We start from the raw sequence: 455377 nt of genomic DNA, 5'->3' as shown, positions 1-455377 counted from the left end.
CATGACGAGCTGGATGAGGTTGAGCGGGCCGACGCGGACCGGCTGGTCCATGACTGGGCACGGGAGCGCTGGCTGAGGCACTTGCGGGCCGGAAGCCGGTAGCAGGCCCCGGCGCGACCGGCGCCGGGGCTATAACGAAACGTCAGTTGTTCTTGGCGGGCGTGTCGATCTTCACGTCGGCCTTGATGTCGGTGCCATCGCCGCCGTTCATCAGATTGCCTCCGAAGACGAAGAACAGGGCGACGATGATCGCCAGCAGCAGGACCACGGCGATCAGCACGCCGCTGCCGCCACCGCCCCCGTTGGTCACGATCACCTCTTTCTCACGTTCGGCCATGTCAGCCTCCTTGTGATTCACGGATTGGGCGCCCAACGCGGGACGGCGTTGGCCTGTTCCTCGTCGGGCTTGCCCCGGCCGCGCCGGTCGCCCATGAAGCGGGCCATGGTGCGGATCGGAATTCTGGGCGCCGGGGGCCGGATGGGCCGCGCGATCGCCGAGGCGGCAACCGGCGCCGGCGCGATCGTCGCCGGCGGGATCGACCGCGGCGGCGTGGTCCACGGCGATCGTGCCTCGCCCGACGCTCTGGCGGCGGCGAGCGACGTGCTCGTCGATTTCACCGCTCCCGGCGCGCTCCAGGTGCATCTCGATGCCGCGGCCAAGGCGGGCACCCCGATCGTCGTCGGGACGACCGGGCTCACGCCGGCGCATTTCGAGGCCGTCGCGGCGGCCGCCGGACGGGTGGCGGTGCTGCAGACCGCCAACACCTCGCTCGGCGTCAACCTGCTCGGCGCGCTGGTCGAGGAGGCGGCGCGGCGGCTCGGCCCCGACTGGGACGTCGAGATCGTCGAGATGCATCATCGCCACAAGCTCGACACGCCCTCCGGCACCGCCCTCTTGCTCGGCGGGGCGGCCAACCGGGGCCGCGGCGCGGCGGACGGCGCGGCGCTCAACCGCCTCGACCGCATGCAGGAGGGGCCGCACGGACGCGAGGAGGGCGGAATCTATTACGCATCCCTGCGCGGCGGATCGGTCGCCGGCGACCATCAGGTGATCTTCGCCGGCGAGGGCGAACGGATCGAGCTCGGCCACCGCGCCGAGAGCCGCGCGATCTTCGCCCGCGGCGCGGTCAAGGCCGCGCTCTGGCTCGCCGGCAGGCCGGCCGGACGCTACACCATGATCGACGTGCTGGGCCTTTGATGGCGGAGCCGCCGGAGAGCCAGCCTTCCCTCGTCCGGCGGCTCGGGCCGTTCGACGTCACCATGCTCGTCATGGGCGGCATCATCGGCTCGGGCATCTTCGTGAATCCGGCCGAGGTGGCGCGGCATGTCCATACCCCGCTGCTGATCGTCGGCGTCTGGCTGATCGGCGGGCTGATCGCGATCGCCGGCGCGTTCGTCTATGCCGAGCTCGCGGCGCGGCGGCCGAGCGTCGGCGGCCAATATGCCTATCTGCGCGATGCCTGGGGGCCGGTGCCGGCCTTCCTCTACGGCTGGTCGCTGCTTCTCGTCATCCAGTCGGGCGGCATGGCGGCGGTGGCGATCACCTTCTCGCGCTACTTCCTCGACCTCACCCATCTCGGCGTTCACGAATCCGTGCCGGCGGTGGCGGCGCTGGTGCTGCTGACCGCGATCAACTGCCTCGGCGTGCGCGCCGGCGGCACGGTGCAGACCGTGCTGATGGTGCTCAAGATCGGCGCCATCATCATGCTCGTGCTGTGCGGCCTCCTCCTCGCCCAGGCCTTTCCGGCGAGCGCCGACGCCCCGCCCCCGCCGGCCCCGCCGCTCGGCACGCTGGCCGCGATCGGCGCCGCGCTGACGCCGGTGATGTTCGCTTACGGCGGCTGGCAGACCTCCAGCTTCGTCGCCGGCGAGATGCGCGATCCGCGTCGCGACCTTGCCCGCGGCCTGCTGTTCGGCGTGATCGGCGTGGTGACGCTCTATGCGCTCGTCGCGCTGACCTGCGTGGTCGTGCTGGGGCCGGCGGGGCTCGCGGCATCGCCGACCCCCGCCACCGCAGTGATGCGGCTCGCGCTGGGAGAGACCGGCGCCACCCTGATCGCGCTCGGCATCGCGATCTCGGCGCTCGGCTTCCTGAGCCAGGGCATGCTCACCACCCCGCGCGTCTATTTCGCGATGGCGGAGGACCGGCTGTTCTTCCGCGGCATTGCCGCGGTGCACCCGAAAACGCATGCGCCGATCGCCGCCATCCTGCTGCAGGGCGCCGCCGCCACCGTGATCGCGCTCTCCGGCACCTATGGCCAGATCCTGAGCTATGTCGTCTCGGTCGATTTCATCTGGTTCGCGATGACCGGCGCGGCGCTGCTGGTGTTCCGCAGGCGCGATCCCGCGCCGGCCTCGTTCCAGGTGCCCGGCCATCCCTGGACGACCCTGTTCTTCGTCGTCGCCTGCGCGGTGACGGTGATCGGCACGATCTGGAACCATCCGGTCAACAGCGCGATCGGCTTCCTCATCCTGCTCGCCGGCGTGCCGGTCTGCCTCTGGTGGCTGCGAAGGCGGAAGCTCGGCGCGTGAGGGCGATGGCGTCCGACTACATGTACTGGGCGAAGACCCAGGCCCCGGTCCGCTACGGTCTGTCGTCGAGCGAGGTGCCGCCCTGCCGGCTCGACCGCTTCCCGGTCACCATCGCCGATCTCGAGCTCGACGGCGCCAGCCGCTACCGCTACCCGGCGCTCCGCGCCGCGATCGCGCGCAAGTGCGGCGTCTCGCCCGATCAGGTGGTCATGGCCGACGGGGCCTCGATGGCGACGATGCTGGCGATGGCGGCGCTGATCGCGCCGGGCGATGCGGTGCTGGTCGAGCATCCGGTCTACGAGCCGATGACCGCCGCGGCGCTGCATTGTGGGGCCGAGGTGCGCCATTTCGCCCGCGCCGAGCCGGACTTCCGGATCGACCTCGACGCCGTCGAACGCGCGCTGACGCCGGCGACGAAGCTGATCGTCCTCACCAACCTCCACAATCCGACCGGCAACCGCACCGACACCGGGACGCTGCGCGCGCTCGGCGAGATGGCGGAGCGGGTCGGCGCCAGGGTGCTGATCGACGAGATCTTCCTCGATGCGGCGATCCCCGCCCAGTCCAGCGCCGCGTTGCTCGGCGACGCCTTCGTGTGCATCTCCAGCCTCACCAAATGCTACGGCCTGAGCGGCCTGCGCTGCGGCTGGATCCTCGCCGCACCGGACCTGGCGGAGCGGATCTGGCGCCTCAACGAACTCTACGGTGTCGCCCAGGCCCATGCCGCCGAGCAATTGTCGCTGCTCGCGCTCGACCGGCTGGACGAGGTCGCCGCCGACCTGCCGGCGCTGCTCGACCGCAACCGCGCCCTCGCCAACGCCTTCTTCGCCGGCCGCGACGACCTCGACTGCGTGCCGATGACCGGCGGCATCACCGCCTTTCCCCGGCTCCTGGCCGGCGACGTCGACGCGCTGAACCGGCTGCTGCGCGAACGCTACGACACCGCGATCGTGCCCGGGCGCTTCTTCGGCTCGCCCGACCGCTTCCGGATCGGCGTCGGCCAGCCGACCGAGGTCGTCGAGGGCGGGCTGGAGCGGCTCGGCGCGGCGCTGGATTCGCTGAGGTGAAGAAGGCCGACATCGCCGAATTCTATCGCCGGCTCGCCGAACGCACGCCCGACCCGGTGACCGAGCTCGACTATGTGAACGACTATACGCTGCTGGTCGCCGTGGTCCTCTCGGCGCAGGCGACCGACGCGGGGGTCAACATCGCGACGCGCGACCTGTTCAGGACGGTGAGGACGCCCGCGCAGATGCTCGCGCTCGGCGAGGAAGGCCTGAAGCGCCACATCCGCACGATCGGCCTGTTCAACATGAAGGCGAAGAACGTCATCGCCCTCTCGCGCATCCTGGTCGAGCAATATGACGGCAAGATTCCCGCCGATCGCGACGTGCTCCAGACCCTGCCCGGCGTCGGGCGCAAGACCGCCAACGTCGTCATGAACGTCGCCTTCGGGGCGGAGACCTTCCCGGTCGACACGCACGTCTTCCGCGTCGCCAACCGCACCGGCCTCGCGCCCGGCAAGAACGAGCGGGCGGTCGAGGCGCGGCTGGAGAAGGAGACGCCGCCCCCCTGGCGCAACAGCGCGCACCACCTCCTCATCCTGCACGGCCGCTACGTCTGCAAGGCGCGAAGGCCCGAATGCTGGCGCTGCGTCGTCATCGATCTCTGCCGGTTCAAGCCGAAGACGCCGCCGCCGGCTGCGGAGGTGCGGGCGAGGCAAACTTAACTCTGGCTCCCTTGCCGCCCCTTTGCTAAGCGCCCAGCTCCGCTGGCACGCACCCATAGCTCAGCTGGATAGAGCGCTGCCCTCCGAAGGCAGAGGTCAGAGGTTCGAATCCTCTTGGGTGCGCCATTCTCCGAAACGTGGTGGATGCGGTCGATGCCTGACGAGGCCAGAGGATGACCGACACCTTCATTGCCGTCGACTGGGGCACGACCAACCGGCGCGCCTATCTCGTCGCCGACGGCGTGATCGTCGCGGCCGAGGTTGAGGGCCCCGGCGCCAGGCAGGTCGCGCCCGGGGCCTATTCCGCCGAGATCGCCGGCCTCCGGCAAAGGCTCGGCGCCTGGCCGCTGCTCTGCGCGGGCATGGTGGGTTCGCGGATCGGCTGGCAGGAACTTCCCTATGTCGACCTGCCCGCCGGCATCGCCGAGCTTGCGGCCGGGACCGTGACGGCGGCGCCCGACGTCCGGATCGTGCCGGGCGTGGCGCGGCGGGCCGGGCGGCCGGACGTGATGCGCGGCGAGGAGGTGCAGTTGCTCGGCGCGGCCCTCTGCGGCAAGGTGCCGCCGCGGGCGACGCTCTGCCAGCCGGGCACGCACGCGAAATGGGCGCGGATCGAGGACGGCAAGATCACCGACTTCACCACAGCGATGACCGGCGAGATTTACGCTTTGCTGCGCGCGCACAGCCTGCTGGCGCCGCAGCTCGACGGAGCGGTCGTGCCCGGTGCCGCCTTCGCCGAGGGCGTCGCGCGCGGGAGCGCGGGCGATCTGGGGCACGAGCTGTTCGCAGTCCGCGCGGCGGGGCTCCTGGACGGGCTGGACGATGCCGATGCGGGGGCGCTGACCAGCGGCCTCCTGATCGGCGCCGACGTTTCCGCGCGGCTGCGCGACACGGACGATGCGACCATCCATGTGCTCGACGACGGGCAGCTCGGCACCCTCTACGCCGAGGCGATCCGGCTCTGTGGACGCGAGGCAGCGCTGGTCTCCAGCCGCGAGGCATTCTGCGCCGGCGCGGCCGCGATCCGGGCGGAGCTGGCATGAGCATCGATTTCGACCACGCCTTCGACCGCCTGCCGCTGGTCGCGATCCTGCGCGGCCTGACGCCGGCCGAGGCCGAGCCGATCGGCAATGCGCTGGTCGAGAGCGGCTTCACCTTGATCGAGGTCCCGCTCAACTCGCCCGATCCGCTGGACAGCATCGCCCGCCTGTCGCGGCGCCTCGCCGGCCGCGCGATCGTCGGTGCCGGCACCGTCCTGTCGTCGGACGAAGTGGCCGAGGTCAAGCGCGCGGGCGGGTCGCTGATCGTGTCGCCGGACTGCGCCCCGGCCGTGATCGAGGCGGCCGTCGCCGTCGGGCTGGTCTCGATCCCGGGCGTCGCGACCGTCACCGAGGCGTTCATCGCCCTGCGCCACGGCGCGCATGCCCTGAAGCTCTTCCCGGCCGAAGCCTCCACCCCCGCGGCGCTCGCTGCGATGCGTGCCGTCCTTCCCCCGGCCACCCGCATCCTTCCGGTCGGCGGAATCGATCGGGACGGACTGCAGGCGTGGCGCGACGGCGGCGCGTCCGGCTTCGGCCTCGGCTCCGCCCTCTACCGGCCAGGAAGGTCCGCGGCGGAGGTTCGCGCGCGCGCCGCGGGCCTGGCTGGAGCCTGGCGGGCGGCGCAGGGCAGCGCTCTCAGCTGAACAGCAGCGGCTGGACCGTCCGGAACAGGCGCTCGCGCGAGGAGACGCCGACCTTCACATAGATGTTGCGGATCTGGGTGCGCACCGTCTCGATCGAGCTGCCGCGCTGGCGGCTGATCTCGTCGGCGGTATGACCGTCGAGCATCGATTGCAGCACCAGATGCTCGGCCCGGGTGAGCCGGAACATCTCGCGCAGGTGGCGGTCGTTGCGCCGGCTGATGTCGACGTCGAGCAGCCGGACCTGGAGGCCGACCGTCACATGCGACAGGCGCTGCGCCTGCAGCGCGAAATGTTCGCCGCCAATGTCCGAGCGGAATGCCCGGACACGCTCGTCATCGTCGGCCGACTGGATCAGGGCCTCGAGCAGATCCTGATGACCGGGATCCGCCACCGCGATGCAGCCGCCCCTCAGCACCAGGCACGCGCTCGCCCCGAGCATCTTGCGCGCCGCCGGGTTGTACCAAAGCAGGCGCAGGTCATTGTCGACCAGCAAACGCGGCCAAGCATCCGATCCAAGCCAGGTAAGCGCCTGCTCCGCCGGTGAGATCGCACCGGGAGGGGTCGCTTCGTCCTCGAAAGCCGTCCTCAGCACATGAGCCCCCTGTCGGCGGCATGCCGGTGCCGCCGACCGGCCATCTTAGCGTGCAATTTTTACAAGAAAAATCAATTCTTCGAAGAATCCCGCTTCGACACATTCATTCGTCCGGGCCGGAACGAACCTCCTCATAGGCCGCCGCGCCCACCGGTTCGACCCTGAGCCGGGCGGTCCAGCGGCCGCGGGCGGCATTGCCGAGTGTCAGCGTCATCAGCGCCGCGGGCGTCCCCGGCTGCAGATTGGCTCGCCCGCGCTGGGTGGTGCGGTTGCCCCCGGCGGCGGCATCGCTCGCGACTTCGAGCGTGTAGGTCGCTTCCACCGCATGATCGGAGTCGCCCACGACCCGCAGTTGCACGCCATCGCCGCGCGGCTCGACGACGAGCTGGATCGGCTGGCTTGTCCCTGGCCCGGCGGTCATCAGCGCAAGGGCCGCGGAAAAGAACGACAACATTCCTGAGGGCTCCACTCGCCCATGTCACGGCTGCGGCGGATTGACGACCGCATTCACGATCGCCTCGATCGCCGCGGACGATTCGGTTGGCTCCGGCTCTTCCGGCCGGCCCGGCGGCGGCGCGGCGCGACTCAGCACCACCGATGCGATGCTCTGGTCCTCGATCGCGTTCGGATTGCCGACATTGGTCGCAAGCCGCTGCGCGGCCGCCTGCGCCGAGCTGGCCGGCATCATCCGCTGCTCGCCGAGCAGGCGCTGTTCGGGCGAGAGCCGGGTCGGATCGGGCTGCGCGAATTCGGCCGCGCGAGTCTCGATCACGCGCCGGCATTCGGGCGACACCGATTCGCGCGGCGCGCGCGGATCGCAGCGATCCCGACCTTCGACCCTTGCAACGGCCGAGGTGCGGCCTTCGGCTGGCGACGACAAGGGCGTGGACGGCTGGGCGGTGCGACCGCCACGATAGAGCTGCGATGCCGGCCTGGCGCTTTCGGCCTCGCGCGTGAGCTGGGGCGTGGCCGAGCCGCTCTCGTCGCTGCTGCTCAGCTGCGGCGGCGGCGCGGTCTCCCGCTCGATGCGCTGCTGGACGTCGACGCCGCGGCGTCCGGTGGAGATTTGCGGCGTGCCGATCGGCTGCGCAGCCCCGGCACCGATCTGCTCGACGCCCGAAGCGGACTCCTGCGCGGCCGCGGGAGCAGCCAGTATCGCGAGAACAAGCCAGGGCGCGGCGCGGGTCATATCCGTTCCTTTCTCCCAGCCATGTTAACGCAAGACGTCCGGATTTGGCACCGTGGAAATGGCCGGCGCCCATTCGAGAGCGCCGGCCTCTCCCCTCATCAGATGCCGGGCGAGCCCTGCGTCACCGTCGCGCTGTTGCCGCTGCCGGTCTGGGTCACGGTCGAGTTGTTGCCGTCCGAATATTGGCCGACGACCGCCGTGTTGCCGCTGCCGAACTGGCTGATCAGCGAGGCGTTGCCCACGCCGTCCTGCTCCAGCGTCGCCGATTGCTCGCTGCCGCGCTGCAGGATCGTCGAGCTGCCGCCGCTGCCGGTCTGGGTGACCGAGGCGAAGTGCGCCTCGCCCGAATTGCCGCCCTGATCGACGTCGGAGTCGTTGTTCGCGCCCGACTGGTTGACCAGCGCCACCTGATCGGTGCCGAGCTGGACCACCCGCGAGGTGCCGTCATTGCCGCTCTGGGTGACGGAGGCGAAGTGCGAGGCGCCGAAATTGCCGCCCTGCTCGATCTCCGACTCATTGTCGGCGCCCAGCTGGTTCACCGACGCGGTCTGATCGAGGCCGCGCTGGGTGACCGACGACGCGTTCGAGACGCCCGCCTGCACCACGCTCGCATCCTGCGAAACGCCCGCACCGATGCCCAGGAAGCCGCCATTGGTTCCCTGGTCGATCGTCGACTGGTTGCCGTAGCCGCCGGCAAGCTGATCGACATAGGCGGTCTGCAGGCCGCCGCGCTGGGTGATCTGCGAGATGCCGGCATCGCCCGCCTGGATGACGCCGTTCGCCGTCTGGTCGACATATTCGCCGGCCTGGTTGCCGAGCCCGCCCTGATCGACGACCGACTGGTTGGTATCGCCGGTCTGCAGCACGTTCGCCTGGTGCCCGCCGGTGGGGCGCTGGGTGACCGACGACGTGTTGCCGTTGCCGCTCTGCTCGACCACCGCGCCGCTCAGGATCGTCGAAGACTGGGCGACGGTGGAGGTGTTGCCGGAGCCGCTCTGGATCACGTCCGCGGCGCTGAGCGCGCCGGTCTGGGTCACGGTCGAGACGTTGCCCGATCCCGTCTGGTCGACGGTTGCGAACACGGCGATGCCCGACTGGTTGACGTCCGACGTCAGGTTGGTGCCGTCCTGCGCGACGTCGGCATCGGCGAAATCGCCGGTCTGGCTGACATCGGAGAGGTTCTCGTCACCGATCTGCGCGACCGCGGCATTGGCGTCCGCCGACTGGTCGATCAGCGACACGTTGGTCGGCGCATTGGCCGGCGGGGCGAGGTTGGAGCCGATCTGGCTCACGCTCGCCGAGGCGCCGTCCGCCGACTGGGTGATCCGCGAGGCGTTGCGGCCGAAGCCCGAGGGCGTGCCGCTCCCCTGGTCAACCGTCGCCGTCGCCGTGGCGGTCTGGTCGATCACCGACGTGTTGTAGACGCCGCTCTGGCTGACGTCCGCAGAGGCGTCGGCCGCCTGGTCGATGCTCGACCGGTTGAGCGTGCCGTCCTGCAACAGGGCCGCGCTCGCGCCGTCGGCCGACTGTTCGATCAGCGAGACGTTGTTGGCATAGGCCGGCCCGGCGCCGTTCGGCGGCGGCAAGTCGCTACCGTCCCAGGTACGCGGGCCGAGAGTGTTGACCCCGCCGGTCTGCGTCACATTGGCCGAAGCACCCCCCGTCTGGGTGATGCGCGATGTGTTGCCGTCGCTGGCCTGCACGACCGTCGCCGCAGCGCCGGTGGCGGTTTGATCCACCAGGGACGCATTGTCGCTGCCGTTCTGGAGGACGGAGGCGCTGTTGTCGCTGCCGCCTTGGAAGACGTCCGACTCGTTGTTGTCGCCGCCGCCCTGGGTGACATCGGCGCTGTTGCCGGAGCCGCCGCCCTGGCCAACGAAGGAGTCGTTGAACTCGCCGTCGGTCTGCGCGACCGTCGCGGTGTCGCCGGCGCCCAGCTGGTTGATGCTCGAGAAGCCGACGGTGCCCGCCTGCGCGACGGTGGCGATATTGTCGCTGCCGTCCTGGGCGACCCCGCTGATGTTGTTGATGCCGCTCTGTTCCACCGTGGCGCTGTGCCCGCCGACGCCCGCCTGGACGATCAGCGAGTCGTTGCCGTAGGTGGTGCCGCCCTCGTCGCCCTCGGGCGCGCCGTCAACGCCTTGCGACACGCTCGCCGCATTGTCGTCGGAATTCTGGATGAGCAGCGAATATTGATCGTCGTCCGCCTGGCTGACCTCCGCAAGATTATCGTTGCCGGACTGGAAGATCGTCGAATCGTTCTTGGTGCCCGGGTCGGCGCCGAACGCGCTCGTCAGGTTCTGGTCGACGGACGCGGTATTGCCGTTGCCCGACTGGTCGATAGACGATGTCTGGACCGGCGTGGATCCGGTCGTGTCGTCGTCCTGGTTGACGGTCGCGCTATTGCCCGCGCCGCTCTGGAACACGTCGGACCGGCTGCCCGTGCCGCCGGCCTGGGTGACGTCCGCCGTGTTGGTGGCGTTGCTCTGGCTGATCTCGGAGTCCGAATTGGCGCCGGTCTGGGTGACCGTCGCCGACTGCCCGGTACCGCTTTGCGCGACGGTGGAGCTGTTGTTCTGGCCCAGCGCAGGCGCGCCGGCCAGCAGTGCCAGCGTCGAAACGCCGGCCAGGATTGTCTTTCTCATGATTTCTTCCCCCACTTTCTATGGTGATGGCGGCCGGCGCGTCTCCAAATGCGCCGGCCGCCGATCCCAGTTCAGATGCCGCCGCCCTGCGTGACGACGGCCGAGTTGCCGGTGCCGTTCTGCGTGACGGTGGAAATGTTGCTGTTCGAATTCTGGGTGACGGTGGCGCTGTGGCCGGAACCGGACGCCTGATCGACCAGCGAGATGTTGGAATTGCCGAGCTGGGTGACGTCGGCCTGGCTGTCATTCGCCGCCTGGAGGACGTCGGAGTCATTGCCTGCACCGCCCTGGGTGACAGTCGCCGTATTACCCGTGCCCGACTGAAGAATCAGCGAGTTGGCGAGGCTGCTGCCGGCCAGCTGGTTCACGTTGGCCTGGTTGTCGGCGCCGGTCTGGGTGACGTCGGACGTGCCGTCGTCGCCGAGCTGACTGACATTCGCCTGCGTACCCGACGCCGACTGGGCGATCGTCGAGTAGTTGTTGTCGCCGATCTGCTCGACGAAGGCGACACTGGTTGCCGATTGGCTGATCTGGGATTCGTTGGTCCCACCCGCCTGCTCGACGGTCGCGCCCGCACCGGCCGCGCCGGCACTCTGATCGACTTGCGAGAGGTTCTGCTGCCCCGACTGGGTGACGTCCGCGGTCGCGGAATCGGCCTGGTCGACGCTCGAATCGTTCGCGGTGCCGTTCTGCGTCACCGTGGCGTTTGCGCCGGCGCCGGTCTGCGTCACGGCGGAGAGGTTGCCGTCGCCGGTCTGCGCGACGACCGCGTCATTCTCGCGCGCGCTCTGCGCGACCGACGAGACGTTGCCGGTACCGGTCTGGCTGACCGCGGCCGTGGTGTTGTCGCCGCCGGTCACGGCCAGCGTCTGCTGGATGTCGGAATCGTTGCCGTCGCCGGTCTGCGCCACTGTCGCGCGGGCATTGTTCGACGGATCCTGGTTGACGTTCGAGAGATTGTCGTTGCCGAACTGGCTGACGCCGGTGTTCGCGGCGCCGTTGAGCGCATCGCCGACGCCGTTGCCGATTCCGTTCTGGTTGATCACCGAGCTGTTGCCGTCGCCGCCGCCCTGCACGACCTCGGCCTCGTTGCGGCCGACATTCTGGGTGATCTCGGACTCGCTCGCCCCGTCCTGAGTGACCTGGGCGGCATTGAGGTTGGTGCCCGACTGGGTGACCAGCGAGCTTGCGCCGTTGCCGGTCTGGGTCACGCTGGCCTGGCCGCCATTGGCGGCGCTGCTGGCGGTGCTCGACTGCAGGATGGTCGATGTCGCGTTCGAACCACTCTGATCGACCGTGCCGCTGTTGTAGGCGCCCGACTGGGTCACCGTCGAGGCATTGCTCGAGCCGGACTGACCGACGGCCGCGGTCTGCGCCGTGCCGCTCTGCGTCACCGTCGATGTGTTGTTCTGCGCGAAGGCCGGTACCGCGGCAATCAGCGCGAGGGTCGAAACACTGGTCAGAATGGTCTTGCTCATCACACTTCTCCTTTAATCATACAGGTCCGGCGGCCGCCGCGGGTGCGGCGACCGCCGGTCTTCGGATCAGATGCCGCCGCCCTGGGTGACGGTGGCGGTGCTGCCGTTGCCGCTCTGGGTGACGGTCGACAGGTTGCCGCTGCCGGTCTGGCCGACGGTCGCGGTGTTGCCGTCGCCGCTCTGGAGAACGGTCGAGATGTGGCCGGCGCCGGTCTGGGTGACCGCCGCGCTGTTCTCGATCCCGCTCTGGTTGATCAGCGAGCTGTTGGAATCGCCCTGCTGATTGCTGCTCGCATAGTTCGATTCGGTCGCGAGGTCGGCATAGCCGGTCTGGACGATCGTCGACGTGTTGCCCTGCCCGTTCTGGGTCGCGTAGGCCTCCGCCCCGACCGCGAACTGGGCCGGGCTCTGCGCGTAGCCGGCCGAGATCTGGTCGATATAGACATTGTTGTCCGCACCGCCGGTCCCGTTCTGGTTGACCTCCGCCCGGGCGCCGCCGGCCTGGAAGTCCTGCTGGACGTCCGAATTGTTGCCGACGCCGGTCTGGGTGATCACCGCGTCATTGTCGAACGAGGTGAACGAGCTGTAGGTCGACGCGTTCTCGCCGCCGCTCTGGTTGACGCTCACCTGGCCGCTGACCGCGTTGCGGCCCTGCTGGACGGTCGAGACATTCTGCCCCGCGCCGGCCGCATTGTGGGCCTGGGTGACCGCAACCGTCGAGCCGGTGCCGCTGGCGCCGAAGCCGTTCACATTGTCCTGGACCACCGTCGAGACGTTGGCCTGGCTCGTGCCGGCGCTGCCGGTGCCGGTGTCGCTCTGGACGACGTCGACCCGGCTTTCCGGCGGACGATCGTCGGCACCCGTGGTGACGGTCGAGGTCGATCCGGTCACGCCGTTCTGGCTGACCGTCACGGTGCCGCCCGAGGTCTGGGTGATCGTCGACACGTTGTTCGCCCCGCTCTGGCCGACCGTGGCCGCCGCGCTGGTGCCGCTCTGGACGACCGACGAGCTCTGGTCGGTGCCGTCCTGCGTCACCGCCGCGACATTGTCGGTGTTGCCGGACTGGACGATGTCGGAATCGTTGCCGAAGCCGTTCTGCGTCACCGTCGCCGTATCGCCGTCGCCGAACTGGCCGACGTCGGACGTGTTGCCGTCGCCGGTCTGCGAGACGGTGGCGGTCGCGGCGGCGGTCTGCTCGATCAGCGAGGTGTTGGTCGGCGCGTTCAAGGGCGGCCCGAGATTGCCGCCGCGCTGGGTGACGAGCGCGCTCGCGCCCGCGCCCGACTGGGTGATGCGCGATGCATTGCGGGCGAAGTCGCCGGTGACGCTGCCCTGGTCGACGGTGGCGCTCGACCCGGCCGCCGTCGCGGTCTGCTGGACCACCGACGTGTTGTAGACGCCCGACTGGGTGACGTCCGCGGCGGCGGCCGAATCCTGGTCGATGTTCGAACGGTTCAGGATGCCGTCCTGGTTGACTGTCGCGTCGGCGCCGTCGGCCGACTGGTCGATCAGCGAGACGTTGTTGGCGTAAGCCGGCCCGGCGCCGTTCGGCGGCGGCAGGTCGCTGCCGTCCCAGGTGCGCGGCCCGAGAGTGTTGACGCCGCCGCCCTGCGTCACATTGGCCGAGGCGCCGGCGGTCTGGGTGATGCGCGAGGTGTTGCCGTCGCTGTTCTGGCTGACGATCGCGGTGGCGTCCGCGCCCGGCTGGATCACGCTCGAGACGTTGCTGTCGCCGGTCTGCGCCACCGCCGCGCTGTTGCCGGTGCCCGTCTGGTCGACGCTCGAATCGTTGTTGTCGCCGGCTTGCGACACCGTGGCGGTATTGCCGTCGCCCTGATAGACGGTCGACAAATTGTCGCTGCCGGTCTGGTCGACCTGCGCCTGCGAGGCGCCGGTCTGATCGACGAGCGAGTCGTTGCCGTCGCCGAGCTGGGAGACCTCCGCATCGGCGCCGTCGCCGCTCTGGGTGACCGTCGACGTGCTGCCGTTGCCGGACGTGCCCGGCCCCGACTGCTGGTAGACGCTTGCGATCGCGCCCGCGCCGGACTGGTCGATGGTCGAGACATTGTCCTCGCCGAACTGCGTGGAGCTGGCGCTCGCCCCGGTGGCCGTCGCGGTCTGGGTGATCGCCGAGACGTCGCCTTCGCCATTCTGGTCGATCGCGGCGTCGGCATCGTCGGCGTCCTGGGCGATCGACGCCTGGTTCAGCCGGTTGGCGGCGCCCGGCGCCGGGCGATTGGCGTTGAGCTGCGTGACGCTGGCGGCCGAACCGTTGCCGGTCTGGGTCACGTCGGCCGCATTGCCCTCGCCGTCCTGCTCGACGGCCACCGACGAGCCGTCGCCGGACTGGTCGACCGCGGCCTGGTTGGTCGGATCGTTGCTGGTCGGCGCGTCGCCGCTGCTGTCCTGATCGACGCTGACGCTGGAGCCGGCGCCGGATTGATCGACAGTGGATTCGTTGTCGGCCCCCGCCTGGGTGATGGCCGCGTCGTTCGTGCTGCCGCTCTGGACGAGGTCGGACAGCGAGCTCGACCCGGTCTGGTCGACCGTGGCGCCGTTGCCGCTGCCGCTCTGGGTGACGTTGGAGACGTTGTTCTGCGCAAAGGCCGGCGTTGCGGTGGCCAGCGCAAGAAGCGAAACGGTGGTGAAGATCTTGCCTTTCATTTCCCCGATCCTTTCAAAAGGTCAAAAGCACTCCTTCCCGGCATGCAGGGGCATGCCGGGTCCGTTGATCGACAACATTGACGGGCGCTTGTTCTTGCGCGCAGGCGGGGAAACTCATGCCCGCCGTGCGTATGTTGGCCTGGGTTTTCTTCCCCTATTCGCGAGCGCCAGGCGCGCTCCGTGCTCGACGCTGCGCCGCGTCAGGCACGTCAGGTCCCTCCTTCCTGCTCTTCTCGTCTGATCGCGGGCGGGTCGATCGCCGGCGTGACCTCACGGACCGGCACCTCCCTCGCCCGCATCCGCATTGGCGGTGCGTTGCGCGCGGTCTCCATCGCGGCCTCGACCTGCTGCGGGGTGAAAACGCCGTCGCGTTCCTGACGGTAGCGCCACAGGAACGGCCAGCCGGCGTTCGCATCGGCGAAGTCCCAGAGATTGAGGCCAATGCCTTCCATGATGAGGGCATAGACCGCCTTCTCGATCGCCTGCTGGACGGCGATCTGGTCGGGCTCGTTGACGGCAAAGCCGGCTTCGGCCTCGAGCAATTCCCTGAACGCGACGAACCGGAATGCGCTGCCGCCGAGCGACCGCGAGGCGATGGTCTTGGAGGCGGTGACGGTGGTCAGCACCTCGCCGGTGCGCACCGAGATCGCGCGCAGATAGACGGTGACCGTATCCTGCCGATATTCGGTCCGCGCGCCGATGCCGAGCAGCGCCGCGCCGGCGCCGCCGGTCACCGTGTTGGTGTCGAAGCTGACGATCCCGCCCTCGAGCAGCACGCCGGCGAACAGCATCGCGGGCAGCGCCTGCGGGTTGACCGCGGTTTCGCCGAGATAGCGTTCGCGCATCTCGCGGATGATCTGGCGCTCGTTCAGCAGGTTGCGCAGCTGCTCGCGCTCGACGATCGTGAACCAGCGCCGGCTTCCGGCGTCCTGGAGCGCGCGCATCAGGATCGAGGCGCCGCCCTGGGTCACGGCGCGCGACAGCGTCTGGCCGCCCTGCTGGGTGGTGCGGAACTGGCCGGTCTGGTCGGTGAAGTTGTAGACGGCGATGGCGACGGGGCGCGCCGGCGGCGGCAACTCCATCAGCTGGCGCTGCGTCTGGGTCTGCTTGGGATAGATCGCCAGGCGGTTCATCGCCGGGATGTCGGACGGCGGCTCGCCTGGTGCGCCGAGGCTCATGCAGCCGGCAACGAGCAATGCAGCGCCAACGGTCGGAACGAGTTTCCTGATGTTCATGGGAGCAGCGCGAACGATCAGGGAACGTCGAGGAAGGTGGGGACGATGATCGTCGACACCTCGCCCGTCGCGTCGTTGGTGATCGTGATCGTCACGTCCTCGAGGCCGCGGACGAACTCGATCGTCTGGCCGCCGAAGCTGATGGTGCCGCGCTCCTGCGGATTCTCCCCGAAGATCGCGTCGACGATCTGCGACGACAGCGCCGAGAGCAGCCGCGACTGGAGCTGGCGCGCGAAGATGTCCGCCTGCGAGTTGGACGTCGCGGTCGACGGGTCGCGATAATTGTTCTGCGCGTTGGCGATGCCGAGCAGGTGGGAGGAGTTGAACGGGTTGCCGCCGAAGGTCGGGTTGTTGGGCGTGTAGACGAGCTCGTCCGCCCGGGCGGTTCCCGCCAATCCGCAGAACAGCGCGACCGCGATCGCCATCCGGCCGCCGCGCCGCACCCGCCGGTACGCGTTAACAGGTCTCACCTTGCACCCCTTTCCCCGACCGGGCCGACCCTTTCCCGCGAGTCGCCCGTTAACCCATTCTTAACCAGCCACCCGGGCTGTCCATCGCCTAAATAGGGTATGAACCGATGACGCGCGTGTGAAAAAGCGCGCCGTTGCGTCCATTTAGGGTCGCTGGTCCATTCTGGCACAGGGCCCGGCGACAGGGTTAGGGCGGCTGGATCAGCCGAAACGGTCGAGATCGAAGGGTGCCAGATCGAGTGCCGGAGGCTCGCCGGCGACGACGGCAGCGATGGTCTCGCCGGTCATCGCCGCCAGGGTCAGGCCGAGATGCTGATGGCCGAAGGCGTAGAAGACATTGTCCGCGCGCGTGCTGCGGCCGATCGCCGGCAGATAGTCCGGCAGGGTCGGCCGCGCGCCCATCCATTCGGCGACCGGACCCTCGAACGGCAGCCCGACATCCGCCGCATGGCGCCTGAGGCGCGCCCATTTCCGCGGGTCGGGCGGGCTTTCGGCGCGGCCGAACTCGACGAAGCTGGTCGCGCGCAGCCCGGTGCGGAAGCGCGTGACGAACATCGACCGGTCCTCGAACAGGATCGATGGCATGTCTTCCGGCCAGGCGGGCGCGGCGGCCTGGATATGGTAGCCGCGCTCGGCGATGATCGGAACGCGGTGGCCGAGCGGGCGAAGGACCTCGCCGGAGGCGGGCCCGGCCGCGACGAGGACGGCGTCCGCCTCCAGCCATTCCCCCGTCTCGAGACGGATGCCGCGGCCGTCGAGCCTGGCGCGGCCCCGCAACCGGGCACCTCCGAGCGCGGCGAAGCGCGCCGCCATCGCTTCGGCGAGCCGGTCGAGGTCGACGATCTGGGCGGTATCCTCGAACCGGACGGCCTGGGTCGCCGTCCTCACGAGGGACCGGATCGTGGTCAGCTCGTCCGGGGTCGCATCATGGAACGTCACCGGGTCGGCGGGCAACGCCGAGCGCCCCTTGCGGGCCGTCTCGGCGGATTCCCACACGATATAGTGGCCGCGCTCGCGGAGCAGTTCCGGCACGGCGACCTCGGCCGTCAGGCGCCGCCAGGCCGGAAGCGCTTCGGACAGCAACGCGCCCAGCGCCCGTCGCCCCGCTGCAAAGCGCGCCGGTCCGCTGGCGGCGATGAGGCGCAGGCCGAATGGAAGCCAGGTGCCGATCTCGCGCCAAGGCAGGCACACCGGGCCGCCCCGCGAGAACAGCATTCCGGGCATGGCCCTCAGCGTCGCAAGGGATGCGAGCGGATCGCATTCGTTGATCGCGATGAGACCCGCATTGCCGCGGCTCGCGCCGCGCCATTCCGGATCGGGATCGACCAGGCGCGTTGCGATGCCCCGCTGCTGCAGGGCCAGCGCGGCCGCCGAGCCGATCACGCCGCCGCCGATCACGATCGCTGTTGTCATCCAAAATCGTATACGATATATGATTCCGGCGTTCAATCAGGGAGTAGCATGTGGCAACCAAGCTCTGGACGGGGGTCTATCCCGCCGCCACCACCCAGTTCACCGCCGACGACAAGGTCGACATCGAAGCGACCAAGCAGGTCTTCTCCGCGCTGGTCGACGATGGAGTCAACGGCCTGATCATCCTCGGCACCTGCGGCGAGAACAATTCGCTCCTTCCCGAAGAAAAGCGCGCGGTGCTGACGGCGGCGGTCGAAGCGGTCGGCGGCAAGGTGCCGCTGGTCACCGGCGTCTCCGAGCTCACCACCGCCCGCGCGATCGACTATGCCCGCGACGCCGAAGCGATCGGCATGGACGCGCTGATGGTGCTGCCGGCCATGGTCTACGTGCCGACGCCGGAGGAGCTTCAGGCCCATTTCCGCGCCGTCGCGGCCGCGACCGGCCTGCCGGTCATGCTCTACAACAACCCGCCCGCCTACCGCGTCGAGATCGACGTCGCGACGCTCGACGCGCTGCAGGACGTCCCCAACATCGTCGCGGTCAAGGAGAGCGCCCCCGATCCCCGGCGCTTCACCGACCTCATCAACCGCTACGGCGATCGCTATCAGGTGATGGCCGGTCTCGACGACGTCGCCCTGGAAGGGCTGATGCTCGGCGCCTCGGGCTGGGTGTCCGGCCTCACCAGCGCCTTCCCGCGCGAATCCGTCGCCCTGGTGGCCGCGGCGGACCGCGGCGACTGGGTCGAGGCGCGGCGCATCTACCGCTGGTTCATGCCGCTGCTCCACCTCGACGCCGAGCACGATCTCGTCCAGTCGATCAAGCTCGCCGAGCAGATCATGGGCCGCGGCACCGAACGCGTCCGCATGCCCCGCCTGCCGCTCGCGGGCGCCCGGCGGGCCGAGGTGACGGCGATGGTCGAGAAGGCGGCCGCGACCCGCCCGCTCGAGGTGGCTGCCGCCGCGTGACACGCCACACCTTCACCTGCATCGACGGCCATACGGCGGGCAACCCGGTCCGCCTCGTGACGGGCGGCGCGCCCCGGCTGGAGGGCGCCACGATGGCCGAGCGGCGCCAGGACTTCCTGGCCCGCTTCGACTGGATCCGCACCGGCCTCATGTTCGAGCCGCGCGGGCACGACATGATGTCGGGCGGGTTCCTCTACCCCTCCGCCGATCCGCAGGCCGACGGCGCGATCCTGTTCATCGAGACCAGCGGCTGTCTGCCGATGTGCGGCCACGGCACGATCGGCATCGTCACCTTCGCGCTGGAAAACGGCCTCATCACGCCACGCACACCCGGACATTTGAAGCTTGAAGTACCCGCCGGCACGATCGAGATCGATTATCAGCGGGACGGCAACCGCGTGACGGCGGTCAGGATCCGCAACGTCCCGGCCTATCTCGCGAAGCAGGGCCTCGCGATCGACGTTCCGGATTTCGGACCGCTGACCATCGACGTCGCCTATGGTGGAAACTTCTATGCGGTAATCGAGCCGCAGGGCCCCTATGCCGGCCTCGACATTCTGGGCGCGGCGCGGATCATCGAGCTCAGCCGAACCATCCGCGCCCTCATTCGCGAGACCTACGAACCCATCCACCCGCTGGAGCCGACCATTCGCGGCGTCAGCCACGTGCTGTGGGCAGACAAGCCCAGGGGCGAAGGCGCGGACGGGCGCAACGCGGTATTCTACGGCGAGCGCGCGATCGATCGTAGCCCGTGCGGCACCGGCACCTCGGCGCGCCTCGCCCATCTCGCCGCGACGGGGCGGTTGACGGTGGGCGACCGCTTTGTCCATGAATCCTATATCGGCAGCCGCTTCATCGGCCGGGTCGAAGCGGAGGCGAAGGTTGGCGACATCCCTGCGATCATCCCCTCGATCGAGGGCGCGGCGATCGCGACCGGATTCAACACGATCTGGATCGACACCGACGATCCTTTCCACGCCGGCTTCACGGTAACCTGAGTCGTGGGCGGGATCGTCACTCGCAACCTTCCCGACCAGCTCGTCGAGCTTTTGCGCGAGCGCATCCTCTCCGGCATCGCCGCGCCCGGCGATCCCGTCCGCCAAGACGCCCTCGCCGCCGAGCTGGGCGTGAGCAAAATCCCGCTCCGCGAGGCGATGGCCCGGCTCGAGCAGGAAGGGCTGCTCCGCTCCGAGGCCAATCGCGGCTATTTCGTGCGCGAGCTGACCGCCGCCGAAGCGCGCGAGGTCTATGATCTGCGCCTCAACCTCGAGCCGGCGGCCGCCGCCGCGGCAGCTGCGAACGCCACGACCGAAGACCGCGAGATCGCCGAAGCGGCGCTGGAGGCGCTGGACGCGGCGACCGAGGCCCATGAAGCGCAGGTCGGCGTGCTCAACCGCGCCTTCCACCTCGCGCTGGTGCGACCGGCGCGGCAGTCGGTCACCTTCGAGATCATCGAGCGGCTGCACATCCTGTCGGAACGCTATGTCCGCAAGCATCTCGAGCCCCACGGGCGCGACAGCCGCGCCAATCGCGAGCATCGCGACCTGCTCGACGCCTGGCTGGCCCGCGACGGCAAGACCGTCTCGACGCTGCTCAGCGCGCATATCGGCCAGACCCAGGACGACCTGGCCCGGCAGTTGATCGATCAGTAACCACAGACAACACAAGCAAGGGACGGGAGGGGCGATTATGGCGCGATCATTCTGGGGGCCGGTGAAGCCCATCGACACCCAGGGCGCGGTGGCGGAGCATCACCGCCTGCGCAAGACGCTGAGCTGGCCGCATCTCGTCGCGCTTGGCGTCGGCGCAATCGTCGGCACGGGCATCTACACGCTGACTGGCGTCGGTGCCGATCGCGCCGGTCCGGCGGTGATCCTCGCCTTCGCCGTCGCCGGCGCGGTCTGCGCCTGCGCCGCCCTTGCCTATGCCGAGCTCGCGACGCTCATCCCGACCTCGGGCAGCGCCTACACCTACACCTATTCCGTGCTCGGCGAGACCGCGGCCTGGATCGTCGGCTGGAGCCTGATCCTCGAATATTCGCTCGCCTGCAGCACCGTCGCGGTCGGCTGGTCGGCCTATCTGGTCGGCTGGCTCCAGGCGATCGGCATCACCCTGCCGCCGATGCTGTTGGCCGGTCCGCATGGCGGCGGCATCATCAACCTGCCCGCCGTCTTCGTCGCGCTCGCCATCTCCGGCATGCTGATGGCCGGCACCCGCGAGAGCGCCACGCTCAACATCATCCTCGTCATCATCAAATTGACCGCGCTCGCGGTGTTCGTGCTGCTCGCGCTGCCCGCCTTCAACAGCGACAACCTGACCCCGTTCGCGCCCTACGGGTTCGGCAGCCTCGAGCAGGACGGCGTCAAGCGCGGCGTGATGGCGGCGGCGGCCATCGTCTTCTTCGCCTTCTACGGCTTCGACGCGGTCGCGACCTCGGCGGAGGAAGCCAAGGATCCCGGCCGCGACCTCACCATCGGCATCGTCGGCTCGATGCTGATCTCGACGACCATCTACATGCTGGTCGCGATCGCGGCGGTGGGCGCGATGAGCTACGTCGCGCTCGGCGGCTCGGCCGAGCCGCTCGCCTTCGTGCTGCGCACCCTCGACTATCCGGGTGCCGCCTCGGCGGTGGCGCTCGCCGCGATCATCGCCCTGCCCTCGGTCATCCTCGTCATGATGTACGGCCAGAGCCGGATCTTCTTCGTGATGTCGCGCGACGGCCTGCTCCCCGCCTGGGCGAGCCGGGTCTCGCCGCGGACCGGCACGCCGGTGCTGATCACCGGCATCACCGGCCTGTTCGTCGCCGCCTTCGCCGGCTTCTTCACGATCGGCGACCTCGCCGAGCTCGCCAATGCCGGCACCCTGCTCGCCTTCATCGCGGTCGGCGCCTGCATGATGATCCTGCGCAAGACCCGGCCGGACCTGCCGCGCGTGTTCAGATGCCCGGCGCCCTATGTGGTCGGAACGCTGGCGGTGCTCGGCTGCATCTACCTGATGGCGAGCCTGCCGACGGCGACGCTGGAACGCTTCCTGATCTGGAACCTGATCGGCGTGGCAGTCTATTTCGCCTACGGCCGCTGGCGGAGCCTCGCCGGCAAGGACCACCCGGTGACCGGCCTATAAGGCCAACCGGCGTCCGACGTTGTCCAGCATCCCCGCGCGCCTTCTGAGATCGTCCAGGCAGCGCGCGGCGGTGCGGCCGTCCCAATATTCGGGCCGGGCCAGCGCGCCCTCGCCTCGCCAGCGCAGCGCGGCGCGCAGCAAGGCCGGCGCGCCGGACGCATCGGAGAGGCGGTTGGTGCCCTCGGTCACGGTGATCGGCCGCTCGGTATTCTCGCGCAGAGTGATGCACGGAATGCCGAGATAGGTCGTCTCTTCCTGGATCCCGCCCGAATCGGTGACCACCGCCCGCGCCCCGGCGACCAGGCTCATGAAGCGGACATAAGGCAGCGGATCGATCAGCCGGATGCCGGCGGCACCCAGCTGGGTGTCGAGCCCGCTCGCCTGCAGACGCGCCGCGGTCCGCGGATGGACCGGAAACACGATCGGAAGCGCCCCCTGAATCTCGATCAGGCATGCGACGAGGGCAGCGAGCTTGATCGGATCGTCGACATTGGACGGACGATGGAAGGTCGCCACGGCGTAATCGCCCTTCAGATCCAGCGCCGTCGGCTCCGCCGCCGCCGCGATCGCGCCGCGCTTCATCTCGAAGCTGTCGAGCATGATGTTGCCGACGCGGGTGATCCGCTGGGCCGGTACCCCTTCCGCAAGCAAATTCTCGTCGCCGTCGGGCGACGGCGTCCACAGCACGTCGCAGATCGCGTCGGTTGCGATGCGGTTGATCTCCTCCGGCATCGTCCGGTCGCGTGAGCGCAGGCCCGCCTCGAGATGCACGGTCGGAATGCCAAGCTTCACCCCCACCAAAGCGGCGGCAAGGGTCGAGTTGACGTCGCCGACCACCACCAGCCAGTCGGGCCGACGCGCCGCGGCAACTTCGCCATAAGCGATCATCACCTTGCCGGTCTGTTCGGCATGGCTGCCGGAGCCGATGCCGAGGTGGAAATCGGGATCGGGCAGGCCGAGGTCGGCGAGGATGTCGCCCGACATGTTGGCGTCGTAATGCTGGCCGGTATGGACCAGCACCGGCGCGAAATCGCCGGAGCCGGCGAGCGCGTGCCAGAGCGGCGCCACCTTCATGAAATTGGGGCGCGCGGCGGCGATCAGGTGGACGATCTGGCGGGTCAAGTGAAGCTCCGTGCTGGCACGAGCTTCTAGCGCCGGCTGGTTAAGACCGCCTCAACGCTCAGGGTCCGGCCGCAACGGCCCGCTCGATGATCGGCCGCCAGGCGGGATCGACCGGAAGCGTGAAGATGTCGGCCAGCGCACGCTCGAGCTGATTCGCATCGAGGAAACGCTGCTCGGCCTCGCTGCCGGGGCGCCGGATCGTCAGGCGGTTCGCCAGCAGCACATCGCGCGCGTCCGGTGTGGTACGGGTCACGATCAGGCGATGACGGAAATGCGAGCTGGGATGGGTGGCCGTGAACCAGTTGGCCACTTCATAGTCGATCGGCAGCTGCCGCCCCGGATCGAGCTGGTAGACCGGCATCCAGCGGCCGAGGACATCGGCCTGAAGCAGCTGTCCGTCGCCGAACGGGATGATGCGGAAGGTCTCGTGCGCCGTCGGCTGCGGCTCTTGCGTGTCCAGCCGCAGCGGCGAGGTCGGCACGCAGGAGCCGAAGCCGACATCGGCGAGCCAGGCCTCGCCGTCGATCGTCACCCTGAGCGCCATATGGCTGCGCGCCGTCGGCGGCGCGCCCGGCGCCAGCATCCAGCGCACCCGCGCGACCATTGGCCCGACCTCGAACCCGATCGCCGAGAGCACGCGCCGCAGCAACCCGTTATGCTCGTAGCAATAGCCGCCGCGCCGCGCCGCGATCAGCTTGGCATCGACGGCCGACGGCGCAAGATCGACGCCCTTGTCGAGCAGCACGTCGATCGCCTCGAAGGGAATACCGGCGGTGTGCTGCGCGATGAGCGTGCGCAAGGTTTCGAGCGTCGGCGTCAGCGCTCCCTCGTAACCGATCCGCGCGCAATAGGCTTCGAGATCGACAGCGTCGGCATGGTTGCCATTGAGGGCCGACATGATCTGGTGCGCCGCCTGTGGTGCATAGACGTCCACGAAACGGACCGCTGGATTCTGTGCCGTAGAGCTCTGCTTGAGCTGGTCCTCCACGGGCCCGCGCAGGCCGCCGCCGAACGCGATCAGATCGAACCCGCGGGCATCGAACATCCCGGCAGTCTCAACTGCCGCAGTCGAGCCTTCGACGTCGAGGCCGGCATCCCGGAGCTCGCCGACCACCGCGTCGAGCACCTCAGGCAGCCTACCGAGAACCAGCACCCGTGCACTCATGCCGCCACTCCCGAACATTGATCGGCCCGCCGTGCCGCGCGCAGCGCACGCGCCCACCAGGCCAGGCTGGCCAGCATGCGCGACATGGCGCGCGATGCCGCCTCCGGATCGATCGGGCAACCCTCGGCGTCGAACTGGTCGGCGGCGTTGGCGAAGCTCACGCAGTCGCGGATCGCCACCGCATTCAGCTCGGCGAACACCGCGCGCAGATGCTCCACGGCCCGCAATCCTCCGGAAATGCCGCCATAGGAAACGAATCCCACCGGCTTGAACCACCATTCGCGCGAGAGCGAATCGATCAGCGCCTTCAATGGCGCCGGATAGGAATGGTTATATTCCGGCGTCACCACGACGAAGGCCTCGGCGGCATCGGCGGTCCGGGCGAAGTTCCCCGGCTCGCGCGGATCGACGAAGTCGAGCCGGAAGCCGCTGTCGTTCCAGATCCGGTCCGCGGTCCAGTGGGCGACGGTATCGCAGAAGCGGTTCTCCCGCGTGCTTCCGTAGATGAGGGCCACCCTGACGGGTTCCTGCATGGCTGGCTCCTGTACATGCGAATCGACAGGAGCCGGTTGATAAAAGCTCAACCACGGTTGAGGTCAAGCCGCAGGTGGAGCCTCCGGCAGCAAGGGGCGGAAGAATGACCGTTCGTAGCGCAGGAAGCAGCGCGTCTCGTTGGCGAAGTCCATCGCCTTCTGCACGTCCGGATCACTCGCTGCGTCCTTGCGATACTGTTCGTAGGCGGCGAGGCTCGGGAAGCTGAAGATCGCCAGCGCGACATCGCTCTCGCCCTCGGACGGCAGGAAATAGCCGTGATGGACGCCGCCGAAGCGCGGCACCAGATCGAGCCACATCTTCGCATAGCGCTCGAACTCGGCCGCCCTGGCGCTGTCGATCACGTAGCGGACATGGCAGGTGATCATCTGGTGCTCACTCCACCGTGACGCTCTTGGCGAGGTTGCGCGGCTGATCGACGTCGGTGCCTTTCGCCACCGCGACATGATAGGCGAGCAGCTGGACCGGCACCGCATAGACGAGCGGGGCGATCAGCGGGTGGACCGCCGGCATCTCCAGCGTGGCCATCGCGCCCTCTCCGGCCTGGGCGATGCCCTCGGCGTCGGAGATCAGCACGACCTTGCCGCCGCGTGCCTGGACCTCCTGCATGTTGGAGACGGTCTTCTCGAACAGCGGGCCCGACGGCGCCAGGACGATGATCGGGACGGCGTCGTCGATCAGCGCGATCGGCCCGTGCTTCATCTCGCCCGCGGCATAACCTTCAGCATGGATGTAGCTGATTTCCTTGAGCTTCAATGCGCCTTCGAGCGCGAGCGGATAGTCCTGGCCGCGGCCGAGATAGAGGACGTCGCGGGCCTGGGCGACGAGCGGCGCGAGCGCGGCGATGTCCTCGTCATGGGCGAGCGCGGCGTTCATCGCGGCCGGCGCTTCGGTCAGGTGCCGGACGATCTCGTGCTCCTCCTCGGCGGTCATCCGCCCCTTGTCGCGCGCGACCTTGGCGGCGAGCGCGGCGAGCACGGCAAGCTGGCAGGTGAAGGCCTTGGTCGAGGCGACCCCGATCTCCGGACCTGCATGGGTGGGGAGGAGCAGGTCCGCCTCGCGCGCCATCGAGCTGGTCGGCACGTTGACCACCACGGCGATGCGCTGGCCCTGCGCCCGAGCATGGCGGAGCGCGGCCAGCGTGTCGGCGGTCTCTCCCGACTGGCTGATGAAGAGCGCCAGCCCGCCCGGCTCCAGCACCGGATCGCGGTAGCGGAACTCGCTCGCGACATCGAGATCGACCGGCACCCGGGCGAAGCGCTCCAGCCAGTATTTCGCGACCATGCCGGCATAATAGGAGGTGCCGCAGGCGACGACGGTGATCCGCGGCACGGCCATGAACGAGAAGTCCATGTCCGGCAGCGCGACCTTCTGCTCGAGCGGGCGGAGGTAGGAGCCGAGCGTGTCGCCGACGACCAGCGGCTGCTCGAAAATCTCCTTGAGCATATAGTGGCGGTAATTGCCCTTCTCGATGCGCGCCGCGCTTGCGCCGGATTCGACCGTGTCGCGCTCGACGGGCTGGTTCTCACGATCGAAAATCCGGATCTTGTCGTGGGTGACGACCGCCCAGTCGCCCTCGTCGAGATAGGCGATCCTGCGCGTCAGCGCGGCCAGCGCCAGCGCGTCGGAGCCGAGATAATTCTCCCCTTCGCCATAGCCGACGGTGAGCGGCGCACCGAGCCGCGCGCCGACGATCAGGCCCGGATGGTCGCGGAACAGGATGGCGAGCGCGAAGGCGCCGTGGAGGCGCGGCAGCACCGCGGCGACGGCGGCCTCGGGATCGTCCCCGGCTTCGAGGCGATCGGCGACGAGATGGGCGACGACCTCGCTGTCGGTCTGGCTGGCGAAGCTGCGGCCCCTGGCCTGCATCTCCTCGCGCAGCGGCTTGAAATTCTCGATGATGCCGTTGTGGACGACCGCCACCCCGCCGACGACGTGCGGATGCGCGTTGCCGACGGTCGGTGCGCCATGGGTCGCCCAGCGCGTGTGAGCGATGCCGACCGCGCCGGGCAGTGGCTCGCTCTCGAGCACCTTCGCGAGATTGTCGAGCTTGCCTTCGGCGCGGCGGCGCTCGAGCCGGCTATCGACGATCGTGCAGAGGCCCGCCGAGTCATAGCCGCGATATTCGAGCCGCCTCAGGCCATCCATCAGCCGCGGCGCCGCATCCTCACGGCCGACAATTCCGATGATTCCGCACATACTCAAGCTCTCCACGTCATTCCGGCGAAGGCCGGAATCCAGACTGTCTCGTCATCTGGCACAGAGTTCGTCTGGACCCCGGCCTTCGCCGGGGTGACGACAGGTTTCAAGACTTCTTCTTTCGCTCCGTCATGAAGTCGCGGAAGCGCCTGGCGCGACCGGGCTTCTCGACCTGCTCGCCCCGCGCGATCGCGATCGCATCGGCGGCGACGTCCTTCGTGACGACCGATCCGGCTGCGACGAGCGCGCCGGCACCGATGGTCACCGGCGCCACCAGCGCGGAATTGGAGCCGATGAACGCCCCCTCCCCGATCACCGTCCGGTATTTGAAGAAGCCGTCATAATTGCAGGTGATCGTGCCGGCGCCGATGTTCGCATTGGCGCCGATCTCGGCATCGCCGAGATAGGTCAGGTGGTTGGCCTTGGCGCCGGGCCCGAGCTTCGCCTTCTTCACCTCGACGAAATTGCCGACCCTGGCCCGCTCGCCGATCTCCGCCCCGGGACGCAGGCGCGCATAGGGGCCGATCTCCGCGCCTGCGGCGACGATGGCGCCTTCGACATGGCTGAAGGCACGAATCCGCACGCCCTCGCCGAGCTTCACGCCGGGACCGAAGACGACGTTCGGCTCGATCACCGTGTCGCGGCCGATCTGGGTGTCATGGGCGAACCAGACCGTGTCCGGCGCGACCAGCGTCACGCCGTCGGCCATCGCCCTCAGCCGCCGCCGTCGCTGCCACTCGGCCTCGACCAGGGCCAGCTCGGCGCGGCTGTTGACGCCGGCCATCTCCCAGGGCTCGGCCTCGATCACCGCCGACTTGCGGCCGTCCCCGGCGGCCAGCATCACCACGTCGGGGAGGTAGTATTCCCCCGCCGCATTGTCGTTGCCGACCCGGGCGAGGAGCGGGAACAGATCCTCCGCCCGCGCCGCCATCATGCCAGAATTGCAAAGGTTTACGGCACGTTCCTCAGGCGTCGCATCCTTGTATTCGACCATCTTCTCGATGGTGCCGTCGGGCGCGGCGAGGATGCGACCATATTGCATGGGATCGGCGGGCCGGAAGCCGACGACGACCAGCGCCGGCGCATCCGGCGCGTGCAGCCGATCGAGCATGTGCGCCATCGTCTCCGCCTCGATCAGCGGCGTATCGCCGTAGAGGATGAGGACATCGCCGGCGAACCCGCCCAGCGCCGGCTCGGCCATGCGGACGGCATGGGCGGTGCCGAGCTGCTGCTCCTGCACCACGATGTCCCCGCCGCGTGCCTCGACCAGCCCCGCGACCTGCTCGCGGCCGGCGCCGACGACGACGACCTTGCGCGCCGGCGAAAGCGTGTCGAGCACGCCGAGCAGGTGATCGAGCATGGCGCGGCCGGCGATCGGATGCAGCACCTTGTGCACATCCGATTTCATCCGTGTGCCCTTGCCGGCGGCGAGGATCACGGCGGCGAAATCACGTTGTCTGGTCATGGCCCTTGGCGGCCAGATGGCACGGAAACCTTGCCATTTCCAGAGCCGCGACGGAAAGCGCCGCCATGGCCGACTTTCCCTTCGACATGGTCGCGTTCGATCTCGACGGCACGCTCGCCGACACCGCGCCCGACCTTGCCGCCGCGCTGAACCATGCCTTGGCGCGGCTGGGACGGCCGACGGTGCCGGTCGATTCGGTCCGTCATCTGGTCGGCCACGGCGCGAGGACCTTGCTGCGCAAGGGGCTGGCGACCAGCGGCGACGCGTCGGAGGCACTGGTCGAGCAGGGCTTCCCGTTCTTCCTCGAACATTATGCCGCGCATATCTGCGACGGCTCCTCCGCCTATCCGGGCCTCGACGACGCCCTCGACGCGTTGAAGGCGCGCGGCGTGAAGCTGGCGCTGTGCACGAACAAGCAGGAAGGGCTGACTCACCTGCTGATCGACGCGATCGGCTGGACCGGGCGCTTCGACGCGATCGTCGGCGGCGACACCCTGCCGGTGCGCAAGCCCGATCCCGCCCCGCTCCACGAAGCGATCGCCCGCGCCGGCGGCGGCCGGGCGGTCTTCGTCGGCGATTCGATCACGGATGCCGATACGGCGAAGGCGGCCGGGATACCGTTCGTCGCGGTCAGCTTCGGCTTTTCCGACCGGCCGGCGGAACAGCTCGGCGCGGACGCCTTGATCCATTCCCATGCGGAGCTGATTCCGACCCTGGAGAGGCTGAAAGGAGACGCGCCATGAGCGCCGAGCTCAACCACACGATCGTCTGGTGCCATGACAAGCATGCGTCCGCGACCTTCCTTGCCGAGATGCTCGGCCGCCCGGCGCCGCACGCCTTCTTCAACTTCCTCGTCGTCGACCTCGACAACAATGTCTCGCTCGATTTCATGGAGAAGAGCGGCGACATCGCCCTCCAGCACTATGCGTTCCTGATCGGCGAGGAGGATTTCGACGCGGTCTACGGGCGGATTCGCGCGCGCAGCCTCGATCACTGGGCCGATCCCGCACGGACTCAGCCGGGAGAGATCAACCACCATTTCGGCGGCCGTGGCGTCTATTTCCCCGACCCGGACGGGCACCTTCTGGAGGTCATTACCCGCCCCTACGGCAGTGAGAGCGAGGCCTAGGCGCGCGCCTTCACCCACAAATGCCGCGCGAGCATCAGCGGCGGCATGCGCAGCCAGTGCGAGCGAATGTAGAAGGCGAAGCGAAGCGCCTTGTGGCGTTCCTGGCCCCAGCCGTTGCGCGCGAGCAGACGGGCTTCAAACAGGCGGTCACCGAGGCGCGTGCGACCGGCGACGACGCGGTCGACCGGCGTGCCGTAGAGACGGCGGGCCAGGCGCAGCGCCAGCGCCACCGGTCCGCGCAGTTGATGCAGCCGCGACCGTTCGGCGAGCTTGCGCCAGAAATCGTCATCCCGTGCGGCAAATTCGCGCAGCAGGCGGTCGATGTCCCAGAGGTTGCGCAACCCTCCGGCCAGATCGCCGTCCGCCAGGAGATGGGCGGCAGCATGGACGATCATGTCGGCCGGCGACAGCATCCTGAGGCCGCTCTCCAGCACGACGCTGTCCGCGATCAGTGCCGTGGCGTCCGGCCGTGGCCGGGCGGTGAGCGGCAGGATGGTGTGGTGGACGTCGATCATCCGGTCCCGGGTATGGTGGATGAGCGGGGGCAGCTCGTGCATCCAGCGCCGGTAATATTGATCGTCATAGCCCTCGGCGGCCTTCATCCGCTCCCAGCCGGCCGCGATCAGGGCGGCCTCCGCCTCCTCGATCCGGTCGCGCGGGACCAGGATGTCGAGATCGCCGACCGAACGGCCCTCGGCGGCATCGAGGTCTGCGGCATGAAAGGCAGTACCCTTGAGCAGGATCGCCGGCATGCCGAGCGGCGCCAGCGCGCGGCGGCACATTTCCGCCTCCCAGAGCGCCTGGGTCCGCGCATAAGCGGAGTCGCGACGGGCGGACTCGAGGATCGCCTCCACCCGCGGCGGCACCGCCTTGCCCGCCAGCCGGGCGGCGAGGCTGCCGATCAGCTGCTCGGCCCGCGCCGTGGCGACCAGCGCCGACCAGTCGGGGTCGTGCAGGCTGTCGGGATCGCGCAGCGCCTGGACGAGGAGTCGGGCGTCCCTCATGCCGCCTGTCTCCACAGGTCCTCGACCAGCGCGACGGCGGCGTCGGTATCGGGATAGTCGATGGCGGCTGCAGGCGTTTCCGAGACCAGCCGCGTCAGCGCGTCGAAGCCCGCCGCGCCGAGCGCGACATAGTTGGTCGAGGCCTGGGTCAGGCGCATGAAGATCTCCGCCTGCCCCACCGGCCGCACCTCTTCGGCGACGCCGAAGCGCGGGAACAGGATCAAGGCGGGCGGCGCGCCCTCCCCCATGCGCTGCAGCGCGTCCGCGGCGGGCCGCATGTGGCGGATCGCGCCCTTGGGCGTGCCGTCGAGGCGCGGACCGAAGCGGGTCGGGATCACCTCGCGCTCCACGACGGCGATCGCGCCGTTCTTGAGGCTGACCGCGCGTGGGAACGGATGAAGCGCGCCGCTCGCCAGGTCGAGCAAGGCGAACTCGTCCCCCATCAGCCGCCAGCCGCGTTCGCCGAGCAGCGCCGCGAGGGTGGATTTGCCCGCGCCGGATTCGCCGGTGAGGATGAGCGACCGGCCGCCTTTCTCGACGCTCGCGGCGTGGAGCAGCAGATAGCGCTTCTGGCCCAGCGCCATCTGCAGGTTCATGCCCATCTCGGCAGCGAGCAGGCCGTGGGCGAGCGCCATCGGCATGGCGTCGGGCAGCATGTAATCGCCGCGGATCGCGACCGACGGCCGCAGCCAGCGCCGCCACGGCTGCTCCGGCTCCAGCCGCACCGTGAAGTCACAGATGCCGTCCTCCGGCTCCGGATAGCCGGCATAGAGCGCGCCGAGCGCATCGATCGGCGCCCGCCACGCCGAGCCGATGCGGAAGGCCACCGGGCCGACCTGGAAGGCGAGGCGGTGCCTCATGCGCGCCGGACCAGACCGGCCGCCTCCAGCTCCTCGAGCCGGGCCGCGATCCCGTCGCCCTCGATCTCGAACTGGCGCTCGAGGCGCCGCAACAGCTCGGCGGCACCGGCCGGGCCTTCCCGCAAGGCCTCCAGAATCTCCGGCACGGGGGGCGCGACGATGTGGGTGGCGCCGGACCGCGCATGATAGAGGACGCAAAGGCCATCGAGCGCGACCGTGCGGATATCCTCCACCGGATCGGCGACATAGCGCGGCGCGGCCATCGCGGCCCCTCCGGTCAGCGCGGCATCTGCAGCGAGGCGTAGCAGGTGAAGCCGCTCATCCCCGCCTGCAGGCGCCGAATATAGTTCGCATAGGCCTGAGCGGATTGCGGATTGACCCCCGGCGGCGTCGAGCCGCGCAGCAGCACGCGTGCCTGCTCGCCGGTCAGCGGGCGCGCCAGCGGCGGTGCGGCGCCGGGCGTGCCGGCCGCGACCAGGCGGCCGTCCGGGGCGACATAGCTCCCGGCCGCCTGCGGCCCAGGCACCTGGATTTCGCAGTTGAGCACCGAGCCCGCGGTCTGGGCCAGCGCCGGACGGATCGTCACCACGGTCGACGCCGCGGCCGCGCCGAGCATGAGCACGGCACGGCGGCTCGGCACGAAGCCGCCGTCCGCCGGGTCGTCCTCGCTGCTGACCGGGGGCTGCCCGCTATCGCGCGCCTTCTGATCGCTCTCGCTCATGGAAATTCCGATACACGCCGCCGCTTTAATAAGGGTAAAGCCGGGCCGAATCGAGCGGACGGGGGCGCCTGTCCCGCTTCGGGACGGAAGGGGTCGGATGGCGAGCAGGCAGGCGATCCGGATCATCGCCGCGGCCGCGACGGCGGGCGCGGGGATCGCGCTCGCCGCCTGGGCCGGCGCATCGCCTTTCGCCGCCCTGCTCGCGGCGCTTGGCGGCGTCGCCGCCTACGCGCTCGCGGTACAGGTCGAGCGCCCGGCCCCGGCCCCGCCCGAGCCCGAAGACGAGGAGGACGAGCCGGCACCGCTCCCCGGCATCGCCGAGCTGCTGCGCGCGGTGGACGAGCCGTTGCTGGTCGTGCGCGACCGCCGCGTGCTCGCCGCCAACGCCGCGGCGCGGCAGCTGCTCGGCGCCCATATCGAGGGCGTCGACGTCCGTCTCGCCATCCGCCACCCGGCGGCGGCCGAGCGACTCGCGGGCCCCGCCGGCGCCGACGATCAGAACCGGCGCACCGAGCTGGTCGGCATCGGCGATCCGGGCCGCCACTGGGCGATGGCGGTGACGGTGCTCCCCGACCAGAGCCGGCTGGTCCGCCTTTCCGATCTCAGCGCCGCCCGGGCCGCCGAGCAGATGCGCGTCGATTTCGTCGCCAATGCCAGCCACGAGCTCAGGACCCCGCTCGCCACGGTGCTCGGCTTCATCGAGACGCTGCAGGACGAGGATGCGGGCGGCGACCGCAAGACCCGCGAGCGCTTCCTCAGGATCATGTTCGACGAGGGGACGCGGATGCGCAATCTTGTCGACGACCTGATGTCGCTGAGCCGGATCGAGGCCGAGCGCTTCACCGTCCCGCGCGAGCCCGTCGACCTGATGCCGGTGATCGGCGAGGTGAAGGCGGCGCTTGGGCAGCTGATCGAGGCGAAGCAGGCCAGCGTCGTGGTCGAGAAGGAAACGCCCGACACCGTCGTCCAGGGCGATCGGCCGCAGCTCGCCCAGCTGCTCAACAATCTTATCGCCAACGCGCTCAAATATGGCCGCGCCGGCGCGCCCGTCCGCGTCCGCCTGGAAGGCGCCGGCGGCGAGATGATCCGCCTCTCCGTCATCGACGAGGGCGAGGGCATCCCGGCCGAGCACCTGCCGCGCCTGACCGAACGATTCTATCGGGTGGACACCGGCCGCAGCCGTGCCGCCGGCGGCACCGGGCTTGGCCTCGCCATCGTCAAGCATATCGTCCTGCGCCACCGCGGCCGGCTCGACATCGATTCGGTGCTGGGTCAGGGCACCACGATCCGCGTCTACCTGCCGCGCGCGCTGGCCGGGCATGGTGTGCAACAATAATGTCATAAGAAAGAAGCATAGGCGTCACCGTTCCGGAATGATTCCGTAACACTCCATGGGGGAGGGATGATGGCCCGTTTCTGTCGCGCGCTGCTGCTGACGGCATTGGCCTTTTCGGGTCAGGCGGTGCTTGCGCAGGATTCCGGCCAGCAGAACCGCCGCTTCTCCGGCATCCCGCGAATCGGGTCGAGCGAGGGCTGGTCGGTGAAGCCGCGCGGCCGCATCCAGCTCGACGCCGGCTATGTCTCGCGGCCCGAGGGCGTCACCGCGGAGGGGACCGGCACTGTCGCCGGGCTGCGCCGCGCCCAGCTGGGCGTCGAGGGCACCGGGCCGGGCGGCATCTCCTACCTGTTCGAGGCCGAGTTCGCGGACGGCATCGCCGAGATCACCGAAGCGACGGTCACCTGGAAGCCGTCGCGCAGTCTCGGTCTCACTGTCGGCCAGCACAACAATTTCCAGGCACTGGACGAGCTCACCAGCGAGCGGTTCGGCGGCTTCCTGGAGCGGGCGGCCTTCACCGACGCGTTCAGCTTCGAGCGGCGACTCGGTGTCTCGACCGAGATCAATCGCGGACCGTTCACCGCGCAGTTCGGTGTTTTCGGCGACAATTTCCTCGAGATCGACGACGATGTGGAGCCGCACGCGATCGACGGGCGGATCATCTATGCGCCGCAATGGAACGGCACCCGACTCCATCTCGCCGCCTCGGCTCACTGGCTCGACATCGACAACATTGCCGCGACCGGCGCCACCATCCGCTATCGCCAGCGCCCGCTGATCAACGTCACCGACATCCGCTTCATCGGCACCCGGCCGCTCGCCGTGGAGAACGAGACCCGCTACGGCCTCGAGGCGGCCGTCATCAGCGGCCCGTTCCACGCCGTCGCCGAGGCGCAATGGCTGCAGGCCGACGTCGCGGCCCCCGATGACGACGTCACCTTCTTTGGCGGCTATGCCGAGATCGGATACTTTCTGACCGGCGAGACGCGCGGCTATCGCGGCGCCCGCTGGGACCGCACCCGGGTCCGTCCCGGCGGGGCGATCGAGGAAGGCGGCACCGGCGCCTTCCAGCTCAACCTGCGCTACGACCGGCTCGATCTGGATTCGGGCGGCGAGCAGAATGCCTACGCCGCCTCGCTCGTCTGGATCCCGACCGACTATGTCCGCTTCATCGTCAACTATGTGCGGATCGCCTATGACGACGCGGCGATCCCGGCGGCCGGCGGTCTGCGCGACTACACCGTCGACGTGTTCGGCGCCCGCGCCCAGGTCGATTTCTGAAGGGCCCGGAGCCGGTGTCATCATCCTGTCATCCATCCGTCACAAAACGCAGGTGGTTCCAATCTAAACCCGTCGCTATGGCGCGGGCTGCATTCCCGTGGAGGGGCAATTGAAGAAGACGATTCTTTCGCTGATGGCGGCGCTCGCTTTGACCGCCTGCGGCCAGGGCGCGACCGGCGGCGGCGAGGCCGGCGGTTCGCGCAACCAGATCCGGATCGTCGGTTCGTCGACCGTCTACCCCTTCTCGGTGGCGGTGGCCGAGCGCTTCGCCCAGTCCAGCCCGAACTTCGGCGCGCCGATCGTCGAATCGACCGGCAGCGGCAGCGGCCTGCAGCTCTTCTGCGGCGGCGTCGGTCCGCAGCACCCGGACGTTGCCAATGCGTCGCGGCGGATCAAGGCGACCGAGATCGAGCTGTGCAACCGCAACGGCGTCAACCAGATCCTCGAGGTGCCGATCGGCATCGATGGGCTCGCCCTCATCGAATCGGCCGGCCGCCCGACCAACTTCAACCTTTCCGAGCGCGACATCTATGCGGCGCTCGCCGCCAATCCGTTCGGCCGTCCGCAGACCGCCCGCACCTGGCGCGACGTCAACCCTGCGCTCCCCGACGTGCCGATCCGCGTCTACGGTCCGCCGCCGACCTCGGGCACGCGCGACAGCTTCGCCGAGCTGATCCTCGACAAGGGCTGCGACTCCGATCCGGCGATGGAGGCGCTGAAGGAAAGCGACTCGGATCGCCATCAGCAGGTCTGCCGTCAGCTGCGCGAGGACGGCGCCTTCATCGAGGCCGGCGAGAACGACAATCTGCTCGTCCAGCGCGTCGCCGAGAACCAGGGCGCTATCGGCATCCTCGGCTATTCCTTCCTCGAGGAGAATACGGATCGCGTGCGCGGCATTCCCGTCCAGGGCGTCGCGCCGAGCGCGGAGACGATCCAGAACTTCACCTATCCCGGCGCCCGCCGCCTCTACATCTACGTGAAGGGCGAGCATTTGAACGCCATTCCGGGCCTGCGCGAGTTCCTCACCGCCTTTTCCCAGGCGTGGAATCCGGGTGGCTACCTCACCCAACGCGGCATGATCCCGCTGCCCGACAACGAGCGCCAGGCGGCGCTCCAGGCGGTCCAGACTCCGCGGCCGGTCACCGCGGCCGATCTGCAACAGCGTTAGCGTAATGGCGCCGGCATCTACCCCTTTGGTGCCGGCGCCGGGTTCTTAGGTCAGGAAACTTCGCGCGTGTCTCTTGCGGTCATTGCAGTGCTGGTCGTCGGCCTGGGCCTCGTCGCCTGGATCTCGGCGCGCGTCCGCGCCGCGGCCTTCGCCGCGCCCGGCCAGCCGCGCCCGCATTCGCTGCCGAGCCAGCACGGCTGGTACGTCGCCCTTTGGACGGTGGTGCCGGCGCTCGTCTTCCTGATCGTCTGGGACGCGGTCTCGGGCGGCCTGATCTACAGCCAGGTGATGGCCAGCCCGGAGGCGCAGTCCCTGCCCGCCTTCGGCATCCAGCGCTCGGCGATCCTCAACGAAGCCTATGCGCTGGCGACCGGCGCCTCGACCGCCGCGTTTAACCGCGAGGCCTTCACCCTCGCCCCGGTCTACGCGGAAGCCATCTCCTTCTACACCTGGATCGGCTTCGCGGTCGCGCTGCTCATCGCCTTCGCCGCCGGCGCCTGGGCGTTCAGCCGCATGTCGCCGCATTTCCGCGCGCGCACCCGGGTCGAGCGGGTGGTGATGGGGACGCTGCTCGCCGCCTCGCTGATCGCGATCCTGACCACGCTCGGCATCATCGTCTCGCTCTTGTTCGAGAGCTTCCGCTTCTTCTCGATGATCTCGCCGGTCGAGTTCCTGTTCGGCCTCAACTGGAGCCCGCAAATGGCGATCCGCGCCGATCAGGCGGGTTCGTCGGGCGCGTTCGGCGCGATCCCGCTGTTCTGGGGCACGATCTTCATCGGCGCGATCATCGCGATGATCGTCGCCATCCCCCTGGGTCTGATGAGCGCGATCTATCTCACCCAATATGCCGCGCCCGGCTTCCGCGCCTGGATGAAGCCGATCCTCGAGATCCTCGCCGGCGTGCCGACCGTGGTCTACGGCTATTTCGCCGCTTTGACCGTCGCCCCGGCGATCCGCGACCTCGGCCTGACGCTCGGCATCCCGGCCTCGACGGAATCGGCGCTCGCCGCCGGACTCGTCATGGGCATCATGATCATCCCCTTCGTCTCCTCGATGGCCGACGATTCGATCGCCGCGGTGCCGCAGGCGATGCGCGACGGCAGCCTCGCGATGGGCGCGACGACCTCCGAGACGATCAAGAAGGTGCTGGTTCCCGCCGCACTGCCCGGCGTGGTCGGCGGCGTGCTGCTCGCCGTCAGCCGCGCGATCGGCGAGACGATGATCGTGGTGATGGCCGCGGGCCTCGCCGCCAATCTCACGCTCAACCCGTTCGACAGCGTGACGACGGTGACGACCCAGATCGTCCAGCTCCTCACCGGCGACCAGGAGTTCAACAGCCCGAAGACGCTCGCCGCCTTCGCGCTCGGCCTCGTCCTCTTCCTCGTCACCCTGGCGCTCAACATCGTCGCGCTGCGGGTCGTCAAAAAGTATCGCGAAGCCTATGAGTGACGCCGCCCTTTCCCCCGCCGCCGGCCGCGTCGATCCGATGCCGACCGACTGGCATGGCACGGTCATGCAGGCGCGCATCCGCCGCCGCTATGGCGCGGAGAAGCGCTTCAAGCTCTGGGGCCTCGCCGCGATCCTGATCTCGGCCGGATTCCTCGCTTTCCTGCTCGTCACGATGATGGCGAACGGCGTGCGCGGCTTCACCCAGACCGACCTCCGGCTCGACGTAGATTTCCCGCGCAGCGAGCTCTTCCTCGATCCGGCGGCGCTGCGCGGCTTCGGCGCCGACCAGGCGCTCGCCAATGCCGATTTCGATCGGGTGCTGACCCAGGCGGCCGAGGTGCAATATGGCCCCGACGGCGTCCGCCTCTTCTCGGACGGCGCCCGCCTCAGGCTGCGCGAGGCGGTGCGCGACAATCCCGATATCCTGCGTGGGTCCGCGACGCTGTGGCTCCCCGCCGCGACCGGGATCGACATCGCCGCCAAGGGCAACGGCGCGCCCGACGCCGAGCAGGTCTACGCGCGGCTCTCGAACGAAGGCCGTGTCCAGACCGCGATCAACTGGTCCTTCCTGACCGGCGCCGATTCCACCGATCCGACCCTCGTCGGCATCTGGGGCGCGTTCAAGGGCTCGCTGCTGACCATGATCGTCACCCTCGCCCTCGCCTTTCCGATCGGCGTGCTCTCGGCCGTCTATCTCGAGGAATATGCGCCGAAGAATCGCTGGACCGACATGATCGAGGTCTCGATCAACAACCTCGCAGCAGTCCCGTCGATCATCTTTGGCCTGCTCGGCCTCGCCGTGTTCCTCAACATGATGCACCTGCCGCGCTCGGCCCCCGTCGTCGGCGGACTCACGCTGGCGCTGATGACCATGCCGGTCATCGTCATCGCCGGCCGCAACGCGATCAAGTCGGTCCCGCCCTCGATCCGCGACGCCGCGCTCGGCGTCGGCGCCAGCCGGGTGCAGGTCGTCTTCCACCACGTGCTGCCGCTGGCGCTGCCCGGCATCCTCACCGGCACGATCATCGGCATGGCCCGGGCGCTCGGCGAGACCGCGCCCCTGCTGATGATCGGCATGCGTGCGTTCATCGCCGCGCCGCCGGGCGGCCTCACCGACCCCGCGACCGCGCTGCCGGTCCAGATCTTCCTGTGGTCGGACGAGGTCAGCCGCGGCTTCGTCGAGAAGACGTCGGCCGCGATCATCGTGCTTCTGGTCTTCCTGCTCGCGATGAACGGGCTGGCCATCTATCTTCGCAACAAGTTTGAACGGCGCTGGTGAATCATATGACCGACTTGAGGGAAATTGCTGCCGCCGAAGTCACGGTGCCCGAAAGCGGGCCGAAGATGACGGCGCACAACGTCAACGTCTTCTATGGCGAGAAGCAGGCGATCAGCAACGTCTCGATCGACGTCGGCCAGGAGAATGTGACCGCCTTCATCGGCCCCTCGGGCTGCGGCAAGTCCACCTTCCTGCGCACCCTCAACCGGATGAACGACACCGTGGCGAGCGCTCGGGTGGAGGGCGACATCCGCCTGGACGGCGAGAACATCTACGACAAGTCGATGGACGTGGTGCAGCTGCGCGCGCGGGTCGGCATGGTGTTCCAGAAGCCCAATCCCTTCCCCAAGTCGATCTACGAGAACGTCGCCTATGGCCCGCGCATCCACGGGCTCGCCCATGGCAAGGCGGAGATGGACCAGATCGTCGAGCGATCCCTGAAGCGCGCCGGCCTGTGGGAGGAGGTGAAGGACCGCCTCGCCGAGAGCGGCACCGCGCTGTCCGGCGGCCAGCAGCAGCGCCTGTGCATCGCCCGCGCGATCGCGGTCGATCCCGAGGTCATCCTGATGGACGAGCCCTGCTCGGCGCTGGACCCGATCGCCACCGCCAAGATCGAGGAGCTGATCCACGAATTGCGGGGCCGCTACGCCATCGTCATCGTCACCCACAACATGCAGCAGGCCGCGCGCGTCTCGCAGCGCACCGCCTTCTTCCATCTGGGCGTTCTTGTCGAATATGGCGAAACGTCCGCAATCTTCACCAACCCCCGCGAAACGCGCACGAAGGATTACATTACCGGCCGCTACGGCTGAGGAGACAGAAAGCATGATAGGAAAAGTGGGAACCGTGAACTGGTACAGATTGCCCCCGGCAATCTGTAGTCGTGCCGGGGGCACGACGGCCAATTCACTTCCGGCCATCATGCGACAACAAAGGAACTAAGATGGCGACCACCGGCCACACCGTCAAAGCCTTCGACGAGGAGCTGGACCAGCTCCGCGCAACCGTCTGCGAGATGGGCGGCCTCGCCGAGGAGGCGATCCGCGATTCCATGCTGGCGCTGATCCGCCGCGACCCCGACAGCGCGGCCGAGGTGGTCGTCCGCGACAAGAAGATCGATGATCTGGAGGCCGAGATCGAGCGCCGCGCGGTGCAGATCATCGCGCTCCGCGCCCCCATGGCGGACGACCTGCGCGACGTCGTCGCGGCCTTGAAGATCGCCGGCGTGGTCGAGCGGATCGGCGATTATGCCAAGAACATCGCCAAGCGCGTCGCCAGCATCGAGGACAGCAGGATCCGCGCGATGTCGCTGCTCCCCGAAATGGCGCGGATCGCCGGCGAGATGGTCCACAACGCGCTCGATGCCTTCGCCGCCCGCGACGCCGCCAAGGCGCTCGGCGTGGTCGAGCGCGATGCGGCGGTGGACGATTTCTACAATTCGATCTTCCGGGCGCTCCTCACCCACATGATGGAGAACCCGCACAACATCACGCCGGCGACGCACCTCCTGTTCGCCGCGAAGAACCTGGAGCGGATCGGCGACCACGCGACCAATGTCGCGGAGATGGTCTATTTCGCCGCGACCGGCGAGCACCTCGCCGACCGGCCGAAGGGTGCGGACACGACCGAAATCGGAGCGGACGACCTCATTGACTAAAGCACGCATATTGCTGGTCGAGGACGACCAGGGCCTGGTCGAACTCCTGACCTTCCATTTCGAACGCGAGGAGTTCGAGCTCGACACCACCCCGGACGGCGACGAGGCGCTGCTGATCGCGCGCGAATCCCCGCCGGACGTCGTCATCCTCGACTGGATGATCGAGGGCACGTCGGGGATCGAGGTATGCCGGCGTCTGCGCCGCCTCCCCGAGACCGCCAACGTGCCGATCATCATGCTGACCGCCCGCGGCGAGGAGGCGGACCGGATCCGCGGCCTGGAGACCGGCGCCGACGACTATGTGACCAAGCCCTTCTCCCCGCGCGAGTTGATCGCCCGCGTCGGCGCGGTGCTCCGCCGCGTGCGGCCGGCGCTGGCCGGCGAGCAGCTCGCCTATGCCGATATCGAGATGGACCTGGTCGGCCACAAGGTGAAGCGTGGCGGCGAATCAGTTCAACTCGGGCCGACCGAGTTCCGGCTGCTGCGCCACTTCCTCGAACATCCCGGCCGCGTCTTCTCGCGCGAGCGGCTGCTCGATTCGGTCTGGGGCCATGACAGCGACATCGAGCTCAGGACCGTGGACGTCCACATCCGGCGCCTGCGCAAGGCGGTGAACATCGGCGGCCGCGCCGACATCATCCGGACTGTCCGCTCCGCCGGCTATGCCCTTGATTCGGAAGGGGCCGTCTGATCCTCACAAATACGAGGGAGAAAAACCGCAGCCGCAACGTTTGGTCCTCCGTCATTCCGACACATCCAGGAGGACAGGCATGAAATCGGCTCTTTTCGCGGCTGCCCTGATGATCGGCGGCGCCGCCTTCGCGCAGGGCACGACTCCGCCCGCGCCCGCCACCACCTCGCCCCCGGCCGAGACCGCCCCGCCCGCTTCGGGCCAGACGGTCGCGCCCGGCAACCAGGCGCCGGCCCGCGATGCGCGCGGCATTCCGGTCGTCTCGGATCCCGCCACCGCGCCGCCGGGCTTCAACCAGCCGCCGCAGCCGGGCGGAACCGGCGCATCGCCTGCCGCCGCGCCGACGCCCCAGCCGGACACCGGCCCCAAGCCGAACTGCTCGCGCACCGTCACGGACAATTGCCTGCAGGCCTACGAACGGGGTCGCAGTCCGCAATAAGCGTGCGGGGCTTTTCGCCCGGCATACGATCCCCTACTCCGCGCTCGTTCTTCAAGAACGTGGAGTAGGGTTTTCAGCTTATGACCATCCGTTTCGAAGGCCGTGTCGCGATCGTCACCGGCGCCGGCGGCGGCCTGGGCCGCGCCTATGCGCTCGAGCTGGCCAAACGCGGCGCCAGGGTGGTCGTCAACGATCTCGGCGGTTCGCGTGACGGCACCGGCCGCAGCGACGCCGCGCTCAAGGTCGTCGAGGAGATCGAAGCCGCCGGCGGCACAGCAATGGCGAATGGCGGCAGCGTCACCAACTGCGCCCAGATGGAGGAAATGGTCGCGAAGGCGAAGGAAGCCTGGGGCGGGATTCATATCCTGATCAACAATGCCGGCGTGCTCAGGGACAGGAGCTTCGCCAAGATGGAGCCCGAGGATTTCCGCTTCGTCGTCGACGTGCACCTGAACGGCTCCGCCAACTGCGCCAAGGCGGTGTGGGAGACGATGCGTAGTCAAGCTTACGGCCGCATCCTGATGACCGCCTCTTCGACCGGCCTCTACGGCAATTTCGGCCAAGCCAATTACGGCGCCGCCAAGCTCGGCCTCGCCGGTCTCGCCAAGACACTCGCGCTCGAAGGCGCCAAGTACAACGTGAAGGTCAACACGATCGCCCCGACCGCCGCCACGCGGATGACCGAGGACATCTTTCCGGCCGAGCTGCTGGAGCGCTTCACGCCGGAGCTGGTCGCGCCCGCGGCGCTCTTCCTGGTGTCGGAGGACGCGCCCACCAACACCATCCTCGGTGCCGGTGCCGGCGTGGTCCAAGCGGCCTATGTCACACTGACCCGCGGCGTCGCACTTCCCGAAGCCACTCCCGAAGCGGTCGCCGCGAACTTCCCCGCGATCACCGATCGGACCGGCGAAATCGTGCCCCGGTCCGGCGCCGAGCAGGCGATGACCATCATGCAGCGGCTGCAGGGCCACTAGCCGACGTCATCGCGAGATGCGCAGCGCCATGGCGATCAGCTTCCACGCCGGATTGCTTCGCCTGCGGCTCGCAACGACGATACTTCAAGTGTATTGCATGAATAAAACACCTGTGCTAGTCTCCCCACACTTCAGGGGAGAAGTGCCAATGTACAGCGAGAGCGATCTCGAAGCTGCCGTCGCCGGCGGCGCGCTGACGCCGCAGCAGGCGGACGCCTTCCGCAATTTCATCGCCGCAGGCCGCCAGACGCCGGTCGTCGACGAGGAGAGCTTCCGGCTGCTGACCGGGTTCAACGACATCTTCGTCGGCATCGCGACCGCGATCCTGCTCGTTGCGGTCGCCTGGATCGGCCAGTCGCTGCCGCCGCAGCTGGAGGGGGACGGCCCGTCGTTGTTCGCCGGCCTGTTCGTCGCCGCGACCGCCTGGGGGCTCGCCGAATTCTTCACGCTGAAGCGGCGGATGGCGCTGCCCAGCATCCTGCTGCTGCTCGCCTTCGTCGGCGGCGTCTTCGCCAGCATCGCCGTCGCCGCCGCGACGGCGCTCGGCGAAGACTATGTCAACGACAACGGCCAGGCGGTGGCGCTGGTGCTGGCCTTCGCCGCTGCGGTGGCCGCCGGCGGCGCCTATGCCCACTGGCGGCGCTTCCGCGTCCCGATCACCATCGCCGCGGGCACGGCCGCCCTGGTCGGTCTGGTGCTCGCTTTGATCGCCTCGACTCTCGCCGGCGATCCGGACATGATGACGCCGGCGCAGCAGCAGACGCTGGAGAACGTGCTGCTCGGCGCCGCTCTGGTGCTCGGCATCGGCACCTTCCTGTTCGCGATGTGGTGGGACGGCGCCGATCCGAAGCGCGAGACGCGCCGTTCGGACGTCGCCTTCTGGCTGCACCTGCTCGCCGCCCCGCTGATCGTCCATCCGATCTTCACCCTGCTCGGCCTCACCGAGGGCGTGGTCTCGACGCTGGGCGCGGTCACCGTGATCCTGCTCTACGTCGCGCTCGGCCTGGTGGCGCTGGCGATCGACCGGCGCGCCTTGCTCGTCTCGGCGCTGGCCTACGTGCTCTACGCGCTCAACAGCCTGTTCGAGACCTATGGCGCGGTCGAGCTCTCCGTCGCCTTCACCGCCCTCGTCATCGGCTCGGCGTTGCTGCTGCTCTCCGCCTTCTGGACCGGCGCCCGCCGTGCGGTGGTGAAGCCGCTGCCCGACGGCCTGCGCGCGCGCCTGCCGGTGCTCGACCGCACCGCCATCGCGGCCTGAACCATCTTGTCGGATGACTGCCCCTCCCAAGCGGGAGGGGCTCTTGTTTGGCGTTACCGGGTCAGCTTCCTGTACGTGACCCGGTGCGGCCGCTCCGCCTCGGGGCCGAGGCGCCGGATCTTGTCTTCCTCATAGGCCTCGAAATTGCCCTCGAACCATTCGACATGGCTGTCGCCCTCGAACGCCAGGATGTGCGTCGCAAGGCGGTCGAGGAAGAAGCGGTCGTGGCTGATCACCACCGCGCAGCCGGCGAAATTCTCGATCGCCTCTTCCAGTGCACCCAGGGTCTCGACGTCGAGATCGTTGGTCGGCTCGTCGAGCAGCAGGACGTTGCCGCCGCGCTTGAGCATCTTGGCGATGTTGACGCGGTTGCGCTCGCCGCCGGAGAGCTTGCCGACATTCTTCTGTTGGTCCGGGCCCTTGAAGTTGAACGCGCCGACATAGGCGCGGGTCGACTGGTCGTGGCCGTTGACCTTCATATAATCGAGCCCGTCCGAAATCTCTTCCCAGACATTGTTCTTGTCGTTGAGATGATCGCGGCTCTGGTCGACATAGCCCAAGTGGACGGTGTGCCCGATGTCGACGGTGCCGCTGTCGGGCTGCTCGACGCCGGTGATGATCTTGAACAGGGTCGACTTGCCGGCGCCGTTCGGTCCGATCACCCCGACGATGCCGCCGGGCGGCAGCGTGAAGGACAGATTGTCGAACAGCAGCTTGTCGCCATAGGCCTTCGAGATGTTCTCGACCTCGATGACCTTGCCGCCGAGACGCTCGGGCACTTGGATGACGATCTGCGCCTTGCCCGGCGTGCGGCTCTCCTGCGCCTCGACGAGCTCCTCGAACCGGGCGATGCGGGCCTTGGATTTGGTCTGGCGGCCCTTGGCGCCCTGCCGGATCCACGCGAGCTCGTCCTTGATCGCCTTCTGGCGACCTGATTCCTCGCGGTCCTCCTGCTCGAGGCGCTTGGCCTTCTTCTCCAGGTAGGTCGAGTAATTGCCCTCGTAGGGGAAGTACTTTCCGCGATCGAGCTCGAGGATCCAGTCGACGACATTGTCGAGGAAATAGCGGTCGTGAGTGATCATCAGCACCGCGCCGGCATATTCCTTGAGATGGCTCTCCAGCCACTGGACGCTCTCCGCGTCGAGATGGTTGGTCGGCTCGTCGAGGAGCAGGACCGAAGGCTTCTGGATCAGCAGCCGGGTGAGCGCGATCCGGCGCTTCTCGCCGCCCGACAGGTTCGCGACGGGCGAGTCGGACGGCGGACAGCGCAGCGCCTCCATCGCGAGCTCGAGCTGGTTGTCGAGCGTCCAGCCGTCGACCGCGTCGATCTTGGCCTGGAGGTCGCCCATCTCCTCCATCAAGGCGTCGAAATCGGTGTCGTCCTTGGGATCGCCCATCTCGGCCGAGATCGCATTGAAGCGCTCGACCATGTCGGCCACCTCGCGCGCGCCGTCCTTGACGTTCTCGAGCACAGTCTTGGTCGGATCGAGCTGCGGCTCCTGCGGGAGATAGCCGACGGTGATGTTCTCGCCCGGCCAGGCCTCGCCCGTGAACTCCTTGTCGATCCCCGCCATGATTTTCATCAGCGTCGACTTGCCGGCGCCGTTGGGCCCGACGATGCCGATCTTGGCCCCCTGATAGAATTGCAGGTTGATGTGATTCAGCACCGGCTTCTGCGCGCCGGGGAAGGTTTTGGTCATGTCCTTCATGACGAAGGCGTACTGGGCGGCCATCGGTCGCTGATCTCCGGAAAATGCGGGTGAAACTGTTGGCGCCCATCTAGTGGCGCGCGGCGGGATTGGCAAACGCGCGGGGCCCCTCTAAGCCCTCCGCTCATGAAAAAACTGCTGCTCGCCGCCGCCGCCCTTCCCCTCCTCCTCTCGCCAGCCAACGCGCTCCAGCCGCCGCCACAGGCGGATCCGGCCGCAACGCTGCGCGATCAGGCGCTGTCCGACAATCTCGCCTGGGACATTCTCGAAGGTCTCACAACCGAAGTCGGCCCGCGCCAGGCAGGGACCGAGGCCGAGGCGCGGGCGCGCGACTGGGCGGTGGCGCGGCTGACCGCGCTGGGCTTCAGCAATGTGCGGGTCGAGCCGTTCGACATGCCGGTCTGGGTCCGCGGCGAAGAGCGCGCCGAGATCTCCGCACCCTTCCCGCAGCCTCTGGTCGTCACCGCGCTCGGCAACAGCGGCGCGACCCCGGCGCGCGGCATCGAGGCCGAGGTGATCGGCTTCAACAGCGTCGCCGAACTTGAGGCGGCGCCGGATTCGGCGGTGCGCGGCAAGATCGTCTTCATCAACCATGCCATGGCGCCGACCCAGGACGGATCGGGCTACGGGCAGTTCGGCGCGCCGCGCCGTCAGGGGCCGACCATCGCCAGCCGCAAGGGCGCTGCGGCCATCGTCGTGCGCTCGATCGGCACCGACTTTCACCGCAATCCGCACACCGGCAACCAGAGCTTCGCCGAGGGCGTGCGGCCGATTCCGGCCGGCGCGCTGACCGTGCCGGACGCCGAGCAGCTCGAGCGCATCCTGAGCCGCGGCCAGCCGGTGCGGATGCGGCTCACCCTCACCCCGCGCAACACCGGCACCCACCAGTCCGGCAATGTCGTCGCCGAGGTGCCGGGCAGCGACCCCGATGCCGGCGTCATCGTGATCGGCGGCCATCTCGACAGCTGGGACATGGGCACCGGCGCAATCGACAATGCTGCCGGCGTCGCCATCACCACCGCGGCGGCGCACCGGATCATGCAGGCCGGCCAGCCGCGCCGCACCATCCGCGTCGTCCTGTTCGGCGCGGAGGAGGTCGGCGGCGGCGGCGGTCCGACCCATTTCCGCCTCCACCATCCGGAAAACAATGTCGTTCTGGTCGGAGAATCCGATTTCGGCGCGGACCGGGTGTGGCGGGTCGAGTTCAACTTCGGCCCCGGCAATGCGGCGCTGTCCGACCGGATCACGGCGCTGCTTGCGCCGCTCGGCATCGTGCGGGGCGCGGACCGGGCCGGTGCCGGCGCCGATCTCGGCGCCTGGCCGCGCGCCGGCACGGCGGCGGTCGACCTCAACCAGGACGGCACCCGCTATTTCGACTATCACCACACCCCGGACGACACGCTCGACAAGGTCGATCCGGTGCAGCTCCGCCAGAATGTCGCCGCCTGGACCGCCGTCCTCGCCGCCACGGCGAACGCGCCGGAGGCGATCGAGCCGGCGGGGACGCGGTAGGGTCTGTCGTCACCCCAGCGAAGGCTGGGGTCTCAGGGAAATCGTGCCTCTTCCGTCCCGAGATGCCAGCCTGCGCTGGCATGACGAAACATGTTGGCGAAGCGTCAAAGCTTGACCTTTGGCGCCGGGGACCCGAGACTCGGCGTGCAGGGGGCGGTTTTCTTGGCTCGAGGCGCGACGATGAGCTTGTGTTCCGCTGACCCTTCGCCGCCGCCGACGGACGCGCTGTCTTGAGGCTTTCCAGTCCCGTCCGTGTGTGGCTCGCTTCGCTCGCCGCCCTGCTGCTGGTCACGACGGCTGTGGCGCAGGCGCCGCCTCCGCGCGGCAATGCCGGGGTGGTCAAGGCCGATTTCCTGCCCAAATTCCCCCGCTATGTCGAATGGCCGGCGACGGCGCGGCCGGGCGAGGGCCAGCCGTTCCAGCTCTGCGTCGTCGGCACCGATCCGTTCGGACCCCGGCTCGACCAGGCGGCCGCGTCCGAGCAGGTCGACGGCCGCCCCGTCGCCATCCGGCGGCTGCCCGACGCCGCCGAGGCCGGCACCTGCCACGTCGCTTTCGTGCACGGCACCACTGTCGAGGACACGACCCGCCTGCTCGGCGCCTTCGCCGACCGGCCGGTGCTCACCGTCACCGACGGCGACGGCATGCCCCATGGCATGATCCACTTCACCACCCGGCGCGGCCGTGTCGGCTTCCTCATCGACGATGCGGCAGCGGCCGCGCGCGGCCTGACGATCAGCTCGCGGCTGCTGGCGCTGGCGATGGGGGTGCGGCAAAGGCGCTCATGAGGCGACCGGCCCAGGTCCCGCTGAGCTGGAGCTCGGCACCCCTCGCGATCCTGGCGACGGTCGCACTGCTGCTCCTCGCCGGCATCGGCGTCATCCTGCAGAGCGAAGCCTCCTACCGCGAGCTGCAGGAGCAGGAGACGCGGGTCCAGGCCGACATCCTCGCCGCCAGCGTCACCGCGGCGCTCGATTTCGGCGACGCGCGCGCAGCGCAGGAAGCGGTCGACGTCCTGAGAGTCAACCGCGAGATCCGCACCATCGGCGTCTATGACCGCAGCGGCGCGCGGATCGCCGGCTATGGCCGCGACGGCGCCGATCCGCCGCCCCGGCTCGACCGCCCCTTCCCCGTCCCCGCATCGCTCACGCAGGCGAGCGTGCCGGTGACGCGCGGCGGCGAGCGGATCGGCGCGGTCTATCTCGCCGCCGATGCCGAGCCGCTCTCGCGGCGCCTCTCGCGCAACCTCGTCATCGTGCTGCTGGTGGTCATGGCGGTGCTCGTCGTCGCCGTGCTCGGCTTCGCCCAGGCGGCGCTCCGGCGCGCCAACCGCGAGTTGCTGGAGCGCGCCGACGCGCTCGCCGAGGCCAATACCGAGCTGCGCGTCCAGATCGGCGAGCGCGAGAAGGCGGAGGACCAGCTCCGCCAGGCCCAGAAACTCCAGGCACTGGGCCAACTCACCGGCGGCATCGCCCACGATTTCAACAACTTGCTGACCGTCATTCAGGGCTCGGCTGACATGCTGCGCCGGCCCGGTCTCGCCGAGGAGAAGCGCGCGCGCATGGCCGAGGCGATCGTCCAGTCCGCCGACCGCGCCGCGGCCCTTACCGGCCAGCTCCTCGCCTTTGCCCGCCGCCAGCCGCTCCAGCCCGAGGTGATCGACGTCAACGCCCTGATCGAGGGCATGACCGACCTGCTCGACCGCACGCTCGGCGAGCGGATCGCGGTGCGCACCGAGCTGGCGGTGCTGCCCTGCGCGGTCGAGGCCGACCGGGCCCAGCTCGAATCGGCCTTGCTCAACATCGCGGTCAATGCCCGCGACGCCATGCCCGACGGCGGCACGCTCACCATCCGCACCGCCGCCACCGACAACATGGTCGGCGTCTCGGTCAGCGACAGCGGCTCGGGCATGGACGAGGAGACGCTGACCCGGGCGATCGAGCCGTTCTTCACCACCAAGGCGACCGGCAAGGGCACCGGCCTCGGGCTCAGCCAGGTCTACGGCTTCGCCACCCAGTCCGGCGGCGACGTGCGCATCGTCAGCGCCCCGGGCGCGGGCACCACCGTGACGCTCCTCCTTCCCTGCAGCGGCGGCCAGGCGGTGCGGCCGAACGGCGACGGCGCCCGGCGGATCGCGAGCGGCCGGACCGGCCGGATCCTGCTGGTCGAGGACAATGACGAGGTCGGCGAGTTTGCCGCGATCCTGCTCGGCGAGCTCGGCCATGACGTGACCCGGGTCCGCTCCGGCCGCAAGGCGCTGGAGACCGCCGCCAGCGCGCCGTTCGACGCGGTATTCAGCGACGTCGTCATGCCGGGCATGAGCGGCCTCGAGCTCGCCGAGGCCCTGCGCGAGGCCCATCCGGAGCTGCCCGTCATCCTCACCACCGGCTTTTCCGACGAGATCGCCGAGGGCGCCACCGGCGGGCGGCCGCTTATCCTCAAGCCCTACCGGCTGGAGACGCTGGCCGCCGCGCTCGACGAGGCGCTGACAAAGGAAACGCCCTGAGACGAATGGTCGGGGAGACAGGATTCGAACCTGCGACCCTCTGCTCCCAAAGCAGATGCGCTACCAGGCTGCGCTACTCCCCGACACGGGTTTCCCCTTAGGGGCGCCTCTCTTGCGCGGTCAACCGGCCATTCGTTCGCGGCAGTTTCGCGGCAGAACATGGCAGGAAGCTGCAAAGAGAGTCCCGGAATAGTCCCGAACCGGGGTGCCAAGAACACCGATCGCCCGGTAGTGGGTCAGTTTGAAATTTTCCCGGTCTGGCGCCTCGGCGGGGCCGGTGCCATATAGCTGGGATGGCGGAGAAGCACCCCAAGCGTCCCCGCGATCCCAACCAGCTCGCGAAGCTCATCACGGATATTGCAACGGGTGATGCGGAAGAAGGCGAGGCTCCGGCCCGTATGGAAACTGCGGAAAGGGCCAGACATGGCGGCGCAGCCGGCGAAAGGTCCTTACGGCTGAGCAGCGAAAGGAAATCGCGCAGGTCGCCGCGCTGGCCCGCTGGAAGCGGGACGATTAGGCCGCTTTTGGCTCTTCGTCGTCCAAAGAGTTCTTCCGCCATTCAATATCTGGGTCCAGATCCATCGGCAGATTGATATGCTCTTCGGCTGGCCGAATGCCATTCCAATGATCGAGGTCGAGGGAGAGTTGGACACCATCGTCCACCATTTGCTCTCTCCGGCGAACCATCGATTTGCGCATATTGGCGAAGGTCGTCTCCGGGTCGTCGATGTCGATCCAGTAAAAGGCTTCGCTTCCGCCTCGACCTCATCGACCCGTCGCAGCCAGCCGCGCCCGAACGTGTCGAACGTGCCGAGCTGGCGGTGAAGCCTCGGCGCGCGTCCTGATAGGCTGAGACCGCGCCAGACACGCCCACAGACGCTATCCAAACCTTGACGGCGGCAATCGTCGCCGGACCCACAACGCGCGTCCAGGACGGGCTCGAATGCGCAGGCGAGAAGCGTCGGGCCGTGGAGAAAGGCGAAGGCGTCGGGGGTCATGGCGAGGCGGCTTCAGAGAATGCTGGCATGGCTATAGACCTTCTCCTGTTTCTGTTGCTATTCATGCGGCATGTCGCTCGCGAAAGCTGTCGCTCGGCGTGTTTATTACGCGCTTCCTCCATCTCTCAGAGGCATGGCGCTCCGGATCGCGGCTGCACCTTACCGAGGGCGCATCGTGGTTAAGGACTTCGGCGCCTATAAGGCTGAGCTCCACCTCGACGAGATCATGGAAATGGCGGCCTATCAGGGCAGCTTTGAACGCGACGTGGTTGCGCGCATCGAAACCATGACCAAGCCGGGAATGACCGTCCTCGACATTGGCGCCAATGTTGGTCTTCACGCCCTGCGATTCGCGGCTCTTGCAAAAGGCGGGAAGGTTTACGCTTTCGAGCCTACGCCCTTCGCCTTCGACAAACTCGCGAAGAACGCCGGCCTCAATCCCCATCTCTCGATCGAGCCGCTTCGTCTTGCCCTCTCGGACCACGCAAGAGCGGCGATGATGGATTTCCGGTCGAGCTGGCAGCACAATGGAACCAGAGCTGATGGTGGGCCAGCGCACATCACCTTCGTCCGATTGGACGACTGGGTCGCGCAGAATGGAATTGCCCACGTCGACCTCATCAAGATCGACATCGACGGCTTTGAGGGTCTCGCCTTTGAGGGCGCGAGATCCACGCTCATGCGCTTCCGTCCGCCGATCATCGCAGAGGCGAGCGTGTACCAATACGAACAGGGGCGCCCCGATCCGTTCCGCATCCTCGCCAAATTGGGCTACGTCTTTGAGGACATGGGCGGGCACCGCTTGGACGCTGCGGGCATCAAGGCACGCGTTGCCGCTCTCGATGAGCAATATGAGCCGGGCTTCAACGTGGTCGCTCGCCACGCGTAGGGTCCGGCTCATACCGTGTACTCATATTCCATGGTCACGGTGAAATTGCCGCTGTCGCCTGACACCCAGGTATTCGGCGAGGTCGTGGTCCACGCGGAAGCCGAATTCAAAGCCGAATAGGGATAGACATCTGTCGTCGAAGGAGGGCACTGGACCGCCACCACATAGGGCGCGCCATTGCTGAACACCAAACCAGTGCCGGTGGCGCCCATCAATCCCACTGACAGCGGCAACCGCAGTCGCGGCGTGGTTCCGAAGTTGAACCCGGTCCCCAACGTGAAATCGATGAAAAAGGTCTTTGTGCGGCCCGCGCTCGCCATCCGCGACGTGATCGCCCCAGCGCCGATTGCCGAACCGCTCCCGTTTCGCAGGGTTACGGTGGAAGGGATTGCCCGGTTCGAACAGCATGTGGAGATGGAAAGTGGAGAGCACTACGTTGTTGCGGATGGAGAAGGTCACGGGAAGCATCGAGGCGGCCAATCGGCTGGCCGGGCATAGCGATATCAGGACGACGAAGCGCTACTTCCACACGGATGAGGACGCCGTGCGCCAGGCCATGATTGCAGCCGAGTCCCGGAATAGTCCCGAACCAGTTCCGTCAATATTTCAAAAACCGCAGAAAGCCGCCAATGATTGAGCATTGCCCCTCTGCTCCCAAAGCAGATGCGCTACCAGGCTGCGCTACTCCCCGACCGACCCGGTCGAACTCCTGGTGGGCCCGGCAGGATTCGAACCTGCAACCAAGCCGTTATGAGCGGCCGGCTCTACCGTTGAGCTACAGGCCCGTCCCGAAGCCGGCGGTGAGATAGCCGAGCCGGGAGAACAAGACCAGCCCGAGTCAGCTGCCGCTTTCGCTCTGCCCCGCGAAAGCTTCCGCCTCGGCAAGCGCCGGCAGGTCCAGCGCGATGCGCGCACTGCCGATCAACAGCTCGCCGCCCACCGCCTGGGCCAGGTTGCGTACCAGGCGCAGCGCGAAGCCGAGGCCGAGCACCGGGGCGGCGGGCCAGTCGCCCTCCGGGCTGTAGCCGGGGTCGAGCAAGGCCGCCTCGCCGGCGCCGGCGATCGCGCGCGGGCGATCGAGCGAGAGGCGCAACATCGGGCGGTCCGCGGCCCCTGCGGTCGCCATCGTCGCCGCGATCGTCTCCCCTTCCTCGGCAAGGCCGATGGTGGCGGCGAGCAGGCGGGCGATCATCCGCTCGGCCGCGGCCGGCGCCACCCGGGCGAGCGGCAGATCGAGCGCGATGTCGAGCGACAGGCGTGCACCGCGGTCGGCGGCGACCCGCTCGTAGGATTCGTGGAGACGGCAGAGCAAGGCCACTGCGTCGACTGCGCTGTCGTCCAGCTCCAGCCGGCGCGATTCGATCCGCGCCGCCGTGTCGAGATCGTCGACTGCGGAAAGGAGACGGCGCGCCTGGCCGATCATGTCGCCGGCGCGGGCGCGGTAGCCGCTCGCGGCCGGGCCAAGATACTGGCCCTCGATCATCTCGGAGAAGCCGATGATCGCGTTCAGCGGCGTGCGCAGCTCGTGGATCAGCTGACGCAGCGAATCAGCTGGAAACTCGGTGCCGAACACCCCGCTGGCCCCAGCCGTGCGTGCGGTTTCGTCGACGCGCGGGCGGCGCGCGGTCCCGCGATAGCCGAGAAAGCCACCGCGGTGCGGATCGAAATAGGGCACGCCCGAAATCCGCCAGTCGCCGCCCGACGCCCCTTCCCCCGGCACCCGGAAGCGGGCATCGCGGAACGGCGCCCGCTTCTCGAATGCGCCGGCCGCCTGGCCGTCGACGCCATAATGACCCGGGGCGGCGATCGCGGCGATCGTCTGGCCGACCAGCGGCCCCCGCGCCGGACTGTCCACCCAACAAATCGTGCCGTCGCTGGCCGTCTCCCAGCGGAACGCGTCGATCGGCTCGTCCGGATCGGGCGGCGGCGGGGAGAATGCGGCCGTGGGCCGCTCTTCCTCCTTGTGCCGGCGATAAGCCTCGATCCGCTCGACCAGCTCGCGAATCTGCGATTCGCTGCGCTCGGGTGCCGGCGGGACGGCGACCGGCGCTTCGGCGACCGCGCCTTCCAGCACGAAGTCGCTCCGCCCGAAGGCGGCGAGCGCCTGGGTGACCGACGGGGGCAGATCCCGGCGATGGCGCAGCAGGGCGCGCGCCGACGGGCCGAGGCGGGGCAGCAGGGCCAGCCACTGGTCGGCTTCGAGCCGGGCGCCGGCGATCAATGGCGCGGCGATCGGCGGACTGTCGGCGGCAAAGAATTCGACCAGCCCCGGCGCGACCGCGCGTCCCGCCAGCGCCGCGGCGATGCGGCGACGCGTGGCAGGCTCGATCGCGCTCCGACGCGCTTCGAGGAACGCATAGGCGCGCCCGACCTCCTCGCTCTCCTCGCCGCGATGCTGAGCGAGCAGGTCGACGAGCTGGCGCCACTGCGCGGTCGCGCGGTCGCGATGGTCGGCCGGCCGCGCCAGCACCGTCGCGATCCTGTCATCGAAACGCATCGTCCGTCTGCCCCGCTCAAAGCCTCAAGCGGAGGACTAACCGTGGCGTTCGACCTGCGGAAGTGGGCGATTCCGGCCCGTCGCAAATCGGGACGGGCCGGAAAAAACCGGCTCAGGCGGCCGGGCGGCTCTGCAGCCAGAGCAGCCAGAAGGCGGCGAGCTGCTGATAGGGCCCGGAGCCGACCGCCCGGAACGCCGCTTCGGCCTCGGCGCGCTGCCCGGCCTGGGCCAGGGCCGCGCCGAGACGGGTGTTGATCATCCCGGCATCGGCGCCGCTCTTCTGCAGCGCCGCGCGATAGAGCGTCGCCGCCTCGGCATATTGGCCGTAGCTCGCGAAGGCGTCGGCCAGACCGACCGCGCGCCGCGCATCGGGCGCCGACATGGCGGCCGCGCGCTGGCCGGCGAGCCCGGCGCGGTCGTCGGCAACTGCCCCGTTCGCCGCCGACAGCAGCTGGGCGTGGGCGCCGCCGGCGCGCAGCACATTGCGCGACACGCCCTGATCGAGCACCGCCTTCACCTCGCCGGGCAGGCCGCCGCGATTGAGCTGCTCGGCATAGAGAACATAGTCCGCCTCGCTGGTGAGCGCGCCGACCGCGCGCATCAGGCGGAAGAGATCGAGATCGACCGAGCCCTGGACGCCGACCAACTCCTTGTAGATCAGCAGGGTGTCGCGCCAGTTGGCCGGCGTCGGATAGGCCGTCACCAGCGCCTGGGCGAGCTCGAGCGAGGGCTGGACCATGCGCGCCTGATAGGCCGCGGCGAGGGCGCGCTTGTAGACGTCTTCCGACGGCCGCTGGCCGCCGGCTGAGCCGACCTCGATGGCGCGGCGGAAGAGGGCGAGCGCCTCATCGTTCTTGTTCTGGCGCAGCTTCACCTGCCCGAGCGTGCCGATGAGATCCGCATCGTTGGGATTGGCTTCCAGGAGGCGGGTCAGCGCGGCCTCCGCGACAGGGTAATTCGATGCCTGGAGGGCGAAATTCGCCTGGGCGCGCAGCAGCTGCGGCACCGATTCCGCAGGCGCGCCGCCGCTGGCGACCATCGCATCGACCGCCTGGGCCTGAAGCTGGGTATTGTTGGTGCCGGTCCCGATCTGGAGCTGGAGCTGGCCCACGACGTAGCGCGCATAGGGGCTCTGCGCCGCCTGCTGCGCCGCCGGCAGCCCGGCCTGGGCCGTCGCCCAGTCCTGCGACTGGACCGCCTGATAGACCGGGACGATCGCCGCATTCTCCTCGCGGCTGAGCTGGTCGATCCGGGCCTGTCCCTGCTGTTGCTGCCCCTCCTGTTGGCCCCGGCCGCGCTCGCGCTGCTCCTTGTCGCGGTCGCGCATCCTGAGGCCCTGGGCATCAGCCGAGACGTTGAAGAACTCACCGGTCACGCCGAGCGCCACCGCGGTGGCAAGAGTAATTCTGGTCTTGTTCATCGAGGTCAGTCTCCTTGTAGGCGCCTTACGCGCCGATCGGGCATGAGTTCCGCCGACGTCACGAAGCGCGGCGGGCGAGCCAGGTCATCCAGAAGCCGGCCAGGTCGGCGCGCGGGCCGGTGACGGCCCGCCAGGCGGCTTCCGCCTCCGCCCGCTGGCCCGCCAGCGCGAGGGCCGCGCCGAGCCGGCTGTTGACGAGATTGGGGTCCTGCCCACCCTTCTGGAGCGCGGCGCGGTAGAGCTCGGCCGCCTCTGCATAATTGCCGAAGCCGAACTGGGCGTCAGCGGCAGCAAGCGCGGGCGCGCCGGTGTCGGCCGCGAGCGCCTGGGTGCGGGCGCGGGCAAGGCCGTTGCGGGCAGTGGTGGCGCGCGGATTGGTCCGGGTGATGAGCTGGCGGACCTCCGCCTCGCTGGCGTTGAGCTGGCCGCGCTGCACCCCTTCGTCGAGCACCGCCTTGGCCTCGCCAGGCAGGCTGGTGCCGTCGAGGCTGCGGGCGAGCTCCAGATAGTCGCGCTCGCCGAACAGCGCGCCGGTCGCGCGCATCAGCCGACCGATGTCGACGTCGAGCGTCGCATCGACCGTGCCGAGCTGCCGATAGGCGAGCAGCGCGTCGCGCCAGTTGGAGGGTGACGGATAGGCCGCGACGAGCCCGCGGGCGAGCGCGATGCCCTGCGGCGCCAGCCGACCGTCGAACGCGAGCGCCAGCGCCCGCTGATGCCAGCTCTGCGGCGCCGGCTGGCCGGCCGCCTGCTGCAGCTCGATGGCGCGCTGGAACAGGGTCACCGCCTGCGGCCGCTCGCCGAGCCGCGCCTTGTACTGGGCGTGGTCGGCGACGAGCACGGGATTGTTGGGCTGCAGCTCGACGACGCGGGTGAGCAACCGGTCGGCGCCGCGCAGGTCACCGGCGCTGTAGGCCCTGCTCGCCTGTGCGGCGAGGAGCGGCGCGAGCTCCGCGCCCTGCGGCACGCCCGAGGCGACGAGCGCGTCGATCGCCTGGTTCTGCATCTGGGCGTCACCCCGTGCCCGGCCGAGCTGGAACTGGAGATTGGCCACGGCATAGCGCGCACTGGCGCTCTGCGCCGCCGCCCGCGCCGTGTTGAGCGCGGTATCCTGCGCCGCCCGGTCGGGCGTCGCCGTCGCCGTCTGGAGCGCGTTCAGCGCGATCCGTTCGTCCCGGCTGATGTTGAGGATATGCGGCTGGATCTGGGCGAAGGCAGCGGAAGCAAAGATGGCGGCCGTGCCGATCGCGGCCACGGTCAACCGGGCAATCTTCGTCATGCGCATCGAACCGGGCTCTCCCACTCTCACCCAACCCCGCGAAGGGTCGAATCCCGCGCGCGGCCTTTGGGCCGGGTTTCTAACGGCAACCCTAAAGGCTTGCTAGGGGGCGGGCAACGAATGCCGCTTGAATCAGGGCGAAACGACGGAGCCCACGGCCGGACTTGTGCCCGTCGCCCGGGCTGGCTATCCGCGCCGGCCAGACCTACATCAAGGTTTCTCGCGCGCGTACGCGCGTACGCGCGCGGGGGTGGCGCCGGCCGTATCCATCGGCTAGGGTCGCTCCTCGCCGGCGCGGATACGTGCCTCACCCCTTGTTTTCAGATCCCGGGAACCCTGAATTGGCCAGCGAACCGCCGACCATCGAGCCCTCCGACATTTCCCCCGTCTCCATCGTCGACGAGATGAAGACCTCGTACCTCGACTACGCGATGTCGGTGATCGTGGCGCGCGCGCTGCCCGACGTGCGCGACGGCCTGAAGCCGGTGCACCGGCGCATCCTCTATTCGGCGCTCGAAGGCGGCATGGTCGCCGGGCGGCCCTATCGCAAGTCGGCCAAGATCGTCGGCGACGTGATGGGCAATTACCACCCGCACGGCGACAGCGCGATCTACGACGCGCTCGCCCGCATGACCCAGGACTGGTCGATGCGGGTACCGCTGATCGACGGCCAGGGCAATTTCGGCTCGATGGATCCCGATCCGCCGGCGTCGATGCGCTACACCGAGGCCCGCCTGAACCGCATCGCGATGACCCTGCTCGACGATCTCGACAAGGATACCGTCGATTTCACGCCGAACTACGACGCGTCGCGCGAGGAGCCGCAGGTCCTGCCCGCGCGCTTCCCGAACCTGCTGGTCAACGGCGCCGGCGGCATCGCCGTCGGCATGGCAACCAACATCCCACCGCACAATCTCGGCGAGGTGATCGCCGCCTGCAAGGCGTATATGGACGACCCCGCCATCACCGTCGAAGGGCTGATGGAGCATATCCCGGCGCCCGATTTCCCGACCAAGCCGCTGATCCTCGGCCAGGCCGGCGCCCGCGCCGCCTATCAGAGCGGACGCGGCTCGATCATGATGCGCGCCCGCCACGAGATCGAGGAAGGCCGCGGCGACCGCCGGTCGATCGTGCTGACCTCCATCCCCTACCAGGTCGGCAAATCCGGTCTGGTCGAGCGCATCGCCGAGGCGGCCAAGGACAAGCGCATCGAGGGCGTTTCGGACATCCGCGACGAATCCAACCGTCACGGCGTGCGCATCGTCATCGACCTCAAGCGTGACGCGACGCCCGAAGTGGTGCTGAACCAGCTCTGGCGGCACACACCTGCGCAATCCTCCTTCCCGGCCAACATGCTTGCCATCCGCGGCGGCCGGCCGGAAACACTGAACCTCAGGGACATCATCGAGTCTTTCGTCAAGTTCCGTGAGGAGGTCATCACCCGTCGCGCCAAGTTCGAATTGAACAAGGCGCGCGAGCGGGCGCACATCTTGCTCGGCCTTGTCATCGCGGTCACCAATCTCGACGAGGTGGTGCGGATCATCCGCGGCTCCGCCTCCCCCGCCGAGGCCCGCGCCGCGCTCATCGCCCGCGAATGGCCCGTCGCCGAGATCGCGCCCTATATCCGCCTCGTCGAGGCGATCGAGACCGAGGTCGAGGGCGACAGCTACAGCCTGTCCGAGGCCCAGGTCCGCGCCATCCTCGAGCTGCGCTTGCACCGCCTCACCGCGCTCGGCCGCGACGAGATCGCCGGCGAATTGCGCGAGCTCGCCACCTCGATCGGCGCGCTGCTCGAAATCCTCGGCGACCGGGTGAAGCTCTACGCGGTGATGCGCGCGGAGTTCGACGAGATCGCCGCCGCCTATGCCACGCCACGCGTCACCGAGATCGCGCCGGCCGCCGACGGCATCGACGACGAGGACCTGATCGAGCGCGAGGACATGGTCGTGACCGTGACCCTCGGCGGTTACATCAAGCGCACTCCGCTGGAGACCTTCCGTACCCAGAATCGCGGTGGCAAGGGCCGCGCCGGCATGGCGACCAAGGACGAGGACGCCGTCACCAACCTGTTCGTGACCTCGACCCACAATCCGGTGCTGTTCTTCTCGACCCACGGCAAGGTCTACCGCCTCAAGGTCTGGCGCCTGCCCGAGGGCGCGGCCAACACGCGCGGCCGGCCGATGGTCAACCTGCTGCCGCTCGCCGAGGGCGAGACGATTTCCACCGTCCTGCCGCTGCCCGAGGACGAGAGGGAGTGGGGCAAGCTCCACGTCATCTTCGCCACGGCCCATGGCGGCGTCCGGCGCAACTCCATGGACGCCTTCGCCAACGTGCCTTCGAACGGCAAGTTCGCGATCCGCTTCGACGAGGACGCTACGGATCGCCTGATCGGCGTGGCTCTGCTGACCGAGGACGACGACGTCCTCCTCGCCACCCGCCAGGGCAAGGCGATCCGCTTCGAGGCGACTGCGGTGCGCGAGTTCCAGAGCCGCACCTCGACCGGGGTGCGCGGCATCACTCTCAAGGGCGGCGACGAGGTCATCTCGCTCTCCATCCTCAAGGGCTTCGCCGCCACCACCGACGAACGCGAAGCCTATCTCAAGGCCGCGCCCTGGAAGGAGGGCGAGCGCGAGGCGACCCTGTCAAACGAGCGCATGGCCGAGTTCGCGGCTGCCGAGGAGTTCATCCTCACCGTCTGCGCCAACGGCTACGGCAAGCGCAGCTCGGCCTATGAATATCGCCGTACCAACCGCGGCGGCCAGGGCATCACCAACATCGACAATCTCGGTCGCAACGGCCCGGTGGTCGCGAGCTTCCCGGCGCACAATGGCGAACAGCTCATGCTCGTCACCGACCAGGCCAAGCTCATCCGGATGAGCGTCGGCGACACCCGCGTCATCGGCCGCAACAGCGCCGGCGTCCGCCTCTTCCACGTCGCCGAGAACGAGCATGTCGTCTCCGCCGCGCGGATCGAGGAGAGCGAGGAGGAGGCGGACGCCGATCTCGGCGATCACGAGGCGGAAGTCGCACCGGAAACGGGCGCGACGATCGGCGACGACCTCGCCGCCGGTCCGGATGAGGGCGAATAGGCTCAGCCGGTGAAGACGAACACCGCGCCGGGCTGAACCCCGTTCCCGGTCTCGCGCACGGGCTGCTCGCTCAGCAGCTCGAGGCGACCGCGCGGGAGCGGCGCCCGGCGCGGGTCGCCGACCAGCACGTCCGCCCCGCGCGCCCGGCAAAGGCCGAGAAAGGCACCGACCCGCGCCGCCAGCCCGGCCTCGTAGAACAGGTCACGACCGCCACGAGATCGACCTCGGGCGGCGGCTGCCCCAGCGGATCGCCCGGCAGCACCTCGATCGACACGCCGTTCAGCGCCGCATTGAGCCGCAACGCTGCCACCGCATGGCCATCGATCTCCGCCGCCAGAACCTGGCGCGCACCCGCCACGGCCGCGGCAATCCCCACGATCCCCGAGCCCGCGCCGAGATCGAGCACGCGCCGCCCGCGTACCCAATCGGGCCGGTCGAGGAGGAACCGCGCCAGCGCAAGGCCACCCCGCCCAGTAATAGGCCCAGTAAGGCGCCGCGGCCCCGCGCCCGAGCCGCCACAGGCCGCTCGCCGGCCCCGCCTTGTGCAGCCGGATCTCGGGCAGGTCAGGCACCGGCTGGACGGGCAAATTTGCGGCGATGAACGCGGCAATGTCGCCGGCAGGTTCAGGCGTAGAGATCGACCACCTCGGCGTCCGGCAGGACGCTCTCCCACAGCAGCGTCCGGTGGCATTGCGCCGGATCGCGCTCGAAGCAGAGCAGGGCCGACGGCTTCTCCCCCGCAAGCGCCGCCATCCGCGCGGCCTCCACGCCGGCTTCCGGCGTCTCGAGCTGGCCGGCATAGACCCGCGCCATGACCTCGCGCTGGCCCTTGCGCGCCGCCTCACGCCCCTCCGGCGGGGTGCCGAGTGCCTTCAGGTGGACATAGTCGATGCCGGCCTCCTTCAGCCCGGCGGCGAGGACGTTCTTCGAGAAGCCCGGCTTGCGCGACAACGGCACGGCGCGCACGTCGATCACCCGACGAACGCCGGCCTGCGTCAGCGCCGCAATGAACTCCGCCTGCGTGCTGCCCTCATAGCCGATGGTGAAGATGCGCATCTGCGGACCGCTCCATCTCCCACAGGCCCGGATACAAGCGCACGAAGCCGTTCGGCGCAAGCTCCAGCTCCGCCTCGTAGCCGGCCGTCGGCGACGCGTAATGATAGCGATCTTCGTCGAGCCGCCGGTAATGCTGCGGCAGCCGGGCGAGGCTGGCCTCGCCGATGTCGAACCAGGCGGCGGGGATGTCAGCCTCCTCGCCGATCGCCAGGCCGGCATGACGAAGCTGCTGGAGATTGGTCGAGGGGGTGAAGCCGAAATCGAGGTGGAGCAGATCGCCGAGCCCCGGCATATGCATGTCATCGAGGAACCATTCGCCGTCCTGCCGGCGAAACCGATGAACGAAGGCCCGACCCGAGCGGAAACCCTCGATCGCCGCGCTGCGGGTGCTGAAATCGGGCGCGAGATCGACCCGATAGCGAAGGCCCGTGTCCCCTTTCTCGTGGAAAGCGGCAATGCCGGTCAGCGTCCAGCCGCCGGGCGTCGGCGTCAGCATCGCTGCGTCATGGCCGGGTTCGTCGATCCGGCGCCAGAAGGCCGTCAAAGTCTCGGACATCCCATTCACTCCGGCCGATGGCACACCGCCTCGATATTGTTCCCGTCCGGGTCGTAGACGAAGGCGCCGTAATAATCGGGATGGTAATGCGGCCGCAGCCCCGGCGCGCCATTGTCGCGCCCGCCGGCGGCCAGCGCAGCCTGATAATAAGCATCCACCTCGGCGCGGCTGTCGACCGCAAAGGCGACATGCGTGCCCGTGCCGACTTTTTCATTGTCCCCGATCCAGAAGAACGGCTTGCCGTTCGCGCCGAAGCCATGGGCGGTTCCGCCAGCCTGTGTCTGCTCGGGCGTGACGCTCATGATGAGGGTGATGCCGATCGGCGCCAGCGCCTGCTCGTAGAAGCGCCTGGACCGCTCCGCATCCGCAACCGCGAAACCGACATGGTCGAGCATCATCCTCTCCTATTGGCGCCGGCGACGATATTCGTAGCGCACGGCCCGCCATGGCGTACCGTCGCCCGAGGCAAAGACGAAACGCTGCTCCTTGACCTCGCGATCCGGCCCTTCGCGTGAGATCGTGAGGTCGGCGCGCATCATCCGGCCCTCGACCGTGTCACCAAAGCCGGCAAAGGCGAGCGGCTCGAAGACCAGCGAGAGACGGTCTGGATCACCCCGATCGAAGCTCGTCGCGGGCATGATCCCGACGGGCAACCGGGTATCCAGGGAAACATATTGCCAGCGTCCCTCGACACGGTTGAAGCCGAGATAGTCAATGCGGGTGAAGGCCGGGCCGTCGCCGCCCGGCATCATCCGTTCTTCGAGAAAACTGCCGACCATGCGTCGTTCGGCAACAAGCCCTTGCGTGACGACCGGCTGCGCCCCCGGCGCAGGCCAGAAGGTTGCGACGACCTCCCACGTTCCGGTCCGTTCGGCCAGGCTCCGTGCTTCCGGGCCGGCCGCGTTCAGACGGTCGTTCGCGGTAGGCGCAGGCTGCGCGATCGCGGAAACCGCCGCGACCAACATCAGGACAAGGACGAACGATTTCATCCGCGACCTTCGAGAATCGACAAGGGAACTGGCGCGCGAGCCTTATCATCGAACGCTTTCGCCGATAAGGGCAGGTCATGCATGACATCCACATCATCGGCGGCGGTCTCGCCGGATCGGAAGCGGCGTGGCAGCTGGCCGAGGCGGGCATGAAGGTCCGCCTTTCCGAAATGCGCGGGAGCGGCGAAATGACGCCGGCCCATCAGACCGACGGCCTCGCCGAGCTGGTCTGCTCGAACAGCTTCCGTTCGGACGACGCCGAGAACAACGCGGTCGGCCTGCTCCATGCCGAGATGCGGGCGCTCGGTTCGATCATCATGACGTCCGGCGACGCCCATCGCGTGCCGGCGGGCTCGGCGCTGGCGGTCGACCGCGACGGCTTCTCGGCCGCGGTGACGGCGAAGCTTGCCGCCCATCCCAATGTCGAGATCGTCCGCGAGCGGATCGACGCTCTCCCCGCCACCGGCCTCACGATCGTCGCCACCGGGCCGCTGACCGCGGCGAAGCTGGCCGAGTCGATCGGGGCCGCCACCGGATCGGATGCCCTCGCCTTCTTCGACGCCATTGCCCCGATCATCCATCGCGACACGATCGACATGGACATCTGCTGGATGGCCTCGCGCTGGGATAAGGGGGATACCAAGGACTATATCAACTGCCCGATGACGAGAGAGCAGTATCTCGCCTTCCATCAGGGCCTGCTCGACGGCGAAAAAACCGAATTCCGGGACTGGGAGAAAGACACGCCCTATTTCGAGGGCTGCATGCCGATCGAGGTCATGGCCGAGCGCGGCGAGGACACCTTGCGCTACGGCCCGATGAAGCCGGTGGGCCTCGACGATCCGAAGACCGGCCGCTGGCCCTATGCCGTCGTCCAGCTCCGCCAGGACAATGCGCTCGGCACGCTCTGGAACATGGTCGGCTTCCAGACCAAGCTGAAACATGCCGAGCAGGTCCGCCTGTTCCGCACCATTCCCGGGCTGCAGCAGGCCGAGTTCGCACGCCTCGGCGGCCTTCACCGCAACACCTTCATCAATTCCCCGCAGCTGCTGGATACAACACTGCGGCTCAAGTCCGCGCCGCACGTCCGCTTCGCCGGCCAGATCACCGGCTGCGAGGGCTATGTCGAATCCGCCGCCGTCGGCCTCCTCGCCGGCCGCTTCGCGGCCGCGGAGCTGAGAGGCGAGGCGCTCGCCCCACCCCCGCCCACCACTGCGCTCGGCGCCCTGCTCGGCCACATCACCGGCGGTGCGGATGCGGAGAGCTACCAGCCGATGAACGTCAATTTCGGCCTGTTCCCGCCGATCGAAGGCCGCGCGAGGAAGGCGGACCGGAAGAAGCGCTACACGGAGCGGGCGAAGGCCGATCTCGCCGCCTGGGCGGCCGCCTCTTAGCAGCTGCATCCCTTCTGCCGCGCCGGTGCCCTTGGCCGCGGCGCCGTGGCGGCATATTCGGCGCGGTCGAGCGCGCGGTCGCGATTGGCGTCGGCCTCGGCGAACCTGGTCTGGGTGCGCACCGCCCATTCCTCGAAGGCGAGGCGGCCGTCGCCGTTGGTGTCGAGCCGCTGGAAGGCGCGGCGGCGGGGCAAATAGAGTTCCTCGAGCGTGATCCGGCCGTTCTTGTCCTGGTCCGCGCGGTCGAAGCGGCGCTGCTCCTTGGTGCGCTCGTCGGCCGCGGGCGGACGGGGCGGAGCATCGGGCTGCGCTGGCGCCGCAACGGCCGCGGGTGGCGCGGGCACCGGATTCTGATCCTCCTGCGCCATACCTTTCCAGGCGAAGAATCCCGTCAGAATCAGCAGCAATGCGGATCCTGCGCCCGCGAAGTATCTCAGCATGATTCACTCCAGATCGGAGCGAATTTAGCTCTATCTCAAGAAGAGTCAAAGTTAACTTAAAGTAGACTAGCGACCGGTCATTCGGTGTAGCGCCATCCGCATCATGCGCTTCGGCGAGCCGGCTCGCTCGGGACTGGTGCGACTCAAGTCACGGTTGGCGAGGATCGCAAGCATACCCAGCGGGCGCAGCGCGCTGGGCCAGGTCATATCGACGTGTTTTTCCCGCGCGATCGTCAGGGCATCTCGGACATCGGTCGGCGCGGAACTGTGACGCGCGAGGTCGACCATAGCCCACCGCTCACCGACCACCCCGACCGAAAAATCGCCGCGCCCCAGCAGCCGGGCGGACAGCCGGAACAGGATGGCTCCCCGTGCGCGGGCGTAGATTTCCAGGTCTTCGGCGGCCAGAGCTCCAGGCGCCACGATCGCTTCCCAGCCTTCCTCCATTGCGGCCAGCTCGTCGCCGGTTATGCCGGCCGGCAGGACATGAACGGCAAGCGCCTGCAGCAAGGGCTCGGGCGGCGGCGCTTCCCGGTCCAGCCGCTCCAGCGCCTCGCGCCACCAGGCCAGGCGGATACGCGTCACCATCGGCTCGCTTCCCGTTGCGAGCACGGAACCCAGGGCGGCGTCCAGCCGCCAGAGCGCCTCCAGCGCAGGGCGCTTCGCGGCCGGCACATAGGCCAGCGCGAGCGCGCGGTCGGGGTCGAGATCGGCCATTTCAAACCGTCACCCCGGCGCAGGCCGGGGTCTTGCTGGGAAGGGCCGAGACCTCTTGTCCCGAGATCCCGGCCTGCGCCGGGATGACGGGATTATCGATAGCAGACCTTCTTCGCCGCCTCGACCACGTCCTCGGCCTTCACCAGCGCGAGCTTCTCGAGGTTGGCGGCATAGGGGAGCGGCACATCCTCGTCGGTCACCCGGAGGACCGGGGCGTCGAGATCGTCGAATCCTTCCTCCATCGCGACCGCGGCGAGCTCGGAGGAGATCGAGCAGACCGGCCAGCCTTCCTCGACGCAGACCATGCGGTTGGTCTTCTTGAGGCTCTTCAGCACCGTGTCCTTGTCGAGCGGACGGAGGGTACGAAGGTCGATCACCTCGGCGTCGATCCCCTCGCCCGCCAGCCGCTCGGCCGCGTCGAGCGCGACGCCGACGCCGATCGAATAGGAGACCAGGGTCACGTCACGCCCCTCGCGCACCACCCGCGCCTTGCCGATCGGCAGGACATAGTCATCGAGCTTCGGCACCTCGAAACTGTGGCCGTAGAGCAGCTCGTTCTCCAGGAACACGACCGGATCCTCGCACCGGATCGCGGCCTTCAGAAGACCCTTGGCGTCGGCCGCGCTGTAGGGCGCGATCACGATCAGGCCGGGCACCGCCGCATACCACGGCCCGTAATTCTGGCTGTGCTGCGCGCCGACGCGTGCGGCGGCGCCGTTGGGGCCGCGGAACACGATCGGACAGCGCATCTGGCCGCCGGACATGTAGTTGGTCTTGGCGGCCGAATTGATGACGTGATCGATCGCCTGCATGGCGAAGTTGAACGTCATGAACTCGATGACCGGCTTCAGGCCGCCCATCGCCGCGCCGGCGCCGAGGCCGGCAAAGCCATATTCGGTGATCGGCGTGTCGATGACGCGCCTGTCGCCGAACTCCTCGAGCAACCCCTGGGTCACCTTGTAGGCGCCCTGATATTCGGCGACCTCCTCGCCCATCACGAAGACGCGCTCGTCCGTGCGCATTTCCTCGGCCATCGCATCGCGCAGCGCCTCGCGAACGGTCTGCTTGACCATCTCGGTCCCCGCCGGAACCTCGGGATCGGCGACCTCGGTCCGCGCGACTGACGCCACGAGATCGCGCGCGCCTGTCTCCATCTGCTTCGGCTCGCCGGATTCGGGCGCCGGAACCTTGGGCGCCTCAGCCGCGGGCGCCGGGGCGGGAGCCGGCGGAGATGCCGCAGCAGCGGCGGACGCATCCTCGCCCTCGGCCGCAATCAGCGCGATCACCGCCCCGACCTTCACCTCGTCCGTGCCCTCCGGCACCAGAATCTTGGCAATGGTCCCTTCGTCGACCGCCTCGAACTCCATCGTCGCCTTGTCGGTCTCGATCTCCGCCAGGATGTCCCCGGACTTGACCGTGTCGCCTTCCTTGACGAGCCATTTGGCGAGGGTGCCTTCCTCCATCGTCGGGGAAAGCGCGGGCATTTTCAGTTCTACGGGCATCAGTAGCTGCCTACCAGGACGTCGGTATAGAGTTCGGACGCATCGGGCTCGGGCGCCTGCTCGGCGAAATCGGCGGCTTCGACGACGACCTGCTTGGTCTGCTGGTCGATCGCCTTCAGCTCGTCCTCGGTCGCGCCCATCGCCTCGAGCTCCTTCCTGGCATGCTCGATCGGATCGGACTTGTCGCGCACCGCCTGCACCTCCTCGCGCGAACGGTATTTGGCCGGGTCGGACATGGAGTGGCCGCGATAGCGGTAGGTCTTGAGCTCGAGCAGGATCGGCCCCTTGCCCGAGCGGACCCAGTCGACCGCCACGTTCGCGGCGCCGCGCACCGCAAGCACGTCCATGCCGTCGACCTGTATTCCCGGGATGCGGAACGATTCGCCGCGCCGGTAGAGCTGGTCCTCGGCCGACGAGCGGTTGACGCTCGTGCCCATCGCGTACTGGTTGTTCTCGATCACGTAGATGATCGGCAGCTTCCAGAGCTCCGCCATGTTGAAGCTCTCGTAGACCTGGCCCTGGTTGGCCGCGCCGTCGCCGAAATAGGCCATGGCGACGCCGCCGTCGCCGGCATATTTGTGCTTGAAGGCAAGTCCGGTTCCAAGCGCGACCTGCGCGCCGACGATGCCGTGGCCGCCGTAGAAGCGGTGCTCGACGCTGAACATGTGCATCGAGCCGCCCTTGCCGCGGCTGATCCCCGCCTCGCGGCCGGTCAATTCGGCCATGATCACTTTGGGATCGATGCCGTAGGCGAGCATATGGCCATGGTCGCGATAGCCGGTGATGACGCTGTCCTTGCCGACCTCGAGCGCCGACTGGAGCCCGACGGCGACCGCCTCTTGGCCGATATAGAGGTGGCAGAAGCCGCCGATCAGGCCGAGGCCGTAAAGCTGGCCCGCGCGCTCCTCGAAGCGGCGGATGAGCAGCATCTGCTTGTAATAGTCGAGCAGCTCGTCGCGGGTCGCCTTGTACCTTTTTGGTTCAGGCGGCCGCTCGCGATTGGGCGCGGGCGGCGCGGCCCCGGGAGTCTGCTTCTTCGCCGCCCCGCGCGGTGCGGCGCCCTTCGACGATGCTGCCCTGGCCACTTCGATCCGGCCCTTTCCTCTCGGCTGTGACTGGCGCCCCTATGGCCGCAAACGGACCGGGGTGCAACCGGGGGACGACGTTACGGAAACCGGTGGACGGTTCAGCGGCGCGGCGCGACGGCGGGTGCGGCCGCGGGATCCGCGGGCAGCTCGACGATCACCTCGTCCGGACGGACGAGGCCGAGATTGCGGCGCACCATTTCTTCGGCGAGATCGGGATCGACGTTGCGCGGATCGAGGAGTTGCGCACGGTGCTGGAGCCGGTCGCGCTCGGTCTGGAGCTGGGCGAGCTGCGCCGCCTTTTCCGCCTTCGCGCGACGATAGTCGCCCCAGGAGAGGACGCCATTCTCGCCGACCACGGCATAGCCGACGAAGTTCGCGATCACGAGCAGCCCGAGCGCGGGCAGGATCGCCCGTTTCATCAGCTGCAAGGGATTGCGCATCGCCGTCATCGCGATGCCACAGAATCAGTAAAACCGCGTCGAATCAAGCCATTTGAGGCCGAACCCGAAAAAAACCGCCAACCCGATTCACCGGCCTCAATTCGACGCGAAAATCTCCCGGCCCGCATAGTGCGCGACCTCGCCCAGTTCCTCCTCGATCCGGAGCAGCTGATTGTACTTGGCGAGCCGGTCGGAGCGGGCGAGACTGCCGGTCTTGATCTGCCCGCAATTGGTGGCGACGGCGAGGTCGGCGATGGTCGTGTCCTCGGTCTCGCCCGAGCGGTGCGACATCACCGCGGTGTAGGCGGCGCGGTGCGCCATGTTCACCGCGTCCAGCGTCTCGGTGAGCGTGCCGATCTGGTTGACCTTGATCAGGATCGAGTTGGCGAGGCCGGTGTCGATGCCCATGCGCAGACGCTTCGGATTGGTGACGAAGAGGTCGTCGCCGACGAGTTGGACCTTGTCGCCGATCAGGGTCGTCAGCGCCTTCCAGCCGTCGAGGTCGTCCTCGCTCATCCCGTCCTCGATCGACAGGATCGGATAGTCGCGGGCGAGGCCGGCGAGATAGTCGGCCATCTCGGTCGGCGAGAGCACCTTGCCCTCCCCCTCCATCCGGTAGGCGCCGTCCCTGAAGAATTCGGTCGCCGCGCAGTCGAGCGCGAGGACGACGTCATCGCCGGGCGCGTAACCGGCCGCTTCCACTGACTGCATGATGAAGTCGAGTGCGTCGCGCGCCGAGGCGAGGTTCGGCGCGAAGCCGCCCTCGTCGCCGACCGCGGTGGCGAGGCCCGCATCGTGCAGCTTCTTCTTGAGGGTATGGAAGATCTCCGCGCCGCAGCGCAGCGCCTCGGAAAAGGTCGGCGCGCCGACCGGCATCACCATGAACTCCTGGAAGTCGATCGGATTGTCGGCATGGGCGCCGCCGTTCAGGATGTTCATCATCGGCACCGGCAGCGTGCTGGCCGCAACGCCGCCGACATAGCGGAAGAGCGGCAGCCCCCGCGCCTCGGCCGCCGCCTTCGCCGCCGCGAGGCTGACGCCGAGGATGGCATTGGCGCCGAGCCGCGACTTGTTCCCGGTCCCGTCGAGCTCGATCATCGCCGCATCGATCTCGCCCTGGTCCTCGGCCTCCAGGCCGATCACGGTGGCGGCGATCTCGCCATTCACCGCCTCGACCGCCGCCTCGACGCCCTTGCCGAGCCAGCGCGTCTTGTCGCCGTCGCGCTTCTCGACCGCCTCGTGCGCGCCGGTCGAGGCGCCCGACGGCACCGCCGCGCGGCCGAGGCTGCCGTCCTCCAGCAGGGCGTCGACCTCCACCGTCGGATTGCCGCGGCTGTCGAGAATCTGGCGGGCATGCAGGTGGACGATGGCTGTCATAATCGTTTCGGCCTCTTATCGAACGGGAGCGGGGCGACTATATGCGTCGAGGGCCGATTATCGGCCGGTGGCGGCACTTGCAACTTTCCTGTCCGGTGCCCGGAACGGAAGCGGCAAGGCACGTGTTTTCACCGGACGAGACGTTTCCAAGAGAGTGGAGGACCAGCATGCCCCGTCGCGACCCCGAACTTCCCGAAGGCACCGACAAGGTGGTGAACGGCGCGTCAGAAACCGGCGGCGGCTTCGTCGCCAAGAGCGGCGCGGCGCGCGATGCCAGCGACAAGCTGGTCCGCCAGGTCAGAGACCAGGTCACCACCCTGCGCGGCCAGGCGGGCGAGAAGCTGCGCGCCTATGCCGACGACGGCAAGGGCAAGGGCGCGACCCTGCTCGACGACATCAGCGCGGTGATCGAGGATGCGGCCAAGTCGATCGAGGAGCGGCTCGGCGCGGATTATGGCGGCTACGCCCATCGCGCCGCCGGCGCGGTGTCCGATTTTGCCGGCAAGGTCCGCGAGAAGAGCGTCGACGACATCGTCGACGACGCCAAGTCGGTCGTCCGCAAGAGCCCAGTCGTCGCAATCGCGGCGGCGGCGGTGGTCGGCTTCGCTTTGGTCCGCGTGCTGCGCACCGGTCTCGACGACGTGACCGGCGCCAAGCGCGGCGACGCGGCCAACGACGGAGACTGATCGCTTGGCGAACGGGGGGCCCGATCCGAAGGAGGAATCGATCGGCGATCTCGTCGGCCGGCTGGTCGAGGACGGGCGCGCCTATGCGGAAGCCGAGATCGAGCTCTACAAGACGATTGCCCGCTACCGTGCCGTGCGCGCCCGCAAGGCGCTGGTCGCGCTGGCGATCGGCTGGTTCCTGCTGTTCGCGGCGATGACCGCGCTGGTCATCGCCGCGATGGTCAGCCTTTCCCAGGCGATCGGGCCGTTGCTTGCCGGCTTCGTCGTCGGTGTGCCGCTGGCCGCCGGCGGCTATGCGCTGGCACGCTATGGCTGGACCGGCGTCAAGGGCCTCGGCCAGGACCCGCTGGAGCGCGCAGCGATCGAGCGCGGCGAGCAGCGGCCATGATCCTCGGGGAGATCGAGGACGCGAAACGTGCCGCGGAGCGGGCACGGCGGCGATTCGATGTCACCCTCGCCTCGGCGCAGGCACGGCTGCACCCCAATGCGCTCGCCGAAGAGGCGTGGGACGGGGTCAAGGGCAAGGGCGCCGAGATCGCCGACACTGCGGTCGAGGCGGTGAAAAGCCGTCCGGTCGCGGTCACTGCGACGCTCGGCGCCGTCGCGCTGTTTCTGGCGCGGGGCCCATTGAAACGGGCGGCCGCCCGCCTGATCTCGGGCGACGACGAGGAAGGATCGAACGCGGAAGACCGGAGTTGAACGGTTCGACGCGCGGCAAGGAGCTTTAGGTCATGGTTGCGAAGAAGACGAACGGCGGCGGCACCCCCGAGGCGAAGGCGGAGCAGAAGGGTCGCGCCGCCCGCGCGCTCGATACCGCCCGGTCGCGCACCCAGTCCGCCTATGAAGCGGCGCGCGAGCGGACCAGCGAGGTCACCGACCAGCTCGGCGTCTATCCGGTCGCCGCGGTGCTCGGCGGCCTCGCGATCGGCGCGCTGATCGGCGCGCTCGCGCCCCGCACCCGCCGCGAGACCGAATGGCTCGGCAAGACCGGCCACCGGCTGGTCGAGGCGGGCCGCGAGGCCGCGCGCAAGGGCATCGACGCCGGCCGCGCCCGCACCGACGAGATCACCGGCAAGGTCGTCCGCGCCGTCGGCGAGGCGGTCGGCTCTCGGGATTGATCCGGCGTCTGCAGGTGCCGGGTTGCGCCCTTGTTCGATCCGGCATAGGCGGCCGCGCATGAGCAAGCTTCACTTCGTGTTCGGCGGCCGGGTCAAGGATCCGCGCGGCCTCGATTTCGATCTCTCGACCATCGATATGGTCGGTCTCTATCCCGACTATGCGAGCGCCGTGGACGCCTGGCGCGGCAAGGCGCAGCGCACCGTGGACGATGCCGAAATGAAATATGTCGTGGTCCACCTCCACCGGCTGCTGGAGCCGGAGGCGGACGAAAAGAAGTAAGCCACCGGGACTTGCCCGCGCGCGCCCGTTCGGGAAGGGTGCGCCTCGTGCCCGCGTCTCCCGCAACGTCTTCCGGCTCCGGCTTCGCACCGCTCCGGCATCCCGTGTTCCGCGCGGTGTGGATCGCCAGCATGGCCTCCAATTTCGGGGGCATGATCCAGTCGGTCGGCGCCTCGTGGATGATGGCGTCGATCGCGACCTCGGCCGAGATGGTGGCGCTCGTCCAGACCTCGGTCACCTTGCCGATCATGCTGCTGTCGCTCGTCGCCGGAGCACTGGCCGACAATTTCGACCGGCGGCGGATGATGCTCGGCGCGCAGGTCTTCATGCTGGTCGTCTCGGCCGCGCTCTCCGCCTGCGCCTGGTTCGGGCTGATCACCCCCTGGCTGCTGCTCGCCTTCACCTTCCTGATCGGCTGCGGCACCGCATTCAACGGGCCGGCCTGGCAGGCCTCGGTCGGCGAGATGGTGCCGCGCGGCGACCTGCCCGGCGCGGTCGCGCTGAACAGCGCCGGCTTCAACATCGCTCGGAGCCTCGGTCCCGCGCTCGGCGGCGCGATCGTCGCCGCGGCCGGGGCGGCGGCGGCGTTCGCGATCAATGCGCTCAGCTATGTGGGGCTGGTCGCGGTGCTCGCGCGCTGGCGGCCGGACCTGCCGCCGCGCAAGTTGCCGCCCGAGCGGCTCGGCGTCGCGATCGGCGCGGGGTTGCGCTACGCCGCCATGTCGCCGGCGATCCGCGTGGTGCTGAGCCGTGCGTTGCTGTTCGGCATCGGCGCGAGCGCGGTGCCGGCGCTGATGCCGCTGATCGCGCGCGACGTGATCGCCGGCGGCCCGCTGACCTACGGCCTTCTGCTCGGCGCGTTCGGGGCAGGCGCGGTCGGCGGCGCGCTGGCGAGCGCGCGGTTGCGGCGTCGGTTCAATTCCGAGGCAATCGTACGGATCGCCTGCGCCGGATTCGCGCTGGCCGCGGCGCTGGCCGCGATCAGCACGCTCCTGCCGGCAACTATGGCCCTGCTGGCCCTGGCCGGCCTCTCCTGGGTGCTCGGCCTGTCGACCTTCAACGTGACGGTCCAGCTCCACTCGCCGCGCTGGGTCGTCGCTCGCGCCCTCTCGCTCTATCAGATGAGCGCGTTCGGCGGCATGGCGATCGGCAGCTGGGCCTGGGGCCGCACGGCGGAGGCGGGCTCGATCCGGATCGCGCTGTTCGGCGCGGCGGCCGTGCTGGCGGCGAGCGCGCTGCTCGGATTCTGGCGCTCGCTGCCGGCGGCCGCCGACGTCAACCTCGATCCCCTGCGCGAATGGGTGCCGCCCGATACCGCGGTGCCGATCGAATCGCGCAGCGGCCCGATCGTGGTGACGGTCGACTATCGCATCCGGGCGAGCGACATCCCCGCCTTCCTGTCCGCTATGGCCGAGCGGCGGCGGGTGCGGATTCGCGACGGCGCGCGGCACTGGTCGCTGATGCGTGACCTCGCCGATCCGGAGATCTGGATCGAGCGGTTCCAGACGCCGACCTGGGTCGACTATATCCGCCACAACAACCGCATCACCCAGGCCGATGCCGAGATCACCCAGCGGCTGCGCGCGCTCCACCAGGGACCGGAACCGCTGAAAATCCGCCGCATGGTCGAACGCCAGACCGGCTCGCTGCCGCACACGCGGGAACCGGGACCGCGCGAGATGGCCGATCCGGTTACGGATCCCAATCTCGGCCGGTAGGCCGCTCGTTTCGTTCTCGCCATGAATTGACGGCCCGGCAGGAGCGTTGCACCAAGACGCCTGGTGGGTGGCTCATGAGTCTTGAAAGGAACAGGCGATGATCTACCTGCTTGCCACCCTGATCGGCGTGGTTGCCGGGCTCCGCGCGATGACGGCGCCCGCAGCCGTCAGCATCGGCGCGTGGCTTGGCCTTTTCTCGCTCGCCGGAACGCCATTGGCATTCATGGCGTCATGCTGGGCGGCCATCCTCTTCGCGCTTCTGGCCGTCGGTGAACTGGTCACCGATCAGCTCGCCCGAACGCCCAGCCGCAAGGTGCCGATCCAGTTCGGCGCGCGGCTGCTGACCGGCGGGCTCTCGGGCGCCACGATCGGCGCAACGGCTGGGCTGCTGATCCCCGGCCTGATCGCCGGCATCGTCGGAGCCGTGATCGGCACCTATGGCGGCGCCGCGCTCCGGTCCGCTCTCGCCGCGCGCTTCGGCCGCGACCTGCCGGCTGCGCTGGTCGAGGACGTGATCGCGGTCGGCGGCGCGGCGCTGATCGTTTGCGCGCTGTGAGCGCGCGCGCCTTCGACGCGATCGTCATCGGCGCCGGCCAGGCCGGGCCGTCGCTCGCCGGACGCCTCAACGATGCCGGCATGACGGTCGCGCTGGCCGAGCGCCACCTGATTGGCGGCACCTGCGTCAACACCGGCTGCATGCCGACCAAGGCGCTGGTCGCCAGCGCCTATGCCGCCCACCTGGCCCGGCGGGCCGCCGATTACGGCGTGATCGTGCCGGAGGTCGGCATCGATTACGCCAAGGTCCACGCCCGCGCGCATCAGGTGACTCTGAACGCGCGCACCAACAACGAGAAATGGCTCGCCGGGATGGAGCGGCTCACCCTCTATCACGAACATGCCCGCTTCGAAGGACCGAATGCTGTCCGTGTCGGCGGCGACCTGATCACCGCACCACGCATCTTCATCAATGTCGGCGGCCGCGCGAACGTCCCGGACTTCCCCGGCGTCGGCGAGGTGCCGCACCTCGACAACAGCTCGATTCTCGCGCTCGAGGAGCTGCCCCGCCACCTGATCGTCGTCGGCGGCTCCTATGTCGGGCTGGAGTTCGGCCAGATCTTCCGCCGCTTCGGCACCGAGGTCACGATTGTCGAGAAGGCCGACCGGCTGATCGGCCGCGAGGACCCGGTCATCTCCGACACGATCCGCCAGATCCTCGAGGACGAGGGCATCAACATCCGCCTCAAGGCCGAATGCATCAGCCTCATCGCCCATCCGGACGGTCCGGCGATCGGCGTCGACTGCCGGGAAGGGCCACCGGTCGCGGTCGGAAGCCACATCCTGCTCGCCGTCGGGCGCCGGCCGAACACGGACGATCTCGGTCTGGAGGCCGCCGGCATCACCGCCGACGCGCGCGGCTACATTACGGTCAATGACAGGCTGGAGACCAGTGTGCCCGGCATCTGGGCGATCGGCGACTGCAACGGCCGCGGCGCCTTCACCCACACCTCGTACAACGATTACGAGATCGTAGCGGCCAACCTGCTCGACGGCCAGGATCGCGGCCTCCACCAGCGCCTCCCCGGCTATGCGCTCTACACCGATCCGCCGCTCGGCCGGGTCGGCATGACCGAAACCGAGGCGCGCAAGTCCGGACGGCCGCTGCTCGTCTCCTCGCGGCCGATGACCCGCGTCGGCCGCGCCATAGAGAAGGGCGAGACCAAGGGCCTGATGACCATGGTCGCCGACGCGGAAACCCGCCGCATCCTCGGCGCGGCGATCCTCGGCGCCGGCGGCGACGAGGCGATCCACGGCATCCTCGACATGATGAATGCCGACCAGACGATCGATGCGCTGCGCTGGGCGGTGCCGATCCACCCGACCGTCTCCGAGCTCATCCCTACCCTGATCGGCGACCTCAGACCGGCCTGATCCGGCTTGCAGGCCCGGACGGCCCCCGCCTAGGATACGGGGACGAAAGGGGGAATCACGCAGGCATGACAGTCAAGCCGCCGATCGGACCGGGCAAGCCCGACATGGCGGCGGACCTTCCCGCGCCCGACCCCGCAGCCTTCGCCGAGGCGCACCGTCGCCTGCTGGCCGATGAATCCATCCAGTTCCGGATGGAGCCGTTCACCCCGCCTGATCCGCCGGACATGCCCGAGTGGTCGGGATCGATGGGCAATTTCATCCGGACCATCTGGCCGGTGGTCGAAATCCTGTTCTGGGCCGCGGTCGCGGCGTTCGTGCTCTACATCCTCTACGCGCTCTACCTGCGTTTCTCGGGCTCGGAATGGCCCTGGCGCAAGCCGCCGGCCGAAGCGCCGGACGAGAGCTGGCGGCCGGAGGAGGCGCCGGCGCGGCAATTGCTGAGCGAGGCGGACGCGCTCGCCGCCCGCGGTCTCTATTCGGAGGCCGCGCACCTGCTGCTCTTCCGCAGCATCGAGGATATCGACCAGCGCCGCCCGGAGCTCGTCCGCCCCGCCCTCACCAGCCGCGACATCGCCGCGCTGCCGGCGATTCCGGACCGGCCGCGCGGCGCCTTCGCGCGGATCGCGGCGATGGTCGAGCGCAGCCTGTTCGCGCGCCGCCCGCTCGGCGCCGACGACTGGCGTGACTGCCGCGCGGCCTATGAGGACTTCGCCTTCGCCGACGGGTGGCGCGGATGAGCAAGGCGGCCAATCCGTTCAATCCGAAGCTGGTCTTCGGCCTGATCGCGGCAGGGATTGCAGGCTTTGCCGCTTTGCTCCTGCTGCTGGCCTACGGGAGCAATCTCGGTACCCCGCGCGACGGGAGAGCACATGTCCTGTCGGTCTCGGCGACCGGGTTCAAGGGGCTGGTGACGCTCGTCGGCGCCTTCCGCGAGACGCGGATCATCCGCGACGCCTCCGACGTCTATTCGGAGAATCTGCTGGTGGTGTCGATCGAGCCGGCCACCAACGCCGCACAGCTCACCCAGCTGCTGGAGCGCCGGCAGGGCCGCGCGACGCTGCTCATCCTGCCGAAATGGGTGACCGTGCCCGATCCCGGGCATCGCGGCTGGGTACGCCGCATCGGCACCGGCGTGCCGGTTCCGGCGATCGCCGCGCTGGGCAAGGACCTGCGGGTCGCGCCCTGGCGGAACCCGGCGACGCGCACCGCCTATGGCCGGGACTTTCTCGAAGGGCTGAGTCTGTCGATGCCGGACTCGGCCCAGGTCGTCTCAGGGACGATGTTGGCGCCGCTGGTGCGCCTCTCAAGCGGTGATGCGCTGGTCGCGCGGATCGGCAATCAGCCGCACTACATCGTCGCCGATCCCGATCTGCTCAACAATCAGGGCCTCGCCGACCCGGCCCGCGCGCGCGCCGCGGTGACGCTGATCGACGCGCTCAACGCCACCGGCGCGACGGGCGTCGATTTCGACGTCACGACGAATGGCCTCGGCGCCGACAATTCGCCCAACCTGCTGCGCCTCGCCTTCGAACCGCCCTTCCTCGCCATGACGCTGGCGCTGGTCATCGCCGCCCTGCTCGCCGGCCTCCACGGCGCCTTTCGCTTCGGCCCCGCGCGGACCGAGGAGCGGGCGATCCCGCTCGGCAAGGCGGCGCTGGTCGAGAACAGCGCGGGCCTCATCCGGCTCGCGGGGCGCGAAGCCAATCTCGGCGGTGCCTATGCCGACGTGCTGCGGCAGGAAACCGCCCGCGCCGCCAATGCGCCCGCCTGGCTGCAGGACGAGGCGCTTGATGCCTATCTCGACCGGATGAACCGTGGCCATGAGCCGTTCAGCGCGCTCGCCGGCCGCCTCGCTCTCGCCCGCGACCGCCCCAGCCTGATGCAGGCGGCGCGCGCCCTCTATCAATGGAAGAAGGATACCCTCCCGTGAATGTAGCCGAGGTGAAGGGACTGGCGGACGAGATCCGCGCCGAAGTGGCCAAGGCGATCGTCGGCCAGGACGATGCGGTCGAGCTGATGCTGATCGCCCTGTTCGCCTCGGGCCATATCCTGCTCGAAGGCCCGCCGGGCACCGCCAAGACCTTCCTCGCCCAATGTTTCGCACGGGTGCTCGGCCTCGATTTCGGCCGCGTCCAGTTCACGCCGGACCTGATGCCGGGCGACATCCTCGGCTCCAACCTGTTCAACTTCCAGACCAGCCAGTTCACGCTGACTCGGGGCCCGATCTTCTGCGACATCCTGCTCGCCGACGAGATCAACCGCACGCCGCCCAAGACACAGGCCGCCCTGCTGGAGGCGATGCAGGAGCGCGCCGTCACCATCGATGGCGAGACCTACAAGCTGGGCGAGCGCTTCATGGTCATTGCGACCCAGAATCCGATCGAGCAGCAGGGCGTCTATCCGCTGCCCGAGGCGCAGCTCGACCGGTTCCTGTTCAAGCATGTGATGGGCTATCCGTCGGCGGAGGAGGAGCGCAGGATCGTGGCCAGCCACGGCGCCCGCTTCGGCTCGCCCAAGGCCGCCGACTGGGGCATCCAGCAGAAGGTCGGCGCCGGCCGTCTCGCCGAGGCGGTGGCCGCGGTGGCGGCGGTGCCGATGGTCGGCGAGGTGGTCGACTATATCGTCGCCCTGGTCCGCGCGACCCGCGAAGCGCCGGACCTGGAAGGCGGCGCCTCACCCCGTGCGGCGGCGATGCTCGCCGGCGCGGCGCGGGCGCGGGCGGCGCTGGACGGGCGCGACTATGTCATCCCCGACGACGTCAAGGTGCTCGCCCCGCCGGCGCTCCGGCACCGCATCCTGCTCTCCGCCGCGGCCGAAATCGAGGGCCGGCCGGTCGAAAGCGTCATCACCCGCCTGATCGACGATGTCGGGGCGCCGCGGTGAGACGGGAACGCGCCAATTCCTCCCCGGTACGGGGAGGGGGACCATGCGAAGCATGGTGGAGGGGCTGGCACGAATGCTGAGAGGAACCGCCTCAGCCGTTGGAAAGGCGCGCAAGCTGCGCAGAAATCTCACCCTCCCCGAGGGTCTGCTCTGGCGCGAGTTGAGAAAACGACAGACCGGCTTTCGCTTTCGAAAACAGCATCCCGCAGGGCCTTTCGTACTCGACTTCGCCTGCCTGGAGGCGAAGCTGGCGATCGAGATCGATGGCGAAGTACATGATCGCGGGGGCCGGCCGGTCCGCGACCACACGCGCGACGAATGGCTGGCGAACCAGGGTTTCCGCACCCTGCGCATTCCGGCTCGCGAGGTGCTGAAGGATATCGGTGCGGTGGTCACTCATATTCTGACTCAGTGCCGGCCCCTCCACCACGACGCTGCGCGTCGCGGTCCCCCTCCCCGTTCCGGGGAGGAACTATGATCTACCCGACCCGCCTGGCCGTGCTGCTCGCCGCCGCGGTGGCGCCGGTGGCGCTGCTGATCGGCATCTTCTTTCCCGCCTTCTGGACGGCGGGGCTCGCCCTGCTGGTCGCGCTGGCCGCGGCCGCCGCGGTCGATGTCTTCGTCGGCGCCGGCGCGCGGAGCGTCGAGGTCGCCTGCGAGGGTCCGGGCGCGGTCGGCGTCGGCGAGAGTTTCGCGGTTCTCGTCCGCGCGCATTTCAAGGCAGCCGCACCCGGCGCCGTCGAGGTCGCGCTCGGCGCCTCGGGCCCGGTCTCGGCGCCGCTCGGCTGGCGCGCCGGGGCGGAGATGGCGAAGACGGGCGGGACGGCGGCGGTCGTGCTCAAGGCCGAGCGGCGGGGCACGGCGACGCTCGACGCCGTCTGGGCGCGCTGGCGGGGTCCGCTCGGGCTGGTCTGGAGGCAACGCCAGCTCGCGCTCGACCAGCCGGTGCTGATCAGCCCCGACATCCGCCCGGTCCGCGAGCAGGCGCCCAGGCTCATCAACCGCGATGCGCTCCATGGCATGATCGCCCAGATGCAGGTCGGCGAAGGCGCCGAGTTCGAGGCGCTGGCCGACTACCGCCAGGGCATGGACCGGCGGGCGATCGACTGGAAGACGTCGGCCCGCCACACCCATCTCGTCGCCAAGGAATATCGCACCGAGCGCAACAACAACATCGTGATGGCGCTCGATACCGGCCGGGCGATGTGCGAGCCGCACGGCGGCATGCCGCGGATCGACCGTGCGGTCTCGGCGGCCCTGCTCACCGCCTATATCGCATTGAAGGACGGCGACCGCGTCGGCCTGTTCGCCTTCGATTCCCGCCCGCGTGCGTCGAGCAAGCCGATCTCGGGCCCGCGCGCCTTCGCGATGCTTCAGCGGGTGGCGGCCGGGATCGACTATTCGGACCATGAGACCAATTACACGCTCGGCATCGCGACTCTCGCCGAGAGTCTCGCTCGCCGTTCGCTGATCGTCATCTTCACGGAGTTCGCCGACTCGATCAGCGCGGAGCTGATGCTGGAATCCGTCGGCACGCTGCTGAAGCGCCACCTCGTCCTGTTCGTCGTGCTGCGCGACGAGGAGTTGGAAGGCTTCACCGCCGCCGAGCCGGCCGAGCCCGACGACATCAGCCGCGCCGTCACCGCCTCGCTGCTGCTGCGGGAGCGGCGGCTGGTCCTCACCAGGCTTCGCCATCTCGGCGTCCATCTCGTCGAGGCGACCGGCGACCAGGCGGGGCCGGCGCTGGTCAACGCCTATCTCGATCTCAAGCGGAGGGCGCTGCTGTGAGCACCGCGCCCGACATCGCCCTCCTCCCCGCCGACACCCGCCGCTTCCGGGCCGCGCGGGAGGCCGACTGGCGCCGGCTGGAGGACATATTGACGCGCGCCGAGAAAGGATCGCTCCGCAAGCTTCCGGACGAGGACCTGCTCGCGCTCCCGATCCTCTATCGCGGCGCGCTCTCGGCCCTTTCGGTGGCGCGCGAGACCTCGCTCGACCTCGAGCTCGTCAACTATCTCGAGGGCCTGTGCGCCCGCGCCTATTTCTTCGTCTACGGCGTACGTACCACCGCGGCCGCGCGGATCGGCGCCTTCTTCGCGCGCGACTGGCCGGCGGCCGTTCGGGGGCTCTGGAAGGAGACTTTGATCTCCGGCCTGCTCATGCTGATCGGCGCGCTCGCCGGCTACATGCTCGTTTCCTCCGATCCGAGCTGGTACGACGGCTTCGTGCCGTCCGGGCTGGCGGGCGGCCGCGATTTCGGCGCCTCGGCCGCGGCGCTGCGCGAGACGCTCTATCATGACGAGGGCACGAGCGGCCTGAGCGTCTTCGCGACCTACCTCTTCACCCACAACAGCCAGGTCTCGATCATGTGCTTCGCGCTCGGCTTCGCCTTCGGCGTGCCGACGGCGATGCTGATCGTCCACAACGGCACGATGCTGGGCGCGATCCTCGCGCTCTTCGCCTCGCGCGATCTCGGGTTCGAGATGGGCGGCTGGCTGATCATCCACGGCTCGACCGAGCTGTTCGCGATCGTGCTCGCCGGCGCGGCCGGATTCCGGATCGGCTGGAGCGTGGTCTTCCCGGGCGAGAAGACCCGCCTCGCCGCCGCCGCGGACTCCGGCCGCTCGGCCGCGGTGGTGATGGGGGGGGTCGTCGTCATGCTGCTCGTCGCCGGCCTGCTCGAAGGCTTCGGCCGCCAGCTCGTCACCGACGACATGACCCGCTACGCGGTCGGCGGCGCCATGCTGCTCGTCTGGCTCGGCTATTTCTACGTGCCGCGGGGGCCGGCCAATGGCTGAGTTCGCCGCCGTCAACCGCCGCGCCCTCACCGGACGCCGCCGCACCCTGGTGACGCCGGAGGGGGTCGACCTCAGCCTCAGCCTCGGCGAGTTCGGCCAGCGCGCCGGTGCCTTCCTGATCGATCTCATCGTGATGGTGCTGATCCTGGTCGGCTTCTCGCTGCTCGTCCTCACCTTCATCTCGAGCATCGGCGCGCAGGGATTCGAGATTGCCGCGGTGATCTGGCTGCTGGGCTTCTTCCTGCTGCGGAACTTCTACTTCATCGTGATGGAAATGGGGCCGCGCGCCGCGACCTGGGGCAAGCGCGCGGTCGGCCTGCGCGTCATCGCGCGCAGCGGCGAGCGGCTCATCGCCGACCGCGTCGTGGCGCGCAACCTCATGCGGGAGATCGAATTCTACCTCCCCCTCTCCTTCCTCGGCTACAATGCGGCGGAAGGCAGCGGCAGCGGCCTCGTCGCGCTGGCCGGGCTCGCCTGGACGGCGATCTTCATCTTCTTCCCGCTGTTCAACCAGGATCGGCTGCGGGTCGGCGACCTGCTCGCGGGGACCTGGGTGGTGAATGTGCCGAAGCGCAAGCTGAGCGTCGACCGGCTGCAGGCCGAGCGGCCGCAGGAGAGCTTCAGCTTCACCGACGCGCAGCTCGACGTCTACGGCATCTACGAGCTGCAGACGCTGGAACAGGTACTACGCGACGACAATGCCGAGACGATCGCCACCGTCGCCGCGACGATCCGGCACAAGATCGAGACGACGATGCTCGGCGCCGACCGCGATTTCCTGATCGCCTATTACGACGCCGCCCGCGCGAAGATGGAGCGCGGCCTGCTGTTCGGCAAACGGCGCGAGGACAAGTTCGACCGCACCGCGCTCCGGCTGAAAGGGCCTGGCTGATCCGTCACCCCAGCGAAGGCTGGGGTCTCAGCGAAAAAAGACCTCGACCTCTGGTCCCGAGATGCCAGCCTTTTGCTGGCATGACGGAAAGGGCTCAATCCCCTGTGATGTGCGGCTTGCCGACGTCGCCCTTGCCGACGGTGTGCGCGGCCATTTCCAGCATGCGGTCGAGGCTCTTCTTCGCCTCGAGCCGCAGGCTCTCTGCCATCTCGATGCGCGGCTCCAGGTCGCGCAGCGCCACGTAGAGCTTCTCCAGCGTGTTCAGCGCCATATACGGACACATGTTGCAGTTGCAGTTCCCGTCCGCGCCGGGGGCGCCGATGAAGGTCTTGTCCGGCGCCGCTTTCTCCATCTGGTGGATGATGTGCGGCTCGGTGGCGACGATGAAGATGTCCCCTTCCGCCTCCAGCGCATATTTGAGGATGCCCGAGGTCGCGCCGACATAGTCGGCATGGTCGAGGATGTGGCCGGGACATTCGGGATGGGCGAGCACCGGCGCGCCCGGATACTGCGCCTTGAGCTTGAGCAGCTCGGTCTCCGAGAAGGCCTCGTGGACGATGCAGGTGCCCGGCCAGAGCAGCATGTCGCGCCCCGTCTTGCGCGCGAGCCAGCCGCCGAGATGCTTGTCCGGGCCGAAGATGATCTTCTGGCTCTCGGGGATCTGGGCGAGGATCGTCTCGGCGGACGAGCTGGTGACGATGATGTCGCTCAGCGCTTTCACCTCGGCTGAGCTGTTGATATAGGTGAGCGCGATATGGTCCGGGTGGGCCTCGCGGAACGCCCGGAACTGGTCCGGCGGACAGCTGTCCTCCAGGCTGCAGCCGGCATTCATGTCGGGCAGCACGACGATCTTGTCGGGCGAGAGGATCTTGGCGGTCTCGGCCATGAAGCGCACGCCGCAGAAGGCGATCACCTCGGCGTCGGTCGCCTGCGCCTTGCGGCTGAGATCGAGGCTGTCGCCGACGAAATCGGCGAGATCCTGGATTTCGGGGGCCTGATAGTAGTGGGCGAGGACGACGGCCTTGCGCTCGACGCGCAGGCGATCGATCTCGGCGCGGACGTCGAGGCCCTTCAGGACTGGATTGGGTGCGTTCATTTCTGGGCCTCTCCCTGCCCGGGTTGACTGGGTGGCGGGCCGGCCCGCCGGTCGTCGATCACATCCTCGGTCCGGCGCGGCCGGTCGAGGAAGGCAGCCTCCTCCTGGCCGGACGGCCCCACGAACCGCACCGCGACGCTGGCGTCAATCCCCGCGGCGCGCAGCGGCATCGCGAAGCTCCGTGCCACCGAGCGCATCGCCGCCTCGCGCGCCCGGGTCATCGGCCCGGTCTCGCGCGCCTGGCGCATCAGCTCGTCCTGGGCGCGGCGCCGGTTGGTCTCGTCGAGCGTTTCTTCCGCATCGGTGATCGCCATCAGGAAGCCGCCTTCCGCATATTCATTCACCTGGTTGAGGTCGATCTGCGGACCCGACATTTCAAGGGGCGGAAGCGTCACGCTGAGCGTCCGCGTCGCCGAGTTCCACGAGAGATTCTCGCGCCGGAGCCGGGAGAGGTCGACGCCGTAGCGCACATCGCCCGGCATGATCAGTGTCTTGCGCGCAGTCAGGCCCATGCGGCTCTCGGTGGAGGTCACGATGGCCACGAAGCGGGCGGTGAACAGCGTCAGCCGCCCCTGCTCGCGCACCGACAGCAGCGTCGCATCGGCCAGCCGCTCGGGATCGGGCCGAGCAGCTTCGGACGCGGGCCTCAGAACATAGCCCAGCAGCAGGCCGGCCAGCAGCGCAACGATCGCAGCGGCCGGCCAGGCGAAGGGCCTCAGGCGGCCAGGGTCCACCGCTCCCCCTCCGCTTTGACGAGCCCGCGCCGCTCCAGATCGAGGAGATGGGCGAGCACCGACCGCCCCGCCGCGCCATGCAGCCGCGGATCGACGTCGCGGTACATGGTCGCGACCATCGCCGGAATGCGGTCCTCGCCCTCGCCCAGCCGCGCCAGGATCTGCTTCTCGCGCATCCGCCGATGGGTGACCAGAGCGCGGACATGCGCGCGTGGTTTCTCGACCGCAGGGCCGTGCGCCGGAAAATACACCCTGTCGTCGCGCTTCAGCAGCGTGTCGAGGCTGGCGAAATAGGCGGTCATGTCCCCGTCCGGCGGCGCGATCACGGTGGTCGACCAGCCCATCACATGATCGCCGGTGAACAGCACACCCTCCCCTTCCAGCGCGAAGCAGAGATGGTTGGAGGTATGCCCCGGTGTCGCCACCGCGGTCAGCGTCCAGTCGCCGCCGCTCACCTGTTCGCCGTCGGCCAGCGCGCGATCGGGCCGATAGTCGAAATCGAACGCCGCGTCGGCGCGCGGTCCGTCGTCGGGAATCGCCAGCGGCGCACAGCCGATGATCGGCGCGCCGGTGGCCTTCGTCAGCGCCCGGCTCGCCGGGCTGTGATCATGATGGGTGTGGGTGCACAGGATCGCGACGATGCGCTCGCCCCCGGTGGCGGCGAGGATCGTCGCGACATGCGCGGCGAGGTCCGGCCCCGGATCGATCACCGCGACCTCGCCATGGCCGACGAGATAGGTCTGGGTGCCGGTATAGGTGAACGGCGACGGGTTGCCCGCAAGCAGCCGCCGCACCTTCGGATGCACATCCTCGACCTTGCCGGTGGGCCAGTCCTCCATGTCGGCCATGTGGCACCGCCCGGACCGAAAATGAAGATATGTCGGGGAATCTTACACCCGCGGGACACGGTTAATGCCGGTTCACCATGAAAAGCATGGATTTCTGCGGCTTTCCGGAACTGGCACGCAGCCTGTATCTGTTCCGGCGTCCACGGTTCCACTTCCCGGGCGGGCCAGCGCTTTCCTCCGGTCGCGCGGCCCGCCCTTGGTTTTTCTATGCCGCGGCGGCCGCGGCAATCGCCCGCATCTTCTCCGCCGTTTCCGGATTGGCCGGAAAGAAGGCCTCGATCGCGATCTCCGACAGCGTGACTTCGACCGGCGTGCCGAACATGGTGGTCGTCGAGAAGAAGGAGAGCGGCCCCAGCGGCGAATCCATCTCCATCGGCACGACGATGGCCGTGGATTCCTCCCACGGCGCCTTGCTCGCCGGGGCCGGATAGCCGCGGAGCTCGTCGCGCAGCTCTTCCAGCACCGGATCGGCGCTCGCCCAGATCTGGCCGTCGAGCCGCTCCAGCAGGTGTCGCTTCCACTCGCCGAGATTGCGGATGCGCGGCGCCAGTCCTTCGGGGTGAAGGCTGAGGCGCAGCACGTTGCAGGGAGGGTCGCGGAGGTGCTGCGCGACGCCTTCGAGCAGCAGCGGCACCACCGCATTGTGGGCGATGAAGGTCCAGTGCCGGTCGACGGCAAGCGCCGGATAGGGCACGTGGCCGTCCAGGATCCGCTGCACGGCGATGCGGGCCGATTCGAGCTCGGGATCGTCGAGGCTGCGCTCGCGATAGGCCGGCGCGAAGCCCGCCGCGAGCAGCAGCGCATTGCACCCGCGCAACGGGAGTGACAGGCACTCGGCGAGCCGCATCACCATCTCGCGCGAGGGGCGCGAGCGTCCGGTCTCGATGAAGCTCAGATGGCGGGCGGAGATGTCGGCTTCGAGGGCGAGATCGAGCTGGCTCAGATGACGCCGTTGGCGCCAGGCGCGAAGCTGGTCGCCGAAGCTCTGCTGATCGATGGGCTTGGTCATGCGCTCCTTCCTGCCGCATTCGAACCGCGTGCGCCACTACCCGTCAGGTAATCGACGGCGTTCCGTTCGAGGGAGCATGATTGCGTCATCCGGGGCACATCGGCCCCAAGCACAGGAGGACGACATGCAGATCACCCTTTTCCTGAAGCGCGTGCTTCTTCTCGACGCGGCGAGCTGCCTCGGCATGGGCGCCATGCTGATCTTCGGCGCCGATTTGCTGAGCGGGCCGTTCGGCATGTCGGCCGCCTTGCTCGAAGGGGCCGGAATCGCGCTGCTGCCGATCGGGCTCTACATGGGCTGGCTGGGCCTTCGGCTGAACGCAGCCGCGATGTTCGTCTGGTTGGTGATCCTCGGCAATGCCGCCTGGGTCGCCAAGAGCCTCGCCCTCGCCTTCGGCCATCCCGAAATCACGCCGCTCGGCATCGCCTTCGTGACCAGCCAGGCGGCGTTCGTTCTGCTGATGGCGATTCTGGAATATACGGGGGTCCGCAGAGCGACCGCGACGGCGTGACCTTATACCGTCATTGCGAGCGCAGCGAAGCAATCCAGTGCGGCCTCCGACGCCCGCTGGATTGCTTCGTCGCTACGCTTCTCGCAATGACGATTGACTGTACGTTCAGGACGCCTGTTTCAGCCCGCCGACCAGCTCCTGAAGCTCGCCGGCCTGGAACATCTCCATCATGATGTCCGATCCGCCGACGAACTCGCCCTTCACGTAGAGCTGCGGGATCGTCGGCCAGTCGGAATAGTCCTTGATCCCCTGGCGGATCTCCGCGTCCTGGAGCACGTCGACCGTCTCGAACGCGACGCCGAGATGGTCGAGGATCGCCACCGCCCGCGACGAGAAGCCGCATTGCGGGAACAGGGCGGTGCCCTTCATGAACAGGACGATGTCGTTCGACTTGACGATCTCGTCGATGCGGGTGCTGGCGTCGCTCATGGTCTCTTCCTTCATTCCGGCACGGCGGTGCTGAGCTTGAGCGCGTGCAGCTCGTTGCCCATGCGTCCGCCCAGTGCCTCGTAGACGCGCCGCTGCTGCTGGACGCGCGATTGGCCCCTGAAGCTCTCCGAGACGACGCGCGCCTCGTAATGATCGCCGTCGCCCGCCAGATCGACGATCTCGACATGCGCGTCCGGAATGCCCTCCCGGATCAGCGCCTCGATCGCATCGGCGGCCATCGGCATCGGCCCGTTACTCCATCGTCTCGATGAAGTGACGCCGCGCCTCGACCGTCTTGTGCTCGAGCTGCTCGCGGATCGCCCCATCGTCGATCTCGACACCGGCAGAGGTCAGGTCGCCGAGCAGCTTGCGCACCACGTCGTCGTCGCCCGCTTCCTCGAAATCGGCACGGATCACGTCGCGTGCATAGGCGTCGGCCTCGGCCTCGGTCAGGCCCATCTTCTTGGCGGCCCATTGGCCGAGCAGCCGGTTGCGCCGCGCGACGACCTTGAACTGCAGTTCCTGATCGCGGGCATATTTGGTTTCGAACGCGCGCTGGCGATCGTCGAACGTGGTCATGGCGGCCCCTTGGCTGTCGAATGTCGGGTGTCAGATAGGGGCGCGCGCGCCGGGGCGCAACGGCTTCGAACCCCGGGCGTCAATCCATCGTGACGACCAGTTTCCCCACCGCCTGGCGCGCCGCCATGTGGGCGATCGCCTTTGCCCCCTCCGCCAATGGCCAGGTGCGGCTGACCTTCGGCGCGATCCGGCCCTCGTCCCACAATTTAAAGAGCGTCTGGATATGCGCCGCATTGGCCTTGGGATCGCGGGCCGCGAACGCGCCCCAGAAGACGCCGCGCACGTCGCAGCTCTTGAGCAAAGTGAGGTTGAGCGGCAGCTTCGGGATGCCCGCCGGGAAGCCGACGACGAGCAGCCGCCCCTCCCAGCCCAGCGAGCGCAGCGCGGCCTCGGTATAATCGCCGCCGACCGGGTCATAGACCACGTCCGCGCCGTTCGGCCCGACCGCGTCCTTGAACTGCTGCGCCAGCGCCTTGGCGCCGTCCTTATCGAACGGGCCGCGCGGGTAGACGATCGCGTCGTCCGCGCCGGCCGCCCGGGCGGCTTCGGCTTTCTCGTCCGACGAAACGGCGGCGACCACCCGCGCGCCGAAGGCCTTGCCGAGCTCGATCGCCGCCAGGCCGACGCCGCCGGCCGCGCCGAGCACCAGCAGGGTCTCGCCGGCCTTGAGCCGTCCGCGGTCGAGCAGCGCATGGATGGTCGTGCCGTAGGTCAGGATCAGCGCCGATCCGTCGGCGAAGCTGCGCCCTTCGGGCAGCGGCAGCGCCTTCTTCGCGTCGACCAGCACCTTCTCGGCGAGGCCGCCATGGCCGAGCATCGCGATCAGCCGGTCGCCCGGAGCCCAGCCGGCAACGCCCTCCCCCATTGCGGCGACGGTGCCGGCGATTTCGCCGCCCGGCGCGAACGGGCGTGGCGGCTTGAACTGGTATTTGTCCTCGATGATCAGCACGTCGGGATAGTTGATCGCGCAGGCCTTCACGTCGACGAGCAGCTGGCCCGGCCCCGGGACTGGAGCGGGAATGTCGGCAAGCTCCAGCGTTTCCGGGCCGCCGGCGGCACGGGATAGCAGTGCCTTCATCGCGCCGACTCGGGAAAGGCCGGCAGCCTGGCCACATCATTCGCCTCATGCTGGATGATCAGCTCGGCATTGAGGCTGCGGGCGATGGAGAGCAGCCGGTCCGACGACGCGAGCGTGTCGGCGCGGTCGGTGTTGAAGCTCGGCACCCCATTGTTGCGGACCTGTTCGGTGAAGTGGAACTGGTCGCCGCTGAGCAGCACCGGCGCCCTGCCGCGCAGGCGCACCAGCAAAGCGTGGTGGCCGGGCGTATGGCCGGGCATGTCGAGCATCACGACGCTGCCGTCGCCGAACACGTCGTGGTCCCGCGCCACCGGCTCTGCGGTGCCGCCGCCGTCGATCCAGTGGCGGAACGGCGTGGCGAGGCCCTCGGGCCCCTGCCCGCTACGCAGGACCTCCCAGTCTTCGGCGCCGATCAGCAAGGTCGCGCCGGGAAAGTCGGCGAGCTGGCCGGTGTGATCGAAATGGAAATGGCTGATGCCGACGAAATTGATCTGCTCCGGCCGCACGTTGATCCGGGCGAGCTGCGGCCCGATCCGTTCGCGCAGGGTCATGCGAAACACGCCCTGCTCGACGGTCTGGCCAAGCATGCGGGGAGCGAGGCCGGTGTCCCAGAGCAGGTACCGGTCGCCGTGGCGGATCAGGTAGCAGCTGTCGACCAGCCGCTTCTGCCGGCCTTCGTACAGGTAGCTGTCCGAGAATACGTTGAGGTTGGTGACCAGAATCTCGCCGCAGTCGAGCCGCCAGATTTCCGGCCCCGCGGCGCTCGTATCCTGCGCGGCGGCGGGCGTGAGCGCGAGGGCGAGGCTGCCGAGAGCCGCTCCGAATATCCGTTTCAGCATATGTCCTCCCTGTTCGAGCCGGCGCTTCAGGCCGTCGTCGATTCCTTGGGAGAGACATAGGTTGGGTCGTGGGCGAAGGGCAATGTCCCGCCGGCTACGAGCGCAGCCAGCACCGCAGCAAAATCGGTGCGGCAGCGAAAACCGATCATCTGCTCCGCCTTCGACGGATCGTAGATCCGGTCGATATGGTCGGGCAGCCGCCAGCCGCGCCGCGCGTAGAGCTCCGCGGCGTGCGGGAAATGGCGCGCGATCACCGCCGGGGCGTCGCGGATCAGCTCCTCCGCCTCGTCCGGATGAAAGGGCGGCGGCGCCGACAGGACGAAGGTCTCGCAGCCGAGCGACGGCGCCCGCTCCAGTGCCACGACATGGGCTTCGGCGGCATCCTCGACCGTCAGGCGGCGGTGCAGAAATTCGTTCGCCTTGATGTTCTCGCCGGAGAGATGACGGTGCGTATCGTCCTCCTCCGGAAAGAAGCGGCCGGTGCGCAGGATCGCGATGCCAATGCCGTGCGCGCGGTGGAACAGCGGGCAGAGCTGCTCTGCGGACCTCTTGGTGACGCCGTAGATGTTGCGCGGCTCGAGCGGCCCGAACTCCTCGGTCAGCCAGACCGCCTTCCCTGCCCCGCCGGCCTTGCCGGCGCGGACGGCCTCCGAGATCATCAGCGATGTCGTCGAGGTGAGGACGAACCGGTCGTGCCCTGCTGCGGCGGCCGCTTCCAGCAGGTTCAGGGTGCCGGTCACATTGACGTCGACGAACGCTTGTTTCGGGTAGCGGGCGATGTCCGGCTTGTGCAGCGCCCCGCCATGGATCACCGCCTCGATGCCGTGCTCGCCGAACGCCAAGTCGATTACCGCCCGATCGGCGACAGAGCCGACGATGTCGGTATCCGCGCCCGGTGCGACATCGAGCCCGACCACCGCATGCCCCGCTTCACGCAGGCGCGGCGCGAGGAACCGGCCGAGCCAGCCGGAGGAACCGGTCAGGAGAATCCGCATCAAACCACCCGTCATTCCAGCGAAAGCTGGAATCCCTCTTGTTCTTCCAACGAGGCAGAAAGGGCACCGAGATGCCAGCTTTCGCTGGCATGACGTTTAAAAATTCAGGCTTCGTATCGCGCCGTCGTCTTGGCCGCGACCTCGTCCGCCGTCACGTCGGGCGCCAGCTCGATCAGCCTGAACGGGCTGTCATGGTCCGGCCGATGGAAGACGCAAAGGTCGGTCACGATCATGTCGACGACGTTCTTGCCGGTCAGCGGCAAGGTGCATTTCGGGATGAACTTGGGATCGCCGTTCTTCGACGTGTGCTCCATGACGACGATGATCTTCTTGACGCCCGCGACCAGGTCCATCGCACCGCCCATGCCCTTGATCATCTTGCCCGGGATCATCCAGTTGGCGATGTCGCCATTTTCCGCGACCTCCATCGCGCCGAGCACGGTGAGGTCGATATGCCCGCCGCGGATCATCGCGAAGCTGTCCGACGAGGAGAAATAGCTCGACGACGGCAGCTGGCTGATCGTCTGCTTGCCGGCATTGATGAGGTCCGGATCGACCTCGTCCTCATAGGGGAACGGCCCGATGCCGAGCATGCCGTTCTCGCTCTGCAGCGTCACCTCCATCCCGTCCGGAATGTTGTTGGCGACGAGCGTCGGGATGCCGATGCCGAGATTGACGTAGTAACCGTCGCGCAGCTCCCTGGCGGCGCGGGCGGCCATCTGATTGCGGTCCCAGGGCATAGTCGGTCTCCGTCTAAAGAGTGTTCCAGGCGCGCCAGGTGCCGATCGCATGGACCAGCCCGATGACGAGCACGATGGCTGAGGACCAGACGAGGAACGTCATGGTCAGATCGGGACGTTGCAGCGCGGACGGCATGAACAGCACCAGCCCGCGCAGCAGATAGACGCTGCTGATCACGACGAGCGCGATCCGCAGGAGCGGCAGGCGCGGGATCAGGCCCGCGCCCGAAAAGGCATAGGCGCCTGCAACGGCCAGCGCGGCGGCCACGCACAGGGTGATCGCCACCGGCCGCCAGTCGCCCTGCTCGGTCATCCGCGCCATTCCCTCGCCGGCGCCGAAAAAGCGATACCAGTTCGGTCCGCCGACGATGCAGGCGAGATGCAGCGCAGCCGCGACGAGGCTGAGGCCGCCGCCGATGGCGAGCCAGTTGATGCCGCCGATCGCTCCGGTCTGCGCGTCCGCCACCATGGTCAGTGCCCCGCCCCGGGATCGGTCCAGCGGCGGTCCGCCGGGAAGACGTCGTCGAAGCCGCCCCGGATGCCCGGACCGTAAACCGGGTTGGAGAGCAGGAACCAGCCATTGCCCCACATCTGCGCAAACCGCCCGCTCGTCGCGGCGCGGCGGCGATCGGGGAGGCTGAGCTCGCGCACGTTGAACAGATCGGAGAAGTCGCCGAGCTGGTCGCCGGCCATGGCGATCACGCAATGGCGTTCGGAGATCGCCGCGCGGCGCGGATCCTTCGCCGATCCCGCGCCGACGTCGCCCTTCAGCCAGAGCGTCTCGCGGTGGCGGGCCGGACCCAGCCCGGCGCCCTCGATCGCCGCCGCGGTCTGGGCGGCATAGGCGCTCACCCGGTTCGAGTTGAAGATCACGGTGACCCCCGCCGCGCGCACCGCCCGGAGCGCCGTCACCGCGCCCGGCATCGGCAGCACGGCATTTCCCCCGGTCTGCTCCCAGCGCGCCCAGATGCCTTCGTCATAGGAACGGCCGCGAAGCGCCTCGTCATATTCGTAGCCGAGATTCTGGATCGCCGTCTCGTCGACGTCGAGCACCACGGCGAGCGTCCGGTCACCGCAGGGGATGAAGCGCGGCGCCGCCAACGTCGCACCCTCCGCCAGCACCACGCTCTCCACCGGCCGCGACCGCGCCGCGGCAAGGACATGGTCGCGGAACGCATGATAGGCCTGAATGCTCGATGCCCCGCTCTCGCCGGACCCGTACATCCACTGCATCGTGGCCGGGACTTGCGGCGCCGCCGCTGGCGTCGAAGACGACGCAGCGGTCGGCGCGGGCGCCGTCGCGCAGCCCGCGAGCAAGGTCAGCGCGAGAAGCGCCAGGCGCTTCACGCGGCCCCGACGCTCTCTGGGCGCGGCCGGGTCGTCACGAATTCGATCTTCTTGTCGTAGGGCGCGCCGAGGATCAGGCGCTTCACATAGATGCTCGGCAGATGCACCGCGTCGGGATCGATGCTGCCGACCGGCACGATCTCCTCGACCTCGGCCACGCAGACCTTGCCGGCGGTCGCCATCGGCTGATTGAAGTTGCGCGCGGTCTTGCGGAAGACGAGATTGCCCGCCTCGTCCGCCTTCCAGCCCTTGATGATCGACAGGTCGGCGCGGATGCCGCGTTCCAGGATATAGTCCTGCCCGTCGAAAGTCTTGACCTCCTTGCCCTCGGCAACCTGGGTGCCGACGCCGGTCTTGGTGTAGAAGCCGGGAATGCCGGCGCCGCCGGCGCGGCAGCGCTCGGCGAGCGTCCCCTGCGGACAGAATTCCACCTCGAGCTCGCCCGCCAGATACTGCCGCTCGAACTCCTTGTTCTCCCCGACATAGGAGGAAATCATCTTCTTTACCTGGCGCGAGCGCAGCAGCTTGCCCAGCCCCTCGCCGTCGATCCCGGCATTGTTCGAGGCGATGGTGAGGTCCTTGACGCCCGACGCCTGGATCGCATCGATCAGCCGCTCCGGAACACCGCACAGGCCAAAGCCGCCCGCGCAGATGGTCATGCCGTCGAACAGCAGGCCGTCGAGCGCTGTCGCCGCGTCGGGATAGATTTTCTTCATGGATCGCGCTCCTCCGATGAGACCGCGATAGTCAAGCGTCCCGAGTCCGGTCAAGCGGAGTTGAATCAACTTTCAACTTTGCGGGCGGCGCGTGTGCAGGCCTGCCGCGGCGACGCCGGCTTCGGCGCAGGCTGCATCGTCGGCCGGCGCCTCGCCCGACGCGCCGACCGCGCCGAGTCGCTCGCGCCCGTCCGCGGAGAAGACCGGCACGCCGCCGGCGACCGTGACGACATAGGGCGCCGGGCGTGCCGCGCGCCTTCGGCGTTGAGCGGTCAAGCGCCGTGGTTCGGGCGCAAGAAACGGATTTCGTCCGATCGCCACGACGACGATGCTCCACGCCAACCAAAAATCGGAGCGAACGACATGAAATTGCTGGAAAACAAGGTCGCGATCATCACCGGTGCCAGTTCGGGGATCGGGCGGGCGGCGGCTCTCCTCTTCGCGCAGCACGGCGCCGCGTTGGTCCTGACCGCGCGCGGCGCGGACCGGCTGGAGGCTGTGGTCGGCGAGATCCGGGCCGAAGGCGGGCGCGCCGAAGCGGTCGCGGGCGACGCCACCGATCCCGCCGATGCCGAGGCAACGGTCGCCGTCGCGCGCGATGTCTTCGGACGGCTGGACATCGGCTTCAACAATGTCGGCACGGTGGGCGAGATGGCTCCTCTCGCGGACCTCTCGCTCGCACAATGGCGCGAGGTGATCGACGCCAATCTCACCTCCGCCTTCCTGGCGGCCAAATACCAGATTCCGGCGATGCTCGCGGGCGAAGGCGGATCGATCCTGTTCACGTCGAGCTTCGTCGGTAGCGCGCTGGGCGTCTCGAACATGGGCGCCTATGGCGCCGCCAAGGCCGGGATCGTCGGCCTGGTGCGCGAGCTGGCGGCGGACTACAGCCCGCAGGGCATCCGCGCCAACGCGCTGCTCCCGGGCGGCACCGACACGCCGATGGCGACGTTCAAGACGCCCGAGGAACGGGCCTTCGTCGAAGGTTTCCACGCCCTCAGGCGCATCGCCGCACCGGACGAGATTGCCCGCGCCGCGCTCTTTCTCGCCTCCGACATGGCGAGCTTCGTCACGGGAAGCACGCTCTATGCCGATGGCGGCGTGTCGGCCGTGCGGGTCTGATGCGGCTAGGCGCGACGCCGGAGCTTGGGCGTCAGCATGCCGACCTCACGTCGATAGTTGTCGTAGTCGTCGCCGAACAGGTGGATGAGGTCGCGTTCCTCGTAGCGGATGGCGATCAGCATGTAGATCGAGACGCCGGCGGCGAGCAGCAGATGGCCAACGCTCATCACCGGCGTCGCCCAGAAGGCGAGAAGGAAGCCCGAATAGAGCGGGTGGCGCACCGCCCGGTAGAAGAAGGGCATGCGGAACCTCGGCGGCGCCGCCTCCCGGCCGCGGGCGTGGAGATAGACCTGCTGCAGCCCGAACAGCTCGAAATGGTTGATGAGGAAGGTGCTGAGCAGGACGATCAGCCAGCCGACGCCGAACAGCGCCCACAGGATCGCGGCACCGGCGGCATTCTCGACATGCCACACCTGCGCCGGGATCGGCCGCCAGAAGACGAACAGCAGGATCAGCGTCAGGCTGGCGATCAGGACATAGACGCTGCGCTCGATCGGCTCCGGCACGACCCGCGTCCACGCCCGCTTGAAGCCGCGCCGCGCCATCACGCTGTGCTGCAACCCGAACAGCGCGATCAGCGCGACGTTGACGGCGAGGGCGACGGCGAGGGTGCTTTCAGGGCCCCGGTCGACCGTCCGCGGCGGACCGGGCAGATTTCCGACGAACCCGATCAGGTAGAGGAACGTCGCGAAGAAGATCGCATAGGCAAGCAATGCGAACAGCAGATAGAGGCCACGTGCCATGGCGCCCTCCGTCGCTTGGGAAGGCGCCGAGCATAGCATGACCGCGGCGCGGACACAGCCCACGCCGTGTAGTCAGGCGCAGTCGTCAGCCCTTGAGCTTCGCCAGCACGCCCTGGAGCTGCATGGCGTTGGACATTTCGCCCTCGACCGCGAGCTTGCCCTGCATGAAGGCGGTCATGCCGTCGAGCTTGCCGTCGGCCATGTCCTGCCAGTCGGACCAGGCGACCTTGATCGTGGTGTCGGCAGCGCCGTCGTCCTCGGTCACGGTCTGGCCGACGCCGTCGAGCATCACCGCGCCTTCGCTGCCGAAGTCGAGCTTCACCTTCTTGCCCGGAAGGTAGGCGCCGGCCTCCTTCAGCTTCGCCGCCATCTCGCTCTTGGTCGCCATGATCGCTCTCCCTTGGATGCGCGGTCAGCCTTAGCCCCGCCACCGCGACGGTCAAGGATTTACATCGCTGTCAATAGTAACGGATACCTGACCAACGCCACTCCCGACGCCGAATCGGCAAACCACCTCCAATAGTAGCAATGGTCTGCCCGATAGGAGGCATAACCGGTGTGCCTGTTCACCCTGCTCCTGACCTTATGAACGCCACCAAAGTATCGTGACCTCTTGAGTTGGAGGCGTCGTCATCAGGGCATGACCATGCCATATGACAGGCAAATATGCTTGATCGGCAATAATTTTCCTATAGGAATGCCTTCTTCGGCGACACCGTCGACAATGCCGGAGGAGGGAGATTGCATGCAGAAATTGAGGATGTCATACGCCTTGCTGCTGGTGGCGTTTACCCTCCTTCCGACGTCGTCCATCCTGGCGCATCAGCCTGCCGCAGGGGAGCAGCCGCCCGCGCCGGAGGCAATCTCCCTCCTGGGCGCGCCTCTCCGATCTGCATCACCTTCGGCCGAAGCGCTCGCGAGATACGAGGCGGCGAAGGCGGATTATGAGGCCGATCCCAGCAACCCCGACAAGCTCGTCTGGTATGGCCGGCGTACCGCCTATCTCGGCCGCTTCAACGAGGCGATCCGCATCTTCGGCATCGGCGTGGAGCGGTTTCCCCGCGACGCACGCTTCCTGCGCCATCGCGGGCATCGTTACATCACCACCCGGCAGTTTGACCGCGCAGTGGAGGATCTCGAGCGGGCGAACCGGCTGATCGAAGGAACCCGGGACGAGATCGAGCCGGACGGCGCCCCGAATGCACGCGGCATTCCGATTTCGACCCTCCACAGCAACATCCGCTATCACCTCGGGCTCGCTTACTATCTCAAGCGTGACTGGCGGAATGCGCGCCGCGCCTATGAGCAGGAACTGGCGGTCGCCGGCAACGACGATCGCCGGATCTCGGCGTCGCACTGGTATTATATGACGCTGCGGCGGATGGGCGCGGATCAGGAGGCGGCCGCGTTCCTGCAGACCGTGCCGGCGGCCGATACGCTCGACCTGCTGGAGTCCGGCATGTACCTTCTCGCGTTGCGCTTCGCCAAGGGCGAGGTCAGCGAGGAAGAGGTGCTGCGCCACAGCCTGCACAGCTTCGAAGGCGTCGCCTCGGGCTACGGCGTGGCCAATTGGCATCTCTACAATGGCAATCGGGACCGGGCCTTCGCGCTGATGAACGAGATCGTCAACGGGCCCGGCTGGGCGAACTTCGCCTATATCGCCGCCGAGGCCGACCTCGCCTTCCACAACGCGCGTCGGACGCCTTAGCCGATCGCGCGGCGGAGTTTCCTGGAAGCTCGCAGCATCGCCGATCCCTCATCGTCGCGTTTCCCAGAACGGCGACACGCGTGCGGTACTTTTATTATCGGAAAATTTCTGTTAGAAATCGCAATATCGGAAAGGAAGGCTCGCGGAGGCAGTGCACCGCGAAGCGTTCCGCCGGGTCAGGGCCCGGGCGGGCGGGCCAAAAGGGGAGGTTTCACACGATGATTGGAATGAAGGTTGCGCTCGGACCGTCGGTCATGGCGATGGCGCTCATGGGCGCAGGCGCGGCGCAGGCCCAGACTGTGCCCGCTCAGCCTGAGCCTGCCCCGGAGGCGGGCACGGAACTCGCTGCGTCCGACGAAGGGCCGGGCGAGATCGTCGTCATCGGCAGCCGGCGTGCCAATCGCAGCGTGCTCGAAAGCACGGTGCCGATCGACATCCTTCAGCCCGAGGCGCTCGAGCGGTCGGGCTATACCGATCTCAACGATTCGCTGCGCAGCCTCGTGCCCTCCTTCAATGCCCAGCGCCTGCCGCTCAACGACGGCTCCTCCTTCGTTCGCCCCGTGACGCTGCGCAGCTCGCCCGCCGACCATGTCCTGCTGCTGATGAACGGCCGGCGGCGGCATCGCTCCGCGATCGTCCAGATCGGCACCGGTCACGCGACGACCTCCGGCTCGCAGGGTCAGGATTTCAACGCGATCCCGCCGATCGCCTTCGAGCGGGTCGAGGTGCTGCGCGACGGCGCCGCCGCCCAGTACGGATCGGACGCGATTGCCGGCGTCATCAACCTCGCGCTGCGCGACGACAATGAAGGCGGCACGCTCGCCGCCCAGATGGGCCAATATTATGAGGGCGACGGCTACACGATCGACCTCCAGGGCAATATCGGCCTGCCGCTGACGCGGAGCGGCTTCCTCAACGTGAGCGGCCAGTTCACGCGCCAGGACAAGACCTTCCGCGGCGGGCCGGTGGCCGGAGCCGAGGCATTGCGGGCCCAGGGCGTTCAAGGTGTCCCCCGCTATCCTGCCGAGCTCGGCGAGCCCTTCTACCGTGCCTACAAGCTGGTCTGGAATTCGGGGATCGAGCTCGGCTCGGACGTCAACGCCTATATGTTCGGCAACTACATGCAGTCGGACAGCACGGTGGGTTTCTCCTATCGCCAGTCGCGCGCGGCGGGTGGATTCCCCGCCCACGTCTCGTTCGGCAATTCGATCTATGACGGGACGCCGGCGCACCCCGAGATCTTCGATCTCACCCGCATCTATCCGGGCGGCTACGTGCCGCAGTTCAGCGGGCGTCTGACCGACTTCAGCACCGTCGCGGGCGTGAAATATGACGATGGCCGTTTCACCTTCGATCTCGGCGGACGGATCGGCGTCAGCAAGGTGCGCTACCGGCTCGACAATTCGATCAATCCCTCGCTCGGCGTGAACTCGCCGACCAGCTTCCGGCCCGGCTCGCTGCTCCAGCGCGAGGTTGAAGGCACGGCCGAAGCGTCCTACCAGTTCAGCGACTCGATCCTGCTCTTCGGCGGCGTCAGCTACCGACGCGAGACCTACGAGATCGGCGTCGGCGACCCTGCCTCCTATGCCGTCGGCCCGCTGCGCGACCTGCCGGTCGGCTCGAACGGCTTCCAGGGCTTCACGCCCGACATCGCCGGCTCCTTCTCGACCGACAGCTATGCGGCCTTCATCGAGCTCGATGTGGATGTCACCGACCGGTGGGAGGTCCAGGTCGCCGGCCGCTACGAGGACTATGCCGCGTTCGGCGACAATTTCAGCTACAAGGTCGCGACCCGCTACGAGCTCGCCGACGCCGTCGCGATCCGCGGGGCAGTCAGTACGGGCTTCCGCGCCCCGGCGGCCGGGCAACTGTTCGGCACCAGCCAGACGTCGCAGATCAGCCCCGTCACCAACGACTTCATCCTCGATGCCGTGCTGATCCCCGGCTCGCCGGCGGCGCAGGTGTTCGGCTCGACTCCGCTCGTGCCGGAAACCTCGTTCAACATCTCGGCCGGCATCGTCGTCAACACCGGCGGCTTCACCGCGACGCTCGATTTCTACCAGATCGACGTCGACGACCGACTGTTGCTCACCCCGCCGATCACCACCACCGCGGCGCAGCGCGCGGCGCTCGTCGCCCTGGGCTTCCCCAACGGCGCCTCGGTCCAGCAGGTGCGCTTCTTCCAGAACAAGCTCGATACCCGCGTGCGCGGCTTCGATCTGGTCGGCACCTACCGGCTGCGCTGGAACGACAGCAACACGACCGAGCTCAGCGCCGCGATCAACTACAACGAGCAGATCCTGCGCAGCGATCCCACCGGCTTCTTCGACGCCGGCACGGTCCAGGAGTTCGAGCGCGGCACGCCGCGCTGGCGCGCCAACCTCACAGCCACCCATCAGGTCGGCGATTTCGAATTGACCGCCCGCGGCGTCTATTACGGTCCGTGGCGGCGGCGTGCCGGCACCACCTTCCTGCCCCGCGAGGGCGTGATGCTGGTCGATCTCGAGGTGACCTACCATGCGCTGGAGAATGTCGACGTCAATGTGGGGGCGCGCAACCTGTTCAACATCCTGCCGCCGGATCGCGGCCCGGCGATCCGGGCGCTCGGCATCATCCACGACAATCACAGCCCCTTCGGCCTCAGCGGCGGCTATTATTATGCGGGGCTGCGCTACCGGTTCTGATCGATCGTCCCGGCCGACCCCCGCCCGTCGGCCGGGGCACCTGTCGGGGAAAGGCCGGACGCAGGTCCGGCCTTTCTTTTGCGGCTAGCGGGATCGCCCGCGATCGGACATGGCCAGCTCGACCTCGGCGGGCCAGTAGCCGTTGGGCGTATCGGCGATCAGGGCAGCGAGGCGCAGACGGGCACCGGCCTCGTCGCCATCGAAGCGATGCTTCATCGCCACTGCGAAACGGACAATGGAATCGCGCGGCATGGTGAGCGCCTCTTCGCGCACCTGCCCGCGCAGCAGCCGCACTGCCTCATAATATTGCGCCGCTTCGACCGGCCGGATGTCGTCGGACAGCGCGGCCAGCAGCTGCTGCGCCGCCGCGCCCTCGCCCGCCTTCCTGAGCGCGAGGTAGCGCCAGAAGGTGGTCGGGATCAGATGCTCGGGCAGGATGTGGGCCGGCATCGCGGCGATCGAGCGCTCCATGTTGGCGACGAGGCCGCGATAGTCGCCGGTCGCGAACTGGGTCTGGGCAAGGTAATAGAAGATGTTCGACCGATAGGTGCCGAGCGCGAGATTCTGCGCATTGGGCGCGCCGTCGGGCTCGAAACTGTCGGTGGCGCCGGCATCCAGCGCGGCGGCCCGCTCGAAATCCCGGACCGCAAGATCGAAGGCGCGCACCCGGGTCAGCGTCTGGCCCCGGAAACGGCGCAGCTTGTAGCTGTCCGGGAAGCGCTCGATCCCGCGCGAGAAGGCGTCGATCGCCTCGCACAGCCGGCCGAGATAGGAAAGGCGCCGCCCGAGCCAGATATGATGATCCTCGCGGTCCGGCGCAATGGACAGCGCGGCCTCGGCAATGCGCAGGTCCTGATCCAGCCGGGTCTGCACGGCGGGTGGGAAAGCGGGCGGGCGGGCGGGCTGGTCCGTCAGCGTCGTCGTGCAGTGCGCCCCGCGATACGGGAGGGGGATCTCCCCGTCTTGCGCGTGGGCGGGGCCGGCGGCCCAGAGGGCAGCGACAGCGAGGGCGAATGGGCTGACACGGCTCTTCATGGATGCGGGGCTCCGATCGTCGGGAATGGGGGAAGGGCGGTCAGCCGATCACGGTTTCGTAGAGCCGCCTGAGGTTGCCGCCGAGGATCTTCTCGATGTCGCCCGAGGCATAGCCGAGCCGGCGCAGCCCGTCCCACACCACCTCCATGCGGCGTGGGCCATTGAGCTCGTCGATGAACAGCGGCCAGTCGGCCTCGTGGAAGTTGCTGCCCTCCTCGCGGCGCACCTCGGCGAGATAGGCTTCGGTCATGACGATGACGCGGTGGTCGCGGTCGCTGCCGATCGCGACATGGTCGGCGCCGCAGGTGCGCACCGCGTGGTCGATATGGGCGAAGTAATCGGGCAGCGCCGCGTTGCTCGGGCGCGCGGTCAGGAAGGGGCGGATCTGGTAGATGCCGACGACGCCGCCCTTGTCGGCGAGGGCCCGCAGATTCTCGTCCGTCGTGTTCCGGTAGTTCTCGTAGACGCCCGTGCAGCCGGTGTGGGAGACGATGACGGGCGCGCTGGAGGCGGCGATCGCATCGGCCATCGTCTTCATGTTGGCGTGCGAGAGATCGATCAGCATCCGCTCGCGATTCATCCGCTCGACGAGCTGACGGCCGAACACGCTGATGCCATTGCCGGCCGGCTCGCGGCTGCCCGATCCGGCGCGGTTCTGGAAATTGTAGGTGAGCTGGCAGGAGCGGATGCCGAGCCGGTGGAAGAGCGCGACATTGTCGAGGTCCGCCCCGAACGGCTCGGTGTTCTGGAAATAGTAGAAGACCGCGATCCGGCCGCTTTCCCGGGCGCGGTCGATATCGCTGGCACTGGTCGCGAAGAGAAGCAGGTCGCTGTTCGCCGCGACAAAGCGGTCATGCTCGCGGATCGCGGCGACCGCCTCCTCGAAGGCGCGCGGGCCAACCGTCTTGGGATCGCAGAGCGTGAGCGTGATCGCATCGAGCCCGCTCTGCTTCATCTCGGTGATGAGGGCGCGGTCGTAGGTCGTCCGCAGCTCGCCCATCGCATCGAAGATCAGCGGCGTCCGTCGCCGCGCCGGCTGCGCCCAGGCTCCTCCTGCGAAGGACAGGGCGGTCGCGCATCCCAGCATGAAGCTGCGTCGGTTCATCCCGTGCCTCCTCGAATTTTCTGCCAGATTATCCGATCGGAAAATTTCTGCAAGGCAGGAATATCTTCGAAGAACACCCTAGCCGGTGTTGATCCAGATCGCCTCGGCATCCTCCTTGCTGGTCGAATAGCAGGCGTGGCGCATGCCGCTGTCGATGTAGATGCTGTCACCCGCTCCCAAGACGACCGGCTCGTAATGTTCGGTGTTGAAGCAGACCTCGCCGCTCAGCACGTAGAAAAACTCCTCGCCGGCATGGCATGACCATTCGGTAAAGTCGGCCAGACTCCGTGCCTTGATCCGTGTCACGAATGGCAGGATGCGTTTGTGCACCAATTCGGTGGCGAGAAGGCGATGACGATAGACCTGCGTTTCCATCACCCGGCCATCGCCATCCTTGGTGACGCTGCGGCGACCGGAGGCTTCCGTGCCGCGCGACTGGCCGAACAAGTAGGTGATGTCGATATTCAGACCACTGACGAGTTTCTGGACGACGTCGAAGGTCGGTGACATCATATTGTTCTCGATTTTCGAAAGCGTCGACGCCGCCAGGCCGGTGATCCGCCCGGCTTCTTCGAGCGTCATCCCCTTGTCGCGACGCAATCGGCGCAGCCTGTGTCCGAGATGGATTGGCTCACTGCTCAACCCATTGCCTTGCTGAGCTTCCCGAACCGCTTCGTTGGCACTGGCTATTCGTTTGACCATCTGCACGTCTTCCACTGAGCGGGCTCGGAGCAAGGCCGCATCGCCGGTCTATACGCGCTTTTCCGAAAGAAAAATATTCGACTAAAGCCATGGTCAAATTTCCCGACGCCGGTCGGCGCCAGGCTGCACGGGCCTCAGGAATCCTTCGGCCTATTGCCACTCTGGCGAAGCCCGACTATTCCAATAGTCAATAATTTTACTATCGGAACACAGTTCCTTCCGATACCATATTGGAGACTTTTGCCGATGACTCTGACCAACTCCTTTGCGCCGGCCGGTGCAGATTCCGCGCGTCATGTCGCGGGACTCCTCGCGAGCCTCGGGCTCGACGGCCCCGACGTGAACGGATCCCTGGCGGTACGCTCGCCCGTCGATGGCAGCCTCCTGGCCGGGCTGGAGCCGACGACCGCGGCGGACATCGACGGCGTCGTCTCGCGCGCGGTCCAGGCCTTCGACGCCTGGCGCCGCGTGCCCGCCCCGGCGCGTGGCGAGCTGATCCGGCGCTTCGGCGACCGGGTGCGCATGCACAAGCCGGCACTCGCCCGCCTGATCTCGCTCGAGAACGGCAAGATCGAGCAGGAGGCGCTCGGCGAGGTACAGGAGGTCATCGACATCTGTGATTATGCCGTCGGCCTGTCGCGCCAGATCGGCGGACGCACGTTGCCCTCCGAGCGCCCCGGCCATCATCTGTCCGAACACTGGCATCCGATGGGCGTGTTCGGCCTCGTCTCCGCCTTCAATTTCCCGGCCGCGGTCTGGTCGTGGGGGATGGCGGTCTCGCTGGTGTGCGGCAACAGCGGCATCTGGAAGCCCTCCGAGAAGGCACCGCTCACCGCCCTCGCCTTCGCCGGCCTGCTCGACCAGGCGATCGCCGAGGACGCGCAGGCACCCGCCGATCTGATGCAGGTGGTGCTCGGCGGCGCAGCGATCGGGCGGGCGCTCGCCGAGCATCCGGATATTGCCATTCTCAGCGTTACCGGCAGCACGGCGATGGGGCAGGACGTCCTCGGCCGGGCCGGCACCCGCTTCGCTCGGGTGATCTGCGAGCTGGGCGGAAACAATGCCGCGATCGTGACGCCGAGCGCCGATCTGGCGCTCGCGTTGCGGGCGATCCTCTTCTCCGCCTTCGGGACGGCGGGTCAGCGCTGCACGACGCTGCGCCGGCTGTTCCTCCATCAGTCGATCCGCGCGACCTTCACCCAGCGCCTGATCGACGCGGCGCAGCAGATGTGTATCGGCCACCCGCTCGATCCGGCCGTACATATCGGCCCGCTGATCGACGAGCGCGCGTTCGAGAGGATGCAGGCCGCGCTTGACCAAGCCCGGCAGCAGGGCGGGCGGGTCCATGGCGGCGAGCGGCTCGCGGGCCTGGTCGGGGACGGCGTCTATGTCCTCCCCGCGATCGTCGAGATGCCGGCGCAGACCGCGATCGTCCGCGAGGAGACCTTCGCGCCGATCCTCTACATCATGCCCTATGCGGAGCTGGACGAGGCCGTGCTCCTCAACAATGCGACGCCCTATGGACTGTCCTCCAGCATCTTCACGCAAGACATTCGCGAAGCCGAATATTTCCAGTCGGCGCTGGGCAGCGACTGCGGCATCGTCAACGTCAACATCGGCACCAGCGGCGCCGAGATCGGCGGCGCGTTCGGCGGCAACAAGGCGACCGGCGGCGGGCGCGTCGCAGGCTCGGACAGCTGGAAGAACTATATGCGCCGCGCGACCTCGACGGTGAACTTCTCGGGCGCGCTGCCGCTGGCGCAGGGCATCCGGTTCGAGCTGCCGGAGTAGCGCAAGAAATTCCGCGCGGCGCGGCCTTTGTGATGTATCGCCGATGGCAGGAGGCGCGGAATGCCAGCCAGGCGATTGAAAATGCACCGGGTCGAAAAGCCGTGGGGACGCCGGAGCCTGTGGCCCGGCTTCGCGGACCCGGCGCCGGACCAGGGCCCGGTGGGCGAGATCTGGTTCCAGGACGATGCCGATCCGCAGGCCGAGCTGCTGGTGAAATATCTGTTCACGTCGGAACGGCTTTCCATCCAGGTCCATCCCGACGATGCCGCGGCCCGGGCTTCCGGCCATCCGCGCGGCAAGGACGAAGCCTGGCTCGTCCTCGATGCGGCGGCGGATTCGACCATCGCCATCGGCACCCGATCTTCCGTCGATCACCCCCGTCTTCGCGCCGCGGCGGAGGACGGGAGCATCGAGGCGATGATGGACTGGCGCCCGGTGCAGGCGGGCGATGTCTTCTATTCGCCGGCGGGCACGGTGCACGCGATCGGCGCCGGCATCACGCTCGTGGAAGTCCAGCAGAATGTCGACCTGACCTACCGGCTCTATGATTATGGCCGTCCCCGCGCGCTCCATCTCGATGCCGGGATCGCCGTCTCGAACGCGCAGCCGTTCGAGCCGAATTTCACGCCCGAGGAAGCCGGACCCGGCCGCATGATCCTGTGCGAGGGCCCAAAGTTCGTCCTCGAACGCTGGACGCTTGAATCCGGTCGCACCTTGACCCTGCCCGATCCTGTTCCCGGCTGGTTCGTCCCGCTGTCCGGCGAGGGCAGCCTGGACGGCGAGCGCTGGACGGCCGGCGAGGTCTGGCGAATCGACGGAAGAACCTTTTTCGACGCGATCCGGACGGGCGACGTCCTGATCGCCTATCCGCTTGCCCGTCGCATCTCCGCATTCGACTGATCTTACGGCCGCGCATCCGGACGCAGACGGATCGAATCCGTCAGGGGCCTCGATCTCCCCGGGACGCCGCCGGATGGTGACGCGTGAGATAGGTGAGGATTCGCGAATATTCGGCGTCGGTGATCTCGGCGCCGTGCGCGACCATGCGTTCGATGGTTTCGGCCCACTGCGCCTCGGATCAGTGCTGCGTCGTGTAGGTCGCTGCAAGATGGCAGCCCGTACACTTGTTTTCGACCAAAGAGCGGTCGGGGTCGGGCGCGCCACCCGTGCCGGACTGCGAGAGCGCCGCGGAGAGCTGCGACGCGGCAAGGGCCAGAACGAAGAACGCCTTGAAACGCCAGGTCATGGATCAGCCTCAAACACCTTGTTGACGGCAATCCTAGCCACGACCTTCGCGACCGCAAAACGAAGGTCGCGCTCGCCGCTCATTCCTTGAGAGGATCGGCGGCCCGTTTTTTGACTTGGATGCGCGTTTCGAAAGGCTCGGCCGCGGGCCGAAACGACACCGATCGACGTCGTGGCTCCCGCGGAGGATGCATGAGGATCACGAGACGCGATCTGGGGGCGACGGCGCTCGCCCTTGTTCTGGCGGCGAAGTCGGCGCCATTGGCCGCCCAGCCGGCGCCGCGTCCGGCGGCGCGGCGCGATGCGATTGCCATCGGCACGCGCGACGGCCAGTGGCCGACCTACGGCGGCAACCTTGCCAGCGCCCGCTATTCGCCGCTCGATCAGATCACTGCCGAAAATTTCGGCCGGCTCGAGCTCGCCTGGACGTTCCGGTCCGACAATCTCGGCCCCCGGCCCGACCCCAATCTCCAGGCGACGCCGCTGATGGTGAACGGCGTCCTGTATCTTACCGCCGGCTCGCGGCGCGCCGCGGTCGCGCTCGACGCGCAGACCGGCGAGCTGCTGTGGAAATTCAACATCGACGAGGGCGAACGCGGCGCACGCGCGCCGCGCACCGGCAGCGGCCGCGGCCTCAGCTACTGGACCGACGGCGGGGTCGGGCGGATCCTCTACGTGACGCCCGGCTACCAGATGATCGCGCTCGACGCGCGCACCGGCCACCCCGTGCAGAGCTTCGGCGCGAACGGGATCGTCGACCTCAAGCGCGAGATGGACGAAGAGGTCGCGGCAACGGCGGACGTCGGCTTGCACGCGACGCCACTGGTCGTCGGCGACGTGGTCGTCGTCGGCTCGGCCCATTTCCCGTCCATGTTCCCCAATGCCCGCAACGGGAACGTCAAGGGCAAGATCCGCGGCTATGACGTGCGGACCGGCCGGCGGCTGTGGATCTTCCACCCGGTGCCGCGCCCGGGCGAGTTTGGCCACGAGACGTGGCTGAACGGGTCCGCCGAGCGCGTCGGCAACACCGGCAGCTGGGCCCAGATGAGCGCCGATCCCGAGCTTGGCCTCGTCTATGTCGGGATCGAGCTGCCGACCGGCGACTGGTATGGCGGCCACCGCCCCGGCAACGGCCTGTTCGGCGAGAGCATCGTCGCGCTCGACGTGCGCACCGGCGAGCGGCGCTGGCACTGTCAGACCGTCCATCACGGCATCTGGGACATGGACATTCCCTGCGCGGCGATCCTCGCCGACCTCACCGTCGACGGACGCGCGATCAAGGCGATCGCACAGCCGGTCAAGCATGGCTGGCTGTTCGTGCTCGATCGCGAGACAGGCCGGCCGGTCTGGCCGATCCGCGAGCGTCCCGTCCCGCGCGGCAACGTGCCGACCGAATGGTATGCGCGCACCCAGCCGCATCCGACGCGCCCGCCCGCCTTCGACCGGCAGGGCGTCCGCCCGGATGATCTCATCGACTTCACGCCGGAGCTGCGCGCCGAGGCGGAGCGGCTCGTGGCCGATTATAAGCTCGGCGGCTCCGTCTTCTCCCCCGCTGTGCTCAGCCGCTGGCCGCGCGACAGGTCCGGCCGCCGCGCCTCCGCCAGGCCCGGAAAGGCCGCCAGCGCCGGCATCAGTGCGGCGAGGCCCAGAAATTCCCTGCGGTGCATATCCTTCCTCCCTCTCCCTTCAGTTGCCGGCCTTCCCGGCCTCCTTGAGAAGGTCCAGCGCGACGTCGACGATCATGTCCTCCTGCCCGCCGACCATCCGGCGGCGGCCGAGCTCGACCAGGATGGCGCGCGTGTCCACGCCATAGTCGCGGCTCGCCTTCTCCGCGTGGCGCAGGAAGGAGGAATAGACCCCGGCATAGCCGAGGCTCAAAGTCTCGCGGTCGACCCGGACCGGCCGGTCCTGGATCGGGCGCACCAGATCCTCGGCCGCGTCCATCACCTTCAACAGGTCGACGCCGTGATTCCAGCCCTTCAGCGAGGCCACGCCGATGAACACTTCGAGCGGTGCATTGCCCGCGCCGGCGCCCATGCCGGCAAGGCTCGCGTCGATCCGGATCGCGCCGCTCTGCACCGCGACGATCGAATTGGCGACGCCGAGCGACAAATTGTGATGCGCGTGGACGCCGCGCTCGGTCTCCGGCTTCAGCACCCGGTCGAACGCCTCGAAGCGGGCGCGGTAGCCGTCCATGTCGAGCGCGCCGCCGCTGTCGGTGATGTAGACGCAGGTCGCGCCGTAGCTTTCCATGAGCCGCGCCTGCTCGGCGAGCGCGTCCGGCGCGATCATGTGCGCCATCATCAGGAAGGTCGCGACATCCATGCCGAGGTCGCGCGCCGCGGCGACATGCTGCTTCGAGATGTCCGCCTCGGTGCAGTGGGTGGCGATGCGGACCGAGGTCGCGCCGAGCCGGTGCGCCTGCTTCAGGTCCTCGATCGTGCCGATGCCCGGGAGGAGCAGCGTGGTGAGCCGCGCATGGCGGACGACGTCGGCCGCCGCCTCGAGCCAGGCCCAGTCGGTGTGCGCGCCGAAGCCGTAGTTGAAGCTGGAGCCGTTGAGGCCGTCGCCATGCGCCACCTCGATCGCATCGACCTTGGCCTCGTCGAGCGCCCGCGCGATTGCCTGGACGTGGCCCAGCCCATATTGGTGCCGGATCGCGTGCATGCCGTCGCGCAGCGTCACGTCCTGGATGTAGAGCTTGGTGGCGGTCGGATCGAAGCTCATGCCGCGACCTTCGCGCGGCGGCGCTCGACGATCTTCTCGGCGGTCCTGAGCGCCGCCGAGGTCATGATGTCGAGATTGCCGGCGTAGACCGGCAGATAGTGGCCGGCGCCCTCGACCTCGAGGAACACCGTCGACTTGATCCCCTCGAACGTGCCGACGCCCGGGATGTGGACGGGATTGTTCGAGCCGAACCGCTCGAACTGCACCTTCTGCTTGAGGCGGTAGCCGGGCACATAATCCTGGACCCGTGCGACCATCGCCTCCACCGCCGCTTCGATCTCGGCCTCCCCGGCGCCCGACGACAGGGTGAACACCGTGTCGCGCATGATCATCGGCGGCTCGGCCGGGTTGAGGATGATGATCGCCTTGCCCTTGGCCGCGCCGCCGACCTCCTCGACGCCGCGCGCCGTGGTCTCGGTGAACTCGTCGATATTGGCGCGGGTGCCGGGTCCGGCCGACTTCGACGCGATCGAGGCGACGATCTCGGCATAGTGGACGGTCGCGACCGAGGCGACGGCGGCGACGATCGGAATGGTCGCCTGGCCGCCGCAGGTGACCATGTTGAGATTGGCGGCGTCGAGATGACGATCGCCGTTCACGACCGGGATCACATAGGGGCCGATCGCGGCCGGCGTGAGGTCGATCATCACCTTGCCGGCGCCCGCGACGACATCGTTGTGGCGCCGGTGCGCGCCCGCCGACGTCGCATCGAAGACAAGCTCCCCGTCACGCCAGACCGGGAGGCAGGTGAGCCCGTCCATGCCTCCATGCGTGGTGGCAATGCCGAGCTCGGCGGCGCGACGCAGCCCGTCGGAATCCGGATCGATCCCGACCAGCGCCGCGACCTCGACCAGCTGCGAGGTGCGGATCACCTTCATCATCAGATCGGTGCCGATATTGCCCGATCCGATGATCGCCGCTTTTGCCTTGGGCAAGGACTCCTTCCTCGCCGGTCCGGCAGACTCCATCGTGTACGCCTCCACCTCTCAGGCGGAGAGACGTCCATTCAAATGCCCGCCACTGTCAAAAACGGCCCGCGGCGACCTCTCATTCTTTGAGATGTCGAGCCTCGGGCACGAGCGCTTTCGTTCGCCGGCTAGGCCCTGCGATAGCGGAACAGCAATAGCGGATTGGCCAGCAGCAGGCCGATCGCGAAGCCGCCGATATGGGCGGCGATGGCGACGCCGATGCCGGCGCTGGCGAAGGTGATGCCGACGACGATCTGCAGGACGACCCACGCCACCATCAGCCACAGCGCGTTGAGCCAGCGTGCCACCGTCGGGTTCGCCACCCGCACCTTGTTGCGCCCGAACAGGATCGAATAGGCACCGAGCACCGCCGAGATCGCTCCGCTCGCGCCGATCATCGGCACCGTCGAGTCCGGCTGCACCACCCATTGCGCCGCCGCGGCCGCATAGGCGCCGAGCACGTAGAGGATCACGATGTTCACCGGCCCGAGCACGCCCTCGGTCGGTCGGCCGCAGAACACGAGGATCAGCAGGTTGAGGGCGACATGGGCGAAGTTGGCGTGGACCAGGGTCGCCGTGAGCGGGGTCAGCCAGATCGGCGCCAGCGCCTCGTCGCCCACGGCGCCGATGCGGGCCGGAATGAAGCCGCCCCAGACAGCGGCCAACCCGTCGGCGCCGAGCATCCAGACGATCAGCCAGGCTGCGGCGGTCGCCAGCGTGACGACCAGCGTCACGCGAGCGCTGGACCAGCTGTCGGGAGGCCGCACGGGCGTGCCCTCGCCTAGATGAATTCGATCTTGGCGATCTCGTAATATTTGTCGCCGGACGGCGCCGAGAATTCGACCTCCTCGCCCTTGGTGCGGCCGATCAGCGCGCGGCCGAGCGGCGAGGCGTAGCTGATCCGCCCGACCTTGGCGTCCGCCTCGGTCTCGCCGACGATCTGGTATTTGATCTTCTTGTCGTTCTCGTCGAGCAGGGTGACGGTGGCGCCGAAGATCACCTTGTCGCCATTGAGCGTCTTGGGATCGATCACCATCGCGCGGCTGAGCCGGTCCTCGATGTCGGCGATCTGCGCCTCGATCTGGCCCTGCCGTTCCTTGGCGGCATGATATTCCGCATTTTCGGAAAGGTCGCCATGGGCGCGCGCTTCCTCGATCGCGTCGATCACCTGCGGCCGCTCCACGGTTTTCAGGTGACGCACGTCCGTCTGGAGCTTCTCATAGCCCTCGGCGAGCATGGGCAGCTTCTCGACCGTCGCCATTCGCAGTGCCTTTCGTCAAAAATTCTGCTTGGGCGACCCCTCCCTGGGATATCGCCTTGTCCAAGCCAACTTGTTCAGGATTACGCTTTGGAGGCTGAATAATAGTCTTGCAGCGCCCGCACTTCAAGGCTGTGCTCCCGGCGCGCCGCGATCGAGAGCACCACGGCCGCGCTGGAAGCGGCGGTGGTGAAATAGGGAATCTTCTGCTGGACGGCCGAAGCGCGGATCGAGGCGGAGTCCTTGTGGCTCTGCCAACCCTCGGTGGTGTTGAAGATGAGGTCGATGCCACCGTCCTTGATCCGGTCGACAATGTGCGGGCGGCCCTGCGCCACCTTGTTGACCCGCTCGATCGCGAGGCCGTTCCCGGCGAGGAAATCGGCGGTACCGCCGGTCGCGACGGCCTTGAAGCCGAGGCCGATCAGGGTGCGGACCGGCTCGAGGATTCCCGGCTTGTCGCTGTCCTTAACGGAGACGAACAGCGTGCCCGCGTCCGGCAGCTCGATCCCCCCGCCCTGCTGGGACTTCAGGAAGGCGGTGGCGAAATCGCTATCGATTCCCATCACTTCGCCGGTGGACTTCATTTCCGGCGAGAGCACCGGATCGGTGCCCGGGAAGCGCGCGAACGGGAACACCGCCTCCTTGACCGCGATATGGGCGACGTCGCGGTTGATCGCCGGCAGGTCCTTCAGCTTCTCGCCGGCCATCACCCGCGCCGCGATCTTGGCGATGGGCGTGCCGATCGTCTTGGCGACGAAGGGCACGGTGCGGCTGGCACGCGGGTTGACCTCGATCAGGTAGACCTCGCCGTCCTTCACCGCGAACTGGCCGTTCATCAGGCCCTTGACGCCGAGCGCCGTGGCGAGCGCGGTCGCCTGCCGCTCGATCTCGGCGACGATCTCGGCGGACAGGCTGTAGGGCGGCAGCGAGCAGGCGCTGTCGCCCGAATGGACGCCCGCCTCCTCGATATGCTGCATGACGCCGGCGATCACGACCTCATCGCCGTCGGCGAGCGCGTCGACGTCGACCTCGATCGCATCCCTGAGATACTGGTCGATCAGCACCGGGCTGTCGCCGGAGACCTGGACGGCGGTGTGGATATAGTCGTCGAGCTGGACCGGGGAATCGACGATCTCCATCGCCCGTCCGCCGAGCACATAGGACGGGCGGGTCAGCACCGGATAGCCGATTCGCTCGGCCACCGCGATCGCCTCGTCGCGGCTGCGCGCGATGCCGTTCTTGGGCTGTTTGAGGCCGAGCTTGTCGACCAGCCTGGCGAAGCGCTCGCGGTCCTCGGCGAGGTCGATCGCGTCCGGCGAGGTGCCGAGGATCGGGATCCCCTCCTTCTCCAGCGCGGCGGCGAGCTTCAGCGGCGTCTGCCCGCCGAACTGGACGATGACGCCGTGAAGCGTGCCCTTCGACTGCTCGACATGGAGGATCTCCAGCACGTCCTCTTCGGTCAGCGGCTCGAAATAGAGCCGGTCGGACGTGTCGTAGTCGGTCGACACCGTCTCCGGATTGCAGTTGACCATGATCGTCTCGTAGCCGGCCTCCTTCAGCGCATAGGCGGCGTGGACGCAGCAATAGTCGAACTCGATTCCCTGCCCGATCCGGTTCGGCCCGCCGCCGAGGATCACGACCTTGTTGCGGTCGCTCGGCTGGCTCTCGTCCTCGGGCGCGCCAAAGGTCGGCGCCTCGTAGGTCGAATACATATAGGGCGTCTTCGCCTCGAACTCGGCGGCGCAGGTGTCGATCCGCTTGAACACCGGCCGGACACCGAGCTTGTGGCGCAGCCGGCGGACCTCGTCCTCGGTGGTCGCGCCGATCATCCCCTTCACCGCGTCATGGAGCAGGCCGGAGGAGCGGATGCGGGTCTTCTGCCCGCCACCGGCGACATTGGCCGACTTGAGGTTCAGCTCGGCAAGGCGCCGATCCGAGAATCCCATCGCCTTCAGGCGCCGCAGGCCCTCGGCATCGCCCGGCAGGCCGTCGCGGCAGATGGACTCCTCGGTCTGGACGATTTCGTCGATCCGCTCGAGGAACCAGGGATCGTACTTCGTGACCGCATGGACTTCGTCGACGGTCAGGCCCTCGCGCAGCGCCTGGGCGGCGACGAGCAGCCGGTCCGGCGCCGGCACCGCGAGAGCGGCCAGAATCTCGTCCTTCGACGCGCCATAGAGCTCGCGCACCCCGTCGAGGCCGATCAGGCCCGTCTCCAGCCCGCGCAGCGCCTTCTGCAAACTCTCGTGGAAGTTCCGCCCGATCGCCATCACCTCGCCGACCGACTTCATCGCGGTCGAGAGCACGGCCTCGCTGTCCTTGAACTTCTCGAAGGCGAAGCGCGGGATCTTGGTGACGACATAGTCGATCGTCGGCTCGAACGAAGCGGGGGTGACGCCGGTGATGTCGTTGTCGATCTCGTCGAGCGTGTAGCCGACCGCCAGCTTGGCGGCGACCTTGGCGATCGGGAAGCCGGTGGCCTTGGACGCCAGCGCCGAGGAGCGGCTGACCCGCGGGTTCATCTCAATGACGACGAGCCGCCCGTCCTTCGGATTGACTGCGAACTGGACGTTGGAACCACCTGTTTCGACGCCGATCTCGCGCAGCACCGCGATCGAGGCATTGCGCATGATCTGATATTCCTTGTCGGTCAGCGTCAGCGCCGGCGCGACGGTGATCGAATCCCCGGTATGGACGCCCATCGCGTCCACATTCTCGATCGAGCAGATGATGATGGCGTTGTCCGCACGATCGCGGACCACCTCCATCTCATATTCCTTCCAGCCGAGCAGCGATTCCTCGATCAGCACCTCGGTGGTCGGCGAGGCTTCGAGCCCACCCTGGACGATGGCGATGAACTCCTCGCGATTGTAGGCGACGCCGCCCCCGGTGCCGCCCAGCGTGAAGCTGGGGCGGATGATCGCCGGCAGGCCGGTCTTCTCCAGCCCCGCCAGCGCCTCCTCGACGCTGTGCGCGATCGCCGAACGGGCGGATTCGAGCCCGATCTTGTCCATCGCCTCGCGGAACTTGAGCCGGTCCTCGGCCTTCTCGATCGCCTCGGCATCGGCGCCGATCATCCGGACGCCGTATTTCTCCAGCGTCCCGTCCTTGAAGAGCGCCAGCGCGGTGTTGAGCGCCGTCTGCCCGCCCATCGTCGGCAGCAACGCGTCGGGCCGCTCCTTCTCGATGATCTTGGCGACATAAGCGGGCGTGATCGGCTCGATATAGGTCGCGTCGGCGAACTCGGGATCGGTCATGATCGACGCCGGGTTCGAATTGACCAGGACGATGCGATAGCCCTCGGCCTTCAGCGCCTTGGCCGCCTGCGTCCCCGAATAATCGAACTCCGCCGCCTGGCCGATGACGATCGGGCCGGCGCCGATGATGAGGATGGACGAGATGTCGGTACGCTTAGGCATATATGCGGAGACTCTGATAAGCCCTCTCCCCGTCGGGGAGAGGGTTGGGTGAGGGGGTACTGAGTTGGGAAGCAAGCGCCTGACTCCGATCGCGCGCAAGCTGCGCGCGAACCGGACAGAAGCTGAAGAACGGCTGTGGCATCATCTCCGTGCTCGCCAGCTCGAAGGCGAGAAATTCGTCCGCCAGTTCCAGATCGACAATTTCGTCGCCGACTTCGCCTGCCGCACGGCGAGGCTGGCGATCGAACTGGACGGCGGGCAACATGGCGCCGCCCGCGACGCCGCCAGAACCGCGATCATCGAGAACTACGGCTATCGAGTCCTTCGCTTCTGGAACCACGACGTCCTCGCCAACACCGAAGGCGTCCTCGAAGCGATCCGCCGGGAACTCCTGATCGCCCGCAACCGCAGCGAATGACGCCAGTGCAAACCCTCTCCCCGGCGGGGAGAGGGCAGGGTGAGGGGGCTCGGCGCGTGGGGGTATCCGTAGACTCAGAGCCCCCTCACCCCAACCCTCTCCCCGCCAGGGAGAGGGAGCACCGAGGCAAACCGACCCCATCACTGCGCCTCCTCAATGGATTCGATGTAGATAAGCCGCATATGCCGCCGCCGCGCCCACTGGTTGACGCAGGCCACCTCCGGCGCGGGCCGCGCGGCATTGACCGGCTCGAGGATCAGGAAGCGGCGCTGCTCGACGTCCTGGGAGAGCAGTCCCTCCGGCACGCCGCATCGCTGAGAGACGGAGGCGATGTCCTGCTGCGACAAGGTCGGCGCGACACATCCCGCCACACCGGCACACAACAAAGCCAAGAGAATACCGGATCGATGATCCATGCTAAATCGCCAGCTTCTCTATTAGGACCATCCAGTCAGCTTCACCCAGCTTGGACTGAGTGAAGGCCATTTTTCCATGGACGTAGACTGTATTGTTCAGGTTGGCGCCTTGAGTTCGCAAAGTGGGCAAAGCCCTCTTTGATTCCGCAATCGTCATCGCCCTTCTTGGGTCTCCGAGGGGCTTGATAGAAAACGGAAGGACCCAAGGTTCGGGCCAAATATTTTCGACCTGTTCATCAGGATTCGGTGACGAGTAAACGATGAATGGAGTGGTGAAGCTCTTGGTCTCGTTGCAGTATAGAATACCGCCGGCACCAACGGGCATCTTGAGGGCGTGGGTAATACGGCCCTTCGTGTAGCTTGCATTGTCGGATGGGCTGACAGCCCAACGACTAGCTCCAATACCAGCCCATATGTTCGTTAACGTGTTGGAAGCGAATGCATAAATTCTCATTCGTCTTTCCCCAACTGATCCACGAACTTCCCGAACAGATAAATGCTGTCCTGCGGTCCCGGGTTGGCCTCGGGATGGTATTGCACGCTGAAGGCCGGCCGATCCGTCAGCTCGATGCCGCAATTGCTGCCGTCGAACAGGCTGATGTGGGTCTGGCGGACATGGTCGGGCAGGCTTTCCGCATCCACCGCGAAGCCATGGTTCATGCTGGTGATCTCGACCCGGCCGTCCTCCAGCCGCTTCACCGGATGGTTCGCGCCGCGATGGCCCTGGTGCATCTTGGCCGTCTGCCCGCCGACCGCGATGGCGAGCATCTGGTGGCCGAGGCAGATGCCGAACAGCGGCTTCTTGGTCTCCAGCATCTGCCGGATCACCGGCACGGCGTACGCGCCGGTCGCGGCCGGATCACCCGGGCCGTTGGAGAGGAAGAAGCCGTCGGGCTCGTGCGCCATCACCTCGTCGAAGGTGGCGGTGGCAGGGAGCACGGTCACCCGCGCGCCGGCGGCCTCCAGATTGCGGAAGATGTTGCGCTTGGCGCCATAGTCGATCGCGACGACATGCGGGCGGGTATCCCCTTGCAAGCCCTCTCCCTCGGGGGAGAGGGTTGGGTGAGGGGGTCGGGCGTCGGGGAGTTCGCTCGAATGCCGAACCCCCTCACCCCCACCCTCTCCCCGCCGGGGAGAGGGAGTACTCGCATAGCCTTCGCCCAGATGCCAGAGCCCGCCCTGCCAGCGATGCGTCTGCCGGGTCGTCACCTCCTTCGCGAGGTCCATGCCCTCCAGCCCCGGCCAGGCCCGTGCCTTCTCCCGCAGCGCGTCGAGGTCGAACTGTCCGTCCTCGGAAAAGGCGATCACGCCGTTCGGCGCGCCCTGCAGCCGGATCAGCCGGGTCAGCGCCCGCGTGTCGATGCCGCTGAGGCCGATCCGCCCGTTCGCCTTCATCCACTCGACGAAGGTCTGCACCGCGCGGAAGTTGGACGGCGCCGTCACGTCCTGTCGCACCACGCAGCCGAGGGCGTGCGGATTGTCCGCCTCGACATCCTCGTAGTTCGCGCCGACATTGCCGATGTGCGGGAAGGTGAAGTTGATGATCTGGCCGGCGAAGCTCGGATCGGTCATGATCTCCTGATAGCCGGTCATGGCGGTGTGGAAGCACACTTCGCCGACCGCCTCGCCCTCGGCGCCGAAGCCCTTCCCCCAGATCGTGCTGCCGTCGGCCAGGACCAATACGCCCGTCGCTCCCGATGGCGCAGGCGTGTTCATGGTGTCGGCCACGGGGCGGGCACTCCTTCAAGCTTGGCTGGCGATGTCGCTAAGACCCAGCCGCTAAGCCTGTCGGGCGGGCGCGTCAATCCTGTTAAAGTCGCCCCGGCCCGGCTAAGCAGGCCGTTTCCCGAAAGACGTTCGAGAGCCCCATGATTCGCGATGACATCAAACAGGCGCTGGTCGGCGCCATGAAGAGCGGCGACACCGCGACCCGCGACGCGATCCGCCTGATCCAGTCGGCGCTGAAGAACCGCGACATCGAGCTGCGCGGCGCGGCCAACCCGCCCGGGGACGACGTGCTGGTCACCGAGGTCCTCCAGAAGATGATCAAGCAGCGCCGCGAATCGATCGACATGTACGAGAAAGGCGGCCGCGCCGAGCTGGCGGCCGCCGAGGCGGCCGAAGTGGCGGTGATCGAAGGCTTCCTACCGAAACAGATGGACGAGGCCGAGCTCGCCGCCGCGATCGACGCGATCGTCGCCGAAACCGGCGCGGCCAGCGTCAAGGACATGGGCCGGGTGATGGCCGTGCTGAAGGAGCGCCATGCCGGCGAGGTGGATATGTCGAAGGCCAGCGGCGCGGTGAAAGCGCGGCTTTCCTGATGGTCCAGGGGGCCAGATGACCCTCTCCCCTGCCTTTCTCGACGAGCTCCGCGCCCGCACCCTGCTGTCGGCGCTGATCGGGCGCACCACCAGGCTCATCAAGGCGGGGCGCGAGTTCAAGGCCTGCTGCCCGTTCCACAACGAGAAGACGCCGAGCTTCTACGTCAATGACGAGAAGGGCTTCTATCACTGCTTCGGCTGCCAGGCGCATGGCGATGCGATCTCCTGGCTGACCGACGCACGCGGCCTCGCCTTCATGGATGCGGTGAAGGAGCTCGCCGATGCCGCCGGCATGGAGGTCCCCGCCCCCGATCCGCGCGCCCAGGCCAAGGCGGAGCGCGCGGCGGGGCTGTACGAGGTCATGGAGGCGGCCCAGGCTTGGTTCGCCGAGCAGCTGGGGGGCCTCGAGGGCGCGAGTGCCCGCGCCTATCTTGAAAAGCGCGGCATCGATGCGAAGACCCGCACCAAGTTCGGTTTCGGCTTCGCCCCCGATGCGCGCGGCAGGCTCAAGGGCGCCCTCACGCGCTTCGGCAACGACAAGCTGGTCGAAGCGGGCCTGCTGATCGCTCCGGACGACGGCAATCGCGAGCCCTATGACCGGTTCCGGGGCCGCCTCACCTTCCCGATCCGCGACCCGCGCGGACGGGTCATCGCCTTCTCGGCGCGCATCCTGGGTGCGGGTGAACCCAAATATCTGAACTCGCCGGATACGCCCTTGTTCGACAAGGGCCGCACCCTGTTCAACTTCGACAAGGCCGCCCCGGCGAGCCGCGACGCGAAGCGCGTGATCGTCGTCGAGGGCCAGATGGACGTGATCGCGCTCGATCAGGCCGGGATCGGCGAGGCGGTCGCACCGCTTGGCACGGCAACGACCGAGGCCCAGCTGGGCCTGCTCTGGCGCCTCTCGCCCGTGCCGGTCTTCTGCTTCGACGGCGACGCAGCCGGCCAGAAGGCCGCGGTCCGCGCGGCGCTCCGGGCGCTCCCGCAGATCGCCCCGGGCCGCTCGCTGGGCTTCGTCACCCTGCCAACGGGACAGGACCCGGACGATTTGATCCGCGCCAAAGGCCGCGGCGCGCTGGAGGCGCTGCTGGACGCGCCCGAGCCGCTGGTCGAACGGCTGTGGCGGCATGAGCTGGAGGCCGGCCCGCTCAAGACACCCGAGCAGCGCGCCGGCCTCAAGCGCCGTCTGATCGACCATGCCGCGGCGATCGCCGACCCCGACGTGCGCGACCAGTATCGCGCCGAGTTCTTCGCCCGCCTCGATGGACTGATGCCGCGCCGACAGGCCCCTGCCCGCCCCGATCGCCGCTTCCCGCCCGGCCGCACGCCCTTCGTTCCCTGGCGCCCCGCTTCCGCCGAAGCGAAGGCCGTCGGACGCGGCGGGCTCGATCCCCAGCTCACCGGCGCCGTCCTGCAGGGCCTGCTGCGCTTTCCGGCGCTGATTGGCGAACATGGCGAGGCGATCGCGGCGTTGCCGATCGGTGACAGGCAGGCCGCGGAATTGCGCGATACCCTCCTCGAAGCGGCGATGACGCACGCCGCGCTTGATCCGGAGCGCCTCCATACCATATTGGCCGAGAGGGGTGTGGCGGCTTTGGTGGAGGCGCTGCGCCTTCGCCGCGGGCTGGCTTTCTCCTTCACGCGACGGGATGCCGATCCGGATCGTGCGCGACGCGACCTGGTTCTGGTGGTCGAGACCTTGGCCGCACGGCCGGGGCTCGACGCGGCGCTGGAGGCAGCGACGGCCCGGCTGAAGGCGGCAGGCGACGAAGCGGCATTCGCGGAGCAGCAGCGGCTGCGCGCGGCGAGGGACGAGGCGGATCGAAAACTGGCGACATTGATCGAGGGCGACGCGGACTAAAGCGATTTCCAGTCAGATGGACACATCTGACGGCTCGGAAATCGCGGCAATCCAGGGCGGGATCGGCCCCGGCAAGGTGACAAGGCGTATTGAATGGCGAAGACCAACACGGCGGAAACCGAAGAGAAGATCGAGGGCGGCGACGCGCCGCTGATCGACCTCAACGAGGCCGACATCAAGAAGCTGATCGCCCGCGCCAAGAAGCGCGGCGTGATCACCTATGACGAGCTCAACGAGGCGCTGCCGCAGGACCAGATGTCGTCCGAGCAGATCGAGGACATCATGTCGGCGCTCAACGACATGGGCGTCAACATCGTCGAGAGCGACGAGAGCGACGAATGCGACGACCAGCAGGACAACGACGCCGGGGTCGACGAGGTCGACGGCGCCGGCGAGACGTTCGTGCTCGAGAAGAAGAAGGAAACCGTCGACCGCACCGACGATCCGGTGCGCATGTACCTGCGCGAGATGGGCGCGGTCGAGCTGCTCTCCCGCGAGGGCGAGATCGCCATCGCCAAGCGCATCGAGGCAGGCCGCGACACGATGATCTGGGGCCTGTGCGAAAGCCCGATCACCTTCAACGCGATCATCGACTGGTCGAACCAGCTCAATGCCGGCCACATGCAGCTGCGCGAGATCCTCGACCTCGAGGCGATGCTCTCCAAGGGCCCGACCGCCGAGCAGGTCGAGGGCGCCGAGGAGGATGACGGCGTCATTTCCGAATCCACCGCCGGCCCCTCCTTCAAGGAGGAGGACGAGCCCGAGGAGGTCGTCGCCGAGGAGGAGGACGACGAGGAGTCGATGGTCGAGCGCCGCGCCCCGCGGCCGGCCGAGGAGGACGAGGACGACAACACGCTCAGCCTCGCCCAGATGGAAGAGACGCTGAAGCCAGCCGCGCTCGAGAAGTTCGCGGCGATCACCGACGTCTACAAGAAATTCTCGAAGCTCCAGCAGGCGCGCATGGATGCGATGGGCGCCGGCCAGGAGTTCGCCAAGGCCGACGAGAACAAATATCAGAAATACCGTGAGCAGCTCACTGCCGAGGTGGAGAGCGTCCAGTTCCACGGCGCCAAGATCGAATATCTCGTCGACCAGCTCTACAGCTACAACCGCCGGCTCACCACTTTGGGTGGCCAGATGCTGCGCCTCGCCGAGCGCCACAAGGTGCCGCGCCGGGCCTTCCTCGACGCCTATATGGGCCACGAACTCGACGAGAGCTGGGCCGAGCGCGTCGTTGGACTCGACAAGAAATGGGCGGCGTTCATCGAGAACGAGGCGGACGCGATCGAGCGTATCCGCACCGAGATCGCCGAGATCGCCCAGGCGACCGGCACCGGCCTCGCCGAGTTCCGCCGGATCGTGAACATGGTCCAGAAGGGCGAGCGCGAGGCGCGGATCGCCAAGAAGGAGATGGTCGAGGCCAATCTGAGGCTCGTCATCTCGATCGCCAAGAAATATACGAACCGCGGCCTGCAGTTCCTGGACCTCATCCAGGAGGGCAATATCGGCCTGATGAAGGCGGTCGACAAATTCGAGTATCGCCGCGGTTACAAATTCTCGACCTACGCGACCTGGTGGATCCGGCAGGCGATCACCCGCTCGATCGCCGATCAGGCGCGCACGATCCGCATTCCGGTCCACATGATCGAGACGATCAACAAGCTGGTCCGCACCGGCCGCCAGTTCCTCCACGAGCATGGCCGGGAAGCCACGCCCGAGGACCTCGCCGAGCGCCTCTCCATGCCGCTGGAGAAGGTCCGCAAGGTCATGAAGATCGCCAAGGAGCCGATCAGCCTCGAAACGCCGATCGGCGACGAGGAGGATAGTCATCTCGGCGACTTCATCGAGGACAAGAACGCCGTCATCCCGGTGGACGCGGCGATCCAGTCCAACCTCAAGGAAACCGTCACCCGGGTGCTGGCGTCCCTGACGCCGCGCGAGGAGCGCGTGCTCAGGATGCGCTTCGGCATCGGCATGAACACCGATCACACGCTGGAGGAAGTCGGCCAGCAATTCTCGGTGACCCGCGAGCGCATCCGGCAGATCGAGGCGAAGGCGCTGAGGAAGCTGAAGCATCCGAGCCGGTCGCGGAAGATGCGTTCGTTCCTCGATCAATAGTCCTGCGCACCGGCCTGTGAGGCGATTCCAGACGCCTGACCTCGGCTCGCCGTCCGGCTTGTTTTCAGGACCGTGCGCGGGACACGGCGTGCCGGTTTCGGACCGCCTGGAAACCGTTCACTGGACTTCGAACACGGTGCCGCTCGCCGGCTCCCTGTAGAAGTCGACGCGGTCGCCATTCCAATGGTAGTCGAGGTGCCGACCCTGCGTCGGAAGGGCCGCCAGATCCGGATAGAAAAGCCCGACACACCGGCCGCCGACATTGCGCACGCTGGGATAGAGGATTCCGTCCGAGCCGTTCGCCTTCAGAATCGCTCCGACACGCTGCGCCTCGCCATAATCGTCCGGATCCAGGGCTTCGACATAGACGCCGCTATCGGTAAGATCGTGCGCGGTCAGGCTTACGTCGAGGACCAGCTCGCGAAACTGAGAGGTCCAACCCTCGGGCTCTCTGGTGCGCCTCATGAACCGTTCGTGGTGGTGGATGGTCTCCGCGAGAGCCGTCTCGAAGCTTTCACCGGCATAGAGAACGCCGAACGCGCCGGCGCCGAAGCGGCTTGGCCGATCGGGACTGACGTGCGTGAACGGTGCCATGAGATAGCTTGCGCCTGTGCCCCCCACTCGTCGATCCGGAGGCACCAGATCCAGATTGCCGATCGTGTCCATCAGCCGGGGGTTGGTTTTCTGTTCTGCCGAAATCAGGAGCGGCCAGTCTGCCGGATCGGCGATGTCCTCGAACAGATCCGCGGGCGGATAGATGCTGCGGATGATCCGGCGAGCCTGGTTCCAGTGTACGGCAGCCGTTGGAATCGCCGTCGCGTCGATCACCAGGCACCACGCTCGCTGTCGAGATAGCGCCGCACCCGCATCAGGTCGGTCAATTCGCCGCCCAGAATGACATCCAGGGCCGATGCGCCGCCAAAGGCCTCATTTGGCGCCTTTATCCAGCGGTAGCCGCGTTCCGGCTCCCGGAAGATGACGCGCAAGGCTTTGTGGATGCCCAGGAGATTCGAGAGGCGCGCCTTGCCGTCCCGGCTGATCCGGCCCGGTTGTTCCGCCTTCCATCGGCGCAAGGTCCTGACCGACAGGTCGAGGAGGATGGCCGCCTGATCATCGGTCACGTCCCATTTCAGAAACAGGTTCGCCACGGCCCGGAACATGGCCGCAGCCTCATCATTCGTGATGGGCGCGGGTGCGAAGGGTCTCGGCTCCGTATCGACCTGTATGAGCGCCAGTGCCATTTGGGTCTCCTGCAATATGGCAGTATATACTGGATTTCATGCCAAATGGCAACTTCGCCCCCTCCGACGCCCGCCGCTGTGATCGGCGAGGATATGGGCGATGCAGGGGTGTTGCCCGCGGCTCGAGCCGGCGGCCGGCTCAATCCAGGAACGGATCGGTCGCCAGATGCCGCCCCTTGCGGAACGCGTCGGCGACCAGCACCAGAGGCTTGAGATCGACATCGCTGCGGCCTTCGTCGATCAGCCGGGCGAACTCGGCATAGACGGACGGATATTCCGTCTGGGGCGGCAATCTTTGCTCGACCCCGTCGATGGCGAGGCGGTTGCTGCCTTCGGACAGCAGCAGCGTGCCGGCGTCGGCCTCGACCCGGATGTTCCACAGAGGATCGCCCGGCTGCCGCCAGTCAAATGCCGCCTCGACCGGGATGTCGCCGGCCCGGAGCGTCAGCGCCGCAGCGATCGGCGCCTGGCGATTCTCCGGGACGTCGAGTGAGGCCGCCGTCAGGCGAACCTCGCCGGGCACGATCGCGGTGAGGATCGACAAGGCGTTGATCCCGGGATCGAAGACGCCGAATCCGCCGGCGCGCCAGATCCAGTCCTGCCCCGGATGCCAGACGCGCACGTCCTCCTTCCAGTCCATCCGGATGGCGCGAACCCGCTTGCCGGCCAGCCACGCCCGCGCCGCCTCGACCCCCGCTGCGTGCCGCGAATGCCAGGCCGCGAACAAGGTGACCCCGATCGCATGCGCCGCGTCGACGAGATCGCCGACCTCGGCCGGGTCCGTGCCCGGCGGCTTCTCCAGCAGCACATGCTTGCCCGCGGCGATCGCGCGGCGCGCCGCGTCGCTGCGCGCCTGGGGCGGCTGGCACAGGGCAACGGCGTCAAGCGCCGGCTCGGCATCGAGCATCGCCTGAACGTCCGGGTAGCAAGCGACGTCGTCGAGCCGCGCGATCGGATCGGCGATCGCCGTGAGCTCGAACCGGTTCGAGGCGCGGATCGCCGGCACATGCTGGTCGCACGCAATCTTGCCGGCGCCGACGATGCCGATGCGCAGCGGCTTCAAAGCGCGCGGACCCCGACCGACTCCGCCGCCGCCCGGACGAGCGGATTGCGCACCGGCAGCGTGAACGGCGGCGCCTCGATCTCGAACACGTCCCCCTCCTCCGCCACGATCCCGTCGGCGAAGGACAGGGTCGCCGTGCCGAGGAAGTGGACGTGCAGGTCGCCCGGGCGGCGGAAGGGCGCATATTTGAAATGGTGGTGCTCGAGATTGGCGAGGCTGTGCGACATGTTCGCCTCGCCCGACAGGAACGGCTTCTCCCAGATGGCCCGTCCCGCGCGCAGGATGCGGCTGGTACCGGCGATCTCGGCGGGGAGCGCGCCCAGCAGCAGCTCCGGCCCGAGCGCCGCCGGCCGCAGCTTGGAATGGGCGAGCCAGAGATAATTGTGCCGCTCGGTCACATGGTCCGAAAATTCGTTGCCGAGCGCGAAGCCGAGCCGCACCGGCATGCCGTCCGGCGCGATCAGGTAGATGCCGGCGATCTCCGGCTCCTCGCCGCCGTCGAGCGCGAAATCGGGCATGGCGAGCGGCGCGCCGGGCGCGGCGAGGATCGAGCCGTCGCCCTTGTAGAACCATTCCGGCTGCGCGCCGACCGCGCCGTCCGCGGGCTTGCCGTCCGCAACGCCCATCAGGAACATCTTCATCGAATCGGTCGCCGTATCGGGCTCCAGCGCCGCCCGGTGCATCCGGTCGCGGCTTTCCGCCGAGCCGAGATGGGTGAGGCCGGTGCCGGAGACGAGCAGATGCGCTGGATCGGGATGATCGATCGGGGCGAGCAGGCGCACCGCAGCCAGGTCGACCGCCTCGCCAAGGCGCGCGGCCGCCGCGGCGGCGAGACCCGTGCCGGCGGCGAGCGCCGCCTGCGCCAGCTCGAGCACCGAGGCGGCGCCGGCGATCCGTCTCGCACCGCCTGCCGCGTCGATGGCCGCGATGCCCCGCGCGCCCTCCTCGAACTGCACGAGCGAACGGATCACCACCTCATCCCTCTCTCCATCTCTCAAGTCGGAACGAGGCTCTCCCAATAACTCCTACAAAAATCAAGGTGCCTGATCGCCGCCTGCCGGCAGGTCGCCGATTTGACATCGCCGTGCGGCATGCCGAAACGGAAAGCGAAAACAAAAAAAGGAACACGACTTGCCCGTCATCGCCGACGACATCCCGACGCTCATCGAGCAGCTCTGCGCCATCTACGACGACTCGGTCGCCAACCTGCGCGGCGTCCTCGCCGCCTATCTGAGGGACGGCGTCCGCCCCGATCCCACCGCCCGCGCCGACGGGCTGTTCGCCTATCCCGAGCTGCGCATCGATTATGCGCAGGGCCAGCCGATCGCCTTCCCGGCGCGCGCCTATGGCCGGCTCAACCAGCCCGGCAGCTATGCGACCAGCATCACCCGCCCCTGGCTCTTCCGCAAATATCTCACCGAGCAGCTCCAGTTCCTCGCCCGCGACTACGATGTCGAGATTTCGGTCGGCCGCTCAGCGAGCGAGATCCCCTACCCCTATGTCCTCGACGGCACCGACGACCTCAGGCTCGACGGCGCCCAGGCGGCCGACCTCGCGCTGTGGTTCCCGTCCACCGAGCTCTCCCATATCGGCGACGAGGTCGCCGACGGCGAATGGATCGCACTGCCTGACGGCTCCCGGCCGCTGTCGCTGTTCGACGGCCCCCGCGTCGACTTCAGCCTGGCGCGCCTCAAACACTATACCGGCACCCCGCCGGAGCACACCCAGCGCTATCTCCTGTTCACCAACTATGTCCGCTATGTCGACGAGTTCGTCCGCTGGGCGGTGGACGAGCTCAGGAAGCCGGACAGCCCGTATGAGGCGCTGTCGGCGGCCGGCGGCGTCTATGTGACCCGCGACACGCCCGACGCGGTGCTGCAGGTCGCCGAAGGCGGCTGGCGGCGCCACCAGATGCCGGCCTATCACCTGATTGCCCCGAACGGCGAGGGCATCACGCTCGTGAACATCGGCGTCGGCCCGTCCAACGCCAAGACGATCTGCGATCATCTCGCGGTGATGCGGCCCGAGGCCTGGCTGATGATCGGCCATTGCGGCGGCCTCAGGCCCAGCCAGACGATCGGCGACTATGTCCTCGCCCACGCCTATCTGCGCGACGACCATGTCATGGACGACGTGCTCCCGGTCGAGGTGCCGATCCCCGCGATCGCCGAGATCCAGCAGGCGCTGTTCAACGCCGCGGTCGAGATCACCGGCGAATCGCCCCAGGAGATCAAGAAGCGCCTCAGGACGGGCACCGTCGTCACCACCGACGACCGCAACTGGGAGCTCAGGTTCACCCTCTCGGCGCTGCGCTTCAACCAATCGCGCGCGGTCGCGATCGACATGGAGTCGGCCACCGTCGCCGCCCAGGGCTACCGCTTCCGCGTTCCTTACGGCACGCTGCTCTGCGTTTCCGACAAGCCGCTCCACGGCGAGATCAAGCTGCCGGGCCAGGCCAATGCCTTCTACGAGCGCGCGATCAGCCAGCACCTGAGGATCGGCATCGAGACGCTGCGTATCCTGAAGAATGAAGGCGCGGCGCTCCATTCGCGCAAGCTCCGCGCCTTCGACGAGCCGCCTTTCCGCTGAGCGCAGCACCTACTGCAGGCGCGACCGAAAAGCCACAGTCCGGGGATTCTTGCTGCACCGCGGCAAGAGTCTTTGAACCGTAAAAAACCTATTGTTAAAGGCATTCCCAACGGGGCAATATCTGCCCTGGGGGAATCATACTCATGCAAAAAATTGCTCTGCTTTGCGCAACCACGGCGTTCGTCATGCCCGGCATCGCGTTCGCCCAGTCCACCGGCACCGTCGATTTCGAAGGCGATGCGATCGTCGTCACCGGCAGCCGCGCCCGCGACGTGGGCGGCGTTGAAGTGCCGGACACGCCACGCGCCCGCGCCGTGCTCGATTCGAGCTTCATCCAGCGCCAGACGCCAGGCCAGACGATCAACGACGTGATCAACTCCCTGCCGGGCGTCAGCTTCCAGAACAACGACCCCTATGGCGCCGGCGGCGGCACCCTCAACATTCGCGGCTTCGATGCCACGCGCATTTCGCAAACGTTCGACGGCTTCCCGCAGAACGACACAGGCAATTACGCGCTCTATTCGAACCAGCAGCTCGATCCCGAGCTGATCGACCAGGTCAATGTCAGCCTGGGCTCGACCGACATCGACAGCCCGACCGCGGCGGCCAGCGGCAGCACGGTCAACTATCGTACCCGTCTTCCCACTGAGGACTTCCACGTCAGCCTTCGGGGCTCGATCGGCGAATACAATATGTTCCGCGCCTTCGGTGTCGTCGACACCGGCCAGTTCACCCCCTGGGGCACGCGCGCCTTCCTCTCGGCGAGCATGCAGTCCTACGACAATCCCTATAACAACCGCGGCACGAACTATAAGCAGCAGTACAACGCCCGCATCTATCAGCCGATCGGCGACAATGGCGACTTCGTCTCGATCGCCGCGCACTACAACCAGAACCGCAACAACTTCTTTGGCTCGGTCTCGCTGCGCGAAGATCTGACGCTGACCCAGTCACCGACCAGCGCGCCGCGCAACGTTCCCGATCGTTTCCCGCTCACGGACGACGAACGCTTCTATACGGTCGCGCGCTGCCAGATTAACACGGCGTCGGGTCCAGGATCGCAGTTAGCCAACACCTGCGGCTCCACCTTCGACGAACGCTACAATCCGTCGAACACCGGTAACGTCCGCTTCGGTTCCCGCTTCACGCTGACCGATCGGCTGGTCTTCACCATGGACGGCGCGTTCCAGTATACCAAGGCCAATGGCGGCGGCACCGTCGTCGGCTTCGAAGGCCGCAGGGACGTCAATCCGAACGGCGGTCCCAGCTCGACCGTATCGACACGGTGCCAGACGGCGCCTTCGCCGACGCAAAGCTGCCAGACCGGCTATATTTCGGGCATTCCCTATTACGGCCGTGACCTGAACGGCGACGGCGACATCCTCGACTCGATCCGCGTGCTGGCTCCCAGCCAGACGCAGACCGATCGTTACCTGCTGCTGGCTTCGCTGCGCTACGACATTACCGACGAGCACAGCGTTCGCTTGAGCTACAGCTTCGATCGCGGCATTCACCGTCAGACGGGGGAGACCGGCTTCCTTCAGCTCAACGGCGAACCGTTCGACGTGTTTCCCGTCAACGATCCGCTCGTGGACGTGAACGGAAACATCCTGCAGAAGCGCGACCGCCGGTCGATCGCACTCCTCAACCAGATTTCGGGCGAATATCGCGGCGAATTCCTGGACGGCCGCCTCGTCGTGAATGCCGGCGTGCGCGTTCCCTTCTTCAAGCGCGATCTGACCAACTTCTGCGCCACCTCCAGCGTGACCGGCTTCGTCGAATGCTTCAGCACCAATGACGCCGGCCTCCAGGCCTGGCTCATCAACAACCCCACCGTTCCGGTGGCGGGCGGCGTGCAGCCAGTCCAGGGGCCGCAGAACCGCGTCTTCAAGTATGACGACATCCTGCCGACGCTGGGCTTCACCTACGATCTCACGCCGCGCCTCAGCCTCTTCGCGAATTACTCGCGCGGCCTGCAGGTTCCGGGCACCGACAACCTCTACAATAGCTTCTATTTCTCGTCGGATACGCCGGAAGCCAATCCGCGCCCGGAAACCACGGACAATTTCGACCTGGGCCTCCGGTACCGGTCCGGCGCCATCCAGGCGCAGGCCTCCGTCTGGTATACGCGCTTCCAGGATCGTCTGGCGTCGTCCTTCGACCCCGAGCTCGAGCGCAGCGTGTACCGCAACCTCGGTGCGGTCGATAAATATGGCATCGACGGCCTGCTGTCGTGGCAGGTGATCCCCGAGCTGCAATTCTCCGTCTTCGGCTCCTATCTCTGGTCGAACATCCGGGACGACGTATTGGTCGGACTCTGCTCGGCCACAGTCAGCGAGAGCTGTCCGGCCGGCAGCGTCGGTACGGAGATCTTCGCGCCGACCGAAGGCAGCCGGGAGGGCGGTGCCCCGGTCTACACGTTCGGCGCCCGGGTCCAGGGCAATGTCGGGCCGCTGGAGATCGGCGTCCAGTTCAAGCGGACTGGTGGCCGCTACGTGAACGACTCTAACCAGCCGATCGGCCAGTGCTTCAGCACCCTGCCGGCGAATTTGGGCGCAAGCGTGCCGTTCGTGAACACGATCGATTGCCCGACCGGTTCCCAGCTCGTCGCCGTCTACCCGGCGCGCACCCCGGCCTACAACATCGTCGACCTGGACGCGCGTCTGCCGCTCGGCTTCATCGGTCTCAACGACGACACCTTCCTCCAGCTCAACGTCACCAACCTGTTCGACGAGCGCTATGTCGGCGGCTTCACCGCCAATCTGCTGCCGACACAGGTGCCGTTCGCGCAGATCGGCGCGCCGCGGGCGGTGAGCGCCACCCTGGTGGTCGGCTTCTAGGCTGAACGTTCGGCGTGAGAGATCGGGCCGCCGCGGCACAGGCCGCGGCGGCCCTTCTTTTTGCACCGGCAACGGCTATGGTCGGGGCATGACCGACCCGCTGATCCAGCGCGCACGCGAGGCCGCGCTTGCCGCCTACGCCCCTTATTCGCGGTTCAGCGTCGGCTGCGCGGTCGAGTCGGTCGACGGCGAGATCGCAGTCGGATCGAACATGGAGAATGCCTGCTACCGGCTCGGCGTCTGCGCCGAGATCGCGGCGCTCACCGCCGCCAAGCAGGCCTTCGGTCTGGACAAGATCGCCCGTCTCGCCGTCGCCGGCGGCCATGTCGGCGCGGACAGCGAGCTCGCCGGCACGTCGCTCGTCACATCCTGCGGGGGCTGCCGCCAGTCGATCCTGGAGGCGGCCCAGGTCGCCGGGCGTGACATCGAGGTGATCTCCGCCAATGGCGACGGCAGCGAGGCTGCAGTTCACCCGATTTCGGAGCTGATCCCTTTCGGCTTCGGCCCGGCCAATCTGAAGGATGCCGGCACCTGAACCTACCCGTCATGCTGAACTTGTTTCAGCATCCAGCGACGAGCCGCACGACCGGCGGAAAACTGGACCCTGAAACAAGTTCAGGGTGACGACCCGGGATATCAGGCCAGCTTGATCTCCCGCAGGCGCTCCATGAGATAGTCGTGGGCGGTGATCGGCTCCGGAAACCGGTCGGGGTGATCCGCATCCACGCAGTTCGGCAGGGTCTCGATCAGGAAATCCGGCCGGAAGTGCAGGAAGAAGGGCATCGAATAGCGTGAATGGCCGCGCCGCTCGGGCGGCGGATTGACGACGCGGTGGGTGGTCGATCGCATCCGCATGTTGGTCAGGCGCTGCAGCATGTCGCCGATATTGACGGCGAGCTCGCCGGGCTTCGGCGTCACCTGCAGCCAGTTGCCGTCGCGGTCGAGCAGCTGCAGCCCCGCCTCCTCCGCGCCCAATAGCAGGGTGATCGTGTTGATGTCCTCGTGCGCCCCGGCGCGCACGTTCGGCCCGTCGCCGGGCGTCGGCGGATAATGGAGCAGGCGCAGCACCGAATTGCCGTCGCTGACCGTATCCTCGAAATAATCCGGCGCGAGGCCGAGATAGCGGGCGATCGCCTCCAGGATACGCAACCCCGCAATGTCGAATGCCGCGAACAGCTCGAGGAAGGTCTCCTTGAACCCCGGCACCTCGCTCGGCCAGATGTTCGCCGCCATGACGTCGGCATATTTATGGCCTTCGGGCAGCTCGCGCCCGACATGCCAGAATTCCTTGAGGTCGAAGGCGGTCGCGCCCTTGGCGGTCTCGATTCCGAACGGCGTGTAACCGCGCGCCCCGCCGCCGCCGGGGATGTGATATTCGCCCTTGGCCTCTTCCGGGAGCGCGAAGAACGCCTTCGCCTTCTCCTCGGCGCGGGCGATCAGGTCGGCCGGAATGCCGTGGTCGGACACGATCGCGAAGCCGTAGCGCTCGAACGAGCCGCCGAGGCGCTGCGAGAAGCCTTCGGGGTCGCGGCCCGCATCGAGCAGGGAGACGGACGCGACGGCGGGTGCGGGAGCAAGATCGGTCATGGGACCTGTTTAATCTGTTCGTCACCCCCGCGAAAGCGGGGGCCCAGCTTGTTTCTTCTACTTTGTAGAAAGCTGGATTCCATTGAGGAGGTGCGAATGTCCCCCGGACGTTCGCAGCCCTGTCCGGGGGACAGGGCGGCCTCCCAATTTCGCGGGAATGACGACAGAGGATCAGGCGGAAAGCAGCAGCCCCGCCAGCGCCGCGCTCATCAGGTTGGAGAGCGAGCCGGCGAGCAGCGCCTTGAGGCCCAGCTTCGCGATCATCGGCCGCTGGTTGGGCGCGAGGCTGCCGGTCACCGCCATCTGGATCGCGATCGAGCTGAAATTGGCGAAGCCGCACAGGGCGAACGTCACGACCGCCACCGTCGCCGGCGACAGCGTCCCCTGCTGCGCGCCAAGGTCGATGAAGGCGACGAACTCGTTCAGCACCACCTTGGTACCGAACAAGGCGCCGGCATTGTCCGCCTCCGCCCAGGGCACGTTCAGCATGAACATGACCGGCTGGAACAGCCAGCCGAGAACCGCCTGGAACGAAAGTTGCGGATAGCCGAACCAGCCCCCGATCCCGCCCAGGATGCCGTTCGCCAGCGCCACCAGCGCCACGAATGCCAGCACCATCGCACCCACCGCCACGGCCAGCTTGACGCCGGTCTGCGCGCCCATCGCGGCGGCCATGATGATGTTGGCCGGCCGCTCCTCGCCATGTTCGGTCTCGTCGACCGGCTCGGGCTCGATCCCGAGAGCCGCCGGGTCGTCCGGCATGATGATCTTCGCCATCAATATGCCGCCCGGCGCCGACATGAAGCTCGCGGCGAGGAGATAGGGCAGAAGGTGCTGGCCGATCATGCTCGCATAGGCGCCGAGGATCGTCCCGGCGACGCCTGCCATGCCGACCGTCATGATGCAGAAGAGCTGCGCGGGCGTGAGGTTGGGCAGGAAGGGCCGGATGGTGAGCGGACTTTCCGACTGGCCCACGAAGATGTTCGCGGCCGATCCCAGCGATTCCACCTTGGTGATGCCGGTCACGAGCTGGATCGCGCCGCCGACCCATTTGATGATCAGCTGCATGATGCCGAGATAGTAGAGGATCGAGATCAGGCTGGCGAAGAAGATGATCACCGGCAGCGCCGCGATCGCGAAGCTGTTCGCGCCCATCTCCGGGCCGGCGAGCGGTCCGAAGATGAAATCCGTCCCCGCCTTGGCGTAGCCCAAGAGGTTGGAGACGCCGACCGACATGCCCTCAATCGCGCGGCGCCCCCAGGGCGTGTAGAGCACCAGCACCGCGACCCCCGCCTGCAGCGCGAAGGCGGCGCCGACCACGCGCGGCCTTATCCAGCGCCGGTTCGACGAAAAGGCGAAGGCGATGGCGAGGATCAGCAGGATGCCGCCGATGCCGATCAGGTACCTCATTTATGCCCCCACCCCAATTGCTTGGGCACTTTGATCGGATTTCACCCGTCATTCCAGCGAAAGCTGGAATCTTCCTTTTCTTCGTGATTCCGCACTTCTGCGTGCAGCGGGGAGGAGGCAAAGAGATTCCAGCTTTCGCTGGGATGACGAAACAAGTGCGCAGCCACTCACCAGACCATCTTCGCCTCCGCGGCGCCGATCGCGGCGCCAAGCTTGTCGATGACCTCGCCGATCTCGTCCGCGACCAGCAATTGCCCGCGCCGCGCCGGCGACATGAATCCGCTGTCGCGCACATGATCGAGAAAGGCGATCATGCCGTCCCAGAAGCCGTGGACGTTGAGCAGCGCGAACGGCTTGGCGTGATAGCCGAGCGCGTTCCAGCTCCACGCCTCGAACAATTCGTCGAGCGTGCCGATCCCGCCCGGAATCGCGACGAAGGCGTCAGTGAGCTCGGTCATCAGCGCCTTGCGCTCGTGCATCGTGTTGACGAGGTGCAGCTCGGTGAGCCCGCGATGCGCGACCTCCAGGTTGACCAGGGCCTGCGGGATCACGCCATGCACCTCGCCGCCCGCCTCCAGCACCGCATCGGCGACCACGCCCATCAGGCCGAGCCGCCCGCCGCCATAGACGAGCCCGATGCCGCGCGCCGCCATCTCTCGACCCAGCGCTGCCGCCGTCCCGGCGAAGGCCGGGTCGATGCCCATGGAGGAGCCGCAATAGACAGCGAGCCGCTTCATGCTTCGGCGGCCACCAACGCGCGGAGGTCGCCCTCGGGACGCGAGCCGAAATGCGAGATCACCTCGGCCGCCGCGATCGCGCCAATGCGCAGCGAGTCCTCGACGCTGCGGCCCTGCGCCTGCCCGAACAGGAAGCCGGCGGCGAATAGGTCGCCCGCGCCGGTCGTGTCGACCACGCCCCGGCCGATCCGCGCGATCGGGATGCTGGCCCGCCGGCCGCGCTCGATCGCGATCGCCCCGGCCTCACCCATCGTCACCACGACCAGCGGCACCTTCGCCGCGATCGCGTCGATCGCCGCGTCGCGGTCCGCAACATCGGCCAGCGCCCGGATCTCGTTCTCGTTGCCGAACAGCATGTCGATCGCACCGCTCTCGACCATCGCCATCATTTCGGCGCGGTGCGCGTCGATGCAGACGATGTCGGACAGGGTGAAGGCGACCTTCCGCCCGGCCTCATGGGCGATCCCCATCGCCCGCTCCATCGCCGCGCGCGGCCCGGCTGAGCGCCACAGATAGGCCTCGAGATAGAGGATCGCCGCGCCCCGGATCTGCTCAGGGTCGAGCGCATCGGCGTCAAGCTCGTGCGAGGCGCCGCGATAGGTGCTCATCGTGCGCTGCGCGTCGGGGGTGATCAGGATCAGGCAGCGTCCGGTCGGCAGGCCGTCGGCGCGCGCCGGGGTCAGGAACTCCACCCCGAGCGCGCGGATGTCATGCGCGAAGATCTCGCCCAACTGGTCGTCGGCGACCTGCCCGACGAAGCCGGCCCGCCCACCGAGCGCCGCCACCCCCGCCACCGTGTTCGCCGCCGATCCGCCGCTGGTTTCGCGCGCCTGGCCCATCCGCGCGTAGAGACGGGTGGCGCCGTCGGTGTCGAGCACCTGCATCGATCCCTTGACGAGCCCCTCTTCGACCAGGAACGCATCCTCGGCGGTGGCCTTCACATCGACCAGCGCGTCGCCGATCGCCAATACGTCCAAGCGTGTCTCCGTCACTCGATGGTGATGGCGGGAAAGCCCGGGGACGGAAAGCCCTTTTTGCGCGGCGGCAAAGCGGTTACGCCATTGCAATGACGACACCCGCCGCGCCCGCCATTTCCCGCTCGCTCTTCAGCTTCGCGATCTTCTATGGCGGCATGGTCTGCATCGCCGGCGTGCTCGGCAACAAGCAGGTCGCGCTGGGCCCGCTGGCGGTCGAGGCGGGCATCTTCGCCTTCCTGATGCTGGTGGTGACGTCGAGCGCGGTCGCCGAGCTGTTCGACCGCGAGACCGCCAACCGGCTCGTCCTGATCGGTTTCGTGCCATTGATCGCCTCGATGCTGCTCACATACCTCGTGCTCGGCCTCCCGGCCGCGCATGAAATGCCACCCGAGCGGCTTTCAGCGTTCGAGACGATCATGGGCTCGACGCCGCGCATCTGGCTCGGCGGCATCATCGCCTACGGCACGTCGCAGATCCTGAACGTCCTCATCTTCAGCCGCCTGAAGCGCGAGGGCGGCAAATTGCTCTGGCTGCGCGCCGGCGTGGCCTCGATCCTCTCGCAGATCGTCGACACCCTGCTCTTCATCACCATCGCCTTCTATGGCATCTTCCCGATCGGCGAGCTGCTGCTCGGCCAGATGCTGGCCAAGGTGGTCCTCTCCGCCGTGCTGGTGCCGCCGCTCATCTACCTGTTCGTGGCGATTGGGAAGAAGCTCGACGGGACGGGATGACCCGACTGCGGCTGCATCCGCCATGGTGGAAAGCAGGCAGCTGCGCGCTAGTCGATTTGCCATCTGATCGGCGAAACATCCACCTCACTAGCGATCGCGTTACCAGCCTCGTTCCTTGCCGGAGCGAAGCGAGCCCTCAGTTTGAAAAGCTCGCATGTGGCGCTGTCGAGCGCGGGTGTCGCACTCTGTACAACGGTACAGCTCGTGACCCGGCCCACTTCGGACACCAACAATCTTAGAATGACCGTCCCCTGTTCGCCTCGCGCTCGAGCCTCCGGCGGATAGTCGTCGATTGAGATGATAGTTCGCAGATCCATTCCGGGCGGCGGGAGAGTTTGATGTCGCGCAGGCGGCGCGGGAAACGTGGGGTCGCGAGGACTGTGGGCTACAGCTGGCCCAAGAATCGTCGTAACTAGCGCAGTTGCGAACACTAATGATTTCAACCGCATGGTCTCAAGCGCCTCCCTTGCCGACGGGATAATGGCTCGTTTGCTGAACGTTGGCGATAGGCCGAAAGCAGATACAGCTTGGCGTCAACCTACTCCCGCCACGCCCGTGCCGCGAGCCGCGACGGGGGCAGGCGGGCGTCGACCAGCGCCTCTTCGCGGAAGTCTGAATCCAGCACCGCGACCCGCACGTCGAGCGCGAACCAGCTCGTCTTCATCTTCACCTGCAGCTGGGCGTCGAGCGGGATGGCGAGGTCGCTGACCGCAGCGGCGCGCCAGAAATCGACCGCATTGTCCCAGCCTGCCGCCGGCCGCGACGCGATGATCCCCTGCGCCTTCGCCAGCCCCAATTGCCCCGGCGCCAGCATCGCCAGCAGCGGCGCCTGGCGCGGCAGCAGGGTGTTGACGTTGATCGGCGACAGATCGGTGGTCGGCAGCGCGCAGAGCCAGGGCTGCACCCGTGCGAAGATTTCCGGCGACATGCCGATGAGGCCCCGCGCCTCGGCGACGTCGGCGAACAGGGTGTTGCCGGTCCGCCCCGGCATGTCGCCGGTGCCGTAGGCGGCGTCCTCGGCGCCGATCGGGCCGGGATCGCCATCGCTGTCCGCCCAGTCCGCCGCCGCCTCGGCGATCCGCCGCGCGTCCGAGTCCGGCACCTGCAGCACCGTCATCAGCCCGATGAACTGGTTGACCCCCGTCGGTCGGCGCGCCAGCCGGGTGCGCGGGTCGCCCTCGACGACGCTATTGAGGTTGAAGCAATTGCCGCCGTCGCGCACCTGCACCGCCGCGACGCTGCCGTCCGGGAAGGGGATGCGACGGACGCTGCCATTCCAGTTGCCCGCCAGCGTGGTCTTGTCGCCGCCGCGCGAGATCAGGTCGTCGATGGTGAGCAGCCCCAGCTGCTCGACTCCGCTCGCATAGGCCCGCGCCTGATCGAGCGCGACGACATTGGCGGCCAGCGCCCGTGACAGCCGCAATTTTTCCATCGCCGCCGCCGCGATCGCCCCGGTGACGGCGACCAGCAGCAGCACCGCGAGCAGCGCCGCACCTCGCTCATGGCGCGGCACCTTCACCGCCCGATTCCCACGACGAACACTAGCCGGACCAGCCCGTGCCGCTCGGTGTCCGTCACCAGCTCGACCGCGGCCGGCAGCCGCGTGCCGTCGCCAGGTTCCCAGGTGTCGGTCCATTCGCCGGTCCGGTCGCGATAGCGTAGCCGCAGCGCGCGTACCCCCTCGAGCAGCGGCACCACCGCCGCCTCGCCGCCGCCGTCGACCCGGGCATAGGCGATCCGCCGGAGCTGCCCGCCCTCGAGCCGGTAGCCGACCCGCTGAAGCGCCGGCCCGTCCTCGTCGCCCGCGCTCCAACCGCGCCGGACGAAGGCCATCAGCGCCCCGCCACTTCCCGCCCCGGTGAAGGCCCGCTGCGGCCGCCCGTCACGGTCGCGCCAAGGCCGCGGCGCCGCCTGCGCCATGTCGGCGGTCAGCAGCGCGCTCACCCGCCTTATCTCGCCCAGTTCGGCGAGCAGCCGATCCGAGGTCTCCTGCGTCCGCGCGCTCACCGACAGCAGCGCCACTCCCGCCGCGGTCAGCATCCCGAAGATCGCGAGCGCGATCAGCATCTCGACCAGCGTGAAGCCCTGTTCCGCAGGCTCGAAGCCGTTGCGCCTCATTGCGCCCGCCGGAATATGGTGAGCCGCGCCCGCCCCGGGCCACCGGCCATGTCGACCACCGAGATCTCGATCTGCTGGATGCGCGCCTCGGGCGAGCGGGCGACATTGCGCGTCCAGGCCCAGCGCCGGTTGCCGTTCACCGCTTCGCCGGTCAGCGACCCGAAGGGCGGCGCGGCCGGATCGGTCAGCACCTCGACAGCGAGATTGTTGGCGACGATCTGCGCCATGGCCTGATCGTTGATCCGCGCGCTGTTCGCCGCCGTCGCCCCGCCCAACCGCAGCAGCGCCAGTGCCGCCAGGCTGAAAATGGCGAGCGCCACCAGCATTTCGATGAGGGTAAATCCCGCCTCGTTGCGCCTACCGCCGGACATGGATCGTCCCGTCGCTGCGGATTTCCACCGCCACCCGCCGCTCGCCCCGCCGCAGCGTCACGTAGAGCGGCTCGGCGAGCCCGGTCGAATCGAACCGCGTCCGCCCGCCCTCGACCGCCGTCCCCTGGACCCATTCGTAGGCCCCGGCCGGCTGCCATTCCCCGTCCACCCGCCGCGAGACGTCATAACCCGCCGCGGTCACGTCCAGCGCTGCCGCCCGCGACTCGATGATTGCGCCGTCGCGTGCCGCCTTGGCCCGGGCCGCGAACCGCTCGGCCTCGGATTGCAGGCTGCCCCCCGTCTCCGGCATCGCCAGCACCACCGCGGTCGCCGCCAGCGCGAAGATGACGATCACCACCATCATCTCGACAAGCGTAAAGCCGCGTTCCTGTTCGGGGTGCGTCGCCATCAGCTGCATGGCCCTATTCCAGTCCCGTTTCAGCTTGGTTGCAACCGCGTTGCAGCGCGGGCGCGATAGAAGAGGGCGAGCAGCCGCCCTGCCAGCGTCTCCGCCTCCCGCGCATCGAGATCGACGATCGCCTGATTGTGCATCGCCGAAGCGCCGGGCGTATCGATCAGCAGGCTGGCGAGCCTCAACCCGCGCTGCACCGGTCCGCGCGACAGGCGGATCGCCTGCGTCTTTTCGAACGGCAGGATCCACAGCCGCCGCTTGAAGAAGCCGTGGCTGACGAACAATGCCCGTCCATCCAGCGCATGGGCATGCCGCCGCCAGCGCAGCACTGCGAACACGAAGGCGACGAGCAGCGCCACCGCGCCGACCCCCGCCCACGGCTCGATCCAGATCGCGACCCCGCCGGCCAGCATGACGAGCAGCAGCCAGGGCGCCGCCTGCCGCAGCAGCGCTCGGCGCGGCGGCCCGTGAAACTCCCCTCGTGGCGGCGGCGCGGGAAAGCCGGCCTCGGCGAGGATCGGCAGCAGCTCGGCCATCCGCGCGAACGGCGCCGCCGCCTGCACGCCGCCCTCCTTGCGGTCAGCGCCGAGCGTCTGGAAGGACAGCGCATACCAGCCGAACAGGCGCCCGACCGGCCCGCTCTCGATCAGTGCCACCTGCGTGCGCCGCAACGGGATCACCACTTCGGTCAGCGTGAAGAGCCCGCGCTTGCGACGAAGCCCGGCTTCCGCCCGGGTCAGGCGAAAGCCGAAATTGGTCATCACCATCCGCACCACCCCGGCGACCAGCCCGAGCAGCAGCACGATGAACACGAAGCCGATCACGATGCGGATCGTCACCAGATGGGCGGCCTGATCGGCGCGCTCGGGCGTGACCCAGTCGCTCCATTCGATCAGGTTGAACTGGTCGAGATACTGGATGACCGCGCCGATCGCCGCGAGGAAGACCAGCGAGAAATTGAAGAGGCCGGCGACCAGCACCCGAGGCAGTTCCATGGCGAACAGCACCGGCTCTGTGATCGGCTCGGCCGACACCGCGTCCTCCACGGCGTGTGGCGCGAGCGCCTTGCCGCGCCGGATGCGATCGCGCAGCGCCTCGGCCTCGTCGAGCCCGACCATGTCAAGGCTGCCTTCGTCCGACGCCGATCCGCCGGTCTCGAGCTTGACCTTCGCCGTTCCGAACAGTCGCGCCAGCAGCCGTTGCTCGATCGCTATGTCCTGGATGCGGTCGAACGGGATGACACGGCGCTGGCGCTGGACGATTCCCTTCTCGATCACCACCTCGCCGTCCCCGACGGTGAAGGTGAACCGCCACCAGGCCAGGACGACGAACAGCGCGCCGATCCCCATCGCCACGCCCGCGAACATCGCGAAGCGATCCAGCCCCCGCTCGGCACCCGACGCGGCGATGCCGATTCCGCCGATCAGCATCTGCGGCACGATCCGGAGCCAGCGGGCGATCAGGGTGGCGGGATGCAGGCGGCTCGACACGGCCAGGGAATCGCTCACAACAAGTCCTGTCGAATCTGCGCCCGGATCCGGTCGCGCATCCGCTCCGCGTCGGTGCGGGTGAGGCCGGGCAACGAGACCTCGGCGCTGCGCGTGCCGGCGGTGTGGAGGCTGAGCGTCGCCACCCCGCAGCTCCGCTCCACCGGCCCCTGCGAGATATCGATATGCTGCACCCGGCCGAAGGGAATCACGGTCGTCACGCGTTGGAAGAGGCCATGACGGATGAACAGCTCGTCAGCGCTTTCGCGATAGCCCCAGGCCCGGTAGCGCCTGCCGGGGAGGACGATCACGCCGATCAGGGCAAGCAGCGCCATGACCGCCGGCGCCAGCCCCTGCGGCACTGGCGTCTCGCGGATCGGCCCGATGTCCAGCGCCGCCACCGCGATCACCGGAATCAGCAGCGCGACCGCGAAGCGCACGCGCAGCACCGTTCGCTGGCGGGGATCTAGGGCAGTCAATGCGGCTCCGTCATGGAACCCGCCCGCTTCGTCCGATGTTTCGTCCGTCTGCACGCGTCGCCTTTCACTGGTGGGCGCACTTGTCGTGACATTCCTCGTCGCACAGGGAAAGAGGGGCGGCAGGTTCTTTTGGGGGTTCATTGGGGAGTCGTTGATGGGTTCGAAGGGTTTCGTGCGCGCCGTGCTGGTGGGCGCGGGCGTCGCAGTGCTGGCGCTGGCCGCCATCTATCTGGTTCGCCAGTTCACCAATCCTGCTCCCCCGCCCGAAGCCGTCAACGACTTCAACCCCGCCCGCTTCGTCGCTGAGGGACCGCCGCTCGACGCGCCCTATGTCGTCACCGACTATGAGGTGGTCGATGCGATGCTCGCCATGGCCGCCGTCCGCCCCGAGGATGTGGTCATCGATCTGGGCTCCGGCGACGGCCGAATCCTGATCGCCGCCGCCCGCAGCCATGGTGCGCGAGGTCTCGGCGTCGACATCGATCCGGCGCGCATTACCGAATCGAACGCCAACGCCCGCGCCGCCGGCGTCACCAGCAGGGTCGCGTTCCGCCGCCAGGACCTGTTCGAAACACCGCTCGCCGAGGCGAACGTCCTCACACTCTACCTCGCTCCGGAGATCAACCTGCGCCTGCGCCCGCGCATCCTCGCCGAAATGCGCCCCGGCACCCGCGTCGTTAGCCATGATTTCGACATGGGCGACTGGCGCCCGAACGAGCGCCAGATGGTGGGCACCGCCAGCATCTACATGTGGATCGTCCCCGCCAATATCGAAGGTCGCTGGACGCTGAGCCGTGGCGACCGCTCGGTGACGCTCACTCTCGACCAGCGCTTCCAGGACTTCAGCGGGACGATCGCGGCGGGCGGGCGGAGCACGGCGATCGAACGCGGCGAGATCACCGGCGATCTCGTCCGCTTCACCGCCAATTTCGGAAATGGCCGCCGCATTTTCGAAGGCCGCCTCGATGGCAACCGGATCGTCTCGACCGATCCCGATCGCCCGTGGCAGGCGGTGCGCGCCTCCTGATGCCTGCCGCGCTGGCCGGACTCGCGCTCGCCTGGGGCGTGATGCTCGTCTTCGGCGGGATGGAGTTCGATCGCGGCCTGCTCGTCCTGGGCTATGCCGGCGGCGCGCCATGGCTGAGCGGGGCCGCGCGGATCGTCACCCGCCTCGGCGACGGCCCGGTGCTGATCGGATTCACTTTGGCCATCGCCATCTGGCTGGCCTGGCGCCGCGACTGGCGGGACGCCGTCGTGCTCGTCGCGATCACCCTCTCCGGCCGCCTGCTCGTCGAACTCCAGAAGGCCTGGACGGCGCGTCTGCGCCCCGACGCCAACGAGCATCTCGTCCAGGTCAGCAACCTCTCCTTCCCGAGCGGCCATGCCGCCAACACGACGATCGTGCTGCTGACCCTCGCCGTGCTCCTGCCCGTCGGCGAGCGCGGCCGCTTCTTCGCCATCTGGCTCGCCGTCCTGCTGGCGCTGCTCGTCGGGGTGAGCCGGGTGATGCTCGGCGTCCACTGGCCGAGCGACGTGATCGGCGGCTGGAGCTTCGGTCTGTTCTGGACATTGCTCCTGCTCCGCCTGACTGGTCACACGATCGACGACGGGACGTCGCCGCCGCCCGGATTCGCGCCGCGCTGAGCCGCTCCGGCGCTGGACATCGCCCCGCAATCGGGCGAAACCGTCTCACATGAATACCTACAGCCAGCACTATATCGACGGCCGCTGGACCGACAGCCGCGGCACGCAGCGCCATGATGTGGTGAACCCGGCCACCGAGGAGGTCGCGTCGATCGTCACCCTCGGCAATGCCGGGGACGTCGACGCCGCCGTCGTCGCCGCCCGCCGCGCCTTCCCCGCCTTCTCCCGCACCAGCCGCGAGGAGCGCGTCGTGCTCCTCGAGAGGATCATCGCCGAGTACAAAAAGCGCATTCCCGACATCGCCCAGGCGATCTCGGAGGAGATGGGCGCACCGATCACGCTCGCCGCCACGGCCCAGGCCGGCGCCGGCCTTGGCCATCTCGTCGCCACGCTCGATGCGCTGCAGACCTTCGAATTCGAAACCTCCGCGGGCAATGGTCGCGCGGTCCACGAGCCGATCGGCATCGTCGCCCTGATCACGCCGTGGAACTGGCCGATGAACCAGATCGCCGCCAAGGTCGCCCCCTGTCTCGCCGCCGGCAATTGCGCGATCCTGAAGCCGTCCGAGCAGACCCCCGGATCGGGCGCGATCTTCGCCGAGGTGCTCGACGCCGCCCGTGTCCCGCCCGGCGTGTTCAACCTCGTCCAAGGCGACGGCCCCGGCGTCGGCGAGGCGCTCGCCCGCCACCCCCGGATCGACATGGTGAGCTTCACCGGTTCGACCCGCGCCGGCATCCTCGTCGCCCGCAACGCCGCCGATACGGTGAAGCGCGTCCACCAGGAGCTCGGCGGCAAGTCGCCCAACCTCGTCCTCCCCGGCGCCCCGCTCGACAAGGCGCTGCGCGGCGCCGCCGGCGGCGTGCTCATGAACTCCGGCCAGAGCTGCATCGCCCCCACCCGCGTCCTCGTCCACCGCGACCAGTATGACGAGGCGGTCGGAAAGCTCGCGGCGATCTTCGAGGGCAAGGGCATCGGCGATCCCGCGCAGGAAGGCGACCATATCGGCCCGGTCGTCAACAAGGCCCAGTTCGACAAGATCCAGGGCCTGATCGCCAAGGGCATCGGCGAAGGCGCGCGCGTCGCCGCCGGCGGCCCCGGCCGGCCCGAGGGCAGGGACAAGGGCTATTATGTCCGCCCAACCGTCTTCGCCGACGTCACCAACGACATGACCATCGCCCGCGAGGAGATTTTCGGCCCCGTCACCGTCGTCATCCCCTACGACACGCTGGAGGAGGCGGTCGAGATCGCCAACGACACCCCCTACGGCCTCAGCGCCTATGTCGCCGGCGATCCGGCGGTGGCGCGCGAGATCGTGCCGCAGCTGCGCGCCGGCAGCGTCTGGGTGAACGCCGGCGGCATCGATTTCAACGCCCCGTTCGGTGGCTACAAGCAGTCCGGCAACGGCCGCGAGTTCGGTCGGTTCGGAATTGCCGAGTTCATGGAGGTGAAGGCGATCATCGGCGATCTTCCCGCGGACGCACAGGCGGCGGAGTAGCGGAGGCTTGATGACCTGAACCGTCATTGCGAGCAGAGCGAAGCAATCCAGCACGGAGCGGGCGCCGATGGATTGCTTCGTCACTACGCTCCTCGCAATGACGACGATACGGGAAGAGCTTCACCCTTTCCGCAGCACCACCGAAAGGTTGTTCGCCGGCATCGGCACCACCGCCTCGAGCGCGAAGCCGTGCGCTTCCGCCGCCGCGACGACCGCCTCCAGCTCGCGCAGCCCCCAGTCCGGGTTGCGCGCCCTCAGACTCTCGTCGAACGCTTCGTTGCTCGGCGCCGTCGCCACCCCGGCCTGCCGATAGGCGCCGTAGAGGTAGAGCGGCGCGCCGGGCGCCAGCAGCCGCTCCGCGCCGCGCAACAGGCCCACCGTCGCCGCCCAGGGGCTGATATGGACCATGTTGATGCAGACGAGGGCGTCCGCCGCCTCGACCGGCCAGTCGTGCGCCCGCGCGTCGAGCGACAGCGCCGGCAGCAGGTTGGACAGGCCCACATCCGCCCGCCACGCCTCGGTCGAACGCACCGCGGCCGGTTCCGGATCGCTCGGCTGCCAGAGCAAGTTCGGAAACTCGCGCGCGAAATGCAGCGCATGCTCCCCTGTCCCGCTCGCCACCTCCAGCACCAGCCCGCGTTCGGGCAGCACAGTGCGCAGCACCTCGGCGATCGGCGCGGCATTGCGCGCGACATGGGGCACCGAGCGGCGGTCCTCGCTCATGCCAGACAGGTCATCCCGGCCCTTCGACGCCGCCTGCGGCGTCGCTCAGGATAAACTCCGGCCGGGAACTCGGGACGAGAAAACGCAAGCTCCAGTGCAGAGCCCTTCTTTCCCGAGATGCCAGCCTGCGCTGGCATGACGTTATTCCGCCGCCTCGGCCTGGCCCGGCGCGCGCCATGCGAGCACCGGCTTGCGCGCCGCCGCCGTCTCGTCGAGCCGTCGCCGGGGCGCATGGACCGGCGCCGCCTTCAGGCTCTCATCGCCCGCCTTGGCGCGCTCGGCGACGCTCCTCAGCGCGCCGATGAACTGGTCCAAGGTCGCCTTGCTCTCGGTCTCGGTCGGCTCGATCAGCATCGCACCGTGGACGACCAGCGGGAAGTACATGGTCATCGGGTGGAAGCCCTCGTCGATCAGCGCCTTGGCGAGATCGAGGGTCGAGAGGCCGCCCGCGAAGCCCTTGTCGCTGAACAGGGCCTCATGCATGCACGGCCCCGATGCCCCGAACGGCGCGTCGAGCACGCCGTCGAGCCGGCGCAGCACGTAATTGGCATTGAGCACCGCATCCTCGGCAACCTGCCGCAGGCCGTCGGCGCCGTGGCTCAGGATGTAGGTGAGCGCCCGGGTGAACATGCCCATCTGACCGCTGAACGCCGCCATCCGGCCGAAGCTGGATGCATGATGCTCGCCTGCAGTCTCTTCCTCGACCAGCACATATTGCTTGCCCTGAAGCTCGACGAACGGCAGCGGCGCGAATGGCGTCAGCGCTTCCGAGAACACCACCGGCCCCGCGCCCGGCCCGCCGCCGCCGTGCGGGGTCGAGAAGGTCTTGTGCAGGTTGATGTGCATCGCGTCGATGCCGAGGTCGCCCGGCCGCACCCGGCCGACGATCGCGTTGAAGTTGGCGCCGTCGCAATAGACGAGGCCGCCGGCGGCATGGACCGCCTCGGAAATCGCCTTCATGTCCGGCTCGAACAGGCCGCAGGTGTTCGGGTTGGTGATCATCACCCCCGCGACGTCCGGCCCCAGCCGCGCCTTCAGCGCGTCGAGATCGACGCGGCCGGCGGCATTGGCCGGGATGTTCTCAACCCGGTAGCCGGCGAAGGCCGCCGTCGCCGGATTGGTCCCGTGCGCGCTTTCCGGCACGAGGATGACTTCGCGCGCATCGCCGCGCGCCTCCAGCGCCGAGCGGATCGCGAGCAGGCCGCACAATTCGCCGTGCGCGCCCGCCTTCGGGCTCATCGCGACACTATGCATGCCGGTCAGCCTGATCAGCCATTCGCCCAGTTCGGCGATCACGCCCAGTGCGCCCTGCACCGTGTCGACCGGCTGGAGCGGGTGGATGTCGGCGAAGCCCGGCAACCGCGCGACCTTCTCGTTGAGCCGCGGATTGTGCTTCATCGTGCACGAGCCGAGCGGGAACAGGCCGAGATCGATCGCGTAATTCTGGCGCGAAAGCCGCGTGTAATGGCGCACCGCCTGCGGCTCGGTGAGGCCGGCGAGGCCGATCTCCTTGTTGCGCTCCAGCCCGCCGAGCCGCGACACGCCGCCCGCGACGTCGTCGAAATCGACGCCGGTCGTCTGCGTGTCGCCGATCTCGAACAGCAGCGCCTCTTCCAGCATCAGCGCCTTGTTGCCGGTATAGGTCGCACCGGCATCGTCGTTCGAGGCCGCGCCCATTTCGGGCCGCCAGCCGCCCTGGTTGATCGTCATCGGGAAAGCTCCGCAAGCTCCCTCTCCCCGGTGGGGAGAGGGTTGGGGTGAGGGGGTTCTGAGTCAGAGAGTAGCGACAAACGCTGCACCCCCTCACCCTGCCCTCTCCCCGCCGGGGAGAGGGGAAAAAGGCTGGCGCTCGTCATGCCAGCACGCCTTCCAGCGCCTTGGCGAAGGCGCCGATATCCTCGTCGGTGACGGTCTCGGTGACCGCCACGATCAGCCCGTTGGCGAGGTCCGCCTCGCCTGGATAGAGCCGCCCGAGCGAGACGCCGCCGAGCACGCCCGCCTCGGCGAGCGCACGCACCGCCGGCCGCGCCTCCTTCGACAGCTTCAGCGTGAATTCGTTGAAGAAGCTGTCGTTGACCAGTTCGACCCCCGGCAGCTGCGTCAGCCGCTCCGCCGCGGCGACGGCGCGGGCGTGATTGGCCGCAGCCAACTGCCGCAGCCCCTTCTCGCCGAGCAGGGTCATGTGGATGGTGAAGGCGAGCGCGCAGAGGCCCGCATTGGTGCAGATGTTGCTGGTCGCCTTCTCGCGCCGGATATGCTGCTCGCGGGTCGACAGTGTCAGCACGAAGCCGCGCTTGCCCGCGGCGTCGACCGTCTCGCCGCACAGCCGCCCCGGCATCTGCCGCACATATTTCTCGCGGGTCGCGAACAAACCCACATAGGGCCCGCCGAAATTGAGGCCGACGCCGATCGACTGGCCCTCCCCGACGACGATGTCCGCCCCCATCTCGCCCGGCCCCTTGATCGCCCCCAGCGCCACCGGCTCGGTCACCACCACGATCAGCAACGCGCCCTCGGCATGGCAGCGGGCGGCCAGCTCGGACAAATTGCCGATCCGGCCGAGAATGTCGGGATATTGCACCACGACCGCGCTGGTCTCGCCATCGATCCGGTCGATCAGGCTGCCCGTGTCCGGCGCCGCGTCGAGCGACGGCACCGCCGTCTCCAGCACGTCCCCGGTGAACTTCGCCATTGTCTTCGCAGTCGAGACATAATGCGGGTGGAGCCCGCCCGAGAGGATCGTCTTCTTCCGGCGAGTCACCCGCCCGGCCATCGCGATCGCCTCCCAGCAGGCGGTCGAGCCGTCATACATCGAGGCGTTGGCGACCTCGCAGCCATAGAGCCGCGCGACCTGCGTCTGGAACTCGAACAGCGCCTGCAGCGTCCCCTGCGCGATCTCCGGCTGGTAGGGCGTGTAGCTGGTGAGGAACTCGCCGCGCTGGATCAGGTGGTCGACGCTCGCGGGAATGTGGTGGCGATAGGCGCCCGCCCCGAGGAAGAACGGCACGTCGCCCGCGACCATGTTCTGCCTGGCGAGCCCACGCATGTGCCGCTCGACCGCCAGCTCGCTGGCGTGATCGGCCAGCCCTTCGATCGTCCCGGCGAGCCGCGCCGCCTCGGGCACGTCGACGAACAGATCGTCGATCGACTTGACCCCGACCGCCGCCAGCATGTCGCGCCGATCATGGTCGGAGAGGGGGAGATAACGCATCATCAACTCCAATCTTCAGAGCGGCTTGCGCATCGAAAAGCGCAGCCGGACATAATCGGCAAACCAGCTTCCGTCAGACTTCTGCAGGATATCGGCGAGCCGCTTCTCCACGCCTGCCGCCACATCCTCACGTTCCCATTCGGGGACCATCGCAACCTCGAGCCAGCCGGCGCGGAAGGTCGTCACCCAGCCAGCGACGCCCGTCGGCAATGGTGTCGGCCGCTCGAACAGCTCGGCCCGGACCTCCCCGAACCCGGCGGTGCGGTAGAGGCGGGTGAATTCCTCGACGGTCGGATACCATTGCGGATCCTCGTCCGGCACCGGATGGCCGCGCTCCGTCAGCTCGGCGCGGATGCCGGCGCGCAGCGTGGCGATATTGCCCGCCCCACCCATCTCCCCGACGAAGCGCCCGCCGGCCTTGAGCGACGCGAAGACGCCGCTCGCCACCGCATCGGGATCGAGCATCCAGTGCAGCGCCGCATTGGAGAAGACGGCGTCGAATTCGCCGAACTGCGCCGCCTGCCCTTCCAGGTAGAGCGCTTCCGCATCGCCGACGAAGGCCTCGATCCCGCCCGCGCGCGCCGCCTCGACCATCTCGGGCGAGGAATCGATGCCGATCACCTGCGCGCCGGCCGCAATGATCTTCTCGGTCAGCGCGCCGTCGCCGCAGCCGAGATCGAGGATCAGCTCGCCCGGCTTCGGATCGAGCAGCGCGACCACCGCCTCGCCCAGCGCCGGCACGAACGCGCCGTTGCGGGCATAATCGGCCGGCGACCATTGGGAGGAGGTGTTGATCACAGGCGTTCGATCCTACTGGCTGTCGCAGAACGCCTTGTACTGCGCGGCGTCCATCAGGTCGCCGAGCTCGTGATTGTCGCTGAGCGTGAGCTTGAAGAACCAGCCCTCGCCCTCCGGATCGGTGTTGACCAGGTCGGGCTGGTCGACGAGCGCCTGGTTGCCGGTGACGATCGTGCCGCTGACCGGGGCATAGACGTCGCTCGCCGCCTTCACCGATTCGACCACTGCCGCCTCGCCGCCCTTGCTCACTGCACGGCCTGCGTCGGGCACCTCGACGAATACGACGTCGCCCAATTGCCCCTGCGCGAAATCGGTGATGCCGACCGTCGCCTCGTCGCCCTCGACGCGCACCCATTCATGTTCCTTGGTGTAATAGACGGTCATTTCGGCGCTCCCTTCCGATGATAGCGATGGGGGACGAAGGGCATCGGCACGACCTTCGCGTTAAACAATTTGCCGCGCTGCGACAGGAGGACGCTTGCGCCCGGGGCCGCCGCCGCGGCGGGCACATAGGCCATGGCGATCGGCGCCTCGGTCGAGGGCGAGAAGCCGCCGCTCGTCACCTTGCCGACCTCGTTGCCCTCGCCGTCGACAACCATGGCGCCCTCGCGCACCGGCTGGCGCCCCTCGACCGCGAGGCCGACTCGCTTGCGGATCGGGCCGTCAGCGAGCTCGCGCGCGATCCGGTGCCAGCCCGGAAAGCCGCCTTCCTCGCGCCGCCGCTTCGACAGTGCGAAGACAAGGTCGGCCTCGACCGGCGTCGTCGAGAAATCGAGGTCATGGCCGTAGAGCGGCAGTCCCGCCTCCAGCCGCAGCGAATCGCGCGCGCCGAGACCGATCGGCTTCACCTCGGGCTGGTCGGCGATCAGGGTCGCGATGTCCTCAACTGCGCGCGCCGGCACCGAAATCTCATAGCCGTCCTCGCCGGTATAGCCGGAGCGGCTGATCCACGCCGGAACCCCGGCGATCGTGAACGCCCCGGCAGTCATGAACGTCAGGTCCTCGACCCCGGGCACGAGCCGCGCCAGCACATCCACCGCCTTCGGCCCCTGCAGCGCGAGCAGCGCCTGCTCCTTCATATGGTCGAGCACCGCGCCACGCGGCAGCCGCGATTCCATGTGGGCGATGTCGCCGTTCTTGGTCGCGCCGTTGACCACCAGGTAGAAATGGTCGCCGCGCCGCGTCACCATCAGGTCGTCGATGATGCCGCCATCCTCGGTCAGCAGCAGCGAATATTTGGGCTTCGAATCTTTCAGGATGGCGAGGTCGGCGGGAAGCAGCGCCTCCAGCCCCTTCTCCGCCTCGGCGCCGGCGACGATCACCTGGCCCATATGGCTGACGTCGAACAGGCCGGCTTGCTCGCGCGTCCATTTGTGCTCGGCCATGATCCCTTCATATTGGATCGGCATGGCATAGCCGGCGAATTCGACCATGCGCGCGCCGCGGGCGCGGTGCCACTGGTCCAGGGGGAGGGTCTTTTCGGGCTCGCTCATGCTCGGCTCCAGAACGCATCGGTCGCGTTTGCGCCCCACCGGCGCCAACATCCAATGCCCCCTCTGTCACCGGGACCTGAGAGCTTTCACCGGCCCCCTGCGGCGAGCCGACTTACCCCTTCGGTGGGATGCGCGGCACTTTCGCCACCATCCGCTTTCCAGAGCGTCCTCGAGCGCGCGGTCCTTCTGCCTGAGAGATTCCGGGGCGGTTGCTCCTTCGGCGGCAGCGGTTCCCCGCCACTCTCTCCCGCGCGTCCTTACGGACCGGCAGGCCATGACGCAGGGCCGAGCGGGTGTCAATCGGTTGACGCGGCGGAGCCGCTCAAGTCTCCTGCAGGCTGGCGATCATGTCATCCCACACGAGAGGCAGCGCAACCGCAGCCCCAGTCGCCCAAACGACCCACAGCATGATCGCGAGGATATCGGCGAGCTTCCCGAGCCTCTCGGGCGACAACGACAATATGCCGGCATGCCCCGCCATGGCCAGAAAGGCGCGGGTGAACAGTGGTGCGATCGCGAAAGCGAGGATGAGAAATCCGCCCAGAATCATCGCCAGCGTCGCATCCTTGGCGGTGGGGAAGACCAGATGCACAATCCATGACCCGCCGACCGTGATCGCGATGCCCAGGCAGGCGATCAACACGAAATATCGCGATCCAATCAGCATGGCGTCATCCACCTTTCCGAATCGTCAGCGTCCTCAGCTCACGTCCGCGGCGCCCAGCCCGATGGCGCGAGCGTGAATCCGTCGAATTCGAATGCCGGCGAGACAATGCAGGAGACCAGCGCCCAGCCGCGGTCCGCATCCGCCGCCTGCCAGTGGTGCGGCGGAATCCTGAGCTGCGGCACCTCTCCGGCCAGCACCGCCGCGCCGAGCCGGACATGGCTGACCGGCCCGGCATCGCCCGGCGCGGTGCTGACCCGGAGCGGGCTGCCGGCGTGGAACAGCCAGAGCTCGGTCGCGTCCACCTTGTGCCAGTGCGAGCGTTGCCCGGCCTCGAGCAGGAACAGGATCGCGGTCGCGCTGCCTCGCGCGCCCTCCGTCGCCTCCGCCCGCCAGGTCTCGCGATACCAGCCGCCCTCGGGGTGCGGCTGAAGATCGAGCTCGCGGATCAGGGCCTGAGCCTCGGTCATGCCGCCCGTCTCTCCGGGTGGTCCCTATCCCCGCTTCTGCTCATCGGTGACGAGCCGAACCAGCGGCTGGAGCGCCGGGGTGTAGCGGGCCAGCACCTCATGGTCCTCGGCCGTGTCGATATGGCTGACGAGGTTCCGGCCGTTCCACCAGTGGAGCGCGTAATAGGGATGGTCGGCGATGATCATCGGCCGCTCGTCGGGCTGCTCGGGGTCGATCGGCATCAGATCGAGCGCGACCTGCGGCGCAGTCGAGGGGCACACCGTCAGAGGCTTGCCCGCCCAGGTGGTGGTGATCGCGCGATGGACATGCCCGCCGATCAGGCCGACGATGTTGGTCCGCGGTCCGATCGCGTTGCGCAGCCGCACCGCCCAGCCCGCCTCCGGATCCTCGGTCAGCCAGGGAATGCCGGTGTCGAATGGAGGATGGTGGAGCGCGATCAATGTCGGCCGCTCGGGGTCTTCGTCGAGCCGCGCCTCCAGCCAGGCCGCTCGCGTCTCGCAATAGGCGCCGCCGTGCCGCCCGATCTGCAGCGTGTCGAGGACGAGGATGCGCAGGTCGTAATCCTCGATCGCATACTGGATGAAGCCGTCGCCGGCATGGGGATGGTCGGGAAAGGCGGCGAGGAAGGTCTCGCGCTCGTCATGATTGCCCATCGCCGAGAAGACCGGGAAGGGCAATTGCGCGATGCCCTCCCTGTAGCGGAGATAGGACTGGGCGTCATTGCCGTCGTCGGCAATGTCGCCGGTGACGAGCAGCAGATCCGGCCGCGGCCGCAGACCGGTCAGCACCCGTAGCGCGGAATCGAAGCGCTGGCGATTGAACTCGTCCAGATTGTCCGGATCGAATCCGAGGTGCAGGTCGGTGATCTGCGCGATCAGCATCCGGTCATCGTGCCCCAGCCGCGGGACGGGGGCAATGCGACGGCCGCACCGGTCCGCACGCACGGCGGATCACCGATCCCGTCCGGATGACGGTCATGGCCCCGCACTCCCCTCCCCTTCGGGCCCGCTGATGCACGCGCCCACCTTTCCGGGCCGTTACCGGCTGCGCGGCAATGGGGCCCGCTGCGGATCGTTGACCCGGATCACCGTCGTCTCCCAGCGGCGCCCCCGCACCTGCTGGCGGAGCAGCATCGCCGGAACGCCTTCGTCCATATGATAATCGTGGCACATGGCGCAGTTCGACGCCACCGGCAGCCGGGTCGTCTCGCCGCCGTGGCAGGTCCGGCAGCTGGCCAGATCCGGCAGCAGCAGGTCGTTCGCATTCTCCGACGCGTTCGCCGTGTGGCAGCTGAGGCAGGCCTGCGTGCCCTCCTGGCGAGCCTGGCCCGGCCGCTGGGTGAACTGGTGCGGCCGGTGATCGAACCAGCCGTGCAGCATGTAGCGGGTCGGGAAGGCCACCGGCTGCACGCCGAACGCTAGCGAGCCGGCCGGCGGCGCCGTCACCTCGTGGCATTCGAAGCAGGCGCCGCCCGGTGAGAAGACCTGTCGCACCGCCTGATCGGCCCGCGCCCCGGTCGCCGCCCGCGCCCGCGCCTGCTGGACGGCGGCGCGGATCTGGTTGACGTCGCCCGGCCGCGCCCGATCGGCGCCGAGGCCGACCCTCTCGCGCGGCGCCGTGCGGTAGAAGGAGAGGATGTCCGCCACCACCTGGCGCGGATCGCCATGGCGGAGCGTGCGCACCGTGCCGCCGATCTGCTCGAAGGCAAGGCTGTGGCACATGCCGCAATCGCCTTCCATGTCGACCGGCTGGAAGCGCGTCCCGTCCGGCGTCGGCACGTGGCAGTCGGAGCATTCCAGATTCTGGCCGAAGCCGTATTGCTGACCAAGCCGGCGGCCCATCTGCGCCACACCGCCATTGGGCTGGAGATGGAGTTCGTGCGGGAACTTGAGGTTGCTCTGCTCGCGCGCGTTCTGGATGCCGAGCGTCACACGCTGCATCCGCGGTGTCTGGTCGTCCCAGCGGATCAGCACGGTCGGCTGGAATTCGGGGTGCGCGGTCTCGAAGTTCGCGGCGTCGCCGAGCGGCGTATCGGGCAGACGCGTGCGCAGGTCCGCGTGGCAATCCGAGCAGAATTGCTGCGGCGTCGGCACCATCTCCTGCGCGCCCTCATGCTCGGTGTGGCAATCGACGCAGCGGCCCGGATCCTGGCCGAAGGCGCCGGCGACGGCGAGCTGGAAACGCGCCCAGCCGCCCGGATTCGGCGTCGCCTGGGCGAGCCGGGCGAGGTCGGCATGGTCGTGGACCTGGGTGTGGCAGGCTTTGCACGATTCGTCGCGCACCGGCTCGAAAGGCCGGACGTGACAGGCGTTGCAATTCTGCTCGAGCGCATGGTGGGCGCGCGACAGCGGCCCGCTGCTCCACGTCTCGTCGGCGTGGAAGCCCTGAGCGAGCGTGGTCGGCTCGCGCGCGCTCGAATAGAAGAAGGCGATCGGCCAGACGAGGAACAGGCCGACCACGGCCAAGGTCAGGGTCCAGGCGATCGCGCGCTTGCCCGGCAGCACGGTCGAGAGCGCGAAGCGGCGGGTATCGAACTTCTCCTCCGCCTCCTCGGTGTCGGCACGGGCGACGTCGATGGCGACGTCGTCCGATCCCATCTCCACCGCAAGGATGCGCAGTAGGAAGGGGCCGACCTTGATCGTGCCCCCGGTGGTGAGATCGATCTGGCCGAACTGGGTGGTGGAGCCGTCGATCTCGACGGTCAGGCCGGCTTCGGCGGACACGCCGATCGTGCTCGACGAGATCTGCTCCAGCGTCGCGTGGTGAAGCGCGACGGCAAGGTCGTTGAGCCGGATGTCGCAATCGGGATCGCGGCCGACCTTCAAGAGGTCGTCGCGGATCCGCGAGGTGCGGACGATCTCGCGCCCGTCAGCGCTGAGGCTGATATTCCGCAGGAGGAACGCCATTCTCTACTACCCCCTACCAGTAGAAGAAGACGCTGATGATGTGCGCGACGAGCGCGGCGATCAGCACGAAGGTGAGCGGGATGTGGAAGAAGAGCCACACCTCGAGCAATGCCCGCCGCTGGATATAGCCCCGAAGGCGCGTCAGCGCGGCCGCCTTCTTCTCCAGGAGCTGGACGATCTGCTCGACCGCGATCTGCTGCTTGCCCGACGTCTCGTCGAGCCGCTGGCGCATGTAGGCGAGCGCCGCGCGGTTGCCGCATTTGGGATAGCTGCCCGACAGGCGCCGCCAGGCGCCCCCGCCGAACGGATCCTCGCCCAACGAGCCGAGCACGACGGCGCTGTCCTCGTCGGACAGGGGCTGGGCCGAAATCTGGATCTGCTTGTCGAGGCTGTTGACGGCCTCGATCATCTGCGGCCCGGTCATCTCGGAGCGGCTGTCGGACAGGCCTTGGGGCAGGACGGCATAAACAGTGATGCCGTAGATGCCGGACAGAATCACCATCATCATAAGCACATAGGCCAGTGTGTGGACATTCCATCCGAGCTGAAAGCCGGTGTGAAGCGTGCCAATGATGACGAGCGCGAGGCCGAGATAGACGTGGGCCGAGGTCCAGGCCTTCAGCGACCAGCGGCCGCGGGTCATCGCGCGCTTGCGGATGCCGAGCAGCGACAGCCAGAAGATCAGCAGGGCGCCGAGCGTCCCCAGCGTATAGCCGAGCCAGCTGCCGCCATTGTGGCGCGGCTGCACGTCGACCAGCATGTAGATGACGACGGTGAGGAGCGAGAGGACCGCGCCGATCTTGAACCAGCGAAAGCGCCGGTATCTCAGGAAGCTCTCGTGAGCCGCCGCGTCCCCATATTCCGCCCTGTCCAGCCCCCTGCTTGCCACCCTGTCAGCCCCCCTGTCCCATCCTTGCCACGGTCAGGAACTCTTCCGGCGACACGCGGATCGCCGCACCCGTCGGGCAGGCGCGCACGCATGCCGGCCCGCCCTCTATACCTGAGCACATATCACATTTGATCGCTTTTTTTGGCGTTTCCGAACTGACCTTGCCTTCGGTCCATTTCTTGTCCGGCTCGCCCGGGCCCGGCCCCTTGCCGAAGAACAGCCAGGAGAGCAGGCTCGGCTTCTTGGGCGGCGGCTTCGCCATCCGGATCACGCCATAGGGGCAGTTGCGTTGGCAATTGCCGCAGCCGATGCAGGTGTCGTTGATATAGACCTCGCCGTCCGGCCCGCGATTGAGCGCATTGGGCGGGCAATCGGCCATGCAGTGCGGGTGCTCGCAGTGGCGGCACGAGGTCGGCACATGGAGATGGGCGTAGGTCCGCCCCGCCTCGCGGTCGAGGCGGGAGAGGCCCTCGTGACTGTCCGCGCAGGCGCGCTCGCAATTGTCGCAGCCGATGCAGAGCTTCTCGTCGATCAGCAGCACGTCGGTCGCCTCGCCGATGCCGTTCTCGACCAAGAAGCCGGCGACCTGCGAATACATGTCGACCGCGCCGCTGAAGCTCTGCTTCTTCGCCTCGATGAAGCCGGTCGTCTGCTGGCGCGCCGCCATGTCGTCCTTGAACTTGGCGAGCAGGGCCGGGCGACCCTGCAGGAGCCGCTTGAAGGCATCGCCGTCGAGCTTGATCACCTCAGACTTGATCGCCGCGCGCACCGTGGCGGTGCGCCGGCCGCCGTCGATCAGTGCCATCTCGCCGACATAGGAGCCGGCAGGGAGATAGGAGAGGAAGACCGGCTTGCCGCCGATCGCCTTCTCGACGACCATCGAGCCCTGGCGGATGACGAAGATGTCGTAGCCCTCGTCGCCTTCGTTGATGATCGTCTGGCCGGCGCGGATTTCCTTGATCTCGGCGGTTTCCAGCACCTCCTTGAGGTCGTCGGGCGTGGTGCCGGGAAAGAGCTGGAGAAGCTGCCGCTCGGTCGAGATGCGGGTGATCTCCTTCTTGGCGGCGGTATTGGTCGCGATCAGCTTGAGGGAGGCGGTGCGCGGAATCTCGACGACGATCGCGCCCTCGGCGGTACGCACCGTGGCGCTGCGCTTGCGGCCTGAAATCAGGCCGACCTCGCCGACGATCGAACCGCGCGCGATCGGCACGGTCCTGGAAGGATCATTCGGGTCGATCTCGACCAGCAGCGAGCCATCGGCGATCGCGAACAGCGAGGCGCCCGGCTCGTTCCGCTGGAACACGATGTCGCCGGCGCGATAGGCGCGCGGTTCCGAATCGAGCAGGAATTCGCGCATCTGCAGCATCGACAGATCGTTGAGGATGCTGACCCGGCGGCGCAGGAAGGCGAGCCACTCGGTGACGCTCCGCGCGCCGGGCAGCGCCGCGAACTTCTCCTCGAGAATGGGTTCGTCGGCGGGCTTCAGGTCGGTGTTGCCGTTGATGAACTCGATGACGTCATAGCCCTGGTTCATGCAGTGCTTGATCAGCGGATAACCCGCCAGCGCCCCGATCACGTAGATGCCGGCGACGCTCGTCTCGAACTGTGGCGACAGTGCCGGATAGGCGTCCTTGTCGTCGCTGGTGAAGGAAATGCCGCAATCTTCGACGAACTTGCGCGGCGGCGAGGTGCCCATGCGCGCGATAATGCGGTCGCACTTGATCTTCTGCTCGCCGTCGCGGGTCTCGAGATGGAGCCAGCCCGGCGTGATCCGGAGCGGCGTCGTCTCGCACATCACGTTGACGCGCCCCGTCCGCCCGGCCTCGAGGATCAGGTCGATATTGCCCTGCTTGGCGCGGGCGAACTCGGCCGAGCGGTTGAGGATGGTGACGGTGTTGTTCTGCTCGGGGTCCGCGGCGAGGCCGACGGCATTCTCGATGCCGGCGTCGCCGGAACCGATGACGGTGATATGCTCGTCGACATATTCGCCGGGGTCGTCGAGCGTGTACTGGATGTGCGGCAGATCGCCGCCCTCGCAGCGCATCTTGTTGGGGTTGCCCTGGGTACCGACGCCGAGGATGACATGCTCGGCCTTGATCTCCTCGCCATTGGTCAGCGCAAGGGTGAAGTCGCCCTTCTGCCCAGTGATCTTCTTCACCTCGGCATTGTATTTCACGTTGACCTTCTGGGCGGCGACCTCCTCGTCCCAAACGCCGAGGATCTTCTCGCGCTTGCCGGCATCGAAATTCATGTCCGAGCGCAGCACCAGCTGGCTCGGCGTCGCCATAACATGCTTGCCTTTCTGATACTTGTAGATCGTATCTGAAAGGTGATCGGTCTTTTCGAGGAGGATATGGGACAGGCCAAGCTGCGCCGCACGGCCCGCAGCACTCATGCCTGCGGGTCCCGATCCCACGATGGCGATCTTGAAAGCCGACGCCACTTAGATGTCCACTCCCCCAAGCTCGGCCAGCCGCAATGCGGAAACTGAACCCCGAGACGCAATACAGACAGCCTGTTTCAGTCTAGCAGCTTCTGTGAGCGACGCCAGACTTGACGTTGGCTTTTTTGCCGTAATGATCCGCGCCAATGGCCAGCAACACTCCTTCCGGGCGGCGGATTTCGCCCGCCACCATCGCCCTCGCCGCCGCCGCGATCCTCGCGGTTGCGGCCATCGCCATCGCCCTCTTCCGCTCCGGCGGGACGAATGAGGCGGTGGCCACGAGCAACAACATGGCAGCCGCCGCCCAGGCGCCCGGCAGCGTCGAGGACATGATTGCGGGCCTGCGCGAGCGGCTGCGCCAGGATCCGGACAATCACGAGGGCTGGTTCCTGCTCGGCCTCTCCTATCGCGATACCGGCAACTTCCCGGGCGCCGAGCAGGCCTTCCGCCGGGCGATGGAGCTGGCGCCGCAGAATGCCGACTATACCGCCTATCTCGCCGAGACCCTGCTCCTGCAGGGCGGCCGCAATCCCCCGCCGGAGGCGGAGCGCCTGTTCCGCCGGACGCTCGAGCTGCAGGCCGACAACGCCCAGGCGCGCTACTATCTCGCGACGATGAAGGACGTGCGCGGCGACCATCAGGGCGCGGTCAACGACCTCGTCGCCTTGCTGCGCGAGGCGCCGGCCGACGCGCCCTGGGAAGCCCAGGTGCGCCAGGCGGTGACGACCATCGCCCAGACCAACAACATCGACATCGAGGGCCGGTTGCCGCCAGCGCGCACTCCGCCGGCTTCGACCGCAACGGCCGCGATCCCCGGACCGACCCGGGAGCAGATGGACGCCGCGCGCGCCATTCCCCCGGGCCAGCAGGACGAGATGGTGAAGGGGATGGTGGACCGGCTCGCCGCGCGCCTGCAGCAGAATCCCCGCGACGAGCAGGGCTGGGTCCGCCTGATGCGCTCGAGAATGGTGCTCAACGACCGCCCGGGCGCGACTGACGCACTGCGCCGCAGCCTCGCCGCCTTCCAGGGTGACGCGAGGACGCAAGGCCGGCTGCGCCAGGCTGCCGAGGAGCTCGGCGTTCCAAATCCGTCCTAGAGCGACCACCCGAGAGCATCGCGACGACGAAACGACCACGCATGCGGTGATGCGCGGCCGTCCGTCTTCTGCAACGAAGCAAAATCGCTCGCCTTATGAAATCCTCACCGCCTCGACGCGGCGATTGGCCGGGTCGGAGGCACGACGGCCCTGCAGCGGGCGATCGAAGCCGTAGCCCTGCACCTGCAGCCGGTTGCGGGCAACGCCCTGGGCGACGAGATAGTCGGCCGCCGCCTGGGCGCGGCGCTGCGACAGCGAGACGTTGCTGGCGCGGCTGCCCGAGCTGTCGGTGTGGCCCTCGATCGCGACGCGCATCGCCGAAAGCTGCGGACGCTGCAGCGCCTGGGCGAAGGACCGCAGCTGCGCCTGGGCGGCCGAGGTCAGGGTCGCCGAGCCGACATTGAAGCTGAGGCTCAGATTGACCCGGCCGGGCTGGGTCGCGACCACGCGCGGCGTCCGGGCCGTGTTGCGGGCGGTATTGCGTGCCGTGTTGCGCGGGGTCGCGCGCGGCTGCTGCCGGCGGGTCGTGTTGGCATTGCCCGAGGTCGAGAGCGAGAAGCTCCGGTCGGCCTCGCCGATCCGTCCGCCCTGCGCGTTCATCGCCGGGCCGTCCTGCGAATTGTCGTCCGCCTGGGCTTCGGTGCATTCGTTGGTGAACGCGCAGACGAAATCGTCCGGCGTTGCGGTGTCCTGCGCCGCGACGGGAACCGCCGCGATGCCGCAGAGCAAAAGGGTCAAACCGATCTTGCGCATATTGCCTCCTGGAAGAAGCCAACACCCCCCCATGGGTGCACTTCGGATTGTTGAATAAGGAGACTACTCCAAGTCCCCCCGGCCAGCAAGGCAACCGGACCTTGCTCCCCGTGCCGCGGCCAATAGTCCCCCGTACCTGAACATTGTTTGACCAGAACGACCTTGCTAGTTTCGGTCCGCGGCTGCGGTCGGAGGCGATTTCCGGCCTTCCCTTGCCGCCGCATTGGCCCGCATAAGGGCGCATGCAAAATCTGCGAGGGGCTTCGACGGGCGCATGATCCTGATCCTGACCATCCGCAATGCCGAGGCGGCCGGCGATGTGGCGAGCCCGCGATTCGCGGTCGAGCGCGACAGCGTCGTCATCGGCCGGTCCAAGAATTGCGACTGGAACCTGCCCGACGCGAACAACGTCATTTCGTCGCGCCACGCCGAGATCCAGCGCGAAGGCCCCCTCTATATCTTCAAGGATATCAGCACCAATGGCACCTTCCTGAACGGCGCGTCCGAGCGGATGTCGAAGGAGCACGAGATCGCGGCAGGAGACCTCTTCAAGATCGGCCATTACGAAGTCCTGGCCTCATTCGAAGCGTCGACGACCGCGGCACCCGCGGAACCTGTCGCGGAGCCGGCCGCCGAGGTGACCGCGCCGCCCGCCCCGCCGGCTCCCGCTCCCGAGCCTGCGCCGATTCCCGAGCCGGCAGCGCCCCCCCCTGCCCCGCCGGTAGAGCCTGCGCCGCCCGAGGCGGCCGCGGTCGACGCATCACCGGCCGAGCAGGGCGAGGACCGGGTGCCCGAAAACGTTACGGTGATGTGGGATTCGCTGACCGACATCAACAAGGTCGACTGGGCACGCGGCGGCTTCGGCGTCGAGGATGCCGCGCCGGCCGCGGCCACGGACACCCGCACCGCAGACGGGCTGATCGAGACCTTCGTCGCTGCCGCATCGCTCAGCGAGCGCGAGATCGAGCGCTCGCCCGAGCTCGTCCGCAAGGCCGGTTCGCTGCTGAGGCGGCTGGTGTCCGGCCTCATCGTCATGGTCGAGGCGCGCGCCCGCGCCAAGGCGCAGATGGGCGCCGAAGCGACCCAGCTCCAGCTCGACGGCAACAACCCGATCAAGTTCGCCCGTTCGCCCGAGCAGGCGCTGGCCCAGCTGCTCAATCCCGCACAGAAAGGCTTCCTCGAGGCCGACAAGGCGGTCGAGGATGCGTTTCTGGATCTCCAGTCGCACCAGATCGCGACGCTTTCGGCGATCCCCGGGGCGCTGCGTGCCACGCTCGACCGTTTCTCGCCGGGCTCGATCCGGAGGCGAGCGACCAAGGCCGGGGTGCTGGCGCGGATCATGCCGTCGCTGCAGGACGCGGCACTGTGGCGTAACTATGAGCGCGAATATGTGAAGGTGAAGAACGAGTCCGACGAGGCCTTCATGGAGGTGTTCTCGAAGGAGTTCCGCAAGGCCTACGAGCGCCAGCTCCGCGAAGGATTCGGCGACCGCGAGCGCTGACGTCGGTTCGTCATTGCAAGCCTTTCGGGGCCGGCAACCTACTCACCCTCGGGACGACGACGATGCGACGTCTTAGCCGACCGGCGGCTTGCCGCCGTCCGCAGGCGGGGTATCGCCGCCCGTTGGCGGAGCGGGCGACCCGGGCGGCGGCCCGTCGCCGGAATTGCGGTTGACCGATTCGAACCAGACCATCTCCACTCGCCAGCCGCGCTCGGCCGCGGCGGAGAGAAATTGCTGCTGCCAGGACGGACCGCGCGACCCCACGGGCGGTGCCACGATCGGCACATCGAACGGCGCCCGGCCGGTCACCAGGATGATGCCCGACCAGCCCAGATGATCGAGATCGATGCTGAGCCGATAGCGGTCATTGCCCTCGTTGGCGATCGGCCGGCCGCCCTGCGACGAGGCCAAGGCGGCCTCGAAATTGCCGCGGTTGGGAACGATCGTCTGGATGATCCCCGAGGGCTCGATGCCCAGGATCGCGAAATCGAGCGTCGGATCGCCGAAGTTGAAGTTGAGAACCGCGGTCGCGGCTTCCTCACCCGCATAGGCCGTGCCGGGCGGCTGCATGACCATTTCGTAGCGCGGCTGGGTCGCCGAGAGCTTGTAATTGTCCGACGCGCGCACCTGGCGATAGGTGTCGAGCGCGGCGCAGCCGGCTTGGGTGATCGGCGCGACATCGCCGAAGTCGACCGTGGCGTTCTGAACGCCGGCGGCCGTGAGCGCCTGGTTGATCTCCCGCTGGGCGGCACCTCCATCGCCGGCAACGCCGCGCATCGCCACGCGTACGCCTTCCCCCTGGCGATCGACGTTGGCGATGTCGAGCCAGGTGCAGGAAACCGACGGCAACACCGAATTGACTGCGCTGCGGGCGGTGGCAACCGGATCGCCCGGGTCGACGACGACCTCGTTCTTCGGCGGTTCCGGAACCGGCCCGGGCCCGGGGGGCGGCATCAGATACCAGGCGGCTGCTCCGGCAGCGAGCGCCGCGGCCAGGAGACCGCCGACGAGGAGACCCTTGGACGCGCCGCCGCCACTCGGCGTCGACGTGCCGGCCGCGGTCGTCGGGCCCGTCGGCGGAGGCGGTGGCGGAGCGGGCGTCGCGCCCGCGCCCCCGCTCAGCATCGCGACCACGTCCTCCATCGAGCGCAGCCGCTCGTTGGGATCGGGCCGCAGCATCGCCTCGATCACCGGCTTGAGGCTCGCCGGCACTGCAGCGAGGTCCGGCCCCTTGCGACGCTTGTCGATCGCGTCGACCAGCGACCCCGACATGTTGACGTTCTTACCCTGCGCGACCGCAAGGATGACGAGTGCGAGGCTGTAGACGTCGGTCCACGGTCCGATCTCGCGGCCATAGTCGCCGAGCTGCTCCGGCGCGACATAGTTCAATTTGCCGGCAAAGCCGTCGCCGACGATCGTCGCCGAACTGGCGTCGAGATCCTTGGCGATGCCGAAATCGATGATCTTCGCCTGGTGCACGTCCCCGCCCGGCAGCAGCACGTTGTCCGGCGACATGTCACGGTGGATCGCGCCCAGCTTATGGGCGGCACCGAGGCCCGAGGCGAGCCGCCGGAGCAGCCCCGCCAGCTCGTCCGGGGAGCGTTCGACCTTGCCGAGCACGTCGGCCAGCTCGGTGCCCTCGATGAACTCGGTGACGATGTAGAGCACACCCAATTGCGGCTCCTGCGCCAGCACGCGATAGGAGACCAGCGCCTCGTGCTGCAGCTTGGTGAGAGTCCGCGCTTCCTTCCGGAACATCGCGACGACCTTCTCGTCCGCCGCCATCTGCGGCAGCATCACCTTGATCGCGACGCGCTCGTCGGTGTTGACGTTGACGCCTTCGAACACCTCGCCCATGCCGCCGCGGGCGAGAAAGCGCTTGACCTCGAAGATGTGGTTGAGGACGTCGCCGACTTGGATCGCCTTGGTGTCCTCGCGCGGCGCGAAATTGGTCGGGCTGACCCCGGCGCTGGTGCTCGGCGCCGGTGCCGGAGCGGGCGGTGCGGCGACCGGCTCGGCCGGCGCCTCCGATGCCGGCGCGGCGGCAGGTTCGGCCGCGGGCTCGACCGGCGCCGCCGGCTGGGCGGGCGGGGTGGTGCCGCCCGACGGCATGAACACCGTCCGCTCCTCGCCATTTTCGGGCGGCTGCTTGTCCTTGTCGTCGCTCATGAGTTCACCGAACCTGGAATGGAGAGGAGGGTGGGCTCGCTGGCCCAGATCGCGACGACCGTGACATTGTCCGGCGCGCCGTTGGCGAGCGTAAGCGCCACCAGCTCTTCGGTTGCCCGGTCGGGCGAACCGCGGGCGAGCAGCCGCGTGATGTCCGCTTCGTCGACATAGCCGTGCAGACCGTCGCTGCACAGCAGGAAGACGTCGCCGGGGACGACGTCGCCGGTCACCTTGTCGACGTCCATCTCGTCGCGCACGCCGACGGCACGCGACAGGATATGCCCCATCGGGTGGCCGACTGCCTCTTCGGGACGCATGATGCCCCGATCCACCATCTCCTGGACCTGGGTATGGTCGCGGCTCAATTGCTTCAGCTCGCCGTCGCGCAGCACATAGGCGCGGCTGTCGCCCACCCAGAGCACGGCATAGCGGCCGTCCTGCACGAGCAGCGAGACGACGGTCGATCCCATCTGCCGCCGGCGCTGGCGCGCCTCGACCAGGATGGCGCGATTGGCCTTCTGGAGCGCCGCCTCGATCGCCTCGCAGGCGGGATCGAATCCGTGCGGCAGATCGACGTCGCCGAGCTTTTCGACGATCTTGGCCGAGGCCCATTCGCCGCCCTCGTGACCGCCCATGCCGTCGGCGACTGCCCACAGGCCCTTGGGCTCCTGCGCGTAGAAGCTGTCCTCATTGTGATCGCGCACGCGGCCTTCATGGGTCCGCGCGTCGCTCTCGATCCGGAACGGGGCGAGCTGCACCCGGGTCCCCCTTCAGCGACCAGCCGAGGTTGGGCGCGGGCGGCAATGGATCGCTGTCGGCATCGAAGTCCCCCGGCTGATGAAGCCGCAATATCTAAGCACAGCTTCAGCCTGCGATAAAGCGGCAACGGCGCGACGCCCCTCATAGCACTCTTTTATCACCGGCGACGCTGCGTTAAGTAGCCGCACCCTTTTCAATGAACGGAAACGACAATGAAGCTCCTGACCATCGTCCTGGCCGGTTCGGCCGCCTTCGCGCTCGGCGCCTGCAACAGCCAGCCCTCCGCCAGCACCAACAGCGTCGAGAATCTGGCGGAAGCGACCCAGAACGTCGCCGAGGCGACCGAGAATGCCGCCAAGCCGGTCGACAATTCCGCCGATGCCGCCGCCACCGGCGCACCGGTCGGCGACAAGCCGGCGGCCGATGCCGCGCCGGCCGAAGGCGTTGCCGCCGACAATGCCGGGGGGGAGAAGCCGACCCAGTAAGAAATGCTCGGCACCGGAGTCGGTCGGGGCCCGCCCCGGACGATTCGATGCGGCGCTCGCTTGACAGGGCGCCGCCCTCCCCCATATGCGCGCTTCCACGCGAACGCGCGATGCGTTGGCCCCTTCGTCTAGCGGTCTAGGACGTCGCCCTCTCACGGCGAAAACACGGGTTCGAGTCCCGTAGGGGTCACCAGTCAAGCGATTTATTGCGTTGATCTACAAGGGATCTTGGTGACCGCTGCGAAGCGACACCACATATGTTCCCACATTTTTCGCGGGTCGCAGCGGGCTCCCTCGGACCGATGAGAGACGATTCTGTCGTTGCAACTTGATCGGGAGAGTTGTCGCTCCAGGTCGTCTGGGCTCAGTTCAGCTTGCTGGCAGCGGTTTCGATCGCCTCGCGCAGCTTCTCGCCGGCATCGGCGTCGACGGTCCTGACCGTGCGCTTGCTGGTCTGCGGGTCGGTTTGGTGAAACTTGAACGCCTGGTTTTTGAGAGGCCCGGAGATGAGGTCCGCCATCATGATCTCGCGATGCTTATTGGCCGCATCGGCGAACGGCGCGACGAGATCGACCAGCCATACCGTCTCGCCCGACACCCATTCCTCGGGCGTGAGCCGGTTCTCCGGCTCGATCATGCCGCGATCGAGCTTGGCCTCGGCCTCACGGTTACATCTGGCCCAAAGTGCCAGGCCGATCGGCCTGTCGCCATCGCGGAAGATGTAGAACTGCCGATGGATCAGCGCGGGCATGACCAGCCATTCGAGGTCGCCGATCTGCAGCGCCTTGTGCAAGGGCGACTGGGTGAGCAGCCAGGTGATCTCGCCGAGCAGATGGCTGACGGTGATGCCGCCGCTACGGCCTGAGTCTCCCGCCGCAAGCGGTGTGGTGGTCGCATTCATGTCCGTCTTTCTCAGGCCGCGAAATAGTCGAACCGGGCGGTTCTATCATGGAGCCGGTCGCCATACTCGCCTTCACCGGCAGAACCACCAAAGCTTGCCATCTCCTGGACCGCGAAGGCAAGCCGGCGCTGGTAGACGTCCTGAGGGAGGGACAGCTCACCGCTGTCCGATTCCCATGTGCCGGCATCGGAGTCCGTGTCCCGGTTAAACGGATTGGCCAGCCCACGACGAAGCGCTGCCAGAGCATCGCTGCTTGTCGTCGCGACCGAGGGTACGGCGCTCGGCCGATAGGCAAGCGCGACATCACCAACCGTCCCGGTGCGGCCATCGGTCCGGGTGAACGTGGAAGTGCTGGCGATGACGTTGCGACCATGCTTCCACCGCCCGTCGATCGCCCGGCGGTCGAGCTCGATGGACGCGATCCCGATATCGGTGAGGCTGTAGAGTTCGCCTGCATCGGAACGGCCATCGCCATTGCGATCCCGCCAGATGCGGAACTCGGCGAACCGGGCGTCCTTGTCGCTGAGCACGCCGTCGCGATTGCTGTCGAAGGCCAGCAGGCCTTCCAGGCCGGTCTTCGCCCCTTCCCGATCGCCGACGAACGAGATTTCTCCGGTTCCATCGACGATGCCGTTGCCGTTGCGGTCGAGGACCAGCAGCGCCTCGTTGTGGTTGATCCACCCGGTATCGTCGCGTGTGCCATCGGCATTCATGTCGAACGTCGCGTCCGAGTTCTTGCGCTTCTCAAGCTCAAGGCCGTCGAGATCGAAGTCGATCACCACGGCGGCGGCGAGACCATAGGCGCCATTGTCAAAATCGAGCATCGAGGCGTTCGAGATTCCCCCCGCCGCGGCATCGACGACGCCCCGCGCCTTGCGGTCCCGCACATAGATGCCGCCGCCGCTAGTCTCGATCCGGTAACGGCTGCTCTTGCGCTCGAAGCTGTAGCTTGCCGGCGTCGCCTGGTTCTCGCCGGTCGTGCTCACACCCGTCTTCGAACCGATGAAGGCGAGACCGACGTCGCCGACAAGGCCGCTGGTGCCGTCGCCACGCAGGAAAGTGGTTTCGTTGTAAATGACGTTCCGGCCGGGAACGGTCGGAGCGCCGGTCGCTTCGCCCTTGAGCGCGATCGAGACGATGCCGACTTCGGCGAGCCGCTTGAGCTCACCGGCATCGCTCACTCCATCCTGGTTCGCGTCAACCCAGACCCGGAAGTCGGCGAACTTGGTATCGGCGGCGGACAGCTGGCCGTCGCGGTTGCTGTCGAACGCGGCAAGGCCTTCAAGGTCGGTGCGGGCCCCTTCAAGATCACCGACGAACGAAATCTCCGAGATGCCCCTGATCACACCGTCGCCATTGCGATCGAGCGCGAGCAATCCATCGGCGGCTCCAACCCAACCGGTACGATCCAGGACACCGTCCCCGTCCATGTCGAACAGAGCGGGGTTTGCGACCAACTCGGTCGTCGTCACGCCGTCCCCGTCGAGATCGAAGACGATGGGCGGGGCGACCTGAGGGTTGGACGGCTCGTAAGCCAACATGACATCGCCAACTAGACCGAGAGAACCGTCTGTGCGGCCATATTCGCCAGTTGCATAGATGATGTTGTCCGCAGTGTTCTCCGGGTTCTCGCCGGTCAGGTTGAGGGTCAGGTTGATAAAGGCGATGCTGGCCTGAGAAAGCGAGCGGATCTCGCTCGTCTGGCTGATGCCATCCTGATTCAGGTCCTGCCAGACCATGAAGCTGGCAAATGCCTCGTCGTCGGCATCGAGCAGGCCGTTTTCGTTCGTGTCGAACGCACGCAAGCCCTCCATGTCGGAGACCGAGCCCGGCACATCGGAGATGAAGCTGGTCTCGCTCATGTCGGTGACGATGCCGTCGCCATTGCGGTCCAGAGCCAGGAAGCCGTCATCCGCAGCAACCCACCCGGTCCGGTCGAGTACGCCGTCGCCATCCATGTCGACATGGACATTGCTCACCGACTTCGACACCAGCTCGACACCGTCCCCGTCGAGATCAAGCACAACCGGCGGCAAGGGCTTGGAGACGTTATAGCTTACGAGGAAGGTTGTGTAGGAAGATGCACCGGCGGCATCCGACACTCGGACGGTGACCTGCTCGCGCGTCTGGTACTGGATCCGCCCCATGGTGTGGTTCGTATAGACGTAGGCCGTCGATCCATTGGCCTGAACTCGATAGTCGCTGGGCGACCCTCCGCCGACGTCCATGTTGAACACCGAGGTGACCTGATACGAGATGACATCCCCGATATCGGGGTCGTTGTGGGTTATGATGCTGACCAACGAATTGGCCGGCGCAAGATTCCAGAACGTGCTGTCTTGCGAGGTCGCATAGGGCGATTCGTTGACGTTGGTGAGATTGACGGTGATGTCGGCCGCGGCCGACAGCCCAGTTCCGTCCTGGTCGGTTACGGTTACGCGCAAGGTGAAGTTGCGGTAATTCACATCCTCATAATTGAGATGCCGTCTTGCGGTGATGCGACCTGCGTTGTCGATCAGAAAGAATCCTCCCGGATCAGTGAGGGGATCAATTCTGAAAACGTGCCGGCGGTTGGCCGGCATGATGTCCTGATCACCCCAGGCGAGCGTAAGGATCGGATTTAAAGTATCCGACGGTCGCTCGGCGATCGCGAAAGTTTGGTTGCCGATAGTTGGCGATTCGTTGACGTCAGCCAGATTTAGGTAGACGGTAGTCGAAGCCTCGTGCTGGCTGCTGCCCTCAGGATTGTCCCTCGCCACCACGGTATAGGACGTGTGTGGATCAGTTTCGTAGTTGAAAACGACGTTGGTTCTGATGACGCCCGTCACCGCATCGATAACATAGCGCCCGTCGGCGCTGGTCGTGCTGAGCGTGATCAAATTGATCCGAAAAGCGTAGTTTTGCTGGCCGAAAGTGGTGCTTGGACTGTCCAGATCACTCGCGACCACCGTGCCGACAGGGGTGCCTGACGCCATGTTCTCGTGGACCGAGAAAGAATGACTGGACGGCAAGCTATTGACCTCGTTGACATCGTTGATGCCGATCGTGACCTCGGTGGAAGCCTCATTGCGAATGGATCCGCTCGGATTGTCCAAGGCGACCACCGTATAGGCCTTGCTCGGATCGGGCGCCTCACGGTCAAGCGCGGCGTTGGTTCGGATGGCGCCGGAGATCGGATCGATCACATAGCGTCCGTCGGCACTCGTCGCACTGAGTGTGGTGGGGTTGATCCGAAAGGCGTAGCGCTGCTGTCCGAAGGACGTACCTGAATTGTCGAGATCGGTCGCGGCGACGGTCCCCACAGTCGTTCCGATTGCGACCTTCTCATTGACGTTGAAACTATAGGTCCCTGGTAGGCTATTGGTCTCGTTGACATCGTTGATGCCGATCGTGACCTCGGTGGAGACCTCGTTGCGAATGGATCCGCTCGGATTATCCAAGGCGACCACCGTATAGGTCTTGCTGGGGTCGGGCGCCTCGCGATCGAGCACAGCGTTGGTCCGGATGATTCCTGTGGTGGCGTCGATCACATAGCGCCCGTCGGCGCTGGTCGTGTTGAGCGTGGTCGGATTGATTCGAAAGGCGTAGGTCTGCTGACCAAAAGTCGTGCTTGAATTGTCGAGATCGGTCGCCGTCACGGTCCCCACAGGCGTTCCGGCCGCGACGTTTTCGTCGATGCTGAAGCTGTATGCTGTTGGCAGGCTGTTCGCCTCGTTGACGTTGTTCACGGTCACCGAAAGGGCCTTGTCCGTATATTGGCCGAAAGCATCCGTAATCCTGACGGTGATCCCGTGCGAGGTCGCTGTCTCGAAGTTGAGCAGCGAACCGTTGGCGACGGTGAGTTGGCCACTCGTCGCATTGAGAGCGAACCGCCCGCCGGCATTGTTGATCAGGGTGTAGGTCAACGTGTCGCCAGCGTCCGGATCGATGCCGCTGACATAACCAACGTGCGAGGTATTGGCGGCATTCTCATTGACCGACCCTGAGAGCGTCGCACCGGTGGGCGGCGCATTGATGACCACGGTTGTCGTCTTGGCGTCCGAGATCGCCGTGCTGCCACCTTCAGTCGCGCGAGCAGTCACCGTGAGCGAAAGGTCCTGACTCCAGCCGACCGGGGCATTCACCTTGAGGTCGATGAGCTGCGCACGCGTGAGCTTCCAGACCGAGTTGGTGCTGTCATATGATCCAGCGCTCAACGACACCCCGGCGGGCACCCCGGCAATCCAGATCTCATGGGCCTCGGACCCATCGTCGTCGGGAAAATCGACATCCACGGTGAGCGCGATGCCCGCTTGGCCCGATGTGCCCGAGCCACCGACGAACCGTGTGATGTCTGGCTTGGTCGCGACCGGATTGATTGTGACCGTGAACTCACGCGGCGTCGAGATACCGCCCGCATCGGTCACCGTCACCCTGATCGTCGCAGAACCGCTCACATTGGAAAGGGGTGTGATGGTCAGCGTTCGATCACCGTTGCCATCGGGTTGTCCGACCGGCAGCAGCACGATCTGATTTGGGTCTGTGGAGAATAGCGATTTTCCCCATGTCACTTCGGCCACCACCTGAAGGCCGGCATCTGGAGTCAGGTCGTCGGCGGCGGAAACTGTGACGCCGAGCGTGCCACCCTCGTTCATGGGCTGATCGGCAATGACAGCAAGGCTCGGCGGCGCGTTTACGCCCCAGAAGTTTTCCCATTGTGATCGGAACGTCGGATCGGACATCAACGTGTCACGCTCTGTAGCAGTGGAGGGCTTGGTCCTCCCCGCCATCAGGTTCACCAGGCCTTCAGCGTTGATCGTGTTGGTGTAGGATTCACCCGCGATGATAAAGTCGATCTTGTAATTTGATCGCGCCTGCGCGTCGGCAAGGACATACCAGTTCTTAATCAGCACGCTCGATGACGTCTCGATTACGCTTATAAGCAGATCGTCGGACCCGACTGGGCGCTCGAACCACAAATCCTCGTCATTGATAGTGCCGTAGGTGTCCTGGAGGCCGAGCACATCGATATCGTCGCCGGACGGATCGTAGTTGAAGATCGTGTCGGCGCCCGACTGACGATTCACGATATAGGTGTCATTGTCGATGCCGCCGTTCAGTATGTCATTACCGGCGCCGCCGTCGAGATAATCGTCGCCGCTCTCGGCGTAGAGTTCATCGTCACCATCGCCGCCGAAGAGATCGTCGTCCCCGGCGCCACCATAGATGATATCGTGGCCCGCACCGCCTTCCAGGAGATCGGCCCCGTTGCCGCCATGAATAAGGTCGGCGCCATCGTTACCGTAAAGGGCGTCATCTCCGTCACGGCCATGGATCTCATCATTGCCGCCGCCGCCGTCAATCCGGTTGCTCGCGGCATCTCCGCGCAGAATGTCGGCATAGCCAGTTCCGAGGATATTCTCGACACCCGAATAGGTGTCTCCGGCGGCCGCGCCGGTATTAGCCGACGGCGTCGCGAGATCGACGGTTACACCCGCGGTCGCCGCAACGCCTTCCGTGAGCCAGGCATAGTTCGCGCGATCGACACCATTGCCGCCAGTCAACTGGTCCGCGCCCGCGCCGCCGATCAGATCGTCATCGCCATCCCCGCCGTTCAGGCTGTCGTCGCCGTCGCCGCCGTAGAGCATATCTTGTGCGCCAACATCATTGGCTCCGCCGTTCAGACTGTCAGCGCCGGCGTCCCCGACGAGTACGTCGTTGCCATCGCCGCCGAGGAGTTCGTCGTTTCCGTTGCCACCCAGTAAGCGATCATTCCCTGACCCCCCATCGAGAAGGTCATTGCCGTCACCGCCATCGAGTGTGTCATTGCCGCCATAACCATAGATGAGGTCGCGATTCTGTTGGCCGACAAGCGGATTGGCATTTGCATCACCTTCGAGCACATCGTCACGGTTCTCCAATGGGATGGAGATCGTCCCTGTGATCGTAAATGGCACCCCCGATTGGTCGGTCGCTGTAACGGCCACCAAGACTGAGGTTTGCGCCTCATAATCGAGCACTGCGCCGAGTTTCAGTCGCAGTTCGTTTCCTGCGATCTCGAAGCGACTGTCCGATACGGAAAAGACGTAACTTCCATGCGCGAACCCGGAGATGTCTGGATCGGTGACGCTCAGCGTGCCAAGGGTGATTGCTGGCAGCGGAGTTCCGGCCGAGACGCGGTCACGCTCTGGAACCGAAGTCGCGGCGGGCGTCCAGTCGAGACTGATTGGTGCCTCGTTGATATCCTGGATACGAGCCGTGAATGAGGTCACCGCGGGCGATGCGAGGGTTCCGTCGAATGCTTCGACGGAGCCGGCAAGTATAGCCTCGAGCCGGCCATCGCCGTCGTAGTCCGTCATCGTTATGCCCGTGTCGCCCGCCTGCCAGGCAGCATACAGCGTTTCGAAATCAGGTTCGTAGCCATCTGCGAACCGGACCTCGTTGCCGACGATCTTGAACCGGCTGGATGGATTGCTGACGAGGCGTAGCGTCGGCACTGTACCGTCTGGATCGGACAAGGTGAACCGCGCGACCCATGTATTGGCCAGCGCCGGACCAGAGCCGCTAAAGGATTCATCGACGGTGCCGCGGAGATCGCCCACGATCGGGGCATTTGGTGCTTCGTTGACGTTTTCGACAGAGACAGTGAACGTCGCGTCGAAATACGCACCCTGCGCGTCCGTGGCACGGACGACGATATCGTGGCTTGTCGCCTGCGAGTAGTCGAGAAGCTCGGGCGAGACCACGACCAGGAGCCCCTCGTTGGTGAGGCCAAACCGCCCCCCAGCGCTGTCGATCAGAGTCCAGAAGATCAGATCGCCTTCTGGATCGACTGCCGTGAACTGGCCGACAATCGTGCCGGCACCGGTAGAGCTTTCGGGCGCTGCCTCCAGCACGGAAAGCGTGCCGCTGCCATCGACACTAAGGTCTTCGGGGGCATCGTTGACCGGCGCAATAATGATCTCGATCGGGATCTCGGTCGAATGCCCATCTGCATCGCGCACGGTGATGGTCAGTCGATCCGTTCCATGGACGTTCCAATTGGGCGTATAGGTGAGCGCGCCTGTGCCAGGATCAAACCCGCTGATATAGCCGAGACTAGGCGGCGCACTGATCGCGTAACTGACGATGTTGTGATCATGGTCGACAACGCCCAAATCCGTCAGCGACAGTTCGACGTCCTCATCTGTCGCAACCGCGAGAGGGGCCGCTCGCGGCGGCGCCTTTCCGCCGGCATGCCAATAGGTGGCGAGCTTTGCCGAAATCGCCTGCGGCATCGACGAGGGAGTCGTCGCCGAAACCTGCGCCATATCGGCAATGAGTTGGAGCGCATCCGGTGCGCTCAAATACAGGGTATGGGATGTCGTCCGTAGCCGGTGGACCAACCCTGACCCGGAAAAGAAGTCTTTGACGGTGATGACCGATGTGCCGCCGATCACCGTGATCCGCAGGTCATTGCTGTTCGTGATACGAGAGAGCCAAATCCGAGTGTGATCGACGGATTGATCGAACGCGATATCATTGAGGCCCGCCCAATCGACAATGATGTCCTCACCCGAAGCCGCGCTGAATACGTAGACATCATCACCGATGCTGCCGTCGAGTTGGTCGTTTCCAAGGCCGCCCGTCAGCTTGTCGTTGCCATCCCCGCCGTTCAAAACGTCGTTGCCGACGTCGCCGATCAGCTCGTCTTCGCCCGAATCGCCATCCAGATTGTCGTTTCCGTGGCCGCCGACGAGCACGTCGTTGCCGCCGCCGCCCTTCAGGATGTCGTTGCCGGCACCACCGTCGATCGTGTCGTTGTCATCGTCGCCCCAGAGCTGGTCGGCGCCTTCACCACCCGATAGGTTGTCGTCGCCCACGCCGCCGTAGAGCAGGTCATCACCCTCGTCTCCGAGAAGAACGTCTTTGCCGCCAAGGCCGGTCAGCGTGTCATTACCGCCAAGTCCGATGAGACGATTTCCGCCATCATCGCCCGTAATGTTGTCGCCATTCGCTTGACTGCCGACGACATTTTCAATGTTGGTGAGATAGTCGCCCTGTGCATCACCACCGCTTTGCGTACCGGCCATTCCAAGGCGCAGGTCTACCGTCACCGCAGCGCCGGAACCGACGTAGCGAACCGTGTCGCCTGCGGTATCGCTCGCGCCGATCTCGGTATGGGTGCCACCATCTATGAAATCCATACCGGCGCCGGTTTCGAATGTGTCGTCGCCCGCGCCACCATCGAGCGCGTTCATGCCGCCAAGTCCGACAATGACGTCGTTGCCATCCCCGCCGGCGATCATCTCATAGGGGTCGCCAAGGTCGCTCCCAATCAAAAGGTCGTTTCCGGCCGTCCCCTGAAGCTCACTGGATGGGCCGATAATTTGGAGTGAAGCGAGTGAGACGGCGAGGCCGTCCGCCAGCTGCAGCCACTCGATGGCGGAATTCGCACTCGCTTGCCCTTTGATCCGAACGAAATTGAATTCGTTGTTCTGGTAGCGGACGATGAGGTCGGCTCCGCTGTGCTCGAATGTGAGATCCTTCAGTGAGATACCTATGCCGAGTTCGAGGGTGTCTTCGCCGCCATCGGCGCCATCATCGAATTTCTGCCGCACCACCTGCTGGTCATTGCTGGCACCGTTGAGAACTCGGCTGAAGCCGTTCTTCCAGCCGGCCTGGATGTAGGCCGAAGGCACGGGTTGCGGCGAGTCCGCAGGCAGCAGGTACGTCGCATTGTCGTAGACGATTTCGCCGTCCGCGGCGGTGATCTTGAGACGCCACTGGTAACGCTGCGGCTGATCGCTGGGCGTCGGGTAGACCATGCCCCGGGTCCAGCTCGCCGTATAGCCAGCCGCCAGCTCGCCGGCCGCGTTGACGATCTCCTCGATCACATAGGACCGGTCATCGATCGTGTCGCCATAGTCCCAGGCGTTCCAGACATAGGTGTCGTCGCCCTTGCCGCCGAACAGCGCGTCGTTGCCGGCACCACCAACGATCACATTGTCGCCATCGTCACCGCCCAGCGCGAAGTCGTTGTTGGCCGACCCGGTCAAATCCTCAATGCCGTGGAACGTGTCGCCCCGCGCATCGCCGGAATTGGCGAAGGATGCGCCGAGATAGGCGGCAACGCTTGCCGAAGCCGACGCATAGGATGCGACATCCCCGCCGTCGCCGCCGACGAGGATATCCGCGCCCGCACCGCCATCGAGCACATCATTGCCCGCGCCGCCGTACAGGACGTCGTCGTCCCCGCCACCTTCGATCGTGTCACTGCCGGCATTGCCGTTGAGGATGTCCTTGCCGGCATGTCCCCTCAACGTGTCATCGCCGCCATTGCCGGTGATCCAGTCGTCCCCGTTCGCTCCTTCGAGCGTATCGGCTTCGTTCGTGCCGCCCAAGAGGCTGGTTGCCTCAACATTGAGCACGCCCGTTGCGGCGAACACGAACTTCTCGATCGGCCGATCGCCGTCGCGATACCAATCGGCGAGACGGATATGATCGGAAAGGCTCCAGACGCTGTCGACGTTCGCGTTTTCATTTGAGATGCCGACGTACAAATCCCACCCAGCCCCGGCCAGCATCACGTCCTGGATGTTGATGCCGAGCCCGAACTCGAGCGCATCGCCTGTCTCCCAGGACTGGGTTGCGTCCTGCCCCGTCCGGCCGGTGGGGTCCGCGACGGACCGCGTGAGCTGTTGAAGCTGCACGTCGAACTGGACACCCTCGACCCAATTGGTGCCGTCGAACACGACCTCGCTCCCGCGCACCACGCGGTTGTTCGCGTCGCGCGTGAAGCCGTTCACATAGTCGATCCAGCCGGTCGTGGGGTTGCGGGCCATGATCACTTCCAGCGTGCCCGCCAGCGCATCGATGATCGTGTCGCGCCCGTCGCCGCGAGCGAACCGGAAGATGTCGTCGCCCGTCCCACCGGTGAGGGTATCGTTGCCACGGCCGCCGGCGATCACGTCGCGGCCGGTGCCGCCGTCCAGCTCGTCCGCCCCGCCATCGCCCGAGAGCGTGTCGTCGCCGGAGCCGCCGAGCACCCGGTCGTCGTCGTCGCCGCCGACCAGCAGATCGTTGTCGCCGTCGCCCGACACCCAGTCCTTGCCCGAGCCGCCGACGCCGACATCGTCCCCGCCGAGCAGCGACATCCAGTCGTTGCCGGGCCCGCCGACGGCGAAGTCGCGCCCGTTGGTGCCGATGATCGTGTCGTTGCCGGCGCTGCCGGCGATGAAGGTCTGGAAGTCGCCGATCCGGATCGCCTGGCCGTCGGCGAACTGAAGCCATTCGATGCGCTTGTAGCTGTCGTACCAGCCCTTCATCAAAAGCCGGTCGCCGGTCGGCACGCCGGCCGCGTCGGTCAGCTCCAGCACCAGGTCGTCGGCGGTGGTGCCGGCCAGCGTCCCGCCGCGCGAGAGCCGGACATTCTCGAGGCCGATGCCGGCGCCCAGCACCAGCCGGTCCTCGCCGGCATTGATCGGGGTCGATCCCGACGGCGGCGTGGACTGACGCGGCATCCAGTCGCCCTCGCCGATCCAGTCGCGCGCGATCGTGCCCGCGGCGAGCCCCGCGAGGCGCACGCGCAGCGGGTCCGATCCCGGCGCCGCCGGCGGCGCCCCCGCCTCGTCCTCGGCGGTGTCGGCGCCGTCGCCCTTGCGGTAGAGATAGTGGTCGTCGCCCGCGCCGCCCTTCAGGACGTCGCCGTCGCCCGCGCCGCCGGCCAGGATGTCCCCGCCCGCGCCGCCGATCAGCACATCGGTGCCCTCGCCGCCCTCCAGCCAGTCCGAGCCCTCGCGGCCGTAAAGCGCATCATCGCCCGCGCCGCCGTCCAGGTAATTGCCGTCACCGCCGAGACCGCCGGCCTGCGTGCCGGCATGGATCACGTCATTGCCGTCACCGCCCAAGAGCCAGTCGTCCAGCCGGCCGCCGTAGAGCGTGTCGTTGCCCGTGCCGCCGAACACATTGTCGCCCCGGTCCGAGGCATGGACGGTGTCGTCGCCGTCGCCCGCATCGATCGTCGCCGCCACGTCGATATCCCGCGCGGCACCATTGTGCGCCGCGCCGTCGACGGTGAGGCCGGCATTGGTCGTGCCGGAGCTGACGAGAAGCTGCGTCGCCGAAAGCTTGATCGTGTCAGCGTTGGCGGTGCCTTCTATCACGGTCTGGCCGGCGATATCGATGGAATCGCCGAGGACGAACTCGCCGATCCCGATCGTGCGGCTCACCCGGTCGGCGAACGGATCATAGTCGAAGCCGAACGCCATGTTCGCCGCATTGGTCTGCGCTTCGTCGAGCAGCAGGTTGAACCCGCCATACCAGTCGCTCTCGTGCCGGCGGGTAAGGCCCAGTTCGACCGCACGGGCGAAGGTGATCGCCCATTCGGCGGTGAACACGCTGTCGGGCTCGGCTGCGATCAGCGCGTTGATGCTGGTCGAATTGGCGAGATAGGTCTCGTAGCGCTGCGCCGTCGCGATGTTGCCGAGCACGGTCGCCGGATCGAAATTCTGCGCGTTGGCGCCGGCGAGGCCGTTGTAGAGCGCGCGCTTCACATAGATGTCGCCGCCCATGATCCGGAAGTCGGGGTCGGTGAGCCCCTGCAGCACGCCGTAGCCGATCAGCCTGGCCGCGCCGTCCTTGCCCGAGAAGCGCGCCTGAATCGCATCGGTGTCGCGCGTCGAATAGGGCCGGTAGACATAGTCCTTCTTGCGCATGCCGTAATTGCCGGCCTGCACCGCGGAAGGATTTTCCAGCACGCCGCCGGTCGCGGCGAGGATGCTGTTGAAGGTGTCGGCGGCGGCCGTCGCCATGCTGCGCGCCGCGTCCTTCGAGCCGCCCTTCTTCGAATAGACGTTGGCGACGACGAAGCCCTGCTTCGCTTCATCCCACACCACGTCAGCGCCTGAGCGCGGCGTGCCGCCGAAGATCGAGCCGATCAGCCCGCCCAGCAGCGTTCCGAGGAAGGCGCCAACCAGCGCGCCAATCGGCCCGGCGAATGCGCCCAGTTGTACGCCAAGTAACGTGCCGTTCGCGCCAATGGCAGCGGTGACGCCAATGACACCGAGCGAGCTGCCTATGGCTGCGCCGAGCTGGCCGCCAACCGTATCGAACGAGACGATCTCATTGGCGAGCCGGTTGCCAAGGAACGATCCGATCGCTGTCCCGATCGAGGCGGCGTTCAAACCTTCGAACGGATTGACCGGACTCCCCGGACCGATACCCGCCAGATTCGAGAGTATCGTGTTGATGACCGTACCAGCGGTCGTATTGATCAACTCGCCCGCAAACCCGCCGACGCCCAGCGCATCGACCAGCTCGGCGGTCAGGAACGACGACACCGCGCCGATTCCGGCCGACTTCAAGTTGGCGAGGAATTCCGTGTCGAAGGTCCTGAATGCGTCCTTGCTGGCCTTGTCGATCGACATGTTGCCGACCACGCCGTCCAGCATGTCACCAAGATTGTCGCCAACGGTCTGAAGTGTGGCTGAAGCGACGGCGCCAACGAGCCGGTTGCCGTCTGCGAGCAGGAAGCCGAGTTGCTGGCCGATAATACCGCCCGCCTGAGAAAACTCGATGCCGATAGGATTGTTATTGAGCTTGATGCTCGTGCTAACAGGCTGACCACTCGCGTACAGCGTTTCAACAGTAACACCGAAACCTTGGCCATTTCGCAAGCCATCCCACGCTTCGCTCTTTACAACTTGACCATCGACGACAGTGAGTTCCACATGCCGAGACTGCTCGTCGACAACGTCCTCTCCAAGAGGCGTGCGAACGCGCCGTAGCCCTCTTGGCAGGGGTGCTCCGGTATATGGATCGATTTGCGAAAGTGATGGGGGAATGCCGCCGGTAATCAGTATGGAATGAGATTCATCTTCGTTTATATAGTCAACTAAATCAAGGTTATTACTTCTTCCCAGAGGAACGCGCCCGGTTAAAACATTAGTTCGTTCTTCAAGAAGGGTTCCTCTTATATTAGTCAATCGCTCGGCGAGCCTGTCATAAGCTTCGATTCTGCTATCAAGAAATGCCTCCTCGCCACCTGATCGAAAAAGGCCGTTAGATCTCGAAAATCCGACCTGTAACGCTAGCACGTCATCTAAAAGTATCTCGCGTCTGGATAGACCATTAAATGGTGTGCCTGTCCCGTAAGCTGAAAGCACCTCAGCATGCCCTCCAAGGCCGCTGCCGAAGAACTCTCTTATAAAGAGATGTCCTACCTCATGTGCCAAAGTGGAAGCGACACCGGCCGCGCCCGAAATATACCCCTCCCGGTAGGCTCGTCTAGCGCCCAGCACCCCATCTGTCCAATAGTCCGATGCTATTTCGATAGCAGGGAGGTTCGTCATATCCACGAATGTCGTGTGGTGATCTCCTCCGATTCCAAGTCTATTAGTGAAGGCAGTATCCTCCGGGTTTACACCTTCAAAGTGACTTGATCGTCCGAGTTTACCGATATCGCTAAAATTAGCGAAATCAAACACAACGGGGGAAACATTCGGCCCGAGATCATATCTTCGCCACATTCCGTAGGTCATGAGGTGATTGTCTACGGACTGATTCTGGATTCCACTGAGAAATAGCTCGATTCCGTCCTGAGGAATGCCAGACGAAAAGACCATCTGCGGCGTCTGAGCCGTGTCGTTCCTTGGAATAACAAAAGCCATTTGTTCACGGCCATTGATAACTACCCGCTGTATCTGCCGAGTAGCCCAAAGGTTAACCATTATGGCCTCCATCTGCCTTTAATCTCAATTGATCAATGCGCCTAACAAAGTAGCTTCTGCGACCAACATCTTGACATGTATCTGGAGTCAGGATCCATCCGTCAAATACTATATCCAATTCTACCGAAGAGCTCGCATCTCTCTGAAGTAGAAATTCGTAGACTCGACGTCGACTATCACCAAAATCTATGTTAGAGTATTGCCTGCTATTCTGATTAAGGGGCGTAAATCCTCTGATGCCGTCAATTGATACTACTGCTGTTCCACGGACGTCAGAAACCTCGGTGGCTCCATTTCGGCATGAGCTCCAAATCCCAGGATATTCAACGAATGTATTTGAATATTCCTCTATTTCTGCGGTGTTACTTACAGTTTGATTTAGTAAATGATCCTCCACTGTCGAATTAGATGAGCACGAGCAAATCAGGCCAATGCAGGCGAGGAAAATTCCATTGTGTTGGCCATCAGTCATGAACTAAGTTCTCCAACCGTCGACGAGCTTCGGCCAATCCTATTTGGCGCGGGCCCGAGTTTATCGGGACCACCTGCCCCCGCCCGTTCTGTCCTACCGGAGGCGAATAGACGTACATCGTCCCTCCACTATCGCTCGCGGCCATTCGATACAGCCGCTCCGCCCGCCGCAGGTCGACCGGTACCCCGCGCCCTTCCTCATAGCGAATGCCCAGCTCCAGCTGCGCCTGCTTGTCCCCGGCCTGCGCGCGCATGGCGAGGCCCTGAAGCTCGGGAGCGGCGGCGCCGGCCGCGAACGGGATGCCGGCATAGGAATTGGCCGCGCATGCACCGAGCAGCGGCGCCGCGCACAGCAAAGTCAGCGCCGCGAAAGCGGCGCCAAAGCTCCGACCCGGGTGCCCCATGATCCCCACCCACCGTCTTTCGCTTGAACCCGGGCGGACTTGCCCGGAATCGGATAAGTTGTCGCCTCATCGTGCCGCGCCCGTTCCGAACGTGTCAAGGCAAATAAAAAGCGCAACATTCGCCCGCTTGGACTGCTTTGTTGCGAGACAGGATGCGGGTTATTGCTCGATCTGGTCTCTTGAACTCGACTACCGAACTTGAATATGACTATCCGACTTTCGGTTCAAAATATTGGGGGCTCGTGTGATACATCGTTCTTCTCGCGCGGCGCGGTTCGCGACGCTCGCGATCATGTGCGCCGTCGCGGGGTGCGGCGGGGGCGGTGGCGGGGGCAGCTCGCAAAGCCCGCCGCCCACCTCGACGCCCAGTCCGACACCTACGCCGACTCCGACACCCACGCCCACTGCGACTGTGTTCACCACCTCGGTCGGCACATCGCTGATTGGCCGCGTCTATTTCAACCAGCTCATCACCGGGCTAGCGAATCCGAATGCCATCAGCACGTACACAAATCGCCGCGGGGAATTCGGCGCGAGCGTCACCAACCTTATCTGGCCGGGCGATCAAAGCCGCGTGCCGACAACGCCGGGCGATATGATCGTGGTCTTCGGTGTCGATCCTGCGTCGGGCATGACGTTCGACGTATCGACCCCGCCGAACGGGACGACCGTCTCACCGCTGACAACCGTCCTCGACGGATCATGGACCAGCCCGGCCGTCGCGGCCGCATTGCGGCTCTACGAAGGCCCGAACGCCCTTTCGAGCCAGCGGAACCTGGTACGCTTCGATGCCGGCAACGGCCTGTTCTCTTCCGATCCACAGATTGCCGACGACGCGGCGCGGCTGACGTCGATCAATATCCAATTGCTCGGCGTCGGTTATCTTCTGGCGCGGGGCAACACCATCCCGCTCGGTCAAAGCCTCGATCGGGTTGGTGAAGGCCTGTACGCCTTCGGAGCATATATTCGTTCGACTGGCCGCGGCGACCTGCGGTCGAAGACAGAGATGATGAACTTGATCCGCACCGTGGTCACTCCCGATACCTCGGAAGCGTCGATCGATGCCGCCGCCGAGCTGCTCGCGGACTTCGCCGCTTCGGTCCCGGCTCAGGTGCGGAGTCCCGATGTCGCTGCACGATACGAGCTCGGCCTGGCCTTCGACGTCATGCCGCAAGTCCTGCGCCTGCTCTTCCGCGGCCAGACGGCTCTCATCCCCGCGATGCGCGCGCGCACGCCGGAAAGCCTGACCGCCGACTTCGCCGTCTATGCCAACGCCCCACGCCAGTTGATTGAACCCTTTTCCTTCGCCTTCGCCAGCCCCGATTATCGGGAGGTGCCAGCGGGAGGCTCGATCACGCTCACCACCAGTATCCATAGTGATCCCAACCTGCGTCCGCTGTGGACCAACGATTACACGTTCCTGGGCGGCGGACCGAGCGGGGAAAACACCACGATCAATTCGGTGTCGGTGACGGCGGAAAATGCGACGCGGATCGCCGTGACGCTCAATGCGGATGGAACGATCCGGATCGATGCGCTCCCGGGTTTCACGGGCGTCACCTATTTCGACTACCGCCTCAAGAATGGTCAGTCGACGACGGAGGTCACCGGGCGAGCCTATATTCGCGTGGGTATTCGCGTGGGCCGACCGGCGGCGCCCTTCCAGATCGGAAACCGCCGCGAACCGGCGCCGACGGCTATCGCTCCCGCCCTGCCTCGTCCAGCGTGCGCGAGATCGGCGAGAGCAGATACTGGATGATCCGCCGCCGGCCGGTGCGGACCTCGGCCTGGACGGCCATGCCGGGGCCGATCGGCTGGCGGCGGGCGCCGAGCATGATATAGTTGCGCGACAAGCGGATGCGCGCCGCATAGACGAGGCTGGGCGGCGTGCCCGGCCGTCCCTGTTCGGCGCCGGCACCTTCGCGGCCAAGTTCGGGGCTCGACTGGATGGCGTCGCGGCTGATCGTCTCGACCGTGCCCTCGATCCAGCCATAGTCGGTGAACGGAAAGGCCTCGAGCTTGACCCGTACCGGCTGGCCGACGCGCACGAAGCCGATGTCCTTGTTGAGGATCTGCGCCTCGACCTCGATCTGGCCGCCGTCGGGCACGATCACCATCAGCGGCTGGGCGGGCTGGACGACGCCGCCGATCGTGTGGACGGCGAGCTGCTGGACGGTGCCGTCGACCGGGGCGCGCAATTGCTGGAGCTGGCGCCGGCGGGCCGACTTGGTGAGTTCCTCGCGGCGCAGGCGGGATTCGGTCTCGGCGGTCGAAAGCTCGGTCGAGGCTTCCTCCGCCAGGGTCTCGCGCAGGGCGGCGAGCTCGGCATCGATATTGGCGATGGCGGCGCGGGCGCGCTGGGCGTTGCTCTCCTGCACCTCGATGCTCTGGATATGCTCGATGCGCAGCTGCTCATATTCGAGCATCCGGAGGCGCGGGAAATGCCCGCGCTCGACCAGGCCGCGGCGGGCGGCGAGCTGCTCGTCGATCAGCGGCAGGGTCTGGCGGCGGCTGGCGATCTCGGCCAGCGCACCGCGCAGCTCCGCCGCCCGCTGCGCCCGGCCCTGGATGAGCGCGGCGCGCTGCGCCTCATATTCGGCGACCTTGGAGCGGATGAGCTCGGTCTGCGTCGCGACCACATCCGGCGAGATGCCCGGCGGCGGGCGGAACAGCGGCGGCCGGCCCGCGAGATGCGCGAGCAGCGCGTCGTTGCGCGCCTCGGCGATGCGCGCGGCGAGCAGGCCCTGTGCCGCCTGGGTCTCGTCGGCGACGGCGGTGGTGGGATCGAGCTCGATCAGCAGTTCGCCGCGGCGGACGCGCTGACCGTTGCGGACATGGATCGCGCGAACGACCGCGATCTCAGATGGCTGGATCAGCTTGACATTGGCGACCGGGATGGTCCGCCCGGTCGCGACCGCCACCACGTCCACCCGCCCGAACACCGACCAGAGGAGGGCGATGGCGAACAGCGCGCAGAGCAGCAGCATGAGGATGCGCAGGCCCGGGCTGGCCGGCTTCTCGATGATCTCGAGCGCGGCGGGAAGGAACTCGTGATCGATGCGCGCCTTCGCAGTCCGGTCGGTTTCATTCTGCCGCCGCCAGGACTCACGCAGCACCGCAAGGTGGCGGCCGAGCGTGGGAAAGCGCCGGGCGAGCAGGCTCATGCCACCATACCCATCTGCTTGGTGTAGAGATCGGCGTAGCGGCCGCCCTTTCGCAGCAGTGCGTCATGATCACCTTCTTCGGTGACGTCGCCGGCCTCGATCGTGACGATGCGATGGCACTGGCGCACGGCCGACAGGCGATGGGCGATGATGATCACCGTGCGACCCTGCGCGATCATCCGGAGGTTCCGCTGGATGATCTCCTCGCTCTCCGCATCGAGCGCCGATGTCGCCTCGTCGAGGATCAGGATCCTGGGATCGCCGATCAGCGCCCGGGCGATGGCGATGCGCTGGCGCTGGCCGCCGGAGAGGTTGCTGCCGCGCTCCTCGATCAGCGTGTCGTAGCCGTGCGGCAGCTGGACGATGAACTCGTGCGCCCCGGCAAGCTCCGCGGCGGCGAGCACCGCCTCCATCGGCAGGGTGGGATCGGCGAGCGCGATATTCTCGCGCACCGTGCGGTTGAACAGGATGTTCTCCTGCAGCACGACGCCGATCTGCCGCCGCAGCCAGGCCGGATCGACCAGCGCGAGGTCGACACCATCGACCAGCACCCGCCCCTGCTCGGGCACGTAGAGCCGCTGGACGAGCTTGGTGAGCGTGGATTTGCCCGAGCCGGACGGGCCGACGATGCCGAGCATCTCGCCGGACGCGATTTCCAGGGTGACGCCGCGCAGCGCTTCGGGCGCATCGGCGCGGTAGCGGAAGCGGACCTTGTCGAACTCGATCTGCCCCCTGATCGGCGGCAGGCTGGCGCGGTTGGGATTGTGCTCCGGTTCGGCGGGGGCGTTGAGGACATCGCCGAGGCGGTCGACCGAGATGCGCACCTGCTGGAAGTCCTGCCATAGCTGCGAGAGCCTGAGGATCGGCGCGGCGACGCGACCCGCCAGCATGTTGAACGCGACCAGCGAACCCACCGACAGATCGCCCGCGATCACCGCCTTGGCGCCGAAATAGAGGATCGCCACCGTCGTCAGTTTCGAGACGATCTGGATGAGATGATTGCCCCAGTTGGCCAGTGTCGTGACGGCGAAGCCGGTCTGGATATAGCCGGCGAACTGCTTCTCCCATTTGTCGCGCATCTGCGGCTCGACGGCCATCGCCTTGAGCGTACCGATGCCGGTTACGGTCTCGACCAGGAACGCCTGGTTTTCCGCCCCGCGCCGGAACTTCTCGTCGAGCCGCTCGCGCAACGGCGGCGTTATGAACACGGAGATCAGCACGTAGACCGGAATGGTGCCGAGCACGATGAGAGTGAGCGTGACGCTGTAGACGAACATCACCGCGAAGAAGACAATAGTGAAGAACAGGTCGATGACGACGGTCACGGCGTTGGAGGTCAGGAACTCGCGGATGCGTTCGAGCTCGCGGACCCGCGCGACGCTGTCGCCGACCCGGCGGCTCTCGAAATAGGAGAGGGGCAGATTGACGAGGTGCCGGAACATGTTGGCGCTCAGTTCCGCATCGACGCGGTTGGTGGTGTGCGCGAAGAGCCAGGTGCGGAGGCCCGAGAGCGCCGTTTCCCAGATGAGGACAACGGCAAGGCCGATGGCGATAACGTCCAGCGTGTTCAGCGACTGATGTACCAGCACCTTGTCGATAACAACCTGGAAGAAGATCGGACTGATCAGTCCCATCAGCTGGATAAAGAAAGAGCCAATCAGCACATCCCTTAGCGCACGCCGATACTTGACCAGGGCCGGGATGAACCAGCTGATGTCGAACGGCCGCGCGTCTCCTGCCATCCGCTCGCGCGAGGTCATCAGCAGAAGGCGCCCGGCGAAACGCTCGTTCAGCTTCTGGAAGCTCCAGACCTCGGGGCGATCAGCATCGCCATGCTGAACGAGGGCACGAGGATGTTCCGAATCGTCCTCGATCTTGAGGATCACGGCGGCGTCACCGCCGACCAGCTCACCGATCGCCGGCAGCGGCAGTTTGTGCAGGTCTTCCAGCGCGCACCGCCGGATGCGGGCAATCAGGCCGAGCTTGTCCGCGGTCCTGGAAAGGTCCTCCAGGCTGAACGGCTCCTCGCCCCTGCCGCGATCGTGCGCGATCTGGTTGGTATCGGCGGGCACGCCGAGGAAGCGCGCGAGCAGCACGAAGCAGGAGAGGGCCGGATCGAGCCTGGGGCCAACGGCTTCCGAATTGTTCATGCCCTATGCTCCGGCTGCCAGCCGGACGACGCAGATGTGCGCGGCGAACCGCGACCTCACTTTCAAACCGAAACCCCCAGTACGATTCGTACGCTGCCCGCAGTAACAATAACGGCAAGAAGAGGAAGGGCAAACCAGCCAAGTCATCAGCGCTTTTACTGCCGTACCCTGAGCCAGAATTGCGTTCTTCCACCTATGATTCGGGAGCGCGATGTCAGCAAAAATATACCGGCACCGGCCCTCTCGCATGCCGGTAGTAACCCCCAGGATCGCCGCCCATTAACGTCCAAGCCCTCGGCCTCTTCCAAACTCCACCCAATCCTGAAGCTGCTGGCCCATCGACCCGCCACCACGCTGCTCTCCGTCAAGCCCTAGCTCGCGCGTACGCTGTCGCAGGAGAGACTCGAGTTGCGGGTCGCGATGCAGCGACTTTGCCATGTCCGACATCTGACTACGTAGGCTTGAGGCCTTCATGCTCCCAGTCCTTCTCGAACGCGTTGGCCCGACGGTCGAGCCGGTGCCACTGCTTCACGAATATCTCGGCGCGTAAGGCGGGGTCGGTGCGATAGCGCCGCTCCCAGTCCATCGCGCGGATGCCGGCTCTCGCGTCGCCGGCAGCAACCTGGTCGATCATGTTCATGTCACGCATGAACGACGCGCGCAGGTCGCGTGCTCCGTCCGGGCGGACGGCATCGAGCGCATGACGTGCCTCGTCGAACCTGGCGCGCTGATCGGGCAGGTCCTCGCGTCCCTTGCTGCGCACCGCCACGATGTCCGCGGTCGCCCGCGCGACCCGCACCACCGCCTGCTCGATCGACTGCGGTGCGGGATTGTAGTCACCGGCCATGTCCTTGGTCCGCTCGCTCGAGAGGGTCTGGGCGAGCTTGTCCCGATCGGCGAAGTCGTCCCGACCATAGTGCAGATCAACCGCGCTGCGATGCCGTGACAGCGCCACGTAGGCCGCATGGCGATCGAGCCCCGGGGTCGCCAGCACATGTGTCCGGTCCGAGGTCACGCCCTGCGCCTTGTGGATGGTGGCGGCATAGCCATGGTCAAGATCGACATAGTCCTTCACATCGAACGCGACGCTGCGGCCATCGTCCAGCATCACCGCCATACGGGCTGCGGTGACGCTCTCCACCCTGCCCAGCGATCCGTTCTTCACGCCAAGGCTGCGCTCGTTGCGCAGGAACATAATCCGGTCGCCTGCGGCGAACACGCGCCCGCCGCGTGACGTGGTAATCTGCACCTCGTCGCCCAACTGATTGCGCATGCGCTCGCGCGCCAGCTCATTGAGCTGGCGCACCTCGTCGCGGGTGTGCGTCAGGATGATGCGGCTGGCGCCCGGCTCGGTCTTTCGATCGCGGTCCCAGCGCTCAACCAACGCGGTGCGCGCGTGCTCCCGGCTCGCGGCCTCATGCACCATATTATGGTCTCGATAGGCATCCAGCGCTTCGCCGGTCCGGCCGGTGGCGAGCTGCCGTGTCGCCTCGCGCTGCCAGTCTTCGCGCTGGCGGCGGATACCGGTGATCTCGATGGCGCCGCGACGCTCCGCAATGCTGCGGAACGCGGCGCCGGCCTCAATCGCCTGAAGCTGCTCGGGATCGCCGACAAGCACCACCTTGGCCGCGCGCTTCTCGGCCTCGGCGATTACCCGTTCCATCTGCCGCGTGCCGATCATCCCGGCCTCGTCGATGACCAGCACGTCGTTCGCAGTGAGCAGCTCACGTCCCTGTGCCCATTGATGTTCGAGACTGGCGATGGTGCGGGAGTTTATGCCGGAGCCGGCTTCCAGGTTCTCCGCCGCGATGCCGGACAAGGCGGCGCCGCGCGCAGTGTAGCCCACGCTCTCCCAGATCTCGCGCGCCACCCCCAGCATCGCCGACTTGCCGGTGCCGGCATAGCCGGTGACCACCGCCAGGTCGTTGGGTTTGAGAACATGATTGAGGGCGCCGCGCTGTTCTGGCGACAGATGCGTCCCGACCCGCTGGAACGCTGCGACCGCGCGGACCTGGCCGAGCGCATCGGCGCCATGGCCCCGGCGCATGGCCAGCGCCTCGGTCTGCCGCTCCAGCCGCTGCTCGGTCGCCAGCATCTCACCTGACGTAAATCGTTCTTGTCCTCTCCCGTCTTTGCCCAATGCGACCAGCTCGGGCGAAGCACGCACCGCCGCCAGCACATTATCGAACTGCTCTTTGTCGTCGCTGTGCCGGTGCACGAACCGGGCGAGATCGCGGACCGTGAACGTCGCTTGGCCTTGGGTGATCGCGTCCAGGGCGATAGTGGGGTTGGCGAGGATGCGTTCGCCGTTGCGACGCGCGATGTCGCGATGCTCTTCGAGCCGTTCAGCTTCGAGGCCATGGCCGATGCGCCGTCCGGCCGCGGCGCCGATCTTGTGCTGTGGTTCGAGCTCGATGCCCTGATCGTGTAGGGACCGATGATCGATGCGTGCATCCACATCGAGTTCGGTCAGGCGGCTGTTGACATGTTCGCCCCACGCTTCGCGCCAACGCTGCAAGAGGTCCGTGCGGTTCCAGTCGCGGACCTTCGCACCGAACCCGTCCTCGCCGACTTCGCGCATGGTGAGCATGACATGGGCATGCGGCTTGGGATTTCCGTCGGCGCCGATGTCCCAATGGACATTGAGGTCGGCAATCATGCCGCGCGCGACGAACTCGCGTTGGACGAACTCCCGTGCAAGCCGGATGCCTTCGGTCCGGTCCAGCTCCCGTGGCAGTGCGAACTCGGCCTCGCGGGCGAGCTGCGCATCCTTGCGCACCTCGGCTGCCTCGACAGCGTTCCATACCGTGGCGCGGTCCGCAAACTCGGCCGGCGCATTGTCCGGCAGCATCACCTCGGAGTGGATGACTCCGGCCTTGTTGGTGAAGTCGTGATGACGATCGAGGCGCTGGTCGTGCAGCCGGCTTGCCGAGCGATAGGTCGCCGAAGCCAAAGCGCTCGCCCCGCTGGCCCGCGAGATCACCTTCACGCTGAAATGGTAGATCGCCATCGCGGCAATCCATCTACACCGCAAAGCGCACGTCGGCACGACGTATAAGCGCGCCCTCACACGAAAAATTCCTGTGAGGGACTGGGCCGTGCCAGACTGTCTCGGCGACCCTACAGCATTACGATCGCAGCTTTATTATCATGCGCACATCACCGCGGCATGGAGACTGTGATGCGCAAGCCAAGGGATTTCGATGCGGAACTGAAGGTGCTTGCCGACAAGGCGAGGACGCTCAAGGAGCTGCGCGTGCGCCAGTTTGGGGAGCTGGTGTCGGCAACCGGCGCGGACGCACTCGATGCCGAGACGCTGGCCGGCGCGCTGCTCGGGGCGGTCGCAACAAACGACCTTGTGACCAGGGAGGAGCGGCGCGAGGCCGGGGAGAGGTTCTTTCGTATCGCACACCGCCCTCGCCGCCGCGCTCGCGCAAAGCCGGTCGGCGATGCGACGCGCGAGGGCGGCAGCGCATCGGCTTGAGGCAAGGCAGGCGCGAGACGACATGCGCGAATGGGTGGTTAAGCGCCGCGAACGCACGCGGCACCTGATCGAGCTGGGCGGCCTGGTCGTGAAGGCCGGATTGGTCGAGCTGACCGACGACGATCGCGCGGTAATGTACGGTGCGTTCCTCGCAACCGCGATCATGCTGCGCGGCGAGCAACGCGACGAAGCGCTCGTGCAGTGGCGCCGCCGCGGCAAGCGCGCGTTCGAGAACGAGGCCGGAACTGCTGATGACTGAGCGACATTGAAAATGCATCGGAACGACGACGAGAACGGCCACCGTCTTGGCCGCGGCGGCCGCGGCGGGCAGTCCAGTCGGCTGCCCGGCCTGTTCGCCCAAATTGCTATCCGCTCTACGATCGCTTCACCATCGCCTCCACCATCTGCGGCGGGGCAGCTCCGACTCCATCGCGCGATCAAGCCCATAGATCGCGCGGGCGATCTCGCGTTCAATCCGGCGTACACTGACGCCGGTCTGATCGGCGATCTCGGCATAGTTGAGATTGTCGATCCGATGGGCCAGGAATACCGCGCGCGTGAAGCGCGGCAGCGTCAGCAGCGCCGCTTCCAACCGGGCGAGCTGTTCGGCCGTGGCCGCCTAGTCATGGGCGGCATTCGAGCTTGCCGTGTGGTCGTGAACGGACATGGTGCGTCTCTCCGCTCCGGTCACAGGAAGCGCTGCCGCCAACCGCGCGGGCGCGGACCGCGCGGTCTCCGGTATCTCCAGCCAGATGGGCGACAGCACCTCGACGACGCTGGCGCTGTCCACCTGATCCACCGGCGTCGTGCCGATGAGTGGGAAGACATGGTTCTCGAGGCTGGAGATCCAGTTGGCGTGACGCCGATTCTTCCAGCCTTCCTTCAACGCCTCATAGCAGTCGCGCGCGGCCGTTTCGAAGCTCGGCACGACCTTGTGCAATCTGCGTCGCTCGGCCACCGGGTCGATGCCGAGGCGCACCTGACGGCGCAGCGCCACCGCCGCCTCTCGCGCTTCGGCGAGCGACACGTCCAAGGCCGAGCCCAGCCCATAGTCGCGGCGCCGGCCATGGCGCTGCATCCGCAGGACCCAAGAACGCGCGCCGCTCTCCTTGACCAGCAGTTGGAGGCCGCGACCGTCGGAATGGCGGCCGGGTCTGGCGTTGTTCACCTTGAGCGCAGTCAGTGCCACGGGTTCGGTTCCCTGCCCGGATTGATCCCACAATCGTTCCCACATATAGATGCGGGTTCAGGCAAATCGGGGCGACCGACCGCGTACACGCTACAAGAGAAATCTCTGATTTTACAGTGTACTTAGAGATGTCCCGGCATTGCCTGAGACAAAAGTTCTACGCTCGTAGGGGTCACCAGCGATTTCAATCGGGTGCGGCATTCGCAACAAGTTTTTGGGGCGCGTGCCGACATGAATCTGCGCCACATCGAGATTTTCCACGCCGTCTACGTGAACGGCTCCGTGAGCGCGGCCGCACGCGCGCTCAATGTGTCGCAGCCGTCGGTGTCGAAGATGCTGCGCCATGCGGAAAGCCTGCTCGGCTTCCAGCTCTTCCAGCGCACCAACGGCGGGCTGGTGCCGACCGAGGACGCGCACACCCTGTTCGAGGAGGTCCGGGAGATCCAGGACCGGGTGCATGCGCTGCGCGAGGCGGGGCGGAACCTGCGCCGCGGCACCCGCGGCACGCTGCGCATCTCGGCGCTTCCTTCGCTCGCGCTCGATGCCATCCCGACCGCGGTCGCCCGTTTCCTCAACACGCATGAGAATGTGAAGTTCGACCTGCAGACCGTCCATCACGACGACCTGCTGCGCAAGCTACACGAACGCGAAACGGACATCGCGATCGCCTATCAGGTGCCACCGTCGGCGCCGATCGCCCAGCGCTGGATCGGCGAAGGCGAGCTGGTGGTGCTCTATCGCGAGCAGGACATGCCGGATGCGCCGCCCTGCATCGAACTCAGCCGCCTCCAGGGGCAGCGCTTCATCAGCCTGGCGGCAAGCGGCCCGACCGGGCGGCTGTTCACCGGGGAGCTGCAGCGGCTGAATCTCGACCTGGACGAGGTCGTCTCCGCCCGGACCTTCTACATCGCCGGCGCACTGGTCCGGCAGGGCGTCGGCATGACCGTGGTCGACAGCTTCACCGCCCAGGCCTGCCTCGCGCCCGGCCTCGCGATGCGGCCGCTGAAGCCGCGCGTGACGTTCGACATCCATGCGATGTTCCTGCTGAACCGGCCGCTTGGCGCCCTTGCGAGCGAATTCCTGAAGACGCTGAAGCAGGTCCTGGACGCATAGCGTCAGGCTATGGCGCGCCGCCGCATGGATATGCGGAGGGCGACAAGGTGCGGGCTAGCGTCGAGGGACGATGATCCCTGCGCCTTATCTCCTCTATCTCGGCCACAGCGCCGATCCGCTCGCCATCAAGACCTCGCGCGGCGTGGCGATGTTCCGGGGCGAGGATTGCGTCGGCGAATTCCGTCACGACGATTGCCCGTTGACACTCAATCTGCCGCGCATGGGCATGGCGGAAGGGGTTGCTGCGGGCGCGCGGACGCTGATCCTCGGCATTGCCGGGGCCGGCGGGAAGCTCGGTGCCGATCTCGTCAACGACGCAGCGGCCGCGTTGGAGGCCGGCCTCAACGTTGCGTCGGGGCTTCATCAGCGCCTTCGCGACGAGCCGCGCCTCGCGGCATTGGCCGCGGCGCGGGGCCTGCAGCTGTTCGACGTCCGCGATCCGCCGCCGGGCCTCGCGGTCGGCAAGGGCAATCACCGCGCCGGTAACCGGCTGCTGACCGTCGGCACCGATTGCTCGGTGGGCAAGATGGTGACCACGCTCGCTCTGGCCCGCGGTCTGCAGGCGCGCGGCGTCGCTGCTGATTTCCGGGCGACGGGCCAGACGGGTGTGCTGATTGCCGGCGACGGCGTGGCGGTCGACGCCGTCGTCGCCGACTTCATCTCCGGCGCGATCGAGCAGCTCGCCCCGGCGCGCGACGACGATGGCTGGGACCTGATCGAAGGGCAGGGCTCGCTGTACCATCCCTCGTTCGCGGGGGTGTCGCTGGGGCTTCTCCATGGCGCGCAGCCCAGGGCGCTCGTCATGTGTCATGAGCCCGGGCGGCCGCATATGCGCGGTATCCCCGGCCGCGCCCTGCCGGACCTGAGGGACTGCCTCGAGGCCAATCTCGCCGCGGCGCGGCTGACCAGCCCCGACGTGCAGGCGGTCGGCATCTGCCTCAACACCTCCGGCATGGACGCCGAGGCCGCGCGCCGGCTGTGCGATGCGACCGCCGACGGCCTGGGCCTTCCCTGTACCGATCCCGTCGCCTTCGGCGTCGACGCCATCATCGATCAGCTATGTCCCGCACCCTCCGCGCTGAGCACGATTGCTTCCCGCTGATCCGCCCCTTCCGTATCGCCCGCGGCACAAAGACCGCGGCCGATGTGGTGACGGTGACGGTTCGCGAGGGCGATGCGACCGGGCGTGGCGAGGCGGTTCCCTATCCGCGCTACGGGGAAACCATTGCGGGCACGCTCGCCGCGATCGAGCGAGTCCGTTCTCTGATCGAAGGTGGTGGCGGACGGACGGAGCTCCTCGCTGCCCTGCCGGCCGGCGCGGCGCGCAACGCCATCGACTGCGCGCTGTGGGATCTGGAGGCGCGGCGGTCGCAGCGTGATGTGGCCGCCATGATCGGCGGCCCGGAGCCACACGCCGTTCCCAGCGCGATGACCGTGGTGATCGATACTCCCCAGGCGATGGCGCGGGACGCGGCTGCGCTGGCGGGCGCACCGGTGCTGAAGATCAAGGTGGATGCGAACGATCCAGCGGCGCAGATCCGCGCGATCCGAGCGGCCGCGCCGAAGGCCGATCTGATCGTCGATCCCAATGAAAGCTGGGACCGGGCGGTGGTCGAGGCGATGCAGCCGGTGCTCGTCGAATGCCGGGTCGGCCTGCTGGAGCAGCCGGTCCCAGCCGACGCGGACGGATGGCTGGAGGGGTTTACGCCCGAGGTTCCGATCTGCGCCGACGAATCCGTCCATGTCGCGGCCGATCTCGAGGTGGTGGCGCGACGCTATCAGGCGGTGAATGTGAAGCTCGACAAGACCGGCGGGCTGACCGAGGCGCTGGAACTGGCGCAGGCGGCGCGGGCGCGGGGCCTCGGCCTGATGACCGGCTGCATGGTGAGCTCGTCGCTGTCGATCGCGCCGGCGCTCCACATCGCCATGATGTCCGATTTCGTCGACCTTGACGGTCCGGTCTGGCTCCGGGAGGATCGTCCCGGCGGGGTCGTGGCGGAGAACGGTTTCATCCATCCGCCCGCCGCGGGCTTCTGGGGAACGACGACATGAAACGGATCGCACTGCTCCTGGCCGTCGCGATGCTCGGCGCCGCCGCGCCGCCCGAGCGGGTCGACCTGATCATCCGCGGCGGCACCATCTATACCGGATCGGATGCGCCGTTCGTCGGCGACGTCGCGGTCTCCGGCGACCGCATTCGGGCGGTGGGGCCGTCTCTCTCTGTTCAAGCCAACCGCGTTGTGGACGCACGAGGCATGATTGTCGCGCCCGGATTCATCGATCCGCATACCCATCTCGGCGAGCAGCTTGCCGACGCGGATGCGCGGACCCGGCTGATCCCCGCCTTCCTAATGCAGGGCGTCACAACCGCCTTCATCGGCAATGACGGCGGCGGCGATCCCGACGTGGCTTCCGTGCTCGGCAGCGCCCAGCGTCGTCCGGTCGGCATCAACTATGCCGCCTATGTGGGATTCGGCTCCGTCCGGCGCGCCGTGATCGGCGATGCGGACCGCGCGCCGACGGCCAACGAGCTCGCACGGATGCGGCAGATGGTCGCGACGGGCATGTGCCAGGGCGCGCTCGGCCTTTCGACCGGCCTGTTCTACGCGCCGCAAAGCTTCGCGACGACGGAGGAGGTCGCCGAGCTGGCTGAGGAGGCGGGCACACGGGGCGGCGTCTACGACAGCCATCTGCGCGACGAATCCTCCTATTCGATCGGCCTCGCCGCGGCGGTGGACGAGGCGATCACGATCGGCCGCGAGGGCCGGCTGCCGGTCCATATCGCCCACATCAAAGCGCTCGGCGTCGACGTCCACGGCCAGGCGCCGGCGATCATCGCGCGGATCGAGGCGGCGCGCCGGGCCGGCCAGCAGATCACCGCCGATCAATATCCCTGGTCGGCCTCGGGCACGAGCCTCGCCGCCTCGCTGGTGCCGCGCTGGGCGCATGATGGCGGCCGGCCGGCACTGCTGCGGCGCTTCGACGATCCGAGCGTGGCCGAGCGCTTGCGGACGGACATGACTGAGAACCTTCGCCGGCGCGGCGGCGCGGAGTCGCTGCTCATCACCGAAGGGCAGTATCGCGGGCAGCGGCTCTCCCAGATCGCCCAGACGCTCGGGCTCGATCCAGTCGCCGCCGCAATCGCCGTCATCCGCATCGACGACACGAGCGTCGCCTCGTTCAACCAGACCGAGGAGGACATCGCCGTCTTCATGCGTCAGCCTTGGGTGATGACCGGCTCGGACGCCTCGGGCGGGCATCCGCGCGCCTATGGCAGCTTCGCGCGGAAATATGCGGAATATGTGCGCCGGCGGAATGTCATCAGCCTGCGCGACTTCATCGAGCACAGCACGGCCCTCCCGGCCGATACCTTCCAGCTCACCGATCGCGGTCGGCTGCGCCCCGGCGCCTTTGCCGACATCGTCGTCTTCGATCCTGAAACCTACGCCGCGCGATCGACCTATGAGGAGCCGACCCTGCTGGCGGCGGGGATGCGGACCGTGCTCATCAACGGCGTGCCGGCGGTCGACAATGGCGAACTCACCGGCGCCGCCGCCGGACGGGGCCTGGCGCACGCGCCGCCGGCCGGAACCTGCCGATGACGCTGCTGCGCGGCTGGTTCGCGATTCCCTTGTGGAAGCGCGTGCTGGCCGCATTGGCGCTCGGCCTCCTCCTCGGCGCCTTCTGGCCGCAGGCCGCGCCTTATGTGCAGTTCCTCGGCGACCTGTTCGTCCGCGCGATCCGGATGCTGGTCGTGCCGATCGTGCTGGTGACCATCGCCGCCGGAATCACCACGCTCGGCGACCCGAAGCGGATCGGCGGGATCGGCGGGCGCACCGTCGCCCTGTTCGCCTTCACCACGGCGATCGCGGTCTCGGTCGGCATGGCGGTGGCGAGCCTGATCCGGCCGGGCGAAGGGGCGCCGCTTGGCACCGCCACGGCGCACGCGATCGGCGATCCGCCTACGCCCTATGAGCAGCTCATCGGCATCATCCCGGTCAACATCTTCGACGCACTCGCCAGGGGCGACATGCTGGCGATCATCTTCGTCGCCATCCTGCTCGGCATCGGCACCCTGCTGGCGGGCGAGGCGGGCAAGCCATTCGCCGATCTGCTGCAGGCCGCGACGGCAGTGCTGCTCAAGATCGTCGGCCTCGTCATGGAAGCGACGCCATTCGGCGTGTTCGCGCTGATCGCCAATGCGGTCGCGGCGAACGGCGCGGCGGTGTTCGTCAATGTCGGCTGGCTGGCGCTGGCGGTCGTGCTCGGCTCGGCGATCCAGATTCTGCTGGTGCACAGCCTGATCCTCCGCTTCCTCGCGCGCGTTCCCGTGCGGCATTTCTTCCGCGGGATCATCGACGCGCTGGCGGTCGCCTTCTCGACCGCGTCGAGCTCGGCGACCCTGCCGGTCGCGATGCGGGTGGCGGAGAAGAATCTCGGCATCGGCCGGCCGATCTATTCGACGGTGCTGCCGCTCGGCGCCAGCATCGGCAAGGACGGCACGGCCATGTATGTCGGGCTCCTGAGCCTGTTCAGCCTCCAGGCGCTCGGCGTGCCGATGACGCCGGTCGTCTACGGGCTCGTCCTCTTGACCGGCGCGCTCGCCGCGTTCGGCACGGCGCCCGTGCCGTCGGCGTCCCTGTTCATGCTGGCGGCGGTGCTCTCCTCGGTCGGCGTTCCACCGGAACAGACCGCGCTGGTGGTCGGTTTCGTCCTGCCGTTCGACCGGCTGCTCGACATGACCCGTACCGTGCCGAGCGCCAGCGCGAACCTCACCGTCGCGACCACCGTCGCACGCTGGGAAGGAGAACTCGACGACACTATCCTCAAGGCCCCGAACGATGACTGAGATGGACCCCGAAGCCTGGCACCGCGACGGTTATGCGATCGTCCGCGGCTTCTTCGCGCCCGAAGACGTCGCCGCGATCGGGGCCGAAATCGACCGCGTCCACGAAGAGGGCGTGGCGCACGGCCGCAGCTTCCGGCACGGCAATCTCTTCTACAAGATCGCCCAAGGCGGGGACGGCCCGCTTGTGCAGATGGTGCAGTGGCCGGCCTATCACCGGCCCCCGCTCGACGCGGTGCGCCTCGATCCACGCTTCGCGGCGTTGCTGGAGCCGCTGATCGGGCGCGACGTCAAGCAGATCATCAACCAGATCCACTGGAAGGCGCCGGGCGCCGTCGGCGACTTCGCCTGGCACCAGGATTCGCGCTTCCGCCGCCCCGAGGATTGCTATCGCAACCTCGCCACATCCTATGTCCAGACCGGTCTCGCGATCGATCCCCATGGGCCCGAATCCGGCGGGATGTCCTTCGTGCCGCGCAGCCATCTCTACGGCGATCTCGATCTCGACACCGACACCGAGGTGCTCGGCACTGCGATGCAGGACGCGGCGCTCGAACGGGTCGGCCTCTCGGCTGCGGATGCGATCCAGCTCGATCTCGATCCCGGCGACCTGGCTCTTTGGAACCCTTATCTGGTCCATGGCTCGGGCACCAATGGATCGAGCCACTACCGCCGCTTCTACATCAATGGCTATGTCCGCGCCGAGGATTGCGACCGTGGCGAATGGGCCTTCCGCGACGGGGAGCCCGTGCCACTGGGGCCGGAACCGGCGATGGTACATTACGAGGACCTGCGCGCGCGCGGCGAACCGCATTACGTCTGAGGCGCGCTACCGGTAGAAGCGGACATTCCCCAACTCGAGCGTCGCCTGCCCGCCGGGCTCGCCCTCCAGCCGGAAGATGAGCGCGCGCAGGCGGGTCAGGTCCAGCGCCGCGGCCCCGGGGCTCCGAAGGCTACTGAATGGGATGGTGATTTCCCGGACCGTCTCGCCGGCGCTGAAGCTGGTCCGGAATGCGCTGCGCGGCTCGATGCCGTAGCTTTCGAGCATGAGTGCGTACCGCCCTGTACCGCGCGCATCGAAGGCGATCCCAGTGAAGCCGTTCGCATCCGCGAGCTGGATGGCGCCCGGGGTCAGCGGAAAGACGAGATTGGCATAAGGTTGCGGCGCCGCGCCCATGCGTGCGTAGATGAAGAGACGCCCTTCCGGGTTGCGGACGTGATGTAGGTGGCTGTGATCGACCCCGGACTCGTTCGTCTCGACCGGCAGAGTATCGAGATCGGTGCGGCCGTCGGTCCGCGCGCCGGTGTCGATCGGGCCCGCCATCCGGTGGCGCGGCAGCGACGAGAGCGCGTCGGATTCGAGCTGGGCCCGAAGCGCCGGCAGGGCGATGTCCTGTCCAGCCACGAAGACCCGGCGGACATCGTACAAATCCTCGATCCGCTCGTCCGGGCGCCCGCCGACAAGGACCAGATCGGCGCGCTGGCCCGGCGCGATCCGGCCATGATCCTCGCTTTGCCGGAGGATGCCCGCGCTGACGCTGGTCGCTGCGGCCAGGGCTTCGGCCGGGGTAAAGCCGTGATCGGTCAGCACCCGGACCTCGCGCACCGCCGAGGAGCCCTGATAGACGCCGCCGATGCCGGCATCGGTGCCGATGCCCACGCGAATCCCGGCCGCCTTCAGCCGTCGCAGATTCTCCCGGAGAATGTACCAGCGCCGCGCCTCGTAGTCGGGGATCTCGTGGGTTCCGGTTCTCTCCGCCTCTTCACGCGCCCGCTCCTGCGGGCGAAGGCTCTGCCACTCGCCAGGCGCGAAGGCACGGTCCTGCTGCGGCTCGTAGACCACCATCGTCGGGACATAGGCGGTGCCGTTCGCCCGCATCAGCACGATCAGCTCGTCGTCGATGAGTGCGTCGCCGATGCCGTGGCCGATGGCGTCCACCCCGGCCCCGGCGGCTATCTTCGCGCCGGCCAGCGTGACAGTATGGGTGATGACCGGGATATTCGCTGCGTGCGCGTGCTCGACGATCGTCCGGAGCGTCGGCAGATTCATGCTGTCGAGGTCCGCCGAGCGGCCGTAGCGCCAGCCGTCCGCGAACACCTTGATGACGTTAGGCCTGTAGGCGAGCGCGCGGCGCATCGCGATCTCCGCCGCGCGCGGCGTCGTCGCCTGCAGCGTGAAGGCGTCGCCCCAGCCATATTCGGTGCCGTGTCCCTGCGGCACGCCGAGGCGGATGGCGAGCATCAGGTTCGGTGCCGTCACCGCGCCGGATCCGGACATCTCGCGCACTGGCGCCAGCATCTCGCCCGACATGGAGAAATCGTTCACCGTCGTGATGCCGTGGACGAGATGCCCGGCATAGGCCTTGCCGAGATCGTCCGGCGCCGAGAAGCCGGACGCGCGCAGGTGGGTGTGAAGGTCGTGCAGGCCGGGGATGAGGGTCAGCCCACGCGCATTCACGACGCGGGCACCGCGCGGCGCGCGGAGGCCAGGACCGACCGCGACGATCCGCTCGCCCCGGATCAGCACGTCGGCGGTGGCGGCCGGCGCCCCGGTCCCGTCGAACACGCGCGCGCCGCGGATCAGCGTGCCGCCATCCGGCGCCGCGCCCATGCACAGCAACCCGAGCAGCACGCCGACGAGCTTCCACCAGCTCACGGCAAGGGCTGCCGGCGCATCAGCGTGAGATCAAGGAAGTCCTCGGTGGCGCGAAGGGCACGCAGCCAGCTGTCATGACGGAAGAAACTGTGCCGCTCGTTCGGGAAGACGAGCTCGCGATAGGGAATGCGCCGGGCGGCCAGCTCGCGGGCGAGGAGCAGCGACTGCGCGAAATCGACATTCCGGTCGTCGTCGCCGTGGATCAGCAGGACCGGCGAGCGCCAGCGCTCGATCGCGCCGAGCGGCGAAGATTCCCACTGAAGCTGGCGGGCACGTTCCTGCGCCTCGGGCGAGAGCGTGTTCGCCACCGGGCGGAGCATGGAGTGAACGCCGTGCAGGTCGACGCCCGAGGCGAAGAGATCGCTGTCGCGCGCCAGCGCCAGCGCGCCGAGATAGCCGCCCCAGCTTCCACCCCAGACGCCGATGCGGGCCGGGTCTACGTCATTCCGCGCGGCCAGCCACCGGCCGGCGGCGAGGATGTCGCGATATTCCGATGCGCCCTCGCGGCCCGTGTCCGGCGCGTCGCGGAAGGCCTGCCCGTAACCGGTGCCGCCGCGATAGTTCACCACCAGCACATGATAGCCCAAGGTGGCCAGGTGCTGGTTCATCACATAGGCCTTGGAATAATAGCCGGACGGGTGGAAGCCGAGCAGCATCTGCCGGCGCGGGCCGCCATGGATGTAGACGAGCGCAGGCCGCGGCCCCGTGCCCCGGGCGGAAAAGAACTGGGCTCTGATCTCCATCCCGTCGGCCGCGCGGAAGACCACCGCTTCGGGCGCAGAGAAACCGGAGGCGGTCGGCACTTCGGCGAGCGGAGTCGCACGCGCCCCGAGCAGGACGGGATGGGCGGGCGTGGAGACGCCGGTCTCGATCGCCGCCACCTCACCGCCGGCGATGGTGGGGAAGAAGTGCATCCCTTCGCTGCCGCCGAGCCGCACCGGCGCGCCATCCCGGAGCGGCCGGCGCCAGATGCGGCGGCGGTCGATGTCGTCGGCATTGGCGGCGTAGAGAAGCTGATCCCGGTCGACGACGAAGGTCTCGACCTCATAGTCCCCGCCGGTCAGGGCGCGCGGCTCGCCGCCGCGCGTAGCGTCCAGCGCGAAGACGTGGAGCCAGCCGGTGCGCTCCCACGGAAAGAGGATCAGCCCGTCACGGCTCCAGAAAAGGTTGCGGCTCCGCGTTCCCGCATAGCGACCGCCCTGGCCCGGCGGCGCCGACCAGAGCGTGCGGGCAGCGCCGGTCGCGATATCGACGACCCGGATCGACCAATAGGGGCCGCTGTCCGGCGCGGCGGCGGCGGGCGGCGACATATAGCGAATGAAGGCGATCTGCCCTCCGTCCGGCGAGAAGATCGGTTCGACCGACTGGCCGAGCCCCGGGTCGAGATAGCGCAAGCGCTGCCCGTCGGAGTCAAGCACGGCCACGTAGCTATGCTCGTCGCGATCCTCGGAAAACAGGAGCTGCGTGCCGTCCGGCGACCAGGTGAACCGATCGATAGTGCCGCTGACCCGGGCGATCCACCGCGCCTCGCCGCCGCGCACCCAGAGCCAGATCTCGCCCCGGCGGGTGAAGGCCAGCCGCGCGCCGTCCGGCGAGAAGGTTGGGGAATGACCTTGCCCGACCATCACGGGTGCTCCGCCATCCGCCGGGACGACGAACACCTGCTGGGGCGGCGTCATCGGCGCGATGCCGGTGTTGGGCAGGTCTTCCTCGTCCGGATATTCCTCGTCGCCGCCGGCGACGTAGGCGAGGCTGGCGCCGTCGTTGCTGAAGGCAAGATCGTAGAGCTGCTGTCCGTCATCCTGCGTGGAGGCCGTCACCCGCCGCGCCGGCTGTCCGCGCATCGCGGTCCAGATGTTGCGCACCCCCGCTTCATTCTCGACCCATGCAAAGCGCGGCGCGTCGTCGGCGCCGGTCAGATTGCTCGCCACCGGAAGGGCGAGCGCTTCGGCCAGCGCGTCGCGCGGCTCGGCGACACCTGGCTGGGCAAGGGCAAGCCCGAGCAGGGTCAGCCACAAACGAAGGATCATGCGAAGCGCCATCGCATCGACTGAAGCCGCTGCGTGCGGCGTGCGCAAGCGCCGGCCGGCGGAAAATGCCCCTGCGTTATAGCGGCGCCAACGCTCTGAATGAGTGGTGCCGGGTTGTTCCGGCCGCGTTGTGAACTAGGCTCCGTGCCATGCATGCGCTCCGCTCCCATTTCCTCGCCGCCCTGCTGATGCTGGCGATCGGCGCGGTTTCGCCGGCCTATGCCTATCAGGGATCGCTTCGGCAGCGCGTCGAAACCGCGCTCGCTGCCGCCCCGCCCGGCGCGCGGTTCGGATTGCTGGTGACCACGGAAGACGGCCGCGAGCTGATCGCGATCAACGCCGACGATCGCTTCATGCCCGCCTCGAACACGAAGATGCTCACCACCGCCGCAGCCTTCGCGACGCTGTCCGGGCTGGACCAGCCGGACAGGGCGGGCGGCGCGGCGGTACGGCTCGAAGGGAACGGGCGGATGGCCGATGTCATCCTGACCGGGCATGGCGACGCGCGGCTGTCGAGCGCGCCGGACTGCATCACCAATTGCCTTGCCGCGCTGGCCGACGCGGTCGCGGCTCGGACCCGGCGGGTGCGCCATGTCATCGGCGACGACAGCCTCTTCCCCGACCAGCGCTGGAGCCCGGGGATGAGCTGGAACAACATCCAGAGCCGCTATGGCACCGCCATTTCGGCGCTGACGCTGGACGACAACGAGCTGGTGATGCGCGTGACGCCCGGCGTGGCCGGAGAGCGTCCCACCCTCGACATGTTGCCCTGGTACGAGGTGGAGAATCTCGCGACGACCGTCGCCGAAGGAGGGGCCGACCTGCAGTTTCGCCGGATGCCGAACCGCCGCACACTGCGCCTCACCGGTACGATCGCGGCCGGCGCCGAGCCGGAGATTGTGCGCATGGGCATCGACGATCCGGCCCATTTTGCCGCGTGGCGGCTGCGGACCCTGCTCGAAGCGCGGGGCGTCCGGGTGACGGGCGACACGGAGGTGCGCCACCGGCCCTTCTCGCGCGATGCCGACGATCCGGCGCACCGCAGCGGCCCGCCGATGCCGCGCCCGCCTGAGCCGGCGGCACTCGCGCGCCTCACCCCGCCTCCGCTCACAGAGGACCTCACCCGCATCAACAAGGAGAGTCAGAACCTGCACTCCGAGTTGATGATCCGCCGATTGGGTCTCGTCACCGGTTCGGGCTCGATCGAGGATGGCGTCGCGGCGATCGCGGCGATGATGGAGCGCGCCGGGGTGCCGCGCACCGCCTGGGACCTGTCGGACGGCTCGGGCATGTCCACCTACAACCGCGCCTCGCCGCGCGCGGTCAACGCCCTTCTGCGCTGGGCCGCCACGCAGCCGTGGGGCGCGGCGTGGCTTGCCACCTTCCCCGTGGCCGGCGTGGACGGCACGCTCGCCCGCCGCTTCCGCGACACGCCGCTGCAGGGGCGCCTGTTCGCCAAGACGGGCACGCTCAACGCGACCAATGCCCTCTCCGGCTACATGATCGCGCGCAGTGGCCGGACGCTGACCTTCTCCTTCTACGCCAATGACGTACCGGGAGATGTCAGCGCGACCGAGTTCATGGACAGGGCCCTCAACCTGATCGCGGCGGAAAACTAGGGCGCGTCCCAGGCGGCGACCGCCGCATCACCGGTGGCGCGGCGCAGCTCCAATATCCCAGTCTCGCGATGGCGGGTCGGGTGGACGCGATTTGTCAGCAGCGTCCAGGCAAGGCCGCGCTCGAAATCCACCCAGAGGCCCGTGCCGGTGAAACCGGTATGGCCGATCGTCTCGTCCGAACAGGCGTCGCCGCCGTGCCAGCCGTCGAAGCGTCGTTCCCAGCCGCAGGTTCGGCGCTCGTGCGCTGGCGTGCGGATCGCCTTCAGGACGAACGACGACGCGCCCGTGCCGTCGAGCAGGCCGGCGGCGACGTCCAGCACGCCCGCCACCGTGCCGAAAAGTCCCGCATGGCCCGGCGCGCCGCCGAGTGCCCAGGCATTCTCGTCATGGACTTCGCCCTTCATGACGCGGCCGCGCCACGAACAGGCTTCGGTGGCGACCGCGGGTCCGGGCGGCGGGCCGAAGCTCAAGCCGGCGCCGAACGGCCAAGCCGACAAGGGCGCGCCGGTGATCCGCTCGATCGCAATGCCGAGGAGGATGAAGTTGATGTCGGAATAGACCGGCGGGCCGTGGCGCCACTCGCGCTGCAGCACGAAGGCGCGCAGGCGTTCCGGATCGTCGCCATAAGTGTAGATCGGCTCGACCGCCGGCAGGAAGGTGCGATGGGCGAGGCAATCGCGGAAGGTCAGCGTCCGTTCGGCGGCGTTCGCGACGTCATATTGACGCAGGTCCGGGATCGCGTCGGTGAGTGGCCGGTCGAGATCGATCCGGCCCTCCTCCGCCAAGGTCAGGATCATGGTGGTCGTGGCGATGACCTTGGAGACCGAGGCGAGGTCGAACCAGTGGCTTTCGGTCAGCGCTTCCGGTTCCGGCACGAGCGCCGCCATGCCGGCGACGCGGACCGCCCGCCGTCCGTCCGCCGCGACGATGCCGAGCGTCGCGCCGGGGATTCGGCCGGCGGCGATGGCTTCCACTGCGGGGGCGAAAGCTTCTTCCACCACGTTCTCGATCATGCCGGATCGTCCGCGGGCCGGGCGCGGGCTCTCGTGATCAGCGGCAGGAACAGCAGCGCCGCGAGGCTCAGCAGGCCGGACAGGAGGAAGAAGAGATCGAAACCCCGATAGCCGGCCCGGTCGAACGCCTCGACGATCGACCCGCCGGCACCCGACAGCAGGCGCGGCAGCAGGAAGGCGAAGCCTGAGAGGAAGGCATATTGCGCGCCTGGATAGCGGGGGTTCACCAGCAACGAGAGATAGACCACGAACACCGCCCCCGCCATGCCGTTGCCGAACTGGTCGGCGGCGGTGGCGATGTAGAGCGCCATCCCGTCGACCGGCTGGTGGGCGAGCCAGACGAAGCCGAAATTGCCGAGCGCGGCGAAACCGGCGCCTATCGCCAGCGTCCACCCCTGCCGCCAGCGCGCCGCCATCCAGCCGCCGAGACCGACGCCGACGATGCTCGAGACCAAGGCGACATAGGAATCGGCGAGGCCGATCTCGGTCAGCGAATAGCCGAGCCCGCGGATCATCGGCTTGGAGAGGTTGAGCGCCAGCACGTCGCCCATCCGGTAGATCGAGACGAAGGCCATCAGCGCCAGCGCCATGAAGCCGTAACGCCAGAAGAAATCGACATAGGGCCCGAGCGCGACGGAGCGCCGCGCCGGCGCGGTCGGCGGCAGCGTGCGGATCTTGGGCAGCGCCGCCGCCATCGCCAGGAACGGCAGCATGCAGATCACCAGCACGTAGGGCGTGACGTTGGTCTGGCCGCTGATCCCGATGCCCGAGGCGGCGCCGAGCAGCAGCCAGCCGACCGCCGCCACGACGGCGATGAGGACGCCGAGAATGAGCCCGCTGGCGCCGAGACCGGTGAGGAGCGCCCCGCTCCGGCTGCCGCCATGGTCCGGGTCCGGCCGCATCGCGGCGAGCAGCGGGAAGGGCAGGAAGGCGACGGCGGCGATGGCGAGATAGGCGCCCGTCCAGCCCCAGCCAGGCTGGTCGGCGACAAGCAATGCGCCGCTCCCTGCCGCGACCATCGCGGTGCGATAGCCCCAGAGATTGGCGGCGGCGAGCGGCCCTTGCTCTTCCTGGGTCGGCGCGAGCTCGATCCGCCAGGCGTCGGCGGCGATCTCCAGCGTCGTCGTCCAGAAGGCGAGCAGCACCGCGAACAGCGCGGTGATGCCGAGATTGGCGTCCGAGGACGTCAGCCCCATCACCGCCATCGAGACGAAGATGCCGAGCTGGGCGAGCATGATCCAGCCGCGCCGTTTGCCCCAGAAGCGGCCGAATCCCGGAATTTCGTAGCGGTCGAGCAACGGCGCCCAGAGGAATTTGAAGGTCGGCAGCAACTGGACCCAGGCGAAGAAGCCGATCACGACCAGCCCGACCTCATGCGCCTGCAGCCGAAGCGAAAGCACGGTCGAGAACATGTAGAAGGGCAAGCCGGCGGAGAAGCCGAGCAGCACATAGAGCGCCTGGCGACCGAGGCCGCGCGGCACCACCTGACCCGCCGACGCGGAACTGCCTTGTGCTTGTGACGCCATCACCCTCCCCTGCGCCGGCCGTGCCGCCAGCTTCATTGCGTCGCTGGTATCATTTCCGGCGGGTTTTCGGCGACACAATGGCGCGAGGTTATGGGTTGGCCAACAGAAACTATGACGAGCCGTGACAATCTTGTTACTTAATGCCGGCTGGCTGCTGCCCAGGGGGATTGATCAGATGCGCGCTTCCACGTCACTGAAAACGTTTCTCTTTTCGGGAGGCGCCTGTGCTGCGCTGGCGATGGCCGGCGCCGCCTCGGCGCAGACCGCCACGGCCGAAGGCGCTGGCGAGACCGCGATGGCGCAGGCCACCGAGGCCTCGTTGAACGAAGCGCAGCGCCGGGACGAAATCGTCATTACCGGCACCCGCGTCATTCGCGACGGCTTTCAGGCGCCGACTCCGCTGACCGTGCTGACCGAGGCGGAGATCGAAAGCGGTTCGCCGTCGAACAACATCGCCGATTTCGTCAACACCCTGCCGTCGCTTGCCGGCTCGACGCGTCCTTCCAACTCGCGCCTCAACATCTCGAGCGGGCAGGCGGGCATCAACGCGCTCAACCTCCGCAATCTGGACGCCGGCGCAAGCGGGACTCGCACGCTGGTGCTGGTCAATGGCCGACGATCGGTGGGCTCGGCGATCACCGGGGTCGTCGACATCAACACCATCCCCCAGGCGCTGATCTCGCGCGTCGAGGTGGTGACCGGCGGCGCCTCGGCGGCCTATGGCTCGGACGCGGTCGCGGGCGTCGTCAACTTCATCCTCGACAACCGATATGAGGGGCTGAAGATCGAGGGCGATACCGGCGTCACCCAATATGGCGACGGCTTCAACTATTCGGTCAACCTCACGGGTGGCATGTCGTTCGCGGGTGGGCGCGGCCACATCCTGCTGAGCGGCGAGATCGCCCATCGCGATGGCATCCTTCAGGTCGACCGCGACTGGAACCAGATCGGATTTCTGCGGTTTGAAAACCCGGCCTATCTCGCGAACGCCAACTCGGGCGCCCCGCAGTACATCTTCGTGCGAGGCGCGGGTCCGACCAATTCCACCCCTGGCAGCATCATCACCAACTCCGCGGGCGGCGCCGCCAATCGGCTGCGCGGCCTCTATTTCGGCGGCGGCGGGTCGGTCAACCAGTTCGTCTGGGGGGATCTGACCTTCCCGTCACCCACCGGCAGCGCCGTGCCGCTGCGCACGCGCGGCGGCGACTGGCGGGTCAACGATTCGGGACGCAATATCGGCCTGGATCCGGAGGATGACCGCCAGGGCGTGTTCGGCCGCATCAGCTACGAGATTGCCGATGGCATAGAGCTGTTCGCCGAGGCCGCGTACAATCGACAGGAGATATTCTTCAACGCCGGGCCGAACCTGCAGACCGGCATCGTACTCAATGCGACGGGCTGCACCCAGACGCCGGTGCCGGTCACCTGCAACGCGTTCCTGCTGAACACGCTGGGCGCTGATCGGCTGCAGGGCATCACCAGCGTGACCATTGCCACGACGTCGGCCGACCTGCCGTTCCGGGGGATCGACAACCGGCGCGAGGTGCAGCGTTACCTGATCGGCGCGGAGGGCGAGTTCGACCTGTTCGGGCGGGCCGCGCGCTGGGACGTCTATGGTCAATATGGCCGCGCCGAACTGCGCGAGCAGCTGCGCAACATCCAGAACGGCGCGCGGATCAACGCCGCGCGGGACGCGGCCTTTGCGCCCGCCGGCAGCGGTTATCCCGTCGGTTCGATCCAGTGCCTGATCAACGTCGATACCAATCCGGCCAACAATGACCCCGCGTGCGTCCCGTTGAACCGTCTCGGTGTCGGCGTCGCCGACCCGGCGGCGATCGATTACGTGCTGGGCGATCCGTATCGCGACCAGGTGATCGAGCAGACCGTCGTCGGCTTCAACCTCTCGGTTACGCCGTTCGCGACCTGGGCGGGCGATGTCAGCGTGGCGATCGGCGCAGAATATCGCAAGGAAGAGGTCAGCGGCTTCGTGCCCGACGAGTTCCAGCCGGTGCCGGGCGTCGACTCTAGCGGCAACCCCATCGTCACCAATCGTTGGTCGGTGGGCAATTACCTGCCGAGCTTCGGGTCGTACGACGTCCGGGAAGCATATCTCGAAACCGTGATTCCGCTCGGGCTCGGCCTGGAGTTCAACGGCGCGGTGCGCGCGACCGACTATTCGACCGCCGGCTATGTCACGACCTGGAAGGCGGGCGCGACCTGGCAGCCGATCGACGACATCCGCCTGCGCGTCACCCGTTCCCGCGACGTGCGCGCGCCCAACCTCAACGATCTGTTCCAGGCGGGCACGGCGAACAGCGATTCGGTGACCAACCCCGGCTTCGTGAACGGTGAGAGCCCGTCCTTTGTCCCAGCGGGCCAACTCCCGGTAGCGAGCTACAGCTATTCCGGCTTCGCGACGGGCAACCCCGACCTGGATCCGGAAAAGTCCGACCAATGGAATATCGGCGCGGTGTTCTCGCCGACCTTCCTGCCCGGCTTCAACCTCGCGGTCGACTATTTCGACATCGAAGTGAACAGCGGGATCAGTACCTTCAGCGCGCAGCAGATCGTCAATCTGTGTTACCTGGGGGAGCAGGCGTTCTGCGACGCGATCAGCGTCGACGCCGCGCGCACGCAAAACCCGGCGCAACCTTATCTGATCATCCGGACGCAGCCGTTCAACGCGGCCAGCCAGGAGGTCCGCGGCATCGACATCGATGCGTCCTACCGCGTGCCGCTCAACCGCTTCTTCGCCGGCGCAACAGGCATGTTCACGCTCCGCGGCCTCGCCACCCGTTATCTGGAGAACCGCTTCGACAGCGGCGTTCCGGGCACGGTGGTGCTCAACTCGGTGGGCGTGAACGGCGGCCAGTTCAGCACGCCAACATGGATCTACCGCATCAGCGCATCCTACGACACCGACGCTTTCGGCATCACCGCGATCGGCCGCGGCGTCAGCGCCGGCAAATATGTCGCCAACGGCATCGAGTGCCAGACGGATTGCCCGGTCTCGACCGTCAATGCGCCGACCTATGAGCGCAACCGGGTCGATGGCACGTTTTACGTCGATCTCAATCTGACCTCGCGGTTCCAAGGGTTCGGTCGCGGCGGAGAGTTCTTCATCAACGTGACCAATGTGTTCAACGCCACGCCGCTCCTGCTGCCCGAAACCGGCCTCGCCGCGAACAGCACTTACAGTGACTTGCTCGGACGGCAGTTCCGCGTCGGCGTCCGACTGCAGTTGCGCTAGCAACAGGTCCCTGGCGAAGCCGCGGCCTTCGGGCCGCGGCTTTTTTTCTTGGCGCCCTGACTCGTTCAGGCGTCGATGCGAGGACGAGCGATGAGTTATTTCCGCCCCCACGAGGGGGTGCTTCATTGCGAGGGCGTGCCGCTGCCAGCCATTGCGAAAGCGGTGGGCACGCCCGTCTTCGTCTATTCGACCAATGCGATGCGGGCGCAGGCGAACGCCCTGCGCGCCGCCCTTTCGTCACTCGGAGATCCGCTCATTGCCTATGCGGTGAAGGCCAATCCCAACATCGCCGTCCTGACGACGCTGGCGGCCGAGGGGCTGGGCGCCGATGTGGTCTCGGGCGGAGAATATAGCCGGGCGCGTGCCGCGGGCATTGCGCCCGACAAGATCGTGTTCTCCGGCGTCGGCAAGACCGCCGACGAGATGCGGCTCGCGCTCGAAGGCGGTCTTTGCCAGTTCAACCTCGAATCCGTCCCCGAGGCCGAGATGCTTTCCGGGGTCGCCCTGTCCATGGGCCGGACCGCGCCGGTCGCCTTCCGGGTCAACCCGGACGTCGACGCCGGGTCGCACGCGAAGATCTCGACCGGCGCGGCCCACAACAAGTTCGGAATTCCGATCGACGATGCGCCAGCTGCATGTACAAAGCTCCGGGACCTGCCGGGGCTCGAGCTCAGGGGGCTCGCGGTGCATATCGGCAGCCAGCTCACCAGCCTCGCGCCGCTGGAGGCCGCGATCACCAGGCTGGGCGCGATGATCGCGCACTTACGTTCGCAAGGGCATCCGCTTCGGACTGCGGACCTCGGCGGTGGCCTCGGCATTCCATATGATCCGTCGCTCCCGCCCCCGCCCGGCATGGAAGACTATGGCGCGATGGTGGCGCGCCTGACGCGCGGCTGGAATGTGAGGTTGATCTTCGAGCCGGGCCGGCTGATCGTCGGCGATGCGGGCGTTCTCCTGACCGAGGTCATCCGGGTCAAGCCCGGGCCCGTCGCCCCGTTCGTGATCGTCGATGCCGCCATGAACGACTTGCTGCGTCCCAGCCTCTACGATGCCTGGCACGAGATCGGCGCGGTTGTTCCCAGGGGCGGCGAGATGATCGCCGACGTAGTCGGGCCGGTCTGCGAGAGCGGCGACGTGTTCGCAACGGCCCGGCGCCTCGACCGGGCAGAGGCGGGTGACCTCATGGTCATTCGCACGACGGGCGCCTATGCCGCCACCATGGCCGGCACCTACAATTCGCGCGCGCTCGCGCCCGAAGTGCTCGTCGACGGATCCGACTGGGCTGTGGTCCGGCCCCGGCGCGGAAGCGAGGCTTTCCTCGCCGATGAAACTGTTCCGGTCTGGCTATCGCGCGCCGGATAACGTCATTGGTCGCTGCTCGAGAAGCAAGCCGCTTGTTAGCCACATATCCGCGCACGGTCGCTCGTGCCGTAGGCTATGATGGCAGTATCATCGCGCCGAACCGCCAACCGAGTACCCACCGCACCTCGGCGCGGACGCGGCCGCGATCGGGAAGGCAAACCTCGACGATCGATCCCTTGGGGATCTTCTCCTCACACTCGGCCATGAAGCCGCCCTCCGAGATGTTGGCGAGGCGGCCAATGAGCTCGCGACCGCAATCGTCCGCCACGACGATGTCGGCGCGGCATTCCCAGCGCTCCGGACGCTGCGCGTAAGTCGGACTTTCGGCCTTCAGCGCACCCATCGGATCCTCCCGCGGCGATCTGAACACAAATCCATGGCGAACGAGGCGTGCATCAGTTTGCGGCCGTCTGGAGATGCAGCCGTTCCTTGTTCCATTCGGAAAGCTCCGCCTGCGTCGGCTGCCCCAGCAGCGACCGGTCACGCAGTTCGCGAAGCTCCTCCAGAGGCATCGGCACGCCCAGCTCATAGCCCTGCAGGAAATCGCAGCCGAGCAGCTGCAGCAGCCGCGCCTGCCAGTCGCTCTCCACCCCCTCGACGACGACCCGCATGTCGAGGCTGTGCCCGAAATCGATGATCGAGCGGATGATCTGCGTGGCCTTGCGCTTGTCGCCGACTTCGCGGAGGAACGATTTGTCGAGCTTCAGCCCGTCCAGCTCGAAGTGCTGAAGATAGCTGAGCGACGAATAGCCGGTGCCGAAATCGTCGAGGTAGACCTTGATGCCGATCTCGCGCAGTCGGGAGATCGAATGGCGCGCGGCGGCGATGTCGGCGATCAGCACGCCCTCGGTCACCTCGACCGTCAGCAGCTCCGGCCGGGTTCGCGACACGAGCAGCTTGTCGAAGATGCGGTGAACGAAGTCCGGCTGCCGGAAATAGATCGGCGACACGTTGACCGCGATCGACGAGGTCTCGAGTTCCTGGATGGCGCCGAGCGCGGCATCCAGCGTCCATTCGGTGAGCGGCATGATCTGCCCGCTCGCTTCGGCGATCGAAATCAGCGTCGAGGTCGTCACGTCGCTGAGCATCGGCGACTGGGACCGCAACAGCGCTTCGGCGCTGCTGAAACGTCCGGTGCGGGCATCGACGATCGGCTGGTAATGCAGCTCGAACGCCTGCTCGATCATCGATTTGCCGAGCTCGATCCGGATCGAGCTTTCGCGGATCTGGCGCCCGCTCAGCATGTCGTCGTAGACGCGGCAGCCGCCGCGCGGCGCACCTTTGGCCTCGTACATGGCGACGTCGGCCCGGCGCAGCAGCTCGTGGCCATCATCGAGCAGCGTATCACCGACCGCGATCCCCACCGAAGCGGCGACATCGACAGTCCGCCCATCGATCAGGAACGGCTCGTTCATGACCTCGACGATGGCGTGGCCATAGTCTTCCGGCCGCTTGACCGCATTGCAGGGGACGATCGCGGCGAACTCGTCACCGCCAAGCCGCGCGAAAGCGCTCGCGCCCTCCAGCACCGTCCCGGCGCGGCGCGCCACCTCGATGAGGAGATGGTCGCCCACCTTGTGGCCGAGCGAGTCGTTCACGTCCTTGAATCGGTCGAGATCAAAGAACAGGATGATGATGTTGCCGGAACCGGAGCGGATGTTCGCCAGATCGTCGAGCGCGCGGTTGAAGGCGGACCGGTTCATCAGATTGGTCAGCGGGTCGCAGTCGAGCCGTAGACGAAGCTCGTCGCGCTCGCCGGCGATGGCGTCGCAACGCTCGCGCCCCTGGCGCAGCTGGACGAGCGCAACGATCGGAACGACCAGTGCCAGGCAGGCAATCGCCAGGGCCAGCCACGCGGGGACCGGTGTCAGGCCAAGAGCGTAGGCGACGACACAGGCTGCCGAACTCACTCCGGCGGTCGCGAATGCGCCGACCCGAAGCGCGGTTTGCCAGTCTTTGGGTCGCGAGGCCTGCCGAATCATGAATCAGCCCATTTGGAACGCATCGAAGGCAACCGGTCATGGCCGAAGATGGCGCGGGTTTGCTCGCCCAGCTTGCGCTCGGCCGCATCCTTGGCAGTGTCGAGCGTGTCGATGACGGCGCGCTGCTCGAAATGGGCAGCCATGCGGGCACGCAGGATCGGCAGGCTGATCGGCTTGGTGACATAGTCACTGGCGCCGGCATTGATCGCCGCAACCACCGACATTTCCTCCCCGATCGCGGTGCACATGATCACTGGCAGCTTGGAGCTGGAATAGAGCTCGCGGATCGCGCGCAGGGTGTCGAGCCCGGAAAGCTGCGGCATCATCCAATCGAGCAGGACCATGTCCGGCAGCCGCTTCGAGATGATCGAAAGCGCCTCGCGGCCGCTTTCCGCCATGACCGTCGCGTAGCCGCTGCTCTGCAGACCGCGATCGAGCAGCAGGCGATTGTCCTCGATGTCGTCGACGATCAGGATCAGCTTCTGGGTGCCCTGCCGGGCCTCGGGCGCGTTCATGCCACCATCTCCCGAAGCGATTCGGCAATTTCCCGCGGCGTCGAGGCTCCCTTGGTGAAGAAGCGGTGACCCGCGGCAGCCAGGGTGCGATGCTGACTGAGACTGATCTCGCATCCGGACACGACGATCAGCGGAACATCCACCAGCGTTTCGTTTGCCGCCAGACGCTCGATGACGCCAAACCCATCGAGACCGGGCATGGCGAGATCGAGCACGATCGCGGCTGGGCGGACATCGGATGCCATCTCGATGCCCTGCAGGCCGTCATTGGCGCGGCGCGTGGAAAAGCCGGCCTGCTCGACGCTGCGCTTGATCAGCTCGGCCGCATCGTCGTCATCGTCGATGACCAGGATCTCGCCATTCGCCCGGGCGCGATAGACCTGGGTCACCGCGCGCAGCTGGCTTTCGGTCAGCGGCTTGCGCAGATAGTCGGACGCCCCTGCTTCGAGCCCCCGGGCCCGATCATCGTCTACGGTGATCAGAATGACCGGCGTCAGGCCGAATTCGGGATCGGCACGCAGCTCGGTCAGGACATCATAGCCGGAGCAGCCGGGCAGCAGCGCATCGAGGAGGATGAGATTCGGCCGATGCTCGCGGGCGAGCTCGAGGCCGGTTTCGCCATCCAGCGCCGCGAAGACATCATAGCCCATGCGCTCGAGCCATCGCTGCATGAGATCGATCGCGGCCTCGTCATCGTCGACGATCAGCGCGCTGCGCTCCGAGGTCCGGACCGGCAAAGGACGAAGGGCAGCGACTGTCGGCCGCCCCTCATCGGCCTGACTGTCTCCCGGAGGGCTGAGGGGAAGGTGCAGGCGGAAGGTGGATCCCTCGCCCTTGACGCTTTCAACGACGCAGTCGCCGCCCATCATGCGGGCCAGCCGTCGGGTGATGGCGAGGCCGAGACCGGTGCCGCCGAACCGGCGCGACGGACCCGCTTCCACCTGGCTGAACGCTTCGAAAAGGCTTTCGAGATGCGCGGCATCGATGCCGATGCCCGTATCGTGCACGGTAAAGCTGATGCCCGGCGCGCCGCCGCGCATCAGCGGCTCCACCGACAGCGCCACGCTTCCCTTTCGGGTGAACTTGAAGGCGTTGCTGAGCAGGTTGAGCAGGCATTGCCGTACCTTGCTCGCATCGCCGATCATGATGCCGACATCTTCCGACAGCGTGAGCTCGAAGCTGTTGCCGTTGCGCTGGTCGGCGGGGCAGGCGGCGACGGCCGCTTCGGCCAAGGCACGGACATCGATGACGCCACGGTCCAGCATCGTCTTGCCGGCCTCGATCCTCGCGAGATCGAGAATGTCATTGATCACGGTGAGCAGATTGCGCCCGGCGAGCTGAATCCGCTCCAGATCGGCAACGGCCGAGTTGTTGCCGGCCTCGGTCGCGTCCTCCTGGAGGAGCATCGCATAACCGAGAATGGCGTTGAGCGGAGTCCGGAGCTCGTGGCTCATCTTCGCCAGGAATTGGGACTTGGCGAGGTTCTGCTGGTTCGCCTGCTCGCGTGCATTTTCGAGCTCCAGCATCGCGTCGCGCGACTGACGCGCAACCCGACGCATTTCGCGACTGAGCAGTGCAAGGTCCGCTTCGATCTCCGCGGGATTGAGCGCCTGCCCGCGGCTCCAGTTGAACTTCTCGGACCCGACGTCGCGCAGGATTCCGGGCTGCGCGAGCAGCAGCTCGACCGGCTGGGCAAGCAAGCGCGCGAGCGCCTCCGCCAAGGGGCGGGCGAGTGCCAGGCCCATGATCGTGCCCGCCGCCAACATGCCGGCCACGATGATTGCAACCGGCTGCAGGAAAGAGTCGACGAGCGCCAGGCCGATCGCACCGGTGATGCCCATCACGAGCAGCACGCCGTAAAGCGACTTCCGCATCGCCCGCGTCAGGGAGCGGCGCGCGGCCTGTCGCAATGCGGATGCCTCGGCAAATTCGTCGCGACTACGCACATCGTGATTCATGTCGTTACTCATCGTCCCCGGTCATCGTGTGCACGCTCAGGCAGCCTGCGGCACCGGCTTGTCGCCGGCTCCCCTGCCCGCGATCATCGGAATTTCCATTGTAAAGCTGGTGCCGACACCGCGTTCCGAGCGCACCTCGATGGTACCCCCCATCATCTGACAAAAGCGTTTGGTGAGCGCGAGGCCGAGCCCCGTGCCACCAAAGCGGCTGACCGTGTCGTTCTCGGCCTGCCCGAAGGTCTCGAAGATTCGGCGAAGACCTTCCGGAGAAATGCCGATGCCGTTGTCGGTCACTTCGAGCATGAGCCGGTCGCCACGATCGCTCGGGCGCCTCAGCACGGTCAGCATGATCGTGCCCTTGGTGGTGAACTTGGCCGCATTGCTGAGCAGGTTGAGCAGCGACTGGCGAACCTTGAGCGCGTCGAGATCGAGCGTGCCGAGATCCTCCGGCATGTTGACGACCATGCGGTTGTCGCGCTTGCTGACCAGCGGCGAGGCAGTGGCGATCACTTCGTCGATCAAGGATTTGAGGACGACCGGCTGCGTCGAAAGCTCGACGCGATTGGCCTCGATCGAGGACAGATCGATCACGTCCGTGACCAGCGCCAGCAGATGGCGCCCGGCCGCATGGATGCGATCCAGGTCCTGCATCTTGCGACTGGCATTGGGTTGGTCCTCGAAATTCTCCCGCAGGATTTCCGCATAGCCGATCACCGCATTGAGCGGCGTGCGCAGTTCGTGGCTCATCTTCGCGAGGAAGATAGACTTGCGCTTGCTGGCGAGCTCCGCGGTTTCCATCGCCTCGCGCAGCAATTCGAGCCGGCCACGCTGATCGATCGTCTCCTGCTCGAGGCTGAGACTGATCCGCATGACGGTCTCATAATAGAGGCACAACATTGTCATGTAGGCAAGCGCGGCCAGGATCGAGAAGGTGTTGGCGAGCTTCAGGCTGTCGGTTGCGAGCAGATCCGGAAAGTCGCCGAATGCAATCCGGGCGGTGACGAAGCAGATAAGCTGCAGCGCGACTCCGGCCAGGGTCACCTTGATGGAATCGGCGAGGTAGAAGAAGCCCAGCACCATCGCGATCAGGAACCAGGGCAGAAGCGGCGAGCTGATGCCGCCGAAGAAGAAGGAGCCGAACAGGCTCAATCCGACCAGCACCTGCACGCTGACCATCGCGGCGAGACGGAGGCTTCCTCCGAAGCGCAGCAGCAACGGAATTGCGAGGAAGCTGACGACGATGGCCTCGGTCGCCCAGAATTGCCAGACCGCGCCGGCCGATGCCTGCCACAGGAAATAGGTGACGCTGTGGCCCATGACCGGGCCGAGCAGATGCAGCAGCACGAAGGTGCGCGTCATCAACCGGTCCGACTCGGTTTCCCGGATCGCCGGCGGGATGAACCAATCGATGAATCGGTAGATCGACTTTTGCATGCGGCTCCCCCGAGGTGCCGAACTGGGTAGCCATGGATGCTTAAGATTTGGCGAATGACACGCTTTACGGCGTCTTAATCACCTTTCGGTAGAAACCGCAGCCGGGCTCCATTGGGGTACCGGTATCTGTGGGGGGCGGGCAACCGCATGGGTCTGATAATGTCACTTGCGAAGTTGCTGCCGGACGGGTTCCGGCTCAGCAATCTGCTCGACTATTTCATTCCTGCCGAGATGCAGGTGAATGCCGAGACGCATCGGCGCGCCCGCATGTTCATGATCAGCCATGTCTTCGGTCCGATCCTCGGCAACACGATCCCGCTCTACATGGCGGTGACCGGCATCTCGCGGGACTACCGGCTGGTCGTCTTCTTCGCGTCGATCGTGATGTTCTGGATCTACCCATTCGCGCTGCGCAGGACCGGGCGTTACCAGCTCATCGCCTTTCTCTCGGTCCAGAACCTGACCTTCTGCGTCCTGTGGGCCTGCTATGCCTATGGCGGCACGGCATCGCCGTTCCTGCCCTGGATCCTGATCTTCCCGTTGCTGGCCTTCCTGTACCTTCCGCCCAAAGGCGCGGTCCGGAACATCCTGCTCGCGCAGATCTTCGGCAGCGTGGCGATCTTCCTCGCTCTCTGCTTCAGCGGCTGGCCGTTGCCGCCCGTCGATGTCGACCGGCTGCAGGTGATCGGCATGATCTCGATGGCCTCGGTCGCGATCTACTTTGCGATGATGTCGCTCTATTTCGCCAAGATGTTCCATGAGCAGAGGGAGTTCTCGCGCGAGCTCAATTCACTGGTGTCCACCTCGGACAATCTGCGCAATCTGACCGCCGCGGCCTATCAGGCCAGCGCGGCGAAGGCGGATTTCGTCGCCGGCATGAGCCATGAGCTGCGCACGCCCCTCAATGCCATCATCGGCTACAGCCAGCTGCTGCTCGAGGAGGCCGAAGAGGAGCAGGACAATGCCACCCTCGCCGATCTCAAACATGTGCACAAGGCCGGCTCAGACCTGCTGCGGCTGATCGACGATATTCTCGCTTATTCCCGGATCGAGGCCGGCAAGATGCCGCTCAATTCGACCCTCGACCGCGCCGCCAACCATATCGACAGCTGGCGGCGCGAAATCGGCGAGATGCCGGCGCGAGACGCTTATGCGATCGAACTCTCGGCACCGGACCGGATCTGCGAGCTTCAAACCGATTGGCGCGCGGTCGGCGCGACGATCAAGCATCTCGTCGCCGGGATCGCCAGTCAGAACCAGGCCGGCAAGCTCGCGATTTCCATGAGGCAGTCGCCGGACCGGTCGCTTGAAGTCCTGTTCGTCGATCGTGCCGGCGACGGCGTCGCCCGTCCGATCACCATCATGCAGGAGATGTTCGAGCACAGCGACGACGCCTCGCCGACCAAATATGGCGCGACCGGCATCGAGATCGCCCTCGCGTTCAAGCTCGCCCAGCTGCTGGGCGGCGTCATCGCGCCGGTGACCGCTACCGACGGCAGCCCCGCCGCGCTGCTGCTCATTCCGGATCTCTCGCCGGCCCAGTCCGAGCTGGCCGCCTGAGCGATCTCACAGGGATTCCATCCATGACCAAGATCCTGATTGTCGAGGACAATGAAATGAACCGCGACATGCTGGCGCGTCGGCTCGAGCGCAAAGGCTATGAGGTCGCGTGCGCCGTCGACGGACCGGAGGGGATCGCGATGGCTTCATCCGAAATGCCGGACATCATCCTGATGGACGTGGCGCTGGGCGAGATGGATGGCTGGGAGGCGACCTCGGCGATCCGCAGCAACCCGACCACCGCCGGGATTCCGGTGATCGCGCTCACCGCGCACGCGCTGCAGAGCGATCGCCTCAAGAGCATCGAAGTCGGCTGCGTCGACTTCGAGACCAAGCCTGTCGCGCTGCCGCAGCTGCTCGAGAAGATCGAATTTCACACCCGTTAACCATGGCTGATGCGCAAACCTTATCGCTTGCGCGCTAGCTCTCCATCATTGGCAGGCAGTGGGGCCTCATGACCGGAATCGACGACAACGCACCGAAATTCGATGCGCTCGAAGGCAGCATGCGGGACTTCCGCTATCTGCCCGGCACCGACCTGCTCGCCCGCGTGTCTGCCTTCTACGATTGGCAGCAGATCCGTCGTGCCGCCGGCGTCTGGCCGCTGGGCCGCTCGACCGAGCACGGCGCCTTCAGCCGCTGCAGCGCCCGCACCGACGAGGGTGCGCTGTTCGAGGGTGTGAACTTCGCCAGCCAGGATTATCTCAGCCTCAACTCGCATCCGGTGATCCTGGAGACCGCGATCGAGGCGATGCGCGAATATGGCGTGCACAGCGCAGGCTCGCCCGCACTGGTCGGCAACACGTCGCTGTCGATCGCGCTCGAGGACAAGATCGCCGAGTTCCTCGGTTATGATCATGTCGCGCTGTTCCCGACCGGCTGGGCGGCAGGCTTCGGCGTGATCAAGGGCCTGGTGCGGCCCAACGACTATATCGTCATGGACGCGCTGAGCCACGCCTGCCTCCAGGAAGGCGCGCAAGCCGCGACGCGCAACATCCACCTCTTCCGCCACAACCAGATCGAGGGCGCGCGCGAGAAGCTCGCCAAGATCCGCTCGACCGACACCGAGAACGGCATCCTGATCGTCACCGAGAGCCTGTTCTCGATGGATTCGGACACGCCCGACATCCGAGCCCTGCAGGAGCTCGCGCACGAATATGGCGCCACCCTGCTCGTCGACGTCGCCCACGATCTCGGCAATCTCGGGCCCACGGGGCGCGGCTTCATCGAGATCCAGGACATGCTCGGCAAGGTCGACGTGGTGATGGGCAGCTTCTCCAAGACCTTCGCCTCGAACGGCGGCTTCGTCGCCGCCCGCGGCCGGAGCGTGAAGGAGTATATGCGCTACTTCAGCTCGCCGAACACCTTCTCGAACGCCCTGTCGCCGGCCAGCGCGGCGATCGTCGGCAAGGCGTTCGACATCGTGAGCTCGGCCGAAGGCGCGAAGCTGCGCGGCGAGCTGATGGCCAACATCCAGATGCTGCGCAGTCTGCTCGGCGGCTGCGACCTCGAAACCTATGGCGATCCCTCGGCAATCGTCTGCGTCAAGATGGGCACCGAGGCGCTGGCCCGCCTCGCCAGCCGCCGCCTCCCGGCGCTGGGCATGCTCGCCAATCTCGTGGAATTCCCGGCCGTGCCGAAGGGCCAGGCGCGCTTCCGCCTGCAGGTCATGGCCAGGCACAGCCAGCACGACATCCTGGACGCGGTCCATCGCCTGTCGGCGGCCACCTCCGACGCGACCGAAGATCTCCAGCTGCTGCAATCGGGCGCGATCAGCCTGGCGACGCTGGATGAAGCCCGGCCGCTGCCACGCCGGCCTGCGCGGGAATCCGTGCAGGTTGCCGGCCCGGCCATGGACGATGCCGTACGCAAACCGCCAATCCCGGCCAACGAGCGCCGTCGCCGTTCGCGCTCGGCCGCTGCGGCCTGACGTTTACCATTTACGCCGCATTTACTTCGTTCGGGTATCGACGGCCCGAACAAAAGGAAGTTCGCATGATGCACAAGTTCGTTGCGCTCGCCTCGTTCGGCGCCGTTGCCCTCGCCGCGCAGCCGGCTTTGGCCCAGGAAGCCGGCGACATCGTCGTCCGCGCCGCGGCCTCGCGCACCAAGCTGGTCGACGGCGGCGAGATCCGGGTCAACGGCGTGGTCGATCCGACCGCCGGATACCGCACCCGCGACACCTATCACGGCACGCTCTCCGCCACCTGGTTCCCGATCACCGGCGTCGGCATCGACGCCTCGATCTCGACGCCCGCGACGACCAACAACATCCCCGCGGGCAGCCTCGCCGGCACGCCCAATCTCGGCGACGACGAGTTCGTGCTGGCGACAATCGGCGCGCGCGTGCAGCCGTTCCGCGGCCAGGTCTCGCCCTATGTCGCCGGCGGCCTGCAGGTGCAGTTCACCACCCAGGAGCGCGACGGGCTCGGCGTCAACCTCAACATCCCGAGCGCCCACGGCCCCTATGTCGAGGGCGGCATCGAGTTCAACGTGACGCGCCGCTGGGGCCTGTTCGCCTCGGTCCGCAAGGCGTGGTACCACACCAACGCCTCCGGGCTGCTGCCGCTTGATGCGACCTTCACCAATTTCGCGCAGGTCAATGCCCGCGCCGAGCTCGATCCGCTGACCATTCAGGCCGGCGCCCTCGTACGCTTCGGCCGGCCGGATAGCGAGACCGGCGCGCCGATCGGTCCCGACACGTCGCGCTGGACGATCCGCGGCGGCATCACCACCCTGTCGCTCGCCGACCGCGTCGACCTGTCGGTCGGCGGCGCGCCGTTCGCGGGCGCGGACCTGTCGACCTTCGAGCATCACACGCCGACCGTGCAGATCGGCTATTTCGTGGTGCCACACTTCGCGATCAACGCGACGCTCGGCATCCCGCCGACGATCGACGTCTATGGCGGCGGCTCGATCGGCGCGCTGCCGAAACTCGGCCGGGTCACCTACGGTCCGATGGCGCTGACCGCCCAATATCATCCGCTCCGGCACGGCCGCATCCGGCCCTGGCTCGGCGTCGGCCTCTCCTACATGGTTGTCTTCGACACCGAAGACGGCGCCTTCCAGGATCTGGAGGTCGAGAATGATCTCGGCTGGGCGTTCGAAGCCGGCGCCGACGTCATGATCTCGCAGCGCTGGAGCCTGTTCGTGGAAGCGAAGAAGGCGATGCTCCGGCCCACCGCGACCGGTACCTTCAACGGGCTGCCCGTCGTCGGCGAGACGCGGCTCGATCCCTGGGCGTTCACTGCCGGCGCAGCGGTCAGGTTCTGACCGGCCGCCTGTCGCCGTCGCCGACGTCCTCGCGATGACGGCAGGGGTTTAATTGCGACTCGCTTTTGCGCTAGGCGTGAAATCGATGCGTCGGCTGTTCGACCTGATCCTGGCCTTTTGCCTCTTTGCCGGCTTGGCGACCGGCGCGGTCGCGCATGCCGCGGAGCTCGCCGGAAACGGTGAGGTGACGGCGGCGACCGAGTGGCTGCACGCCGACGGGGATCATGACGAGGTGCCCGCCGACACCGACAAGGGCTATCCGCATCACCACAATTCCTGCCATGGACACGATCTGGCCGCGCCATTGAAGGCCTCGCGACCGGCCGGCTTCGGCCGGGCCGATGTCCCGCGCCCGGCAACTGACGTTGCGCGCGCATCCGGCCCGCCGGCTTCGCTGCTTCGCCCACCCATCGCCTGACGACGACGCCCGCGCCCCTTCCGCGCGCCTGTCCATCGTCAGGAGTTCCTATCCATGTTCCGTTCGATTGCGGCGCTCTGCGCCGCGCTGCTCGTGGCCGGCTGCGGAGATCCCGCACCGGCACCGGAGAATGAATCCGCCGAAAGCCACGCCGAAGGCGCGATCGCGCTGAACGCGGATCAAATCGCCGCCGCCGGCATCACCCTCACCCAGCCAACCACCGCCGGCGCCGGCGCGGCGATCGAGGCGCCGGCCCTGCTCGAGAGCGATCCCGACGCGACCCGCATCGTCGCCGCCCCGCTCGAGGGGCGGATCGTGGGCCTCACCCGCAACCTCGGCGACCCGGTGCGCCGCGGCGAGACGCTGGCGGTGATCGAGAGTCGGGCCGCTGCCGCGCTCCAGGCAGAGGTCGAGCGCACCCGCACCCGCGCCAACCTCGCGCGGGCGACGCTGGCGCGGGATCAGGCGCTGAGCGATCGCGGCTTCCGCACCCGCCGGGAGCTCGAAATCTCGCAGGCCGCCGCCGAGGAGGCCGAGACGGCGCTGCGCCTCGCCCGCCAGCAGGTCGGCGCGTCCGGCGTGCGCGGCGGCAGCCTCAACCGCATCGTCGTCACATCACCCATCTCCGGGCGGGTGATCGCCCGCAGCGCGGTGCTCGGCCAGGTCTTCGCGGCCGATGCCGTCGAAACCGAGCTGTTCCGGGTCGCCAATCTGGATCGCCTCAGCGTCACCCTGTCGCTGCCCCCGGCCGACGCCGCACGGGTTCGGCCGGGCGCCATGGTCGAAATCGCCGCGCCCGGCCGCCGTCAGGCGGCGCGTGTGCGCTTCGTCTCGCCGGTGCTCGACGGCGAGACGCGGCTCGTCCGGGTGATCGCCGATCTCGACAATCGCGCCGGCCAGTGGCGCGCCGGGGAGCCGGTGCAGGCGCGCGTCCGCATCACCGGGGAGGCTGCGCCGGGGCGGGGACTGATGATCCCCGCCGACGCCGTGCAGACCGTCGAGAACCGCCCGGCCGTCTTCGTGCGCACGCGCGAGGGCTTCCGCGTCGCCCCGGTCAGGCTCGGCCGGCGCGACGGGCCGCTGGTCGCGGTGATGGAAGGCCTTACCGGCACCGAGACGATCGCCGTCCGGGGCAGCTTCACCCTCAAGGCCGAGCTCGGCAAGGGCGAAGCCGATCATGGAGGACATTGAGCCGTGATCGGACGGATCGTCACCTTCTCGGTCGAGCGGCGCTGGCTGGTGCTGCTCCTGACCCTCGCCGCCGCTGCGATCGGTGCCGCCGCTCTGGTGCGCCTGCCGATCGATGCGGTGCCCGACATCACCAACAACCAAGTACAGGTGAACGTCCGTGCCCCTGGCCTCTCCCCCGAGCTGGTCGAGGCGCAGATCGCCTTCCCGATCGAGACCGCGCTCGCCGGCACGCCGGGGCTCGAGAGCACACGCTCGCTGAGCCGCAACGGCTTCGTCCAGGTCACCGCGGTCTTCACCGACGCGACCGACGTCTATTTCGCCCGCGCCCAGGTCTCCGAGCGGCTCCGCACCGTCGAGGACGATCTGCCGGAGGGGGTAGAAGTCGACCTCGGCCCGATCGCGACCGGCCTCGGCGAGGTCTACATGTGGACGGTCCGAATGGAACATCGCCCCGGCGACCGCCACGCGATCGGCCAGCCGGGCCTCCAGCCCGACGGCAGCTACATCACGCCCGAGGGGGAGCATCTCGCCACCGAGGCGGAGCGGGCCACCTATCTGCGCACCGCGCAGGACTGGATCGTCGCGCCCCTGCTGCGCCCGGTGCCCGGCCTGGCGGGCGTGGATTCGATCGGCGGCCATGCCCGGCAATATCTGGTCGTGCCCGATCTCCAGCGGCTCGCCGCAACGGGCCTGACCCTCGACGGTCTCGCCCGCGCGATCGACGCGAACAATCGCGGCATCGGCGCCGGCATGGTCAACCGCAATGGCGAGGGGCTTTCGGTCCGCTCCGACGCCCGCCTGTCCGGCGCGGAGGATCTCGCCCGCGTGCCCGTCGCGACCCGTGCCGGCGTCCCCGTCCTGCTCGGCCAGGTCGCGACCGTCCGCCCTGGCCAGGCACTACGCACGGGCTCGGCCTCGGAGAACGGCACCGAGGTGGTCGTCGGCACCGCGATCATGCGGATCGGCGGGAACAGCCGCGAGGTCGCCTCCGCCGTCGCTGGCCGGCTGGTGGAGATCAACGCCTCGCTCCCCACCGACATCATCGTCGAGCCGGTGCTGGACCGCACCGGCCTCGTCAACGCGACGATCACCACCGTCACCCGCAATCTCGCCGAGGGCGCGCTGCTGGTGATCGTCGTGCTCTTCCTGCTGCTCGGCAATGTCCGCGCCGCCCTGATCGCGGCGCTCGTCATCCCGATCACGATGCTGCTCACCGGCTTCGGCATGCTGCGCGCCGGCGTCTCGGCCAATCTGATGAGCCTCGGTGCGCTCGATTTCGGCCTGATCGTCGACGGCGCCGTCATCATCGTCGAAAATGCGCTACGCCGCATCGCCGAGCGCCAGCACGACGCGGGCCGGGCACTCACCAGAGAGGAGCGGCTGGAGACCGTCGCCGCCGCAGCGCGCGAGATGATCCGGCCCTCGGTCTACGGCCAGGCAATCATCATCCTCGTCTATGTCCCGCTGCTCATGCTGAGCGGGGTGGAGGGCAAGACCTTCACGCCGATGGCGCTCACCGTCATCATCGCGCTCGCCTTCGCCTTCCTGCTCTCGCTCACGTTCGTGCCCGCCGCCGTCGCCGCCTGGCTGTCGCGGCCGGTCGCGGAGAAGGAGGGCCGGATCGTCGGCTGGCTCAAGCGCCGCTACGAGCCGACGCTCGACCGCGCCATGGCGCGCCCGCGCGCGACCATCGGCCTCGCCGCCGGGGCGGTCGTCGCCGGCGCCCTGCTCTTCATGACCCTGGGGCAGGAATTCCTGCCCCGGCTCGACGAAGGCGATCTCACCGTCCAGGTGCTGCGCGTGCCCGGCACCTCGATCGAGCAGAGCCAGGCGATGCAGTCCGACGTCGAACGCCGCCTCGCCGCCTTGCCGGAGGTCCGCATCGTCTTCTCCAAGACCGGCACGGCCGACGTCGCCTCGGATCCGATGCCGCCCAACATCTCCGACACATTCGTCATCATGCGACCGCGCACCGAATGGCCCGATCCGCGCCTTCCGCGTGCGGAGCTGATCGCGCGGGTCGAAGCGGCGCTCGCCGTGCTCCCCGGCCAGGCCTATGAGATCAGCCAGCCGATCCAGATGCGCTTCAACGAGCTCATCGCAGGGGTGCGCGGCGACGTCGCGGTCAAGGTCTTCGGCGACGATCCCGCCCAGATGGCCGAGACCGCCGAGCGCGTCGCGGCGATCCTCCGTGCGACGCGAGGCGCGGTCGACGTGCGTGTCGAGCAGATCGAAGGCCTGCCGATGCTCGACATCCGCCCGAAGCGCGACATGCTCGCGCGGCTCGGTCTCTCTGCCGGCGCAGTGCAGGACGTGGTGGCGGCCGCGGTCGGCGGGCGCGACGTCGGCCTGATCTTCGAAGGCGACCGCCGCTTCCCGGTGACGATCCGTCTCGACGAGGCCGCACGTGCCGACCTCGACGGGCTGGCCCAGGTGCCGGTGCCGCTCCCCGCGGGCGGCTTCGTGCCGCTCGCCAGCGTCGCCGACATCGCGGTGGCCGATGGCCCCAATCAGATCAGCCGCGAGAACGGCAAGCGCCGGATCACCGTCCAGGCCAATGTCCGGGGCCGCGACGTCGCCGGCGTCGTGGCCGATGCGCAGGCGCGGATCGCCCGGGACATACGGCTGCCGGCCGGCGTCTCCCTCGACTATGGCGGCCAGTTCGAGAATCTCGCCTCGGCGCGGGAACGGCTCGCGCTGGTCGTTCCGCTCTGCCTCGCAGCGATCCTGCTCCTGCTCTGCGGCGCGCTCGGCAATGCGCGCGATGCGGGAATCGTCTTTACCGGCGTGCCGCTGGCGCTCGTCGGCGGCGTCGCGGCCCTCTGGCTGAGGGGCATGCCCTTCTCCATCTCGGCGGCCGCAGGATTCATCGCCTTGTCGGGCGTCGCGGTGCTGAACGGGCTGGTCATGCTGAGCGCGATTCAGGCCCTGGTCCGTGCCGGCCAAGATCGAGCCGACGCTGCGCGGCAGGGCGCAGTCGCCCGCCTCAGGCCGGTGGCGATGACGGCGCTGGTCGCCTCGCTGGGCTTCGTGCCGATGGCGCTGGGCCAGGGCGCCGGCGCCGAGGTTCAAAAGCCGCTTGCCACCGTGGTGATCGGCGGCCTGATCTCGGCGACCCTGTTGACGCTCGTCCTGTTGCCGACGCTGTACGCGCGGTTCGGCCGGGGACCGTGCGATGGCTGACGGCGAAGCAAGCGCGCGACCTGCGCTTCAGTCGCCTCCCTGCCGTGCCATCGCGGCATGAACCGCGTTCAGGGCGATCCTGAGGCAGATCCAGGCGAGCGGGATCGAGATCACCGACATGACGAGCAGCGACATGCCGATCTTGGCATCGTCGCGGAACACATAGTCGGTGATCATCGCGGTGAAGAGGGGGCCGAGGCCGTTGCCGATCAGGCTGAAGATCGAGATGAAGACCGCAACCGTTTGGGCGCGCAGGTCCGACGGCGTGACCAAATAGACGGTTGCGGCGACATAGACGACGAACTGGATGACGAGGACCTGGAGCACGCCATAGAGGAGCAGGAACCACAAGGCGTCAGGCACGAGGAAGGTCGCCACCGCGGTCGGCAGCGAGGCGACGACGAGCCAGGAGTAGAAGCGCAGATGCGCGTCCTTCATGCCGCGCGCATAGAGCCAGTCGACGATCCAGCCCTTCAGCACCATGGTGCTGCCGGTCGCGATGCTAATCACGCCGAGGATCGGGCCGTAATGTTCGGGCGGCAGGTGGAACGCGCGGGCGATATAGGCCGGCACCCAGGCGACGAGGCTGTTGCCGACGATGACCATCAGCGAGAAGCCGATCGCCATGGGCAGCAGCAGCTGGCGCTCCGCCCAGGCGAACTGGAGGAAGTTGCGCCGGGCCGCAGGATCGGCGTCGGGCTTCGCCTGCCGTCGCGGCGGCTCGCTGAAGGTGAACACCAGCAGCGCGAGCAGGATCGAGGGCGCCCCGGTCACGATCAGGGTGATCTGCCAGGGATGGAGCTGGCCGACGAGCGGGAATGAGATGTGGGCGATGTGGGCCGCGGCGCCGATCGCGAGGCCGCCGATCGCGAAGGCCGAGGCGGAGCCGACCATAGAGCCGGTCTGGTAGAGCGACATGGCGGTGGTCAGCCGGCGCTTGGGGAACTTGTCGCCCATCAGCGCATAGGCCGACGGGGTCAGCGAGGCCTCGCCGACACCGACGCCGATCCGGCACAGAAGCAGCGCGGTGAAGGAGCGCGCGAAGCCGGAGCCGGCAGCGGCGATCGACCAGAAGGTAACGCCGAGATAGATCACCCAGCGCCGCGGATAGCGATCGGCAGCCCAGCCCAGCGGCCAGCCGAACAGGCCGTAGAAGATCGCGAAGGCCGGCCCCAGGATGATGCTCATCTCGACGTCGGTGAGCTGGAGATCGGCCTTGATCGGCTCGACCAGCATGGTGAGCACCAGCCGGTCGAACAATGAAACGACGTAGAGCAGAAAGAGCACGAACAGCATCCACCAGGCGTCGAACGGCACGCGTTCCGGCTTGCCGGCGGCCGCCGAATCCTGGTCGTCGACCGCCGCCGCCATCGCGCCATCGGGATGGGGGATCGTGCCGCTGCCTTGCATCTTTCTCTCCTCGCGCGGCCGCTCCGTGGCGGCCGCTTTTTTTCATGCGGACGCCCGGAAAGCTATCTCCTCTGCTCGGGCCCGGGTGCGCGATGCTTTGTCGGCGCGGGGCGCTGGGGCAGCTTGACCGGACCATGCTTGCGCGAGGGCAGAAGCACCGTGCCCTCGCCCAGCACATTCTCCTGACCGCGCTGGTTGGTGCCGCGCAGGCGAATCTCGATGAGGGGGCCCAGCACCTCGTCGACGCGTGCCTCGGTGATCTCGCCGGTCAGCCAGCTGACGTCGCCCATATAGTTGAAGCGGCGGAACTCGAAGCGGACGCGGTGGATCCAGGCGTCGTCGCCCACATAATTGGTGAGATAGTGATTGACGTAGAGCTGCCGGACCGGGCCGATGTCGTACATCATCCGCACGCCGACCTTCTGCGCCATCTCCTTGTCCCAATGAACGCGCTGCAGCGTGTCCCAGCCGTTGAATTCGTCACGCGTGTAGAAGCCGCGCAAGCGTTTGCGGTTCTCGTAGGCGAGCCGGTTCGGCCAGTTGCCGTAGATCAGCCAGCCGGCACCCATATGCAGGTTGATGAGATCGGTGACGGTGAGCGGCCCCTTGACCATGCGCGGCAGCGCGGTGCCGACGACGACATCCTCGAACCACAAGGTGTCGGCACCGCGGCGATATTCGCTGTCGTAAGCTTTCTCGATCTCCGCGAGATCCTCGTCGCTGTACCAGGCGGGCTCGTCCTGGACATATTTGTCCTTCTTGCCGCGATTCTGGCGTTCCGCATGGATGAACCAGTCGACTCCGTCGACCGCGACCTCGTCATTCTGGTCCCACAGGCACAAGCCGTTGGTGACGATCACCGAGCGACCCGAGAATTCCGACTTCTTGTCCTCGACCGTTTGCACGAAGCGCGAGCGGTGCAGCGTGTCGCCCTCGACGATCGGCGCATAGTAGAAATTCTCGCCACCGGAATGATAGAGCTGGACTCCGCGAAGTGCTTTTGAGGTAACTCTGTCTTCCTCCGGGTCGGGAATCGCATTGCGCATCAATCCCATGGATTTTTCGAATCCGGGCGGCGCGATGACCCGGCCCCAGCGCGATTTCGCGGCATATTCCGGGTCGCAGTAAAGTGGGTTATCGTCGCCGATGCACAGCGAATAACGCCGCACCGCGTCATCCGTCGCCTTGATATTCCAGGGATCGTCGATGGCGCCGGTGCGCAATGTGGGATTGGAGAAGCCAATGCGGCGCCGCATCAGATCGACCGATTCATCGGTCAATTGGCTCCTCACCAGCCCGTCATTATCTGCCATCGGCTCTTCCCCTGAATCGTGAATTGAGTAATATCTATTCCAATGACGCCCATTTTGCGACGGGGCAAGAGGAGATTGTGGATGTATGAAGGCTACGAGACGCTGAAGGTGGTCCGCCACGGCGGCGTCGTGACCGTGAGCTTCAACCGCCCCGAGGTCAAAAACGCGACCAATGCGCGCATGCATCAGGAGCTGATGCGCATTTTTCCCGAGATCGGGCGCGATCCAGAGGCTCGAGTCGCGATCCTGACCGGCGAAGGCGACTGCTTCTCGGCCGGCGGCGACATCAAGGGCATGCAGAAGATGCTCGACGATCAGGCGCGCTGGATCGAGAGCATGACGGAGGCGCGCGACATCGTCCTGGGCGTCGTCGATCTCGACATTCCCGTCATCGCCAAGGTGAACGGCCATGCGATCGGCCTCGGCGCCACGCTCGCCTTGTTCTGCGACATCGTCATCGCCAAGGACACGGCGAAGATCGCCGATCCACACGTCAAGGTCGGCCTCGTCGCCGGGGACGGCGGCTCGGTGATCTGGCCGGCGCTGATCGGCTACGCCAAGGCCAAGCGCTATCTCCTCACCGGCGACCCGATTACCGGCGCCGAGGCGGCCGAGATCGGGCTGGTCACGGAGGCCTGTCCCGCCGGGGAGCTCGACGCGCGCGTGGACACGATCGCCCAGCAACTCGCCGCCGGCGCCGCCGTGGCGATTCGCCTGACCAAGCGCGCAGTGAACATGGCACTGCGCCAGCAGATCGATGCGCTGATCGAAGCGCATCTCGGCTTCGAGACGCTCTCGCATCTGTCCGCCGACCATCGCGAGGCGGTGAATGCCTTCGCCGAGGGCCGCACCCCGGCGTTCACGGGGCGCTAGGCATGGCCTTCGACGTTTCGGAGGCCGTCCGGCAGCGGATTGCACAAGGCGGTGACAAGGATGCGGTCGCGTTCGACGGGCGCTGGCGCAGCTGGCGCTGGCTGGAGGCGGCGGCGACGGCGGTCGACCACGCGGTAGGCGATGCGGCGGCGGTCGGCCTGATCGCCCGCACCCGGCCGCAGCATGTCGCCGCCTTCGCGGCCGGCATCGCCGCGCACCGCACGACCGTGATGATCTATGCCGCCCAATCGCCCCCGAAAATGGCCGAGGACATCCGCCGGCTCCGGCTGGAGGCGGTGATTGCCGATGCCGAGGACTGGACGCCCGACACGCGCGCCGCGGCAAATGAGGTCGGCAGCGCCGCGATCGCGCTCGAAGACAGCGCGGATGGCAGCGCAGTGGCCCGCCTGCTCGCGCCGCGCGGCGACGGGCCGCTTCGCGCCGCCACTCCCGACATTGCGTTCGAGCTGCTGTCCTCCGGCACGACCGGGCCGCCCAAGCGCGTGCCCTTGAGGTGGGCGACCTTCGCCTCGGCGGTCGACGATGCGAAGGGCGTCTATGCCGGCAGCACCGCGATCGAATCGCCGCAGCTGATGACCAACCCGCTCGGCAATGTCAGCGGCATCTCCTATCTCGCGCCGCCGCTCGCCTACGGCCAACGGATCGTGCTGCTCGAAAAGTTCGATCCCCTAAAATGGGGCGAGTTGGTGCGCATCCACCGGCCCTACCGCGCCGGCCTCCCACCGGCCGCGATCCGGATGGTGCTCGACGCCGGCGTGCCAAAGGAGGATCTCGCCTGCCTCGCCCTGATCGGTGTCGGCGGAGGCAAGGTCGATGCCGAGGTCCATGAGCGCTTCGAGGACCATTACGGCATCCCGGTCCTGCACGCTTTCGGCGCGACCGAATTCGCCGGGGTGGTTGCGAATTGGACGCCCGACGCCTACCGGCAATGGGGCAAGGCGAAGCGCGGCAGCGCCGGCCGGGCCAGTGCCAATGTCGCGCTGCGCGTCGTCGATCCCGAGACGTTCGTACCGCTGCCGCCGGGCGAGATCGGCCTGCTCGAAGCCCAGGCGGCGCGGATCGGTCCGGACTGGGTGCGCACCACCGACCTTGCCTCGATCGACGCCGATGGATTCCTGTTCCTCCATGGGCGCACCGACGGCGCGATCAACCGGGGCGGGTTCAAGATCGTGCCCGAGACCGTGGCCGAGGCGCTGCGCGCCCATCCGGCCGTGGCCGATGCCGCGGTGGTCGGAATAACCGATACCCGGCTTGGCGAGGTGCCCGTCGCGGCCGTCGAGCTGGCCCCAGGCCAGATTGTCACGCCCGACGCGCTCAGGGATTGGGTGCGCGAGCGGCTCGTCGCCTATCAGGTGCCGACCCAAATCCGCATCGTTCCCGCTCTGCCGCGCAACGCCTCGCTCAAGGTGTCGGCGCCCGACGTGAAGGCCCTGTTCGCATGAGGATCATCGGTACACCGGAGCTCACTGCGTTTCGCGACCAATGCCGCACCTGGCTCGGCGAGAACGCGCCGGCCAAGCCCTGGCCGATGGACGGCGAAGCGCTGCGCGACTTCGATCTCGCCTGGCAGCGGCGGCAATATGAGGGCGGCTGGGCCGGCGTCTCCTGGCCGAAGGACTATGGCGGCCTCGGCCTCTCATTGCTGGAGCAGCTCGTCTGGCACGAGGAATATGCCCGCGCCGGCGCACCGCAGTCGCGCTCGATGTTCGTCGCGCTGAGCCATGCCGGGCCGACCCTGATCGTCCAGGGCAGCGAGGCGCAGAAGCAGCGCCACCTGCTCCCGATCCTCAAGGGCGAGGAGAATTGGTGCCAGGGCTTCTCCGAGCCCGGCGCCGGCTCCGACCTCTCCAACCTCAAAACCCGCGCCGAGATCGACGGCGAGAGCCTGATCGTCAACGGCACCAAGATCTGGACGACCTACGGTCATCTCGCCCGCTGGCAGGAGCTGCTGGTGCGCACCGATCCGGAGGCGCCGCGCCACAAGGGGATCAGCTGGGTGATCTGCGACATGCGCTCGCCGGGCATCGAAGTGCGGCCGATCGTGACCATGTCAGGCATCGCCCATTTCGCGCAGGTCTTCTACGACAATGTCCGCATCCCGCTGTCGAACGTCGTCGGCGGGCTCCACAATGGCTGGAAGGTGGCGATGACCACGCTCGGCTTCGAGCGCGGCACCGGCACCATCGCCCATCAGTACGAGCTCGCCCGCACGGTCGACGAGTTGATCACAATGGCCCGCGACCTGCCCAGTTCCGATGGCCGGGGACGGGCGATCGACGACGGCACGACCGCGACCGATCTCGCGACCTTGCGCGCCGAAGTGATGGCGCTGCGCTCGCTCGCCGCGATGACCATCTCGCGCGGGCTGCGCCAGGCTGTGCCGGGCGCGGAAGGCAATATCGCCGCGCTTTATTATGCCGAGCTGACCCGACGCGTGCATGCCGCGGCGCTCGACCTGCTCGGCCCGCGCGGCCTCGAACGGACCGGCGGGCATGACTGGCCGCTGGCCTTCCTCGAATCGTTCAAATGGGGGATCGGCGGCGGCACGTCGGAAATCCGCCGCAACACCATTGGCGAGCGCGTGCTCGGCCTGCCGAAAGGACCCAGCGCGAGATGATCGTCGACCTTCTCCCGAGCGAAGAGCAGCAGCTCATCGACGACAGCGTGCGAGCATTGCTCGCCGAACGGCTTCCGGTCGAGCGGCTGCGCGAAACGGCCAGTCATGGCGGCGCGGCAGAGCGGGCGGCCTGGGGCGATTTTGTCGCGCTCGGCCTGTTCGGCATCGGCATTGCCGAGGCCGACGGCGGGCATGGGCTGGGGGCGGCGGAAGAGGCGTTGGTCGCTCGCGCGCTCGGCCGCCACCTCGTCTCGCTCTCGGTACTCGCTCAGATGGCGGCGCCGCATCTGGCAACGGACGACGCCCTGCGAACCCGACTGATCTCCGGCGAGACGCGCGCCACCTTCGCCACTGTCGTCGATCAAGGCACCGCCCAGCGTATCGACGGGGACAATGCCGATTGGCTGATCCTGCTCGGCGAAGGCGTCGCCCTGGTCGACGTGCCTGCCGAGGCCGCGCCGATCGCATGCCTCGACGAAACCGTTTCGCTTGCCAGGCTCGATGGCAGCTTCCCGGCGTTCGAACGGGCCGACAGCGCCGATCGAATCTCGCTGCTGCTCGCTGCCTATCTGAGCGGGATCGCGCAAGCGACGCTCGACATGGCAGTTGCCTATGCGGCGACGCGCGAACAGTTCGGCCAGCCGATCGGCGCCTTCCAGGCGATCAAGCATATGTGCGCCGATATGGCGGTGCGCGGCGCCGCGGCCGAGGCGCAAGTGCTGCACGCCGCCGTCGCGTTCGGCGCGGGCCTCGACGACCGCGCCGAGGTCGCCTGCGCGCGCTTGCTCGCGACCGATGCGGCGCTCCGCAACGCCAATGCCAACATCCAGATCCACGGCGCGATGGGCTTCACCGCCGAATGCGACGCGCATCTCTACCTCAAGCGCGCGCGCCTCGTCTCGGTGCTGGGCAGCAGCCGGCAGGCGGAGCAGGAAAGACTACTCGCAGGCGTCGCCTAGGCTTCGGCTTCGAACAAGGCTTTCAGGTCCGGCTGGCTCACCTTGAGCGACGGCGTCCGCGGTAGCTCGTCGACGCGCAGCAAGCGCACCGGCACCTGATAGGGCAGCAGCTTCTCCTTGAGCCAGGCCCGCAATTCGCCTTCGCTGGGTGGCTCGACATGCGCGCGAGCGATCCAGGCGGCGACCGGGACCGTGCCGAGCCGCGCGTCCTCGATTCCCGTCACCGCCGCCTCACGGACTGCGGGGTGGGACTGGAGCGCGCCGACGACGTCGTCGGGCAGGATCTTGAAGCCGCCGCGGATGATCGCGCCGTCGTGCCGGCCGCGAATCCAGAGGAAGCGGTCGGCGTCGATCATGGCGAGATCGGTGGTCCGAACCCAGGTCCGGCCGTCGCCGATATTGGGCGCGCGCAATTCGAGCAGCCCCTCCTCGTTCGCCGGCAGCGGATCGCCGCCCTCGGGATCGACGACGCGCGCCTCGGCGCCATTGTTCAGCCGTCCCACCGAGCCGCGTTTCTCGGTCCAATGCGCCTTGAAATCGTCCAGCGTCCAGCCCGCGACACCGCCGGCAAACTCCGTCGCGCCATAATTCTGGAGCACCGGAATGCCGTAGCGCGCGTAGAAGGCATCGGCGAGGTCGGGATCGAGCGGCGCCGTGCCCGTCCGATAGGCGACCAGGCTCGCGAAATCCTCCTTGGGAATGTCGGCGTCGAGCAGCATGCGCAGCGCCGACGGCGGCGCGCCGGCGACCTTCGGGCGGTGGCGCACGACGGCGTCGCGGAAGTCCTCGACCGTGAACCGCTCGATCAGGCACACCTTTCGCCCCGCAAGCAGGTTGTTCATGAGTCCGGTGATCCCGGCGATATGTGCGAGCGGCGCGGTGACGATCTGCACGCCCGAGCGCAGCCGCGGCGGCGCATCGACCTCGCGGCCCTTCTCGTAGGACGCCGCGCCAGCAAGCGCCTTTTCAAGATTGCGGCGTTTCAGCGGAATGCGCTTCGGCTTGCCGGTCGTGCCGCTGGAGAGCATCTCGATCGCGATCCCCGGCGCGGTCGGCGCCCGCCATTTGTCCGGCTCCGGCGCCTTGCCCAGGCGGACCTTCGGCCCGTCGACCGCGATAATCGCTGCTCCCGTCAAATCAGTGGACTCGCGAAGACCCGGCCGCTCCCAGTCCGATCCGATCGCGATGACCGCCGGCGTCGCGGCATCGGCGACGTCGGCGGCCAGCTTCGCATCGGGCGACACCGCATTGAGACTGGCGAGGCAGCGGTTCGTCAGGAAGAGGCCAAGGATGACCGGCACGAGATCGGCATGGTTGCGCAGCAGCACGCCGACTCGCGCCTCCGGGCCGATGCCCGCTTCATCGAGCACCGCTCCGAGCCGGTCCGCCGAGGCCTCGATCTCGCCCCAACTCCGCCAGACGCGCCCGAACTCCAGTGCGTTCGCCGTCGGATCGAGGCGAAGGACCGCCCGAATCTGCTCGGCCAGCCTCACCTCACGCCCCACCGGCTCGGGCGAGTCCTGACAGCCCCAGCGTCTCTCAATTCACATCCTCCGTCGGAAAGGCTTTCCTTCGAACCCGAATTGAGATACCTCAAATCACAGCTCACGCAAGGTCTGATGGCGAGCGCCAGTCGATACAAGCATTCGTGTAAATAAAACAAAGTTACGAAAGAAGCGCCAAAACACCCAGAGAGATATTGAGCGCGCTCTTTGAATTGACTAGGCTGGAACAATGACGAGCACAAAATCACCCGCCGCCCGGCGAGCCAAGAAGAAGCCCAGCGCACCGAGCTCCGCCGTCGAACAGGCCTCGTCGCGTCTTCGCGCCATGGCGATGAACAAGGACGAAGGCGCACTGCTCGGGTCCGAAGAAGAGCTGATGAATGCGTTGGGCGTCAGCCGCCCCACCCTGCGCCAGGCCGCCGCCCTGGTCGCGCAGGACCGCTTCATCCTGATTCGCCGCGGCGTCAACGGCGGCTATTTCGCCGCCCGGCCGGACAGCACGACGGTATCGCGCATGGCTGCGCTCTACCTGCAATCGCGTGACGCGCATCTGAGCGAGGTGATCGCCGTCGCCGAGCCGATCCGCACCGAGCTCGCCCGCCTTGCCAGCCGCAGCACCGACACAGCGACCAAGGCCCAGCTTGCCGAATTCGTCTCGCAGGAGCGCGCCATGCAGGAGAGCGACTATCGCACCTTCCTGCGCGCCGAGCGGGCCTTCGGGCGCATGCTGAGCACGGTCGCCGGCAACAAGGTGCTCGGTCTCTTCCTCAACATCGTCTACGACCTCACCGCCTATGTCGGCCAGGCCGAGGACGTCTATGTGAACCGGCCCGAGCGGGTCGAGCTCTACCGCCAGCATCGCCTGCGCATGGCGACCGCCATCCTGGAGGGCGACGAGGAGCTGGCGGTGCTCGCCACCCGGCGCTGCTCGGCGATCGTCGCGGAATGGATCCACGAGGATCTGGAAGAAGGCCCCAGCGGGACGATCGGGGTCCGCGCCCGCGCCGTGATGTGACCGCCACTGCGATCGTCCGTGATGGCGGCCTCCCGATGTCGCCGGATCTGCTGCCGGCGCTGCGACCGCTGATCGCGGCCACCCGTTCGCCGCTGTCCGAATACAGTCTCGCCAACCTGCTGCTGTTCCGCGAGCGGCATGCCTATCGCTTCCACGAGACGCCGATCCCGCATGTGCGCGGGATCACCTACGACGGCGAACATCATGCCCTGCCTCTCGCGCCGCTCGATGCCGCGGCCTGCGCTCTCCTGCTGGGCGAAGCCGACTGCATCGGCCCGTTGGGTGACGAGGCACCAGGGCTTGCCGACGCCTTCGGCCTGCGCTGCGATTGGCGCGACGCCGACAGCGACTATGTCTACGACACGGACCGGATGGCCGTGCTCGCCGGCGCCAAGGCGAAGCGCGCACAGGCGCGCGCCTTCGAACGGGAACAGCGCCCGCAAGCGCGTCGGCTGGACGCAAGCACCGTCACACTCGCAGAGGCCGTGCTCGAAGGCTGGCGTGGCGACGTCGGCCGGAGCGACGACGACACCGATTGTCATGAATGTCGCGAGGCCCTGCGTCTCCGCGACGTCCTCGGTCTCGAAGGGCTGGTCGTCACCATCAGCGGCGATCCGGTCGCCTTCCTGCTGAGCGGCCCGGCGGCGGACGGCAGCCGAATCGTCCACTTCGCCAAGGGCCGGCGGGCCTTTTCCGCCGCCTATCCGTGGATGTTCGCGCGCCATGCGGCGGCGATCGGCCGGGGACGGATCAATTTCGAGCAGGATCTGGGCAGGCCCGGCTTCGCCCAGGCGAAGCGCGCCTTCGCGCCGGTCGCGCGCCTGCGCAAATACAGATTGAGGGCAAAATGATATTGTCGCCTGTCATCCAGGACCTCGTGGACGAATGCGAAGCGCTGCGGGAATTCCTTGCAGGCCTCGCGCCCGACGACTGGCATCGACAAACGCTGTTCTTCGACTGGACCGTCGCCGACGAGGTGATGCACCTGCACCTGATCGACTGGTTCGGCATGGCTTCGCTCGAAACGCCCGAGCACTTTCCCGAACTGGTCGCCGAGGTGCGGGCCGGTCAGGCGCGTGGCTATGAGCTCAGCAACCGGATGCGCGACCAATATGGTCACCTGCCGTCGCCCGAACTGCTCGCGATTTGGACCGACACCTGGCGCGCGATGATCGGCATCTTCGCCGCATCGGACCTCGAGCGCCGCATTCCGTGGTTCGGGCCCGAGATGAGCGTCGCCTCCTTCGCGGCGGCGCGCCAGATGGAGGTGTGGGCGCATGGCCAGGACATTTACGACGTGATGCGGGTCCGCCGGACCAATCATGACCGGATCCGCAATATCTGCGATCTCGGCGTGCGCACGCAGGGCTGGTCGTTCCGCAACCGCGGTCTCGACAAGCCGTCGCCTCCGGAAGTGCGGCTGACCGCACCGTCCGGCCGGGAATGGGTATGGAGCGAAGGTGCCGCGGAATCGATCGTCGGGCCGGCGGAGGACTTCGCGCTGGTCGTGACCCAGCGGCGCCATGTCGACGACACCGGGCTGCGGGTCATGGGGGCCGATGCCCGGCGGTGGATGGAGATCGCCCAGTGCTTCGCCGGCGCCGCCGAGACCGGGCCGGCGCCGGGGGTGCGGGCGATCGACTATACGGGCTAGATCGCCCCGCTTTCCGCCAGGCGGATGATGTCGGCGGCTGAATAGCCGAGTTCGCCGAGTATCTCCTCATTGTGCTGGCCGGGAGTCGGCGGAGCACGCCGGATGTTGTCCGGATTGGCGTGCATCGCGACAGGAAAGCGCATCAGCGGCGCGCCGGCTTCGAGGCCGGGACAAGGAACGTTCTCGGTCAGGCCCAGCGCGTGGACCTGCGGATGGGCATTGGCCTCGGCGGGCGAAAGGATGGGGCCGGCGGGAATCCCCGCCTGCCCGAGCGCGTCCAGCACCGCCCGGCTGGTGCGGGTGCGACACCAGCGCGCCATCCGTGCGGACAGGAGGGCGCCGTTGATGCCGCGCAGCTCGTCAGTGGCAAACCGAGAGTCACCCAACCATTGAGGTTCCTCAATAACGCTCACCCAGCGTCCGAACAGGGCGTCCCCGACGACCTGCGTCACGATCCAGCCGTCCATCGTCTCGAACATGTCGGTCGGCCCGTTGACGAAGCTGCGATTGCCCGTCGCCTGCCGGCCGATCCCGGTTATCGCCTCCTCGATCAGCCAGGTCGCGCCGAACGCCAGCGCCGAGCCGAGCAGGCTCGCCTGCACCTCCTGCCCTTCCCCCGCTTGCTGACGGGCGAACAGCGCGATCATCACTCCGATCGCGGCATGAAGACCGGCGGCATGATCGACCCAGGTGATCGGGGTGCGCATCGGCCGGCCGGGCTGGCCGCTGAGAAAGGCCGCGCCGCACATCGCCTGGCCGATGCTGTCGAACCCGCCCCGCCCGGCCCAGGGGCCGTCCGGCCCGAAAGAGGAGACATTGGCGAGTATGATGTCCGCGCGCAGCGCCTTGAGCGACGGATAGTCGAGGCCCATGGCAGCCAGCGACGGCACCGGCAGGTTGGCGACGACCACGTCGGCACCTGCGACCAGCCGGCGGAGCAGCACGCTACCGTCCGGATGGCGCGGATCGAGCGTCACCGAGCGCTTGTTCCGGTTGATCTGGAGGAAGATCGCCCCCTCCCCCTCCGGCGTCACTGGCACGATCGCGCGGTCCTCGCCGCCGCCGCGCCGCTCAATCCGGATCACGTCGGCGCCGAAATCGGCCAGCACGGTCGCGCAATAGGGCCCGGCCACATAGCGGCCGAAATCGAGCACGCGGATGCCGTGAAGCACGCCGGCCTCCGGTTGCTGGCCTGCCTCGAAGTGCCTCATCCGGTCTCTCCCGCCGACTGACGACCCTGACTAGCCTCGAAGGCAAAATTGTTCAATGAGGTAGTTCTATTTCATCTTGAACTGTGCGACAAACGAGAGGGGTTGGAGCAGGAACGGGATGGATTCGGACACGTTCGAGCTGCTGAAGACGACCGTGCGACGTTTCGTCGACGAGCGGCTCGTACCCAACGAGGACCGGCTTGAGGCCGAGGACGAGGTTCCGGCCGAGATCGTCCAGGAGATGCGCGAGCTCGGCCTGTTCGGCCTCTCGATTCCGGAAGACTATGGCGGCCTCGGCCTTTCCATGTCCGAGGAGGCCGAGATCGTCTTTGAGCTGGGCCGCACCGCCTTTGCCTTCCGATCGGTGATCGGCACCACCGTCGGCATCGGCAGCCAGGGCATCGTCATCGACGGCACCGACGAACAGAAGCGCGAATGGCTGCCGAAGCTCGCCTCCGGCGAAGCGATCGCCTCCTTCGCGCTGACCGAGCCCAATGCCGGCTCCGACGCCGCGTCGATCCAGACCAGCGCGACCCGGGACGGCGACGTCTACCGCCTCAACGGCACCAAGCGCTTCATCACCAATGCGCCGCGTGCCGGCATGTTTACCGTGATGGCGCGCAGCGAGCCTGGTGTCGCCGGCGCCGCCGGAATCAGTGCCTTCATCCTCCCCGCCGACACCTCGGGCATCACCTTCGGCAAGCCAGATAGGAAGATGGGCCAGAGGGGCACCATCACCTGCGACGTCATCTTCGACGATGTCGCGGTGCCGGCGGCGAACATCATCGGCGGCGTTCCCGGGCGCGGCTTCAAGACCGCGATGAAGGTGCTCGACCGCGGCCGCATCCACATGTCGGCGCTCGCCGCCGGGATGAGCGACCGGCTGGTCGAGGAGTCCGTGCGCTATGCCGTCGAGCGCAAGCAGTTCGGCCAGGCGATCGGCGGCTTCCAGCTCGTCCAGGGCATGCTCGCCGACAGCCGCACCGACGCCTTCGCCTCGCGGGTGATGGTGGCCGACGTCGCCCGCCGCTTCGATGCCGGCGAGAAGGTCTCCGCCGATGTCGCCGCCACCAAATACTTCACCACCGAGGCGGTCGGCCGGGTCGCCGATCGCGCCGTCCAGATCCATGGCGGCGCCGGTTACATGGCCGATTACAAGGTCGAGCGCTTCTATCGCGACGTGCGGCTGCTGCGCATCTACGAGGGCACGTCGCAGATTCAGCAGGTTATCATCGCGCGGTCGCTCCTGCGCGACGCGGGGCTGGCGGTCTGATGGCCGAGATCCTCGAAGAACGCCCCTCGGACGGCGTCGCGCTGCTGCGCATCAACCGGCCCGACGTGCTCAACGCGCTCAGCACGAGCGTGCGCGCCACGCTCGCCGAGATCGTCAACCGGCTCGACGCCGATCCCGGGGTGCGGGCGATCGTCATCACCGGCGACGAGAAAGCGTTCGCGGCCGGCGCCGATCTGGGCGAGCTCAAGACGCGCACCGTGCACGACACGAACTTCCGCAGCTCGCGGGTCGCCTGGGAGGCGATGGAGTCGTGCCGGGCGCCGGTGATCGCGGCCGTGAACGGCTTCGCGCTCGGCGGCGGCTGCGAGCTGGCGCTCCACTGCGACATCATCATCGCCGGCGAGGGTTCGAAGTTCGGCCTGCCCGAGGTCAAGGTCGGCATCATGCCCGGCGCCGGCGGCACGCAGCGCTTCCTGCGCGCGGCGGGCAAGTTCAAGGCGATGCGCTACCTGTTGACCGGCGACTTCATCCCCGGACCGGAAGCGGCGGCGATGGGCCTGGCGTCCGAATGCGTGGCCGATGCGGAGGTGCTGCCCCACGCGCTCAAGCTTGCCGCGAAGATCGCGGCGCTGCCGCCGCTCTCGGTCGATGCCATCAAGGAGGTGGTGAGCCTCGGCGCCGACGCCTCGCTCGAGACGGCTCTGGTGCTGGAGCGCAAGGCGTTTCAGCTGCTCTTCGCGACCGAGGACCGCGACGAGGGCATGGCCGCCTTCCTCGAGAAGCGCAAGCCGGCGTTCAACGGGCGATAGCCGATCAATGTACAATCTTCTCGCCGGACTGACCGTGGTGGAAGGTGCATCCTTCATCGCCGGCCCGTGCTGCGGCCTGCACCTCGCCCAGATGGGCGCGCGCGTGATCCGTTTCGACCAGATCGGCGGCGGGCCGGACGCGCACCGCTGGCCGCGCGCGGCGAACGGGGCGAGCCTCTATTGGGAGGGGCTGAACAAGGGCAAGCAATCGATCGCGATCGACCTCACGCGCCCCCAGGGGCGCGAACTGGCGCAGCGGATCGCCACGGCCGGCGACGGCCTGTTCGTCACCAATTTCCCGGCCGACGGCTTCCTCGCCTACGATCGGCTCGCCGCGCTGCGGGCGGACCTCGTCTGCCTGCGCATCATGGGCTGGGCGGACGGGACGCCGGCGGTCGACTACACGATCAACGCGGCGGTCGGCGTGCCGATGATGACCGGGCCGGCCGACGATCCGAGACCGATCAATCATGTCCTGCCGGCCTGGGACCTGATGGCGGGCGCCTATGGCGCGTTCGCCTTGCTCGGCGCCGAGCGGGAGCGTCGCGCCTCGGGCAGGGGGCGAGAGGTGCGGCTGGCGCTGTCCGACCTCGCCGCCGCCAGCCTCGGCCATCTCGGCCAGGTGGCGGACGTGATCGCGGGCGGCGACCGGCCGCGCTCCGGCAACGACCTGTTCGGCGCCTTCGGCCGCGACTTCGAGACGCGCGACGGCCAGCGGCTGATGATCGTCGCGATCACGCCGCGGCAGTGGGCGGGTTTGGTCACCGCGCTCGGCATTGGCGAGGCGGTCGCGGCGCTGGAAGTCAGGACGGAAGCCTCATTCGCGCGGGACGAAGGCGCACGATTCCTCCATCGTGCCGAGCTGACGCCGATCGTCGCTGCGGCGGTCGTCGCACGCGACGCCACCGAGTTGGCGGCGGCGTTCGACGAGGCGGGAGTCTGCTGGTCGACATATCGTACGCTCGGCGAAGCCTTGGTGGAGGAGCCGCGACTCTTCACAGAGAATCCGGTTTTCGCGCCGATCTCCCATCCTGCCGGCACCTATTTGACGCCGGGAGCAGCGGCGCGCCTGCCGGGCGAGAGTGCCCACGCCCCCGATCCCGCGCCCCGGATCGGCGCTGATACGGATGAGGTTCTCGCGGACCTGCTCGGGCTCGGCTCGGGCGAGATCGCCCGGCTGCACGATACGGGACTGGTGGCATGACCGCGGTGACCGAAGCCGACATCGCGGAATGGCGACAGCATGTCGGCCGCACCGAAATCCGGCGCCAGCTCCTGGATACGGCCAGCCTGCGCCGTTTCGCCGCAGCGACCGGCGCGGAGCGCGACGTCATGACGGCGCCGCCGCCGCTCGCGCTCTGGGCCTGGTTCGCCGGAGCGGTGTCCGACGGCGAGCTGGGGCCGGACGGCCATCCGAAGCGAGGCGGCTTCATCCCGCCGATCACGCTGCCGCGCCGGATGTTCGCGGCGGCATCCTTCCGCTTCGAAGCGCCACTGCTGCTCGACCGCGAAGCGGAGCTGGAGGTCCGCATCGCCGACCTCGACCACAAGCGCGGCCGCAGCGGCGATCTGGTCTTCGTTGTCGTGGATCGCACCGTCCGGCAGGAGGGCGAGGTCCGCATCGCCGAACGGCAGACATTGGTCTATCGCGGGGCCGGTGCGCCTGTCCCGTTGCCGGTCCCGGCCGACGATGCGGAGAGCGGCGACGTGTGGCGGCCGGAGGCTGTTCATCTGTTCCGCTTCTCCGCCGTCACCTTCAACAGCCACCGCATCCATTACGACCTGCCTTATGCCACCGTCGTCGAAGACTATCCGGGGCTGGTCGTGCAAGGACCGTTCGCCGCCGCGAAGCTGGCGATGCTGGCGGCGCGCGACGGGCCGCTCGCGACCTTCGCCTTCCGGGCGGAGGCACCGCTGTTCGCCGGTCAGCCGGTCCGGCTCGAGCGGACGGGCCCGGGCGGGCTGTGTGCCCTGCGCTGCGACGGCGCAATTGCGGTCAGCGCGACGGCGAGCTGGCGATGAGCGACTGGATCGCCCTCGCTGTCCGGGCCGCGCGGGCCGCGCACGCCTTTGCGGACGCAGCGCAGGACCGGGCGATGTCGGCGCTTCCCGCGGGCGACCGCGCGCAGCGCCTGCTGCACGGCTTCGCCTGGATCGCGACGACCGCCGAGGCGTTGGCCGCCACCGCGCACTGGGCGGCGAAGGGTCGCGGCGGGGAAATCGAGGACCTCGTCCTCAAGGTGGGCTTCGGCGAGTATCTCGCCCAGCTTCTCGGTGGCGTGCCGATGAGCCAGACCGAATTCGCCCGCCCGCAGGAGCTGGGGCTGACCGGGGCGGCGGCCCGCCTCGCCGCCGATCCCGCGGTCGCGCGCTTCCTCGACCAGGGCAATGTCGCGGAGACGCGCGCGGGGCTTGCGGCGCTGCTGCGCGAGAGCGTCCGGCCCGACGAGTCCCTTCATGACGAAACGCTCGACATGGTCCGCCACCAGTTCCGCACCTTCGCGGCGGAGCGGATCGCGCCGCACGCCCATCAATGGCATCTCGCCGATGCGCTGATCCCCGACGACGTCATCGCGGAAATGGCCGCGCTCGGGGTGTTCGGCATCTGCATCGATCCCGAGCATGGCGGTCTCGGCCTCGGCAAGCTCGCCATGTGCGTGGTCTCCGAGGAGCTGAGCCGCGGCTGGATCTGCGCCGGCTCGCTCGGCACCCGGTCCGAGATCGCCGGCGAGCTGATCGGCGCCAGCGGGACCGACGCGCAGAAGGCGAGATGGCTACCGGGCCTGGCATCCGGCGCGATCCTCCCCACCGCCGTCTTCACCGAGCCCGACACCGGCTCCGATCTCGGCGCGCTGCGCACCCGCGCCGAGCGAGACGCCGACGGGAACTGGCGCATCCATGGCGCCAAGACCTGGATCACCCATGCGGCGCGCGCCGACCTGATGACCGTTCTGGTCCGCACCGATCCCGGCACGCCTGGCCATAACGGCCTGTCGATGATGCTCGCCGAAAAGCAACGCCCACAGCCTGACGCGCCCTTCCCCGACACGGGCCTCGACGGCAGCGAGATCGAGGTGCTCGGCTATCGCGGGATGAAGGAATATGTCCTCGCCTTCGACAGCTTCCCGGTCGCCGCAGACGGCCTGCTCGGCGGGGTCGAGGGCCGAGGCTTCCGGCAGCTCATGCGCACCTTCGAGGGCGCGCGCATCCAGACCGCGGCGCGCGCGATCGGCGTCGGCTGGAATGCCTTCGATCTGGCGCTTCGCTACGCGACCGAACGGAAGCAGTTCGGTTGCCCGCTGATCGAATTTCCGCGCGTCTCCGACAAGCTCGCGCTGATGGCAGTGGAGATCGTCCTCGCCCGCGAGCTCACCTATGCCGCGGCGCGGCGCAAGGATGCGGGCCAGCGCTGCGATGTCGAGGCGGGCATGGCCAAGCTGCTGGCCGCGCGGGTCGCCTGGACCAATGCCGACGCGAATGTCCAGATCCACGGCGGCAACGGCTATGCGCTCGAATATGAGGCGAGCCGCGTGCTGTGCGACGCCCGCATCCTCAGCATCTTCGAAGGCGCCGCCGAGATCCAAGCGCAGGTCGTCGCCCGCGGCCTGATCGGCCAGAACAAGTAGCAATCGTCACCCCGGCATAGGCCGGGGTCCAGCCCTGACAAAACTCCTTCATTCAGGTCTGGATACCGGCCTTCGCCGGTATGACGACGTGCTCTACGAGCCTGTCCCCGCCTGCGTCGGCAGCGACAGCGCCGCGAAGCGCTCCACCTGTACGGCCGAGGGGCCGTGCCGGAGATCGAAGGCTGTGAGCCGCTTGAAATAGTGGCCGACCGGATATTCCGCGGTGACGCCGATGCCGCCATGGAGCTGGATGCCCTGGGCGCCGACGAAGGCGCCGGCCTGCGCCACCCGCGCCCGGGTCGCCGCCGCCAGTCGCGCGCGTTCGCGCGGGTTCGCGTCGCGCAGACCGGCGAGGCCGCGCAGCACCATCGAGCGCGCCTGCTCAACCTCGATGAACATGTCGGCGAGCCGGTGCCGGAGCGCCTGGAACTCGCCGATCGGCCGGCCGAATTGCTTGCGCGTCATCAGATAGTCGCGCGTCATGTCGAGCACCCGGGCCATCCCGCCCAGCGCCTCGGCGCTTTCGAGCACGAGCGCGCAATCCAGTGCATGGAGCAGCGCCGCCTCGGCGCCGCCCGGCGGTCCCACCGGCACTGCGGGGGTGTCGTTCAGCCTGAGCTCGGCGCCGGATCGGTCGTCGATCGTCCGGAAACGCCGCAGCGGTGCCGTATCCGCGGGCATTTCGAACAGGGTCAGCCCTTGCCCCTCGGCGACGGCCGAAACGAGAATGATGTCGGCCCCTTCGGCGCCTACGATCCCGGTCTTCCGTCCCGTCAGGCGCCAACCCTCGCCATCCCGTCGCGCCCGGGTCGACACCCAGAGCGGATCGCCGCGCGCCTCGGCCTCGTCATGCGCGAGGATCGGGCGCGAGTCTCCCGATGCGACCGCCGCCACTCGCTCGGGCGCCAGCGTCAGCAGGAGCTGCGTCGCGGTCACCGCGACCTCCACGAAGGGCGCCTTGACCAAACCCCGCCCCAGCTCCTCGGCGATGATCGCCGCATCGTCCAGGCTACCGCCGAGCCCGCCAACCTCTTCCGGTAGAGCGGCCATCAGCCAGCCCATTTCGGCGAAATGCGGCCAGGGATCGGCGCCCCCTTCCCCGCCCCGCTCCAGCCAGCGGCGGACGCTGTCACGGAACATGACCTGCTCGTTGGTGGGGATGAATCTTATGTCCATCTGACTCAGCCCCGCAGCAATTCGGACGCGATGATGTTGCGCTGGATCTCGTTCGATCCGCCGTAGATCGTGATCGCGCGCCGATAGAAGAAATCGGCCGTCACGCCCGGCGCGAGCGGCGTACCTGGAGGGTCGTCGGGCGCGCCCAGCAGATAGTCGGTCTCGGGATAGGCGGGCAGCGCATCGTCGCCAAGTGCCTCGACCGTCAGTGCGCCGATCCGCTGGATGAGCTCGGTCCCGCGCACCTTGAGGATCGACGAGGTCGGCGCGTCACTCGCGACCTCGGCCGCTTCCTGGGCGACGACCCGCCACAGGGTCGTCTCGTGGGCCAGCACCTCGATCTCGAGCTGTGCGATGCGCCGTGCGAAATGCGGGTCCTCGCTGAGCGGCACGCCGCGCACCAATGTCCCCTCCGCGATCCGCTTCAGCCGCGCGAGCAGGCCCTTGCAGCGCGGCACCTCGGCCGAGAAGGTCCGCTCGTTGGCGAGCAGCTCCTTGCCATAGTCCCAGCCCTTGTTTTCCTCGCCGACGAGATTCTCGACCGGCACGCGCACGTCGGTGAAGAACACTTCGTTGAGGATATGCCCGCCGTCGATCGAAACGATCGGCCGGACGGTGATGCCCGGCGTCTTCAAATCGACCAGCAGGAAGGAGATGCCGGCCTGCGGCTTGCCGGTGAAGCCGGTCCGGACCAGCAGGAACAGCCATTCCGAATATTGCGCCTCGGACGTCCAGATCTTCTGGCCGTTGACGACATAGTGGTCGCCGTCGCGCTCGGCCCGGGTCTGGAGCGAGGCGAGGTCGGAGCCGGCATTGGGCTCGGAAAAGCCCTGCGCCCAGAAATGCGCGCCGCTGCGGATCGGGGGAAGGAACTTCGCCTTCTGCGCCTCGGTGCCGTAGGTGTAGATGATCGGCCCGACCAGGAAGACGCCCTGCGGGCTCAGCGCTGGACAGCCGGCGGCGAAGCATTCCTCCTCGAAGATGTGGCGCTGCGCGATCGTCCAGCCGGGGCCGCCATATTCGGTCGGCCAGCCCGGCACCGACCAGCCGCGCGCGTTGAGCTTCGCCGTCCAGTCGAGCACGTCCGGCTTGTGCGGGTGATAGAAGAGAAGCGTACGCCGGCTGATCTCCTCCGGCAGGTTCTCGGCAATGAAGGCGCGCACCTCGGCGCGGAAGGCGTCGTCGTCGCTCATGATTTCTTCTCGAACGGGCGGAACAGCCCGCCGACCCGCACGAGCTCGTGCTCGCCGCTGACCAGGATCGCATCGGCGAAGACGAGCGCGGCGGAGCTCTTGCGGATGTTGATCCGCGCCTCGATCCAGTCGCCGAGCCGCGCCGGGCGCAGGAAATCGGCGGTGATGTTGACGGTGATGCCGTTGGTCACGATCGACAGCGCGAAATCGGCAAAGGCGAGCAGGAAGCCGCCATGGGCGTAGCTTTCCGAATTGACCCGGGCCTCGTCGACGAAGGCGCCGACGGTGCGGCTCCCGTCCGCGCCCTTGCGCACGTAGAAGGTGCCGATCCGGTTGACGAACGGGCTCTTCGATTTGAGCGGGGTGAAGCCTTCTGGCGGGGTGCGCCCTTCTGAATTCTTGGCACTCACAGCTCGGCCAGCCTGAACTTCTGGACCTTGCCGGTCGCGTTGGTCGGCAGCTCGGGGACGAAGGCGACGTGGCGGGGCACCTTGAAGTTCGCCATCCGCTCGCGGCTCCAGGCGATCAGCTCCTCGGCTTCGAGCACATGGTCCTGCTTGCGCACCACATAGGCCTTGCCGACCTCGCCCATCCGTTCGTCCGGCACGCCGGCCACCGCGACCTGCAGGATGGCGGGATGGGCGAGCAGCATCTTCTCGATCTCGGCCGGATAGCAATTGTAGCCGCCGACGATGAACATGTCCTTCTTGCGGTCGGTGATGCGCAGGTAGCCGGCCGCGTCGAGCACGCCGATGTCGCCGCTGTGGAGCCAGCCATCGGCGTCGATCGCCTGCGCCGTCGCTTCCGGATCGTCGAGATAGCCCCGCATCACGTTCATGCCGCGGATCACCACCTCGCCGGGCTGGCCGACCGGCACCGGCCGGTTGTCGTCGTCGACGCAGGCCAGCTCGACCCCTTCGATGGCACGGCCGCAGGACACGGCGACGATCTCCGGCGGGTCGCCCGGCCCGGTCATCGTCGCGGTGCCGCAGGTCTCGGTGAGGCCATAGCCGGTCAGCACGATCGGGATGCCGAGCTCGCGGCGCATCGCCTCGATCATCGACGGCGCAACCGAGGTGCCGCCGGTCACCGACACCCGCAGCGACTCCAGCATGCCGGGCTTCCGATCCGGCATGGCGAGCAATGTCTGGAAGAGCGGCGGCGGGCCGGGAAGGAAGGTTACCCGCTCGCGCTCGACGATGTCGAGCAGCAGCGGCATGTCGAGCGTTGCCATCGGCAGCACCGTGGCGCCAACCGACAGGCTCGGAATCCAGGCGCCCTTGTAGCCCGACGTGTGGAAGAGCGGCCAGAGGATCAGGAAACGGTCGCCGGCGGCCAGGGTCGTCGCCCGCCCCCATTGCTGCGCGGTGCGGATGGTCTGCCCGTGGGTGGTGACCGCGCCCTTGGGATTGCCGGTGGTGCCGCTGGTGAACATGATGTCGGAGACCGAATCCTCCGTCAGCGCGTCGATCCGGTTCCGGACCTCTGCGCGTGCGGGGACACCCGCAGCGCTGATGAAATCAGGCCAATTTCCCCCGACCCCGGCAGTGACGACACGTTCGAGGCTCGGAACGCCGAGGCCGGCGGTCAGCTCGCCATAGCGGACGCCGAGAAAGTCGTCGGCGGCCACCACCATCCGCACGCCCGCGCGCGCCAAGATGTAGCGGGCTTCCTCGGCCTTGTAGCGGGTGTTGAGCGGCACCAGGATTCCGCCGGCGGCGTGCAGGCCGAGACAGGCGACGATCCAGTCGAGCCCGTTCGGCAGCCAAAGGCCGACCCGGTCCCCGGGCTGCAGGCCCGCGGCGACGAAGGCGGCAGCAGCCTCTTCCATCTGCGCCGCAAGGTCGGCGAAGCTCAACCGCCGCGCGCCGTCCACCACCGCTTCCGCCGTGGGCCAGCGGTGGGCAGACGCCAGCGCGAGATGGGGAATGGTGAGCCGTTCGCTCATTGCGGATCGGTTGCCTTGCGGGCCTCGGTGATCGCGTTGCGCGCCAGCATCATGTTGAGCGACTCGCGGTCGAGCGACTGGACGAAGGTCTCGGATTCCGCCGCGTTGAGATTGGCCTTGGCATAGGCGACGCCGGCGGCGGGGAGCGCCGCGAGCCTGCTGGCGATGGCCATCGTCTCGGCTTCCAGCGCGTCGTCCGCGAACACCCGGTCGACGATGCCGAAGTCGAGCGCGGCCGCCGCGTCGCGGTGCTCGCCGAACAGGTAGAGCTGACGCGCCTTGGCCGTGCCGAGAATCCGCGACCAGAGCCAACTCCCGCCATAGTCGCCCGGCATGCCGAACTGGAGAAAAGCCGGCACGAACTTCGCCGAAGCGCCGGCGAACCGGAAATCGCAGGCGGCTGCGAGGCTCATGCCCGCCCCCGCGCAGGGGCCATTCACCATCGCGATGGTCGGCTTGGGCATTTCGTGGAGCCAGCGCGCCGCCTCGACGCAGCGCCGGAGCCAGCGGGTGCGATATTCGGTCGTGCCCTTCCGGCCCTTGTCGCCCTTCACGAGTTGGTCGGCGAGGGTGGAGATCGAGCGCGTATCACCGCCCGCGCAGAAGCCGCGGCCGGCGCCGGTCAGGATCACGCAGCGCACCGCGTCGTCCTCGGCGAGGCGCTGCAGCCGCCCGGGCAGGTCGCGCATCAGCTCCGCGTTTAGCGCATTGAGCGTGTCCGGCCGGTTGAGCGTCAGGATCGCGACCTGCCCCTCGATCCGATCGATCAGGACCTCTTCCAAATTCCTCTCCCCGCACGAAGGCGCGTTGACGCCCCTTTGTATATAGAGCTAACTCAAATGCAACAGCCGAGAGATTCGTGTCGAATGCGTGAAGCCTGGATCTGCGAGCCGCTCAGAACCCCCGTCGGTCGTTTCGGCGGAATGTTTCGCGACGTGCCGGCGCACACGCTCGGCGCGGCGGTGGTGACGGCGCTGCTGGCGCGGACCGGCCTTCCCGGCGAAGCGGTCGACGACCTCATCTTCGCGCAATGCTATCCAACCATGGACGCCCCCGCGCTTGGCCGTGTGGTCGGACTCGACGCCGGGCTTCCGGTCTCGGTTGGCGGGCTCCAGATCGACCGGCGCTGCGGCTCCGGGCTGCAGGCGGTGATCTATGCGACGATGCAGGTCGCGACCGGCGGCAGCGACATCGTCATCGCCGGCGGCGCGGAATCGATGAGCAACGCGCCTTTCTACACGACCGGATCGCGCTGGGGGATCAGGGGCGAGTCGCTGCGCTTCGACGACGCGCTGGCCCGCGGCCGGGTGACGGCGGGCGGCCGCAACTTTCCGATCCCAGGCGGCATGATCGAGACGGCGGAGACCCTGCGCCGCGACCATGCCATCCCGCGCGAGGAGCAGGACGCCTTCGCGGTCGAGTCGCATCGCCGCGCCGTCGCGGCGCAGCGGAGCGGCGCTTTCGCAGAAGAGATCGCTCCGGTCACAGTCACCGGCCGCAAGGGCGAAACGATCTTCGACACCGACGAACATCCCCGTCCCGATACCATGATCGAGGACCTCGCGCGCCTGCGCCCAATCATGGCGAAGGACCCGGACGCAACCGTGACTGCGGGCAATGCCAGCGGCCAGAATGACGGCGCCGCGGCTGTGATCGTCGCCACGCCGGAAGCGGCCGAGCGGCACGGCCTGCGGCCGTTCGCGCGCCTCGTCAGCTGGGCGGTGGCAGGGGTCGAGCCGGCACGCATGGGTATTGGCCCCGTCCCGGCGACGGCGCGGGCGCTCGACCGCGCCGGCCTCACGCTGGCCGACATCGACCTCATCGAGCTCAACGAGGCCTTCGCCGCCCAGGTGCTCGCCTGCACGCGCGAATGGCGCTTCGGCGCCGACGATTTCGCCCGGCTCAACGTCAACGGCTCGGGGATCTCGCTCGGCCATCCGGTCGGCGCGACCGGCGGGCGGATTCTCGCCACGCTGCTGCGCGAGATGGACCGCCGTCAGGCCCGCTACGGCCTCGAGACCATGTGCATCGGCGGCGGCCAGGGGCTCGCCGCCGTCTTCGAGCGCGTTGCGTGACGTACGAATAGAGCAAACTCTTTAAGGGAGACACCTATGTTGCGGACCCGCGTCACCGAGATGCTCGGCATCGACCATCCGATCGTCCAGGGCGGCATGATGTGGGTCGGCCGGGCCGGGCTGGTCGCGGCCGTGTCGAACGCCGGCGGGCTCGGCCTGCTGACCGCGCTCACCCAGCCGACGCCCGACGAGCTCAGGCGCGAGATCGACCGCTGCCGGACCATGACCGACAGGCCGTTCGGGGTGAACCTCACCATCCTCCCGTCGATGAACGCGCCCGATTATCCCGGCTATCGGCGCGCGATCATCGATAGCGGCATCAAGGTCGTGGAGACCGCGGGTCACCGGCCGCAGGAGCATGTCGAGGAATTCAAGGCGCATGGCATCGTCGTCATCCACAAATGCACCGCGGTGCGCCACGCCCTCTCGGCCGAGCGGATGGGCGTCGACATCATCTCGATCGACGGCTTCGAATGCGCCGGTCATCCGGGCGAGGACGATGTGCCCGGCCTCGTCCTGATCCCGGCGGCGGCGGACAAGGTGAAGGCGCCGATGCTCGCCTCGGGCGGGATCGGCGACGGGCGCGGCCTCGCCGCCGCGCTTGCGCTCGGCGCCGAGGGCATTAACATGGGCACCCGCTTCTGCGCGACGCAGGAGGCGCCGATCCACGAGCGGATCAAGCAGCTCATCGTCGAGAGCGACGAGCGCTCCACCCACCTCATCTTCCGTCAGTTCCGCAACACCGGACGGGTGTGCAAGACGCCCGTTTCCGACGAGGTCGTCCGCATCCTCCAGACACCCGGCGCCGAATTCGCCGACGTGCATGCGCTCGTCGCCGGCGCCAAAGGCCGCCAGGCGCTGGAGACGGGCGTGATCGACGAGGGCCTGGTGTGGACCGGCCAGGTCCAGGGCCTGATCCACGACATCCCCACCTGTCAGGAGCTGCTCGACACCATCGTCGGCGAGGCCGAGGCGATCATTGCCGGGAGGCTGGCAAGGATGGCAGGCCGGCAGCCGGAAGCGGTGGCGGCCTGAGTATTCAAACCCGTCATTGCGAGCGCAGCGAAGCAATCCAGTTAGCCTCTGACGCCGGCTGGATTGCCTCGTCGCTACGCTCCTCGCAATGACAGCTTTGGTTTGCTTCAGCGCCGAACGACCTCACCCTCTGTCGCGTAGACCAGCCTCCAGCTGCCGTCGTCGAGCGTCTGCACGCGCTCGCCACCGAAGCGGTAGGCGGGCTCGGCCGGCGCCGGCGCGAAGGAGATCACCGCGACGCCCGGTGGCGGCGGCAAGGCGCTCCAGATGCGCCGCGCCGCGCTGTCGATATCGAGCCGGTTGACGATATTGTCCTTGATCGCCCGCGCCCGCGGATAAAGCTCCGGATCCCAGTCGGCGAGCGCGCGCACCGGCGCCGTGTCGACCCCGCCCGGCCGCACCGCGACGACCCAGGGCCCCGCCCCGCGACTCTCGCGCTCGCGCGCCGCGACCTCGGCCCAATGCTCGATCGCGACCTTGCCGGCACAATAGGAAGCCAGCCCCTCGAGCGGCGACACCGCCGCCCCCGACGACAGCAGCACCAGTCCAGCGTCGAGCCCCGGCGGGCAGGCGTCGATGAACGCCTGACCAAGCACCAAAGGCGCGGCGACATTGGCGACGACGCTGTGCGCGTAGCGATCCGCCGGCACCTTGTGCAGCAGCCCCACGCCCTGCGAATAATAGGCGTTCTGGATGAAGATAGCCCGCTTGCCGGTGAAGCGCGCCAGCTCCTCGCGCAGGTGCCGCCGTACCGCGTCCCACGTCTCCGGCCGGGTCAGATCGAATTCCACGCTCTCGTAATCCGGATGCGGCCGACGCGAGAGATTGATGATCCGCGCCTCGCCGAACGGCTGGTTGCGGGCGAGGCCGAGCCCGATCCCCTCGGTCGCACCGGTGATCCAGAGGATCGTGTCAGCCATGCGCAGCCCCCTCCGGTACCAGCAATGCGGTCGTCTCCAGCACTGGCTCGCCGGCAATCGCCACCTGCACGTCAATCTGGGTGCCGCAGCCGGGGCAGTGGAAATGGCGGATGCGGAAGCGCTCGCTCCCGGGATAGCGCGCGGTCAACGTGAACCGCTCCCCCGCCGGCGCCTCGATGCACGGCAGCGACGCGAGGATCGGTGCGCCTTCGGCGCAGACGGCATGGCCGCAGCCCGCGCACACCACTTGCCCGTTTTCCGCATCGAGATGGGTCGAGAGACGCCGCCCGGCGCGCAGGCGATCCCGCGCCGCAGGCTCTCGCCCGCCAAGCCGCTCCCGGCGGCGCGCCCGGCGTAGCGCCTCCGTTGCCCCCGGATCGACAGCATCGTTCGCCACGACCACCGCATAGTCGCGCCGCGCACCCTCTTCCGAGACAAGGCCGTTCTCGACATCGGCCAGCACCAGCGCCGGATCGCGCTCGATCGGGTCGCCGAGACCGCCACCGCCCTGTGAGGAAGCAATCATCGTCTGTCCAAGGCGGACCTTCATGCCCTTGCCCGGCAGCGGCAACGGCGCATTGCCTGCCGCCGCTTCGACCGCGGCCCAGTCCGTCACTTCGCCGTCCGCGACGGCAATCCCGCTCGCCGAGCCCGGCTCGCCGCCGAGGATGCCGAGCGTCGCCGGATGTTGCAGACCCTGGGTCATCGAGGACAGCGCGATTGGATGGGCCGTGCGGTGTGATCGATAGGACCAGATCGTGCCCGCGCCACCGCGCTGGCGCCCGGGGCCGGCCCCGTCCACAAGCTCGCGCCGCGCGAGGTACAGCACCGGGAAAGCGGCTTCGTTGGTCTCGACGTTCGAAGGCAGCGCCCCCGGCGAGGTCGCCGTCCCCGCCACGTCGGCGCCGTCGCTGCCGCCGCTCGCGCCGCTGCCGCCGGTCAGTTCGTCGAGGAACAGGGTGTGAAACGGCCGCTCGTCGGCGTCGAAGCCGGAGATCGACATGCCGCCCGCCCCGGTCGATTGCGACGAGGCCATGGCGAAGCGCGCACCTTCCTCCGAGGCGTCGAGCATCCGCGCGATGCAGGCAGTGACGACGTTGCGGATCGCCTGAGCGCTCGTCCCCGTACTCATCGCCACGCCCGCCGGCCATTCGGCATGGATGATCGTGCCTGGCTTCGACCTGAGCTCGATTGCCCGCCAGATCGCCCCCGGTACCCAGGGCATGCCGTAACAGAGGTGCACGAGCAGAGCGGCCATGGTGAAATTGGCGAGCGCCGGATAGGCCGAGTTGATCGCGCCCGGCGCCTGCGCGTCGCTCTCGGAGAAATCGAGGATGAGCCGTTCGCCCCGCTTGGTCATGGTGAGGCGTACCGCGTAGATTGCGTTGAGCGTGTAATCATCCCCCTCGCGCCGCTCGTGCTGGAGATAGGCGATGTCGCGCCAGCACCCGTCCGGCAGCGCGGCGAGCCGGCGCCGGAACGCCGCCTCGGTCGAATCGACAAGCTGCGCCATCGCCTGCACCACAGTGTCGGCGCCATAATGCTCGGCCAGTTCTGCCACCCGCGCCGCCGCCGCCTGGTTGGCGGCGACCTGGCCCAGCAGATCGAGCGCGTTGAGCTCCGGCGTGCGGCTGCGGGCGAGGATGTCGCGCTCAATGTCGGCGCGCACCCGGCCGCCCTCGACCAGCCTGATCGGCGCGATCGGCAGCGGCTCGTCGAAGATCGAGCGCGCGGCCTGGTTGAACCCGCCGCCGACCGGCCCGCCGACATCCGCCTCGTGCACCGTGCAGCCCGACCAGGCGATCAGCCGCCCGTCGACGAAGATCGGCGCGACGATCGTCACGTCCGGCTGGTGCAGCGCGCCGATATAGGGATCGTTGGTGAGGAACTGGTCGCCTTCGTTTATCCCCGGATTGTCGCGGTAGCGGGCGAGGATGTCGGAGACGATGAGGTCGAGCGACGTCGACTGCACGACCACCGACTTGCTGCAGGCGACGACGGCGCCCTCGGCGGTCATCAAGGCGGTGTTGTAGTCCCCTGCCTCCGACGCGATCTGCGAGCCGGAGACGCGCACCAAAGTCTCGCCCGCATCGACGTTGATCGTTTCCAGCCGGTGGCGGATGATCTCAAGGTCGATCGCCGAAACGCTCATGCCCGTCCTCCCGCGCGCAACGGCACGACCTCGCCCGCCGGCATCGGCATCATGATGAGGTCCCCGCCCGCCGCCAATTCGATCTGCATGCCCGGATGGACGACGACCGTGGTTTGCTCGGATTCGACGAAGGCCGGCCCGGGCACGATCTGTCCGGCGCCGAGCGTCTCGATTGCATAGACCGGCACGTCGCGCGCCTCCCCCTCGAACCAGGCCCGGCGCTGGCGCAACGGCTGTGCCGACTGCATCGCGGGCTGCGTGGCCTGCGCCTGATTGCGTGCCGCCACGCGCGCTTCGGCCGCGACCGAGACGATCTCGACCAGCCCGGCCGAGCCGCTGGCGCCGCGCCCGACGATCGTCTCGTAACGCCGCCGGAACTCGGCCTCGGCTTCGGCGATCACCGCGTCTGTCAATGGACCTGGCGGGATCGGCACGTCGATGCGGTGGATCTGCCGCAGGAAACGCAGGCCCACCCGCCGCGCCATCGTCGGCCGCCCGTCGCTGTCGTCAAACTCGGCGCGCGCCGACTGTTCCAGCTCGCCCAGCGTCTCGACGAAGGCATCGAGGGGGAGCTTGAACAATTGCGGCGGCAGATCGCGCTCGCGCAGCACAGTGAGGTCGCTGCACACCGCGCCCCAGGCGGAGAATTCCGGGCCGAGATGCGGGATCACCGTCTCGCGCACGCCGAGGTCGGCGGCGTAGCGCCCGACATATTGCGGCGCGGCGCCGCCATAGCCGTAGAGCGCGAATCGGCGCGGGTCGTGCCCGCGCTGGACGGTGGTGCGGCGGATAAGATCGGCCATCTGGGCGCAGGCGACGTCGACGATGCCCTGCGCCGCCGCCTCGACGGACAGGCCGAGCTGATCGGCCAGCGCACCGACGACGCGGCGCGCCGCCTCCCGGTCGAGCGCGATCGCACTGCCCAGCCGCTCGACATAGCCGAGCACGACCGCGGCGTCGGTCAGCGTCGGACGCATGCCGCCGCGGCCGTAACAGGCGGGCCCAGGCATCGAGCCGGCGCTTTCCGGCCCGACCTTCAGCGTGCCGAGCACCGCGTCGACCGAGGCGATGCTGCCACCGCCGGTGCCGATCGAGGCGATGTCGATGACCGGAACGGCGAGCGCATGACGGTCGATACGCGGCCGGTTGGCGCGGGGCAGTTCGCCGTTCACGACGAGGCCGACGTCGAAGCTGGTGCCGCCGACGTCGGTCGCGATGACGTCGGGGTGGCCGAGTCGTTGGCCGAGCTCGCGTGCCGCCGTGATCCCGCCGACTGGGCCCGACTGGAGCAGGTGGACGGGCGTTCGCGCCATTGCCTCCGCCCGTCCGACGCCGCCGCCCATCGCCATCACCAGGAACTGGCCGGCAAAGCCCTCGGCACGGATCGCTGCCTCCAGCCGCGACAGATAATCGGCGGCGAGCGGCGCCACATAGGCGTTGAGCACCGCCGTCGCGGTCCGCTCATATTCGCCGATCTTCGGCGCGATCACGCTTGACAGGGTGACCGGAATGCCGGGTGCTTCCTCGCACGCCAATTCCGCCAGCCGCTGCTCGTGCATCGGATTCACCGGCGACCAGAGCAAGGCGACCGCCAGCGCCTCCGCGCGGTCCGCGACGAGGCGGCGGATCGCGTCGCGCGCCTGCGCCTCGTCGAGCGGTGTGACGATCTGCCCACGCGCGTCGATCCGCTCGCGAATGCCGACGATCCGGCGGCGCGGCACCAGCAGCTTGGGCTTGCGCCATTTGAGCGCATTGGTGATCTCGTCGTCGCTGAGGCCGTGCAGCTTGTTCGAGCGCGCGATCGGCAGGGTCGATTCGAATCCCATCGTCGTCAGCAGGCCGACCTTGGCGCCGCTGTCGGTGAGCAGCGCGTTGAGCCCCACCGTCGTGCCGTGCGACAGCAACGCCGCCTGCTTCAGCACCTCGCCGCGGGAGAGCCCCATCGCCTCCGCAGCCCGGCCGATCGAGGCCAGTACGCCCTCCATCAGCGCGCCATGGGTGGTGAGCGCCTTGCCGGCGAAGGTCGCGCCGTCCGCCGCGACGACCACCGTGTCGGTGAAGGTACCGCCGATGTCGGTGCCGATCAGGAAGGGCGGCGCGCCCGGCGCGGGAACCGCGGATTTGCTCATAGCCTCTCCAGAACCGCATTTCGAACGCGGAAACGCTATTGAGATAACTAAATTAGCGCATGTGTCAGTCAACCAATATCATCGAAGGAATGATAGATCAAAAGAACTTGCTCTATCTGGCGACCCGCTCCTATGCTCGCTTGGGAAAGGAAGGCCCATGGACCTGACCACGCCCTTCGCCGGCAAGGTCGCCCTGGTGACCGGCGCCGGCCATGGCATCGGCCGCGCCGAGGCGCTGGAGCTGGCCCGGCGCGGCGCCGCCGTCGTGGTCAACGATCTCCATCGCGGCGCGCCCACGGCCGCCGAGCAGGTCGTCGCCGAAATCCGCGCAGCCGGGGGCGAAGCGGTCGCGGCGCATGGCAGCGTGTCGCGGCCGGCGGAGGCCGAGGCGATCGTTACCACCGCCGTCGACAGGTTCGGCCGGCTCGACATCCTGGTCAACAATGCCGGCTTCGGCCGTGTCGCGCCGATCTGGGATATGGCGGACAAGGACTGGGAGGCGGTAATCGCCGTCAATCTCACCGGTACCTTCCTGATGGCGCGCGCGGCCGCCCGGGTGATGCGCCGTCAGCGCAGCGGCATGATCATCAACACTGCCTCGGAAGCAGCGACCGGCGACACCTATTTCAGCGCCTATATGGCGGCCAAGGCGGGCGTCATCGGCCTCACGCGCGGCATCGCGCGGGACCTTCTCCGCGACAATGTTCGCTGCAACGCCGTCTGCCCGCGCGCCTTCGACACCGCCCAGACCAATGTCGCCGCCTGGGAGAAATTGCAGCGCTTCAACGCCCGCTACGGCGTCGCGATGTGCGGACCGCACCCGATGGGGCCGATCCCCGGCACCGCGGCGGAGGTGGCGGCGATCGTCGCCTGGCTCTGCACCGACGATTGCGCCGACATGACCGGCCGCATCCTGATCGCCGGCTGCGGCGAGGTCGGCCTGTGGGCCGAGCCGTGCCCGGTCTCCCCGCTGATCGACATGGACGGCTGGACGCTGGAGCGCTTGCACGCCGTCCGTCACCACCTGACCCGCGACCTCGCCAATCCGTTCCACGAGCTGCCCGAAGAGGCCTGGGCCGAGATCGACGAACGCTATCGCGACCGCATCGACAATGGCGCGGCGGCGGGCGCGAGCGGCTGATGCCCCTGCGCTTCGCCGCCAATCTCAGCTTCCTCTTTCCCGATCTGCCGTGGGAGCAGCGTTTCGCCGCGGCGGCTCGGAGCGGCTTTCCTGGTGTCGAGATGAATCCGCCGACACCCTATGATGTTCCCTCTGCTCGCTTCGCCGCCTTGCTGCGCGACGACGGGCTCACCTGCCCGCTCCTCGTCGGCCCGATCGGAACCGGCTCCGCACGTTTCGGCCATGCCTGCGTGCCCGGCGAGCGGGGAGGCTTCGGGGCCAGCGTCGTGACGATGCTCGACTATGCGGTCACGGCCGGCGTGCCACTTGTTCACGTCTCGGCGGGACTGGCGCCGGCAGGCGTGCCGCGCGCGGAAGTCGAGGCGGTCTATGTCGAGAATATCGCCTGGACCGCCGAACAGGCGGCATCGGCGGGCGTGCGACTCTGCATCGAGCCGGTCTGCGAGATGCGCACGCCCGGCTTCTTCCTCCAGACCACGACGCAAGCGCTCGATCTCATCGCCCGCACCGGCCGCTCGGATATCGGCCTTATCTTCGACGTCTTTCATGTCGAAATGCAGGAAGGGTCGGCGCTCGATAGGCTGCCCGTGCTCCTGCCCCATATCGCCCATGTCCAGGTGTCCGACACGCCTGACCGGCATATGCCGGGCACCGGCATGATCCCCTTCGCTGCGATCTTCGCCGGGCTCGAGACGGCCGGCTATGCAGGCTGGATCGGCTGCGAATATACGCCCGAGCCTGACAGCTCCGGCAACCTCGAATGGGCGCAGCGCTGGATGTCAGTATGACGGAAGCGGGGTCGAGGCATAGGCCGCGATCTTCCACTTGCCGTCCTGCTTCTCCCAGACGGAGAGGAACAGGGTCTCGACCACGCCGCGGCTTTCGTGGGTGATCCAGTCATATTCGATATACGAACGCCCGGTGAGCAACGCATAGCCGTCGCGCAGCCGCACAATCATGTCGCTGGCGCTGGTGTGCGGGGTCTTCACCACCTTTGCGGCGATCCGGGCGAGGAAAGTGGCACGGTCCTCGACCATGCCGTTGATATGGGCGTAGTGGAAGCTGTCCGCCATGCCCGCCGCGAGGGCGTCGACATCATCGTCCATGATCGCCTGGCGCCGGGCGCGCTCGGCAGCGATGATTTGGGCTTCGTCGGTGGTCTCGGTCATGGCCCCTCCAGCAGGCAACGCAATGCCGCGACCAGCGCCAACGGCCGGTCCAGCAGGATGTGATGGTCGGCGTCGGGAATTTCGATGAAGCGCGTGCCGGCGGGCGCGACCTCGCGCAGGTGCCCCGCGACCTCTACGTCGACCAGCCGCGAACATTCGCCGCGCAGCAGGGTGAGCGGTACCGTCAGTTGCCTGAGCCGCGCGCGGTGCACGTCATGCGCCACAGGAACGCCGCCGTCGGGATCGGTGCACCAGGTCCAGTGCATTCCGGTGTGACGCAGCGTCCGCCGCGCGACGAAATCAACCATGAACGGATAGGGGCAGTCCTGCGGCGGCGCGAGCAGGAAGCGGCCGAGCCCCTCCTCGAGCGAGGCGTAGCGCCGCAGCTTGCGCTCGCGCGGCCGCGCCGGCGGTCGCCCGGGCGGCGGCAGATAGAGGTCGATCAGGATCAGGCCGGCGAAGCGTTCGCCCCAGCGCTCCATCGCCAGCATCGCGGGCAGGCAGCCGAAGGAATGGGCCGCGACGAACGGGCGCCGCCCGCCCTCGAACAGCCCGCCCGCCTCGGCCGCCGCCATCAGCTCGTCGGCATGGAGGTCAATGGAATAGGCGTCCCGCCAGTCCGATCCGCCCATGCCGGAAAAGGAGAAGGCCGCGACCTGCCCGGCCGCCCGGACAAGCTGCGGCGCGGTCGGCCGCCACCAATCGGCATGGGCGCCAGCACCATGGACCAGCAGCAATCCCGGCCCGTCGTCGCCTTGCCAGGTCAGCAGCTCGATCGCCGCCCCCGCCACGTCGATGCGCCGCTCCACCGGCTGGTCCGCGATCGCGCGAACGAACCACGGATCGGCGCCGGGCGCTGCCACCGGTAGAGGGCGGCCATGCCAATCGATGGCCGGCTCGGCGGCAAGGACGGCGCTAGACAATCCCGTCCCGCCGCAATTCGTCCAGCTCCGCGTCGCTCAATCCCAGTTCGCCGGACAGGATGGCGCGAGTGTCCTGACCGACATCGGGCGGCGCGCGATAGGCGACGAGGAGCGGGCCGCTCGCCTTGATCGGATTCGCGATCAGCGGCAGTTCCCCCGTCGTCGAATGTCCGGCACTGACCCGCATGCCGCGCTCGCGGACCTGCGGATCGTCGAACACCTGCGCCATATTGTTGACCGGGTTCGACGGGATGCCGGCCTCGACCATGCGCCGATGCACCTCGGCGACGGGCAGGCCGCCGATCGTCTCGTCGAGCAGGCGCATGAGCTCGGGCCGGTGCTGGAGGCGCAGGCTGTTGGTCAGGAAGCGCGGGTCAGTGGCCAGCTCGGAGCGGCCGAGCGCCCGGCAGAAGCTCTCGTAGAGCGCCTGGCTGCCCGGTGCGATCATGATGTAGCCGTCGGCGCAGCGGAAGCCGCCGCCGGGCGCGCCGCCATTGGCCTGCGTGCCGACCAGCCCGGGAATCTGGCCCGAGGCGAGATAGTGGAGCCCAAACTGTCCGGCCAACGCGACGCCGACGTCCAGCAGGGCGATGTCGATAAATTGCCCGGCGCCGCCATTGGTCGCGCGATCGTAGAGCGCGGCCTGGATGGCCACGACGGCATAATTACCGGCGGTCATATCGACGATGCTCGGGCCGGCTTTCATCGGGCCGCCGCCGGGCTCGCTCTCCGGAAAGCCGGTGACGCTCATCATCCCCGATGCGGCCTGTACGATCGGATCGTAGCCGCCGCGGTCGCGATAGGGGCCGGTCTGGCCGTAGCCGGTGATCGAGCAGTAGATGAGACCCGGGTTGATCGCCTGCAAATCTTCATAGCCGAGCCCGTAGCGGGCGAGCGTGCCCACCTTGTAATTCTCGATCAGCACGTCGGCGGTCGCGACGAGTTTCTTGAGCAGCGCTTGTCCGCGGGACTCGGCAATGTTGAGCGTGATGGCGCGCTTGTTGCGGTTGGCGCTCTGGAACATGGCCGATCGGGTCGTGTCGCGGCCGTCATTGTCCTTGAAGAAGGGCGGGCCGAACAGCCGGCTGTCGTCGCCAACGCCCGGCCGTTCCACCTTGATGACGTCGGCGCCCATGTCGCCGAGCATCTGCGCCGCCCAGGGGCCGGCGAGGACGCGCGACAGATCGAGCACGCGCAGGCTGCGATAAGGTCCGCCGCTCATCTCAACATCCTCTGGTCAATATCCCTTGAACTCCGGCTTGCGCTTCTCGCGGAAGGCACGGCTGCCTTCCTGCGCATCCTCGGTCGCGCCGAGCCAGGCCTGCGCTTCCATTTCCTGCGAGAGCACGGTGTCGATATCGAGCGGCGCGCGGACGAGCAGCGCCTTGGTGGCACCGATCGCGGCGGTCGCCTTGGTCGCGAGCTGCTGCGCCCGCTCCATGGCGAGCTCGAGCCCGGTCTGCCCTTCCGCGAGCCATTCGACGATGCCCATCGCCTTCGCCTGCGGCGCCTTGATGACGTCGGCGAACATCACGACCTCGCGCACCACGCCCATGCTGACGCGCAGCGGCAGGCTCCACAGCAGGCCGATGTCGGGCATCACGCCGATCCGGCCATAGGCAGCGCAGAAGCTCGCATTCTCCCCCGCCGCGATGAAATCGCAGGCCGAGGCGAGGGCGAAGCCCGCGCCGAAGGCGGGCCCGTCCACCGCGGCGATCACCGGCTTGCTGTGGCCGGCGATGGCGCGCAGCAGCCGCTGCGGCCGCTTCATCAGCATGCGGACCTGCGGCCCGGTGAACGGCCCCGGATTGCTGATGTCGCCGCCGGCGCAGAAAGCGGGGCCGGCCCCGGTCAGGACGATGGCGCGGCACTCGCGGTCCTCGTCGAGCCGCGCGAACGCCTCGATCAGACCCTCGCGAATCTCCGGCACCAGCGCGTTGCGCTTGTCCGGCACGTTCATCGTGAGGACGACCACGCCGCCCTCGCGCCGCTCGAGCAGCGCGGGCTCTCCCGCCCCGCTCATTTGGTCGGCGCCGTCGAGATGCCGATCGAGCGCGTGCCGAACAGATTGCCGTTCATCAGCGCGCTCAGCTCCTCGGCCTTCCACGCCTTCTCGCCGGAGAACATCTCCTTCTCGACATGCCAGCCCTTCATCCAGGCGATGCGGTCGTAGACATTGTGGATGACCTGCCCCGTGACATGCTGCGCCTCGTCGCTGGCCAGCCAGGCGACGATCGGAGAGCTGTTGCCCGGGTCCATCCGGTCCCACGTTCCCTCGGGCAGCTCGTTGGTCTCGAAGGAGGGCGGAAAGCCGGGGATGGAGGAGGTGATCCGGGTCATGCCGCCGGGGCTGATGCAATTGGCGGTCACGCCATATTTGTAGAGTTCCATCGACAGGGTCAGCGTCAGTCCGACCAGCGCCGCCTTGGCGGTCGCATAGTTGGTCTGGCCGAAATTGCCGTAGAGGCCGGCGCCGGACGTGGTGTTGATGATCCGGCCCGCGCTCTTGCCCTTCGCCTGCGCCTGATCGCGCCAGACCTTCGCAGCGTGGTGCGACGTGGTCCAGCTCCCCTTCACATGGACGGCGATGACCCGGTCGAAATCCTCCTCGGTCATCTTCCAGACCGCCGCGTCACGGGCGATGCCGGCATTGTTGACGAGGATGTCGAGCCCGCCGAACGCGCTCATCGCCTGGCCGATCAGTTCGCCGGCCTCCTCTAGGCTGGAGACGTCGGCATAATTGGCGACCGCCTCGCCGCCGCGCTCCTGGATCAGCTTCACCGTGTCGTCGGCGGCATTGCCCCGGCCCTCGCCGCGGCTCGATCCGCCGAAATCGTTCACCACCACCTTGGCGCCCTGCTTCGCCAGCTCCAGACAGTGACCCCGCCCGATGCCGCGCCCGCCGCCGGTGACGATCGCGATCTTCCCTTCCAATATGCCCATCTCGGCTCTCTCCCGTTCAATCGAAATATTGGATGACCTGATCGGCGACGATCGCCGGGCGCTCCTGCCCTTCGACCTCGATCGTGCAGGTGTTGGTCACTCGGTAGGCGCCCTCGACGCGCTCGCACGATTTCAGCGTCTGGCGCTGGCGGATGCGCGCGCCGGATGGCGTCGGCCCGGTGAAGCGCAGCCTGTCGAACCCGTAGTTCAGCGCGCGCGAGAAATTGGTGACGCGGTAGATCAGCATCAGCGGCACCAGCGACATGACGAGATAGCCGTGCGCGATCGTCTTGCCGCCCGGCATCTTCTCTTTCGCGCGCTCGACATCGACGTGGATCCACTGCTTATCGCCGGTGAGCTCGGCGAACGCATCGATCTTGTCCTGGCCGACCGTAATCCAATCGCTGACCCCGATCTCCTCCCCGACGTGGGGGACGAGATCGGCGGCGGTATCGAACATCCTCAAGCCGGCTCTCCTTCCGGGGTGAACATCGGCACGGCAGGCCCGCTCTCGCTGGGCTTGAACACGACGCGCACGGGGAGCCCGCAGCGCAGGCTGTCGAAATCGCAATCGACGATATTGGTGATCATCCGCGGCCCCTCGGCGAGCTGGACGCTGGCCACCGCATAAGGGATCGGGGCGCGCCGCAGCACGGTGAAGGAATAGATTTCCCCCTTACCGGAGGCCTCGCGCCATTCCGTCCGCTCGCTCCGGCAGAAGGGGCAGAGCGCACGCGGATAATGGAAGGCCTCGCCGCAATTGGTGCAGGCCTTGATCAGCAGCCGCCCCTCATCGGCGGCGGCGAAATAGGCCTCGATCTCCGGATTGAGCTCCGGCGCCGGAACCTTGCGCTCGCTCATCTCGTACGCTCCAGGATCATCGTGCAGCTTCCACCGCGGCTGGTGATGAAGCCGCCGGTGCCGTGCGCGACGACGAGGTCGCAATTCGGCACCTGCACCTTGGGATGCGCCTCGCCGCGCACCTGGCGCACCGCCTCGACCAGCTTGGGAATGCCGCCGCGCCCGCCGGGATGGTTGTTGCACAAACCCCCGCCATCGGTGTTGACCGGCAGCTTGCCGACGCCCGAGATGAGGTTGCCGTCGGACACGAAGGCACCCCCCTTCCCCTTCTCGCAGAAGCCCAGATCCTCCAGTGTGATGATCACGGTCATCGTGAAGCTGTCGTAGACCGAGGCATATTTGATGTCGGCGTGCGTCACCCCGGCCTCGGCGAAGGCGCGCGCGGCGGAGTCGCGCCCGGCCGTCCAGGTGAAGCCGCTGCGGCCGCCGTCCTGATGCTTCAGCGCCTCGGCCGCGCCGCGGATGCGGATCATCGGCCGGTTGAGCGACCGGGCGATCTCTTCCCCGACGACCACGATCGCGCCGCCGCCATCGGTGTTGAGGCAGCAGTCGAGCCGCCGCAGCGGATCGGCGATCATCGGCGATTCAGATACCTCTTCTACCGTCACCACCTTCGGCAGCACCGCATTCGGGTTGTGCTGGGCATGGTGCGAGGCGGCGACTTTCACCCACGACATCTGCTCGCGGGTCGTGCCGAACTCGTGGATGTGGCGCTGCGCGGCCATCGCATAGATGGCGTGGGTGTTGATCCCGTAGGGCGCCTCGAAGGGCAGCTCGGGCGCGCCATATTGATCGGGCATCATCCGCTTCGGATCGCCGGTCAGCGATTTGCCGCCCATGGTGACCAGGGCCACGCGGCAACGGCCGGAGAGGATGGCCCGCGCCGCATGGCCCGCCATGACCAGCGGCGCCGAGCCGCCAGTCTCGGTATTGTCCAGGTGCCGGAGATGGGTGAGGCCCATATATTCGGCCATGCCGATGCCACCGAGCACGCCCGGCCCGTCGCGCGCGACGAAATAGGCGTCGACATCGTCGAAGGAGAGACCGGCGTCGGCGAGCGCACCTTTGGCCGATTCGCCGTGGATCTGGGCGACTGACTTGTCCTCAGCGCGCCGTGTCGGATGCTCAAACGCACCGACGATATAGGCATAGCCGCTCATGCCGCGCATCCCGAAGGGCCAGAATTCAAGCGCCCGTCTCCCGTTTTGCCACGATCTTAATGCAATCGTGTGCTGATTCTTGACCGAGGAAGGGCGGAGAGCCACTTCCGGCGAGTCACGCGAAGTATGGCACAGCTCCGACAATAGAGTAAATTCTTTTACGCAATCTTCTGTAAACTCATGTGATAACAATAGGATATGACTAGCCTATCGGTCGATCCCATATCCAATCAGCCCCATGCTCGCCCCGCGCCGAGGCCCATGCTGCGGAACATTGTTATGGACACGTGAGCATAGAGAGGGCAGATGCTCACGTCACCGGCAACGGCCGGGGCGAATCGGCCCATTATCGGGCCCTTCAGGAGAGGAACGGATGGGCGCCCGCATCTACCTGCACGAGGTCATCGACATCATCCTGTCGGGCCGGGCCAATTATTTCGATCATATGGTCAACGGCTATGTCGACTGGGGCGCCGACCGCGGCATGCGCATCTTCGGCATCTGGGGCACGCTCGGCAGCACGGCGCGCTGGCCCGAGGTCATCAACATCTGGGAATATGGCGACTGGGCCAATGTCGCGAGCATCTTCGCGCACGAGACGCGCGGCCATGACGGCATGCAGGATCCGGCGCTGAAGGAGTGGTGGCTGATCGCCCAGAAATATCGCAGCGGCGGCTTCGACCGGATCATGCAGGCGACCGACAGCTCGCCCGACGTCAACGATCTCGAGGCGCGCGGCATCGTCGGCAACGAAGTGTTCCGACACGAGATCGTCGGCCTGAAACCGGGCGAGGCGCAGAGCTTCCTCGAGCGTGTCGAGGGCGAATGGGCGCCGCACCTCAAGACGCTCGGCATCGAGCTGGCGGGGGCCTGGCGCACGCTGCTGCGCGACGACAGCGAGGCGATCCTCGTCTGGTCCTGCCCGACCTGGGAGAATTGGGCGACGGCCGAGGAGGAGATCGATCAGGGCGCCAAAGGAAAGGCGTGGCGCGAGGCGGTTCGCCCGGTCGTCACCAGCTTCAAGACCGATCTCATGGTCTCCGCCCCACGCTCGCCGACCAAGACAGGCCGGCAGCCGAGCAAGGCCGACAACGCCTGATCCTTAACCATGAAAGCAACCCGTCATTGCGAGGAGCGAAGCGACGAAGCAATCCAGACTGACTCGAAGGTTGCACTGGATTGCTTCGCTCCGCTCGCAATGACGGTTCATTTGGAATCGGGACAGGGCCCGAACACCTGACGAGGAACTTGATGACGTTCGATTCTCTCACCCCCGAAGACGCCCGCGCGCTGCTCGAAGCCAGCGACCGCGACATCGCCCGCATCCTGGGGCCGCGCACCGGCGTCGCCTTCGTCGGCTCGGCGCGGATGACGCCGGCGCAGCGGCGCCAGCTGGCCCGCTACGGCGACGTGAAGATGTTCATCGTCAACCCGAAGGGCGGTGACGCGGGCGATATTCAGGTGGTGCCGAGCGTGCTTGATCTGCCGGATGAGGTCGATCTGGTCGTGATCAAGGTCGGGCCCGCGGCGACGGCCAGGGTTATCGAGGAGTGCGGCACGCGCGGCATCCGCCAGGCGCTGATCTGGACCGACGGCTATACCGAGACGGGCGAGGAAGGCGCGACGATGGAGCGCGAACTCGCCGAGATCGCCCGCCGCACCGGCGTGCGCATCATCGGCCCCAACACCAACGACAATGCGTTCGAGCGCTATCCCAAACCCGTCAACCATCGCGGCGGCAAGATCGCGATGGTGACGCAGAGCGGCGCCAATGGCCGTTCGGTGGTCGAGGGCGTGACGATGGGGGCGGACTTCCACCGCTGGGTGACCACCGGCAACGAGGTCGACCTCGAGGTCGCCGACTTCATCCATCATTTCGCCGGGCTGGACGAAGTCGCGGTCATCGCGCTCTATGTCGAAGGCTTCAAGTCGCCGGAGAAGCTGCGCATCGCCCTCGACCGCGCCATCCGCGCCGGCAAGCCGGTGGTCGCGATCAAGATGGGCGCGACCGAGCGCGGCGCGAAGGCGGCCGCCTCGCACACCGGCCATCTCACCGGTGCCGATGCGGTCGTGAACGGCCTGTTCCGCCAATATGGCGTGGTCCGCGTCCACGATGTCGACGAGCTCCTCGAATATGCGAACCTGTTCTCGAAGTTGCCGCTCGATGCCGGCTCGCGCTGTGCGATGTACACCATCTCCGGCGGCACTGCGGCTTTGATGGCCGAGCATGCCGACGTCAGCGGGCTCGCCATGCCGGAAAACCCGCCGGCACTGCGCGAAGCGATCTACCAGCACATCCCGCGCAACGTCAGCGTGGTGAACCCGGTCGACAATGGCGGCGTCTTCGTGATGACGAACCCGCCGGAAACGCGCCAGGCGGTGATCGACCTGATCGTCTCCAATCCCGAGGTCGACCTCGTCCTGTTCGGCATGAACGCCGCCTACGGCCCGCTCTCGGACCGGATGGCGGAAGACATCCTCGCCGTCGCGCCGTCCTGTGAGAAGCCGATCATCGGAATCTGGACGTCGATCATCACCGACACGCAGGGCTATCGCGACCTCGTCGCCTCCGGCGTCCCCTTCTTCCGCTCGTTCGGCAAGTGCATGCGCGCGCTCGGCGCCCGCAAGCGGTACATCGAGCGGCGCGCGCGCTATCAGCGTGCCGACACACCGGTCCGCCCGCTGTCCGAGGCGTCCCGCGCCGCACTTGCGCGCGGTGGCGTACTCGGCGCCGCCGAAGCGGCGGAGTTGCTCTACAGCGCGGGGATCACGCTGGCAGGCGAAAAGCTTGTCCAGACGCCGGACGAAGCCGCCACCGCGGCCGAGGCGATGGGTTTTCCGGTCGTGCTCAAGCTCATGTCGCCCGATATCCCGCACAAGACCGACAAGGGTCTGGTCAAGCTGGGTGTCGGCTCTGCGGACGAGGTTCGCGCAGTGGCTGCCGACCTGCTGGCGCGCGGTCGCCAATATGCCGGCGGCGGCACGATCGACGGCGTCCTCGTCCAGGAGCAGATCCCGCAGGGCGTCGAGATGATCGTCGGCCTGACCCAGGACCCGCAATTCGGCCCGTCGCTGACGATCGGCGCCGGCGGCATCCATGCCGAGGTGATGCAGGACGCCGCCACCGCGCCGCTCCCGGTCACCGAGGACGACGTCCGTGAGATGATTGCGACTTTGCGCCTGGCGCCGCTGCTCGACGGCGTGCGCGGGGCGAAGCCGGCGGACAGGGAGGCGTTCGTGCGCCTCGCTCTGGCCGTCGGCGAGCTCGGCCGGTCGTGCAAGGGGGCGCTGGCCGAGCTCGACCTCAACCCGGTGGTTGTGCTGCCCGATCGCGCCGTCGCAGTCGATGCGCTGGTCGTCGGCGCGGGCGGCGACGCCCCCGCCCTCTCCGCCGCGGCGGAATGACCGGCACGATCGTCTGGATCAGCGGCGCGACCGAGGGGATCGGCCTCGGCCTCGCCCGTAATGTACCCTGGCCCGGCGCGCGCATCATCAATCTCTCGCGCCGGCCGCATCCGGATCATGAGACGGTGCAGGTCGATCTTACCGATCCCGCGTCGTGGGAGCGGGCGCGGGAGAGCTTCCGGCGCGAGCTGGACGGTTTCATCGGCCGCGCCGTCTTCATCCACAACGCCTATTATTCCGCTGCGGTCGGCATGGTCGGCAAGGTCGACCAACGCGAATATGAAAAGAGCCTGCTCGCCAATGTCGCCGCGCCGCTGGCGCTTGGCGACGCCTTCATCCGCGCCTTCCCGGAGGGCGTGGAAGGCGGCCTCGTCATGATGTCCTCGGGCTCCGCGATCGTGCCGCTGGAGGGCCTTGCCAGCTACTGCGCCGCGAAGGTCGGCGTCGAGCATTGGGTCGAGGTCGTCCAGCGCGAGCTGGCCGGGCGCAAGGGGCCCTGGGTGGTGGCCGTCCGCCCCGGCGCGATCGACACCGAGCCGGCGCGCGCCGCCGCCCGGCTCGACCCCAGCGTCTACCCCCGCGCCGGCAAGGTCGCCGCGGGCAAGCGCCTCGATATCGACAGCGCAGGCAAGCGCATCTGGGCCGAACTGCCCCCCGCGCCCGGCATCGCCGTCATCGCCTACGAAGCCGCGCCGGAAGGGGCTGACGCCCGCTTTGGCGGCCGCACCCGGCTCGTCCCCGAAGAAGACTGGCACCGCGCGATCGCCTGATCAGTCAGGCGTCCGTCAGCCTGAAGGTATAGAGGTTGATCTCCTCGCTCGCCCGGGTGAACGCCACTTCAACCGGCGCATCGACCGCCAGGCGCTCGGTCGGAGCGTCTACGAGGCGGGTTAGCATCAGTGGTCCCTCCTCCAGCTCGACCACCGCGAGCACATAGGGGATCTCGAACCCCGCCAGCGGCGCGCGGTACACGATCGTGTAGCTGTAGAGTTTCCCGCGTCCGCTTACCTCAGTCCAGGTGAAGGGTTCGACGAGGCAATTCGTGCACAGTATCTGAGGGGTCCAGCGATGATGGCCGCAGGCGTCGCAACGCTGGAGGACGAGGCGACCCTCGTTCGCCGCGGCCCAGAAGGGCCGGGAGAGCTCGGTCGGTTGGGGCAGCGGAATGCCGGTCATGGCGGTCATGTCTCAGTCCTTCGCCAGGATCGTGAAGGCGTGGCGCGCGTCGGTGAGCGGGCCGCAGCCGACGGAGAGCCTGGGCTCGCGCACCTTGCGGCAGATCGTCCGGTCATAGGTGTGCACGCCCTCGCGCCAGCCGGGGCAGAGATCCTCCACCTCGTTCCGGTACTGCTTCACCACCTCGATCTGCTTGAAATTGTAGGGGATCATGTTGTGGCTGTAGGCGAGGTTGCCGCCATCCAGGCTGGAGGGGTGCGCACCGTCGGGCCGGATCGCATCCGGCACATAGGCGCCGCCTTCGCCGGGCTCGCAGAAGCCCAAAGTCTCGAACTGGACGATGGGCCCATGCGCGAAATGATCGTAGCACATGACGATGTCGACATCGTCGTGGCGCACCCCAGCCTGCGCGAAGCCGTCGATCATCAGCTGCCGCGTGCCGAGCATCCTGAGCGACGGCGCCTCGAAATAGGAGTTGCCGTGCGTCTCGGCCGCGCCGCCCAGCACCCAGACCGGCGGATGGCGGCAATCCTTCGCCCGCTCGGCCGACGTGACGACGATGCAGCTCGCCCCGTCATTGACCAGGGAGCACATCGGCTGGGTGAGCGGATCGGCGATCATCCGTCCGTTCAGGATGCGCTCGACCGTCTGCACCTCCTCGCCGAAGCGCACCGCCTGCGGATTGATCGAGGCATTGTGGTGGCTGTTCGCCGCGATCTCCGCCATCTGCTCGATGGTCGTGCCGAACTCGTGCATGTGTCGGCGCGCCATGATCGCGTACTGGGCCGGCGTCATCGAACCGGTCCATTCGGTGAACTCGAAGGTCGGGCGCGTATAGGTCGCCATGTCGCCGGCCAAGGACTGAGCGCCAGCCGCCGGAATGATCACGACCTTGGCGATCCCCGCCCGGATTGCCGCGCCGGCCAGCAGCACTGCCTTGGCGCCGGAGGTCTGTGCGGTCACCGCGACCGGATGGCCGAACTGCTCGGCGATCGCCCCGTCGTCGAAGCCGCGCCCGTTCCCCGCCGGGAAGATATAGGAAATGTAGCCGTCGACCTCGGAAAGCGGGATGCCGGCATCGTCGAGCGCGCCGCGAATCGATTCCATCATCATCGAGACGATTGTGCGTCCCGACTTCTTCTGCTGGCGCGTCGCATGCACACCGACGATCGCGATGTCGCGCCCGCCATTCACCCTGCGCGTCCTGCTGGCTGCATGTCGATCCTCTCCGATTCTGGTTGTCGCTATACTGCACACGTTTCCAGACACGGCAAGAGGTCATGTCATACTTGTAAAGCAGCCCGCAGTCATCTCTGTCGGTCGCATCCTGCAAACGTATGCGGTTGATTCCCCGAATGCAGCGCGTTACGCTCAACCCAAATCAGAACGAGCCGTCAGGAGTGGATCGATGCAGCAGGTCAGGGACTACAAGCGGATCACCGTCGCGCCGGTCGGCGGCGTGATCGGGGCCGAAATCGGCGGCGTCGATCTGGGGAAGCTCGACGATGAGACTTTCGCCGAGATCCGCCAGGCCTTCGCCGACCATCTCGTCATTTTCTTCAAGGACCAGCGGCTCGAGGCGCTCGATTTCCAGGCGTTCGGCGCCCGGTTCGGCGAGCTGTCGATCACCTCCTATGTCCCGCCGCTGCCGGGCACGACCCACATCCAGCACTTCATGCGCGAGGCCTCGCACAAATGGGGCGACCGCAATTTCGGGGACAACTGGCACCAGGACCAGACGATCCGCGATCGGCCGAACAGCATCTCGGGCCTCTATTCGGTCGATTCGCCCCCGCAGGGCGGCGACACGATGTTCTCCAGCCTCTACGCCGCGTTCGAGACGCTTTCGCCGGCGCTCCAGGATATCTGCGGGCAACTCACCCTCGTCCACTGTGCCACCGGCCTCTACGGCCCCGACGGCCTGGGCGGTCGCGGCGTCAAGAAGGCGATCGACCGGCCGAAATTCACCCTGACCGACGAGCAGGTCCGTGAGCATCTCGCCAAGGAGACACTGCACCCGCTGATCGTCGTCCACCCGGTCACCGGCCGGAAGCTCCTGCTGATCTCGGGGCCATATGCGACGCGCTTCGACGGCATGACCGAGGACGAAAGCCAGCCGCTGATCCAGTATCTCTATCAACACGCCCAACGCCCCGAATTCGTCACCCGCTGGCGCTGGCAGCCCGGCCAGGTCGCGGTCTGGGACAATTGGGCCTGCATGCATTTCGGCGTCCAGGACTATGCCGGCATGCGCCGCGAAATGTACCGCTTCGAAGTCGAGGGCACAGTGCCCGTGGGCCCAGCCCGGCGCGAGCGGATGCTGCAGGCGGCGGAGTAAACCTCTCACCGTCATGCTGAACTTGTTTCAGCATCCAGCTCTCCAACGCACGAGCGGCGACCAACTGGACCCTGAAACAAGTTCAGGGTGACGGGTTTGCCCCGGACCTTAGTCTCCAGCCCGCGGCGGCGCCGTCGTCTCCCTGAGGATCAGGAACGGCTCCAGCTCCAGCGAGGTCTGCGGCTCGAGCGGGCTCCCCGTCTCGCGCGCCTCGATCTGGCGCAGCAGCATCGAGATCGCCGCCTCGGCACTCTCGGACAGCGACAGGCCGACGGTGGACAGGCCCGGCGTCATCAGCTTGAACCAGCCGGGATCGCCGAAGCCGATGATCGAGACATGGCCCGGCACGTCGACATCTTCGCGCCGCAGTGATTCCAGCCCGCCTTCGGTCAGGTCCGCACTGCCGTAGACGATCGCGGTCGGCGCCCGTGCGCCCCGCAGCAACGCGGCGGTGGTCGACCGCGCATATTCGATCGTCCCGCCGCCGGGATGGAACAGCGCCGGCTCGACCTTCAGCCCGCGCTGCGCCAGCGCTCCGGTGAACCCGTCCGCACGCGCCGCGCCGTTGCTGAGGGCGGTCGAAAGTCCGACATAGGCAATCCGCCGGTGCCCCAGATCGGCGAGATGGCGCACCGCATTGGCGATCCCCCGGGCCCCGTCGATCGCGACGCTGGGCGCGGCGATCGCCGGATGGCTGCGCGAGAACTGGACCACCGGCATCGCCGCCATCAGCAGCGCCGTCTTGGAGAGCACGCCTGGCGTCGGCACGACGATGAGTCCGGTCGCCCGGCTCTCGCGCAGCGCCTCGACATGCCTGAGCTCGGCCTCCGGATCGTCCTCTGTGACGCACAGCACAAGCTGGTATCCGGCCCGCGCGCAGCGCGCGGCGAGCACCTTGATCATCACCGCAAAGAGCTGGTTCATCACATCCGGCACCAGCATGCCGATAAGTCGGGCATGGGCCTGGCGAAGCGTCCGCGCGCCGGCATGGGCGACATAGCCCAGCTCCATCGCGGTGCGGCGCACCCTCTCCTTCATGTCCGCGCTGATATGGCTGTGATCGTTGAGCGCGCGCGATACGGTCGAATGCGAGACGCCGAGCGCCGAGGCGATATGCTTGATCGTCACCGGCCCGCCCGCGAATGCGCGCGCGCTCTCCCGCTTTCCACCTCGCTTTGTCGGCTTGCCCCTCGACATGCCGGCAGCATGTGCGTCCCTGCCCCCCGATTCAACCCTGCCGCCGAGAGCGATGCGAGCGCGGCCGGCAGCCTGCTTTGCGATCCTTCTCCGAATGAGATGCCTGAATTTGAGGTTTCAACTGATCTAGGGGCTTCCCAAGCTAATAAACACGCAATAGAGTAAACTTTGACTGGAAAAATCCAGCGCCCATCGGAGGGGAGGGTTTGGAATGGCCAACACATCGCGCATCGCTATCGCAATCAGTACCTTAGGCGGTCTCGTCTGGAGCGGGCCGACGCTTGCCCAGGCGGAAGACTCACCTGCATCGACCGAAGGTACGACCCGTCTGGCGATCGCCGCCGGGCAGAATCCCGCCCCCGCATCGCGCGCGACTGCGCCGGAAGAGGACGAGATCGTCGTGACCGCCCAGCGTCGCGAGGAGCGCCTCTCCGACGTGCCGATTTCCGTCTCCGTCCTCGGTGGCGACACGCTCCAGCAGAACGTCATCGTCAGCACCAACGACCTCACCGTCGCCGTGCCGGGTCTCAACTGGGGCCGCTCGACCAATTTCAGCCAGCCGACGATCCGCGGCGTCGGCAGCCGCAATGCTTCGGCAGGCGATGAGCCCAACGTCGCGACCTTCGTCGACGGCGTCTACCTCCCCGACATGACCGGCACCCTGTTCGAACTGTCCAACATCGAGCGGATCGAGGTGCTGCGCGGGCCGCAGGGCACATTGTTCGGCCGCAACGCCACCGGCGGCGCGATCAATGTCGTCACCCGCCGGCCGACCCGTGAGCTCGAGGGCTCGATCGCGGCCACGGTCGGCGAGTTCGGTTACTACCGTCTCGGCGGCTATATCAGCGGCCCGATCGCCGGCGACGTGATCACCGCCAGCCTGACCGCCGTCCATTATGACGACGACGGCTATGTCGAGAACATCTTCAACGGCGAGACCCAGGGCTCGTCCGGCGGCACCGCGTTCCGCGCCCGCGTCCGCTTCGAGCCGGCCGACGATATCAGCTTCGAGGTCAATGGCTTCCATTCGAAGTCGAACAACAACGTGCTGATTTCGGGTTATGCGATCAACGGCAACACCCAGGCGCGCAACTCGATCCCCGGCGGGCCGAACGCGGGCGCGTTGAATCCCACCGGCATTCCGGCCGATCGGGTCATCGCCGACGAACCGTTCACCACCGCGACATTCAGCACACCCTTCGGCCGCACCCGCCAGCGCTTCATCGACATGCACATGGATTGGGACATCGGCTTCGCGACGCTGACCGGCACCGCGAGCTGGGGCGATACGCAGACAACCACATTGAGCTGGACCGACGTCTCGCCGATCCGGTTGTCGCAGACCGAGTACAGCACGTTCAACGATTTCAGCAACCAGGAGCTGGTGCTGACGAGCAATCCGGGCCGGTTCGGGCGCTTCGAATGGCTGCTCGGCCTCACCCGCTTCCAGTCCGACGCCCAATTCAACCCGCTGGTCTCGACCGGCCGCAACGCGACCACCGGCGCCTTCCTCCCGACCCGCACCATCTACGGCCAGAACACCCGCGCGTTCGCGGTGTTCGGCGAGGTGACCTGGCAAGCGGTCGATAACCTCTTCTTCACCGGCGGCCTGCGCTACAACCGCGACGACAAGGATGCGTTCAATCTGAACGCGCTCACCAGTGTCAGGACCGAGGGCGAGGCGCGGTTCGAGAACGTGTCGCCGCGTGGCGTCGTGCGCTGGGAATTCGCGCCGAGCTCGAACGTCTATCTGTCCTACACGCGCGGCTTCAAGAGCGGCACCTTCAACGCCGTTGCCGCCGCCGGCACCCAGCTCCCGGCCGAGCCGGAGATCGTCGATGCCTATGAGCTCGGCGTCAAAACCCGGCTCGCCCGCGGAATCACGCTGGAGGCGGCTGCCTTCCGTTACAATTATCAGGATCTCCAGGTCAGCACGCCCGTCGTCATCAACGGCGTGTCGGCGACGACGGTGCAGAATGCCGGCGAGGCCCGGATCAACGGCTTCGAGGCCTCGCTCAACGCGCAGGTCACGCGCAACCTGTCGTTCAACGCCGCCGTCACCCTGCTCGACAGCGAGCTCCGCGACTTCCCCAACGCCTCGGTGCAGGTGCCGCGCTCGGTGGGCGGCGTGCCGACGAACAATGGCAACGTGAACGTGGTCGTCGACGTCAGCGGCAACGAGCTGATCCGCGCGCCCGACTGGACCTTCTCGCTCGGCGCGACTTACCGGCACGAACTGTTCGGCGGCGAGATGACCTACAACGCTACCGCCTTTTTCAGCTCGAGCTATTTCTTCGATCTGACGAACCGACTGTCCCAGCCGTCCTACGAGGTTGTGAACGCCTCGATCACCTGGCGTGAGGGCCCGGATCGCGGCTTCTACGCCTCGGTGTTCGCACAGAATCTCACCGATCAGACCTATGCCGCCGGCTTCATCATCTCGAGCTTCATCGACGGCACCCAGGCCAACAAGCCGCGCTGGTTCGGCGCCACCGTCGGCTTCAATTTCTGATCGGGCAAGGAAGCGTAGACCCGGGCCATGATCGAACGCCGGCGGCAGCCCGTTCCCGGCGATCTTCCTCCCGACATCGCCGAGATGGTGGGGAAGGTGGCGATGGTGATGGCGCCGGCAGTCACCGCCGATCGCACCCAGATGACGGCCTTCCTGAGCGCGGTCGAGGATGGCAATCCCCTGCTCTGGGACGAGGGCGTCGCGGACGAGCTGGCGGGGGAGACGGTCGCGCCCCCCGCCATGCTGTCGACCTTCATGCGGCCGGGGCGGTGGCTGCCCGACGGGCAGGCGCCGCTGCGGGCGATGGAGTTGCACTACCAGCTCAAGGAGCGGTTCGGGCTGGCGCTGGCGATCGTCGGCGATTCGGAAGTCGCGATGTTCGATCCCGTGCGGCCCGGCGACCGCGTCATCACCGAGATCGTGCTCGACGAGATTGGCCCCGAAATCACGAACCGGCTCGGCACCGGGCGCAAATGGACGCTGCTCCTGCGTTATCTGCGCGAGTGCGACGGCGCCCTGCTGGGCACCGAGGGCATTCGCTTCTTCAGCTATAATCGACCGTCATGATGCGTCCGGCAGGCACGCCCCCGATCGTCGGAACCGCCTTGCCGACCCGCACCGTCGTGATCTCCCCGGTGCACATCGTTGCCGGGGCGATCGCAACGCGCGACTGGCGGCCGCAGCATCACGACCGCCAGCAATGTGTCGAAGTCTATGGCCTGCCCGACATCATCATGAACACGCCGACCCAGGCCGGCTGGATCGCGTCCTATGCGACCTTGTGGAGCGGGCCGCCCGGCCGGGTCGCGCGGATCGGCTTCCAGATGCGGCGGCCGATCATCCCGGGGCTCGACCTCACCTTCTCCGGCACGATCGAGGCGGCCCGGGAAGGCGAGGCGTGCTGGTGGACGCGGCTCGCGATTGCGCTGACGGACGGTGACGGCATTGTCCGCACCGAATCGCGCGCGCTGATCGCCTTGCCGCGCGCCGGCGGACCGCAACCCTGGCGCCTGCGCGGCGCCGACTTTCCTGTGCCCTCGTGGGATCTGGCCGAACTCCGGGAGCCGGTCGCATGAGCGCGCCGCGTCCGCTGGACGGGGTCCGCATCCTCGCGCTCGAGCAGCTTCAGTCGCTTCCGGTCGGCACGCAGATGCTGTCGCGTCTCGGCGCGGAGGTGGTGCGGGTCGAGCCGCCCGGCACGGGCGAGGCCGGCCGCGGCGCGCTTCCGACGATGAAGGACCGCGACGGGCGGCCGGCCGGCGCGACCTTTCTGCGCTACGCGCTCGGCAAGCGCAGCATCGCCATCGATTTCACCAGCCCCCGCGGCCGGGACCTGATCCTGGGCCTCGCGCCGCATTTCGACGTCGCCTGCGAGAATCTCGGGCCGGGGCGGGCCGACCGCTTCGGGATCGGGTACGAGCAGATGTCCGCGGTCGCGCCGCGGCTCATCTACGCCTCGATCTCGGGCTTCGGAACCGGCGCTTCCCCCTATGCGGACTGGCCGGCTTATGCCGGCGTGGTCGAGGCGATGTCCGGCACCTATGAATATGCGCGGCTGCCGCACGAGCCGCCGGTGATCGGGCCGATGTGCGGGATGGGGGACACGGTCGCCGGGCTCAATGCGGTGATCGGCATATTCGCAGCATTGCGCCACCGCGAGAGGACGGGTGCGGGCCAGTTCATCGACATCGCCATGTATGACGGGGTGGTCCACGTCTGCGACCTCATCCCGAACTACTGGTCGATGGGCGTGCGCCGGGAGACGGACGAGCCCCGCCGCCTGCCAGGCCTGTTCAAGGGTTTCCAGGCCAAGGACGGGTGGTTCATCGTCACCATCGTCCGCCGCCACCAGTTCGAACGGTTCGCGCGGACGGTCGGCCGAAGCGAATGGCTGGTCGATCCCGCGCTGGAAGGATCCTGGGACTGGGAGGACCGGGCGGAAGATGTGATCCGGCCAGCCGTCGAGGCCTGGGCCGCGCGCCTCAGCAAGACCGAGGCTGCGGCGGCCCTCGCGGAGGCCGGGGTTGCCGCTGGTCCCTGTCACACCGCCGCCGACGTTTCCAACGACCCGCATGTCCGCGCGCGCTCGATGCTCGTCGAGGTGCCGCGGCCCGACGGCGGCGCGCCGGTGCTCGTCGCCGGCAATCCGGTCAAAATGTCGGCCGTTCCTGAGGACGATCGCACGGACACGCCTTTGCTCGGGGAGCATACCGACATGATCCTGCAGGGCGCGCTCGGTCTTCGCGACGATGAACTTGCCACGCTGCGCCGGGACGGCGTGATCTGGTGATGGACTGCCATTCAAAAAGGCGGAGGATTGTTGCCAATTCTAAGACACATCCGACTCCGCCCGACTGGATTGCTTCGCTGCGCTCGCGATGACGGGAAGTGCCGGGCGACTATTCCTTTCGCGCGCTCGCCAAATTCACCGCGACGGCGCCGCGCACCAACGCCTTGAGCGCCGCCTCGTCCACCGTCTCGCCTTCGCGGACGTCGATCGCGCGGCGCGTGTTGCCGTCCAGGCTGGAGTTGAACAGGCCCTTGGGGTCGTCGAGCCGGGCGCCGTTCGCGAAGGTCAGCTTGACCTTGTCCTTGTAGATCTCGCCGGTGCAGATCATGCCGTCATGCTCCCACACCGGTACCCCTGACGGGTTGGAGGGCTTGCGCCACTTTACCTCTTCGACGACGTCGGGATCGGCCGCCCGGATCGCCGCGCGCAGCCGCGCCAGCGTCTCACCCCGCCAGCCGCCCAGCGCCGCGATCTTTGCATCAATGAGGTCCGAGGCTGTCTCCGTCACATCTTTTCCCCTGGCAGTTGGCTGGCCTGCTTCACCCAATCGGCGAACCGGTCCTCGTCGATCCCCTCATCCTCCTGGATATGGTAGTAGCGAATGTCCTTGTGCTTGGACCCGACCGGCGGCACCGGCTCGAGCGATGCGCCGCGATGGAACGCCACTTTGATGTAGCGGTCGAAGCAGTGATAGCTCAGGAACCAGCCCTCGTCGTCCGGTGCGCCGTAGAGCGGCGAGTTCCACTTGACCGCCTTGCGCACGGCCGGGACGGTGCGTTCGATGACCGCATCGATCCGCCGCCCGACCGCGCTCTTCCAGCCCGGCATCGCGGCGATATAGGCCTGCACCGGCGCGTCGCCATAGCCCTTCGGAATCTGCGGATTGCCACCCGAGAGCAGCACCGGCTTCCCGTCGGCCGGCTTGGGCAGAGGTTTCTTGGACTTCATATACTCACTCCGGCACGCCCGCGCGTTGCGCCTTGCGCCATTTGACGGTGTAGGGGAGCACGAACATGTAAAGGCCCGTCGGCAGCAGCAGGAAGAGCGGGATCAGCACCAGCAGATAGACCCAGAAGGCCGGCTGCGTACCTTGCATCGCGACGGCGAGGTTGACGATGAAGCCCAGGGTGAAGGCCACGGCCATCCAGCGGTGAAACTGCCGTATCCAGACGTTCCAGTTCATGCGCGCCCTCCTTGTGTTCTGCGCTCCGATCGTTGGCCGGGATCGCGGCCTGCCGGAGCTAGAGCGGCCTTAGCACGAACCGTCCGTAGGCAATAAACGCGCAGACGGCCGCCACGACGAGCCAATAGATCATCGGGCCATAGGTCCCGTCGCCGGAACGCAGATGCAGGGCGCAGAAGATCAGCATTTCCGCGGCGATGCAGACCGCGGCGATCGGCGCCAGGATAGCCAGCGGCTTGCTGAATAGCGGGAGGATGAGGGCTAGGCTGCACAGCAGCTCGAAGGCGCTCATCCCCAGCCAGACGCCGTGCGGAATCGCGTTCAGGGACGGCACCGTTTGCTCGGAATTGGAGACCTTCCACACGGCGCCCACCGCGGTGTGGAGAGCGAGAAGGATTTGAAGGACCCACAAGAGAATGTTCATCATCATCTCCCTTCGTGTCGGTGGACATGCTGCACGCCGCCATCGGCTTGTCGAGGTGGCTTGGTGTCGTGCGGTGGCGTCTCAGCCCAGACCCGCCACGACCTTCTCTAGGTTCGCGAGATGCTCGCGCCACCCGGCCTTGGCGCCGTGGAATGCCTGCTTCTGGTCGGGCCGGAAGCCCACCTGCTCCATGCGCAGCAGCGTCCCCGTCGCCGTGAGCACGAGCGTGAAGGTCACCACGCTCTCCAGCGCGTAGGCCGGGTCCTCATGCGCATAGTTCCAGCTGTAGGACAGCCGCTCGTGCGGCTCGACGGCGAGCATCTCGCAATCCACGCCGCCCCAATCGCTGCTGAAGCTGAACCGCTGCCCCACGGTCGCGTCGATATCATTCTTCATCAGCCACTCCGCGACCAGATGGGGCTGGGTAAGCGCGCGCCAGATTTTCTCCGGCGGAAAGGGCATTTCCCGCTCGACGGTGATCGAGCGTGTCTCGCCCGCAAGGCCTGTCATTGATCCATCCTCCTCAGCAAGTCCTCGAGATCGTCGAACCGCGCTTCCCAGAAGCCGGCCATCTGGCGCGTCCAGTCGATCAGCGGCGCCAGCGCGCCGGCCCGCGCGCTGTAATGCGTCTCGCGACCCGCTTGGCGCCCGCGCACCAGGCCCGCGCGCTTCAATACGCCGAGATGCTTCGACACCGCCGGCTGCGAGATCCCGGCCCCCGCCGTCAGCGCCCCCACCGTCTGCTCCCCGGCTTGGCACAATCGCTCGAAGATCGCCCGCCGGGTGGGATCGGCGAGCGTCCGGAACAGCAGGTCGTGGGCGTCGGGCATCGCAACCTATAACTCGCGAGCTATGGATCTGACCCATAACCGACGGGATATGAGTGTGTCAAATCCAACCGGAATCGAAGCAGGCGGCCTCTTATCGGTCCCAAAGATTGACTCTTTCCAAAACTAGTATACTAGTTATCTCATGACCGTTGCCGCCCAGCTGATCGACAGCTTCGCCAGGATCGTGCGTGCCGAAGGGGGACGGCTCACCCTTTTGTCGGAGGCGGAGAATCGGATCGAGCTCGGCTATGCGCCCGGGCACGATCCGGACTGCGCGGACGGCGCCTGCGTGCTGCCGCATGTCGAGTTGCAGGAGATGATGTCCGAATGGCTGTCGCGCCGCGCGCCGGGAACGGCGGTGGTGGTGCGGCTGGCGCGAGACGAACGTGAATAATGATCTTCGCTCATCCTGAGTAGCCGCTGAGCGACGTCGAAGCGGCGTATCGAAGGACGCACGGCCCTCTGCAACTGGTCCTTCGATACGGGCCCCTTCGACGCCGCCTGCGGCGTCGCTCAGGACATGCTTCGCCAAGCTCAGTCCCTACTCAGGATGAACGGGAAATAATGGCGCCTCACCGAAACGGCGCGAGACAGGAGAGCCTCATGAACAATCCCGCCACGGTCGGCACGCGCCTGACAATCGTCAATCCGGTCGCGGAATCGCAGATCGACCTCGATCCGTCGCTGCGCCACCCCCCCGCGCTGCGCCTCACCGACCTCAACGGCAAGCGGATCGCGCTCTACTGGAACGGCAAGCAGAATGGCCCGGCCGCGCTCGACGCGGCGCGCCGATGGCTTTCGGAGCGCTTCACCGGCCTCAGCTTCGTCGACGTGACCGGCGAGCTCGGCGGCACCAACCGCTACCTCTCGCCGGACCAGCTCGACCGGCTGGCACAGGAGGTCGATGCCGCCATCTGCACCAGCGCCGATTGCGGCAGCTGCACCTCCTGGCTGATGCGCGACCTGTGCGAGCTGGAGCGGCGCGGCGTCCCCGCGGTCGGCTACACCGCGGCGATCTTCGACGAGGATTCGCGCTTCTCGACCAAGACCTTCGGGGTGCCCGAGGCGGTGCCGCTCATCGTCCCCCACTGCTTCTCCAACAAGACGCCGGAAGAGGTCGAGCAGATGGTCGCGGAGTCGCTCGACGGCCTGATCGAGGGGCTGACCGTCGACCGCAAGGTCGCCGAGGCGCTGCCCGAGTTCGACCTGATCATCCGCGAGAGCGCGCCGGAGATCGTGTTCCTCGGCGCCGACCTCATGGCGGCGTTCGACGAGATGCAGGCGCGCTTCGTCGCCAACGGCTGGAGCGACGGCCTGCCGCTGGTGCCGCCGACCCATGCCAAGGTCGAGGCGATGATCGCCGCCTCGGGCCGCGACGGCGGCGACGTCGTCGGCCTGTTCGCGCCCGGCATGGGCGTCGGCACGGTGCGCAAGATCGCCGCCAATGCGGTGATGGCCGGCGCCCGGCCCGACGCGATGCCGGTGATCATGGCGATGATGGAGTGCGTGCTCGATCCCTCGATCGGCCTCAGGACCTGGGCGATGTCGACCGGCCCGCAGGCGCCCGTCGTGCTCGTCTCCGGCGACATCGCCGACGAGATCGGCATGAACCGCGGCATCTGCGCGCTTGGCCCGGGATCGATCAGCCAGGTCAATGTCGCGATCGGGCGGACGCTCCGGCTGGTGATGATGAACATCGGGCTCAGCTATCCCGGCATCTCGGACATGGACACGATCGGCACGCCGATGAAATTCTCCGCTTGCGTCGCCGAGAACGAGGCGAAGACGCCTTGGCAGAGCTGGCGGGTCCAGCAGGGCTTCGCGCCGGAGCACTCCACCGTCACCGTCAACGTGCCCTATGGCATGACGGAGTTCTTCGATTTCAAGAATTCCGATCCGGAGCTGCTGATCGAGACCTTCTCGACGCTCACCGCCAACACCTGCGGCGCGCCCTCGCACGGCGCCTGGCTGATCAAGACCAACGCACCGCTGGAGGCCGGCTATCCCTTCCACGGCACGTTCGGCAACCTGATCCTGATGGCCCCCGATCACGCCGCCCGCTTCGCCGACGCCGGCTGGGGCCCGAAAGAGATTCGCGAGGCGCTGCACAAGCGCACGAAGCTGCCGTTCCGCCAGGTGATGCTGAACCAGGAATATGACGGCTTCCGCTTCGCCCATCCCGAACTCGCCTGGCTGGAGGACGCCCCGGAGACGCTGGTCAACGTGATGCCCAATCCGGAATCGTTCGAGATCTTCGTCGTCGGCGCCGCCGCCGGCCGCAGCCAATATTGCTTCGGCGGCACAAATTCGGTGACCCGCAAGGTCCATCGGGCCTAGGCTACCGGCGGCCGCGACGGGCGGCGTCAAGGCGGAGATCGGGGTGGCCCGAGGCAAGGAAAAAGCGGCTGCGCGGGTCGCGCAGGAGATCGTGCAGACGATCTACGACGAGGGCCTGAAGCCCGGCGACCGCTATCTCTCCGAAGCCGATGCGCTCGCCCGCCACGGCGTCTCGCGCGCCACGTTTCGCGAGGCGCTGCGCTTCCTCGAATTCCAGGGCGTCGTGAAGGTCCGCGCCGGGCCGGGCGGCGGCGCGATCGTACAGAAGCCGGACTGGCCGCATCTCGCCTCGACCTTCGCGCTGCTGCTGCAGTTCGCCGGCGCTCCGCTCTCGACGGTGATGGCCGCGCGCGCTGCGATCGAGCCGAGCATGGCCGAAGCGGCGGCGCGGAATGCGAGCGAGGCCGCGATCGCCGAGCTCGGGACGCTGCTCGCCGAGGCCGAGGCCGCTATCGCCGATCCACAACGCTTCGGCCCGGCCTATCGCGCCTTCTGGACCAAGGTCGCCGACGCGACCGGCAACGCGCTGATGGCCATGCTCTGGCCGGCGCTGCGCATGCTGATCGACAGTGGCGGCTTCATCCCCAACGAACGCTACCGCGCCTCGCTGATCGCGCGGATGCGCACCCTGCTCGCCTGCATCGAGAGCCGGGACGCCGCCGGCGCAGCCACCCTGGTCGCCGAGCTCGACGGCGAGTTCGCCACCCGCCTCGCCGAACTCTACCCCCGCCGCGTCGGGCGGGTCGTCGCCTGGTCCGATCTCCAGACCGAGCCGCCCGCACAGCCACGTTAGGGACTGCGAACACGACCGAGCATGTCTCTGGAACATACTTGGCTGGGGCGGCAGGATTCGAACCTGCGAATGCCGGTACCAAGAACCTTTCCCCCGCCCTTTTGCCGAGGCTCTAGCATCTCCAATATCCGCAGAATCCGCGGATTTTTGAAGTTTAGCTGATCCTAGTTTTGGGGCAAGAAAAGATCCTAGCATGAATCCTGGCAGATCAGCCGGCTATTTGGGAAGCATGTCGTTTGGCGGCGTCCCCTGAGCGCCCATCTGGTCATACCGCCAGTAATTCGCGGCACCTGAAAGCGGACGCTCGCCTCGCTATCGCTCGCTGCCTTCGTCGTTCGCGAAGTTGCCGTCCAACGCTGCGGAGCGATCGAGCAGCAGTCCGCATCCTTTCTGTTGATAGACGTTCGCAACGACCGGCTGCGCTTCATCGGCGATCCGTTGCAGCACTCTCTCGCGGGTCGCCTCGATCTCCCGGCTCGAATGCGCCGCCCGCCGCTGGAGCGCCTGCAATCCTTGCGACAGGGCCTCCTGCCGCTGACGAATCTGGTCGGCCCGGAGCGTGCCACGCTGGCTCTCCAGGGTGTGGGCCTCGCCTTCCAGAGGTGCGCGCTGGCTGTCGATTTCGCCCTGGGCCGTGCGGGTCAGCTCCTGAAGTCGGGCGCTGGCGGCGCGGCCGATGGCGGCATTGGTATAGACCGCCTCGCGCGAGAGCGGGCAGACGCCCGCGACGACTGGTCCGCCGAGCAGCGACGCGACGGGTGCACCCTCATCGGCAGCGGTCCGGCTGGCCGCGCCACCCGTAGCCTGGGCGCCGATCGGAGATGCGATCGACGCCAGGGCGACCACGACAAAAAATTACCAACCATTGATTACGTCTCCTCTGTCTTGCGCACCGATTCCCGCGCTCGCTCGGCAGGCGCTGCATCACCCTGATTCAGCGGCGAACCGTCGTCCCGTCGATCATTGGCCGAAGCCGAGGAAGCGCACGTTGAGGATCGTCGGCAATTCGGTCTGCACCGCCGGCCGCGACCGTTCGGCCAGCCGGGTCGCCTCGGCGACCACCGCGCTTGTCGCAGACGAGGCGGCGGTCAGCGCGCCGGTATTGATCTCGACGATCTCGGGCAGGCCGATCGCCTCACCCGATATCTGGATATTGTCCACCCCGACGATGCGGAGCGCCGCGATATTGGCGTCGCCGACAACGCGGATGCCGGCATCGCCCGCGTTCACCTCGCCGCGCAGCGCGATCAGGTCGAGCCGGCTCGGTTCGCGATCCTCGTCGCGGCCGTCGAGCGCGTCGAGCACGCCGATGCCCGAGCCGGTCTGCAGCCCGAACACGTCCACCGTCGTGAACCCGTCGTTGCTGAGCGCATAGGTGAGCGGCGCCTGGCGGACCGCGGTCTTGGCACCCGCGCCCGCGGTGATGTCGCCGTTCGAGGTCCACATCAGGATGTCCCCGCCCTGAAGCGTGAAGACGCGCGAGGTGAACAAGTCGATATTGCGGTCGGTCATGATGCGGATGTCGCCGCCGCGCCTGGTGACGATGCCGCTCGTGTTCGGATCGAAGAAGCTTGGCGTGAAGAGCGTCCCGATCGAAAGGGTGCCATAAGGAACGAGGATGTTGATGTCGCCGCCGTCCCGCGTCTCGATCGGCTGGTTGTTGAGGATGATGTTGCCGCCGCGCTCGATCGTCTCGGGATCGGCGGTGAACAGCCGCGCGACCGCGTCATAGCCGCGGGTCGACTGCTGGAAGCGCGGACTCTCGGGATCGTTATAGTCGAGGCCGGTCGCGCGCAGCTCATCGAAGAACACGCCCTGGAGGAAAGCCTGACGGCTGTGATCCGGAAGGCCATTGAACGTCTCGATCAGCGCGTCGTCGTCAACCTCCCCGAAGCCCAGGCCCGCCAGATAGTCGGCTAGCTCGGCCTCATAGGTCTGGACGACCTTGCCCTCGTTGGACGGATGCGACAGCGGGAAGTCCGGATCGGCCCGATTGGCCGGATCGAGATAGAGGTCCGCAAAGCCCTCCCAATCGGTGCCGCTCGCGGCGCCAGCCAGCACGGTAATGTCCGCACCCCGCGCCAGCGGCAGCGCGAGGTTGCGCTGTGCCGAATTGGGGGCGCCGCTGGCGATCGCATCGACGGTGAACCCGCTGGCCTTGAGGACGTCGCGGCCCGCTTCGAGGAAGAGAGCCCCTTGGCCGGTGACGTTGATGATGGGGCCCACCAGGTCGCGCCCGGCGGCGATGACCGAGATGGCGTCAGGCCGGTTGTGCTGGATGTTCGCAAGGACGCGGATGTCCTGCCCGGCCGCCATCTGCAGCGGCTTGGGCAGGGTGAGCTGCAATGACGACTGGCAGAGCAGCTGCGCCGCCGGTGCGCTGCAGATCGAACCTTCCAGCGCATAAATGCGCGCCGGATCGGGATCGTCGCCGTGCAACAGTTCAAAACCGCGCTGGAAATTGTTCACGGCGGACGGCGCGCCGACAAGCGGGCTGGTGTTGGAAAACCAGCCCACCGCGTCGACCGAGAAGGTGCGCAGCGCCGTGCGGCGATATTCCGGCGCGATATCCTGCATGGCGATCCCGGTCGTCCCGCCCGGGATGCGGACATCGTGCCGGGCGAGGAACTCGATCGTGCCGTTCGGCGCCGGCGCGAGCTGCGAGATCGCGGCGAAGCGCGGCTCCAGATAGACGCTCGATTGGAGCGAGGCGAACCGGAGCGTGCCGGGCAGTTCGCCGAAGATCGCGTTCTGGCGCGGCCGCGGATCGCCGCCCGTCGCCGTGTACATCATCACCTGGAAGACACCCTGGCCGCGGCTCAGGTCGGTCGAGGCCCAGGGATTGTTGCGGTAGGTGACCGCGCCCGATGCCGCCACGGCGTTGAGCGCCGCGCGGTCGCTATAGCCGTAAAAGGCCGAGCCCTGGCCGCCCGCCGTGGTGCCGTTACAGGTCGAGAAATTCTCGCAGACCTGGCCCTGGCGCATCGGGTCATAGGCCGCCTCGATGTCGACCGCCCCGACCGCCGTCACCGTGACCACGGCGTCCATCAGGCCGAACAGCGCGCCCACCTGCCGGTTCACCCAGCCCGTACCGTTCAGATTGCTGTTGATGTTGTTGCGCAACAAAGCGAGCTGGTCGGAAGGGATCACGTCCCCGCCGGCGCGGACGTCGGCCTGGCCGCGGCCAAGCATGAACATGCCTCCGAGCAGATCGCGGCCCGTGGTGAGCGCGAGATCGCCGCCGCCGCGGATATGCAGTGCCATTTCGGTCGGAACCTGCCCCACCGGCGTGGTCAAGTGTCCGGTGGTCGGCAGCGCCACCGCGAGATGACGGGCGTCGCGGCCCGCGTCGATCCGCACGTCGCCCCCGCCCAGCGCACCGATTCCCTGTTCGAAGTTGCGGAAGACGATCGACCAGCTCGTCTGCTGCGCCACCGTCGAGGTCCGGAAATCACCGGTCCAGTTGGTATGGCCGTAGCGGAACAGCCAGGCCGAATTGGTCTGGCGCGTCAGCGGCGCGAGGATGTCGCGGCCCGCCGCGATGGAAATGTCGCCGCCCAAAGTCGGGAACTCGCCCAGCGGCCGGCCCCGGGTGGACGCAGGGTCGAAGCCTGCCTCGGTCGCGGTCCGGCGGCCGGCCGTGTAGATCACCGCCTGATTGTCGGCGAGGGTCAGGTCGCGGCCGGTGTCGATGCGGATGTCGCCGGTGCCAGTGCGGACCATCGAGTCCTCCGCGAGCGTGATGTCGCCACCGCTCTCGAAGGCATAGCTCGCCGAGCACCTCTCCAGCAGCGCCGCGTTGCGCGCGGCGCTGGCGAAGCCGTCGCTGATCGTGGCGTCGACGGTCAAGTCGCCGGCCGCGACCAACCCGAGATGGCCGGCGCCGACCCTGCCTGCCAGGTTGATATCGCTCGAGACGATGAGATCGGCGTCGCTGCCGACGCGCATGCCGGCGCCGGTTTCCCACCCGGCGCGAACCGGCGCGCCTGCCAGCCATGCCGAAGCTTCCCCGATCATGGCCGAGGCGAACGCCACATCGATCTCAGACGTTTCATAGCGGGCCATCCCGACCAGCGCCTTCTCGCGCGCGCCGCGGAACTCGCCGTCGAGACGGTCGACCGCCAGCCCCGAACCTTCGCGCTCGGCACGGACGGTGATCCGCCCGCCACTCTCACGGCCGCCCGAAACGTCGATCAGGGCGCCGCCGGCGACATCGACGCGGCCAGCCTCGGCGACCAGCTCGACCAGCCCGCTGGACGGCGCAAAATCCTCCTCGCCGACCGTGGCGGCCATCGCCTCGATCCGCGCGGTGCCGTCCAGTGTTACGCCATTGCCGCCGATCAGGCGCACCTCGCCGCCCGCAGGCGCCGCCTCGGTGCCGGCGGCCGCGATGGTGCCGGCGATGCGCACCTCGCCGCTGTCGGAACGCAGCGTCACGCGATGCGCCTCGATCCGTTCCCCCGCCGCGAGCAGGATCGATTGGTCGCGCAAGCGGATTTCGCGCGACGAATCGAATCCGCCGCTGTTGAGCAGTGCGTTCAGCGCCGCAAAGTCGTCGACGCTGCCGCTGTCGAGATCGATGCCGCCGCCCCCATAACCATCGCCGGCACCGCCCCGCAGCGTGCCGAGAATCGAGGATGTCCCACCCGCTGTCAGGACCAGACGCCCGGCGTCACCGCCGCGTTCCGATCCCGACACGTCGATCGTCGCGCCGATCGCCATCGCGAGGTGGCCACCCGCCGTCAGCCGCACCGTGCCGCCCGGCGCGAACCGCGCCACATCGCGGAAATCGACCGCGACGCCCGCAAGGTCGAGGCTCGCGAGGTCGCCCAGCGTGATGTCGCCCGATGCCGCCACTTCGAACACGCCCGCGGGCAGCGCCACCCGGGTGTCGACCAGGACGTCGAGTCCCTCAAGCGTCAGCCGGCCGCCGAAGGCCTCCACCGCCCCGGTCGGCGCGTTCGCATGGGTGAAGGCAAGGTCGCCAGCCGAACGGATGCCGTAATCGGCCCCGCTGGCCGCGGTCAGGCGGCCGCTCGCCAGCGTCAGATCGCCCGCCAGTTCAAGCCCGCCAACGCCCTGTGCCTCGATCACGCCGACATCGCCGCTCACTTCGGCATAGCCGGCAAGGTCGACCTGCCCCGGTCCGAGCACCAGCGTATCGACGTCCAGCGTCAGCGTGCCGGGGCCCGCTTCGGCCACGGCCTCGCGCGCGCCGCCGCTGTTGCGCAGCGTCAACGAGCCGGCCGTGATCCGCGCCGTCTCGCCACCCTCCGTGCGGCCCTGAAGCAGCGCGGTGTCGAAGGTGATCGCTCCCAGGCTCGTGGCTCCCGACCCGTCGCGATTGCCGAGAACAAGGTCGCCATAGAGGTTGATCGAGTCGTGGCCGCGGATCAGCAGATCCGACGCCGCACCAAGCCGCTCCAGCATGGCGAGCGACAGGTTGGTCCCCTCCTCGCCTTCGGGGACGTCGCCCAGGTTGACCCGCACCGTGGCGAGGTCGAGCTGGTCCGCCTGGACCACCGCGCTTTCGGCAAGACCCAGCGAACGGACGCTGTCGAATGTCAGCGAACCCGTCGCCGAAAGGCTGGCGCCTTCGCCGATCAGCAGGTCGCCGGCCGCGCCGGTCGTGCCGGTGCGCACGATCCCGACCCGGTCGCCGCTCGACAGGCGCAGCAGCGCGCCGTCGCCGGTCAGCAGCAGGCTGTTCGGATCGTTGGCGGTGCCGCCCTCGGCGACGATCACCGCGCCCTCCTCGATCACCACCTGGTCCCGCGCGGCGAGGATCAACTCCTGCCCCGTGAGCGGCGATGCGGAATCGTTGGAGACGATGACATTATCGGCATTGACCGTGACCGTCGTGCCGGTCGCGGCGCCGGTGCGCACGCCGCCGAGCAGCAGGCTCGCCGCACCGAACGCGCCGAGGTCTCCGGCGTCGAGCGCGACATAACCCTCGGGCCCGGTCGCCCCGCCGCTGATCACAGCGATGTTCTGCGCGGAGATGTCGAGATTGCCGAGCAGCCCGCCCTCGCCGGCGCCGAACCGGCCCTGGCCCTCCAGCCGGAGCGTCCCCGTGGCGCCCAGCACCACCGACCCGGCGTCGAACGGCGTGCGCGGGCGAATGCCGACCGTCTCGCCGAGCGCCCGCGCATAATCGTTGAACGAAATCTCGTTGAGCAGGCTGTATTTGCCGAGGACCTCGCGGTCCATCACCGCAAAGCTGGACCAGCCCTGCTCGCGGATCGGCGTGCCGTTGACGGCGCGGTAGCCGCTCGCGATCACGGCGCCATCGGCACGGGTCATCGCGCGATGCGGCGCGCCCGGCGGCGGCGCATCGCCGCTGTTCACCCGCTCGATCAGCAGGCCGCCATCAAGCGCGGCATAGAAAGCCGGGAGCAATGTGTAGTAGCCCGCGGCAAGGCCCGGCGCGGCATCGAGCCACACCACGTCGCCGACCGACAGCCGCGGATCGACGAGCGTGCTGCCGTCGCCCCGCGGCGCGTTCGGGTTGCTCGTCGCGCCGCCATCGTTGACCGGTGCCGGGCCGGCGCCAAGGCTGGGCAGGATCGCAAAGCGCTCGACCGAGGGATCGAAGGCGAGGATGTTGGTCGATCCGCCATTGCCGGCGCCGAAGGCAAGCGCGAGGAGGTCCCCGCCGCCCGAGACGTCGATCACCGCGCCGTCTTCCACCGACACGTCGGGGCCGTCGAGTTGCACCGACTTGACCGGCACCTCCCCCGGATCGATGAATCCCGCAAAGCGGCCGTTGCTGTCGACATAGCCGAAGGGCACCACCAGTCCTTCGAGCGAAGCCGAGGTGAGGCTGCCGGGCAGCAGCGTGACGGACTCGCTGCCCTCCAGCCGGATCTGCCCCTGCGGCGCGCGCAGCACGCCGCCCTGGACGATCACCGGCGCGCGGAGCGTCAGCCGCTCGCCGAACGACATCGGAACGGGCGCAGCGGCGCCATTGCCGCGGACCTCGATCCGCTCGGCTGCCTCGACGAGGAAGCCGGGGGCTTCGTCGGGCGGGATCATCGACTCGTTGGCGCCGAACCCCTGCTCGCGCGAGGTCACATAGACCTGCGCCGCGTCGAACAGGATCGATCCGCCGGAGAACAGGCCGGCCGGCGCCTGGAACGCAAATCTCGTGGCATAGGAATTGAACCGGATGTCGCCGGCGGAGATGAGCTGCGTCGAGGCGAACGCGCCGGCGGCGGCATCGTCGGCGCAAGTCACGCAGCCAAGCGCGAGCTGGTTCTGGAGGTCGATCAGACCGGCCCGCACGATCAGTTCGCCGGTGAGGTCCGTTTCGAAGCCAGGCGCGGATATCGCATCGGAATCGCTCGCACCCAGGGACACATAGGCCGATTCCAGTTCGACCCGATTGTCATCGCCGTTCGTCCGGCCGAGCATCGGTGTGCGCAGGATGAGCGCCGCGCGCGTTCTCAGCGACACATTGCCGTCGAACAGAATCGCATCGTACGGGGATTCCAGATTGAGGACATCGGCGCCGGTCGTGTTCAGCCGGTCGGCGAAGGCGATCAGCCTCGTCACCTCGGCATCGATCGGAACGCCCGGCTCTACCGAAGGCAAGTCGCCGCCGTTGCCCGCGGCGACGATGAGCCCCTGCTGACCCGAGATCAGCAATGTCCCGCCCCGCCCGGTCTCGCCGCCGGGCGCCAGCCGCAGGTCGCCGCCCAGGATGCCGCGCACCGCCCGGATCTCGATCGATCCGGCGGCCCCATCCACCATGGCCGCCGAGTAGAGGGGGCCATCGCGTCCGCCAAGGCCGCGGTCGCCCATGAAATCCGCCTCGGCGCGTACGCCCGACACGTCGAGCACGGCATTCGGGTCAATGAGAATATTCTCGAGTTCGAACCCGAAACTGAGATTGATGTTGGAGACGCCCAGGGTGATCCGGCCGGCCGATTCAACCGCACGCCGCCCGTCGCGACCATCCGGCACGACGCGGACATAACCGGGCGCGAGCAGGCGCGCATTCGCGCCGATCTGCAGGCCGCGCGGCAGCCGCGGAGGGTTGCTCCACCCCGTGTCCTGCAGGCCGATCGTTCCGCCGGGCGTTTCGATCACTCCGTCGACGAACACGTCGCCAATGTAAGCATCGAGGCGCACGGTCGATCCGGAATCCATACGGATCTCCGCGCCCGTCTCCATCGTCAGCGCGCCGGGGTTGCGCGCCGCGCTGACCGAGTCGGTCCCGGTAAATCTTTCGGCGATGATGCGTGAGATCGCGAAACCCCCGTTGACCAGGTCGATCGGGGCCGTCGAGAAATGGAACGCCATCGGCTGGCGCAGGTCCTCGGGAAGGACCTCGAGCCGGCCCGCTTCGGCCAGCCGGGTTCCGGTCGCGATATCTCGGCCGACCCCGTCGAGGCGGATCGTGTCCACGGATGGCGCGAGCACGGTTCCGGAGGCTATGGTGAGGCTGCGGGCGCCGCTGACGGCGAAGGTCGAGAAGCCGCCCTGCGTGAAGAAGTCCGGCGCGAAGTGTCGCGGCACCCTGATCTCGACAACGCGGTCGAGGGTCGTGCCGGCGGGAAGGATCGATCCTTGCGGGACGGCGAAGTCGCTCGCGAGCACTGACCCTGCCGGACGCCGGATCGACACAGACGAGTTGAGCTGAATGCCGTTCGGAAAGGCGTCCGCCGGCGGCGTGAATCCGGCTGGCAAGGTGCCGTTGCTGGTGGTGGCCCCGAAGGAACGCAGCGTCGTGCCGGCCGGCACCGTCATGCCCGCCTGGAACGTCCGGCCCGGACCGACCGGCGACGACGTCGAGGACCGCACGGTCATCCCTTCGGGCACGATCCAGCCCGCCTGCACGGGAACCGGGTTGGCGTTCGATGCCAGGGCCGAGGCATCGGCGACAAGCACGCCGCCCGCATCCAGCAGGTCCGCCATATAATCGGCGTCGAACGGCAGCGTTTCGCCTGTCAGGAACAAGAGGTCCTGTGCCAGGTAGAGGTCTTTGGGAGCGGCGGTGCCCGCTTCGAGCAGACCGCCCGGCAGCACCGGCTCGTCGCTGATCATCACGTCGTCGACCGTGTCGATTGCGAGCGTGCCGCCGCGGCCCAGCGCATAAGCGGTGAGCTCGCCGTCCAGCACCAGCGCGCCGTCGCCCGGCGCGCTGCCCGGCGCCGGATTGGCGTTCAAGTATCGCACGCTATTGTCGATCAGTATCGAGCCGCCATTGCCCGGCGTCAGGGTTGTGCCGTCGGCGCTCAGATGCCCGCCGCCGTCGGCCGAGATACGCGATCCCGCCGCCAGGCGGATCGCGTAGCCGATCAGCTCCACCGATCCGCCGTCCAGCACCGGGGCGACGTCCGACGTCCCGTCGCGGAAATCGTTCGACCAGCGGCCCGAAACGTCGATGAGGCCATTGGCGCCGAGCCGGATGCCCGGCCGATCGGCCTCCGGAATCTCGGCGAAATCATAGACCGGGGTGAACGTGTCCAGCGTCGGCGCATGGGCCGCTTCGAGGCGGATCGAGCCACCGGCGGCCTGAAGCGTGCCGTCGATATTCGCCTGTCGGCCCATGAAGTTCAGCGACCCGTAGGCGCCGAGGTCCATGGTCACGTCGGCGCCGACAGTGAGCACGCCGCCCGGAGGCACGAGCGGCGCCGACTCGCCTGCCAGGATCGCCGATGCGAAACCACTATAGATCGTGACGTTGGTGAAGGTTCCGCCGTCGAACCACTGGGTCGGCAGGATGTGCTGGAAACCCCGGGCGACGTCGAGCGTGCCATCCGCATCGAAATCCTCGGGAAGCAGCCCGCCGACCTCCGCGATCGAAACGCTGCCGCCGATGTTGACGCCGTCGCGACCGTTGAAGCCTTCGATGGACCCGCCCATCTCCAGCGTGCCGCCGGTCGGCCGTTCGCGCCAGACGCGCTCGACGTCGGCGATCGTCGCGCCTCCCGGGGCTCCCTGCTGATACTCGCCGACAGTGACATCGGCCCGCACCTCGCCTTCGAAGATGCGGAAGGCGTCCTTGGCCATGCGCGGCAGGCCACTGATCCCCGCCTGGATGACCACCTGCGACGGCAGCAGCAGCGAGCCGGCATTACGGCCTTCGCTATAGGCCTGCTCGTGGCGTCCGTCGGGCCGCGCGAAGGCGTTCACGAAATTCTCGGTCGTGCCCCAGCGGCTGTGATTGACGATGAAGTCGCCCTCGATGCCGATATAGACTTGGCTGGGATCGGCGAGCTCGACCGGCACCAGCCGGCCGTCGGCGCCGATCAGGCGGGTCGAGCGGACATAGCCGGCCTCGTGGAACACGCTGCCGCCCGACAGGTCGATGGTCGATCCCTCGCGCGCGATGATCTCAAAGCCGGTCATGGTGAGCGTGCCGCCCTCGGTCATCATCTCGCTGACGTCGCGCTCGATCAGGTCGTAATAGCCGGCGAGATCGGCGATCGACGTGCCGCGACGCGGATCGAACCAGATGGTGCGCCCGCGCAGCGGACCATCGCGCAGCAGCGGATTGTCCCTGAGCTCGTTGGCGCGCAGTTCGGCCCGGATCGAATTCTGGGCTGCCGCGGTGACGTGGAGGCCGGCAATGTCGATCTCCGCGCCTTCGCCGAGATAGATGCGGCTGTCGTTCGGGTCGCGGGTTCCGTCCCGGTCGCCCGACTTGCGTTCGGTGTGCAACGTCAGCTGCGCGCCCGGCGCGTAGAGGCGGGCGTCCTCGTCGAAGACGATCCGGTTGCCGATCATGTCGATTCTGGAGCTGCGGAAGCTGCCGGTGCCGACCACCGGTTCGTCGCCGTCGTCGGGCAGGATCTGCATGACGCTGCCTTCGCCCAGGACCAGATCGCCGAAGCCGCCGTCGGGATTGGGGCGGGCCTGCCGCTGCAGGCCCACGCCGCCATGGGCCGCCTGGAGCAGGATCGACCCGTTCGCCGTCGCGCCGGTGGTCGCCTCGAGGAGGCCGTTCTGGAACACCGAGGCGCCGGTCAGCGTGATGTTGCCGCGATCGGCGGAGATGATCCCGTCATTCGCGGCCCCGCCGCCGCCGCCCACACCGACGGTGAAGCCGCGCAGGTCCGGATCGATCAGCTGGTCGAGGCCGGCGGCGTAGTTGCGGTTGAGGAAGATGGCGCTGCCGGCCGCCAGCAGTGCCTGCCCGTCCGGTGTCTCGATCGTGCCGCCGTTCGTGACATGACGCCCGAACAGCGCGATCTGCCCATAATTGCCGGCGGTCAGCCGCGCCCCGACCTCCACCGTCACGCCGGTATCCGGCGCGGTCGACAGGATGGTTCCGTTATCCTCGCCGAACGCGATGCCTGCCGCGAAATTGTTTGCGCCGCTCAATATGCCGTTCACGAACCGCTGGTTGCGGCTGCGAATGATGTTGGGCGTGATCGGCGTGTCGTGTCGTACGCCGGCGACGCCGATGTCCATGCTCGCGGCAATCAGCGAGTGGACGTTGACCTGGCTCGTGCCGCCGAAGATCACGCCGTTGCGGTTGATGATGTAGACCTGTCCGTCCGCGCGGATGTTGCCGAGGATGCGGCTGGGATCGGCGGTGACCGAGTTGACCCGGTTCAGCGCCACCCATTCGGCATTGCCCTGCTGGTCGAACACGAGGTCGGTCTCGCGGCCGACGTTGAAGCTGTCCCAGGTGAGGATCGCCTTGGACTGGGTCTGCTCGATGTTGACCTCGGTGCGGCCATCGGCGGTCTGCTGCTGGGTCGGCCCATTGGCGCCGAGCCACAGATTGGCCTCGCCGAGGCGGGGATCGTCGGCATTGAATGCGCCGGGATCGATGATGACGCCGTTGGCGACGTGGAGGCCGCCTTCCCCGAGGCCGTTGGGGATGTTCGATTGCGCCGCCGCGGCCGCGGCGCGGGCGGCCTGCTGGGCGGCATCCATCTGGCTGCGCACCTGGGCCGCCCGCGTCAGCGCGGCACGGGTGCGGGCCGCCGCGGCCTCGGCGGCGGCATTGCGGGTCGCCGCATTCTGCGCCGCGCGGGCGGCCGCCGCCGCGGGATCGGCGGCGGTGCGCGCGAACGGCCGGTTCTGGGCATAGGCGACCCCTGCCACCATCATCGATCCGATCGAGGCGCCGATCAGGAGCGTGTTGCGGAACGAACGGGTCTTGACGGTCATCGGACGGACTCCAGAGCGCTGGCAGCCGGCGGTGCGGCCTGAACGTGGAAGGGCATTGAGACGCGGGCATGACGGGCACGCCGGTCCCATTGGCGGGTGGAGCAAGTCATCGGCGCGGCCCCATCGGACTGGACCAGGCAGGCGGAGCGGGGCGCTGCGGCCGGACCGCGACGCCGTAGTTCGTGCCGAGCCGCTGGCGGGTGGCCGCCTGGCTGGCGACGCCGGTCCGGATGTCGGGCGATCCCGCCCCGATGACCGGGGTTTCGATCGCGGCACGCGCCTGGGACTGGGCGACCCGCGCCGCATACTCAAGGCTTCGCGATGCGCATTCGAGATGCCCGGCGCGATAGCCGGCGATATCGACCATGACGCAGGGGCCGGGCGGGTCGTTCCCGCCGATCATGCCGTCGTGTGCAGGGTCCGGCTCCGCACGGACCCGGGACTTCAGCCGATCGGCATGGCCGTCCGCCGAGGCGCCCGCCTGCGCGCTTGCGACGCTGGCGATGGTGCAGGCGAGGATGACGGCCGCGGCGGCGCAGAGGAAGCTGCGCGGGGTTTGGGCCCGCCCGGGCAGGGATCCGGGCGGGCCCGGGCGCACGGCCCTGTCGCCGCGACCCGAATTCCGCAGCCAGCGTGCACAGAAGAGAAGCGTCGCGGTCGACATCCTGGCTCAGAACCGGGTGGTGAGATCGAGGAACAGCCGGTCGATCGAGAGCGGCGGCCCCGAGACTTCCTGGGACGACAGCCAGCGCGCGCCGATCGCGGTGTTGCGCCCGAACGCGTAGTTGCCGCCGATCACCCAGCCGCGCACATTCGTGCCGCCGAGGCCGAGGTCGGAGTCGGTGAAGGCATCGAGTACCGCGTCGGACGCGACGCGCCGATAGGCGAGGTTGACGCTCCAGTCGCCGGGGTCGGCGGTCCAGCCGGCGCCGATTCCCGGGCCCAGTTGCGCCAGCCCGAAATGGCCGATCGTGAGCCGGGCCTGCCAGCCGGTGTCGCCGCCGTCGAACTCGCCGCCGTCACCGAAGCTCGACGGATTGATCGCGCGGGCGGCGACGAGGCTGCGTTCGAAGCTCAGGTTCCGGACGAAGTCGCCCTCCAGCCGGACGCCGACCGGATCGAACAGGTTGAGGTCGACCGCGCCCCGCACGGAGAGCACGTCGAACTCGGAGGCGAGTCCGAAATACTGGACCTCCGGGCTCGTGCCCGGCGCCGCATTGGGATCGGGAATGATGTTCCGCAAGGGGAAGAGCGAGTTGCCGAACTGCTGGAAAGCGGGCCGCATCGCATCGGTGTCGCACACGTCCTGGAGGAACGAGCAGGGGGAGGACAGCTCGCCCTGGACGCGGTCGAAATGGAAAATGCCGACCGCAAGGCGCGCCGAGACATCGTCGTTGGGGCGGTACTCGATCCCCGCCTGGGCGGCGGCCAGCCAGCGATCCTTGGAGCTGAACGCGCCGGCGTCGCGGGAGCCGAAATTGAAGTCGGTGTTGAAGATCGGAAAGGCGCCGATGGTGCCGAACAGCGAGAATCCGTTCGCGATCGCGCCGCGCCCCGAAACGGCGACGCCGTCGAAGTTCAGGTCCTCGTCGAACAGGACCTCGCTCGTCCAGAACGGATTGCCGAACCGGCCGAACAGCGCGCTCGTCCCGCCGGGCAAGGCGAACCTGATATTGGCGCGGTCCACCCACAACGCATATTTGCCGAACTCGCCGTCGCTGCCGAGCGTCTGGTTGGTCGAGACCGGCGAGCTGTCGTTGCCGGTGGCGAGGCGCAGCTCGGCGCTGATCCCCTCGTCGATGCGGATGCCGATGCCGAGCCTGGCGCGGATGCGGGCGCGGCGGCGATCCTCGGTCGTGTTGAGATAGGGCGGATTGACATAGCCCGGCGAGCCCTGCGCCACGTCGAAGCCCGACCCACTGTTGATCGCGGCGAAATTCGGGAAATCCGGATAGTTGCCGCCGACCTGGAGGCCGGTGCCGGAATCGAAGATCGGCTCCTCGAAGAACGCGCCCTCGCCGCGCAGGCGGATGTCGCCGGAAAGGGTGATGCGCCGCGTCCATTCGGGCGTCTCGCCGGGGCGGGACCAGCCCTCGGCCTGGGCCTGCTGGCCGAGCTCGGCGCGCACCTGGCTCACGATCTGCTCGCGCACGACGTCGGGGACATAGGGGATGGTCTGCACGCCGTCGGCGCCGACGCCGCCGGGAGGCACGGGCGGCAATGCCTGCGCCTGCTGCGGCGCCGCGGCGACCGCCTCGGCGATCATCGCATCGGCTTCCTCACGGCTGACGAGGCCGCGCCGGACCATGATCTCGAGCAGGCGATTGGGATCGACCTGCGGCCGCGCCGATGCCTCCTGACCGAGCGCCGGCGCAGCGACGAAGGCGAGGCCCGCGACGCAGGCCATCAGCGCGGGCTTGAGACGGTGACGGATGGAGAGCTGGGTCATTCGTATTTCCCCCTGGGAGTTGAAGCGCCGGTGAGCTGGGCCATGAGCATCAGGCTCCCGAGCGGGCATTGAGTTCGATCCGCATCGGCGGCAGGCCGGCGGGCGGACGTCGCGAGAGCTGCAGGCCGGTCAGGATCTGCCGAAGCCGCGCGTCGCGCCGGGCCTCGCCCGAGCTGTCGACGACGCTGACATCCGAGATGCGGCCCTGCGCATCGACCGCGACCAAAAGGCGCACCGTGTAGCGGCCGCGCGCCAGCGAGCGATCCGACTGGGCAGCAAGGCGGATGGCCGAGAGCGCGACGCTGGCATAAGCGGCAAACCCGTTGTCTCCGCCGGCGGGACGGCTGCCGATGCGGGTGCCCGAGCCGTCGCCGCGCTGCAGGCCGTAATTGGAAGGTCCCGCACCTTCGCGGGCGGTGAGCGCGCTGTCGCGGGCCGTGGGTTCGGCCGACTGCGCTTCGGGCGGCGGCGGCGTATCGACCGGTTCCTCGAGCGGCGGCGCCTCGGTGGGCTCGGGCGGCGTTTCCTGCTCGATCGGCTCCGGCTCCGGCGGCGGCGGTGGCGGCGGGGGCAGGATCACCCGCGTCGTCTTCATCTCATTGGGACGCTGGGAGATTTGCTCGGTCGGCCACAGGAACATCGCGATCAGCGTCAGTCCCGCGAGACCGCCGAGGACCAGCCACCCGGAGGACTGCCGGGTGCGCCTGCGGCTGCCGAAGCTCATCGTTCCCCCCAAGGGAGCGTGCTGGGCCTGCGCCATCAGCCGATCCCCTGCAGCGCGTCGATCCGATCGATATCCGCGTCATCCGTGCGTGCAGAGCGAGAAGCCGGGTCGCGTGTTCGGGCGTTGACGCCGGCAAGGCCGGTCGCGCCGAAGCGACCGCGCCGGACAGCCACAAGGCGATGGCGATCAGCAGCACCAGGGCCAGCCAGCGCCATGGACGGAACCGTCGCCTGCGAAAACTGATGCGGGACCTGCGCAGGCGCTGCATGGACCTGGCCGTCCTTTGATCGGGCGCGCCGCATCACGCGGCCCCCGGCGGACGGGTCGAGGCCATGCCGAGGCTCGGCACGCCGACCTTCGAGCACAGGTCCAGAACCTGCATGATGCGGTCATACTGGACCGCGCGGTCGCCGCGCAGGATCACCGCCAGGTCCGGAGTGGCGGCGATGCTGGTGCGCAGTTCCGTTTCCAGCTCGCTGAGCGAGACGGGCACCGCATCAATCGAAACGGCGCCGTCGTTCGACACCGCGATCACCCGCGACTTGTTCTGGTCGAGCGTCCTGGCCGATGACGCCGAAGGAAGGTCGACGTTGATGCCCTGCACCGCGGCCGTGGTGAGCAGGATGAAGATGATGAGGAGCACCAGCATCACGTCGATCATCGGCGTGACGTTGATCTCGTTGTACGGCTTGTCCTCGTCGCCGAGCTGGATCGCCATCGGTCGCGCTCCCTACTCGGCCGCAATGGCGGTTTCAGGGAGACTGCGACCGCCGGCGGGACCGTCATTGTCCTGCCACGTCTCGGCGATGCGCTTTTCCAGCTCGTCGGCGAAAATCTGGTTGCGCGCCGTGATCTTCTTCTGGCGCGCGAGCAGATGGTTGTAGCCGAACATGGCCGGGATCGCGACGATGAGGCCGGCCACCGTGGCGAGCAGCGCCGCCGCGATGCCGGGCGCAATGGCATTGATGTTGACCTCGCCGGCGGCCGCGACCGAGGCGAAGGTGATCATCACGCCGAGCACCGTACCGGCGAGGCCGATGAACGGGCCGCCGGAGATCGCGTTGGTGAGCAGGCCGAGCCGGTCCTGCAGCTTCTGGGACTGGAGCACCTGTTCGGCATCGAGCGCGGAGCGGATCGCCGCGATCGACTGGGCACGGATCGCGAAGCGCGAGCCCGATACGCGGCCTTCCCTCAGCCGCTCGGACAGCTCGCGACGGCCGACCTGGTAGAGCTGGCCAAGCGTCGAATGGGCCGCGCCCGCGCCGGGATCGAAGGCCGGCAAGCCGTCGTGATCGCCGCTTCGCCGAGCCTGCTGGTTATAGGCCTCGATGAAGTCGTCGTTGGCGGTCTCGATCCGCGAGAACAGTCCGATCTTCGAGACCAGCACCCACATCGCGAGCGCGAACATCACCACGAGGATCGCGATCACGGCCCAGGCGTCGATGGTGAGCGCGCCGAACAGGATGCCGAGATAGCCGTGGCCGCTGCCGGTCTCGACCTGCTCGGCCGTGTCGGCGCTGACCAGGCGGGCCCCCTGGCCCTCGCTTGCCGCCGCCAGCTGGAAGACCGCCTGCGGCAGGGCGGTGCCGGCGACGCGCAGCTCGTCGACCTCGCCGGCAAAGCCGAGTCCGAGCTGCGGGGCCGCGGTGGCGGCGCCGAGCGCGCCGGCGACGTCGCCAGCCGGCTGGCCGCCGATGTAGAGCGCGGTGCGCTGGCCATCATGCACCAGCGCGACATGCGCCCAGGCGCCGTTCGCAAGTGGCGCGCCCTCCGAACGGGCACCGCCCTGATCGATGAAGAGCTGGCCACCTTCGGCCTCGAGGCTCAACGCGCCGGGCAGTGCGAACAAGGTACCGTCGCTGCCGGGTCTCACCCAGAAGCTCACCGACAGCGGACCGGACGCGAAGGCGGAAGCCGGCAGCGTGACCGGCGCCGTGCCGTCGAGGACGAGGCTGCCGCCGATCAGGCCGCCCGCGTTGCGGCCTTCGCCGCCGCTGGCATTGGCGCCGTTGGCCGTGGCGTCACGCGGCGCGCCGTCATTGTCGAAATGGTAGACCAGCCGATAATCGGGCGCGAAGGTGCCGGCGACATCCTGGCCGTTCGCGGCGGCCTGATTGCCATAATAGGCATAAATGGCCGAGGTCTGGCCCGGCTGAAGACCCTGCGCGTCGACCCAGACCAGCGCCTGCTCCTCCTGCGGCGACCAGCGCTCGACGTGGAACTTGAGCGGCGTGCGGTCATCGCCCGCGACGAAGCGCAGGTCCGATCCGTCCGGCTTCACGTCGGCGAAGCTGAAATTGCCCGAGTGGAGCCGGACCAGCACCGGCGCCCGCGCGACTTCGCCGGTCACGCCGGCGGCCTGCATGTTGAGGTTGATCCGGGTGCGGTAGGCGAAGTCGCTTTCCCACCAGGCCAAAGCCGGCGCGGCGGCGGTCATGGCGGTCGCGGCCAGCAGGAGACCGGCCACACCTTTCTTGAAGCGTGAAGATCGAGTCATGTCTAGAATTCCCCCCAGATGCGGAAGCGGGCGAAGAGGTCGCCGGACCCGGAGTCAGGCCCGGAAAGGAGCGGCACGCCGACGTCGAGCGCGCCGTTGAAGAAGTCGAGGAGCCGCACGCGGGCGCCGAGGCCCGTGCTCATCAGCGATTCGCGGCGGGTCTGGCCGGGCAGCGCGCGGTGGATGCCGGCGAAGCCGGAATCGACAAAGGCGTGCAGCCGCAGGGAGTTGAGGCTGCCGGTGCCGCCGAACAGCTCGGGGCTGCGCAGCTCGGTCTGGAGCGCGAAACCCCAGTCTCCCATCATCTCGGATTCGAAATAGCCGCGCACGCTGGACATGCCGCCGAGCGAGAACTGCTCGTTCGAGATCAGCGGATCGGGCGACCACTGGCCGGTGAAACGGCTGTAGAACTGGAGCCCGGCGGGGATGTCCCCGGTGTGGCTCGCGTCCAGCTTGGCGGCGAAGAAGCTGGGCCGGGCCTGGAAGCGCTTGTCCAGGAAGCGCTCCAGTCCATCGCCGATCCCGCGGATTCCGAACACCGCCGTCAGCGTCAGATCGCTCTGGCTGCCGTCACCCGTCCAGTCGCCGCGCCAGGCCGCGGTGAAGGGAAAATATTCGATCGGAACCGAATCGCGGTCGGCGCCGAGGATCACGTCCTCGCCGAAATCCTTCCAGTCCACGCCGGCGGTGAGCGAGTGATAGAAGCCCTCGCGACTGCCGAGCGAGCGGATCAGCCGCGCGCCGAAGATGTTGCCGCGGCCGATGACGCTGGTGCCGCCGACCACGGCGATGTCGCTGTCGGAATGGACGCCGTAGAGCAGCAGCTGCGTGCCCGTGCCGAGCCGGGTCAGATAGTTGCCGGAAAAGACGATACCGTCCTCGGGGCGCTCGGGCGGGATCTGCACGGAGAGCGAAAGGGAATCCCCTCTGCCCCACAGATTGTCGTGGCGCAGCGTCCCCGAAGCACGCAGCTCCGACGTCGCCGCCGAGCTGAAATTGTTGAGTTCGGCCAAGGCGTGAAAGGGCGACGTCTCTTCCACGCCGAGCAGGACGTCCAGCGTGCCCGGCGCCACGCCGGCGCGCAGCTCCGGCGTTACGCGGCGGCTGGGGATTTGGTTCATCGCGACGACGTCGCGCTGGAACTCCGTCAGGTTCGGCGTCTGTCCGGGCGCCAAAGAGGGTGCCTGGGCCCGGATCGCATCCGGGTCGTGTGCGCCTTCGACGAGCACCTGTCCAATCGCCTGCGGCTGGACCTCGAGCATGAGGATGCCGCCCTCTACCGATTGCTCGGGGATGAAGACGGATACCGCGACATAGCCGGCGTCCTCGAATGCCTTCTGCAAGGCGGCGCGCGCCGCCTCGACGTCCTCCGACGTCCGCCCTGGCCCCATGAACGGATAGACCGCCCGCTCGACGGCATTCGGCGCCAGGATGGTGTTGCCGCGTACCTGGAAGGCGCGGATGTCGAACCGCGTGGCCGGCTCGGGCGCCGGGCCGGCCGCGGATAGTTGGGACCCGTCCGCCGCGCCTTGCCGTGACGCCGCAGCTTCCTGTGCATGAGCGGGCGGAGCACCGGAAAGCGCTGCGAGGAGCGCGGCTCCGCCTGTGGTCATGCGGACGCGATTGCGTTGAAACATTGAACCCCCAAGCTCGATGCCGGCCGCCCGGCTTGCATGGCAGCGCAGCATTTGCTGACGGGGCGCCTTTGCCACGCGATTTCAGGAGCTGCCAAGCATCAATAGCACATAGATTGCACTGAATTGCGCTTCTTCCGGTTTAGACCGGATAGTATGTAAGTTGTGTGACGATCGCTGCTGCTATATCGACCGACATGATCGCCGAATCTCGATATGATATTCGAGATTCGAATAGGAGAATTACTGGTGATACTATGGACAATATAAATCCATTCTCTCAGATTACTTATCTGAGCGATAGAATTTATTATAAACCTCTCGAGCGAGAGGATTGTTCAGTTGCGCTAGCCGTTAAACGCGCGCGCGCGTGTCCGGCTCGGCGTCTCGCCAAAGCGCTCCTGATAAAGCCGGGTCAGGCGACCCGACGGATCGAACCCCGCCACCGCCGCGAGCCGACCGATCGACCGGCTTTCGGTGGGGCTGCGAAGCTGTGCGTTGAACCAGTCGAGACGAATCTCGCGGCTGAGACCGGCGACGGTCGTGCCAAGACAGGCCCTGAAATTGCGCCTGAGCGTCGCGGCCGTCACGCCCGCGATCGGAACGAGATCGTCCACGTTCCAGACTCTTTGCGGATGGGCGTGCATGTGCGTCGCGGCGCGGTGGACCGAGCCTGCGATCGGGAAGACCAGGTCGCGATCCTGGCCGGTGCAAACGGCTTCGACCAGGCTTTCGATCGTCTCCAACTCCTTGCACCGGCCATCGCCACGCATTGCGGCGCGCGCAAAACCGGCGGGATCGACGACAGGTCGCCCGTCCGGGCCAGTCATCGGCAACCACACGAAGCCGCGATCGATGAAGGCAAGGCGCCGGGGTGCGCCCAACCGGCGCGAAGCCACGGCCTGGATGGCAGGGCGCGGGATTCGCAGCAGCAGCGCCGAAGCCTCCGCAGAGCAGAGGCATTCGCTGCGCCCGGGCCGGGCAAGGAGGATTGCCGATCCCGCCCCGATCTCGCGCCCGCCGCCCTCGCTGCCCGCGACGATCGTGCCCTGAAGAGATGCGACGACATGCACGAACGCCTCGGTCGTCGTCACGGCAGCAATGCTCTCGCGGTGAGCCAGCTGGAGTCGTGCGGCGCTTTCATCCCATTTCGCAGCAAGCGACGATGCCACGGCACATGGCGCAGCCGGCGCGGTTCCGCGTCGAATCCCGCCCGGCGGCGATCGGTGATCGCCGGCTGCTGCGGCTTGCGCTTCGAAGGCGTCGGGCGTGACGTACATCTCTTTGCTCCCGGTCCAAGGACCAACGTCGCGCGATCGAACGAAACACTTTTTTCATCGCCGCCATTTTCTTGGTGGATGCGGACGCTCAACCGTGCGGCGACATGTCATGAAGCCGCGACAAATGGATCCTAGGACCTCGGGCCTGGTGACAAAGGCATGACAGCGGTGATGGGTGAAGGTCCGGCTTCCCGGCTGACGGCGCTGCTTGTCTCGGGGTCGCTGCATCTCGCGGCGGGCTGGCTTCTCTTTCTGATGTTCGAGGATGGCATGCCGCTGCGGGGAACCGCGCGCGCCGACGGCGGCACCGTCCTGATGGTCGAGCTGCTGCCACTTGAGCCCCGGGGCACCGCAGGCCAATCCGATTCGCCGGCCGGAAAACAGGACCGCAACAGTCGGCCGTCGCAGCCGCCGACTCCACCAAAAACCGGCGATCAGCTTGTCGAGCCGTTGGCCCGCGCCGCCGGTGCCCCGGCAGGGGGACAGGCCGTTGCCGTTCAGAGAATTGGCGACATCCGTGAAATGGCGGACCTCTCCAATGCCGAGATGCTCGCCTATCGACAGCGGCTTGCCTCCCACCTGGCGCGTTACCGGGCCTATCCGGCAGCGGCCCGCGTGGCCGGCCACGAGGGGATCGTCACGATCCGCTTTGTCATGACGGGCCAGGGGGTCGTGCTGGATGCCTGGGTCGAGACCACCTCGGGCATCGCCGAGATCGACCGGGAGGCCCTGGCGTCGGTGCGGCGCGCCCAGCCGCTGCCGCCCTTCCCGCCGAGCTGGCCGGGAAGGCTCGACGTCAGCCTGCCGATCGTCTTCCGGCTCGGATAGGACGAGATGGGACCCCGCGGGACATCGCTCTCCTGGTGGCGCCTGCTTCCCGCCCTCGCGTCGGGCCTTGTCGCCATTCTGGTTGCGCCCCCCGCCGCCGGGCAGGATGCGCCCGGGATCGACGAACGCCGCTATGTCATTGCGGCGCAGCCGCTGGCCGGCGCTCTGGCCGAGTTCGCCACGATCAGCGGAGTCGACATTCTCTATCCGCAAAGCCTCGCGCGCGGCCGTCGTTCCACTGCGATCGATGGAACCTATGGCGCGCCGCTCGCGCTCGGCACGATCCTGCGGGGCACGGGCCTTTCCGCCCACTTCACGCGGCCGACGGCTGCGGTCATCTACGTCTCGGGCGCACCGGTTGCGACCTCGCCGCCGTCTCCGGGCGCGAGCGGCTCTGCGACGCTGCGCCTGGACATGGCCGAAGTGCGGGCGCCGCTGATGATCGGATCACGCGACCGTGCCGCCCGCGACCGCTACGCCCGGGCGGTCCAGGTCGAGCTGCGCGCGATCCTGCAGTCCGAAGGCGGCTATGAGGGCCGGTCATCGCGTGTCGAAATCGCAGTGGCGATCGACCGTCGTGGCCGCATTCAGGATGTCGTCCTGGTCCGCTCGAGCGGAGAGCAGGCGTGGGACGACCATGTCCGGCAGGTGCTCGGCGGGCGTGTCCTGTCGCAGGCGCCTCCAGTCGACCTTGTCGAAGAAATGCGATTCGCGGTCGAAACCGACCGCTTGTCCGATCGAGGCGCGAGGAGCGGCAGGGGGCCCCGATGGTGAAATCGACCCGCGCGCTGCTGCGCACCTCGCTGGCCGAGCACTATACGCAGCTGCGTGATCGCCTCACCGCGCGGCTCGGCTCGAAGGACCTTGCAGGCGAAGCCCTGCACGAAACCTGGCTCAAGCTGCACGACGGCGCGGACCTTGCGCCTGTCGACGATCCTCACGCCTATCTCTATCGCGCCGCCCTGAACACCGCATCACACCTCGCTGCGTCCAGCCGACGTGTCCTTGGGACCGGCGAGATCGACGAGATCATGAACATTGCGGACGACGCGCCCGATCCCGAGCGTATCGCGATCGGGCGCAGCGAACTGGCACATGTCTGGAAGGTTCTGGGCGAGCTGACTCCGCGCCAGCGGCATATATTCATCGAGTGCTTCACCGGCACCGCCAGCCACGCCGAGCTGGCCGAGCACCATGGTGTCGGTGTCCGCATGATCCAGATCGACTTGCGGGATGCGATTTTGCATTGCGTGCGGCGCACGCGACGAAAAAATCCTTTCGTTCGCGGTGCCTCGCGCGTGTCGGTTCGATAGGGGATTGGGGGGAGAATGGACGGGTTCATACGCGCATGGAATCGGTTGCCACGATGACCGGAAAGCTCGACCGGGACGATGGGCTCGACGGCCTGCTCGTCGAAGCGGCCGACTGGCTGGTCCGCCTGACCTCGCGCGAGGCCACCACGGAGGATGCGCGGCAGCTCGAGGAATGGCGCGCCCTGAGCCCCGAGCATGAGGCGGCGTTCCGGGAGATTGCCGGGGTACGAAATTATGCGCGGGTCGCGCACCGCACCAGGCCCCCGATCAACCGCCGTGCGGTGCTGACAGGCGCGGGCGCCGGCGCTGCGGCGCTGTTCGCCGGCTTGGGCCTGGCGCGCCCCCCGCTGGGCCTCTGGCCGTCCCTGGCCGAGCTGATGGCCGATCACCGCACCGCGGTCGGCGGGCGGTTCGCGTTCGCTCCCGCGGCCGGTGTCGACGTGGAGATGAGCTCACGCACCAGTGTCTCGGTCATCGATGGCGGCCAGGGCATAAGCCTGATCGGCGGCGAGGCGTTCATATCGGCGGCGGCGCAGCGGCAACCGTTTGTCATTGGGGCTGAGCCGGTCAGGCTGGCGGTCAGCGATGCACAACTCAATGTTCAGGTGCTGGCGTCGATGACACGCATATCCTGCGTCGCTGGCGTGGTGACCTGCGAGACGGCCGACGGGAGTACGCAACTGAGTGCCAACGAGGCGCTGACGATCGGCGCAGGCGGGGTTGTCCGCCGTGCGCGCATCGACGGCCGGCGTGCGATCGCCTGGCGACGAGGTCTGCTCATCTTCGAAGGAACTCCGCTTTCCGAGGTGGTCGACCAGATCAACCTCTACCGCGAGGGTCGCGTCATTCTCGACGACGCGTCGCTCGGTGCCCTGCCGGTGAACGCGGTGTTCCATACCGGTCAGATCCAGAATGCGGTATCGCAAATCGAGCTGCTTCTGGGTTTGCGGGCGCGCCGGATTGCGGGGGGAGTCGTACTGCTAGGCTGAGCGGTTTGCCATGCTCATTCTCCTCGCATTGTGGGTGTCCGGCACAAACGCATGGGCCCAACCGAGGTGTCCGCATTTTGGGAAATTCTTGTCTTCCGTGGCTCGCCTCGGCCCTAGCCGAGAACGCAGTGCAGCGCGTCGGCGCTTTCATCGAGCGCCTGCAGCCTCGCGGCATAGCCGCCAATCTCGACTGGTGATGCGGTGACGCCGCTGTCGATCGCAGCGGGAGGGCGCCGAGGAAACCTTCCGGTTCGGGCTCTGACCCGGACCACCTGCCGCCTCAGTCGAGGCCGAACCCGTTCCGGCTGGTCGAGGCGGACCACGCGATAGGCATCCGTCAGTGCCCCAGCCAGCGGGCGGCCGATATTGCCCGCGGCGCCCGTAATGAGCACAATCGGCTTGGGATCCCCGTCACTCATGGCCCGCCAGACCCGCCTTCCCCAGGCTACGATCCATGGGAAAGATGCGAAGCACATGGTGACGTCAAATTCTAAGTAAAAGGCACGGTGGGTAGCGCGAATCGATCAAATGTGCACCGCGCCACGACCGACTTATTTGTCGCCGGATCCTCGTAAGGTAGCGGGTACGATGTTCACTGGCCAATACGTCGGCGCGATGCGTGGAATGGCACGCGTGCGGTCAAGCGGTTATTCGACGAGGAATAGAATGTCGTTGCGGGGCGTATGTCAGATATGGCGTCTTCCGACCGGCTTGACGTAGAACCGCATATTGCGGGGCTGCTGCGCTATGCTCGTTCGCTCACGCGCGATCCCGTCGCGGCCGATGACCTGGTGCAGGAGGCGCTGCTGCGCGCGTTCGAGCGCGCCGAGAGCTATGATCGCTCTCGTCCCTTGAGGACCTGGCTGTTTGCGATCCTTCACAACGAATTCATCAATGCGGGCCGCCAGCGCAAGGCGGAGGAGCGGCGCGACAGCGCTCTGGCAAGCGCGCGGGTCGACGAGGTCGACGCCGACCAGGAACTGTCCGCCTATCTCGCCCAGATCGCACGCCGATTTGACGGCCTGCCCGAGCCGCAACGTGCGGTGCTCCATCTGGTCGCGGTCGAAGGGCTTGGCTATCGCGAAACGGCCGAGGCGCTGGATATTGCGATCGGGACGGTGATGTCCCGCCTGAGCCGCGCGCGTGCGGCGCTGCGAGAAGCCGAACGGCCAGTTGCCGCCAACCTGCATGTGGTCGGGAGCGAGGAATGACCCCAGATATCTGTGTAGCCGAACTGGAAGCCTATCTCGACGGCGAACTCGACCTTATCCGACGGTTCGCAGTCGAGGCCTATCTCGCCGATCGGCCGGCGGAAGCTGCCCGCATGATGGCAGACTTGCGGACAAGGACGGCGCTGCGCCTGCTGCAACGCCCTTCGCGCGAGGCGACGCCTGCCACCGGCGCTGCCGCCTTGCGGCTGACCCGCCGGCTGCGCGCTCGCCCGACGCGCTGGCGGCGGCTGTCGCGGGCCGCCCGGATCGTGGCGCCGACGGCGGCGGCGCTGTCGATGATCTGGCTGCTCACCCCGATCGAGACCGAGGCCCGGCCGCCCGAATATGTTTCGGAAGCGATGATGGCCTATCAGACATCATTGCTGCGCGCCCGCATGGCCTCCCAGCCGGAGAGCCTGGTCCTCGATATCGACGAGATCCTGCGCGCGACGCGCATCCACATTCCGCCTCTGCCGTCCGGGTGGGAGGTGACCGACGTTCAGGTCTTTCCGTCAGAGGAGGGTCCAGCTCTCCAGATCATGCTGCGCACCAGAACCGAACAGTCGCTGGCGCTGTTCGCGGTTCGCACCGCCCATGAGGCACCGCTGTCGCCCGAAGCGATCGGGCGCGGCGCGGAATCTGTCGCCTATTGGCGCAAGGACGACATCGCGTTCGCACTTGTCGGCAGCGGCGATCCGGTGATGATCGACGGCATCGCCGAACATTTCGTCCTGGGGCAGACGAGCTGAGCAATGATCATCGACTGCGCGCGCGAGTCCCCGGACCGGTTGAGCGGAGACGTGGTGATCATCGGCGCAGGCGCGGCCGGGATCACGCTCGCAAGGCGGCTCGCGCAAACCGGGCTCCACGTCGTCCTACTCGAGAGTGGCGGCCTCGACTATGATGCCGAAACTGCCGACCTCAATCACGGCGGCAGCATCGGCCTGCCCTACTATCCGCTCGACCATGCCCGGCTGCGTTTCTTCGGCGGCACGACGGCGATCTGGGGCGGACGCTGCGCGGAGCTTGCGCCGATCGACTTTATAACCCGTCCCTGGGTCCCCTATTCGGGCTGGCCGATCAATTATGAGGATCTGGAGCCTTATTATCGCGCCGCCCGCCACGTGTTCGGCCTGCCCGAGGACCCGATCGTGGCGGATGCCGTGCGCGAGGCCGGGGTGCCGCTCCCACGTTTCGCCGACGACGAACTGGCGACGCCGCTATGGTCGTTCGACGGCATGTTCGACCGTTTCTCGTTCGCACGCTGTGCCGACCTTGCCGCGCATCCGCGCTGCACGATCGCGCTCCATGCCAATGTCTGCGAGATCGTGGCAGCGCCTTCGGCGCGCGCCGTCGCCCGGCTCAAGGGGCGCACCCCCGCTGGACGCGCGCTCGAGGTCACCGGACGCCACTATGTGCTGGCCGCCGGCGGCATCGAGAATCCGCGCCTCCTGCTTGCGTCGCGCTCGGTCATGTCCGACGGTCTCGGCAACGCCCATGACCAGGTCGGCCGCTACTTCATGGAGCATCCACATGCGCGCGGCGGCCGGATCGTTGGCACCCACGCATGGCCGCTCTTCGCTGCCTTCGCCAAGAGGACGATCGGGCCGTTCACGATCGCGCCGCTGATCACGCCCTCGCCTGCGCTGCAGGAGCGCGCCGGCCTGCTCAACACCTCGCTCACGATCGCGCCGCGTCGGCCGGCAACCGGCAAGGAGGCCTGGGCAATGCGCGCCTATCTCCACGCAAAGGAGAAACGCGCGCCAAACAAGTTCGGCCGCTCGCTTTGGAAGTTGACCAAGCGCAGCATCGGTTGGCTCCAGCAACGTACCGATCCGCTGCGACCCTGGCTGCTCCACCGGCTGGGCCGGCTCGACGTGGCCCTGGTCGTACGCGGCGAGCAGGCGCCCAATCCGGACAGCCGGATCACACTCGGGGAAGGACATGATGCGTTTGGCATGCCGCGGGTGGTGCTGGACTGGCGGACGAGCGCGCTCGATGTCGAGAGCGTCTGGGGTCTGGTTGCCGCCCTTGGGCGGGAGACGCAGCGACTCGGGCTCGGCACCGTCGCATCCGAGCCCTGGCTCTCTGACCCGTCGCGCGCCTGGAAGTTCGATTCTTTGATCAGCGCCCATCCGATTGGCGGCTATCATCATATGGGAACGACGCGCATGTCGGCCGATCCGGCCAAGGGCGTCACGGATGGCGACTGCCGGGTCCATGGCCTCGACAATCTCTACGTCGCGGGCAGCTCACTCTTCACGACCTCGGGCTGGGCCAATCCGACCCTGACGATCGTCGCGCTGGCCCTACGGCTGGCCGATCATCTGACTGATCGGGCGGGTGCAGCGCGTCGCCCTGCCGCCGCGCCGATCCCACCCGCAACGTCCCTTTGATTGCGAGCCCGCTTATGCTGCGGCGCGCGCATCCCAGCGGGCGCAGAGCCGCTGTGCCGCTTCATAGTCCGCCTGAAAGTCGATCTCCGCCCATTCAAAGCCCTCGATCGACACCGTGCGCACCGAAGTCTCGTCGGCGAGCCGGTCGATCGCGCGCAGGTACCAACTCGCCATGCCATCGGGCGCACGGATCGCCCGCTCGACCATGTCGACGAACTGGCTGCGTCCTGTCCTTTGGAATGCAAGCAGTCCGATCGACTCGCCAGTGGTCTGCTGTTGCGGCAGGGTCTTGCCGATGCGCAGCAGCCGACCGCTCGCGTCGAGCACCTTCATGTCGTCGGCATCATAATGCGCCTTGCGATCGATGGCGACATTGATCGCCCCGCTCGCACCTGCGAGGACGTGGGCGACAAGTTCGGCGGTCACCAGCGTGTCGCCATTGAGCAGCAAAATGTCCGCGTCAAACTCGCGGCGTGCGATCCACACCGAGCCGAGATTGTCTGCGACATGGTAGAAGGGATTGTAGAGTGTGCGCACCCGGCTGCGCGAGTGCGGCCGTGCCGCGATGGTGGCCTCGACCAGGTCGTCGCGAAAGCCGGTGACCACCACGATCTCGCCGATCCCGGCGCCTTCGAGCGCGTCGAGCTGGCGCTCGAGAAGCGATTTGCCGCCAAGCTCAAGCAGGCATTTCGGACGCTCCGCAGTCAGCGGCAGCAGCCGCGAACCATTGCCTGCGCTGAGCACGAGCGCCTTGCTGATCATCCCCCCGGATGCATCGACACTCATGCCCAGGCGTCCTTGAGCCGCTGCACAAGGTCGGCCCGCGTACCCTCGTCGAGCGCGATGGCCGGCGCAAGCTGGGGCGCCTTGGGCCAGCCATGATCGGCAATCGCGAGGCCGTTCAGCTGCCGCACTCCGGCATAGCGCGGGATAACGTGGAAGTGGACATGGGGATCCACCATCATCAGCATGAGATAGTTGATCTTCTCATAGGCGATCGTCCGCGCGAGCGCTGACTCGACATCGCTGACAACGCGGCCGAGCTCGGCAAAGGCCGCCGCGGGAAGCGCCGAGAAGGCGCGCTCATCGCTGGTCGCCGCGATCACAAGACTGCCGAGGGTGGGCTGCTCGGGTCGCAGCAGCACGACCCAGTGCGGATAACCGGCGATGAGCGCGCCGGGATAGCCGAAACGTTCAATGGTGCTGTTCATCTATTCTGCCTCAAGCGGACCATCACGCTGCCAGAGGGCGCGCGAGGCGCGGGCAAACTGCGCCGCCGGCGCGGCAAGACACGCACGCCCGCCCGGCCACTCCAATCGGAGCGAACGCCGTCGCCTCCCGCGCCCTGCTGGGGTGGATTGCGCATACAGGGACGTACGTGCCGGCTCGTCGAATTATTCCCGTAATCCCTGGCACCAGCGTGTTCCTCGCTTCGTCCGAACGACATGGGCTTGTTCCGACCCCGGCGAAGATCGTCGGCGTCGCCTGGCTCGCGTTAAAACCGCCGTCGTTCAGCCTGGTCGCATCCGGCGAGGATCGGCAGGTCGCGGCCAAGGCGCCACCGGAGGTGGCAACTGCTTAAGGCGTGGCGCTCTCGACCTTGCACCGAGCTCAGCTCTGGTAGCAGCTCAGGCACTTTCTCTTGTCCGGGATAGACGGTCGGTTTGTAATTCGAACCGGGAGCGAATGATCGAATGCCGCGCATGGTGAAGCATCCGGAGGTTCGCAGGGGCGAGCTGCTCGACTGCGCCCAGGCGTTGTTTCTCGAACGCGGCTACGAGCGCACGACGATCAACGACATTATCGGGAAAGCCGGCGTTTCGAAGGGCGGCTTCTATCACCACTTCTCGTCCAAGGAGGAGATGCTGGAAGCGCTGGCCGCCCGGTTTGCAGAAGCGGCCGTGGCGTCCGTCCAGGCCGCGCTGGAGACACCGGACCTCGCCGCGCTCTTCCGATTGAACGCGTTCCTCGCCCAGGCACGGCATATGAAGGTCGAGGATGCGCCGCAGCTGCGCGCGATGTTCGACGTCGTCTTCAAGCCCGAGAACCTCGTTCTCTACCATCGGCTCAACGCGGCCGTCGTCGCAGTGATGACGCCAGTGCTTGTGCGCATCATCGCTCAGGGCAAGGAAGAGGGCGTGTTCAACGTGCCGGATGCGCAGGCGGCCGCAGAGATCGTGCTGCAGCTCGGCGCCAGCACGCATGACGCTGTGGCGCGCGCGATCGCGGCGTCGGGCACACCGGAGGAAAAGGCGGCGGCGGACGCGCTGGAAGAGCGGCTGCGGTTCCAGGGCCTGGCCATCGACCGCATTCTTGGATTGCCCGACGGAAGCATCCTCTTCGTCGAGCCCGGCTCCGCCCAGGTCGTAATGGCCGCGCCGCGACCTTAGGATGACGTGCCGCTCGTCTGAGCGGTGGAAGACCTTCGCTGAAGGGGTGGCCGGTCCGGTGACGCATCAGACCGCACCGGAAGTCTGATACTATCTGCCTTGCCGGGTGTGGAGCCGCGCCTCCTCAGTGCATCGGGCGTCCCCGTCCGCGTCGATCTCGTCGCAGATCAGGCTTTCCTCCTGCACATGACGCACGTGCGGAGTGGCAAGAAGCCATGCCTCCTGCTGCTCGCGACCAGCCGCTCGCCGACGAGACGGGCGAGGGCCTCGCGCACCGGCGTCGGGCTCACGCGATAGACGCGTGCGGTTTCATCGACCCGGATCTGCGCCGCAGGCGCGAGTTCCGCTCTCGCCAGGGCGCCGCGCAAGCCGCGATAGATGCGTGAGTAGGTGTTCTCGTCGCCCCGCATGATGGACCCATTGGCAAGCGGGCCGATCATGGCGCGCGGCCGCCGGCGGCGCAGCTATCGCTGCCTGACGCGCGCGAAATCCAGCGCCCTCCCCGCCATTCCGGCGCAAACGCGGCGAGCCATGTCGAGACTGCCTGTGGACGATGCGCGGAGTCGGCAGGTTGTAGCAATTCAGCGATCAGAATTTTAGGCGGGAAAAGTTGCGACAAGGGTCTTGGCGGATAGCCAAGTAAAATCGGACAGTCGCTGCGAGGGGTTTCAAAGTCGTACGCTTCCGAGCCTGACGGGAATCTTGTGGACGAATGGTTTGAGCGGCTTGAGGTGTTTTGGCGTCCAGTTCGGGTGACCGCTCTTAATGACCACCTCGCACGCGGAGATCAGCGTCTCGATCTCCCACAACCGCTCACGCAGCGTCGGTAGCTGAGCGATCAACCCTTCGGCCTTCTCAAGCTCCTCTTTCCTAAGCTCGTATTCGCCGAGGAGATGCGTGATCTTGCTCTCCAAAGCGGCTTTGCGATTGGTCCTGCCCATGCCGGGCGAACTACCAATCCAGCCACGGTAGGGTCGAGTGGCGTAAGGGTGCGTTTGCTGGAATAGGCCGTAGACTTGGCTGGGGCGGCAGGATTCGAACCTGCGAATGCCGGTACCAAAAACCGGTGCCTTACCACTTGGCGACGCCCCAGCGCCGAAGGGCGGCCTTATAGCCGCCCGGACGCGGGTGGGAAGGGGGTTGCCTTCCGTCCGGTCAGGCGATCTCCTCGACCCAGCCATAGGGATCGGGCGCGGTGCCGCGCTGGATCGCGACCAGGCTTTCGCGGATGCGCTGCGTCAACGGCCCGATCGACTGGCCGCCGATGGTGAAGCCGCCCTCGGCGCCCCTTACGCTGCCGATCGGGGTCACCACCGCCGCGGTGCCGCAGGCGAAGGCCTCGGTCAGCCGGCCGCTGGTCGCGTCAGCCTGCCATTGCTCGATCGAATAGGGCGCCTCGCGCACGGTGATCCCCTGGTCGGCGGCGAGCCGAAGGATCGAATCGCGGGTGATGCCGGGCAGGATCGTGCCGGTGAGCGGCGGCGTCACCATCGAGCCGTCGTCGAACACGAAGAAGATGTTCATGCCGCCCAGCTCCTCGACCCAGCGGCGCTCGACCGCGTCGAGGAAGACGACCTGGTCGCAGCCGTGGCGGATCGCCTCGGCCTGCGCGATCAGGCTGGTGGCATAATTGCCGCCGCACTTGGCCGCGCCGGTCCCGCCCGGCGCCGCGCGGGTATATTCGCGGGTCACCCACAGCGACACGCTCGGCGCGCCCTTGAAATAGGCGCCGACCGACGAGGCCATGACGATGTAGAGATATTCGGCCGCCGGCTTGACCCCGAGGAACACCTCGCTCGCGAACATGAACGGGCGCAGATAGAGCGCGCCGTCCTCGCTGTCCGGAATCCAGGCCTTGTCGGTGCGGACCAGCGCGCGGATCGAGTCGAGGAAGATCTCCTCGGGCAGCTCGACCATCGCCATCCGCCGCGCGGACGCCTGGAAGCGACGGGCGTTCGCCTCCGGCCGGAACAGGGCCGCGCCGCCGTTCGGCCGGCGATAGGCCTTCATCCCCTCGAAGATTTCCTGGGCGTAGTGGAGGACCGAGGCGGCGGGGTCCATCGCCAGCGGCTGCCGCGCGGTGATCCGCGCATCGTGCCAGCCCTTGCCCTCGCTGTAGCGTACGATCGCCATGTGATCGGTGAACACCCGGCCGAAGCCGGGATCGATCAGCATCTTCGCGCGCTCGGCCTCGGCGACCGGATTCGCGCTGGGTTCGAACGCAAAGCTCTGCGTGGCAACGGTCAGCATCATTACCCCTCATCTGGCAAGTCGTGAGCGGTCCCCTGACAGCGGCGACTAGGCGGCGGGAACCGATCCGTCAAACCTGCTATGACCCACGAGGCGCGACGGCCTGCAATCCTCGGTCATACGGCCGTTTCGGTTCATTCCCTGCCATGGTATCATTTTACCTCTCGTGACTGCCCTGCTTTTCCTTGACTTTCGTGCCGTCCTCCGCCATCTGCCCGCCGTCCGCGCCGCTCCGTGAACGAGCGGCGCTGTTCATTTTTCACAGACGAGGTCCGGGCCCATGAAGGCGCTGATGAAGACCACCAAGTCGGCCAAGCCGCGCGAGGTGGAGAAGAAGTGGCATCTGATCGATGCCGACGGGCTGGTGGTCGGGCGGCTCGCCACGATCGTCGCCAACATCCTGCGCGGCAAGCACAAGCCGAGCTTCACCCCCCATGTCGATTGCGGTGATCATGTGATCATCATCAATGCCGGCAAGGTGAAGTTCACCGGCAAGAAGCTGGCCGACAAGGTCTACTACAAGCACACCGGCTATGCCGGCGGGATCAAGGAGATCACCGCGGGCAAGGTGCTGGAAGGCCGCTTCCCCGAACGCGTGCTCGAGAAGGCGGTGGAGCGCATGATCCCGCGTGGGCCCCTGGGCCGTGACCAGATGCGCGCGCTGCACCTCTATGCCAGCGCCGAGCATCCGCACGGCGGCCAGAACCCCGAAGTCCTCGATGTCGCGGCCATGAACCGCAAGAACAAGGTGGGCGCCTAAATGTCCGACAATCGCCAGTCCCTCTCCGATCTCGCCAAGCTGACCGAGACCGAAGCCGAAAAGCCCGTTGAGGCCGCAGCGCCCGAAGCCGAAGCCGAGGCTGCTCCAGCGGCTGAAGCTGCCCCCGCAGCCGAAGCGCCGGCGCGTGAAGGCCGTCGCCGTCGGGATGAGGAGGAGGTCAATAAGGACGGTGTCGACACCCAGGGCCCGCAGATCCAGGCCGTCCTGCGCGAGCAGCAGCTCGACAAGCAGGGCCGCGCCTATGCCACCGGTCGCCGCAAGGACGCGGTCGCCCGCGTCTGGCTGAAGCCGGGCACGGGCAAGATCACCGTCAACGGCCGCGATCAGGAGGTCTATTTCGCCCGCCCGACGCTGCGTCTCGTCATCAACCAGCCCTTCGGCGTCGCCGAGCGCGAGGGCCAGTATGACGTCGTCGCCACGGTCGTCGGCGGCGGCCTTTCCGGCCAGGCCGGCGCGGTGAAGCACGGCATTTCGCAGGCGCTGACCCGCTACGAGCCGGCGCTGCGCACCACGATCAAGCAGGCCGGCTTCCTCACCCGAGACAGCCGCGTGGTCGAGCGCAAGAAATACGGCCGCGCCAAGGCCCGCCGCAGCTTCCAGTTCTCGAAGCGCTAGGCGAAGCCAGCCGAGCGCAGCGACGCCGGCGCGACGCGACGCCGGAGCAGCGCGAAGAGCTGGCGCCGCCCGGCCGGCCGGCCGCGCAGCGGACAGGACCGACGTCACGGGATTTACTCCCGTGACGGCCCCTGGGAGGAAAAAAGGGCGGTCCGGTGCGAAATCGGGCCGCCCTTTCCTTTTGCTCGATCGAGATTGGAGCTAGGCTGACGATCATGCGCAGGTTGTTATTCCTCGCGGTCCTTCCGCTCGCCCTTTCCGGCTGCATCGTCCGCACGGCCGCGAACGTCGTGACCCTCCCCGTCCGCGCGGTCGGCGCCGGAGTGGATGCGGTGACGACCAGCCAGTCGGAGGCCGACGAGCGGCGCGGCCGCGAGCTGCGTCGGGAGGAGGAGCGGCTCGGCCGCATCGCCCGCCGCTGCGAACGCAACCCCGATCGCGAGGAATGCGCCGAATTGCAGCGCTACGGCCGGCCCGAGCGCTGACCCTCGACAAGGGGGCGGGGCTCTCCTAGATACCGGCGCGGCGCGGGTGTAGCTCAATGGCAGAGCAGAAGCTTCCCAAGCTTACGACGAGGGTTCGATTCCCTTCACCCGCTCCATAATCCATCATCTCTCTGATTCAGGCTGACGGCGTCCTTGGCGGCCGCTCGATCATCCCGTTCGGCCGCCTCCAAAGGACGCTTGCCGGCAAGCTCCTGTCCTTTTGCAGCAAGCCGGCGATTTTGGCCTGGCGAGGAGATTGGAGATGAACGGCAGGCGCTCGAGGTCGATCTTCGCCGGCAATCCGGGCACGGATTCCGGTTTCCCGCGCCCGCCCCAGGCGGTACCCGGCCGGACCCGCGCCGACGACATGTGCGGCAAAAGTGTCCAATCCACGCACGTCAGCGAGAAGCCGTTGGCGCCATCATGGCTGCGGTTGCCGGCGAACCAGCCCGCCTCCGGCTCAGACCCGCTTCCACGACGCCCCGGCCTTTACTGAAATCTGCGTCTGCCGGAACAAGAAGGGAGCGGGCGGCGCCCGCTCCCCAGTCCCGCCGCAGAGATCGAATCGAATGCTAGGGGAGATTCGTTGCCCTCCGCGGCTCCCGGACCAGATGCCCTGACGGCGCGGCGCCGCAAAGCGGCGACCCCTCGAACGCCCCGGTGCAGTGGATTGGAGCGCGAATGTGCGGGTGAACGTCGATTGGGAGAGGGTGAACGTCGCTCGACCTTCTCCGCCGGCTGGCCCATATTCGCCGGATGCCGGGATTGGTCATGGATTGGGTCGAGGAGGCGCCGCAGCGCGCCCCGCGGCGCGGGCTGCGCGCAGCCTTCCTCGGCAGGGGACTGACGCCCCGCACCCGCGCCATGCTCTGGCTGACGCTCCTGTTCTGGCTTTCCAACTTCCTCATCCTGTCCGCCGGCATCCTCGTCAGTGGAAACGGGCCTCTCGCGGCGCTCGTCGCGATGCGGGGGTTGCTGACGCTGTTCGGATTGTTCCTGTGCTACCTCCTGCATCGCGCGCTGGACCGGTGGTCCGGCCCGAGCTTCAGGAGCCGGGTTCTCCTGGCCGCACTGCTGGCGCCGGTCACGGCCGAAGTCTTCGCCTGGGCCGCCTATTTCGCGACCACTGCCGTCGACCCGTCCCGCATCGGCACCGGCTTCAGCTGGGCCGCGGTGATCAGCACCCTGTCCTACTGGACCTGGTTCTTCCTCGCCTGGGCAGGTCTCTACCTCGCGCTCGGCTACAGTTATGACGTCCAGGCGGAGCGGCTTCATTCGGCCGAGCTGCGCGCGCATGCGCAGGCGGCGCAGTTGCGCGCGCTCCACAACCAGGTGAACCCGCATTTCCTGTTCAACAGCCTCAATTCGATCTCCGCGCTGATCGTCGAGGAGCGCAATGTCGATGCGGAGCGGATGGTGACCAGGCTTGCCACCTTCTTCCGCCGCTCGCTGTCGATCGACCCGTTCGAGGACATCCCGCTCGAACGCGAGATCGACCTGCAGCGCGCCTATCTGGAGATCGAGCAGCTGCGCTATCCCGATCTCGTGCTTGCGATCGATTGCCCGCCCGCGCTCGCCCACGCCGCGGTCCCTGCCCTGATCCTCCAGCCGCTGGTCGAGAATGCGGTCAAATATGGCGTCGCCGCGTCCGCGCCGCCGGCCCGCATCGCGATCGCGGCGCACGCGGAGGACGGTCACCTGACCCTCGCCGTGAGCGACAGCGGGACGGCGCCGGCGGGTGCTGCAAAGGAGGGCACCGGCGTGGGCCTGAAGAATGTCCGCGAACGTCTGGCCCAGCGCTTCGGCGACCGGCAGTCGCTCGCCGCCGGCCGCACGCCGACGGGCTTCACCTGTACCCTCACCATGCCGCTCAGGATGCTGTCATGAGCGAACTTCGCGTTCTGGCCGTAGATGACGAAGTTCTGGCCCTCCGCCGCATCAAACGCGCGCTGGCCGATATCGAGGAGGTCGAGCTGGTCGGCGAGGCCGACGGCTGCCGCACCGCGATCGACCTTGTCAGGAAGTTGAAGCCGGACGTGATGCTGCTCGACATCCGGATGCGCGACGGCACCGGCTTCGATCTCGTCGAATCGCTCGCGGAAGACGAGCTTCCCGTCGTAATCTTCGTCTCCGCCTTCGATCATTATGCGGTACGCGCGTTCGAGACGAACGCCGCGGACTATGTGCTGAAGCCGCTGGAGACGGATCGTCTGCGCGCCGCCTTGTCACGGGCGCGCTTCCGGCTGGACGCGGAAAGCGCACACGAGCGTATGGCCGAGCTGCAGGCCGTCATCACCAGCCTGCGCGACGGGCTTCAGGGCGCGGAAGAGGGTCCGCGCTACGAGACCGAGCTCTGGATCAGGAAGTCGCTTGGCGGATATGTCCGCGTCGCGATCGACAATATCGACTGGGTGAGCAGCGAAGAGGACTATGTCCGAATCTACACCGAGGGGGGCTCCTTCCTGCTGCGCGGCTCGATCCGGACATTCGAGCAAAGGGTCGATCCCGGCAAGTTCACCCGCATCCACCGCCGGACATTGGTGCGCACCGCGGCAATCCGTGAGGTAAGGTCGCCGCGCCTCGGGGGCCTTGAGATCGTTCTGGCTGGTGGCGAGCATTTGAAAGCCGGCCGCGTCTACGCGCGACGGGTGAGATCCTTGTTCAACGGCGGCAGGGCGGACTGACACGACGTTCGGGCGGCCGGGCACGCCGCTTGTCCGCCATCGCGTTGCGCGATCCGGCTGGGCGATCAATCCTGATCGCATGCTTTTTCTCTGCCTTTGCTATTTCGAGGGAGATGCTCCCGCACGCGTCGGCAAGGCGTCCGGCCGGAACGACCGGAAGAACCGGCGACTATACGGCGCCGGCGCAATCATCATGGAAGGAGATATCGGCAGTCCGGATCTCGGCGTCGTGATCCGCGGGAGCGGCGACACGCTCGAATTTGCCGAAGGCCCGTTCCGCAAGGCAGACGCCCAGGTCGGCGCCTTCTTCCTCGTCCATGCCGGAACGATCGCCGAAGCCGCGGAGATCGTTTCCAATCATCCCTCGATTCATCGCCGTCGTCGGCGGGGCCGCGGCATCGAGGTGCGACCGATTGATGCCTATGACCTGCCCGGGCGACCGAATGGACGCGCCCATCAAGCAGCAAGTCGCCGGTCGCCATTTGGTTCTTATAGAACCTCTCTATAGCGCGCACCACCGCCACATCTCGGATATTCTCCTGTGGCGAGTTTGCCACAGCCGATTCATGAAGTACGAAACGTACCATATTTCACTTGTGAGACATCCACATCGGCTTAAACGATGCGCCGTCGCGGGCGCGTCGCAGCCCAGCCCGAATTCCGGGCGCGAATGCGACATCTTTGGGAGGACCAGAATGAGAAACGGCAAATTTGCAGTACGCACGATGCTTTTGGGCACCGCGGCGTCTCTCTTCGTCACCGCTGCGCCGGCATTCGCTCAGGATGCCCAACCACCGGTTTCTTCGGAACCGGAAACGGCGAGCGACGAGGGACAGGCGATCGTCATCACCGGCTCGCGCATCGCCCGGCGCGACCTCACCTCGACCAGCCCGGTCACGGTAGTGTCGAACGAGGAGTTCCGGCTCTCCGGTGCGGTCAACGTCGAGCAGGTGATCAATACGCTGCCGCAGGTCGTTCCGGGCTCGAGCGCCTTCTCGAACAACCCCGGCGGGGGTATTGCGACGCTCGATCTGCGCGGCCTCGGATCGCAGCGCAACCTCGTGCTGGTCAACGGCCGCCGCTACATCTTCTTCGACACGGCCCAGACGGTCGATCTCAACACGATCCCGCAGTTCCTGATCGACAGCGTCGACGTCGTCACCGGCGGCGCTTCGGCGGTCTACGGCTCGGACGCGGTCGCGGGCGTCATCAACTTCCGCCTGCGCAGCGACCTCGACGGCCTGCTCGCAGGCGCGCAGTACAGCATCACCGAGGAAGGCGACGGCGCCCGCTACAACGCCTATCTCGCCATGGGTACCCAGTTCGCCGACGGTCGCGGCAACATCACGATCTACGGCGAATATTTCAATCGCGGTCAGATCATGCAGGCTGACCGTCCCTGGGCCTTCTTCTCTTTTGGAGATGGCGCGGACGGTCTTATACCTTTGGGATCCGCCTCGGTCCCCCAAGGCCGTATCGTCGCCCCGGGCAGCATCCTGGTCGCCGGCGTCGCGCGACCGATCGCGGCCGGGACGAATTATGTCGGCCCGGTGGGAAGCAATCCCGGCGGCGCGTTCTTCTCGACGCCCGGGACCAGCATCCCCTATTGCGGCGCCCCCTGCTCGTACAACTATGCGCCGGCGAACTATTTGATGGTTCCGCAGGAGCGTTGGACGCTCGGCGGCTATGGCGAATATGAGATCGCCGACGGCATCACCGCCTATGCGGAGGTGAACTACATCAACAACCGCGTCCAGAACGAGCTGGCGGCGACGCCGATCACCCAGAATGTCGACTTCGAGCTGGCGGCGATCCAGCCGCTGGTCTCGGCCGCCGACTTCACCCAGCTCCAGCAGATCGCGACCAATCAGCAAGCGGCGATCGCGGCCGCGGCCGCCGCGGGCGCACCGAACCCTTTCGGGCCGTTCACTGCGGGCACGGCTTCATTCCCTGCGCTTCAGCCGGGTTTCGTGCGATTGAACGTGAACAGCCGCACCACCGGCCTCGCCTCGCGCAACGTCACCGACGACCGCAACGCCTTCCGCGTGCTGGCCGGCCTCAGGGGCAACATCACCGACTCGCTGACCTATGACGTCTACTACATGTACGCCAGAACCCGGAACGCATCGGTTCAGACCGGCAATATCTCCCGTTCGGCCTTCACCCGGCTCGCGGCGGACGGCACCTGCAACGTGTTCGGCGAGGCTCTGCTCAGCGCGGACTGCATCAACCAGATCTCGATCCTGGCGCAGAATCAGGACATCTCCGAGCTCCAGGTGGCGCAGGCCAGCATCTCCGGCCCGCTGTTCACCTTCGGGACCGCGACCGATCCGGTCGCCTTCGCCGCCGGCGTCGAATGGCGCAGCGTGAGCGGCCAGTTCATTCCGGACACCGCTTTGTCCTCGGGCGATGTCGTCGGCTTCAATGCCGGACAGGCGACTCAAGGCAGCTACGATGTCAAGGAGGTGTTCGCCGAGCTTCGCGTCCCGATCATCCAGGACAATTTCATCCATCGACTGGAGCTGAATGGCGCAGGCCGCTATTCCGACTATTCCCTCGGCGCCGTGGGCGGTGTGTGGACCTATGCGGGCGGCATCGAACTTGCGCCGATCCGGGACATCACCTTCCGCGGCCAGTATCAGCGCGCCATCCGCGCGCCGAACGTCGGCGAGCTGTTCGGCGGCCGAGCCATCGGTTTCCCGGCGGCGACTGACCCCTGCTCACTTGCAGCGGCGGCCACGAATCCGACGGTTCGTGCGCTGTGCGTGGCCACCGGAGTGCCCGATCCGCTCGTCGGCACCGCCGGCCTCCAGCCAAACGCCCAGGTCCCCGGCGTGTTTGGCGGCAATCCGAACCTGGAGGAGGAAGTCGCGGACACGTGGACTGCCGGCGCGGTGATCCGGCCGCGCTTCATCCCGCGGCTCAACATCACCATCGACTATTATGACATCAGGATCGAGAACGCGGTTGCGCCGGCGGCAGGCGGCGTGAACAACATTCTCAACCTGTGCTACAATGTCATTCAGGACGTTAACAGCGCGCTCTGCCAGGCAATCGGCCGCAATCCGTTGACCGGCGTGATCGAGGGCGGTGACTTCGTGGTCGAGGCAACCTTTGCCAACCTCGGCAGCTTCGACACCAGCGGCATTGATTTCCAGGTGGACTACAGCCTGCCGCTGAACTTCAGCCTGCTGAACGGTAGCAGCTCGCGGCTCAACTTCTTCTTCCTCGGCAACTACACGCGCACGGCAGACTTCACGCCGGTCGCCGGGCTCGACCAAGTGAACGAGGGAGCCGGCCGCTATGGCAACATCATCGGCAACCCGGTCGCCAAGTGGAAATGGTCGTCGCGCCTGTCCTGGATGGACGGACCGCTCACCACCAGCATTCGCTGGCGGCATCTCGGTGCGGTCCGCGACGACGACGATTCGACCGACTATATCGTCGAGAGGATCGGCGCCTACGATCTGTTCGACATTTCCTTCGCGTTCGAGGTGAACGACAATTTCACGGTCAATCTCGGCATCAACAACCTGTTCGACAAGGATCCGCCGTTGCTTGGCGACAACCAGGCGGAGGCGAACACCTTCCCGGAGGTTTACGACGTGCTCGGACGGGACTTCTTCATCTCGGCCAGCTTCCGCTTCTGAGGCGGTGGCCTCTTTCGGGCGGCGGATTTCGGTCCGCCGCCCTTTTCTTGGTCGTTCCCGCCCTTGACGATCCGCTGCAGCAGCCGGTCGAGCCAGTCCATCCGGCTGCGCAGCGCGCTCACCGCATTGTCGTGCACCGCCTCGTGGAACGGCACGGTGACGCTCCGGCCATATTCGTCGAGGACGCGCAGCTTGTCATGAAGCGCCGCCTTGGTATCGACGATCCAGGCGATCTGCTCGTCCCGGTCCAAGAGGTCGAGCGACTGGACCTTCGTCCGCAGCGGATCCTCGAGCAGCAAATGGGTCGGCCGGATGGTCTGGACCCACGCCTTGACGGCCGCCCGTCCCGCCGCGGTGCACAGCAGCACCTCGGCGCCGCGCGCATCGCCCTCCACTGGCCGCTTCTCGATCAGTCCCTGCATCTCCAGCCGCCGGATCATCGGATAGATCTTGCCCTTGCTGGTGTTGAAGTTGCTGACGGGTGACTCTTCGTAGATCCGGCTGATCTGATAGGCGGTCGCCGGCTGGGTCCGCAGCACGAGCGCCAGGAATGCGCCCTCGTTGTCCGTCAATTCGATCCGTTCGCGATTCAACCGATTGCCCCCAGCCGCGTGAATGGCCGACGTAGCAGCCCGCGTGATTTGGCGGCAAGCGCCTCAATAGCGCTCCAGCAGGCGATCGACCGACTCGTGCGCGCGCTTCTTGCCATTGGCGCGGCCGTCCGTTTCATCTTCGAGCGCGGCGCGGATTTCCTGGATCTGGGCATCGGTCAGATGCTCGATACCGATGAACTGGCCGCGCGCCGGATCGATCGCGCGCAGCAGCTCATCGAGCTTCGCCTGCATCGCCGCGGCGTCGCGATTCTGGCTGTTCTGGATCAGGAACACCATCAGGAAGGTGACGATGGTCGTCGTCGTGTTGATGACGAGCTGCCATGTGTCCGAGAAGCCGAACAGCGGCCCGGTCAGTACCCAGACCAGCACCAGCGCAAGGGCGATGACAAATGCAACCGGCTGTCCGGCGAACGACGCGATCCGACCCGCGAAAAAGGTAAACAAGCGATCCATACCGTCTCCGCACCGCAAAGCGCGTCCGGAAGCGGCTTGTTCCAGTCGAACAACGAATCCGCGGTGCCCTATCCGAGCGCCGCCACCGCCGCGACAACCGCCTCGTCATGATGGATTTGTCCGCGTTCGAGGAAACCGGGCGCTGCGGCCCGCGCGCGCGCCGCGATCGCATCGTCCTGATACACCCGCACAAGCGAATCGGCGAAAGCGCGAGGCTGGATCGTGGCCAGCGGCACATGCCCGCCCAGGCCGGCGCGAGCGAGGCCGAGACCGGTGGCGAGCTTTTCGAGATCGTAATGGCAGACCACCTGCGGCAAGCCCGCCGTCAAGCCGGCGCAGACGAAGCCATGGCCACCATGGGACAGTAGCAGCCGCGACCGCGCGGCGATCTCGGCAAAGGGCACCGGGTGCGGCTCGACGATGAACCCGAACGAGGTCACCGCGGCCTGGATGGCCGCATCGCCCATGGCGACATGGACACGGATCTTGAGTCCGCTCATCGCCAGACCGCTCCACAGGGGTGAATTCGCCGGGATCAATTCGGGGAGGTAGACGAACACCTCTTCCCCCTCACCCGCCCGGATCGAGCCATCGACCGATTCTGGAATCGCAATCGGCTCGCCGCGCTCGGCGGCATAGGGATCGAGCTCCGCGAAGGTCGCGGTAACCGATCGATCGGCAGCAAAGATCCCCGGCAGTGCCGCAAGCGGATCGTCGCCCAGCTCGGCAAGGCCGCGATTGACAATCGCCAGCAGCGCCTCCTGGTCGAGGCCCGAAACACCCTGCACGAGCGTCGGAAATGCGCGCATCGTCGCCGGCGGCAGGCTGAAGCCGTTGCCGACCGCGATTGCCGGCAGCCGCCCGCGTGCCGCCGGCAGCAGGAACGGCGCATAATCGGCAATGACCAGATCGGCCCGTGTCGCCGCCAGCAATTGCCGCCACGCCGCGATCATCGAGGTGACGATCAAGGCATCGTCGATGCCGATGCGCGCGAGGATATCGGCCAGCCCTGCCGGCGCGCCGCCGTGCCGCATCACGTTCCCAGCGAGCATCCGGGGCGACACCGGCGCTTGCCAGATCGCAATGTCGGACACCTGCTGCGCGTGCATGACGTCCAGCCGGCGCACCGCCAGCACCACCTCATGCCCATGTCCGCGCAGAAGCCGGCTGAGCCCGGCGAGATGGACGGCATGGCCGCGATTGGCGCCGAGCTCCCAGCCGATCAAGATGCGCGCCATGCGCGGCTAGAGCCCCTCTGGAGCGACGGCGCGGCCGGCCGCTTCGAGACGGGCGACCAGGTCGGCACGACAGTCTTCCAGCGCCAGCACATCGATGCTGCGTATGACGAAATTGGCGCCGGCTTTGCCGTCGCGGAAGAAAGGATAGGAGCCGATCTGACAGCCCGGATGATCGCCCTCCGTTTCACTCAGGATCGTGGCGACCTCGCTTTCCGGCGCCCAGCAACCGATCGTCCGTGAAAGCAGCGGACGGCCACCTTCGAGCCGTCCGGACAGCGCCTCGAGCATCAGCGCCGCGACATGGGGAATGCCGGCAAGGATGAAGATGTTGCCGAGGCGAATGCCGGGCGCGCCGGACATGTGGTTCTCGATCAGCTCGGCGCCGTCGGGCACCCGAGCCATGCGCAGACGTACCTCGGTCACGCCGCCGCGCGAGGCGTAGTAATCTTCGAGGACCGCGCGGGCGCGGGGATGGATCACGACGGGTACGTCGAGCGCGGCAGCGATCGCATCGACGGTGATGTCGTCATGAGTCGGGCCGATGCCGCCGGTGGTGAAGAGATAGTCATAGGTGCCACGCAACGCGTTCACCGCCTCGGCGATCCGGGTCATTTCGTCGGGGACGACCCGGACCTCGGCGAGCCGGATGCCCTGGATGTTGAGCCAGGTCGCGATCGGGGAAACGTTGCGGTCCTGGGTACGGCCCGAGAGGATCTCGTCGCCGATCACCAGAAGCCCCGCCGTCCAGATCCGCTCGCTTGCCATCTCACCGGCATAGACAGGAGCGAGGCTTCGTTAAAGCCGGGAACCGGGTTTGTGCCGGGTTCACGATAATCCTTCGCTAACCGTCTGCATGCCATAGCTGGCCGGCCGGATGCGTGTTCCGAACAGGGCGCACGCAGCCGGCGATGGTGCGAACCGGCTGTGGTGGAGTCTGGTTTGGGTATGGACGGTTGGACAAACGGGCTGCGCGCGATCATCGGCGGGGACGCCGATGATGACGATGATGCACGCGACCGTCGCCGGGAGTCGCGGCACGATTTCTGCGGCCACAAGGTCATCATCCGCCAGCGTCGCACTCTCGGGATCCTCCACCTCAAGAACGTGTCGAGCCGGGGCGCCTGCGGGATCACCGATATGCCGGTTGCCGTCGGATCAATGGTATTCCTGGAGCTCAAGAAGCCGCATTTCTATGCGGCCGAGGTGCTGTGGGTGCGCAGCCTGACGATCGGCCTGCAGCTCGTCCGGCCGGTCAAGTCGGAAATGCTGGAAAAGCTGCACGCCACGCATCTTTCCGCCAGGGAAGAGCGAGAGCGGAAGGAAATGGCGCTCTAGCCCGGGAGTCGCCAAAGCGGTCCGCAGGGACTATATTCCGGCCATGACCGATCTATATACGCTCGACCGCGACGACACCGTCATCGGCCGCCACGGCAACATCAAGCTGCACGGGCCGGAAGGCTTTGCCGGGATGCGGGCCGCCGGCCTCTGCGCCGCCGAGATCCTCGATGCGCTGGTCCCGCATGTCGTCCCCGGCATCACCACCCAGGAGATCGACGACATCGTGTTCGCCGAGATGCGCGCCCGCCGCGCCATCCCCGCGACGCTCGGCTATCGCGGCTACACCAAGAGCTGCTGCACCTCGATCAATCATGTCGTGTGCCACGGCATCCCGTCGCCGGACCGATCCCTGAAGGACGGCGATATCGTCAACATCGACGTCACGCCGATCCTCGACGGCTGGCACGGCGATACCAGCCGCATGTATCTGGTCGGCGACGTGCCGCTGAAGGCCCGCAAGCTCGTGGACGTCACCTATGAGGCGATGATGCTGGGCATCGAACAGGCCCGCCCGGGCAATCATCTCGGCGACATTGCCCACGCCATTCAGAGCTTCGCCGAGAAGCATCGCTACGGCGTGGTGCGGGACTTTTGCGGGCACGGCCTGGGCCGAGTGTTCCATGACGCGCCGGAGGTCGTCCATGCCGGCCGCCCCGGCACCGGCCCGGAGCTCAGGCCCGGCATGTTCTTCACGATCGAGCCGATGATCAATATCGGCCGCGCCGACTGCAAGGTGCTCGACGACGGCTGGACCGCGGTGACGCGCGACCGCTCTCTCTCCGCCCAGTTCGAGCATTCGGTGGGCGTTACCGAGGACGGCTGCGAGATTTTCACCAGGAGTTCCACGGGGCTCGACAGGCCGCCCTACTGATGGTCCTCGAGCTGGTCAGCCCGAACGAACTCGGCCGGGCGCTCGGCATCGACGCCGGGTCACGGCCGCTCCCCGTCACCGCCCGCTCGCTGACCCCGGCCGAAGTGCGCGCGCCAGCCTGGCGCGAGATCGGCTGGATGGCGGCCGTCTATGTGCTGTTCGGAATCGCCTGTTTCGCGGTGATCGAGCTGGCCTCGACGAACCCGACCCTGGTCGTCCGGTTGCCGATCGTCGCCGGGGCCGCGGCACTGATCCTGCTCGTCATTGCCTGGCGCAAGCTCAGCCGCCACAGCGGCTATCGCGATCCGGGCATCATCGTCGAGGTCGACGAGGAGGCCGTTACCGTGGCCTGGCCGGAGGGCCGCGACATCCTGCCCTACGACCAGGTCGTCGTGCAGCGCATTCTTGCCCGCACGCCGCGCAACAGCGTCTATTTCGACGGGATCGTGCTGGAGACGGCGCAGGGTCCGCTCCAGCTCGGCGATCCAGCCTTCGCCGGCGGCAATGTCGCCGCCGGAGCGATCCTCAGGAAACTGGACGAACTGGAAACGGCGCCGGCCCGCGCCGCCTGACGCGGATCAGCGCCGATCCGTTCAGTTCGCGGCGCCGGTCTGGACGCGCCGATAGGGCACGAACTCGCCCAGGAAGACGACGCCCGTCATCATCCGCGAGCTGGTGTCGACCAGGCGCACCGTATCGATGCTGCACAGTCGTGAGCTGCCCCACAGCCGGGTCACCATCGTATCCCACCGGTCGAGCGACTCCGCGCCGGAGCGCGGCCGGTTCACGTAGACGACGCTGCCGGCGTCATACACGATCGCCGTATCATCGATGATGCGGCTGGACCGGACTCGGTTGAGATCGATGCAGTCGACCGGCTCGCCGGCGACGCGGCCTTGCACGGCACGCGCCAGCTCCGCTTCCGGATCGCGCGGCGCAGCCTGCGCCGGCAGGGCGGTCAACACCAGGGTGCCGGCAAGGACGGCAAGGAATTTGCGCATCTCAAGTTCTCCTCACACAAACCCCACAGGGGTAATGTGTAGATCGAATGGCCTGAACGCAAGCTGACCCTTCGGTCAGGATACGGCAGCACGCGGTGTGGCGCGGATCAACGCCGCCCAGTGCGAGTCCCAGGCGGCGAAGCCCCATTTGACCGGCTCTTCGCGCGAGGCGATGCTGTCCTCGTTGTCGCGCTGCAAATCGAGGTCGAAAGCCGGAATCCGGGCGCGGGCCTTGATGCAGTAGAAGATGCGCACCAGCGGCCGCATCGTGTCGCCTTCCGCCTGCTCGATGACGAGCGCCAGCCGGTTCGATTTCAGCCGGACGAGGCTGCCGACCGGATAGATGCCGACGCTGCGGATGAAGGCGGCCAGGACGGTGCCGTCGAAATGCCCCTCGGACTGGAACATCGCGGCAAGGGATTGGGCGGGTCCCACCGCCGCCTTGTACGGCCGCCGCGAGGTCACCGCATCATAGACGTCGCACACGGCCGCCATCCGGGCCTGAAGGCTGATCTCGTCGCCCTTGAGGCCGTGCGGATACCCCCCGCCATCCATCCGCTCATGATGATGCAGGCAGACATCGGCGACGACATCGGAATAGCCGCTCGCCCGAATTGCCTTGTGGCCGCGTTCGGGATGCTCACGGATCATTGCCACCTCGAAATCGGTGAGCGCGGCCGCCTTCTTCAGCACGTTGTCCGGCACCACGACTTTGCCGAAATCGTGCAGCAGGCCGGCAAGGCCCGCCTCACGCACCGCCGCTTCGTCATGGTCGAGCTGGCGGGCGAGGTTGACCATCAGCGCGCAGACCGAGATCGAATGGTAATAGGTATATTCGTCCTTTGAGCGCATCCGGCTGATGCTGACCAGCGCATGCGGGTTGCGATCGACCGAGGCAGTGATGTCCTCCACCACGGGCAGCGCCGTGGCGACGTCCGCCGCGCGGCCGAGCCGGACCTCGCTCAGCAGATGGGCGACGGTGCGCTTCGATCGCTCGATCGTCTCCGCGGCCCGATCGATCTCCTCGGCAACGCTGCACGGCTCCGACGGCGGGGCGGGGGCGGGTTTCACCGAGACCGCCACGCGACGAGGCGGCTTCGGCCGCGGCCGCTCAACCAGCCTCGGCTCCTCGGCCATCGCCGCTTCGCGCTGCACTTCCTGCCGCAGGAACTCGCTGCGCGCCGCCTGAACCGATGCGGCGGCGCTGCCCGCGCTCTTCGATTCGTCGACGACGACCCCGGCAATGCCGCTGTCCCTGATTGCCTGGAGATCGGCCGGATCGGTGAGCAGGAAGCGCGAGCGCCAGAACGGATGGTCGAACCACGGCCCTTCCAGGCTGTGGATGTACATGCCGAGCCGCACTTCCTCCTTACCAAGCCGTCTCAGCATCCATGCATCCCGCGCGATCGTTCGGAGTATTCTCCCCTTCGATGTAAGAACGGCAGATCGGAGCGAGGTTTTAAGAGCGCGCGAGCAAAGCGCTTGTCAGTTGCGACGATCGGATTATGCTGCAATGCAGCAGCGGAGATTCGCGTGAAGAAGATCGAGGCGATCATCAAGCCGTTCAAGCTGGACGAGGTGAAGGAGGCGCTGCACGAGGTCGGCGTCTCCGGCATCACCGTGACCGAGGCGAAGGGCTTCGGCCGGCAGAAGGGGCACACCGAGCTCTATCGCGGCGCCGAATATGTCGTCGATTTCCTGCCGAAGATGAAGCTGGAGGTGGTCGTCGATGACGGTCTTGCCGAGCGGGTCGTCGAGGCGATCGCCAACGCGGCGCGGACGGGCCGGATCGGCGACGGCAAGATCTTCGTCACCACGGTCGAGGAAGCGTTGAGGATCCGCACGGGTGAACGCGGTTCGGACGCGATCTGACCTTTTGCGCGGGGACTGTTGATGGACGATCCCCGCCTTGCCTCGATGTCACCGCAGGAGCTGCGACTGGCCATGCAGACCTTGGGCTACCGCACGCAGACCGACGTCGCCAATGCGATCGGGGTCAGCCGCTCGGCGGTCAGCCTGTGGCTCGACGGCAAGGTCGGCGTGCCGCGGCCCGTCGCGATGCTGCTGCGCATGTTGATCGCGGCGCAGCGGCGGCAGTTCTGACGTGAAATGTTCGCGTGAAATATTCACCCGGGACGGGCCGATGCTGGACGAACGGCAGCCCGGACCCGCATGAAGAAATTGTGCACTGCGGTGATTCTCGCAGGTGCGAACGAATCTCAACCGGCTTCACAGGGGCTAGGGTCACATGGCGAACGACGCAGGCAAGATTCTCAAGAGCATCAAGGACGGCGAGATCGAATGGGTCGATCTCCGCTTCACCGATCCCAAGGGCAAGTGGCAGCACCTCACCATGTGCGCCGGACTGCTCGACGAGGACCAGCTCAGCGACGGCCTGATGTTCGACGGCTCGTCGATCGCCGGGTGGAAGGCCATCAATGAGTCCGACATGATCCTGAAGCCGGACCTCGACGCCTGGTATACCGATCCGTTCAGCGCCACCCCGATGGGCATCCTCGTGTGCGACATCGTCGAACCGGGCACCGGCGAGCTCTACGCCCGCGACCCCCGCTCGACCGCCAAGCGAGCGGAGGCTTACCTCAAGGCCACCGGCATCGGCGACACCATCTATGTCGGCCCCGAAGCCGAGTTCTTCATGTTCGACGACGTCCGGTTCGAGGACGGCTACAACGCCTCCTCCTTCCAGATCGACGACATCGAGCTGCCGACCAACACCGCGACCAAATACGAGAACGGCAATCTCGGCCACCGGCCGCGCGCCAAGGGCGGCTATTTCCCGGTCGCGCCGGTCGACAGCGCCGTCGACATCCGCGCCGAGATGGTCTCGACGATGATCGAGATGGGCCTGCCCATGGACAAGCATCATCACGAGGTCGCCGCCGCCCAGCACGAGCTCGGCCTCACCTTCGGCACTTTGGTCGAGACCGCCGACCGGATGCAGATCTACAAGTACGTCGTGCACCAGGTCGCCCACGCCTATGGCAAGACCGCGACCTTCATGCCGAAGCCGATCAAGGCCGATAACGGCTCGGGCATGCACACCCACATGTCGATCTGGAAGGGCGGCAAGCCGCTCTTCGCCGGCAACGGCTATGCGGGCCTCAGCGAGACCTGCCTCTACTTCATCGGTGGCGTCATCAAGCACGCCAAGGCGCTGAACGCCTTCACCAACCCGACGACGAACAGCTACAAGCGGCTCGTTCCGGGTTTCGAGGCGCCGGTGCTGCTCGCTTATTCGAGCCGCAACCGCTCGGCGTCCTGCCGCATCCCCTATGGCTCCGGCGAGAAGGCGAAGCGCGTCGAGTTCCGCTTCCCGGACGCGATGGCCAATCCCTATCTCGCTTATTCGGCACTGCTGATGGCGGGCCTCGACGGCATCCAGAACCGCATCCATCCGGGCGATCCGATCGACAAGAACCTCTACGATCTGCCGCCGCAGGAGCTGGCCGAGGTCCCGACCGTCTGCGGTTCGCTGCGCGAGGCGCTGCTCGCGCTGCATCACGACCACGAGTTCCTGACCAAGGGCGACGTGTTCAGTGTCGACCAGATCGAGGCCTATGCGGAACTGAAGTGGGAAGAGCAGCTGCGCTGGGAGACCACGCCGAGCCCGGTCGAATACGACATGTACTATTCGGCTTGAGGTGTCGCGCTGACCGGGGGATGAGCCGGCGGCTCGTCCCCTTCCAACCGGCTCTCGACATTGCGGAAGCGATAGAGCGCATCATCGCCCTCGAACACGAAATGATGATCCGGCGGATCCGGCCGGTTGCCACCGAAATAGGCGCGCAGGATCGCCGGATAAATGTCCACTGGGCTCTCCGGCATATCCAGAGGGCGGCGATCCGCAGGCCGAACCGCCATCAGGATTCCCATCTTCTCGCGCAGCCGCGCCGAGTCCAGCTCCGCCCAGTCCACGGAAACTGGATCGCGGCCGATGAATCTCTCGTCGCCAATGTGCGGCGCCGGCCAAGGGCCTTCGTCGGCGTGGATGACGATCACCGCCGGCCGCGGGCCCGCGCGGATCGCATCAATCAACCGCAAGGCCTCCTGATTCACATATTCGAGTTGGTCGATATAATTGTCACGTCTCGTAGCCGCGCTCGCCGATGCCAGTGATCGGCATGACCCATCGGAGTTGAGCACGAATGGCGGATGCGGCACCAGAAAATGCGCGAAGACATATTTCCGACTGTTCTCGCTCGCCAGCGCGCGCAACGCGGCGAACTTGCTCACCGCGCGCCGGCATTGGTCGGCGCGCGTATCGCCGAATGGTAGTCCTGCCTCCCGCAGCACGAAGCCCAACGCCGACCCATCGAGCAAGACCCGGGCGAGTTCCGGAAAGGCTCGATAGTTGACGTTGCGATCGGCCAGTGCGCTCCGCCGCGTCGGATTCCACCAGGATCCGGCGAACACGGTTTCATAGTTCTGCACTTGGAAGAAGCGCAGTGCCTGATTGCCGGTCATCGCGCGATAAAGCGGCACCCAATCGTTTTGCCCGGCGCCATCTCGGGCCAAGCCATCGAGATAATCGCCGTTCAGCGCCGAGGCGAGCGAATGAGCGGTACGCTGATAGTTCGCATAATTATCCTCGCCGGCGGCGAAGCCACGGACACGCAGTGCCTCCAGAAACGGCCGGTTGTCATAGTCATAGGCGCGCCGCAGCGTCTCGCTGGCGGCATAGCGATCGAACACGATGTGCCAGACGTCCGGACTGTCCGGATTGGCTTGTCCAGCAAAGGGCGCGAATGCCGCTTGTGGATCCGGCCGCCCGGCCTCCGCCCGGACCTGCTTGATCGTCGCGGCGCCGGTCATACCTACGGCCACCGATACCAGCAGCAGGTTGATCTTGCGATTGATCACGGCGGCCGCTTCAGCGTCCCGCGGCACGCGGCGCGCTATCAGCAATGCGACGACCGCTCCGGCGACGAGAAGCAGCGCCTGCACCATCGCGGATGAGCTCATCGCCGTGATCGGCGCCGGAAGATAGAGGCAGTAGAGAGCGACGATGCCGCTCATCAGGCCGGCGCCGGCCCAGCTCCGCGCGACCGGCCGCGACAGGATCGTGACCATCGCGGCGATGGCCAGCATCGCCGCGATGGTCGGCACGGCATCCTCGTAGGGAAGCCGGTTCATATTCGGGAACCAATGCGTCAGCGTCGCGATCAGGGCGATCGCGCCGCCCGCCAGGGGCAACCGACCCAGCCCTCGTCTCGACTCGCTCAACCCCGGTGCCGACGATCGTAGGCCACCATCAGCCGACCGCCTTCGCCGAGCCGACGCTTCTCGGTGATCGCGCCGCGTGCGGAAACGTGGGCGAGAAATGCCTCTTCGCTATAGTCCGGAAAAATGTCCGGCCGGCCGCGCAGCAACTCGGTCACCATCGGATCACCCTTCGACGGGAATTCGATGACCCCCGCAGGCGCCATCCCCATAAGCCAGTCGACGGCCATATCGAGAGGCACGTTGCGCGCAATGGCCAGGTGATGGATGATCGCGAGCGCGAGGAGGGCGTCCGCCCCGCCCCGATCGCCAAGACTCTTACGCTCGGCGCCCGCCCAGCCCTGAGACGGGCTGGGATTGGTCGCGTCGAGCCACAGCGGAAGCACACGCCCGCCGTCGGCGTCGAAGCGCGCGAAAGCGTGTTCCAGTGCGCCGAAATCGAAGTCGAAACCAACCACCGAGCGGGCGCCGCTGTCCAGCGCGGTGCGGCTGAAATCGCCGCTGTTGCAGCCGAGATCGAAGAGCAGGTCCGGCTTGAGCGTAGCGATCTGCCGGGCGACGAAGTCGTGTTTCGCGGCGCGCTGCGCCTCACCGTAGCTGTTGCAGCCGGCATAATCCGACCAGATCGTCTTCTGACCAGGAAGATCGAGCCCGGCGATGTAGCTCCGCAGCGTCGTCAGAATGGCGACCAGATTCTTCTTCGGCAATGTGACAGCGCGCGGGGCCTTGTCATCAAGTCCCTGCGCGATCCTGCGCTTGTGCACCATGCTCGGGCCAATGACGTGCGCAAGCACGGTGAAGGAGAGCTTGTCGCGCACCCGCATGAGCGGCGCCACGTCCTCGGGGGCCAAGCCCTCGCCGCTGCCGCGGAACCAGGCATTGGGCGCAAGGCCCCGCTTCGTCCACAGCAGCAGGGGATTGAGGAATTGCATGGCGAACTGGCGCTGTCCGGTCCACGGCGAGCCGTCGGCATAGTGTACCACCGAAAGGTGATCGATGAAGGTCGGGCGGGTGCCGTTGAACTGGATATTATAGGCCGTCGCGTCAGAAAGCGTGAAACCGTCGGCAAGCAATTCGAGATGGAAATCCAGATGCAGCAGGGCCGCGGCCTTCAGCGCCGAGAAGGTCCATTCATATGGATAGGATATGAAGTCGATCGGGGGGTGTTCGAGCAGGTAATAAGGTCGTTGCGCGCCCTCGCCTGCGAGACCCGGCTCCCGCTCTTCCATTGGCACCAACCGACCGCGCGCGATCGCCTTGGTGTAGACGCCGGCGGTACGGGCGCCTTCGAAATTGTCCAGCCCGGCGCCAAACACTGCGCGGAAGATGCGGCCGTCGGCGACGAGAATGCGGCCGGACGGATCCCTGAAGGATCCCGGATCGAATTTCATGGGATCAGGCCTTCTGGTTGTCGCCCGACGCCGGTGCCGAGGTCCGACCGCGACGGAAAAAGCCGGTGAAGCGCGCCCAGTAGACCTTGCCGAACAGCAGGGCGCTGGCAAAAACGCCGGTCACCGCCTGCAGAATGATGTTGATCGTCGCGGAGTCCAAATATGCCTGGGCGGGTGCGGTCACGAAGACCGAATAGATGACGATCGCAAAAGCGAAATCGGTGAAGCGCTTCATCGGAGCTTGTCCTTCTGTCCAGAGGCGCCGGTCTGCCGATCAATGGTTAATATGCCGTTGCGACAGCGTCTCTGCCTGACAGGATCAATCCTCCAAAATCCGGCTGTGATGCTTGGTGTCGCGCATCCCGAGATAGACGATCAGCGAGAGGCCGATCATGCCGGCGACATACCAGTAGAAGGCGCGCTCGATGCCCCAGTCCTTGAGCTGGAAGGCGACATATTCCGCGGTGCCGCCGAACAGGGTGTTGGCGAGCGCATAAGGCAGCGCGACGCCGAGCGCGCGGATGTGAGCCGGGAACAGCTCGGCCTTCACCACCGCGTTGATCGAGGTGTAGCCGGTGACGATCACGAGGGCGCCGAAGACGAGCGCAAAGGCCGCCACGGGTTCGCGCACGGTCTCGAGCGCGGTGAAGATCGGCACGGTGAGCACCAGGCCAAAGATGCCGAAGGTTACCATCACCGGCTTGCGCCCGACGCGGTCCGAAAGCGCGCCGGACAGCGGCTGCAGGCACATGAACAGGAACAGGGCCAGGGTCATGATCTGGCTCGCCGTCTCGCGGCTGAAGCCGGAGGTGTTGACCAGGAACTTCTGCATGAAGGTGGTGTAGGCGTAGAAGGCGAGCGTGCCGCCGGCGGTCAGCGCCATCACGAGGAAGGCTTCCCTGGGATGGTCGCGGAACAGGTTGAGGCCGCTCGAGCGCGGGGCGTCGCTCGCCTTCGCGTTCGTGAAGCTGTCCGTCTCGGCGAGACGGCGGCGGATGTAGAAGACGACCACCGCCAGCACCGCGCCGATCGCGAATGGGATGCGCCAACCCCAGGCCTCCAGGTCGGCCTCGGACATGGTGAACTGGAGCACCAGCAGCACGGCGAGCGCGATGAGCTGGCCCGAGATCAGCGTGACATACTGGAAGCTCGAATAGAAACCGCGCCGCTTCCGCCCGGCCATTTCGCTGAGATAGGTCGCGCTCGCGCCATATTCGCCGCCGACGCTGAGGCCCTGCATCATTCGTGCAATGACGAGGATGATGGGTGCAGCCGCGCCGATCGCGGCATAGGTCGGCGTCACCGCGATCAGCAGGGAGCCCAGGCACATCAGCGTGACGCTGAGGCTGAGCCCCGCCTTGCGGCCGCGGCTGTCGGCATAGATGCCCATGACCCACGCCCCGATCGGGCGCATCACGAAGCCGACGGCGAAAATCGCCGCCGTATTCAGAAGCTGTGCAGTACGGTCGCCTTCCGGAAAGAAGACCGGTGCGAAATAGAGGGCGAAGGCGGCATAGACATACCAGTCGTACCATTCGACCAGGTTGCCCGCCGAGCCGCCGATGATGTTGCGGATACGGTTACCGCCCGGCGCAGCGGTTGCTTCGGCTGGCAGGGCGGCTGAGCTGGACGGCATCGCGCCACGGTGGGGCGATGTCGCGGCGAACTCAAGCGTCTTCGGCGTCGATCACCTCGAAATGGGTGACCAGCGGCTCGAGCTCCAGCAGATAGTCGGGATCGAAGTCGTAATATTTGGCACGGTCGATCGGCCGGCCGGCGAATCGCTCGATCGCCTCCCAGTCGCGCCACAAGGTGAGCATCTCGACGTCGGTGACCGGGCCATTGGCGCGGTGCAGGCACCAGGCACTGAGATTGCCCTCGGTCGAGCGATAGTCGGCCAGGCCCACGTCCCGCATCAGGGCGAGATAGGCCTCGGCGTCGGCGGTCCGGATCCGGCCATGCCAGCGTCTTGCGATCATGGCTGAAACAGACCATGCCGCCGCAACCTCCGCCAATCGAAAGCGGCGGGAGGGTCACAAGCGGGACTAATAATCCCGCGAGACGCGCACGTTCACGCTCTCCCGGCCGATGGTGGAGATGCTGGAGAGGAGCGAGAGCCAGCGGGTGATCTGATATTCGACCGTCGTCGCCGAATAGCCGCGGCCGTCCGTCACCACTTCCACATAGACGCGCCGGCCGAAATATTTGCCCGCCGCGATCTGGGTGCCGATGCCCTGGGTCACGTCGGCCGGGAGGATGCGCAGGCGATCGAGGCCGATCGAGCGGCGCACGACATTGATCGGATCGAGCCCGCGCGGGTCGTTGAGGCTGGCGACCGCCGAGGCGAGCTGCACCGCCTCGGGCGCGGAGAGGTTGGTGATCGAAGTGCCGAACAGGATGCGCGAGAGCAGCTCGTCCTGGGGCATGGCGGGGATCGAGGTGAAGGCGATTTCCGGCCGCTCGCTCTCGCCGGTGACGCGGATCTGGGCGTTGAGCCCGCTCACCCGCGCCTCGGCGGCGATGTCGAGGTCCGGGTTGATCGGCGATTCGCCCTGGAAGCGGATGTTGCCGCGGATCAGGTCGAAGCGCCGGCCGGCGAAATCGTAGGTGCCGCGGATCAGCACCGCATCGCCGGTGATGCGCGGCTCGGTGACCGTGCCGGCGACGCGCACTTCGGCCCGCCACTCGCTGTTCATGCCGAGGCCGGTCACCCGCATGCCGCGCCGGGCATTGACGTCGAGCGCCAGGCGCCAGGGCGACAGGCGGCGCGCCGTCGGCGCGACGTCGAACCGGTTGATCTCGCGCACGTTGAGCCGCGGCACCTGCGCGGCGGCGGTGGCGCTGCCGAGGCGAAAGCGTCCTTCCGTGACCGCGACCGCACCCGAGATGCTGCCGCCCTCGCCGTCCGAGCGGATGGCGAGATCGCCGGTCACCGAAGCACGGATGTCGTCCCGGTCGAGCAGGCGGGCATTCTCGGCGCGCACGTCGAAGCGCATGCCGACGCCGCGGTCGGCGGAGAAATCGAGCATGCCGGAGCCGGAAACCGTCCCGCCGCTCTCGGTGCGGCCGGTGAAACGCTGGATCTGGAGCTGGGAGCCGCCGAACCGGCCGACCGATTCCAGATTGTCGATCACCATGCCGGTGACCGCGCTCTCCAGCCGCGCCCCCCGGGTCGCGACCGAGCCTGTGATCACCGGATCGCTCAAGGTGCCACCCACGTCAGCACCGATCGCGGCCGGGCCGGAGAGGTCCAGCAGTTCGATCCCGGTCAGCCGCCAGAGCGTGTCGGCGGCACCGTTGTAACGGACCTGCGCGCGCATCGGCGCACGGGCCAGCCGGTCGAACAGGCTGCCGGCCCCGCCGATCGGGGAAATGCGCGCTTGCGCCCGTCCGATCGTCTGGCCGTCGCTCACCGCCACCGCCCGCATCGCCGCGTTAACGCCATCGAGGCGGGCATTGATGCCGATATCCACCGGCCGTGACGAGAGGACCAGGCCGGCGCGGGTGAGGCCGCGGATGCGCAGGTTCGCTTCGCCGTTCGGCGGCGCATCGGCCGAGGCGGCGCGGTAGCGGAGCAGGCCGGAGGCAACGCCGCCCAGCCCGAGCTCCGGATAGAACATGTCCATCACGGTGAGCGGCATCGCCTGGAGACGGGCATCAACCTCGGTCCGCGCGCCGAACAGTCCGGACAGGCTGGCGCTGCCGCCGTTGAAGCGAAACTCGCTGCGCTCCAGCCGCCAGCCCTCCGGCGTGCTCACCAGGATCGCCGGACTGGTCAGCTCGAGCGGACGCCGGTCCAGCGTGCCGCTGCCCGTGATGCTGTATCGGTTGGGCGAGACGTCGGCGGCGAAGTTGAGGTTGAAGTCGCGACCGCGCGAGCCGGCGATACGCCCCTCCACCCTGCCCGCGCCGCCGCGCAGCCGCGCCTGAGCGTCGAGACTGGCGATGAACACCCCGCCGCGGCTCAGCCCCCGCGCCTGGATGCGGCCGTCGATCGAGGTGCCGGCGGGACCGAGCAGGACGACGCCTTCGATCACGCCGCGGCGGATCGCGATCGGCGGCGGACCGGTGAAGCTGGCGTCGTTGGCGGTGAGGTTGACGCCGATCCGCTGGATTCCGTTGACCGGGTTGAACAGCAGCCGTCCCGTCAACCCGCCGCCATCGACGTCGAGCCGGCCCGTAAAGCCGCCGGGATCGGACCGAAGCGCGCCGCTGGCGCGGGTGCCGGATACGTTGAGGGTGGCAATCTGGAACGCAGCGGCCTGGCCGGCGGGGAGGAGGATCGCGCCGTTGCCGGTGAACGGGCCGAGCGTCGAGCCGCCCTCGGCGCGCCAAGCATAGCCGATCGCATTGGGCTCCAAATTTAAGAGCACGTCTGAAAGACCAAGCGCGTCGATCGGCCGGTCCAGCCGGATCGCGAGCCGAGGCCGATCGATCTGGCCGTCGAGGGTAAGGCGCAATGGCCCGTACTCGGCGTGCCGACCGCCGCCTTCGAACAGGAAGGTGCCGTCGCGGCGGCGCATCCCGCTGCCCGCCAGCGTCAGGCTGGGCGCGGTCAGGCGGAGGTTCGAGAAGCGGATGATCCCGTCCGGGCCGCGAACCAGATTGGTGTCGAGCTGTGGCAGGCCGCCGGCGATGGTCGCGAGGAAGCGGTTGTCGAGCCGCCGCACCCAGGCGCGCGCACGGCCCGCCACGACCGTACCGCGCCCGCCCGGCCCGGGCACGGCGCGCAGCTCGCTCAGCACGTCGACGACACCGAATCCGGGGATGACATAGGTCCTGAGGCCACCGGTCAGCGTCACCGCATAGACGCCGGTGCGCAGATCCACGCCGAGGCTGACGAGGCCGCGCAGCTTGTCCGAGGTCAGGACGAGGCGGTCGCCGGACAGGCGTTGCGGCGTTACCAGGAGCATGCCCTGCAGGCGCATGTTGGCGAGAATGCCGCCCGCCACCTCGCCGACACCGGTCACCCGGCGCGCCGTCGCCAGGATCGGCACGCGCACCGGCCAGGGCGACATCGCTCCGCGCCCGGTGGCGCGCACGTCCTCGAACCCCGTCTGGTCGAAGGCCATGCGCGGGGCGGTCAGGCGGTAGACGAAACCCGCCTCGCCGAACCGGCCATCGACGAGGGCGGTCAGGCGGATCTGCCGCCCGGTCATGTTCGGGAACATCGCCGGCGGGCGGAGCAGATCGGCTGCGATCTCCAGGTTATCGTACCGGCTCCGCGCGAGATCGAGCGTTCCGCGGGTATCGATGCGCAATGCCGCCGAACGCAGCGAAAGCCGGCCGTTCAGGCGCTGCTCGCGCAGCGTCCCCGTGCCGTCGACGAGCACGCGCGGGATGGTCAGCCGCTGGAGCTTGCCACGCAGGAACGGCCCCGGCGCCGCCCAGCCGTTCATGCGAAGCGCGCCCCGGTCCATGGTGAGCCGGAGGTCCGCGGTACGCCGGCCGGAGACGTCGAGCTGCGCCGCGCCGGCCCAGCGCGTCCAGACGCCGTCACCACCGACGAGGAGGCGCAGCGGACGCTGTGTGCCCACCATGGCGCCGACGACGCTGTTCGCCGGCGCCTCGATCCGCGCTTCCATGTCGAACCGGTCGCGATCCGGTTCGGCATCAATGCGCAGGCGCACCCGATCGCCGCCGTCGCGGATCTCGGCAGCGAGACCGATCAGCGCCCTGCCCTCACGGATTTCCGCCTCGCCGGTCAGGCTGCCGGACCGCTCGCGGCCCGTCACCGCAGAGCCGATGCGCAGCTGGCGCACGTCGAGCCGGCCGACATGGATGTCGTAGTCGGGCAGGATCGGCCGGGGCTCGCGCGACGGGATGAGCTGCGGCGCGCGGTGGAGGATGACGAGATCCGAGCGTGCCTCGTGGATCTGGAGACGCCCCCAGAGGAAGTCGATCGGCCGCCAGTCGAGATCGATCGCCGGCGATTCGGCGAACAGCCCGTCGGGATCGTAGACGCGCACGTCCTTCAATTGCGTGCGTCGCCAGATCGACCCTTCGATCCGGCCGATGCGGATGCGTAGGCCCGACGACGGCGTCATCGCCGCGATCCGGTCGACGATGAAGCGATGGCCCGGCCCGGTGTCGAGGAAGGCGACCAGCGCGCCTGCGGCGAGCAGCAGCGCGATCGCGACGCCGATGAGGAACTTGGCGAGCGCGGCAAGCCAGAAGCGCAGGCCGCGGCGCGGTGAAGGCTCGACGGGAAGCGCGTCGGGTTCGAGGACCGTCTCGGCCACGCTCAGAACGCCTGCCCGAGCGACACGTAGACGGCGACGCGCGGATCGCCGGCCGCGGGGTTGATCGGCGTCGCGACATCGACGCGGATCGGGCCGAAGCGGGTGTGGTAGCGCACGCCGATGCCGGCGCCGAAGCGCAGATTGTCGAACTGCGGCAGCGACGAGGTCGAGATGTTGCCGCCGTCGAAGAAGGGCACGATGCCGAAATTGCCGACCCGCACGCGCGCCTCGATCGCGAACTCGGCCAGGCTGCGCCCGCCGATCGGATCGTCGAACACCGGATCGCGCGGACCGATCCGCTGGAAGCCGTAGCCACGCACCGAGCCGCCGCCGCCGGCGTAGAAGCGCCGCGACGGTGCGATCCGGTCGCGGCGGGCGCCGACGATGGTGCCGAGCCGCACCCGGCCCGCGAGCGTCACCCGATCGGACACGGGCTGATAGTAGCTGCCGTCCAGCTGGAGCCGGCCGTAGAAGAAGGTGCCGCTCTGGAAGGAAGCCTCGGGCGAGAGGCGCGCGGCGAGGCGGAAGCCGCTGGTCGGGTCGAGCAGGTCGTTCGAGCCGTCATAGCCCAGGAACAGCGGCACCGCGCCGATGAAGAAGGTGCGGCGCCGGTTGGTGCCGGTATCGATGTCGAAGTCGCGCTCGTCGCTGGTGATGAGCTCCCCGCCGATCGACCAGGTCCATTTCTTCTGCCAGATGATGTTGGTCTGTCGTTCGATACCGCCAGCGATCGTGAAGGTGCGCGCGTCGAACGCTGGCCGGTTGATGTTGGCGGCGGCGATCTGTGCGGTCAGGATCTGGTCGCGGCGCATGAAATTGTTGCGCCTGAGGCTCACCGACAGCGATTGCTCGCGGGTGCCGGCGACGCCGCGGACGGTGACCGCGCCCTCCGGCGGCAGGAAGTTGCGATGCTGCCAGCTGCCTTCGAGCCGGATGCCCTCGCCGGTGCCGTAGCCGGCCTCGCCGGCGATCGTGCGCATCGGCGCCGGCACCAGCGCGACCGCGAGATCGACGAGATCGGTGCCTTCGCGCGCTACCGGGCGGATTGTGACCGAGGAGACGAGGCCGGTCTGGACGAGCGCCTGGCGGAGGTCATCAATTCTGTCCGCCCGATAGGGATCGCCTTCGTCGAACCGGGCGATCGTTTCGATATGGCGGGCGCTGAACAGCGGGCGGCCTTCGACGATTACGCTGCCGAAGCGGCGGGCGCCGGCCGGCTGGACCGGCAGGACAAGCGTCGCGGTGCGGGTGTCGTGATCGACGACGATGTCGGGGTCGCCGACCTCGGCGAAGGCGTAGCCCCGCCGGCCGAGCTCGGCGCGCAGCGCGGCCTCGGCACCGGTCACCTTCTCGGCATTGACCGGGTCCTGCCGGGCGACGGCAAAGGATTGCCGGAGCGCCTCGGCATCGGCGCCGACTGCTTCCTCGAGGCCTGGAAGGCGGACCTCGGCGAAATGGTAGATGGGGCCCGGCTCGACGTTCAGCGTGACGAGGAAGGCGCCGTCCGTGCCAGCGACGACATCGGTGCGGACCATAGCGTCATAATAACCGTAGGCGCGCAGCAGCTCGGCGATCAGCTCGCCATCGGCACGGGCGCGCCGGTCGATCTGGGCGGCGTTGGCGGGCTCGCCGCGATATTCCTCCAACGTCGAAAGCTCGCGGAACTGGGCAAGCAGCCCGGCCGATTGGTTCGCGTCGAGTCCCTCGATCCGGTAGCTGTAGCGACGGGCGCTGGCGGCATCGGCAACATTTGCGTCGGCAGTCGGAGCGGCTTGCGGGTCCGGACCGGGCGCGGCCGGCTCCGCCGGGGCTTCGGCCGGCGTCCCGCCCATGTCCGGCCAGGGCAGGTCGATGTCCGGCCACGGCTCCAAGGGGGCCGAGGGATCGAGCGGCCGGCTTACCTCGTCGAGCGGATCGACCTGCGCGGCCGCGGGATCATGCCAAAGAATGAGGGCCAGTGCGGCCAGCGAGGCCGCTGCATGCCGCCCCGCAACGACTTGCACCATAAGGCGAAACTAGCCGCCGCCCGAGAGCCGCGCCAGAGAGGATTTTGCCTTGCCGGTCAGGGATTTCTCAGTGGAGCGTGGACGCGCCACGGCCCGACGCGAGCAGAACGACCATGCGCTCGATCTGCCGCCACCGGCAGAACAGCACGACATTGCCGAGCTCCCGGCTCTTGTCGGCACGCGCGGCCGCCTCGCTCGCGGCATGGATGCCGAAACGCGAGATCAGCTCGGCCGCCTCGGTCGCCGCCGACCGATCGGGCAGGTGGACATGATGATGCACGCTTTTCCTCGAACGCTTTTTACGTTTCTGATGAGGGTCATAGCACCATCATGTTGCGAAAAGACCGACGCCTATCGTCAACGAGGCGTAAACCACGACATCGGGACTGGCGGCGCGCGCACGGGGATGTCATGAGCGCCGCCATGGACAGACCCTCCAGAACCCCGATGGCCGGCGGCTTCCTGCTCGCCCTCTCGATCCTTGTCGGCGTTGTCGTCGGCGTCGTCGAGCGGCAGGCGAGCATCGGCTTCCTGGCCGGGCTCGGCGTCGGGCTGGCGCTGCTCGGGCTGGTCTGGGCACTGGATCGCCGCCGCCGCTAACCGATCCGTCGCCCCGTCCAGACCACGCGGCCAACCACGTCGATCGCGTCCAGCGGGCAATCGGGCCAGCCCGGATAGGCGGGATTGTCGCTGCGGATCGAGACGGTGCGTGCAGCCGGATTGAGTGCTAGGCGCTTCACGACGAGGACATCGTCGATCCTCAGCACATAGATGCCGTCGCGCAGCCGCTCGCCGGCGTCGCCACGATCGACGAGGATGTCGTCGCCGTCACTCAGCGTCGGCGCCATGGAATCGCCGGCGACGCGAATGATCGAGAGCTGCTCCGGCGCGCCGCGGGCGACCCGCCGCAGCCAGCTGCCGTCGAAGGCGATATGGCCCCGCGCGCGCTCGTCACCCCCGAAGGCGCCCGCGCCCGCCGCGGCGCCGACATCCAGCCGCGGCACCGGGACCAGAGCATGGGTGGCCGGCTCGGCCGGCAACGCGCCGAGCAGCGCCTCCTCCACTCCGAAGTAACGGGCGAGCCGGCGCCGGTCCTCCTCGGCGAGCCGGCGCGGGCTGCCGCGCTTGATATATTGCTGGACGTAGGCGGGATTGCGGCCGAGCAGGCGCGAGAGGCCGGCATAATCCTCGCCTCTTTCCTCGATCAGGCGCTGCAGCGCGAGCCGGGCCTCTTCTTCTGCCATTACCTGCGCATAGCATAGGATTTTTCCTAGACAAATAGGAAATCTCCTTCGAATGTGAACATATCAGGAACATTCGAGTCGGGAGAGTCGGGACATGCATCTGCTGAGGCGGATCGAGACCTACATGAAGCGCACATCGATGCCGCCGACCCGCTTCGGCCGCGATGCGGTCGGCGATCCGCGCTTCGTCTTCGACTTGCGCAACGGCCGCGAACCGAGGCCGCCGACGCGTGCGCGCGTCCACGCCTGGCTCGACCGGCGGGAAAGGGAACGGTCATGAGTGCGTCGGCGGCAGGGGCGCTGAGGCGCGCGATCAGGGCGGCGTTCGGGGGATTCGCCGGCCTGATCGAAATCGACGCGCGGGATGTGCGGGAATGGGCGAGCGTGACCTTCACCGGCGAACGTCATCTGCTCGCGCTGCGCCTGGAGGGGAGCGGTGCGGGAGATGCGATGGCGCGCTTTCGCGATGGCCTGGAAGACCGCGAGTTCGATCTCGGCGATCACATCCTCGTCGACATCGCCGTCATCGATGCGCGGTTCGACTCCGGCATCGCCGGCATCACGCTGGAGGCGCTAACGGTCGCGGCCGACTAAGATCCATGCCCTCAGGCCTGGCGCGTGGCGAGACGCTGGAGGCTTTCGATCGCGCTTTGCAGGCGATCATCGGAGGGAGCACGCCGTTCCGGCGCTGCCGGTGCCTCGCGGCGCTGCGTCGGCACATGGCGGCGGGCGAGCCCGTCCTCCAGCCGCGCCATGAGTTCGGCGAGCGTTGCCGGCTCGGGCTGCGTCGGCGCGGACGCTGCGGCGGCGGGCACTTCGGCAGCAACCTCTTCATCGAAATCCGCCTCGGGCGCGATCCAGGCGGGCAAGGCCGCGGCGGGATCGCCGAAATCGCGGGTGGCCTGGATCGGGCGCACGGCCGGCGCGTCGGGATGCAGGTCGCGACGGCGCAGGCGCGGCGCGCCTTCGTCCGGCGCCACGCGAAGGATCGGGCGGGCGGGCACGCGGGCGAACCGGTCCAGCCAGCGCAGCGCAGCAAAGGCGATTCCGAAGGCGGCGAGACCGCCCAAAGCGCCGATCGCGATCCGTGCGGTGCCGCCGAGCGGTGGCGCGGCCGCGGGCAGCAGCGACGGCAGACCTGTCATCGCAACCAGATCGTCCAGCATCTCGGCCGGTGCGGCGAAAGCGAGGAACGCGACGGCAAGGCCGGCCAGCGTCGCCACGACGAGGTCCAGCAGATTGTGAAAGGCCGCGAAGGCGCGCTGAGCAGTCATGAAGCCTTACCCGTCAGTCGTTGGTAAACCGGAGCGTAACGCGAAATGTTTGACGCCCAGTTACGCTCGCGCTCGACGAAAGCGCGGGCCGTGGCGCGCCGCGCGTCCCACTCTGCGCGGCGGCCGAACAGATCGGCGAGCGCGTCCGCGAGCGCGGCCGGGTCGTCGGGCGGAAAGAGCGTGCCGGTGACGCCGTCCTCGATCAGCTCGCGGTGGCCGCCGACACTGGACGCGGCGACCAGCTTCCTCTGCGCCATGGCCTCCAGCGGCTTAAGCGGCGTCACCAGCTCGGTGAGGCGCATCGCCTTGCGCGGGTAGGCGAGCACGTCAATCAGGGCGTAATAGCGCTCGACCTTCTCGTGCGGCACGCGGCCGACGAAATGGATCCGCGAGGCGGCGGGCGAGATTTCGGCCTGGGCCTTCAGCGCGGCCTCCATCGGGCCGCCGCCGACCAGCAGCAGCCGCGCCTCGGGCCGGCGTTCGAGCAGGCGCGGCATGGCGGCGATCAGATCGTCGAGACCCTCATAGTCGTAGAAAGAGCCGATGAAGCCGATCACATCGGCTCCGGCGAGGCCGAGGCGGCGCGCGAAATCGGGATCGGGCGCGGGTGGGTTGCCGAACAGGGCCATATCGACCCCGTTGGGCGAGACGACGATCTTGTCCGGCGCGATGCCGCGCGTGATGAGATCGGCGCGCAGACCCTCGCAGATCACCGCCACGGCGTCCGCGCGGCGAACGACATGGGTTTCCAGCATCCTGGTCAGCCGGTAGCGCACGGAGCCCTCGCGGCCCGTGCCGTTGCCGACCGCTGCATCCTCCCAGAAGGCGCGGATTTCGTAGACGAGCGGAATGCCCTGCCGCCGGGCTACCGGGAGTGCGCCGAGCGCGGTCAGCACCGGCGAATGGGCATGGAGCACGTCCGGCCGCCATTCCGCGACCAGCGCGTCGAGCCGGTCGCGCAGCGCGGCGATCTCCCGCCATTCGCCGATCGGAGCGCGGGCCGGGCGTGGCGCAGGGGTGCGGTGAAAGGTGATACCGTCGACGATCTCGGGATCGGGGCCGTCGCGCGTGTGGCGGGCGCCGGTCAGGCAGGCGACCTCCCACCCCTGCCCCTGCTGCGCCTTGACGATGGCGCGGGTGCGGAAGGTGTAGCCGCTGTGCAGCGGCAGGCTGTGGTCGAGAACGTGGAGAATCCGCATCGCGACGCTTCCTGCCACGACAGGCTTAACGCCGCGTCAACCGCGTGGAGGTATCAGCCGGGCGATGGAGCGAAGATGAGCCCGGCATGATCGACAATTTCGCGCTTGGCCTGACGCACGCCCTGATGCTGCTCGCGCTGTGGCGGCTGCTGTCGCGCCCCGATCTTAATGACGACAATGCGTCCGCCGGCGGCGGGACGCCGCGCTGGCCGGGCTTCGGGACGCGCGACGATGCGTGACCTTGTCTTCATCGCCTTCCTTGCGGCCTTCGGCGGGCTCGCGCTGTGGCGGCCCTTCTTCTTCGTGCTGGCCTATGCCTATGTCGACATCGTCTCGCCGCAGCGGCTGTCTTATTACCTGCTGAACAGCATTCCGGTTTCGATGATTTTCGCGGCGCTCGCCGTCGGCGCCTGGCTCCTGTTCGATCCCAAGCACGGCGCCCGCGTCGCGCCGCGACAGATGCTGATGCTGATCCTGCTCGGCTATGCGGGCTTCACGACGATGCACGCCGACATGCCCATCCCCGCCTGGGAGAAATGGGACTGGGCATGGAAGGCGCTCGCCTTCGGCATATTCCTGCCGTTCACGCTTCGAACCCGCGTCCGGATCGAGGCGATCCTGCTGTTCATGACCCTGTCGGCCGCGGCGATCATCATCGTCGGCGGCATCAAGACCGCGGTGAGCGGCGGTGGCTACGGCGTGCTCAACCTCATGGTCGACAACAACAGTGGCCTCTACGAGAGCAGCATCATCTCGACCTTCGCGATCGCCCTCATCCCGGTCATCTTCTGGTTCGCCCGCTACGGCACGATCTTTCCGCCCGACTGGCGCACCCGGTTGTTCTGCGGCGCCCTGATCTTCGCCTGCCTGCTCATCCCGGTGGGTACCGAGGCGCGCACCGGCCTCGTCTGTATCGCCGTGGTCGCGGTCCTGATGTTGCGCGACGTCAAGCGCCGGTTCCTTTATCTCTGCGCGATCGGCACCCTCGGCCTTGCCGCCGTCCCGTTCCTGCCGAGTTCGTTCACCGACCGGATGCAGACGATCCAGGGCTATCAGGCCGACCAATCGGCCGGCACGCGCCTTGCCGTCTGGGGATGGACCCTGAACTATGTGCAGGATCGCCCGCTTGGCGGCGGCTTCGAGGCCTATCTGCAGAACCGCATCCAGGTCGAGGTCACCAACGAACGCAGCACCGGCGACGTGCAGATGGTGAACACCAGCACCCAGGCCGATGCCGGCCGGGCCTGGCACAGCTCCTATTTCGAGATGCTGGGCGAGCAGGGCTGGCCGGGCCTCTTCCTGTTTCTCCTCATCCATGTGATCGGCCTCGTCCGGATGGAGATGATCCGAAGGCGCTATGCCAGGCGCGAGGACGTGCCCTGGATCGCGCCGCTGGCGACGGCGCTCCAGCATTTCCAGATCGTCTACCTGGTCGGCTCCGCCTTCGTGCAGACCGCCTGGCAGCCCTTCGCCTGGATGATGATCGGCGCCCAGATCGGCTTCGACCTCTGGGTAGCACGCCGCGAGCGCGAGGCGCGTGGCACGCAAGGCTGGGCACAATCGCCGGTTCCGGTCGCTGCTCAGGCGGGTTGAAGTGCCTCGGCCTTCTCGACGAGGTCGATGAAGGCGTCGGTGAAGGCCGGAATGTCCTCGGGCTTGCGGCTGGTGACGAGATTGCCGTCGGTGACCGCCGGCTGATCGACCACCTCGGCGCCGGCGTTGCTGAGATCGGTGCGGACGGACGGCCAGCCCGTGACGGTGCGGCCGCGGATCAGATCGGCTTCGGCAAGCAGCCAGGGGGCGTGGCAGATCGCGCCGATCGGCTTGCCGGCCGCCGCAAAGGCCCGCACCAGCGCAACCGCGTCGGGGATGATCCGGAGCTTGTCCGGATTCTTCGTGCCGCCCGGCAGCAGCAGGGCGTCGAACCCGCTTTCGTCGACCGCGGCGAGCGTCGCATCGGGCGCGATCCGCACGCCCTTGTCGCCGACGATCTCGTCCGACTTCGGCGCAGCGAGCACCACGTCCGCGCCCGCTTCGATCAGCCGCTTGCGCGGCTCGAGCAGCTCGGAATCCTCGAACCCGTCGGTGGCGAGGATCAGGATCCTGGCATCGGCAATGGCGGGCATGATTTTCCTCCGTTCATGCGCTGATGAGCGGGCAACGGGGATTTCCACGCACCGGTTCCGGAACGAAGCGGCGGGGCGAGGCATTGGAATGCCGTCTCGAAAGGAACGCTTCGCCTTCCATGCTTCGCTATGTCGACGATTCCGCGCCCGGCATCATCCGCAAGCGGCACGGCCGCTACTGGCAATATCTCGACGCCAGGGGAAAGCGGATCACCGACCGGAATGAGATCGGCCGGCTGAACGCGATCGGCATGCCCCCCGCCTACGAGAATTGCTGGTTCTGCCCCGATCCCGACGGCCATATCCAGGCGATCGGCTACGACGCGCGCGGCCGCCGTCAGTATCGCTACCACCCCGATTTCCGCGCCCGTCAGGACAAGAGCAAATATGCGCGCCTCGCCGCCTTCGGCCGGGCGCTGCCGAAGCTGCGCAAGCAGGTGGAGGCGGACATCAAGGGCAAGGCGACGACGTTCGATGCCGTGGTCGCCGCCGTCGTCCGGCTGATCGATGAGACCCACATGCGGGTCGGCAACGAGGATTACGCGCGGATCAACAAGAGCTTCGGCGCCACCACCCTGCGCAATCGTCATGCGAAGATCGGACGGGGCCGCCTGCGCATCTGCTATCCCGGCAAACACGGCATCAAGCGCACCGTCACGATCAGCGACCGGCACCTCACCCGGATCGCCCGCAGGACCCAGGACCTGCCTGGGCAGCATCTGTTCGAATATCTGGACGACGAGGGCGACCCGCAGCCGGTCGGCTCGTCGGACGTCAACGCCTATCTCCGCGACACCATGGGCGACGATTTCTCCGCCAAGGACTTCCGCACCTGGGGCGCCAGCGCCATCGCCTACGAGGCGATTGCCAGCGACGATGCGAAAGGCATTGCCGGCATGATCGGCCCGGTGGCCGAAGCGCTCGGCAACACCGTCGCGATCAGCCGCAAGTCCTATGTCCATCCCGCGCTGATCGAGGTCGCCAAAATGAACGGAAAGCGCCCGCACCGCTTGCCCTGGCCACGTGCGACGAAATATCTCTCCGCCGCGGAGCGGGGGCTGATCACATTCCTCGACAAGACCAAACCGACGAAAGCCGGAACAGCGAAATCATGAACACAGTCTCTCCCCTCGACATTCAGGCCTCGAGGCTCTGGACGGAAACCCTTGCCTGGCTGTCGAGCCACAGCCTGCAGATCGCAATCGGCACGGCCGCCGCGGCGGTCATCGTCGTCGTGCTGCTCGGCATCAAATGGCTGGGCAGGCGCATCTGCCGCACCGATCCGACCCACACCCATTGGCGCACGGTGGTCGGCCGGGTCCTGACCCGCACCAAGCTGTGGTTCATGGTCGCGCTCGCGGCCCGGCTGGTGGTCGGCTACGCCCAGCCGCCGCAGGTCGTGGCGATGACGATCGGCGTGCTCTTCATCGTCGCGGCGACGCTGCAGGCGGCGCTCTGGGCCCGCGAGCTCGTCATCGGCGTGATCGAGTTCCGCGCCGGCGAGCTCGACCAGAGCAGCAGCCTGGGCAGCGCGATCGGCATCATCCGGCTGCTCGTCACCGTCGCGATCTTCGCGATCGCCCTGGTGGTCGTGCTCGACAATCTCGGCGTCAACGTCACCGGCCTGGTCGCCGGCCTCGGCATCGGCGGCATCGCGATCGGCCTCGCCGCGCAGGGCATCTTCTCCGACCTGTTCGCGGCGCTCTCGATCATCTTCGACAAGCCGTTCCGCCGCGGCGACACGATCACCTTCGGCACGATGACCGGGACCGTCGAGCAGATCGGGCTCAAGACGACCCGCATCCGCTCTCTCACCGGCGAGGAGGTGGTGATGTCGAACGCCAAGCTGCTCGATCAGCAGCTGCAGAACTGGGCGCTGCTGGAGCGGCGGCGCAACGTGATGACCTTCGGCGTCACCTATCAGACCCCGCCGGACATGCTCGCGCGCATCCCGCTGGAGATCAAGGAGATCGTCGAGGCGCAGCCGCTGGGCACCTTCGACCGCTGCCACGCCACGACGTTCGCCGCCTCGTCGATCGACTTCGAGCTCGTCTTCCACACCGAGAGCGCCGACATGGCGGACTTCATGTCGGTGCGGCAGGCGATCATGCTCGGCATGATGCGCAAGTTCGAGGAGCTCGGCGTCGAGTTCGCCTATCCGACCCAGACCAGCTTCACCGCCGGGCCGGACGGCAAGGCGATCATGCCCTATCCGGAGGTGCAGCCGGTGAAGCGGGTCGACCTGCGCGAGGGCGAATAGTCCCGCCTAGAAGCCGACATCCTCCAGACTGAGCAACGTGGCGTTGCCGCCGGCGCTGGTCGTGTCGGTCGACGTGACCCGCTCGGCGCAGAAGCGCGGCAGATAGTGCGGGCCGCCGGCCTTGGGGCCCGTACCGCTGAGGCTCTCGCCGCCGAATGGCTGCGAGCCGACGATGGCGCCGATCATCGAGCGGTTGACGTAGAGATTGCCGGCCTCGGACGCCTCCTCGACCGTCTCCGCGGCACGGGCGATGCGGCTGTGCAGGCCCATGGTCAGGCCGAAGCCGCTGGCGTTCACGCGGCGAACCGTCTCGACGAGCTGGCCGGCCTTCCAGGTGGTGACGTGGAGCAGCGGCCCGAACCATTCGCGGTCGACATCCTGGATCCGGTCGACCCCGATCAGCGTCGGTGGCACGAACAGGCCGGTTTCCGGCACGGGAATCGTCTTCAGCCAGCGGTTCTGCTTGGCGGCGCGGTGGCCCATCAGCTTGTTGTACGCGGCATCGTCGATCACCGGACCGACATCTGTGTGCGGGTCGGCGGGATCGCCGACGATCAAGGTGTCCATCGCTCCCGTCAGCATCTCGAGCGTCCGGTCGGCGACATCCTCCTGCAGCAGCAGCACGCGCAGCGCCGAGCAGCGCTGGCCGGCCGAACGGAAGGCGGAGGTGACGACGTCCTGCACCACCTGCTCGGGCAGCGCAGTTGAATCGACGATCATCGCATTGATGCCGCCGGTCTCGGCGATGAGCGGGATGATCGGGCGGTCATCGTCGGCGAGGAGAGTGCGGGCGATGCGCTTGGCGGTGGCGGTCGAGCCGGTGAAGGCGACGCCGGCGATCCGCACGTCCTCCATCAGCGCCTGGCCCATCTCCGGCCCGCCCGGAGCGAAGACCAGCGCATCTTCGGGGATGCCGGCCGCATGGGCGAGGCCGACGGCGAAGGCGGCAATGTCCGGCGTTTGCGGCGCCGGCTTGGCGACCACGGTGTTGCCGGTGACGAGCGCCGCCGTCACCTGGCCCAGGAAGATGGCGAGCGGGAAGTTCCACGGCGCGACGCAGACGAAGACACCGCGACCCTCCATGCGCAGCACGTTGCGCTCGCCGGTCGGCCCGGGCAGCTCGATCGGCTGGAGGCCGGTGCGGGCCTGCTGGGCGTAGTAGCGGCAAAAGTCCGCCGCCTCGCGCACCTCGGCAAGGGCGTCGGGAATGGTCTTCTTCGCCTCCTGCACGCAGATCCGCATCAGCATGTCGCGGTTGCGCTCCAGGCTGTCGGCGAGCCGGTCGAGGCAGGCGGCGCGCTCGTCGACGCTGCGCAGGCTCCAGCTTTCGAAGCCGGCCAAAGCGCGATCCACGGCCTCCTTGGGGCTCGGACCTCCCGTGGCGTGGAAGGTGAGCGGCTGCGCGACCTCCTTCGCCACACGCGCCAGTTCAGGCGCGTCGTTGAAGTCGATGCCTTCGCTGTTGCCGCGCGAGGGCATGAACAGGTCCTTGGGCAGCGGAATCGAGGGGTGGCGCGTGCCGCCCACCGCCGAAATCTTCGCAACCGGATCGGCGAGGAGCTGGTCGTCTGTCAGCGTCTCGTCGGCAAGCTGATGGACGAAGGAGGAATTGGCGCCATTCTCGAGCAGGCGCCGGACGAGATAGGCGAGTAGGTCGCGGTGGCCGCCGACCGGTGCGTAGATACGGCAGTGATAGCCCTGCTCGCGGACCAGATCCTCGTACAGCCCCTCGCCCATGCCGTGGAGGCGCTGGAACTCGAAGTCGCGGCTGTCGCCGGCCCATTCGAGCAGGGTCGCAACAGTGAGCGCATTGTGGGTCGCGAAGGCCGGATAGATGTTCTTCGCCGCCAGCATGTCCTTCGCACAGGCGAGATACGAGACGTCGGTCGCGGCCTTACGGGTGAAGAGCGGATAGTCTGAGAGGCCCTGCTCCTGGGTGCGCTTTATCTCGGTGTCCCAATAGGCGCCCTTGACCAGCCGCGCGGCGATCCGCCGGCCGGTTTTCGCGCCGACCGCATCGGCCCAGGCGACGGTCGGCCGGGCGCGCTTGCCATAGGCCTGGATCGCCATGCCGAGTCCGTCCCAGCCCTTGAGCGTGGGCAGGCCCGCGACGGCCTCGATGATGTCGAGGCTCATTTCGAGCCGCTCGGTCTCTTCGGCGTCGACGGTGAAGGGGATGCCGTAGCCGGCCGCCAGCACGGCCAGCGCCTCGACCTTCTCGATCAGCGCCGGCACGCAGCGGTCATATTGCGCGGCCTCGTACCGCGGATGGAGCGCGGAGAGCTTGACCGAGATGCTGTGGCCCTCTGCAGCTGTCGCGCCCACCGCCTTGATCGCATCCTCGTAGGACTTGAAATAGCGGTCCGCGTCCGGGAAGGTCCGGGCCGCCTCGCCCAGCATGTCGAAGCTGGCGGTGAAGCCCTTGTTCTCGCGCTTCCTCATCCGCTCGGTCGCCTCGCCGATGGTGCGGCCCATCACGAAGATCTCGCCCATCATCCGCATCGCCGCGCCGACGCCCTGCCGGACGAACGGCTCGCCGGCGCGGGCGATCAGCTTCTTGAGCGCGCTCGCCTGCTCGGAATCGCTGGTCAGCGCCCGCCCGATCACGAGCCCCCAGGTCGCGGTGTTGACCAGGGTCGAATTGGCCTTGCCCTTGTGCGAGCGCCAGTCGCCTTCGCCGAGCTTGTCGGCGATCAGGCTGTCCGCCGTCTCGGGATCGGGCACGCGCAGGAACGCCTCGGCGAGGCTGAGCAGGGCCACGCCCTCCGAGGTGTTCAGCCGATATTCCTGCAGGAACTGGTTGACCCAGCCCTTGGACTGGGCGGCGCGCAGCTCGGCGAGCATGGCGAGCGCGCGGTGCTCCACGCGGCGGCGCGACTCGGCGTCGAGCGCGGCGTCCCTCAGCAGCGGCGCCAGCACATCCGGTTCGGGCGCACGCAGCAGCGTGCGAATGTCTTTGCGCGCGGTTGCCGTAGCGTCCGCCATGTCCGTGTCTCCCGAGGGCTTGAGTCTCGCCGCCGCGCGGCCCTATGCCGGGCCCGATAGCGAGAGAAACGGGTAGGCTCAATGCCGGTCGCCAGCATCGACGAGATCAAGGAGAGGATCGGCACCGAGATCGGCGTGTCGGACTGGATCCTGGTCGATCAGGCGCGGATCAACGCGTTCGCCGACGATACCGAAGACCACCAGTTCATCCATGTCGATCCCGAGGCGGCGGCGAAGACGCCGTTCGGCGGCACGATCGCGCACGGCTTCCTCACCCTGTCGCTGCTGAGCCGCATGGCGGCGGACGCGATGCTGCGCCCGGAAACGATCCGGATGGGCGTCAACTATGGTTTCGAGAAGGTCCGCTTCCTCGCTCCTGTCCGCTCCGGCAGGCGTGTCCGCGGCCGCTTCGTCCTTGCCGCGTTCGACGAGAAGCGCCCGGGCCAGTACCAGTTCACGCACATTGTCACGGTCGAGATCGAGGGCGAGGACAAGCCCGCGTTGATCGCCGACTGGATCGGCCAGATCTTCACATGAGCCGGATCGCCCCGCTCGAACGGCCCTGGCCGGACGCGTTCGCAGAGGCGATGGCGCGGACGATGCCGCCCGGCATGGAACCGCTGATGCTGTTCAGGGCGCTGGCGACGTCGCCGCGCGCCTGGGCCAAATTCTCCGCCGGCACGCTGCTCGACAAGGGCCCACTGCCGCTCAGGGCACGCGAGATCGTGATCGACCGGACGACGGCGCGCTGCGGCTGCGACTACGAGTGGGGCGTGCATGTCGCCCTTTTCGCCGGTCGCGCGGGCCTCACGCCGGAGCAGATCGCGGACACGGCAGCCGACGCGTCCAACCCGGACCTGTGGGACGAATCCGAGCTTGCCCTGATCGCTGCGGTCGATGCCCTGCTGGACCGCAAGCGCCTCACCGACGATGAGTTCGCCGGGCTGCGCGTCCATTTCGACGAGGACCAGATCCTGGAGACCGTCCAGCTGGTTGCCTTTTACCATGGCGTGGCGTTGATCTGCGGTGCGCTCGATCTTGCGCCGGAACCCGGCATGCCCACCTTGTCCGAAAAGGGAGATTGACATGTCCACTCGCGAAGCCGTCATCGTTTCCACCGCCCGCACGCCGATCGGCCGCGCCTACAAGGGCGCGTTCAACGCGACCCCCTCGCCCACCCTCGCCGCCCACGCGATCCGCGCCGCGGTCGAGCGCTCGGGCGTGGATCCGGTCGAGATCGAGGACTGCATCATCGGCGCGGCGCTGCCGCAGGGCGTGCAGGCGACGATCGGCCGCACTGCGGCTTTGCGTGCGGGCCTCCCCGTCACCGTCGCCGGCATGACCATCGACCGGCAGTGCGCGTCGGGCCTGATGACCATCGCGACCGCCGCCAAGCAGGTGATCGTCGACCGGATGGACGTGGTCGTCGCCGGCGGCGTCGAATCGATCAGCCTGGTGCAGACGCCGGAAATCCGCCTCGGCCCGGATCCCGAGCTGCTGGCGATGCACAAGGACGTCTACATGCCGATGATCGGCACGGCCGAGGTCGTTTCGCGCCGTTACGACATCAGCCGCGAACGACAGGACGAATATGCGCTCCAGTCTCAGCAGCGCACCGCCGCCGCGCAGGCGGCCGGCAAGTTCGACGACGAGATCGTCGCCTGCGATGCCACGATGGTGGTCAAGGACAAGGCGACCGGCGAGGTCAGCAAGCAGCAGGTCACGATCAGCAAGGACGAAGGCAATCGACCGGACACGACGCTCGAGGGCCTCGCCGCGCTCCAGCCGGTGATGGGTCCGGACGCCTTCATCACCGCCGGCAATGCCTCGCAGCTCTCCGACGGCGCCTCGGCCTGCGTCGTGATGGAGGCGGGCCTCGCCGCCTCGCGCGGTCTCCAGCCGCTCGGCAAATATCACGGCATGGCGGTCGCCGGCACCGAGCCCGACGAGATGGGCATCGGCCCGGTCTTCGCGGTGCCGAAGCTGCTCGACCGGTTCGGGCTCAAGACGGACGATATCGGCCTGTGGGAACTGAACGAGGCGTTCGCCGTCCAGGTCATCTACTGCCGCGACACGCTGGGCATCCCGAACGACAAGCTGAACGTGAACGGCGGTGCGATCTCGATCGGCCACCCCTATGGCATGTCGGGCGCGCGCCTCACCGGCCATGCCCTGATCGAGGGTAAGCGGCGGGGCGCGAAGTACGTCGTCGTCACCATGTGCATCGGCGGCGGCATGGGCGCAGCGGGGCTGTTCGAGGTCCTGTAGCGGCGAGCATGCCATGAGCGGTGCCCTCCCCGCCCCTTGCGACCGCGGTCTGGCCGAAGCCGGGCGCGACGGGGGTGGGGCAGCGCATCCACGGCTTGTTCTCGCAACCTGCGTTCTGGCCTCGAGCCTCGCCTTCATCGACGGCTCGGTGCTCAATATCGCGCTGCCCGCGATCCGGGAGAGCTTCGGCGCGACCACCGCCGAGGTGCAATGGGTGATGAACGCCTTCACCCTGCCCTTGAGCGCGCTGCTGCTGATCGGCGGCGCGGCCGGCGACCTCTACGGGCGGCGAAGGACCATGCTGTGGGGCATCGTGCTGTTCACGGCCGCCTCGCTGCTCTGCGGCTTTGCGCCCAGCCTTGAAATTTTCCTCATCGGCCGGGCGCTGCAGGGGATCGGTGCGGCGATGCTGATGCCCAACAGTCTCGCGATCCTCGGCGCCGCGTTCGAGGGCGAGACGCGGGGCAAGGCGGTCGGCACCTGGGCGGCTGTCGGCGCCGCCGCCGGCGCGGTGGCGCCGTTGCTCGGCGGCTGGCTGATCGAGCTTTCCGGCTGGCCGCTCATCTTCCTCATCAACCTGCCGATCGGCGCCGCAGCGATCCTGCTGGGTTGGTCCTATGTGCCGGAAAGCCAGAACGAGGCGCGGCCGGCACCGGACTGGCCCGGCGCGTTGCTGGCCACGCTCGGCCTCGGCGCACTGACCTGGGGCCTCACCCAATGGTCGGCGGGCGGGCTTTTCGGGGCGGCCGAGATCGCCACCATCGGCGGCGGCATCCTGTTCCTGCTGCTCTTCCTCTGGGCCGAACGACGGCGCGGGCCGCAGGCGATGGTGCCACTGGACCTTTTCGGCTCCAGGGCGTTCGTCGGCCTCACCGTCTTCACCTTCCTGCTCTACGGCGCACTCGCCGGCTTGATGCTGCTCCTGCCCTATACGCTGATCGACGGGGCCGGCTACACGCCGGTCGAGGCGGGGCTGGCGGTCCTCCCCTTCCCCATCCTCGTCGCCGCCGGCTCGCCGCTGATGGGCAAGCTCGCCGGGCGGATCGGCCCGCGCTGGCCGCTGACGATCGGACCGGCGCTGGTCGCGGTCGGCTATGCGCTCGGCGCCAGGATCGACGAATCAGGCAGCTACCTGACCCATGTGCTGCCACCGATCCTCCTCGTTTCCGCCGGCATGGCGATCGCGGTCGCGCCGCTCACGACAGCGGTGCTGAGCGCGGTCGACGCGCATCATGTCGGCACCGCCTCCGGCCTCAACAGCGCCGTCTCGCGCGCCGGCGGCCTGATCGTCGTCGCCCTGCTCGGCGCGGTGCTGTCGCTTCAGGGCGCCAATCTGATCGCCGGCCTCCACGACGCCGCCTGGATCGGCGCGGCGCTCGCGCTGGCCTCCGCGGCGATCGCCCTTCTGACGCTCGGCAAGGTCAGACCCGCGCCCGGAACGGGGTGAAATCGGTCCCCTCGTCATAGACGTCGACGCCCTCGCGGCGCTTGAGCCAGCCGACCACGGCATAGGTGAACGGGGTCAGCAGCACCTCCCAGCCGACCTTCAGCGCCCATTGCGTCAACAGCACCTTGATGACCAAGGCGTCGGTCCAGCCCGCCGCACCCCAGAAGGCGAGCGGGTAGAAAATCAGGCTGTCGACACCCTGCCCCGCCACGGTCGAGCCGATCGTCCGGGTCCACAGGTGCCGACCCTTCGTCCAGAGCTTCATCTTCGCCAGCACATAGGAATTGACCAACTCGCCGGCCCAGAAGGCGATCATCGAGGCGAGCACGATCCGCGGCACCTGCCCGAACACCTGCTCGTAGGCCGCCTGCCCGTCCCATTCCGGCGACGGCGGCAGCGCGACCACCACGAAGGACATGAAGGCCATGAACAGCAGCGCGCCGAAGCCGACCCAGATGCAGCGCCGCGCCCGGGCAAAACCATAGACCTCGGTCAGCACGTCGCCGATCACATAGGAAACGGGGAAGAAGAGAATGCCGGCGCCGAACGGCCACGTCCCGACCCCCGGCAGATCGATCACCGCCACCTTGCCGGCGCCGAGCACGTTGGAAAGAAGCAGGATCGTGACGAACGCCGCCATCACGAAATCGAAATAGCGCAGCGGCCACCCGCTCAGCGCCGTGGCCTCGACCGCCCGGATGTCCTCACCCCCGCTCATCCACCCCGCATAGCGCGGTTCCGATCTTCACCAAAGCACGCTAGAGCGCTCTCCACGCGCCCGTAGCTCAGTTGGATAGAGCACGAGCCTTCTAAGCTTGGGGTCACAGGTTCGAATCCTGTCGGGCGCGCCAATTAAATCAATAACTTATGGGCATATTTTTTGCGCCGCGAGCTGTGATTTCACGCCACGTAATCGCCACGTAATCATTGTAGACGCAACCAGAGTCGGTTCGGCTGCAATGCAAGGCCGAGACGGTGGCGTCGCTCGTAGTCGCGCCCGGCCGCGGCCGATCGCGCGGGTCCGTCTCAGTATCGCGCCAGGATCCGGTTCATCTGCGCGATCTCAGCGCGTTGCGAACGCTCGATGTTGCTGCAGAGCGCGACGATCTCCGGATCGGTGATCGAGGCCTCCCGACACATCAAAATGGCGCCCGAATGGTGCGGGATCATTGAGCGCAGGAACTGCGCGTCGCCGATTGGCGCTTGAGCCCTGATGCCCAGGAACGCGAGCACGAACACAAGCGCGAACCCCGCATGGAGCAGGAGATTCAGCGTCTTGTTGTCGTACATCGAGCCCATGAGCAGCAGCATGAGGATACCCATTGGCGCGGCCATCATCAGTGCCATGTAGAACATGTTGAGATTGTTGTAGAAGTCGGCGAGGCCGTCGATCATTGCAAACATCACGAAATACATGATGATCGCGCTGAGCACGATGTTGAGGCCGAGCATCTTGTAATGCGAGCCCATGTCTTTGCCTTCCATCGAAGAATGGACGATGGCCGGAGAAACGGAATATCAGGGTGCGCGGTTCCTTTGAATGTCCTCTCAGGCGTCATGTAGGCGAGCAGACCGAGACATTTGCAAAAATCTGGTGCGGGACCAAAATCGCGACTGTCGAATGGACGCGAGATCAGATCCGGCCGGCTCCCGATCGCGCGACAGGTGATGGACCCGCTCAGCCGCGCTCGCTGGTGGAATTCGCTCGGGGCTTCGACGCGATCCAGTTGCGGATGTCGCCCCGCCGATAGCGAACCAGCCGCCCGAGTTTGATGAATGGCGGGGAGTCGATTCCCGAGACGCGCGCCTTGTGCAGGCGACTCGGAGGAACGCTGAGTTCCGCAGCCAGCTGCTCGGTCGTGATCAGGTCGTCATTGTCGTCCATGGCATGCCCTATTTCTGCGCCGGCCCGGCTAGAGCCTGTTTGCGGTTCCTGGCGAAGCTGCGATCGCTTTCGAGAAAAGTGCCCAGCATCGCCGGCACGAGCTCGGCGATCGGCTCCGTCTCGCCATAAGTGCTGGCATACAGCGCGGCATAGTCGGCAAGTGCGCCATGCAGATCCGGCGTGAGGCTGATCGTCAGCTTCACCGGCGTGCGATCGGGCAGCTTCGCCAGCTTCAAGTCAGCCACGTCCGCCTCTCCATGGTTCCAGCACGATATCTCGATGGACGACGACGCGAAGCGGCCAGCCGGATCGCACCCGAAGCGTTGGCTGGACATTCAGGTTCCTGGTCACAAGCTGCTCACCTGCCCGGGCACCGCTTTGCTGGGCGGATTGCCGGATCGCGCGGACCAGATCGCTCTCCGTGTTCCCGAAGCTCAGTTCCGAGCCGACGCCGAGCAAGGTCGAGAGCACCACGCCCTTGAGCAACTGCCATGTATGTCGGTCGACCCGGTCGGAAAGTCCGGCAAAACCGGACATGTCGGTTGCCGGCACATTGTCGATCTGGATCGACGAGCCGTCGGGAAGGATGATCCGCTGCCATACCACCAGGGCGCGGCTCTGGCCGAACGCCACGACGTTGTCGTAGCTCCCGACCAGTCGGGAACCCTGCGGAACGAGCAGGATCTGGCCGGTCACGGTATCGTAGGCATTCTCGGTGACCTGCGCGGTGATGAAGCCGGGCAAATCGGAATTCAGGCCCGTGATCAGGCTGGCCGCGATCACGCTGCCTGCCAGCAGGGCATAAGGGGAAGGCGCTGCGGTGAGGCGATGCGGATTGACGGTGCCGTCGGTGTTCGAGCGACCCACCGCCGCACTCGCGCGCTCCCCTCTCGGGGACATTTGCTCGTCCGGCGGGTCATCCGGTGGTGATCGAGGCGCCGCTTCGGGTCGTCCACCAAGGGGCGAAGGCAATTGCGCCGAAGATCCGCTGATCGGCATCATGACGCCCGATTGGCGCGCGGCCAGCCGCTCGGCGAGAACCCGCTGGCGTTCGGTCTCTGCTTGCTGCGCCTGAGCTGCGGCGGACGGGTCTTCTGTTGCGGCCGCGATCTCGCGCTGGCGCGCGAGGATCGGTCGGCCGAGGTCACCCGGAAGAGGGGGCCCCAGCCTGGGCACCTCGCCATAGGATTTCGGCGCCCCGGCAAGGGCATCAGGCGGCGCCGCCACGGCTCGCGGGCCGTCGTCACCGTCGGCGACCAGACGCCAGCTTGGCGGCTGCAAGGCGAGCCAGGAAATGCCGGCGACGGCGATGGCGGCCGATGCCGTCAGTGCGACGATCACGCCGCGCCTGAACCGGACAATGCGGCTCCGCGGTGCACGCAGCACCAGGGCTTCGGGGTCGGCTTTGGCAGGCGCGCCCGGCGGCGGCGATGACTCCGTCACGACCCGGTCCCTGCGCGCGGGCGATCTCGCCGTTCGATGCGCACGATTTGCTGGCGGCGCGTCCCGAGCCGCAATTCGGCGACGCTGAAGACTCGGTCGACCACATAATAGCGGCCGGCCATCCGATAGTTGACGAGCTGCGCCTCCCCCTCCGCGCCGATCACGAAGAAGGGCGGAACCTCGCCCATCGCGATGCTCGCCGGAAACTCGACATAGGTCTGGCGCCCGTCGTCGAATGCCCGCAGCGGTCGCCATCCCGGCCGGTCGCCGCTGATGCGGTAGGCGAAATTGAGCTGTTCGACCGCGATCCCTGAGCCGACCGGAGCGGCGCTGGCGGCGGCGTGGTCTCTTGCGACGGCCAGTAGCGCGTCCTCGGGATAGCTCCAGGCAATTGCCGTCATCGCGGCGGCCGCGCTGCTCTCGAGCTGGAGATGGTAGGCGCGCCGGTCCGTCGTGATGACGAGATTGGTGCGCAGGCCCGCGGCGAACGGCTTCACGAGGACATGCGTGCGCCGCCCTTCCCCGCTGCCGCTGCTGGTGTCGCCAACGGTCCACCGCACCGTGTCGCCGGCCGCGACCGCGATCAGCGTTTCACCGGCTTGCAGGGCAATGTCGGTGAGACGCTCCGGCGCGGCATAGACCCGATAGAGCGCGCCAGCAGAATAGGGATAGACTTGGACGGCGTTCAGATAGCCGGCGAGCGAAGGCTCGCGCAGCGCTGCTCGGTTGGCGGCCGCCACGCGGGCCGCGGGAGAGGCGAGTTCGGCGGGCGGGTTGCTCGGCGCGCTGGCAGGCATCAGGCACAGCGCGACGGTGCCGGCGAGCGTGATCGGTCGGATCATCGGACATTCCTTTCGGGAGGTTGGCTGGCGAGACCGGGATCGAGCGGCGATCCGAGCGGCAGATCGGCCGGCGGGTCGAAAGCCGATCCGCTGTCGGCCGTCGGCCTGTCGTCGCGCGGGGGTTCCTCGAGCTCCTGGCTCCAGTCGACCGCCTCGACATAGAGACCGAGCGGGTTCTTCCGCAGCACGTCCGCATTGCGCGGCGGGCGGATGACCAGGGTCAGGATGGCGGTCCAGCGCGAGGTGCCGGCCAGGCTACCGCGCTCATAGCGGCTCTCGGTCCATTTGACCTGGAACGACGTATCGGACGCGCGGACAACGCTGGTGACCTGCACCGATACGGTCCGCGTGCCGACCTCGGCGAACGGATTGGCGGCGCGGGCATGTTCGCCGAGAAACAAGGCCCCCCGATCGGTCACGAAGTCGTAGGCCGACAGCCAGTTCTCGCGCATCAGCACCGCATCGAGCGATTTGGACCGGATGTTCGAGATGAACCGGCTGAGATGCCAGGCGATCTGCGGGTCGGTCGGACGAAAGTCGGCATCGGCCGGGATGACGGCGCGCGCCTCGCCGAGCCGGTCGACCTCGACCACATAAGGCACGACCCGGCTTTGCATGGACTGCCAGACCAGGGCGCCGGAGAGGCCCATGGTCAGTAACAATCCGCCGAACGCCATCAGCCGCCAGTTCCTCGCCTGGACACGCGCGGAGCCGATCCGCTCGTCCCAGAGTTGGCCCGCGCGCTGATAGGGCGTCTCCGGTTCGGGCGTATTTCCGTAGCGTTGCAGGGCCCGCTTGAATCGCATGGCTCAGTCCCTTTCGCGAATATCTGGAGTAATGCCGGCGCCGCCCTTTTCGCCGTCCCGCAGGGCATGGACCGCGAGCTGGCGGCGATGACGCGAGGATTGCCGGGCGCTGAGCTGCTGGGCCCAAGCCGGGGTCGCGTCGGCAGCGGGAGAGGCTTGCGGCGCACCGCCACCAGCCCGCCATGCGGCCTGTCGTCCGCGTTCGGCGGCATCACCGAGACCGAAGGCGTTGCTCGTCCGATCCGAGACCGCGCCCTTGGCGGCGCTTGCCATGCCGCGCAGGCCCGCACCGACCGTGCTGGAACCAGACGTCTCCTGCCCGAGCCTGTAGGAGGTCGAAGCCGCCGCGCCCATCGAGGTGCCGGCGCGGATGGCGCCGAGGCCAGCGCCGCCGATGGCGCGAGCCCCGCCCACCGCCGCCGCGCCACCAACGGCCAACGTTGCTCCGGCGCCAACGACAGTGCCGATGGCTGCGCCGGCACCAAGCTGCGGCGCGCCCGCGACCAGGCCGGAGGCGATGGAAGGGCCGAAAATGCCGAGCCCGAACAATGCGAGGCTCGCCAGCATCAGCGACACGGCCTGCTCGAGGCTGGCCTCTTGTCCCTGCAGCGAGCTGGTGAACTCCGAGAAGTAGTTGGAGCCGATGCCGACGATGACGGCGAGCACCATCACCTTGATGCCCGACGAGATGACGTTCCCCAGCACGCGCTCGGCGAGGAAGCTGGTCCGGTTCCACAGCGCGAACGGCACCAGGACGAAGCCGGCAAGGGACGTGAGCTTGAACTCGAGGATGGTCACGAACATCTGCACGGCGAGGATGAAGAAGGCAGCGATGACGATCATCCAGGCGACCATGAGCACGGCGATCTCGACGAAGTTTTCAAAGAAGGCGATCGGGCCCACGAGTTCGGCTGCCTGATCCAGCAGGGGCTTGGCGGCCTCGAATCCGGTTCCGGCGAGGCGGCCGGGCCGAAGCAGGTCGTCGGCGGTGATCGTGCCGCCTCCGGCAGTGAGGCCAAGGCCCGCGAACGAGCGGAAGATGATATCGGCGAGCGTCGAGAAGCTGTTGAGAATGAGCGCGAACACCCCGACGAACAGGATCTTCTTGAGGAACCGGCCGATGACGTCGTCCTCGCCCCCCAGCGCCCAGAACAGGCCGGCCAGGGTGATGTCGATGCCGATGAGGACGGTGGTCAGGAACCCCACGTCGGGGCCGAGCAGCCCAAACCCGCTGTCGATGTAGCGGATGAAGGTCTCCATGAACTGGTCGATGACGTTGAGGTCGTCCACTTGGCGCGGCTTTCGTTCCTGAATCCAAAAGTGTCGCGGGGCCCGACGGCCGTTGGGGGGTGCGGTCCTGCAGGCCCCGCGACGAGGACGGCGGCGGCCGGGGCGCAGCCGCCATCCCTCTCAGCTCATTGGCGCGGGCGCGGCGTGTAGGCGTGGCCGTCGCCGAGGAAGCGGCGCACGCTTTCGCGCGACTCCCGCTCGATCTGTGCCCGCTCCGCCTGCTCGATCGCCTGCGCGCGGAACTGCGAGGCCATCAGGTTCTGGATCTGGAGCTGCTGCTTGGCGGTGAGCGCCAGGAGCTGGTTGGTCGCCTGGCTGACCTGCAGGCTTCCCTCGGCGTCCTGGCTGCGGGCAACGATCTCGGCCAGCGCCTGGGCGTCGTCGCGGACATTGGCGACGATCTGGCTCTGGACGCCCATCGTCTGGCGGAACGCCGACATCGCGGCGGCGAGGCGCGCACGGGCGGAAGCTGTCCGCTGGTCCCGGCGCAGGAGCTGGTCGAGATTCTCCGGATAGAGCTGGCGGAACTGGTCGTCGAGCTGGCCCACCCGGAAGTCGATGCCCTGCGCCTGGCCCATCAGCCGGTCGATCTGGCCGAGCCGCTGCTGGAGCTGCCGGAACTGGGGGAAGTCGATCCGCGACAGGTTGCGCCCCATATTGGCCAGCATCTGCGCTTCATTCTGCAGCGACTGGATCTGGTTGCTGATCTGGGTGAGCGTCCGCGCTGCCGTCAGCAGGTTCTGCGCATAGTTGGCCGGATCGTACACGTTCATCTGCGCCGAGGCCGGCGAGCTTGTTGCCATCATGCCGGCGCCGATCGAGTCTGCGACAGCAAGGCCGATCAGTCCTGCGACATGGTACTTACGCATCATCATTCTCCTTCCAGGGGTTGAACGGGAAAGCGACCGACGAGCGCGGCGGCCCAGGTCAGGCCGGCGTCGATCAGGAAATTGCGGGCGAACCCGGCCGCGCCATGCTCGGCGAGGAGCGCGTCGATGCGCTTCTGGGTGTCGGGGTCGGAAGCCCCGCACAGCGCCAGCGCCACGGGGCCGAGCCCGAGCTCGAACAGCCGGTTACCGCGTGCGGACTGGAGGTAATAATGCCGTTTGGGCGTGGCGCGGCTGACCAGTTCGATCTGCCGCTCGTTCAGGCCGAACCGCACATAGGCGGCCCGGCTCTGCGGTTCGATCGCCCGATCATTGGGGAGCAGGATCCGCTGCGGGCAGCTCTCGATGATGGCGGGCGCGATCGTCGAATCCGCGATGTCGGCGAGGCTTTGCGTTGCGAACAGGACGGCGACATTCTTCTTGCGCAGGACCTTGAGCCACTCGCGGATGCGCGTCGCGAAGAGCGGGTGGTCGAGGAACACCCAGGCTTCGTCGAGAATGAGCAAAGTCGGCCGGCCGGTGAACCGTTGCTCCAACCGATGGAACAGGTAGGTCAGGACCGGTGCGACCACGCCCGCCTGCCCCATCAGCGCCTCGGTCTCGAAACACTGGATGTCGGCGAAAGCCAGATCGTCCTCGGCCGCATCGAGCAGTCGGCCGAACGGCCCTTCCAAGGTGTAGGGCGCGAGCGCGGAGCGGAGTGCGATCGACTGGAGGAGCAGCGACAAGCCTGTCAGCGTCCGCTCGGCGACCGGGGCCGTGGCGAGATTTGTGAGCGCCGACCAGACCGCCTCCTTGATCTCGGGGGTGATCAGCACCTTCTCGTGGGCGAGCAGCGCGCCGATCCATTCGGCCGCCCAAGCGCGTTCACGGGCATTGTCGATACGGCGCAGCGGCTGGAACGCGATCGCCTGGCCGTCGTCGTCCTCCCCGCCGAGGCCCAGCGCATGATGGGCGCCGCCCATCGCCAGCACCGCCGCGCGCGCCGAGAAGCCCTTGTCGAAGATGTAGACCTGGCTGTCCGGATAGCGGCGGAACTGGAGCGCCAGCAACGCGAGCAGGACCGACTTGCCGGCACCGGTCGGGCCAATGACAAGCATATGTCCGACATCGCCAATGTGCGTGCTGAGGCGGAACGGCGTCGACCCGCTGGTCTCCGCATAAAGGAGCGGAGGGCCATCCAGATGGACGTTCCTGGCCGGCCCCGCCCAGACCGACGACAGCGGCATCAAATGCGCGAGGTTCAGCGTATGGACCAGCGGTTGGCGGACATTGGCGTAAACATGCCCCGGCAAGGAGCCGAGCCACGCCTCGACGGCGTTCACGCTCTCGCGGATGCAGTTGAAGCCAAGGCCGTTGACGACCCGTTCAACGCCGCGAACCTTCTCCTCGACCCTCGCCTTGTCGCTGTCCGCCACTGTGATCGTGGTGGTCAGATGGCCGAAGGCGACATGGTCGCCGCCGAGCGCCTGCAGGGCGAGATCGGCATCGACCACCTTGTTGTCGGCGTCGGAATCGAGGAGCTGGACGGGCTGGTTGTAGATGACCTCGCGCAGCAGCGCGGTCACCGATTTGCGCTTGTTGAACCACTGGCGCCGAAGCCGCGTCAGCGCTTTCGTGGCGTCGGCCTTGTCGAGCGCGATGAAGCGGGTCACCCAGCGATAGCCGAAATCCTGATGATTGAGCGCGTCGAGGATCCCGGGCCGGCTGAGGTTGGGAAAGCCCAGGACAGTGAGGGTGCGCAGATGCGCCTCCCCCACCATCGGCTCCAGCCCGCCGGTCAGCGGCGTATCCGCCAGCAGGCCGTCGAGATACATCGGGGTCTCGGGGACGCCGACCGCATGGCGGCGCTCGGAAATCGTGCCATGCAGGAAGGTCAGGGTCGCGCCATCGTCGAGCGCGCGAACCTCGGGCATGAATCCCGAGAACAGGTCGAGCGCCCGATCGGTCTCGACGACAAATCCGGCGAGCGCTTGGCGCCAGTCGCGGCCTTTCACGTCATCGCTGCGCTCGACCAGCGCGCGCCCGGCCGTGTCCGCCTGGTCCGGCGTCGGGAGGAAAGTCAGTGTCAGATAGTAGCGGCTCTCGAAATGATGGGCCGCGCTCTCGAACGCGGCGCGGCGCTCCTCGTCGACCAACCAGGAGGCGGCCTCCGGGAAGCGGCTCGCCGGATAGCCCCGCGCCTCGCGGCGCTCCGCCTCGAAATGGAGCGCCCAGCCGGATCCGAACCGCTTCAGCACATTGTTGGCGCGCGCGCAGGCGCCGATCAGCTCGGCTTCCGTGGCGCTGTCCAGATCAGGTCCGCGGAACCGCGCCGTGCGCTGGAAGCTGCCGTCCTTGTTGAGGATGACGCCCGGGGCGACCAGCGCCGCCCAGGGCAGATGATCGGCCAGCCGGTCGGCGCGGCTGCGATATTCGCGCAAGGCTAGCATGCGAAATGCCCCTTCTGGCGAAGGTGACGGGCGAGCACCGGCGCGAAATCGGGATCGCGCTTGGCGGCGAACACGGCGAGCGTGTGCCCGATCGCCCAAAGCGCCAGGCCAGCGATCCATTGCTGGAGGCCAAGTCCGAGCGCGGCCGCGACCGTGCCGTTGACGATCGCGATGGCGCGCGGCGCGCCGCCCAAGAGGATCGGCTCGGCGAGCGACCGGTGCATCGGCGCCTCGAAGCCTTCGATATGGGTGCCGGCGCCGATCATGCGATGAGCGCCCCGCCGCCGAAGCTGAAGAAGCTGAGGAAGAAGCTCGAGGCGGCAAATGCGATCGACAGGCCGAAGACGATCTGGATGAGGCGCCGGAACCCGCCCGCGGTCTCGCCGAACGCGAGCGTGAGGCCGGTGACGATGATGATGATCACCGCGACGATCTTGGCGACCGGCCCCTGCACCGACTCCAGCACCCTCTGGAGCGGCTCTTCCCATGGCATGCCGGAGCCTGCGGCCTGCGCACTGACGGCAATGACCAGTGCCAGGCCGATGGCCAGGCTGATACGGAACGCGGTCCGGCGATCAAGATATGTCAGGGCGCGCATGTCAGTCTCCTCGGGGGCGGGTTGGCGGATCGGGGGTGAGGTCGACGATCGCGTAGTTGCCGTCGCGATCGAGGCCGGCGACGCTGGCGATCGTCTCGACGCGGCGGCCGAGGCCGCGCCCGGCGAGGAACACGATCATGTCGATGGCTTCGGCGATCAGCCGGCGCGGAACGGTGACGACGCTCTCCTGGACGAGCTGCTCGAGCCGATAGAGCGCGGCGAGCGCGCTGTTGGCGTGGACGGTGGCGATGCCGCCAGGATGGCCGGTGTTCCAGGCCTTGAGCATGTCGAGGGCTTCGCGCCCGCGCACCTCGCCGACGATGATCCGGTCCGGCCGCAGCCGCAGGGTCGAGCGGACCAGGTCCGCCATCGTCACGCTCCCGGCGCGGGTGCGCAGCGCCACCGTGTCGGGCGCGGCGCATTGCAACTCGCGCGTGTCCTCGATGATGATGACCCGCTCGTCCCGGCCGGCCATTTCGGCGAGCAGCGCGTTGGCGAGGGTGGTCTTGCCGGAAGAGGTGCCGCCGGCGACCAGGATGTTCTTCCGCCCGACCACGGCCAGCGACAGAAGCCGCGCGGCGTCCGCCGACATGATCCCGTCGCTTACATAGTCGGTGAGGGTGTAGATCTTCGCCGCAGGCTTGCGGATCGAGAAGCAGGGCGCAAGACTGACCGGCGGCAGCACGCCCTCGAACCGCTCCCCTGCCCCTTCGCCATGCGGTGGCAGCTCGGCCGAGACGATCGGCGACGCCGCATGCACCTCGGTGCGGGCGTGGCTCGCCACCAGGCGGATGATCCGTTCGACCTGAGCCGGGTCATAGATGGTGCCGGTGTCCACCCGGCCCTCGCCCAGCCGGTCCAGGCGCAAGACGCCATCGGGATTGATCATGATTTCGATGACCACCGGGTCGGCGAGTGCTTCGGCGATGGTTGCCCCCATCGCGGTGCGCAGCATGGCGCGGCGCCGCTCATGGGAGACGGTAGCGCTCACGACCGGCGTCCGATCGGCTGCGGAGCGGGGGGCTCGAAGGTGCGGTGACCGCGCGCCAGCGCCTCGCCCACCCGCGCGACGAAAGCGTTGAACCGGTCCCGCCCGACCGCGCGCGCGGCGTCGTCCGCCTCCGGCAGCGGCGCCTGCACCATCAGCTCGTAGCGAATGAACAAGGCGAGGGATTCGAGCAGGACATGGCCGTCGCGCTCGACCCGGCCCAATGCCATCGACAGACGGTCGAGGCGTTGGGCGAACCTGTTCTCGAGTTCGCTCGCGGCCTGCCGATTGAGCCAGGCGGCCAGCGCGTCGGCGAGGATGCCCGATTTGGAGGCACCGGGCTTCGCCGCCAGGGCCTCAAGCCGCTGGCTCAAATCCTCGGGGAGGAAGAGCTGGTAGCGGACGCGTTTCGCCTTCACCGCGGCCGCCTCAGAAGCTCGGCAGCGCGTCGCGGTCGCGACCGACGCCCTCGTTCATGGCGTGGGCGCGAGCGACCGGGTCCATCGCGCGCTTGTCGGCGACGGGATCGGCGTCGTCCTCGAGCCCGAGCAGGTCGAGCTGCCTGGGCGGCTCGGCCTTCGGCGCGGTTTCCTCGGCAAGCCCGGGATGGCGCTGCTGCTGGAGGCCACCCTCATCCTCGCCCGTCTTTGCGTTGTCGCCAGTCGCGGCGAGCCGGATGTCGGGCGCGCGAGACAGCCGTTCCCAATCGTCCGCGCGCGGGTCGGGCCGATCCGCATAGGGTCCCGGGAGCAGTTTCGGGGCGGGGTAGAGGCGGCCCCGGAAGTTGCGGTCGTCATAATAGCGCAGCTTCTTCGCCCGGATCGGCGCCATGCCGGAGACCAGCACGAGCTCGTCCAAGGGCGGCAACTGCATCACCTCGCCCTGGGTCAGAAGCGGCCGGGCGGTTTCCTGGCGGCTGACCATGACATGGGCGAGCCAGGGGGCGAGCCGGTGCCCGGCATAGTTGCGCATCGCACGCTGCTCGGTGGCGATGCCGAGCGCATCCGAAATCCGCCGCGCGGTGCGCTCGTCATTGGTGGCGAAGGCGACACGCACATGGCAGTTGTCGAGGATCGCGTTGTGCTCGCCATAGGCCTTCTCGATCTGGTTGAGGCTTTGGGCGATGAGGAAGGCGCGCACGCCATAGCCGGCCATGAACGCGAGCGCGGTCTCGAAGAAATCGAGACGGCCGAGCGCGGGAAACTCGTCCAGCATCATCAGGAGCTGGCGCTTGCGCTCGCCGCTCGGGCCGCGGTCCAGGCGCTCGGTGAGGCGCCGACCGATCTGGTTGAGCACCAGGCGCACCAGCGGCTTGGTGCGGCTGATGTCTGATGGCGGGATGACCAGGTAGAGCGAGACGGGCCGGGCCGCCTCGACGAGATCGGCGATCCGCCAGTCGCAGCGCGATGTGACCTCGGCGACGGTGGGATCGCGGTACAATCCCAGGAACGACATGGCCGTGCTGAGCACGCCGCTGCGCTCATTGTCCGACTTGTTCAGCACCTCGCGCGCGGCCGAGGCGATCACCGGATGAACGATCGGGGCATCGTCGCTGCCGAGATGGTTGATGGTCATCATCCGGCGCAAGGTGGCTGTGAACGGCCGCTGCGGATCGGAGAGGAACGTGGCGACGCGCGCCAGGGTCTTCTCCTCCTCGGCATAGAGGACGTGCAGGATCGCGCCGACCAGCAGGCTGTGGCTGGTCTTCTCCCAGTGGTTGCGCCGCTCCAGCGCGCCCTCGGGATCGACGAGAATGTCCGCGATGTTCTGGACGTCGCGCACCTCGTGCTCGCCGCGGCGCACCTCCAGCAGCGGATTGTAGTGGGCGGACAACGGGTCGGTCGGATTGAACAGCAAAGCGTGGGAGAAGAGCGAACGCCAGCCGGCGGTGAGCTGCCAGTTCTCGCCCTTGATGTCGTGAATGACGGCCGAGCCGGTCCAGCTCAGCAGGGTCGGGACGACGAGGCCCACGCCCTTGCCGGAGCGGGTCGGCGCGAACGCCATGACATGCTCCGGCCCGTCATGACGAAGGTAGCGGCCTTTGAACTTGCCCAGGAACACGCCGCCATCGCGATGCAGGCCGGCACCCGCGATCTCGCGATGCGTCGCCCAGCGCGCCGAGCCGTAGGTGGTGACGAACCTGCGCTGCCGGGCCCGCCAAAGCGAGCCTGCGATCGCCGTGCCGCACCCGAGAAAGCCGCTCGCGCCCGCCAGCGCGCCCGCCTTGTCGAACACCTCGGGCGCATAGGCTTCATAGGCGTACCACCACCCAAAGAGCGCCCACGGCCGATAGATTGGGAATTCGCCGAGCACGAACCAGGGAAGCCCGAGCTGCGGCTGATAGCCGAACATCGCCGCGCACCATTGCGTGGCCGCCCAGACGCCCGCGACGACGATCGCGAACACCACGAATATCTGGCCGATCAGCAGCTTGGTCGGGGTCACGTGTCTCTCCGGGAAGGACGGTTCGTCCTGACCCGGGAAAAATCGCATCGGCGGGCGGGCGGGCGTTAGCGTCTCGCCGCCGCCCTCAACCGCCTTTTCACCGACCCTTGCCGCCACACCGCGGGCGATTGACTCAGTGTTCCGTTTTTGTTCTTATCATCAGATGACCCGAATCGACGATGACACCCTCTCGCTGCACCTCGAAGTGGCGCTGTGCGGTGTCGCACCTTCCCTGCTCGACGGCCTGGCCGATCCTGACCGGCATCGACGCCGGACTGCCGCGACCCGCATCGCGCAGCATTTGACCGAACGTCTTCGCTGTTTCGATATTCGCAGTGACGACACGGGGGTCGCGCATCGGGAACATCCGTCCCTCTTCGCCTGAAAGCGACGGGGCATGGTATCGGTCTTCGCCCCTTGCGGCCGACAAGTTACCGGCTATATTGCTGGATATATGCCGGAGACAGGATCGTGGCCAACGCATCGCAGCAAAAGGCGCTAAAGAATTATCGGAGCCGGCTCCAGGCGCGCGGCATGGCGCGCTTTGAAGTGCTTGGACTCGATGCCGACCGCGAGCTTATCCGTTCCCTCGCCAAGCGTCTCGCCGAAGGCGGACCGGAGGCGAAGCAAATCCGCGCTTCGGTGGCGCGAACGGTTGGCGGAAAACCCGAAAAGGGTGGCATCCTGGCTGCGCTGCGTCGATCATCGTTGGTCGACGTCGATCTGGACCTGTCGCGTGAGGTGACGGAAGGCCGCGCGGTGGATCTGTGACGCGCTACCTTCTCGACACGAACATCATCAGCAACGTCACAAAGCCGGCACCTTCGCCGGAGCTGCTGACCTGGATGGCCGAGCGGATCGATACCGATCTGTTCGTCGCGACGCTGACCATCGCCGAAATCAGGCGGGGCGTGCTGGAATTGCCCGACGGACGAAGGAAGCGCGACCTCGAAAGCTGGTTCGCCGGGCCGGACGGGCCGCAAATGCTATTTGCCGGCCGCGTTCTGCCCTTTGACGAGAAGGCAGCCCTGGCGTGGGCGCGGATCATGGCGGAGGGCCGTGCAGCAGGTCGACCGCGCAGTGCGCTCGACATGATCATTGCTGCCGTTGCGGACGCAAATGGCTGCGTCATCGTGACCGACAATGAAAAGCACTTCGCCGACCTGGACTATATCAACCCGATGCGGCCCGAAGGCTGAGCACGAGCAAGAGCCAGGCGAACGGACGACGACGCTCTGCGCAAGGCCGGCTCGCCCATCGGATGATCTTATTGCAGGCTAGGAGATCGTCGCAACCTCGCCTCGCGCAACGCACTGCGGGCGAAGCCGTTCTGTTTCCCACAGAGGCTCCGGCCTTCCCCGTCAGGCGGGCCCGATTCAGTCGGGCACGATGAGCCCGTACTTGGTACGTCCCGTTGCAATCACGTCCTCGATCCCGGCGAGCTGCCGGCGCGCATAGTCAAGAAAGTAGCCGGTCACTTCCCCATTCGCGTCATTCCGCAACGCGACATCCTCGTCGGACAGCAAGTCCACCTGTATGCGCCATTGATCGCGGATGACCACCATCCGGTCCATGGCGGCTTGCAGGCGATTGGGTACGATCATCGGTCCCCGCTATCGACGTATCATCATCTGCCTCCTACCCATAGCAGCAGACGACGACTTAGGGGAGATGCCTCCCACGTCGATCCACGAAGCTCCCATGGTTTAGCTATGGGAGCGGATACCTGTCGAAACCGTCGAAAAAGACCAGCCCGCAGGCCCGCTACGACCTGTTGCAGACATTCGCGAGGTCAGCCAAAGTCCTCATATGGCCGTGCACCGTCATCATGGCAGGCTTTGGATCTTTCTGCTGTTATTTGGCTGCGCGACAGATGAACCGCCTGGCACACGGTCGGCCGATGGCCCCTCTCCGACTGCACAAGACATAAATGAAGCCATGGGATCCTCGATGCCGATGCTCTCCGAGGGGGGCTATGTCTGCACGATGCCAAGGGATCTCCAATGTGTTCCCGCTCGCGGGCAAGGCCGCTTTCGGTGTTCTTATTCGGGCGACGGCGAAACGGGCCGTGTCACAATCGTCGAGCGGAACCCTCCCGGCGAACGGGACGAGCGCGGCGCATGGCGGTGGGTTTCGGGATGGAGGCGTTGCGGGATTCTCTATTAGCGCATCCCGCCGGGCAATTTCGAACCTGCGCCAACCACTCGCAACCAACATTCGCCGCAGCCGTGACATGGCCGGGCTGGCCCGCATGACATTCCTGCGCCGCTCATGAGATTGACGGCGCGCTCCGGCTGCGTCCGATCGTCCAGTTGATTCCATCGCCGCGCAGGATGCCGGACACCGACTTGCCGGCATGGTGCTCCAGCACCGGTCGCCACGGCACCAGCGTGAAGTCGCGCGACCGCCTGATCAGCGCGTAGCGACCGCTCGCCATTTCGACGACGCGGATGAACTTGCCGTCGATCCGCTCGCCGGCCTTCGTTTCCACGAATGGCAGGCCCAGCTCATCCGAGAGCCGGCCGGCGATGCGCAGCAGCTCGCGCCGCTGCAGCGCGGCAAGCATGCCTGGCCGGTAGACCGTCTGGCCCTCCCGCTCTTCGGCGAGCCGTTCCGCGATCAGCCATCGCCGCCGCGCCGCTTGCGCGACAAGCACGTCGTGCCCGAATCCGGCATCACGGACCAGCGCCGGCGCGTCGGCCACCAGTTCGCGGTCGAGCCAGGTCGCGCCCTCGGCCTGCAGAAGCTTGTCGAGCGGCATCGGCGAGAGGATCTGGACCGTCACCGGCCGGTCGCGACGCTGCCGCGCCGCGAACTCCGCCGCCTTGTCGAGATGGTCGGGCGCGATGATCCAGGCGCCGTCCGGTTCGCGCTCGACATTGCGCAGGACGCGGCGCATCGCCTCCAGCCGGCGCACATGCGTTTCGGCGAACGCCTCGCTGGCCGTCGCATCGTGCCGCAGGTGGGCATCGATCGTGTACCGGCCGTCATTGGCGGCGGCGACCTCGGCAATCGTGCGATCGGCCTGCCGCGCGCCGCCCGTTCGCGGCGCGATCCGCACGATGGCGCTTTCGGGAATCGGCTCCACGGCCTCGCCTTTGCCGATCTCGGCATAATGGGTGCGCCCATCGATGGCGTCGACGATCAGATAGTGGCGGTCGTGGAGCTCGTCGGCGAGCCCGCGCAGGACGACCCGGCCGAGGATCGGCGCCGCGCCCTCGGCTGCGGAATCGAAGATCGCCCGGTCGACGGGGGCGCGGTCCAGGTTCCCGAGCGTGAGCGCGCGCTGCAGGGTGCGGATGATGTCGCCGCGCTCGCCCATCCGTCGCAGCGTGGCCTCAATGCCGTCGGCCAGCCGCCAGCGGTCGCCGCCGAGATGGTCGGCGAGGCCCATGCTGGCGAGCTTCTGCAGCCGCCCCGCGCGCAGCGCTTGCTGAAACGGGTCACGGTCGCCAGCGCCGACGATGCGCGCGGCGTCCATATCGCGGATCAGGCGCCGGTCGATCGCGGTCAGCCGCGCCTCGCCCGTGTCGCTGCGCAACCGCTGTTCGATTTCGAGATCGGTGCGCGGTCCCAGGTCAAGCGTCGCCAGGCGCATCGCGCGCTCGCGAAATCCATGCGAAATATATTCGCGCGCGATGACCAGATTCTCGCCGCGCTCGTCCCTGCCCCGCAGCAGGATGTGGCTGTGCGGGTGGCCGGTGTTGAAATGGTCGACCGCCACCCAGTCCAGCCTGGTGCCCAGATCCGCTTCCATCTGGCTCATCAGCCGGCGCACGAACGGCTTCAGGTCGGGATATTGGTCGGCGTCCTCGGCCGAGACGATGAACCGGAACTGGTGTCGGTCGCCGTCGCAGCGTTCCATGAATGCCTTGCCGTCGGCGACGTCGCGTTCGGCGCCATAGAGCGCGCCGGGCTGGCCGTCGCGGGTCACGCCGTCGCGCTGGATGTAGCGCAGATGCGCCTTCGCGCCGGCACGCCCCTTGCCTGCCATCAGTGCAAGCCGGGCTTTGACGACGACGCGGCGCGACCGGAAGGCGGCATGCCGGTCGCCATGGCCAAGCACGCGCGCGATGCTGGCGCCGCGCCCGATCCGGCTGCCGTCGAAGCGGCGATAGCGCATGCCGGGGCGCGCGCCGGCGCGCCGGGTCGCGGCGACGATCCGGCCCAGATAGGTCTTTTCGCGCTTCGCGCCTTTGGCGCGCATCCGGCCGAGCCGGGGCAGGAAGTCGTCGTCGTCCATCCGCAGGCATTTTCCGGCGTTTCGCGTCACGCCCCGCATCTCACAATGACATGCCCGCGCCGCCCTTCAACCCGTCTCGCGAACGCAGCCGAAAATCGGCGGAAAACCGCCAGTTCTTGCCGGCCTGTCTCGCGTCCCTTCGCGCGGTCTCGCGAAAATTCCTGAAAAAGGATGTGCAGACAAGGAGATGGCCCTGTCGCGAGACAGTGCCTCTATCTTGCCCTCACGCCGCTTCGACCACCTGTCCGCCCCTCCCTTTCGCAGGCCCGGAAGAATCCGCCCCCGACACGCCGGGGCCGAGCGAGTCGAGGCCAGGAAAAGGGAGCGACGCCCGGCGGGCGCCGCTCCCGGACAGGCGCATCCGCCTGGTTCAGCGCAGGTCGACGAACGCGGTTTCGGCCTCCCGTTCGCCGGGCATGAGCCGCAAATCGTGCAGCGCATGGACCGCGCCATTGCCGTCCACGAGGCAGGTTGCGACGAACCAGACGCCCTGCAACCGGCCCAGGATCGCGACGCGATCGAGCTCGGACGGCTCCTCCTCGAGGCTCTCATAGGCGCCGAGCCAGCGCTCCGCGACCCGGCTGTCCCAGTGGAAATCGGCGAGCTCCGCGGCCAGATAATGCGCTGCGATTTCGATGCTGCCGGCGCATCCATATTGCGCTTCCAGCCCGGCCAGCAGCGCCGGATAGGCGTCGCGCGACGGCGCCTGGACGATCGATATCAGGGTCATGGGAACCTCCCTCGCTGGCGTCCTCCAATCGAGAACGCCGCCTCGCCGACGGCCGCCGGCCTGGCTGTCAGGGCCGCCGGAGCGCGAGCGCAGGCGCCGCGCAGCGGCGGCGGAGGAACCGATTTGCGCGAGCAAATTGGAGGGGCCGCCGGCCTTGCACAGCCGGGCCGGCGGCCGTCATGCTGGGTCTTGCCGAGACGAGCCCCCCACCGGATGTGGCGGAAGGGGGCGGCCGGTCGATCGCTCAGCAGGCCGGCCGTGCCCCTGCCGGCCTGCCCGCTTCGTCGTCGCCGGCGCCCGCCATCGCGCGCAGCTTCGCGGCATAGGTGTCGGCCAGGTCCTGATGCCGGGCCCGCGCTTCGGGGGACAAGGCGCGCGCCGCAGCGCGGCGTTCCTCGGCCGCGCGGCGGACATAGAACTCGCGGTCGGTTTCCATTTCTCCAGCCCCCCGGCCCTCTGGACATGACGGCGACCGGAATCGAGTCGTCACGTCCTGTCAGCATAGCAAGAACGGTCCGGATTGGCAGCCGGCGCCGGACCGCCTCAGGGCCACGGCGCCGCCGTCCCGCCTCGATAGATAAGGAAGATATCTGCGGCCATCATCCGGGCGGGAGCGGCGGTCGCCGGGGGCGATCGCGGCCGCAGCGCGAAGAAAATCGGATGTGCGGGTGGCACGATCCCGGCCTGCGCAGGCGAGGTCGTCGCCCCGACCATGCCGGCCAGATAGGCACGTGTCTCGCCCGGGAGCGGCCGGCCGCCGGCAAGGTGCGCGGCATAACGGCCCGGCCCGGCATTGTAGGCGGCGAACAGGCCGGGATAGCCGAAGCGGTCGTACATGAGCCTCAGATAGGCCGTCCCGGCGAGGATATTGGCGCGCGGGTCGTGCGGATCGGCGCCCAGACCGTACCGGACACGTATCTCTTCCCAGGTTCCCGGCATGAGCTGCATCAGCCCCATGGCGCCGGCGCGGCTGGTGATCGGGCGGCCATGCAAGCGGGTGCGCCCGCCGCTTTCGGCCAGCATCACCCGCTCGATCCAGGTCGCGGGAAGGGCGAACCGGGCCGAGGCTTCGGCGATATAAGGCCGCCATGTTGCGACCGGATCGGCCAGCGCCGGCGTCGCGGCGAGGAGCGCCAGCGCGGTGCCGGCGGCCTTCAGCGCGCCCATAGCAGCCTCGCCTTGCCGATCATGTCGCGCCCGCCGGTCGGCCCGAAATAGCGCCCGTCGAACGAGGCCGGGCTGTCCGCCACGAGCAGGAACCAGCTGCCGGCGCGCAATCTCGTGCAGCCGCGCCACCATGGCATCGGCCGGCCGGCGCCGTCCCGCGCCAGGCGCCGGGCGACGCGGCGGCCGTTGACCAAGATGCCGGAGCCCAGCGCGCAAAGCCTGTCGCCGGGCCCGGCGGCGACGCGCTTCACCAGCGGCACGTTGGCGGGCAGATAGTGCCGCCGCGCGGCGAGCTGCCGAACAGATGCGGGCGGCCAGGCAATCACGATGTCGCCGGCGGCCGGCGCGCCCTCGACCACGGCATAAAGACCGATCGGAGCACTGGGCGAGGCGTTCCACACCAGCCGCGGCCGTGGTGGCGCCATGATGGTCGCCGCCAGGCCCAGCGCAAGAAGGCCGGCCGCGCCCATCTGGCAAAGCCTGCGGGCGCGCTCAGTCATGGCGCACCCGCGGGCCGTCCGTCGCGCGCGACCAGCTGTCGAGGTCGTCGATATGATAGAGGACGTAGCGGCCGTGGCGGCGAAAGACCGGGCCCTGGCCACGGCTGCGCATGCGCTCCAGGAACCTGACCGACAGGCCCAGATAATGGCCCGCCTGGCGGGTGTTGAGAAACGGGTGGCTGTGCCGCGCGCGGGCCGCGCGCACGATATCCTCGTCGCCCATGATGCTTGTCCTTCGCGGGCGGCGGCATGCGGCCCGGTGCGCCGGATCATCGGCCGCGAGCGGCGTGGGCGGCAGAGTCGAAACGCGCCGGCTGCGATTTCGACGGGGAAAGGGCCCCGCGCCCGGTGGCGGGCGCGGGGCGAGGCGGCTCAGTCGGCCGGGTTCCAGATGATGGCGAAAGCGTCGTCATCGTCCTGGCCGGCGGCGCGGCCGAGATTGGCGTAGAGCCGGCGCGGCCCGAATTCGGGCGCGGCGAGGCTCAGCGACACATAGTCGTTGCCCGAGGTTTCGCTGCGGCGGATCCAGCCCGCACCGACCTCGGCGCCGTCCGAGAACACCCGGTAGTCGGGCTGGTTCTCGCTCGCCTTGCGGCCGTTGGGGACGATCTCGATCGGGGCGCGGATCGTCAGGGTCCGAAGCTGGCCCTTGAAGCCTGCGCCCTCGCGGGTGACGTGACCGATTGCAGACATGGTGCATCTCCTTGTCGAAAGTCGCCGGCGACCATTTGCGGGCGACGGGCCGACGCCAGGGGCGGCCGGAAGCGCGTCCTTCGCGAACCCATGGGGCCGAAGCGCCAGCGCAGGACCGGAGCGGCGGGACTGATTTGCAGCGACAGCGGCCGCGAGGAGCCGGCGCCAGGCCGGCGGGGAAATCAGTCCCGCCGCGATGGTTTCGCGGGGGACGTCGGGCCGCCCAAGTCCCGGCCCACCGCCCGTCTGGTCGCCGCCTGCGGCCGGGAGATGGCGCATCGGCCCGGTCACGCCCCACCGCGCCGGGCGCCCCGTGCGGGGCCGCCCGCCATTCGCGCCCGTGCGGGGTGCGTCCCTGCCGGGAGGCGTGAGGGTCCGGAGAAGAGGGTTTCGGAAAAAGGGTCGCGACCACGGCCGCCGCCGCCCCGAACCGGGGGCGAACGTGCACATGGCCGGAACCTGCCGAAGCGAAGGCGGGGCGGCGCGCGGCGCCGCCCCTCCCCTTTGACTCAGGCGGCGAGCGGCTGCGGCGCCGTCTCGGGCTGCGGCACCGGCAAGGCCAGCGCGACGCCGGGGCCGGCCGGCGCGGGCTCGTCACCGGCGGTGCGCGCCGCCGCCAGCAGGGCGGCCGCATCGACCGTGCCGACGCCGCCGCGCACCGTATAGGCGGCGGGCGGGAACGCCATCCATCTGGGCACCCACGACTCGACCCTGCGCCGGCCGTTCGCGCCACCGAGATGGTCGCGCACGATGCCTTTCAAGGTCTTGCCCGTCTCGCCGGCATTGGCGGCCGCGACCGATTCTCCCGCCACCTCCGCGACGATGCGGGTGAGCACCTCCTTGTCGCGGATGAGCGCGAAAAGGGCGTCGTCGGCCTGCCAGTAGCGCGCCATGTCGAGGCCGATCTGGCTTCCGACCGCCTCGACGGCGGCGCTGCCGCTCGCCAGCGTCTCGCCCATCACCACCGCGATCACGTCCATGACCGCGCGGTCGGGCAGGTCGAGCAGGCGCAGGAACAGGCCGACCAGACCATAAGGATCGCCATTGCCGCCGACCACAGTCGGTTCCTCGGGCGAGAAGCCGAGCAGGTCCAGCACGGCGCGGCGGACCTGATCGAACTCGGCCTCGGCCTTGCAGGTTTCGACGCTCTCGCGGGCCGCCTCGTTCCGGCAGGTCTGCGGCTCCGCCTTCACGTTCCACAGATACGAGCCGGTGATTGCATGGGCCACCAGCAACCTGAGCGCGACATCGGGATGGCCGGTGAGCGCGGCGCGCGCGGCGGCATGGCGATGGAGGTCGATATAGGTCTGGAGCGTGCTCGTGACCTCGGGACGGGCCGGCCGGAACCCGGCCGAAGCCGCCTCGCCCGTCTCGGCGCCACGCAGCCGCTGCGCCTCCTTGCGGGTCAGATAGCCTTCGTGGAAGACGACCTCGCCGCTGGCGCACACGTCGATATAGACGCGCCCGCCCTTGCGCTTGGGCGCCTTTTCATGGGCCCATGTCTCGAAATGCTGGCCCGCCGGAACGACGGTCACGTCGCTCCATCCGGCCGCCAGATAGTCGGCGCGCCGGGCCGCGATCACCTCTTCCTGCGCCGCCCAGAACTGGTCGGCGTCGGCGAAATAGCGGTCCTCGCCGAACAGGTCGGCGATGAGCGCGCCGGCATAGCTGTCGAGGTCGAACAGGGCATGGCGCCCGGGAATCGACTGGCCGCCGAACAGCCACGCCTTGAGCTGATGCCCGGTCGGCAGATAGGCGTCGGGATCGTCGCGCAGCGCGAGCCATGCCCTTTGCTGGCTCTTGCTGGCGAGCGTCAGGTGGCGGACGGTCGCGGCGTCGATCTCGCTTTTGCGGTAGAGGTCGCGCACGCGCGGCAGCAGGTTGCCGAGCGCGAGGATGCGCTTCACGCCAAGTTCGGCGATGCCGAAAGTCGCCGCAATGTCCTCGAGCGAGCGCCCTTCCTTCACCAGCCGGACGAAGCTCTCCCATCGGGTGACCTCGTCGGGATCGAGCCGGGCGCTGTTCTCGATCAGCGAGGCTTCGATCGCATCGGCGTCGTCGCCGGCCTCGAGGAACGCCACCGGCAGCGGGCCGTGGTCGATCCCTTCGGCGAGCGCGACGCCGTTGGCGTGCCAGCGGCGAAGCCCCGCGACGATCTCGAAGCGATCGAGTTCGCCGTCCGCCACGGGGCGGACGATCAGCGGGACGATGACGCCGCGCTTGCGCACGGACGGCAGGATATTGGCGAGGTCCGGGGGCTTGCGGCCGTGCCGCATGTTGAGCCGGGACGGAACCAGCTTGGCGGGTTCGATATGGCCGAGTTGCATGGATGCGCTCCTTTCGAGGGCGGGCCGGTCCCGTTGCGGTTGGCGATGGAGCAGGACCGGCCGTTGAACGGCGGCGGACGGCCGCCACGTCATCCGGCGCCCCCATCGGGGGTCGGCGGAAGTCCGAAATGGCGGTGGCGGGAGGCGGCGGCCGCGCGCAGCGCGCTCGTCTCCTCGACGATGCGGCCGGCGCGGCGTGCGGCTTCGGCATAGACCGAGAGCGGGAACAGGCCGGTGAAATGCAGGTCGCGCTCGATGCGAAGGCCGAAAGCGAGGCGCAGGCCGGCGATCTCGGCGAGCGAGAAGCTGCCGAGTTCAGGACAGCCGAACCCGAGATCGGCCAGCCCGAACAGGGTGTCGCCATCGGCGTCCAGCTCGGTCGCGAGCCAGGTGGCGGCCCCGACGGGGTTGAAGAATTTGACCACCGGCGCCGGATCATGGCCGGGCCGCCGCGCCGCGTCGGCATGGGCGCGCAGCCGCGCGCGCAGGGCTTGGGTCAGAAGGATCATGGCTCGTCTCCCGCGCCGTCCAAAAACCTGCCGGGCCTCCCCCGAAGCGGGGGTGGACGGCGACGAGCGACCGACGGGCTCGCCCGGGGAGGCGGCCCGCACCGCCAGGCCGGAGCGACAGCGCAGGACCCCGAGCGGCCAGCGAGGGGTTGCGGGTCGCCGGGGCGAGCCCAGAAGGGCGCGCCGGCCACCCGCGCGAGAGGGGAAGGCCCCACCAATGACGCCGCCGCGCCGGGGGGCGAAGCCTCCCCGCGCGGCGCCCATCCCTGCGCCCGGGCCGCGCGGTCAGGCGCGCAACAAGGCCTGGTAGCCGCCGGCGGCCATGCGCCGCGCTTCGGCGGCGCGGCGGCGCACGCGCGACAACAGGAAGTCCGACGGCCCGTTCCATTGGGCGCGCACGACCGGTTCGCCGAACAAGGCGGTGGCGATCTCGCGATAGGAGGCTCCGTCCGCGACCGCGTCGGCGACGCGCAGCGCCTCGAGCCGGCGCGGCAGGCCGCGCAGCGGCGGAAACAGGGCGTGCACGAACCGGCCGCGCTGCCACAGCGCCAGCAGCCGGCGCAGGGTCAACAGGCGTTGTTCGAGGCCCGAGACACCCGACAGCTCATAGTGAAGCCGCACGCGGCCGGAACCGAGCAGCCGGCCTTCGATCACGTCGAGGCGGATACGGCGCCAGCCATTGGAGAGGACGAGATGCTCGCGTCCGTCCTCGCCGACGGCGAGGGTCGCCCAGCGCTGGAGCCGGGCCAGCTCGAAGCCGCCGGAATCGTTCCGACCGGCCGGCGCGGCGCGGACCGCCAGGACGCCGCGGTCGAACTCGGCACGCCACAGGAGACGCGCCTCGGGGGCGGGACGATCCGGCCGCTCGGCGAAAGGCGAGCCCCCAGGCCGAGGCGCATGCGCTGGCGGGGACGACGGCCATGCCATGCCTTGTGCGAACCTCCCCGCCAGGGTCCCGCCAGAGTGCGACATAGCGAGGATCGCGGCGCAGCCATTCCCAAGCGAGGCCCGCGCGGTCGATGCCGAGAAGGGACCGGTACGCAGCGTCGAGACGCCAGTCCGGGCGCGCGTCCCTACCCGCTCTCATCGCCGGCCGGGCGCCGGTCGAAAGCCGCGAAGGATCGTCGGGACCGCACCGATCAGGCGGCCGGTTTGCGCAACCGGCGCGAACTTCGTAAGATGATCGCCTTGGTGGAGCGCCCACCGCGACGGCTGAGAATCGGCGTCGGCGGGACCTGAGGAGGCGACGCGAGGACAAGGCTTGGAACGCGCCTCGCGGCGCTGGCGCGCGTCATGGGCCTGGTCCAGATTGCAGAAGAGTTCGCGCAACAGGTGGATGCGGCCTCGAGCCCGGACGAGCTCGCCGCCCTGCTCGATGCGGCGGCGCGCGCGATGGACTTTCGCTTCTTCGCGCTCACCCATCATGTCGACCTGCCGCGCGCGCCGCAGCCCGCGGTGCGATTGCACAACTACCCGCTGGGCTGGGTCGACTATTTCGACGAGCACCGGCTCGGGCCGTGCGATCCGGTCCATCGCGCCAGCCATCTGACCAGCGTCGGCTTTCGCTGGACGCGGCTCGCCGCCATGCTCGATTTGACCACCCGCGATCGCGATATCCTGCATGGCGCGCGGCGTGCCGGCATCGGCGACGGTTTCACCGTTCCCGCCCATGTCCCCGGCGAATCGGCGGGCTCCTGCTCGTTCGCGACCGCCGACGGCCGGCCGGTGCGCGAGGAGTGGCTGCCGCTCGCCCAGCTCGTCGGCGCGATCGCCTTCGAAGGCGCGCGGCGGCTGTGGGGCCTGCGCGAGCTTGGGCCGGACCAGCGGCCCAAGCTCACCGACCGGCAGCGCGACTGCCTCTATTGGGCGGCGCGCGGCAAGTCCGACTGGGAGATCGCGCGGATTCTCGGCATCAGCCATGACACGGTGATCCAGCATCTCAAGCAGGCCCGTGAGCGCTACGGCGTCGGCAAGCGAACGCAGCTCCTGGTGCATGCCCTGTTCGACGGAACCCTCACCTTCGTCGATGTGCTGCGACGCTGAAATCCCCATTTCTGGGGACTGGCCCCCGGGCGGCGCGGCGGGGATGATCGGGCTTTCGCCAAGTCGAGGGAGCAGAGGCCATGATCCTCACCGTCCCGTCCGGTTCGCGCGCCGCCGCGGCACCGGTCCTGCGGGCGATGTTCGCGGCGCGCAAGCAGGTGTTCGTCGACCTGCTCGGATGGGATCTGCCCGTGCTCGCCGGGCGCTACGAGATCGACCAGTTCGACGATGCGCATGCCCGCTATCTGATCGTCGCCGATGCCGCGCATCGGCATCTGGGATCGGCGCGGCTGCTGCCGACGATGCGCCCGCACATCCTCGACACCTTGTTCGCCGAGCTGTGCGAGGACGCGCCGCCGCGGGGCGAGGACATTTACGAGATCAGCCGCTTCTGCCTGGGCCGCAGCCTGGGCGCGACCCGGCGCCGCGAGGTGCGCGACGCCCTGGTCACCGCGCTGGTCGACGACGCGCTCGCCAATCAGGTCACCGCTTATACCGGCGTCGCCGAAATGGGCTGGCTGCAGCAGATCCTCGCCTTCGGCTGGCGCTGCCGGCCGCTCGGCCTGCCGCGGCCGGTCGACGGCACGATGCTGGGGGCGCTCCGGATCGACATCACGCCCGACACGCCCGCGCGGCTCGCGCGCGCCGGCATCGGCGCGCCGGATGCGGCCCGACGGATGGCGGCGTGATGACCGCAGCGACCGACGTGCGCACGCCCGAGACCGGGTCCGACGCGATCGACCTGTGGACCGCCCGCCTGGTCGAGGAGGGCTATTGCGTCCTCCCCGATTTGGTCGCGCGCGCGGCGGTCGCGGCGCTCGATGCGGACCTTGCGGAGGATTTCGCGAAGACCCCCTTCGCCCAAGGCGGCTTCTATGGCGAGCGGACCAAGCGGTTCGGGCGACTGCTGGCGCGCTCGCGCCACGCCGCCGCGTTCGTCGCCCATCCGCTCGTCCAGGCGATCGCCGCGCGAATCCTGTCGCCCTGGTGCGACACGCTCCAGCTCAACCTCACCCAGGCCATCGCGCTTCATCCCGGCGCTCTGCCGCAACTCCCGCACCGCGACCAGGACATGTGGCGCGGGCCGCAGGGCGAGATCGAATATCTGGTCAACGTGATGTGGCCCTTCACGACCTATCGCCGCGCGAACGGCGCGACCCTGGTCTGGCCGCGCAGCCATGGCCGGCGGGCCCTCGACCCCATGCCTTCGACAGCGCCGGTCGCGGTCGAGCTCGATCCCGGCGCGGCGCTCCTCTTCCTCGGCTCGACCCTGCACGGCGCCGGTGGCAACCGGACCACCGGCATCCGGCGCGGCATGATCGTCAGCTACTGCCTGGGCTGGCTCAAGCCCTACGAGAACCAGTGGCTCGCCTATCCGCCGCCGGTCGCGCGCCGCTTTGCGCCGGAGCTGGCGGCGCTCGTCGGCTATCGGCAGCATCGCCCCAATCTCGGCAATTATGAGGGCCAGTGCCCCTCGGTGCTGCTGCGCGGGCCGGTGCCCGACCATCTGGCCGCGATCGATGCGCTGCGGCCCGACCAGCAGGCGCTGGTCGAGGACCATGTCGAACGGCAGCGTGCCGGGCGGCGCGTTCGCCGATGACGGGCACCTGCCGGGACGGAAGGGCGCGATGAGCCCGGGCGCGACGTTCGAACGCGTCTATCGCGCGCTCAAGGGCCGGCTGGCCGATGGCCGGCTGGGGCCGGGCGCGCGGATCGAGCCGGCGATCCTGGGCACGCAGCTCCATGCCAGCATCACGCCGGTGCGCGACGCGCTGCATCGCCTGGTCGGCGAGCGGCTGGTCGAGGCGCCGGAGCATGACGGGTTCCGGGTTCCGCTGCTGACCGAAGCGGCGCTGCGCAGCCTCTACGAATGGAACGGCCTGCTGCTCGCGCTGGCGGCCGGGCGGCTGCGTCCCGGCACGAGCGACGACCCGATCGAAGCCCGCGCGGAACATGAAATCGCCATGGCCGATCTGTTCCTGCGCATCGCCAATGCGACCGGCAATGCCGAGCATGCGCAAGCGGTCGCTTCGCTCAACCACCGGCTCGCCCCCTATCGCCGCGTGGAACCCCGGCTGCTGGCGGATCTCGGCCGGGAACATGGGGAGATCGACGCCGCGCTGGACGACCGCGCCCGGCTGCGCCGCGCGCTCGTGCGCTATCATCGGCGCCGGATCGGGCGGGTTCCGGAGATTCTGGCGATGATCCAGACCCGGCGCTGATCTCCGGCTGCGGCATCCCAATATCCCGCCGCTCCCAGGGCGGACGATCGGTCGGTCGCCCGGTTGCAAATCGCGTCTCTATAGGATACCCCCCTACTCTATGAGCCATCTCAGCAACGATTCGCAAAAGCTCGTCGCCCGGATCCGGCGCATCGCGGGTCAGGTCGCGGCCATCGAGCGTTCGGTGCTCGCCAATGCGCCCTGCAGCGAGACCCTGCATCTGGCCGCCGCCATCCGCGGCGCCGTGGGCGGGTTGATGGACGAGCTGTTCGAGGAGCACCTGCTCGCCCATGTCGCCGCGCCCGAGCTGAGCCCGGCGGAACGCGCCGCGGGCGCCGACGAGCTGCTGACCGTCCTTGGACGCCATTTCCGATAGGAGTTTGTCGATGGCGAGCCGCCTCGAAATCGAAGCCTATATGCACGATCACGACTATCTGGGCGCGGCCCATGACGACAATGCGCGCCGTACGCGCTGGGTGGTGGTGCTCACCGCCGTGATGATGGTCGGCGAGATCATCGCCGGCTACATGACCGGATCGATGGCGTTGCTGGCCGACGGGTTCCACATGGCGACCCATGCCGGCGCGCTCGGCATCGCGGCGCTCGCTTATGGCTATGCGAAACGACATGTCACCAGCCCGCGCTTCAGTTTCGGCACGGGAAAGGTCGGCGACCTCGCCGGCTTCGCCTCCGCCCTCGTCCTCGGCATCGTCGCGCTCGGCATCGGCGTCGAGTCGGCGATCCGCATCGCCAATCCGGCCGATGTCGCGTTCGGCGAAGCGACGATCGTTGCGATCCTTGGCCTGGGCGTGAATCTCGTGAGCGCCGTGCTGCTCGCCGGCGGCGCGCATGGCCACGGACATCGTCATGGCCATCCTCATGATCATCTTCACGATCACGGCCATCCTCGCGGGCAGCCGACCGGTCCCGACAACAATCTGCGCGCCGCCTATGTCCATGTGCTCGCCGACGCGCTGACCTCGGTCCTGGCCATCGTCGCGCTGCTGGCGGGCCGCTATCTCGGATGGATCTGGCTCGATCCGGTCATGGGCCTCGTCGGCGCGCTGGTCATCGCGCGCTGGGCCTGGACGCTGATGCGCGACACATCCGCCATCCTGCTCGATGCGTCCGACACGCAGCTGGTCGACGAGATCCGGACCTGCATCGAAGGTCCCGGCGATGCGCGTCTTGCCGATCTCCATGTCTGGCAGATCGGCCCCGACGCCCATGCCGCGATCGTCGACGTCTGCGGCGACCTCACCCCGGCGGCCGTTCGAACCCGCCTCGCGCCGGTGCACGAGCTCGCGCACCTGACGGTGGAGGTTCGCACGCTCGATCGGGTGTGATGATCACCTGCAACGCTGCAACCGTCATGCTCGGCCGCTGCTGGCCCTGATGCCAATCGGCCTTGCCCATGCCGGATGGCGATCGCGCGGTGGCGGGCCTGATCGTGTCGCTGGGCATTGCTTTTTGGGCGCGGACGCCTGGACGCGGGACCATGCAGACAGTCCGCCTTTGCCCTGCGGCGACAAGCGGATATTCAACCACCAAGGGTCAGGCGGATGCCGCCGTTCACGGTGAATCCGTCGGTCGGCGCCCAGGCGTCGACCGTCCAGCGGCCGTCCGGCGCTCGCGTCAGCCGCAGCAGCGGGTCATATTTCGTCTGCCGGACGTTCAGCAGATTCTCGGCATTCACGAACAGGCGGATGCTGCCGAGCACGATCTCGCCCATCAGGCCGAGCTCGACATAGGGCCGGCCGGTCGCGCGATACGGATTGTCCTCCAGCGACTGCCGGCCGGTATAATAAGCCTCGAAACCGATCCGGCCGACCCCGTGCCGTTCCCACATGGCGACCATGCCGGCGGTGTGGCGCGGGGTCAGCGGCACCTGCCGGCGGCCGGTGCCGTCCGGGTCCGGTTCCGAAGAATCGACGAACACGTAGCTGCCGGTGACGGTGAACGCCTGCCAGCGATAGCGCAGCAGCAGCTCGGCGCCACGAATGCGCGTTGTCTCCGCGACGCTGACCAGCCGCACCCGCCCCGTTTCCGGCGATGGATCGATCACATCAAGCCGGGTCGTGTTGCGCATGTCCGATCCGAACAGGGTGACGTTCGCCTCGATGCCCCCACGCGCATAGCCGATGTCGAGCGAGGCGCTTTCCGCCGTTTCCGCCCGCAGGCCGCTCAGCGGCTCCAGCCGTGAGAGGCCGGCCGCCTCGGTCTCGTCGACGAATGGGGTCGGCGCGTAGAAACCGCGGCCGACCGAGGCCCGCACCGTCCAGAAGCCGGGCCGGTAGAGCATCGACAGGCGCGGACTGAGCTTGGTGCCATATTCGCTGTGGGCGTCGATCCGGGCGCTGCCGGCCAAGGTCAGGTGATCGTTCAGCTCATGCTCGGCCTGAACGAAGAACCCCGGCACGGTGAAATCATAGTCGAACGCGGGGAAAGTCTCGGACCGATAGCCGTCCGCTTGATAGGCTGCCCCGGCGACCCACGACGTGCCGCCCGCCTCCCCGGCCAGCGACAGCTCGGCGAAGAGCGTGTCATGCCGGTCATCCTCGGTCACGTCGCCGAAGACATGGCGGTGATCCTGCCGCATCCCCGACGCCCGAATTTGCGCGGTGCCGATCCCCTCCAGCGGCAACTCCGCGACCAGACCGGCGTCGAGGCGATCCGTGTCCTGGGTCTGGGGGAAGGGCCGACCATCGGGCGTGGTCCGGCCGGGCAGGGTTCCGCCGACGCGATCCTCGCCCATCGCGCCGACCGTCGCGAAGATCGACGCCCCGTCGGCGCCTTCCCAGAACAGGCGCGGCCGGGCGGTCCAGCGGTCATAGCCGGGAAGATCGATCCAGCCGTCATCGTCGATGTCCTGCCGGCCCTGACGGTGCAGGCCGCCGGTCAGGGAGGCGCTCCAGCCCCCACCGAGCGGCGATGCGGCGTAGGCGGTGAGGTCCTGGCCGTCGCGGCTGGTGACGTTGAGCAAAGCTTCGGCTTCCGCCGCGTCGCCCGGTCGCCGCGAGACCAGATTGATGACGCCGCCGAGCGCCGAAGGGCCATAGAGCGCCGAGGCCGCGCCCTTGATGACCTCGACCTGGCCAAGGTCGGTCGGCGGGATCTGCAGGAGGCCGAGCGACGACGCCTGGCCGCCATAGAGCGGCAGGCCGTCGGCGAGCAATTGGGTGTAGCGGCCGTTCATGCCCTGCACGCGCACATTGGACGCGCCCAGCGCCGGCGAGGTCACCTGGACCCGCACGCCGCCCGTCTCGCTCAGCATCATCGCGATGTTGCCGGGCCGCATCAGCAGCTTCTCTTCGATCTCCTCGCGGTTGAGGACGTCGACACGGATCGGCTCGTCCTGCACGCGGCGGCGCGAACGCGTCGCCTGGATCACGACCTCCTCGTCATCCTCATCTTCCGCCTGGGCTGCGGACGGCGCCTCGCGAGGCTCTTGCGCCCATGCCGCCCCTGGCAAGAAAAACAGCACGGTGGCGGCTGGCGCAGCGGCCAGGGAAACCTTTCTGGAAAACATGCTCACTCTGCTGGTTGGAGTTGTTCCGGGCGCGACCGGCGCAGTTCGCCGCGCGCCTGCACGATGATCTGCCATCCGCCAGATAGGGCCAAGGCGGCAAGGATCGTCGCGACGACGAGGTCGGGCCATGCCGTTCCGGTGCCGAAGACACCGGCGGCCGCGGCGACCACGGCCAGGTTGCCGATCGCGTCATTGCGCGAGCAGATCCAGACGGAGCGCCGGTTCGCGTCGCCGCCGCGGAACCGATAGAGCATGATCGCGACGCCGATATTGGCCGCCAGGGCCAGGAGGCCGATGAGGCCCATCACCTGCGGCTCGGGAGACGCGCCGTGCAGCGCGGCCCCGGTTGCGCCGAGGAGGACATAGACGCCCAGCAAGACGAGCGTCGCGCCCTTGAGCAACGCGGCGCGTGCGCGCCATGCGAGCGCCATGCCGGCCACCGCAAGGGAAATGGCATAATTGGCGGCATCGCCGAAGAAGTCGAGCGCGTCGGCCTGGAGCGCGCGGCTGTCCGCAGCGGCGCCGGCATAGAGTTCCACGCCGAACATCAGGGCATTGATGGCGAGCGCGATCCATAGCGCCCGGCGCCAGCCCCGGTCGGGGGCGCCGGCGGGCGTTCCGGATGCGCAATTGGAGCAGGCCATATGTCACCTCGACCGAATCGGTGTGACGACCTTATGGTGCCTGTAGGGACTACAGGGTCAAGGCATCGGCGATGAAAATTGGAGAGCTCTCGAAGGCCACCGGCACGAATGTGGAAACGGTCCGTTATTATGAGCGAATCGGCCTCCTCCCGAAGCCAAACCGCACCGGGGGAAATTATCGCGACTATGCGCCGCAGGAGGTGGACCGGCTCAGGTTCATCCGCCATGCGCGTGGGCTCGGGTTCGACATTTCCGACATCCGGTCCCTGCTCGACCTCAGCGAGCACCCGGAACGGGATTGCTGCGAGGTCGATCAGATTGCCACCAGCCACCTCGCATCGGTCGAGAGCAAGATCCGACAGCTCGGGCAGCTCCAGCAGGAACTCGTCAGGATGCTCAGGCAATGCCGCGGCGGGCAAATGGCCGATTGCCGCATCCTTCTCGCCCTCGCCGACCGGGGGCTCGCGCCGCATGAATGAAGCCGGCCCGGACGAGGAGCGACGATGGCCGAAGGTGGACCGACCGTCCAGGTCGGACCGCACGGCCAAGCCCTCGTCCGATGGCGGGCTCGCAACCGGTGTCCTCGGCTGATCGACGTCCGCTTTGTCCGAGACGGAGTTGAAGTCGCGCCGGCCCGGGTGGCCGGACTCGGGGCAAAGTCGATATTGACAACGCGTAAGTTGCTACTTACGCGTAAGTCATGACTTACGCGAAGAGTGGTTGGACCGCCCTGGCCGACTCGACCCGGCGCACGATCTTCGACCTGCTGGTCGAGCGTCCCTGGTCGGTTGGCGAACTGGCCCATCGCCTTCCGGTCAGCCGGCCGGCGGTTTCGCAGCATCTCAAGGTGCTGAAGGACGCCGGGCTCGTGGTCGACAGGCCGGCCGGCAAGCAGCGCATCTACCGCGTCGATCCTGCCGGGCTGACGGCCCTTCGCGCGGAACTCGACCTATTCTGGAGCAAGACGCTGGCGGCCTACAAGGTGGCCGCCGAGCAACCATCGGAGGAGTTGTGATGAGCACTCAGGCAGCCGGCACAGCCGTGAAGCACGCCATCATGGTCGAAGCCCCGATCGCGCACGCCTTCAAGGTCTTCACCGAGGACTTCGGCCGCTTCAAGCCCGCCGAGCACAACCTGCTCGGCGTCCAGATCGCGGAGACGATATTCGAGCCGCGGGTCGGCGGCTATCTTTATGATCGTGGCATCGACGGCAGCGAGTGCCGCTGGGCGCGCGTGCTGGCCTACGAGCCGCCCAACCGGGTGCTGCTGAGCTGGAACATCAGTCCGCAATGGCAGATCGAGACCGATCCGGACAAGACCAGCGAGTGGGAGGTGCGGTTCACCGCCGAGACGGCGCATCGGACCCGCGTCGAGATCGAACACCGCAATCTCGAGCGGCACGGCGACGGCTGGGACAGCGTGCGCGAAGGTGTCGATGGGGATCGCGGCTGGCCGCTTTACCTGCAGCGGTTCGCGGACCTCATGGCCCGCCAGGCCTGACGGCGCGGCCCGACGGGCACCTCGGATTGGGATGCACCGGCATCACTTGCCACGATCGGGCGTGCGGACCCTTGCGCCCGGACATGCGCGCTGATGGCAAGGGGTCTAGCGGCCACCGATGTCGCTGCACCCGGCCTCGCGGCCGAACAGGCTGAACTGGAAATGCTGGACCGTGTCCCAGGGGGTCCGGTGATCGGCCCGCGTCGTGAACAGGAGTCGAAAGCGCTTGCCGAGAAGCCGGGCGAGGCTCTCGGCGTCATGGCGCGTGACCGGCAGCCCGCTGCAGTGCTCGGGCCCATCGGGGGCAAAGGTGCCGACGATCGCCACGCCTGATGGGCTCAGCGCGGCATCCAGGGCGCGGGCGTAGGAGGCTTGATCGGCAGGATCATTGAGGAAGTGAAGCACGGCGCGATCGTGCCAGACGTCGTAGCGCCGCTCAGGCGTCCAACTGGCGATGTCCGCAACGATCCAGTCTACCGCATCCGCGCGATCGCCGAGGCGCCGTCGCACTGCCGCGAGCGCGTTTTCGGAAATATCCAGCACCGTGACGTCGCTCCTGGCGCCGGCGAGCAGGGCGTCGACCAAAAGCGATTCTCCCCCGCCAATGTCGATCACCGAGCCGGAAGGTTGTCCAAAGCGCGCGATCAGGTCGAGCGAGAGTGACGGCGTCGCCTCGAACCAGCTCACCTCGTTGGCCGCCTTGCTGGCGTAGACCGCGTCCCAGTGGCTGGCGGCGATGGATTCACCCATGATGCCCTCTTCGCGGTTTGCCCTTTGCCCGATCATAGCCTGCCGCTCGGGCCCACGCAGCAGGGCAATCCAACCGCGCCGATGTACCCGAACGTGCGGCAAGGCGTCGACCGAGACGATGCCCACGAACGCGTGCCAGTTCTTCTACGACTGCCCGCACTGCGGGGCACTGCTGAAACCACTTCCAGGCGACTGCTGCGTCTTCTGCTCCTATGGCGACGTTCCATGTCCGCCGATTCAGGAGGCGAGCGCAGAAGGCCGCGAGGCGTCCTGTCGCGGAGAGCCTTGTGGCGAGTGACGACTGCGCCGGCGCCGATCGATCCGCCAGGACTGGTTCGACGATCGTTGGCGCTGTTCAGCGCAAACGCTAAGCAGCTACGGGCATCGCGCAAATGGCGCTGCAGAATCGCATGGTTTCGACACGTTGCGCGCATTCCAGCAGGTTGCGATTGCCCTCACCTGCCCTGGTTGTCGAAGAAAGCCCTGGCGACCCTTGGTCCGGCCTCAAAGGCCGATATGCCGTCCGCATTCGCGAGCAGCACGATCGAGACATGCTGGTCCGGAAAATTCTGCGAGTAGGTATGAAAGCCGTTGATCGCGCCATTGTGGCCGATCATCTGTCGGCCTGCCTCGTCCCGCCGTAGCGCGAGACCAAAGCCGTAGTCGAATACGGTTTGCCAGGAAGGGCCGGCTGCCATTGCGGTGCTGGACAATTGTCCGCTCCTGAGGCGGCCCGGCTCAACCATCGCCGCCAGGCTTTCCGGTCTCAGCACCCTGCCGCCGAGCAGGGCGTTCGCCCAGGTCAGAAGGTCTTCGGCGGTCGAGCGCATCGCCCCCGCCGCTCCGGCGGCGCTCATTGCAATATAGGATGCATTCGTAAACGCGCCCGGCCGGTCCCTGACCGGGGCATAACCGTTGGCGCGGTCGGCAACGATCTCGACGGTGTCATCGACCGCCGTGTTGCGGAGCCCGAGCGGATCGAAGATGCGCGCCTTCAGGAACGCGGGATAAGACTGCCCGGACACCTTTTCGATGATCGCACCGAGCAGATAATAGCCCGAATTGCTGTAATGATAGCTGGTTCCAGGCTCAAAATCGTACAGGTTGTCGAGATTGGAGATGTAGGAAACCATCTGCTCAGTCGTCATATTCTGGCGGCCAAGAGTCGGAAAATAATCGCTGACTTCGGTATAACTGCGGATGCCCCCGGTATGCCTGAGCAACTCGCGCACCGTAACCTCGCTCCCACGCGGGAAATCGGGAAAGAATGTCGAGAGGGGGTCATCGAGCGACAGCCGGCCGTCTTCCGCCAGCAGGAGAATGGCCGCGGCGGTGAACTGCTTGGTGAGGGAACCGATCCTGAACACGCTGCGGTCGGTCACCGGCACATTGTGCTCGATGTCGGCAACTCCATAGCTGCGAACGAAGACCGGCGACCCGTTGACGGAGACGCCGACCACCAGCCCCGCTGTTTGCCCGGTTTGGACCGTCTCCCTGGCGATCGCGTCGATCGCAGCCACGGCTGCCGGAGATAGTGCCGGAGCCTGAGCCGCAGCGCCGGGCGCCGGAGCGGCGGCGACTGGCACTGCGAAGCCGGCCCCCAGCAACAATGCGAAACCCAATAGCCCCCTCTTCATCGCTCTCGCTTTCCCTTGTCGATCCGCGCGGAAGCGCGGCCGCCTCGCGACCATTTCACAATTTGCGCATACAGAAACTGATTTGGCAATAGCGCGAATTCGCCCTCCGAACGAAATTTCAGACAATAGACTGATTTTACGCATTTTATCGCGATATCTGCGAAAACCCCTCTCCCATCCAGGCTCCACTCCCTAGCCGCTCGACTGCTAGACAGTTTACGAATTGGAAATCTGTTGCTAATCTGCAAAAAAGCCGAGACGGAACGCCAGCGTGCGGTGTGTCGACGCTACGAAAATGACAAGGAAATCAACCTCGTCTGTCGAGCCAAGGGAGGAAATATATGGTGCGAATCGCGAATTTTCACGGCGCGACTCTGGTCCGGAGCAGCAGCCTCGCGACTCTTGCCACCGCGCTGGCCTTCGCGTTTCCCGCCGCCGCTCAGGATCGCTCGACCACGGCCACGCCCGAGGCGACGGACAGGGCCGTCGACAGCCGGGTGGAAGAACCCGGCACTGAAATCGTCATCACCGGTTCGCGCATCAATACCGCCGGCTTCGGCGCACCGACTCCGACCACGGTCGTGGGAGTGGCCGAATTGCGTCAGGCGGGCAGCACCGACATTGGCGCGGCGCTCGCCGACCTCCCGCAATTCCGCCAGACGCAGGGTTCGCAACAGACCAACACCACGACAACTTCGGGCCAGGCGCCGGCGGACCTTCGCGGCCTCGGCATTGCCCGTACGCTCGTGCTGATCAACAATCGTCGGCACATCAGCTCGAACGACCTCCAGACCGTTCCCTATACGATGGTGAGGCGGGTCGACGTCGTGACCGGCGGCGCCTCCGCCGCCTATGGGTCGGGCGCGGTCGCCGGGGTCGTCAACATCATCCTCGATGACCGGTTCGAAGGGTTCAAGCTCGGCGCGCAAACCGGCATTTCCAGCCGCGACGATCGGGCGCAGTACCTGCTCGAAGGGTCGATGGGACTGTCCTTCGCCGATGGGCGCGGTCATGTCGTCATCGGCGCCGATTATCTCGAGGACGAAGGCATCGCTCCCGCCTCGGCACGACCGCTGGTCGGTGACGCCGGCTTCTTCCCCGGCGAGGACGGCCGGCTCTATCCGACGCTCGGCATTCGGGAATCCAACCGCAGCGAAGGCGGCCTGATCAACTCCGGCGTGCTCGCCGGGCAGACCTTCAACGCCGACGGCAGTTTGAGTCCGTTCCGGTATGGCATCCGCCGACCCGGCGCGCCGACTTCGATGATCGGCGGCGATGGCTTCACCACCAACAAATATCGCTCGGTTTCGGCACCGATCAGTCGATTGAACGGCTTCGCCCGCGCCAGTTTCGACGTGGCCGACAATCTCACCTTCTGGGTGGAAGGAAGCTACAACCGGGTTTCGGACAGCCGCTTCTACTGGCCGGATCTCGGGGTCGGCCAGATCACCCTCTCCGCCACCAACCCCTTTCTGTCACAATCGATCAGGGACCGGCTCGCCGCAGCGGGAGAGCCTTCCTTCGTGATGGGCCGGGCGCTCAGTGACATGGCGCTCGCCCGCTACGACTATGACCGCGAGGCTGTGCAGGGCACGATCGGCCTCGACGGCTCCTTCGGTGGTGGCCGGTGGCGCTACAACGCCTATTACGCACATGGCGAGCAGAAACAGGACCAGTTCCTCAGGAATATCACGCTGCGCACCAATTTCGCGAATGCGATCGATGCGGTTCGTGCGCCGAACGGTTCGATCGTCTGCCGCGTGGCGCTGACCGATCCGACCACGCCGTGCCGTCCCCTCAATCTGTTCGGCAGCGGCAATGCCGATCCAGCCGCCATCGCCTATGCGACCGCGGACTGGAATTCCGTGATCAACACCTGGCTCGACAATGCGGGCGCCAGCATCAGCGGCGAGCCGCTGTCGTTCTGGGGCAGGCCGGTCTCCGTCGCCGCGGGCGTCGAATATCGCGAGGAAGCGTACGAGAACCTGTTCGACGAGAACGCGCTCGCCCGCCGCTTTTCCATGATCAATGGCACCAACATCCCGAAAACCGGCAACAGCGTCACGGAAGCCTTTGCGGAAGTGAACATCCCGGTCCTGGCCGATCTTCCCGCCATCCGCGAACTGAACCTCAACGGCGCCGTCCGTGTCTCCGACTACAGCACCAGCGGAGCGATCTGGTCATGGAAGATCGGCGGAATCTGGGACATCGTCGACGGCCTCAAGCTGCGCGCGACCCGGTCACGCGATATCCGCGCCGCATCCCTGACCGAGCTGTTCAGCCAGCGTGCGGCCATCTTCGGTCCGGTCAACGATCTCGGCCGTCCCGGCAATCCCTCCACCCAGGTGATCCTGTATCAGGGCGGCAATCCCGATCTGCGGCCCGAGATTGCCGACACGCTGACCTTCGGCGTGGTGATCTCGCCCAGGGCCCTGCCCGGGCTCAACCTCTCGGTCGACTATTACGACATCAAGATCCGGGACGTGATCACCACGCTCACCGCCCAGCAGATCGTCAACGGCTGCTATCTGCAGAGCAATCAGGGCGCTTGCTCCCAGATCACCCGAGACGGCAACGGCGCCATCAGCTCGATCAACGCCTCGTTCATCAACATCGCTGACTTCCGCAACAACGGCGTGGATTTCGAAGCGTCGTATCGAACCCGACTGGACGCGATCGGGCTCGGGGGACAATTGTCCGTCCGCGCGCTGGTCAACTATGTCGACAAGCTCATCGTGGACAATGGCGTCGTCGCGATCGACGGCGCCGGCTATCTGGGCTCGCAAGCGGTTTTCCTGGTGCCGAGATGGCGCGGTCTTGTCTCCGCGACCTACGAAAGCAGCAGCATCGGCGCCGACATCCGCACCCGCTATGTCGGCGGCGGCGGGTTCGCGCCGGCCAGCGTCCTTCCCAACCAGGCTCCCGACCTGCACGTCGACAGCCGCATCTATGTCGATCTGGGGCTGCGCGGCTATGTCGGCCTCGGCGGTGACCAGCGCATCACCATCTACGGCAACGTCCAGAACCTGTTCGATCGCGCCCCGGAGCTTGGCGCGGCCTCGCCCTATCACGACTTTGTCGGGCGTTATTTCACCTTCGGCGTGCGCGCGAGCTTCTGATGCAGCCGGCACGATGGGCGATGATCAGCGAATGGGGGCCGACGCTTTTCCGGGCGCGCCGCATCAGACAGCGCAAAATCGCTGCGTCCCGCGCGACGGCTCTCGCGCTGCCCGAAATCGCGAGGAAATCGGCGATGAACCGGTTGGAATCGACGCTCTTCTTTGCCCTGGCATTCCTGGGGATGGTGACGATGCTCGCGACCTCCCTCTCAGCGACCCCGGCGGCGGCGGATTATGACCTCGTGTTGTCGAACGGCCGGGTCATGGATCCGGAATCCGGCCTGGATGCCATACGGTATGTCGGCATCCGCGACGGCAAGATCGCCGCCATCTCGCAGGAACGGATTTCAGGCAGGCAGGAAATCGATGCCTCCGGGCGGGTCGTGGCCCCCGGTTTCATCGATCTCCACGCGCACGGGCAGCGCGCGTTCGAAGCCGGCTTGCAGGCGCTCGACGGGGTGACGACGCAGCTGGAGCTCGAGATCGGCGTCTATCCGGTGACGGCCTGGTACGAAGCCAGACGCGGCAGTGCGCCGATCAATTTCGGTGCCAGCGTCGGCCATCTGCCGATCCGGCAGATGATCCTTTCCGGTCTCACCGAAGAGGACATGACGAACCAGGACATCCGGGACCGCATATTCACGCAACGCAACTGGGTGGACAATGCCGCCAGCGCCAATCAGCTCGCCGCAATGGAGCAACGCGTCCAGCAAGGATTGGACGAGGGCGGATTGGGCGTCGGCTACGGGATCAACTACACCGCCGGCGCCACCCGCGAGGAAATCTACAGGATGTTCCGCGTCGCCCGGCGGAACGGCGTCATCAACTTCGTCCACGCACGCTTCATGAACCAGAATGAGCTCGGCGGAAGCGTCGATGCGGTGCAGGAGGTGATCGCGGATGCGGCGATTACCGGCGCGGCGCTCCACATCGTCCATATCGGCAGCAGTGGCGGCGGCAGGGTGCCCCTGTTGCTGCAGATGATCGACGAGGCCCGGGAGAACGGCGTGGACGTCACGACGGAAGTGTATCCCTATACCGCCTATTCCACCTTCCTGGGCTCGGCGATCTTCGACGGGGATTTCACCAGGGCACAGGGAATCCAGTACAGCGACATCGAACTGCCGGAGACGGGCGAGCGCCTGACCCGGGAACGCTTCGAGCAATTGCGCGGGGAAACGCCCGAACGGATGGTGATCGGCCATGCCATGAGGGAGGAGAATGTGGCCATGGCGATCGCTCATCCCGGGGTCATGATCGGCAGCGATGGCGAGAAGCTGGCGAACGGCAAGGGCCATCCCCGGGGCGCGGGCACATATGCCCGGGTGCTCGGCCGCTACGTCAGGGAGCAAAGGGTCCTGACCCTGATGGAGGCCCTCGCCAAGATCAGCTACCTGCCGGCCAGACGACTGGAAGCGTCGGTGCCCGCCATGAGAGCCAAGGGGCGCATCCGGGTTGGTGCCGACGCCGACATCGTCGTGTTCGATCCCGATACGGTCCTCGACCGCGCGACGTTCGCGGAGCCGACCATTCCTTCGGCAGGGATCGACCATGTGCTGGTGAACGGCATTGCGGTGGTCAGGGACGGCCAGCTCCAGACGGGTGTCAATCCGGGGCTCGGCATACGTCGCTGACGTCGCCGCGCAGCCGAACTGCCGGCATCCTCTCATTCGGACATGGAGGGACTGAAGATGCCAGAGTCCTGGACCCGAAGGCCCGGCGCGGAAACGACGAACCTGGGTCGCCGCGAACTGCTCGGGATGGCCGGCCTTGCCAGCGCCGCGCCGTTGCTGACCTGGCCGGACAGGCTCCATGCGTCGGCGGCCGGCGGCGCGCTGAACCCCGGGCTAGACGGAGCGGCACCCGCCAGCATCTATGAGCGCATGCTTGGCGTGCGAACGGTCATCAATGCCGCCGGTGCCGTGACGGCGTTCGGCGGAACCGTGCTGTCGCAGGAGGTGACCGACGCCATGGCCGCGGCCTCGCGCAGCTTCGTCGATCTCAACGCGCTGTACCAGGCCGCCGGCGCGCGGCTGGCCGAGGTCACCGGGGCGGAGGCCGCAATGGTGACCTCCGGCGCCTTCGCGGCGATGGTCCTGGCGGCGGCCGCCTGCCTGGCCCGGGACGACGAACAGAGGATCGCCGCACTGCCGCAGCCGACATGGCCGCGCCGGGAAACCGTGCTCCAGCGGGCCCATTCCACGGCCTATGACCGGGCCTATCGCGACGCGGGGGCGATGATCGTCTACGTCGACACCGAGGAGGAGATGCTCGCCGCCATCGGCGATCGCACCGCCATGATCGCCGGACTGATGAACATCGAGAAGATGGCTCAGCCCGGCATCATTCCCCTCGAGCGGCTGGTCGCCCTAGGCCGGCGCACCGGTGTGCCGGTCTACCTCGATGCCTCGTTCTCCATCACATATCTTTCGGACGCATCCAGCCTGTCACGCTACACCGGGATGGGTTTCGATCTTGTCGGCATCAGCGGCGGCAAGGGCCTGCACGGGCCGCAGTCGACCGGCATCCTGGCCGGGCGCGCGGATCTCGTCGCGTCGGCACGCAGGCAGGCCTCCCCGATCCCCTCCGCGCTCGGTCGCGGCATGAAGGTCGACAAGGAGGAGGTGATAGGCCTTCTCGTGGCGGTCGAGCGGTTCCTCGCCCGCGACTCGCGTCCGCTGTACCGGCGAGACCGCGCGCGCGTCGACGCGATGCGCGAGCGGATGCGCGATGTCCCGGGGTTGCGGGTCGGCTACGAAGAGGCCTTCTTCGGCCCTGGCCTGGTTCTGATGTGGGACGAGGCCGACATCCCCCTCAGCTACCCGGCCTTCGTCGAACGGATGCGCGCAGGGGAACGGCCGATCGCGATCCACATCGCAGCGGGTCCGAGCGCCTATTTCGTGGCAGACGTGAACGGGCCGGCGCTGTTTGCCGGCTATCTCAACGACGGCGAGGACATGATCGTGGCCGAGCGCGCCCGCGAAATCCTGCTCACGGCGCGCCAGAACGCCGGCTGAGTAGGTTGACCAGGGCGAGCCTGCCCCGCACCGGACAGAGCCCCGGCGCGCAAGGCGCGCCCTTGTCCCGAGACCGTCAGAGGGTGTCCGTCACCGGCTTTCGGTTCCCTTGACCTCGGTTCGCTCCTGATCAGGAGAAGATCGTGCGCGTCACTCGCGCGGCGACGCGGAGATGATCGGCATCGCCGAACGACAGTAGAAGCCGGAAGGGACTTTGGCTGCGACTCTCCGATCGATTCGAAATATCGTAAGCGGTAATTTATCCTCACGCTTCCTCGTCGCCGTGGACGCTACGCTGCGAAACAACGTTCGAAATATTATCAAAGCTGAAGCTCTAACCAGCGCCCCGATTTGATCAAAGGAGCGAGAGCCGGTCATGATTGACGGCCTTCGACCCCTTGATCTGCACCTGAGCAGGATCGCCAGTTTCCGCGGGCCACGCGTAGATGTCATTGTACAAACTCATGGACGCATGCCGTCGGCTTTGTTCGTCCATGGATGCAAAACGGTCCAGGTGGAACTGGGTGATATCAAAACTCGGCGATCGATCGAGTATACATTCGGCCATCGCCTTGCCCACCGCCCCTGCATGGGTCACCCACACCGCCTCAGCGACCCACAAGCCCTTCGCTCCGTCAACTTGCCCCAACAATGGAGCGCCATCGGGCGTCATTGAGAAGATACCGTTCAACTTCCTACAGCTTCCAGTTTGCTCAAGGATAGGAAACAGGTCGTAGCTCAAGGCCGCGTCGAATTTCCGGTCTTCGTAAGCGAGGTCGGCTTTGATGGTGGTGTCGACTTCGGCGGCCAACGGAGAGTGGTTGTACCAGCCATATCCCAAGCGATCTCCATGCTCGCGGAGGTAAAACAGATTGTCGAGATCACGCACAAAGGGACGCATCTCTCCAGTCACTACCCGCGGCAGAGGTTTTGTTTGCAAGTAGGGATGCTGAACCGGGTAGAGTGCAAGGTCGAGACCTGCCTTTCCGGCGAGCTCGCGCCCCCATATCCCTACGGCGACGATGACGCGCGATGCGAAGATCGTGCCTTGGTCCGTGATGACACCTGTGATGCGGTCGCCGTCTCGGGCGAAATCGATGACTTGAACACCTTCACGAAATGCGAGGCCGTGATCCTGCGCCGCTTCATGCAGCGCTTGGAGAAGGCGGCGCACGTCTAGCACGCCATCATCAGGAATGAAGAGGCCGCCTGCCAGTCCGTCCGAGTCCAGGTACGGCACGAGTTTAGTGAGCCGCTCTGGCGACACGAGCTCGGCATCGATACCGCCGGCTAGCGCAACCTCACGCTTGCGGGCGAGTAGTCGCAGTGTGTCGGCACTGCGGGTGACCTCGACGCTGCCAGTTCGCTGAAATGCCGGAGGGTCGCTCAGCACACGAGCATATAACTCCGCCGAATACATTGCGAGCGCCGCCATCGCAGGCGTTCCTGAGTTGCGGCCCAGGAGCCCTGGAGCATGCCCTGTCGAGCCCAGGGGGTTCGCTACGGAGCCCCGATCCACTACCAAGACATCCGTGTGCCCCAACTCAGCTAGATGATAGGCAATCGAGCAACCGACAATGCCTGCGCCGACGATTATCGTATCGGCGTCGACGCTAGGGGGGTTGAAGCTCATATAGTCTCCTTTGCCTATGCCTCCGCCTACCTTGGCGCGCCCGTAACGAGTGGCGAAGCTTCGAAGCTACTTTCGAAACTCGCTACATCGTTCATCGCTAACTACACCCCGACCGCATCGGAGCATCATAGCGAACGCATCTGCGCCGAAAATGTGGGGAGCATTCACTGCCTACGAAATATCCGACTCTTGTTGGCGCTGAGCTCCAAGGCTCACGTAGCGCGCGGAAACGAGATCCTGAACAATGTGGCCGAGCGACTTATACAGGGTTAGTTCGCCTCGGGACACACGACCCTCATGCGCTCCGGAAAGCACCTCGCCGATTTCCGCGAGAATATGCGCATCCGTCACCAGGCCTTCTTCTCGCGCCCTGATGAACTCCGCGCCTTGCTGCAGCACGTTGGCCCGGCAGTCCGCGAAGTACCGGGAACGCGCAACCAGGTCGCTGTCGATCTCGGCCGGCCCGGCCCGGCTCGAGCCCACCACATTGATGTGCGCACCTGGCGCCACCTGATCATGAAACAGGATGGGGTCGGGCGCCGCCGTCGTGGTGCAGATGATGTCCGCTCCGCGAACGGCGTCCCCGATCGCTTCCAGAGCCCGGCACGCTATTCCATGTTCACGTTCGACGTCCGCCGCCAATCGGCTCACTTTGGCAAAGTCCCGGCCCCACAGCCTGATCGTCGCGACCGAACGGACGAGCGGTATCGCGGCGGCGTGGGCGCGCGCCTGTTCGCCGGATCCCAATATGGCGAGGGTGCGGGCATCCGGGCGGGCGAGGGCAGCGGTAGCGACGGCACTGGCCGCCGCGGTGCGGATGGCGGTGATCGCGCCCGCGTCGACGGCGGACATCGGCGCGCCGCTATGCGGATCGAACAGGATCACCAGCCCCTGATGTGACGGCATCGAGTGCCCCGGCGCCGGCGGCCGGACGCTGATCAGCTTCGCTCCGAACGTCTCCGGGATCGCACCCGCCATGATGCCGAACAGCCCGCTGCCGCCCGGGATGATCTGTCGAGGAATATCCTGCGTCTTGCCGCTCGACAGCGCGATCATGGCTTCGCGAACGAGGCCGATGCAGCTTTCGAAGCCCAGGAGCCGATAGACCATCTGTGCGTCGATGACCTTCATGATCGCCCTTGCTCGCTCCGTCCCTGACCTGGTGATGCCTCGGCCAGGCACGGTCCATCCTGCCGTCGCTCACGCGTCGCCACGCGCAGCAGGCCGATGGTCATCACGGGCAGCACGTAGATGAGGAGGAAGACGTAGGCCGAGAAGGCATAGCCCCGCGCGATGAGATCGACGAGGCCGACCCGGGTCGCCACCACAACGGCGCCGAACAGGATGAAGGCGGCCAGTGCGAAGCGCCAGGTTGCGGGCATATCGCGCCCTTTGCCGGCCAGGACGCCGGCCACCCGTTCGTTCAGTGCGTGGACGAGGCCGGCGCCGCTTTCCAGCAGCGCGGCAAGGATCATCGTCTGAAAGACGAGATGGAAGATCGGGAGATCAAGCGCCGTCAGCATGACGTCGGACGGCAGCGGCGCATCCTGGATGTCCGGATAGAAGCCGATCAGGCAGACGAAGAACAGGAAGGCGGGCAAGGCCGCCATCGGACCGCACAGCAGGCCGGCGACCACGGCATCGCGATTGCTCGCGATATGGCGCGCCATGGGGAGGATCACGATGGCCCCGACCAGGTTGTAGCCGGCATAGGTGAGCCCGCTCGAGAACCATCCGGTCGTCGGAGCGCCGGCGGCGAGCGTCTCGGAAATTCGTCCCCCGAAGCGGCTCAGGGTGAGAATGATGAAGGTCGCATAGACGAGATAGAGAAAGATCGAGACATATTTGAACATCGTCTCCATCGCGTGCCGGCCGGCGGCCGTGACGGCGATGATCGCGGCCGTCAGGCCCAGGGTTCCGAAAACGGCCGGGATCCCCAGGCCGGCCCGTGCGATCTCCCCCGCGGCCGCTGCGAACACGGACAGGATGAGGAGCATGAGCGCCACATAGGCGATCTCGAACAACGGCCAGCCGCGTCCGAGCAGGGCGCGGAAGAAGGTCCGGTAGTCATAGGCGCCGAACGCCCGCGCCACCAGAAAGGTGGCCGCGCAGACCAGCGACCAGATGATCATGGTCGTGAGCAGTCCGTACAGGCCGCCCAGCGGCCCCGCGTCGAAGAAGAATTCGACGAGTTCGCGACCCGTCGCATAGCCGCCGCCGATGACGACCGCCTTGAAGGCGAATCCCGGCAGGATGATCCGCTGGAAAAAGCTGGCGCGCATGATTGAGCCCAATGCGATCTGGCCACGTGCCTGAGGCAAGCGGGCCGGTGGAGGTGCGGAAGCGGGCGCGTGCGCCGATGACGAAATTTCGCGCGATCAGATCATGGGCCATCAGCTGTGCGGACAGCGTGCGCCCAGGGCTCACGGAGGATTGCAGTCGAACGGGTCGCTCATCGTCCCGAAGAGCTGGAACGATCTAGAATCCATAGACGGAATCCTGATCCGGTGCCCGGAGGAGTGAGGCGATCCTGCGCTTCATATTCGTCTCCGAGAATCAGCTCGTCTCGGATTAGATGCAAAAATTTCCAAACGTCAACGATATTTTCTAAACTATATATTTTTTCGGGAGAAACGGCGCATTTAGCTTGATTGTTCGACGATCTCCCCTCTATTGAGGGCTAGTTTCTAATTTAGAAATTACGAAATGAACGGAGACGCCGGTGTCAACCAACGTCGTGATCATCGGCGCGGGCCTGATGGGACTGACGACCGCCTATTGGCTGAATGCCGCGGGCGCCTCGGTGCATGTCGTGGACTCGGCTCCCGGTCCCGGACTGGGCGTCAGCTTCGCCAATGGCGGTATGCTGACCCCCAGCCAGGCCAATCCCTGGAATGCGCCGGGTATCGCCAACTATGCCTTACGCAGCATCGGCGCCGAGGATTCGCCGTTCCTGATCAGGTGGGCGGCCTTTCCCAGATTGCTGCGCTGGGGGATCGACTTCCTCATGAACTCGCGGCAGTCCTCCTACCGCCGAAACGCCCGACGAAATTTCGCGCTGGGCAGTTACAGCCTTGCCCGCCATCGGGAGATTCTGGCGGCGACCGAGATCGAATGCGGGCAGGCAAGATCGGGGACGCTCCAGGTGTTCCGGGATCTGCCGGCGCTGGAAAACGCCTTCGCGATCGCCGATTTTCTCAGCCGGGACGGGCTCGTCTATCAGCGTCTCGACCGGGCTGGCCTGCTTGCACGCGAACCCGCGCTGGCATTGGGCCGATCGGAACATGTCGGCGGCCTCTTCTTCCCGGAGGACGACAGCGGCGATGCCTATCGCTTCTGCGTTGGCATGGCCGACTATCTGGTCCGCGCGGGCGTGATCTTTTCATATCGGACCTCGGTCAACAGTCTCGAAATGCGGGGGCGCCGTATTCGCGCCGCACGGAGCGACAATGGCCCCATCGCCGCGGATGTGTTCGTCATCGCCGCGGCGTCCCGCTCATCCACCCTGCTGCACCAGCTCGGCATCAAGAGCGCAATCTACCCGGTAAAGGGCTATTCGGCGACGATCCGCGGGTTCGGGGACGTCACGGACCTGCGCATTCCTCTGGTGGACATGCACCGCAAGGTTGCGATCACGCCGTTGGGCGACGCATTGAGAATTGCCGGGACGGCCGAGTTCACCGGCATGGACGAGAGCATCGACGCCGCGCGTGTCGCGATGCTGTTGCGCGATGCGGCGGAGATCGTTCCGGGGCTCGAGGGCCTGGCCCCGGACCGGATCACGAGCTGGGCCGGCCTCAGACCGGTGACGCCGACCGGCTTTCCCCTCCTGGGACGACGGGGCCGGAATCTCTTCCTCAATGCCGGCCATGGTCCGCTCGGATGGACTTTTGCCGCCGGCTCGGGCCGCATCATATCGGACCTGGTCATGCACGGGCGACACGAGCTGGCGGGACATGAGCTTGCCAGCCTGGCCATCTCCGCACCTTAGCCCTGGAAACAAGGAGCTGCTCATGAATGCCCTTCGCAGCCTTCTGTCGTTTACGGTCCTGCTTGTCGCGACGCCTGCCCTCGCCCAACCCCTCTATGACATCGTGATCCGGGGCGGAACGGTCATCGACGGCACCGGCCGCGCCGGCATTCGCGCGGACGTTGCGATCGACCAGGGCGTGATCGTTCGGATCGGCACACTGCCGGATGCGACCGCGCATGAGGTCGTCGACGCGACCGGACAGGTCGTGGCCCCGGGCTTCCTGAACATCCACAGCCATGCGCGTCCGGACGGCGTCGCGACGGCGGAGAATATGCTGACGCAGGGCGTGACGAGCGAGTTCGTCAATGCGGATGGCGGCGGGACCACCGATCTGACCGCGTCGCTGGCGCAGTTCGCCACCGACGGCCTTGCCCTGAACATCGGCGGATATGTCGGCTTCAATGCCGTCTGGGCCGAAATCGTGGGCCTGGACGACCGGCGCCCGTCCGCAATCCAGACCGACCGGATGCGCGGCGTCATCATCGCCAATCTCGAGCGTGGCGCCTGGGGCGTTTCGGGCGGGCTCGATTACAAGCCGGGCTATTATGCCTCCGCGTCCGAAGTCGCGCGCGTGATTTCCGCGGCACGGCCCTGGCGCACCCATTTCACCAATCACGACCGCCTGCGCCCGGAGGAGAATTTCAGCTCCTATCGGGGCGTCGCCGAAACGATCGGGATATCGCAGGCCGCCGGCCTGCTGCCTGTCGTCACCCATGTGAAAAGCCAGGGCGCCGAGCAGCGACAGGCCTCCCGGTTGATCGCGCTGATGGATGCGGCGACCGGGCGCGGGAACACCACCACGACCGATGTCTACCCCTATCTTGCCGGTCAATCCGGGCTGGGCGCGCTGCTGCTCCCGGCCTGGGCGCTGGAAGGTGGCCGGGACGCCATGCTTGCCCGCTTCCGCGACCCCACGCTCCGCGCCAGAGCCTCTGTCGAAGTCGAGGCGCCGCTGCGCCTGCGCTTCGGCGGCGCCGACGGCGTTTTCGACGTCAACTCCCGCCGCACGCTTGTCAGCTGGATGGAGGAGTGGAACGTCTCCGCCGGCGAGGCGCTGATCAGGCTATTGGAACAGAGCGACCGGTCGGCCATCCTGCGCTTCGGCGCGGAAGCGGATCTCGTCGCCTTCCTGCGCTACCCCGCCAGCGCGATCGCCTGTGATTGCGGCGCAGCGATTTCGCGCTTCGGCCATCCGCGATATTTCGGCAGCTTCCCCCGCGTGCTCGGCCATTATGTCCGCGAGACGGGCGTGCTGACGCTGGAGGACGCCGTTCGCCGCATGACCGGCCTCCCCGCCCAGATTACCGGCATCATTGACCGCGGCCTTCTTGCGCCGGGCATGGCGGCCGACATCGTCGTGTTCGATCCCGCCACCGTCACGGATCATGCCACATTCGAACAGCCCACCCTTCCCTCCACCGGCATCAGAACGGTGCTCGTCAACGGCGTCCTCGCGCTTCGCGATGGCGCCCCCACCGGCGCGCAAGGCGGGCAGATCCTGCTGCGGCGCGCCTATATGCCAAGCCGGCCGATGCGGCCGATCGGCATTGGTCACATGGCGGGCGAAGGGGTGATCGGAACGCAGGAGTCATGGGCGATATCGTTCGATGTCCGCCAGGCATCCGGCGATTCACGCGCATCGGGATCGCTGCGCTTGCGGGGACCGGATGGCGACTGGAGCGCATCGGCCTTCGGCATTTTGCAGACCGCGCCGGGCTGGGCCACGGTTTCGGCCATGGTGTCGGACGCCAACGGGCGCACGCGGCCGGCGATCCTTGTGTCCGACACGCAAGACCTCCGGGCGGCGGGCGGGCGCAGGCTCTTCGTGCGGTTCGGCAACGCGCCACTCTCCGGCGAGGCGCGGCGGCTGACGCTGGACGCGCCGCACTAGCCATCATGGCCTCGGGCCGAAAACCGGCGGCGGCCGGTGCGGATCACCTCTCGAACTTTCCGAAATTTCGATTATAGAAAAGTCATGACGAACAAGACTGACGAAGCGGCACAGCAGCAATCGATCCCTTCCGCCGATCCCGCCGCCCGCCTGAAGGCGATCCGTATCGGTCGCAACATGACGCTGGCTGAGCTGGGGAAGCTGGCCGGGCTGCCCGTTTCAACATTGTCGAAACTTGAGAACGGCAAGGCGTCCTTCACCTATGACAAGATGGTGCAACTGACGACCGCACTCGAGATCGACATCAGCCACCTTCTCGCCGACGAGCCCGCTTCCCCCGCCATGTCATCGCCCGCAAAGTTGCTGGGGCGCAGGAGCATCTCGCGAGCCGGCGAGGGATTCAGCGTCGATTCCGGCACGTACAATTATCTGCACCTGGCGACTGATATCCTGAACAAGAATTTCACGCCGATGATCGGAGAAATCAAAGCGAGGTCGGTCGCGGAGTTCGGTCCCTTCATCCATCACCCCGGAGAAGAGTTCGTCTACGTCATCCAGGGCGTGCTGGAACTACACACGGAGGTCTATTCGCCGGTGATCCTGAATGCGGGAGATTCCATATTCTTCGACAGCGAAATGGGGCACGCCTATGTTTCGGGGTCGGACGAGCTTTGCAAAGTCATGTCCATCTGCTGGAATGGAGATCAATCCTGATCAAGGCGGTGTCGTAGCGATGCGCGCGGTGGCCTCTCGCCAACAGCGGATCGTGTAGCTTGGAATAGGCACCTGCCCGACGGGCGCTCAGAACTGCAGGCGCGCGCCGATCCGGAAGTTGCGGCCGAGCTTGTCGTAGAGCCCGACCAGGGCATTGTAGGGGAAAGGCGGGCCGGCATTGGTGAGATTGTCGACGACCCCGTAGAGCTCGACCTGGCGGCTTGGCCGGTAGGTCACCGCCACGCTGGTGTAGAACCGGCCGGGCACGGTGTTGTCGCCGATCGAGATCGGCGAGGCCGGATCGTAGTCGGGATCGTCGGGGCCGACCAGGGTGGGGTCGATCAGGCCGCCGCCGACATAGCGGCCCTGCACCATCGCGCTCCAATTGTCGCGACGATAGCTGAGGCTGGCGTTGAGCATCCAGGTGGGCGCGTTGGTGGCGCCATTGTTGACCCCGCCCGTGAACCCACCCACGGAGCCGGCCCGCTCGACGATGCTGCCCACGCTCTGGATCACGCCGGCCGCATTGTAGCGGCGCGCATTGCCCAGACCGTCGTCGAAGATGAGATTGCGGGTATAGGTGCCGAACAGGCGGGCATTCATCGTGCCGCCCGCAAGATCGAAGCGGTAAGATGCCTCGAAATCCACGCCGCGCGCGCGAAAGCCCGCGATGTTGAGGAGCGGCGTGCGCACTTCGGTGACGGTGGTGCCGGCGAGGCTGACGAAGCCGCAGAAGAAGCCCGGTCGTCCGACGCCGATTTCGGCGCCGCAGCTGTCGAGCACCGTCTGGGCGTCGTAGGACGAGATCGCCCCGTCGATCCTGATGTCCCAATAATCGACCGAGAGCCTGAGGCCGGGAAGGACGGGCGGGCTCAGCACCAGGCCCAGGGTCAGCGTGTCGGCGGCCTCCGGGCGCAGCTGCGGATTGCCGCCGCTGCGCGTGCTGACCTGGCTGCTCACCCCGGTCAGCGGATTGCGCAGGGTGAAGAAGGCGGTGGTCTCGGCATAGAGGTCGCTGTTGTTGGGCGCGCGGATGTCGCGCGAGCGGGTGGCGCGCAAGGTGAGGAAGTCGGTGACCTCCCAGGTGCCGCCGAGCTTCCAGGTCCAGACGCCGCCGCTGGTGCTGTAGTCCGCGTAGCGGACGGCGCCATTGAGATCGAGGCGGCGGGCGAACGGCAGGTCGCGCGCGAGTGGTACGACCGCCTCGGCATAGCCTTCGACGACCTCATAGGCGCCGCGAAAGGCCTTGGGATTGCCATAGGCGAAGGCGTCGGCCTGGGACAACGGGTCGGAGAGCGCGACCGACCGCTCCGAGCGCCATTCCGCGCCCGCGGCCAGCGAGACCGGTCCCGCCCAGGTCGAGACGGGTTCGCCCTGGAGGTTGGCCGCGGCCACCTGCTGAGTGGAATCAACGTCGTAGATCGCCGTCGCGGTCACATAGTCGATGGCGGCGGCGCCGGGCGACCCCTCGCCGAACAGGTTGATCGGCACGCAGCCGGCGGCGTCGCGGCAGACGGTAGCGCCGCTCCCGTCGCGCACCGCGTCGGCGGCGAACCGCAGGTTGCGGTTGACCTTGAGATTGGCCAGGGTCGAGCGGAACTCGTTGCGGCCATAGGCATAATAGGCGTCCCAGGTCCAGCCGCCGCCGAGCGCTCCCGCGCCGCCGAGCAGGGCGCGCACGGTGGTGTTGAAGCTGCGCGAGCGGACCGGCCCGAAGTCGCGATATTCGCGGCCGAGCGAGAAGGAGGCGATGTTGTTCGCGTCCATGATCGCGCCGACGCTGGCCGGCAGGAACGGGTTGTCGCGCTGGATGACGATGCCGCCCGGCGCCGGATCGCGCGGATAAGGCGTGGTGGAGTCCGAGCCGCTGCGGCCGTAATTGAGCTCGCCGAACAGGCGCAGCGCGTCGCTGACCTCATAGTCGGCATGGACGAGCGCGATCGCGCGCTCGACCGGGCGGACGAGCGGATGTCCCGAGCGGATCGAGAAGCCCGGCTCGCCGCCGGTGAAGTCGATCGCCGAGGTGCCGACCGCGGTGCCGTAATTGAACGGCTGGGTCACGCCGCCGGGGCCGAACTGGATGCCGCGCAGCGGCTGGCCCAGCCCGGTATTGGGGCCGATGATGAGGCCGCCGCGCGTCATGGTGATCGGCGTCACGCCGCTCGCATAGAAGCGCGACGGCGCGCCCGCCGGCCGGGTGCCCGGATAGGAGACGAGCTCCTGCTGGTCACGGCCGAACGGGCGCACATAGTGATTGGCGACGCCGGCGCTCGTCACATATTCGCCGCCGACGACGAAATGGCCGTGCCCGCCGGCGAAATCGGACCCGTAGGCGAGCGAGGCGCGATATTCCTCATTGTCACCATAGGTGGTGATGGCGAAGGAGACGTCGCTCCTGAACCCGCCGAGGCGGGTGTCGAGGAGGATGTTGACGACGCCCGCGACCGCGTCCGAGCCCCATTGGGCCGAGGCGCCGCCGGTCACCACGTCGATCCGCTCGACCAGGACCGACGGGATCATGTTGAGGTCGACCTGGCCTTCGGGCGAGCTCGGCGTGAAGCGCCGGCCATTGACCAGCACGAGCGTGCGGACGTTGCCGAGGCCGCGCAGGTCCGCGAAATACTGGCCGGCATTGCGCGGCGCGGACGGATTGGCCTGGGGGCTGGCGCTGGCCCGGAAGGCCGGCACCTCGTTCAGGAACTCGCCGATCTGGGCGGTGCCGCGCGCCTGCAGCTCGGCGGCGGACAGGACGGTGGTCGGGGTTGGCGCATCGAACCCGTCGCGCACCACCCGGCTGCCGGTGATGACGATCGTGCCGGGCTCGGCCTGGGGCGGGACGGCGTTGGCGGCAACGCCGCTCGCGGGCGGCTGCGCGAGCAGCGGCGTGGCCGACGCGGCGGCCAGCACCCAGGCGGCCGCGGTCCGGCAAAGGCATCGACGATTGGGCATGGTTTCTCCCCCTTTTGCTTCGGGCAAGATTTCGCGCCGCCATTCGGCAACCACCCGCCCGTTTCATGCGAGCGTCAGAGCATTGAAAAAACAATGAGCTGTCAATAACAATCAGACGTCTGAATGTTTATCGAGCTAACTCAGCATCTTCCAAGTCACCATCGGCAACATCCAGTTCCAGGAACTGGAATGATTTGATCAATTTTTGGCGAATCACCCACATTAAGCGAATGATATTCCGTAATATTGATTTCATCCGCAGAAATAGGAAGATTTGACTTGCGCGACATCGTTGCCGGCCGCGCAGGCAGTCCGGGCTAATAAACAGACGTCGGTTTATTTGCTCCGCCGCCCTGCCCTGATACGTGCGCCGTTCCGCAATCCCTCGCCCCACGTCGATCCGCGGTCTATTCTCACGGGGCCTGGTGGAAGCGCAATCCGACGCAGGATCGACGGAGGAACCAGCGTTCTTCATCAGGTTGGACGCGGCGCCAAAACTGGCGGCGGAACGTTCACTGATCCCGATTTATAAGTCGAGATCGCCCAGATCTGGCTGCACGCGGTCCGGCCGCTTTGGGATCGAAACCCGAGAAATGGACACTGGTCACGGGCGCGCCCTATCTCACTCGAAAGGGTTCTATTGCGGCGGCAAGAGCGACAAGCGCAGAGGAACGCTAGACCCGCTTTCTCTGGCGCGGTGCGCGACCTATTTGAAGCGCTCTGCTTGCGCGAGCAGCGTAATTGCTTGGGCGGGGCGTAGCAGCAGATTTGCAAACGCATCCGGGGCCCCTGTCACCCCTTCCTCGAAAGCGGTCACAGTCGGCCACCAAAGTTCGCGAATACCGACAAAATCGCATCCGGTCGCGTGAAGCGTCAGAGAAGGCGTGCAACGCGCATGACGCAGCGCTCCGATCTGGCGTCCCAGATCAAGATCGTCTTCGCATTCCCACGGAGAGCCTCCATTGGCGAGAACCAGCTGAATCAGCTTGATGGAGGTCGCGCGGCCAGCTTCGCGCCACTGGAGAGTCCCCGCGTCTAGCGGGTCACGAGGATCCGGGCCCGAAACCAGGATGTCTTCTTCGGTGAATACGAACCTGATCCCGTCCATATCGATGAACGCGGGCTCGTCGGGCACCAGGTAGCGGAGATAGTCGGGGTGACTGGGCAGATCGCGCGCGTCGGCTTCGCTGTCGAACCAGACCTCGACCACGCCTTCGTAGAACCTCTGGTCTTCGCCGAGCAGCGCCGACCCTATCTGGTGACTCTGGACGTAGTTCCTGACAGTGCTGATCGTCCTTCCCAAGGTGCCATGCGGGTGGCGCCAATGGTCATGAAACCATTGCGAACTTACATCCCGGCGCCGTGGAAGCATGCAGAACATCTTGATCTTCGTCACCTGCTATTCTCCTGCGCTGTCACCTCGAAGCTTCGCTCCGCCAAATCCGGGAACCGGGAATACTTGCGCTACAAACCGCAACGAAACGCTGTCGGTGCCTAGGCCGGCCACGGAGGCATGCTCGACCAAGAGTGAGGCTATCGACTCCGCGTCCTCCGGACGACGAAGCCAGAACTCGTCTATACAATCAAAGACCCGCGCCAGCGGGAACGGGTTCTCGTGGGGAGGCACGGAATTGTTTCGGATATAGGCGTCAGCCAAGCCCGCAACACGAGGATCCGCAGCGGCGGCCCGCCCATATGCATCCCAGAGCCTTGTGCATTCGCCGTGCGCCAGGCCGATCGATTTCTCTCGGTACAGGAACAGCTTGTAGACCGGCGTAGCGCACTTCTTGAAAACGACTTGCTCAGTTGCGAAAGCGACGAGCACCGAAGAAAGATCGGCAAAACGCGCCTCATCCGGTCTGATCCGTTCTAGATAACGCGGATGACTGAACGCGGCGCCATACCGTGCCCAATCGCTGAACCAGAGTTCCGAGACACCTGCGATATCATTTCGCGGACCGCTCACTGAACCGTCCTGGAGCACTTCGTTCTGGCAGTAAGCCATCACCTCTGCACGGAATTCCGGCACACTCCCAACAAGCGCGCCATGACGATGCCGATAGTGATGAATACACGCTTGTCGCGACATGCCATCGGGCGGCGCGAAAGCGATCATAAACTTCATCATGGCTGGGCCTATTGTTTGTCTGACGCGCCTTCCGGGGAACTCTGCGGATCAGATCGTCAGATAGCCGCCGTCCACCGAGATAGACGCTCCCGTCACGAAGGATGCCGCATCGGACAACAGCCATGCGGCGGTTTCGCCGATCTCCGCGGGCTCTCCGAAACGGCCGATTGGATGGTGCAGTTTGAGCTGCTCGAACGCGGCGGCATGGGCGGGATCGTTCCATAGCCGCTCTATCATCGGCGTTCTGACGACGCCGGGAAGAATTGCGTTCACGCGGATTCCTTGCGCGCTGTAATCGGCAGCCGCCGCCTTGGTCAGCCCGATCACCCCATGCTTGGCGGCGACATAGTCGCTGGCGCGTACCAGCGCCACCGCGCCGAGCGCGGAGGCGGTGTTGACGATCGCGCCGCCACCCGTTTGCAGCATCGCGCGAATCTGGTGTTTCATGCAAAGGAACACGCCGGTGAGGTCGATGCGGATTGCGCGATCCCATTGCTCCGTGCTCAAATCGGCGAGCAACTGTCCGCTCTGCTCGACGCCAGCATTATTGAACGCGCCATCGATCCGGCCATAGATTTCGATCGTCTTCGCGACCAGCGCCGCCACAGACTCCTCGTTGCCGACATCTGCGGCGATGAAGCGCGCTTCGCCACCCGCTGCGCATATCCGCTCGGCCTGCTCGACGCCGATGCCGATAATGTCGGTCAACACCAAATGTGCGCCGTGACGCGCCAGAACCTGTGCGCTCGCTTCGCCGATACCGCCGGCGGCCCCTGTGACGATGATGATCTTACCCTGCAAAAAGCCCTCGGCCATTGTCAAACCCCCTACCAAGCCAATGTGCCGCCGTCGGCCACGATATCGACGCCAGTGATGAACGAGCTCTCATCCGAGGCGAGAAACAGGGCAACATTGGCGATCTCTTCGGGTTGGCCCAGGCGGTGCATCAGCGTTCGCCCGAGCATGTAATCGGCCCAGTTCTTGTCCTCGAGCAGAGGTCGTGTCTGATTTGTCTCTATGACGCCGGGCGACAGCGAATTGGCCCGGACGCCGAAGGGCGCGCCTTCCATCGCCAAGTGGCGCGTCATCGCGACGATACCGCCCTTCGCCGTGCTATGGGCGATGCCGGGTAAGGTCTTGAAGGTGGTGTGCGCCGATACGGAAGCGGTATTGACGATCGCACCCTTGCTCGCCTTTAGGTGCGGCCATGCTGCGCGGGTAAGCAGGTAGACGATGTGCACTTCTTCGTTGATCGTCTTGTACCAATCATCGATCGGCATCTCGTCGATCCAGCCGAAATAGGCCATTGCCGCATTATTGTAGAGCACGTCGATGCGACCGAACGCGTCGATCGCACGATCGATCAGCGCCTGTGCCTGTGCGGGATCCGTGAGATCACACGGGTGCAGCGAAAGCATCGTCCCGCCCGCCGCACTTACCTCATCGACCACGGCTTGCGCCGATTGCGGGTTGATGTCGCAGCCGACCAGCTTGGCTCCTTCGCGCGCGAACAGATGCGCCGCCGCACGGCCCATGCTGCCGCCGGTCCCCGTGATAATGCACACTTGATCTTGTAGTCGTCCTGCCATGCGCGATCCTTTCAGCTACTTTGCGACAAGTGGTACGGCTCAGGCCGTCGGAGGCTGGAACATGATGCCGTTGTCGACGAAGATGCGGTAATCGCATATTTTTTCGCCGCGCGCTTTCAGCAGGCTGCATCCCGGAAACGACCAGGAACGCCCGTGGATATCGACATAGTGGGCGACGGTTTCGACGGTCCATATGTCGCCGGCCTGATGGACGCCGACGATATCGTGGTGCATCTCGATGACATAGGCATAGAGCTCGGCCAGCGCCTGTTCGAGCGGGGCTTTGCCGACGGTCCCCGGATTGTTGGCGTAGCGGAAGAAGATGTCATCGGTCATGAGCGTGCTGAACGCTTGCGGTGACCGGCTGTCCGCGGCCGCAAAGATCGATTTCACCCGCTCGATATCCATCGTCATCGCCTTTCTCTCGCACTCTTCGAAACCTACGATATCGTAGTATATTGCATATTCCCCGAACGCAAGCTAGGAAAGCTTCGATAGCAAAGCAATTTTGCCCATCTGAGTCGGGCAATGAGCGTGGGGAGCGAGATGAAAAAACCAGGTTATCTGTCAGCGGTGAGCATTTTGGCGTGCGCGGCGGCGATGTCCGTGCCGGTGCACGAAGCGCATGCGCAGGAGGCCGGGGCAGACGCGGCTGTTGGGGAGATCGTCATTACGGCGAACAAGAGGACCCAGAATCTGCAGGACACGCCCATGGCGATCACCGCCATCGCATCCGAGCAGTTGGTGGCCTCTGGCGTCACGGACATCCGCGGCGTGCAGAACCTTGTTCCCTCGGTCCGGTTCCAGGCCGAATCCACCTCTACACAGGTCTATATGCGAGGGGTCGGCTCGACCCTCGACTTCCCTCAGCTTGAGCCTCCCACGGCCATTCATTTCAACGGCATCTACATGCCGCGCGAAGCGACCAGCATCGGCCTCTACGACGTTGCGCAGATCGAAGTTCTCCCGGGACCTCAAGGGACGCTTTACGGGCGGGGCTCCCTTGGCGGCATCGTCAACGTGAACTTTGCCCGTCCGACGCGAGACTTCGAAGTCAGGGGGCTGGTCGAATATGGGAACTATGACATGTTGCACGGCAGTGCATCGATCAATGTTCCCCTGGGCGACACACTGTCAGTCCGGCTCGCGGGGGACTATCTGCGCCGTGACGGCTATATGGAATCGGGCGCCGATTCCGCCGACAATTACGGCGTGCGGCTTTCGTTGCTTTGGCAACCGACCGACCGGTTTTCGGCTTATCTTTGGGGGTCGATTGCCGAGCTCGACGGGGTGCCAGCCAATCTGGTCGTGAAGGGTGTGGATCCGCAAACAGGGGCACTGCGCCGCAATGCCTTTCTGCAGGAGAACCCCTGGAACGATCAATTGCCGCCGCCCTATGCCGCGGGCCTGCCGTTCGGCCAACCGAATCAGGGTGAATATGCGTACAGAAACAATATGGTTGGTGGAGAGATATCGTTCGACCTGACCGACGATGTGCAGCTCGTCTATGTTCCCAGCTATTTGGACTTCAGTGTTGACGGAGCCTATTGGCTGGCCGCGTTTCCGGCGAACAAGCGAGATAATTATGAACAGATGACGCATGAGCTTCGCTTGTCGGGCGAAGGCGATTGGGGCAGCTGGCTCGTCGGGCTATATGGTTATCGGCTGGTGAGTAGCGGTGTCTTCACCTTCGGCGGTTTCGACCCCGTGACCCGCCGGCCGGGCGATTTCTTCGACCTGGGAGGTTTCGCCAATCCGCTCAGCGGGTTTCCGGTCAGCGTCGTGGACCGCAATCGCCTGAAAGGCGCAGCGGCCTTTGGACAAGTGACTGTGAACCTCGGCGACGACGCGCGGCTCACGCTTGGCGGGCGCTATGGTATCGACAATCGCGTGGGGCGTGGGCGTTTCTTCAATGGAACGGGGCTGGCGCCATTCACCTATGACGCAGAGTTCGAGCGGTTCGACTATCGGGTCGTCCTGGACTATGACATCACCGATGACGTAATGGTCTATGTTGGCTCGCAGAGCGGTTTTCAGCCTGGAACGTTCAATCCCTATGCCAACACCGCGGCCGCCAGCAATGCGGTGGATGCGGCCAAGCTGACAAGTTATGCAGGCGGCATAAGGAGTCGGTTCGCCGGCGGGAGAATGACGCTCAACGCAGAGCTTTTTTACTATGACTATCGCGACCTTTTCGCATCGGCATACAATACGGTTCTTAACTTGACGCAGACGTTCAATGCGGATCAGGTTGAAGTCTATGGCGTCCAGATCGACGCAGCCGTCAATTTAAGCCCGGACGATAGATTTACGGCATCGGTGGGTTATACTCATGCCAGAAACAAGGATTTTGTGCTTCCGGACGGTACCGCGAACTTCAACGGGTTGCAGTTGCAATACGCCCCGGATTGGACGATCTCACTCGGCTATCATCATGATTTCCAGCTCTCCTCCGGTTATGTTCGTGCGGCGGTCAATTCCCGCTTCGAGAGCTCGTTCTTCGCCGATTTCGCGCAAACACCGGGCGGCCAGCAGGAAGCCTATACGAAAACGGACGCCTCGCTAACATATTATGCGGCGAACGAGCGCTGGAGCCTGGGTGTTTGGATGAAAAACATCGAGGATGTCGCGGTGATCGCTGCGACCGCTGCCGGCGCCAATATCCCTGCTCAACCCTTGGGTGCGACGGCGTTTCTGGAAGCGCCGCGGACCTATGGTATCCGCGCGACCTTCAATTTCTAAGGAAAGCAAGCATGTCAGTGAACATTGAGCCGCTGCCCCTTTGGGAAGCAGCCCGTCGTGAAATGGAGACTTACCATTTCGTGGCCGGGGCCGACAGTCAGCCAAAATGGGATATTCCTCAGACAATCGCGATCAACGTCGCGGTTTCCGGGCGGTTCGATGAGGGGCAAAGTGGCGCCGGCCATCCTACCTCGATCGAAGATTATGTTGATGCCGCATCGGAGGTGATTGAGGCAGGAGCCTGCGGCATTCATGTCGATTTCACCTGGGTGATCGATAACAAGGGGCGCCGGCTCGATCTCGATCTACCGCCCGTCGAAGCCTATGGTCAGGTGCTTGAGCCGTTGCGCAAACGGTTCGGCTACAGTTTCGTGTCGAACCTGAACGTGCTCAACGGCAAGACGTTCGAGGAATGCATGTCACCGGCGCGCGCGGGATTGTGCGAAGTGGCGCCCTGCGCGCCCGGCCATCCCGAAGCGTTCGTACTGCCCGCCATGCAGGCGATGACGGACTGCGGGGTCAAGCCCGAACTCGCCGTCCATAGCACCGGTGAGATCGACTTGGCGAAACGCCGTCTGCTCGACACCGGCGTGCTGAAGGACAAACCCTATTGGCTGATCCTCTACGGTCTGCCGTTCGGAACCGGCCGCTCGCTGATTTCGGGCACAGCTGTCAACGACACGCAGCAGATGGCGCTGCATTTGTTCATGATGGTCGATCAAATTCGAAAGATCGATCCCACTGCTGCGATCACTGTTTGCGCTGCCGGCCGCGCCACCATGTACATGACGACCCTGGCGACCATGATGGGGCTGCATATCCGCGTCGGTGTCGAGGATACGCCGTGGAAATATCCCAACAGCGATGCCCGTCTGGCCAGCAATCTGGAAATGTTCAACATGGCCAAGGATATCGCCGCGCTGCACGGACGCCGTCCGGCGACGGCAGATGAGTATCGCGGGCTGATCGGACTTGAGTCTAGGGGCGCTTGACCTTGGGGAGGCGAGCCGATTGCGCGTCAGCCGTCGTCCGCGTTCGTCGTCTCATCGAGCGCGATTTGCAGGTTGGCCGACATACGCGAAAGCACCGAGAGGCAGGTAGCAAGTTCCTTCGGCGCAATGCCCGCCATGGCGATCGCGTTTATTTCCAGCGCATAGCCGATCAGCTCCTTTTCGAGTGCCCGCCCCTCTGGCGTCAGCTTGACCCGCATCTTGCGCTTGTCGGCGAGATCCCGGCTGCGGTCGACCAGGCCATGGCGGATCATGCCGTTGATCATGCTGACGGTGGTCGTCTCGGTCACATTGGTGAGATCGCTGAGCTGTTTCTGGGTAACGTCGTCCGCTATCCACAGCGCGCGCAGATAGTACCAGAATCCGGTCTTCAGGCCGTGCGGCGCGAGGCGCGCACTGAGCAGCCTGTCGAACCGCCGGTGACAGCGTCGCACCTGATGGCCGAAGCTCTTTTGGGGATCGGCGTGATTCACGGCCATGGCTCCAACCTCGCCGCCCCACGGCGGCGGCTCAATTCGGCAGCAGATTGTGAGTTAGCATATGGCATTTCAAGCGTAAGTGTCACATATACTTTTATATCGATGAATTAATCGCACGAGCGAGGCGAGGAGCAAGGGAGAGCCACATGAACGCCGAGGTGATCCGATGACCGGGAAATCTTCATTGGCCGATGGCCCGCCGCCGAACGTTCACCTCTGGTCGCGCGAAGGCTTTCTGGGGGCAAACGCCATCGGACTGCAGCCGGGATATACTCCCGACTATGAAAGCGTCGAAGGGTTGCACGCACCGCGCCGTCTGGCGATGGAGGCGTTCGTTACCGCCGACATGTCCGATCCCGACGCGCTGCCCACGCCGATCCTGATGTGCCGGACGCACGAGGTGACGATCAGTGTGAGCCGGCGGCGCGAACCCATGGCGTTCACTCTGCGCAACGTCGAGGCGGACGAGCTGCATTTCATGCAGCGCGGCGGCGCGCGCTTCGATACCGAGTTCGGTTCGATCGAAGGCGGGGAAGGCGATTTCGTCTGTATTCCCCGTTCCTGCGCTTATCGCATGACCCCGCTGTCGGGGGAGCTGGTCGATGTGATCCTGGAGAGCGCGGGCGCCTATCGGTTCGACACGCCCGCCCCGTTCGGCATGATCAATTTCGGCATGGATCTGCGCCGCGCCGCGATTTCGCCGATGCCGCCACAGATGGAGCCGTCGGCCGCCGGCCACCATGTCCTGGTGCTCAAGGCCCTGGACGGACTGACCCGCTTCGTGAAGCCTGTGGATCCGTTGCCAGCGATCGTCCGGGTGGGCGGCGAAACGCCCGTATGGGCGCTGAACATCGCCGCCGTGCAGCCGGTCAGTTACGGCGGGCTGGGCGGCCCACCGGCGCAGTTCCTGACGACCCCGAGGGCTGAAACCCTCCTATATACGCTCAGTTCGCGCCAGTCGAAGCTCCGTCCGCCGGTGCATCACAACGCCGATTATGACGAGTTCATTCTCTTTTTCCGTGGGCCGGGAAGCTATGGCGAGCTCGATCAGCCGGGCTCTCTCTCGCACGTCCCGAAGGGGGTCACGCACCACGGGCCGACCGAGGACGTGCCAGAGGGCTATCTTGCCTGGCTGCTGGAAACGCGCGCGACGATGCGCTTCACGCCCGAGGCGCTCGCCCAGGCCAAACTCATGGAAACCGGCGCCTACGGCGTACATCCGAGCGAACGCTAGTACGCATTGACCACCGCCTCGGTGTTCTTCGCGTCCGAAACGGCGATTGAGCATTGGCCTGTCAGGCAGGTGCGTAGTCCAGTCCGATATCGGCGGCGGGTGCGCTTTGGGTAATGCGACCGACCGAGACGTAGGTTACGCCGGTTTCAGCGATAGCCCGGATGGTATCGAGCCGAACGCCGCCCGAGGCTTCGATTGGTACGCGTCCCGCGACGAGCGCGACCGCCGCGCTGAGCGTATCCGTCGTCATATTGTCGCACAGCAGGCGGTCCGCGCCCGCCGCCAGCGCGGGCTCGATCTGATCGAGCCGGTCGACCTCGACCTGGACGGCAAGGCCTGTCGCCGCCACCTTGGCCGCGCATACCGCTGCCGTCACCCCCCCGGCAATGGCGATATGGTTGTCTTTGATAAGCAGTCCATCGTCGAGGCGGAGGCGGTGGTTGCACGCGCCACCCATGCGAGCTGCATATTTTTCCAGCAACCGAAGTCCCGGCAGCGTCTTGCGCGTATCGAGCAGGGTGCAGTCCGTTTCCGCGATTGTCTCGACATAGCGGCGTGTCAGAGTAGCGATGCCCGATAGATGCTGCAGCGTGTTGAGCGCCGAGCGTTCCGCCGCCAGCAGCGCGTGGGCATCGCCGGTAAGCCGCAGCAAAACCGTACCGGCCGCAACAGCGGCGCCGTCCTCCACGAAACGTTCGACAAGGACCTGATCGTCGAGGTGACGAAAAAAGGCCTCGGCGATCTCAAGGCCGGCGATTGTCACCGCATCGCGACATGCGATCACGGCGCTCAACCGCGCGCCGGCGGGGATGGTAGCGCGCGAGGTAATGTCGCCACCGGCACCCAGATCCTCAGCCAGCGTCCCCGCCACGAAGCCAGCGACATCCGCCTCGGAAAGCAGGTCCAGTTGCGCCTGATCAGTCTGCATTGTCTGGGCCGATCCGGCGCTCCGCCTCGGACACGCCGATCGTGCGCCAATCGTCACCCTTCGGCACCATGCCTTCAAAGGACGCGAGATCGACATGCGGGATACGCGGTTCCGTAGCGCCGATCGCCGGCTGGCCCTGCGCAACGGCCTGCGCGGCGCGATACATCTGGGCGCGGAAGGTGAAGATCGCCTTGTCGCTCGATCCCAGCCGGTCGTCGCGGCGATCGGCAATGACGCCCATCGATTCCCACATCGCCATATCCTGTGCCGGAATGCCGTAGATGCCGGTAAAGTCACCCGCTTTCATCGCCGCGCGGTCCTGCAGATAGCGGTTTTCCACGTTGCGCTTCTTCCGGAAGGTGATCGGTTCGACATCCTTGCCGATCTCCGCGCCGCAGAATTTGCGCCAAGCGTCCTGATCAATGCCTTTGGCGGGGTCTGGATGCCACGCGACCCAGTAGAACATCGTGTTCTCGTCATCGATTGGAACAAGCATCTGACTGAGATTATACTGGTCGTTGGGAGGGATATGAACGGTGAACGGCGCCACGAACAACGTCATGCGGACATAGTCCTGCTTGTCGGCGTCCACGATTGGCCTGCGGATAGCGGCATAGCGGAAACCGAAGGGTGTTTTCTGCACCTCGATGCGCGGCGACTTGTCCGCGGAAGGCCGCAGCCAGGCGCTCTCGGTCGCGGTCGAACCGCTAACGTTGGCCGCCGTCGGCATGTTCGAGGAATGCAGGCTGGAACTGTGCGCTGAATCGATCGACCCCTCAAGCACCTGTGCCCAGTTGCACGCACCGTGCATCTTCACAATGCTGATCCGGGTCTCTGCGGTAGGGGCCCAAGTGGGGGGTAGGAACGGCAATATATCTTCGGCATCCCCCATCCACAGCCATATGAAGCCGCCGGCCTCCTGCACCGGATAGGCTTTGGTCCTCATCGTCTTGCGTAGCGCGGCGTCGACGGGTTCGGACGACATATCGACCGCGTTTCCGTCCACGTCGAACTTCCAGCCATGATAGAGGCAGCGCAGCCCGCATTCTTCATTGCGCCCATAGACCAGCGAAGCGCGGCGATGCGGGCATTTTTCATCCAGCGCGCCGACACGCCCGTTCGAATCGCGGAAGATCACGATATCCTCACCCAGCAGGCGAACCTTGAGCGGCGCGCAATCGGGCTCGGTCACTTCCTCGATCATGCAGGCGGGCAACCAATGGCGGCGCATCAGCTGGCCCATCGGCGCGTCACATTCGACACGGCACAGCACGTCATTCTGCTCAGGAGTCATGGGTGTAACTTTCGATTGCCGTTTTCTGCTTGCAGTTACCTCTATATCGAAGTATTTTTCGTATCAAGCGCTAAGTCGGCGACCGGCAGGATTAGGACAAGTGAATTGAGGCTGGGGATCATCGGACTGGGGCGTGGCTTCATGCTGACTCTTCCGGCACTCGCCGCGCATCCAGCGGTACGCCTGGCCGGCGCGGCCGATCCGCGCGCCGAGGCGCTCGAGGCGTTCGGGCGCGATTATGGGGCCCGCACATATGGCGATCATACAGCGTTGCTCGCCGATGATGCGATCGACGCTGTCTACATCGCCTCACCGCACCAGTTTCATGCCGAACAGGCCATTGCCGCAGCCCGCGCCGGGAAACATGTCCTCGTGGAGAAACCGATGGCAACCAGCCATGCCGATTGTCTGGCCATGGCAGAATCAGCCGAGTGCGCGGGCGTTGCCCTGATCGTTGGACCCAGCCATGGTTTCGACGCGCCGGTGCATCATGCTGCATCGATCATTGCGAGCCGGACGCTCGGCCGCGTGCGAATGATCACGGCGCTCAACTATACCGATTTCCTCTATCGCCCGCGCCGACCGGAGGAACTGGATGGCGCAAAGGGCGGCGGCGTGGTCTACAGTCAGGCCGCGCATCAGATCGACGTGGTGCGCCGCCTGGCGGGCACCGCTGTCCGGTCGGTGCGCGCGACGATCGGCCAGTGGGATCCAGCGCGCCCGTGCGAGGGTGCTTATAATGCTCTGCTGAACTTCGAAGACGGCGCAACGGCGACCCTCACCTATGGCGGCTATGGCCGCTACGACAGCGACGAGCTTATGGGCTGGATATCCGAACTTGGCCGGCCGAAGGATCCTGCGGCCTATGGTGCGGCACGGCGCGCTTTGGCGGCGATCGCAGATGGCGGCGAAGCGGCTGCGAAGCTGGCGCGCGCATTCGGCGTTGGTGGCGCGGCCGGAATTCCCGCGCCGGCGCCGCACCACGAGCATTTTGGTTTCGTCCTGGTGAGCTGCGAACGGGGCGATCTCAGGCTGATGCCGGATGGCGTATGGGTCTATTCCGATACCGGGCGTCGCTTCGAGGCACTACCCCCTCCGGTCATTCCGCGCGAGGCTGTAATCGGGGAGTTTGTCGCAGCTGTACGGGGTGAGCGGCCGCCGATTCATGACGGCCATTGGGGTGCGGCAACCGTCGCCTGTTGCGAGGCGATCCACCGCTCCAGTGCCGAACGCCGTGAAATCCTGATGTGAAGGAACAGCATGACACGTCTCTCTCTTTCGCTTGCCTGCTGGGGCTATGATCGGACGACGGCTCTGGCCGACGGCAGCATTCGGCCCGATGGCATCGATCTCAACTTCCAGACGCTGGATGTCGAAGAGACGTTCTTCCGCATGCTGCGCAACCGCGAATTCGATGCCGCCGAGTTATCGATGTCATCCTATTGCGTGACCCTGGGACGCGACGATCCACCTTTCATCGCCATCCCGGTGTTTCCGTCGCGTTTTTTCCGTCATTCCTGCATTTTCGTTTCCACCAAGAGCGGGATCCAAAGGCCCGAGGACCTGGTTGGCAAGCGTATCGGCGTGCCCGAATATCAGATGACCGCGCCGGTATGGATCCGCGGCATTCTGCAGGACGAATATGGCGTCGACCCGGCGAGCGTCATTTATGTGACCGGCGGCGAAGAAGAGCCGGGGCGCGAAGAGAAATTGAAGCTGAATCTTCCGGGCAGGTTCAGGGTGGAGCCGATCGGACCGACGCAGACGCTTTCCCGGATGCTCGCCGACGGGGAGATCGATGCGCTACATACCGCGCGCACGCCGAGCACATTCTATTCGGAACCGGACAGGGTGCGCCGCCTGTTTCCCGATTCCGTCGCGGTCGAGAAAGCCTATTTCGCCAAGACCGGCATTTTCCCGATCATGCATGTCGTCGCGATCAGGCGCGATGTCTATGAGCGGCACCGCTGGGTCGCGCAGGCGCTGTTCAAGGCGTTTACCCAGGCACAGTGTCGAACCTATGAGGAGCTGCGGGTGTCCGCATCGCTCAAGACGATGCTGCCCTGGCAGATCGCGATGGTCGAGGATGTGACTGCGACGATGGGCGACGAATGGTGGCCCTATGGCGTGGATCGCAACCGTCATGTGATCGAGACCTTCACCCGCTATCACCACGAGCAGGGTCTGTCGCCGAGGCGGCTCACGGTTGAGGAAATGTTCGCGCCCGAAACCTTCGCCGAGTTCAAGATATAGCCAGCGGCCAGCGTGGACGGGTCTATCCGCCAGCCAGTTGCTTTTCCAGCGCATCAAGCACGCGGTAGCAATCGAGCACTTGCCCCACCGAGCTGTTCGGTTCGCGCCCCTCACGGATGGCCGCGATGAATTCGCGGTCCTGCAGCTCGATGCCGTTCATCGAGACATCGACATGGCTGACGTCGATCGGCTCTTCCTTCGCTGTAACCAGGTCATCGTAGCGCGCGATATATGTGGCACTGTCGCCGATATAACGGAAGAAAGTGCCCAGCGGGCCGTCATTGTTGAACGACAGCGACAATGTGCAGATCGCGCCGCTTTCGCTCTTCAACTGGATCGACATGTCCATCGCGATGCCGAGCTCGGGATGGATCGGCCCTTCGATCGCGTTGGCCTGGACGATTCTGCCTGCCTGATAGGCGAACAGGTCAACCGTGTGCGCGGCATGATGCCAGAGCAAATGGTCGGTCCATGAACGCGCTTCGCCCTTGGCATTCATATTTTTGCGGCGGAAGAAATAGGTCTGCACGTCCATCTGCTGGATGTTGAAGTCGCCCGCGACGATCTTGTTGTGGACATATTGGTGGCTCGGATTGAACCGGCGGGTGTGGCCGACCATGCAGACAAGACCGGTTTCCCTCTGCTTGGCGAGCACGGCTTCGCTGTCCGCCCAGCTATCCGCGAGCGGGATTTCCACCTGCACATGCTTGCCGGCATTCATGCACGCAATGGCCTGGGCTGCATGCATCTGTGTCGGGGTGCAGAGGATAACCGCATCGACATCGTCCAGCGCCAGCGCTTCTTCGAGCTCGGTACCGCTGTGCCGCGCACCATATTTGGCGGCGACATCGGCGGCCTGTTCGGCGCGGCGGCTGATCACCGAGACGATTTCTACGCCGTCGATAATCTCGAGGCCGTCGAGGTGCTTTTCCCCGAACGCGCCGGCGCCTGCGAGCGCAATTCTCATGGCCGTTTCTCCAATATGATATGTCCGACCGCCGTGTTGCTGGCCGGGACATGATAGTGACGGTGCAATTCCTTGACGTTCGCACCGAGCGCGCCGCGCATGATCAGCCACATGACCATCTCGATGCCTTCACTGCCCGTCTCGCGCAGATATTCGATATGCGGGATCTGACGCAGTCGTTCGGGATTTGCGGTCAAATCCTCGAGAAAGCGGTTGTCCCATTCCTTGTTGATCAGGCCAGCACGAGGCCCCTGCAGCTGGTGGCTCATCCCGCCCGTGCCCCAGATTTGCACGTTCAGATCCTCGGGAAAGCTCTCGACCGCGCGCGCGATAGCCTCGCCCAGTTTCCAGCAGCGATTGCCGGTGGGCGGCGGATAGGTGACGACATTGACCGCAAGCGGGACGACCCTGACCGGCCATTCGGCAGGTTTTCCGAACATCATCGACAGCGGCACGGTCAGGCCGTGGTCGACATCCATCTCGTTGATGATCGTCATGTCGAATTCGTCGAGGATAAGGCATTGCGCGACATGCCAGGCAAGATCCGGATGGCCAATCACATCGGGCACGTGCCGCGGCCCCCAGCCTTCGTCCGCCGGCTTGTAGCGTTCGCCGCAGCCGATCGCGAAGGTCGGGATGATCTTCATGTCAAACGCGCTGGCATGGTCGTTATAGACCAGGATGACGACGTCGGGCCTCTGCTCGGCCTCCCACCGCTTGGTCCAGTCGTAACCGGCGAAACAGGCGCGCCAATAATCTTCGCCCGTTTTGTTGAGATCCGAAGCGAGACCGAGCAGCGGGATATGGCTCGAGGCCACGCCTGCGGTGATCCGAGCCACTACCGCTTGTCCTTCTTGGAACGCACGCCGTTGGGCGAACGGCCGCCGGCAAGCATCATCGCCTGGTAGTCCTCGACCAGCATGCCAGTCATGGTGCTGACCGCCTGCACGAATGAGAGGCCATCGGTCGAAAAGACCTTCGACAGGAAATAGATATTGCCGCCCAGGTCGAGCAGCCGGTTATAGTCGCGCGCGCGCAGCGCTTGCTGCTGCTCATCGGTCAGCGGCCAATCGGCCAGATAGCTGGCTTCGCCGGCCTTCCACCGCTCGCGATTCTCGGGCTTCATCAACGACATGCAGAACTGGTTGAGATGATAGCCTTGCCGCGCCCGGGCCGCAGTGAAGATGCGAGTACCGGGAATGTCGTCGAACTCGGCGAGATATTCGTGGATGTCCTTGCTCAACGCCCCTGCTCCTTCAGCAGCGCGTCGAGACGCGGGAAGACGCGACGGGCATTACCTTCGAAAATCGCGTGGCGCTCGGCATCGCTGATGTAGAGCGCGTCGATGTAGCGCCTGGTGTCGTCGAAATAATGGCCGGTGATGGGGTCGATGCCGCGAACCGCGCCGACCATTTCGGAGCCGAACAATATATTCTTGTTGTCGATCACATCGGCGAGCAGGTCGATACCCGGCTGGTGATAGACGCAGGTGTCGAAGAAGATGTTGTTCATCAGATGCGTGTCGAGCACCGGCTTCTTCAGCATGTCGGCAAGACCGCGATAACGCCCCCAATGGTACGGCACCGCGCCGCCGCCATGCGGGATGACAAAGCGCAGTGTCGGGAAGTCCGCGAACAGGTCGCCTTCCAAGAGCTGCATGAAGGCGACGGTGTCCGCGGCGAGATAATAACCGCCCGTCGCGTGCATCGCGGGATTGCAGCTGCCCGAGACATGGATCATCGCCGGCACGTCCAGCGCGACCATCTTCTCGTAAAAGGGATACCAGTAGCGGTCGGTCAGTGGCGGATGGGTGAAATGCCCGCCGCCCGGATCGGGATTGAGGTTGCACCCGACAAAGCCGAGTTCGGTCACGCAGCGCTCCAGCTCGGCAATCGAATTGCTCATGTCGGAGCTTGGCGACTGGGGCAGCATGCAGACGCCGACGAAGGTTCTCGGGAACAGCCCGACCACGCGCGCGATCAGGTCATTGCAGCGCATCGCCCATTCCTTGGCGACAGCTTCGTCGCCGACATGCGGCGCCATTGCCGAGGCCCGCGGCGAGAAGATGGTGAGGTCCGCGCCGCGCTCCGTGATCAGGCGCAGCTGGTTGGCCTCGATGGTCCCACGAATCTCATCGTCGCCGATTTCCGGATAGCGCGGCGATATGGTGCCGGTCCTGAACGCCGCCTTCTGCGCCTCACGCCAAGCGTCGTGGCTCTTCGGCGGCACGGTGTAGTGACCATGGCAGTCGATGATCAGGCTCATGCAGCTATCCCCCGCTGGCGCAGGATCGTGCTGCGCGTCATCAGCGGCTCTACGCCAAGCGCAGACAGCGTCCTGGCGACTTCCTCCATCTCGGCGGCGCGGCGGCGGCCATGGCTGCGCATACGTTCGAGATCATATTCGGCCTTCGCTGCCCAGCCCTCGCCGAGCGAAGCGAGCACGTCGTCCGTGACCCCGGCGGCATCGGCGCCGAGCATCATCTCGGCGGTCAGCGCCTCGATGCCTTTGACCATGACCGAGCGGATCATCTTGATTGCCGAGGCCTGCCCGACCGCATTGCCGACCGCGCGGACATTGCTGAAGCCGAGTTCAGCCAGAGAGCTCACCCCGGCTTCCGCCCTCCCCCCCGACAACAGAAGTGGCACCGCGAGGCGTGCGGGATTGACCGGCGCCATGATCGCGACATCGAAATAATAGCCGCCCGCTGCCTCGATGGCCTCAGCCGCCGCGCGCTTGGTATCGGGCGCGACCGAGTTCATATCGAAATAGAACGTGCCGGGCGCGATCGACGCCGCCGATGTTTGCGCCGCCGTCAAAGCCTGGTCAGCCGTGACGAGGCTCTGGATATAGGCCACCTCGCACACCGCATCGGCGTTGCTCGCGCAACCCGAAACACCTACTTCGGCATAGTCCGCGGCTCGGTCTTGCGTGTCGAAGACACGCGCCTGCCCACCCCAGCAGCCAGCCGAAGCGAAGCTTTTCCCGGCCTCCCCGAAGCCAATGAGCGCAAACTCTCTCACGACTGTCGGCTAGCGACCCTAGCTTCACGCCTCCAATCGAATCGGCGGACGGGGTATAAGTTTTGGCAAATTCAGATACCGGCGATTGCCTTTAGCTGCGCGACGAAGGCCGCCTGCAATGCGGTCGGTCGCCAGTTCGCACGCGTGATCACGCCGATGCTGCGCACCAATCCTTCGGGAGCGTCGCATATGATGTCGAGCCAGTTCGCCTCGAGTTCGACCGCGACCTGGTCGGGCGACAGCAGTGTGAGGAAATCGCTGTCGAGCAATATCTGTCGGATGGTGATCACCGACCCGCATTCGACCGGCACCTCCGGCACCGGTACTTGCGCATCGGTAAACATCCGCTCCCACTGCGCACGCAATGGCACGCCTTTGGCGGCGACGGTCCAAGGATAGCGGGCGAGGTCACGCACGCCTGGATTGCTGCCCGCGAGTGGATGCCCCTTGCGGCCCAATATGACCGGGCGGTCCTCGAACATCGGCTCCTCTTCGATATCCTCGCCGGGCAATGGATCACGCAGCGCGCCGATCAGGAGGTCGAGATCGCCGTCACGTAACGGCTCGAGCAGTTCGGCCCGACTCCCCTCGGCGATCGAAATGACGATTTCGGGATGCACGCGGTGGAAGGCGACGACCGCAGCAGGCAGCAGCCTGGCCCGCGACAGCGGCATCGCGCCGATCGCGATCCGTCCGATCTCGCGGCCTTTCAACGTCCAGATTTCTGCCAGACCGGCTTGCAATTCCGCACGGGCGAGGCGGAAGGCGCGGACGGTGCGGCGGCCCTGTTCGGTCAGCGCCAGCCCTTTGCCGCGCCGTTCGGTCATCGGCCGCCGCAGCGCCACGGACAGATCCTTGACCGAGCGGTGCAGCGACGGCGGAGCGAGGCCCGTCGCCGCGCTCGCGCCCGAATATTTGCCCGCGTCGGCAAAGGCGATCAGCGCGCGCAACTGCGCCATGGTGACGCGCGGGCTGGCGATATGCGCGAGCGCCGCCTCGACGCGCTGCGTTATCAGGCGCGCGGCCTCGGTCGGTTCCATGCCGCCGGGTCGCCGTTCGAACAGCGGCAGGCCCAGTTGCGCCTCCAACTTGCCGAGCGCCTGTGTGATCGCCGGCTGGCTCAAGCTTACCGCGTCGGCCGCAGCACTGACACTGCCCAGCCGGTAGATCGCAGCCGCCGCGCCCAGGTGCCGGAGATTGAGCTGCCATAGATCCATGGCAGCAACCTTAGCTAAAACTTATATTAAGACCAGTCATTCCGAATGGCATTGCACCGCGCATCGTCATAGCGAACATGCAGGAGGATCCCGTGACCGGAATCGTCGTTCAGCATATCGACCGCGCCGCACCGGAAGCCATTGACGGCCTGGGCCTTTGCGGTGTCGCTACGGTGCACGAGGCGCAGGGCCGCACCGGTTTGCTCGCCAGCGGCATACGCCCGATCTATCCCGGCGCGCGGATTGCAGGCAGTGCCGTCACAATCTCCGCGCCTCCAGGCGACAACTGGATGGTGCATGTCGCGATCGAGCAGTTGAAAGAGGGCGACATCCTGGTCGTCGCGCCGACTTCCCCTTGCGAAGACGGCTATTTTGGCGACCTGCTTGCGACCTCGGCGCGGGCGCGTGGGTGCCGCGGGCTCATCATCAATGCCGGTATCCGCGACGTGCGCGATTTGACGGATATGCGGTTCCCTACCTGGTCGAAGGTCGTTTACGCGCAGGGCACGATCAAGGCGTCACTCGGCTCGGTCAATGTGTCGGTGACCTGTGCGGGCGCGGTGATTGATGCGGGCGATGTGATCGTTGCGGATGATGACGGCGTTTGCGTTGTCAGACGGGCAGATGCGGAGAATGTACTTAAGGCTGCGCAGGCGCGTGAAGCGAAGGAGGCCGACAAGCGCGCGCGGCTCGCGGCGGGCGAACTGGGGCTCGACATGTACAAGATGCGCGAAAAGCTCGCCGAGATGGGTCTCAAATATGTCTGAAGCCGGCGTTCGCTGCATGTGGATGCGCGGGGGCACGTCGAAGGGCGGCTATTTCCTGAAGGAAGACCTGCCTCTCGAGGTCGCGAAGCGCGATGCCTTTCTGCTCCGCGTCATGGGATCGCCCGATTCCCGCCAGATTGATGGCATGGGCGGCGCCGACCCGCTGACCAGCAAGGTCGCGATCGTATCGAAATCGACGCGACGGGGCGTCGATGTTGACTACCTCTTCCTGCAGGTCTTCGTCGATCGAGCCGTCGTCACCGACACGCAGAATTGCGGCAATATCCTCGCCGGGATCGGACCCCTCGCGATCGAGCGCGGGCTTGTCGCGGCACACGGAGACGAGACCCGCGTCACCATCTTGCTGGAAAATACCGGCCAGATCGCGGTGGCGACCGTGCAGACGCCGAGCGGTATCGTGACCTATGACGGCGATGCGACCATCGACGGCGTACCGGGCCGGCATGCGCCGGTCCCGCTCGAATTCCGGGATATTGCGGGCTCTTCCTGCGGCGCTCTGCTGCCGACCGGCAATGCGGTCGACATCATCAACGGCATGCCGGTTACGCTGATCGACAATGGCATGCCTTGCGTGGTGATGAAGGCAGAAGACGTCGGCGTCACTGGTTATGAGGATCGCGGCAGCCTCGACGCCAATATTGAGCTCAAGGCCAAGATCGAGGCGATCCGCCTCGCTGTCGGCGAGCGGATGAACCTGGGCGATGTCACCGAAAAATCGGTGCCGAAGATGATGCTTGTCGCGCCTCCCCGAAATGGCGGCGCGGTGTCGGTGCGCAGTTTCATCCCGCACCGCGCGCATGCCGGCATCGGCGTATTCGGCGCGGTCAGTGTGGCGACCGCTTGCCTGATCCGCGGTTCGCCTGCGGCCGAGGTCGCCGATATTCCCGACGGGCAGCACAGGCCGCTTTCGATCGAACACCCCGCCGGAGAAATGAGCTGCCTACTCGAACTGGACGAAGGCGGCGCAGTCAAGTCGGCAGCATTGTTGCGCACCGCGCGCAAATTGATGGACGGGCTGGTGTTCGGATGAGCGAGCGCATCGTCTCATGGCATCCCGACCCGTCTCGCCCGCGCTACGTACCATCGCCGGGGGCGGTCGATGCGCATTGCCATGTCTTCGGGCCGCAGGTGCGATTTCCGTTTAGCGCCAAGGCCAAGTACCTGCCCCAGGACGCCGGGCCGGACATGCTGTTCGCGCTCCGTGACCGTCTGGGCTTCGCGCGCAACGTCATCGTCCAAGCGAGCTGTCACGGCACCGACAATTCAGCCACGTTGAACGCCATCGCCAAATCAGGTGGCAGGGCGCGTGGCATTGCGGTCGTCGATCCGGCGATTTCGGAACAGGGACTGGCCGCGCTGCACAATGGTGGCATTCGCGGTATCCGCTTCAACTTCCTGAAACGTCTGATCGACGACGCGCCCAAGGACAAGTTCCTCGAAGTCTCGAAGCGTCTACCCCAGGGCTGGCACGTCGTCATCTATTTCGAGGCGAACATATTGGAGGAATTGCGCTCGTTCATGGACGCGATCCCCGTTCCGCTGGTTATCGACCACATGGGTCGGCCCGATGTCGCGCAGGGTCCGGACGGTCCCGACATGCGCGCGTTGCGGCGGTTGATCGATTCTCGTCCCGACATCTACGTGAAGACGACCTGCCCCGACCGGCTCGATGCCGCCGGTTACCCTTGGAAGGATTTCATTCGGGCGGTGGGCCCGCTGGTCGCGGACTATCCGAATCGCGTCCTTTGGGGAACCGACTGGCCCCACCCCAACATGCAGGACGCAGTCCCCGACGACGGGCGCCTCGTCGATGTCATCCCGCGTATCGCGCCGACCGACGCGCTCAGACGGAAGCTTCTCGTCATCAATCCGATGGCGCTCTACTGGCCCGAGGAGCGGGATGCATGAAGTCTCGACCCGACGACGGGAGCAGCCACCCCCTGTTTCAGAAAACCTGTCACGGTCCGCGCTTTCAGCGAGAGGCTGCGAAGTCACCAGTCGGCGCGCACGGCGGGAGCGTATGGCCGCGCCGTCCCGAAGGAAGATATCGGACGTAGATCAAACCGACCCACAACATCAAAGCGGGTGCCCCTGACGCTGCACAGCGGCTCACCGGCAAAGCCACCAGCGTCAATGGCGGTATTTCGGCGGCTTGTCCGCGAGAACGAGGAGACATCCGTGTCATCAGTGACCGTAACGACGAGGGCCGGTGATCGGCAGACGCTTCCCGCGCAAACCGGTCTCTCCGTGATGGGAATTTTGCGCGATCAGGGCTGTGATGAGATCCTGGCGCTATGTGGCGGCTGCTGTTCCTGCGCGACGTGCCACGTTATCGTATCGCCCGATTGGTTTGACCGGCTCGAGCCCATGAGCGAAGATGAAGATGATCTCCTCGACGGTTCATCCCATCGCACGAAAACATCGCGGCTGTCGTGTCAGATACGTTTTGAGGAAAGGCTGGCGGGGCTAGAAGTCCAAGTCGCGCCTGAGGACTAGGCGGTCCTCTCTATCCATTGGATACGACGCTGATCTCATCGTCACGCTCAGAGATATCGCATTCGAGTTCCATCAGGCCGACCTGCAGACCGCCACACGCTCTGCGAGATTCGTCGAGGCGAATGCCGGCGAGAAATTGCGGCAGGCCATCCCCAACGCGGCATGGGAGGCGGTTGATCAGTCATGGCGGCGGGTCTTGTAGATGGTCTTGTCATATTGCTCCCCAAGAGAGTTTCTCGACCAGACCTGATCTATCGTGGTTCAAGGGTGACGCCGGGGCAACGGCGGGCAATCAGGTAGCGGAGTCCCCTGGTTCCGACGTCACCTTGCTCGGCAACGCTGAATCCGCCTCCGCCGAGATCGACTGCGATTTTGTCCAAATCAACATGACCATGCCGATGGAGCTGGAAGAAACGCGATTGGCGCAACGGTTTGGGAAAATCTACGATAAGCCAACGCCCGCCCGGCTTCAGCACGCGGAAGACCTCCCGGCTGAACGCCGCGCGGCCCGCCTTCGGAAGGTGATGGAACATCAATGTGCTAAGGACGATGTCGAACTCGCCACTTTTGTAAGGCAAATTCTGAGCGATGGCGTTCGAGAAGCGGACATCGATCCCTTTCCCTCGCGCTTTCGCCGTGGCTCGGGCGACCATATCGGGTGAGGCATCGACGCCGTCCACGCGCCCCTTCGGTCCGACTTGCTTCTTGGCGAGCAGCGCTACGGTTCCGGTGCCGCAGCCAACATCGAGGACAGCTTCTCCCGACTGCAATTCGGCGAAACGCAGCATCTTCTCGCGAAAGGCGCGCTCGCGACCATAGGTCAGGATCCAGGCCAGTGTGTCGTACATGGCGGCCGAATGGAGCAAGATGCCGATATGCGGCGTCTTCGGCAGATCCGATGTGGATTCTTCTGTTTCGGCCGTCATCGAACGATGCGCGCCCTGCCATATCAGCAGGCCCACAATGGCGGCCAACGCCCCGAGATGAACCAGTGCCATTGGAACGCCCATAGAGAAGAAGGCCTCGGCAGTTCCGAACAGGACCAGTACCACAAGCACCAAGGCTAACTTGGCCGCGATGAGCGCAGGCCAGCCGAGCTTCGTGTGCAATATCGTGAAAAGCCTCTGGCACATCGTATCCCTCCTGATGGTCTCGACGCGGACCGTCGAAGGGAGCATAAGATACTAGACATGATGTCCAGTATCGGTTTTGTTGGCCGCCAAGTGCGGCAACGCCCAATACCGGACAACTGCATATCTCATGACCCAGAAAGGATGCAGCCGTGGCTGCCGGATCGATCGATCGTCGTGTTGCGCGAACTCGTAGGCTCTTGCAGGCGGCGCTGTTCGAACTGACCACGGAAAACGGGTATGCGGCGGTTACGGTCGCGGACATTTGCGCGCGGGCCGATGTCGGACGCTCGACCTTCTACACGCATTACCCCGATAAGGACTCCCTGAGAAAGACAGCGATCGAGGAACATCTTGATGTCATGCGTGCCATGGCCGGTGCCAGGGACTCGCAGCCGAGCGCTGGCGGTTTCGTCTTTAGCGGGCCTGCATTCGCCCACGCGGACGCGACGCGAACGATGCACCTAGCGATGCTGGGCGGGAAGAAGCACGAGATACCGGAGGAGGTTCGAGGCTGGATCGACCGGCAGGTTCGCCATGAACTGGCGGATATGGCCAGGCAGGGCGCAATCAGGCTTGATGCTGCCACGCACTTTGTCGTCGGCGCTTTCCTGGAAGTCATGCACTGGTGGCTTGACGAAGAGACACAGCTCTCTCCCGCAGCTGTCGACCAGCTATTCCAATCCCTTGCCTTCGAAGGAATGAGCGCGGTCCTCGCTAAGCCGCATGACGTGCACGGCAAAGGTCACGACTGACCCAGCGGCATCCCATGATCGCGATCGACTGGTGTGGTCCGTATAGCTGAACAGCCGAATGTGGCCGATAGCAGAACGGCGGCTTCCGACCACGCACGTGGGCAAAGCTGCCGTTCGGCTCGCGACCCAACTTCGCCGTTCAGTGATGAGGTCATTCGTGCTGCAAGCCGCCGTAGGTTCGCATCGAGATCAAGCGCGCCGACGGCGGGCAGCGTACTTCAGCTGTCGACAACATTCACAAGATTGCCGGCTGGATCGCGGAAAAAGAAGCGGCGAAGTCCCCAGGCTTCTGCGACGGGGCCGTAAACCACGTCCGCCCCTGCCTCGCGAACGGCCGCTTCGGTGGCGTCGAGGTCGTCCACGCCGATCGAAATCACAGGCAAATCTGTGCCCGAGCCTCCTTCAGATGCTGTGTGCAGCTCGATCTTCTGGGTCGCATTTTTGCTCAGGAACGCGATCCAACCCATTTCGAAGGGCAGGTCGAGGCCGAAGACCTCTTGATAAAATTTCGCGAGCGCAATTGGATCCGGCGCGGTGAGATTGGCAACGATTCTGGTGACGGCCATCGGTTGGTAAACTCCCATTAGTCTGGCGCGAGCAACAATTCGCCCAACGGCGCTGTGGTTTTGTGGTTCATAACTGACGCCAATGATCGCAAAGGCAAGGGCTTCCGTTTCCTGGGCCGCACGCGCCTCGTCGTATCTGAGATCTTCTTCGGACATACGCGTCTCCTGAATCGGTTGCGCTCCCCTTTCCGAGGATTCTCTAGCAGAAGCGGTAATTCTAGCGAGGGGCGGAAGCGATCAAAGGTCGTCCACCAGCCCCCGCTTACCGCGCCGGCAGTCTCCGAACCAAGACAAGTCCGGTCAATTTACCGAATTTTTGGGGGCGCGCATCTATCCTTAGAGCCATGATGGGGAATAAAACGCACAGCGCTGGATGGGTGCTCGCCAGTGATGAAGGAGGGCGCGCGGTGTCGCGCCTCCTGGTCGACTTTCAAGCCGGGCTGCGGCCCCGAGGGGGCGTCTCCCCTCTGCGTGTACGTGTGATCGATCTCTCTATCCACGGTTTCCGTGTCGAGAGTGATATGGATCTCCGCGTCGGCTCGGACGTCTGGCTCCGTCTTCCAGGCCTTGAGGTCTGCCATGCCCAGGTAGCCTGGACAGATGGCTATGTGATAGGCTGCGCATTCAAACGCCCGCTTCATCCGGCCGTGCTCGAGATGGTCGCCGGTTCCGTATTGTGCGGAGACGATGGGCCTTCTGCAGGCTGAAAGATCGTTGCTTTAGCGAATGGGTCGAACGATGACGGCGCACCGATGTGAGATGCCCGCCTAGCTTCTGTGGCGCGTGTGTCCGCGCCATTCGATCTCAGAGATTGAGGCGGTCAACTCTGAGACGCCTGGCTGGCCTCCAGCTCTGCGATCCGCTCCGAGCAGATGGCATGCACGACGCGGCTCAGCTCCTCGACCTGCGCGCCGAGCCAAGTCAGCTCCTCTTCGCTGATGCGATAGTGTTTCGAGTAGCGTGCCTTCACATAGGCGTCCTTCAACTTGGCGAACATCGCCCGCTCGCGCCGGCTGCCGCGCGGCCAGACGTCGAACAGCCGACGGTCGATCCGTTCGGCCTGGGTGCGCAGGAACGCAAGATTGTGCACGTGCGGGGTGTAGAAGGTCACCACCAGCAGGACGCAGTGGTAGAACCGTTCGGTCGCCTGATGGAGAATGAACGCGGCTTCTTTGGGGCGCCCTTGCCCACGTAGTCCGTTTGCAGTGTTCAGGTAAACAATCGCGCTTGGATACCACTCCTCGAAGTATTCCTTCGCCATGGCAAGCGCCTGTTGGGGCGTCTTGGGCTTGGGCGCGTGCAGTTCGCGCGCGTCGCTCTCGTAGAGGGCGATGCCGTCGCGGGCGACGTCCATGAAGAAATAGCGGCCATGGGCCAGCCCGTCATTCACCTCCTGCAGGGTGTGGACGATGAAGTTGACCGGGGTGCGCAGGGCCTTGGTGATCGACAGCTCGCGGATCAGCCGTTCTTCGGCCTTCTCCCAATATTCGACCCGGTCGACGAGGCGCTTGTCGTTGACGATGACGAGCAGGTCGAAATCCGACTGATAGCCCTTGGCGGTGTGCGGCTCGTCGACCCAGCCGCCGCGCGCATAGGAGCCGTAGAGGATCACTTTCAGGATGCGGCCCTGTTTCTTCCAGTCCTGGGTGGCGAGCGCGGTCGCCTCGCCGAACTCCTCGAACAGGATCTGGACGACGCGGGCGAGCTCGCGCTGCTTGGCCGGCGGCAGGTGATCGAGGTCGGTGCGCATGGTTCATGCTTTCCTAGACGCGGGCGCCGCCGAAGCCAAACGCAGGGACGCCTCCCCTCCCCGCCTCACGCCTCGTCGCTGGGAAGAATACGCGCGATCCGGCAGATGGCCTCGGCGAACCGCGCCTCGACCTCGTCGATGCCGATCCCGAGCCGCGCGGCGATGGCGGCATAATCGAGCCCGTCCACCGCATGGAGGATAAACACCTCGCGCGGCCACAGGGGCAGCGCCGCCACCGCCCGCTGCATCGCCGCGCGCCTCTCGTGATCCACCGCCATATGCCCAGCTCCTTCCTCGCGCCACACCCCGGCCGGAGGGCGGGGTGGGCTCAAGGCGCGGGCGGACAGGCGCGCCGGGACGAGGCGGGCCGCACCTGACAAGGCCGCAGCGCAGCGAAGGACCCTGGCGCGCGAGCGCCAGGGTTGCGGCCCGCCGCGGCGCGCCTAGCGGGGAGCGGCGCCCACCCCGCCCCCCTGCCGGACGGCCAGCCGCCGGATCGCGGCAATGCCCGCGATGCGGCCGGCGCCGCGACGCCACGGTCCCACCGCCGATGCCCCTCGCCAGAGGGCGCCCGGACGCCGGCGGGGCGCAAGTTGAACAGAACGCCGATCTGACGCACAAGGGCGGCGCAGCCCGGCCAGGCCGGCGGCCGGCTGCGGAATAGCCCGCCAGGCATCACGCGCGCCCGTCCCTCATGGCCGGGCGACAGTCCCCAGGCACGGCCCGGCGCGGGATATATTCTCGTGCGCCTTCCTGAACCCGTCCGCCCGTCCGGCGGGCGCGCATCCCACGCGCCGTGACGCGATGGACGCACCGGACGATGCCGGCGGCGGCGCCGCGCCCGGGCCCGAGGACGCGCGCCAGCGCCTCGACCTGCTCTATCGCGACCAGGCGCCGCAGCTTCGTCGCCGCCTGGTCGCGCGGCTGCGCTCGACCGAGGAGGCGAGCGACCTGGTGCAGGAGGCGTTCGCCCGCCTGCTCGGCGCGCGCGCGCTCGGGACGCTGCGCGCGCCCGAGGCCTTTCTCAACCGGATCGTGCGCAACCTGCTCATCGACCGCGCCCGGCAGCGCGGGCGCAGCGCGCCCCACCTGCCGATCGACGTGGAGGCCGAGATCGCGGTGCGGCCGACCCAGGCGGACGGGATCGAGCTCGACCAGATGCGGACGCGCTATCGCGCGGCGGTGGCCGCGCTGCCGCCGCGCACGCGCGAGGTGTTCACCCTCCACCGGGTCGAGGAGCTGAGCTACAAGGCGATCGCGCAGCGGCTCGGGATCAGCGTGCGCACGGTCGAATGGCATGTCGCCGAGGCGATCGTGCGGATCGGCAAGGGGTTGGACGAGGCATGAACGAACCCACCGCATCGCCGACCATGCCGGACGACCCGCTGACCCGCGAAGCGGCCGACTGGTTCGCCCGGATGCGCGGGCCCAAGGCCGAGGCCAATCGCGCCGCGTTCGAGGCCTGGCTGGCGCGCGGCGCGGCGCACCGGCGCGCCTATAACCGCGCCGCCGAGATTTTCGCCCTGGGCAAGCTGCTCGCCGACGCGCCCGCGCCGGCGGCGGCCCCGCAACGACACCGGGCGCTGGTCGCCGCGGCCGTGCTGTGCGCGCTCGGCCTGACCCTCGCGCTGGGCTGGTTCGCGGCGCGCACGATCGCGCCCGGCGGGACGATCGCCGCGAGCGGCACGCGGCAGCTCGCCACAAGGGCCGGCGAGACGCGCACGATGCGATTGCCCGACGGCTCGCGGGTCCGGCTCGATGGCGACACCCTCCTCGAGGTCGACATGGAGGCCCAGCGTCGCCGGCTGCGCCTCGCGCGCGGCGCCGCGCGGTTCGAGGTCGCGCGCGGGCCGCAGCCCTTCGTCGTGCGCGCCGGCACCGGCTGGGTGACGGCGCGCGGCACGGTCTTCGAGGTCGCGCTGCGCGGCCGGCGCGTCGAGGTCCGCCTGTTCGAAGGGGCGATCGACGTCGCCCTCCCCGCACCCGATCCTGGCCAGGGTCGGGCGGTCCGGCGGCTGGCGCCGGGCGAAGCGGTCGCGTTCGCGGCGGACCCGGCGACCGCGTCAGATCCCCCGCGCGCGACGCCGCCGACCCCGGAAGCATCGAGCGGACCGGCCACCCGCGACTATGACGCGGTGACCCTCGCCGAACTCGTGGCCGAGGCCAATCGCAGCGCGGCGCGGCCGATCCGGCTCACGGACGCGGCGATCGGCCAGAGGCGCGTCTCGGGCCGGTTTCGCATCGACGACAGCGCGCTCCTCGCCGACCGGCTCGCGTCCCTGTTCGACCTCGCCGTCGATCGCGGCGATCCACAGGTGCTGGTGCTGCGCCGGCGCTGAGGCGAAAATTTTCGCGGCGCGCACCCCGTAGTTCGGCATTTGCGCCGTCAAGCCCTTCCGCAAGCCGGCCACATCCGCGCCGGCGAGGAGGGGTGATCATGACATTTTCCAAAGGGGCGCTGCGCGCCACCTGCCTGGCCGCCGCCGCGGTCGCGACGGGCATCGCCGCGCCGCCGGTCGCGGCGCAGCGCGAGACGGTGCTCGCCTACGACCTGCCGGCGCAGGACCTCGGCGATACGCTGCGCGCAATCGCGCGCCGCACCGGCCCGGACATCCTGTTTCCGGCCGAGGCGGTGGCCGGGCGCCGGGCGCCGGCCCTGACCGGCCGGTTCACGCTCGCCCAGGCGCTGCGCGCCGTCCTCGCCGGCAGCGGCCTCGTCGCCGAGCAGCGGGGCGGCGCGACATTGATCCGCGTCGGCGCCGATGCGGCGCGCGACCCCGCCCCCGCCAGCGCCCCCGACGGCGCCATCACCATCACCGGCACGCGTATTCGCGGCGGCGCGAGCGCCTCGCCGGTGATCGTCTCGACGCGCGAGGCGCTGGCGGAGGCCGGCGTCGCCGACCTCGGCGGCTTCGCGCGGATGCTGCCGCAGAATTTCACCGGCGGCCAGAATCCCGGCGTGGTCGGCTCCGGCCAGGGCGGCCAGAGCAATGTCAACAATTCGACGACGCTGAACCTGCGCGGCCTCGGCCCCGACGCGACGCTCACCCTGATCAACGGGCACCGCGTCGCTTATGATGCGGCGAACCAGGGCATGGACATTTCGGCGATACCGCTGGCCGCGGTCGAGCGGATCGAGGTGATCGCCGACAGCGCGTCGGCCCTCTATGGCTCGGACGCGGTGGCCGGGGTCGCCAACATCATCCTGCGGCGCGATTTCGACGGCGTCCTTACCAGCGCCCGGTTCGGCGCCGCGACCGACGGCGGCAACGTCCAGCAGCAATATAGCGCGGTCGCCGGCACGCGCTGGTCGTCCGGCGGCGTGATGGCGGCGGTGGACTATAACCGGTCGAGCGCGATCCTCGCACCGCAGCGCACCTACACAAGGGGGCTCGACGATTCGGCGACGATCCTGCCGCGCCAAAGTCAGGCGAGCGCGGCGCTGGCCGGCCATCTGCGGCTGACCGAGAGGATCACGTTCGAGTTCGACGCGCAGGCGAGCTTGCGCCGGTCCAGGAAGACCAACGTGTTCTTCACCGACACCGACGTGTTCGAAAACGGCCTGATCAACCGGCCCCGCGTCGCCACCTATTCGATCACCCCGAGCCTGCGCGTCGCCCTGCCGTCGCGCTGGGAGGGGCGGGTCAGCGCGACCCAGGGCACCAGCCGGTCGGAGCTGCGCACGCGCTTCTTCTTCGGCGGGGTCGAGACGCCCGGCCGCGTCATCTATGAAAATACGCTCCAGACGGCCGAGGTCGCGGCCGAGGGACCGCTGTTCCGCGCGCCCGGCGGCGCCGCCCGGCTGGCGATCGGCGGCGGGGCGCGGCGGGTCTCGCTCGACGTCACCACCGCGACGCGCAGCTTCACCGAGGCGCGCGACATCCGCTTCGCCTATGGCGAGCTCTCGGTGCCGCTGGTCGGCGAAGCAAACAGGCTGCCGCTGGTCGAGCGGCTGCGGCTGAGCGCGGCACTGCGCTACGAGCGCTATCAGGGGATCGACGCGGTCACGACTCCCAAATTGGGGCTCGTCTACGACCCGCACCGCGACGTCACCATCCGGGCGAGCTGGGGCCGCGCGTTCAAGGTCCCGACCTTGTTCCAGGTGAACCAGCTGCGCGGCGCCTCGCTGTTCGACGGCAGCCAGTTCACGCCGTCGCCGGTGCCGGCGCTGCCGCCGGGCGCGACCGTGCTGGTGCTGGACGGCGGCAATCCCGACCTCACCTCCGAGCGCGCGACGACCTGGACGGCGACCCTCGAGCTGCGGCCGCGCGTCCTGGCAGGGCTGCGGCTCCAGGCCAGCTGGTTCGACATCCGCTATCGCGACCGGGTCGCCGAGCCGCTTTCCGGCCTGTTCAGCGCCCTGGCCAACCCGATCTACCGCGAGCTGATCCGCTTCAACCCGCCATCCGCCGAGGTGGCGGCACTGGTGGCATCGTTGCCGCTGCCGCTCGAGAACCTGACCAGCGCGCCGTTCGACCCGGCCCGGGTGGTCGCGATCGTCGACGCCTCGCTGCGCAACGCCGCGCGCGAGCGGGCCCGCGGGGTGGACGTCCTGGCCGACTATCGCCGCGACTTCGGCCCGGAAGACAGCCTGACGCTCAGCCTGGCGGGGAGCTATCTCGCCAGCGACCGGCAGCTCAGCGCCGGCCAGCCGATCGTCGAACGGGCCGGGCGCATCTTCAACCCGCCCCATGTGCGGGCGCGCGCCGGGGCAAGCTGGCAGCATGCCAATGTCAGCCTCAGCGGGGCCCTGAGCTATGTCGGCGGCACGCGCGACGACCGCTCCCGGCCGTTCGAAGAGGTCGGCGCCTTCGTGACCCTCGACGCGGTGGCCCGGATCCGGCTGACGGCCGCACGCGGGCCGCTCGAGGGTCTGGAGATCCGGCTCACCGCGCTCAATCTGCTCAACGAACAGCCCGACCGCATCCGCAACGCCGACCCGGCCGCACCGCCCTTCGATTCGACCAACCAGTCGGCGGTCGGCCGGTTCGTCGGGATCGCGGTGTCGCGGCAATGGTAGGGCCATCGCTGTTCACGATCGCGGCGCTCGCCGCGACGCCGGCGAATGCCGCCGCCGGTCCGCCGGCATCGCCCGGCATGTGTGCGCTACTCCTGCCGCCTGCCGATATCGCGGCGATGGCGCCGCGGCCGCCGACGGCTGAGGACCTCGTGCGCCTGCGCGACATCGGCCCGCCCGACGTGGCACCTCCCGGCGCGCGGCTGCTCGCTGTGTCGCCCGACGGCACCCGGGTCGCGTTCCAGCTCGCCCGGGCCGATCCCGACGCGAACGGCCATTGCCTCGCCATGCTGGTCCAGGACCTGCGGGGCGGCCCGCCGCGAGTCGTCGACCAGGGCGGCGCGCGCATCCAGGTCCGCTACGACTTTCGCGGCAAGGCGGCCTTTCCGACCGGCATCGCGGCGGTGATCACGCCGCACTGGTCGCCGGACGGACGCTGGATCGCCTTCCTCAAGCGGACCGACGGCACCGTCCAGGTGTGGCGGGCCTTTGCCGACGGCAGCGGCAGCGCGCCTCTCACCCGCAGCCCGGTCGACGTCGAGGATTTCCGGATCGCGCCGGACGGGCGGGGAATCGTCTATGCGTCCCGGCCGGCGCTCGCCGCCGCCTACGCCGCGATCGCGCGCGAGGGCCGCTCCGGCTTTCATTATGACGAACGCTATGCGCCGACGGCCGGCTCCCGCCCCTTCCCCGCCGCGCCGGTGCCGACCGAGACCCAGGTCGTCGACATCGCGACCGGCGCCGTGCGGCCGGCGCGCCAGGCCGAGGCCGGGCTGCTCGGGGCGCCCGACGATCCCGACGGCGCGCGCGATCCCGTCCGCGCGCCGCATGGTGCGCAGGCCTGGATCGACCCGGCGTCGCGGCCGGTCGTCGAGGACGCCACCGGCCGCCGCCTGGTCTGCACCGCGCCGGCCTGCCGCGACGCCGAGCGGCCCTGGTGGGTGGCGGGCGAGCGGCTGCGCTTCCTGCGGCGCGAAGGCTGGGCGCGGGGCGCCACGGCGATCTACGAATGGACGCCGGGCGCCGGACCGCCGCGCCGGCTCCATCTCACCCGCGACAAGCTCGCCGACTGCGTGCCCGCGGACACGCGGCTCCTGTGCCTGCGCGAAGGCGCGCTCGTGCCCCGACGCCTCGAATGGCTCGATCCGGCGAGCGGCCGGCGCGACATCCTGTTCGATCCCAATCCGGAATTCGCCCGCCTGCGGCTCGGCCAGGTGGAGCGCCTCGAATGGACCAATGCGTCGGGCCTCGAGACGATCGGCGATCTCGTCCTGCCGGCCGGCTACCGGCCGGGCCGGCGCTATCCGCTCATCGTCGTCCAGTATGACACGCGCGGCTTCCTGCGCGGCGGCACCGGCGATGAATATCCGATCCAGGCCTTCGCGGCCCGCGGCTATGCGGTGCTGAGCGTCAGCCGGCCCGAATCGATCGGCGAGCGCGAGGGCCACGACGAGATCGCGATCGGCCGCGCCAACCTCGCCGGCTTCGCCGACCGGCGCAGTGCGCTCTCCTCGGTCGAGACCGGGGTCAGGATGCTGATCGCGCGCGGCATCGCCGATCCGGAGCAGATCGGCATCACGGGCATGAGCGACGGCGCGACGACCGCGACCTTCGCGCTGCTCCACGGCTCGCTGTTCGCGGCCGCGGCGATGAGCAATTGCTGTCTCGATACGACCCTGCCGCTCCGGGTCGGGCCGGCCGCGGCGCGCTATTTCCACGCGGTGGGCTATCCGCGACTGACCGACGACGGCGCCGCCTTCTGGGCGGCGCTCTCGCTGTCGCGCAATGCCCGGCGCATCGCGACGCCGATCCTGCTCCAGGTCTCAGACGACGAGTTCCTGAGCACGCTGGAGAGCTACACCGCTTTGCGCGAGGTCGGCGCGCCGATCGACATGTACGTCTTTCCGGACGAGCATCATGTCAAATGGCAGCCGGCGCACCGGCTCGCCGTCTATCGCCGGGCGCTCGACTGGTTCGACTATTGGCTGCGCGGCCTCCGCCCGGCGTCGCCCGCGCACCAGGCCGAGCTCCGCCATTGGGACCGGCTGCGGCAGGAAAACGACCGGCGGACGCAAGCTCAGGAGGCCAGGTCGCGCGACAGCCAGTGATCGAGCCAGGCCTCGGCGACCAACAGTTCCTGGAGGCGCACTGGTGCATCCTCGGGCATCGGCCGCTCCTCGGCGAGCACGGCTTCGAGCGCGGCGCGATCGACGAGACTCTGGGCGGCCAGCCGACCGCCGAGCAGGCGTTCGCGGATCGGGGCGCGGCAGGCGTGGATCAAGGCGGCGCTGAACCCGTCGGGACCGCCCTTGACCCGGCGGGAGACGATGGCGTCCGGCAGCCTGCCCGCGAAGGCGCGCCGCGCGACGGCGCGGTCGATGCCGCCCGCTCGCCAGGCCCAGCTCGGAATGGCGAGGCACAGTTCGACGACCGGCTGGGAGAGCAGCGGATGGAGCACCGGCGCGCGCGCGGCGCGCATCGGCTCCAGGCTCTGCTGGCTGCGCAGCAGGCCGGCAATATGGGCGAGCTGGCCGGGCAGCGCGCCGGGCGGCGGTGCGAGCCAGGGATGGCCGGGACGGGTTGCGCCGAGCCCGGCGAGGAGGTCGGGATGGAGGAGGTCGGGGCTGACATGCCAGCGATAGGGCCGCGGCCAGCGCCGCCGCAGGTGCAGCGCGCGCCGCGCCGCATCAAGCGGTCCGCAGCCGGTCAGGCGGCAGGTGTCGACGAGCGTGTGGAACAGGCCCGTGCCGAGGCCCTCGCGCAGATAGCGATCGACGATCGGCGAGGCCGACTGGGAATGGGCGAAGACATTGTCGCCGCCATGACCGGTCACGAAGGCATCGATGCCATAGGCGCGCGCGGCGACGAGATGGGCCCGCTCATAAGCGAGCGCCTGGGTCCGGCCGACCGGACGCGGCAGGTGCGCGTTCAGGGGTTCGGCGATGTCGACGTCGCCTCGGTCATAACGCGTCTCGCGCAAGGACAGGCCGAGCGCGGCGCACAAGGCGCGGGCATAAGGCCGCTCGTCGCCGCGCGGATCGTCCGAATACATGGTGAGGCACCGGATCTCGTGGGTCGTGCCGGCAAGGCAGGCGGCGACGATCGAGCTGTCGAGCCCGCCGGAGACGCTGAGCAGCAGGCGGGGAAAAGGCGCCGTCCAGGCGCCGACGCAGGCCGTGACGCAGCGGGCCAGCCGCTCGGCAAGCTGCACCGGATCGGGCGGCAGCGCGCTCGCGACATGGTTCCAGGGCGACCAGCAGGGCGCGGTCTCGTCGCCGTCGCGGGCGAAGCCGGCCAACAGCTCGCCCACGCCTTCGAGCGCCGTCTCGGCAACCGGCAGGCCGTTCGCATGGAGGTGGCGGGCGAGCGCGGGCCAGTCCACGACGGGGCGAAGCCGCGCGGCCGTGCACAGGAGCGCGGCGTCGGACGCGAATAGCGGGGCCGGCCCCAGGCGCGCGACATAGCAAGGCAGCGCGCCGGACGGGTCGCGCAGCACGCGCGGCGGACCCGGGCCGCACAGCAGCGCCACATAGCCGCCCCAGCAGGATTTGAGCAGGCGCGCGCCGCGACCCTCGAGCAGGCCCGCCGCCTCGTCCGGAGCGAGCGCGTCGATTCTCCGGGCCGGGCCATGGCGATGGAAGAGCGCGCCCAGGATCGCGCCCTCGCCGGCGAGCGGCAGGACCGGGCAGTCGGGGCTTGCCAGGACGGCGGCGCGGGGATGGTTGAACCGGACTGGAAGGCCGGTGCGCACGTGCAAATCCTCGGTCAGGCCGGCGCCACCGGGCCCCTCCGGCCGCAGCGCAATGAGATAGGAGGGCTTCACCGGACCGCCAGGATCGGCGTGTAGACGCGGACCTGCTCATAGTCGCCGACCAGCACCTCGTCGCCGAGCTGGACCCAGCAATGGGCGGTGAACGGGTCGAGACGCACCCCGAAGACGAGATCGGCGCGCACGCCGTGGCGGCGGCAGACCGAAAGGAGGGCCAAAGCGCGCGGCAGGCAGCGGCCGTCGACGCGCAGCCAGGCACCGGCGATCGCGAAGGCGGCGGCAATGCGGCGCGCTTTCTCCCGCGCCGCTTCGCCGTGCAGGCCGGGGCGCCGGCGATCCGCCTCGATCCGCCCCACGATGTCGGCCAGGCGATAGCAGCGCAGCAGCGCCATCGCCTTGTAATGCGCAGCGAAGGCCGCGACGAGCGCGGCCGGGGGCGCGGCAAGCGGCGATCCGGCGAGCAGATCGCCGCGCGCCGGCCGGGGCGCCGGCCGCGGATCACCGCTACCGGATCCGGCGGGAACCAGCACGCGTTGGTCGATGAGGGCTTGGACCGCCCGGTCCGGCCGGTCGTCGCCGGCCAGCATCCGCTCGAAGGCCGGCTGCACGCACGGCGACAGGCAGAAATAGCGGTCCGCCGCCAGGTCGAGGAAGACGATGCGGCCGGCGCAGCGGCACCAGGAGAGGCCGCGGCGGATTTTGAAGGGCATGACGGGCCTGCCGGGAAACGGGCGCGCGCCCGCGGAAGCGAACGCGCGCCAGCGCGTTTCAGTCGTCGGTGAGGCCGGGGAACGCCCGCTTGGCGCCCTCCTGATCCTCCTTGGTCACGAAGCCGCCCTTGGTCTCGACGCTGACGGCGCCGAGCTCGATCAGGCTCTCGTTGTGATGTTCGCGGTTCATGGCTTGCTCCTTCACATGAATCGTCATGGCCATGACCCCGCCAAGCTGCGCCTCCCCAGGCTATAAGGGGAGTATAATCGCCAAATAATCGCTTCGCCTGCGTGCTCGGGAGCGAGGGGCGCGGCGTCGGCCGGGTCCGCCGGGCACGGGGTCGCCGGCCGACGGCGAGGCCGGGTGTCGAGACCATGCTTGGACATGTGCCGCCGCCTTTAGCCGTTGGGCCTGGACATGTGCGGCGGCCACCCGGCCGCCGGGGCGCGCCGAAACGGAAATTGGGGCCGAAAGCCGCTTTTGCGTGGGCGGGGCCGGACCGCCTCACGCCCTTCGACCGCGGTCCCTCGCCAACCGATACGCGCCGGCGCGGCCGAGCCCTCGCTCCGTCCCTGCCAGCCTGACGGGCGGCGCCCTGAGGGGTTGGCGGCGCCCGCGCGTAATCCTCAAGGCAACGGTCCGGGAGGACCTCTTCATGTCCGATGACGATCGGGTCTATTTCGAGCGCAGGGCGGAGCAGGAGATCGAGTGCGCCCGGCGCTCGAGCAACCGGCATGCCGTTGCCGTCCACTATGCCCTTTCCGAGCTCTATCTGGCGCGGGTCGCGGCCGCGAACGGCGGCGCAAAGCCCCCGTCGCGGTTCGCCGGCCGCACGGAGGAAGATTGATGGCACAATCCGACCGCACCGATCGGACGAGCGGCCCGCAACAGCCGCACGGCGTCGTCCTCGTCACCGGCGCGAGCGGCTTCATCGGATCGGCGGTCATCGCTCGCCTGGCCGGCGCTTATGAGATCGTCGGCCTCGACCGGGCCGGCCCGCCGGCGCCGCCCGAGCCGGCGATCGCGGTGGATATCGACCTGAGCTCCGACGCCAGCGTCCACGCCGCGCTCGAGCAGGTTCGCGCGCGTTTCGGCGGGCGCATCGCCTCGGTGGTCCACCTGGCCGCCTATTACGACGTCTCGGGCGAACCCAATCCGCTCTACGACGAGATCACGGTGGCCGGGACGGGCCGGCTGATCGACGCGCTGCAGTCGTTCGAGGTCGAGCAGTTCATCTATGCGAGCACGATGCTCGTCCACCGCCCGACCGGCAGGCCCGAGGCGCGGATCGACGAGGATTCCCCCCTCGATCCGCGCTGGCCCTATCCGCAATCCAAGGCGAAGGCGGAAGCGCTGCTGCATGCGCGGCGCGGCAAGGTCCCGGTCGTGTTCCTGCGCATCGCCGGTGTCTACGAGGACGAGGGCCGGGCGCCGTTTCTTGCCGAGCAGATCGCCCGGATCTACGAGCATCGGCTGACCTCGCATTTTTATCCGGGCATGCTGTGCGCGGCGCAGTCCTTCCTCCACCGCGACGATCTCACCGACGCGATCTCCCGGCTGGTCGAGCGCCGCAAGGCGCTGCCTTCGGAGCTGCCCCTGCTCCTCGGCGAGCCCGAGGCGCCCGGCTATGCCGAAATCCAGGACATCGTCGGGCGCCAGCTGCACGGCGAGGACTGGGCGACGCTGCGCATTCCGCAGCCGCTCGCCAAAGCGGGCGTCATGCTCCAGGACCAGGCACTGGGCAGCGAAAGCTTCATCCGGCCGTGGATGATCGAGGCCAGCAACGACCATTATATTCTCGACATTTCGCGCGCCAAGGCACTGCTCGACTGGGCGCCGGCGCATCGCCTGCGCGCCACGCTTCCCGACATGATCGAGGCGCTGAAGCGCGATCCGCAAGGGTGGTACAAGGCGAACAAGCTCAACGCCAATCTCGTCGCCTGGTACAAGAAGCCGGTCTCCCATGACGGTCATTCGGAGGGGGCCGGCAAGACCGCCCCGGGCGCCAGCCCGACGGCCCATGGCGCCGACGGGCCGGACCCGCATGACGGCCATATGGCGATGATGGCGCGCGACGAGCGGCGCTCGCGCTGGGCCCATTTCGCCAATATCGGGCTCGGCCTGTGGCTGGCGTCGAGCCCGTTCATCTATGACGCCTTCTCAACCCAGGACGTTGCCGAGACGGTCCGGGCGGTGACGATCGAGCGTGGGCTCGCGCCGATCGAATGGCGGGCGGACATGCTCGCGATGAGCGATATGGTGAGCGGCCTCGCGCTCGCCCTGCTCGGCGCGGCCTCCCTGTCGAAGCGCACCCGCTGGTGGGGGCAGTGGGGCGCGGCCTTTGTCGGCATCTGGCTCCTGTTCGCGCCGCTGCTGCTGTGGAGCCCGTCGGCGGCGCAGTACAATACCGACCTCATCGTCGGCGCGCTCGCCATCGCCTTTGCGGTGGTGGTGCCGATGATGCCCGGGATGAGCATGGCCGGGATGATGGATCCCAAGACCATCCCGCCCGGCTGGACCTATTCGCCGTCGACCGACGCGCAGCGGCTGCCGATCGTGGCGATGGGTCTCGTCGGCCTCGTCATCTCGCGCTATCTCACCGCCTACCAGCTCGGGCATATCGACGGCGTGTGGGAGCCGTTCTTCGCCGGCGCGGCGGCCGATCCGCGCAACGGCACGGAGGAGATCATCACCTCCTCGGTGTCGCAGGCCTGGCCGATCCCCGACGCCGGCCTCGGCGCAATCAGCTACCTGCTCGAAATCCTGATGGCGGTGATGGGCACGCGCGATCGCTGGCGCACCATGCCCTGGATGGTGACCTTTTTCGGCATCCTCGTGATCCCGCTCGGCGTCATCAGCATCTATTTCATCATCATCCAGCCGATCATGATCGGGACCTGGAGCACGCTGGCGCTGATCGCGGCGCTCGCGATGCTGATCATGGTGCCCTTCGCCATCGACGAGGTGATCGCGATGGGCCAGTTCCTCTATTGGGCCCGCTGCCGCGGCAAGCCGCTGGTGCGGACCTTCTTCAAGGGCGACGCGGTCGAGGCCGGCGCGCCGGACGATACCGACATGATGGCGAGCCCGGCCATCTGGTGGGCGGATGCGATCCGGGGCATGACCCTGCCGCGAACCTTGTTCCTCACCATTCTCATCGGCCTCTTCCTGATGCTGACCCGCCCGATCTTCGGCACGACCGGGGCGATGGCCAATAGCGACCATGTCGTCGGCGCGCTGCTGGTGACCGTGTCGATCATCGCGACCTGCGAGGCGGTTCGCGCCTTGCGCTTCGTCAACACCCTCCTGGGCTTCTGGCTGATCGCGGCGCCCTTCTGGCTGGACGGCGGCGGGACGACCGCCACCATCGCCTGCGAGATCTTGGGCCTGCTGGTGATCTGGCTCAGCCCGCCGCGCGGCAACCGGAGCCGGGAGCATTATGCCGGCTGGGACCGCTTCGTCATCTAACCCGGCCGCGCGCGGCCGCAGACAAGGGGATGGATCATGGGACTGACGTCTGAACAGGTGCATTGGCTTTATGGTGCCGCTTTGATCTTCGTCGCGGCCGTCCTGCTGCTGCGGGCCGGCGACATCGTCAGGCGACCCTGGCCCGATTTTCTCGTCGGCGGAGCGTTGCTCGTCTTTGGCCTGGCGCTGGTGTTCGATCCCTGGCTCCATGGCGAAGCCGCGCCCGGCGATTATGGCGCGGAGACGGCGCAGCATCTGCTGCTGGGTCTCGCGCTTCTCGTCGCATCGGCGCTCGAACTCTATCGCGCCGCCAGCGGGCGCCAGGCCTTCGCGTGGCGCCTGCCCCTCATCCTGGCCTTGATCGGCGCGAGCCTGATCTTCGCCCTCCATGCCCAGCACGACGCCGCCGCGCCGATGGTGCTGCTCGTCACCCAGCACCGGTTCATCGCCGCGACCCTTCTCGTTCTGGCGCTGGCCGTCGCGCTCGCGCCGACCGGCGGCGCGCGCCTGCAGAACCTGGCGACGCCGCTCATCGTGCTGCTGCTCGGCTTCCAGTTCCTGCTCTATACCGAAGGCAATTCGCTGCTCGGCATGCCGGACCATGAGGCGCTCGCCGGCGGGGCGATGCACGACGGCGCCGCGGGCGGATCGCATCCGTGACTCCGCGGGTGCCGGTCCATGAAACAAAGCATCTTTCTCCCCGTTCGAGGCAAGGGCCAGCGTCCCGAGCCGCGTATAGGTCTGCAATAGCCGTTTTGGGCGACGCTTTGGCGCCACCGGATATTGCGCCGCCGGCCGGGCGCGCCCGCCAAGGCGGGTCGCATGGCCGGCAAAATCGGATCGTGTGTCGCGTGCATGCCGCGACATCTGTGGGATGGAGTTGAATGAACGACATGATGGATCGCCGGACGCTGCTTCGCGCCGGAGCGCTCAGCGCGGCCAGCCTCGGCCTTGGCGGCCTGTTTCCGGCCTGGGCGCAGAGCGGCACGGCCGGGATCGCGGCGGACATGCCGACGCTGTCGGGCGAGGACATCCGCCTCACCATCGGCCATGCGCCGTTCACCACCGGCGGGCGCACCGGTCACGCCGTGACCATCAACGGCACCGTGCCGGCGCCGCTCATTCGCCTGCGCGAGGGCCAGAACGTCCGCCTCCGCGTCACCAACACGCTCGACGAGGACACCTCGATCCACTGGCACGGCCTCATCCTGCCGTTCCAGATGGACGGGGTGCCGGGGGTCAGCTTTCCCGGCATCCGCCCGCGCGAGACCTTCACCTACGAGTTCCCGGTCCGCCAGTCCGGCACCTACTGGTTTCACAGCCATTCCGGCCTGCAGGAGCAACAGGGCCATTACGGCCCGCTGGTGATCGATCCCGCCGGTCCCGACCCGGTGGCCTATGATCGCGAGCATGTGATCGTGCTCAGCGACTGGAGCTTCCTCCACCCGCACCAGATCATCACCAAGCTGCGGCAGCAGGGCGGCTATTTCAACCGCAACCGGATGACGCTGGCCGGCCGCGCCTCGGGCCGTCGCGACCAGCAGATGCCCGCCGCCGACCGCGCGATGTTCGCGCAGATGCGGATGGACCCGACCGACATCCTCGACGTCAACGGCACGACCTACACGTTCCTGATCAACGGCCACGGCCCGGACGAGAACTGGACCGGACTGTTCCGGCCCGGCGAGCGCGTTCGTCTCAGGATCATCAACGCCGCGGCGATGACCATCTTCAACGTCCGCATCCCCGGCCTCCCGATGTCGGTGGTCAACGCCGACGGGCAGAATGTGAGGCCGGTCACCGTCGACGAGTTCCAGATCTCGGTCGCCGAGACCTATGACGTCGTCGTGCAGCCCGGCGAAGACCGCGCCTATACGTTCGTTGCCGAGGCGATGGACCGCTCGGGGCTCGGCCGGGCCACCCTGGCGCCGCGCCTGGGCATGACCGCACCGGTGCCGCCGCTGCGCGAGCGGCCGGTCCTGACCATGCGCGACATGGGCATGGACATGGGCGGCATGGACCATGGCGCGCCGCCCGGGGCGCAGGGCGGATCGATGCCCGGAATGAACCATGGATCGATGCAGGGCATGGATCATGGCGCCGCGCCCGCCGCGGCCCCGGCCGGCGCCGCACCGGACGGCGCGATGGCCGCGATGGGCGGCCACAGCATGCGCGACCCGGCCAACGCGCCGCAGGTCCGGCTCGGACCCGGCGTCGACATGATCGCGCCGATGCCGCAGGACCGGACCGGCGATCCCGGCCTCGGGCTGGACGATGTCGGCCACAAGGTTCTGACCTATCGCGACCTCGTCGCTTTGACGCCCGGCCCCGACCAGCGGCCGCCCGCACGCACCGTCGAGATTCACCTGACCGGCAACATGGAGCGGTTCATGTGGTCGTTCGACGGCGTGCGCATGAGCGAGGGCGCCGAGCCGATCCGCTTCGAGCGCAACGAGCGGGTGCGGGTGAAGCTCGTCAACGACAGCATGATGGCGCATCCCATCCATCTTCACGGCCATTTTTTCGAGATCGTGAACGGGCATGATGGCGCGCAGCCGCTCAAGCATACGGTGAACGTCCTTCCGGGCGGGTTCGTCCGGTTCGATCTCACCGCCGACGCGCCCGGCGACTGGGCGTTCCATTGCCATCTGCTGTTCCACATGCATGCCGGGATGATGCGTGTCGTGTCGGTCCGTCCGCTCGATGGAGACGCCGCATGACGCGCTTTCTAGTTCTTCTCGCCGCCTCCGTGTCGGCGCCGGCGATCGCGCAGCATAGCGGCCATGCCATGCCGGCCTCCCCGGCCGCTGAGGCGCGGCCCCAGGCGGGCGGTGCACAGGCGGCGCCCTGCCCGCAGGCCGGTCCGGCCGGACAACCGGGTCATGCCGGCCACGGCGCCCAGGCTGCCCCGGCGCAATGCCCGCCCGCGCCGGCGGCCAACCCGCATGCCGGCCATGCCATGCCGGCCGGCACGGGCGGCCAGATGCCGCAAGGCCATGACATGGGCGCGATGCCGACGGGCCGGACCGGGACGCCGCCCGCCACGGACCCGCATGCGGGCCACGCCATGCCGGGGACGCCGCCGCCTACCCCACCCATGTCCGGCCATGACATGAGCCGGATGGGGGGCGCGAACCCGCCTTCGCCGCCGGCCGCCGATCCGCATGCCGGGCACGACATGAGTGGCGCCCAGCGCCCGCCCGCGCAGATGCCGGGACATGACATGGGCAATATGCCAGCCCAGCCGTCGGCGCCGGCCGGCCAGATGCCGGGGCACGACATGGGCGCGATGGACGCGGCCGATCCGCCCGTCGCGCCGCCGTCCCCGGCCGCGCTCGCCGGCCCGGCCCACGCCGCCGACACCGTCTATCCGGGCGGGGAGATGGTTGTCGCGCGCGACATTTTCCTGACCGAGCACGGCTCGATCCGCTCCTACCGTGTCCTCGTCGATCAGCTCGAAGCGCGCATCCAGAACGGTCGCGACGGCTACGCCTGGGATGCCCAGGCCTGGTATGGCGGCGCGATCAACCGCCTCTGGCTCAAGACCGAGGGCGAAGGGACCTTCGGGGAGACACCCGAACAGGTCGAGGTCCAGGCATTGTGGAGCCGGGCGCTGGATCCCTGGTTCAACCTGCAGGCGGGCGTTCGCTACGACATCCGCCCGGAGCCGAACCGGAGCTATCTCGTGCTCGGCATCCAGGGACTGGCGCCCTATTGGTTCGAGGTCGACGGCGCCGTCTTCGTGTCGCAGAAGGGCGACCTGTCCGCGCGTTTCGAGGGGGAATATGACCTGCGGATCACGCAGCGGCTGATCCTCCAGCCCACCGCCGAGTTCGACCTTTCCTTCCAGGACGTGCCCGAGCTTAACATCGGCTCCGGTCTGTCGACGGCCGAGGCGGGGCTTCGCCTGCGCTACGAGTTCGTGCCGGAATTCGCGCCCTATGTGGGCGTCCAATATGAGCGCGCCTTTGGCGACACGGCGCGGTTCAGACGTCTCGCCGGCGACGACGTCGGCGGCTGGAGCTTTCTCATGGGGGTAAGAACATGGTTTTGAAACGCCTGACCGCGCGTCTTGCGCTGCTGATGTTGCTGCTTTTCGCCGGCTTCGCGGCGGCGACCATACCGGCCGTCGCGCACAAGAATCACAACGAGCAGGCCGAAGCCAAGGCCGCCGACGCTCCGGCGAATGCGATGCCGGGCATGACCATGGACGGCACGATGTCGCCCGGGCACGACATGGCCGAGGAGGCGCCCAAGACCTGGCCGGGACGGATCCTCGACTGGGCCGGGCGCATGCACCCGTTTGCCGTCCATTTCCCCATTGCCCTCATTCCGGTCAGTTGGCTTGCGCTGATCATCGCACGACGGCGCGGCGATACGGTCGACCTCATTCGGGGCATCCTCATCTTTGCCGGCGTCGCCGCCTTCGGCGCGGCCTTGCTCGGATGGCTGAATGCCGGCTTTTCGCTGTCGGCGCGACCGCTGCTGGAGTCCCATCGCTGGGCGGGAACCGGCCTTGGCGTGATCGGCGCCGCCATCGCCCTTCTGGCCTGGCGCAAGGCGTCGGTGGTGAACAGCCGCGCCATGGTCTGGACGCTCGGCCTCGTCACCCTCGCTTTGCTCGTCCAGGGCTGGCTGGGCGGGGCACTCACGCACGGGCTCGAGCATATGATGATCTGAGCCCCGCGCACGCACCCAGCAACATTTCAGAATCGCACATCAGACGGGAGACGAACAATGAAACGGATCATCGCGGCGCTGGCCCTGGCGGCTCTGCCGGCCCTTTCGGCCTGCGGCGGAGCAGATGAGGCCAATCAGGCGTCGCAGGACGACATCAATCGACTGGCGACATCGAACGAGAATTTGACGACCGATTTCGCCCCCGCCGAACCGGCCATGCCCGCGGAGACCAACATGCCGGCCGAGCCGGACCATGAGGCGGCCGCCGAACCGCGGACTGCGGAGAAGAGCGCGACGCCGCCGCGCGAGCGGCCCGCGCCGCCCGCCAAGGCGCGGCCTGCGCCGCCGCCCACCGACCCGCATGCCGGTCACGACATGGGCAACATGGCCAACATGTCGCATTGAGGATCGGCCGGGGCTCTGCAGCCGGAGCCCCGGCCGATCGACTAGTTGCTTGCGGCGGGCCGTCGCGGCGCCCGGGACGAGCCATGCAGGGAGACGATGCGCCAGACATTGCCGTCCTTGCGCAGCACGCTGGTGGTCACGCCGCGGCGCTCGACCGGATCGCCTTGCGCGGGCTCGATCCGAAAGCCGTAGCTCTCCGTCGCCAGCGCGACCGGCCCTTCGAAGCGAATGTCGACATTGACCTCCGAGAAGCGGAAGCTGCGAAAGGCGCGAAGCTCCGGGCCCAGATGATGGCTGAGATAATTGGTGTAGGAGCCTTCGACGCCGCCATTTTCGAAGATCTGCGAATCGGCGACGAACAGGCGCTCCGTGCCACTGGCATCGAGCCGCTCGATGGCGGATCGATATTCGCCAAGCACGGCCGTCACCGCGGCCACGTCGGCGGCGCGGGACGTTTCATGGGCGTTGGCCGATTGCGCGGCCACCAGGCTGACCGCGGCCATGGCCCCGGCGATGAACATATGCATCAAAGCGTTCCCCTTGTTGTAGCAGCGCACGCGGCGCCGCGGTTGGTCGATCGCACCCGTTTGACAACGCGCAGGCGCGATCCGGCGATGCGGCCATCATGCCGACACCGGTCCCACGCCTCTATACGCAGCCGGACGGGCCTTCCCTGACCTCACCCGAACGGTGCTGGCGGCCGCGAGGGCGAGGGCGCGGCGACCCGGGCGCGTATTATCAATGCCCTGCGGGGCGGAGGTGAAGATGAACGACGATATCAACCGCGCCCTGGACGTGCTTTCCAGACAGCCCGTGCCGCAAGCCCTGGCCCGGATCGACGCGACGGTGCTCGAGCGGATCGCCGAGCTGGGCCCGCGGCTTCGCGAGATCCCGACGCGCTATGCTGCCGGGATGGCCGTCGCCGCGCTCGCCATGGGGATCGTCGGCGGCGCCCTGCCCGGCCGCGCGACCGCCCCTGAGCCGGCGCTCTATCCGCTGACGTCGGCACATCTGACGCCGTCGAGCCTGCTGTCCGAATGAGGACGACCGGCAGGTTCGGCCGCACCCTCGTCATCCTCGCCGCCGTGGCGTTTCTCGCCGCTTTGGCCGGCGTGCTGGTCGGTCGAAGCCTGCCCGATCCACGGGCCGAGCAGGCCACCGCCTTGCACAAGCTGCTCCACGACCAGCTCGATCTCGATCCCCAGCAACGCGTCCGGATCGCGGCGCTGGAGGAGCGTTTCGCGGTCCGGCACCAGGCGCTGGAGCTGGAGATCCGCGCCGACAATGCGCGGCTCGCGGCCGCCATCCAGGCGGAGCATGGCTATGGCCCGCAGGTGACGGCCGAAGTCGACCGGTCGCATGCGGTGATGGGGGACCTGCAAAAGGAGACGCTCGCCCATATTTTCGCGATGCGCGCGGTCCTGCGACCCGACCAGGCGGAACGGTTCGATCGCGCGGTGGTCCAGGCGCTCACCGCCAATGCGGACCCGGAATGACGTGGATCGCGAGCAATTTACCGATGGCGAACTTGCTGCACTCGCGCTTGCCGGCCGGCAGACCGCCTTCGCCGAGCTCATGCGGCGCCACCGCGAACCGATCTTCAGGCTGATCCGCGGCTATGTCGGCAATCCCGACGACGCGCTCGACCTGGTGCAGGAGTGTTTCACGTCCGCCTATCTCCATCTCGACCGGTACGACCAGGCCCGGCCGCTGCGGGCCTGGCTGTCGCGCATCGCCATCAACAAATGCCGCGACTGGGCGCGCCGCCGCACGGTCCGCAGGCTGCTGTTCGGCGCGAGCGCGCTGACGCAGGCCGCTGCCGAAGTGCCCGATCCGGCCCCCTCGGTCAGCGAGCGCGCGGCCGACAAGGAGGAACTGGAGCGGCTGTGGCGGGCCATCGCCGACTTGCCCCAGGCGCTCAAGGAGCCGCTCATCCTGCGCACCATCGAGGGGCTCTCGCAGGCGGAAACCGCGCAGGTGCTCAAGATCAGCGAGAAGGCGGTCGAAACCCGACTCTATCGGGCCCGCAACAAGCTCGCCCAATATCGCGCGCGTTGACCGACGATCGTCCGCGCGGCGGAGTTCCTGCCGCGAGGCCAGGCGCACCTTCGACCTCGCCCTGCCCGCTGCGTCGCATCGCGGCCGGTCGGCCCGTCGCGGCCACCTTTGGTCGATTCCCTACAAAATAAACGTCGCGGCGCGTGAGGGGTTCGGCTTGGCGGCGCGTATTACCAGTGCTTTTTGCGCCTCCCGCAGCCCGCCTAAGCTATTGAAATAAAAGCAAGAATCTGACTTGACCTGTATATACAACTGATGCTCTTTGCCCGAAAACAGAATGGACAGACAGGGAGAATGGATATGAAGGCAAGGACGGCTCTTTTGCTTGGAACGGCTTTGGCGGCCGGCGTGGCCGCGCCGGCTATGGCGCAAGCGGACCCCCCGGCGACGCCCGCGCCGGCCGAAGGCGCGGACGCCGCGGCGGGCGACATCGTCATCACCGGCTCGCGCATCCGCCGGCAGGACCTTGCCGGCGTCGGTCCGGCCACGGTCATCTCCGCCGAGCAGATCGAGAATACCGGTCTCGTCAATATCGAGACCGTATTGCAGCGCCTGCCCGCCAATGCCGGCTTCGCCGGCAACCAGACCTCGGCTTATTGGGCCAATAACGGCTATGGCACGGCGCAGGTCAATCTGCGCGGCCTCGGCATCAAGCGCACCCTGGTCCTGCTGAACGGGC

Annotated in this window: 421 protein-coding genes, 8 tRNA genes, 3 pseudogenes and 1 riboswitch (2 of these 433 cut by a window edge); of the genes and pseudogenes, 194 read left to right on the top strand and 238 right to left on the bottom strand. The window is 67.3% G+C overall.

Annotation, left to right across the window (positions count from 1 at the left end; all coding sequences use genetic code 11):
• Positions 1–102, top strand: the 3' portion of a protein-coding gene (locus tag RCO27_RS16415) for a sulfatase-like hydrolase/transferase (protein ID WP_309003777.1). The gene continues 1899 nt to the left of window position 1, outside the view; only the last 102 of its 2001 coding nucleotides appear in the window; its start codon lies beyond the left edge, outside the window; its stop codon occupies positions 100–102.
• Between the two features lie 40 nt (positions 103–142).
• Here RCO27_RS16415 and RCO27_RS16410 read toward each other — a convergent pair whose 3' ends face one another.
• Positions 143–337 carry a hypothetical protein gene (locus tag RCO27_RS16410; RefSeq protein WP_309003776.1) on the bottom strand — a complete coding sequence of 65 codons (195 nt, stop codon included), beginning with the start codon at positions 335–337 and terminating at the stop codon, positions 143–145.
• Positions 338–442: 105 nt separating this feature from the next.
• On the opposite strand from RCO27_RS16410, the gene dapB reads away from it, so the two are divergent.
• The 7 genes from dapB (at position 443) to RCO27_RS16375 (ending at position 5945) form a co-directional block, all read left to right on the top strand.
• The gene (gene dapB / locus RCO27_RS16405; RefSeq protein WP_309003775.1) at positions 443–1198 is read left to right on the top strand and encodes a 4-hydroxy-tetrahydrodipicolinate reductase; all 756 of its coding nucleotides are present in this window, start codon (positions 443–445) and stop codon (positions 1196–1198) included.
• The gene (locus RCO27_RS16400; protein WP_309003774.1) at positions 1198–2532 is read left to right on the top strand and encodes an amino acid permease; all 1335 of its coding nucleotides are present in this window, start codon (positions 1198–1200) and stop codon (positions 2530–2532) included. Before dapB ends, RCO27_RS16400 begins: the two co-directional genes overlap by 1 nt.
• A gap of 5 nt (positions 2533–2537) precedes the next feature.
• The gene (locus tag RCO27_RS16395; protein ID WP_309003773.1) at positions 2538–3599 is read left to right on the top strand and encodes a pyridoxal phosphate-dependent aminotransferase; all 1062 of its coding nucleotides are present in this window, start codon (positions 2538–2540) and stop codon (positions 3597–3599) included.
• Positions 3596–4261 (top strand): endonuclease III, encoded by a 666-nt coding sequence (gene nth / locus RCO27_RS16390; RefSeq protein ID WP_309003772.1) that lies wholly within the window; start codon positions 3596–3598, stop codon positions 4259–4261. The genes RCO27_RS16395 and nth overlap by 4 nt, the downstream gene beginning before the upstream one ends.
• 49 nt (positions 4262–4310) lie before the next feature.
• Positions 4311–4387, top strand: a tRNA-Arg gene (locus RCO27_RS16385).
• Positions 4388–4434: 47 nt separating this feature from the next.
• Positions 4435–5304: a 2-dehydro-3-deoxygalactonokinase gene (locus RCO27_RS16380; RefSeq protein ID WP_309003771.1), complete on the top strand. Its 870-nt coding sequence runs from the start codon at positions 4435–4437 to the stop codon at positions 5302–5304.
• Entirely contained in the window at positions 5301–5945 is a 645-nt protein-coding gene (locus tag RCO27_RS16375; RefSeq protein WP_309003770.1) for a 2-dehydro-3-deoxy-6-phosphogalactonate aldolase, read from the top strand. The genes RCO27_RS16380 and RCO27_RS16375 overlap by 4 nt, the downstream gene beginning before the upstream one ends.
• Here the strand turns inward: RCO27_RS16375 and RCO27_RS16370 are convergent.
• The 9 genes from RCO27_RS16370 to RCO27_RS16330 all read right to left on the bottom strand — a co-directional run bounded on the left by RCO27_RS16370 (position 5938) and on the right by RCO27_RS16330 (position 17631).
• On the bottom strand, positions 5938–6537 hold the full coding sequence (locus RCO27_RS16370) for a helix-turn-helix transcriptional regulator (protein WP_309003769.1): 600 nt from the start codon (positions 6535–6537) through the stop codon (positions 5938–5940). The two genes, RCO27_RS16375 and RCO27_RS16370, sit on opposite strands and share 8 nt — an antisense overlap.
• A 103-nt stretch (positions 6538–6640) precedes the next feature.
• Positions 6641–6991: a curli-like amyloid fiber formation chaperone CsgH gene (gene csgH, locus RCO27_RS16365; protein WP_309003768.1), complete on the bottom strand. Its 351-nt coding sequence runs from the start codon at positions 6989–6991 to the stop codon at positions 6641–6643.
• A 24-nt stretch (positions 6992–7015) separates the two neighbouring features.
• Positions 7016–7726 carry a hypothetical protein gene (locus tag RCO27_RS16360; protein WP_309003767.1) on the bottom strand — a complete coding sequence of 237 codons (711 nt, stop codon included), beginning with the start codon at positions 7724–7726 and terminating at the stop codon, positions 7016–7018.
• 98 nt (positions 7727–7824) lie between these two features.
• Complete coding sequence (locus RCO27_RS16355; RefSeq protein WP_309003766.1) at positions 7825–10371, bottom strand: hypothetical protein; 2547 nt, start codon at positions 10369–10371, stop codon at positions 7825–7827.
• Between the two features lie 71 nt (positions 10372–10442).
• A complete protein-coding gene (locus RCO27_RS16350) occupies positions 10443–11849 on the bottom strand; it encodes a hypothetical protein (protein ID WP_309003765.1) in 1407 nt (468 codons plus the stop codon).
• A 66-nt stretch (positions 11850–11915) separates the two neighbouring features.
• Positions 11916–14513 (bottom strand): hypothetical protein, encoded by a 2598-nt coding sequence (locus RCO27_RS16345; protein ID WP_309003764.1) that lies wholly within the window; start codon positions 14511–14513, stop codon positions 11916–11918.
• 209 nt (positions 14514–14722) lie between these two features.
• Positions 14723–15748: a CsgG/HfaB family protein gene (locus RCO27_RS16340; protein ID WP_309003763.1), complete on the bottom strand. Its 1026-nt coding sequence runs from the start codon at positions 15746–15748 to the stop codon at positions 14723–14725.
• 17 nt (positions 15749–15765) lie between these two features.
• On the bottom strand, positions 15766–16218 hold the full coding sequence (locus RCO27_RS16335) for a curli assembly protein CsgF (protein WP_309003762.1): 453 nt from the start codon (positions 16216–16218) through the stop codon (positions 15766–15768).
• Between the two features lie 201 nt (positions 16219–16419).
• A complete protein-coding gene (locus RCO27_RS16330; RefSeq protein WP_309003761.1) occupies positions 16420–17631 on the bottom strand; it encodes an FAD-binding oxidoreductase in 1212 nt (403 codons plus the stop codon).
• Between the two features lie 50 nt (positions 17632–17681).
• Here RCO27_RS16330 and RCO27_RS16325 point away from each other — a divergent pair, with 50 nt between their 5' ends.
• Genes RCO27_RS16325 through RCO27_RS16310 form a run of 4 tightly spaced genes read left to right on the top strand, consistent with a single transcriptional unit; the run spans position 17682 to position 21719 of the window.
• Positions 17682–18596 (top strand): dihydrodipicolinate synthase family protein, encoded by a 915-nt coding sequence (locus RCO27_RS16325; RefSeq protein ID WP_309003760.1) that lies wholly within the window; start codon positions 17682–17684, stop codon positions 18594–18596.
• Positions 18593–19594, top strand: coding sequence for a 4-hydroxyproline epimerase (locus RCO27_RS16320; protein WP_309003759.1), 1002 nt, complete (start codon positions 18593–18595; stop codon positions 19592–19594). The genes RCO27_RS16325 and RCO27_RS16320 overlap by 4 nt, the downstream gene beginning before the upstream one ends.
• A gap of 3 nt (positions 19595–19597) precedes the next feature.
• On the top strand, positions 19598–20248 hold the full coding sequence (locus RCO27_RS16315) for a GntR family transcriptional regulator (RefSeq protein ID WP_309003758.1): 651 nt from the start codon (positions 19598–19600) through the stop codon (positions 20246–20248).
• Between the two features lie 37 nt (positions 20249–20285).
• The gene (locus RCO27_RS16310) at positions 20286–21719 is read left to right on the top strand and encodes an amino acid permease (protein WP_309003757.1); all 1434 of its coding nucleotides are present in this window, start codon (positions 20286–20288) and stop codon (positions 21717–21719) included.
• Here RCO27_RS16310 and wecB read toward each other — a convergent pair.
• The 6 genes from wecB to glmU form a co-directional block, all read right to left on the bottom strand.
• Positions 21714–22841, bottom strand: coding sequence for a non-hydrolyzing UDP-N-acetylglucosamine 2-epimerase (gene wecB, locus RCO27_RS16305; protein WP_309003756.1), 1128 nt, complete (start codon positions 22839–22841; stop codon positions 21714–21716). The genes RCO27_RS16310 and wecB overlap by 6 nt on opposite strands.
• A 58-nt stretch (positions 22842–22899) precedes the next feature.
• Entirely contained in the window at positions 22900–24006 is a 1107-nt protein-coding gene (locus RCO27_RS16300; protein ID WP_309003755.1) for an arylamine N-acetyltransferase, read from the bottom strand.
• Positions 24003–24539: an NAD(P)H-dependent oxidoreductase gene (locus RCO27_RS16295; protein ID WP_309003754.1), complete on the bottom strand. Its 537-nt coding sequence runs from the start codon at positions 24537–24539 to the stop codon at positions 24003–24005. The genes RCO27_RS16300 and RCO27_RS16295 overlap by 4 nt, the downstream gene beginning before the upstream one ends.
• Positions 24540–24602: 63 nt before the next feature.
• Positions 24603–24926 carry an NIPSNAP family protein gene (locus RCO27_RS16290; RefSeq protein WP_309003753.1) on the bottom strand — a complete coding sequence of 108 codons (324 nt, stop codon included), beginning with the start codon at positions 24924–24926 and terminating at the stop codon, positions 24603–24605.
• 7 nt (positions 24927–24933) lie between these two features.
• Positions 24934–26757, bottom strand: coding sequence for a glutamine--fructose-6-phosphate transaminase (isomerizing) (gene glmS, locus RCO27_RS16285; protein WP_309003752.1), 1824 nt, complete (start codon positions 26755–26757; stop codon positions 24934–24936).
• A gap of 106 nt (positions 26758–26863) precedes the next feature.
• Positions 26864–28222, bottom strand: coding sequence for a bifunctional UDP-N-acetylglucosamine diphosphorylase/glucosamine-1-phosphate N-acetyltransferase GlmU (glmU, locus tag RCO27_RS16280; protein WP_309003751.1), 1359 nt, complete (start codon positions 28220–28222; stop codon positions 26864–26866).
• Between the two features lie 65 nt (positions 28223–28287).
• On the opposite strand from glmU, the gene gph reads away from it, so the two are divergent.
• Both gph and RCO27_RS16270 read left to right on the top strand, forming a co-directional pair.
• Positions 28288–28965, top strand: coding sequence for a phosphoglycolate phosphatase (gene gph, locus RCO27_RS16275; RefSeq protein WP_309003750.1), 678 nt, complete (start codon positions 28288–28290; stop codon positions 28963–28965).
• Positions 28962–29351 carry a VOC family protein gene (locus tag RCO27_RS16270; RefSeq protein ID WP_309003749.1) on the top strand — a complete coding sequence of 130 codons (390 nt, stop codon included), beginning with the start codon at positions 28962–28964 and terminating at the stop codon, positions 29349–29351. Before gph ends, RCO27_RS16270 begins: the two co-directional genes overlap by 4 nt.
• On the opposite strand, the gene RCO27_RS16265 is transcribed toward RCO27_RS16270, so the two are convergent.
• The 4 genes from RCO27_RS16265 to RCO27_RS16250 are packed head-to-tail and all read right to left on the bottom strand — an operon-like array spanning position 29348 to position 31936.
• Positions 29348–30355, bottom strand: a complete 1008-nt coding sequence (locus RCO27_RS16265; RefSeq protein ID WP_309003748.1) for a nucleotidyltransferase family protein — start codon at positions 30353–30355, stop codon at positions 29348–29350. The two genes, RCO27_RS16270 and RCO27_RS16265, sit on opposite strands and share 4 nt — an antisense overlap.
• Positions 30352–31215, bottom strand: a complete 864-nt coding sequence (locus RCO27_RS16260) for an HprK-related kinase A (protein WP_309003747.1) — start codon at positions 31213–31215, stop codon at positions 30352–30354. The genes RCO27_RS16265 and RCO27_RS16260 overlap by 4 nt, the downstream gene beginning before the upstream one ends.
• The gene (locus RCO27_RS16255; RefSeq protein WP_309003746.1) at positions 31212–31478 is read right to left on the bottom strand and encodes an HPr-rel-A system PqqD family peptide chaperone; all 267 of its coding nucleotides are present in this window, start codon (positions 31476–31478) and stop codon (positions 31212–31214) included. Before RCO27_RS16255 ends, RCO27_RS16260 begins: the two co-directional genes overlap by 4 nt.
• 14 nt (positions 31479–31492) lie before the next feature.
• Complete coding sequence (locus RCO27_RS16250) at positions 31493–31936, bottom strand: hypothetical protein (RefSeq protein WP_309003745.1); 444 nt, start codon at positions 31934–31936, stop codon at positions 31493–31495.
• A gap of 97 nt (positions 31937–32033) precedes the next feature.
• Here RCO27_RS16250 and RCO27_RS16245 point away from each other — a divergent pair, with 97 nt between their 5' ends.
• The 11 genes from RCO27_RS16245 to RCO27_RS16195 all read left to right on the top strand — a co-directional run bounded on the left by RCO27_RS16245 (position 32034) and on the right by RCO27_RS16195 (position 43468).
• A complete protein-coding gene (locus RCO27_RS16245) occupies positions 32034–33272 on the top strand; it encodes an ATP-binding protein (protein ID WP_309003744.1) in 1239 nt (412 codons plus the stop codon).
• Between the two features lie 69 nt (positions 33273–33341).
• Positions 33342–34553, top strand: coding sequence for a porin (locus tag RCO27_RS16240; RefSeq protein ID WP_309003743.1), 1212 nt, complete (start codon positions 33342–33344; stop codon positions 34551–34553).
• Positions 34554–34662: 109 nt separating this feature from the next.
• A complete protein-coding gene (locus RCO27_RS16235; protein WP_309003742.1) occupies positions 34663–35721 on the top strand; it encodes a substrate-binding domain-containing protein in 1059 nt (352 codons plus the stop codon).
• A 66-nt stretch (positions 35722–35787) separates the two neighbouring features.
• Entirely contained in the window at positions 35788–37170 is a 1383-nt protein-coding gene (pstC, locus tag RCO27_RS16230; protein ID WP_309003741.1) for a phosphate ABC transporter permease subunit PstC, read from the top strand.
• A complete protein-coding gene (pstA, locus tag RCO27_RS16225; protein ID WP_309003740.1) occupies positions 37163–38449 on the top strand; it encodes a phosphate ABC transporter permease PstA in 1287 nt (428 codons plus the stop codon). Before pstC ends, pstA begins: the two co-directional genes overlap by 8 nt.
• A gap of 5 nt (positions 38450–38454) precedes the next feature.
• Positions 38455–39261, top strand: a complete 807-nt coding sequence (gene pstB / locus RCO27_RS16220; protein ID WP_309003739.1) for a phosphate ABC transporter ATP-binding protein PstB — start codon at positions 38455–38457, stop codon at positions 39259–39261.
• Between the two features lie 131 nt (positions 39262–39392).
• Positions 39393–40106 (top strand): phosphate signaling complex protein PhoU, encoded by a 714-nt coding sequence (gene phoU, locus RCO27_RS16215; protein WP_309003738.1) that lies wholly within the window; start codon positions 39393–39395, stop codon positions 40104–40106.
• Positions 40099–40797: a phosphate regulon transcriptional regulator PhoB gene (gene phoB / locus RCO27_RS16210; protein ID WP_309003737.1), complete on the top strand. Its 699-nt coding sequence runs from the start codon at positions 40099–40101 to the stop codon at positions 40795–40797. Before phoU ends, phoB begins: the two co-directional genes overlap by 8 nt.
• A gap of 79 nt (positions 40798–40876) precedes the next feature.
• Complete coding sequence (locus RCO27_RS16205) at positions 40877–41236, top strand: hypothetical protein (RefSeq protein WP_309003736.1); 360 nt, start codon at positions 40877–40879, stop codon at positions 41234–41236.
• An 80-nt stretch (positions 41237–41316) separates the two neighbouring features.
• Positions 41317–42210 carry an SDR family NAD(P)-dependent oxidoreductase gene (locus tag RCO27_RS16200; protein WP_309003735.1) on the top strand — a complete coding sequence of 298 codons (894 nt, stop codon included), beginning with the start codon at positions 41317–41319 and terminating at the stop codon, positions 42208–42210.
• 148 nt (positions 42211–42358) lie between these two features.
• Positions 42359–43468, top strand: coding sequence for a hypothetical protein (locus RCO27_RS16195; protein ID WP_309003734.1), 1110 nt, complete (start codon positions 42359–42361; stop codon positions 43466–43468).
• Between the two features lie 53 nt (positions 43469–43521).
• Here RCO27_RS16195 and ettA read toward each other — a convergent pair whose 3' ends face one another.
• Positions 43522–45201: an energy-dependent translational throttle protein EttA gene (gene ettA, locus RCO27_RS16190; RefSeq protein ID WP_309003733.1), complete on the bottom strand. Its 1680-nt coding sequence runs from the start codon at positions 45199–45201 to the stop codon at positions 43522–43524.
• Positions 45202–45303: 102 nt separating this feature from the next.
• Between ettA and RCO27_RS16185 the strand changes: the two genes are divergently transcribed.
• The 3 genes from RCO27_RS16185 (at position 45304) to RCO27_RS16175 (ending at position 49195) form a co-directional block, all read left to right on the top strand.
• The gene (locus RCO27_RS16185; RefSeq protein ID WP_309003732.1) at positions 45304–46689 is read left to right on the top strand and encodes a M20/M25/M40 family metallo-hydrolase; all 1386 of its coding nucleotides are present in this window, start codon (positions 45304–45306) and stop codon (positions 46687–46689) included.
• 254 nt (positions 46690–46943) lie between these two features.
• Complete coding sequence (locus RCO27_RS16180) at positions 46944–47477, top strand: YfiR family protein (RefSeq protein WP_309003731.1); 534 nt, start codon at positions 46944–46946, stop codon at positions 47475–47477.
• Complete coding sequence (locus RCO27_RS16175) at positions 47474–49195, top strand: ATP-binding protein (RefSeq protein ID WP_309003730.1); 1722 nt, start codon at positions 47474–47476, stop codon at positions 49193–49195. The genes RCO27_RS16180 and RCO27_RS16175 overlap by 4 nt, the downstream gene beginning before the upstream one ends.
• Before the next feature lie 6 nt (positions 49196–49201).
• On the opposite strand, the gene RCO27_RS16170 is transcribed toward RCO27_RS16175, so the two are convergent.
• Positions 49202–49278: transfer RNA gene (locus tag RCO27_RS16170), tRNA-Pro, on the bottom strand.
• 541 nt (positions 49279–49819) lie between these two features.
• On the opposite strand from RCO27_RS16170, the gene RCO27_RS16165 reads away from it, so the two are divergent.
• Both RCO27_RS16165 and RCO27_RS16160 read left to right on the top strand, forming a co-directional pair.
• Entirely contained in the window at positions 49820–50020 is a 201-nt protein-coding gene (locus tag RCO27_RS16165) for a hypothetical protein (protein ID WP_309003729.1), read from the top strand.
• A gap of 306 nt (positions 50021–50326) precedes the next feature.
• Positions 50327–51082, top strand: coding sequence for an FkbM family methyltransferase (locus tag RCO27_RS16160; protein ID WP_309003728.1), 756 nt, complete (start codon positions 50327–50329; stop codon positions 51080–51082).
• An 8-nt stretch (positions 51083–51090) separates the two neighbouring features.
• On the opposite strand, the gene RCO27_RS16155 is transcribed toward RCO27_RS16160, so the two are convergent.
• From RCO27_RS16155 to RCO27_RS16130, 6 genes are all read right to left on the bottom strand, one after another.
• Positions 51091–51402, bottom strand: a complete 312-nt coding sequence (locus tag RCO27_RS16155) for a hypothetical protein (protein ID WP_309003727.1) — start codon at positions 51400–51402, stop codon at positions 51091–51093.
• A 147-nt stretch (positions 51403–51549) separates the two neighbouring features.
• A tRNA-Pro gene (locus RCO27_RS16150) sits at positions 51550–51773 on the bottom strand.
• Between the two features lie 19 nt (positions 51774–51792).
• A tRNA-Ile gene (locus RCO27_RS16145) sits at positions 51793–51867 on the bottom strand.
• A 53-nt stretch (positions 51868–51920) separates the two neighbouring features.
• The gene (locus RCO27_RS16140) at positions 51921–53579 is read right to left on the bottom strand and encodes a histidine kinase dimerization/phospho-acceptor domain-containing protein (RefSeq protein WP_309003726.1); all 1659 of its coding nucleotides are present in this window, start codon (positions 53577–53579) and stop codon (positions 51921–51923) included.
• Positions 53580–53691: 112 nt separating this feature from the next.
• The gene (locus RCO27_RS16135) at positions 53692–54999 is read right to left on the bottom strand and encodes a tetratricopeptide repeat protein (protein ID WP_309003725.1); all 1308 of its coding nucleotides are present in this window, start codon (positions 54997–54999) and stop codon (positions 53692–53694) included.
• Positions 55000–55057: 58 nt separating this feature from the next.
• The gene (locus tag RCO27_RS16130) at positions 55058–56278 is read right to left on the bottom strand and encodes a hypothetical protein (RefSeq protein ID WP_309003724.1); all 1221 of its coding nucleotides are present in this window, start codon (positions 56276–56278) and stop codon (positions 55058–55060) included.
• Positions 56279–56619: 341 nt separating this feature from the next.
• Between RCO27_RS16130 and gyrA the strand changes: the two genes are divergently transcribed.
• Positions 56620–59367, top strand: coding sequence for a DNA gyrase subunit A (gyrA, locus tag RCO27_RS16125; protein ID WP_309003723.1), 2748 nt, complete (start codon positions 56620–56622; stop codon positions 59365–59367).
• A 70-nt stretch (positions 59368–59437) separates the two neighbouring features.
• On the opposite strand, the gene RCO27_RS16120 is transcribed toward gyrA, so the two are convergent.
• From RCO27_RS16120 to RCO27_RS16100, 5 genes are all read right to left on the bottom strand, one after another.
• On the bottom strand, positions 59438–59773 hold the full coding sequence (locus RCO27_RS16120; protein ID WP_309003722.1) for a 50S ribosomal protein L11 methyltransferase: 336 nt from the start codon (positions 59771–59773) through the stop codon (positions 59438–59440).
• A gap of 218 nt (positions 59774–59991) precedes the next feature.
• Positions 59992–60423 carry a DUF488 domain-containing protein gene (locus RCO27_RS16115; RefSeq protein ID WP_309003721.1) on the bottom strand — a complete coding sequence of 144 codons (432 nt, stop codon included), beginning with the start codon at positions 60421–60423 and terminating at the stop codon, positions 59992–59994.
• Positions 60398–60979, bottom strand: a complete 582-nt coding sequence (locus RCO27_RS16110; protein WP_309003720.1) for a putative glycolipid-binding domain-containing protein — start codon at positions 60977–60979, stop codon at positions 60398–60400. Before RCO27_RS16110 ends, RCO27_RS16115 begins: the two co-directional genes overlap by 26 nt.
• A gap of 5 nt (positions 60980–60984) precedes the next feature.
• Positions 60985–61377 (bottom strand): VOC family protein, encoded by a 393-nt coding sequence (locus RCO27_RS16105; protein WP_309003719.1) that lies wholly within the window; start codon positions 61375–61377, stop codon positions 60985–60987.
• A 6-nt stretch (positions 61378–61383) separates the two neighbouring features.
• Positions 61384–61968 (bottom strand): DUF1579 family protein, encoded by a 585-nt coding sequence (locus RCO27_RS16100; protein ID WP_309003718.1) that lies wholly within the window; start codon positions 61966–61968, stop codon positions 61384–61386.
• Between the two features lie 77 nt (positions 61969–62045).
• Between RCO27_RS16100 and trmFO the strand changes: the two genes are divergently transcribed.
• Positions 62046–63362 (top strand): methylenetetrahydrofolate--tRNA-(uracil(54)-C(5))-methyltransferase (FADH(2)-oxidizing) TrmFO, encoded by a 1317-nt coding sequence (trmFO, locus tag RCO27_RS16095; RefSeq protein WP_309003717.1) that lies wholly within the window; start codon positions 62046–62048, stop codon positions 63360–63362.
• Here trmFO and RCO27_RS16090 read toward each other — a convergent pair.
• The 6 genes from RCO27_RS16090 to eno form a co-directional block, all read right to left on the bottom strand.
• Positions 63359–63802 carry a histidine kinase gene (locus RCO27_RS16090; RefSeq protein WP_309003716.1) on the bottom strand — a complete coding sequence of 148 codons (444 nt, stop codon included), beginning with the start codon at positions 63800–63802 and terminating at the stop codon, positions 63359–63361. The two genes, trmFO and RCO27_RS16090, sit on opposite strands and share 4 nt — an antisense overlap.
• Before the next feature lie 66 nt (positions 63803–63868).
• Positions 63869–64519, bottom strand: a complete 651-nt coding sequence (locus RCO27_RS16085) for a squalene/phytoene synthase family protein (RefSeq protein ID WP_309003715.1) — start codon at positions 64517–64519, stop codon at positions 63869–63871.
• Between the two features lie 92 nt (positions 64520–64611).
• Positions 64612–66021: a pyruvate dehydrogenase complex E1 component subunit beta gene (locus RCO27_RS16080; RefSeq protein ID WP_309003714.1), complete on the bottom strand. Its 1410-nt coding sequence runs from the start codon at positions 66019–66021 to the stop codon at positions 64612–64614.
• On the bottom strand, positions 66021–66971 hold the full coding sequence (gene pdhA / locus RCO27_RS16075; RefSeq protein WP_309003976.1) for a pyruvate dehydrogenase (acetyl-transferring) E1 component subunit alpha: 951 nt from the start codon (positions 66969–66971) through the stop codon (positions 66021–66023). Before pdhA ends, RCO27_RS16080 begins: the two co-directional genes overlap by 1 nt.
• 236 nt (positions 66972–67207) lie before the next feature.
• Entirely contained in the window at positions 67208–67528 is a 321-nt protein-coding gene (locus tag RCO27_RS16070; RefSeq protein ID WP_309003713.1) for a septum formation initiator family protein, read from the bottom strand.
• A gap of 117 nt (positions 67529–67645) precedes the next feature.
• Positions 67646–68926, bottom strand: a complete 1281-nt coding sequence (gene eno / locus RCO27_RS16065; protein ID WP_309003712.1) for a phosphopyruvate hydratase — start codon at positions 68924–68926, stop codon at positions 67646–67648.
• Between the two features lie 167 nt (positions 68927–69093).
• On the opposite strand from eno, the gene RCO27_RS16060 reads away from it, so the two are divergent.
• From RCO27_RS16060 to RCO27_RS15990, 15 genes are all read left to right on the top strand, one after another.
• Positions 69094–69612, top strand: a complete 519-nt coding sequence (locus RCO27_RS16060; protein ID WP_309003711.1) for a hypothetical protein — start codon at positions 69094–69096, stop codon at positions 69610–69612.
• A 4-nt stretch (positions 69613–69616) separates the two neighbouring features.
• Positions 69617–70000: a phage holin family protein gene (locus RCO27_RS16055; protein ID WP_309003710.1), complete on the top strand. Its 384-nt coding sequence runs from the start codon at positions 69617–69619 to the stop codon at positions 69998–70000.
• Positions 69997–70311, top strand: a complete 315-nt coding sequence (locus RCO27_RS16050; RefSeq protein ID WP_309003709.1) for a DUF3618 domain-containing protein — start codon at positions 69997–69999, stop codon at positions 70309–70311. Before RCO27_RS16055 ends, RCO27_RS16050 begins: the two co-directional genes overlap by 4 nt.
• A gap of 32 nt (positions 70312–70343) precedes the next feature.
• Complete coding sequence (locus tag RCO27_RS16045) at positions 70344–70730, top strand: hypothetical protein (protein WP_309003708.1); 387 nt, start codon at positions 70344–70346, stop codon at positions 70728–70730.
• A 58-nt stretch (positions 70731–70788) separates the two neighbouring features.
• Positions 70789–71010, top strand: a complete 222-nt coding sequence (locus RCO27_RS16040; RefSeq protein ID WP_309003707.1) for a DUF4170 domain-containing protein — start codon at positions 70789–70791, stop codon at positions 71008–71010.
• Between the two features lie 131 nt (positions 71011–71141).
• Positions 71142–72728, top strand: a complete 1587-nt coding sequence (locus RCO27_RS16035; protein ID WP_309003975.1) for an MFS transporter — start codon at positions 71142–71144, stop codon at positions 72726–72728.
• A gap of 97 nt (positions 72729–72825) precedes the next feature.
• A complete protein-coding gene (locus RCO27_RS16030; protein WP_309003706.1) occupies positions 72826–73284 on the top strand; it encodes a DUF4126 domain-containing protein in 459 nt (152 codons plus the stop codon).
• Positions 73281–74657: an FAD-containing oxidoreductase gene (locus RCO27_RS16025; RefSeq protein WP_309003705.1), complete on the top strand. Its 1377-nt coding sequence runs from the start codon at positions 73281–73283 to the stop codon at positions 74655–74657. The genes RCO27_RS16030 and RCO27_RS16025 overlap by 4 nt, the downstream gene beginning before the upstream one ends.
• 65 nt (positions 74658–74722) lie before the next feature.
• Positions 74723–75394, top strand: a complete 672-nt coding sequence (locus RCO27_RS16020; RefSeq protein WP_309003704.1) for a hypothetical protein — start codon at positions 74723–74725, stop codon at positions 75392–75394.
• Entirely contained in the window at positions 75391–76587 is a 1197-nt protein-coding gene (locus RCO27_RS16015) for a hypothetical protein (RefSeq protein ID WP_309003703.1), read from the top strand. Before RCO27_RS16020 ends, RCO27_RS16015 begins: the two co-directional genes overlap by 4 nt.
• Entirely contained in the window at positions 76584–77540 is a 957-nt protein-coding gene (locus tag RCO27_RS16010) for a MoxR family ATPase (RefSeq protein WP_309003702.1), read from the top strand. The genes RCO27_RS16015 and RCO27_RS16010 overlap by 4 nt, the downstream gene beginning before the upstream one ends.
• Positions 77521–78018, top strand: a complete 498-nt coding sequence (locus tag RCO27_RS16005; protein ID WP_309003701.1) for a DUF559 domain-containing protein — start codon at positions 77521–77523, stop codon at positions 78016–78018. The genes RCO27_RS16010 and RCO27_RS16005 overlap by 20 nt, the downstream gene beginning before the upstream one ends.
• Complete coding sequence (locus RCO27_RS16000; RefSeq protein ID WP_309003700.1) at positions 78015–79328, top strand: DUF58 domain-containing protein; 1314 nt, start codon at positions 78015–78017, stop codon at positions 79326–79328. Before RCO27_RS16005 ends, RCO27_RS16000 begins: the two co-directional genes overlap by 4 nt.
• A complete protein-coding gene (locus RCO27_RS15995; protein WP_309003699.1) occupies positions 79325–80338 on the top strand; it encodes a stage II sporulation protein M in 1014 nt (337 codons plus the stop codon). Before RCO27_RS16000 ends, RCO27_RS15995 begins: the two co-directional genes overlap by 4 nt.
• The gene (locus RCO27_RS15990) at positions 80331–81230 is read left to right on the top strand and encodes an RDD family protein (RefSeq protein ID WP_309003698.1); all 900 of its coding nucleotides are present in this window, start codon (positions 80331–80333) and stop codon (positions 81228–81230) included. The genes RCO27_RS15995 and RCO27_RS15990 overlap by 8 nt, the downstream gene beginning before the upstream one ends.
• 94 nt (positions 81231–81324) lie before the next feature.
• On the opposite strand, the gene nadA is transcribed toward RCO27_RS15990, so the two are convergent.
• The 4 genes from nadA to RCO27_RS15970 all read right to left on the bottom strand — a co-directional run bounded on the left by nadA (position 81325) and on the right by RCO27_RS15970 (position 84917).
• Positions 81325–82326, bottom strand: a complete 1002-nt coding sequence (nadA, locus tag RCO27_RS15985; protein WP_309003697.1) for a quinolinate synthase NadA — start codon at positions 82324–82326, stop codon at positions 81325–81327.
• On the bottom strand, positions 82323–83060 hold the full coding sequence (locus tag RCO27_RS15980; protein ID WP_309003696.1) for a DUF4230 domain-containing protein: 738 nt from the start codon (positions 83058–83060) through the stop codon (positions 82323–82325). Before RCO27_RS15980 ends, nadA begins: the two co-directional genes overlap by 4 nt.
• Entirely contained in the window at positions 83042–83908 is an 867-nt protein-coding gene (locus RCO27_RS15975; protein WP_309003695.1) for an MBL fold metallo-hydrolase, read from the bottom strand. Before RCO27_RS15975 ends, RCO27_RS15980 begins: the two co-directional genes overlap by 19 nt.
• 205 nt (positions 83909–84113) lie before the next feature.
• Positions 84114–84917: a helix-turn-helix transcriptional regulator gene (locus RCO27_RS15970; protein ID WP_309003694.1), complete on the bottom strand. Its 804-nt coding sequence runs from the start codon at positions 84915–84917 to the stop codon at positions 84114–84116.
• A 124-nt stretch (positions 84918–85041) separates the two neighbouring features.
• Between RCO27_RS15970 and RCO27_RS15965 the strand changes: the two genes are divergently transcribed.
• Positions 85042–85428 (top strand): hypothetical protein, encoded by a 387-nt coding sequence (locus RCO27_RS15965; RefSeq protein ID WP_309003693.1) that lies wholly within the window; start codon positions 85042–85044, stop codon positions 85426–85428.
• A 105-nt stretch (positions 85429–85533) separates the two neighbouring features.
• Here the strand turns inward: RCO27_RS15965 and grxD are convergent, their stop codons facing one another.
• The 11 genes from grxD to RCO27_RS15910 form a co-directional block, all read right to left on the bottom strand.
• Positions 85534–85857 (bottom strand): Grx4 family monothiol glutaredoxin, encoded by a 324-nt coding sequence (gene grxD / locus RCO27_RS15960; RefSeq protein ID WP_309003692.1) that lies wholly within the window; start codon positions 85855–85857, stop codon positions 85534–85536.
• An 11-nt stretch (positions 85858–85868) separates the two neighbouring features.
• Positions 85869–86102: a BolA family transcriptional regulator gene (locus RCO27_RS15955; RefSeq protein WP_309003691.1), complete on the bottom strand. Its 234-nt coding sequence runs from the start codon at positions 86100–86102 to the stop codon at positions 85869–85871.
• Between the two features lie 7 nt (positions 86103–86109).
• Positions 86110–86436 carry a DUF1476 domain-containing protein gene (locus RCO27_RS15950; protein WP_309003690.1) on the bottom strand — a complete coding sequence of 109 codons (327 nt, stop codon included), beginning with the start codon at positions 86434–86436 and terminating at the stop codon, positions 86110–86112.
• A 79-nt stretch (positions 86437–86515) separates the two neighbouring features.
• Positions 86516–87514 (bottom strand): NADPH:quinone oxidoreductase family protein, encoded by a 999-nt coding sequence (locus RCO27_RS15945; RefSeq protein ID WP_309003689.1) that lies wholly within the window; start codon positions 87512–87514, stop codon positions 86516–86518.
• Positions 87511–88353 (bottom strand): N-acyl homoserine lactonase family protein, encoded by an 843-nt coding sequence (locus tag RCO27_RS15940; protein ID WP_309003688.1) that lies wholly within the window; start codon positions 88351–88353, stop codon positions 87511–87513. The genes RCO27_RS15945 and RCO27_RS15940 overlap by 4 nt, the downstream gene beginning before the upstream one ends.
• Before the next feature lie 26 nt (positions 88354–88379).
• The gene (locus RCO27_RS15935; RefSeq protein WP_309003687.1) at positions 88380–89348 is read right to left on the bottom strand and encodes an NAD(P)-dependent oxidoreductase; all 969 of its coding nucleotides are present in this window, start codon (positions 89346–89348) and stop codon (positions 88380–88382) included.
• Positions 89349–89452: 104 nt separating this feature from the next.
• Entirely contained in the window at positions 89453–90088 is a 636-nt protein-coding gene (locus RCO27_RS15930; protein WP_309003686.1) for a 3-oxoacid CoA-transferase subunit B, read from the bottom strand.
• Between the two features lie 13 nt (positions 90089–90101).
• The gene (locus tag RCO27_RS15925; RefSeq protein ID WP_309003685.1) at positions 90102–90557 is read right to left on the bottom strand and encodes a hypothetical protein; all 456 of its coding nucleotides are present in this window, start codon (positions 90555–90557) and stop codon (positions 90102–90104) included.
• 2 nt (positions 90558–90559) lie between these two features.
• Positions 90560–91435, bottom strand: a complete 876-nt coding sequence (locus RCO27_RS15920) for an HAD family acid phosphatase (protein ID WP_309003684.1) — start codon at positions 91433–91435, stop codon at positions 90560–90562.
• On the bottom strand, positions 91432–92151 hold the full coding sequence (locus RCO27_RS15915) for a CoA transferase subunit A (protein ID WP_309003683.1): 720 nt from the start codon (positions 92149–92151) through the stop codon (positions 91432–91434). Before RCO27_RS15915 ends, RCO27_RS15920 begins: the two co-directional genes overlap by 4 nt.
• A gap of 72 nt (positions 92152–92223) precedes the next feature.
• The gene (locus RCO27_RS15910; RefSeq protein WP_309003682.1) at positions 92224–92427 is read right to left on the bottom strand and encodes a heme-binding protein; all 204 of its coding nucleotides are present in this window, start codon (positions 92425–92427) and stop codon (positions 92224–92226) included.
• An 87-nt stretch (positions 92428–92514) separates the two neighbouring features.
• On the opposite strand from RCO27_RS15910, the gene RCO27_RS15905 reads away from it, so the two are divergent.
• Positions 92515–93273: an SDR family oxidoreductase gene (locus tag RCO27_RS15905; RefSeq protein ID WP_309003681.1), complete on the top strand. Its 759-nt coding sequence runs from the start codon at positions 92515–92517 to the stop codon at positions 93271–93273.
• Between the two features lie 5 nt (positions 93274–93278).
• On the opposite strand, the gene mddA is transcribed toward RCO27_RS15905, so the two are convergent.
• Positions 93279–94016, bottom strand: coding sequence for a methanethiol S-methyltransferase (mddA, locus tag RCO27_RS15900; RefSeq protein WP_309003680.1), 738 nt, complete (start codon positions 94014–94016; stop codon positions 93279–93281).
• 85 nt (positions 94017–94101) lie between these two features.
• Positions 94102–94404, bottom strand: coding sequence for an SCP2 sterol-binding domain-containing protein (locus RCO27_RS15895; RefSeq protein WP_309003679.1), 303 nt, complete (start codon positions 94402–94404; stop codon positions 94102–94104).
• Between the two features lie 372 nt (positions 94405–94776).
• On the opposite strand from RCO27_RS15895, the gene RCO27_RS15890 reads away from it, so the two are divergent.
• Positions 94777–95724: a hypothetical protein gene (locus tag RCO27_RS15890; protein WP_309003678.1), complete on the top strand. Its 948-nt coding sequence runs from the start codon at positions 94777–94779 to the stop codon at positions 95722–95724.
• A gap of 227 nt (positions 95725–95951) precedes the next feature.
• Positions 95952–98408 (top strand): TonB-dependent receptor domain-containing protein, encoded by a 2457-nt coding sequence (locus tag RCO27_RS15885; protein WP_309003677.1) that lies wholly within the window; start codon positions 95952–95954, stop codon positions 98406–98408.
• Between the two features lie 84 nt (positions 98409–98492).
• On the opposite strand, the gene RCO27_RS15880 is transcribed toward RCO27_RS15885, so the two are convergent.
• The 3 genes from RCO27_RS15880 to RCO27_RS15870 form a co-directional block, all read right to left on the bottom strand.
• A complete protein-coding gene (locus RCO27_RS15880) occupies positions 98493–99443 on the bottom strand; it encodes a hypothetical protein (RefSeq protein ID WP_309003676.1) in 951 nt (316 codons plus the stop codon).
• 40 nt (positions 99444–99483) lie between these two features.
• The gene (locus RCO27_RS15875; protein ID WP_309003675.1) at positions 99484–100548 is read right to left on the bottom strand and encodes a membrane dipeptidase; all 1065 of its coding nucleotides are present in this window, start codon (positions 100546–100548) and stop codon (positions 99484–99486) included.
• A 78-nt stretch (positions 100549–100626) separates the two neighbouring features.
• Positions 100627–101265, bottom strand: a complete 639-nt coding sequence (locus RCO27_RS15870; RefSeq protein WP_309003674.1) for an XRE family transcriptional regulator — start codon at positions 101263–101265, stop codon at positions 100627–100629.
• Positions 101266–101496: 231 nt separating this feature from the next.
• Here RCO27_RS15870 and RCO27_RS15865 point away from each other — a divergent pair, with 231 nt between their 5' ends.
• Both RCO27_RS15865 and RCO27_RS15860 read left to right on the top strand, forming a co-directional pair.
• Complete coding sequence (locus tag RCO27_RS15865; RefSeq protein ID WP_309003673.1) at positions 101497–103041, top strand: aldehyde dehydrogenase family protein; 1545 nt, start codon at positions 101497–101499, stop codon at positions 103039–103041.
• 60 nt (positions 103042–103101) lie between these two features.
• Positions 103102–103941, top strand: a complete 840-nt coding sequence (locus RCO27_RS15860; protein WP_374990394.1) for a class I mannose-6-phosphate isomerase — start codon at positions 103102–103104, stop codon at positions 103939–103941.
• A gap of 178 nt (positions 103942–104119) precedes the next feature.
• Here the strand turns inward: RCO27_RS15860 and RCO27_RS15855 are convergent, their stop codons facing one another.
• Positions 104120–104287, bottom strand: a complete 168-nt coding sequence (locus RCO27_RS15855; protein WP_309003671.1) for a hypothetical protein — start codon at positions 104285–104287, stop codon at positions 104120–104122.
• 119 nt (positions 104288–104406) lie between these two features.
• Here RCO27_RS15855 and RCO27_RS15850 point away from each other — a divergent pair.
• Positions 104407–105174: pseudogene (locus tag RCO27_RS15850) on the top strand (PQQ-binding-like beta-propeller repeat protein); the annotation flags it as partial.
• A gap of 632 nt (positions 105175–105806) precedes the next feature.
• Here RCO27_RS15850 and RCO27_RS15845 read toward each other — a convergent pair.
• From RCO27_RS15845 to carB, 6 genes are all read right to left on the bottom strand, one after another.
• Positions 105807–105953 carry a hypothetical protein gene (locus RCO27_RS15845; RefSeq protein ID WP_309003670.1) on the bottom strand — a complete coding sequence of 49 codons (147 nt, stop codon included), beginning with the start codon at positions 105951–105953 and terminating at the stop codon, positions 105807–105809.
• Positions 105954–105972: 19 nt separating this feature from the next.
• Positions 105973–107013: a 4-hydroxy-2-oxovalerate aldolase gene (dmpG, locus tag RCO27_RS15840; RefSeq protein WP_309003669.1), complete on the bottom strand. Its 1041-nt coding sequence runs from the start codon at positions 107011–107013 to the stop codon at positions 105973–105975.
• On the bottom strand, positions 107010–107981 hold the full coding sequence (locus tag RCO27_RS15835; RefSeq protein ID WP_374990393.1) for an acetaldehyde dehydrogenase (acetylating): 972 nt from the start codon (positions 107979–107981) through the stop codon (positions 107010–107012). The genes dmpG and RCO27_RS15835 overlap by 4 nt, the downstream gene beginning before the upstream one ends.
• A 128-nt stretch (positions 107982–108109) precedes the next feature.
• On the bottom strand, positions 108110–108748 hold the full coding sequence (locus RCO27_RS15830) for a rhomboid family intramembrane serine protease (protein ID WP_309003667.1): 639 nt from the start codon (positions 108746–108748) through the stop codon (positions 108110–108112).
• 14 nt (positions 108749–108762) lie between these two features.
• The gene (gene greA, locus RCO27_RS15825) at positions 108763–109242 is read right to left on the bottom strand and encodes a transcription elongation factor GreA (RefSeq protein ID WP_309003666.1); all 480 of its coding nucleotides are present in this window, start codon (positions 109240–109242) and stop codon (positions 108763–108765) included.
• Between the two features lie 80 nt (positions 109243–109322).
• On the bottom strand, positions 109323–112658 hold the full coding sequence (gene carB / locus RCO27_RS15820) for a carbamoyl-phosphate synthase large subunit (protein ID WP_309003665.1): 3336 nt from the start codon (positions 112656–112658) through the stop codon (positions 109323–109325).
• Positions 112659–112722: 64 nt separating this feature from the next.
• Here carB and RCO27_RS15815 point away from each other — a divergent pair, with 64 nt between their 5' ends.
• Positions 112723–113076 (top strand): endonuclease domain-containing protein, encoded by a 354-nt coding sequence (locus RCO27_RS15815; protein ID WP_309003664.1) that lies wholly within the window; start codon positions 112723–112725, stop codon positions 113074–113076.
• A gap of 140 nt (positions 113077–113216) precedes the next feature.
• Here the strand turns inward: RCO27_RS15815 and RCO27_RS15810 are convergent, their stop codons facing one another.
• The 3 genes from RCO27_RS15810 to carA are packed head-to-tail and all read right to left on the bottom strand — an operon-like array spanning position 113217 to position 115208.
• The gene (locus RCO27_RS15810) at positions 113217–113492 is read right to left on the bottom strand and encodes a hypothetical protein (RefSeq protein WP_309003663.1); all 276 of its coding nucleotides are present in this window, start codon (positions 113490–113492) and stop codon (positions 113217–113219) included.
• A gap of 1 nt (position 113493) precedes the next feature.
• Positions 113494–113946 (bottom strand): hypothetical protein, encoded by a 453-nt coding sequence (locus RCO27_RS15805; RefSeq protein ID WP_309003662.1) that lies wholly within the window; start codon positions 113944–113946, stop codon positions 113494–113496.
• Positions 113943–115208 carry a glutamine-hydrolyzing carbamoyl-phosphate synthase small subunit gene (carA, locus tag RCO27_RS15800; protein ID WP_309003974.1) on the bottom strand — a complete coding sequence of 422 codons (1266 nt, stop codon included), beginning with the start codon at positions 115206–115208 and terminating at the stop codon, positions 113943–113945. The genes RCO27_RS15805 and carA overlap by 4 nt, the downstream gene beginning before the upstream one ends.
• 152 nt (positions 115209–115360) lie before the next feature.
• On the opposite strand from carA, the gene RCO27_RS15795 reads away from it, so the two are divergent.
• From RCO27_RS15795 to rpoD, 3 genes are all read left to right on the top strand, one after another.
• Positions 115361–115813 carry a GatB/YqeY domain-containing protein gene (locus tag RCO27_RS15795; RefSeq protein ID WP_309003661.1) on the top strand — a complete coding sequence of 151 codons (453 nt, stop codon included), beginning with the start codon at positions 115361–115363 and terminating at the stop codon, positions 115811–115813.
• A gap of 16 nt (positions 115814–115829) precedes the next feature.
• A complete protein-coding gene (gene dnaG / locus RCO27_RS15790) occupies positions 115830–117674 on the top strand; it encodes a DNA primase (RefSeq protein ID WP_309003660.1) in 1845 nt (614 codons plus the stop codon).
• Positions 117675–117767: 93 nt separating this feature from the next.
• On the top strand, positions 117768–119792 hold the full coding sequence (gene rpoD / locus RCO27_RS15785) for an RNA polymerase sigma factor RpoD (RefSeq protein WP_309003659.1): 2025 nt from the start codon (positions 117768–117770) through the stop codon (positions 119790–119792).
• 117 nt (positions 119793–119909) lie between these two features.
• Here rpoD and RCO27_RS15780 read toward each other — a convergent pair whose 3' ends face one another.
• The 4 genes from RCO27_RS15780 to araD1 all read right to left on the bottom strand — a co-directional run bounded on the left by RCO27_RS15780 (position 119910) and on the right by araD1 (position 123070).
• The gene (locus RCO27_RS15780; protein WP_309003658.1) at positions 119910–120620 is read right to left on the bottom strand and encodes an RES family NAD+ phosphorylase; all 711 of its coding nucleotides are present in this window, start codon (positions 120618–120620) and stop codon (positions 119910–119912) included.
• Entirely contained in the window at positions 120617–121033 is a 417-nt protein-coding gene (locus tag RCO27_RS15775; protein WP_309003657.1) for an MbcA/ParS/Xre antitoxin family protein, read from the bottom strand. The genes RCO27_RS15780 and RCO27_RS15775 overlap by 4 nt, the downstream gene beginning before the upstream one ends.
• Before the next feature lie 139 nt (positions 121034–121172).
• Positions 121173–122096: a Gfo/Idh/MocA family oxidoreductase gene (locus tag RCO27_RS15770; RefSeq protein WP_309003656.1), complete on the bottom strand. Its 924-nt coding sequence runs from the start codon at positions 122094–122096 to the stop codon at positions 121173–121175.
• Positions 122093–123070 carry an AraD1 family protein gene (araD1, locus tag RCO27_RS15765; RefSeq protein WP_374990392.1) on the bottom strand — a complete coding sequence of 326 codons (978 nt, stop codon included), beginning with the start codon at positions 123068–123070 and terminating at the stop codon, positions 122093–122095. Before araD1 ends, RCO27_RS15770 begins: the two co-directional genes overlap by 4 nt.
• Positions 123071–123236: 166 nt before the next feature.
• Here araD1 and RCO27_RS15760 point away from each other — a divergent pair, with 166 nt between their 5' ends.
• The 3 genes from RCO27_RS15760 (at position 123237) to RCO27_RS15750 (ending at position 128060) form a co-directional block, all read left to right on the top strand.
• Entirely contained in the window at positions 123237–124685 is a 1449-nt protein-coding gene (locus RCO27_RS15760; protein ID WP_309003973.1) for an AMP nucleosidase, read from the top strand.
• A 185-nt stretch (positions 124686–124870) separates the two neighbouring features.
• Complete coding sequence (locus tag RCO27_RS15755; RefSeq protein WP_309003654.1) at positions 124871–127525, top strand: TonB-dependent receptor domain-containing protein; 2655 nt, start codon at positions 124871–124873, stop codon at positions 127523–127525.
• An 88-nt stretch (positions 127526–127613) separates the two neighbouring features.
• On the top strand, positions 127614–128060 hold the full coding sequence (locus RCO27_RS15750; protein ID WP_309003653.1) for a cytidine deaminase: 447 nt from the start codon (positions 127614–127616) through the stop codon (positions 128058–128060).
• Between the two features lie 101 nt (positions 128061–128161).
• Here RCO27_RS15750 and RCO27_RS15745 read toward each other — a convergent pair whose 3' ends face one another.
• The 4 genes from RCO27_RS15745 to RCO27_RS15730 all read right to left on the bottom strand — a co-directional run bounded on the left by RCO27_RS15745 (position 128162) and on the right by RCO27_RS15730 (position 132251).
• Entirely contained in the window at positions 128162–129112 is a 951-nt protein-coding gene (locus RCO27_RS15745) for a 2-oxoglutarate and iron-dependent oxygenase domain-containing protein (protein ID WP_309003652.1), read from the bottom strand.
• Positions 129113–129283: 171 nt separating this feature from the next.
• Positions 129284–130522, bottom strand: coding sequence for a nucleoside transporter C-terminal domain-containing protein (locus RCO27_RS15740; RefSeq protein ID WP_309003651.1), 1239 nt, complete (start codon positions 130520–130522; stop codon positions 129284–129286).
• A 167-nt stretch (positions 130523–130689) separates the two neighbouring features.
• Positions 130690–131259, bottom strand: a complete 570-nt coding sequence (locus RCO27_RS15735; RefSeq protein ID WP_309003650.1) for a TIGR00730 family Rossman fold protein — start codon at positions 131257–131259, stop codon at positions 130690–130692.
• Entirely contained in the window at positions 131256–132251 is a 996-nt protein-coding gene (locus RCO27_RS15730; protein WP_309003649.1) for an adenosine kinase, read from the bottom strand. Before RCO27_RS15730 ends, RCO27_RS15735 begins: the two co-directional genes overlap by 4 nt.
• A gap of 74 nt (positions 132252–132325) precedes the next feature.
• On the opposite strand from RCO27_RS15730, the gene RCO27_RS15725 reads away from it, so the two are divergent.
• Positions 132326–132967: a queuosine precursor transporter gene (locus RCO27_RS15725; RefSeq protein ID WP_309003648.1), complete on the top strand. Its 642-nt coding sequence runs from the start codon at positions 132326–132328 to the stop codon at positions 132965–132967.
• Between the two features lie 47 nt (positions 132968–133014).
• On the opposite strand, the gene RCO27_RS15720 is transcribed toward RCO27_RS15725, so the two are convergent.
• The 7 genes from RCO27_RS15720 to RCO27_RS15690 form a co-directional block, all read right to left on the bottom strand.
• Positions 133015–133284: an energy transducer TonB gene (locus tag RCO27_RS15720; RefSeq protein WP_309003647.1), complete on the bottom strand. Its 270-nt coding sequence runs from the start codon at positions 133282–133284 to the stop codon at positions 133015–133017.
• 221 nt (positions 133285–133505) lie between these two features.
• Complete coding sequence (gene gspK, locus RCO27_RS15715; RefSeq protein ID WP_309003646.1) at positions 133506–134486, bottom strand: type II secretion system minor pseudopilin GspK; 981 nt, start codon at positions 134484–134486, stop codon at positions 133506–133508.
• Positions 134483–135085, bottom strand: coding sequence for a type II secretion system minor pseudopilin GspJ (gspJ, locus tag RCO27_RS15710; RefSeq protein ID WP_309003645.1), 603 nt, complete (start codon positions 135083–135085; stop codon positions 134483–134485). Before gspJ ends, gspK begins: the two co-directional genes overlap by 4 nt.
• Positions 135082–135456 (bottom strand): type II secretion system minor pseudopilin GspI, encoded by a 375-nt coding sequence (gene gspI, locus RCO27_RS15705; protein ID WP_309003644.1) that lies wholly within the window; start codon positions 135454–135456, stop codon positions 135082–135084. The genes gspJ and gspI overlap by 4 nt, the downstream gene beginning before the upstream one ends.
• On the bottom strand, positions 135443–135874 hold the full coding sequence (locus tag RCO27_RS15700; RefSeq protein WP_309003643.1) for a prepilin-type N-terminal cleavage/methylation domain-containing protein: 432 nt from the start codon (positions 135872–135874) through the stop codon (positions 135443–135445). The genes gspI and RCO27_RS15700 overlap by 14 nt, the downstream gene beginning before the upstream one ends.
• Positions 135875–135894: 20 nt before the next feature.
• Positions 135895–137376, bottom strand: coding sequence for a PH domain-containing protein (locus RCO27_RS15695; protein WP_309003642.1), 1482 nt, complete (start codon positions 137374–137376; stop codon positions 135895–135897).
• Entirely contained in the window at positions 137373–137834 is a 462-nt protein-coding gene (locus RCO27_RS15690; protein ID WP_309003641.1) for a PH domain-containing protein, read from the bottom strand. Before RCO27_RS15690 ends, RCO27_RS15695 begins: the two co-directional genes overlap by 4 nt.
• A gap of 154 nt (positions 137835–137988) precedes the next feature.
• Here RCO27_RS15690 and RCO27_RS15685 point away from each other — a divergent pair, with 154 nt between their 5' ends.
• The 3 genes from RCO27_RS15685 to RCO27_RS15675 are packed head-to-tail and all read left to right on the top strand — an operon-like array spanning position 137989 to position 140973.
• A complete protein-coding gene (locus tag RCO27_RS15685) occupies positions 137989–138861 on the top strand; it encodes a methyltransferase domain-containing protein (RefSeq protein WP_309003640.1) in 873 nt (290 codons plus the stop codon).
• Complete coding sequence (locus RCO27_RS15680) at positions 138861–139478, top strand: phosphatase PAP2 family protein (RefSeq protein ID WP_309003639.1); 618 nt, start codon at positions 138861–138863, stop codon at positions 139476–139478. The genes RCO27_RS15685 and RCO27_RS15680 overlap by 1 nt, the downstream gene beginning before the upstream one ends.
• 49 nt (positions 139479–139527) lie before the next feature.
• Positions 139528–140973, top strand: coding sequence for an aldehyde dehydrogenase family protein (locus RCO27_RS15675; RefSeq protein ID WP_309003638.1), 1446 nt, complete (start codon positions 139528–139530; stop codon positions 140971–140973).
• A 120-nt stretch (positions 140974–141093) separates the two neighbouring features.
• Here RCO27_RS15675 and RCO27_RS15670 read toward each other — a convergent pair whose 3' ends face one another.
• From RCO27_RS15670 to RCO27_RS15615, 12 genes are all read right to left on the bottom strand, one after another.
• The gene (locus RCO27_RS15670; RefSeq protein ID WP_309003637.1) at positions 141094–141696 is read right to left on the bottom strand and encodes a DUF938 domain-containing protein; all 603 of its coding nucleotides are present in this window, start codon (positions 141694–141696) and stop codon (positions 141094–141096) included.
• Between the two features lie 141 nt (positions 141697–141837).
• The gene (gene gcvPB / locus RCO27_RS15665; protein WP_309003636.1) at positions 141838–143406 is read right to left on the bottom strand and encodes an aminomethyl-transferring glycine dehydrogenase subunit GcvPB; all 1569 of its coding nucleotides are present in this window, start codon (positions 143404–143406) and stop codon (positions 141838–141840) included.
• A gap of 142 nt (positions 143407–143548) precedes the next feature.
• On the bottom strand, positions 143549–144907 hold the full coding sequence (gene gcvPA / locus RCO27_RS15660) for an aminomethyl-transferring glycine dehydrogenase subunit GcvPA (protein ID WP_309003972.1): 1359 nt from the start codon (positions 144905–144907) through the stop codon (positions 143549–143551).
• A 15-nt stretch (positions 144908–144922) separates the two neighbouring features.
• Entirely contained in the window at positions 144923–145705 is a 783-nt protein-coding gene (locus tag RCO27_RS15655) for a class I SAM-dependent methyltransferase (RefSeq protein ID WP_309003635.1), read from the bottom strand.
• 12 nt (positions 145706–145717) lie between these two features.
• Entirely contained in the window at positions 145718–146089 is a 372-nt protein-coding gene (gene gcvH, locus RCO27_RS15650; protein WP_309003634.1) for a glycine cleavage system protein GcvH, read from the bottom strand.
• Positions 146086–147198 (bottom strand): glycine cleavage system aminomethyltransferase GcvT, encoded by a 1113-nt coding sequence (gene gcvT / locus RCO27_RS15645; protein WP_309003633.1) that lies wholly within the window; start codon positions 147196–147198, stop codon positions 146086–146088. Before gcvT ends, gcvH begins: the two co-directional genes overlap by 4 nt.
• 168 nt (positions 147199–147366) lie before the next feature.
• Positions 147367–147458, bottom strand: a riboswitch (glycine riboswitch).
• Between the two features lie 62 nt (positions 147459–147520).
• Positions 147521–147865, bottom strand: a complete 345-nt coding sequence (locus RCO27_RS15640) for a hypothetical protein (protein ID WP_309003632.1) — start codon at positions 147863–147865, stop codon at positions 147521–147523.
• 38 nt (positions 147866–147903) lie between these two features.
• Positions 147904–148332, bottom strand: a complete 429-nt coding sequence (locus RCO27_RS15635; RefSeq protein ID WP_309003631.1) for a cupin domain-containing protein — start codon at positions 148330–148332, stop codon at positions 147904–147906.
• Positions 148333–148356: 24 nt separating this feature from the next.
• Positions 148357–149214, bottom strand: coding sequence for a phosphodiesterase (locus tag RCO27_RS15630; protein WP_309003630.1), 858 nt, complete (start codon positions 149212–149214; stop codon positions 148357–148359).
• Positions 149215–149370: 156 nt separating this feature from the next.
• Positions 149371–151239, bottom strand: coding sequence for a cytochrome c3 family protein (locus RCO27_RS15625; protein ID WP_309003629.1), 1869 nt, complete (start codon positions 151237–151239; stop codon positions 149371–149373).
• A 13-nt stretch (positions 151240–151252) separates the two neighbouring features.
• On the bottom strand, positions 151253–152128 hold the full coding sequence (locus RCO27_RS15620; protein WP_309003628.1) for a hypothetical protein: 876 nt from the start codon (positions 152126–152128) through the stop codon (positions 151253–151255).
• A gap of 4 nt (positions 152129–152132) precedes the next feature.
• Positions 152133–154571, bottom strand: a complete 2439-nt coding sequence (locus RCO27_RS15615) for a cyclic nucleotide-binding domain-containing protein (protein ID WP_309003627.1) — start codon at positions 154569–154571, stop codon at positions 152133–152135.
• Positions 154572–154717: 146 nt separating this feature from the next.
• Here RCO27_RS15615 and RCO27_RS15610 point away from each other — a divergent pair, with 146 nt between their 5' ends.
• On the top strand, positions 154718–155668 hold the full coding sequence (locus tag RCO27_RS15610) for a tetratricopeptide repeat protein (RefSeq protein WP_309003626.1): 951 nt from the start codon (positions 154718–154720) through the stop codon (positions 155666–155668).
• Positions 155669–155761: 93 nt separating this feature from the next.
• On the opposite strand, the gene RCO27_RS15605 is transcribed toward RCO27_RS15610, so the two are convergent.
• On the bottom strand, positions 155762–156421 hold the full coding sequence (locus RCO27_RS15605) for an OmpA family protein (RefSeq protein ID WP_309003625.1): 660 nt from the start codon (positions 156419–156421) through the stop codon (positions 155762–155764).
• A gap of 274 nt (positions 156422–156695) precedes the next feature.
• Between RCO27_RS15605 and tagH the strand changes: the two genes are divergently transcribed.
• Positions 156696–157922 (top strand): type VI secretion system-associated FHA domain protein TagH, encoded by a 1227-nt coding sequence (tagH, locus tag RCO27_RS15600; RefSeq protein ID WP_309003624.1) that lies wholly within the window; start codon positions 156696–156698, stop codon positions 157920–157922.
• A gap of 72 nt (positions 157923–157994) precedes the next feature.
• Here tagH and RCO27_RS15595 read toward each other — a convergent pair whose 3' ends face one another.
• Positions 157995–160091: a serine/threonine-protein kinase gene (locus RCO27_RS15595; protein WP_309003623.1), complete on the bottom strand. Its 2097-nt coding sequence runs from the start codon at positions 160089–160091 to the stop codon at positions 157995–157997.
• Positions 160088–160849, bottom strand: a complete 762-nt coding sequence (locus RCO27_RS15590; RefSeq protein WP_309003622.1) for a protein phosphatase 2C domain-containing protein — start codon at positions 160847–160849, stop codon at positions 160088–160090. The genes RCO27_RS15595 and RCO27_RS15590 overlap by 4 nt, the downstream gene beginning before the upstream one ends.
• Positions 160850–161062: 213 nt before the next feature.
• Here RCO27_RS15590 and RCO27_RS15585 point away from each other — a divergent pair, with 213 nt between their 5' ends.
• Both RCO27_RS15585 and RCO27_RS15580 read left to right on the top strand, forming a co-directional pair.
• The gene (locus RCO27_RS15585) at positions 161063–161335 is read left to right on the top strand and encodes a hypothetical protein (RefSeq protein WP_309003621.1); all 273 of its coding nucleotides are present in this window, start codon (positions 161063–161065) and stop codon (positions 161333–161335) included.
• Positions 161336–161452: 117 nt separating this feature from the next.
• Positions 161453–161528: transfer RNA gene (locus RCO27_RS15580), tRNA-Glu, on the top strand.
• A gap of 171 nt (positions 161529–161699) precedes the next feature.
• Here RCO27_RS15580 and RCO27_RS15575 read toward each other — a convergent pair.
• From RCO27_RS15575 to RCO27_RS15565, 3 genes are all read right to left on the bottom strand, one after another.
• Positions 161700–162236, bottom strand: a complete 537-nt coding sequence (locus RCO27_RS15575; protein ID WP_309003620.1) for a toxin-activating lysine-acyltransferase — start codon at positions 162234–162236, stop codon at positions 161700–161702.
• An 11-nt stretch (positions 162237–162247) separates the two neighbouring features.
• Positions 162248–174925, bottom strand: a complete 12678-nt coding sequence (locus RCO27_RS15570; RefSeq protein ID WP_309003619.1) for a cadherin domain-containing protein — start codon at positions 174923–174925, stop codon at positions 162248–162250.
• A 1463-nt stretch (positions 174926–176388) separates the two neighbouring features.
• The gene (locus tag RCO27_RS15565; protein WP_309003618.1) at positions 176389–176799 is read right to left on the bottom strand and encodes a hypothetical protein; all 411 of its coding nucleotides are present in this window, start codon (positions 176797–176799) and stop codon (positions 176389–176391) included.
• A 412-nt stretch (positions 176800–177211) separates the two neighbouring features.
• Here RCO27_RS15565 and RCO27_RS15560 point away from each other — a divergent pair, with 412 nt between their 5' ends.
• On the top strand, positions 177212–178558 hold the full coding sequence (locus RCO27_RS15560; protein ID WP_309003617.1) for an Ig-like domain-containing protein: 1347 nt from the start codon (positions 177212–177214) through the stop codon (positions 178556–178558).
• Here RCO27_RS15560 and RCO27_RS15555 read toward each other — a convergent pair.
• From RCO27_RS15555 to traA, 3 genes and pseudogenes are all read right to left on the bottom strand, one after another.
• The gene (locus RCO27_RS15555) at positions 178497–179963 is read right to left on the bottom strand and encodes an HlyD family type I secretion periplasmic adaptor subunit (protein ID WP_309003616.1); all 1467 of its coding nucleotides are present in this window, start codon (positions 179961–179963) and stop codon (positions 178497–178499) included. The two genes, RCO27_RS15560 and RCO27_RS15555, sit on opposite strands and share 62 nt — an antisense overlap.
• Complete coding sequence (locus RCO27_RS15550) at positions 179960–182113, bottom strand: type I secretion system permease/ATPase (RefSeq protein WP_309003615.1); 2154 nt, start codon at positions 182111–182113, stop codon at positions 179960–179962. The genes RCO27_RS15555 and RCO27_RS15550 overlap by 4 nt, the downstream gene beginning before the upstream one ends.
• Before the next feature lie 279 nt (positions 182114–182392).
• A pseudogene (gene traA, locus RCO27_RS15545) lies at positions 182393–185123 on the bottom strand (Ti-type conjugative transfer relaxase TraA).
• A 159-nt stretch (positions 185124–185282) separates the two neighbouring features.
• Between traA and RCO27_RS15540 the strand changes: the two are divergent.
• Positions 185283–185597, top strand: a complete 315-nt coding sequence (locus RCO27_RS15540; protein WP_374990391.1) for a conjugal transfer protein TraD — start codon at positions 185283–185285, stop codon at positions 185595–185597.
• Between the two features lie 22 nt (positions 185598–185619).
• On the top strand, positions 185620–185856 hold the full coding sequence (locus RCO27_RS15535; RefSeq protein ID WP_309003614.1) for a conjugal transfer protein TraD: 237 nt from the start codon (positions 185620–185622) through the stop codon (positions 185854–185856).
• Between the two features lie 126 nt (positions 185857–185982).
• On the opposite strand, the gene RCO27_RS15530 is transcribed toward RCO27_RS15535, so the two are convergent.
• Both RCO27_RS15530 and RCO27_RS15525 read right to left on the bottom strand, forming a co-directional pair.
• Positions 185983–186189: a sigma-70 region 4 domain-containing protein gene (locus RCO27_RS15530; protein WP_309003613.1), complete on the bottom strand. Its 207-nt coding sequence runs from the start codon at positions 186187–186189 to the stop codon at positions 185983–185985.
• A gap of 27 nt (positions 186190–186216) precedes the next feature.
• Positions 186217–186786, bottom strand: a complete 570-nt coding sequence (locus RCO27_RS15525) for an Arm DNA-binding domain-containing protein (protein ID WP_309003612.1) — start codon at positions 186784–186786, stop codon at positions 186217–186219.
• A gap of 231 nt (positions 186787–187017) precedes the next feature.
• Between RCO27_RS15525 and RCO27_RS15520 the strand changes: the two genes are divergently transcribed.
• The 6 genes from RCO27_RS15520 to RCO27_RS15495 all read left to right on the top strand — a co-directional run bounded on the left by RCO27_RS15520 (position 187018) and on the right by RCO27_RS15495 (position 193568).
• Positions 187018–187899 carry a LysR family transcriptional regulator gene (locus RCO27_RS15520; protein WP_309003611.1) on the top strand — a complete coding sequence of 294 codons (882 nt, stop codon included), beginning with the start codon at positions 187018–187020 and terminating at the stop codon, positions 187897–187899.
• Between the two features lie 70 nt (positions 187900–187969).
• Complete coding sequence (gene dgcN, locus RCO27_RS15515) at positions 187970–189001, top strand: N-acetyltransferase DgcN (RefSeq protein WP_309003610.1); 1032 nt, start codon at positions 187970–187972, stop codon at positions 188999–189001.
• Entirely contained in the window at positions 188959–189951 is a 993-nt protein-coding gene (gene dgcA / locus RCO27_RS15510; RefSeq protein ID WP_309003609.1) for an N-acetyl-D-Glu racemase DgcA, read from the top strand. The genes dgcN and dgcA overlap by 43 nt, the downstream gene beginning before the upstream one ends.
• The gene (locus tag RCO27_RS15505; protein ID WP_309003608.1) at positions 189948–191501 is read left to right on the top strand and encodes an amidohydrolase family protein; all 1554 of its coding nucleotides are present in this window, start codon (positions 189948–189950) and stop codon (positions 191499–191501) included. The genes dgcA and RCO27_RS15505 overlap by 4 nt, the downstream gene beginning before the upstream one ends.
• The gene (locus tag RCO27_RS15500; RefSeq protein ID WP_309003607.1) at positions 191498–192748 is read left to right on the top strand and encodes a dicarboxylate/amino acid:cation symporter; all 1251 of its coding nucleotides are present in this window, start codon (positions 191498–191500) and stop codon (positions 192746–192748) included. The genes RCO27_RS15505 and RCO27_RS15500 overlap by 4 nt, the downstream gene beginning before the upstream one ends.
• Positions 192741–193568 (top strand): phytanoyl-CoA dioxygenase family protein, encoded by an 828-nt coding sequence (locus tag RCO27_RS15495; protein ID WP_309003606.1) that lies wholly within the window; start codon positions 192741–192743, stop codon positions 193566–193568. Before RCO27_RS15500 ends, RCO27_RS15495 begins: the two co-directional genes overlap by 8 nt.
• Before the next feature lie 6 nt (positions 193569–193574).
• Here RCO27_RS15495 and RCO27_RS15490 read toward each other — a convergent pair whose 3' ends face one another.
• Positions 193575–195401, bottom strand: coding sequence for an amidohydrolase family protein (locus RCO27_RS15490; RefSeq protein WP_309003605.1), 1827 nt, complete (start codon positions 195399–195401; stop codon positions 193575–193577).
• Positions 195398–197431, bottom strand: coding sequence for an alpha/beta fold hydrolase (locus RCO27_RS15485; protein WP_309003604.1), 2034 nt, complete (start codon positions 197429–197431; stop codon positions 195398–195400). The genes RCO27_RS15490 and RCO27_RS15485 overlap by 4 nt, the downstream gene beginning before the upstream one ends.
• Before the next feature lie 149 nt (positions 197432–197580).
• Here RCO27_RS15485 and dacB point away from each other — a divergent pair, with 149 nt between their 5' ends.
• The gene (dacB, locus tag RCO27_RS15480; protein WP_309003603.1) at positions 197581–199050 is read left to right on the top strand and encodes a D-alanyl-D-alanine carboxypeptidase/D-alanyl-D-alanine-endopeptidase; all 1470 of its coding nucleotides are present in this window, start codon (positions 197581–197583) and stop codon (positions 199048–199050) included.
• Here dacB and RCO27_RS15475 read toward each other — a convergent pair.
• A complete protein-coding gene (locus tag RCO27_RS15475) occupies positions 199047–200063 on the bottom strand; it encodes a serine hydrolase (protein WP_309003602.1) in 1017 nt (338 codons plus the stop codon). The two genes, dacB and RCO27_RS15475, sit on opposite strands and share 4 nt — an antisense overlap.
• Positions 200060–201589 carry a permease gene (locus tag RCO27_RS15470; RefSeq protein WP_309003601.1) on the bottom strand — a complete coding sequence of 510 codons (1530 nt, stop codon included), beginning with the start codon at positions 201587–201589 and terminating at the stop codon, positions 200060–200062. Before RCO27_RS15470 ends, RCO27_RS15475 begins: the two co-directional genes overlap by 4 nt.
• Before the next feature lie 238 nt (positions 201590–201827).
• Between RCO27_RS15470 and RCO27_RS15465 the strand changes: the two genes are divergently transcribed.
• Together RCO27_RS15465 and lysA are read left to right on the top strand one after the other, a co-directional pair.
• Positions 201828–204839: a TonB-dependent receptor domain-containing protein gene (locus RCO27_RS15465; RefSeq protein ID WP_309003600.1), complete on the top strand. Its 3012-nt coding sequence runs from the start codon at positions 201828–201830 to the stop codon at positions 204837–204839.
• A 90-nt stretch (positions 204840–204929) separates the two neighbouring features.
• A complete protein-coding gene (gene lysA, locus RCO27_RS15460) occupies positions 204930–206201 on the top strand; it encodes a diaminopimelate decarboxylase (protein WP_309003599.1) in 1272 nt (423 codons plus the stop codon).
• A gap of 73 nt (positions 206202–206274) precedes the next feature.
• Here lysA and RCO27_RS15455 read toward each other — a convergent pair whose 3' ends face one another.
• From RCO27_RS15455 to RCO27_RS15435, 5 genes are all read right to left on the bottom strand, one after another.
• Complete coding sequence (locus tag RCO27_RS15455) at positions 206275–206544, bottom strand: PilZ domain-containing protein (protein ID WP_309003598.1); 270 nt, start codon at positions 206542–206544, stop codon at positions 206275–206277.
• A gap of 52 nt (positions 206545–206596) precedes the next feature.
• On the bottom strand, positions 206597–208111 hold the full coding sequence (locus tag RCO27_RS15450) for an EAL domain-containing protein (RefSeq protein WP_309003597.1): 1515 nt from the start codon (positions 208109–208111) through the stop codon (positions 206597–206599).
• 68 nt (positions 208112–208179) lie between these two features.
• Complete coding sequence (locus RCO27_RS15445; RefSeq protein ID WP_309003596.1) at positions 208180–208698, bottom strand: response regulator; 519 nt, start codon at positions 208696–208698, stop codon at positions 208180–208182.
• Positions 208695–210572, bottom strand: a complete 1878-nt coding sequence (locus RCO27_RS15440; RefSeq protein WP_309003595.1) for a response regulator — start codon at positions 210570–210572, stop codon at positions 208695–208697. The genes RCO27_RS15445 and RCO27_RS15440 overlap by 4 nt, the downstream gene beginning before the upstream one ends.
• Before the next feature lie 120 nt (positions 210573–210692).
• Positions 210693–212090 (bottom strand): ATP-binding protein, encoded by a 1398-nt coding sequence (locus tag RCO27_RS15435; protein ID WP_309003594.1) that lies wholly within the window; start codon positions 212088–212090, stop codon positions 210693–210695.
• A gap of 159 nt (positions 212091–212249) precedes the next feature.
• On the opposite strand from RCO27_RS15435, the gene RCO27_RS15430 reads away from it, so the two are divergent.
• The 7 genes from RCO27_RS15430 (at position 212250) to RCO27_RS15400 (ending at position 221715) form a co-directional block, all read left to right on the top strand.
• The gene (locus tag RCO27_RS15430; protein ID WP_309003593.1) at positions 212250–213650 is read left to right on the top strand and encodes a HAMP domain-containing sensor histidine kinase; all 1401 of its coding nucleotides are present in this window, start codon (positions 212250–212252) and stop codon (positions 213648–213650) included.
• Positions 213651–213673: 23 nt separating this feature from the next.
• A complete protein-coding gene (locus RCO27_RS15425; RefSeq protein ID WP_309003592.1) occupies positions 213674–214036 on the top strand; it encodes a response regulator in 363 nt (120 codons plus the stop codon).
• A 68-nt stretch (positions 214037–214104) separates the two neighbouring features.
• A complete protein-coding gene (locus RCO27_RS15420) occupies positions 214105–215580 on the top strand; it encodes an aminotransferase class I/II-fold pyridoxal phosphate-dependent enzyme (protein ID WP_309003591.1) in 1476 nt (491 codons plus the stop codon).
• A 65-nt stretch (positions 215581–215645) separates the two neighbouring features.
• Positions 215646–216923, top strand: a complete 1278-nt coding sequence (locus RCO27_RS15415) for an OmpW family outer membrane protein (RefSeq protein ID WP_309003590.1) — start codon at positions 215646–215648, stop codon at positions 216921–216923.
• 85 nt (positions 216924–217008) lie between these two features.
• Positions 217009–217341 (top strand): hypothetical protein, encoded by a 333-nt coding sequence (locus RCO27_RS15410; protein WP_309003589.1) that lies wholly within the window; start codon positions 217009–217011, stop codon positions 217339–217341.
• Positions 217342–217395: 54 nt separating this feature from the next.
• Positions 217396–218532 (top strand): efflux RND transporter periplasmic adaptor subunit, encoded by a 1137-nt coding sequence (locus RCO27_RS15405; protein ID WP_309003588.1) that lies wholly within the window; start codon positions 217396–217398, stop codon positions 218530–218532.
• A gap of 3 nt (positions 218533–218535) precedes the next feature.
• Positions 218536–221715: a CusA/CzcA family heavy metal efflux RND transporter gene (locus RCO27_RS15400; protein ID WP_309003587.1), complete on the top strand. Its 3180-nt coding sequence runs from the start codon at positions 218536–218538 to the stop codon at positions 221713–221715.
• Between the two features lie 27 nt (positions 221716–221742).
• On the opposite strand, the gene RCO27_RS15395 is transcribed toward RCO27_RS15400, so the two are convergent.
• Positions 221743–223125 carry an MFS transporter gene (locus RCO27_RS15395; RefSeq protein WP_309003586.1) on the bottom strand — a complete coding sequence of 461 codons (1383 nt, stop codon included), beginning with the start codon at positions 223123–223125 and terminating at the stop codon, positions 221743–221745.
• A gap of 62 nt (positions 223126–223187) precedes the next feature.
• Complete coding sequence (locus RCO27_RS15390) at positions 223188–224405, bottom strand: MaoC family dehydratase N-terminal domain-containing protein (protein WP_309003585.1); 1218 nt, start codon at positions 224403–224405, stop codon at positions 223188–223190.
• A gap of 114 nt (positions 224406–224519) precedes the next feature.
• Between RCO27_RS15390 and RCO27_RS15385 the strand changes: the two genes are divergently transcribed.
• The 4 genes from RCO27_RS15385 to RCO27_RS15370 are packed head-to-tail and all read left to right on the top strand — an operon-like array spanning position 224520 to position 228908.
• The gene (locus tag RCO27_RS15385; RefSeq protein ID WP_309003584.1) at positions 224520–225311 is read left to right on the top strand and encodes an enoyl-CoA hydratase-related protein; all 792 of its coding nucleotides are present in this window, start codon (positions 224520–224522) and stop codon (positions 225309–225311) included.
• Between the two features lie 2 nt (positions 225312–225313).
• Positions 225314–226774: a fatty acid--CoA ligase family protein gene (locus RCO27_RS15380; RefSeq protein WP_309003583.1), complete on the top strand. Its 1461-nt coding sequence runs from the start codon at positions 225314–225316 to the stop codon at positions 226772–226774.
• On the top strand, positions 226771–227949 hold the full coding sequence (locus RCO27_RS15375; RefSeq protein WP_309003582.1) for an acyl-CoA dehydrogenase family protein: 1179 nt from the start codon (positions 226771–226773) through the stop codon (positions 227947–227949). The genes RCO27_RS15380 and RCO27_RS15375 overlap by 4 nt, the downstream gene beginning before the upstream one ends.
• Complete coding sequence (locus RCO27_RS15370; protein WP_309003581.1) at positions 227946–228908, top strand: acyl-CoA dehydrogenase family protein; 963 nt, start codon at positions 227946–227948, stop codon at positions 228906–228908. The genes RCO27_RS15375 and RCO27_RS15370 overlap by 4 nt, the downstream gene beginning before the upstream one ends.
• Here the strand turns inward: RCO27_RS15370 and RCO27_RS15365 are convergent.
• The gene (locus RCO27_RS15365) at positions 228905–230413 is read right to left on the bottom strand and encodes a fatty acid--CoA ligase family protein (protein ID WP_309003580.1); all 1509 of its coding nucleotides are present in this window, start codon (positions 230411–230413) and stop codon (positions 228905–228907) included. The two genes, RCO27_RS15370 and RCO27_RS15365, sit on opposite strands and share 4 nt — an antisense overlap.
• A 229-nt stretch (positions 230414–230642) precedes the next feature.
• On the opposite strand from RCO27_RS15365, the gene RCO27_RS15360 reads away from it, so the two are divergent.
• From RCO27_RS15360 to RCO27_RS15350, 3 genes are read left to right on the top strand one after another with little or no spacing between them, the layout of a single operon-like run.
• A complete protein-coding gene (locus RCO27_RS15360; protein ID WP_309003579.1) occupies positions 230643–231428 on the top strand; it encodes an FCD domain-containing protein in 786 nt (261 codons plus the stop codon).
• A gap of 35 nt (positions 231429–231463) precedes the next feature.
• On the top strand, positions 231464–232279 hold the full coding sequence (locus RCO27_RS15355) for a phosphatidylglycerol lysyltransferase domain-containing protein (RefSeq protein ID WP_309003578.1): 816 nt from the start codon (positions 231464–231466) through the stop codon (positions 232277–232279).
• Positions 232276–233082, top strand: coding sequence for a TIGR03084 family metal-binding protein (locus RCO27_RS15350; protein WP_309003577.1), 807 nt, complete (start codon positions 232276–232278; stop codon positions 233080–233082). Before RCO27_RS15355 ends, RCO27_RS15350 begins: the two co-directional genes overlap by 4 nt.
• On the opposite strand, the gene RCO27_RS15345 is transcribed toward RCO27_RS15350, so the two are convergent.
• The gene (locus RCO27_RS15345; RefSeq protein WP_309003576.1) at positions 233079–234293 is read right to left on the bottom strand and encodes a CoA transferase; all 1215 of its coding nucleotides are present in this window, start codon (positions 234291–234293) and stop codon (positions 233079–233081) included. The two genes, RCO27_RS15350 and RCO27_RS15345, sit on opposite strands and share 4 nt — an antisense overlap.
• Positions 234294–234411: 118 nt before the next feature.
• On the opposite strand from RCO27_RS15345, the gene RCO27_RS15340 reads away from it, so the two are divergent.
• From RCO27_RS15340 to RCO27_RS15320, 5 genes are read left to right on the top strand one after another with little or no spacing between them, the layout of a single operon-like run.
• Positions 234412–235566 (top strand): acyl-CoA dehydrogenase family protein, encoded by a 1155-nt coding sequence (locus tag RCO27_RS15340; protein WP_309003575.1) that lies wholly within the window; start codon positions 234412–234414, stop codon positions 235564–235566.
• Positions 235566–236336: an enoyl-CoA hydratase-related protein gene (locus tag RCO27_RS15335; protein ID WP_309003574.1), complete on the top strand. Its 771-nt coding sequence runs from the start codon at positions 235566–235568 to the stop codon at positions 236334–236336. Before RCO27_RS15340 ends, RCO27_RS15335 begins: the two co-directional genes overlap by 1 nt.
• A gap of 7 nt (positions 236337–236343) precedes the next feature.
• Positions 236344–237540, top strand: a complete 1197-nt coding sequence (locus RCO27_RS15330; RefSeq protein WP_309003573.1) for a CoA transferase — start codon at positions 236344–236346, stop codon at positions 237538–237540.
• Positions 237537–238358 (top strand): MaoC family dehydratase N-terminal domain-containing protein, encoded by an 822-nt coding sequence (locus tag RCO27_RS15325; protein ID WP_309003572.1) that lies wholly within the window; start codon positions 237537–237539, stop codon positions 238356–238358. Before RCO27_RS15330 ends, RCO27_RS15325 begins: the two co-directional genes overlap by 4 nt.
• A complete protein-coding gene (locus tag RCO27_RS15320; protein ID WP_309003571.1) occupies positions 238355–239962 on the top strand; it encodes an acyl-CoA dehydrogenase family protein in 1608 nt (535 codons plus the stop codon). Before RCO27_RS15325 ends, RCO27_RS15320 begins: the two co-directional genes overlap by 4 nt.
• A 93-nt stretch (positions 239963–240055) precedes the next feature.
• Here the strand turns inward: RCO27_RS15320 and RCO27_RS15315 are convergent, their stop codons facing one another.
• From RCO27_RS15315 to RCO27_RS15295, 5 genes are read right to left on the bottom strand one after another with little or no spacing between them, the layout of a single operon-like run.
• Positions 240056–241138, bottom strand: coding sequence for an acyl-CoA dehydrogenase (locus RCO27_RS15315; protein WP_309003570.1), 1083 nt, complete (start codon positions 241136–241138; stop codon positions 240056–240058).
• A gap of 5 nt (positions 241139–241143) precedes the next feature.
• Positions 241144–242331 (bottom strand): acyl-CoA dehydrogenase family protein, encoded by a 1188-nt coding sequence (locus RCO27_RS15310; protein WP_309003569.1) that lies wholly within the window; start codon positions 242329–242331, stop codon positions 241144–241146.
• On the bottom strand, positions 242328–242741 hold the full coding sequence (locus RCO27_RS15305) for a PaaI family thioesterase (protein ID WP_309003568.1): 414 nt from the start codon (positions 242739–242741) through the stop codon (positions 242328–242330). Before RCO27_RS15305 ends, RCO27_RS15310 begins: the two co-directional genes overlap by 4 nt.
• Positions 242738–244279 (bottom strand): FadD3 family acyl-CoA ligase, encoded by a 1542-nt coding sequence (locus RCO27_RS15300; RefSeq protein WP_309003567.1) that lies wholly within the window; start codon positions 244277–244279, stop codon positions 242738–242740. The genes RCO27_RS15305 and RCO27_RS15300 overlap by 4 nt, the downstream gene beginning before the upstream one ends.
• The gene (locus RCO27_RS15295) at positions 244276–245061 is read right to left on the bottom strand and encodes an enoyl-CoA hydratase-related protein (protein WP_309003566.1); all 786 of its coding nucleotides are present in this window, start codon (positions 245059–245061) and stop codon (positions 244276–244278) included. Before RCO27_RS15295 ends, RCO27_RS15300 begins: the two co-directional genes overlap by 4 nt.
• A gap of 84 nt (positions 245062–245145) precedes the next feature.
• Between RCO27_RS15295 and RCO27_RS15290 the strand changes: the two genes are divergently transcribed.
• Together RCO27_RS15290 and RCO27_RS15285 are read left to right on the top strand one after the other, a co-directional pair.
• A complete protein-coding gene (locus tag RCO27_RS15290) occupies positions 245146–246354 on the top strand; it encodes an acetyl-CoA C-acetyltransferase (protein WP_309003565.1) in 1209 nt (402 codons plus the stop codon).
• Positions 246355–246390: 36 nt separating this feature from the next.
• Entirely contained in the window at positions 246391–247389 is a 999-nt protein-coding gene (locus RCO27_RS15285) for a nitronate monooxygenase family protein (RefSeq protein WP_309003564.1), read from the top strand.
• A gap of 107 nt (positions 247390–247496) precedes the next feature.
• On the opposite strand, the gene RCO27_RS15280 is transcribed toward RCO27_RS15285, so the two are convergent.
• From RCO27_RS15280 to RCO27_RS15270, 3 genes are read right to left on the bottom strand one after another with little or no spacing between them, the layout of a single operon-like run.
• Positions 247497–248309: an SDR family NAD(P)-dependent oxidoreductase gene (locus RCO27_RS15280; RefSeq protein ID WP_309003563.1), complete on the bottom strand. Its 813-nt coding sequence runs from the start codon at positions 248307–248309 to the stop codon at positions 247497–247499.
• Positions 248302–250461, bottom strand: a complete 2160-nt coding sequence (locus tag RCO27_RS15275; RefSeq protein WP_309003562.1) for a hydantoinase B/oxoprolinase family protein — start codon at positions 250459–250461, stop codon at positions 248302–248304. The genes RCO27_RS15280 and RCO27_RS15275 overlap by 8 nt, the downstream gene beginning before the upstream one ends.
• On the bottom strand, positions 250458–252590 hold the full coding sequence (locus tag RCO27_RS15270) for a hydantoinase/oxoprolinase family protein (protein ID WP_309003561.1): 2133 nt from the start codon (positions 252588–252590) through the stop codon (positions 250458–250460). Before RCO27_RS15270 ends, RCO27_RS15275 begins: the two co-directional genes overlap by 4 nt.
• A 157-nt stretch (positions 252591–252747) precedes the next feature.
• On the opposite strand from RCO27_RS15270, the gene RCO27_RS15265 reads away from it, so the two are divergent.
• On the top strand, positions 252748–253731 hold the full coding sequence (locus RCO27_RS15265; protein ID WP_309003560.1) for an SDR family NAD(P)-dependent oxidoreductase: 984 nt from the start codon (positions 252748–252750) through the stop codon (positions 253729–253731).
• Complete coding sequence (locus tag RCO27_RS15260; RefSeq protein WP_309003559.1) at positions 253731–254519, top strand: TIM barrel protein; 789 nt, start codon at positions 253731–253733, stop codon at positions 254517–254519. The genes RCO27_RS15265 and RCO27_RS15260 overlap by 1 nt, the downstream gene beginning before the upstream one ends.
• On the opposite strand, the gene RCO27_RS15255 is transcribed toward RCO27_RS15260, so the two are convergent.
• The 8 genes from RCO27_RS15255 to RCO27_RS15220 are packed head-to-tail and all read right to left on the bottom strand — an operon-like array spanning position 254511 to position 260787.
• Positions 254511–254900, bottom strand: a complete 390-nt coding sequence (locus RCO27_RS15255; RefSeq protein ID WP_309003558.1) for a nuclear transport factor 2 family protein — start codon at positions 254898–254900, stop codon at positions 254511–254513. The genes RCO27_RS15260 and RCO27_RS15255 overlap by 9 nt on opposite strands.
• Entirely contained in the window at positions 254897–255763 is an 867-nt protein-coding gene (locus tag RCO27_RS15250; protein WP_309003557.1) for an alpha/beta hydrolase, read from the bottom strand. Before RCO27_RS15250 ends, RCO27_RS15255 begins: the two co-directional genes overlap by 4 nt.
• A 52-nt stretch (positions 255764–255815) precedes the next feature.
• Positions 255816–257045, bottom strand: coding sequence for a CoA transferase (locus tag RCO27_RS15245; protein ID WP_309003556.1), 1230 nt, complete (start codon positions 257043–257045; stop codon positions 255816–255818).
• Between the two features lie 15 nt (positions 257046–257060).
• Entirely contained in the window at positions 257061–257846 is a 786-nt protein-coding gene (locus RCO27_RS15240; RefSeq protein ID WP_309003555.1) for an enoyl-CoA hydratase/isomerase family protein, read from the bottom strand.
• Positions 257843–258757 (bottom strand): SDR family NAD(P)-dependent oxidoreductase, encoded by a 915-nt coding sequence (locus tag RCO27_RS15235; protein WP_309003554.1) that lies wholly within the window; start codon positions 258755–258757, stop codon positions 257843–257845. Before RCO27_RS15235 ends, RCO27_RS15240 begins: the two co-directional genes overlap by 4 nt.
• A gap of 25 nt (positions 258758–258782) precedes the next feature.
• Positions 258783–259226 carry a MaoC family dehydratase gene (locus tag RCO27_RS15230; RefSeq protein ID WP_309003970.1) on the bottom strand — a complete coding sequence of 148 codons (444 nt, stop codon included), beginning with the start codon at positions 259224–259226 and terminating at the stop codon, positions 258783–258785.
• A gap of 2 nt (positions 259227–259228) precedes the next feature.
• Positions 259229–259627 carry a Zn-ribbon domain-containing OB-fold protein gene (locus RCO27_RS15225; protein ID WP_309003553.1) on the bottom strand — a complete coding sequence of 133 codons (399 nt, stop codon included), beginning with the start codon at positions 259625–259627 and terminating at the stop codon, positions 259229–259231.
• Positions 259624–260787, bottom strand: coding sequence for a thiolase domain-containing protein (locus RCO27_RS15220; protein ID WP_309003552.1), 1164 nt, complete (start codon positions 260785–260787; stop codon positions 259624–259626). Before RCO27_RS15220 ends, RCO27_RS15225 begins: the two co-directional genes overlap by 4 nt.
• A 373-nt stretch (positions 260788–261160) precedes the next feature.
• On the opposite strand from RCO27_RS15220, the gene RCO27_RS15215 reads away from it, so the two are divergent.
• The 3 genes from RCO27_RS15215 (at position 261161) to RCO27_RS15205 (ending at position 264962) form a co-directional block, all read left to right on the top strand.
• The gene (locus RCO27_RS15215; protein ID WP_309003551.1) at positions 261161–261886 is read left to right on the top strand and encodes a hypothetical protein; all 726 of its coding nucleotides are present in this window, start codon (positions 261161–261163) and stop codon (positions 261884–261886) included.
• Positions 261887–262038: 152 nt separating this feature from the next.
• Positions 262039–264192 carry an acetate--CoA ligase family protein gene (locus tag RCO27_RS15210; RefSeq protein WP_309003550.1) on the top strand — a complete coding sequence of 718 codons (2154 nt, stop codon included), beginning with the start codon at positions 262039–262041 and terminating at the stop codon, positions 264190–264192.
• Positions 264189–264962 (top strand): SDR family NAD(P)-dependent oxidoreductase, encoded by a 774-nt coding sequence (locus RCO27_RS15205; protein WP_309003549.1) that lies wholly within the window; start codon positions 264189–264191, stop codon positions 264960–264962. Before RCO27_RS15210 ends, RCO27_RS15205 begins: the two co-directional genes overlap by 4 nt.
• A 4-nt stretch (positions 264963–264966) precedes the next feature.
• Here the strand turns inward: RCO27_RS15205 and RCO27_RS15200 are convergent, their stop codons facing one another.
• Positions 264967–265377 (bottom strand): Zn-ribbon domain-containing OB-fold protein, encoded by a 411-nt coding sequence (locus RCO27_RS15200; protein WP_309003548.1) that lies wholly within the window; start codon positions 265375–265377, stop codon positions 264967–264969.
• Between the two features lie 3 nt (positions 265378–265380).
• Positions 265381–266562 (bottom strand): thiolase family protein, encoded by a 1182-nt coding sequence (locus RCO27_RS15195; RefSeq protein WP_309003547.1) that lies wholly within the window; start codon positions 266560–266562, stop codon positions 265381–265383.
• 214 nt (positions 266563–266776) lie between these two features.
• On the opposite strand from RCO27_RS15195, the gene RCO27_RS15190 reads away from it, so the two are divergent.
• Positions 266777–267706 (top strand): TauD/TfdA family dioxygenase, encoded by a 930-nt coding sequence (locus RCO27_RS15190; RefSeq protein ID WP_309003546.1) that lies wholly within the window; start codon positions 266777–266779, stop codon positions 267704–267706.
• Between the two features lie 108 nt (positions 267707–267814).
• Here the strand turns inward: RCO27_RS15190 and RCO27_RS15185 are convergent, their stop codons facing one another.
• Positions 267815–268903 carry a LacI family DNA-binding transcriptional regulator gene (locus RCO27_RS15185; RefSeq protein WP_309003545.1) on the bottom strand — a complete coding sequence of 363 codons (1089 nt, stop codon included), beginning with the start codon at positions 268901–268903 and terminating at the stop codon, positions 267815–267817.
• A gap of 211 nt (positions 268904–269114) precedes the next feature.
• Here RCO27_RS15185 and RCO27_RS15180 point away from each other — a divergent pair, with 211 nt between their 5' ends.
• The 4 genes from RCO27_RS15180 to RCO27_RS15165 are packed head-to-tail and all read left to right on the top strand — an operon-like array spanning position 269115 to position 273705.
• Complete coding sequence (locus RCO27_RS15180) at positions 269115–271415, top strand: TonB-dependent receptor (RefSeq protein ID WP_309003544.1); 2301 nt, start codon at positions 269115–269117, stop codon at positions 271413–271415.
• Positions 271416–271442: 27 nt separating this feature from the next.
• Complete coding sequence (locus tag RCO27_RS15175) at positions 271443–271982, top strand: hypothetical protein (protein WP_309003543.1); 540 nt, start codon at positions 271443–271445, stop codon at positions 271980–271982.
• Positions 271979–272491 (top strand): hypothetical protein, encoded by a 513-nt coding sequence (locus tag RCO27_RS15170; protein ID WP_309003542.1) that lies wholly within the window; start codon positions 271979–271981, stop codon positions 272489–272491. The genes RCO27_RS15175 and RCO27_RS15170 overlap by 4 nt, the downstream gene beginning before the upstream one ends.
• Positions 272488–273705, top strand: coding sequence for a CoA transferase (locus RCO27_RS15165; protein ID WP_309003541.1), 1218 nt, complete (start codon positions 272488–272490; stop codon positions 273703–273705). The genes RCO27_RS15170 and RCO27_RS15165 overlap by 4 nt, the downstream gene beginning before the upstream one ends.
• A gap of 109 nt (positions 273706–273814) precedes the next feature.
• Here RCO27_RS15165 and RCO27_RS15160 read toward each other — a convergent pair whose 3' ends face one another.
• The 6 genes from RCO27_RS15160 to RCO27_RS15135 form a co-directional block, all read right to left on the bottom strand.
• Complete coding sequence (locus RCO27_RS15160; protein ID WP_309003540.1) at positions 273815–274213, bottom strand: DUF1801 domain-containing protein; 399 nt, start codon at positions 274211–274213, stop codon at positions 273815–273817.
• Entirely contained in the window at positions 274210–274653 is a 444-nt protein-coding gene (locus RCO27_RS15155; RefSeq protein ID WP_309003539.1) for a DUF1801 domain-containing protein, read from the bottom strand. The genes RCO27_RS15160 and RCO27_RS15155 overlap by 4 nt, the downstream gene beginning before the upstream one ends.
• A 4-nt stretch (positions 274654–274657) precedes the next feature.
• Positions 274658–274888 carry a hypothetical protein gene (locus tag RCO27_RS15150; RefSeq protein WP_309003538.1) on the bottom strand — a complete coding sequence of 77 codons (231 nt, stop codon included), beginning with the start codon at positions 274886–274888 and terminating at the stop codon, positions 274658–274660.
• A gap of 58 nt (positions 274889–274946) precedes the next feature.
• The gene (locus tag RCO27_RS15145; protein ID WP_309003537.1) at positions 274947–275312 is read right to left on the bottom strand and encodes a DoxX family protein; all 366 of its coding nucleotides are present in this window, start codon (positions 275310–275312) and stop codon (positions 274947–274949) included.
• Positions 275313–275393: 81 nt separating this feature from the next.
• Positions 275394–275822, bottom strand: a complete 429-nt coding sequence (locus RCO27_RS15140; RefSeq protein WP_309003536.1) for an SRPBCC domain-containing protein — start codon at positions 275820–275822, stop codon at positions 275394–275396.
• On the bottom strand, positions 275819–276142 hold the full coding sequence (locus RCO27_RS15135; protein ID WP_309003535.1) for a metalloregulator ArsR/SmtB family transcription factor: 324 nt from the start codon (positions 276140–276142) through the stop codon (positions 275819–275821). The genes RCO27_RS15140 and RCO27_RS15135 overlap by 4 nt, the downstream gene beginning before the upstream one ends.
• 142 nt (positions 276143–276284) lie before the next feature.
• On the opposite strand from RCO27_RS15135, the gene RCO27_RS15130 reads away from it, so the two are divergent.
• The 3 genes from RCO27_RS15130 (at position 276285) to RCO27_RS15120 (ending at position 279272) form a co-directional block, all read left to right on the top strand.
• Complete coding sequence (locus RCO27_RS15130; protein WP_309003534.1) at positions 276285–276536, top strand: hypothetical protein; 252 nt, start codon at positions 276285–276287, stop codon at positions 276534–276536.
• Positions 276537–276745: 209 nt separating this feature from the next.
• Positions 276746–278479: a hypothetical protein gene (locus RCO27_RS15125; protein WP_309003533.1), complete on the top strand. Its 1734-nt coding sequence runs from the start codon at positions 276746–276748 to the stop codon at positions 278477–278479.
• 43 nt (positions 278480–278522) lie between these two features.
• Positions 278523–279272: an FCD domain-containing protein gene (locus RCO27_RS15120; RefSeq protein ID WP_309003532.1), complete on the top strand. Its 750-nt coding sequence runs from the start codon at positions 278523–278525 to the stop codon at positions 279270–279272.
• Positions 279273–279584: 312 nt separating this feature from the next.
• Here RCO27_RS15120 and RCO27_RS15115 read toward each other — a convergent pair whose 3' ends face one another.
• From RCO27_RS15115 to RCO27_RS15070, 10 genes are all read right to left on the bottom strand, one after another.
• A complete protein-coding gene (locus RCO27_RS15115; protein ID WP_309003531.1) occupies positions 279585–280118 on the bottom strand; it encodes an OmpH family outer membrane protein in 534 nt (177 codons plus the stop codon).
• Positions 280119–280232: 114 nt separating this feature from the next.
• On the bottom strand, positions 280233–291401 hold the full coding sequence (locus tag RCO27_RS15110) for a filamentous haemagglutinin family protein (protein WP_309003530.1): 11169 nt from the start codon (positions 291399–291401) through the stop codon (positions 280233–280235).
• A gap of 106 nt (positions 291402–291507) precedes the next feature.
• On the bottom strand, positions 291508–291999 hold the full coding sequence (locus tag RCO27_RS15105; protein ID WP_309003529.1) for a hypothetical protein: 492 nt from the start codon (positions 291997–291999) through the stop codon (positions 291508–291510).
• Positions 292000–292071: 72 nt separating this feature from the next.
• Positions 292072–293850 (bottom strand): putative porin, encoded by a 1779-nt coding sequence (locus RCO27_RS15100; protein WP_309003528.1) that lies wholly within the window; start codon positions 293848–293850, stop codon positions 292072–292074.
• A gap of 49 nt (positions 293851–293899) precedes the next feature.
• The gene (locus tag RCO27_RS15095; protein ID WP_309003527.1) at positions 293900–294574 is read right to left on the bottom strand and encodes a TonB-dependent receptor; all 675 of its coding nucleotides are present in this window, start codon (positions 294572–294574) and stop codon (positions 293900–293902) included.
• A gap of 301 nt (positions 294575–294875) precedes the next feature.
• The gene (locus tag RCO27_RS15090; protein WP_309003526.1) at positions 294876–295292 is read right to left on the bottom strand and encodes a biopolymer transporter ExbD; all 417 of its coding nucleotides are present in this window, start codon (positions 295290–295292) and stop codon (positions 294876–294878) included.
• A 12-nt stretch (positions 295293–295304) separates the two neighbouring features.
• On the bottom strand, positions 295305–297071 hold the full coding sequence (locus RCO27_RS15085; protein WP_309003525.1) for a DUF2341 domain-containing protein: 1767 nt from the start codon (positions 297069–297071) through the stop codon (positions 295305–295307).
• Between the two features lie 2 nt (positions 297072–297073).
• Positions 297074–298684, bottom strand: a complete 1611-nt coding sequence (locus RCO27_RS15080; RefSeq protein WP_309003524.1) for a ShlB/FhaC/HecB family hemolysin secretion/activation protein — start codon at positions 298682–298684, stop codon at positions 297074–297076.
• Positions 298685–299052: 368 nt separating this feature from the next.
• A complete protein-coding gene (locus RCO27_RS15075; protein WP_309003523.1) occupies positions 299053–299799 on the bottom strand; it encodes an AraC family transcriptional regulator in 747 nt (248 codons plus the stop codon).
• Positions 299796–300077 (bottom strand): hypothetical protein, encoded by a 282-nt coding sequence (locus RCO27_RS15070; RefSeq protein ID WP_309003522.1) that lies wholly within the window; start codon positions 300075–300077, stop codon positions 299796–299798. Before RCO27_RS15070 ends, RCO27_RS15075 begins: the two co-directional genes overlap by 4 nt.
• 67 nt (positions 300078–300144) lie before the next feature.
• On the opposite strand from RCO27_RS15070, the gene RCO27_RS15065 reads away from it, so the two are divergent.
• The 4 genes from RCO27_RS15065 to RCO27_RS15050 are packed head-to-tail and all read left to right on the top strand — an operon-like array spanning position 300145 to position 303115.
• Positions 300145–300813, top strand: a complete 669-nt coding sequence (locus RCO27_RS15065) for an energy transducer TonB (protein WP_309003521.1) — start codon at positions 300145–300147, stop codon at positions 300811–300813.
• A 6-nt stretch (positions 300814–300819) separates the two neighbouring features.
• A complete protein-coding gene (locus RCO27_RS15060) occupies positions 300820–301587 on the top strand; it encodes a TonB C-terminal domain-containing protein (protein WP_309003520.1) in 768 nt (255 codons plus the stop codon).
• Positions 301581–302126: an RNA polymerase sigma factor gene (locus tag RCO27_RS15055; protein ID WP_309003519.1), complete on the top strand. Its 546-nt coding sequence runs from the start codon at positions 301581–301583 to the stop codon at positions 302124–302126. Before RCO27_RS15060 ends, RCO27_RS15055 begins: the two co-directional genes overlap by 7 nt.
• A gap of 53 nt (positions 302127–302179) precedes the next feature.
• Entirely contained in the window at positions 302180–303115 is a 936-nt protein-coding gene (locus tag RCO27_RS15050; RefSeq protein WP_309003518.1) for a DUF4880 domain-containing protein, read from the top strand.
• A gap of 113 nt (positions 303116–303228) precedes the next feature.
• Here RCO27_RS15050 and RCO27_RS15045 read toward each other — a convergent pair whose 3' ends face one another.
• Positions 303229–303534 (bottom strand): hypothetical protein, encoded by a 306-nt coding sequence (locus RCO27_RS15045; RefSeq protein WP_309003517.1) that lies wholly within the window; start codon positions 303532–303534, stop codon positions 303229–303231.
• A gap of 273 nt (positions 303535–303807) precedes the next feature.
• On the opposite strand from RCO27_RS15045, the gene RCO27_RS15040 reads away from it, so the two are divergent.
• Genes RCO27_RS15040 through RCO27_RS15030 form a run of 3 tightly spaced genes read left to right on the top strand, consistent with a single transcriptional unit; the run spans position 303808 to position 306722 of the window.
• Positions 303808–304326: a sigma-70 family RNA polymerase sigma factor gene (locus RCO27_RS15040; protein WP_309003516.1), complete on the top strand. Its 519-nt coding sequence runs from the start codon at positions 303808–303810 to the stop codon at positions 304324–304326.
• Positions 304323–305075 (top strand): anti-sigma factor, encoded by a 753-nt coding sequence (locus RCO27_RS15035; RefSeq protein WP_309003515.1) that lies wholly within the window; start codon positions 304323–304325, stop codon positions 305073–305075. Before RCO27_RS15040 ends, RCO27_RS15035 begins: the two co-directional genes overlap by 4 nt.
• Positions 305076–305078: 3 nt before the next feature.
• Positions 305079–306722, top strand: coding sequence for a GMC family oxidoreductase (locus tag RCO27_RS15030; protein WP_309003514.1), 1644 nt, complete (start codon positions 305079–305081; stop codon positions 306720–306722).
• Positions 306723–306734: 12 nt separating this feature from the next.
• On the opposite strand, the gene RCO27_RS15025 is transcribed toward RCO27_RS15030, so the two are convergent.
• Together RCO27_RS15025 and RCO27_RS15020 are read right to left on the bottom strand one after the other, a co-directional pair.
• Positions 306735–307508: a phosphocholine cytidylyltransferase family protein gene (locus RCO27_RS15025; protein WP_309003513.1), complete on the bottom strand. Its 774-nt coding sequence runs from the start codon at positions 307506–307508 to the stop codon at positions 306735–306737.
• Positions 307505–307933 (bottom strand): HIT family protein, encoded by a 429-nt coding sequence (locus RCO27_RS15020; RefSeq protein ID WP_309003512.1) that lies wholly within the window; start codon positions 307931–307933, stop codon positions 307505–307507. Before RCO27_RS15020 ends, RCO27_RS15025 begins: the two co-directional genes overlap by 4 nt.
• Before the next feature lie 492 nt (positions 307934–308425).
• On the opposite strand from RCO27_RS15020, the gene RCO27_RS15015 reads away from it, so the two are divergent.
• Positions 308426–309112, top strand: coding sequence for a TetR/AcrR family transcriptional regulator (locus RCO27_RS15015; protein WP_309003511.1), 687 nt, complete (start codon positions 308426–308428; stop codon positions 309110–309112).
• A 167-nt stretch (positions 309113–309279) separates the two neighbouring features.
• On the opposite strand, the gene RCO27_RS15010 is transcribed toward RCO27_RS15015, so the two are convergent.
• From RCO27_RS15010 to RCO27_RS14995, 4 genes are all read right to left on the bottom strand, one after another.
• Positions 309280–309522, bottom strand: coding sequence for a GntR family transcriptional regulator (locus tag RCO27_RS15010; RefSeq protein WP_309003510.1), 243 nt, complete (start codon positions 309520–309522; stop codon positions 309280–309282).
• Positions 309523–309780: 258 nt separating this feature from the next.
• The gene (locus RCO27_RS15005; protein ID WP_309003509.1) at positions 309781–310053 is read right to left on the bottom strand and encodes a hypothetical protein; all 273 of its coding nucleotides are present in this window, start codon (positions 310051–310053) and stop codon (positions 309781–309783) included.
• Between the two features lie 76 nt (positions 310054–310129).
• A tRNA-Gln gene (locus RCO27_RS15000) sits at positions 310130–310204 on the bottom strand.
• Positions 310205–310267: 63 nt separating this feature from the next.
• Complete coding sequence (locus RCO27_RS14995; RefSeq protein ID WP_309003508.1) at positions 310268–311365, bottom strand: branched-chain amino acid aminotransferase; 1098 nt, start codon at positions 311363–311365, stop codon at positions 310268–310270.
• A gap of 277 nt (positions 311366–311642) precedes the next feature.
• Here RCO27_RS14995 and rplM point away from each other — a divergent pair, with 277 nt between their 5' ends.
• From rplM to RCO27_RS14955, 8 genes are all read left to right on the top strand, one after another.
• On the top strand, positions 311643–312122 hold the full coding sequence (rplM, locus tag RCO27_RS14990) for a 50S ribosomal protein L13 (RefSeq protein ID WP_309003507.1): 480 nt from the start codon (positions 311643–311645) through the stop codon (positions 312120–312122).
• Entirely contained in the window at positions 312123–312758 is a 636-nt protein-coding gene (gene rpsI, locus RCO27_RS14985) for a 30S ribosomal protein S9 (protein ID WP_309003506.1), read from the top strand.
• A gap of 215 nt (positions 312759–312973) precedes the next feature.
• On the top strand, positions 312974–313243 hold the full coding sequence (locus RCO27_RS14980) for a DUF6726 family protein (RefSeq protein ID WP_309003505.1): 270 nt from the start codon (positions 312974–312976) through the stop codon (positions 313241–313243).
• 42 nt (positions 313244–313285) lie between these two features.
• Positions 313286–313359: transfer RNA gene (locus RCO27_RS14975), tRNA-Gly, on the top strand.
• Positions 313360–313999: 640 nt separating this feature from the next.
• Complete coding sequence (locus RCO27_RS14970; protein ID WP_309003504.1) at positions 314000–315130, top strand: histidine kinase; 1131 nt, start codon at positions 314000–314002, stop codon at positions 315128–315130.
• On the top strand, positions 315127–315927 hold the full coding sequence (locus tag RCO27_RS14965) for a LytTR family DNA-binding domain-containing protein (protein WP_309003503.1): 801 nt from the start codon (positions 315127–315129) through the stop codon (positions 315925–315927). The genes RCO27_RS14970 and RCO27_RS14965 overlap by 4 nt, the downstream gene beginning before the upstream one ends.
• A 79-nt stretch (positions 315928–316006) precedes the next feature.
• Positions 316007–316435: a hypothetical protein gene (locus tag RCO27_RS14960; protein ID WP_309003502.1), complete on the top strand. Its 429-nt coding sequence runs from the start codon at positions 316007–316009 to the stop codon at positions 316433–316435.
• A gap of 217 nt (positions 316436–316652) precedes the next feature.
• On the top strand, positions 316653–319577 hold the full coding sequence (locus tag RCO27_RS14955; protein WP_309003501.1) for a TonB-dependent receptor domain-containing protein: 2925 nt from the start codon (positions 316653–316655) through the stop codon (positions 319575–319577).
• Here RCO27_RS14955 and RCO27_RS14950 read toward each other — a convergent pair.
• From RCO27_RS14950 to RCO27_RS14935, 4 genes are all read right to left on the bottom strand, one after another.
• A complete protein-coding gene (locus RCO27_RS14950; RefSeq protein ID WP_309003500.1) occupies positions 319526–320149 on the bottom strand; it encodes a PadR family transcriptional regulator in 624 nt (207 codons plus the stop codon). The genes RCO27_RS14955 and RCO27_RS14950 overlap by 52 nt on opposite strands.
• Positions 320150–320233: 84 nt before the next feature.
• Complete coding sequence (locus RCO27_RS14945) at positions 320234–320644, bottom strand: low affinity iron permease family protein (RefSeq protein WP_309003499.1); 411 nt, start codon at positions 320642–320644, stop codon at positions 320234–320236.
• 68 nt (positions 320645–320712) lie between these two features.
• Complete coding sequence (locus tag RCO27_RS14940; protein ID WP_309003498.1) at positions 320713–321882, bottom strand: glycosyl transferase-like UDP-glucuronosyltransferase; 1170 nt, start codon at positions 321880–321882, stop codon at positions 320713–320715.
• A 6-nt stretch (positions 321883–321888) separates the two neighbouring features.
• Entirely contained in the window at positions 321889–322647 is a 759-nt protein-coding gene (locus tag RCO27_RS14935; RefSeq protein ID WP_309003497.1) for a molybdopterin-binding protein, read from the bottom strand.
• A gap of 174 nt (positions 322648–322821) precedes the next feature.
• On the opposite strand from RCO27_RS14935, the gene RCO27_RS14930 reads away from it, so the two are divergent.
• From RCO27_RS14930 to RCO27_RS14920, 3 genes are read left to right on the top strand one after another with little or no spacing between them, the layout of a single operon-like run.
• Positions 322822–323217 carry a hypothetical protein gene (locus tag RCO27_RS14930; protein WP_309003496.1) on the top strand — a complete coding sequence of 132 codons (396 nt, stop codon included), beginning with the start codon at positions 322822–322824 and terminating at the stop codon, positions 323215–323217.
• A 43-nt stretch (positions 323218–323260) separates the two neighbouring features.
• Positions 323261–324091 (top strand): type I methionyl aminopeptidase, encoded by an 831-nt coding sequence (map, locus tag RCO27_RS14925; RefSeq protein ID WP_309003495.1) that lies wholly within the window; start codon positions 323261–323263, stop codon positions 324089–324091.
• The gene (locus tag RCO27_RS14920) at positions 324091–324663 is read left to right on the top strand and encodes a hypothetical protein (RefSeq protein ID WP_309003494.1); all 573 of its coding nucleotides are present in this window, start codon (positions 324091–324093) and stop codon (positions 324661–324663) included. Before map ends, RCO27_RS14920 begins: the two co-directional genes overlap by 1 nt.
• A gap of 21 nt (positions 324664–324684) precedes the next feature.
• On the opposite strand, the gene RCO27_RS14915 is transcribed toward RCO27_RS14920, so the two are convergent.
• Together RCO27_RS14915 and RCO27_RS14910 are read right to left on the bottom strand one after the other, a co-directional pair.
• Positions 324685–325092, bottom strand: a complete 408-nt coding sequence (locus RCO27_RS14915) for a hypothetical protein (protein ID WP_309003493.1) — start codon at positions 325090–325092, stop codon at positions 324685–324687.
• A 75-nt stretch (positions 325093–325167) separates the two neighbouring features.
• Positions 325168–326481 (bottom strand): HD-GYP domain-containing protein, encoded by a 1314-nt coding sequence (locus RCO27_RS14910; RefSeq protein WP_309003492.1) that lies wholly within the window; start codon positions 326479–326481, stop codon positions 325168–325170.
• Positions 326482–326625: 144 nt separating this feature from the next.
• On the opposite strand from RCO27_RS14910, the gene RCO27_RS14905 reads away from it, so the two are divergent.
• The 3 genes from RCO27_RS14905 (at position 326626) to glnA (ending at position 328753) form a co-directional block, all read left to right on the top strand.
• Positions 326626–326964 (top strand): P-II family nitrogen regulator, encoded by a 339-nt coding sequence (locus RCO27_RS14905; RefSeq protein WP_309003491.1) that lies wholly within the window; start codon positions 326626–326628, stop codon positions 326962–326964.
• A gap of 21 nt (positions 326965–326985) precedes the next feature.
• Complete coding sequence (locus RCO27_RS14900) at positions 326986–327195, top strand: transcriptional regulator (protein WP_309003490.1); 210 nt, start codon at positions 326986–326988, stop codon at positions 327193–327195.
• 145 nt (positions 327196–327340) lie between these two features.
• Positions 327341–328753, top strand: a complete 1413-nt coding sequence (gene glnA / locus RCO27_RS14895; RefSeq protein ID WP_309003489.1) for a type I glutamate--ammonia ligase — start codon at positions 327341–327343, stop codon at positions 328751–328753.
• Here glnA and RCO27_RS14890 read toward each other — a convergent pair.
• The 8 genes from RCO27_RS14890 to RCO27_RS14855 all read right to left on the bottom strand — a co-directional run bounded on the left by RCO27_RS14890 (position 328741) and on the right by RCO27_RS14855 (position 340252).
• Complete coding sequence (locus tag RCO27_RS14890; RefSeq protein WP_309003488.1) at positions 328741–330306, bottom strand: hypothetical protein; 1566 nt, start codon at positions 330304–330306, stop codon at positions 328741–328743. The two genes, glnA and RCO27_RS14890, sit on opposite strands and share 13 nt — an antisense overlap.
• A gap of 26 nt (positions 330307–330332) precedes the next feature.
• On the bottom strand, positions 330333–331835 hold the full coding sequence (locus tag RCO27_RS14885) for a class I SAM-dependent methyltransferase (protein WP_309003487.1): 1503 nt from the start codon (positions 331833–331835) through the stop codon (positions 330333–330335).
• Complete coding sequence (locus tag RCO27_RS14880) at positions 331729–331959, bottom strand: hypothetical protein (protein ID WP_309003486.1); 231 nt, start codon at positions 331957–331959, stop codon at positions 331729–331731. The genes RCO27_RS14885 and RCO27_RS14880 overlap by 107 nt, the downstream gene beginning before the upstream one ends.
• An 84-nt stretch (positions 331960–332043) precedes the next feature.
• Positions 332044–333360 carry an MFS transporter gene (locus RCO27_RS14875; RefSeq protein ID WP_309003485.1) on the bottom strand — a complete coding sequence of 439 codons (1317 nt, stop codon included), beginning with the start codon at positions 333358–333360 and terminating at the stop codon, positions 332044–332046.
• A 31-nt stretch (positions 333361–333391) separates the two neighbouring features.
• Positions 333392–333703, bottom strand: a complete 312-nt coding sequence (locus RCO27_RS14870) for a hypothetical protein (RefSeq protein WP_309003484.1) — start codon at positions 333701–333703, stop codon at positions 333392–333394.
• Positions 333704–333769: 66 nt separating this feature from the next.
• Positions 333770–337966: a translocation/assembly module TamB domain-containing protein gene (locus tag RCO27_RS14865; RefSeq protein WP_309003483.1), complete on the bottom strand. Its 4197-nt coding sequence runs from the start codon at positions 337964–337966 to the stop codon at positions 333770–333772.
• A gap of 2 nt (positions 337967–337968) precedes the next feature.
• On the bottom strand, positions 337969–339972 hold the full coding sequence (locus tag RCO27_RS14860) for a BamA/TamA family outer membrane protein (RefSeq protein WP_309003482.1): 2004 nt from the start codon (positions 339970–339972) through the stop codon (positions 337969–337971).
• A gap of 67 nt (positions 339973–340039) precedes the next feature.
• Positions 340040–340252, bottom strand: coding sequence for a hypothetical protein (locus tag RCO27_RS14855; protein WP_309003481.1), 213 nt, complete (start codon positions 340250–340252; stop codon positions 340040–340042).
• 143 nt (positions 340253–340395) lie between these two features.
• On the opposite strand from RCO27_RS14855, the gene RCO27_RS14850 reads away from it, so the two are divergent.
• The gene (locus RCO27_RS14850) at positions 340396–340572 is read left to right on the top strand and encodes a hypothetical protein (protein WP_309003480.1); all 177 of its coding nucleotides are present in this window, start codon (positions 340396–340398) and stop codon (positions 340570–340572) included.
• On the opposite strand, the gene RCO27_RS14845 is transcribed toward RCO27_RS14850, so the two are convergent.
• Entirely contained in the window at positions 340569–341216 is a 648-nt protein-coding gene (locus RCO27_RS14845; protein ID WP_309003479.1) for a S24 family peptidase, read from the bottom strand. The two genes, RCO27_RS14850 and RCO27_RS14845, sit on opposite strands and share 4 nt — an antisense overlap.
• A gap of 94 nt (positions 341217–341310) precedes the next feature.
• Here RCO27_RS14845 and RCO27_RS14840 point away from each other — a divergent pair, with 94 nt between their 5' ends.
• Both RCO27_RS14840 and RCO27_RS14835 read left to right on the top strand, forming a co-directional pair.
• On the top strand, positions 341311–341496 hold the full coding sequence (locus RCO27_RS14840; protein ID WP_309003478.1) for a hypothetical protein: 186 nt from the start codon (positions 341311–341313) through the stop codon (positions 341494–341496).
• Positions 341493–341810, top strand: coding sequence for a hypothetical protein (locus RCO27_RS14835; protein WP_309003477.1), 318 nt, complete (start codon positions 341493–341495; stop codon positions 341808–341810). Before RCO27_RS14840 ends, RCO27_RS14835 begins: the two co-directional genes overlap by 4 nt.
• An 11-nt stretch (positions 341811–341821) precedes the next feature.
• Here RCO27_RS14835 and RCO27_RS14830 read toward each other — a convergent pair whose 3' ends face one another.
• Both RCO27_RS14830 and RCO27_RS14825 read right to left on the bottom strand, forming a co-directional pair.
• Positions 341822–342490: a hypothetical protein gene (locus RCO27_RS14830; protein WP_309003476.1), complete on the bottom strand. Its 669-nt coding sequence runs from the start codon at positions 342488–342490 to the stop codon at positions 341822–341824.
• On the bottom strand, positions 342487–343689 hold the full coding sequence (locus RCO27_RS14825) for a TIGR04063 family PEP-CTERM/XrtA system glycosyltransferase (protein ID WP_309003475.1): 1203 nt from the start codon (positions 343687–343689) through the stop codon (positions 342487–342489). Before RCO27_RS14825 ends, RCO27_RS14830 begins: the two co-directional genes overlap by 4 nt.
• 86 nt (positions 343690–343775) lie before the next feature.
• Between RCO27_RS14825 and RCO27_RS14820 the strand changes: the two genes are divergently transcribed.
• Together RCO27_RS14820 and RCO27_RS14815 are read left to right on the top strand one after the other, a co-directional pair.
• Positions 343776–343928 carry a hypothetical protein gene (locus RCO27_RS14820; protein ID WP_309003474.1) on the top strand — a complete coding sequence of 51 codons (153 nt, stop codon included), beginning with the start codon at positions 343776–343778 and terminating at the stop codon, positions 343926–343928.
• The gene (locus RCO27_RS14815; protein WP_309003473.1) at positions 343921–345282 is read left to right on the top strand and encodes a putative O-glycosylation ligase, exosortase A system-associated; all 1362 of its coding nucleotides are present in this window, start codon (positions 343921–343923) and stop codon (positions 345280–345282) included. The genes RCO27_RS14820 and RCO27_RS14815 overlap by 8 nt, the downstream gene beginning before the upstream one ends.
• Here the strand turns inward: RCO27_RS14815 and RCO27_RS14810 are convergent.
• The gene (locus RCO27_RS14810) at positions 345270–345815 is read right to left on the bottom strand and encodes a type 1 glutamine amidotransferase domain-containing protein (protein ID WP_309003472.1); all 546 of its coding nucleotides are present in this window, start codon (positions 345813–345815) and stop codon (positions 345270–345272) included. The two genes, RCO27_RS14815 and RCO27_RS14810, sit on opposite strands and share 13 nt — an antisense overlap.
• A 119-nt stretch (positions 345816–345934) precedes the next feature.
• Between RCO27_RS14810 and RCO27_RS14805 the strand changes: the two genes are divergently transcribed.
• Entirely contained in the window at positions 345935–346930 is a 996-nt protein-coding gene (locus tag RCO27_RS14805; protein ID WP_309003471.1) for a DNA topoisomerase IB, read from the top strand.
• Entirely contained in the window at positions 346927–348075 is a 1149-nt protein-coding gene (locus tag RCO27_RS14800) for a mechanosensitive ion channel family protein (RefSeq protein ID WP_309003470.1), read from the top strand. The genes RCO27_RS14805 and RCO27_RS14800 overlap by 4 nt, the downstream gene beginning before the upstream one ends.
• Before the next feature lie 6 nt (positions 348076–348081).
• On the opposite strand, the gene RCO27_RS14795 is transcribed toward RCO27_RS14800, so the two are convergent.
• On the bottom strand, positions 348082–351060 hold the full coding sequence (locus RCO27_RS14795; protein WP_309003469.1) for an L-glutamate gamma-semialdehyde dehydrogenase: 2979 nt from the start codon (positions 351058–351060) through the stop codon (positions 348082–348084).
• An 81-nt stretch (positions 351061–351141) separates the two neighbouring features.
• Here RCO27_RS14795 and RCO27_RS14790 point away from each other — a divergent pair, with 81 nt between their 5' ends.
• From RCO27_RS14790 to RCO27_RS14775, 4 genes are read left to right on the top strand one after another with little or no spacing between them, the layout of a single operon-like run.
• Positions 351142–351597, top strand: coding sequence for a MaoC family dehydratase (locus RCO27_RS14790; protein WP_309003468.1), 456 nt, complete (start codon positions 351142–351144; stop codon positions 351595–351597).
• The gene (locus RCO27_RS14785) at positions 351594–352145 is read left to right on the top strand and encodes a carboxymuconolactone decarboxylase family protein (RefSeq protein WP_309003467.1); all 552 of its coding nucleotides are present in this window, start codon (positions 351594–351596) and stop codon (positions 352143–352145) included. Before RCO27_RS14790 ends, RCO27_RS14785 begins: the two co-directional genes overlap by 4 nt.
• Before the next feature lies 1 nt (position 352146).
• The gene (locus RCO27_RS14780) at positions 352147–353328 is read left to right on the top strand and encodes an acetyl-CoA C-acyltransferase (protein WP_309003466.1); all 1182 of its coding nucleotides are present in this window, start codon (positions 352147–352149) and stop codon (positions 353326–353328) included.
• 13 nt (positions 353329–353341) lie between these two features.
• A complete protein-coding gene (locus RCO27_RS14775; protein ID WP_309003465.1) occupies positions 353342–354775 on the top strand; it encodes an MFS transporter in 1434 nt (477 codons plus the stop codon).
• Here the strand turns inward: RCO27_RS14775 and RCO27_RS14770 are convergent.
• The gene (locus RCO27_RS14770; RefSeq protein ID WP_309003464.1) at positions 354750–355493 is read right to left on the bottom strand and encodes a queuosine precursor transporter; all 744 of its coding nucleotides are present in this window, start codon (positions 355491–355493) and stop codon (positions 354750–354752) included. The two genes, RCO27_RS14775 and RCO27_RS14770, sit on opposite strands and share 26 nt — an antisense overlap.
• Before the next feature lie 56 nt (positions 355494–355549).
• On the opposite strand from RCO27_RS14770, the gene RCO27_RS14765 reads away from it, so the two are divergent.
• Positions 355550–355626 (top strand) — tRNA-Arg (locus tag RCO27_RS14765).
• A gap of 175 nt (positions 355627–355801) precedes the next feature.
• Here the strand turns inward: RCO27_RS14765 and RCO27_RS14760 are convergent.
• The 14 genes from RCO27_RS14760 to RCO27_RS14695 all read right to left on the bottom strand — a co-directional run bounded on the left by RCO27_RS14760 (position 355802) and on the right by RCO27_RS14695 (position 368391).
• Positions 355802–356227, bottom strand: a complete 426-nt coding sequence (locus tag RCO27_RS14760) for a DUF305 domain-containing protein (protein WP_309003463.1) — start codon at positions 356225–356227, stop codon at positions 355802–355804.
• A 226-nt stretch (positions 356228–356453) separates the two neighbouring features.
• On the bottom strand, positions 356454–356660 hold the full coding sequence (locus tag RCO27_RS14755) for a DNA-binding protein (RefSeq protein ID WP_309003462.1): 207 nt from the start codon (positions 356658–356660) through the stop codon (positions 356454–356456).
• An 8-nt stretch (positions 356661–356668) separates the two neighbouring features.
• The gene (locus RCO27_RS14750; protein WP_309003461.1) at positions 356669–356905 is read right to left on the bottom strand and encodes a DUF2274 domain-containing protein; all 237 of its coding nucleotides are present in this window, start codon (positions 356903–356905) and stop codon (positions 356669–356671) included.
• Entirely contained in the window at positions 356898–358103 is a 1206-nt protein-coding gene (locus RCO27_RS14745; RefSeq protein WP_309003460.1) for a TrbI/VirB10 family protein, read from the bottom strand. The genes RCO27_RS14750 and RCO27_RS14745 overlap by 8 nt, the downstream gene beginning before the upstream one ends.
• A complete protein-coding gene (gene trbG / locus RCO27_RS14740; RefSeq protein WP_374990390.1) occupies positions 358100–358945 on the bottom strand; it encodes a P-type conjugative transfer protein TrbG in 846 nt (281 codons plus the stop codon). The genes RCO27_RS14745 and trbG overlap by 4 nt, the downstream gene beginning before the upstream one ends.
• Positions 358942–359751, bottom strand: a complete 810-nt coding sequence (trbF, locus tag RCO27_RS14735) for a conjugal transfer protein TrbF (protein WP_309003459.1) — start codon at positions 359749–359751, stop codon at positions 358942–358944. The genes trbG and trbF overlap by 4 nt, the downstream gene beginning before the upstream one ends.
• A 3-nt stretch (positions 359752–359754) precedes the next feature.
• Positions 359755–361041 (bottom strand): P-type conjugative transfer protein TrbL, encoded by a 1287-nt coding sequence (gene trbL, locus RCO27_RS14730; RefSeq protein ID WP_309003458.1) that lies wholly within the window; start codon positions 361039–361041, stop codon positions 359755–359757.
• A 125-nt stretch (positions 361042–361166) separates the two neighbouring features.
• Positions 361167–361910: a P-type conjugative transfer protein TrbJ gene (gene trbJ, locus RCO27_RS14725; RefSeq protein WP_309003457.1), complete on the bottom strand. Its 744-nt coding sequence runs from the start codon at positions 361908–361910 to the stop codon at positions 361167–361169.
• Positions 361911–361912: 2 nt separating this feature from the next.
• Complete coding sequence (gene trbE, locus RCO27_RS14720) at positions 361913–364360, bottom strand: conjugal transfer protein TrbE (protein ID WP_309003456.1); 2448 nt, start codon at positions 364358–364360, stop codon at positions 361913–361915.
• Positions 364354–364626 (bottom strand): VirB3 family type IV secretion system protein, encoded by a 273-nt coding sequence (locus RCO27_RS14715; RefSeq protein ID WP_309003455.1) that lies wholly within the window; start codon positions 364624–364626, stop codon positions 364354–364356. The genes trbE and RCO27_RS14715 overlap by 7 nt, the downstream gene beginning before the upstream one ends.
• Entirely contained in the window at positions 364623–364958 is a 336-nt protein-coding gene (locus RCO27_RS14710; RefSeq protein WP_309003454.1) for a TrbC/VirB2 family protein, read from the bottom strand. The genes RCO27_RS14715 and RCO27_RS14710 overlap by 4 nt, the downstream gene beginning before the upstream one ends.
• A 1-nt stretch (position 364959) precedes the next feature.
• Positions 364960–365949 (bottom strand): P-type conjugative transfer ATPase TrbB, encoded by a 990-nt coding sequence (trbB, locus tag RCO27_RS14705; RefSeq protein WP_309003453.1) that lies wholly within the window; start codon positions 365947–365949, stop codon positions 364960–364962.
• Complete coding sequence (locus tag RCO27_RS14700; protein ID WP_309003452.1) at positions 365946–366365, bottom strand: CopG family transcriptional regulator; 420 nt, start codon at positions 366363–366365, stop codon at positions 365946–365948. Before RCO27_RS14700 ends, trbB begins: the two co-directional genes overlap by 4 nt.
• A 10-nt stretch (positions 366366–366375) precedes the next feature.
• Entirely contained in the window at positions 366376–368391 is a 2016-nt protein-coding gene (locus tag RCO27_RS14695; protein ID WP_309003451.1) for a conjugal transfer protein TraG, read from the bottom strand.
• A 163-nt stretch (positions 368392–368554) separates the two neighbouring features.
• Between RCO27_RS14695 and RCO27_RS14690 the strand changes: the two genes are divergently transcribed.
• From RCO27_RS14690 to RCO27_RS14680, 3 genes are all read left to right on the top strand, one after another.
• Positions 368555–368776, top strand: a complete 222-nt coding sequence (locus RCO27_RS14690; RefSeq protein ID WP_309003450.1) for a hypothetical protein — start codon at positions 368555–368557, stop codon at positions 368774–368776.
• 86 nt (positions 368777–368862) lie between these two features.
• Complete coding sequence (locus RCO27_RS14685) at positions 368863–369162, top strand: hypothetical protein (protein ID WP_309003449.1); 300 nt, start codon at positions 368863–368865, stop codon at positions 369160–369162.
• On the top strand, positions 369159–369590 hold the full coding sequence (locus RCO27_RS14680) for a PIN domain-containing protein (protein WP_309003448.1): 432 nt from the start codon (positions 369159–369161) through the stop codon (positions 369588–369590). The genes RCO27_RS14685 and RCO27_RS14680 overlap by 4 nt, the downstream gene beginning before the upstream one ends.
• Before the next feature lie 177 nt (positions 369591–369767).
• Here the strand turns inward: RCO27_RS14680 and RCO27_RS14675 are convergent, their stop codons facing one another.
• The 12 genes and pseudogenes from RCO27_RS14675 to RCO27_RS19280 form a co-directional block, all read right to left on the bottom strand.
• Positions 369768–369995 (bottom strand): hypothetical protein, encoded by a 228-nt coding sequence (locus tag RCO27_RS14675; protein ID WP_309003447.1) that lies wholly within the window; start codon positions 369993–369995, stop codon positions 369768–369770.
• Positions 369996–370660: 665 nt separating this feature from the next.
• Positions 370661–372634: a relaxase/mobilization nuclease RlxS gene (gene rlxS / locus RCO27_RS14670; protein WP_309003446.1), complete on the bottom strand. Its 1974-nt coding sequence runs from the start codon at positions 372632–372634 to the stop codon at positions 370661–370663.
• A gap of 370 nt (positions 372635–373004) precedes the next feature.
• Positions 373005–373364 carry a hypothetical protein gene (locus tag RCO27_RS14665; protein WP_309003445.1) on the bottom strand — a complete coding sequence of 120 codons (360 nt, stop codon included), beginning with the start codon at positions 373362–373364 and terminating at the stop codon, positions 373005–373007.
• 244 nt (positions 373365–373608) lie between these two features.
• Positions 373609–373800 (bottom strand): hypothetical protein, encoded by a 192-nt coding sequence (locus RCO27_RS14660; RefSeq protein ID WP_309003444.1) that lies wholly within the window; start codon positions 373798–373800, stop codon positions 373609–373611.
• Positions 373801–373907: 107 nt separating this feature from the next.
• The gene (locus RCO27_RS14655; RefSeq protein WP_309003443.1) at positions 373908–374531 is read right to left on the bottom strand and encodes a lytic transglycosylase domain-containing protein; all 624 of its coding nucleotides are present in this window, start codon (positions 374529–374531) and stop codon (positions 373908–373910) included.
• The gene (locus RCO27_RS14650) at positions 374519–375031 is read right to left on the bottom strand and encodes a S26 family signal peptidase (protein WP_309003442.1); all 513 of its coding nucleotides are present in this window, start codon (positions 375029–375031) and stop codon (positions 374519–374521) included. The genes RCO27_RS14655 and RCO27_RS14650 overlap by 13 nt, the downstream gene beginning before the upstream one ends.
• Entirely contained in the window at positions 375024–375254 is a 231-nt protein-coding gene (locus RCO27_RS14645; protein WP_309003441.1) for a helix-turn-helix domain-containing protein, read from the bottom strand. Before RCO27_RS14645 ends, RCO27_RS14650 begins: the two co-directional genes overlap by 8 nt.
• A 149-nt stretch (positions 375255–375403) precedes the next feature.
• A complete protein-coding gene (locus RCO27_RS14640; protein ID WP_309003440.1) occupies positions 375404–375724 on the bottom strand; it encodes a DUF736 domain-containing protein in 321 nt (106 codons plus the stop codon).
• A 509-nt stretch (positions 375725–376233) separates the two neighbouring features.
• A complete protein-coding gene (locus tag RCO27_RS14635) occupies positions 376234–378051 on the bottom strand; it encodes a ParB/RepB/Spo0J family partition protein (protein WP_309003439.1) in 1818 nt (605 codons plus the stop codon).
• A gap of 89 nt (positions 378052–378140) precedes the next feature.
• Positions 378141–378560, bottom strand: a complete 420-nt coding sequence (locus RCO27_RS14630) for a DUF2958 domain-containing protein (protein ID WP_309003438.1) — start codon at positions 378558–378560, stop codon at positions 378141–378143.
• A 285-nt stretch (positions 378561–378845) separates the two neighbouring features.
• The gene (locus RCO27_RS14625) at positions 378846–379487 is read right to left on the bottom strand and encodes a DNA -binding domain-containing protein (RefSeq protein WP_309003437.1); all 642 of its coding nucleotides are present in this window, start codon (positions 379485–379487) and stop codon (positions 378846–378848) included.
• 1 nt (position 379488) lies between these two features.
• Positions 379489–379647 (bottom strand): annotated as a pseudogene (locus RCO27_RS19280) (transcriptional regulator domain-containing protein); the annotation flags it as partial.
• 206 nt (positions 379648–379853) lie between these two features.
• On the opposite strand from RCO27_RS19280, the gene RCO27_RS14620 reads away from it, so the two are divergent.
• The 6 genes from RCO27_RS14620 to dmeF all read left to right on the top strand — a co-directional run bounded on the left by RCO27_RS14620 (position 379854) and on the right by dmeF (position 384171).
• A complete protein-coding gene (locus RCO27_RS14620) occupies positions 379854–380603 on the top strand; it encodes a LuxR family transcriptional regulator (protein WP_309003436.1) in 750 nt (249 codons plus the stop codon).
• Between the two features lie 80 nt (positions 380604–380683).
• Positions 380684–381292 carry an acyl-homoserine-lactone synthase gene (locus RCO27_RS14615; protein ID WP_309003435.1) on the top strand — a complete coding sequence of 203 codons (609 nt, stop codon included), beginning with the start codon at positions 380684–380686 and terminating at the stop codon, positions 381290–381292.
• Positions 381292–382203 carry a phytanoyl-CoA dioxygenase family protein gene (locus RCO27_RS14610; RefSeq protein ID WP_309003434.1) on the top strand — a complete coding sequence of 304 codons (912 nt, stop codon included), beginning with the start codon at positions 381292–381294 and terminating at the stop codon, positions 382201–382203. The genes RCO27_RS14615 and RCO27_RS14610 overlap by 1 nt, the downstream gene beginning before the upstream one ends.
• The gene (locus RCO27_RS14605) at positions 382163–382825 is read left to right on the top strand and encodes a GntR family transcriptional regulator (RefSeq protein ID WP_309003433.1); all 663 of its coding nucleotides are present in this window, start codon (positions 382163–382165) and stop codon (positions 382823–382825) included. Before RCO27_RS14610 ends, RCO27_RS14605 begins: the two co-directional genes overlap by 41 nt.
• 100 nt (positions 382826–382925) lie before the next feature.
• Complete coding sequence (locus RCO27_RS14600; protein ID WP_309003432.1) at positions 382926–383201, top strand: metal/formaldehyde-sensitive transcriptional repressor; 276 nt, start codon at positions 382926–382928, stop codon at positions 383199–383201.
• 10 nt (positions 383202–383211) lie between these two features.
• On the top strand, positions 383212–384171 hold the full coding sequence (dmeF, locus tag RCO27_RS14595; RefSeq protein ID WP_309003431.1) for a CDF family Co(II)/Ni(II) efflux transporter DmeF: 960 nt from the start codon (positions 383212–383214) through the stop codon (positions 384169–384171).
• Between the two features lie 194 nt (positions 384172–384365).
• On the opposite strand, the gene RCO27_RS14590 is transcribed toward dmeF, so the two are convergent.
• Together RCO27_RS14590 and RCO27_RS14585 are read right to left on the bottom strand one after the other, a co-directional pair.
• Positions 384366–386216: a TonB-dependent receptor domain-containing protein gene (locus RCO27_RS14590; RefSeq protein ID WP_309003430.1), complete on the bottom strand. Its 1851-nt coding sequence runs from the start codon at positions 386214–386216 to the stop codon at positions 384366–384368.
• Positions 386217–386356: 140 nt separating this feature from the next.
• A complete protein-coding gene (locus RCO27_RS14585) occupies positions 386357–386998 on the bottom strand; it encodes a cation transporter (RefSeq protein WP_309003429.1) in 642 nt (213 codons plus the stop codon).
• A 71-nt stretch (positions 386999–387069) separates the two neighbouring features.
• On the opposite strand from RCO27_RS14585, the gene RCO27_RS14580 reads away from it, so the two are divergent.
• The 3 genes from RCO27_RS14580 to RCO27_RS14570 all read left to right on the top strand — a co-directional run bounded on the left by RCO27_RS14580 (position 387070) and on the right by RCO27_RS14570 (position 388498).
• Positions 387070–387477 carry a helix-turn-helix domain-containing protein gene (locus tag RCO27_RS14580; RefSeq protein WP_309003428.1) on the top strand — a complete coding sequence of 136 codons (408 nt, stop codon included), beginning with the start codon at positions 387070–387072 and terminating at the stop codon, positions 387475–387477.
• Positions 387478–387698: 221 nt separating this feature from the next.
• Positions 387699–388013, top strand: coding sequence for a metalloregulator ArsR/SmtB family transcription factor (locus tag RCO27_RS14575; RefSeq protein ID WP_309003427.1), 315 nt, complete (start codon positions 387699–387701; stop codon positions 388011–388013).
• A complete protein-coding gene (locus tag RCO27_RS14570) occupies positions 388013–388498 on the top strand; it encodes an SRPBCC family protein (protein WP_309003426.1) in 486 nt (161 codons plus the stop codon). Before RCO27_RS14575 ends, RCO27_RS14570 begins: the two co-directional genes overlap by 1 nt.
• Before the next feature lie 105 nt (positions 388499–388603).
• Here the strand turns inward: RCO27_RS14570 and RCO27_RS14565 are convergent, their stop codons facing one another.
• Positions 388604–389374 (bottom strand): class I SAM-dependent methyltransferase, encoded by a 771-nt coding sequence (locus RCO27_RS14565; RefSeq protein ID WP_309003425.1) that lies wholly within the window; start codon positions 389372–389374, stop codon positions 388604–388606.
• On the opposite strand from RCO27_RS14565, the gene RCO27_RS14560 reads away from it, so the two are divergent.
• Positions 389367–389546, top strand: coding sequence for a GDCCVxC domain-containing (seleno)protein (locus tag RCO27_RS14560; RefSeq protein ID WP_309003424.1), 180 nt, complete (start codon positions 389367–389369; stop codon positions 389544–389546). The two genes, RCO27_RS14565 and RCO27_RS14560, sit on opposite strands and share 8 nt — an antisense overlap.
• Positions 389547–389703: 157 nt before the next feature.
• Here RCO27_RS14560 and RCO27_RS14555 read toward each other — a convergent pair whose 3' ends face one another.
• Positions 389704–390768: a serine hydrolase domain-containing protein gene (locus RCO27_RS14555; RefSeq protein ID WP_309003423.1), complete on the bottom strand. Its 1065-nt coding sequence runs from the start codon at positions 390766–390768 to the stop codon at positions 389704–389706.
• A 458-nt stretch (positions 390769–391226) separates the two neighbouring features.
• Here RCO27_RS14555 and RCO27_RS14550 point away from each other — a divergent pair, with 458 nt between their 5' ends.
• From RCO27_RS14550 to RCO27_RS14540, 3 genes are read left to right on the top strand one after another with little or no spacing between them, the layout of a single operon-like run.
• Positions 391227–394004: a TonB-dependent receptor domain-containing protein gene (locus RCO27_RS14550; protein ID WP_309003422.1), complete on the top strand. Its 2778-nt coding sequence runs from the start codon at positions 391227–391229 to the stop codon at positions 394002–394004.
• A gap of 20 nt (positions 394005–394024) precedes the next feature.
• Complete coding sequence (locus tag RCO27_RS14545) at positions 394025–395638, top strand: amidohydrolase family protein (RefSeq protein ID WP_309003421.1); 1614 nt, start codon at positions 394025–394027, stop codon at positions 395636–395638.
• Positions 395639–395680: 42 nt separating this feature from the next.
• Positions 395681–397021 (top strand): hypothetical protein, encoded by a 1341-nt coding sequence (locus RCO27_RS14540; RefSeq protein ID WP_309003420.1) that lies wholly within the window; start codon positions 395681–395683, stop codon positions 397019–397021.
• 355 nt (positions 397022–397376) lie between these two features.
• On the opposite strand, the gene RCO27_RS14535 is transcribed toward RCO27_RS14540, so the two are convergent.
• From RCO27_RS14535 to RCO27_RS14525, 3 genes are all read right to left on the bottom strand, one after another.
• On the bottom strand, positions 397377–398654 hold the full coding sequence (locus RCO27_RS14535) for an FAD-binding oxidoreductase (RefSeq protein WP_309003419.1): 1278 nt from the start codon (positions 398652–398654) through the stop codon (positions 397377–397379).
• A gap of 171 nt (positions 398655–398825) precedes the next feature.
• Positions 398826–399785, bottom strand: coding sequence for an ornithine cyclodeaminase family protein (locus RCO27_RS14530; RefSeq protein ID WP_309003418.1), 960 nt, complete (start codon positions 399783–399785; stop codon positions 398826–398828).
• Positions 399782–400936, bottom strand: coding sequence for a hypothetical protein (locus tag RCO27_RS14525; RefSeq protein ID WP_309003417.1), 1155 nt, complete (start codon positions 400934–400936; stop codon positions 399782–399784). Before RCO27_RS14525 ends, RCO27_RS14530 begins: the two co-directional genes overlap by 4 nt.
• Before the next feature lie 440 nt (positions 400937–401376).
• On the opposite strand from RCO27_RS14525, the gene RCO27_RS14520 reads away from it, so the two are divergent.
• The 3 genes from RCO27_RS14520 to RCO27_RS14510 all read left to right on the top strand — a co-directional run bounded on the left by RCO27_RS14520 (position 401377) and on the right by RCO27_RS14510 (position 405292).
• The gene (locus RCO27_RS14520; RefSeq protein ID WP_309003416.1) at positions 401377–402645 is read left to right on the top strand and encodes an FAD-dependent oxidoreductase; all 1269 of its coding nucleotides are present in this window, start codon (positions 401377–401379) and stop codon (positions 402643–402645) included.
• 22 nt (positions 402646–402667) lie between these two features.
• A complete protein-coding gene (locus tag RCO27_RS14515; RefSeq protein ID WP_309003415.1) occupies positions 402668–404578 on the top strand; it encodes an amidohydrolase family protein in 1911 nt (636 codons plus the stop codon).
• 84 nt (positions 404579–404662) lie between these two features.
• Entirely contained in the window at positions 404663–405292 is a 630-nt protein-coding gene (locus RCO27_RS14510) for an XRE family transcriptional regulator (RefSeq protein ID WP_309003414.1), read from the top strand.
• Between the two features lie 87 nt (positions 405293–405379).
• Here RCO27_RS14510 and RCO27_RS14505 read toward each other — a convergent pair whose 3' ends face one another.
• The 6 genes from RCO27_RS14505 to RCO27_RS14480 all read right to left on the bottom strand — a co-directional run bounded on the left by RCO27_RS14505 (position 405380) and on the right by RCO27_RS14480 (position 412366).
• A complete protein-coding gene (locus tag RCO27_RS14505) occupies positions 405380–408241 on the bottom strand; it encodes a TonB-dependent receptor domain-containing protein (protein WP_309003413.1) in 2862 nt (953 codons plus the stop codon).
• 706 nt (positions 408242–408947) lie between these two features.
• The gene (locus RCO27_RS14500; RefSeq protein WP_309003412.1) at positions 408948–409637 is read right to left on the bottom strand and encodes an EthD domain-containing protein; all 690 of its coding nucleotides are present in this window, start codon (positions 409635–409637) and stop codon (positions 408948–408950) included.
• A 3-nt stretch (positions 409638–409640) separates the two neighbouring features.
• The gene (locus RCO27_RS14495) at positions 409641–410369 is read right to left on the bottom strand and encodes an EthD domain-containing protein (protein ID WP_309003411.1); all 729 of its coding nucleotides are present in this window, start codon (positions 410367–410369) and stop codon (positions 409641–409643) included.
• Positions 410370–410417: 48 nt separating this feature from the next.
• On the bottom strand, positions 410418–411185 hold the full coding sequence (locus RCO27_RS14490) for an SDR family oxidoreductase (RefSeq protein WP_309003410.1): 768 nt from the start codon (positions 411183–411185) through the stop codon (positions 410418–410420).
• A gap of 11 nt (positions 411186–411196) precedes the next feature.
• Positions 411197–411958 (bottom strand): SDR family NAD(P)-dependent oxidoreductase, encoded by a 762-nt coding sequence (locus RCO27_RS14485; RefSeq protein WP_309003409.1) that lies wholly within the window; start codon positions 411956–411958, stop codon positions 411197–411199.
• Between the two features lie 39 nt (positions 411959–411997).
• Entirely contained in the window at positions 411998–412366 is a 369-nt protein-coding gene (locus RCO27_RS14480; RefSeq protein ID WP_309003408.1) for a nuclear transport factor 2 family protein, read from the bottom strand.
• Positions 412367–412486: 120 nt separating this feature from the next.
• On the opposite strand from RCO27_RS14480, the gene RCO27_RS14475 reads away from it, so the two are divergent.
• On the top strand, positions 412487–414700 hold the full coding sequence (locus RCO27_RS14475) for a TonB-dependent receptor (protein WP_309003407.1): 2214 nt from the start codon (positions 412487–412489) through the stop codon (positions 414698–414700).
• 11 nt (positions 414701–414711) lie between these two features.
• Positions 414712–415692, top strand: coding sequence for a 3-keto-5-aminohexanoate cleavage protein (locus RCO27_RS14470; protein ID WP_309003406.1), 981 nt, complete (start codon positions 414712–414714; stop codon positions 415690–415692).
• A 26-nt stretch (positions 415693–415718) separates the two neighbouring features.
• Here the strand turns inward: RCO27_RS14470 and RCO27_RS14465 are convergent, their stop codons facing one another.
• Positions 415719–416189, bottom strand: a complete 471-nt coding sequence (locus RCO27_RS14465) for a MarR family winged helix-turn-helix transcriptional regulator (RefSeq protein WP_309003405.1) — start codon at positions 416187–416189, stop codon at positions 415719–415721.
• A 166-nt stretch (positions 416190–416355) separates the two neighbouring features.
• On the opposite strand from RCO27_RS14465, the gene RCO27_RS14460 reads away from it, so the two are divergent.
• Positions 416356–417423 (top strand): hypothetical protein, encoded by a 1068-nt coding sequence (locus RCO27_RS14460; RefSeq protein ID WP_309003404.1) that lies wholly within the window; start codon positions 416356–416358, stop codon positions 417421–417423.
• A gap of 61 nt (positions 417424–417484) precedes the next feature.
• On the opposite strand, the gene nadC is transcribed toward RCO27_RS14460, so the two are convergent.
• Entirely contained in the window at positions 417485–418351 is an 867-nt protein-coding gene (nadC, locus tag RCO27_RS14455) for a carboxylating nicotinate-nucleotide diphosphorylase (RefSeq protein WP_309003403.1), read from the bottom strand.
• Positions 418341–419594 (bottom strand): Rieske 2Fe-2S domain-containing protein, encoded by a 1254-nt coding sequence (locus tag RCO27_RS14450; protein ID WP_309003402.1) that lies wholly within the window; start codon positions 419592–419594, stop codon positions 418341–418343. The genes nadC and RCO27_RS14450 overlap by 11 nt, the downstream gene beginning before the upstream one ends.
• On the opposite strand from RCO27_RS14450, the gene RCO27_RS14445 reads away from it, so the two are divergent.
• Both RCO27_RS14445 and RCO27_RS14440 read left to right on the top strand, forming a co-directional pair.
• On the top strand, positions 419571–420896 hold the full coding sequence (locus RCO27_RS14445) for a Gfo/Idh/MocA family oxidoreductase (protein ID WP_309003401.1): 1326 nt from the start codon (positions 419571–419573) through the stop codon (positions 420894–420896). The genes RCO27_RS14450 and RCO27_RS14445 overlap by 24 nt on opposite strands.
• A gap of 141 nt (positions 420897–421037) precedes the next feature.
• Positions 421038–421898, top strand: a complete 861-nt coding sequence (locus RCO27_RS14440; protein WP_309003400.1) for an ABC transporter substrate-binding protein — start codon at positions 421038–421040, stop codon at positions 421896–421898.
• A 22-nt stretch (positions 421899–421920) separates the two neighbouring features.
• Here the strand turns inward: RCO27_RS14440 and RCO27_RS14435 are convergent, their stop codons facing one another.
• From RCO27_RS14435 to RCO27_RS14410, 6 genes are all read right to left on the bottom strand, one after another.
• Positions 421921–422865 carry a Gfo/Idh/MocA family oxidoreductase gene (locus tag RCO27_RS14435; protein ID WP_309003968.1) on the bottom strand — a complete coding sequence of 315 codons (945 nt, stop codon included), beginning with the start codon at positions 422863–422865 and terminating at the stop codon, positions 421921–421923.
• Positions 422862–423704: a class III extradiol dioxygenase subunit beta gene (locus tag RCO27_RS14430; protein ID WP_309003399.1), complete on the bottom strand. Its 843-nt coding sequence runs from the start codon at positions 423702–423704 to the stop codon at positions 422862–422864. Before RCO27_RS14430 ends, RCO27_RS14435 begins: the two co-directional genes overlap by 4 nt.
• Positions 423704–424108, bottom strand: coding sequence for a protocatechuate 4,5-dioxygenase subunit alpha (ligA, locus tag RCO27_RS14425; protein WP_309003398.1), 405 nt, complete (start codon positions 424106–424108; stop codon positions 423704–423706). Before ligA ends, RCO27_RS14430 begins: the two co-directional genes overlap by 1 nt.
• Complete coding sequence (locus RCO27_RS14420) at positions 424105–425130, bottom strand: amidohydrolase family protein (RefSeq protein ID WP_309003397.1); 1026 nt, start codon at positions 425128–425130, stop codon at positions 424105–424107. Before RCO27_RS14420 ends, ligA begins: the two co-directional genes overlap by 4 nt.
• On the bottom strand, positions 425127–425888 hold the full coding sequence (locus RCO27_RS14415; RefSeq protein WP_309003396.1) for a DUF1932 domain-containing protein: 762 nt from the start codon (positions 425886–425888) through the stop codon (positions 425127–425129). Before RCO27_RS14415 ends, RCO27_RS14420 begins: the two co-directional genes overlap by 4 nt.
• A gap of 71 nt (positions 425889–425959) precedes the next feature.
• A complete protein-coding gene (locus RCO27_RS14410) occupies positions 425960–427105 on the bottom strand; it encodes a LysR substrate-binding domain-containing protein (RefSeq protein WP_309003395.1) in 1146 nt (381 codons plus the stop codon).
• A gap of 92 nt (positions 427106–427197) precedes the next feature.
• Here RCO27_RS14410 and ligK point away from each other — a divergent pair, with 92 nt between their 5' ends.
• The 4 genes from ligK to RCO27_RS14390 all read left to right on the top strand — a co-directional run bounded on the left by ligK (position 427198) and on the right by RCO27_RS14390 (position 430389).
• Positions 427198–427872, top strand: coding sequence for a 4-carboxy-4-hydroxy-2-oxoadipate aldolase/oxaloacetate decarboxylase (gene ligK, locus RCO27_RS14405; RefSeq protein ID WP_309003394.1), 675 nt, complete (start codon positions 427198–427200; stop codon positions 427870–427872).
• A complete protein-coding gene (locus RCO27_RS14400) occupies positions 427865–428923 on the top strand; it encodes a 4-oxalomesaconate tautomerase (RefSeq protein ID WP_309003393.1) in 1059 nt (352 codons plus the stop codon). The genes ligK and RCO27_RS14400 overlap by 8 nt, the downstream gene beginning before the upstream one ends.
• Entirely contained in the window at positions 428920–429801 is an 882-nt protein-coding gene (locus tag RCO27_RS14395) for an amidohydrolase family protein (protein ID WP_309003392.1), read from the top strand. The genes RCO27_RS14400 and RCO27_RS14395 overlap by 4 nt, the downstream gene beginning before the upstream one ends.
• A 270-nt stretch (positions 429802–430071) precedes the next feature.
• Positions 430072–430389 (top strand): 2Fe-2S iron-sulfur cluster-binding protein, encoded by a 318-nt coding sequence (locus RCO27_RS14390; protein WP_309003391.1) that lies wholly within the window; start codon positions 430072–430074, stop codon positions 430387–430389.
• Positions 430390–430640: 251 nt separating this feature from the next.
• Here RCO27_RS14390 and RCO27_RS14385 read toward each other — a convergent pair whose 3' ends face one another.
• Positions 430641–431522 carry a class I SAM-dependent methyltransferase gene (locus RCO27_RS14385; protein ID WP_309003390.1) on the bottom strand — a complete coding sequence of 294 codons (882 nt, stop codon included), beginning with the start codon at positions 431520–431522 and terminating at the stop codon, positions 430641–430643.
• A 149-nt stretch (positions 431523–431671) separates the two neighbouring features.
• Here RCO27_RS14385 and RCO27_RS14380 point away from each other — a divergent pair, with 149 nt between their 5' ends.
• Positions 431672–432274 (top strand): TetR/AcrR family transcriptional regulator, encoded by a 603-nt coding sequence (locus RCO27_RS14380; RefSeq protein ID WP_309003389.1) that lies wholly within the window; start codon positions 431672–431674, stop codon positions 432272–432274.
• A gap of 218 nt (positions 432275–432492) precedes the next feature.
• Here the strand turns inward: RCO27_RS14380 and RCO27_RS14375 are convergent, their stop codons facing one another.
• Positions 432493–432996, bottom strand: coding sequence for a VOC family protein (locus RCO27_RS14375; protein ID WP_309003388.1), 504 nt, complete (start codon positions 432994–432996; stop codon positions 432493–432495).
• A 188-nt stretch (positions 432997–433184) separates the two neighbouring features.
• Here RCO27_RS14375 and RCO27_RS19275 point away from each other — a divergent pair, with 188 nt between their 5' ends.
• The gene (locus RCO27_RS19275; RefSeq protein ID WP_374990389.1) at positions 433185–433547 is read left to right on the top strand and encodes a PilZ domain-containing protein; all 363 of its coding nucleotides are present in this window, start codon (positions 433185–433187) and stop codon (positions 433545–433547) included.
• A 113-nt stretch (positions 433548–433660) separates the two neighbouring features.
• Here RCO27_RS19275 and RCO27_RS14370 read toward each other — a convergent pair whose 3' ends face one another.
• A complete protein-coding gene (locus RCO27_RS14370) occupies positions 433661–434590 on the bottom strand; it encodes a nucleotidyltransferase and HEPN domain-containing protein (RefSeq protein WP_309003387.1) in 930 nt (309 codons plus the stop codon).
• A 65-nt stretch (positions 434591–434655) separates the two neighbouring features.
• A complete protein-coding gene (locus RCO27_RS14365; RefSeq protein ID WP_309003386.1) occupies positions 434656–434868 on the bottom strand; it encodes a sigma factor-like helix-turn-helix DNA-binding protein in 213 nt (70 codons plus the stop codon).
• A 526-nt stretch (positions 434869–435394) separates the two neighbouring features.
• Between RCO27_RS14365 and RCO27_RS14360 the strand changes: the two genes are divergently transcribed.
• The 4 genes from RCO27_RS14360 (at position 435395) to RCO27_RS14345 (ending at position 441715) form a co-directional block, all read left to right on the top strand.
• Entirely contained in the window at positions 435395–435937 is a 543-nt protein-coding gene (locus RCO27_RS14360) for a sigma-70 family RNA polymerase sigma factor (RefSeq protein WP_309003385.1), read from the top strand.
• Entirely contained in the window at positions 435934–436929 is a 996-nt protein-coding gene (locus RCO27_RS14355; protein WP_309003384.1) for a FecR domain-containing protein, read from the top strand. The genes RCO27_RS14360 and RCO27_RS14355 overlap by 4 nt, the downstream gene beginning before the upstream one ends.
• Positions 436930–437027: 98 nt before the next feature.
• The gene (locus tag RCO27_RS14350) at positions 437028–439610 is read left to right on the top strand and encodes a TonB-dependent receptor (RefSeq protein ID WP_309003383.1); all 2583 of its coding nucleotides are present in this window, start codon (positions 437028–437030) and stop codon (positions 439608–439610) included.
• Complete coding sequence (locus RCO27_RS14345) at positions 439604–441715, top strand: Atxe2 family lasso peptide isopeptidase (RefSeq protein WP_309003382.1); 2112 nt, start codon at positions 439604–439606, stop codon at positions 441713–441715. The genes RCO27_RS14350 and RCO27_RS14345 overlap by 7 nt, the downstream gene beginning before the upstream one ends.
• On the opposite strand, the gene RCO27_RS14340 is transcribed toward RCO27_RS14345, so the two are convergent.
• Genes RCO27_RS14340 through RCO27_RS14330 form a run of 3 tightly spaced genes read right to left on the bottom strand, consistent with a single transcriptional unit; the run spans position 441685 to position 444276 of the window.
• On the bottom strand, positions 441685–443430 hold the full coding sequence (locus tag RCO27_RS14340) for an asparagine synthase-related protein (protein ID WP_309003381.1): 1746 nt from the start codon (positions 443428–443430) through the stop codon (positions 441685–441687). The genes RCO27_RS14345 and RCO27_RS14340 overlap by 31 nt on opposite strands.
• Positions 443427–444086 (bottom strand): lasso peptide biosynthesis B2 protein, encoded by a 660-nt coding sequence (locus tag RCO27_RS14335; protein ID WP_309003380.1) that lies wholly within the window; start codon positions 444084–444086, stop codon positions 443427–443429. The genes RCO27_RS14340 and RCO27_RS14335 overlap by 4 nt, the downstream gene beginning before the upstream one ends.
• A gap of 58 nt (positions 444087–444144) precedes the next feature.
• Positions 444145–444276 carry a benenodin family lasso peptide gene (locus RCO27_RS14330; RefSeq protein ID WP_309003379.1) on the bottom strand — a complete coding sequence of 44 codons (132 nt, stop codon included), beginning with the start codon at positions 444274–444276 and terminating at the stop codon, positions 444145–444147.
• Positions 444277–444742: 466 nt separating this feature from the next.
• On the opposite strand from RCO27_RS14330, the gene RCO27_RS14325 reads away from it, so the two are divergent.
• The 7 genes from RCO27_RS14325 (at position 444743) to RCO27_RS14295 (ending at position 452640) form a co-directional block, all read left to right on the top strand.
• Entirely contained in the window at positions 444743–444934 is a 192-nt protein-coding gene (locus RCO27_RS14325) for a hypothetical protein (RefSeq protein WP_309003378.1), read from the top strand.
• Positions 444934–447555 carry an NAD-dependent epimerase/dehydratase family protein gene (locus tag RCO27_RS14320; RefSeq protein ID WP_309003377.1) on the top strand — a complete coding sequence of 874 codons (2622 nt, stop codon included), beginning with the start codon at positions 444934–444936 and terminating at the stop codon, positions 447553–447555. Before RCO27_RS14325 ends, RCO27_RS14320 begins: the two co-directional genes overlap by 1 nt.
• Positions 447556–447591: 36 nt before the next feature.
• Positions 447592–448215, top strand: coding sequence for a hypothetical protein (locus RCO27_RS14315; protein ID WP_309003376.1), 624 nt, complete (start codon positions 447592–447594; stop codon positions 448213–448215).
• 224 nt (positions 448216–448439) lie between these two features.
• Entirely contained in the window at positions 448440–450275 is a 1836-nt protein-coding gene (locus RCO27_RS14310) for a copper resistance system multicopper oxidase (protein ID WP_309003375.1), read from the top strand.
• On the top strand, positions 450272–451609 hold the full coding sequence (locus RCO27_RS14305) for a copper resistance protein B (RefSeq protein ID WP_309003374.1): 1338 nt from the start codon (positions 450272–450274) through the stop codon (positions 451607–451609). The genes RCO27_RS14310 and RCO27_RS14305 overlap by 4 nt, the downstream gene beginning before the upstream one ends.
• Positions 451600–452235 carry a hypothetical protein gene (locus tag RCO27_RS14300; RefSeq protein WP_309003373.1) on the top strand — a complete coding sequence of 212 codons (636 nt, stop codon included), beginning with the start codon at positions 451600–451602 and terminating at the stop codon, positions 452233–452235. Before RCO27_RS14305 ends, RCO27_RS14300 begins: the two co-directional genes overlap by 10 nt.
• 57 nt (positions 452236–452292) lie before the next feature.
• Complete coding sequence (locus tag RCO27_RS14295) at positions 452293–452640, top strand: hypothetical protein (RefSeq protein WP_309003372.1); 348 nt, start codon at positions 452293–452295, stop codon at positions 452638–452640.
• Between the two features lie 41 nt (positions 452641–452681).
• On the opposite strand, the gene RCO27_RS14290 is transcribed toward RCO27_RS14295, so the two are convergent.
• Positions 452682–453167, bottom strand: coding sequence for a DUF4440 domain-containing protein (locus tag RCO27_RS14290; protein WP_309003371.1), 486 nt, complete (start codon positions 453165–453167; stop codon positions 452682–452684).
• Between the two features lie 238 nt (positions 453168–453405).
• Between RCO27_RS14290 and RCO27_RS14285 the strand changes: the two genes are divergently transcribed.
• The 4 genes from RCO27_RS14285 to RCO27_RS14270 all read left to right on the top strand — a co-directional run.
• A complete protein-coding gene (locus RCO27_RS14285) occupies positions 453406–453681 on the top strand; it encodes a hypothetical protein (RefSeq protein WP_309003370.1) in 276 nt (91 codons plus the stop codon).
• Positions 453678–454136 (top strand): periplasmic heavy metal sensor, encoded by a 459-nt coding sequence (locus RCO27_RS14280; RefSeq protein WP_309003369.1) that lies wholly within the window; start codon positions 453678–453680, stop codon positions 454134–454136. The genes RCO27_RS14285 and RCO27_RS14280 overlap by 4 nt, the downstream gene beginning before the upstream one ends.
• The gene (locus RCO27_RS14275) at positions 454120–454698 is read left to right on the top strand and encodes an RNA polymerase sigma factor (RefSeq protein WP_309003368.1); all 579 of its coding nucleotides are present in this window, start codon (positions 454120–454122) and stop codon (positions 454696–454698) included. Before RCO27_RS14280 ends, RCO27_RS14275 begins: the two co-directional genes overlap by 17 nt.
• A gap of 300 nt (positions 454699–454998) precedes the next feature.
• Positions 454999–455377, top strand: partial view of a TonB-dependent receptor domain-containing protein gene (locus RCO27_RS14270; protein WP_309003367.1) — the 5' portion only. The gene runs 2330 nt beyond the window's last position; 379 of the gene's 2709 nt are visible here — the first part of the coding sequence; it begins with the start codon at positions 454999–455001; the stop codon falls past the right edge of the window.

This window comes from Sphingosinicella sp. LHD-64 (assembly GCF_031157375.1).
In the GTDB taxonomy this organism is placed as follows: domain Bacteria; phylum Pseudomonadota; class Alphaproteobacteria; order Sphingomonadales; family Sphingomonadaceae; genus Allosphingosinicella.
The sequence above is the reverse complement of the archived record's forward strand: the minus strand, read 5'-3'. Positions and strand labels throughout refer to the sequence as shown.

Coding starts and splice junctions, on each gene's coding strand:
- RCO27_RS14790 (WP_309003468.1), top strand. CDS start 351,142: ATGCCGGTCGCCAGCATCGACGAGATCAAGGAGAGGATCGGCACCGAG.
- RCO27_RS14600 (WP_309003432.1), top strand. CDS start 382,926: ATGAGCCATCTCAGCAACGATTCGCAAAAGCTCGTCGCCCGGATCCGG.
- RCO27_RS15810 (WP_309003663.1), bottom strand. CDS start 113,492: ATGGATCATCGATCCGGTATTCTCTTGGCTTTGTTGTGTGCCGGTGTG.
- RCO27_RS14795 (WP_309003469.1), bottom strand. CDS start 351,060: ATGGCGGACGCTACGGCAACCGCGCGCAAAGACATTCGCACGCTGCTG.
- RCO27_RS15315 (WP_309003570.1), bottom strand. CDS start 241,138: ATGGACATAAGATTCATCCCCACCAACGAGCAGGTCATGTTCCGTGAC.
- RCO27_RS15395 (WP_309003586.1), bottom strand. CDS start 223,125: ATGCAAGGCAGCGGCACGATCCCCCATCCCGATGGCGCGATGGCGGCG.
- RCO27_RS14570 (WP_309003426.1), top strand. CDS start 388,013: ATGAGCACTCAGGCAGCCGGCACAGCCGTGAAGCACGCCATCATGGTC.
- RCO27_RS14585 (WP_309003429.1), bottom strand. CDS start 386,998: ATGGCCTGCTCCAATTGCGCATCCGGAACGCCCGCCGGCGCCCCCGAC.
- RCO27_RS15935 (WP_309003687.1), bottom strand. CDS start 89,348: ATGCGGATTCTCCTGACCGGTTCCTCCGGCTGGCTCGGCCGGTTCCTC.
- gcvH (WP_309003634.1), bottom strand. CDS start 146,089: ATGACCGTCTATTACACCAAGGAACATGAATGGGTGCGCGTCGAGGGC.
- RCO27_RS15970 (WP_309003694.1), bottom strand. CDS start 84,917: ATGACCAAGCCCATCGATCAGCAGAGCTTCGGCGACCAGCTTCGCGCC.
- RCO27_RS16195 (WP_309003734.1), top strand. CDS start 42,359: ATGTACAGCGAGAGCGATCTCGAAGCTGCCGTCGCCGGCGGCGCGCTG.
- trbJ (WP_309003457.1), bottom strand. CDS start 361,910: ATGCGTAAGTACCATGTCGCAGGACTGATCGGCCTTGCTGTCGCAGAC.
- RCO27_RS14620 (WP_309003436.1), top strand. CDS start 379,854: ATGGGCCTGGTCCAGATTGCAGAAGAGTTCGCGCAACAGGTGGATGCG.
- RCO27_RS15860 (WP_374990394.1), top strand. CDS start 103,102: ATGCCAGCCAGGCGATTGAAAATGCACCGGGTCGAAAAGCCGTGGGGA.
- phoU (WP_309003738.1), top strand. CDS start 39,393: ATGGCGACCACCGGCCACACCGTCAAAGCCTTCGACGAGGAGCTGGAC.
- RCO27_RS15150 (WP_309003538.1), bottom strand. CDS start 274,888: ATGAACTGGAACGTCTGGATACGGCAGTTTCACCGCTGGATGGCCGTG.
- RCO27_RS16140 (WP_309003726.1), bottom strand. CDS start 53,579: ATGCGTTTCGATGACAGGATCGCGACGGTGCTGGCGCGGCCGGCCGAC.
- RCO27_RS15475 (WP_309003602.1), bottom strand. CDS start 200,063: ATGATCGAGAACGTGGTGGAAGAAGCTTTCGCCCCCGCAGTGGAAGCC.
- rplM (WP_309003507.1), top strand. CDS start 311,643: ATGAAGGCGCTGATGAAGACCACCAAGTCGGCCAAGCCGCGCGAGGTG.
- RCO27_RS14655 (WP_309003443.1), bottom strand. CDS start 374,531: ATGGGCGCGCTGAAGGCCGCCGGCACCGCGCTGGCGCTCCTCGCCGCG.
- RCO27_RS14900 (WP_309003490.1), top strand. CDS start 326,986: ATGGACGATCCCCGCCTTGCCTCGATGTCACCGCAGGAGCTGCGACTG.
- RCO27_RS15270 (WP_309003561.1), bottom strand. CDS start 252,590: ATGAGCAAATCCGCGGTTCCCGCGCCGGGCGCGCCGCCCTTCCTGATC.
- RCO27_RS15635 (WP_309003631.1), bottom strand. CDS start 148,332: ATGACCGAGGCTCAGGCCCTGATCCGCGAGCTCGATCTTCAGCCGCAC.
- RCO27_RS14355 (WP_309003384.1), top strand. CDS start 435,934: ATGAACGAACCCACCGCATCGCCGACCATGCCGGACGACCCGCTGACC.
- ettA (WP_309003733.1), bottom strand. CDS start 45,201: ATGGCCGCCCAGTACGCCTTCGTCATGAAGGACATGACCAAAACCTTC.
- RCO27_RS15735 (WP_309003650.1), bottom strand. CDS start 131,259: ATGAAGCGGCTCGCTGTCTATTGCGGCTCCTCCATGGGCATCGACCCG.
- RCO27_RS15955 (WP_309003691.1), bottom strand. CDS start 86,102: ATGCCGATGGCCGCCGATGCGATCGAGGCGCTGATCCGGGAGGGCATT.
- RCO27_RS14610 (WP_309003434.1), top strand. CDS start 381,292: ATGACCGCAGCGACCGACGTGCGCACGCCCGAGACCGGGTCCGACGCG.
- RCO27_RS16360 (WP_309003767.1), bottom strand. CDS start 7,726: ATGACCCGCGCCGCGCCCTGGCTTGTTCTCGCGATACTGGCTGCTCCC.
- tagH (WP_309003624.1), top strand. CDS start 156,696: ATGATCCTGATCCTGACCATCCGCAATGCCGAGGCGGCCGGCGATGTG.
- RCO27_RS15465 (WP_309003600.1), top strand. CDS start 201,828: ATGGCCGGCGCCGCCTCGGCGCAGACCGCCACGGCCGAAGGCGCTGGC.
- RCO27_RS16300 (WP_309003755.1), bottom strand. CDS start 24,006: ATGAGTGCACGGGTGCTGGTTCTCGGTAGGCTGCCTGAGGTGCTCGAC.
- RCO27_RS15540 (WP_374990391.1), top strand. CDS start 185,283: ATGGAGACTGTGATGCGCAAGCCAAGGGATTTCGATGCGGAACTGAAG.
- RCO27_RS15445 (WP_309003596.1), bottom strand. CDS start 208,698: ATGAACGCGCCCGAGGCCCGGCAGGGCACCCAGAAGCTGATCCTGATC.
- RCO27_RS14295 (WP_309003372.1), top strand. CDS start 452,293: ATGAAACGGATCATCGCGGCGCTGGCCCTGGCGGCTCTGCCGGCCCTT.
- glnA (WP_309003489.1), top strand. CDS start 327,341: ATGGCGAACGACGCAGGCAAGATTCTCAAGAGCATCAAGGACGGCGAG.
- RCO27_RS15535 (WP_309003614.1), top strand. CDS start 185,620: ATGCGCGAATGGGTGGTTAAGCGCCGCGAACGCACGCGGCACCTGATC.
- RCO27_RS15680 (WP_309003639.1), top strand. CDS start 138,861: ATGCCTGCCGCGCTGGCCGGACTCGCGCTCGCCTGGGGCGTGATGCTC.
- dacB (WP_309003603.1), top strand. CDS start 197,581: ATGCATGCGCTCCGCTCCCATTTCCTCGCCGCCCTGCTGATGCTGGCG.
- RCO27_RS15775 (WP_309003657.1), bottom strand. CDS start 121,033: ATGGCACTGGCGCTCATACAGGTCGATACGGAGCCGAGACCCTTCGCA.
- RCO27_RS15285 (WP_309003564.1), top strand. CDS start 246,391: ATGTTGCGGACCCGCGTCACCGAGATGCTCGGCATCGACCATCCGATC.
- RCO27_RS16345 (WP_309003764.1), bottom strand. CDS start 14,513: ATGAAAGGCAAGATCTTCACCACCGTTTCGCTTCTTGCGCTGGCCACC.
- RCO27_RS16400 (WP_309003774.1), top strand. CDS start 1,198: ATGGCGGAGCCGCCGGAGAGCCAGCCTTCCCTCGTCCGGCGGCTCGGG.
- RCO27_RS15890 (WP_309003678.1), top strand. CDS start 94,777: ATGTCATACGCCTTGCTGCTGGTGGCGTTTACCCTCCTTCCGACGTCG.
- csgH (WP_309003768.1), bottom strand. CDS start 6,991: ATGTTGTCGTTCTTTTCCGCGGCCCTTGCGCTGATGACCGCCGGGCCA.
- RCO27_RS14940 (WP_309003498.1), bottom strand. CDS start 321,882: ATGGCGCGCATCTTGATCGGCTGGGAGCTCGGCGCCAATCGCGGCCAT.
- RCO27_RS16270 (WP_309003749.1), top strand. CDS start 28,962: ATGAGCGCCGAGCTCAACCACACGATCGTCTGGTGCCATGACAAGCAT.
- RCO27_RS16245 (WP_309003744.1), top strand. CDS start 32,034: ATGGCGAGCAGGCAGGCGATCCGGATCATCGCCGCGGCCGCGACGGCG.
- dgcN (WP_309003610.1), top strand. CDS start 187,970: ATGATCCCTGCGCCTTATCTCCTCTATCTCGGCCACAGCGCCGATCCG.
- RCO27_RS15050 (WP_309003518.1), top strand. CDS start 302,180: ATGACCGGAAAGCTCGACCGGGACGATGGGCTCGACGGCCTGCTCGTC.
- RCO27_RS14810 (WP_309003472.1), bottom strand. CDS start 345,815: ATGCCCGCCATTGCCGATGCCAGGATCCTGATCCTCGCCACCGACGGG.
- RCO27_RS14970 (WP_309003504.1), top strand. CDS start 314,000: ATGCCGGGATTGGTCATGGATTGGGTCGAGGAGGCGCCGCAGCGCGCC.
- RCO27_RS15045 (WP_309003517.1), bottom strand. CDS start 303,534: ATGAGTGACGGGGATCCCAAGCCGATTGTGCTCATTACGGGCGCCGCG.
- RCO27_RS14435 (WP_309003968.1), bottom strand. CDS start 422,865: ATGAGAATTGCGCTCGCAGGCGCCGGCGCGTTCGGGGAAAAGCACCTC.
- RCO27_RS15670 (WP_309003637.1), bottom strand. CDS start 141,696: ATGAGCGAGGACCGCCGCTCGGTGCCCCATGTCGCGCGCAATGCCGCG.
- RCO27_RS15440 (WP_309003595.1), bottom strand. CDS start 210,572: ATGCGGAAGTCGCTTTACGGCGTGCTGCTCGTGATGGGCATCACCGGT.
- RCO27_RS14545 (WP_309003421.1), top strand. CDS start 394,025: ATGATCAGCGAATGGGGGCCGACGCTTTTCCGGGCGCGCCGCATCAGA.
- RCO27_RS16240 (WP_309003743.1), top strand. CDS start 33,342: ATGGCCCGTTTCTGTCGCGCGCTGCTGCTGACGGCATTGGCCTTTTCG.
- RCO27_RS15405 (WP_309003588.1), top strand. CDS start 217,396: ATGTTCCGTTCGATTGCGGCGCTCTGCGCCGCGCTGCTCGTGGCCGGC.
- RCO27_RS14320 (WP_309003377.1), top strand. CDS start 444,934: ATGGCACAATCCGACCGCACCGATCGGACGAGCGGCCCGCAACAGCCG.
- RCO27_RS16310 (WP_309003757.1), top strand. CDS start 20,286: ATGGCGCGATCATTCTGGGGGCCGGTGAAGCCCATCGACACCCAGGGC.
- RCO27_RS15015 (WP_309003511.1), top strand. CDS start 308,426: ATGGTGAAGCATCCGGAGGTTCGCAGGGGCGAGCTGCTCGACTGCGCC.
- RCO27_RS16265 (WP_309003748.1), bottom strand. CDS start 30,355: ATGAGGGACGCCCGACTCCTCGTCCAGGCGCTGCGCGATCCCGACAGC.
- RCO27_RS14965 (WP_309003503.1), top strand. CDS start 315,127: ATGAGCGAACTTCGCGTTCTGGCCGTAGATGACGAAGTTCTGGCCCTC.
- RCO27_RS15895 (WP_309003679.1), bottom strand. CDS start 94,404: ATGGCGACCAAGAGCGAGATGGCGGCGAAGCTGAAGGAGGCCGGCGCC.
- rpsI (WP_309003506.1), top strand. CDS start 312,123: ATGTCCGACAATCGCCAGTCCCTCTCCGATCTCGCCAAGCTGACCGAG.
- RCO27_RS15375 (WP_309003582.1), top strand. CDS start 226,771: ATGAGGATCATCGGTACACCGGAGCTCACTGCGTTTCGCGACCAATGC.
- RCO27_RS15925 (WP_309003685.1), bottom strand. CDS start 90,557: ATGGTGGCGGACGCGCAGACCGGAGCGATCGGCGGCATCAACTGGCTC.
- pstB (WP_309003739.1), top strand. CDS start 38,455: ATGACCGACTTGAGGGAAATTGCTGCCGCCGAAGTCACGGTGCCCGAA.
- RCO27_RS14800 (WP_309003470.1), top strand. CDS start 346,927: ATGAACACAGTCTCTCCCCTCGACATTCAGGCCTCGAGGCTCTGGACG.
- RCO27_RS15630 (WP_309003630.1), bottom strand. CDS start 149,214: ATGCTGATCGCGCAGATCACCGACCTGCACCTCGGATTCGATCCGGAC.
- RCO27_RS15145 (WP_309003537.1), bottom strand. CDS start 275,312: ATGAACATTCTCTTGTGGGTCCTTCAAATCCTTCTCGCTCTCCACACC.
- RCO27_RS15610 (WP_309003626.1), top strand. CDS start 154,718: ATGGCCAGCAACACTCCTTCCGGGCGGCGGATTTCGCCCGCCACCATC.
- RCO27_RS15625 (WP_309003629.1), bottom strand. CDS start 151,239: ATGGCGTTCCTCCTGCGGAATATCAGCCTCAGCGCTGACGGGCGCGAG.
- RCO27_RS14325 (WP_309003378.1), top strand. CDS start 444,743: ATGTCCGATGACGATCGGGTCTATTTCGAGCGCAGGGCGGAGCAGGAG.
- RCO27_RS14780 (WP_309003466.1), top strand. CDS start 352,147: ATGTCCACTCGCGAAGCCGTCATCGTTTCCACCGCCCGCACGCCGATC.
- RCO27_RS14845 (WP_309003479.1), bottom strand. CDS start 341,216: ATGGCAGAAGAAGAGGCCCGGCTCGCGCTGCAGCGCCTGATCGAGGAA.
- RCO27_RS15425 (WP_309003592.1), top strand. CDS start 213,674: ATGACCAAGATCCTGATTGTCGAGGACAATGAAATGAACCGCGACATG.
- RCO27_RS16090 (WP_309003716.1), bottom strand. CDS start 63,802: ATGCTGAGATACTTCGCGGGCGCAGGATCCGCATTGCTGCTGATTCTG.
- RCO27_RS15260 (WP_309003559.1), top strand. CDS start 253,731: ATGCCCCTGCGCTTCGCCGCCAATCTCAGCTTCCTCTTTCCCGATCTG.
- RCO27_RS15060 (WP_309003520.1), top strand. CDS start 300,820: ATGGGACCCCGCGGGACATCGCTCTCCTGGTGGCGCCTGCTTCCCGCC.
- nadA (WP_309003697.1), bottom strand. CDS start 82,326: ATGAACGCACCCAATCCAGTCCTGAAGGGCCTCGACGTCCGCGCCGAG.
- RCO27_RS15005 (WP_309003509.1), bottom strand. CDS start 310,053: ATGGGCAGGACCAATCGCAAAGCCGCTTTGGAGAGCAAGATCACGCAT.
- RCO27_RS15085 (WP_309003525.1), bottom strand. CDS start 297,071: ATGACTCGATCTTCACGCTTCAAGAAAGGTGTGGCCGGTCTCCTGCTG.
- RCO27_RS16110 (WP_309003720.1), bottom strand. CDS start 60,979: ATGTCCGAGACTTTGACGGCCTTCTGGCGCCGGATCGACGAACCCGGC.
- dnaG (WP_309003660.1), top strand. CDS start 115,830: ATGACCCTCTCCCCTGCCTTTCTCGACGAGCTCCGCGCCCGCACCCTG.
- RCO27_RS15965 (WP_309003693.1), top strand. CDS start 85,042: ATGCAGATCACCCTTTTCCTGAAGCGCGTGCTTCTTCTCGACGCGGCG.
- RCO27_RS16050 (WP_309003709.1), top strand. CDS start 69,997: ATGATCCTCGGGGAGATCGAGGACGCGAAACGTGCCGCGGAGCGGGCA.
- RCO27_RS14755 (WP_309003462.1), bottom strand. CDS start 356,660: ATGGACGACAATGACGACCTGATCACGACCGAGCAGCTGGCTGCGGAA.
- RCO27_RS15090 (WP_309003526.1), bottom strand. CDS start 295,292: ATGGCGATCCAGCTCGGCGACGAGGACAAGCCGTACAACGAGATCAAC.
- RCO27_RS14660 (WP_309003444.1), bottom strand. CDS start 373,800: ATGGAAACCGACCGCGAGTTCTATGTCCGCCGCGCGGCCGAGGAACGC.
- RCO27_RS16060 (WP_309003711.1), top strand. CDS start 69,094: ATGCCCCGTCGCGACCCCGAACTTCCCGAAGGCACCGACAAGGTGGTG.
- RCO27_RS15265 (WP_309003560.1), top strand. CDS start 252,748: ATGGACCTGACCACGCCCTTCGCCGGCAAGGTCGCCCTGGTGACCGGC.
- RCO27_RS14635 (WP_309003439.1), bottom strand. CDS start 378,051: ATGCAACTCGGCCATATCGAACCCGCCAAGCTGGTTCCGTCCCGGCTC.
- RCO27_RS14815 (WP_309003473.1), top strand. CDS start 343,921: ATGCGTGACCTTGTCTTCATCGCCTTCCTTGCGGCCTTCGGCGGGCTC.
- RCO27_RS14350 (WP_309003383.1), top strand. CDS start 437,028: ATGACATTTTCCAAAGGGGCGCTGCGCGCCACCTGCCTGGCCGCCGCC.
- RCO27_RS16350 (WP_309003765.1), bottom strand. CDS start 11,849: ATGAGCAAGACCATTCTGACCAGTGTTTCGACCCTCGCGCTGATTGCC.
- RCO27_RS14285 (WP_309003370.1), top strand. CDS start 453,406: ATGAACGACGATATCAACCGCGCCCTGGACGTGCTTTCCAGACAGCCC.
- RCO27_RS16165 (WP_309003729.1), top strand. CDS start 49,820: ATGATCGAGGTCGAGGGAGAGTTGGACACCATCGTCCACCATTTGCTC.
- RCO27_RS14365 (WP_309003386.1), bottom strand. CDS start 434,868: ATGGCGGTGGATCACGAGAGGCGCGCGGCGATGCAGCGGGCGGTGGCG.
- RCO27_RS15310 (WP_309003569.1), bottom strand. CDS start 242,331: ATGAGCGACGACGACGCCTTCCGCGCCGAGGTGCGCGCCTTCATTGCC.
- RCO27_RS16260 (WP_309003747.1), bottom strand. CDS start 31,215: ATGAGGCACCGCCTCGCCTTCCAGGTCGGCCCGGTGGCCTTCCGCATC.
- map (WP_309003495.1), top strand. CDS start 323,261: ATGACCGATCTATATACGCTCGACCGCGACGACACCGTCATCGGCCGC.
- RCO27_RS14760 (WP_309003463.1), bottom strand. CDS start 356,227: ATGCTCGGCCTCAACATCGTGCTCAGCGCGATCATCATGTATTTCGTG.
- RCO27_RS14870 (WP_309003484.1), bottom strand. CDS start 333,703: ATGATCGCAAGACGCTGGCATGGCCGGATCCGGACCGCCGACGCCGAG.
- RCO27_RS16340 (WP_309003763.1), bottom strand. CDS start 15,748: ATGAACATCAGGAAACTCGTTCCGACCGTTGGCGCTGCATTGCTCGTT.
- RCO27_RS16035 (WP_309003975.1), top strand. CDS start 71,142: ATGGCCTCCAATTTCGGGGGCATGATCCAGTCGGTCGGCGCCTCGTGG.
- RCO27_RS15205 (WP_309003549.1), top strand. CDS start 264,189: ATGACCGGCACGATCGTCTGGATCAGCGGCGCGACCGAGGGGATCGGC.
- RCO27_RS14910 (WP_309003492.1), bottom strand. CDS start 326,481: ATGCTGAGACGGCTTGGTAAGGAGGAAGTGCGGCTCGGCATGTACATC.
- RCO27_RS16380 (WP_309003771.1), top strand. CDS start 4,435: ATGACCGACACCTTCATTGCCGTCGACTGGGGCACGACCAACCGGCGC.
- RCO27_RS15930 (WP_309003686.1), bottom strand. CDS start 90,088: ATGCCCTGGGACCGCAATCAGATGGCCGCCCGCGCCGCCAGGGAGCTG.
- RCO27_RS14625 (WP_309003437.1), bottom strand. CDS start 379,487: ATGGCATGGCCGTCGTCCCCGCCAGCGCATGCGCCTCGGCCTGGGGGC.
- RCO27_RS15025 (WP_309003513.1), bottom strand. CDS start 307,508: ATGAGTGTCGATGCATCCGGGGGGATGATCAGCAAGGCGCTCGTGCTC.
- RCO27_RS15500 (WP_309003607.1), top strand. CDS start 191,498: ATGACGCTGCTGCGCGGCTGGTTCGCGATTCCCTTGTGGAAGCGCGTG.
- RCO27_RS14830 (WP_309003476.1), bottom strand. CDS start 342,490: ATGACTGCTCAGCGCGCCTTCGCGGCCTTTCACAATCTGCTGGACCTC.
- mddA (WP_309003680.1), bottom strand. CDS start 94,016: ATGGCACGTGGCCTCTATCTGCTGTTCGCATTGCTTGCCTATGCGATC.
- RCO27_RS15350 (WP_309003577.1), top strand. CDS start 232,276: ATGATATTGTCGCCTGTCATCCAGGACCTCGTGGACGAATGCGAAGCG.
- RCO27_RS15435 (WP_309003594.1), bottom strand. CDS start 212,090: ATGCAAAAGTCGATCTACCGATTCATCGATTGGTTCATCCCGCCGGCG.
- RCO27_RS15055 (WP_309003519.1), top strand. CDS start 301,581: ATGGTGAAATCGACCCGCGCGCTGCTGCGCACCTCGCTGGCCGAGCAC.
- RCO27_RS15640 (WP_309003632.1), bottom strand. CDS start 147,865: ATGCTGATTGGATCGCGATATTTCGTGTTGATCGCCTGCCTGGGCATC.
- RCO27_RS14505 (WP_309003413.1), bottom strand. CDS start 408,241: ATGCCCAATCGTCGATGCCTTTGCCGGACCGCGGCCGCCTGGGTGCTG.
- RCO27_RS14675 (WP_309003447.1), bottom strand. CDS start 369,995: ATGATCGTACCCAATCGCCTGCAAGCCGCCATGGACCGGATGGTGGTC.
- RCO27_RS15880 (WP_309003676.1), bottom strand. CDS start 99,443: ATGAAGAGCCGTGTCAGCCCATTCGCCCTCGCTGTCGCTGCCCTCTGG.
- RCO27_RS15370 (WP_309003581.1), top strand. CDS start 227,946: ATGATCGTCGACCTTCTCCCGAGCGAAGAGCAGCAGCTCATCGACGAC.
- RCO27_RS15175 (WP_309003543.1), top strand. CDS start 271,443: ATGATCGAACGCCGGCGGCAGCCCGTTCCCGGCGATCTTCCTCCCGAC.
- RCO27_RS15010 (WP_309003510.1), bottom strand. CDS start 309,522: ATGCGGGGCGACGAGAACACCTACTCACGCATCTATCGCGGCTTGCGC.
- RCO27_RS15865 (WP_309003673.1), top strand. CDS start 101,497: ATGACTCTGACCAACTCCTTTGCGCCGGCCGGTGCAGATTCCGCGCGT.
- RCO27_RS16355 (WP_309003766.1), bottom strand. CDS start 10,371: ATGAGAAAGACAATCCTGGCCGGCGTTTCGACGCTGGCACTGCTGGCC.
- RCO27_RS14550 (WP_309003422.1), top strand. CDS start 391,227: ATGGTGCGAATCGCGAATTTTCACGGCGCGACTCTGGTCCGGAGCAGC.
- RCO27_RS15125 (WP_309003533.1), top strand. CDS start 276,746: ATGAACAATCCCGCCACGGTCGGCACGCGCCTGACAATCGTCAATCCG.
- RCO27_RS14400 (WP_309003393.1), top strand. CDS start 427,865: ATGTCTGAAGCCGGCGTTCGCTGCATGTGGATGCGCGGGGGCACGTCG.
- RCO27_RS14330 (WP_309003379.1), bottom strand. CDS start 444,276: ATGAACCGCGAACATCACAACGAGAGCCTGATCGAGCTCGGCGCCGTC.
- RCO27_RS15410 (WP_309003589.1), top strand. CDS start 217,009: ATGCGTCGGCTGTTCGACCTGATCCTGGCCTTTTGCCTCTTTGCCGGC.
- RCO27_RS14615 (WP_309003435.1), top strand. CDS start 380,684: ATGATCCTCACCGTCCCGTCCGGTTCGCGCGCCGCCGCGGCACCGGTC.
- pstA (WP_309003740.1), top strand. CDS start 37,163: ATGAGTGACGCCGCCCTTTCCCCCGCCGCCGGCCGCGTCGATCCGATG.
- RCO27_RS15320 (WP_309003571.1), top strand. CDS start 238,355: ATGAGCGACTGGATCGCCCTCGCTGTCCGGGCCGCGCGGGCCGCGCAC.
- RCO27_RS15485 (WP_309003604.1), bottom strand. CDS start 197,431: ATGATCCTTCGTTTGTGGCTGACCCTGCTCGGGCTTGCCCTTGCCCAG.
- RCO27_RS15340 (WP_309003575.1), top strand. CDS start 234,412: ATGGATTCGGACACGTTCGAGCTGCTGAAGACGACCGTGCGACGTTTC.
- dgcA (WP_309003609.1), top strand. CDS start 188,959: ATGTCCCGCACCCTCCGCGCTGAGCACGATTGCTTCCCGCTGATCCGC.
- RCO27_RS14825 (WP_309003475.1), bottom strand. CDS start 343,689: ATGCGGATTCTCCACGTTCTCGACCACAGCCTGCCGCTGCACAGCGGC.
- RCO27_RS14310 (WP_309003375.1), top strand. CDS start 448,440: ATGAACGACATGATGGATCGCCGGACGCTGCTTCGCGCCGGAGCGCTC.
- RCO27_RS15845 (WP_309003670.1), bottom strand. CDS start 105,953: ATGCACCGCAGGGAATTTCTGGGCCTCGCCGCACTGATGCCGGCGCTG.
- RCO27_RS14915 (WP_309003493.1), bottom strand. CDS start 325,092: ATGCGCAAATTCCTTGCCGTCCTTGCCGGCACCCTGGTGTTGACCGCC.
- RCO27_RS15740 (WP_309003651.1), bottom strand. CDS start 130,522: ATGAGGTACCTGATCGGCATCGGCGGCATCCTGCTGATCCTCGCCATC.
- eno (WP_309003712.1), bottom strand. CDS start 68,926: ATGACAGCCATCGTCCACCTGCATGCCCGCCAGATTCTCGACAGCCGC.
- RCO27_RS14775 (WP_309003465.1), top strand. CDS start 353,342: ATGAGCGGTGCCCTCCCCGCCCCTTGCGACCGCGGTCTGGCCGAAGCC.
- RCO27_RS15020 (WP_309003512.1), bottom strand. CDS start 307,933: ATGAACAGCACCATTGAACGTTTCGGCTATCCCGGCGCGCTCATCGCC.
- RCO27_RS16085 (WP_309003715.1), bottom strand. CDS start 64,519: ATGGCCGATCTCGACCCCGACCGCGCGCTCGCGCTGGCCTATGTGCCG.
- RCO27_RS16115 (WP_309003721.1), bottom strand. CDS start 60,423: ATGCGCATCTTCACCATCGGCTATGAGGGCAGCACGCAGGCGGAGTTC.
- RCO27_RS16015 (WP_309003703.1), top strand. CDS start 75,391: ATGAGCAAGGCGGCCAATCCGTTCAATCCGAAGCTGGTCTTCGGCCTG.
- RCO27_RS15745 (WP_309003652.1), bottom strand. CDS start 129,112: ATGACCGATCTTGCTCCCGCACCCGCCGTCGCGTCCGTCTCCCTGCTC.
- RCO27_RS16100 (WP_309003718.1), bottom strand. CDS start 61,968: ATGAAATCGTTCGTCCTTGTCCTGATGTTGGTCGCGGCGGTTTCCGCG.
- RCO27_RS14335 (WP_309003380.1), bottom strand. CDS start 444,086: ATGCCCTTCAAAATCCGCCGCGGCCTCTCCTGGTGCCGCTGCGCCGGC.
- RCO27_RS15725 (WP_309003648.1), top strand. CDS start 132,326: ATGACGACACCCGCCGCGCCCGCCATTTCCCGCTCGCTCTTCAGCTTC.
- RCO27_RS15355 (WP_309003578.1), top strand. CDS start 231,464: ATGTCGCCGGATCTGCTGCCGGCGCTGCGACCGCTGATCGCGGCCACC.
- RCO27_RS14630 (WP_309003438.1), bottom strand. CDS start 378,560: ATGATCCTTCTGACCCAAGCCCTGCGCGCGCGGCTGCGCGCCCATGCC.
- RCO27_RS16000 (WP_309003700.1), top strand. CDS start 78,015: ATGATCTACCCGACCCGCCTGGCCGTGCTGCTCGCCGCCGCGGTGGCG.
- gcvT (WP_309003633.1), bottom strand. CDS start 147,198: ATGAGCGAGCCCGAAAAGACCCTCCCCCTGGACCAGTGGCACCGCGCC.
- RCO27_RS16030 (WP_309003706.1), top strand. CDS start 72,826: ATGATCTACCTGCTTGCCACCCTGATCGGCGTGGTTGCCGGGCTCCGC.
- RCO27_RS15135 (WP_309003535.1), bottom strand. CDS start 276,142: ATGCCCGACGCCCACGACCTGCTGTTCCGGACGCTCGCCGATCCCACC.
- RCO27_RS19275 (WP_374990389.1), top strand. CDS start 433,185: ATGATGGGGAATAAAACGCACAGCGCTGGATGGGTGCTCGCCAGTGAT.
- RCO27_RS16135 (WP_309003725.1), bottom strand. CDS start 54,999: ATGAACAAGACCAGAATTACTCTTGCCACCGCGGTGGCGCTCGGCGTG.
- RCO27_RS14345 (WP_309003382.1), top strand. CDS start 439,604: ATGGTAGGGCCATCGCTGTTCACGATCGCGGCGCTCGCCGCGACGCCG.
- RCO27_RS15385 (WP_309003584.1), top strand. CDS start 224,520: ATGTATGAAGGCTACGAGACGCTGAAGGTGGTCCGCCACGGCGGCGTC.
- RCO27_RS16160 (WP_309003728.1), top strand. CDS start 50,327: ATGGCGCTCCGGATCGCGGCTGCACCTTACCGAGGGCGCATCGTGGTT.
- RCO27_RS14385 (WP_309003390.1), bottom strand. CDS start 431,522: ATGTGCCAGAGGCTTTTCACGATATTGCACACGAAGCTCGGCTGGCCT.
- gspI (WP_309003644.1), bottom strand. CDS start 135,456: ATGTCCGGCGGTAGGCGCAACGAGGCGGGATTTACCCTCATCGAAATG.
- RCO27_RS15165 (WP_309003541.1), top strand. CDS start 272,488: ATGAGCGCGCCGCGTCCGCTGGACGGGGTCCGCATCCTCGCGCTCGAG.
- RCO27_RS14835 (WP_309003477.1), top strand. CDS start 341,493: ATGAGTGCGTCGGCGGCAGGGGCGCTGAGGCGCGCGATCAGGGCGGCG.
- RCO27_RS15035 (WP_309003515.1), top strand. CDS start 304,323: ATGACCCCAGATATCTGTGTAGCCGAACTGGAAGCCTATCTCGACGGC.
- RCO27_RS15555 (WP_309003616.1), bottom strand. CDS start 179,963: ATGAGCCTGCTCGCCCGGCGCTTTCCCACGCTCGGCCGCCACCTTGCG.
- RCO27_RS16295 (WP_309003754.1), bottom strand. CDS start 24,539: ATGCAGGAACCCGTCAGGGTGGCCCTCATCTACGGAAGCACGCGGGAG.
- RCO27_RS14580 (WP_309003428.1), top strand. CDS start 387,070: ATGAAAATTGGAGAGCTCTCGAAGGCCACCGGCACGAATGTGGAAACG.
- RCO27_RS14475 (WP_309003407.1), top strand. CDS start 412,487: ATGAGCGTGGGGAGCGAGATGAAAAAACCAGGTTATCTGTCAGCGGTG.
- RCO27_RS15300 (WP_309003567.1), bottom strand. CDS start 244,279: ATGAGCGAACGGCTCACCATTCCCCATCTCGCGCTGGCGTCTGCCCAC.
- RCO27_RS14980 (WP_309003505.1), top strand. CDS start 312,974: ATGCGCAGGTTGTTATTCCTCGCGGTCCTTCCGCTCGCCCTTTCCGGC.
- RCO27_RS15325 (WP_309003572.1), top strand. CDS start 237,537: ATGACCGCGGTGACCGAAGCCGACATCGCGGAATGGCGACAGCATGTC.
- RCO27_RS15130 (WP_309003534.1), top strand. CDS start 276,285: ATGACCGTTGCCGCCCAGCTGATCGACAGCTTCGCCAGGATCGTGCGT.
- RCO27_RS16130 (WP_309003724.1), bottom strand. CDS start 56,278: ATGACGAAGATTGCCCGGTTGACCGTGGCCGCGATCGGCACGGCCGCC.
- trbG (WP_374990390.1), bottom strand. CDS start 358,945: ATGATCCGACCGATCACGCTCGCCGGCACCGTCGCGCTGTGCCTGATG.
- RCO27_RS16045 (WP_309003708.1), top strand. CDS start 70,344: ATGGTTGCGAAGAAGACGAACGGCGGCGGCACCCCCGAGGCGAAGGCG.
- RCO27_RS14560 (WP_309003424.1), top strand. CDS start 389,367: ATGCCCACGAACGCGTGCCAGTTCTTCTACGACTGCCCGCACTGCGGG.
- RCO27_RS14410 (WP_309003395.1), bottom strand. CDS start 427,105: ATGGATCTATGGCAGCTCAATCTCCGGCACCTGGGCGCGGCGGCTGCG.
- RCO27_RS15155 (WP_309003539.1), bottom strand. CDS start 274,653: ATGAAGTCCAAGAAACCTCTGCCCAAGCCGGCCGACGGGAAGCCGGTG.
- RCO27_RS14540 (WP_309003420.1), top strand. CDS start 395,681: ATGGAGGGACTGAAGATGCCAGAGTCCTGGACCCGAAGGCCCGGCGCG.
- RCO27_RS14945 (WP_309003499.1), bottom strand. CDS start 320,644: ATGGATCGCTTGTTTACCTTTTTCGCGGGTCGGATCGCGTCGTTCGCC.
- RCO27_RS15220 (WP_309003552.1), bottom strand. CDS start 260,787: ATGAGCGGCTATGCCTATATCGTCGGTGCGTTTGAGCATCCGACACGG.
- RCO27_RS15230 (WP_309003970.1), bottom strand. CDS start 259,226: ATGTTCGATACCGCCGCCGATCTCGTCCCCCACGTCGGGGAGGAGATC.
- RCO27_RS15605 (WP_309003625.1), bottom strand. CDS start 156,421: ATGCGCAAGATCGGTTTGACCCTTTTGCTCTGCGGCATCGCGGCGGTT.
- RCO27_RS15225 (WP_309003553.1), bottom strand. CDS start 259,627: ATGAGCGAGCGCAAGGTTCCGGCGCCGGAGCTCAATCCGGAGATCGAG.
- RCO27_RS15990 (WP_309003698.1), top strand. CDS start 80,331: ATGGCTGAGTTCGCCGCCGTCAACCGCCGCGCCCTCACCGGACGCCGC.
- RCO27_RS16410 (WP_309003776.1), bottom strand. CDS start 337: ATGGCCGAACGTGAGAAAGAGGTGATCGTGACCAACGGGGGCGGTGGC.
- RCO27_RS16005 (WP_309003701.1), top strand. CDS start 77,521: ATGTCGGGGCGCCGCGGTGAGACGGGAACGCGCCAATTCCTCCCCGGT.
- RCO27_RS15245 (WP_309003556.1), bottom strand. CDS start 257,045: ATGAGCGGCGGACCTTATCGCAGCCTGCGCGTGCTCGATCTGTCGCGC.
- dmeF (WP_309003431.1), top strand. CDS start 383,212: ATGGCGAGCCGCCTCGAAATCGAAGCCTATATGCACGATCACGACTAT.
- RCO27_RS16255 (WP_309003746.1), bottom strand. CDS start 31,478: ATGGCCGCGCCGCGCTATGTCGCCGATCCGGTGGAGGATATCCGCACG.
- RCO27_RS16290 (WP_309003753.1), bottom strand. CDS start 24,926: ATGATCACCTGCCATGTCCGCTACGTGATCGACAGCGCCAGGGCGGCC.
- RCO27_RS16020 (WP_309003704.1), top strand. CDS start 74,723: ATGACAGTCAAGCCGCCGATCGGACCGGGCAAGCCCGACATGGCGGCG.
- carB (WP_309003665.1), bottom strand. CDS start 112,658: ATGCCTAAGCGTACCGACATCTCGTCCATCCTCATCATCGGCGCCGGC.
- RCO27_RS14460 (WP_309003404.1), top strand. CDS start 416,356: ATGACCGGGAAATCTTCATTGGCCGATGGCCCGCCGCCGAACGTTCAC.
- RCO27_RS14305 (WP_309003374.1), top strand. CDS start 450,272: ATGACGCGCTTTCTAGTTCTTCTCGCCGCCTCCGTGTCGGCGCCGGCG.
- RCO27_RS15185 (WP_309003545.1), bottom strand. CDS start 268,903: ATGTCGAGGGGCAAGCCGACAAAGCGAGGTGGAAAGCGGGAGAGCGCG.
- trmFO (WP_309003717.1), top strand. CDS start 62,046: ATGCATGACATCCACATCATCGGCGGCGGTCTCGCCGGATCGGAAGCG.
- RCO27_RS14515 (WP_309003415.1), top strand. CDS start 402,668: ATGAATGCCCTTCGCAGCCTTCTGTCGTTTACGGTCCTGCTTGTCGCG.
- RCO27_RS14445 (WP_309003401.1), top strand. CDS start 419,571: ATGGCGGCGCATCAGCTGGCCCATCGGCGCGTCACATTCGACACGGCA.
- RCO27_RS16080 (WP_309003714.1), bottom strand. CDS start 66,021: ATGCCCGTAGAACTGAAAATGCCCGCGCTTTCCCCGACGATGGAGGAA.
- RCO27_RS15470 (WP_309003601.1), bottom strand. CDS start 201,589: ATGGCGTCACAAGCACAAGGCAGTTCCGCGTCGGCGGGTCAGGTGGTG.
- RCO27_RS15420 (WP_309003591.1), top strand. CDS start 214,105: ATGACCGGAATCGACGACAACGCACCGAAATTCGATGCGCTCGAAGGC.
- RCO27_RS15885 (WP_309003677.1), top strand. CDS start 95,952: ATGAAGGTTGCGCTCGGACCGTCGGTCATGGCGATGGCGCTCATGGGC.
- RCO27_RS15430 (WP_309003593.1), top strand. CDS start 212,250: ATGTCACTTGCGAAGTTGCTGCCGGACGGGTTCCGGCTCAGCAATCTG.
- gcvPB (WP_309003636.1), bottom strand. CDS start 143,406: ATGACGATCAACCAGGGCGGCTGGCGGCCCGAAATGGGCGCGGCCTCG.
- RCO27_RS15080 (WP_309003524.1), bottom strand. CDS start 298,684: ATGACCACAGGCGGAGCCGCGCTCCTCGCAGCGCTTTCCGGTGCTCCG.
- RCO27_RS15180 (WP_309003544.1), top strand. CDS start 269,115: ATGGCCAACACATCGCGCATCGCTATCGCAATCAGTACCTTAGGCGGT.
- RCO27_RS16105 (WP_309003719.1), bottom strand. CDS start 61,377: ATGATGCTCGACCATGTCGGTTTCGCGGTTGCGGATGCGGAGCGGTCC.
- RCO27_RS16250 (WP_309003745.1), bottom strand. CDS start 31,936: ATGAGCGAGAGCGATCAGAAGGCGCGCGATAGCGGGCAGCCCCCGGTC.
- RCO27_RS15455 (WP_309003598.1), bottom strand. CDS start 206,544: ATGGGTGCGCTGAAGGCCGAAAGTCCGACTTACGCGCAGCGTCCGGAG.
- RCO27_RS16175 (WP_309003730.1), top strand. CDS start 47,474: ATGAGGCGACCGGCCCAGGTCCCGCTGAGCTGGAGCTCGGCACCCCTC.
- RCO27_RS14395 (WP_309003392.1), top strand. CDS start 428,920: ATGAGCGAGCGCATCGTCTCATGGCATCCCGACCCGTCTCGCCCGCGC.
- RCO27_RS15335 (WP_309003574.1), top strand. CDS start 235,566: ATGGCCGAGATCCTCGAAGAACGCCCCTCGGACGGCGTCGCGCTGCTG.
- RCO27_RS15795 (WP_309003661.1), top strand. CDS start 115,361: ATGATTCGCGATGACATCAAACAGGCGCTGGTCGGCGCCATGAAGAGC.
- nadC (WP_309003403.1), bottom strand. CDS start 418,351: ATGCAGACTGATCAGGCGCAACTGGACCTGCTTTCCGAGGCGGATGTC.
- RCO27_RS15565 (WP_309003618.1), bottom strand. CDS start 176,799: ATGGGGCACCCGGGTCGGAGCTTTGGCGCCGCTTTCGCGGCGCTGACT.
- RCO27_RS15030 (WP_309003514.1), top strand. CDS start 305,079: ATGATCATCGACTGCGCGCGCGAGTCCCCGGACCGGTTGAGCGGAGAC.
- RCO27_RS15415 (WP_309003590.1), top strand. CDS start 215,646: ATGATGCACAAGTTCGTTGCGCTCGCCTCGTTCGGCGCCGTTGCCCTC.
- RCO27_RS16185 (WP_309003732.1), top strand. CDS start 45,304: ATGAAAAAACTGCTGCTCGCCGCCGCCGCCCTTCCCCTCCTCCTCTCG.
- RCO27_RS14480 (WP_309003408.1), bottom strand. CDS start 412,366: ATGGATATCGAGCGGGTGAAATCGATCTTTGCGGCCGCGGACAGCCGG.
- RCO27_RS15495 (WP_309003606.1), top strand. CDS start 192,741: ATGACTGAGATGGACCCCGAAGCCTGGCACCGCGACGGTTATGCGATC.
- RCO27_RS15100 (WP_309003528.1), bottom strand. CDS start 293,850: ATGACCCAGCTCTCCATCCGTCACCGTCTCAAGCCCGCGCTGATGGCC.
- dapB (WP_309003775.1), top strand. CDS start 443: ATGGTGCGGATCGGAATTCTGGGCGCCGGGGGCCGGATGGGCCGCGCG.
- RCO27_RS14860 (WP_309003482.1), bottom strand. CDS start 339,972: ATGGTGCAAGTCGTTGCGGGGCGGCATGCAGCGGCCTCGCTGGCCGCA.
- RCO27_RS14960 (WP_309003502.1), top strand. CDS start 316,007: ATGCTTTTTCTCTGCCTTTGCTATTTCGAGGGAGATGCTCCCGCACGC.
- RCO27_RS14470 (WP_309003406.1), top strand. CDS start 414,712: ATGTCAGTGAACATTGAGCCGCTGCCCCTTTGGGAAGCAGCCCGTCGT.
- RCO27_RS15215 (WP_309003551.1), top strand. CDS start 261,161: ATGGGCGCCCGCATCTACCTGCACGAGGTCATCGACATCATCCTGTCG.
- RCO27_RS15290 (WP_309003565.1), top strand. CDS start 245,146: ATGCGTGAAGCCTGGATCTGCGAGCCGCTCAGAACCCCCGTCGGTCGT.
- glmS (WP_309003752.1), bottom strand. CDS start 26,757: ATGTGCGGAATCATCGGAATTGTCGGCCGTGAGGATGCGGCGCCGCGG.
- RCO27_RS14955 (WP_309003501.1), top strand. CDS start 316,653: ATGCTTTTGGGCACCGCGGCGTCTCTCTTCGTCACCGCTGCGCCGGCA.
- RCO27_RS15915 (WP_309003683.1), bottom strand. CDS start 92,151: ATGAAGAAAATCTATCCCGACGCGGCGACAGCGCTCGACGGCCTGCTG.
- RCO27_RS14465 (WP_309003405.1), bottom strand. CDS start 416,189: ATGGCCGTGAATCACGCCGATCCCCAAAAGAGCTTCGGCCATCAGGTG.
- RCO27_RS14935 (WP_309003497.1), bottom strand. CDS start 322,647: ATGGCAAGCGAGCGGATCTGGACGGCGGGGCTTCTGGTGATCGGCGAC.
- RCO27_RS14360 (WP_309003385.1), top strand. CDS start 435,395: ATGGACGCACCGGACGATGCCGGCGGCGGCGCCGCGCCCGGGCCCGAG.
- RCO27_RS16040 (WP_309003707.1), top strand. CDS start 70,789: ATGAGCAAGCTTCACTTCGTGTTCGGCGGCCGGGTCAAGGATCCGCGC.
- RCO27_RS14645 (WP_309003441.1), bottom strand. CDS start 375,254: ATGGGCGACGAGGATATCGTGCGCGCGGCCCGCGCGCGGCACAGCCAC.
- RCO27_RS14770 (WP_309003464.1), bottom strand. CDS start 355,493: ATGAGCGGGGGTGAGGACATCCGGGCGGTCGAGGCCACGGCGCTGAGC.
- RCO27_RS15210 (WP_309003550.1), top strand. CDS start 262,039: ATGACGTTCGATTCTCTCACCCCCGAAGACGCCCGCGCGCTGCTCGAA.
- RCO27_RS15140 (WP_309003536.1), bottom strand. CDS start 275,822: ATGACAGGCCTTGCGGGCGAGACACGCTCGATCACCGTCGAGCGGGAA.
- RCO27_RS15720 (WP_309003647.1), bottom strand. CDS start 133,284: ATGGATCTGCGAACTATCATCTCAATCGACGACTATCCGCCGGAGGCT.
- RCO27_RS15255 (WP_309003558.1), bottom strand. CDS start 254,900: ATGACCGAGACCACCGACGAAGCCCAAATCATCGCTGCCGAGCGCGCC.
- RCO27_RS14370 (WP_309003387.1), bottom strand. CDS start 434,590: ATGCGCACCGACCTCGATCACCTGCCGCCGGCCAAGCAGCGCGAGCTC.
- RCO27_RS15200 (WP_309003548.1), bottom strand. CDS start 265,377: ATGACCGCCATGACCGGCATTCCGCTGCCCCAACCGACCGAGCTCTCC.
- RCO27_RS15170 (WP_309003542.1), top strand. CDS start 271,979: ATGATGCGTCCGGCAGGCACGCCCCCGATCGTCGGAACCGCCTTGCCG.
- RCO27_RS15750 (WP_309003653.1), top strand. CDS start 127,614: ATGACCGACCCGCTGATCCAGCGCGCACGCGAGGCCGCGCTTGCCGCC.
- RCO27_RS15380 (WP_309003583.1), top strand. CDS start 225,314: ATGGCCTTCGACGTTTCGGAGGCCGTCCGGCAGCGGATTGCACAAGGC.
- RCO27_RS15065 (WP_309003521.1), top strand. CDS start 300,145: ATGACAGCGGTGATGGGTGAAGGTCCGGCTTCCCGGCTGACGGCGCTG.
- trbE (WP_309003456.1), bottom strand. CDS start 364,360: ATGCTAGCCTTGCGCGAATATCGCAGCCGCGCCGACCGGCTGGCCGAT.
- RCO27_RS15040 (WP_309003516.1), top strand. CDS start 303,808: ATGGCGTCTTCCGACCGGCTTGACGTAGAACCGCATATTGCGGGGCTG.
- glmU (WP_309003751.1), bottom strand. CDS start 28,222: ATGACCAGACAACGTGATTTCGCCGCCGTGATCCTCGCCGCCGGCAAG.
- RCO27_RS14485 (WP_309003409.1), bottom strand. CDS start 411,958: ATGGCAGGACGACTACAAGATCAAGTGTGCATTATCACGGGGACCGGC.
- RCO27_RS14875 (WP_309003485.1), bottom strand. CDS start 333,360: ATGCCGTCCAGCTCAGCCGCCCTGCCAGCCGAAGCAACCGCTGCGCCG.
- RCO27_RS14650 (WP_309003442.1), bottom strand. CDS start 375,031: ATGACTGAGCGCGCCCGCAGGCTTTGCCAGATGGGCGCGGCCGGCCTT.
- RCO27_RS14995 (WP_309003508.1), bottom strand. CDS start 311,365: ATGATGCTGACCGTTGCCACGCAGAGCTTTGCGTTCGAACCCAGCGCG.
- RCO27_RS14300 (WP_309003373.1), top strand. CDS start 451,600: ATGGTTTTGAAACGCCTGACCGCGCGTCTTGCGCTGCTGATGTTGCTG.
- RCO27_RS15940 (WP_309003688.1), bottom strand. CDS start 88,353: ATGCTGAAACGGATATTCGGAGCGGCTCTCGGCAGCCTCGCCCTCGCG.
- RCO27_RS14710 (WP_309003454.1), bottom strand. CDS start 364,958: ATGCGCGCCCTGACATATCTTGATCGCCGGACCGCGTTCCGTATCAGC.
- RCO27_RS15755 (WP_309003654.1), top strand. CDS start 124,871: ATGCCCGGCATCGCGTTCGCCCAGTCCACCGGCACCGTCGATTTCGAA.
- RCO27_RS14605 (WP_309003433.1), top strand. CDS start 382,163: ATGTCGAACGGCAGCGTGCCGGGCGGCGCGTTCGCCGATGACGGGCAC.
- RCO27_RS14820 (WP_309003474.1), top strand. CDS start 343,776: ATGATCGACAATTTCGCGCTTGGCCTGACGCACGCCCTGATGCTGCTC.
- RCO27_RS14280 (WP_309003369.1), top strand. CDS start 453,678: ATGAGGACGACCGGCAGGTTCGGCCGCACCCTCGTCATCCTCGCCGCC.
- RCO27_RS14715 (WP_309003455.1), bottom strand. CDS start 364,626: ATGATCGGCGCCGGCACCCATATCGAAGGCTTCGAGGCGCCGATGCAC.
- RCO27_RS14530 (WP_309003418.1), bottom strand. CDS start 399,785: ATGAAGGTCATCGACGCACAGATGGTCTATCGGCTCCTGGGCTTCGAA.
- RCO27_RS14275 (WP_309003368.1), top strand. CDS start 454,120: ATGCGGACCCGGAATGACGTGGATCGCGAGCAATTTACCGATGGCGAA.
- RCO27_RS15945 (WP_309003689.1), bottom strand. CDS start 87,514: ATGAAGGCACTGCTATCCCGTGCCGCCGGCGGCCCGGAAACGCTGGAG.
- RCO27_RS14315 (WP_309003376.1), top strand. CDS start 447,592: ATGGGACTGACGTCTGAACAGGTGCATTGGCTTTATGGTGCCGCTTTG.
- RCO27_RS15595 (WP_309003623.1), bottom strand. CDS start 160,091: ATGAGCGACGACAAGGACAAGCAGCCGCCCGAAAATGGCGAGGAGCGG.
- lysA (WP_309003599.1), top strand. CDS start 204,930: ATGAGTTATTTCCGCCCCCACGAGGGGGTGCTTCATTGCGAGGGCGTG.
- RCO27_RS14495 (WP_309003411.1), bottom strand. CDS start 410,369: ATGATGAAGTTTATGATCGCTTTCGCGCCGCCCGATGGCATGTCGCGA.
- RCO27_RS16395 (WP_309003773.1), top strand. CDS start 2,538: ATGGCGTCCGACTACATGTACTGGGCGAAGACCCAGGCCCCGGTCCGC.
- RCO27_RS14490 (WP_309003410.1), bottom strand. CDS start 411,185: ATGGCCGAGGGCTTTTTGCAGGGTAAGATCATCATCGTCACAGGGGCC.
- RCO27_RS15110 (WP_309003530.1), bottom strand. CDS start 291,401: ATGACCGTCAAGACCCGTTCGTTCCGCAACACGCTCCTGATCGGCGCC.
- RCO27_RS15905 (WP_309003681.1), top strand. CDS start 92,515: ATGAAATTGCTGGAAAACAAGGTCGCGATCATCACCGGTGCCAGTTCG.
- RCO27_RS15280 (WP_309003563.1), bottom strand. CDS start 248,309: ATGGCTGACACGATCCTCTGGATCACCGGTGCGACCGAGGGGATCGGG.
- RCO27_RS15095 (WP_309003527.1), bottom strand. CDS start 294,574: ATGAGCTTCGGCAGCCGCAGGCGCACCCGGCAGTCCTCCGGGTGGCTG.
- RCO27_RS14290 (WP_309003371.1), bottom strand. CDS start 453,167: ATGCATATGTTCATCGCCGGGGCCATGGCCGCGGTCAGCCTGGTGGCC.
- RCO27_RS14785 (WP_309003467.1), top strand. CDS start 351,594: ATGAGCCGGATCGCCCCGCTCGAACGGCCCTGGCCGGACGCGTTCGCA.
- RCO27_RS16070 (WP_309003713.1), bottom strand. CDS start 67,528: ATGAAACGGGCGATCCTGCCCGCGCTCGGGCTGCTCGTGATCGCGAAC.
- RCO27_RS16200 (WP_309003735.1), top strand. CDS start 41,317: ATGACCATCCGTTTCGAAGGCCGTGTCGCGATCGTCACCGGCGCCGGC.
- carA (WP_309003974.1), bottom strand. CDS start 115,208: ATGAACACGCCTGCGCCATCGGGAGCGACGGGCGTATTGGTCCTGGCC.
- RCO27_RS14575 (WP_309003427.1), top strand. CDS start 387,699: ATGACTTACGCGAAGAGTGGTTGGACCGCCCTGGCCGACTCGACCCGG.
- RCO27_RS15685 (WP_309003640.1), top strand. CDS start 137,989: ATGGGTTCGAAGGGTTTCGTGCGCGCCGTGCTGGTGGGCGCGGGCGTC.
- RCO27_RS14440 (WP_309003400.1), top strand. CDS start 421,038: ATGCTGCGCAACCGCGAATTCGATGCCGCCGAGTTATCGATGTCATCC.
- RCO27_RS14880 (WP_309003486.1), bottom strand. CDS start 331,959: ATGAAGCGCTTCACCGATTTCGCTTTTGCGATCGTCATCTATTCGGTC.
- RCO27_RS14420 (WP_309003397.1), bottom strand. CDS start 425,130: ATGAGCCTGATCATCGACTGCCATGGTCACTACACCGTGCCGCCGAAG.
- RCO27_RS14510 (WP_309003414.1), top strand. CDS start 404,663: ATGACGAACAAGACTGACGAAGCGGCACAGCAGCAATCGATCCCTTCC.
- RCO27_RS14525 (WP_309003417.1), bottom strand. CDS start 400,936: ATGCGCGCCAGCTTTTTCCAGCGGATCATCCTGCCGGGATTCGCCTTC.
- RCO27_RS15330 (WP_309003573.1), top strand. CDS start 236,344: ATGTACAATCTTCTCGCCGGACTGACCGTGGTGGAAGGTGCATCCTTC.
- gspJ (WP_309003645.1), bottom strand. CDS start 135,085: ATGAGGCGCAACGGCTTCGAGCCTGCGGAACAGGGCTTCACGCTGGTC.
- RCO27_RS14665 (WP_309003445.1), bottom strand. CDS start 373,364: ATGACCCTGATATCGATCGTCCAGGCGCCGTCGCGCGACGCCTATCCG.
- RCO27_RS14535 (WP_309003419.1), bottom strand. CDS start 398,654: ATGAGCTTCAACCCCCCTAGCGTCGACGCCGATACGATAATCGTCGGC.
- RCO27_RS15345 (WP_309003576.1), bottom strand. CDS start 234,293: ATGAGGCACTTCGAGGCAGGCCAGCAACCGGAGGCCGGCGTGCTTCAC.
- RCO27_RS15505 (WP_309003608.1), top strand. CDS start 189,948: ATGAAACGGATCGCACTGCTCCTGGCCGTCGCGATGCTCGGCGCCGCC.
- RCO27_RS14690 (WP_309003450.1), top strand. CDS start 368,555: ATGACCCGAATCGACGATGACACCCTCTCGCTGCACCTCGAAGTGGCG.
- gcvPA (WP_309003972.1), bottom strand. CDS start 144,907: ATGCGTTATCTCCCCCTCTCCGACCATGATCGGCGCGACATGCTGGCG.
- gph (WP_309003750.1), top strand. CDS start 28,288: ATGGCCGACTTTCCCTTCGACATGGTCGCGTTCGATCTCGACGGCACG.
- RCO27_RS16375 (WP_309003770.1), top strand. CDS start 5,301: ATGAGCATCGATTTCGACCACGCCTTCGACCGCCTGCCGCTGGTCGCG.
- greA (WP_309003666.1), bottom strand. CDS start 109,242: ATGGCGACGGTCGAGAAGCTGCCCATGCTCGCCGAGGGCTATGAGAAG.
- RCO27_RS15550 (WP_309003615.1), bottom strand. CDS start 182,113: ATGAACAATTCGGAAGCCGTTGGCCCCAGGCTCGATCCGGCCCTCTCC.
- RCO27_RS14640 (WP_309003440.1), bottom strand. CDS start 375,724: ATGTCTGCAATCGGTCACGTCACCCGCGAGGGCGCAGGCTTCAAGGGC.
- RCO27_RS15950 (WP_309003690.1), bottom strand. CDS start 86,436: ATGACCACGTTCGACGATCGCCAGCGCGCGTTCGAAACCAAATATGCC.
- RCO27_RS14840 (WP_309003478.1), top strand. CDS start 341,311: ATGCATCTGCTGAGGCGGATCGAGACCTACATGAAGCGCACATCGATG.
- RCO27_RS15190 (WP_309003546.1), top strand. CDS start 266,777: ATGCAGCAGGTCAGGGACTACAAGCGGATCACCGTCGCGCCGGTCGGC.
- RCO27_RS15360 (WP_309003579.1), top strand. CDS start 230,643: ATGACGAGCACAAAATCACCCGCCGCCCGGCGAGCCAAGAAGAAGCCC.
- RCO27_RS15835 (WP_374990393.1), bottom strand. CDS start 107,981: ATGGAGTCTGCCGGACCGGCGAGGAAGGAGTCCTTGCCCAAGGCAAAA.
- RCO27_RS14450 (WP_309003402.1), bottom strand. CDS start 419,594: ATGGGCCAGCTGATGCGCCGCCATTGGTTGCCCGCCTGCATGATCGAG.
- rpoD (WP_309003659.1), top strand. CDS start 117,768: ATGGCGAAGACCAACACGGCGGAAACCGAAGAGAAGATCGAGGGCGGC.
- RCO27_RS16205 (WP_309003736.1), top strand. CDS start 40,877: ATGAAATCGGCTCTTTTCGCGGCTGCCCTGATGATCGGCGGCGCCGCC.
- RCO27_RS15585 (WP_309003621.1), top strand. CDS start 161,063: ATGAAGCTCCTGACCATCGTCCTGGCCGGTTCGGCCGCCTTCGCGCTC.
- RCO27_RS14920 (WP_309003494.1), top strand. CDS start 324,091: ATGGTCCTCGAGCTGGTCAGCCCGAACGAACTCGGCCGGGCGCTCGGC.
- RCO27_RS15275 (WP_309003562.1), bottom strand. CDS start 250,461: ATGAGCGTTTCGGCGATCGACCTTGAGATCATCCGCCACCGGCTGGAA.
- RCO27_RS14805 (WP_309003471.1), top strand. CDS start 345,935: ATGCTTCGCTATGTCGACGATTCCGCGCCCGGCATCATCCGCAAGCGG.
- RCO27_RS15240 (WP_309003555.1), bottom strand. CDS start 257,846: ATGAGCGGGGCGGGAGAGCCCGCGCTGCTCGAGCGGCGCGAGGGCGGC.
- rlxS (WP_309003446.1), bottom strand. CDS start 372,634: ATGGACGACGACGACTTCCTGCCCCGGCTCGGCCGGATGCGCGCCAAA.
- RCO27_RS16330 (WP_309003761.1), bottom strand. CDS start 17,631: ATGACAACAGCGATCGTGATCGGCGGCGGCGTGATCGGCTCGGCGGCC.
- RCO27_RS14375 (WP_309003388.1), bottom strand. CDS start 432,996: ATGTCCGAAGAAGATCTCAGATACGACGAGGCGCGTGCGGCCCAGGAA.
- RCO27_RS15875 (WP_309003675.1), bottom strand. CDS start 100,548: ATGAACCGACGCAGCTTCATGCTGGGATGCGCGACCGCCCTGTCCTTC.
- RCO27_RS15520 (WP_309003611.1), top strand. CDS start 187,018: ATGAATCTGCGCCACATCGAGATTTTCCACGCCGTCTACGTGAACGGC.
- RCO27_RS16155 (WP_309003727.1), bottom strand. CDS start 51,402: ATGGCGAGCGCGGGCCGCACAAAGACCTTTTTCATCGATTTCACGTTG.
- dmpG (WP_309003669.1), bottom strand. CDS start 107,013: ATGAGCTTCGATCCGACCGCCACCAAGCTCTACATCCAGGACGTGACG.
- RCO27_RS15975 (WP_309003695.1), bottom strand. CDS start 83,908: ATGGCCGACATGGAGGACTGGCCCACCGGCAAGGTCGAGGATGTGCAT.
- trbF (WP_309003459.1), bottom strand. CDS start 359,751: ATGCGATTCAAGCGGGCCCTGCAACGCTACGGAAATACGCCCGAACCG.
- RCO27_RS15675 (WP_309003638.1), top strand. CDS start 139,528: ATGAATACCTACAGCCAGCACTATATCGACGGCCGCTGGACCGACAGC.
- grxD (WP_309003692.1), bottom strand. CDS start 85,857: ATGAGCGACGCCAGCACCCGCATCGACGAGATCGTCAAGTCGAACGAC.
- RCO27_RS15575 (WP_309003620.1), bottom strand. CDS start 162,236: ATGAATGCGACCACCACACCGCTTGCGGCGGGAGACTCAGGCCGTAGC.
- RCO27_RS14850 (WP_309003480.1), top strand. CDS start 340,396: ATGGACAGACCCTCCAGAACCCCGATGGCCGGCGGCTTCCTGCTCGCC.
- RCO27_RS15700 (WP_309003643.1), bottom strand. CDS start 135,874: ATGCAGCTGATGGCGACGCACCCCGAACAGGAACGCGGCTTTACGCTT.
- RCO27_RS15855 (WP_309003671.1), bottom strand. CDS start 104,287: ATGACCTGGCGTTTCAAGGCGTTCTTCGTTCTGGCCCTTGCCGCGTCG.
- RCO27_RS15805 (WP_309003662.1), bottom strand. CDS start 113,946: ATGAGAATTTATGCATTCGCTTCCAACACGTTAACGAACATATGGGCT.